The organism is Streptomyces sp. NPDC020422 (genome assembly GCF_044386705.1).
GTDB lineage: Bacteria > Actinomycetota > Actinomycetes > Streptomycetales > Streptomycetaceae > Streptomyces.
On record NZ_JBIRVJ010000008.1, the window covers coordinates 1 to 452647 of the forward strand.

Consider the following 452647-nt stretch of genomic DNA (forward strand, 5'->3'; position numbering starts at 1 on the left):
GCGTCCCTCCGCTATCTTCCCCCTCTCCCCCCGGGGGGGGGGCGTGGGGGCCTTTTTGGGGGGGGGCCCCGGGGGGGGGGCGGGCCCCCCGCGCCCCCGCCCCCCCCCGGCCCCTGGTCCATCCGTCCGCCGCAGGCGTCAGGCGCCGATCGCGTGCAGACCGCCGTCGACGTGGACGATCTCGCCCGTCGTCTTGGGGAACCAGTCGGAGAGCAGCGCGACGATGGCGCGGCCCGCCGGCTCCGGGTCGGACAGGTCCCACTCCAGCGGGGAACGGGAGTCCCACACGCTCGCCAGCTCGCCGAAGCCCGGGATGGACTTCGCGGCCATCGAGCCCAGCGGGCCGGCCGAGACGAGGTTGCAGCGGATGTTCTGCTTGCCCAGGTCACGGGCCATGTAGCGGCTGGTGGCCTCCAGGGCGGCCTTGGCCGGGCCCATCCAGTCGTACTGCGGCCAGGCGAACTTCGCGTCGAAGGTGAGGCCGACGACCGAGCCGCCCTCGCTCATCAGCGGCAGCAGCGCCATGGTCAGGGACTTCAGCGAGAAGGCCGAGACGTGCATGGCCGTCGAGACCGACTCGAACGGCGTGTTGAGGAAGTTGCCGCCGAGCGCGTCCTGCGGGGCGAAGCCGATGGAGTGCACGACGCCGTCGATGCGGTCGCCCAGGTGCTCGCGGACCTGGCCCTCCAGGCGCGCGAGGTGCTCGTCGTTGGAGACGTCGAGCTCCAGGACCTTCACGTTCTCGGGCTTGGGGAGCTTCTTGGCGATGCGCTCGGTCAGCGTCGGCCGGGGCCAGGCGGTGAGGATGATCTCCGCACCCTGCTCCTGGGCCAGCTTGGCGGCGTGGAAGGCGATGGAGGACTCCATCAGCACACCGGTGATCAGGATGCGCTTGCCCTCGAGAATTCCGCTCATGTGATCAGTGACCCATGCCCAATCCGCCGTCAACCGGGATGACGGCTCCAGTGATGTACGAGGCGTCGTCCGAGGCGAGGAACTTCACCGTGGCGGCGATCTCCTCGGGCTGCGCGTAGCGGCCCAGCGGTACCTGGGAGACGATTCCGGCGCGCTGCTCGTCGGTGAGGACGGCGGTCATGTCGGTGTCGACGAAACCGGGCGCGACGACGTTGAAGGTGATGTTGCGCGAGCCCAGCTCCCGGGCCAGGGACCGCGCGAAACCGACCAGGCCGGCCTTCGAGGCGGCGTAGTTCGCCTGGCCCGCCGAGCCCAGCAGGCCCACGACCGAGGAGATCAGCACGACGCGGCCCTTCTTGGCGCGCAGCATGCCGCGGTTGGCGCGCTTCACGACCCGGAAGGTGCCGGTGAGGTTGGTGTCGAGGACGGACGTGAAGTCCTCCTCGGACATGCGCATGAGGAGCTGGTCCTTCGTCACGCCGGCGTTGGCCACGAGGACCTCGACCGGACCGTGCTTCTCCTCGATCTCCTTGTACGCCTGGTCGACCTGCTCGCCGTCGGTGATGTCGCACTTGACGGCCAGGAAACCGGCCTTCTCCAGCTCCGCGGGGTCGCCGGAGCGGTACGTGATCGCGACCTTGTCGCCGGCCTGGGCGAACGCGTGGGCGATGGCGAGGCCGATGCCCCGGTTTCCTCCGGTGACGAGAACCGAGCGGCTCAACGGATCACCCTTTCGATAGCGGTCTGGTATGCCGAAAACCTATCGGTCCGTTCCTCGATACGGAGAATCGGGCCCTGACAGTGGCGTACGGATGTCACTGTCGGATCCCTACAGAATGGTCTGGGCATCCCGGCGTAAAGCGCGACATGATCGGGACGACCGGTCTCACACGACAGGAGACAGCTGTGCCATCTGGCCCCCATTCCCTCGACGAAGCCTTCACGGCGCTGCCGCTGCGGCAGCTCGCCGACGCGGCGCTCGCCCGCGCGCGGGCGCTCGGCGCCGACCACGCCGACTTCCGCCTGGAGCGGGTGCGCAGCGCCGCCTGGCGGCTGCGGGACGCCAAGCCCTCCGGCTCCTCGGACACCACGGACCTCGGCTACGCGGTGCGGGTGGTGCACGGCGGGGCCTGGGGCTTCGCCTCCGGCGTCGACCTGACCATGGACGGTGCCGCGCGGGTCGCCTCGCAGGCGGTGGCGATGGCCAAGCTGTCGGCGAAGGTGATCGCGGCGGCCGGGTCGGACGAGCGCGTGGAGCTGGCCGACGAGCCGGTGCACGCGGAGAAGGTGTGGATCTCCTCGTACGAGATCGACCCCTTCACCATCTCCGCCGAGGAGAAGAGCGGACTGCTCGCCGACTGGAGCGCGCGGCTGCTGCGGGCCGACGGCGTGGCGCACGTGGACGCCTCGCTGCTCACCGTCCACGAGAACAAGTTCTACGCGGACACGGCCGGCACCGTCACCACCCAGCAGCGGGTGCGGCTCCACCCGCAGCTCACCGCGGTCGCCGTCGACGAGACCAGCGGCGAGTTCGACTCCATGCGGACCATCGCGCCGCCGGTCGGACGGGGCTGGGAGTATCTGACGGGCACCGGCTGGGACTGGGACAAGGAGCTCGACGAGATCCCGGCGCTGCTCGCCGAGAAGATGCGGGCGCCGAGCGTCGAGGCCGGCCGCTACGACCTGGTCGTCGACCCGTCCAACCTGTGGCTCACCATCCACGAGTCCATCGGCCACGCCACCGAGCTGGACCGCGCGCTGGGCTACGAGGCGGCGTACGCGGGCACCTCCTTCGCCACCTTCGACCAGCTGGGCAAGCTGGCGTACGGCTCCTCGATCATGAACGTGACCGGTGACCGCACCGCCGAGCACGGGCTCGCGACCATCGGCTACGACGACGAGGGCGTCCAGGCCCAGTCCTGGGACCTGGTGAAGGACGGCACCCTGGTCGGCTACCAGCTGGACCGCCGGATCGCGAAGCTGACCGGACTCGGGCGCTCCAACGGCTGTGCCTTCGCCGACTCCCCCGGCCATGTGCCGGTGCAGCGGATGGCGAACGTGTCGCTGCAGCCGGATCCCGGCGGGCTCTCCACGGAGGACCTGATCGGGGGCGTGGAACGGGGCATCTACGTGGTCGGCGACCGCTCCTGGTCGATCGACATGCAGCGCTACAACTTCCAGTTCACCGGCCAGCGCTTCTTCCGCATCGAGAACGGGCGGCTCGCGGGGCAGCTGCGGGACGTCGCGTACCAGGCGACGACCACCGACTTCTGGGGCTCGATGGAGCAGGTCGGCGGCCCGCAGACGTATGTGCTCGGCGGCGCGTTCAACTGCGGCAAGGCCCAGCCGGGCCAGGTCGCCGCCGTGTCGCACGGCTGCCCGTCCGCCCTCTTCCGGGGTGTGAACATCCTCAACACGACGCAGGAGGCCGGTCGATGAGCCGCGTCAGCAAGCCGTACGAGATCGTCGAGAAGGCCCTGGAGCTGTCCCGCGCGGACGGCTGTGTCGTCATCGCCGACGAGGAGTCCTCGGCCAATCTGCGCTGGGCCGGCAACGCGCTCACCACCAACGGCGTCACCCGGGGCCGCACCCTGACCGTGATCGCCACCGTGGACGGCGCCCAGGGCACCGCCTCCGGGGTCGTCTCGCGCTCGGCGGTGACCGCGGCGGACCTGGAGCCGCTGGTCCGCGAGGCGGAGGCCGCCGCGCGGGCCGCCGGGCCCGCCGAGGACGCCCAGCCGCTGGTGACCGGCGTGCCGTCCTCGCCCGATTTCACGGACGCGCCCGCCGAGACCACCTCCGCGGTCTTCGACGCCTTCGCGCCCGCGCTCGGCGAGGCCTTCGCCCGGGCCCGGGCCGGCGGCCGGGAACTGTACGGATTCGCCAACCACGAGCTGACCTCCAGCTACCTCGGCACCTCCACCGGGCTGCGGCTGCGGCACGACCAGCCGAACGGCACCCTGGAGCTCAACGCCAAGTCGCCGGACCGCGCGCGCTCCGCGTGGGCGGGACGCTCGACCCGTGACTTCAAGGACGTCGACCCGGCCGCGCTCGACGCCGAGCTCTCCGTGCGGCTCGGCTGGGCCGAGCGCCGGATCGAGATGCCGGCCGGGCGGTACGAGACGCTGCTGCCGCCGACCGCCGTGGCCGACCTGATGATCTACCAGCTGTGGTCCTCCACGGCCCGGGACGCGGTGGAGGGCCGGACGGTCTTCTCCAAGCCCGGCGGCGGCACCCGGCTGGGCGAGACCCTCTCGCCGCTGCCGCTGAACCTGCGCAGCGACCCGAACGAGCCGGGACTGGAGTCGGCGCCGTTCGTGCTCGCCCATTCCTCGGGCGACGACTCCTCCGTCTTCGACAACGGCCTGCCGATCCCCCCGGTGGACTGGGTACGGGACGGGAAGCTGGCCCATCTGATCACCACCCGGCACACCGCGGGCCTCACCCACCTGCCCGTGGCACCCGGGGCGGGCAACCTGGTCCTGGACGGCGGCGGCGAGCGCTCCCTGGACGAGATGGTCGCCGGGACCGAGCGCGGACTGCTGCTGACGTGCCTGTGGTACATCCGCGAGGTCGACCCGGCGACGCTGCTGCTCACCGGTCTGACCCGGGACGGCGTCTACCTCGTCGAGCACGGCGAGGTGGTCGGCGAGGTGAACAACTTCCGGTTCAACGAGTCGCCGGTGGACCTGCTGTCGCGGGCCACGGAGGCGGGCCGGACGGAGAAGACGCTGCCGCGCGAGTGGAGCGACTGGTTCACCCGGGCCGCGATGCCCGCCCTGCGGGTGCCGGACTTCAACATGAGCTCGGTCAGCAAGGGCGTCTGACCCGCCTAGACTGGCCTGGAACAGCTTTTCCCATTCACAACGCCGAGGAGACGGACGACGTGACCGACATCGTCGACGAGCTGAAGTGGCGTGGGCTCTTCGCCCAGTCCACCGACGAAGAGGCCCTGCGCAAGGCGCTCGCGGACGGTCCCGTCACGTTCTATTGCGGTTTCGACCCGACCGCGGCCAGTCTCCACGTCGGCCACCTGGTCCAGGTGCTCACCGTGCGCCGGCTCCAGCAGGCCGGGCACCGGCCGCTGGCGCTGGTCGGCGGGGCCACCGGCCAGATCGGCGACCCGCGGCCGACCGCCGAGCGCACCCTGAACGACCCCGAGACGGTCGCGAACTGGGTGAACCGGCTGCGTGCGCAGATCGAGCCGTTCCTCTCCTTCGAGGGCGACAACGCCGCGGTCATGGTGAACAACCTGGACTGGACCGCCGAGATGACGGCGATCGAGTTCCTGCGGGACATCGGCAAGCACTTCCGGGTCAACAAGATGCTGACCAAGGACTCCGTGGCCCGGCGCCTGGAGTCCGAGCAGGGCATCAGCTACACCGAGTTCAGCTACCAGCTGCTCCAGGGCATGGACTTCCTGGAGCTGTACCGGCGCTACGGCTGCACGCTGCAGCAGGGCGGCTCCGACCAGTGGGGCAACCTGGTGGCGGGCCTCGACCTGATCCACCGGCTGGAGCCGGAGGCGCAGGTCCACGCGCTGGCGACCCCGCTGATGGTCAAGGCCGACGGCACCAAGTTCGGCAAGACCGAGAGCGGCGCCGTCTGGCTGGACCCGGAGATGACCACGCCGTACGCGTTCTACCAGTTCTGGCTGAACGTGGACGACCGTGACATCTCCACGTACATGCGGATCCTGTCCTTCAAGTCCCGCGAGGAGCTGGAGGAGCTGGAGAAGCTGACGGCGGAGCGGCCGCAGGCCCGCACCGCCCAGCGGGCGCTGGCCGAGGAGCTCACCACCCTGGTGCACGGCGCCGAGCAGTGCCAGGCCGTCATCGACGCCTCCAAGGCGCTGTTCGGGCAGGGCGAGCTGTCCGAGCTGGACGCCCCGACCCTCGCGGCGGCCCTCTCCGAGCTGCCGCACGCGCAGGTGTCGGAGCTCGGCCTGGTGGTGGACCTGTTCACCGAGGTCGGTCTCGCGCCGAGCAAGTCGGGCGCCCGCCGCACGGTGAAGGAGGGCGGCGCCTACGTGAACAACGTCAAGGTGACCGCCGAGGACGCCGAGGTGTCGGCGGACGAGCTGCTGCACGGCCGCTGGCTGGTGCTGCGCCGGGGCAAGAAGAACCTGGCGGCGATCGAGTTCGTCGGCTAGCCGCACCCCCTACGGCAGGACCGGGGCCCGGTACGCGCGCTGTGCGCCGTACCGGGCCCCGGTCGTGTCCGGTCCGGGTGCTCAGGTCCGGGTGCTCAGGTCCGGGTGCTCAGGTCCGCTGCCTGGAGCCCTTCATCGACGCCCACAGCATGTCGCCGACGCCGACCACGGCGACGGCTCCGATGAGCTGGAAGAGATGACGCGTCCAGTCGATTCCCTTGGTGTCGTTGACCCCGATCCAGGTCGCCACCGCGTTGCCCAGCACGCTGCCGATGATGCCGAACACCGTCGTCAGCCACAGCGGGATCTGCTGCTTGCCGGGGAGGATCGCCTTCGCGATCAGACCCAGGACGAAGCCCACAATGATCGCCCACAACCAACCCATCGTCGCCTCCTCGTGCGCATGTGTGCCCAGTCTCGGACCATCGGCCATACGGCGCATGTCGGACGACGCCATACGTGCCCCGCCCTCCTGCGCGGGGGACGACGGGCGTACCGTGGAATCAGGCACGGACCGGGGAGAGTCCGGCACGGCTCGTGGGTGGTGGAGTGTGATGCGGAAGCGTGGCGGAACCGAGGTCTTCCGGATCACCGGCGCCCGGCAGGGCCTCGCCGAGGACGTCCGCGGCCGGCAGCGTCGGTACGTCGTGTCGATGTCGATCCGCACGCTCTCCGTGATCGCCGCCGCCTCGCTGTGGAACGTGGAGCGGCACGTGGCCATCGTGGCGCTGGTGATCGGAGCGCTGCTCCCCTATGTCGCCGTGGTCATCGCCAACGCGGGACGCGAGTCCGCGCCGTCCCTTCCCTCCACCTTCATCCCGCACCCGGTGCGGCCCCAGCTGGAGGCCGATCCGGAACGCCGGGACGACGGAAACGATCACGCAGCGTGAGCGCAAAGCTCAAGAAAAGCTCAGATCAATCATGAAGTTCCGGTGCACCGCACCCCATGCGCCGTGACATACTGCCTACGCGCTCCGCATCCCCCGTCGGAGCGACGGACCGATGCCGGGCAGCTCCCCCCGTGGCTGCTCGGCATCGCCCTTGCTGGACAATGACCGTGTGATCAATGGTCCAGTGAGCGAAGACAAGCCGATCTGTTCCGCCAAGGGCTGCCGGGCCGACGCCGTCTGGGTGCTCGCCTGGAACAACCCCAAGCTGCACACGCCGGAGCGGCGCAAGACCTGGCTCGCGTGCGAGGAGCACCGCGAGCACCTCTCCCAGTTCCTGGGCGTACGGGGTTTCCTCAAGGACGTCGTCGCCTTCGACGACTGGGACCCCTCAGCCGCCGATCGCTGACATCGGGCGGTCGGGCTGCAGGAAGCTCGGGTCGTCCAGGCCCGAGCCGGCCTTCTTGCCCCACATCGCCTTCCGCCAGATCTCGGCGATCACCGTGTCCGGGGCGTCCGAGCGGAGCGCGGCTCGCAGGTCGGTCTCCTCGGTGGCGAACAGGCAGGTCCGCACCTGACCGTCGGCGGTGAGCCGGGTGCGGTCGCAGGCCCGGCAGAACGGGCGGGTGACGGAGGCGATCACGCCGACCGTGTGGGGGCCGCCGTCGACGACCCAGCGCTCGGCGGGGGCGGAGCCGCGTTCGTCGGAGCCCTCGGGGGTCAGCTCGAAGCGGGTGCGCAGCGACTCCAGGATGTCCCCGGCGGTGATCATGCCGTCGCGCTTCCAGCCGTGCTGGGCGTCGAGGGGCATCTGCTCGATGAAGCGGAGCTCGTAGCCCTGCTCCATGGCCCAGGCGAGCAGGTCGGGGGCCTCGTCGTCGTTGAGCCCGGGCATCAGGACGGCGTTGACCTTGACCGGGGTGAGGCCGGCGTCGCGGGCGGCGGCCATGCCGTCGAGGACGTCGCGGTGGCGGTCACGGCGGGTGAGGGTCTTGAAGACCTCGGGGCGCAGGGTGTCCAGGGAGACGTTGACCCGGTCGAGGCCGGCCGCCTTCAGGGCGGCGGCCGTGCGCTTGAGGCCGATGCCGTTGGTGGTGAGCGACATCCGCGGGCGCGGCTCCAGGGCGGCGCAGCGCTCGACGATGCCGACGAGGCCGGGGCGGAGCAGCGGCTCGCCGCCGGTGAAGCGGACCTCGGTGACGCCGAGGTCGGTGACGGCGATCCGGACGAGGCGCACGATCTCGTCGTCGGTGAGCAGGTCGGGCTTGGCGAGCCACTGCAGGCCCTCTTCCGGCATGCAGTACGTGCACCGCAGATTGCACCGGTCGGTGAGGGAGACACGCAGATCGGTCGCGACTCGGCCGTAGGTGTCGATGAGCACTGGGCCCCCTCCCCTTCTTCTTCCGGATCTCCCGGTTCGCTTCTGCTTCGAGCCTACGTGACCGGTCCGACACGGGGCACGGCCCGATTGTCACGAGGACGGGGCCGGCCGCGTCGTAGAACTCTACGACGCGGCCGGCCGGCCATCGCGGAACGTATACGACTCAGTGCGCTCCGACGCCGGTGAGGGACTTGACCTCGAGCTCCGCGTACTTGCCCTTGTCCGGCTCCTCCTTGGAGAGGATCGAGCCGAGCCAGCCGAGCAGGAAGCCGAGCGGGATGGAGACCAGGCCGGGGTTCTCCAGCGGGAACCAGTAGAAGTCGACGGTCTTGAACATCGAGGTGGGCTTGCCGGAGACGACCGGGGAGAACAGCACCAGGACGACCGCGGAGATCAGTCCGCCGTAGATCGACCAGAGCGCCCCGTTGGTGGTGAAGCGCTTCCAGAAGAGGCTGTAGAGGATCGTCGGCAGGTTCGCGGAGGCGGCGACGGCGAAGGCGAGGGCGACCAGGCCCGCGACGTTGAGGTCGCGGGCGAGGGCGCCGAGGGCGATCGAGACGATGCCGATGAGGACGGTGGCCCAGCGGGCGGCCCGCACCTCCTCCTTCTCGGTGGCCTGGCCGCGGCGGATGACGTTGGCGTAGATGTCGTGCGCGAACGACGAGGACGAGGCGAGGGTGAGGCCGGCGACGACGGCGAGGATGGTCGCGAAGGCGACGGCGGAGATGACGGCGAGCAGGATCGCGCCGCCGGTCGAGTCGGGGCCGCCGCCGATCTCCAGGGCCGCCAGCGGGGCCGCGGTGTTGCCGGCCTTGTTGGAGGCGATGATGTCGGTGTTCTTGAGCAGGGCCGCGGCGCCGAAGCCGAGCACGATCGTCATCAGGTAGAAGGCGCCGATGATGCCGATGGCCCAGTTGACGGACTTACGGGCGGCCTTGGCGGTGGGCACCGTGTAGAAGCGGATGAGGATGTGCGGCAGGCCGGCGGTGCCGAGCACGAGCGCGATGCCGAGCGAGAGGAAGTCCAGCTTCGAGGTGCCGGTGGCGCCGTACTTGAGGCCGGGCTTGAGGAAGGCGTCGCCCTTGCCGCTGTTGGTGGCGGCGGCGCCGAGCAGCTCGGAGACGTTGAAGTGGAACTTCAGCAGGATGAGGAAGGTGATCAGGAGCGTGCCCGCGATGAGCAGCACGGCCTTGACCATCTGCACCCAGGTGGTGCCCTTCATGCCGCCGATGGTCACGTACACGATCATCAGGACGCCGACGAGGGCGACGATCGCGACCTTGCCGCCGTCGCTGGTGATGCCGAGCAGCAGCGAGACGAGGACGCCGGCGCCGGCCATCTGGGCGAGCAGGTAGAAGATCGAGACGACGATGGTCGAGGTGCCGGCCGCGGTGCGGACGGGCCGCTGGCGCATCCGGTAGGCGAGGACGTCGCCCATGGTGAAGCGGCCCGAGTTGCGCAGCGGTTCGGCGACCAGGAGCAGGGCGACCAGCCAGGCGACGAGGAAGCCGATCGAGTAGAGGAAGCCGTCGTAGCCGAAGAGGGCGATGGCTCCGGCGATGCCCAGGAAGGACGCGGCGGACATGTAGTCGCCGGAGATCGCCAGGCCGTTCTGGAAGCCGGTGAACTGGCGGCCGCCGGCGTAGAAGTCGGCGGCGCTGCGGGTCTGCCGGCCGGCCCAGATGGTGATGACGAGGGTGGCGACGACGAAGGCCGCGAAGAGGCCGATGATCAGCGGGCGGTGCTCGCTGGTGGCGCTGCCCGCGGCGAGCAGGGCGGTGGTGTCGGCGGGGGTGCTCATGCGTCGGCCTCCATGCGCGCCTTGATGGCCTCGGCCTGCGGGTCGAGGCGGTTCGCCGCGTGGCGCGAGTAGAGCCAGGCGATGAGGAAGGTGGTCGCGAACTGGCCGAGGCCGAGGACGAGGGCCACGTTGATGTTGCCGAAGAGCTTGGTGCCCATGAAGTCGCCCGCGTAGTTGGACAGCAGCACGTACAGCAGGTACCAGGCGATGAAGGCGATCGTCAGGGGGAAGGCGAACGACCGGTAGGTGCGGCGCAGTTCGCCGAACTCGGCGCTCTCCTGGACCTCGACGAACTCCTCCGTCGTGGGCTGGGCGGGGGCGGCCGGAACCGTGCCGCTTCTGGGCGGCGGGGCTGCGTCGGTAGCCACGGAATCTCCTCGTGACGCGGGTGCGGCTGGCTTGGACAAGGGGGCCTCACTGGGTGCGGAGCGGGGGCTTCCGAGCGGAGCCCTTCCCCTGCTCAACGGCACGGACCGCGCGGCGAAGCGGTTCACGCGCGTGGATTTCTTTTGCCCGATCTTCATGAAGTCTTCTCAACTCATTGAATCGTGGGGAAGATCGGCGATAGCTTCGCTCGTCATGCACCTGTCCGCGTGCAATCGGCGCCCGGACAGTACATACGGATGATGTGGAGAACCCATGGCTCATCTGGGATCGAGGCGCGGCCGAGTACTCGCTCTGCCGGTCGGTCTCGCGCTCACGGCCTCGCTCGGCTTCCTGCCCACCGGCGCCGCCTCCGCCGCGGAGCTGAGCGACGCCACGGCCGCCGTTTCCACCGACGGCCCGCAGCTGTCCTACGTCGTCAACGTCGAGGGGGGCCGCTGGACGGCCGCCTCGGTGAAGAAGGCGATCGCCGCCGCCGGCGGTGAAGTGGTCGTGTCCTACGACCAGATAGGCGTGATCGTCGTCCACTCCAAGAACCCGGAGTTCGCGTCGACGATCCGCCAGGCGCGCGGCGTGGTGTCGGCCGGCGCGACCCGTACGGCCCCGCTGAAGGCCGCGACGGACGACTCCGTGGGCGAGGGCGACCAGGCGCTCACCCCGGCCGAGGTCAAGGCCGCCGCGGCCGCCGCCACGGACGGGCAGGACCCGCTGGAGCCCCTGCAGTGGGACCTGCCGGCGATCAAGGCCGACAAGGCCCACGAGAAGACGCTGGGCAGCAAGCGCGTCACGGTCGGCATCATCGACACCGGCGTGGACGACACCCACCCGGACCTGGCGCCGAACTTCGACGCCGCCGCCTCGGCCAACTGCGTGAGCGGCAAGGCCGACACGACCCCCGGCTCCTGGCGTCCGCAGAAGGGCGAGTCGGACCACGGCACGCACGTCGCGGGCACCATCGGCGCGGCCAAGAACGGCATCGGCGTCACCGGCATCGCGCCGGGCGTCAAGCTCGCCGGCATCAAGGTGTCCACCCCCGACGGCTTCTTCTACACCGAGGCCGTGGTCTGCGGCTTCGTGTGGGCGGCCGAGCACGGCGTCGACATCACGAACAACAGCTACTACACCGACCCGTGGATGTTCGCCTGCAAGAACGACGAGGACCAGAAGGCCCTCATCGAGGCGGTCACCCGGGCGACCCGCTACGCGGAGCGCCGGGGCACGGTGAACGTCGCGGCGGCCGGCAACTCGAAGTTCGACCTGGCGGCGGACAAGATCACCGACACCACCAGCCCGAACGACACCACCGCGGTCGTCCGTGACGTCGACCCGAAGGAGTGCTTCGACTACCCGGCCATGCTGCCGGGCGTCGTGACGGTCTCCGCGACCGGCGCCAAGGGCCTGAAGGCGTCCTACTCCAACTACGGTCTCGGTGTCATCGACGTGGCGGCGCCCGGCGGCGACAAGACCGAGTTCCAGACGCCCGACGCCCCGGCGGTCAACGGGCGCATCCTGTCGACCACGGTCGACGGCGGTTACAACTACAAGGCCGGCACCTCGATGGCCTCGCCGCACGTGGCGGGCGTCCTCGCGCTGCTGAAGTCGACCCACCCGTACGCCCCGCCGGCGGCCCTGAAGGCGCTGCTGTACGCGCAGGCCGACGACCACGCGTGCACCAACCCGTACGACATCGACGCCGACGGCAAGGTCGACGCGGTGTGCGAGGGCGGCGTGAACAAGAACGGCTTCTACGGCGCGGGCATCGTCGACGCGCTGGCGGCCGTCAAGTAAGCAGGCAATGACCCGGAGGGCCCTGGTGGGGTGCGCCACACCAGGGCCCTTGCCGTGCCGCAGGGTGGCACTGAGTGCCATCATGCGGGGCATGGACGACACCATGGCCCCCACAGTGCGCAGCGGTACGGAGTTGTTGTGGTCGGCGCTGGGCGGCGATCCCGCCCTGCTCGACCGGGTGCGGTACGGCGGGCCCTCGGGACTGCTGGCCGCCCGGCTTCCCGTGATGGACCTGGCCCGGGCGACGGTCGCGGTCTGCGCGCTCGCCGCGGTCGAGCGGGCCGGGGTCGCGGGGCCGGCCCTGGTGGACGACGGGGCGGTGGCCACCGCCTTCGTGAGCGAGCGGCACCTGCGGGTGGACGGGCGGGCGCCGGTCAACTTCGCGCCCCTGTCGCGGTTCTGGCGCGCGGCCGACGGCTGGGTGCGCACCCACGCCAACTACCCGCACCACAAGGCGGCGTTGCTCGCGGCGCTGGACGTGGCCGACTCCGTGGAGGCGGTGGCGGAGGCGATCGCCGAACGGAAGGCCGTGGAGGTCGAGACGCTGGTGTACGGCGCCGGGGGCCTGGCGGTCGCCCTGCGCACGCCCGAGGAGTGGGCGGCGAGCGAGCAGGGCCGGGAGGTGGCGGCGCGACCGCTGCTGACCCGGGAGCGGCTGGACGAGGCGGCGCCGCGGACCCGGGCGGGCCGGCTGCGGGTGCTCGACCTCACCCGGGTCATCGCGGGCCCGGTCGCCACCCGGAGCCTGGCTCTCCTCGGCGCGGACGTGCTGCGGGTCGATCCGCCGGGCAACCCGGAGCTGCCGGACCAGCACGCCGACACGGACTTCGGGAAGCGGACGGTCGCGCTCGACCTGGACCGGCCCTCGGACCGGCGCGCCTTCGGCGAACTGCTCGACGCGGCGGACGTGCTGGTGACCGGCTACCGGCCGGGGGCGCTGGACCGCTTCGACCTGCACCGCCCGGGCCTGGTGGTGGCCCGGCTCTCCGCGTGGGGCGACTACGGGCCGTGGGCGGGGCGGCGCGGCTTCGACAGCCTGGTGCAGGTGGCGACGGGCATCGCGGCCATGGAGGGTTCGGCGGCTGAGCCGGGCGCGCTGCCGGCGCAGGCGCTGGACCACGGAACCGGCTATCTCCTCGCGGCGGCGGTGCTGCGCGCGCTGACCGAGCAGGACCGCGAGGGCGGCACCCGGCTCGTCCGCCTGGCGCTGGCGCAGACCGGCCACTGGCTGACGGGCACGCTGCCGCGGTACGAGCCGGAGCGCTACCTGGCGGAGACGGAGGGCCCGCTGGGGCGGCTGCGCCACGCGCTGTCACCGGTGGCGTACGAGGGCGGCCCGGCAGGCTGGTCGCGCCCGCCGGGGGTGGCGGGCGCGGACGAGCCGGTGTGGCTCACGGCTTGACGAGCACCTTGAGGGCGGTGCGCTCGTCCATGGCCCGGTAGCCGGCGGGGACGCCGTCCAGGTCGACCGTCAGGTCGAAGACCGGGGACGGGTCGACGGTGCCGTCCAGGACGTCGGGGAGCAGCTCGGGGATGTAGGCGCGGACGGGGGCGACGCCGCCGCGCAGGGCGATGTTGCGGTCGAACATGACCGACAGGTCCAGGCCGGTGCCGCTGCCGTGCGGGACGCCGACGTAGCCGATGGAGCCGCCGTCGCGGGTGATGGCGACGGCGGTGCGCATGGACTGCTCGGTGCCGACGGCCTCGATGACGGCGTGGGCGCCCTGGCCGCCGGTGAGCTCGCGGACGGCGGCCTCGGCGGCCTCGCCGCGCTCGGCGACGACGTCGGTGGCGCCGAAGGTGCGGGCGATGTCGGTGCGGGCGGTGTGGCGGCCGAGGGCGATGATCCGCTCGGCCCCGAGCCGCTTGGCGGCGAGGACGCCGCACAGGCCGACGGCTCCGTCACCGACGACGGCGACCGTGGCGCCCTTGCGCACGCCGGCGCCGAGGGCGGCGTGGTGGCCGGTGCCGAGGACGTCGGAGAGGGCCAGCAGGGCGGTCAGCAGGCGGTCGTCGGAGGCGGCCTCGGCGGGCAGCTTGACGAGGGTGCCGTCGGCGAAGGGCACCCGGACGGCCTCGCCCTGGCCGCCGTCGGAGCCGACCGAGCCCCAGAAGCCGCCGTTGGGGCAGGAGGTCTGGAGGCCCTCGGCGCAGTAGTCGCAGCTGCCGTCGGACCAGACGAAGGGCGCGACGACGAGGTCGCCCGCCTTGAACCCGCGGACCTCGGCGCCGGCCTCCTCGACGATCCCGAGGAACTCGTGGCCGATCCGCTGGCCGGGCTGCCGGGCGGACTCGCCGCGGTAGGCCCACAGGTCGCTGCCGCAGATGCAGGCCCGGACCACGCGGACGACGACGTCCGTGGCGTCCCTGACCACCGGGTCGGGCACGTCCTGCACGCGCATGTCGAAGGGGGCGTGGATGGTGGTGGCGCGCATGACGGCGTTCCTTGCTGTGCTCAGACTCTTGTACGACGTTCACCGTACATCGCGTGCGGAGCTCCCCCGGTCAGCAGGTGCCGCGCCGCGCCGCACGTCGGCACGCCCCGGAGGCCGGCGGCCTAGACCCCCGCCGCCCCCAGCAGCGATCCCGCCGCGTATGTGACCGCCATGGCCAGGGCGCCGCCGGCGACGTTGCGGAGGACGGCGCGGCCGGGGGCGGCGGCGCCGAGGCGGGCGGACCACCAGCCGGTGAGGGCCAGGGCGGCGAGGACGGACAGGACCGTGATCACCAGGCGGAACGAGGGGGGCGGGAGGACGATCGCCAGGAGCGGGAGGAGGGCGCCGACCGTGAAGGCGAGGAAGCTGGCGCCGGCCGCGTGCCAGGGATTGGTGAGGTCGTCGGGGTCGATGCCCAGTTCCACCCGGGCGTGGGCGCGCAGGGCGTCGCGGGCGGTGAGCTGTTCGGCGGCCTCGCGGGCGACGTCCTGGGACAGGCCGCGGGCGGAGAGCAGCTCGGTCAGTTCGGCGAGTTCGGCCTCGGGCTGTTCGCGCAGTTCGCGGCGTTCCTGGGCGAGGGCGGCCGACTCCGAGTCGCGCTGGGTGGAGACCGAGACGTACTCCCCCGCCGCCATGGACATCGAGCCGGCGAGCAGTCCGGCGAGGCCGGCCGTGAGCAGGGCGGAACGGGAGTCGGACGCGCCGGCGACGCCGACCACGAGGCCCGCGGTGGAGACGACTCCGTCGTTGGCTCCGAGCACGGCGGCCCGGAGCCAGTTCAGACGGGAGCCGAGGCCGCCGCCGTGGGCCTCGTCGTGCACAGGGGCTTCAGTCATCCCAGGAGGGTCGCACCTGTCGGATCACCAGACGCGGACCGACCCGCCCGGAGCGAAGGCCGGGCTCGTCGCGCCCTCGGGTACCTCCTTCAGGGGTTCGGCGATCTCCGCCACCGCCGGGCCGTGGACGGCGGCGACGGCGTCGAGGAGGTCGAGGTCGAAGCCGTAGACGCGGGCCGCGTTGCCGCCGACCATCGCGGCGACCTCCTCGCGCGGGAGGCCCGCGTAGGCGATGCGCAGTCCCTCGCGGGAGTACGGCGTGGTGCCCTCGTCGTGCGGGTAGTCGCTGCCCCACATGATCTTGTCGAGCCCGATCCGCTCGCGCAGCGGCACCTCGTGGGGGCGCATGAAGCTCGCGCCGACGAAGCAGTTGTCCCGCCAGACCGCGCTGGGGCCCTTGCCCATGGACGCCGCGAGACCCGCGCCGAACTTCGACTCGGCGGTCGACGCCTTCGTCGAGGCCGCGACCAGGCGGTCGTGGTAGTAGTCCAGCATCTGCAGGACGCCCGGGATCCAGCCCGAGCCCTGTTCGGTGAGGACGAGTTTCAGGCCGGGGTGGCGGCGGAAGGCCCCGCCGAACATCAGGTGCCACAGGGCGCGGTGCGAGAACCAGGTCGTCTCCACCATGAACACCGCCCGGGCGGCCGGTTCGTCGCCGAGCGGCGGGGAGGCCGAGCCGCCGTGGTGGTTGACGGGCACGTCCAGCTCCGCGCAGACCGCCCAGATCGGGTCGTACGCCTCCGCGTACAGCTCGGGGACGGGCGAGCCGGGCGGGACGCCGGGGAGCAGGATCCCGCCGGTGAGTCCCGCCTCGCGGGTGCGGCGGATCTCCGCGACCGCCGCGTCGACGTCGTTGAGCAGGATCTGCGCCACCCCCGCCCGCCGGCCCGGCGCGTCCGCGCAGAAGTCGGCGAGCCAGCGGTTGTGCGCCTGGAGCCCGGCCCAGCGGCGCTCGTACTCGCTCCGCGTGGGCGGCTGGGCCATCAGGGAGGCCTTGGGGAAGAAGGGCGGGATGGTGTTGGGGAAGACGACCTCGGCGACGATGCCGTCCGCCTCCAGCTCGCGCAGCCGCCGCTGCGAGTTCCAGTTGCGGTCGGCGGTGTCGGCGAGGAGGTCCTCGTACGGGTTGACGTAGGTCGCCGCCCAGGCGTCGAAGTCCTCGTGGTGCTTCTTCTCCAGGTACGGCTTGTAGTCGAGGAGGTCGGCGCCGGCGTGGCAGTCGGCGGAGATGACCGTGTAGCGCTCGGGGCCGGGGGTCACGGCGTCACCCCCAGGGTCGGGAAGTCGTGGTCCGTCAGCCAGTGGCGGCCCACCTCGCGGGAGCGCGCCCAGGACGCCTCCACGGCGGACTGGTCGGCGGGCTGGCCGAGGTCGGCGGGGGTGGGGCCGATGCGTTTGGCTATCGGATCGAGTTTCCGGACGTCGAATCCGAAGACCTCCGCCGCGGCCAGACCGAGCATCCGCCGGGTCTCCGCCACCGGGATGTCGTGGAAGGTGTTCCGCAGCCACGCCCGCGTGTCGGGCCAGGTGCCCTCCGGGTGCGGGAAGTCGGAGCCCCACAGGATGTTGTCGACGCCGATCTCGTAGCGCTGGGCCAGCTCCCGCCGCTTGGTGTTGGTGGCGCAGACGAACATCTGGCGGTCCAGGTACTCGCTGGGCGGCCTCTTCAACTCGGCGAAGGGAGAGAGCTTCTTGCCGCCGTGCGCGCCCAGATAGAGCCGGTCCATGAACCACAGCAGGTTCGGCAGCCACCAGCAGCCGGACTCGGCGACGCCGAACCTGAGCCCCGGGTGGCGCTCGAAGACGCCGGACCAGAGCAGGAACCACAGTGGCCGGGCCGGCCAGAAGGTGACCTCGGAGACGTAGATCCCCAGGTGGTCGCCGTACTCCTCGCGCGGCGCCGCGCCCGAGTGGGTGACCACCGGCATCCCGGTCTCCGCGGCGGCCGCCCACACCGGGTCGTAACGCCGGTCGTGGTAGGGCGCCTTGTCCACCCACATGGAGGGGATCATCAGCGCGCCGAGCCCGGACTCCTTGGCGCGGTGGATCTCGGCGACCACCTCGACCGGATCGGCCGTGACGGGCAGCAGGGCGACCCCGCAGTGCCGCTCGGGGTTGCGCGAGACGAAGTCGGCGAGCCAGCGGTTGTGCGCCCGGGCGCCCGCCATGCCGAGCTCCGGGTCCTGGTCGCCGGAGAGCCCGAGGCCGACGCCGAAGGGCGCGGCGGTCTGGCTGTCGACGGCGTCCGCGTCGGGGAAGACGACCTCGGCGGCCACCCCGTCGCCGTCGAGCTCCTTGAGCCGCTGGGCGGTGTCCCAGCCGCCGCGCAGCCCTTCCTCGTTGTCGCTGAACCACTTGTTCGCGAAGGCCTCGTTGCGCACCCCGAGCCGGGTCATGGCCTCGCGGCGGGCCTCGCGCCCGGCGAGGAACTCGTCGAAGGCGCGGTGGAAACGGGAGTCGAGATAGGGCCGGTACTCCTCGGTGGGGAGGCCGGCGTGGCAGTCGGAGGAGATGATCAGGTACGGGTCGTCCGCGGGGTTCGCGGCCTGCGCATCGTTCGAGTCGGTCATCACGGCCCCTCAGTCGAGGATGAAGCTCTCCAGGTACGACGGGTTGGCGCGGTCGAGCATCGACTGCGAGCGCGCCCTGATCTGCCGGTCGCTGTGCTCGCTCGCCGGCAGCATCCAGAAGCGGTCGGCCCGGATGCCGTCGACGACGTGCTCGGCGACCTCCTCGACCGGGGTGAAGGCGATCTCGTGCCCGGCCTCCTTCATGGCCGACTCCCACTGGTCGAGGCTGCGGTACGGGGTCTTGCGGGGGCGCTGCTTGGCGTACCGCTCGGGCCGGTTGCGGTGCGACTCCCACAGGCCGGTGCGGAGCATGTGCGGGCCGGGGAAGAGGACCGAGGCGCCGACGGAGGCGCGTTCCGCCCTCAGGTGCGCGTAGAGCGACTCGGTCATGGTGACGACGGCGGACTTGGTGACGGCGTAGACGGAGGCGGTGGGCAGCGGGGCGATGCCGCCGTCGCCGGACGAGGTGTTGACGACATGGCCCGGTTCGCCGCCCGCGAGCATCCGCGGCACGAAGGCCTGGATGCCGTGGAAGACGCCCCACACGTTGACGGCGAAGGCCCACTTCCAGTCGTTGGGCTCGTGCTCCCACATGCGGCCCTCGGCTCCGGAGCCGACGCCCGCGTTGTTGCACAGCACATGGACGGCGCCGAAGGTCTCGTACGCGGCGTCGGCGAAGGCCCGTACGGAGTCGGGCTCGCTGACGTCGACGGTACGGGCGAGGATCTGCGCCCCGTCCGCCATCAGCTCCTCGGCGGCCCTGGCCAGCGGTGCCTCCTCGACGTCGCCGAGGACGACGGCGAGGCCCTCGGCGGCGAAGCGGCGGGCCATGGCGAGGCCGATGCCGCTCGCCGCGCCCGTGACGACGGCGACCTGTCCCTCGCGCAGTTCCATCAGGCACGTCCTTCCACGGAGCCCTCGGGCGGCGCGTCGAGGATCTGCTGCGGGTCGTCGTAGCGCTGGTGGACGTAGGGCAGCAGGGCCCGGGCGCTGACCCGTTCGACGACCCGGCCCTTCTGGTCGGTGGTCTTCTCGCCGATGGTGATCTCGACGAGCCGGCGGACCGGGAGGTCGGCGACCGGGTCGTACATCGACTCGCGCAGCACCACGTCGCCGGTGACCCGCTCCAGGCGGCGCACCTTCTCGTTGCGCACGCAGTGGACGAGGACGGGGTCGGCGTCGAAGCCGCTGCCCGCTCCGTCGACGGAGGGCAGGAACTTGAAGTAGAAGTCGGTCTTCTCGACCGGCTCGGGCAGCGGCAGGTCGCCCGAGACGGCGCCGCGCACCTCGACGAAGGCGATGCCGTGCCGGGCGAGCGAGGCCCTGACCACGAGGCCGTCGCGCTCGACGAGGACCTCGCCGAGCTTCTTCGGCTCGCCGAAGACCTCCCGCCCGCCGGTCAGGGCGCGCTCGTGGGTCATCGGCATGACCAGCGGGTACCAGCCCTCCTGGTCGCCGTGGGCGGCCGCGACCGCGACGGACCCGGCGCCCAGGGGGTAGCCGGGCAGGTCGACCTTGCTGATGTTGGCGCGCACCAGCGGGCGCGCGGTGGGCTTGAGCGGGGGCGGCAGGACGGCCGCCACGACGTCGGGGTCGGTCTCCCAGACGGCGACCACTCCGGTGGACCAGATGTCGGGGAGCCCCGCGCTCTTCTCACGGGTCGCGGCGATCTCCGCCTCGGTGCGCGCCCCGTACCGTACTCGTGCCATGACGTACCGCCTTTCGGGAACGTATCGGCCTGTAACACAGTTACACCGACGCCCCGGAAGGGTAAAGAGGCGTGACGGACAAAGGAGTTGGGGGATCCGATGGCACGCACCGCCCTGAGCCGCGATCAGGTGCTGGACACCGCCGCCGCCCTGGTGAAGGAGCACGGCCCGGCGGCCCTCACCATGCGCCGGCTCGCCGCGGAGCTCGGCACCGCGGTGACCTCGATCTACTGGCACGTCGGCAACCGCGAGTCGCTGCTCGACGCGCTCGTCGAGCGCACCGTCGCCGACCTCGGCACCCTGCGCCCGCACGGCGCGGACCCCGCCGAGCGGATCGTCTCGGTGGCCCGGCTGCTGCGCCGCGCACTGCGCGAGCGACCGCACCTGGTCGCGATGGTCCACGAACGCGGCCTGACGGAGCGCATGTTCCTGCCCGCCCAGCGCGCCCTGATCCACGAGGCCCACGCGGCCGGACTGCGCGGCGCGCGAGCGGCCGAGCTGGTGCGGGCGGTGCAGTTCCAGGTCGTCGGGCACGTCCTGGTGGAACGCAACCGCGAGCGCTCCCCGGCCCAGTCCCCCGCCGAGACCGAACTGTGGGCGGCGGAGACCGGGACCGAAGCCGCCGAGGCCACCGGGGCCGACCCGGAGCTGGCCCGTGCCCTGGCCGCCCCGGTCGACACCGAGCGGCTCTTCACGACGGCGGTGCGGGCGCTGGTGGCGGGGCTGCTGGGCGGGTAGCGAGGGCGCGGGGCCGGTAGCGGGCCGTCAACCCGGTGGCTGGTTCCGGCCACTGAAGGGGCACCGGGAGCGGGAGTGTCAGCGGTGGCCCGTATTCTCAGTGACCATGCTTGACGACCGTACGACAGCAACACCGTGGCCGACCGCCTACCCCCAGGGGTACGCGGTCGTCGACGTGGAGACCACCGGCCTCGCCCGCGACGACCGGATAGTGTCGGCTGCCGTCTACCGGCTCGACGCCCAGGGCAATGTCGAGGACCACTGGTACACGCTCGTCAATCCCGAGCGGGACCCCGGCCCGGTGTGGATCCACGGGCTCACCAGCGATGTCCTGGAGGGTGCGCCGCTCTTCCCGGAGGTCGCCGAGGAGTTCTCGGCCCGGCTCGACGGCCGGGTGCTCGTCGCGCACAACGCGATGTTCGACTGGCAGATGATCGCCCGCGAGTACGCGCGCGCCGAGCGGACCGCGCCGGTGCGGCAGCGGCTGTGCACCATCGCGCTCGCCAAGGAGCTGTCCCTCCCGCTGCCCAACCACAAGCTGGAGTCGCTGGCCGCGCACTTCGGCGTGGTGCAGCAGCGGGCGCACAACGCGCTGGACGACGCGCGGGTGCTGGCGGAGGCGTTCCGGCCCAGCCTGCACGCCGCCGCCGAGCGGAACGTGCGGCTGCCGCTGCTCGAGTGCCGCCCCCTCACGGAGTGGGCCTCCGCCCCCGCGCAGCCGCGGATCGGCTACCAGGCGTCCTACCGGGCGAACAGTTGGCGGCCCTCGCGCAAGCGGCCGGCCTGCCCGTACCCGAACCCCGGGCGCTACGAAACGGACAAACCGCTCAAGCAGGGCATGCGGGTGGCCTTCTCGGGTGACACCTCCATCGACCGCGAACTCCTGGAGGACCGGACGGTCGAGGCGGGACTGCACGTGGCGACCAGCGTCTCCCGGGTCACCAGCCTCCTCGTGACCAACGACCCGGACTCGGCGACCTCCAAGACGGTGAAGGCGAAGGCCTTCGGCACGCCGGTCGTCGACGAGGCCGCCTACACCCAGCTGCTGCGGGACGTGACCCCGGCAGACGAGTGACGGACCCGGGCGGGCCGGGCGCGCCGTCCGGCCTTGGCCCGCCGTCGGCCCCACCCTGTGGCGCATGGCACGTTGCGAGGTCTGCGGAAACGATTACGGCATGTCCTTCGAGGTGCACGCGCAGGGCGCGGTGCACGTCTTCGACTGCTTCTCCTGCGCCATCCACCGCATGGCGCCCATCTGCGAGCACTGCCGGGTCCAGATCATCGGCCAGGGGGTCGAGGTCCAGGGCAACTGGTACTGCGGCGCGCACTGCGCCCGGGCGGAAGGGAAGGCGGGCATCGTCGACAAGGTATGACGAAACGATCCTCTGGTCGTTGTCCAACGATTCTCCGGCCACCGTCCCGGTGACCGGAACCCCCGTGCGATCGCCCCACGGCCCCGGATGTACGGTCGTGGGGTGTACCGCTTCCTGTTGTCCCGGCAGTGGGTGATCCTCACCCTCCTCGCCCTCGTCCTCATCCCCGTGATGATCGAGCTGGGCTTCTGGCAGTTCCACCGGCACCAGCACCGGGTCGCCCAGAACGCGCTGATCGCGGACAACCTGCGGGCGGAGCCCGTCCCGGTCGAGCGGCTGACCTCCCCGGGGCACACCGTCCCGCGCGCCGACTACTGGCGCCGGGTGACCGCCACCGGCACCTTCGACACCGCCCACGAGGTCGTCGTGCGCCGGCGCACCTCGGCCGACGACCGGGTGGGCGTGCACGTCCTGACCCCGCTGGTCCTGAAGGACGGCAAGGTGGTCATGGTCAACCGCGGCTGGGTGCCCGCCGCCGACGACCAGCACTCCTTCCCGAAGGTGCCGCCCGCCCCCCGCGGCGAGGTCACCGTGACCGGACGGCTCAAGGCCGACGAGACGACCGGGGCCAGCGGCATCAAGGACCTCAAGGGCCTGCCGGACCGTCAGGTCATGCTGATCAACAGCGCGCAGCAGTCCGCGCTGCTCGGGCGTACGGTGCTCGGCGGATACGTCGAGCAGACCGCGCCCGAGCCCTCCGGGAACTCCCCCGAGCTGATCCCCGAGCCCGACCACGACTCGATCGGCGCACACATGGCGTACGCCGTCCAGTGGTGGCTCTTCTCGGCCGGCGTGCCGGTCGGCTGGTTCATCCTGGTGCGGCGCGAGAAGCGCGACCGGGAGGCGGCGGCCGAGGGCACCGATGTGACGGACGGTACACCCGAGCCCGCCGGGGCCACCGCCTGAACTGATTGACCGTCGCCGCTTCCGGGAACAGCCCAAAGCGTGACGCAACGTATCGACGACTACGCCCTCATCGGCGATCTCCAGACCGCCGCGCTCGTCGGCCGCGACGGGTCGGTCGACTGGCTGTGTCTGCCCCGCTTCGACTCGGCCGCCTGCTTCGCCGCACTCCTCGGCGACGAGGACAACGGACACTGGCGGATCGCCCCCAAGGGGGCGACCACCTGCACCAGCCGCCGTTACGCCGAGGACACCCTGGTCCTGGAGACCCGCTGGGAGACCCGTACGGGCACCGTCGAGGTCGTCGACTTCATGCCGCAGCGGGACAAGGCCCCCGACGTCGTGCGGATCGTACGGGGCGTCAGCGGGAGGGTGGAGATGAGCGCGGTGCTGCGGCTGCGCTTCGACTACGGCTCGGTCGTGCCGTGGGTGCGGCGGGCCGACGGGCACCGGGTCGCGGTCGCCGGGCCCGACTCGGTCTGGCTGCGCAGCGAGCCGCCGGTGAAGACCTGGGGGCAGCAGTTCGCGACCTGCTCCTCGTTCACGGTCGGCGCGGGCGAGGAGGTCGCCTTCGTCCTCACCTGGCACCCCTCCCACGAGCCGCGCCCCGACCTCGTCGACCCCTTCGAGGCGCTGGAGCACGCGCTCGCGGACTGGCGGGAGTGGGCGGCCCGCTGCACGTACCGGGGGCCCTACCGGGACACGGTGGTGCGCTCCCTGATCACCCTGAAGGCGCTGACGTACGCCCCCACCGGCGGCATCGTCGCCGCCCCCACCACCTCGCTGCCCGAGGAGCTCGGCGGGGTGCGCAACTGGGACTACCGGGCCTGCTGGCTGCGCGACTCCTCCCTCACGCTCGGCGCGCTGCTCTCCGCCGGGTACGTCGAGGAGGCGGCGGCCTGGCGGGACTGGCTGCTGCGGGCGGTGGCCGGCGACCCGGCCGACCTGCAGATCATGTACGGGCCGGCCGGCGAGCGCCGACTGCCCGAGACGGTCCTGCCCTGGCTGCGCGGCTACGCCGAATCGGCGCCGGTGCGGACCGGGAACGCGGCCGTGGAGCAGTTCCAGCTCGACGTGTACGGGGAGGTGATGGACTCGCTCAGTCGCGCCCGGGACGCCGGGATCCCTCCCGAGCGGCACGCCTGGAACCTCCAGCTGAGCCTGCTCGGCTTCCTGGAGTCGACCTGGCGGGAGCCGGACGAGGGTCTCTGGGAGGTGCGCGGGCCGCGCCGCCACTTCGTGCACTCCAAGGTGATGGCCTGGGTGGCGGCCGACCGTGCGGTGCGCACCCTGGAGGAAGATCCCTCGCTGCCGGGGGACCCGGCGCGCTGGCGGGCGCTGCGGGACGAGATCCACGCGGAGGTGTGCGCCAAGGGGTACGACCCGGAGCGCAACACCTTCACCCAGGCGTACGGCTCGCGCGAGCTGGACGCGGCGACGCTGCTGATCCCCCAGGTCGGCTTCCTGCCACCGGACGATCCGCGGGTCACGGGCACGATCGACGCGGTACGGGCGGAGCTCGGCCAGGGCGGCTTCCTGCGCCGCTACTCGACGGAGGGCGTCTCGGTGGACGGGCTGCCGGGGCAGGAGGGCACCTTCCTGGTGTGCTCGTTCTGGCTCGCGGACGCACTGCGGCTGACCGGGCGCACCGAGGAGGCGCGCGCGCTGTTCGAGCGGCTCGTCGGGCTGTGCAGCGACGTGGGTCTGCTCGCGGAGGAGTACGACCCGGTGACGGGGCGGCAGCTGGGGAACTTCCCGCAGGCCTTCAGCCACATCGGCCTGGTGGGCACGGCCCTCGCGCTGGCCGCGGAGGACGCGGCAGGATAGGTCCATGGATCTTGGACTAAAGGACCGTGTGTACGTGGTGACCGGCGCGACCCGTGGGCTCGGGCGCGCCTCGGCCGAGGCGCTGCTCGGGGAGGGCGCGAAGGTGCTGCTGACCGGGCGCGAGGAGGCCTCGGTCGCCGAGGCCGCGGCCGAGCTCGGGCCGGGCGCGGCGGGCGTCGCCGCCGACAACGCCGACCCGGCGACCCCGGAGCGCCTGTTCGCACAGGCGCGGGCCCGCTTCGGCGGCCTGGACGGCGTGCTGATCAGCGTCGGCGGGCCGGCGCCCGGCTTCGGCACGGACAACACGGACGAGCAGTGGGCGGCCGCGTTCGACACGGTCTTCCTCGGCGCGGTGCGGCTCGCCCGCGCGGCGGCGGAGACCCTGCCCGAGGGCGGCGTCATCGGCTTCGTGCTGTCCGGCTCGGTCCACGAGCCGATCCCGGGCCTGACGATCTCCAACGGCCTGCGCCCGGGTCTGGCCGGCTTCGCCAAGTCCCTCGCCAACGACCTGGGTCCGCGCGGCATCCGGGTGGTCGGCCTGCTGCCGAGCCGCATCGACACCGACCGCGTGCGCTCCCTCGACGCCCTCTCGGGCGACGCGGACGCGGCCCGGGCGGCGAACGAGGCCCGGATCCCGCTGCGCCGCTACGGCACCCCGGAGGAGTTCGGCCGCACGGCCGCCTTCCTGCTCTCGCCGGCCGCGTCCTACCTCACGGGCGTGATGCTCCCGGTGGACGGCGGGGCGCGGGCCGGCTTCTAGGGCGGACGGTCCCGCCCCTGCGGGACCGGGGGTCTCCCCGGCTCAGGTCACCCTGCGGGCGCGGTGTTTGACGGCGCGCAGGCGGGCCTCGGTGGGGAGGGCGGGGAGGCCAGCCGAGGTGCGGGCGTTGGCCAGGGCCTGGGTGGCGAGGGTCGTCAGGGCGTCGGACGGGGCCGCGTAGGGCTCAAGGAGGAGCGCGACGCGGGTACGGGGGGCCGTTCGGCGGCCGGTCAGCGAGACCCGGGCACGGGACACGCCCTCCTGGGCCGCCGCGTCCGCCTCCAGGACCGCCTCCAGGGCCCGGCCGCGCAGCACCGCCTCCTCGCCGTCGCCGCTGTCGACGAGCACCTCGGCGAGCCGGGCCCGCCGGAACTGGGCGATCAGCCACCACAGGGCGAGCAGCACGACGAGCCCCAGGACGGCGATGACCACCGGCCACCACCAGCCCTCGGCCCGCCAGTGCTGCCGCTCGGACCGGCTGAGCAGCACGTCGTCGGGGCCCGACCAGGGCCACCAGGACGGCACGGACAGATCGAGGCCGGCCGCGAGCACGGCGCCGCCGCCGGCCACGAGCACGAGGCCCACGAGGCCGAGCACGATCCGGTTGACGCGCCGGAGGACCACGGTCACGCCGTCACCCCTTCCTGGGCGGCCTGGCCACCCGTACCGTCAGGGCCGGCGGCCGGGCGAGACCGAGCTCGTCGATGCCGGCGGAGAGGGCGCTCTCCAGGTCGGAGCGGACCTCGTCGAGTCCACGGAAGTGCGAGACGGCCCGTACGGCCACCTTGGCCCGGCCCATCCCGACCCGTACGGACTGCACGCCCGACACCTCCATGGCCCGGTCGCGCAGGGCGAGCGCGGCGGCCTCGCGGTCGAGTCCGGCGCGCAGGTCGGGGTGCTCCCCGCGCATCGGCAGGATGCCGCGCAGGCCCGGGGTGAGCGCGAGCAGCAGCAGCCACACGCCGAGCAGCACCGCCACGCCCGCGCCCGCGAGGACCCAGGCGTTGTCGAGGGGGCGGGTGGCGAGGTCGTCGGCGAGGGAGCGGCGCCAGGCCATGGCGCTGTGCTCCGCGCGGACGGCCGCCACGTCGTACAGGAGCAGCCCGGCGCCGCCGAGCAGCACCGCGGCGAGGACGGCGGCGGGGATCCGGCGCACCGCCCAGAAGCGGCGCCCGGCCGGCTGCGGCTGCGGGGCGGCGCCCGGATCGGGGCCGCCGGGGTCCCGGTCCGGTTCCCCGAGGACGGGCACGGAGCCGGGCTTGCCTCCCGGCGCGGGTCCTGTGGTCATCGCAGGCGCTCCCGGGCCTTCTCGTGCGCGGTGTGCGCGGAATGCAGCTTCTCGACGTGGACGGCGACCTCGTGGACCTCCAGGCCGGCCAGTTGCTCCACCCGGTTCCTGACCCGGCCGCGGACGGCGCCGCACTGGCGGCCGACGTCGGAGGGGTAAGGGAGTTCGAGGCTCACCGAGACCCGGGCGCTCTCCCGGTGGACGACCACCGACGCGTGCGGCTTGGAGCCGCCCTTGGGGATCACGTCCAGCGCCTCACGGGCCGCCTGCGCGGCGATCTTCGCGACGACGCGGTCGGCGATCGTCGTCGCGCCGCGCGCGGCCGCCCCCACCCGGTCCCGGGCCGGCTCCGCTGCCACCCCGGGTCACCTCCGCCGGTCGCCGCGCTCGCGGCCCCGGAAGAAGTCGCCGGCCTCCAGGTCCCCGTCGAGGAAGCGCCCGGCGACGAAGCCGATCGCTCCCAACGCGGCGACCAGGAGGAACGCCCCGAAGCCACCGAAGTACCCGGCGAAGCCGAGCCCCATTCCGGCCAACAGGCCGACCACCGCCATGCTCATGCTGAGCCCTTTCCGCCGTTGTGCCGTCGGCTACTGAAGCCGCGACTCCTGCTCCTCGTCCTCTTCGTCCGGGAGCTTGACGTCGCTGACCGCGATGTTGACCTCGACGACCTCGAGGCCGGTCATGCGCTCCACGGCGGCGATGACGTTCTCCCGTACCGCGCCGGCGACATCGGCGATGGAGACGCCGTAGTCGACGACGATCTCCAGGTCGAGTGCGGTCTGCACCTCGCCGACCTCGGCCTTGACGCCCCGGGTGACGCCGCTCTTGCTGCCGCCACCGCCGGGTACGCGGTCCCGGACGGCGCCGAGGGTGCGGGAGAGACCGCTGCCCATGGCGTGGACGCCGTCGACATCACGGGCGGCGAGGCCGGCGATCTTCTCGACGACCCCGTCGGCGATCGTGGTGCGTCCCCGCGAGGCGGGGTCGCCGCCACCGCGCTTGACCACCGGGTTCTGCGCGTCCGAATGCGTGCTGTCAGCCATCACCATCCGTCCTTCCCAAGAGCGTTCTGTCTTGTTTGCCCACACTAAGGGCGCTTGCCCGGTCTTGCGCCAGGAATGCGGCAGGCTGGGGGAATGACGACGGTGCAGATGGGACGTGCGATGGAACGACTGCTGCCGCTCGGGGCGCCGGCCGACGGGGCGTGGGTGGCGGAGCCGGCGGTACGGGAGGCGCTCGCCGAGGCGGCGCGGACGGTACGGGGCACGGTGCCCGCCCGGCCGAGGTTCGGGCTCGTCTCGGCGGCGGCCGAGGCACCCTTCCCGGTGCCGCCGGGCGGCCTTCCGCCCGGGGAGCTGGGGATCACCCTGGAGTTCGCGGCGTTCGCCGGCGGCCCGGCGACCGCCGGGCGGCCGCTGCCGGAGCTCGCCGGACGGCTGCGGACGGCGCTGCTCGGCGCGGCGGAGAGCGTGTTCGGCCTGGTGGTGGCGCGGGTGGACCTGCGGGTGACGGAGCTGCTCGACACTCCGCCCGATCCGGTGAGCCCCACTCCCCCGCCCGGGCGAACCTCGCCGCCCGCGCCCGAGGACCCGGCGGCCCTCGCCGCGCTCGCGGTGCCGGGGGTGGCCGCCCTCACGGACGTCTTCGGCGCGCCGCTGCGGCGTGCCGACGGGCACCTGCGCGTCGAGCTGGCGGTGACCGCGGGCCGTCGCGCCCTGGACGTGGCGCGCGCGGCCCGCACGGCCGTGACCGCCGCCGCCCCGGAGGCGACGACGGTCACGGTGGTGGTGTCGGAGTTGCGCTAGGCCTGCGGCCCAGCCCGACCGGGGGCGCCTCGGGCGTCCCGGTCGCCTCAGTCGCCGAGGCCCGCGAGGTCGCGCAGGCGGCGGGCCTGGGCGGCGCGCTCGGCCGTGCGCTGCTCCTCGTAGGAGCGGCCGGAGGCGCCCTGGAGCAGCGCCTTGGTCTCGATGACGGCGGAGCGGGGCGCGGCGAGCAGCGCGGCGCTCAGGTCCCGTACCGCCGCGTCGAGTTCGGCGGCGGGCACGGCGATGTTGGCCAGGCCTGTGCGCTCGGCCTCCTCGGCGTGGACGAAGCGGCCGGTGGCGCAGATCTCCAGCGCGCGGGCGTAGCCCACGAGGGAGACGAGGGGGTGCGTACCGGTGAGGTCCGGGACCAGGCCCAGGCTGGTCTCGCGCATGGCGAACTGCACGTCGTCGGCGACGACCCGCAGGTCGCAGGCGAGCGCGAGCTGGAAGCCCGCGCCGATGGCGTGCCCCTGGACGGCCGCGATCGACACGATGTCGCTGCGGCGCCACCAGGTGAACGCCTCCTGGTACTCGGCGATGACCGCGTCGAGGTCCTCGTCGGACCCGCGCGCCATTTCCAGGAAGGACGGCTCTCCGTCGAAGCCCTCGGGCGTGAACGCCTGCCGGTCGAGGCCCGCGGAGAAGGACTTGCCCTCACCGCGCAGGACCACGATCCGCACGCTGCCCGGCAGTGACCTGCCGGCCTCCGTCAACGCCCGCCACAGAGCGGGAGACTGGGCGTTGCGCTTCGCCGGGTTGGTCAGGGTCACCGTGGCAACGGCGTCCTCGACGGTGAGCCGTACACCGTCCTTGTCGAATACGAGCTCAGAGTCGTCGAGCGTAGTCATGGGGGCGCCTCCGGTTCCGGTGCAGCACGTCAGCAGATGCCAAGTGACTGCACAGTAACCACCCGGTCGACCGCATGGTCGACCGGGTGCCCACCGGGAGACCCGGTGGACCGGTCGAGCCGTCCCGATGTCAGGCCGAGGCCGCCTTCTTGCCCCGTGTCGCTCCGCCGCGTCCCCGCAGCGTGACTCCGGACTCACTGAGCATCCGGTGGACGAATCCGTAGGAGCGGCCGGTTTCCTCGGCCAGCGCCCGGATGCTCGCACCGGAGTCGTACTTCTTCTTCAGGTCTGCCGCGAGCTTGTCGCGCGCGGCGCCGGTCACCCGGCTGCCCTTCTTCAGAGTCTCGGCCACCCGTGCCTCCTCATGGGAAGTGCGCTCTGGACTTCTCATGATCACCCCTCCCCGGCGTCCTGGCCACCCATTCGACAAGGTCTGTGCCAGGAGCTTGGGCCGAGTGGAAGGCGACGACACGAACGGAATTGATTGTTCCGGCGGATCGGGAAGTCGCCCGGGAGCCGCCGCGGCGGGGAACTGCCAGGTCAGCGGCACGAAGGGGAGACGAGCGCGGCGCGGGCCCTGACGGAAGGATTCCGCAGGGCCCGCGCCGGGGGGTACGAGACGCTCTCACTCAGATGAAGGATCACCCATGAGCCGAATGATCCAGCCCGGCATGATCACTTCGCGGCCGGGGCCGGGCCGGACGGGTACGCGCCGGTCACGCCAGGGCGACCAGGTCCGCGTAGTCCGGGCCCCACAGGTCCTCGACGCCGTCCGGCAGCAGGATGATCCGCTCCGGGTCGAGCGCCTCGACCGCGCCCTCGTCGTGGGTGACGAGCACGACCGCGCCCTTGTAGGTGCGCAGCGCGCCGAGGATCTCCTCGCGGCTGGCCGGGTCGAGGTTGTTGGTGGGCTCGTCGAGGAGCAGCACGTTCGCCGAGGAGACGACCAGGGTCGCGAGGGCGAGCCGGGTCTTCTCACCGCCGGAGAGCACCCCGGCCGGCTTGTCGACGTCGTCGCCGGAGAACAGGAAGGAGCCGAGCACCTTGCGCACCTCGACCAGGTCGAGGTCGGGGGAGGCGGAGCGCATGTTCTCCAGGACGGTGCGCTCGGGGTCGAGGGTCTCGTGCTCCTGCGCGTAGTAGCCGAGCTTGAGGCCGTGGCCCGGGGTGACCTCGCCGGTGTCGGGCTTCTCGACCCCGCCGAGGAGGCGGAGCAGGGTCGTCTTGCCCGCGCCGTTGAGGCCGAGGATGACGACGCGGGAGCCCTTGTCGATGGCCAGGTCCACATCGGTGAAGATTTCGAGTGAGCCGTACGACTTGGACAGGCCCTCCGCGGTGAGCGGGGTCTTGCCGCAGGGCGCGGGGTCCGGGAAGCGCAGCTTGGCGACCTTGTCGGAGACCCGGACCGCCTCGAGCCCGGACAGCAGCCGCTCGGCGCGCTTGGCCATGTTCTGCGCGGCGACGGTCTTGGTGGCCTTGGCGCGCATCTTGTCGGCCTGCGAGTTCAGCGCGGCGGCCTTCTTCTCGGCGTTCTGCCGCTCGCGCTTGCGGCGCTTCTCGTCGGCCTCGCGCTGCTGCTGGTAGAGCTTCCAGCCCATGTTGTAGACGTCGATCGTGGAGCGGTTGGCGTCCAGGTAGAAGACCTTGTTGACGACGGTCTCGACCAGGTCGACATCGTGGGAGATCACGATGAAGCCGCCGCGGTAGGTCTTCAGGTAGTCCCGCAGCCACCCGATGGAGTCGGCGTCGAGGTGGTTGGTGGGCTCGTCGAGGAGCAGGGTGTCGGCGTCCGAGAAGAGGATCCGGGCCAGCTCGATCCGGCGCCGCTGACCACCGGAGAGGGTGTGCAGCGGCTGGCCGAGCACCCGGTCGGGCAGGCCGAGGGCGGCGGCGATGGTGGAGGCCTCCGCCTCGGCCGCGTAGCCGCCCTTGGTCAGGAACTCGGTCTCCTGGCGCTCGTACTGCCGCATCGCCTTGTCGCGGGTGGCGCCGGAGCCGTTGGCGATGCGCTCCTCGTTCTGGCGCATCTTGCGGATCAGGGTGTCGAGGCCACGGGCCGAGAGGATGCGGTCGCGGGCCAGCACGTCGAGGTCGCCGGTGCGCGGGTCCTGCGGGAGGTAGCCGACCTCGCCGGAGCGGCTGATGGTGCCGGCGGCCGGCTGGCCCTCGCCCGCGAGGCACTTGGTGAGGGTGGTCTTGCCCGCCCCGTTGCGCCCGACCAGGCCGATGCGGTCGCCCTTGGCGACGCGGAAGGACGCGGACTCGATGAGGACACGGGCGCCGGCGCGCAGCTCGATGCCGGAAGCGGTGATCACGGACAGACTCCAGGGCGGTGGGAAACGGCGGAAGGACGACTGGGGAGGGCTTCGACGCCGCTAATGCACGGGGAGAATGGCCATACGGCCAGTCTAACGGGCCCCTGCAACTGATTTTCGGCCAGGCGACATACCTCACATGCCGCATAAAAGGGGTGCCCTGCGACGGATACGCCGATACTCGGCTGAGACGCGGAGGGCGGTGGCCATGCAGTTCGACGACGATGCCGATCTGGACACCTCGGAGGTCAAGGACGTCCGGGGCAGCCGGGTCCCCGGCGGAAAGGCCACCGTCGGCGGCGGGATCATCGGCCTCATCGCGCTGGTCCTGGGCGTGCTCTTCGGGGTGGGGCCCGAGCAGCTGGGGCTGTCCTCGGGGAGCGACGAGCCGGCCGCGACCTCCTCGTCCGCGGCCCAGGTGAGCCGGACCTGCCGGACGGGCGCGGACGCCAACGCCCGCGAGGACTGCCGGATCGTGGCGGTCGTCAACAGCGTGCAGGACTTCTGGCGGGCCGAGTACGCCCGGCGCGGCGGGCGGTACACGGACGCGAAGACCGTGGTGTTCGCCCAGCGGGTGCCCACCGCCTGCGGCACGGCCACCTCGGCCGTCGGCCCCTTCTACTGCCCCGGCGACCAGCAGGTCTATCTGGACCTCGGCTTCTTCGACGAGCTGCGCACCAAGTTCGGCTCGACCGGCGGGCCCTTCGCCCAGGCGTACGTGGTGGCGCACGAGTACGGCCACCACGTGCAGAACCGGATGGGCACGCTGGCCAAGTCCCAGGACGGCCGGACGGGGGCGAACTCCAACGCCGTCAGGGTGGAGCTCCAGGCCGACTGCTACGCGGGCGTGTGGGCCCGGCACGCCACGACCACCCCCGACGAGAAGACCGGCCGCCCGTTGCTCACCCGGCTGACCGAGGACGACATCCGCGACGGCCTGGACGCGGCCGCGGCGGTGGGCGACGACCGGATCCAGGAGCGCTTCCAGGGCCGGGTCACCCCGGAGAGCTGGACGCACGGATCGGCGGCGCAGCGGCAGCAGTGGTTCTCCACCGGCTACAGCACCGGCGACATGGCCCGCTGCAACACCTTCCGGTGACGCGCCCGGTGGGGCCTCGGCTTCCGGCGATGTGTCAGCGGCGGCTGCCAGACTGAGATCCAGGTCACACTGACCACGGGAGAGGGAGTGATCGGGATGGCCGAGGCACCCGACATCTGTCCGACGCTGCGCTACGAGGACGCGAAGGCGGCGATCACGCTGCTGACCGAGGCGTTCGGCTTCACCGCGACCGCGGTGTACGAGGGCGAGGACGGGCGCGTGATGCACGCCGAGCTGTCCCACGGCAACGGGATGGTGATGCTGGGCAGCGCGGGCACGGGCGGCGCGTTCGACAAGCTGATGGCCGGCGGCGGCCCGGTGGGCGTCTACGTGCGCGTGGACGACGTGGACGAGCACCACGCCCGGGCCGCGGCGCACGGCGCCGAGATCGTGATGCCGCCGACCGACCAGGAGTACGGCTCCCGGGACTACATGGCCCGGGACGCCGAGGGCAACGTCTGGAGCTTCGGGACGTACGCCCCCGGCGCAGCGGCGGCCGACTAGGTCCGGGCCGCTCAGGCTCCGCCCGTGTGGACCTGGAAGGCGGCCCTGCGGACCGCCTTGGCCAGGGCCGGGTCGGGGTGCGCCGCGGCGAGCGCGACGAGGACCTGCACGGTGCGCGGATGGCCCACGGCCCTGACCTCGTCGAGCAGCGCGGGGACGGTGCCCTGCACGGCCGAGTCCAGATGGCGCACGAGCAGGGCGCTCTCGCCGTGGTCGGCGACGGCGGCCGCGGTGTCCACCCAGAGCCAGGTCGCCTCCTCCCGGGTGAGCACCTCGGGGGCGTCGTCGGGGTCGGCGCCCTCGTACTCGGCGAGCCACAGCAGCGCGTACGGACGCAGCGAGGGCTCGGCGAGGGCGGCGCGGACCTCGGCCTCGGCCGGGGCGCCGACCACCCGCAGGGCCTCGAAGGCGAGGCCGCGCAGCAGGGCGTCCTCGCCGCGGGCGACGGCGAGGAGCTCGCCGACGGCGCTGGAGAGGGTGCGGGCGGCGAGCCAGGCGCGGTATTCGTCGCGGGCCGGCCCCGGGGTGAGGCGGGCGCAGCCGCGCAGCATGTCCTCGGCGGACTGCTCGATGTTGCCCGCGGGGCTCTGGGCGGCGACGCAGATCTGCTCCAGCTTGACCCAGACCGCCCAGTTCCCCAGCGGGGTCAGGGTGGCCTGGCCGCCGCCCAGGGTGAGGGCGCCGACGGCCGCCAGGCCCTCCAGGGCCCAGTCGAGCAGCGCGGGCAGGCCCTCGGCGACGGGGGCGGTCTCGACGGGGGTGCCGGGGGCCGGGACCTCGCAGCGCTCCTCGCGGAGCTCCTCGACGCGCTGCGCGAGCAGGTCGAGCAGGGTCGGCACCGGGACGGGTCCGGCGGAGAGCTGGAGCAGCGAGAGGACCTGCGGGACGGCCTCGACGACCTCGGCGACGGCGCCGGGGGCGACGCCCTCGGGCGCCGGGTGGACCAGCGACCAGGCGTCGAAGAGGGCGACCCAGCCGCGCAGCACGGCGGAGTCGTCGCGGTCCCAGGCGTGCAGCCGCCAGCCGGGGCGGGCGGTGTCGCCGTGCAGCTCGACCAGGCCGGCGAGCCGGGCGCGGTCCCAGCCGGCCCGGACCTGCGCGGGTGTCAGGTCCAGCGCGGCGGCGGCCCGTTCCCCTTCGGGGGGCGCGGTCTCGGCGTGCCGGTCGACGGCCGCCCAGCGGGCGATGCGTACGGCGTCGGCCAGTACGGCCCTCGCCTGGCCGGCCAGTTCCGCCCGGGGCGGTGTCCCCTCGGGCGGCCGCGGCGCCGGGCGGGTGCGCCGGGTCGTCACGGCCCGCCGTGCGGTGGCGAGGGCCCGCGGACGGACGAGTCGGAGTCTGGAGTTGCGCGCCAATGGTTCATCGGGCTTTCGAGACGTCACGGGGGCAGTCTTCCCGCTGACGGCCCGAAAGCCCAATCGGAATCCGCAACGCCGCTGCATTGGGCCCGGTTTCGGGAGCGGGGCCCGCTGTCCGGAGCGGCCCGCCCGGCGCCGGCCCGGCGGGAAGCCGCTAGACGAGCGGGGTCAGGAAGCGGCGCAGGGCCTCTTCGTAGCGCAGCGGGTCCGCGTTCCACATGGCCGCGTGGGGGGCGTTGCCGACCGTGGTGAGCGTGACCAGGTCGGGGCGGAGGGCGGCGAGCCGCTGCGAGCGGTCCCAGGGCGCGATGGTGTCGTCGGGGCCGTGGAAGACCAGGGTGGGCACCCGCAGCGCGCCCGGGTCGGCGACCTCTTGGAGGCGGTCCTCGTGCCGGCCGGTCCTGCCCTCGGCGGCGCGGACCGCGAGCGGGATCAGGGGGCCGGGGATGCCGCGGGCGGCGGCGAGGTTGCGCAGGGTGGCGTCCCAGTCGAGGACCGGGGAGTCGAGGACCAGGCCGCGGATGCGGTCCCGTACCCCGGAGCCCGCCGCGGCGTGCAGGGCCATCGCGGCGCCGGCGCCCCAGCCGTGCAGGACGACGTGTTCGGCGCCGCGGCGGACGGCGTAGCGGATGGCGGCGTCGACGTCGCGCCACTCGGAGTCGCCGAGGTGGGCCAGGCCGTCGGGGGCGGGGGGCGCGCCCTCGTCGCCGCGGTAGGCGGGGACGAGGACGGGGACCTGCCGGCGCTGGAGGAAGGGGACCAGGTTGAGGGCGTGCTCGCGGGTGGCGCCGAAGCCGTGCAGGGCGATCACCCAGGTGGAGTGGGCGCCGGGGACGAGCCAGGCGGGGAGGGTGCCGAGCTCGCCGGGGATCTCGACGTCCTCGTGGGGCAGCCCGAGGGCGGTCTCGGGGGTGCCGCAGTGCAGCTGGGGGGTGAAGCGGACCCGGGCGCCGGTGCTCAGGGTGCCGAGCTCGACCCGTTCGAGCCGGCGCACCACGGTGTCGGCGGTGTGCGGGACCCGGTCGAGGACGGGTCCGACGACGGCGTGCAGCCCGTCGGCCTCGATGCCGTACGTGCCGGGGCGCAGCGAGGCGAGGCTGCGGGTGAGGGTGATCCGGCCCGGGCCGGTGGCGTGCACGGTGAGTCTGGGATCGCCCGGCAGGGGGCGTCCGGACGGCACCCCGAGGGCGGCGTCGCTGGCGTACCGGCCGGCCGCCACCGCGGCCGCGCCGACACCGATCACTGTGGTGACGGCTACCGCCGCCGCTGTAGCCGGGCGCACGCTCCCAGTGTCGGCAGTGGGCGCGGAGGCTGCCACCGGGCGGCGCCCCGGACGAGTGACATGGGTCTCGCCGGGCGGGTCCTCCGTGCGGTGGAGGGGGCCCGCAGGTGTCCGGGGGGGCGGAACGAGAGCAGAGTGACGGATGGGGCTCAAGTCGTATCCGTCCTGGTACGGACCGGCTTACCCCGGGTCGCACCGTGACCGCATCGTGGACGGGCGGCCCGTCCGGGCCGTAAGCGGAATGCCCGGACCCCGGATGGGGACACCGCACAGCCCGGCCCAGTTCACCTTCCGTTCACCCAGGTTGCGTACGTTCGACGAGCCACTGACGTCAAACGATTGCCTGGGTAAATGGAACACATCACGCTGCTGCTCGCCATTGTGGTCGTGACAGCTCTCGTGTTCGATTTCACGAACGGTTTCCACGACACCGCCAACGCGATGGCGACGACCATCTCGACCGGTGCTCTCAAGCCCAAGACGGCGGTGGCCATGTCCGCCGTGCTGAACCTCGTCGGCGCGTTCCTGTCCGTGGAGGTCGCCAAGACGATCTCCGGCGGGATCATCAACGAAGAGGGCATTCGTACAGAAGTGATCTTCGCGGCGCTCGTCGGCGCCATCCTGTGGAACCTGCTGACCTGGCTGCTCGGTCTGCCGTCCAGCTCCTCCCACGCCCTGTTCGGCGGCCTCATCGGCGCCGCCGTGATGTCGGCCGGCTGGGACGCGGTCAACGGCCCCACCATCGTCACCAAGGTCCTGATCCCCGCGGTCGCCGCCCCGATCGTCGCCGGCCTCGCCGCGATGGCGGCGACCCGGCTGACGTACCGCCTCGGCGCGAAGACCGAGACCAAGGCCACCGCCAAGGGCTACCGGGCCGGCCAGATCGCCTCCGCCGGTCTCGTCTCGCTCGCCCACGGCACCAACGACGCCCAGAAGACGATGGGCATCATCACCCTCGCCCTGGTCACCAGCGGCGTCCTGGCCCCCGGCTCCAACCCGCCCCTGTGGGTCATCGTCGCGGCCGGCCTGGCCATCGCGCTCGGCACCTACCTCGGCGGCTGGCGCATCATCCGCACCATGGGCAAGGGCCTGACCGACCTCCAGCCGCAGCAGGGCTTCGCCGCCCAGACCAGCGCCGCCACGGTCATCCTGGCCTCCTCGCACCTCGGCTTCTCGCTCTCCACCACCCAGTCCTGCTCGGGTGCCGTGATGGGCGCGGGCCTCGGCCGCAAGGGCGGTGTCGTCCGCTGGTCGACCGCCACCCGGATGTTCGTCGCCTGGGGTCTGACCCTGCCGGCCGCCGCCGTGGTGGGCGCCGCCGCCGAGTTCCTCACCAAGCAGGGCACCTGGGGCATCGCCGCCGTCGCGGTCCTGCTGATCGCCGGCTCCGGCGTCATCTGGGCGCTGTCCCGCCGCAAGCCGGTCACCCACGACAACGTCACCGCCGACGACCTGGAGGCCGAGCCCGCGGGCGTCGTGACCACCGCCATCGCGGCCGTCACCCCGCCGCCGGCCGGCTCCGTCGCCGCCGTCACGGACGAGGACCTGAAGACCACCATCCCCGCGCCGGGCCCCACGGACCCGGCCGCTCCCCCGGCCCCCGCCGCCGCGGTCTAAGGAACTGGAACCAAGCATGAAGATCGACTGGGCAGCCCTCGGCTCCGTCTTCGGAGTCAGCCTCGTGGCGACCGTCGCCCTGGTGGGCCTCTTCACCCTCGGCGTCATCGGCCTCGCCAAGCAGGAGCAGGCCTCGGCCAACGGCGGCTCCGCCGCCCTGGCCCGCACCGGCGCCTACGCCTGCTTCGCCCTGTGCGCGGCGGCCGTGGCCTACGGCATCTACCTGATCGTCATCTGACCGATCGCGCGCCATGACCGGGCGGTCCGCACCACGGGTGCGGGCCGCCCGGTCGGCGTGTTTGTGGCGCTTCGCACAGTGACCCGGCGCAGGTCAAGGGTGAGTTGACGGCTGTTCGCGCAGCGTGGTGGACTGCCGGGGCCAATACGGCGGCAAGAAGAGGAAGTCCGGTGCGATTCCGGCGCGGTCCCGCCACTGTGACCGGCCCCCTGGGGCCGGGAGTCAGGAACTCTCGCCGCCGGTCACGTCGATCCAGGGCGCGGACCCTGAGTGAGGACATAGCGCCATGCCCGGCCGCGGCCTCAGTTCTTCCGGTGCCACCGGCACCTTCGCCTACGGAGCGGCCGCCGGCCTCGCCGTCGACCTACTCGTGGGCGATCCCCGCCGCGGCCATCCCGTCGCCGCGTTCGGCCGGGCGGCCGGCGCCGTCGAGGCCCGCCTGCTGCGCGACCACCGCGGCTGGGGCGCCCTGCACACCGCCGTCTGCGCCGGGTCCACCGTGGCGCTCGGCGCCCTGGCCGCCCGCACCGTGCGCGGCAGCCGCACCGCCGCCGTCGCCCTGACCGCCGCCTCCGTGTGGGCCGTGGTCGGCGGGACGACCCTGGGCCGCGAGGCCCGCGCGATCGGCGGGGCGCTCGCCGCCGGGGACCTGGAGGTGGCCCGGGAGCGCCTGCCGCACCTGTGCGGCCGCGACCCGCACTCCCTGGACGGGCCCGCGATGGCCCGCGCGGTCGTCGAGTCGGTCGCCGAGAACACCTCCGACGCCGTGGTCGGCGCCCTGTTCTGGGGCGCGGTCGCGGGCGTGCCGGGCCTGGTCGGCTTCCGCGCGGTCAACACCCTGGACGCGATGGTCGGCCACAAGTCGCCGAAGTACCGCCGCTTCGGCTGGGCCTCGGCCCGGCTCGACGACCTCGCCGGCTGGCCCGGCGCCCGGCTGACCGCGGCGCTCGCCACCGTCGCCGGGGGGAATCCGCGCGGGGCGGTACGGGCCTGGCGCGCGGACGCGGCGAAGCACCCCAGCCCCAACGCGGGCCCGGTGGAGGCCGCCTTCGCGGGCGCGCTCGGCGTACGGCTCGGCGGGACGCTGGCGTACGGCGGCCGGGTCGAGCACCGGCCGGTGCTCAACGGGGAGGGGCGACCCGTCGAGGTCGCGGACATCGACCGGGCGGTACGCCTGTCCCGCCGGGTGACCGGACTGACCCTGGCCGCCTGTGTGGGCGGCCGGATGATCGCGAGCGCGCTGAAGCGGAGGAACGCATGAGGGGTGGGGGGCTGCTGGTCGCCGGGACCACGTCCGACGCGGGAAAGAGCGTCGTCACGGCCGGCATCTGCCGCTGGCTGGTCCGCAAGGGGATCAAGGTCGCGCCGTTCAAGGGCCAGAACATGTCCCTGAACTCCTTCGTGACCCGGGAGGGCGCCGAGATCGGCCGGGCCCAGGCCATGCAGGCGCAGGCCGCCCGGGTCGAGCCGACCGCGCTGATGAACCCGGTGCTGCTCAAGCCGGGCGGCGACCGCTCCAGCCAGGTCGTGCTCATGGGCAAGCCCGTGGGCGAGATGAGCGCGCGCGGCTACCACGGGGGACGGCAGCGGACGCTGTTCGAGCCGGTGATGGCGTGCCTGGAGGAGCTGCGGGGCACGTATGACGCCGTGATCTGCGAGGGGGCGGGCAGTCCGGCCGAGATCAACCTGCGGCGCACGGACATCGTGAACATGGGGATAGCGCGGGCCGCGAAGCTGCCCGTCGTGGTCGTCGGCGACATCGACAGGGGCGGGGTCTTCGCGCAGTTCTTCGGGACGACGGCGCTGCTCGCGCCCGAGGACCAGGAGCTGGTCGCCGGATACCTGGTGAACAAGTTCCGTGGCGACGTGACCCTCCTGGAGCCCGGGCTCGACATGCTCCACGGGCTCACCGGGCGCCGGACCTTCGGCGTCCTGCCGTACGCGCACGGCCTCGGCATCGACGAGGAGGACGGCCTGCGGGTCTCGCTGCGGGGCACCGTCCGCGAGTCGGTCGTGGCGCCGCCGGTGGGCGAGGACGTGCTGCGGGTCGCCGTCTGCGCCGTCCCCCTGATGTCCAACTTCACCGACGTGGACGCACTGGCCGCCGAGCCGGGCGTCGTCGTCCGCTTCGTCGACCGGCCCGAGGAGCTCGTCGACGCGGACCTGGTCGTCGTGCCCGGCACCCGAGGCACGGTCAAGGCCCTGGCCTGGCTGCGGGAGCGCGGTCTCGCCGACGCCCTCGCCCGCCGCGCGGCCGAGGGACGGCCGGTGCTCGGCATCTGCGGCGGCTTCCAGGCGCTGGGCGAGCGGATCGAGGACGAGGTCGAGTCGAAGGCCGGGGTGGTCGACGGTCTCGGACTGCTGCCCGTCAGGATCCGCTTCGGCGTCGAGAAGACCCTGGCCCGTCCCGTCGGCGAGGCGCTCGGCGAACGCGTCGAGGGCTACGAGATCCACCACGGCGTCGCCACCGTCGACGGGGGCGAGCCCTTCCTCGACGGCTGCCGGGTCGGCGCCGTCTGGGGCACCCACTGGCACGGCTCCCTGGAGAGCGACGGCTTCCGCCGGGCCTTCCTGCGGGAGGTCGCCACGGCGGCCGGCCGTCGCTTCGTCCCGGCCCCGGACACCGCGTTCGGCGCGCTGCGCGAGGAGCAGCTGGACCGGCTGGGCGACCTGATCGAGGAGCACGCGGACACGGACGCCCTGCTGCGGCTGATCGAGCAGGGCGCTCCGGCGGGGCTGCCGTTCGTGCCGCCGGGGGCGCCGTGACCGCCCCGCCCGCACCGCCCGCCCCGATCCCCGTACGACTCGAAGGAGCGACCACCCGATGAGCACCCGCTTCCCGTTCACCGCCGTCGTCGGCATGGACGACCTGCGGCTCGCGCTGCTCCTGAACGCGATCAGCCCGTCCGTGGGCGGCGTCCTCGTGCGCGGCGAGAAGGGTACGGCCAAGTCGACCGCCGTACGCGCCCTCGCCGAGCTGCTGCCGTCGGTGGCCGTCGTCGCCGGCTGCCGGTTCAGCTGCGACCCGGCCTCGCCCGACCCGGGCTGCCCGGACGGGCCGCACGGCGAGGGCGCGCAGGACGCGCGGCCCGCGCGGATGGTCGAGCTGCCCGTCGGCGCCTCCGAGGACCGGCTCGTCGGCTCGCTCGACATCGAGAAGGCGCTCGCCGAGGGCGTGAAGGCCTTCGAGCCGGGGCTGCTCGCGCAGGCGCACCGGGGCATCCTCTACGTCGACGAGGTCAATCTCCTTTCGGACCACCTCATCGACCACCTTCTGGACGCCGCCGCCATGGGCGCCTCCCACGTCGAGCGCGAGGGCGTCTCCGTACGCCACGCGGCCCGCTTCCTGCTGGTCGGCACGATGAACCCCGAGGAGGGCGAGCTGCGGCCGCAGCTGCTCGACCGGTTCGGGCTCACCGTGGAGGTCGCGGCCTCCCGGGTGCCCGAGGAGCGGGTCGAAGTGGTGCGGCGCCGGCTCGCGTTCGAGGACGACCCGGCCGCGTTCGCCGCCCGGTGGGCCGGTGAGGAGACCGCGCTGCGGGAACGGATCGTCACCGCACGGGAGTTGCTGCCGAAGGTGGTACTCGGGGACGCGGTGCTGCTGCAGATCGCGGCGACCTGCGCCGCGTTCGAGGTGGACGGCATGCGCGCCGACATCGTCATGGCCCGGACGGCGACCGCGCTCGCCGCGTGGGCAGGGCGGACGGAGGTCACGTCCGAGGATGTGCGCCAGGCCGCGCTGCTGGCACTCCCCCACCGACGGCGACGCGCCCCCTTCGACGCCCCCGGCCTCGACGAGGACAAGCTCGACGAGACCCTGGAGCAGTTCAGGGGCGAGGACGAGCCGGACGACGACCCCGAGCCCGACGGTCCGGGTGACGGTGGTCCCGGCGGGGGCGGCGGTGTGCCGCCTCAGGGCGACGCGCCCGCGCCCGAGAGCGACGGTGCCGCGCCCGAGGAGTCCCCCGCGCCCGCGCCCCAGAACGGCTCCGGCCAGGGCTCCGGCTCCGGCTCCGGCTCCGGCTCCGGCTCCGGCTCCGGCTCCGGCTCCGGTGAGCGTGCCGCCGTCCAGGCGGGCGAGCCGTTCCGTACGAAGGTGCTGAGCGTGCCCGGTCTCGGCGAGGGCGCCGCCGGGCGCCGCTCGCGGGCCCGGACCGAGCACGGCCGGACCACCGGCGCCACCCGTCCCAAGGGCACGCTGACCAAGCTGCACCTGGCGGCGACCGTGCAGGCCGCCGCCCCGCACCAGAAGGCCCGCGGGCGCAGCGGCCCCGGCCTGGTGGTGCGCAGGGACGACCTGCGGCAGGCCACCCGCGAGGGCCGGGAGGGGAACCTGGTGCTGTTCGCCGTGGACGCCTCCGGTTCGATGGCGGCCCGGCAGCGGATGAGCGCGGTGAAGGGCGCGGTGCTCTCGCTGCTGCTCGACGCCTACCAGCGGCGCGACAAGGTCGGTCTGATCACCTTCCGCGGCCGGGACGCGGAGCTCGCGCTGCCGCCGACCTCCTCGGTGGACGCGGCCGCCGCCCGGCTCGAACAGCTCCCGACGGGCGGCCGCACGCCGCTGTCGGCCGGGCTGCTCAGGGCGCACGACGTGCTGCGCGTCGAACGCCTCAGGGACCCGTCGCGCCGCCCGCTCCTCGTGGTCGTCACCGACGGCCGCGCGACCGGCGCGGGCCCCGATCCGGTGGCGCTGGCCGCCCGCGCCGCGCGGCTGCACGCGGCCGACGGCACGGCGAGCGTCGTCGTGGACTGCGAGACCGGGCCGGTGCGGCTGGGGCTCGCCGGGAACCTCGCGCGTGAACTCGGCGGCACCGCCGTCACCCTGGACGAGCTGCGCGCCGACTCGATCGCCGGGCTCGTCAGGGACGTACAAGTCAACCGCTCTGCTAGGAGGGCCGCCTGATGCCGCAGGGACAGCCGACCGTCGTTCCGGACGACGGTCTCACCACCCGTCAGCGCCGCAACCGCGCGCTGGTGATGGTGCACACGGGTGTGGGCAAGGGGAAGTCGACCGCCGCGTTCGGCATGGCGCTGCGCGCCTGGAACCAGGGCTGGCCGATCGGGGTGTTCCAGTTCGTGAAGTCCGCCAAGTGGCGGGTCGGCGAGGAGAACGCCCTCAAGGCGCTCGGCGAGACCGGCAAGGGCGGCACGGTCACCTGGAACAAGATGGGCGAGGGCTGGTCCTGGATCCAGCGCGAGGTCGCCGAGGGCGAGCAGTCGCACGAGGACAAGGCCCGCGAGGGCTGGGAGCAGGTCAAGCGGGACCTCGCCGAGGAGAAGTACACGTTCTACGTCCTCGACGAGTTCGCGTACCTGCTGCACTGGGGCTGGATCGACGTCAAGGAGGTCGTCGAGGTGCTGCGGGACCGTCCCGGCCGGCAGCACGTCGTGATCACCGGCCGCAACGCGCCGCAGGAGCTCCTGGACTTCGCCGACCTCGTCACCGACATGTCCAAGGTCAAGCACCCGATGGACGCCGGCCAGAAGGGCCAGCGGGGCATCGAGTGGTAGCACGTCTCGTCATCGCCGCCCCGTCCTCGGGCGCGGGCAAGACCACGGTCGCGACCGGTCTGATGGCCGCGTTCGCGGGCCGTGGCCTCGCGGTCTCCCCGCACAAGGTCGGCCCCGACTACATCGACCCGGGCTACCACGCGCTCGCCACCGGCCGCCCCGGCCGCAACCTCGACGCCTACATGTGCGGTACGGAGCTGATCGCGCCGCTCTTCGCGCACGGCGCGCGGGGCTGTGACCTGGCGGTCGTCGAGGGCGTCATGGGCCTGTACGACGGGGCCGCCGGCCAGGGCGAGCTCGCTTCCACCGCGCAGGTGGCGAAGCTGCTGCGGGCGCCGGTGGTGCTGGTCGTGGACGCCTCCTCGCAGTCCCGGTCGGTGGCCGCGCTGGTGCACGGCTTCGCGTCCTGGGACCCGGAGGTGCGGCTGGGCGGGGTGATCCTGAACAAGGTCGCGACGGACCGGCACGAGGCGCTGCTGCGGGAGGCTCTGGAGGAGTCCGGGGTGCCGGTGCTGGGCGTGCTGCGGCGGGCTCCCGCGGTGGCGACCCCGTCGCGGCACCTGGGGCTCGTGCCGGTCGCCGAGCGGCAGGCCCAGGCCGTCGAGGCGGTGGCCGCGCAGGCGGAGCAGGTGCGGGCGGGGTGCGATCTGGACGCGCTCCTCGCGCTCGCGAGGTCGGCGCCGGAGCTGAACGGCGAAACGTGGGACGCCGCCGCCACGTTGCGGGCGGGCGCTGCTCGGGGTGGGCACCGCCCGGCCACCGGGCCGCAGACGGCGGACGGGCACGGCCGGCGGCCGGTCGTCGCCGTCGCCGGTGGGGCCGCGTTCACGTTCTCGTACGCCGAGCACGCGGAGCTGCTGTCCGCGGCCGGCGCCGAGGTCGTCACCTTCGACCCGCTGCGGGACGAGGTCCTCCCGGAAGGGACGAGCGGCCTCGTCATCGGCGGTGGCTTTCCCGAGGTGTACGGCGAGCAGCTGTCCGCCAACGAGCCGCTGCGCAAGGCCGTGGCGGAGCTCGCCGCGTCGGGTGCGCCGGTCGCGGCCGAGTGCGCCGGGCTGCTGTATCTCGCGCGGTCGCTCGACGGGCGCCCGATGTGCGGGGTGCTGGACGCCGACGCGCGGATGTCGGAGCGGCTGACGCTGGGGTACCGGGACGCGGTGGCCGTGAGCGACAGTGTGCTCGCGGCGGCCGGGACGCGGATGCGGGGGCACGAGTTCCACCGCACGGTGATCGAGCCGGGGGCCGGGGAGTCGGCCGCCTGGGGGCTGCGGCAGCCGGAGCGCCGGGTCGAGGGCTTCGTGCGGGGCGGGGTGCACGCGAGCTATGTGCACACGCACTGGGCGGGCGCCCCGGGGGCCGCCGCGCGTTTCGTGGAGCAGTGCGGGTGAGTTCAGCCGCCGGAGAGGCCCACCACGAGCCAGATGAAGGCCACGCCGGCCACCGTGCACAGCAGGGTGGTGCGGGCGGGGTGTTCGTGGTGGGCCTCGGGCAGGATCTCGGCGGCGGCGAGGTAGAGCAGGGCGCCGCCGAAGAAGCCGAGATAGCTGCCGAGCAGTTCCTCCGGAAGGGTGAACAGGGTGGCCAGGCCGGCGCCGACGAGCGGGGCGACCGCGTCGGCGACGAGCATGACGAGGGCCTTGCGGCGGGCGTTCCCGTACAGGCTGGTGATCGTGTACGTGTTGAACCCGTCGGCGAAGTCGTGGGTGATGACGGCGAGCGCGACGGTGGCGCCCATGCCGCCGCCGACCTGGAAGGCGGCGCCGAGGGCGATGCCGTCCATGAGGCTGTGGAGCACCATGGCGGCGGCGGCCGTGAGGCCGACCTGGGGCACCCGCTCCCCGGCCTCCGCGCCGTGCGCCGCGCTGCGGACGGCGAGGAGACGTTCCACCACGTGGGCGAAGAGGAAGCCGCCGACGAAGAGGAGCAGGGCCTGGGGGACGCCGAAGACGTCCTTCCCGGCGGCCTCCATGGCCTCGGGGAGCAGGTCGAGGCCGACGACGCCGAGCATGAGGCCGCCCGCGAGGCCGAGGACGAGGTGGCGTCGGTCGGTGACGCGCTGGGCCGTCCAGCCGCCGAACAGCGTCATGAGGAACGCGCCGAGCGCGACGACTACAGCCATGGGCCTTTGCTATCCGATGGCGGCTCGTCCGCGCACCTCGAGTCCGGGGCCCGGGTGGTGGTGGGTGTGGGTGCCCGGTCGGGGGTGCCGGTGGCGGAAGTGCTCGGTCTGGTCGGGGCGGTGCTGCGGGAGGCGGGGCTGAGCGGCGCGGACGTGGCCGTGGTGGCGACGCTGGACGTGCGGGCGGCCGAGCCGGGGATCGCGGGGGCCGCGGGGCGGCTCGGGGTGCCGGTGCGGGCGTTCCGGAGCGAGGAGCTGGCCGGGGTGGCCGTACCGCATCCCTCCAAGCCGGCGCTGGCGGCGACGGGGACGGCGTCGGTGGCGGAGGCGGCGGCACTGCGGGCGGCGGGGCCGGGGGCGGTGCTGCTGGTGCCGAAGCGGAAGACGCGGAGCGTGACCTGCGCGGTCGCCCGTTCCGTACCGCTTTGCCCGAACGAAGTTACGCATGCCACACGGTTGTTGCCCTTGACCCACGGGTACATCGGTGGCGAGTCTCTCTCATCCCCCCATGTGCACCACCCCATCCCCACCCCCCACACGACGGCGGCCACGGACATGACGACTTCTGCTGACGCGCACGATCTCAGACACCACGGCGACGCCGAGGTCCGGGACGAGAAGCTGATCGACCTCGCGGTCAACGTCCGGACGAACACGCCGCCGGCCTGGCTGCGGGAGCGGATCGCCGACTCCCTCACCGGTCTGGCCGCCTACCCCGACGGGCGGGTGGCGCGGGCGGCGGTCGCGGAGCGGCACGATCTGCCGGCGCGGCGGGTGCTGCTCACGGCGGGCGCGGCGGAGGCGTTCGTGCTGCTCGCGCGGGCGCTGCCGGCGCGGCGGCCGGTCGTGGTGCATCCGCAGTTCACCGAGCCGGAGGCCGCGTTGCGGGACGCCGGGCACGAGGTGGAGCGGGTGCTGCTGCGCGAGGAGGACGGATTCCGGTTCGACCCCGCGGCGGTGCCGGAGGAGGCGGATCTGGTCGTGATCGGCAATCCGACCAACCCGACCTCGGTGCTGCATCCGGCGGCGGCGATCGCGGCGCTGGCCCGGCCGGGGCGGACGCTGGTGGTCGACGAGGCCTTCATGGACGCGGTGCCGGGCGAGCGGGAGTCGCTGGCGGGGCGGACGGACGTGCCGGGTCTGGTGGTGCTGCGGAGCCTGACGAAGACCTGGGGTCTGGCGGGGCTGCGGATCGGCTATGTGCTGGCGGCGACGGAGACGATCGCCGCGCTGGAGCGGGTCCAGCCGCTGTGGCCGGTGTCGACGCCGGCGCTGGTGGCGGCGGAGGCCTGCATGTCGCGGGCGGCGCTCGCGGAGGCGGAGGAGGCCGCGCTCCGGATCGGGGTGGAGCGGGCGCACCTGCTGGCGGGGCTGGCGGAGTTCGACGAGGTGCGGGTGGTCGAGGCCGCCCAGGGCCCGTTCGTGCTGGTGCGGATCGAGGGCGCGGACGCGGTGCGGGACCGGCTGCGGGGGCTCGGCTTCGCGGCACGGCGCGGGGACACCTTCCCGGGCCTCGACCGGAACTGGCTGCGGCTCGCGGTGCGGGACCGGGCGACGACGAACCGTTTCCTCCAGGCACTGGACCAGGCTCTGCTGCTGCTGGGCTGAGCGGGGCGGCGCCGGACGGGACGCCCGCCGGGGCGTGCGGGACGCGCGCCGGACAGGATGCTCGCCGGGGCGCGCGGGGCACTCGCCGGGGCCGGACGGCGTGCGGGGCGCTCGCCCGGTTGGGACGTGGCCGGGCAGGACGCTCGCGGGGGCGTGACGTGGCCCGGGCCGGGCGCTCGCGGGGCCGGTCGGGGCCGCCGGTGCCGGACGGGCTCGCGGGGCCGGACGGGCTCACCGGGGCCGGGCGCTCGCGGGGCTGGGCGCTCACCGGGGCCGGACGCTCACCGGGGCCGGACGCTCACCGGGGCCGGACGCTCACCGGGGCCGGACGCTCGCCGGGGCGGTGCCGCGGGTGCGGCGCCGCCCCGGCGTCCCCTTGCGTCCCCCTCGGACCGGTCAGCCGCGGGCGGCTCGGCGGCGGGTGAGGACCAGGGCGCCGCCGCCCACGCCGAGGAGCAGGACCGCGCCGCCGGCCAGGTACGGCGTCATGGAGCTGCCGCCGGTCTCGGCGAGGTTCTCGGTGGGGGTGGTGCCGCCGTTGTTCGTCTTCACGCCCGTGTCGTGGCTGGGCCTGGTGGACGGCTGCTGGGTGGGCTGCTCGGACGGCTGCTGCGAGGGCTGCTCGCTGGGCCGCTCGGACGGCCGGGTGCCGGCCGGGGTCGCGCAGGTGGCCTCGGCGAGGGTGACGGTGCCGCTGACCTCGGCGACGTTGAGGTTGAGCGGGTTGACCGTGACCTTCAGCTCCAGGGCCGTGGCGGCGGCGGTGCGGGAGGTGGTGGAGGTGCGGGAGAGGTCGAGGACGACCTCGCCGACGCCTGGCACGCTCACCTTGGTCTGCCCGCCGGTGGACAGGGTGGTCTTCTTGCCGAGGACGGTCACATGGCCGAGCAGGTTGGACTCGGCGACCGGTCGCTTCCCTGCCTCGCAGACAGCCTTGGAGGTGACCTTCTCGACCTCGACGAGGGAGAGCAGCGGAAGTCCGGGGACGTGGACGCGCGCCTTGACGAGGTTGACGTAGCCCCGGGCGGTGTTCCCCCGCACGGTCGCCTCGGAGGTGGCGACGTCGGCGCGCAGGACGTCGACCGGCCTGCCGTTCTCCGCGCCCTGCACCTTCACCGTGAGCGCGGTCTTCTGCGCGCTGGCCGGGGCCTCGACCTCGTTGAGGGAGGCCCGCAGCGGCACGCTCACCGCCTTGTTGAGCAGGTTCACGTCGAGTCCGGTGCGCAGGACGACGGCGGTTGCGTGCCCTTCAGTGCGCTCGCCGCCCGTGGCGTGGGCCGCCGGGGCCGCCAGGAGCACGGGACCGACGGCGAGCGCGGCGACGGTCGCGGCGGCCGCGGAGCGGCGTACGGGCATGCGGAAGGTGGTGCTGTTCAAGACGGTGGAACCCCCACAGGAGACATGGCGTCGCCGGCCGCTCGCCACGGGGACTGTGGGTCGTTGCGGCTCCGGCGACTTGAGACACCGGAATCTTTACGCACTGTGGGTGAACTGGCAGACGCCTAGCGTGAGTTCACTCCAAAGGGTGGTTTCCGTGCCCATATTCGAATCTTTCGACACAGGCGTTCTCGCGGGCCCCGCGCGTAACGGGGTGCGCGGGGTACGGGGGCGCGTTCGGCGGCGACGAAACGGTGCCTTCAACGATCCGCACGGGCCGGGAGTAACGGTTCGTCAACCGGGCGCCGCATGGGCGGACGCCCCCTGCCCCTCGGCACGGCTCCCTCCGTCCTGTAGTTTAATTTAGGTCAGCCTAACCTAAGAAACGTTGATCGGATCGGGGCCGTACGCAGTGAGCATCGAGGTCTACCGGGACCCCTGGGGCATCCCGCACCTACGCGCCGACGGGCCGCGCGAACTGGCCCGCGCGCAGGGCCTGGTGACCGCGCGGGACCGCGCCTGGCAGCTGGAGGTCGAGCGGCACCGGGCGCAGGGCACGACCGCCGCCTTCCTCGGTGCCTCGGAGACCGGATGGGACGTCTTCGTCCGCCAGGCCAGGCTGGCCGACACCGCCCGCCGCTGCCACGACCGGCTGGACGCGGAGACGGCGGAATGGATACGGGCGTACGTGGACGGCGTCAACGAGGGCCTGGCGGAAGGCGCCCGGCGGGCACCCGAGTTCGCGGCGACGGGACTGGAGCCGGGGCGCTGGGAGCCCTGGACGCCGCTCGCCGTGTGGCTCTCCACCCACATACTCTTCGCCGGCTTCCCCACCAAGCTGTGGCGCGAGCAGGTCGCACGGCGGCTCGGCGAGGAGTGGACCGAGCTGTTCGCGACGGACGGCCCCGGCACGGCGGGCTCCAACGGCTGGGTCGTCTCCGGCGCGCGCACGGCGAGCGGCGCCGCGATCGTCGCGGGCGACCCGCACCGCTTCATCGAGGCCCCGGGCGTCTACCAGCAGATCCGCCTCTCCTGCCCCGACTACGACGTCCTCGGCCTGGCCGTCCCCGGCGTCCCCGGCCTCGCCCACTTCGGCCACACCGGCCGGGTGGCCTGGGCCATCACCAACGCGATGGCCGACTACCAGGACCTGTACCGCGAACGCCTCCGCCGCCACCCTGACGGGCGCGTCGAGGCCCTCGGCCCGAACGGCTGGGAACCCGCTACCGCGCACACGGAGACGATCCGGGTGGCGGGCACGGACGAGCCGCTCGCCGCCGAGGTGATCGAGACGGCGCGGGGACCCGTGATCATCGGAGCGCAGGGGCCGGGCGGCGCGGGCAGCGCGGGCAGCGCGGGCAGCGCGGGCAGCGCGGGCAGCGCGGGCAGCGCGGGCAGCGCGGGCAGCGCGGGCAGCGCGGGCAGCGCGGGCAGCGAACCTGCCGCAGATGCCGCAGGTGCTGCAAGTGCCGCAGGTGCCGGAGGTGCCGCAAGCGCCGCAGATACAGAAGCCGCCGCAGGTGCCGAAGCCGCCGCAGGCCAGGGAGGCGCATCGGGCGCGGGCGACGCGCCCCGCCGGGACGGCGCGCCCGAGCTCCCCGTATGGGAGGCCGTCAGTCTGCGCTACCCGCCCCGGGTCACCGGCGAGTCGGGCTTCGCCGTGCTGCCCGCGCTGCTGCGGGCGCGGAACGTGGCCGACGTGGACCGGGCGCTCGACCGGTGGATCGAGCCGGTGAACGTCGTGCAGGCGGCCGATGTCGCCGGGGGACTGCTGCACCGGGTCGCCGGGTACGTGCCCGTGCGGGACCGGCTCAACTCGCTGCGGGTGGTGCCCGCCTGGGAGGACGCCCACCGCTGGAGCGGCGAGGCGGCGCCCACGCCCCGCGCCGGGGTCGACGGGCACGCGGTCATGGCCAACGCGCGCGGCCTCGCCGCCCCGCTGGGCGTGGAGTTCGCCCCGCCGCACCGCGCCGAGCGCATCGACGCGCTGCTCGGCGCCTCGAAGGCCTGGACGCCGTCCGCGATGCGCGCCGTCCACACCGACACCGACACCCCCTCGGCCCGCCGACTGCTCGACGCCGTACGGGCCACCGGCGAGGAGGACCTCTCCCCCGCCGCCCGGGACGTACGCCGGACGCTCCTCGGCTGGGACCGGCGGATGGCGGCCGACAGCACGGACGCCGGTCTCTACGCGGCGGTGCGCGGGGCGGTCGTACGCCGTCTGGCGGCGCACGAGGCGTTCGCGGAGCTGCGCGAGCCGGCCCCGTACCCCGATCTCTTCCGGCCCTGGCTGGCGCTCGGCCCGCGGGTCGCGTTCGCCCTGGAGACGCTGCTCGTCGCCGGGCCCGTGCCGGCGGCGGACGTGCGGCGGATCGTGCGGGAGGCGGTCGAGGAGGTCGCGGCCGGCGAGGCGCCGCCCGCCTGGGGCGTCACGCACCGGCTGGCGCCCTGGCAGGCGCTGCCCGACGCCGACGACGCCCAGTGGCCCGGACTGGCCGGGGACCACGACTGCGTGCTGTCCACCTCCAGTGTGCCCGGGTACACCGACCGGGCCGCCCGCGCCTCGGCCGCCCGCTACGTCTGGGACCTGGCCGACCGCGAACGCAGCCTGTGGGCCGTGCCGTTCGGGGCGTCCGGGGTGCCCGGCGACCCCCACCACCGCGACCAGCTCCCCCTGTGGCTGGAGGGCGGACTCGCCCCCGTCACGACCGACTGGAACGAACTCGTCAAGGAAGAGCATGAGCAGAACTGAACACGTCCAGGCCGTCGAGGGATTCGGCACCGTCCGGGTCGACCGCATCGACCCCGAGCGCGACGCCCCCCTCATCCACCGCTGGGTGAACGAGGAGCGCGCCCGCTTCTGGGGCATGAACGGCACGACCGTCGAGCAGGTCCGCGAGATCTACGCGCACCTCGACTCGCTCACCACCCACCACGGCTTCCTGGTGCACCGCGACGACGTGCCGGTCGCGCTCTTCCAGACCTACGACCCCGAGGCCGACCGGATCTCCGAGTGCTACGAGGCACGGCCGGGCGACATCGGCGTGCACCTGTTCCTCGCGCCCTCCGGCACGCCCGAGCGGGGCTTCACGGAGGGCCTGCTCACGGCGCTGCTCGACTTCGCGCTGACCGGCCACAGCCGGGTGGTGGGCGAGCCGGACGCGGCCAACGAGAAGGTCATCGCCCGGCTCGTGCGGACCGGGTTCGAGCTCGGTCCCGAGGTGGTCCTGCCGGAGGTGGACCTGCCGGAGGTGTTCATCCCGGCGAAGAAGGCCCGACTGGCCTTCTTCACCCGCTGAGCCCCGCGGCGCCGGGGTGGGTGGCGGGGGCCGGGGTGGCGGGTGCCGGGTGCCCGGCACTCCGGGCGCCCGGGGTGGCGGGTGCCGGGGTGCCCGGAGCGGGTGCCCGGGTGCCCGGGGTGCCGGGAGCGGGTGCCCGGGTGCCCGGGGTGCCGGGAGCGGGTGCCCGGGTGCCGGGGTGCCCGGGTGCCCTGAGTGCCCGGGGTAGCGGGGAGCCCGGAGTGCCGGGGTGGCGGGGTGCCCGGGTGCCCGGAGTGCCGGGGCGCCCGGGGCGCCCGGAGTGCCCAGGTGCCCGGAGTGCCCGGGTGCCGGGACTGCCGGGGTGGCTCAGCCGATCACCCGGCCGTTGACCACCACGCGCCGGGGCGCCGCCAGTACGCGGACGTCGGCGCGCGGGTCCTCGCCGTAGACGACGAGGTCGGCCGGGGCGCCCTCCTCCAGGGACGGGCGCCCCAGCCAGGCGCGGGCGCGCCAGGCCGTCGCGGAGAGGGCGTCGAGGGCGGGGATGCCCGCCTTCGTCAGCTCCTCGACCTCCGCGGCGACCAGGCCGTGCGCCAGGGAGCCGCCCGCGTCGGTGCCGACGAAGACCGGGATGCCCGCGTCCCAGGCCGAGCGGACCGTGTCGTAACGGCGCTCGTGGAGCCGCCGCATATGCGCCGACCAGCGCGGGAACTTCTGCTGGCCGCCGTCGGCGAGGTGCGGGAAGGTCGCGATGTTGACCAGGGTGGGGACGATGGCGACGCCCCGCTCGGCGAAGAGCGGGATGGTCTCCTCGGTCAGCCCGGTGGCGTGCTCGATGCAGTCGATGCCGGCCTCGACGAGGTCGCGCAGCGAGTCCTCGGCGAAGCAGTGCGCGGTGACCCGGGCGCCGAGCCGGTGCGCCTCGGCGATGGCGGCCTCGACCTCGGCGCGCGGCCAGGACGGGGCCAGGTCGCCGAGGTCGCGCTCGATCCAGTCGCCGACGAGCTTGACCCAGCCGTCGCCGCGCCGGGCCTCGCGGCCGACGTACGCGACGAGCTCGTCGGGCTCGATCTCGTGGGCGTAGTTGCGGATGTAGCGGCGGGTGCGGGCGATGTGCCGGCCCGCCCGGATGATCTTCGGCAGGTCCTCGCGCTCGTCGATCCAGCGGGTGTCGGAGGGCGAGCCGGCGTCCCGGATGAGCAGGGTGCCGGCGTCCCGGTCGGTGAGGGCCTGCTTCTCGGCGGTGGCCTCGTCGACCGGACCGTGCTTGTCGAGTCCGACGTGGCAGTGGGCGTCGACGAGGCCGGGCAGCACCCAGCCCTCGACGGTCAGCGCCTCCCCGGCGAGGGCCCCGGGCCGCTCGAACGTGATCCGCCCGTCGACGCACCACAGTTCGTCCCGTACGTCCTCGGGGCCGACGAGCACCCGCCCCTTCACATGCAGCACCACGCGATCGCTCATACCGGCACTCTACGAGCAGCGGGTCGGCCCGCCTACGGGCGCCAGTCGGCCTGCTGGTCGTGGGACGGGGTCTTGGTGAGCTGCTTCAGGGCGGTGCCGTCGGCCCGCACCAGGAAGAGGTGCTCGGGGTCGGCGTCGTCGGTGCCGCCGCGGGTGAAGACGAGGCGCCTGCCGTCGGGCGACCAGGAGGGGTACTTGTCGTTGGCACGGGCCGAGGTGATGCGGTGGACGCCCGTCCCGTCGGGGCGGACGACGTAGAGGTGCACGAAGCCGGTGGCGTCGAGGCGGCCGAAGACGATCCGGTTGCCGCGCGACCAGTCGGGCGTCCAGTCGTGCGAGCCGGGCGGGGTGATCGGCGTCTGGGCCAGGGTGGCCAGCCGCAGCCGGACCAGCCGGCTGTCACCGGACGCCTCGGCCCGGTTGAACGCGAGATGGCCGCCGTCCGGCGCCCACGTCGGGTGGTTCTCGTCGGCGTCCGTGAAGGTGAGCCGGGTGGCGGCGGTGCCGTCGAGGCCGGCCACGTAGATCTCGCGCTGGCCGCCGACCGGCAGGGAGTAGGCGATCCGCTTGCCGTCCGGGGACCAGGCCGGGTCGGAGGCGCCCTCGGTGCCGGGCACGGGCTTCAGGTCGCCGCCCGTGCTCTTCATGGTCCAGATGCCGTCGATCGCGCCGCCCGCCCCGTAACGGAGGAACGCCACCCGCTTGCCGTCCGGCGACCAACTGGGCATGACGTCGCTGACGGTGGGGGTGGCGGTGAGCTTCACGGCCGCGCCGCCGCTCGGGGAGACCGCGTAGAGGTCCTCAAAGGAGGCCGTCGCCGTGTAGCGGGAGAAGACGATGGGGCGGTCGATCACCGCGTGTTCGCGAGCGGGGCCGGAGGGCCGCGGCACGGGGACGAGGGCCGCCGGGACGGCGGTCGTGACGGTGGCGGTCGTGACGGTGGCGGTTGCGGTCGGCGGGGCGGTCGCGTCCGCCGCCGCCGCGCCGCCGAGGGCCGGCGGCGCCGCCAGGGCGAGGGCCGCGGCCGCCACCACGGCCAGCAGGCCGGGCCTGACCGTGCTCCGTCCGGTCCGCGCGGTCCGTCTGCCGTCTCTGTCCGTCATGGTGCCCACCCCGTCCTTGCTGCCGGCGGCGCGCCGGGTGCGGCCGCTGCGGCCCGTAACATCCCACCGCCTCGGCCCGCCGGGAAGCGCCCGAGGCGCTCGGTACGCGGCCTGTGACATGTTCCGTACAGCGCTGTCACACGCGGTGGCTCCGGGCCCGGCCTTGGCCGCTCGGTACGCTGGCCGACGACAGGCACCGACACCGAAGAAGGCACCGCCGTGACCGTGACACACCCGCTTCTGGACCTGGCCCCGATGACCGCCGCGCACTTCGCGTCGATCGAGCGCCGGGTCGCCGCGCTGCTCTCCACCGAGCAGGACGTGGTGATCACCCAGGGCGAGGCGCTGCTCCCGCTGGAGGGCTGCATCCGCAGCGGGGCCCGGCCGGGCTCGACCGCGCTGAACATCGTCACCGGACCGTACGGGCAGACCTTCGGCAACTGGCTGCGCGACTGCGGCGCCACGGTCGTCGACCTGGAGGTGCCGTTCCACACCGCGGTGACCGCGGAGCAGGTGGCACGGGCGCTGGAGGCGCACCCGGCGATCGACTTCGTCTCCCTGGTGCACGCGGAGGCGGCGACCGGCAACACCAACCCGGTCGCGGAGATCGGCGAGGTCGTACGGGCGCACGGCGCGCTGTTCTACCTGGACGCGGTGGCCTCGATCGGGGCCGAGCCGGTGCTGCCGGACGCGTGGGGCGTCGACCTGTGCATCATCGGCGCGCAGAAGGCGATGGGCGGCCCGGCGGGCGTCTCGGCGGTGTCGGTGAGCGAGCGGGCGTGGGAGCGGTTCGCCGCCAACCCGCAGGCGCCGCGCCGCTCCTACCTCTCGCTCCTGGACTGGAAGGAGCGCTGGATCGACGGCGGCCGCAAGGCGCTGCTGCACGCGCCGGCGCAGCTGGAGATGCTGGCCCTGGAGGCCTGCCTGGAGCGGATCGAGGGCGAGGGCCTGGACGCGCTGATGGCCCGGCACGCCTCGGCCGCGGCGGCGACCCGCGCGGGCGTCCTGGCGCTGGGCGGCGGCCTGGAGCCGTATGTGCACGAGGCGCGGGACGCCGCCCCGGTCGCCACGACGCTGCGCTCCCCCGCCGGTGTCGACGCCTCCGAACTGGTGGCGAAGGCCCTGGCGGCGGACCCGTCGCTGCCGCTGATCGCGGGCGGCGGAGCGCTGGCCAAGGAGATGATCCGGGTCAACCACTACGGCGTGGACGCGACCCCCGGCGCGGTCCAGTCCTCCCTGGCGGCCCTGGGCGCGGCCCTCACGGAGACGGGCCACCGAGTCGACCTGGAGGCCGCCCGCCGCGCGATCACGGAGACCTGGGGACACTGAGCGGGGCCGCGGCGAGCCGCCCGGTGGGGGCACTGAGCACTGCCGCACTGAGCCGGCGGCGGGGGCGCTTAGCACTGCTGCGCTGAGCCGCCGGCGGGAGCAATGAGCACCGCCCCGCTGAGCCTCCGGTGGGGGTGGCCGGTCCGCCTGCTGACCTCGCCGGCGGAGCAGTGGCCGGGCTGGCGGAGCAGTCCGGGGACGCGAGCGTAGGCCGGCCCCGCGAACACGGGGCGGGGCAGGCGAGCGCGGGCCGGGCCGACCCATGCCAGGCCGGGCCAGGCCAGGCCCGGCTGCGGAGAAGCGACCCGGGCCCACCCACGGGTCGAAGGCCGCCCGGCGACGCCCGACCCAGCCTCCCCCCACCAACCGAAGGTCTCCCTGCAGACGCCCGCCCGACCCAGCCGACCCCCGGCCGAAGGCCTGACCGCCGAAGGCCAGACCTCGGAAGGCAGGGCCGCCGGCTGACCTCGCTGGCGGACCAGAAGCCGGGCCGGGGAGCACGGGCCGGGCACGCGAGCACCAGGCGGGGCAGGCGAGCACGGGCCGGCCGGTCCAGGACGGGCCAGACCAGGCTGCGGAGAAGCGGCCCAGCGGCCGAGGGCCGCCCGGTAGGCCCCCAGGCCCAGCCGCCCCCGGCCGAAGGCCAGACCCCGGAAGGCCGAACCATCGACGACGGGCCGCCAAAGGCCGGACCGCCGAAGGCCAACCCGCCGAAGGCCAGACCACCGGGCGGCAGGCCCCGGAAGGCGGGCCGCCGGGCAGCGGCCCCTCAAGCCAGGCGCCCGGCCCCCGGGCCCGGCACCCCGGGGCCCACGCCCCGGCACGCGGCACGCGACACGCGACACCGGGGGCCTGCGGGCGCACGCGCACTCGCGGGTGCCGGGCGCGTCCGCGGGTGCCAGGCGCGTCCGCGGGTGTCGGAGATCAGCCCGCGATGACCTCCAGGGCCCGGTCCACGTCCGCCGAGGAGTTGTACAGGTGGAACGAGGCCCGCAGGTTGCCCGCGCGGGAGGACAGGAGGACGCCGGCCTCGCGCAGGGCGTCGGCGCGGTCGCCGAGGCCCGGGATGCCGACGACCGTGGACTCGTCCGCGACGGGGGCGTGGCCGAGGGCGGTGAGGCCGGCCCGGAAGCGGGCGGCGAGGGCCTTGTTGTGGGCCTCGATGCGCTCGATGCCGATCTCCTCGAGGAGCGCGAGCGAGCGGGCCGCGCCGTGGTACGAGAGGAAGGCGGCGGGTTCGTCGAACCGCCGGGCGGAGCGGGCCAGTTCGCGCACCGGGCCGTAGCTGTTGACCCACAGCTCCTCGCCCGTGACCCAGCCCGCGTGGATCGGCAGCAGCGCGTCCTGCGCCTCCTCGGTGACGGTGAGGAAGGACGCGCCGCGCGGGCAGAGCAGGTACTTGTAGCCGCCGGCGACGGTGAAGTCCCAGTCCGCGGCGTACAGCGGCAGCCAGCCGGCGGACTGGGTGGCGTCGAGGAGGGTGCGGGCGCCGTGCGCCGCCGCCGCGGCACGGACTGCCGCGAAGTCGGCCGTGCGTCCGTCGGCCGACTGCACGGCGGAGAAGGCGACGAGATCGGTCTCGGGCCGAATCGATTCGGCGAGCCGCTCCAGGGGCACGAAGCGGATCTTGAGGTCGCCGCGGACGGTGAAGGGGGTGCTGACGGAGGAGAAGTCGCCCTCGGGGATGAGGATCTCGGCCCCGGCCGGCATGGACTGCGCCACCATGCCGACGTGGACGGAGACCGAACTGCCGACGGCGACCCGGTCGGCGCCGATGTGGGCGAGCCGGCCGAAGGCGGCCCGGGCCTCGTCGACGATGTCGAAGCTTCCGGCGCCGTCGGGGCGCCCGGCCGCGGTCTCCTCGGCGAGGAGCGTGACGGCCTCGACCGTCCGGCGGGGCAGCAGGGCGCAGGCGGACGTGTTCAGATAGGTCTGCTTGGGGGCGAACTCGGCTCCGCCCAGGGGCTCCAGAATGTCCATGGCCCCAGCCTGGATTCCCCACGATCTCACGTCAATTGCCATGGATCATGGGGAATCCCCAAGGGGCGCTTATGAGTCGGAGACGAGAACCGACCGGTTCACCGGGACCGGTTCACCGGGGCCGGTTCACGAGGACCGGTTCACCGGGGCCGGCCCACGAGGACGGGTCGCCGCCTCGCTCGCTCAGCAGGAGCCGCCGTCGATGTCGCACGCGGCCGCGTCGCCGCCGACCGGCTGCAGGGTGCGGCCCTGCCAGGCCTGCTCAAGGGCCTGGGTGAAGACCTCGGCGGGCTGGCCGCCGGAGACGCCGTACTTGCGGTCGAGGACGAAGAACGGCACGCCGTTCGCGCCGAGTTCGGCGGCCTCGCGCTCGTCGGCCCGCACGGCGTCGGCGTACGCGGTCTCGTCGGCGAGCACCGCGCGGACCTCGGTCTCGTCGAGACCGGCCTCGACACCGAGGGCAACCAGGGTCTCGGGCTCGAAGACGGAGCGCTCCTCGGCGAAGTTGGCCCGGTAGGCGAGGTCCAGGAGCTCGCTCTGGCGGCCGCGCTCCTTCGCCAGGTGCAGCAGGCGGTGGATGTCGAAGGTGTTGCCGTGGTCCCGGCCCTCGGTGCGGTAGCCCAGGCCCTCGGAGTGCGCGTTGGAGGCGACGTGGGCCTCCATGGCGCGCGCCTCGTCGAGGGTGCGGCCGTACTTCTTCGCCAGCATCTCCAGGACGGGCGCGGTGTCGCCCTTGGGGCGGTTCGGGTCGAGTTCGAAGGAGCGGTGCACGACCTCGATGTCGTCGCGGTGGGCGAAGGCCGCGAGCCCCTTCTCGAAGCGGGCCTTGCCTATGTAGCACCAGGGGCAGGCGATGTCGCTCCAGATCTCGACGCGCATGGTGTGACTTCTCTCCAGACGGGGGCGGGGGTCGGGTGTCCAAGGAGCGGAACGTCCCGACCCGCCGGATTCATTCCGCCGGGGCCGCCGCCGCGGGTGTGAGCCCGGGCACGGCGGGACCCCCGGGGCCGAGGCGGCTGAAGGAGGCCCGGTGCGCGCTCGGGGTGATCCCGGCCCTGCGCAGCAGGTGCCGGCGCAGCGAGTCCGCCGTGCCGAGGCCGCTCGACCGGGCCACCTGGTCCATGGGCAGCGAGGTGGTCTCCAGGAGCTCCTTCGCCCGCTCGATGCGCTGGTGCAGCAGCCACTGGAGCGGGCTGAGGCCGGTCTCGGCGTGGAAGCGGCGGGAGAGGGTGCGGACGGAGACCCCGGCGTGCCGGGCCAGGTCGGTGAGGGTGAGGGGTTCGTCGAGGTGCTCCATGGCCCAGGCGCGGGTGCGGGCGAAGGAGACTCCGCGCTCGGGCGGCAGCGGGGTGAGGGTGAACTGGGCCTGGCCGCCGGGGCGCACCGGCGCGACCAGGGCGTGCCGGGCCACGGTGTTGGCGACGGCGGCTCCGTGGTCGGTGCGGATGATGTGCAGGCACAGGTCGATGCCGGCCGCGTAGCCGGAGGAGGTGAGCACGGGCCCGTCCTGGACGAACAGGACGTCGTCCTGGATGTCGATGTTCGGGTGGCGCTCGGCGAGCAGCCGGCGGTAGGCCCAGTAGGTGGTGGCCGTGCGCCCGTCGAGGAGGCCGGCGGCCGCCAGCGCGAAGGAGCCGGTGCAGATGGAGGCGATCCGCTTGCCGGCGGCTCCGGCCCGGCGCAGCGCGTCGAGGACGCGCGGGTCGGGGTCGGTGTAGGAGCCGCTGCCGGCCAGGATCACGGTGTCGGCCGTGTCGACGGCGTCGAGGCCGTGGGGGACGTGGAGGGAGAGGCCGCCGGTGGTGGCGACCGGTCCCGGTTCGGGGGTGCAGATGACCGTCTCGTAGCCGGGCAGGCCGTCGATCTCGACCTTGCCGAAGAGCATCTCGGGGGTGGCGAGGATGAACATCGAGGTGGGCGGGGCGGCGATGACGGCGACGCGACGGACACGGGACATGGCCAGAACCTCCGGGCATATGGCATTCAGGCCACTACTCTACGGACTCGGAGATCACGAGTCTTGGGTCATGACCCCAACCGACCGTCCCCCGGCCCCCGTTGGCACCGCCGCCCGCACCGGCCGTCCCGCGCCCGCCGCCCCCGCACCGCCCGCCCCGCGCCGTGGCGGTCCGGGGCCCGCGCTCGCCGCCGCCCTGCTGGGCTTCGCCCTCATCACCCTGGACTCCTCCGTCGTCAATGTCGCCCTGCCCGCGATCGGAGCCGGTCTGGGGGCCGGCATGAGCGGGCTCCAGTGGGTCGTCGACGCGTACACGCTCGCCTTCGCCGCGCTGCTGCTGTCCAGCGGCGCGCTCGCCGACCGGATCGGTGCGAGCCGGGCGTACGCCGCCGGGGTCGTCGTCTTCACCCTCGCCTCGGCCGCCTGCGGCCTCGCCCCCGGGCTGCCCGGGCTGCTCGCGGCCCGTGCGGTGCAGGGCGTGGCCGCCGCCGTGATGCTGCCGGCCTCGCTCGCCCTGGTGCGGGAGGCGTACGGCGATCCGGCGCGGCGGGCCCGTGCGGTGTCGCTGTGGGCGGCGGGCGGCACGGTCGCCGTCGCGCTCGGCCCGGTCGCGGGCGGGGCGCTGACCACGGCGTGGAGCTGGCGGGCGATCTTCTTCGTCAACCTGCCGCTCGGCCTGCTCGCGCTCGCCCTGCTCACCCGGGTCGCCCGCTCGGCGCGCCGCCCCGCCCCGCTCGACCTGCCCGGTCAGCTGACGGCCGTGGTGGCGCTCGCGGCGCTGACCTTCGCGGCGATCGAGGGCGGTACGGAGGCGTGGTGGGCGCTCGGCACCGCGCTGGTCTTCTTCGCGGTGTTCCTGGTGATCGAGGCGCGGCGGAGGCACCCGATGGTGCCGCTGGGCCTGTTCCGCGACACCACGGTGGTGGTGGCGGTGACGGCGGGCGCGTCCGCCACCGTCGCCTTCTACGGCATGGTCTTCGTCTTCAGCCTCTTCTTCCAGCAGGTCCTCGGTCTCTCCGCGCTGGGCGCCGGGCTGATGTTCCTGCCGATGACCGGGCTGCTCGCCGCCGTGAACGTGCTCTCGGCGAAGGTCGCTGCCCGCTACGGCGCCCGGGTGCCGATCGTGGTCGGCCAGGTCGTCGCGGTGGCGGGACTGCTCGGTCTGCTCGCGGTGGACGCGGACACCCCGCGGGTGGCGCAGGCGCTGCTCCTGGTGCCGCTGGCGCTGGGCTGCGGCTTCACGCTGCCGCCGCTGATCGCCTCGATGATGGAGGCCGTCCCGGCCGAGCGCGCGGGCACGGCGGCGGGCCTGCTGAACGCGATCCGGCAGACCGCGGGCGCGCTGGCCGTCGCGGTCTTCGGCTCCCTCGCCGCGTCGGGCGTGGCCGGTTCCCTGCGTGCCTCGCTCCTGATCAGCGCCGGACTGCTGACCCTGACGGCGGTGGCCTCGCTGCGGCTGCCGCGCGGCCGCGCATGAGCCGGTCCGCGCGCCGGCACCGGCCCGGGGCCGCCCCGGCCCGCGCCTGAAGGCCTTGGGGAATCGGAGGGGGCGAACTCCCCGCCGCTCCACCGGCCTGGCGGCCGACCGGGGGCGGGCCGGGTCGCCGAGGAGGGCGCGCGGGGCGTCGTGGAGGGCGCGCGGGGCGCCGAGGAGGGCGCGCGGGGCGCCGTGGAAGGCGCGCGGGGCGCCGACCCGGATGGCCGGGTTCACCGCCGCCGGCCCGGGCGACGGCTGACTGGCTCAGGCCCGCGCGACGGCTCACCCGCTCAGCCCCCCGCGACGACTCACCGCCTCCAGCCCGGTCGACGACTCACCGCCCCCGGCCCGCACAACGGCTCACCCGCTCAGCCCCCCGCGACGACTCACCGCCTCCAGCCCGGTCGACGACTCACCGGCGCCGGTGGTCACCGAGGCCTTCGCGGGCCTGGCGGCTATGCCCGGCGTCCACCGGCTGGGGGAGTCCGGCACCCGCAGCGGGAAGATCGCGGTGCGGGTGCGGTCCTCGCGTCGGCGTCACGAGCGCGGCACGCCCAGCGGGTTGTCGTCGCGCAGCTCCGGCGGGAGCAGGTGGTCAGGCGTCGACTGGTAGGTGACCGGGCGCAGCCAGCGCTCGATCGCCGTGCCGCCCACGGAGGTGCTGGTGGAGGTGGTCGCCGGGTAGGGGCCGCCGTGGTGCTGGGCGGCGGCGACGGCGACGCCGGTCGGCCAGCCGTTGACGAGGATCCGTCCGGCGAGCGGGGTGAGTTCGGCGAGCAGGGAGGCGGCGCCGGGGTCCTCGTCGGCGAGGTGGAGGGTGGCGGTGAGGTTGCCGGGGAGCAGGCCGAGGACGGCGCTGATCTGCTCCCGGTCGGCGTAGCGGGCGACGACGGTGACGGGCCCGAAGCACTCCTCCAGGAGCGGGCCGTGGCCGCCCTCGGGCAGCAGGCCCGCGTCGACGGTGAGCACCCCGGCGCTGACGGTGTGCTCGCCGCCGGCGCCCGGGGTGACGGGGGCGGTCACGCCGGGCAGCGCGGCCCGCTCGCGCACCCCGTCGACGAAGGCGCCGCGCATCCGGTGGTCGAGCATGACGCCGGGCTCGGTCTCGCTGACGGCGGCGGTGAGCGCGGCGACGAGCCGGTCGCCCGCCTCGCCCTGGGGCGCGAGGACGAAGCCGGGCTTGGTGCAGAACTGGCCCTCGCCCAGGGTCATGGAGCCGGCGAGTCCGGTGCCGAGCTCCTCGGCCCGCTCCTCGGCGGCGGCCGGGGTGATCACCACCGGGTTGAGGGAGCCGAGTTCGCCGTGGAAGGGGATGGGTACGGGGCGGGCGGCGGCCGCGTCGAAGAGCGCGCGCCCGCCGCGTACGGAGCCGGTGAAGCCGGCCGCTGCGACCAGCGGGTGGCGGATCAGCTCCACGCCGGCCTCGAAGCCGTGCACGAGGGAGACGACGTCCGCCGGGAGTCCGGCCTTGACGGCGGCCCGGCGCAGCAGGGAGGCGCAGAGCTCGGAGGTGGCCGGGTGGTCGGGGTGGGCCTTGACGACGACGGGGCAGCCGGCCGCGAGGGCGCTGGCGGTGTCGCCGCCGGGCACGGAGAAGGCGAGCGGGAAGTTGCTGGCCGCGTAGACGGCGACGACGCCCAGCGGGATCTTCATGCGCCGCAGGTCGGGGGTGGGCGGGGTGGTGGTCGGGTCGGGCCGGGAGATCCGCACGTCGAGGAAGGCGGCCTCGTCGACGATGTCGGCGAAGGAGCGCAACTGGGCCGTGGTGCGGGCGAGTTCGCCGGTGAGCCGGACGGGGCCGAGGGCGGTCTCGGCGTCGGCCGCCTCGATGACGTGGTCGCGGGCCTCGTCGAGGAGGTCGGCCGCGGTCCGCAGCAGCGTGGCGCGCGCGGCCCGGTCGGCGAGCGCACCACGGGCGGTGTGCGCGGCGCGCACGGCCCGGTCGATCTCCTCGGCTGTGGCCTCCACCGCAACCTGCTCGCGCGGCTTTCCCGTCCGGGGGTCCACGCTCCACACTGGTTCTGCCGCCACCGCAACGCACCTCGTTCGGTATTCTGAACACTGTCCCTGTAGGTGAATCCTTCCGGGACTCTATTGACGGCCGCGCCGTCCACACAAGAGGCTTCCGGAAGAGGGGCGAGGGCGATGTCGACGAACGACGCGGGTGGGGCCCAGGTCAAGTCCGCCGTGCGGACCGTGGAGTTGCTGGAGTACTTCGCCGGGCGGCCCGGCATGCACTCGCTCGCCGCCGTCCAGGAGGCCGTCGGCTATCCGAAGTCCAGCCTGTACATGCTGCTGCGCACCCTGGTCGAGCTCGGCTGGGTGGAAACCGACGCGACCGGCACCCGGTACGGCATCGGCGTGCGGGCGCTGCTGGTGGGCACCTCGTACATCGACGGCGACGAGGTGGTGGCCGCCGCCCGGCCCACCCTGGACCGGCTCTCCGACGACACCACCGAGACCATCCACCTGGCCCGCCTCGACGGCACCAACGTGGTCTACCTGGCGACCCGTCAGTCCCAGCACTACCTGCGGCCGTTCACCCGCGTCGGGCGCCGGCTGCCGGCCCACTCCACCTCGCTCGGCAAGGCACTGCTCGCCACCCACACCGACGAGCAGGTGCGCAAGCTGCTGCCGGAGACGCTGCCCGCGCTCACCGAGCACACCGTCACCGACCGCGAGCGGCTCATCGAGGAGCTCGCCGTCATCCGCGAGCAGGGCTACGCGGTGGACCGCGAGGAGAACACCCTGGGGCTGCGCTGCTTCGGCATCGCGATCCCGTACCGGACCCCCGCGCGCGACGCCATCAGCTGCTCGGTGCCGGTGGCCCGGCTGACCCCGGGCCACGAACAGCTGATCAAGGACGCGTTGTTCGACGCCCGCGACCGGCTGACGCTGGCGACCCGCAGGCTCTGAGTCCGACCTGGGGGGCGGGCCGTCTCCCCCGCGCGGCGGAGGCGGTTCGTCGTACGGCAGGAGGTGCCGGGGCGGGTCCGCGCGGGACGGTGGGGACATGACCACACCGACGCTCCCCGCTCCCGCACCGGCCGCTCCCGCACCGGCCACCGGCCGGCTCCGGCCGCTCCTGCGCATCCTCGCGATCGTCGCCTGCCTCCCGTACATCTGCCTCAAGGTCGCCTGGGTGGCGGGCAGCAGGGTCGGCATCCCGGCGGGCAGCGTGCTGCTCGACCACCCGACGATGATGGGCGTGGCCAACGCGGTCTCGGTGCTCGCCGACGCGGTCGTGGTGCTCCTCGCGCTGCTGCTCACCCGGCCGTGGGGGCTGCGGGTGCGGGCCTGGCTGCTGGCCTTCCCCATGTGGGCGGCGATCGGGCTCATCGGCCCGATCGTGATCGCCTACCCGGCCCAGCTGCTCGTCTCGCTGTTCGGCGGGAACGGCGGCGGCTCCTCCGGCCCGCCGCGCGAACCCTTCCTGGACGCCTGGGTGTTCCCGATCGTGTACGGCGGTTTCATCGTGCAGGGCCTCAGCCTCGGCACCCTCTTCGCCCTGTACGCCCGCGACCGCTGGGGCCGGATCTGGGTCGGGCGGCTCGGTGCGCTGCCGGCCGCCGTGAGCGGACCCGGCGTGCGGGCCGTCGCCGTCGCCGGGTCCGTCGTGGCCCTCGTGCCCGCCACGCTCGGCATCCTGTGGGCCTCCGGCACGACCACCGGTCTCGCGCCGCAACTGGCCGCCGAGTACGACGCCGACCGCGCGGTCGTGGACGTCGTACGGGCGCTCCTCCTCGTCCTCGCCGCCGTCGCCACCCTGCTGCTCGTCCTGCGCCGCCCGGCGTGGCTCCGGCTGCGCACCGTGATGGGCGTGTCCTGGGTGGCCTCGGGGTCCGCCGGCTGCTGGGGCGCGTACATGCTGCTGGTCGCGGCGCTGCCGCAGGGCGATGCCGGAAAGGCGCCGACGGGTCTGATGATCACCGCCTACGCTGGCGAGATGATCACCGGATTCCTGCTGGCGGGCTGCCTGGCCGTGGTGCTGAACCGCCGGGGCGCGGCGGCGTGAGACGGCTCTGGGGCGGCCTCTTCGGGCAGCGGGCCCGGCGGCGCTGGCTGCATCTCATCGTCGGCGGCGCCCTGTTCATGCCGTACTGGCTGGTCGGCACCGTGCTCGTCGGCCCCTTCGCCGAGAACGGGAACGCGTTCGCGGGCGGCCTCGGCTTCCAGCTCGCGGCCTATGTTGTGGGGCTGCCGCTCGTCGCGGTCACCGCCCTCTTCCCGCTCGCCCGGCCGATGTCGGTGGCGGCGGCGCGGGCGCTGTGCGGGGTGGCGCCGGGCCATTTCGCCGACGGACCCGCCCGGGGCCCGGCCGCCAGGGCGCGGACCGCCGGCTGGCTCACCCTCCATCTCGGCAGCGGGGCCCTGGTCAGCGGGGCCTCGCTCGCGCTGCCGCCGTTCGCGGTCGCGGTGGCCGCGCTGCCCTTCTCGGCGGCCCTGCGCGCCTCCGAGATCGGCCGGTTCTGGCATCTCGACCAGCCGTGGCTCGCCTGGGCCGGGCTCCCGCTCGGGCTGCTGATGCTGCTCGGGCTCGCGGCCGTTGCGGCGGCGACCGGCGCGCTGCTCGCCCGCGCGGCGCCCCGGCTGCTCGGGCCGAGCCCCGCGGACCGGCTCGCGGCGGCCGAGCGGCGCGCCGCCGAACTCGCCGTCCGCAACCGGCTCGCCCGCGAGCTGCACGACTCGGTGGGCCACGCCCTGAGCGCGGTCACCCTCCAGGCGGGCGCGGCCCGCCGGGTCCTGGACGGCGGCGCGGCGGACCTCGCGTTCGTCCGGGAGGCGCTGGCGGCGATCGAGGAGACCACCCGGCGCACGGTCGGCGAGCTGGACCGGGCCCTGGGCCTGCTGCGCGGGGACGCGGAGCACGAGGAGGGCGTGGGCCCGGGGCTCGACGCCCTGGAGGGCCTGCTGCGGGGCGCGGGGCCGCGGGTGGCGCTGACGGTGGACGGGGCCCTGGACTCCGTACCGGAGACGCTGTCGCGGGAGGCGTACCGGATCGTCCAGGAGGGGCTGACGAACGCGGCCCGGCACGCGGGCGGCGGGCTCGTCACCGTACGGCTCGAAGCGCGTACCGAGGAGTTGGAGATCATCATGGAGAACTCCCTGCCCGGGCGGCCTCCGGTCGCCCGCCCGGACGGCGGCCGCGGGCTGCGCGGGATCACCGAGCGGGCCCTGCTGCTCGGCGGATCCGCCGCGGCCGGCCCGGCGGACGGCGTCTGGCGCCTCGCGGTCAGGCTGCCCCGGTGAGCGCCCCGGACATCAGGATCGTCCTGGCCGACGACGAGCGGATGGTGCGGACGGCGCTGCGGGTCATCCTGGACGCGGAGCCCGGCCTCGTGGTCGTCGGGGAGGCGTCCACCGGCGCCGAGGCGGTGTCCGTGGTGCGGTCGCTGCGGCCCGACGTGGTGCTGATGGACGTCCGGATGCCCGAGGTCGACGGCATCCAGGCGACCCGGCAGATCCTCGCCTCGCTGCCGGACGCGCCGCGGATCGTGGTGGTGACCACCTTCGAGAACGACGCCTACGTGTACGACGCGCTGCGGGTGGGCGCGGCCGGTTTCCTGCTCAAACGCGCCGCCCCGGAGGAGCTGGTGAGCGCGGTCCGGCTGGTGGCCCGCAGCGAGTCGCTGCTCTACCCGGCGGCGGTCCGCGGGCTCGCCGCCGAGCACGCGCGCCGCCATCCGCCGGTCGCCCCGCCGTGGGCGGCCCGGCTCACCGAGCGGGAGGCGGAGGTGCTGCGCCGGATGGCGAAGGGCCTGACCAACGCGGAGATCGCCGCGGGACTGGGCGTGGGCCCGGCGACGGTGAAGACGCATGTGGCCGCGGTCCTGGCGAAGACCGGCGCGAGGGACCGTACGCAGGCGGTGATCGCCGCGTACGAGTCGGGGTTCATCACCCCGGCGTGAGGGGCGGGGCCGGCCGGACACGGGGGTGTCGGCCGGCCCGGCCCGGCCCGGCCCGGCCCGGATGAACGTTCCCTGAGAAACCTGAGAAACCTGAGAAAAGGGACACATCCGGAACGTCGCCCGCCGTTCCGTTCGTCCCGCATATGGGATGAACAAGACGATCAGGCGCGCCTCGGTCTTCACGCTGCTCCTGGTGCTCGCCCTGCTGGGGCGGGCCACCTGGGTGCAGGCGTACGAAGGCAAGGCCCTCGCGGACGACAAGAGCAACCGGCGGAAGATCATCGCGCAGTACGCGCAGCCGCTCGGGAACATCATCGTGGCCGGTTCGCCGGTCACCGGTTCTAAGGAGACGAAGGGCGGCGACCTCGCGTACAAACGCGAATACACCGACGGGAAGCTCTACGCGGCGGTCACCGGGTACAGCTCCCAGGCGTACGGCGCGACGCAGCTGGAGGGGATCTACTCCCATGTCCTGGACGGCACCGACACCCGGCTGAAGAACCCGGTGGACGCCGTCACCCGCAAGCAGACGGAGCCGGGCTCCGTCCTGACGACGATCGACCCGGCCGTGCAGAAGGCCGGCTACGAGGCGCTGGGGAACAAGAAGGGCGCCGCCGTCGCCATCGACCCGAAGACGGGCCGCATCCTCGGCATGGTGTCGACACCCTCGTACGACCCCTCGAAGATCGCGGGGATGACCGACGGCGACGCCTGGAAGCGGCTCACCGAGGACGAGGACAAGCCGCTGGTCAACCGGGCGCTGCGGCAGCCGCTGCCGCCGGGCTCGACGTTCAAGCTGGTCGTGGCGGCGGCCGCGCTGGAGGACGGGCTGTACGGCTCGGTCGACACGGCGACGCGGAGCCCCAACCCGTACAAGCTGCCCGGCTCGACCCGCTACCTGGAGAACGAGAACGCCTCGGCGCCCTGTGAGAACGCCACCATCCGCACCGCGCTGCGGTACTCCTGCAACAACGTCTTCGCGAAGATGGCGGTCGACCTCGGCCAGGACAAGGTGAAGGCGATGGCGGAGAAGTTCGGCTTCGACGACAAGGAGCTGGACGTCCCCGTCCGGGCCTACGCGAGCGTCTACCCGTCCGACATGGACAAGGCGCAGACGGCGCTGAGCGGCATCGGCCAGTTCGACGTGACGGCCACCCCGCTGCAGATGGCCATGGTGTCGGCGGCCATCGCCAACGACGGTCTGCTGGCGAAGCCGCACATGGTCTCCCAGGTCGTCGACTCCGACGGCGACGCGCTGCAGTCCTTCGAGGACGGGGACACCGAGCGGATCGTCTCCTCGGCGACGGCGGAGCAGCTGCGCAGCGCGATGCGGACGGTGGTCGAGGAGGGCACCGGCACCAACGCGTCGATCGCCGGCCTGGAGGTCGGCGGCAAGACGGGCACCGCCCAGCACGGCGAGAACAACAGCAAGACGCCGTACGCCTGGTTCACCTCCTACGCGAAGGACCCTGCGACCGGCAAGGAGGTCGCGGTGGCGGTGATGATCGAGGACTCGGGCGCGGCGCGCTCGGAGGTCAGCGGCAACGGTCTGGCGGCCCCGGTCGCGCAGAAGATGATGAAGGCGGCGCTGAAGTGAGGTAGCGGCGGGCGGTCGTCACGGCCGAAGTGCCCGTGGCCGCCGGGAAGCCGGGAGGCACGGAAGCCGGGCGGCACGGAAGCGGGGGGCACGGAAGCGGGGGGGGGCACGGAAGCGGGGGCACGGAAGCGGGGGGGCGGTGGAACGTCGGCCCCCGCTTCACGATATGCAGGGGGCATGCTCACGACCGTACGCCTGCCCCGCTCCCCGTCCGGCTGGACCATGGCCGTCTTCGGCGTTCTCGCCGCCTCCCTCGGGGCGGTGGGCCTGGTGTCCCCGGACACCACGATCCGACTCATGGGGCTGACGCCCCTGTCCGAGCTGTCGGAGGCGGGGCCGGCCGAGGGGGATCACACCGCGCTCTTCCTGACGGCCTCCTCCATGGCCGCGCTCAACATGGGCGTCTACTACGTCCTGGCCGCCCTGGCCGACTGGAAGCCGTTCTTCCGCTGGACGGTCCCCTTCCGGCTGCTCACCTGCACGGTCTTCACCCTCGCCGTCCTCACCGGTCGCGCCCCGGCCGGCTTCCTCGGCGTGGGGCTCTGGGAGGGCCTGGGCGCGGTGCTCACGGGGGTGGCGCTGCGGTACGAGAGGCAGAAGGCCCGGGTGGCCGCGGAGAGTTAGGGCATCTGCCCGATCCGGAGGCGGCTCCTCAGACGCCAGCCTGCGGGCATGCGTCTTCCTCTCTACCTCTGCGCCGTGCTCGTCTCCGGGTTCGGCACCACCGCGATGTGGCTGGTCTCCGGGATCTGGGTGAAGTCCCTGACCGGCTCCGACTCCCTCGCGGCCCTCACCGCCTTCGCCCTCTGGGCGCCCGCGCTGCTCGGTCCGGTGCTCGGCTCCCTCGTCGACCGGGTGCCCCGACGTCCGTTGCTGGTCGTGCTGAACCTCGCGATGGCGGCGCTGCTGCCCCTGCTCCTGTGGGTGGACCGGCCCGAGCGGGTGTGGCTGCTGTTCGCCGTGCTGTTCGTGTACGGGACGCAGGGCGCGGTCCACGAGGCGGCGGAGGCGGCGCTCGCCGCGGGCGCGCTCGACCAGGAGCGGCTCGGCTCCTTCAACGGGCTGCGGATGACCGTGAACGAGGCGATGAAGCTGGTCGCCCCGCTGGTCGCCGCCGGGCTGTTCGCGCGCTACGGCGGCGGTCCGGTCGCGCTCCTCGACGCGGCGACGTTCGCGCTGGCGGCGGGGGTGTTCGCGCTGCTGCGGGTGCGGGAGGCGCGGATCCCGGCCGGCGGCGAGCGGGTCCGGGTCGCGGACGGGGCCCGGCCGCTGTGGGACTCGCCGGTGCTGCGGGCCCTGGTGGCGGCGGGCGCCTTCACCATGTTCCTCGCCGGACTCAACGGAGCCGCGATCTACGCCGTGGTGGACCGCGGTCTCGGGCACTCCCCCGCGTACGCCGGTGTGCTGTACGCCGTGCAGGGCGCGGGCTCGGTGGTGGCGGGGCTCGCGGCGGGACCGCTGCTGCGCCGGGTGCCGGAGCGAGCGCTCGCCGCGGCCGGTCTCGCGCTGTTCGCGGTGGGGGTCGCCGCGCGGGCCCTGCCGTACGACGCGGTGGCCCTGGTGGCGAGCGGGGTGATCGGGGTCGGGCTGCCGTGGGTGCTGATCGCGGCGATGACGGCGGTCCAACGGCGGGTGCCGGCCGAGCTGGTGGGGCGGGCCGCGGGCACCGCGAACACCCTGGTCTTCGTGCCGAACGCGGTGGCCCTGGCGGTGGGGGCCGGTCTGGTGGCGGTGGTGGACATGCGGGTGCTGCTGCCGGTGGTGGGGGTGGCGGCCCTCGCGGGTGCGGCCTCCCTGTCCGCCGCTCCCGCGAGCCGACGCGACGGCTCCCCGACCACCGGCTGACCCACCGCGGCCGAGAGCCCGCCGCCGGGCACCGTCGCCTGGCCCCCCGCGGACGAGGGCCCACCGCCGGAGCACCGTCGCCGAAACGGACCGCCGCCCGGGCGCCATCGCCAGGGCCTGCCGCCTGGACCCCGTCACCGAGACCCCGCCCACCCGGGTCCCGCCGCCCAGGTCCGGCCGCCCGGGGCCGGTGTTCCGGAACCCGTCGCGCGGGCGCCATCGCCGGGCCTGCCGCCTGGACCCCGTCACCGAGACCCCGCCCACCCGAGTCCCGCCGCCCGGGTCCGGCCGCCCGCAGGCCAGTGGTCCGGGACCCGCCGCCCGGGCGCCATCGCCAGGGCCTGCCGCCTGGACCCCGTCACCGAGACCCCGCCCACCCGGGTCCCGCCGCCCGAGACCGGCGGTCCGGGTCCGCAGGCAGCCGCCCGGGGGCCGGTCGCCACAGGCCGGCAGCCCCGGGCCGGTCGCCCGGGACCCGCCGCCGAAGGCAGCCGCCCGGGTCCCGTCGCCACGGGCCGGTAGCCCCGGCCCGGTCGTCAGGACCCCGGCGCCCGAGGCACTCGGGGGCTCACCCGAGGTCCTTCAGGGCCTCCGCCACGGTTGCCAGGTCCGTGTCCGAGGCCAGGCCCGCGTGGTAGAGGCGCAGTTCGGTGGCGCCCTCGGCGGCCGCCTTTCGCGCGTCCGCGGCGAGGGTGGCCGGGGAGCCGCCCAGGCCGGCGACGACGGGGAGGTTCGCCGCGAGGACCGTGCCGTCGCGTCGGTGGCGGGCGAAGGGGGCGACGGTGGCGGCCGGGGTCACCACGCCGTCGGCGACGGCCAGGATGTGCCGCGGCTCCGTTCCGGCGTTCGCGCCACAGCGGTACGGGGCCGGGTCCGCGTGCAGCAGCACCCGGAAGCCGGGCGGCGCCGCGGCCCGTACGGCGGCGACGGCGGCCTCCTGCAGGGTGCGGGCGGCTTCCAGGCGCCAGCCGAGCGCGGCGGGCGGGGCGGGGCGCGGGGCCGCGCCCCGCCAGACCGGCTCCAGGGCGCTGCGCACGTCGGCGGCGAGGGCGTCGGGGTCGGCGCCGTGGCGCGCGTACCCCTCGCGGCAGGAGGGGCAGAAGCAGAGCGACATCAGGTACTGGGCGGTGTCGTCGAGGGTGACCCCGGCCGTCTTGTCGTGCGCGTGGAGGTGGGCGAAGCCGTACCAGCCGCAGGACTCCAGCTCGGTGCCGGCCGCGCCCGGCCGGACGGCCGCCTCGGCCGCCAGCTCCACCAGGTGGGCGCGGACGGCGTCCTGGCCGATGCAGGGGGCCCAGGGGTAGCGGTCGCCGTACGCGTTGACCACGGAGGTCTCCGGGTGTTCGGCGCCCAGCCGGGAGTCGTGGGCGAGGACCACCCAGGAGTGGACCTCCAGGCCGGCCGCGACGAGCGCCCGCGCGGCCGCCCCGTAGGCGTCGCCGGGGGCCCAGTCGCCGGCCGGGCGTGGCCGGAGCGTCCGCCCCTGCCAGCGGGCCGGGTCCGGCGGGTAGAGCACGGCGGCGTGGGCGGCGGTGACGATCCGGTGGCGGGGGTGGCGGGGGGTCAGGGCGCGGGTCGAGTGGTAGGCCGAGGCCAGCGTGATCCGGTCCAGGCCGAGGCCGGCGAGGCGGGCGGGCGCGGCCGGGTCGCCGTTGACGTCCCAGGGGTAGAGGAAGGCGCCGGCCCTCACCGGGACCCCCGGGAGAGGGCGGCCCGACCGCGGTCGACGAGCACGGCGAGCTCCTCGAGGTGTTCGGGGTGCGGCTCGCTGAGCGGCGGGCGGACCTCGCCGACGTCCAGGCCGTTCATCCGGACGCCGGCCTTGACGAGGGAGACGGCGTAGCCGCGGCCCTTGGCGCGGAGTTCGGCCAGCGGGCGGTAGAAGGCGTCGATGAGACGGTGGGCGGCCGGGTCGTCGCCGGTGGCGAGGGCCCGGTGGAAGGCGAGGGCGATGTCGGGGGCGAAGCAGAAGACGGCGGAGGAGTAGAGGGCGACGCCGATGCCCCGGTAGGCGAGGCCGGTGAGTTCGGCGGTGGGCAGGCCGTTGAAGTACAGCAGGTCGAGGTCCGCGGTGCGGACGGCGCTGACGATGCGCTGCATCAGGTCGAGGTCGCCGACGCCGTCCTTGAGGCCGATGATCCCTTCGGTGCGGGCGAGCGCGACGGCGGTCTCGGGGGTGAGGACGGCGTTGTCGCGCTGGTAGACGATCACGGGGAGGGCGGTCGCGGCGGCGAGTGCGGTGTAGTGGCGCAGGAGTCCCCGCTGGTCGGCGACGACCAGGTAGGGGGGCATGGCGAGCAGCCCGTCGGCGCCGGCCTCCTCGGCGAGCCGCGCGTAGCGCACGGCGAGCGCGGTGCCGTAGCCGGCGCCGGCGAGCACCGGGACGCGGCCGGCGGCCTCCTGGACGGCGGCGGCGACGCAGTCGTGGAACTCCTCGGGGGTCAGGGCGTGGAACTCGCCGGTGCCGCAGCAGGCGAAGACCGCGCCCGCGCCCGCGTCGATGCCGGCGCGGACATGGGCGCGGAAGGCGTCGAGGTCGACGGTGCCGTCCGGGCCGAACGCGGTGACGGGGAAGAACAGCAGGCCGTCGAGCCGTTCGGCGAGCGGGGCAGAGGTCACGGGCGCTCCCAGGCAGATCTGTCGTGCACCATTCTGATTACTGTCCATATTCTTGAACGACTTCACGTTAGAGGCGGCGCGGAGGGACGGTCAAGGAGCCGACTTCCTTTGGCACATGGTTCCTTGACGGTCCGACACGCCACTGCCTAGCGTGACGCCCCTTCCATGTCTGTGAATTCGGACCATGAACGGAGACCGCCCCATGACCCCCGCTCCCCGTACCGTCCTGCTCACCGGCGCCGCCGGCGGCGTGGGCACCCTGATGCGGGAGCTGCTGCCCGCGTACGGCTACGAGCTGCGCCTGCTCGACATGGTCCCGGTCGAGGGCGCTGCGGACGCGATCGTCGCCGACCTCGCCGACCGGGCAGCGCTGCGCGAGGCCGTGCGCGGGGTGGACGCCGTCGTCCACCTCGCCGGGATCTCCCTGGAGGCCGACTTCGACCGGATCGTGGCCGCCAACGTCACCGGTCTGCACCACCTGTACGAGGCCGTCCGCGAGGAGGGCGGGCCCCGGGTCGTCTTCGCCTCCAGCAACCACGCGGTCGGCTTCACCCGGCGGCCGCGCCCCGGCGAGGACCCCGTCCCCGTCGACACCCCGCACCGGCCCGACACCTTCTACGGCCTCTCCAAGGCCTTCGGCGAGGACCTGGCCCAGTACTACTGGGACAAGCACGGGGTGGAGACCGTCTCGGTGCGGATCGGCTCCTGTTTCCCCGAGCCGACCTCGGTGCGGATGCTCTCGATGTGGCTGAGCCCCGCCGACTGCGCCCGGCTGCTCCACGCGGCGCTCACCGCCCCGCGGGTCGGCCACACCGTGGTGTACGGCTCCTCCGCCAACACCCGGGAGTGGTGGGACCTCTCCTCGGCGCGGGCGCTGGGCTACGAGCCGAAGGACGACTCCGAGGTCTACGCGGAGCGGCTCATCACCGAGCGGGGGCTCCCGGCGCCGGGCAGCGCCGACGACGTCTACCTGGGCGGGCACTTCTGCGTCGACCCGCCGCGCTGGCCGCACTGAGCGGGCCGGCCGCACCGGGAGGAGGGAACGGGCCCGGCCGGACAATGCGGGGGAGCCGGCCAGGCCCGGGTCGACGCGCACGGCTGGCGTACGCGGACATTCCGACGATATGGCCCCGTCAAGATCGTCGCGATCCGCGGAACGCGGCCACCATCCGGAAAGCGCGCTCGGTTTCAGCCGCGCAGCGTCGCCGACGGCGTCTCGCCGAAGCGCTCCCGGTACCGCGCCGCGAACCGGCCCGGATGCGCGAAGCCCCAGCGCCAGGCCACCTCGGTCACGCTCGCCTCGTCCGGGGCGGCCGCGCTCAGCTCCTCGTGCACCCGCTCCAGGCGCACCTCGCGCACGTACGCCATCGGGGACATGCCCACGTGCTCCCGGAACGACTCCTGGAGCCGGCGCACGCTCACCCGGGCGAGGGCGGCCAGTTCGGTGCTGGTGAAAGGGTGCTCGGGGCGGGCCCGTACGGCGTCCATCGCCCGCTTCACCGGCGCGGGCCGCGACGGGCCGCCCGGGTGCGCCAGCTCCTCACGCCAGGGGTGTTCGGCGGCCAGCAGCAGCCCGTTGAGCAGGGCTTCCTGGAGCGGGCGCGCGACCAGCTCGTGGGTGGCGAGGCCGTCCCCGGCGAGCGCTCCGGCCGCCACCTGCCGGGCGAAGGTGACCCAGCTCAGACCGGGGCCGCGGGTGATGTCGAGCAGCGAACCGAAGGCGAGCCGGCCCCGCGGCGGACGCCCGAGCAGCTGCTCGAGACGCTCGTACAGCGCACTCGCCTCGATCTTGACCGAAAGCGAGCGGCAGTCCCCGGCCCACCGGTCCAGGAAGGTGTCCCCCGCCGGGTCGAGCAGCATGGCCTGCTCCGGGGTGGCCAGGACCCGGCGCCCGGTGCCCTGGCGCACGTCCATCGTGCCGCTCATGGGCGCGTTGAGGTGGAACGCGCCCAGCTCGCCGAAGCGCATCCGGACGTCCGCGCCGCAGCTGAGGTCGCCGATCATCAGCGGCCCGAGCCGGACGGTGTCGAAGCGCGCGGCGAAGGGACGTTTCTGCGCGTCGATGACGTCCATGTAGTTGGCGTAATAGCGCGCGTCGATCTCCTCGCGCGCCTCGTCCACGTCCCGCGTCCGGAAAGAGATCCCACCCACGGATCGTAAGAATATTCGTATGACGGACCGGCCCCGGAACGGCAGGATGCCGCCATGACACCACCACGGGGATTCGTCTACGGGCGGCGGGCGGACGGCACGGTCGTCGTCACCCACCACGGCCGCGCCGCGGCCACGCTGCGCGGGGGGCGCGCGGAGAAGTTCCTGGCCGAGGTCGAGGCCGGCGACCCGCAGCTGGTGATGGCGCGCTGGACGGGCGCGTACCGCTTCGGCAACGAGCGCGCGGCCCGCGCGCACCCGCGTAACCGGAGTGGCCGAACCGGGCGAAAGTAAGGGAACGGCAAAGCCGTCCTGTTCGTTACCCCCGGCATGACCGCTATGACCCCCGGCTCGAACATCCCTCTCACCGCCGCGCGCGTGGCGGTGGACGTCGCCGCCCCCGTGCGGCTCGACGTTTCGGGCCTGCTGCTCGGCGCCGACGGCAAGGTGCGCTCCGACGACGACTTCATCTTCTACAACCAGCCCGCCGGGCCCGGTGTCACCTACCGCTCCGGCGGCGGCAGCGCCCCGGACGCGATCCTGGTGGACACCGCCGCCGTCCCGGCCGGCGTCGAGAAGATCGTCGTGACCGCGAGCCCGGACGCCGCCGGCCAGACCTTCCAGGGCATCGAGCCCACGGCGACCCTGCGCAACGCCGACGACGGCAGCGTGCTCGCCACTTTCACCCCGCCGCGGCTGGGCACGGAGACGGCCCTCGTGGTCATGGAGATCTACCTGCGCAACGGCGCCTGGAAGGCCCGCGCGGTGGGCCAGGGATACGCGAACGGACTGGCCGGCATCGCGACCGACTTCGGTGTCTCGGTGGACGAGGAGCCGGCCGCCGCCCCGCAGACCCCGTCGGCTCCCCCGGCCCCGCCGGCGCCGGCGACGCCCCCGGGTGCGCCCGACCCGCGGTCCGCCGTCGCGCAGCCGCCGGCCGCCCCGCCCGCTCCCCCGGCCCCCGCGCCGGCCGCCGCCGGCACGGGGAAGATCAACCTGGACAAGGGCCGGGTCAGCCTCCAGAAGAACCAGACCGTCTCCCTGGTCAAGGGCGGCCGCCCGCTGCTCTCCCAGGTCAAGATGGGCCTCGGCTGGGAGCCCGCGTACCGAGGCAAGGACATCGACCTGGACGCCTCGGTCATCGCCTACGGCCCCCAGCGCAACCACCTCGACAGCTGCTACTTCGGCAAGCTCTCCATCCTCAACGGCGCGATCAAGCACTCCGGCGACAACCTGACCGGCGAGGGCGCGGGCGACGACGAGGTCATCGTGGTCGACCTCGGCCGGCTGCCCGCCGACGCCACCGGCCTGGTCTTCACCGTGAACTCCTTCTCCGGTCAGAAGTTCACCGAGGTCGCCAAGGCCTACTGCCGGCTCATCGACGCCGCCACCGGCGAGGAGCTCGTCCGCTTCGACCTGACCACGGCCGAGCCGCAGACGGGCGTGATGATGGCCAAGCTCATCAAGCAGTTCACCGGCGAGTGGGAGATGACGGCGATGGGCGAGTTCGTGAAGTCCCGCACCGTCCGCGGCATGGTGAAGCCCGCCGCCCAGGCCCTGTGAGCCCCGGCTAGAACAGCGCGCTGTACGCGTTGAGGGCCGGCTGGCCGCCCAGGTGGACGTAGAGCACGGTCGAGTCCCGGCCGATCTCGCCCCGGTCCACCAGGTCGATCAGTCCGGCCATCGACTTCCCCTCGTAGACGGGGTCGGTGACCATGCCCTCGGTCCGGGCGGCGAGCCGCATCGCGTCCAGCGTGGCCTCGTCCGGGACGCCGTACACCCCCGCGTGGTAGCGGGCGTCCAGCTCGACGTCGGCGGCCGTCAGCGTCCGCTCGACGCCGATGAGGGCGGCGGTGTCCCGGGCGATCCGGGTGATCTGCTCATGGGTGGGCCCCGGCTTCGCGGAGGCGTCGACGCCGAGCACCCGGCGGGGCCGCCCGCCCTCCTCGGCGAGCGCGGCGAAGCCCGCGACCATCCCGGCCTGGGTGGAGCCGGTCACCGAGCAGACCACCACGGTGTCGAAGAAGACCCCGAGCTCACGCTCCTGCTCGGCCACCTCGTACGCCCAGCGGGCGAAGCCGAGACCGCCGAGCGGATGGTCGGAGGCGCCCGCCGGGATGGCGTACGGCTTGCCGCCGGCCTCCTCGACCTCGCGCAGCGCCCGCTCCCAGCTCTCCTTGAAGCCGATGCCGAACTCGGCCCGCACCAGCCGCACATCGGCACCCGCGAGCCGGCTGACCAGGATGTTGCCGACCTTGTCGTAGACGGAGTCGGGCCACTCCACCCAGCTCTCCTGCACCAGCACACAGCGCAGCCCGGCGTGCGCGGCGACGGCCGCGACCTGGCGGGTGTGGTTGGACTGCACGCCGCCTATGGAGACCAGGGTGTCGCACCCCTGGGCGAGGGCGTCGGCGACCAGGTACTCCAGCTTGCGGGTCTTGTTCCCGCCGTACGCGATGCCGGAGTTGCAGTCCTCGCGCTTGGCCCACAGGGTGGCACCGCCGAGGTGGCCGGTGAGCCGCTGCAGCGGATGGACGGGCGAGGGACCGAAGAGCAGCGGATAGCGGTCGAAGTCGTCGATCGTCGGCATGCGGGCTCCCTGGGATGGTCGCGGTCGGGGTCCTGGACGCCTCGGCCTCACACCCGGTCCGGTGGATCCGTCGCCTCGTCGGCGAGCTCCTCCAGGGCACGCCATATCTCCGTCGTCACCCGGACCGCCTCCTCCGTGTCGCCCGCCTCGCACGCGTCGATGAGGCGCGTGTGGAGCTCCGCGGACCCGCAGGTGCCCGAGTCGCCGAAGAGGCGGCGCTCGACCCGGCGGATCAGGGGCGTGTAACGGTCGATGGTGGCGGCCAGCGCGTGGTTGCCGCTGGCGCCGACGAGGACGTGGTGGAGCTCGTCGTCGGCGCGCAGGGCGGCCTCGACGTCCGCGGCGCGCACGGCCGCGGCGAACCGCTCGTTGGCCTCGCGCATCGTCCGGATGCCCTCGGGGCCGAGCAGCGGCACGGCGGTGCGGGCGGCGAGTTCGTGCATCACCCGCACCACGGAGGCGGCGTCCCGCACCACCCGGCTGACCAGCCGGGTGACCCGGGTGTAGCTCTGCGGCTTGGTCTCGACGAGACCTTCGTCGCCGAGCCTGGCCAGGGCCTCGCGCACCGGGGCGCGCGAGAGTCCGAGCCGTTCGGCCAGGTCGGCGTCCTTGACGACGGAACCGGGTGCGAGCTCGCCGCGCACGATGGCCTCGCGCAGCGCCTCGTACGCGCGGTCGCGCAGCAGGGTCCGGCCCACCGGCCTTAAGGCGTCCATGGGCTGACATGTTAGATGTCAGCCCATGGACGGCACCAGGTCCAGGTGTCAGCGACGCGGCTGGCGGCGCCAGGGGCCGGTGATGGCGACCATGATGCCCGGGTCCTGGATGTTGGCGAACAGGGTGTCGCCGTCGGGCGAGAAGACCACGCCGGTGAACTCGCTGTCGTTCAGGTCGTTGCGGGCGATCGGGTAGGTGCGGCCGCTCTCGGTCGCGCCGAAGAGGTGCTGGACGCCCTCGCCGTCCTCGGCGATGACGAGCCCGCCGTACGGGGAGACGGTGATGTTGTCCGGGCCGTCGAAGGCACCGTCCTGCTCGGGGGCGGTGTTGACGCCGAGCAGCACCTGGAGGGTGAGGGTGCGGCGCTTGGGGTCGTAGAACCAGACCTGGCCGTCGTGCGCGACGGGGCTCTCCTCACGCGCGTACGAGGAGACGACGTACGCGCCGCCGTCGGCCCACCACATGCCCTCCAGCTTGCGGGCGCGGGTGACCTCGCCGGGCCCGAACTGCTTGCGGACGGAGGTCTTGCGGGCGTCGCGGTCGGGCACGTCGACCCAGTCCACGCCGTAGACGGTGCCGGCCTTCGTGGCGCGGGAGAGGTCGTCGACGAAACGGCCGGCCGAGTCGAAGCACTTGAAGGCCTGGAGCTCACCGGCGTCGTCGGCGAGGGTGGCGAGCTTCCCCCGGCCGTGCTCGAAGCCCTGCGGCGGGACCCAGCGGAAGAGCAGGCCGTTGGGGCCCGAGGCGTCCTCGGTCAGGTAGGCGTGGCCGCGCTTGGGGTCGATGACGACGGCCTCGTGGGCGTACCGGCCGAAGGCCTTGACCGGCTTCGGGTCGCGGTTGGCGCGGGCGTCGTGCGGGTCGACCTCGAAGATGTAGCCGTGGTCCTTGGTCATGCCGTTCTTGCCGGCCAGGTCCTCGGTCTCCTCGCCGCTGAGCCAGGTGCCCCAAGGGGTGCGGCCGCCGGCGCAGTTGGTGGAGGTGCCGGCGATGCCGACCCACTCGGCGACGGTGCCGTCGCGGTGCACCTCGACGACCGTGCAGCCGCCGGCGGCCGCCGGGTCGTAGACCAGGCCCTCGGTGAGCGGGACGGGGTAGGCCCAGTTGGCGCGGGGGCCCTTGAGCTCGTGGTTGTTGACCAGGTACGTGGTGCCGCGGCGGCCGGCGAAGGTGGCGGTGCCGTCGTGGTTGGACGGCGTGAACTCGCCGGTCTCCAGACGGGTGACACCGCTGTGCGTGATCACGCGGTACGTGAAGCCCTCGGGCAGGGCGAGGATGCCGTCGGGGTCCGCGACCAGCTCGCCGTAGCCGAGCCGGTGGCCGTGGCCGCGGCCCTCGCCGTGGCCCTCGCCCTGCAGCTGGGCGGGCTCGTCGGCGGCGAGCGCCTCGGGCGCGGTGGCGAGCGCCCCGACGGCGCCGGTGAGCGCGAGGCCGGCGCCGGTGGCCGCGGACTTCTTGGCGAACTCTCTGCGGTTGAGAGACATGACGGTTTTTCTCCCTGTCGTCACCCGGTGTCGCGGCACACGGTCGCGCCCCCGTATAAACGGCGGTTGAACAGAAAGGCGATCCTTCATGAACCTGCCCACCGACGGCCGGCGCGTTCTGGTCAGTGGCGCCTCGCGCGGTCTGGGCCGCGCGGTGGCCCGGGCCTTCGCGGCCGGCGGCGACCGGGTGGCCGTGCACTACGGCTCGCGCGAGGAGGAGGCCCGGGCGACCCTGGCGTCCCTGGACGGCACCGGCCATGTGCTGGTCTCCGGCGACCTCGCCGACCCGGCGGCCGCGGCCCGGGTCGCGGACGAGGCGGCCGAGGCGCTCGGCGGTGTGGACGTCCTGGTCAACAACGCGGCCGTGAACCTGGCGCACCCGCCCGCCACCACCCCGTACGAGGAGTGGGTGGAGCTCTGGCAGCGGCACGTCTCGGTGAACCTGCTGGGCACCGCGTATCTGAGCCATCTCGTGGCCCGGAGGATGATCGAGGCCGGTACGGGCGGCCGCATCGTCAACATCGGTTCGCGCGGGGCCTTCAAGGGCGAGCCGGACCATCCGGCCTACGGCGCGACGAAGGCGGCCGTGCACGCGCTGGGCCAGTCCCTGGCGGTGGCCCTGGCCCCGCACGGGATCGGAGTGGCGTCGGTCGCGCCCGGCTTCTTCGCGACCGAGCGGGTGGCACCGCGGCTCGCCGGGCCCGAGGGCGAGGCCATCCTCGCCCAGAGCCCGTTCGGCCGGGTCGGCACCGCGGAGGAGATCGCGGCGGCCGTCCGCTGGCTCGCCTCCCCCGAGGCCCAGTGGGCCTCGGGGACGGTGCTGGACCTCAACGGGGCCTCGTACCTGCGGACCTGAGGCCCCGGCCCCGGCGGCCGGTTCAGTTCTTCGAGCGCGCCTTGAAGGCGGCCTTGCGGGCCTCCTTCGCCGTGGGCTTGTCGCGGTGCAGGCGGCCCATGGCCTCCAGGACCTCCGCCGTCGCGGGGTGGTCGACCCGCCAGGCCGCCTCGAAGAAGCCGCCGTGACGGCCGGTCAGGCCCTCGATGAGGTCCTGGAGCTCGGTCAGGTCGCCGTCGGCGTCGAGGTGGGCGGCGATCGTGTCGATGGCCAGCCAGAAGATCATCTCCTCCGGCGGGGCCGGGATGTCCGCCGCGCCGTGCTCGGCGAGCCAGACCCGGGCGAGGCCGCCGAGCTCGGGATCGTCGAGGACCTCGCGGACGGCCGGCTCGGCCTCGGCGCCGACGAGGGACAGGGCCTGCTGCGCGTGGAGGCGGCGCAGCGGGGAGTCGACGTCGTTGCCCCGGGCGGCGGCGAGCAGCTCGCGGGCGGCGGCGCCGGCCTCGCGGGCGGCGAGCCAGCCCGCGGTCTCGGCGCGGGCGGCGTCCTGCGGGTAGTGGGCGATGCCGTCGAGGAGCGCGTCGGCACCCTTGTCGGCGAGTTCGCCGACGGCGGGGACGACGAGTCCGGCCTCCAGCATCCGGGCCCGCACGCCGTACAGGCCGAGCGGGGTGAGCCGGACCATGCCGTAGCGGCTGACGTCCTCGTCGTCGACGGGCGGGGCGGGCTCCTCGCCCTCCTCGGCCATCAGGGCCTCGTCGACGGGGTCGTAGGCGACGAGACCGATCGGTTCGAGGACCCGGAACTGCTCGTCGAGCCGCATCATCGCGTCGGAGACCTGCTCCAGGACGTCGTCGGTGGGCTCGCCCATGTCGTCGGGGACGACCATGGAGGCGGCGAGCGCGGGCAGCGGCACCGGGCCCTCGCCCGCCCCGCCCTCGCTGACGGTCAGCAGGTAGAGGTTGCCGAGCACGCCCTCCAGGAACTCGGCCTCGCCCTCCGGGTCCCAGTCCAGGGCCTCGAAGTCGATCTCGCCGTCCTCGCCGACGAGCGCGTCGAGGTCGTCGAAGTAGGGCGCGGCGGCGTCGGCGAAGACGGCGTCGAAGCCGTCCAGCCAGATCGCGAGCACGTCCTGCGGGGAGCCGCCCGTGACGAGCGCCAGGTTCTCGCCGGCCGTGACGGTGCCCCCGGCGTCCGCGCCCCCGGCCTCGGCGTCCTCGGCGTCCTCGGGATCCGTCACGTCCACCAGGCCGGTGTCGACCGCGAGCCGCCAGGCCTCGCTCGCGTACGCCTCGGCGTCCGGGTCGCCGGCGAGGCCGAGGACCTCGGCGGCGGCGGGCAGCTGCTCGTCGACGAGCTCGCCACCGGCGCCGACGCGGGTCTCCGGACCGGCCCAGCGGGCGAGCCGCACGGCGCGGGCGAGGAGGGGGGCGGCCAGGGCGTCCCGCGCCAACTCCGCGTCCGAGCGCAGTCGAACGGGGGGAAGGGTCTGGCGGTCCGGTGCCATCTGGGGTGTTCTCCTCGGCGAGTACGGGGGCCCGTGACGGGGCTTCGAGCGGCCTTCAGCGTAGTCGTGTTCGGGAGCGGGTCCGGCGGTTCACGGAGGCGTCAGCCTTCGTACACCCGTCGACCCTTGACAAGTCGGAGGGTCTCCCACGAAATTGACGCGCGTAGACAGTTCGATCGTTTCTCCAAGCCCTCACGGAGCTCCTTGATGTCTTCCTCCATACCGAGATCGGCCGCCGTCGCCGCCGTCGTCTCCGCCGCCCTCGCCGCGGGTCTGCTGGGCGGCGCGACCGCCTCGGCCGACGAGGCGACCGCCGGCGTGGCCGCCGGGACCGTCCGCATCCACGACATCCAGGGCACGACCCGGGTCTCGCCGCTCGTCGGCAAGCCGGTCGCGGGTGTCACCGGCATCGTCACCGGCGTGCGGACGTACGGCTCGCGCGGCTTCTGGATCCAGGACCCGCAGGCCGACGACAACGCGGCCACCAGCGAGGGCATCTTCGTCTTCACCAGCTCCGTGCCGACCGTCGCCGTCGGCGACTCGGTGAGCGTCAACGGCACCGTGACCGAGTACGTGCCGGGCGGCCTGACCTCCGGCAACCAGTCGCTGACCCAGATCTCCAAGCCGGTCGTCACGGTCCTGTCGAAGGGCAACCCGGTCCCGGCGCCCGTCATCGTCTCGGCCGGCTCCGTCCCCGACGCGTACGCCCCCGCGGGCGACCCGGCCGCCGGCGGCTCGATCAACGGGCTCACCCTGGACCCCGAGGCCTACGCCCTGGACTACTACGAGTCCCTGGAGGGCACCAACGTCCGCATCGGCTCCTCTCGGGTGGTCGGCGCGACCGACCCGTACTCCGAGCTGTGGGTGACGGTGAAGCCGTTCGAGAACGACAACGAGCGCGGCGGCACGGTCTACGGCTCGTACGACGCGCAGAACACCGGCCGGCTGCAGATCCAGCAGCTCGCCCCGGTCTCCCAGCACCCCTTCCCCAAGGCGAACGTCGGCGACTGGCTGGCCGGCCCGACCGAGGGCCCGCTGGACTTCAACCAGTTCGGCGGCTACACGCTCGTCGCGAACACCCTGGGCGAGCACGTGGACCTCGGCCTGGAGCGCGAGGTGACCGAGCGCCAGCACAAGAACGAGCTGGCGGTCGCCACGTACAACGTGGAGAACCTCGACCCGAGCGACCCGCAGGAGAAGTTCGACGCGCTCGCCAAGGCGGTCGTCGAGAACCTGGCCTCGCCCGACATCGTCGCCCTGGAGGAGATCCAGGACGACAACGGCGCCAAGAACGACGGCACGGTCACGGCCGGCGAGACGCTGAAGAAGTTCACCGCGGCGATCGTCGCGGCCGGCGGCCCGGCGTACCAGTGGCGCTCGATCGACCCGCAGAACGGCAAGGACGGCGGCGAGCCCGGCGGCAACATCCGTCAGGTCTTCCTCTTCAACCCCGCGCGGGTCTCCTTCGTCGACCGCGCGGGCGGCGACGCGACCACCCCGACCGCGGTGACGGGCACCAAGGGCGACGCCCACCTCACCCTCTCCCCCGGCCGCGTCGACCCGGCGAACACCGCCTGGGAGAACAGCCGCAAGCCGCTCGCGGGCGAGTTCCGCTTCCGCGGCCGCACGGTGATCGTGGTCGCCAACCACCTCACCTCCAAGGGCGGCGACGAGTCGATCGTCTCGCACCACCAGCCGCCGAACCGTTCCTCCGAGGCCAAGCGCCTGCTCCAGGCCCAGGCCGTCAACGCCTTCGTCAAGGAGATCGAGGCCGTCGACAAGCAGGCGGACGTCCTCGTCGTCGGCGACATGAACGACTTCGAGTTCTCCGGCACCACGCAGGCGATGACGGACGGCGGCGCGCTGTACCCGGCCATCTCCTCGCTCCCGGAGAGCGAGCGCTACTCGTACGTCTACCAGGGCAACAGCCAGGTCCTCGACCAGATCCTGACCAGCCCCGGCGTGCACCACTTCGAGTACGACAGCGTGCACATCAACGCGGAGTTCGCGGACCAGAACAGCGACCACGACCCGCAGGTGCTGCGCTTCCGCCCGTGATCCCCGTGGGCACGGGTGTGCGAGACTGCGGGCCGTGATCCTGCGCCCCGCCACCCGTGCCGACCTGCCCGCCGTCCTCGCGCTGCTCGCCGACGAGGACGGCGTGGTGGACCCGGCCTCGGTGACCGTCACCCCCGCCTACGAGCGGGCGTTCGCGGCCATCGAGGCCGACCCCCGCAACGAGATGCTCGTGCTGCTCCAGGACGGTGTGGTGGTGGGCTGCCTCCAGGCCACGTACATCCCCGGCCTGGGCAAGGGCGGCGCCGAACGCGCCCTGATCGAGGCGGTCCGCGTCCGGGCCGACCGGCGCGGCGGCGGGCTCGGCCGGGAGCTGATGGAGCGCGCGGCAGCCCGGGCCCGCGCCCGCGGCTGCGCGCTGGTCCAGCTCACCAGCAACAAGAACCGCACCGACGCCCACCGCTTCTACGCCTCGCTGGGCTACGCCCGCAGCCACGACGGGTTCAAGCTGAGCCTTTAGCGGCGGATGGGCGATAAACGTCGTTTATGGGTCGATCAACCGCGACGGGGTACCCGGTGACGGTTCGTCGCCCCAGGGTGGAATCGTCCCGTCCACCTCGGCGAAACGACGAATCCCTTGAAATCCACGCGCATCGCAGCCCTCGCGGCCGCCTCGGTCCTGTCCCCCGCCACCTGGCCGGCCACCCCCGCGGCGGCGGACGCGTCCCGCCCGCCCGCCGTGTCCGTTCCGGACGCGGCGGAGGAGCGGAAGACGCCGGACGTACTGGTGGTCCCCAGCGTGAGCGGACTTCCGAAACGATTCCTCGCGGGCGGCGAGTGGCAGGAGTTCACGCTCACCCTGGACAACACCGGCGACGGGGTGCTGCGGGACCTGGAGGTCCTGCTGTGGTGGGACGTCGACGAGGACTACCCAGGTCTGCGGCCGGAGCAGATACGGATCCAGATGAAGGTCGACGGGCAGTGGCGGGAGCAGGAGTTCAGCCCGCCGCAGCCGTCGCATCTCCTCAACACGGATCCGGCTCTGGGCGGGCGTCCCTTCCCGCCCGGGACGAGCACCTTTCCGCTGCGCATGAAGTTCACGGCGGACGCCCCCTCGCAGTTCTACGCCTTCGGCGCGGGGGTGAACGTGGAGTACGGCGACGACGAGGGCGAGGGCGCCGGATGGACCGAGTCCGAGATCTACCGCCCGGCCGACCCGGACCCCGACCCGGAACCGACGCCGGACCCGAAGCCGACACCGGACCCCGAGCCCACCCCGGACCCGAAGCCGACACCCGACCCGAAGCCGACGCCCGACCCCGAACCGAAGCCCACGCCGGACCCCGGCGGCCCGCGGCCGACGCCCGGCCCCGGGCACACCTCCGCCCCCGCCCCGGCCCCCGACCCGGCGGGGGACCCCGCGCCGGAGCAGACGGGGGGCGGCAGGCTGGCCGACACCGGCGGGGGCACCGGACGGTGGCCCCTGGCGGCCGGCGCCGCGGTCACCCTCGGCACCGCCCTGACCATGCTCGCCCGTGCCCGCGCCCGCCGTCGCCACGGCGAGGAGGGCTGACGGCCCGCTCAGCCGAGCAGGTGGCCGCCGCCGTCCACGAGCAGCACCTCGCCCGTGATGTACGTGGCCTTGGCGAGGTCGTGCACGGCCTCGGCGATGTCCTCGGGCCGTCCCACCCGGCGCAGCGGCACCACCGAGGCGACGTGTTCCTTGGCGGCGTCGGCGCCCTCGACGCCGTCGAACCACGGGGTGTCGATGAGCCCCGGAGCGACCGCGTTGACCCGCACCTCGGGGCCCAGGGTCTTGGCGAGCAGCTTGGTCATGTGGTTGACCGCGGCCTTCGTCACCGCGTACGGGATGGAGCTGCCGCCCGGCCGGACGCCGGCCTGCGAGGAGATGTTGACGATCGCGCCCCCGGCCGCGCGCAGATGCGGCACGGCGGCGGTGACGGTCTGCCAGACGCCGATGACGTTGACGTCGTAGAGGTGGCGCCACACGTCGGGCGAGGCCGCCTCGAAGTCGTCGTGTGGGATGAAGCGGGTGGTGCCCGCGCTGTTGACCAGCAGGTCCAGGCGGCCGAAGTGCGCCACGGTCTCCTCGACGAGGCGGGTGGCCTGGGCCTGGTCGGCGACGTCGGCCCGGACGTAGTGGGCGCCGGGGAGTTCCGCGGCGAGCTTCTCGCCCGCCTCGACGGAGCGGGCCGAGTTGACGGCGACCCGGTAGCCCGCGGCGGCGAGCCTGCGGGCGACGGCGGCCCCGATGCCGGAGGACGAGCCGGTGACGAGGGCGACGGGCTGCTGTTCGGTCATGGTGCTGTTCCTTGTCTCGTGGCCTCCTGTCGCGCAGGGGGATCATGCCAGAGACGGCGTCCGGCCCGCCGTCCCTTTACGGGGCGGCGGGCCGGACGGCACGGGCGGGGTGGCTCAGTTGTGGCTGTGCAGGATCTCGTTGAGGCCGCCCCAGACCGCGTTGTTCGGGCGGGCCTCGACGGCGCCGGTGACCGAGTTGCGGCGGAAGAGGATGTTCGAGGCACCGGAGAGCTCGCGGGCCTTGACGATCTGGCCGTCGGGCATGGTGACCCGGGTGCCGGCGGTGACGTACAGGCCGGCCTCGACGACGCACTCGTCGCCGAGCGCGATGCCGACGCCCGCCTCGGCGCCGATGAGGCAGCGCTCGCCGATGGAGATGACGACGTTGCCGCCGCCGGAGAGGGTGCCCATGGTGGAGGCGCCGCCGCCGATGTCGGAGCCGTCGCCGACGACGACACCGGCGGAGATGCGGCCCTCGACCATGGAGGTGCCGAGGGTGCCGGCGTTGAAGTTGACGAAGCCCTCGTGCATGACGGTGGTGCCGGCGGCGAGGTGGGCGCCGAGGCGGACCCGGTCGGCGTCGGCGATGCGGACGCCGGCGGGCACGACGTAGTCGGTCATGCGGGGGAACTTGTCGATCGAGGTGACCTGGAGGTGCAGGCCCTCGGCGCGGGCGTTGAGCCGCACCTTCTCGATGTCGTCCACGGCGACCGGGCCGAGCGAGGTCCAGGCGACGTTGGCGAGCAGGCCGAAGAGGCCGTCCAGGCTCTGGCCGTGCGGCTTGACCAGCCGGTGGCTGAGCAGGTGGAGGCGCAGGTAGGCGTCGTGGGCGTCGAGCGGCTTGTCGTCGAGCGAGGCGATGACGGTGCGGACGGCGACCACCTCGACACCACGGCGGGCGTCCACGCCGAGGGCCTTGGCGGCGCCTTCGCCGAGGGCGTTGACGGCCTCGTCGACGTCCAGCCGCCGGGTGCCGGCGGGGCCGGGGGCGTCGGTCAGCTCGGGGGCGGGGAACCAGGTGTCGAGAACGGTGCCGTCGCCGGCGATGGTGGCGAGGCCGGCGGCGACGGCGCCGGTGGTGCGAGGAGCAGTGGTCATGACGGAAAACCTAACCGGCGGGCCCCTCCGCGGGCCAACCGGTCTCAGGTGTCGGGCCGCGTCCCTGGCGTTTCGGACGACGCGCGGACCGGGCCTTCGGCGCTTCGTTCAGCCGTCGCGGGCGAACCGCCGGCGAGGATCCGGCCGAGCATCTCGCGGGCGTACTCCTCGTCGTAGCTGCCGTCGGTGAGCAGGACCTGCAGGCAGATGCCGTCCAGGAGGGCGATGACGGCGCGGGCGGTGGCGGGGTCGGTGCGCGGGGCGAGGCAGGCGGCGACGTCCTCGGCCCATTCGGCGGCGACGGGGCGAAGGGCGGGGCGGCGCAGGGCGGCGAGGTAGAGCTCGTACTCCAGCTCCACTCCGGTCCGTTCGCCGCCGATCCACTCGCCGGTCAGCCGGGAGAGGGCGGTGGCGAGGTCGTGGCCGGGGTCGGCGAGCTCCGGGCTCTCGCGCAGCGCGCGGCCGAAGTTGTCGTTGGCCCGGCGCAGGGCGGCGACGAGGAGTTCGTCGAGGGAGGCGAAGTGGTACGTGGTGGAGCCGAGCGGCACGTCGGCCTCGGCGGCGACGGTGCGGTGGCTCAGGCCGCCGATCCCGGCGCGTCCGACCACGCGCAGGGCGGCGTCGACGATCCGCTCGCGCCGCTCGGGGTCGTGCCGCCGGGGCCGGGCCATCAGTGGGCTCCGCCGAGGTTGAGGACGGCGACCCCCGCGATGATCAGCACGATGCCGCCGATCTTGGCGGGGGTGAGGCTCTCGCCGAGGAAGAGGGCGCCGATGACGGCGACGGCGGCGGTGCCGACCCCGGACCAGATGGCGTAGGCGGTGCCGACCTGGAGGGTCTTGAGCGCCTGGGCGAGCAGCGCGAAGGCGAGGAGATAGCCGGCGCCGGTGATCAGGGAGGGCACGAGCTTGGAGAAACCCTCGCTGTACTTCATGGAGGTGGTGGCGACGATCTCCGCCGCTATGGCGCCCGCGAGCAGTCCGTATCCCATGTGTACGAGCGTACACAACGGCTGCCGATACGGTGTGCGCATGACATATCCCTCGGGGCCGTACGGATACGGATACGCTCCCCCGCCGCCACCGCCGAAGCCCGGCGTCATACCGCTGGTGCCGCTGACGTTCGGCCAGCTCCTGACGGGCGCGTTCAGTGCGTACGGGCGGTACTGGAAGCCGCTCGTCGGCGTCGCCGCGACCGCCTACGGGACGGCGACGGCGATCGTGGTCGGTGCGCTCCTGCTCGCCTGGAACGCCGTGTCGGGCACCGTCGACCGGCTCTCGAACCTGCCGAAGTACCAGGACCCCGACTGGGCCGACCTCCAGGCGCTGTTCGTCGCCTTCGGCTGCGTCTGGCTGGTCGGCGCCGTCTGCCTGGTCCTCGCCACCGGCCTGGTCCACGCCTCCGCCCCGGTCGTCGCCCAGGAGGCGGTGGTCGGCCGGCCCATCGGCCTCGGGGCCGTCTGGCGCCGCGCCTGGTCGCGCCTCGGCGCGGTGCTGGGCTCGGTCTTCCTGACCGTGCTGGCCACGTTCGTGCCGGCGGCGCTCTTCGTGCTCGGCGCCGGTTTCCTGATGGCGGGCACGATCATGGGCATCGGGGCGTCCGGGAGCGACGAGGGCGTGGGCCAGCTGATCGCCGGACTGGTGATCTTCCTGGCCGCCCTGGCGACCGTCCCCTTCGCCCTCTGGCTCTGGGTGAAGTTCAGCCTGGCCCCCGCGGCCGCCGTCATCGAGGGCAGCGGCGCCCTGGCCGCGCTGCGCCGCTCCGCCGCCCTGGTCCGCGGCTCCTGGTGGCGCGTCTTCGGCTGCACGATCGCCATGGGCGCGATCGTGGCCGTCGTCAGCTGGGCCGTCCAGCAGGTCCTCTCGATCCTCGCCTGGATCCCGATGTCGACGATGAGCTTCGACCCGGGCGACTCCCCCGGCGCGTTCCTCGCCTCGATGTCCGGCCTGATGGCCTTCGTCCTCATCGGCTCTTTCGCCGTCCAGGCCGTCCTGGCCCCCCTCCAGCCCCTGCTGTCCGCCCTCCTCTACGTGGACCAGCGCATCCGCAAGGAGAACCTGGGCCCGGTCCTGGCCCGGGCGGCCGGGGTGCTCTGAGCCGCGCTCCGACACACGGCGAAGGGCCGCACCCCCAGGGGGTGCGGCCCTTCCGGCCTGTCAGGCTCAGACGTTGAACCCGAGCGCGCGCAGCTGCTCGCGGCCGTCGTCCGTGATCTTGTCCGGACCCCACGGGGGCATCCAGACCCAGTTGATCTTCAGCTCGTTGACGATGCCGTCGGTGGCGGCCTTCGCCTGGTCCTCGATCACATCGGTCAGCGGACAGGCCGCCGACGTCAGGGTCATGTCCAGCGTCGCGACGTTCGAGTCGTCGATGTGGATGCCGTAGATCAGGCCCAGGTTGACCACGTCGATGCCCAGCTCGGGGTCGACGACGTCGTACAGCGCCTCACGGACTTCTTCCTCGGAGGCCGGCTTCATCGTGGCCTCGGCGTTCTCGGTCATGCCGACTTCCTCTCAGCGTCGGAACCCAGGGCCTGGGCCGTCGCGTCCTTCCACGCCATCCAGCTGAGCAGCGCGCACTTCACCCGGGCCGGGTACTTCGAGACACCGGCGAACGCGACCGCGTCCTCCAGGATCTCCTCCATCGCGTCGTCCGGCTCGATCTGGCCCTTGGACTGCATCAGCTCCAGGAAGGTGCCCTGGATCTTCTGCGCCTCGGCCAGCTCCTTGCCGACGAGCAGCTCGTTGAGGACGGAGGCCGAGGCCTGGCTGATGGAGCAGCCCTGGCCCTCGTACGACACGTCCTCGATGCGCGAGCCCTCGTACTTCACGCGGAGGGTGATCTCGTCACCGCACGTCGGGTTGACGTGGTGCACCTCGGCGTCGCCGTCCCGAAGACCGCGCCCGTGCGGGTGCTTGTAGTGGTCCAGGATGACGTCCTGGTACATCGAATCCAGCTTCACGAGGCGTCCCCTAGCCGAAGAAGTTCCGTACGTGCTCCAGACCCGCGACCAGGGCGTCGACCTCGGCCGGGGTGGAGTACAGATAGAACGACGCCCGCGTGGTCGCAGGAATTCCGTAGCGCAGGCAGACCGGGCGCGCGCAGTGGTGGCCCACGCGCACGGCGATGCCCTGCTCGTCGAGGACCTGGCCCACGTCGTGCGGGTGGATGTCGCCGAGCGTGAAGGAGATCGCCGCGCCGCGGTCCTCGGCCGTGGTGGGGCCGATGATCCGCAGGTCCGGGACCTCCTGGAGGCGGCGGACGGCGTACTCGGTGATCGCGTGCTCGTGGCGCGCGATGTTCTCCATGCCGATCGCCGACAGGTAGTCCACGGCCGCGCCGAGGCCGACGGCCTGGGCGATCGGGGGCGTACCCGCCTCGAACTTGTGCGGGGCCGGCGCGTAGGTGGAGGAGTGCATCGAGACGGTCTCGATCATCTCGCCGCCACCGAGGAACGGCGGCAGGTCCTCCAGGAGCTCCTGCCGTCCCCACAGCACGCCGATGCCGGTCGGGCCGCACATCTTGTGGCCGGTGAAGGCCACGAAGTCGGCCTGCAGCGCCTGCACGTCGAGCACCATGTGCGGGGCGGCCTGGGAGGCGTCGATGCAGACCAGCGCGCCGACCTCCTGGGCCCGGCGGATGATCGTCTCGACCGGGTTGACCGTACCGAGGAGGTTGGAGACCAGGGTGAAGGAGACCACCTTGGTCTTCTCGGTGATCAGCTCCTCGATGTTCGACAGGTCGAGGCGGCCCTCGTCGGTCAGACCGAACCACTTCAGCTTCGCGCCGGTGCGCTGCGCGAGCAGCTGCCACGGGACGATGTTGGAGTGGTGCTCCATCTCCGTGATGACTATCTCGGTCTCGTGGTCCACGCGGTAGGGCTCCTCGGCCCAGCCCAGCATGTTGGCCACGAGGTTGAGCGACTCGGAGGCGTTCTTGGTGAAGATCACCTCGTCGCGGCTCGGCGCGTTGATGAAGGCGGCGACCTTGTCGCGGGCGCCCTCGTACAGCGCGGTGGCCTCCTCGGCGACCGTGTAGACACCGCGGTGAACGTTGGCGTTGTGCCGCTCGTAGTACGCGTTCAGGGCGTCGAGGACCTGGCGCGGCTTCTGCGAGGTGGCCGCGGAGTCCAGGTAGACGATCTTCTTGTCGTCGTGGACCAGACGATCCAGGAGCGGGAAGTCCTTGCGGATCGCCTCGGTGTCGAGGAGGCCGGTCAGCCCCTGATGGGCGGAAGTCACGCGGATGCGCCACCCTTCACGTACTTGTCGTAGCCCTCGTTCTCCAGCTGGTCGGCGAGCTCGGCGCCACCGGACTCGACGATGCGGCCGTTCGCGAAGACGTGCACGAAGTCGGGCTTGATGTAGCGCAGGATGCGCGTGTAGTGCGTGATCAGCAGGGTGCCGACCTCGCCGGTCTCGCGGACGCGGTTGACGCCCTCGGAGACGATGCGAAGGGCGTCGACGTCGAGGCCGGAGTCGGTCTCGTCGAGGATCGCGATCTTCGGCTTGAGCAGCTCGAGCTGGAGGATCTCGTGGCGCTTCTTCTCACCGCCGGAGAAGCCCTCGTTGACGTTGCGCTCGGCGAAGGCCGGGTCCATCTGGAGCTGCTCCATCGCGGACTTGACCTCCTTCACCCAGGTGCGCAGCTTGGGCGCCTCGCCGCGCACGGCGGTGGCGGAGGTGCGCAGGAAGTTGGAGACCGAGACGCCGGGGACCTCGACCGGGTACTGCATGGCGAGGAAGACGCCGGCACGGGCGCGCTCGTCGACCGACATCTCCAGGACGTCCTCACCGTCGAGGGTGACGGTGCCGCCGGTGATCGTGTACTTCGGGTGGCCGGCCAGCGAGTACGCCAGGGTCGACTTGCCGGAGCCGTTCGGGCCCATGACGGCGTGGGTCTCGCCCTGCTTGATGGTCAGGTCGACACCCTTGAGGATCTCGCGCGGACCGTTCTCGGCCTCGACGGAGACGTGCAGGTCGTGGATTTCAAGCGTTGCCATGGGTGACTCAGGACTCCTGGGTGACGGAGACGAGCACATCGTCCCCTTCGATCTGTACGGGGTATACGGGGACGGGGCGCGTCGCGGGGAGGCCGGACGGCTTGCCGGTGCGGAGGTCGAACGCGGAGCCGTGCAGCCAGCACTCGATCTGGCAGTCCTCCACCTCGCCCTCGGAGAGGGAGACGTTCGCGTGCGAGCAGATGTCGTGGATCGCGTACACCTCGCCCTCGGTGTGGACGATGGACACCGGCGTGCCGTCGAGTTCCACCCGCTTCGGGGTGTCCTCCTCCAGCTCGCTCAGCGCACAGGCGCGGACGAAGGCCATCAGACGGACGCCTCCAGCTCGGCCTCGATCTTGGCGAGCAGGCGCTCCTGGACGTCCGGCAGGCCGATCTGCTGGACCAGCTCGGCGAAGAAGCCGCGGACGACGAGGCGGCGGGCCTCGGCCTCCGGGATGCCGCGGGACATCAGGTAGAAGAGCTGCTCGTCGTCGAAGCGGCCGGTGGCGGAGGCGTGGCCGGCGCCGGCGATCTCGCCGGTCTCGATCTCCAGGTTCGGCACGGAGTCGACCCGGGCACCGTCGGTGAGGACCAGGTTCCGGTTGAGCTCGTAGGTGTCGGTGCCCTCGGCCGCGGCCTCGATGAGGACGTCGCCGATCCAGACCGCGTGCGCGGCCTCGCCCTGCAGCGCGCCCTTGTAGGCCACGTTGGACTTGCAGTGCGGGACGTTGTGGGTGACCAGGAGGCGGTGCTCCTGGTGCTGGCCGGCGTCGGTGAAGTAGAGGCCGAAGAGCTCGGCCTCGCCGCCGGGGGCCGCGTAGGTCACGCGCGGGTGGATGCGCACGACGTCGCCGCCGAAGGTGACGACGACCGACTTGAAGGAGGCGTCGCGGCCGACCAGCGCGTTGTGCTGGGCGACGTGGACGGCCTTCTCGTCCCAGTCCTGGACGGAGACGACGGTGAGCTTGGCGCCGTCGCCGAGCACGTAGTCGACGTTGGCGGCGAGCACCGCGTCACCGGTGTGGTCGATGACCACGACGGCCTCGGCGAAGGCGCCGAGCTCGATCACCTGGTGGCCGAAGGCGACGCCGCCCTGGCCGTGCACGGCGATGCGGATCGGCTCGCTGAGGACGGCCTCCTTGGCGACGGTGACGACCGAGGCCTTCTCGAAGGAGGTGTACGCCTGGGCGGCGACCCGGTCGACCGGCGTGCCGGCCTTGCCGAGGCGCGCGTCGTCACGGCCCACGGTCTCCACGGTGACGCCCTCGGGGGCCTCGACCTCGACGCGGACGCCTTCGCCGGAGACGACGGCGGTGCCGTCGTGCAGACCGCGCAGGCGCTCCAGCGGGGTGAAGCGCCACTCCTCCTCGCGGCCGTGCGGGACCGGGAAGTCCGCCACGTCGAAGGAGGGCGGGGCGCTCATGCGCGTGGCGACGGTGGACTCGGCGGCCACCGCGATCGAGCCCGCGGTGGTGGAGCCCGCGGGGATGTTCTGAGCCTCAGCCATGGCTGTCGTGTTGCTCTCTTCCTGCGTCAAAAAGAAATCAGTGCTGCGGTACGGGCGGGGCGGGGCGAGGCCTGGGGCCTCAGCCGACCGACCCTTCCATCTGCAGCTCGATCAGCCGGTTCAGCTCCAGCGCGTACTCCATCGGCAGCTCCTTCGCGATGGGCTCGACGAAGCCGCGGACGATCATGGCCATCGCCTCGAACTCGGTGAGGCCGCGGCTCATCAGGTAGAAGAGCTGGTCCTCGGAGACCTTGGAGACGGTGGCCTCGTGGCCCATGGACACGTCGTCCTCGCGGACGTCCACGTAGGGGTACGTGTCCGAGCGGGAGATCGTGTCGACGAGCAGCGCGTCGCACAGCACGTTCGACTTGGCGCCCGGGGCACCCTCGCCGATCTCGATGAGACCGCGGTAGGAGGTGCGGCCGCCGCCTCGCGCCACCGACTTGGAGACGATGTTGGAGGAGGTGTTCGGGGCCATGTGGACCATCTTGGCGCCGGCGTCCTGGTGCTGGCCCTCGCCCGCGAAGGCGATGGACAGGGTCTCGCCCTTGGCGTGCTCGCCCATCAGGTAGACGGCCGGGTACTTCATGGTGACCTTGGAGCCGATGTTGCCGTCGACCCACTCCATGGTGGCGCCCTCGTAGGCGACGGCGCGCTTGGTCACAAGGTTGTAGACGTTGTTCGACCAGTTCTGGATGGTCGTGTAGCGGCAGCGGCCGCCCTTCTTCACGATGATCTCGACGACGGCGCTGTGCAGCGAGTCGGAGGAGTAGATCGGGGCGGTGCAGCCCTCGACGTAGTGGACGTAGGCGTCCTCGTCGACGATGATCAGCGTCCGCTCGAACTGGCCCATGTTCTCCGTGTTGATACGGAAGTAGGCCTGCAGCGGGATCTCGACGTGCACGCCCTTCGGCACGTAGATGAACGATCCGCCGGACCACACGGCCGTGTTCAGCGAGGCGAACTTGTTGTCGCCGACCGGGATGACGGTGCCGAAGTACTCCTTGAAGAGCTCCTCGTGCTCCTTCAGCGCGGTGTCGGTGTCGACGAAGATGACGCCCTGCTCCTCCAGGTCCTCGCGGATCTGGTGGTAGACGACCTCGGACTCGTACTGGGCGGCGACACCGGCGACGAGGCGCTGCTTCTCCGCCTCCGGGATGCCGAGCTTGTCGTACGTGTTCTTGATGTCCTCCGGCAGGTCCTCCCAGGACTCCGCCTGCTTCTCGGTGGACCGCACGAAGTACTTGATGTTGTCGAAGTCGATGCCGGACAGGTCGGAGCCCCAGGTCGGCATGGGCTTCTTGTCGAAGAGCCGCAGACCCTTGAGGCGCAGCTTCAGCATCCACTCGGGCTCGTTCTTCTTCGCGGAGATGTCGCGGACGACGTCCTCGTTGAGGCCGCGCTTGGCGGCGGCACCGGCCGCGTCCGAGTCGGCCCAGCCGTACTCGTACCGACCCAGGCCCTCGAGCTCGGGGTGGCTGATCTCGGTGGTCATGCGGGGTTCCTCCCGGCCGTGCTTGCGGATGCTGATGATGAACTGGTCTGTGGCCCCTGGGGGCTGCCGTGCGGGATGAAGGTCGTGCAGACGCCGTCACCATGCGCGATGGTGGCCAGGCGCTGGACGTGGGTCCCGAGGAGGCGGGAGAAGATCTCCGTCTCCGCCTCGCACAGCTGGGGGTACTGCTCGGCGACGTGGGCGACCGGGCAGTGGTGCTGGCAGAGCTGCTCGCCGACCGGCGCGTTGCGCGCAGTGGCAGCGTACCCGTCCGCGGTCAGCGCCTTGGCGAGAGCCTCGGTGCGTTCCTCCGGCTCGGCCGACTCGACGGCCTCGCGGTACGCGGCGGCCTGGGCCTCGACGCGGTCGCGGGCGAAGGCGGCGACGGCCGCCTCTCCCCCGGCGTTGCGCTCGATCCAGCGGAGCGCCTCGACGGCCAGGGAGTCGTACGACTGGTCGAAGGCGTCGCGGCCGCAGTCGGTGAGCGCGAAGACCTTCGCGGGGCGGCCACGGGCGCGGGTCCCGTAGACGCGCTTCTCACGGGCTTCGACGACGGAGTCGGCGACCAGCGAGTCCAGGTGGCGGCGGACGGCGGCCTGGGTGAGGCCGAGGCGCTCCGCGAGGTCGGCGACGGTCGAGGGCCCGTGATCCAGGATCGAGCGCGCGACCCGGTTGCGCGTGGAACGCTCTCGGGTCGCGAGTTCCTCCACCGGAGCCGCGCCAACGTTTTTCACAACGCCATTGTTGCGTAATTAATCGAGGAGTGACAAGCCGCCTCGTGAGCGGTGACGATGTCGTGCATCACTCAGGTAAGGCTTACCTGACCTGCGAAAACGATCATTCGTAGGACGTTTTCGGCCTGGTCTCCGGCCCGCCGGTGAACCAGTAGGAGCAGCCCACCAGCAGTCCGCCGCCGACGATGTTGCCCGGCACGGTGAACAGCAGATTGCGCAGCAGATCGCCGAAACCGGCCGTGCCGTCGAGGATCGCCAGCGAGAACAGCGCCATGTTCGCCACGCAGTGCTCGAAGCCCACCGCCACGAACACCAGCACCGGCAGCCACAGCACGAACACCTTCGCCGCGTCCCCCCGCGCCCGGTAGAACATCCAGATCGCCAGGCACACGAGCATGTTGCAGAGCACCGCCCGCCAGAACAGCTGCCCGCCCGCGAGCGCCTCCTTGCCCGCCACCAGCTCCGCCAGCATCGCCTTCGCCGACGGCGCCGACAGCACCCCGGAGGCGTGCACCATCGCCCCGAAGGCGAAGGCCCCCACGGCGTTCCCGCCCAGCGAGAGCGCCCAGCTGCCGGCCAGATCCCGCCATCCCGTACGGCCGGACAGCGCACCGAGCAGCATCACCATCACATTGCTCGTGAACAGCTGCGCCCCCGCGAACATCACGATCGTCAGCGCGACCGGGAAGACCGCCCCCTCCAGGAGCCGCGCGGCAGCCGAGTGCTGCGCCACGAACGGCGACACCGCCACCAGCAGCAGCACCTCCCCCACGCCGATGTACGCCCCCGCCAGCACCGACGACACCGCGTAGCGGCCGGGGCGCGCCAGGTCGTGCGCCTTGTGCTCGGCCTGCCCGGCCGTCTCCCGCAGGTTCTCCGCCACACTGATCACCCTGCCGACGCTAGTTCCGGCGCCGGCCGTCAGGCGCACGTAAAGGTCCCGACCCAAGGGACCCGGGCCCCGCGCCGGAGGGACCTTCGCCCCCTCTCTAGACTTCCCGGCATGCGAAACGAGTCCGTCGAGTCCGCCGTCCGGGTCCGTGGCCTGGTCAAGCGGTACGGCACGAAGACCGCCGTCGACGGCCTCGACCTCGACGTCCGGGCCGGCACCGTGACGGCCGTCCTCGGGCCCAACGGCGCCGGCAAGACCACCACGGTCGAGACCTGCGAGGGCTACCGGAAGCCGGACGCCGGCACCGTGCGCGTCCTCGGCCTCGACCCGGTCGCCGACGCCGCCGCGCTGCGCCCCCGGATCGGCGTGATGCTCCAGTCCGGCGGCGTCTACTCCGGCGCCCGCGCCGAGGAGATGCTGCGCCACATGGCCAAGCTGCACGCGCACCCGCTGGACGTCGACGCCCTGATCGAGCGCCTCGGCCTCGGCTCCTGCGGCCGGACCGCCTACCGGCGCCTCTCCGGCGGCCAGCAGCAGCGCCTCTCGCTCGCCATGGCCGTCGTGGGCCGCCCCGAACTGGTCTTCCTCGACGAGCCGACCGCCGGACTCGACCCGCAGGCCCGCCGGGCCACCTGGGACCTGGTCCGCGAGCTGCGCGCCGACGGCGTGACGGTCGTGCTCACCACCCACTTCATGAACGAGGCGGAGGAGCTCGCCGACGACGTCGCGATCATCGACGCCGGCCGGGTCGTCGCCCAGGGCAGCCCCGAGCAGCTGTGCCGCGGCGGCGCCGAGAACACCCTGCGCTTCACCGGCCGCCCCGGCCTCGACCTCGGCTCGCTCCTGAAGGCCCTGCCGGACGGCACCGCCGCGACGGAGCCCACCCCGGGCTCGTACCGGCTGACCGGCACGGTCGACCCCCAGCTGCTCGCCACCGTCACCAGCTGGTGCGCGCAGCACGGCGTGATGCCCGACCGGATCTCGGTCGAGCGCCACACCCTCGAAGACGTTTTTCTTGAGCTGACCGGCAAGGAGCTGAGGTCATGAAGCGGGGCGACACGGCGATCCGCGGGGGGTCCGGGGGTCGTCCCCCGGGCAGGCACGGGCTTGAGCTGACCGGCAAGGAGCTGAGGTCATGAAGCGGGGCGACACGGCGATCCGCCGGGGGTCCGGGGGTCGTCCCCCGGGCAGGCACGGGCTTGAGCTGACCGGCAAGGAGCTGCGCGGATGAGCACGGGTACGTACGCGCCGAAGCCGGGAGCGGCCCCGGTCGGCCGGATGATCGCCGCGCAGACCGCCCTGGAGACCCGGATGCTGCTGCGCAACGGCGAGCAGCTGCTCCTCACGGTGGTCATCCCCTCCCTGCTGCTGGTGCTCTTCTCGACGGTGGACATCGTCGACACGGGCACGGACAAGGCCGTCGACTTCCTCGCCCCGGGCGTCCTCGCGCTCGCCGTGATGTCCACCGCCTTCACCGGCCAGGCCATCGCCACCGGCTTCGAGCGCCGCTACGGGGTGCTCAAGCGGCTCGGGGCCTCGCCGCTGCCCCGCTGGGCGCTGATGGCCGCCAAGACGCTGTCGGTGCTGGTCACCGAGGTCCTCCAGGTCGCGCTCCTGACGTGCATCGCGCTCGCCCTGGGCTGGTCGCCGCAGGGGAACGCCGCCTCCGTCCTGCTCCTGCTCGTCCTCGGCACCGCCGCCTTCTCCGGGCTCGGCCTCCTGATGGCCGGCACGCTGAAGGCGGAGGCGACGCTGGCCGCGGCCAACCTGGTCTTCCTGCTGCTCCTGGTGGGCGGCGGGGTCATGGTGCCGCTGGAGAAGTTCGGCGCCGCCGGCGACGTGCTCGCCTTCCTGCCCATCTCCGCGCTCTCCGACGGGCTGCGGGACGTGCTCCAGGACGGCGCCGGGATGCCCTGGGGCGACGCGCTGATCCTCGCGGTGTGGGCGGTGCTCGGGCTCGGCGCGGCGGCCCGGTTCTTCCGCTGGGAGTAGGCCGGGCGGGCCCGGAGGGTGAGCGCCCGGTGACGTTTCGCGGCACAAACGCCCGGAACACACCCCTCGTGAAAACGCGCACAAGCCCGCGCCTACGATAGGGCCCGTGCTGACCCCCCTCGCCTTCATCGCCCAGCGCTGGACCCCGTCCCCCCGGACGCTCCGGCGCGCCGCGCTCTCCGCCGTCGTGATGAGCGTGGTCATCATCGTCACCGGCGGCGCGGTCCGGCTGACCGGCTCCGGTCTCGGCTGCGACACCTGGCCCAAGTGCACGGACGACAGCCTCATCGTCACCGCCGAGCAGGGCTTCCACGGCTTCGTCGAGTTCGGCAACCGCATGCTGACCTACGTCCTGTCGGCGGCCGTCGGCTGGGCGATCATCGCGGCCCGCTCCGCCAAGCCCCGGCGCCGGAGCCTCACCCGGCTCGGCTGGGCCCAGTTCTGGATCGTGATGAGCAACGCCGTCATCGGCGGCGTCACGGTGTGGATGGGGCTCAACCCGTGGACCGTGGCCGGTCACTTCCTGGCCGCGAACTCTCTGCTCACGGTGGCGGTCATCACCTGGCACCGCACCGGCGAGGGCGACGGCACCCCCAAGCCGCGCGTCCCGCGCCCGGTCCGCAAGCTGTCCTGGGCGATCGTCCTGGTCTCCGCGCTGCTCATCGCGCTGGGCACGACGGTGACGGGCGCCGGCAAGCACGCGGGCGACTCCAGCGACGTGCCGCGGATGCCCTGGGACTGGACGAACGCGGCCCACGTCCACGCCATCGCCGCCTGGGTGGTGGTCGCCCTGGCCCTCGCGATGTGGCTGGTGCTGCGCGTGGTGGACGCCCCGGACGACACCCGGGCACGGGCCAGGGACCTGCTGATCGTGCTGTTCGCGCAGGGGATCATCGGCTACGTCCAGTACTTCACCGGCGTGCCCGAGCTCCTGGTCGCCGCGCACATGCTGGGCTCCTCCCTGATGTGGATCGCGGTGCTGCGGCTGGCCCTGAGCCTGCGCGAGCGCCCGACGACGACCCCGGGCATCCCGGCCCAGCCGGACGCGGAACTCGCGACCGCCTGAGACCGGGCCCCGGCCCGCCCGCCGGTCCGTTCCTCACCCCAGTCCGTACACCCGTCGCGCGTTCCCCGCCGCGATCATGTCGGCGACCCGCTGGGCGTCCGTACGGGACCAGGCGCCGTCGCCGACCCACTCGCCCAGGACCCGGGCGAGGGCGCCGCGGAAGATGCTGGCGGCGACGACGTGCAGCTCCGGCAGGGCGCGGGCGCCGCTGGAGTAGAGGAGCTTGCCGAAGGGCGCCAGCTCCAGGAACTCGGCCAGCACCCCCGCGGCCCTGGCCCCGGTGCGCGCGACGACCGGTCCGAGGTCCGCGTAGACGTGCGGGAAGCGCGCCGCGAGCCCCGCCGCCTGGCGGTGGTGCGGGTAGCCGTGCAGCAGCACCAGGTCCGTGCCGAGTCCGCCGGTGGCGGCGGCGAAGCCGGCCAGGGAGCCGGGGTCCCGCTCCCCCACGTGCAGCTGGAGCGGCCGGCCCGTCCCGAGCGCGACCCACAGCAGGTGGCGCAGCAGCACCGGGTCGTCCACCGCCCCGCCGACCGCCCGCCGGGCCAGCCAGCGCCCGGCCGCGCCGCGCACCTCGCCGGGTCCGGGCGGCTCGGGGACGGCCGCGAGCCCGCCCCGTACGCCCGCGACGGAGGTGAAGGCGACGGCTCCCGCGGCGGCCGCGTGGACGGCCTCGGCGAGGTTGGCCAGGAGGGCCTCGACGGTGCCGGAGGTGTCGGCGACCTGCTGGGCGAGGAGTTCGAGCCGGACGATCTCGTGCGCGGCGGCTCCCCCGGTCGCGGCGAGCTCGGCGGGGCCGGTCAGGTCGCCGGGGAGCCCGGTGTCGACCAGGTAGGTGGCGATCCCGGAGGCCCGCAGCAGGCGCCGGCCGGACTCGACGACGCCGAGTTCACGGCGCCTGGCGAGATAGCGGGCGGGCGGGCAGTGCGGTTCGAGTCCGAGGAGCGGCGGACACCAGCGGCGTACCGCGAAGCCGGTCTGGGTGTCGAAGAAGGTGGTGCCGGCCGCCGGGAGCGCGGCGGCGGGGGCGAGGTGCGTCTCGAAGCTGCCGAGGCCGAGCTCCGTACGGAGCACCCCGTGGCAGTACTGGTCCACCAGGCTCGGAGTGTGGATCATCGGGGGCTCCCACGTGAGGACGGGCTTCCACCCCTCCTAACGGGTGAGCCCCGCGCGAGGTTGTTGCCTTGCGGCGTCAGCCGTCGGAGGGCCCGCCGACCTGGATACCGGCCATTCGGGTCCACTCGTAGGGACCGGTGACGACCTTGGCGGCGAACTCGCCGTCGAACTCCTCGTGGAGGGTGAGACCGGCCTTCTCGGCGGCCAGCTGGGCGGTCGCGTACGTCGGTGCCACCAGGTCGCCCCAGCCGCCGTCCTCGCCCACGAGGACGATCCGGGTCCCGGCCTGGCCGATGTGGGCGAGCTGGCCCTCGGCGCCGCCGTGCTTCGTGGAGAACGCCTTGATCTGCTTGGCGAGCTTCGCCGCCCTGCGCTCCGCCTGCTTCGTGTCTGCCATGGCAAGGATGCTACTCGCGGGTAGATCAATCGGCGACGGCCGGGGCACGTGGCGTGGGCCACGCGCCCCGGCCGTCGACCGGGTCCGTAGGGACGAGACGCCCCTAGCGCAGGAAGGGGTCCACCGCGACCGCCACGAAGAGCAGCGAGACATAGGTGATGGACCAGTGGAAGAGGCGCATCTCCTTGAGCTTGGCGCCCGTGGCGCCCGCCTTGGCCCGGTTGAGCAGGGCGTGCGCCTCCCACAGCCACCAGCCGCCGGTCGCCAGCGCCACGGCGGTGTAGAACCAGCCGGTGTAGCCCAGCGGGGTGAGCAGCAGGGAGACGGCGACCATGACCCAGCTGTAGAGCACGATCTGCTTGGCGACGACCTTGTTGGTGGCGAGCACCGGCAGCATGGGCACGCCCGCGCGGGCGTAGTCGTCCTTCACCTTCATCGACAGCGGCCAGTAGTGCGGCGGCGTCCAGAAGAAGATGACGAGGAAGAGGATGACCGCGGCCCACGACATCGAGTTCGTGACGGCCGACCAGCCGATGAGCACCGGCAGACAGCCCGCGATGCCGCCCCAGACGATGTTCTGGGCGGTGCGCCGCTTGAGGATCATCGTGTAGACCACGACGTAGAAGAGGAGCGCGCCGAGCGAGAGGGCGGCCGACAGCCAGTTGACGAGCAGCCCGAACCAGAGCGTGGAGACCACAGCGAGGGTGAGTCCGAAGACCAGCCCCTCACGCGGAGTGAGCACGCCGGTGACGAGCGGACGCTGGGACGTGCGGTCCATCAGGGCGTCGATGTCCCGGTCGATGTACATGTTCAGCGCGTTTGCGCCACCCGCCGACAGATATCCGCCGAAACACGTGGCGAGCACGAGCCACAGATCGGGCACGCCCTGTTCGGCGAGGAACATCACCGGAACGGTGGTGATGAGCAGCAGCTCGATGATCCGCGGCTTGGTCAGCGCCACGAATGCCTTGACGCGGGCCCCGAACGGCCGATGGCCCCCCGGGCTGGGAGTCAAGACGACCCCTGCGGGTCGGGACTCGACGGCCGTCACGCACACCCCTGACAGAGAAATTCCCAGCAAGCTCCCCGGATGAAAACGGGGTAAAGACTTGCGCGTACCACGCCACTGTAGACGTTGCCCATACGCCGATCTTCGCGGGGGTGGGGTCGTGTTGGCGGGGGCGCGTCCCAAGGGGTGGACGTGCCCCTCGTCCGCCTCGGGAGGCGAACTCCCGCGGGCCCCGGCAGTCTTTGCTGTGAGCGCACATATGAGCGGCATGAACACGAAAAGAGGGACGAATTCCGGGGGTAGGCTCGACATCGCCGGGACACCCTCAGTCACCGGCTACAGACATGCGGAGAGGAGCCCTGACTCAGGGTGAGCACTAAGCCGACGACCACAGACCTCGAGTGGACCGAACTGGACCAGCGGGCCGTGGACACCGCCCGCATCCTTGCCGCCGACGCCGTTCAGAAGGTCGGAAACGGCCATCCCGGTACGGCGATGAGCCTGGCGCCCGCCGCGTACACCCTCTTCCAGAAGGTGATGCGGCACGACCCGGCCGACCCGGAATGGGTGGGCCGCGACCGCTTCGTGCTCTCCGCCGGGCACTCGTCCCTGACCCTCTACACCCAGCTCTACCTGGGCGGCTTCGGTCTCGAGCTCGACGACCTGAAGGCCTTCCGCACCTGGGGCTCGAAGACCCCGGGCCACCCGGAGTACGGCCACACGGCCGGCGTGGAGACGACCACCGGCCCGCTGGGCCAGGGCGTCGCGAACGCGGTGGGCATGGCCATGGCCGCCCGCTACGAGCGCGGCCTGTTCGACCCGGAGGCCCCCCAGGGCACCTCTCCCTTCGATCACCGCGTCTACGTGATCGCCGGTGACGGCTGCCTCCAGGAGGGCATCTCCGCCGAGGCCTCCTCGCTCGCCGGACACCAGAAGCTCGGCAACCTGATCCTGCTGTGGGACGACAACCACATCTCGATCGAGGGCGACACCGAGACCGCCGTGTCCGAGGACACGATGAAGCGGTACGAGGCCTACGGCTGGCACGTGCAGCGCGTGGAGCCGCAGGCCAACGGCGACCTGGACCCGGCCGCCCTGTACGCCGCGATCAAGGCCGCCGAGGCCGAGACCGAGCGCCCCTCGTTCATCGCGATGCGCTCGATCATCGCCTGGCCGGCGCCGAACGCCCAGAACACCGAGGCCGCGCACGGCTCGGCGCTGGGCGACGAGGAGATCGCCGCCACCAAGCGCGTCCTGGGCTTCGACCCGGAGCAGACCTTCGAGGTCACCGACGAGGTCATCGCGCACACCCGCGCCCTCGGCGACCGCGGCCGCGAGGCCCGCGCCGCGTGGGAGAAGTCGCTGGCCGAGTGGCGCACCGCCAACCCGGAGCGGGCGGCCGAGTTCGACCGCATCCAGGCCAACGAGCTCCCGGCCGGCTGGGAGGAGAAGCTCCCGGTCTTCGAGGCGGGCAAGGGCATCGCGACGCGTGCCGCGTCGGGCAAGGTCCTGCAGGCGCTCGGCGCGGTGATCCCGGAGCTGTGGGGCGGCTCGGCCGACCTCGCCGGCTCCAACAACACCACGATCGACAAGTCGTCCTCCTTCCTCCCGGAGGGCAACCCGCTCCCCGAGGCGGACAAGTACGGCCGGACGATCCACTTCGGCATCCGCGAGCACTCGATGGCCGCGGAGATGAACGGCATCGCCCTGCACGGCAACACGCGCGTCTACGGCGGCACCTTCCTGGTGTTCTCCGACTACATGCGCAACGCCGTGCGCCTGTCCGCGCTGATGCACCTGCCGGTGACGTACGTGTGGACGCACGACTCGATCGGCCTGGGCGAGGACGGCCCGACCCACCAGCCGGTGGAGCACCTGGCCTCGCTGCGCGCGATCCCGGGTCTGAACGTGGTCCGCCCGGCCGACGCCAACGAGACGGCGATCGCCTGGCGCGAGATCATGAAGCGGCACACCAAGGTCTTCGGCAAGGGCGCCCCGCACGGTCTCGCCCTCACCCGCCAGGGCGTGCCGACCTACGCGCCGAACGAGGACGCGGCCAAGGGCGGCTACGTGCTGTTCGAGGCCGAGGGCGGCGAGGCGCAGCTGATCCTCATCGCGACCGGCTCCGAGGTGCACCTGGCCGTCGAGGCCCGGGAGCAGCTGCAGGCCGCAGGCGTCCCGACCCGGGTGGTCTCGATGCCGTCGGTGGAGTGGTTCGAGGAGCAGGAGCAGGCGTACAAGGACTCGGTTCTGCCGCCGTCCGTCGCGGCGCGTGTCGCGGTCGAGGCCGGCATCGGTCTGACCTGGCACAAGTACGTCGGCGACGCCGGCCGGATCGTCTCGCTGGAGCACTTCGGTGCCTCGGCCGACGCCAAGGTCCTGTTCCGCGAGTTCGGGTTCACGCCGGAGGCGATCGTCGCCGCCGCCCGGGAATCCCTGGACGCCGTCGCGCGCTGACGCGCATACGTACGACTTAATGGAGATGCAATTCCCATGACAGACGCTCTCAAGCGCCTCTCCGACGAAGGCGTCGCGATCTGGCTGGACGACCTTTCGCGCAAGCGGATCACGTCCGGCAACCTGGCCGAGCTCATCGACCAGAGCCATGTGGTCGGTGTGACCACCAACCCGTCCATCTTCCAGAAGGCGATCACCTCGGGCGACGGTTACGAGCAGCAGCTCGCCGACCTGGCCTCCCGCAAGGTGACCGTGGACGAGGCCATCCGCATGATCACGACGGCTGACGTGAGGGACGCCGCCGACATCCTGCGCCCGGTCTTCGAGGCGACCGACGGCCAGGACGGCCGGGTCTCCATCGAGGTGGACCCCCGTCTGGCCCACGAGACGGTCCCCACCATCGCCGAGGCCAAGCAGCTGGCCTGGCTGGTGGACCGCCCCAACACCCTCATCAAGATCCCGGCCACCAAGGCGGGTCTGCCGGCGATCACCGAGGTCATCGGCCTCGGCATCAGCGTCAACGTGACGCTGATCTTCTCGCTGGAGCGCTACCGCGCGGTCATGGACGCCTACCTGGCCGGCCTGGAGAAGGCCCGCGAGCGCGGCCTCGACCTGTCGAAGATCCACTCCGTGGCGTCCTTCTTCGTGTCCCGCGTGGACACCGAGATCGACAAGCGCCTCGACACCATCGGCACCGACGAGGCGAAGGCCCTCAAGGGCAAGTCCGCCCTGGCCAACGCGCGTCTCGCCTACGAGGCGTACGAGGAGGTCTTCTCCTCCGAGCGCTGGGCCGCCCTGGACAAGGCGCAGGCCAACAAGCAGCGTCCGCTGTGGGCCTCGACCGGCGTCAAGGACCCGGCGTACAAGGACACCCTGTACGTGGACGACCTGGTCGCCCCGGGCACGGTGAACACCATGCCGGAGGCCACGCTGGAGGCCACCGCCGACCACGGCGCGATCACCGGCGACACCATCCGCGGCACGTACGAGGAGTCCCGCCAGGTGCTCGACGCCGTGGCGAAGCTCGGCATCTCGTACGACGACGTCGTCCAGCTCCTGGAGGACGAGGGCGTCGACAAGTTCGAGGCGTCCTGGAACGACCTGCTCAAGTCGACCGAGGCGGAGCTCGCCCGCCGCGCACCTTCGGAGGCGTAATCACCTTGAGCGCAGTCACCGGAGCCAACCCGCTCCGTGACGCCGCAGACCGACGGCTCCCGCGCATCGCGGGGCCGTCGGGTCTGGTGATCTTCGGCGTCACGGGCGATTTGTCCCGTAAGAAGCTGATGCCCGCGGTCTACGACCTCGCGAACCGAGGACTGCTGCCGCCGGGCTTCTCGCTGATCGGCTTCGCCCGTCGCGAGTGGCAGGACGAGGACTTCGCACAGGAGGTCCACGACGCCGTCAAGCAGCACGCCCGCACCCCGTTCCGCGAGGAGGTGTGGCAGCAGCTGATCCAGGGGATGCGCTTCGTCCAGGGCGACTTCGACGACGACGACGCCTTCGAGCAGCTGAAGACCACCATCGAGGAGCTGGACAAGGCACAGGGCACCGGCGGCAACTTCGCCTTCTACCTGTCCGTGCCGCCGAAGTTCTTCCCCCTGGTCGTCCAGCAGCTCAAGAAGCACGGCCTGGCCGACCAGAAGAACGGCTCCTGGCGCCGCGCGGTCATCGAGAAGCCCTTCGGCCACGACCTGGCCTCCGCCAAGGAGCTCAACGAGGTCGTCCACGAGGTCTTCCCGCCCGAGGCGGTCTTCCGCATCGACCACTACCTCGGCAAGGAGACCGTCCAGAACATCCTGGCGCTCCGCTTCGCCAACACCCTCTTCGAGCCGATCTGGAACCGGTCGTACGTCGACCACGTGCAGATCACCATGGCCGAGGACATCGGCATCGGCGGCCGGGCCGGGTACTACGACGGCATCGGCGCCGCCCGTGACGTCATCCAGAACCACCTGCTCCAGCTGCTCGCGCTGACCGCGATGGAGGAGCCCGCCTCCTTCGACGCCGACGCGCTCGCGGCGGAGAAGACCAAGGTGCTCGGCGCGGTGAAGCTGCCGAAGGACCTCGGCAAGTCCACCGTGCGCGGCCAGTACGCGGCCGGGTGGCAGGGCGGCGAGAAGGCCGTCGGCTACCTCCAGGAAGACGGCATCGACCCGCAGTCGAAGACCGACACCTATGCGGCGATCAAGCTGGAGATCGACAACCGCCGCTGGGCGGGCGTCCCCTTCTACCTGCGCACCGGCAAGCGCCTGGGCCGCCGGGTCACCGAGATCGCGGTGGTCTTCCAGCGCGCCCCGCACTCCCCCTTCGACCAGACGGCGACGGAGGAGCTCGGCCAGAACGCGCTCGTCATCCGGGTCCAGCCGGACGAGGGCGTCACCATGCGGTTCGGCTCCAAGGTGCCGGGCACGCAGATGGAGGTCCGGGACGTGTCGATGGACTTCGCCTACGGCGAGTCCTTCACCGAGTCCAGCCCCGAGGCCTACGAGCGGCTCATCCTCGACGTCCTGCTCGGCGACTCCAACCTCTTCCCGCGGGTCGAGGAGGTCGAGCTGTCCTGGAAGATCCTCGACCCGATCGAGCAGTTCTGGGACAAGCACGGCAAGCCCGCGCAGTACCAGTCCGGGACCTGGGGTCCGGTCGAGGCGGACGAGATGCTCGCACGAGACGGCAGGAGCTGGCGCCGGCCATGAAGACCGACCTGACGGACACCACGTCCTCCAAGATCAACAAGGCGCTGGTGCTCGGGCGGCGGGCCATCGGCACCCCGGCCGTCGGCATGGTGCTCACCCTCGTCATCGTCACCGACGAGGAGAACGCCTACGACGCGCTGAAGGCGGCCAACGAGGCGTCCCGCGAGCACCCCTCGCGGACCCTCGTCGTCATCAAGCGGGTCTCGCGCTCCGCGCGGGACCGTGCCAAGGCGCGGCTCGACGCCGAGGTCCGCCTCGGCGCCGACGCCAGCACCGGCGAGACGGTCGTGCTCCGGCTGTACGGCGAGGTCGTCGACCACGCCCAGTCGGTGGTGCTGCCGCTGCTGCTGCCGGACGCGCCCGTCGTCGTCTGGTGGCCGGTGAACGCGCCGACCGACCCGGCGAACGACCCGCTGGGCGCCCTCGCCCAGCGCCGTGTGACCGACACGTACGCCGCCGAGCAGCCCATCCAGGAGCTGACCGCGCGCGCGGACGCGTACACCCCGGGCGACACGGACCTGTCGTGGACCCGGATCACGCCGTGGCGTTCGATGCTGGCCGCCGCGCTGGACCAGGTCGAGTGCGAGGTCACCTCGGCCGAGGTCGAGGGCGAGGAGTTCAACCCCAGTGTCGAGCTGCTCGCCATGTGGCTCGCGGACCGGCTGAAGATCCCGGTGCGGCGCTCGAAGTCGACGGGCCCCGGTCTCACCTCCGTACGGATGGAGACCAACGCCGGCCCCATCGTGCTCGACCGGCCGGACGCCTCGCTCGCCACGCTCTCCATCCAGGGGCAGCCGGACCGTGCCGTGGCGCTCAAGCGCCGTGACACGGCCGAGCTGATCGCGGAGGAGCTGCGCCGGCTCGACCCGGACGACACCTACGCCTCGGCGCTGCGGTTCGGTCTGGAGCGGCTCGACGAGGAGGCGGCGACCACCGCCCCCGTGCCCGCCCTGGAGGACCCGCAGGTGGCGGACCCGCAGGCCGAGGCCCCGGCTCCGGCTCGGGCGGCGAAGGCCGCGAAGAAGGCCCCGGCCAAGAAGGCGGCGGCCAAGTGAGCGCCCCCCAGCTCGTCGTCCACCGCGACAAGGAGCTGATGGCGCAGGCAGCGGCGGCCCGGCTGATCACCAGGATCGTGGACGCCCAGTCCGCCCGCGGCACCGCCTCGGTGGTGCTCACCGGCGGCCGCAACGGCAACGGGCTGCTGGCGGCGCTGAGCGCCGCGCCGGCGCGGGACGCGATCGACTGGTCCCGGCTCGACCTGTGGTGGGGCGACGAGCGCTTCCTGCCCGAGGGCGACCCGGAGCGCAACGTCACCCAGGCCCGTGAGGCGCTGCTCGACAGCGTCCCGCTGGACCCGGCCCGGGTGCACGCGATGCCGGCCTCCGACGGCCCGTTCGGCGGTGACGTCGAGGCGGCCGCCGCCGCCTACGCGGCGGAGCTCGCGGCGGCCTGCGGTCCCGGCGACCACGGCGGGGTGCCGACCTTCGACGTGCTGATGCTGGGCGTCGGCCCGGACACGCACGTGGCCTCGCTCTTCCCCGAGCTGCCGGCGGTCCGCGAGACCGAGCGGACGGTGGTGGGGGTGCACGGCGCGCCGAAGCCGCCGCCGACCCGGGTCACGCTGACCCTGCCGGCGATCCGGGCCGCGAAGGAGGTCTGGCTGCTCGCGGCCGGCGAGGACAAGGCGAAGGCGGCTGCCATCGCGCTGTCCGGCGCGGGCGAGGTGCAGGCCCCGGCGGCGGGTGCCCACGGGCGCTCGCGCACGCTGTGGCTGCTGGACGCGGCCGCGGCCTCGGAGCTGCCGCGGAGCCTGTATCCGCCGGCGACGGCCTGAGCCCGAACGGGCGTCACGGAGGCCCGGTTCACCTGACGGTGAGCCGGGCCTCCGGCGTGTCCGGGGCTTCCACGGGCTCCAGGAAGGGCGTGAGGAGGTCCGGCACCGCCTCGGCGGCGAAGGCCAGGCCCTGGCTCTCGCCCGCGTCGTAGACGGCGTACGCGCCCTCGCCGGCGGCCGTCGTGGCGCTGAGGGTGAGCACCCCGGCCCGCCGCTGGAACCAGGACTGCTTGACGGTCCAGCCGATCACCCCGGCCCGCTGGAGGGCGACCGTGGAGCGGCGCAGCGTGCCCGAACGGGTCACCAGGTAGGCGCCGCTGACGCCGTGTCCGAGATTGCGGTACGCGTCGCGGGCGAGGAGCAGCGCGAGGGGGGTGAGGACGGCGGCGAGGACGGCCGCCGCGTAGCCGAGGACCGGGGTGAGCCGGGCGCCGAGGACGGCGAGGACCGCCGCCGGCCCGAGCCCGGCCCACAGCGCCCAGCCGGTCCTGCGGCGGAGCGCGGCGCGGGGGTGCGCGGCGAGCGGGGCGCCGGTGGGCGGTTCGGTCTCGCGCAGGACCTGGGCGGCGACCCGGTGGGCCACGGCCCGCGGCACCGGGGGCACCAGGTTCTTGAGGTCGCCGTGCTTGTCGTCGTCGTCCTGGGCGAGTCCGGTGGCGACGGCGTCGAGGCGGGCGGCGCGGAAGAGGCGTACGCCCAGGGGCTCGACCAGCTCGACCCCGCGCAGCCTGCGCTCCTCCAGGGAGATCGAGCGGGCGGTGAACAGGCCGCGGCGGACCCGCAGGGTGCCGCCCGGTTCGCGTTCCAGGCGGTAGCGGAACCACATCTCGACCCACAGGCCGAGGGCGCCGACCAGTCCTGCGACGGCGGCGAGCAGGGCGAGGTCGACGATCATCCAGGGCAGCGAGACGTCCTCGAAGCGCTCGCCTATCCAGTGGATGACCTCCTCCTGGGCGCCGAACCAGTCGCTGACCTGCATGACCGCGCCGGCGGCCGCGGTGGCGAGCAGCGGGGTGACGAAGGAGACCGGGGCGTAGCGGATCCAGCGCGGGTCGACGGCGGCGAGGACGCCGTCGTGGGAGGGGTCCTCGGGCGCCTCGGCGCGGGCGAGCAGGGTGCGGCGGAGGTGTTCGCCCTCGGCGCGGGTGACCAGGTCGAGTTCGAGGGTGGACTCGCCGTCGGTGTGCTCGCCGGTGCCGATCCTGACCTTGACCAGGCCGAGGACGCGTTCGAGCGGGTTGGCGGTGAGGTCGACGCTGCGGATGCGCTCACGGGCCAGGGAGCGGCGTTTGACGACGGCGAGGCCGGTGTGGAGCTCGACCAGTTCGGCGCCGACGCGGTAGCGGGTGCGGCGCAGTCTGACCCAGTCGGCGGCTGCCCCGCCGCCGATGAGCAGGGTGGCTCCGGCGAGCACCCAGGCGGCGGCCTGCCAGGCGGGACGGGAGCCGGAGGAGAGGCTGAGGAAGGCGGGCAGGGCGGCGCCGCCGGCGACGCCGCACAGGACGGCGACGCCGGCCAGGAGGGTGCGGGGGTGGAGCCGGCGCCAGTCCTGGGGGTCGCTCATGTCGCGTCCCCGGGGGTGTCCCGGGTGATCGCGGTGAGCCGCTCGGCGAGCTCGGCGGCGAGCTCGTGGTCGAGGCCTTCGATGCGCAGGGCCCCCTTGGAGGAGGCGGTGGTGACGGTGACCGTGGCGAGGCGGAAGGTCTGCTCCAGCGGTCCCCGCACCGTGTCGACGGTCTGGATCCGGGACATGGGGGCGATCCGCCACTCCTGCCAGAGGGCCCCGGTCCGCACGTAGACGGCGTCCTCGGTGACCTCCCAGCGGTGCACCCGGAACCACCAGAGGGGGAGGAGGGCGGTGCAGGCGAGCCCGAGGACCGCCACGATCGCGGCGGCGCCGGCCAGCCAGCCCCTGGCCGGGGTGATCAGCCAGCCGAGCACGGCCAGGACGGCCACCGGCACGGCCGTGGTCACCAGGAGCTGCACCCGCCACCAGGGGACGGCACGGCCGTCCACGGCGTTCCTCGGCGGGCGCAGCCGCACCGCCCCCTCCCCCAGGGTCATCGTCAGCCCCGGCCGCGCAGCGAGCGGTAGGCGGAGACGAGCGCGGCGGTGGAGGAGTCGAGCTGCTCGCCGCCCTTGCCCTGGGTCAGCACCGGCTCGATCTTCTTGGCGAGGACCTTGCCGAGCTCGACGCCCCACTGGTCGAAGGAGTCGATGTTCCAGACGGCGCCCTGGACGAAGACCTTGTGCTCGTAGAGCGCGACGAGCTGACCGAGCACGGACGGGGTCAGCGCGTCGGCCAGGATCGTGGTGGTGGGGTGGTTGCCCTTGAAGGTCTTGTGCGGGACGAGCTCCTCCGCGACGCCCTCGGCCCGCACCTCCTCGGGGGTCTTGCCGAAGGCGAGCGCCTGGGTCTGGGCGAAGAAGTTCGCCATCAGCAGGTCGTGCTGGGCGACCAGGCCGGGCAGCAGGTCGGCGACGGGCTCGGCGAAGCCGATGAAGTCGGCCGGGATGACCTTGGTGCCCTGGTGGATCAACTGGTAGTAGGCGTGCTGGCCGTTGGTGCCGGGGGTGCCCCAGACGACCGGGCCGGTCTGCCAGTCCACCGGCTGCCCGTCACGGGTCACGGACTTGCCGTTGGACTCCATGTCGAGCTGCTGGAGGTAGGCGGCGAACTTCGACAGGTAGTGGGAGTACGGCAGCACGGCGTGCGACTGGGCGTCGAAGAAGGCGCCGTACCAGATGCCGAGGAGGCCGAGCAGCAGCGGCGCGTTCTCCTCCGGCGGGGCGGTGCGGAAGTGCTCGTCGACGAGGTGGAAGCCGTCGAGCATCTCGCGGAAGGCGTCCGGTCCGATGGCGATCATCAGCGAGAGCCCGATGGCGGAGTCGTACGAGTAGCGGCCGCCGACCCAGTCCCAGAACTCGAACATGTTCGCCGTGTCGATGCCGAACTCCTCGACCTTCTCGGCGTTGGTCGACAGGGCCACGAAGTGCTTGGCGACGGCCTCCTGGCCGGCCCGCAGCCCGGTGAGGAGCCAGTTGCGGGCGGAGGTGGCGTTGGTGATCGTCTCGATGGTGGTGAAGGTCTTCGAGGCGACGATGAAGAGCGTCTCGGCCGGGTCGAGGTCGCGGACGGCCTCGTGCAGGTCGGCGCCGTCCACGTTGGAGACGAAACGGAACGTCAGGTCGCGCTGGGTGTAGGAGCGCAGGACCTCGTAGGCCATGGCGGGGCCGAGGTCCGAGCCGCCGATCCCGATGTTGACGATGTTCTTGACCGGCTTGCCGGTGTGCCCGGTCCACCGTCCGGCGCGCACCGTGTCCGCGAAGGCGGCCATCTTGTCGAGGACGGCGTGCACCTCGGGGACGACGTTCACGCCGTCCACCTCGATCACCGCGTCGCGCGGGGCGCGCAGCGCGGTGTGCAGGACCGCCCGGTGCTCGGTGTTGTTGATCTTGTCGCCGCGGAACATGGCGTCGCGCAGGCCGGCGACGTCGGTCGCGACGGCCAGCTCGCGCAGCAGCGCCAGCGTCTCCTCGGTGACGAGGTTCTTGGAGTAGTCCAGATACAGGTCGCCGACGCGCAGCGTGTAGTCGGTGCCGCGCCCGGGGTCGGCGGCGAACAGCTCGCGCAGATGGGTGTCGCCCAGCTGCTCGCGGTGCTTGCCGAGGGCCGCCCACTCGGGCAGCTGGTTGAGCCTGCTACGGCCTTCGTTACTCATCTCGGACATCGCCCATTTCTTCGTCTCACTGCGTGTGTGCCCCGCTGCCCCACCAACCTAATTGATCCGGTGTGCGAAACGCGTTCAGTGACCGCCGCGGTGCAGCCGTCCCGCGTAGCGCGCTTCGAGTACGGCGTTGCGTTCGTGGCCGCCGGGCAGGTTGGCGGAGACGTACACGGGCGGCTCGTGCCCCTCCGCGAGCAGCAGCGCGACGGCGTCGGCGACGACCATCTGGACGAGCAGCGAGGAGGTGAGCGTCGAGATCCCGCACAGCGCCGCACCGCCGGGCAGCGGAAGCACGGCGTCCCCCGCGGGTGCGCAGTTGTCGAGCACGGCGTCGCCGAGATCGGCGAGGCGTCTGCCGCTCGGGTGCAGCGCCGGGACGGCGTGGGTGTGCTCCAGGGAGGTGAGCGCGACGAGCCGGTGGCCGGCCGCGGTGACCTTGAGGGCCATGTCGACGATCGAGTTGTTGACCCCCGAGTTGGAGATGATGACGAACAGGTCCTGGGGCCGGGGCGTGGCGAGCGCGTAGAGCCGGTCGGCGAGCCCCGGGGACCGTTCGAGCAAGGGATCCCACAGCACCGCGGGGTCCTCGCCGCCCCGGAGCACGAGATCGGCGAGGGCGATCCGGCTCGTGGGCACGAACCCCCCGGCCCGCCCGGCGACCTCGAGCGCGGCGGCCTGCGAGTGCCCGGTCCCGAAGGCGTGGATCACCCCGTCGGCGGCCACACAGTCGGCGAAGAGCCGCGCGGCGACGGGGACGGAACCCTTGTTGACAGCCACGGCCCGTTCGAGGGCGGTACGGGCGTGATCGGCGAACTGGGCGGAGGAGGGGGCGGGTTGGGACACGGGGAGGACTCCTCTGGTTGACCGAACCGAGCACGGCGGGACGACTGGGCTCAATGAACCAGTCCGCCCGGGACCCGTCAAGGCCACAACGGGCGGCGTCGCCTGCCGGGCCTAGGCTCCCGCGGCCGGACCCGCACCCCAAGCAACCCGCGCCAACGCCACGGCCCCACCCAGCCCGTCGGGAACGGGATCCGGGACCAGCCCGAGGTCGGCGACCCGCGCCGCCAGCCGCCCGAGCAGCGGCCCATCGGGTCCCAGGAGCCCGCCGGTGGTCACCAGCGGCTCACCGAACCGCGGCTTCAACGCCCGCACGGTGGAGTCCAGTTCCTCGGCCGCCCGGTCGAGCAGCCCCGAGGCCACGACGTCCCCCGCCCCCGCCACCTCCACCACCACCGGGCTCAGCGAAGCCAACCGCACCGGCTCCGCCGCATACGCGTACCGGACGACGTGCTCCTTGCTCAGCCCCCCGCACAACTCCCCCACCGGCCCCGCCAGCGCGGTCCACGGGCCGCGCCCGTCCAGCCCCCGCAGCACCGCGCGCAGCGCCTCCCGCCCCAGCCAGAACCCGCTCCCGGCGTCGCCGAGTAGCCAGCCGTCACCGTCCACGGCGCTCACCGCACGCCGGTCCACCACCCGCGCCCCCGCCGCGCCCGTGCCGGCGATGAGGACGAGGCCGTCGGCAGGGGCTCCGCGGCCGGCGGCGAAGGCGACATCGGCGTCGCCCCGCACCTCGACGTGGCCCGCCCGCAGTCCCGCCTCGGACAGCGCCGCCGTCAGCGCCAGGAGCGCCCGCTCCCGCCCTCCCCCGGGCCCACCGCCCGCGAACCCGCCCACCACCGCGGCGACCGCTCCACCCGAAGGCGCCGCCCCGCGCAGGGCGTCCACGAGATGCCGCACGAGCGCGTCGGGCGCCACGCTCAGCGCGTTGCCCGGGCCCCCTGCACCCTCGCCGAGCACCCGGCCGCTCGCCGCCTCGGCGAGCCGCGCCCTGGTCCGCGTACCGCCCGCGTCGACGCCGACGACCCACTGAATCCCGGATTCGTTCATCAGCCCGCATGGTGGTTGATAGATTCACCGACCACAAGACCTCGACGCCCACGACCCCGCCCACGACCCGCAAGCCACGACCCACGAAGGCCGGCCCCGCATGATCACCGCACTGATCCGCTCCGAACTCCCCCGGATGTCCGGCTCCTTGCGCAAGGTCGGCGACTGGGTCCTCGCCGACCCGGCCCGCGTGTCGGCGCTCTCCGCCGCCGAGCTGGGCCGCCGTACGGGAACCTCGCAGGCCACCGTCACCCGGTTCTGCCACGCCCTCGGCCTCGACTCGTACCAGCGCCTGCTGCTCGAACTCGCCCGGGAACAGGGGCAGGAGAGCGCGAGCGGCGAGGAACCCACTCCGCTCGGGCCCGAGATCGGACCCGAGGACCCGCTGGACCGGGTCGTCGCCGCCGTCGCCCGCGCCGACCTGCAGGCGCTGCGCTCCACCGCCGAGCAGCTCGACCTGGGCGCCCTGGAGCGAGCCGCCCGCGCCCTCGCCCAGGCCCGGCGGATCGACGTCTACGGGGTGGGGGCCTCAGGGGTGCTCGCCCTGGAGACCCAGGCCCGGCTCTTCGGCATCGGCTGCGAGGCACGCGCCTGGACCGAGGTGCACGCGGCGAAGACCTCGGCCGCCCTCCTGACCCCCGCCGACGCGGTCGTCGCGCTGTCCCACTCGGGCGCCACCCGCGAGGTCCTCGGACCGCTGCGGCTGGCCGCCGAGCGGGGTGCCGCGACGGTCGCCGTGACCGGGGACCCGCGCTCGCCGGTGGCCCGGGCGGCCGGCGTCCACCTCACCTCGACGGCCGCGGAGACCGGCTTCCGGCACGGCGGCTTCGGCGCCCGGCACTCGGCGCTGCTGATCCTGGACTGCCTCTACGCGCGCGTGACACAGCTGACCCACTCGCGTGCCACCGCCGCCCTGGCCCTCACCGCGCACATCGTGGACGGCCATCGCGGGTGAGCGGGTGAGCGGGTGAACGGACGCCCGGACGAAGCCGAAGGGGCCCTGCCCGCGAACTGGCTTCGCGGGCAGGGCCCCTTCGGTCACACCGTCACGAACACGCTCAGATCTCGCCCCGGAGCTTGGCCAGCGCCTCGGCGAGGATCGCCTCGCCGTCCGCGTCGCTGCGCCGCTCCCGTACGTACGCGAGGTGCGTCTTGTACGGCTCGGTGCGCGGCGGGTCCGGCGGGTTGTCCCGGTCCTGACCGGCCGGGAAGCCGCACCGCGGGCAGTCCCAGGTGTCCGGGACCTGTGCGTCACTGGCGAAGCTGGGCTGGGTCTCGTGCCCGTTCGAGCACCAGAAGGAGATGCGGAGCCGCGGCGCGGACTCACCGCGCTCGGCCTCCCCCATCGGCCCCGCTCCGACCCGGCTTCCCCGGATCGCGTTGCCACTTGCCACGGTCGTAACTCCCTGCGTGATGGTGCTCGAAGATGCCCCAGTCTACGTAAGGCCCAACGCGCGTCCAGTGATTGGAGTTACCCGTCCAACTTCATCAGCAGACCAAGTACGACAATGCAGGCGAACCACAGCAGACCCACCACGACGGTGATGCGGTCGAGGTTGCGCTCGGCGACCGAGGAGCCGCCGACGGACGACTGCATGCCGCCACCGAACATGTCGGAGAGGCCGCCGCCCTTCCCCTTGTGCATCAGCACGAGCAGCATCAGCAGCGCGCTGAAGACGATCAGGGCGATCGAGAACCCCATAACCACGGCTGGACCAACTTCCTCGGACTTATACGGACGGGGGCCGGGCGCCTGCCCGACCCCCGCAAGGGTACGACGTATCTCCGCTACCGCATACTCACTGGTCGCGGAAGCGCACGATCTTGACGAACTCGTCGGCGTCCAGCGAGGCACCGCCCACCAGCGCGCCGTCGATGTCGGCCTGCGCCATGATCTCGGCGACGTTGCCGCCCTTGACGGACCCGCCGTACTGGATGCGGATCTTGTCGGCCACGTCCTGCGAGTACAGCTCGGCGAGCTTGCCGCGGATCGCCGCGCAGACCTCCTGCGCGTCCTCGGCGCCGCAGACCTTGCCGGTGCCGATGGCCCACACGGGCTCGTAGGCGACCACGATGGTCTCGGCCTGCTCGGCCGGGACGTCCTTCAGGCCGCCCTCGACCTGGGCCAGGGTGTGCGGGACGGCGTTGCCGGCCTCACGGACCTCCAGCTCCTCGCCGACGCAGAGGATCGGGGTGATTCCGTGCTTGAAGGCGGCCTTCACCTTGGCGTTGCACAGCTCGTCGGACTCACCGTGGTACTGGCGTCGCTCCGAGTGACCGACGGCGACGAAGGCGCACTTCAGCTTCGCCAGCATCGGGCCGGAGATCTCGCCGGTGTAGGCGCCGGAGTCGTGCGCCGAGATGTCCTGGGCGCCGTACTGGATCTTCAGCTTGTCGCCGTCGACCAGGGTCTGGACGGAGCGCAGGTCGGTGAAGGGCGCGAGGACCGCGACCTCGACGGCGTCGTAGTCCTTGTCGGTGAGCGCGAAGGCGAGCTTCTGGACGTGCGCGATGGCCTCGAGGTGGTTGAGGTTCATCTTCCAGTTGCCCGCCATCAGCGGGGTGCGGGTGCTCATACGGGGGTCAGTCCTCCAGTGCGGCGAGACCGGGAAGCGTCTTGCCCTCGAGGTATTCGAGGGAGGCGCCGCCGCCGGTCGAGATGTGGCCGAAGGCATTCTCGTCGAAGCCCAGGATCCGGACGGCAGCGGCCGAGTCGCCGCCGCCGACCACGGTGAAGGCCGGGGAGTCGACGAGCGCCTGCGCGACGGCCTTGGTGCCGTCGGCGTAGTCGGGGTGCTCGAAGACGCCCATCGGACCGTTCCAGAAGACGGTGGCCGCGTCGGCGAGCTTCGAGGCGTACAGCTTGCGGGTCTCCGGGCCGATGTCCAGGCCCTCCTCGCTCGCCGGGATGGCGGTCGCGGCGACCGTGGTCGGGTTGGCCGGGGCCTTGGTCTTCAGGTCCGGGAACTCGGCCGAGACGAGGACGTCGACGGGGAGCACGAACTCCACGCCGCGCTCGTCGGCGCGCTTGAGGTAGTCCAGGCAGGCCGGGATCTGGTCCTCCTGGAGCAGCGAGATGCCGACCTCGTGGCCCTGGGCCTTGAGGAAGGTGTACGCCATGCCGCCGCCGATGAGGATGCGGTCGGCCTTCTCCAGGAGGTGGTCGATCACGCCGAGCTTGTCGGAGACCTTGGCGCCGCCGAGGACGACGACGTAGGGGCGCTTGACGTCGTCGGTGAGCTTCTTCAGGACGCCGACCTCGTTGGCGATGAGGTAGCCGGCGTAGTGCGGCAGCTTGCCCGGGAGGTCGAAGACCGAGGCGTGCTTGCGGTGGACCGCGCCGAAGCCGTCGCCGACGTAGAGGTCGGCGAGGGCGGCGAGGCGGTCCGCGAAGGCGCCGCGCTCGGCGTCGTCCTTGGAGGTCTCGCCCGCGTTGAAGCGCAGGTTCTCGATGACGGCCACCTGGCCGTCGGTGAGGCCCGCGACGGTCGCCTGGGCGGACTCGCCGACGGTGTCGGTCGCGAACGCCACCTCGGCGTCGAGCAGTTCGCCCAGGCGCGTGGCGGCCGGGGCGAGCGAGAAGGCCGGGTCCGGGGCGCCCTTGGGGCGGCCCAGGTGCGAGGCGACGACCACGCGGGCGCCCGCGTCGGCCAGCGCCCTGACGGTGGGGACGACGGCGCGGATGCGCCCGTCGTCCGTGATGGTCGTGCCGTCGAGGGGCACGTTGAGGTCGGCGCGGACGAACACCCGCTTGCCTGCGACGCCCTCGGCGAGCAGCTCGTCGATCGTCTTCATCTGTTTCTCTGACTCCTTGGTACACGCGGTGGAGCACACGACACAGGGCTCGCACAGCGCTTCATCGCGCTGCCCGAGCCCTGCTTCATATCGAAAGCCCGCCCTAGAGTTTAGAGCTGGCCGCCGACGAAGACGGTGAGGTCGACGAGACGGTTGGAGTAGCCCCACTCGTTGTCGTACCAGCCGAGGATCTTGACCGAGTTGCCGTCCTGAACCATGGTCAGGGAGGCGTCGAAGGTGCAGGAGGCCGGGTCGCTCACGATGTCCGAGGACACGATCGGGTCCTCGGTGTAGAACAGGATGCCCTTGAGCGAGCCGTCCTCGGAGGCCTTCTTGAACGCGGCGTTGACCTCGTCCTTGGTGACCTCGCGGTCGAGCTGGACGACGAGGTCGGTGGCGGAGCCGGTCGGGACCGGGACGCGCATCGCGATGCCGTCGAGCTTGCCCTTGAGCTGCGGCAGGACCAGGGCGGTGGCCTTGGCGGCACCCGTCGTGGTCGGGATGATGTTCTCCGCGGCGGCGCGGGCGCGGCGCAGGTCCTTGTGCGGGAAGTCCAGGATGCGCTGGTCGTTGGTGTACGCGTGGACCGTGGTCATCAGGCCCTTGACGATGCCGAAGTTCTCGTCGAGGACCTTGGCCATCGGCGCCACACAGTTGGTGGTGCAGGACGCGTTCGAGATGACGTGGTGGTTCGCCGGGTCGTACTTGTCCTGGTTGACGCCCATGACGATGGTGATGTCCTCGTCGCTGGCCGGAGCCGAGATGAGGACCTTCTTGGCGCCGCCGGCGATGTGCTTCTCGGCGTCCGCCTTCTTCGTGAAGATGCCGGTCGACTCGATGACGATGTCGACGCCCAGGTCGCCCCAGGGGATGTCGGCCGGGTTGCGCTCGGACAGGACCTTGATGGTGTGGCCGTCGACGGTGATGGTGTCGGCGGTGTGGGTCACCTCGGCCTTGAGGCGGCCCAGGATGGTGTCGTACTTCAGCAGGTGGGCCGTGGTCGCGGTGTCACCCAGGTCGTTGACAGCCACGATCTCGATGTCGGCACCCTGCTCAAGGAGCGCGCGGAAGTAGTTGCGACCGATACGGCCAAAGCCGTTGATGCCTACGCGGATCGTCACGAACCGATCTCCTCGTTAGGTACGCCGGGTGTGTTCGACGCCCGGCGAGCTTCTCTTTTGGGATGTCCCCGACCGCTTACGACCCTACCTCTCCCAGCGCCCGAGAGTGACATCCGGTGCAGCCGTATGAGCCCGGAAAGTGCCGGAAAAAGGCCGACAGCCCTTGCCTACCAACGGGTAAGGGCTGCCGCGGGACCTTAGTCACGACTACACAGGGTGACAAAAATCGGTGCTCTCCTGAGCACCCGGATCAGCGTCGGAGCGAACTAAGGGCCTTTCCGAGCAGAGCCGCCCGATCCGCCGCATTCGGGACGTGCTCCAGACCGAAGCCCAGGAGGACGGTGTCACGGGTGGTGACCGCCGCCTGGGAGTGGAAGAGGGCCTCCGAACGGGTCCAGTCGGTGTTGTTTCCGGGGCTGCCGGCCGGCGCTCCCGGTACGGACCAGTTGCCGGTTCCGGTCTCGAAGCCCTCGGTCTCGGTGCTCGCCCCGGCCGTGAGCCGGACATCGTCGACGAAGGCGCCCATCTCGCCGGTGCCGCCGTCGGAGACGTACGAGATCGCCAGCTCGACCTGCTTGCCCGCGTAGGCGCTCAGGTCGATGCGCGCCTCCCGCCAGCCGTTGGACGGGCCGGTGAAGGCGTTCCAGGCCCCGGTGGTGCCGGTGACGGCGCAGCCGTCCTCGCCGACCGTGAGGTAGTGGGCGAGGAAGGGGTGGCCGCGGACGTAGAAGCCCTCGCCGCAGTCGGCGGGTGCCTCGGTGGAGGTGCCGCCGTTGGCGTCGGGCAGCGTGGTCCAGTCGTCCTGGCCGACCGTGTGGGCCTCGACGATCACGTTGTCGTACCCCGGCTCGGTGTCGTAGCTGACCTGGAAGGTCAGGTTCGGCTTCGAGCCGGCGGCGACGCCGGTGAGGTCGACGGTCCTGGCCAGCCGCGCCCAGGCGTCGTCGGAGTGGCGCACCGCGGCGAAGCGGCTGCCCCCGTACGGCTCGAAGGGGGTGCGGAGGCCCGGGTAGTCGCCCGCGGCGGCGCTGCTCGCGAACTGCGGGAAGCGGTCGGGCGTCAGGGTGTCGGAGGTGACGGTGTAGGCGCCCGCGTTGTCGAGCGGGTTGCCGTCGGCCGCGCCGAGGGGCACGCCGGTGCCGCCGAGCCGGCCGGTTCCGGCGAAGGAGGCGGGGCCGCTGAGGCCGGCCCTGCGGTAGGCACCGAGGTAGTACTGGGCGAAGTCGTTGGACTCGGCGCGGCCGATCCTGACCAGGCCGCCGGACTTCTCGCCGGCGTTCACCAGCTTGCCGCCCTCGTTGAGGTAGGCGCGCACGGCGAGCAGCGTGGCGCCGGAGGGCTGCTCGGCGCCGGTGTACCAGACGACGCTGCGGAAGTGGCTCAGCACGCCGAGCGCGTGCGGGGCGCCCTGGGTGGCGACGTCCCAGACGGCGGCCTTGCGCCCGCCGGCGGCGAGCGCCTTCACATAGGCGTCGGCGCTGCGCGCGGCGGTGGTGCCGCCCTCCTCGGCGAGGACGAGGACGTCGCCGCGGGGCCGTGCGGCCACGGTGTAGGTGAACGGGGTGGACGCGGTGGCCTTGCCCTCGCGGGTGCGGGCCGTGTACCAGACCTCGACCTTGTCGCCGGGCTTCGTCCCCTCGACCTCGGCGCGGTACTCGTCGAAGTAGAGGTTGTCGTGACCGCCGTAGGTCTTGCCGCCCTGCCAGGGCTCCAGGCCCTCGCGCTGGGTGCGGCCGCCGTTGATCCGGTAGTTCAGGGTCTTGGCGCGCAGCGACTTGCGGGCCGTGACCGAGACCTCCTGCTCCTGGCCGCGGGCGGCGTAGGAGGTGGCGAAGGCGTTCGGGGTGAAGTCGGGGGCCTCGATGCCCACCGGGGAGACGGGCCGGTCCGGATGGGCCGAGGTCTCGGCGACGGCGAGCGCGAAGGGGATGTTCTTGGCGAACTCGGCCTGGATCAGCTTCTCGTCGTCCGGGAAGGTGAAGACGGAGGCGCAGTCGCCCGGCTCCCAGGCGTCGTTCGGGTCGACCCGGGAGGCGGTGGCACAGGTCGACATCTCCGGGGTGAACATCTGCATCCCGTTGACGTTGGCGGCGTGTCCGTCGGCCTCGCCGTTGGTGATGTAGAGCTCGGAGGAGACCTGCGGGCGGTAGCCGGGCACCGCGGACTTCTGCGGGGTGCCGGCGAGCGCCCTGAGGGCCACGTCGTCGGGGGTGTCGGTGGCGACCTGCCAGCCGACGCCGTAGAGCAGCAGCTGGGCGGCGGAGTGGTAGTTGATGCCGTAGCGGAAGCCGATGCGCTTCTCGAAGCGGTCGAGGGCGCGGGTCTCGGGCTCGGACATCGGTCCGGCGCCGCGGAAGGTCTCGTCGGCCGGGTCGGGCGACGAGCCCTCGTCGTCGTAGCCCCACTTGTAGGCGAAGTTGCGGTTGAGGTCGACGCCGTCGCCGGACTCGATGCGCCCGTCGCCGTTGTTGTCGCGCAGGTTCTTGCGCCACTGGCGGTTGGCCGGGTCGGCGTGCGTGAAGTCGTAGCCGTCGGGGTTGGCGGAGAGCACGAACCACAGCTCGGTGGTGTCGACGAGCCGCGTGAGGCGGGCGTCCTTGCCGTAGCCGTCGAGGTAGTGGTGCATCAGCCGCCGGGTCATCTCCGGGGTGATCCACTCACGGGCGTGCTGGTTGGACATGTACAGCGTGGCGGGCCGGGAGCCGTCCTTGGTCCTGGCGGCGCCCTTGCTGACCTTGAGCGCGAGGATGTCCTGGCCCTTGAGGGTCTTGCCGAGGGAGACGACCTTGGTGAGGCCCGGGTGGGCGCGGGCCGTGTCCAGGATCTCCTGCTTGAGGCCGCCGGGGCCGCCGTACGGCCGGAAGACGCCGTCGCCGGCGCCCGCGACCCGCTTCTCGGCCTGGGCGGAGAGGGTGTGCTCGGCGAGCTCGACGCCCGCCCGGCGCAGCTTTCCGGCCTGCGCGTCGGTCAGATACAGCTCGACGGTGGCGGAGCCCCGGTCGGGCACCTGCTCGGACAGTTCATGGGCGTCGGTGCCGGCGTCGAGGAGCAGCGGCATCTGCTCCTTGCTGACCTTGGCCCGCCATACGGACAGCGCGTCGCCGTGGTCGGTGCCCGCGGCGTTCGGCTGCGCTCCGGCGACGGGTGCCGCCGCGAGCCCCGCGATCAGCAGTGCGGTCGCAGCGAGCACTGCACTCGCTTTGCGTCTCATAAGCCCCCCTTGCTGTTGTCTGCCACGAAAGTGAACAGACGCCAGGCTCGTGGGGACTCACAGGCCGCGTCAAGGGCGCGTGCGGCGCGCCGGAACGGAAGCTGCCGGCACCTCAGAAAGGCACCGGCAGCCGGGAGTTGAGCGGAATCACCCGTTCTGGCGAGCGGGTGTCCCAGGGTCAGCCGACGAGGCTGTCGTCGAGCTCCTCCGTCAGGTTGGACTCGGTGCCGGGGATGCCCAGGTCCTGCGCCCGCTTGTCGGCCATCGCGAGGAGCCGTCGGATCCGGCCGGCCACCGCGTCCTTGGTCAGCGGCGGGTCGGCGAGCGCGCCCAGCTCCTCCAGGGAGGCCTGCTTGTGCTCCATCCGCAGCCGGCCCGCGGCGGCGAGGTGCTCGGGCACCTCGTCGGCGAGGATCTCCAGGGCGCGCTGCACCCGGGCGCCCGCGGCGACGGCGGCACGCGCCGAGCGGCGCAGGTTGGCGTCGTCGAAGTTGGCGAGCCGGTTGGCCGTGGCGCGGACCTCGCGGCGCATCCGCCGCTCCTCCCAGGCCAGCACCGACTCGTGTGCGCCGAGCCGGGTGAGCAGGGCCCCGATGGCGTCGCCGTCGCGGACCACCACCCGGTCCACGCCGCGCACCTCGCGGGCCTTCGCCGCGATGGAGAGCCGGCGGGCAGCGCCGACCAGGGCGAGCGCCGCCTCCGGGCCGGGGCAGGTGACCTCCAGGGAGGAGGAGCGGCCCGGCTCGGTCAGCGAGCCGTGCGCCAGGAAGGCGCCGCGCCAGGCCGCCTCCGCGTCACAGGTGGCACCCGACACGACCTGCGGGGGCAGTCCCCGGATGGGCCGGCCGCGGCCGTCCACCAGGCCGGTCTGGCGGGCCAGCTGGTCGCCGCCCGCCACCACCCGCACCACGAAACGCGAGCCCCGGCGCAGTCCGCCGGGTGCCATCACGATCAGCTCCGAGCTGTGCCCGAAGATCTCCAGGATGTCCCGCTTCAGGCGGCGGGCCGCCATCGCGGTGTCCAGCTCCGCCTCGATCACGATCCGGCCGCTCACCAGGTGCAGCCCGCCCGCGAACCGCAGGATCGACGAGACCTCGGCCTTCCTGCAGCAGGTCCGGGTGACGGGGAGCCGGGAGATCTCGTCCTTCACCGCTGCCGTCATCGCCATGGGCCGATCCTTCCATGCATCCGAAAAATACGGTCGTACGCGGCGGCCAACAGCTCCGGGTCGTGCTTCGGAGCACCGTCGGGCCTGGCCACGGGCGCCAGCTCGACCGCGGCGCCGAGCCGCTTGGCGGCGTCGGCGAGGGACTCGCGGTCGGGCACGGCGGCCTCGTCGGCCAGCACCACGTCCAGGGCGAGTTTAGGGGCGTGTCGTGCCAAAACCTCCAAATGACGCTGCGGGGAGAAGCCCTCGGTTTCTCCGGGCTGCGGCGCGAGGTTCAGCGAGAGCACCCGACGGGCCTTGGTCTCCACCAGGGCGTCGAGCAGCTCGGGCACCAGGAGGTGCGGAATCACCGAGGAGAACCAGGACCCGGGGCCGAGCACCACCCAGTCCGCGTCCAGGACCGCGGCGACGGCCTCGGGCACGGCCGGCGGGTCGTGCGGCACCAGGTGCACGGACTGCACCTCGCCGGGGGTCAGGGCCACGGTGGCCTGGCCGCGCACGGTGTCGACGTCCTGCGGGCGCTCGGGATCGTGGCCCTTGACCAGGGCCTGGAGCTCCAGCGGGACGGCGGACATGGGCAGCACCCGGCCGTGCGCGCCGAGCAGTTTGCCGACCAGGTCGAGGGCCTGCACCGGGTCGCCGAGCTGCTCCCAGAGCGCCACGATCAGCAGATTGCCGACCGCGTGGCCGTGCATCTCGCCCTTGGACTGGAAGCGGTGCTGGATGACCCGGGCCCAGGTCTGGCCCCAGTCGTCGTCTCCGCACAGCGCCGCGAGCGCCTTGCGCAGGTCGCCGGGGGGCAGCACGCCGAGCTCCTCGCGGAGCCGGCCGCTGGAGCCGCCGTCGTCGGCGACGGTGACCACGGCGGTCAGGTCGCCGGTGATGCGCCGCAGGGCGGCCAGGGAGGCGGACAGGCCCATGCCGCCGCCCAGGGCGACGACCTTGGGCTGGGCTCCGCGCCTGCGGAGCGTGCGCCGCACCGACAGGGTGGAGGCACGCCGTTTGTACGGCTTCACTCGCGCCCCATGTCCCGGTGCACGACGACGGTCTCGACGCCCTCCGCGGCGATGCGGGCGGCCAGCTTCTCGGCGGTGGCCACGGAGCGGTGCTTGCCCCCCGTACAGCCGACGGCGATGGTCACGTACCGCTTGCCCTCGCGGCGGTATCCGGCGGCGATCAGCTGGAGCAGCTCGGTGTAGCGGTCGAGGAACTCCTTGGCGCCGGGCTGGTTGTAGACGTAGTTGGCGACCTCTTCGTTCAGACCGGTGAAGGGGCGCAGCTCCGGGACCCAGTGCGGGTTGGGCAGGAAGCGCATGTCGACGACGAGGTCGGCGTCGACGGGCAGTCCGTACTTGAACCCGAAGGACATCACGGTGGCCCGCAGCTCGGGCTCCTCCTCGCCGGCGAACTGGGCGTCCATCTTGGCGCGCAGCTCGTGGACGTTGAGGCTGGAGGTGTCGATCACCAGGTCGGCGTCGCCGCGGAGCTCGCGCAGCAGGTCGCGCTCGGCGGCGATGCCGTCGACGATGCGCCCGTCGCCCTGGAGCGGGTGCGGGCGGCGGACCGACTCGAAGCGCCGGACGAGGGCGTCGTCGGAGGACTCCAGGAAGACGATCCGGCGGGTGACCTGCTTGGAGTCGAGGTCGGCGAGGGAGTCGCGGAGGTTGTCGAAGAACTGCCGCCCGCGGACGTCGACGACGACCGCGATCCGGGCCACGTTGCCCTGGGAGCGGGCGCCGAGCTCCACCATGGTGGGGATCAGCGCGGGCGGCAGGTTGTCGACGACGAACCAGCCGAGGTCCTCCAGGCACTTCGCCGCGGTGGACCGGCCGGCTCCGGACATGCCGGAGATGATCACGAGTTCGGGGATGGCCGCGTCGGCGTTGTTCTCGCCCGCGGGCTCCGTGGTGCCCGTATCCATGTCTGGCGCTCCGTCTTCGTGCTCGTTGTGCGGGTCGTGCTCGTGGTGCTCGTCGTGCGTGGTCATGCCGTCGTGCCCCCGTCGTCTTCCATGATCTCTCCTGTGGCCGTGTTCACGGCGGGCGCGGCCGGGGCCGCCTGCGCGAGGGCCACCGCCACGGCCTCCGCCGTCTTGCGGCCCATGCCGGGAACCTCGCAGATCTGCTCGATTGTCGCCTGTCGGAGCCGTTTCACCGAGCCGAAATGCTTGATCAGCGCCTGTTTCCGCGTCTCGCCCAGGCCCGGGACGGCATCCAGGGGGCTGCTACGGATGCGCTTGTTCCGCTTGGACCGCTGGTAGCGGATGGCGAAGTCGTGAGCCGTGTCACGTACCCGCTGGAGGAGGTACAGGCCCTCACTGGAGCGGGGCAGCACCACGGGGTCGTCGTCCCCGGGCAGCCAGACCTCCTCCAGGCGCTTGGCCAGCCCGCAGACGGCGATGTCGTCGATGCCCAGCTCGTCCAGGGCCCGCCGGGCCGCCGCGACCTGCGGCTGGCCGCCGTCGACGACGACGAGCTGCGGCGGGTAGGCGAACCGCTTGGGCCGCCCGTCGTCCTCGGCGAGGTCCTCGGGCACCTCCCCGTCGACCCACTCCCCCGTCTTCTCCTTCTCGGCGAGGTAGCGCTTGAAGCGGCGGCTGATCACCTCGTGCATGGACCGGACGTCGTCCTGGCCCTCGAAGCCCTTGATCTGGAAGCGGCGGTACTCCCCCTTGCGGGGCAGTCCGTCCTCGAAGACGACCATGGAGGCCACGACGTCCTCGCCCTGGAGGTGGGAGATGTCGAAGCACTCGATGCGCAGCGGCGCCGAGTCCAGATCCAGGGCCTCGGCGATCTCCTCCAGGGCCCGGGAGCGGGTGGTCAGGTCGCTGGCCCGCTTGGTCTTGTGCAGCACGAGCGCCTGCTGCGCGTTGCGCGCGACGGTCTCCATGAGGTCCTTCTTGTCGCCGCGCTGCGGCACGCGCAGCGAGACGGCGGAACCGCGCCGCCCGGACAGCCAGGCGCTGACGGCCTGGGCGTCGTCCGGCAGGGCGGGAACCAGCACCTCCTTGGGCACGGCGTCGCCGCTCTCCTCGCCGTACAGCTGCTGGAGGGCGTGCTCGACGAGCCCGGCGGTGTCGACCGCCTCGACCTTGTCCGTGACCCAGCCGCGCTGGCCGCGGACCCGGCCGCCGCGGACGTGGAAGATCTGGACGGCCGCCTCCAGCTCGTCCTCGGCGAGGGCGATCAGGTCGGCGTCGGTGGCGTCGGCGAGGACGACGGCGCTCTTCTCCATGGCCTTGCGCAGAGCGCCTATGTCGTCACGCAGCCGGGCGGCCCTCTCGTACTCCATGTCCTCGGCCGCGAGCATCATCTCCTTCTCGAGACGACGCAGATACGTGCCGGTGCGGCCGGCCATGAAGTCGCAGAAGTCCTCGGCCAGTTCGCGGTGTTCCTCGGGGGTGACCCGACCGACGCAGGGGGCCGAGCACTTCCCGATGTAGCCGAGCAGACAGGGCCGCCCGGCCGAGGCGGCGTTGCGGAAGACGCCCGCGGAGCAGGTCCGCACCGGGAACACCCGGAGCATCAGGTCGACGGTCTCGCGAATGGCCCACGCGTGCGCGTACGGCCCGAAGTAGCGCACGCCCTTCTTCTTGTGCCCGCGCATGACCTGGACCCGCGGATACTGCTCGTCGAGCGTGACCGCGAGATAGGGGTAGCTCTTGTCGTCCCGGTACTTCACGTTGAACCGGGGGTCGAACTCCTTGATCCAGGAGTACTCCAGCTGCAGCGCCTCGACCTCGGTCGAGACCACGGTCCACTCCACGGAGGCGGCCGTGGTCACCATCGTCGCCGTCCGCGGGTGCAGGCCGGCGAGCGGCTGGAAGTAGTTCGCCAGGCGCTGGCGCAGGGACTTCGCCTTCCCGACGTAGATCACCCGGCGGTGCTCGTCGCGGAATTTGTAGACCCCCGGCGAGTCGGGGATCTGTCCCGGCTTGGGGCGGTAGCTGGAGGGGTCGGCCATGGATCCCACCCTACTGGCGGGGACCGACACTCAGGCCGGGTCCGCTCGTTGGCCGGACATGGCGAACGAGGTTTCCGGACGGCTCGCGGACCGCGTGTGCGTGGTCACGGGCGCGGCGAGCGGGATCGGGCGGGCGACGGCCCTGCGCTTCGCGCGCGAGGGCGCCCGCGTGGTGGCGGCGGACGTGGACGCGGAGCGGCTTGCCACGCTCGGCGACGGCGTGGTGACGGTCGTGGGCGACGTCTCCCGGGACACGGACGCCCGGCGCATGATCGGCACGGCCCTGGACCGCTTCGGCCGCCTGGACGTCCTGGTGGCGAACGCGGGGGTGATCCCCCTCCTCGACATCACTCAGGCGAGCGCCGCCGACTTCGACGAGGTGATGGCGGTCGACGGCCGGGGCATGTTCCTGACCTGCAAGTACGCGATCGAGGCGATGCTGCGCGGCGGGGGCGGCGCGATCGTGTGCACCTCGTCGGTCTCGGGCGTGGCCGGCCAGGCCCGGCAGGCGGTCTACGGCCCGGCGAAGTTCGTGGCGACGGGCCTGACCAAGCACCTGGCCGTGGAGTGGGCCGCCCACGGCATCCGCGTCAACGCGGTCGCCCCCGGCACGATCGAGACGGAACGCGTGGCCGCCGTACGCGAGGAACCGGGCGGCCCCGAGTACCTGGAGACGGCGGCCAAGGCCCACCCGATGTCCCGCTTCGGCCACCCGGACGAGGTGGCGTCGGCCATCCTCTTCCTGGCCTCGGACGAGGCGTCCTTCGTGACGGGAGCGGTCCTGCCGGTGGACGGGGGCTACCTGGCGCAGTAGGACACCGGTGCCGGCCCGCCCTCCCCGCCCCGACCCGCCCCCGCCGTCGTGGGCACGCGTCCCGCTGGGGTGACGGGGGTCCCCCGGGCGGGGTCCCGGGGGAGGGCGGGCACAACGGACGGCGCCCTCACGGGCGCCTCCGCTCCCGGTCGTCGGTCCCTCAGCGTCCGACGGGCCCGCGCCGCTTCCGTATCGCGCCGGCCCCGATCAGCCCGAGCACCAGCACGGCACCGATCCCGGCCGCCCCGGACGCGGCGGCGACAGCGGACCCGCCGGCCGCGGGTGCCGACCCGGCGGCGACCTCGTAACCACCCGCCGCCCCCTTCTTCGCGTACGCGGATCCGGGAAGCTTGTCCCCGTAGGCCCGCACCACCCGCTCCCGGTACGCCACCAGGCTGGTCCCGTTCCTGCCGACCGCCCGCACCGCGTCCTCGTCCAGCGGCAGCACCTTCGCCCCCTTCTGGACGTACCACGCGTCGATCTGCGGCTCGCGGAAGACGACCCCGCCGGGCAGCACCCGCCGTCCCTGCTCGGTGTAGCGCACCTCGTCGTCGCCGGTCGCGATGTTCACGACCCGCCACCCGCCGTCGGCGCCGCGCACCGTCCAGAGCGAGGCGGTGCGCCCGTCGGGGGCGACCGCCTTGCTGGCGTGGAACTCGACGCGGGCGACCGGCGCCCCGGCCTTTCCTGCGACGAAGTCGGGCGAGAGGATCCGTACGGGCACGGACGCGCCCTCGACCCGGGGTGTGACGGCGGCGCGCGCAAGAGCGCCGGCCTTGTCGTCCCGGCTGAAGAAGCGGGCCACCGTGTCGAGCGTCCCGGGCGCCGCGGCCGCCTGCTCGGGCGTGGGCGCGGAAGGGACCGGGGCCGCGTCGGCCGGACCGCCCCCGAGGACGACGAGCACCACACCGCTCAGCAGCCCGGCCGCCCCGGCACGCATACGTACGCTCATCGTCGTCACGCCCCGATCCGGTAGAGCGAGTGGGTCCAGGAGAACGAGTTGTTGTTCACGTACCAGTCGTGCGAGGCCCAGTTGTAGCGGTCGCTGGACGGCCAGGGGTCGCCCCAGTAGACCCAGCTGTTGGCGTCGTCGTAGCCGTAGATCACGTGCATGTGGCCGCCACCGCTGGACCACTGGATCCGCGTCTCGATGGGCCGGTTGGCGTTGATCTCGGTCTGCACCGTGGAGTAGCGCAGCCAGCCGTCCACGTACGAGCCGGGGTTGATGCCCGCCCAGCTGAGGCCGTTCTGGACGTTGCCGAGGGTGGCCTGCCAGTTGGGGCAGTCGTAGCCCTGCTGGCGGTTGAAGGCGGCGTTGCAGAACTGATTCTGGGTGTAGCCGCGCCCGAACCAGGTGGCGATGGTGTTTCCGCCGCCCGCCCAGCACCAGTTGGTCTTCTGCTGGGCCTGCATGGTGATGTTCAGGCGCTTGGAGGCGTACGCCGACACCGTGTCGCCCTGGGTCCCGGAACCGGCCGGCGCGGCGGACGCCGGGGCTGCGGGCAGGACGAGGAGTGCGGCGGCCGCGGCGAGTGCCGCGATGGAAAGCTTTCTCTTGCGCATCGCGTTCCTCCCGAGGTGGGGATGTGGGGAGTTGGAGGAGAGGAGCGCGTCCGGACGCTGGTCAGGAGCATCGGCCGTTGTCCGGAACGGGTCAACACGCTTCAATGCGGGGTGACGGCGAGCTGTGAACGGTGTGACCCGGCTGTGAACGGCGGCCCCGGGTCCACCTGCCCTCCCGCCCCGGGCGGCGCCCTGCCCCGTCCGCCCTGCCGTGAACGTTCACTGAGGAGTCCTCGTGGGTCACACCGAGGCCGATCTGGCGCAACTGCTGCACACCGGCCCGTTCCACCTGGCGCTGCGCACGGCGCTCGCGGTGCGCGGACTGCCGCTCCAGCGGGTGCAGCACCATCTGGCGCACCGCGGCATCAAGGTCGGGGTGACCTCGCTGAGCTACTGGCAGCAGGGCGCCCGGCGCCCGCAGCGGCCCGAGTCGATGAAGGCGGTGCGGGCCCTGGAGGAGGTGCTCCAGCTGCCGGGGAACTCGCTGACCCGGCTGCTCGCCGAGGACGCCGCCGCCCGCGCCGAGGTGGAGCGGCCGGCGACCCGCTCGTACCGCTCCCTGGTCGAGGCCAGCGGGGTGGTGGAGAGGCTGCTGGCCGAGCTGGAGAGCCCGGCGGACGGGGGGCTGCACACGGTCGGGCACCACGAGCGGGTGCGGATAGGGGCGGGGCGGGAGATGCTCGGCCGGGACTCGCAGCAGGTGGTGCGGGCGCACCGGGACGGGATCGACCGCTATCTGGCGATCCACTGGGGCGATCCCGGCTGCGATCCCTCCCGGGTGGAGGTGCGGGCGACGGAGAACTGCCGCACGGGCCGGGTGCGGCGGCACGCGGAGACGGGGGTGCTCGTCGCCGAGCTGCTCTTCGACACCCGGCTGCGGGCCGGGGACACGTACGTCTTCGCGTACGGCTTCGAGGACGGCACGGGCGGTGCGAGCAGGGAGTACGTGCGGGGCTTCAGCTTCGCCGGCGGGCAGTACGTGCTCCAGGTGCGCTTCGACGAGGCGGCGCTGCCGGTGCGGTGCCGGCGGTTCGCGCAGGCGTCGACGGGCGCGCCGCGCGGTGGCCGGTCGGAACTGACGCTGAGCGGCCGGCACCGCACGGTGCACGTGGTGGAGCAGGGGGTGCGCCCCGGGATCCTGGGGGTCGAGTGGGACTGGGCCTGAGGGCCCGGCTCCCGGGTGTGCCTAGGCCTCCGGACCGGCGACCAGCCGCCCGTTCTCCACGCGGACCGGGACGGCGGGGAGCGGCACGGTCGCCGGGCCCTGGACGGCCTTGCCGGTGGTCACGTCGAAGCGGCTGCCGTGGCAGGGGCAGTTGCCCTCGTTGTCCTCGATCTTGTCGAGGACGCAGCCGGCGTGGGTGCACTGGGCGCTGAACGCCTTGTACTGGCCCTTGGCCGGGCAGTGCACCAGGAGCCGCTGCTCGCGGTAGAGCTTGGCGCCGCCGACGGGGACCTCCTCGGGCGCGCCGAGGGTCACCGGGGCGGTCGGGGTCGGGTTCTCGGCGTGGCCCAGCTTGGAGTCCGTGGAGCAGGCGGCGACACCCAGACCGGCGGCCCCGGCGAGGGCGGCGCCTTTCAGTACGGTGCGGCGGGTGGACTGGCCGGACATGAGCGCTCCACGGGTTCACGGGGGAAATCGGGGACAAGCCACCCGAAGCGGGTGACCCGAACGACGATACCGGCGCGTTCGCGGTCCCCCGCGGCCGGGCTGTCGTGACCGCTGTGGCATGGGTTACCTTCCGGTACGTGATCGTCGTCGCCGGTGAGTCCCTGATCGACCTGGTCCCGGGCGGGGCCCCGGGCCCCCTGTCCCCGCTGCTGCCGCGGCCGGGCGGCGGCCCGTACAACACGGCGGTGGCCCTCGGGCGGCTGGGGGCGGAGGCCGCCTTCTGCTCCCGGATCTCGACGGACGCCTTCGGCGAGGCGCTGCTCGACGGGCTGCGGGCGGCGGGCGTGGCGACCGGTCTGGTGCAGCGGGGGCCCGAGCCGACGAGCCTGGCGGTGGCCTCGGTGGGCCCGGACGGCTCCGCGCGCTACGGCTTCTACGTGGAGGGCACCGCGGACCGGCTCTTCACGCTGCCGGAGCGGCTGCCCGAGGGGGTGCGGGCGGTCGCCTTCGGGACCTGCTCGCTCGCCCTGGAGCCGGGCGCGAGCGCGTACGAGGCGCTGCTGCGGCGCGCGTTCCGGGACGGCGCCCTCACCCTGCTCGACCCCAACGTCCGGCCCGGTCTCATCCCGGACGCGGTGGCCTACCGGGAGCGTTTCGCGGGCTGGCTGCCGGACGTCTCGCTCCTGAAGCTCTCGGAGGAGGACGCGGCCTGGCTGGGAGGTTCGCCGCGGGAGTGGCTGGACGCCGGGCCGGCCGCGGTGGTGCTGACCCGGGGCGCCGAGGGCCTGACCGTGTTCACGCCCGGCTCCGAGGTGTCCGTGCCGGGTGTTCGGGTACGGGTGGTGGACACGATCGGGGCGGGCGACACGGTGAACGCGGCCCTGCTGCACGGGCTGGCCGGCCGCGCCCCGGGCGCCCTGTCCCGGGCGGAGTGGCGGGAGCTGCTGTCCTTCGCGGCGCGGGCGGCGGCGGTCACCTGCACGAGGGCGGGCGCGGAGCCTCCCTACGGGCACGAGCTGGGCGACGGCTGAGGGGGCGGCCCCGCTCCCGCGGGACCGCCCCCTCTCTTCCGTGCCCGGCCGGGCGGCCGTCAGGCCTTGCGGGACCTGGCCGTCGCCTTCTTCGCCGGCGCCGCCTTCTTCGCCGCCGCGGTCTTCGCCGCGGTGGTCTTGGACGCCGCGCTCTTGGTCGCGGCCGCCTTCTTGGCCGGCGCCTTCTTCGCGGCGGTCCGCTTCGCCGCACCGCCGCTCTTCGCGCCGCGCGCGGCGGGGACCGTCGCGTCGCTGACCCGGTCGGCACCGAGGATCTCGCGGAGGAACTTGCCGGTGTGGCTCGCCGGGACCGAGGCGACCTCCTCGGGCGTGCCCTCGGCGACGACCAGTCCGCCGCCGCTGCCGCCCTCGGGGCCCATGTCGATGATCCAGTCCGCGGTCTTGATGACATCGAGGTTGTGCTCGATGACGATCACCGAGTTGCCCTTGTCGACCAGGTTGGACAGGACCTTGATCAGCTTCGAGATGTCCTCGAAGTGGAGGCCCGTGGTCGGCTCGTCCAGGACGTAGACCGTGCGGCCCGTGGAGCGCTTCTGGAGCTCGGAGGCGAGCTTGACGCGCTGGGCCTCGCCGCCGGACAGGGTGGGCGCGGACTGGCCGAGCCGGACGTACCCGAGACCGACCTCGTTGAGCGTGCGCAGATGACGGGCGATGGTCGGGACGGCCTCGAAGAAGTCCAGGGCCTCCTCGATCGGCATGTCCAGGACCTCGGCGATGGACTTGCCCTTGTAGTGGACCTCCAGGGTCTCCCGGTTGTACCGGGCGCCGTGGCAGACCTCGCACGGGACGTAGACGTCCGGGAGGAAGTTCATCTCGATCTTGATCGTGCCGTCGCCGGAGCAGTTCTCGCAGCGGCCGCCCTTGACGTTGAAGGAGAAGCGACCCGGCAGATAGCCGCGGACCTTCGCCTCCATGGTCTCCGCGAAGAGCTTGCGGACGTGGTCGAAGACGCCGGTGTACGTCGCCGGGTTCGACCGCGGGGTGCGGCCGATGGGCGACTGGTCGACGTGCACGACCTTGTCGACGAGGTCGTCGCCGTCCACCCGGGTGTGCCGCCCGGGCACCGACTTGGCGCCGTTGAGCTCGCGCGCCAGGTGGGTGTAGAGGATGTCGTTGACCAGGGTCGACTTCCCCGAGCCGGAGACGCCGGTGACGGCCGTGAGGACGCCGAGCGGGAAGGAGACGTCGATGTCCTGCAGGTTGTTCTCGCGGGCGCCGTGCACGGTGAGGCGGCGGCCGGGGTCCACGGGACGGCGGATGTCCGGGGTGCCGATGGCCCTGCGGCCCGACAGGTACTGCCCGGTCATCGACTCCTCGTTGGCGAGGAGCTCCTTCAAGGGGCCGGAGTGGACCACCTTGCCGCCGTGCTCGCCGGCGCCGGGGCCGATGTCGACGACCCAGTCGGCGACCTTGATGGTGTCCTCGTCGTGCTCGACGACGATGAGCGTGTTGCCCATGTCGCGCAGCCGCACCAGGGTCTCGATGAGCCGGTGGTTGTCCCGCTGGTGCAGACCGATGGACGGCTCGTCGAGCACGTAGAGCACGCCGACCAGGCCGGAGCCGATCTGGGTGGCCAGCCGGATGCGCTGGGCCTCGCCGCCGGAGAGGGTGCCGGCGGCCCGGTTGAGCGAGAGGTAGTCCAGGCCGACGTCGACGAGGAAGCGCAGCCGCTCGTTGACCTCCTTGAGGACCCGCTCGGCGATCTTCTTGTCGCGGGCGTTGAGCGTGAGCCGGCCGAGGAAGTCGGCGCAGTCGCTGATCGACATGGCGGAGACCTCGGCGATGGACTTGTCCATCACCGTGACCGCCAGCACGATCGGCTTCAGCCGGCTGCCCTGGCAGGTGGGGCAGGGCACCTCGCGCATATAGCCCTCGAAGCGCTCGCGGCTGGAGTCGCTCTCGGCCTCGCTGTGCCGCCGCTTCACGAAGGAGACGGCGCCCTCGAAGGCGGGGGTGGTGTAGGCCCGCTCGCGGCCGTACCGGTTGCGGTAGCGGACCTCGACCTGGGTCTTGTGGCCGTACATCAGGGCCTTCTTGGCCCGCTGCGGCAGCCCGGCGTAGGGGATGTCGGTGCGGAAGCCGAGGGCCTGGGAGAGGCCGCCGATGAGCCGGCCGAAGTACTCCTTGGTGTGGCCGTGCGACCAGGGGTGGATGGCGCCCTCGTCGAGGGAGCGCTCCTCGTCGGGGACGACGAGCTCCGGGTCGACCTCCATGCGGGTGCCGATGCCGGTGCAGTCCGGGCAGGCGCCGAAGGGCGAGTTGAAGGAGAAGGAGCGCGGCTCCAGCTCCTCGAAGGACAGGTCGTCGTACGGGCAGTAGAGGTGCTCCGAGTACATCCGCTCGCGCTCGGGGTCGTCCTCGGCGAGGTCGACGAAGTCGAGCACGACCATGCCGCCGGAGAGCCCGAGCGCGGTCTCGACCGAGTCGGTGAGCCGGCGCTTGGCGCTGTCCTTCACGGTGAGGCGGTCGACGACCACCTCGATCGTGTGCTTCTCCTGCTTCTTCAGGGTCGGCGGCTCGCTCAGCTGGATCGTCACGCCGTCGACCCGGGCACGGCTGTAGCCCTTGGTCTGGAGGTCGGCGAAGAGGTCGACGAACTCGCCCTTGCGCTCGCGCACCAGCGGCGACAGGACCTGGAAGCGGCTGCCCTCGGGCAGCTCCAGGACCTTGTCGACGATGGCCTGCGGCGACTGGCGGGAGATCGGCCGGCGGCACTCCGGGCAGTGCGGCTTGCCGATGCGGGCGAAGAGCAGCCGGAGGTAGTCGTAGACCTCGGTGATGGTGCCGACCGTCGAGCGCGGGTTGCGCGAGGTCGACTTCTGGTCGATGGAGACGGCGGGCGACAGACCTTCGATGAAGTCGACGTCCGGCTTGTCCATCTGGCCGAGGAACTGACGGGCGTAGGAGGAGAGCGACTCGACGTACCGGCGCTGCCCCTCGGCGAAGATCGTGTCGAACGCGAGGGAGGACTTGCCCGACCCGGAGAGCCCGGTGAAGACGATGAGGGAGTCACGGGGGAGGTCGAGCGAGACGTTCTTGAGGTTGTGCTCGCGAGCGCCACGGACGATGAGACGGTCGGCCACGCCGGTCCGCACCTTTCTTGAGAGAGCGGATGTGCCTGAAGACCCAACAACCAAGGATGCCGGATGCTTCCATCGAGCCTATAGCACGCACATTCGATTTCCGGAGTTCCGCTGCCCTCTTCACCCGAACGAGTGGCGACACCCCGGCGGCGCTAGGGTCGGCGCCATGATCGACCATGTGCGTGACCTGACCTCCGTGCGCGAGGCGACCGACCGGCTCGTCGACGCGGTCTCCTCCTGGGACAACGCGGCGCTCGCCGAGCCGTCACGGCTTCCGGGCTGGACCCGTGGCCACGTCCTCGCCCACCTCTCCCGAAACGCCGACGCTCTGGTGAACGTGCTCCAGGGCCTGCCCATGTACAAGGACGGCGCGACCCGCGACACCGACATCGAGCGGGACGCCGGCCGCCCCCTCGACGTCCAGCTCGCCGACCTGCGCGAGAGCGCCGAGCGCTTCCAGGCCGTGTGCGAGGAGCCCGCGGACTGGACGCGGACCGTGGAGCTGCGCAACGGCGTCACCGACAGTGCCTCCCGGGTGCCGTTCCGTCGCTGGGTCGAGGTGGCCCTCCACCACGTCGACCTCGGCGCCGGATACGAGCTCCGCGACCTGCCGGAGGAGTTCCAGCTGCGGGAGATCGACTTCCTCGCCGACCGCTGGTCCGGCCGCGCCGACGTGCCGCCGGTGACCCTGCGCACCCCCGACGGCACGGACCGCGGCCGCACCGGCGGCACCGAGGGCGCCCCGGTGACCGTCACCGGCCCCCTCGACGCGCTCCTTGGCTGGCTGTCCGGGCGCGGCGACAAGGGCGCGGGCCTGGCCGCGGAGGGCGGCCCGCTCCCCGAGCTCCCGCCGCTGTAACCGCAGTTGCCGCCCGCCCCCCGGCGCCCGGGGATAGGCTGAGGCCATGACGTACAGCGGAGTGGTGAAGGTCGGCGGACCTGCGGATGTGCACGAGCTGACCGACCTGATGATCTCGAAGGTCGCGGTCGGCCCGATGGACAACAACGCGTATCTGCTGCGCTGCCGGGCGACCGGCGAGCAGCTGCTGATCGACGCGGCCAACGAGGCCGCGACCCTGCTCACGCTGATCGGTGACGACGGCATCAAGGCCGTCGTCACCACCCACCGGCACGGCGACCACTGGCAGGCCCTGGCCGAGGTCGTCGAGGCCACCGGCGCCCGCACCTACGCGGGGGCGTACGACGCGGAGGGCATCCCCGTCCCGACCGACGTCCCGGTGCAGGACGGCGACACCCTCCGGGTCGGCCGGGTCGAGCTCACCGCCCGCCGGCTCGTCGGGCACACCCCCGGCTCGATCGCGCTGGTCTACGACGACCCGCACGGCCACCCGCACGTCTTCACCGGCGACTGCCTCTTCCCGGGCGGCGTCGGAAACACCTGGGGCGACCCGGAGGCCTTCGCGAGCCTGCTCCACGACGTGGAGACCAAGCTCTTCGGGGAGCTGCCGGACGAGACCTGGGTCTACCCGGGCCACGGCAGCGACACCACGCTCGGTGACCAGCGGCCCCACCTCGCGGAGTGGCGCGAGCGCGGCTGGTGACCCCGCCGCGCCCCCGCACGCCCCCGTAACCCGGGTGACGCCCGGGTAGTTGGCGCGACATGCGCCACAGTCACTCTCCGTCGATGGGCCGGCTCGCCGCCGCCTCGCTCGTCGGCACCGCCATCGAGTTCTTCGACTTCTTCGTGTACGGGACGGCCGCCGCGCTCGTCCTCGGCCCGCTCTTCTTCCCGAACTTCTCCCCGCTCGCCGGCACCCTGGCGGCCTTCGGCACCTTCGCGGTCGGCTTCGTCTCCCGCCCGCTGGGCTCCGTCCTCTTCGGCCACGTCGGCGACCGGTACGGGCGGCGCCCGGTCCTGTTCGCCTCGCTGCTGCTCACGGGCTGCGCGACGGTCGCGGTCGGCTGTGTCCCCACGTACGAGACGCTCGGCATCGCCGCGCCCGCGCTGCTGCTCCTGCTGCGCTTCCTGCAGGGGCTCGGCCTGGGCGGCGAGTGGGGCGGGGCGGTGCTGCTGACCGCCGAGCACGCCCCCGAGCGGCGGCGGGCGCTGTGGGCGAGCTTCCCGCAGATCGGACCCGCGGTCGGCTTCCTGCTGGCGAACGGGGTGATGCTGGCGCTGACGGCCGGGCTGAGCGACGCCGAGTTCCGGTCCTGGGGCTGGCGGGTGCCGTTCTGGGCCGCCGGGCTGCTCGCCGCGGCCGGTCTCGGGCTGCGCTCCTCGCTCGCCGAGACCCCGCAGTTCGAGGAGCTGGCCGCCTCGGGGCGGCGGGCGGAGGCCCCGCTCACGGAGGTGTTCCGCGGACACTGGCGGCTCGTGCTCCTGACGGCGGGCGCGCTGGCCGTCGGCTACGCGGTCTTCTACACCGTGTCCACCTGGGCCCTGGCCTACGGCACGGAGCGGCTCGGCGTGTCCAGCACGGTGATGCTGGTCTGTGTGATGGCGGCGGTGGCGATCAAGGGGGCGGTGACCCCGTTCGCGGCGATGCTCGGCGACCGCTACGGGCGCAGGACGCTGTGCCTGACGGGCTGCGCGGCCTCCGCCGTGTGGATGTTCCCCATGGTGGCGCTGCTCTCCACCGCGCGGCCGCTGCTGATGTTCCTGGGCTTCCTCGGCTCGCTGCTCGCGTTCATCACGATGTTCTCGGTGGTCGCCGCCTACCTCCCGGAGCTGTACGAGCCGCGGGTGCGCTGCACGGGCGCGGCCGTGGGCTACAACCTGGCCGGGGTGCTCGGCGGGGCGCTCACGCCGATCGTGGCGACGGCCCTCTCCGAGGGCGGCGAGGGCCCGCCGTGGGGCGTGGCGGCCTATCTGACGGTGGTCGCGCTGGTGAGCCTGGGCTGCTTCGCCCTGCTCCCGGAGACCCTCCCGGCGCGGACGCCGGTGCCGGAACCCGCGCAGGCGCCGGAGCCCGTGTAGGCGGGGGCCGGGCCTCGGGCCGCAGGCGCGGCGCGGACAAGGCGAAGGCCGGTGCGGGTGGCGTGCTGCCACCCGCACCGGCCCTTTCACGCCGGGGGTCAGGCCCCGACGCTGTCCTTCTCGGCCTCGCCGGCGTCGGCGGCCGGGGCCGCGGCGGCGGCCTCCGCGGCCTCCCGCTGCTCCTGCTTCCTGGAGGCGATGAGGCTGGTGATCGTGGTGATGACCAGGACGCCGCAGATCACGGTGAGCGAGAACGGGATGGAGATCTCGGGAACGTGCACCCCGGACTCGTGCAGGGCGTGCAGCACCAGCTTCACGCCGATGAAGCCGAGGATCACCGACAGGCCGTAGCTGAGGTGGACCAGCTTCTTCAGCAGGCCGCCGATCAGGAAGTACAGCTGCCGCAGACCCATGAGGGCGAAGGCGTTGGCGGTGAAGACGATGTACGGGTCCTGGGTGAGGCCGAAGATCGCCGGGATGGAGTCGAGGGCGAAGAGCACGTCGGTGGTGCCGATCGCCAGCATGACGACCATCAGCGGCGTCAGCACCCGCTTGCCGTTGTTGCGGATGAAGAGCTTGGTGCCGTGGTAGCGGTCGGCGACGCCGAACTTCTTCTCGATGGACTTGAGGAGGCGGTTCTCCTCGAAGTCGTCCTCCTCCTCGTCGGAGCGCGCCTCCTGGATGAGCTTCCAGGCGGTGTAGATCAGGAACGCGCCGAAGAGGTAGAAGACCCACGAGAAGCTGGTGATGATCGCGGCGCCGGCGGCGATGAAGATCGCGCGGAGCACCAGGGCGATCAACACGCCCACGAGCAGCACCCGCTGCTGGAGGTGGGAGGGCACCGAGAACTTCGCCATGATCAGGACGAAGACGAAGAGGTTGTCGACACTGAGCGACTTCTCGGTGATGAAGCCGGCGAAGAACTCGCCCGAGGCCTGGCTGTTGCCGAACACCATCAGGCCGATGCCGAACAGCACGGCGAGGGCGATCCAGACGATCGTCCAGATTCCGGCTTCCTTGACCGACACGTCATGGGGCTTGCGCCCGATGAAGAAGTCGACCGCGATCAGGGCGCCCAGACCGAGAATGGTCAGCACCCACAGGGTCATCGAAACGTCCACTGCGCCTCCGGCGTCGTACGGCTTGTGATCAGCGTCGTCGCTGCCGGAGGTCTCTTCCACCCGGGGAACGGCCCGGGCCGACGCCCCGGGCTCAGATCCCCGATCTGTCCGTATTGACGGGCACGTCGCGCAATGGGGAGTACTCCCCTCCGCACCAAGAAGATTACCCGAAGAACCAAGGAAAGGTAAAGAGAAGGGTAAAGCTGCCTCAAACCCGCAGGTCAGCGACCCCACTGGCGTCGTGAGTCCGCCACCTGGGAGAGGACCTGCCGGAGCACCGCGCTGCCCTGCGGGACCAGGGGCGGCTCGTACGTCCAGGCGTGCCCGACCCAGGGGTCGGCGAGGTGGTCGTCGGGCACCGGGGTGAGCCGCATCAGCGTGCGCCACAGCGGATCGAGCACCGGTCCGTACGCGGCGGCGTCCGCCCGGTCCGCGACCATCAGCAGATGCAGGCCGACCTGCGGGCCCTCGTCGGCGAGATAGCGCAGCTGGTTGACCGCCCGGTCGTCGAATCCGTGCGGGAAGTCATGGACGACCAGCAGGTGCTCGGCCGGATCCATGCCCGGCGGCAGGTCGTCGGCGGCACCGGCGCGCAGCGCCATCTGCATCAGGTCGACCCGCTCGGTGAGCTGCGCGAGGACGGCCGAGACCCCGGCGGCCCCCGCGGCCGGCGGCGCGGCGAGCACCCCGGCCTCCACGAGCGGTGCGAACGCGGCCGCGCCCGCACCGGCCGGGTCGATCACCCGCACCCGGAAGCCGTCGGCCGGATACACCGCGACCAGCCGGGCCACCAGCGCGACCGCCGTGTCCAGGGCGAGTCGGCGCAGCTCGGCCTCGTCGAGGAGGGCGGCCGCCTCCGAGTGGCCGCGCCCGGAGTCCACCCACAGCCCGCGGGCCAGCGGGAGCCGGGCCAGGAACGGGATGCGCAGACCGGGGCGCTCGGGCAGGTGGAGGTCGCCCAGGCGGAGCGCCATCGGCGCCTCCATGGGGACCCGGTACGCCTGCCAGACGGGGCTGTCCCAACGGGCGTAGGCGGCCGGCAGCGCGGGCTCGACGACCTCGGACTCGGCGGTGAGCTGCGCGAGGTCGCGGTCGAGGGCCTCCTGCGCGCGGGCGGTGAGCTCGTCGTGCTTCGCCTTCGCCGCGGCCCGGGCGGCGTCGCCGGCTCCGCCGATCCGGTTGCGCGGGTCGGAGAGCACCCGGTCGAGCTCCTGGTCGAGCCGGGACTCGGCGAACTGGCAGGCGCTGCGGTAGGCGGCGGTGGTGCGGGCCAGGTCCTCGAACATGCTCCACACCTGGTTGTAGAGGCGCTCGTCCATGGACCAGCCGGTGGCGTCGCCGGCGACCGGCGCCGGGTGCGCCGGCGGGGCCGGGGGCTGCTCGGGCCGGGGCGGGACGGCGCCCGGGGCCGGGCGGCGGCCCGGGTGGGTGTAGTCGATGGGGCCGCCGGGGGCGGCCGGGGCCGGCTGCCGGACGCGGTCGGCCTCGGGGACGCGCGGGGGCGGGGCGGCGACGGAGCGGGCCAGCCCCTGGGCGACGGCCTCCAGGATCGAGCCGGCGAGCTCGGCGGGGCGCTCCAGGCCCTGGTCGGCGAGGAGCGCGGCGAGGCCGCCCTCGTACCCCTGGCCGACGGCCCGCACCTTCCAGGCGCCCTGGCGTCGGTAGAGCTCCAGGGCGACGAGTGCGGACTCCCGGTCGAGGCCGGTGATGGTGTAGTCGGCGATCCTGGTGCCGTCGGGCGCCGTGACGGTGACGACGGGGGCCGCTCCGGCGCCGAAGCTGCTGGGCCCGTCCACGCCGACGGGCAGGGCCAGGAGGACGCAGACGCGGTGGACGGCGGCCTCGACGGCCTCCAGGTCGACCGCGAGCCGGTGCTCGGTCGCGGCCTGCCGGGGCACCTCGACCCCGGGCAGCGCCGTCGCGCCGGGATGGGCGACGGCCCCGGCGCCCGGGAGGCGGCCCGCCTCGTCGACCAGGGTGGCCGCGGCGAGGACCGGATGACCGGCCGAGACCCGGATCTCCAGGCGGGTGTGGGGCAGGGGGTGGTTCTGCCCCCGGACCAGCTCGGCGGTCATCTGCTCCGTCTCTCCGTGCGTACGAACGTGGTGCCCGAGCCGCGTCTACAGGACCGGGAAGATCGACGGCATGAGGTCCTGGAAGGTGCGGCCGTTGGCCGCGTTGCCCAGGGCCGTCATCTGCCAGCCGGAGCCGGCCCGGTGCACCTTGGCCATGATCTGGGCCGTGTACTGGCCGCCGCCGTCGAGCGTGTAGCGGGCCAGCTCCTGGCCGTTGGTCTCGTCCACGAGGCGGCAGAACGCGTTCTGCACCTCCTGGAAGGTCTGGCCGGTGAAGGAGTTCACCGTGAAGACGATCTGGTCGATGTGGACCGGGACGCGCTGGAGGTCGACCAGGATCGCCTCGTCGTCGCCGCCCTGGCCGACGCCGCCGACCAGGTTGTCACCGGTGTGCCGGACGGAGCCGTCGTCGCTGACCAGGTGACGGAAGAAGACCACGTCCACCGGCTGCTTGTCGGCGAAGAGCACGGCGGAGGCGTCCAGGTCGATCTCGCGGGTGCGCGAGCCGAACAGGCCGCGGCGGGGCGCCGCCTGCCAGCCGAGGCCCATCCGCACGGAGGTCAGGCTGCCTCCGTCCTTCTTCTCCAGGCTGATGGCCTGCCCCTTGGTCATGTTGACCGTCACGCGCTGCCCCTCTCATCGGTGTGAGCAGCACCCTACGCAGGCGCACTGACAACGCGCCGGGAGCGGCCCGGTTTTGTGTCGCTCTTGCAACACACCGGGCCGCCGCGGCCGGTCCGAACGGGCCGGTCAGGCCAGTCCCGCCTCCTTCATCTGGCGCAGCTCCTTCTTCAGTTCCGACACCTCGTCGCGCAGCCGGGCGGCGACCTCGAACTGCAGCTCGGCCGCGGCGGCCTTCATCCGGTCCGTCATCTCCTCGATGATTCCGGCGAGTTCGGTCGCAGGGCGGTCGCCGAGCTCCACCGTGGCGCCGGCCTTGCCCGCCCTGCCCTTCGGGGCGTGCGCGGCGAGCGAGGGGACGGGGGCCTTGGCGCCCTTGCCGTCCTTCGCCTTGCGGTAGCCGCTGCCGAGCAGCTCCTCGGTGTCGACCTCCTCGCGCGCGATGGTGGCGACGATGTCGTTGATCTTCTTGCGCAGCGGCTGGGGGTCGATGCCGTTGGCCTTGTTGTAGGCGACCTGCTTCTCGCGGCGCCGGTTGGTCTCGTCGATGGCCTGCGCCATCGCCGGGGTGATGGTGTCCGCGTACATGTGGACCTGGCCGGAGACGTTTCGGGCGGCGCGGCCGATGGTCTGGATGAGCGAGGTGCCGGAGCGCAGGAAGCCCTGCTTGTCGGCGTCGAGGATGGCGACCAGGGAGACCTCGGGCAGGTCGAGGCCCTCGCGGAGCAGGTTGATGCCGACCAGGACGTCGTACTCGCCGGCCCGCAGCTCGCGCAGCAGCTCGATCCGGCGGAGCGTGTCGACGTCGCTGTGCAGATAGCGCACCTGGATGCCCAGCTCCAGGAAGTAGTCGGTGAGGTCCTCGGCCATCTTCTTGGTGAGGGTGGTGACCAGGACGCGCTCGTCCCGCTCCGTGCGCAGCCGGATCTCGTGCACCAGGTCGTCGATCTGCCCCTCGGTGGGCTTGACCACGACCTCGGGATCGACGAGGCCGGTCGGGCGGATGATCTGCTCGACGAAGCCGTCGCCGCGGGAGAGTTCGTAGGTGCCGGGGGTGGCGGAGAGGTAGACGGTCTGGCCGATCCGCTCCTGGAACTCCTCCCACTTCAGCGGCCTGTTGTCGAGCGCCGAGGGCAGCCGGAAGCCGTGGTCGACGAGGGTGCGCTTGCGGGAGGCGTCGCCCTCGTACATCGCGCCGATCTGCGGGACGGTGACGTGCGACTCGTCGATGACGAGCAGGAAGTCCTCCGGGAAGTAGTCCAGGAGCGTGTTGGGCGGGGAGCCGGGCTCGCGGCCGTCGAAGTGCATCGAGTAGTTCTCGATGCCGGAGCAGGAGCCGATCTGGCGCATCATCTCGATGTCGTACGTGGTCCGCATGCGCAGGCGCTGGGCCTCCAGCATCTTCCCCTGCTTCTCCAGCTCCTTCAGGCGCTGCTCCAGCTCGCGCTCGATGTCGTTGACGGCCCGCTCCATGCGCTCGGGGCCGGCGACGTAGTGGCTGGCGGGGAAGACGTACAGCTGCTGGTCGTCGCTGATGACCTCGCCGGTCAGGGGGTGCAGCGTGGAGAGGGCCTCGATCTCGTCGCCGAACATCTCGATGCGGACGGCGAGCTCCTCGTAGACCGGGAAGATCTCGATGGTGTCGCCGCGGACGCGGAAGGTGCCGCGGGTGAACGCCAGGTCGTTGCGGGTGTACTGGATGTCGACGAAGCGGCGCAGCAGCTGGTCGCGGTCGATCTCCTCGCCGACCTTGAGGTTGACCATCCGGTCGACGTACTCCTGCGGGGTGCCGAGGCCGTAGATGCAGGAGACGGAGGCGACCACGACGACGTCCCGGCGGGTCAGCAGCGAGTTGGTCGCGGAGTGGCGCAGCCGCTCGACCTCCTCGTTGATCGAGGAGTCCTTCTCGATGTAGGTGTCCGACTGCGGGACGTACGCCTCGGGCTGGTAGTAGTCGTAGTACGAGACGAAGTACTCGACGGCGTTGTTCGGCAGGAGCTCGCGGAACTCGTTGGCCAGCTGGGCGGCCAGCGTCTTGTTCGGCGCCATCACCAGGGTGGGGCGCTGCAGCCGCTCGATCATCCAGGCGGTCGTCGCCGACTTTCCGGTGCCGGTGGCGCCGAGCAGGACGACGTCCTTCTCGCCGGCGCGGATGCGCCGGTCGAGCTCGGCGATGGCGGCGGGCTGGTCGCCGCTGGGCTGGTAGGGGCTGACGACCTCGAAGGGCGCCACCGTACGTTCGATCTTGGAAACGGGCCGCATGCATCCACCGTACGACCCGGCACTGACAGCCGGGCCGCGATCGGCTCAGCGGCGCGGGCGGCGGGGGCGGATCACCAGTCCTGGGAGCGGTACGTGCCGCGGTGGGCGCCCCTGCGGGCGGCGGGGCGCGCCGAGGACCAGTTCGCCGGCTCGCCGTAGGCGGGGGCGCGGCGCGGGGCGGGCACTCCGGGGGCCCCGTGGCGGTAGCCGCCGCGGGCCGTGGGCTTCTGCCAGTCGGGCTCGCCCATGACGAGCAGCGGGTCGAACATGACCACGACGGCGGCCAGCAGGAGGAAGACGGCGGGTCCGACCAGCATCGGCAGCAGCAGCGAGGTGGCGGTGTCGCCGGTGCCCGGGGCGGACGTGCCGTGCACCTCGACGTCGACGGCCGCCATCGCGGTGTAGTGCATGCCGCTGACGGCGAGGCCCATCACCAGGCTGGCGCCGAGGCTGGCCAGGAAGCCGTGGACGGAGACGGCCGCCCAGAGGGACGTGGTGGCGGCCACGACGGCGATGACGACCGAGAGGGCGACCGTGAGGGTGTCGTACGAGATCTGGCCGTGCAGCCGCATGCCGGCCATGCCCAGGTAGTGCATGGTGGCGACGCCGAGGCCGGTGATGGTGCCGCCGGTGACGAGGGTCAGGGCGGTGGCGCCCCGGTAACCCACGATGAAGATCCCGATGCCGACCATGACGACGGCGACGCCGAGGCTGGCGAAGGTGATGGGCCGGTCGTAGCTGATGGGGGCCTGCCGGACGGAGAAGCCCATCATCGCGATGAAGTGCATGGTCCAGATGCCGGTGCCTATGGAGGTGGCGCCGAGCGCGAGCCAGCCGGCCTTGAAGGTGTCGTGGTGGCGCAGCGACCGGGTGGTGCAGCGCAGCCCGAGTGCCCCGCCGAGGCAGGCCATGAGGAAGGCCGCCACCGGTGTGACGAGGCCGTAACTGAATCCGTCGACCGTGCCCTGCATGAGCGTCTGCCCTCCACCCCTGGTGCAACGTCGTCCGAAAACAGTCGGTACCGCTGAGTAGTGCTACCGGATTATGGCGTCCACCGGGGTCTCTCGGCCATGCGGTCCGCGAATTGACCTGCCCCGTTGTCGGTGCCGGGTCGTACGGTGATCGGCATGGAGAGCGAGAAGTCCGGGACGGCGCGGGCGGGCGTGCGGGTGGAGTGGGCGGTGGTGCCCAGCACCATCGGTCCCCTGCTGCTCGCCGCGACGGATCGGGGTCTGGTGAGCGTGGTCTTCCACGCCGACGAGCGGGTGCGCGAGCGTGCCCTGGAGCGGCTGGCGGGCGCGCTGGGCGGGGAGCTCGTGCGGAGCGCGTCGGGCCTGCTCGCCGGGCCGCTTCGGCAGCTGGAGGCGTATTTCGACGGGAGGCTCCGGAGCTTCGACGTCAAGTTGGACTGGTCGCTGGTGACCGGATTCAACCGCCAGGTGCTGCGCGAGCTGGCCGAGGGCGTCCCGTACGGGACGGTGGTGGGGTACGGGGAGCTCGCCCGCCGGGTCGGGCAGCCGGCGGCGGCCCAGGCCGTCGGAGCGGCGATGGGCAGCAATCCGCTGCCGGTGGTGGTGCCGTGCCACCGGGTGGTGGAGAGCGACGGGGGTCTCGGGGGCTTCGGCGGGGGTCTGGAGACCAAGCGCAGGCTCCTCGCCCTGGAGGGGGTTCTTCCGGAACCGCTGTTCTGAGCCATGACCTGGGCTTCGTCCGGGTCCGGCCGTTCCCACGCTGTGGGAAGGCTGGCACTATGCGTAAGTGACCACCACGCCCGGCGCCCCTGACGCGCTCCTGTCGACCGCGATATCCGACCCCCTCTCCCCCGACCGTCTCCCGGCCCTGCGGCGGCGCATACAGGCGGTGCTGATCGCCACCCAGATCCTGGGCGGCCTCGGCATCGCCATCGGAGTGGCACTGGCCGCGGTCCTCGCCAAGGAGGTCAGCGGTACGGAGGCGCTGTCCGGGCTCGCGTCGACGGCCTCGGTCGCGGGACCGGCCCTGCTCGCCATGCCGCTGGCCTCGCTGATGGCCACCCGGGGCCGGCGTGCGGGGCTCGTCCTCGCCTATCTCGTCGGCGCCTTCGGCGCGGGGGTCGCGGTGCTCGGCGCGGTCCTCGACAGCTTCCCGGTGCTCCTCGTCGGCCTGGTCGGCTTCGGAGCCGGCTCCTCGGCCAATCTGGCGGCCCGCTTCGCCGCCGCGGACCTGGCCGAGCCCGACCGGCGGGCGCGGGCCATCTCCACCGTCGTGTGGGCCACCACCATCGGCGCCGTCCTCGGCCCCAACGTCGCCGCCCCGGCCGGGGAGAGCGTGGCGGGCCTGGGCATCCCGGTGGCGGCCGGGCCGTTCGTCTGGGCGGCCGGGGTCTTCGTGCTCTCGGCCCTCGTGGTGGCGCTGCTGCTGCGGCCCGACCCGCTTCTGACGGCACGCGCGCTGGCCGGCCCCGAGGAGGACACGGCGGCGGAGGGCCGCTCCCTCAAGGCCGGTCTGCGGGCGGTACGGGCCTCTTCCCGGGCCAAGCTCGCCCTGGTCACCGTGGCCGGCTCGCACACCGCGATGGTGTCGATCATGTCGATGACCCCGGTCGCGCTCAGCCACCACGGCGCCGGCATCCGGTTGATCGGTCTGGTCATCAGCGGGCACATCGCGGGCATGTACGCGTTCTCCCCGCTGATGGGCTGGCTCTCCGACCGGCTCGGCCGGCTCTCGGTGATCGGCCTCGCCATCGCGCTGATCGCCACGGCGGCGCTCCTCGCGGGCACCGCCGGGCCGAGCCACGGGCAGACCGCGCTCGGCCTCTTCGTCCTCGGCCTCGGCTGGTCGGCCGGCCTCGTCTCCGGCTCGGCCCTCCTGACGGACTCCGTCCCCCAGGCCGCCAGGGCCGCGGTCCAGGGCCTCTCCGACTTCATCATGAACGCCTCCGCCGGACTCGGCGGCCTGGCGGCGGGCCTGATCGTCTCCACGGTCGGCTACGGCTGGCTGAACGCGGTCGGGGCCTGCCTGCTGGTACCGATGGCGCTGCTGGCCCTGCGGGGCGCGGTGCGGCGGGCCTGAGGGCCTGCCGGGTCGGTCGGATCCTGGATCCCCTCCTGGATCCCCTCTTGGATCCCCCCTGGCTCAAACCTCCTGGATCCAACCTCCCGGCTGAAACTTCCTGGATCCAGTCGTCTCAGCGCGGCACCACCGGCGAGCTCGCCCCCTCCAGCACGCGCCGCGGCGACCCCGTGCCGTCGGCGGGCACGCTCCACACCGCGCCCGCCACGCCGTACGAGAGCGTGCCCGGCCCCGTCCAGGACGCCTGGTCGTCGACGGACCGGGTCTCGGCGAGCGGGTGTTCGCGCAGGGTGTCGAGGTCGAGGACGTACAGCCGCCAGGGTGCTCCGGGGTCGGTGGAGACCTTCTTCTTGTAGGCGATGCGGGTGCCGTCCGGGGAGAGCGAGGGGCACTCGACGTTCTCCTTGACGGCGCGCGCCGACCAGTTCCGCAGGTCGCCCTCGACGAGGTGGGTGCGGCCCTGGGTGGAGACGGTGGCATAGAAGCGGTTGTCGTCGCGGGCGAAGCTGACGCCCCAGTAGTTGACGTCCGGGGCGTGGTGGCGGCGCCCGCCCAGGGTGAGCGGGATCTGCTCGATGCTCTTGATCAGATAACCGGTGCGCAGGTCGAGGATCGAGGTCCGGGTGGAGAACGCGGAGGTGGCGTAGGAGTCGCCGGTGGCGAAGGTGGTCCAGGCGAGCACCCGCCCGGAGGCGGAGACCCTGGCCCGGCTGGGGATGCCGGGCAGGCTCATCCGGCGCACCTCGTGCAGCCGCCGGTCGAGGACGAGGACGTAGGAGCGGGCGGGCAGGCCCGGGCGGCGCTGGAGGCAGAGCGCGGTGCTCGCGGCGGCGTGGAAGCGGTCGCAGCGCGGTCCTCCGACGAGGCGTGAGCCCGGTGCGGCCGGGTCCTGGCGGGCGACGCGTCCGGTGGCGGTGTCGCGGAAGTAGAGGGCGCCCGGGGGCCCGTCGAGCCCGAAGCCCGTGTCGGCGGTGACGGCCTCGGTCCGCGGGCGCTCGGCGGCGGCCCGCAGGGTGTAGGCGGTGGCGCCGCCGACGAGGAGCAGGGCGCCCAGGAGGAGTGCCCAGAGGCGGCGGGCGGTCATGTCGCGGTCCTTCCGTGCGGTGGGTCGGCGGGCAGCAGGCGGGCGGAGCACACGAGGGCCACCGCGAGTCCGGCCGAGGCGAGGACGAGCGCGGTGGACGGCCCCCACAGGGTCCAGGCCGCACCGAAGCCGGTCGCCGCGGCGACCCGGGCGAGGGCCTGCGCGGTCTGGACGACGGCGAGCCCGCTCGCCCTGCCGGTGGCCGGGAGGAGCGGTCCGGTGAGGGCCATGAGGACGCCGTCGGTGGCGGCGTAGAAGACTCCGAGCAGGGTGAGCACCCCGCCGATGAGGACGGCGTCCGGCACCGGGGCGAGGAGCAGGGCCATGGCGAGGAGCAGGGCGCCGTGCCCGTACAGGAAGGGGCGTCTGCGGCCGATGCGGTCGGCGAGCCGCCCGGCGGGTACGGCGAGCAGCAGATAGGCGGCCGCGGCGCCGAGCGGCAGGAACGGGAACCAGGTGGTGGCCAGCTCGGTCCTGCGCTGGAGCAGCAGGTAGAGGAACGCGTCGCCGACGGTGGCCGCGCCGAGGAGCGCGGCGGCGAACGCGACCCGGCGCACGGCGGGCAGGCGGAGCGGGGCCGTCAGGTCGCGCGGACCGCGGGTGACATCCACGGTCTCCCGGCGGCCTCCGGGGACGAGCACCACGAGCAGCAGCACCCCGAGGAGGCCGACGCAGAAGCTGACGACGAAGACGGCGTCGTAGGCGTCGGCGGTCGCCCACAGCAGGGCGAAGGCGGCGAGCGGTCCGAGGAGCGCGCCGGTGGTGTCCATGGCCCGGTGGACGCCGAAGGCGCGACCGAGGCCGTCGGGCGGGCTCGCGAGGGTGATGAGGGCGTCGCGCGGGGCGGTGCGGATGCCCTTGCCGAGGCGGTCGGCGGCGAGGGCGGCGCCGAGGAGACCGGTCGCGCCGCCGGCGAGGAGCAGGCCGAGGCGGGAGCAGGCGGACAGGGCGTAGCCGATGCCGGCGATCCGCTTGTGGTGCCCGCCGCGGTCGGCGGCGTGGCCGCCGAGGAGGCGTACGAGCGCGGTGGCACCGGTGAACAGCCCGTCGAGGAAGCCGAACTGGAGCGGGGTCAGGCCGAGTCCGAGGACGAGGTAGAGCGGCAGGACGGCCGTGACCATCTCGGAGGAGACGTCGGTGACGAGGCTGACGGTGCCGAGGGCGAGGACGGTGGCGGGGACGCGCCGCCGCACCCCGGAGGGGGTGGGCGGCGTGCCGCGGCGACCGGTGGTCGCGAGGTACATCAGTGGCAGGTGTAGGTCGGGCCGGTGTCCTTGACCGAGCCGTCCGTGCCGACGTACTGCCAGCTGTAGGCGGTGTCGGTGAAGTTCAGCTTCAGCACCCCGTACGAGCCGCTGATGCGCTTCTGGCTGTTGGGCTGGACGGTCTCGATGGGGTACGGCTCGGCGCCGCCCATGCCGCCGACGATCTCGACGATGCCGTCGGCGGTGGCCCGGCCGTCGGGGTCCTGCGGGGCGAAGCGCTCGTAGTGGTGGTCGTGCCCGTTGAGGACGAGGTCGGCCTTGGCCGCGTAGAGGATCTGCCAGACGGGCCGGGAGACGGGGTCGTTGCCGTGCCCGCCGGAGGAGTAGAGCGGGTGGTGGAAGTACGCGGCGACACAGCCCTTGGCGTTGCGGGCGAGGTCGTCCTTGAGCCACTGGATCTGGGCGGGGTCGTCGAAGGAGTTGGAGTCGAGCGCGATGAAGTGCCAGTTGCCCTCGTCGTAGCTGTAGTAGGGCAGGCCCTGGGGGTAGGCGATCGCGCCGAAGTACGCCTTGTAGCCGGCGAGGGAGCCCGCGGGGTCGTAGGTCTCGTGGTTGCCGGGGACGGGGCGGGTCTTGGCCTTGAAGGCGCCCCAGGTCTTGTCGTAGTAGGCGCGGTAGTCGGTCAGGCGGGCGTCGTCGTACTGGTTGTCGCCCATCGTCACGTAGAACCTGGGGGCGATCCGCTGGGCCTGGGCGGCGGTCTTGGGGTGCGCGCAGGAGCTGCTGGAGGCGGTGCACTGCGCGGCGATGTCGCCGGCGGCGACGACGGTGAAGGAGCCGGTGGTGGGCGGCGGGGTGGTGCCGTCGGTCGTCCCGTACACCTCCACTTCGTAGAGGGAGTAGCCGTACGAGGTGCCGCGGGCGGTGCCGTAGATCCGGAGGTAGCGGCCCTTCCCGGTGAGCCCGGTCCAGTCGTCGGTGCCTCCGTTGCCGGCCGTCTCGGTGGCGAGGGCGGTCCAGGTGGCGCCGTCGGAGGAGACCTCGACGCGGTAGGCCTTGGCGTAGGCCGCCTCCCAGGAGAGGCGGACGCGGGAGACGGTGGCGGTGGCGCCGAGGTCGACGCGCAGCCATTGCGGGTCGGAGCCCTCGGCGCTGGCCCATCGGGTGGCGGGGTCGCCGTCGAAGGCCTTGGCCGGGGTGAGGGTGGCGTCCTCGTCGGAGGAGGAGGTGGCGGGCTTGCCGCGGGACAGGAGCGGGTCCGCGGCGTCGGCTCGCCCGGGGGCGCCGATCAGCAGGCCGCCGGCGAGGAGCAGGACGGCGGCGAGGAGGATGGACAGCGTGGTGCGACGGGGTGGGGCGGAGGCGTTCAGGCGCATACCTGGGACTCCTTTGCCTGGGGACGGAGAGAGCTGGGCTCCGGTGCGGGCAGCGCGGCCCGGGCCGCCTGGCGGGGGGCGCCACGGGGCGTGCTGCGGTGCACAGCGGCCGGGTCAGAGCTCTCGCTGAGCGCGTCACGCCCCGCTCAGGGAAGCCCTGGGCGGGGCGCCGCGCCAAGCCGCTGCCGGGATGCTAGTGGATAGGAAAGTTTCCTACCAGACCCCGAACCCAGGCTTCCGCGAAGGGAGTTCAGAGGCTGATGTGGTACGCCTTGCGCAGCGTCTCGTGGACGGTCCAGGTGGTGCGGTCGCCCTCCCGCAGCACGCAGGCGTCGCCGGGGCCGATCTCCAGGGTGTCGCCGCCCTCGACCGCGACCGTGGCGCGCCCGCTGACGACGACGAAGAGCTCGTTCGCCTCGGTGTCGGTGACCACGCCGGGGGTGATCTGCCAGATGCCGCGGATCTGCTTGCCGTCGGCGGACTCCCACAGGACCTTGCCGGTCACCTCGGGGGTGCCGGAGACGATCTGGCCGGGGTCGAGCGGCTCGGGTTCGAGGTCGGCGTCGGGGATGTGGACGGCGAAGGAGGGCTGTGCGTGAGTGGTCATGGCCGGTGACTGTAGCGGGGCCCCGGCGCCCGACCGGGCTCGGGACCTGCTGGAGGAATTCCTTCCGTTTCCCCCTCCGACCAGGCACTTCTCCGGCGCGTCCGGCGCGACGGAATCCGCAGGAGGGGTTTACGGCCGGGGCACGCCCAAAGGGGCGCCCCAGCCCCTCGGGGCGGGGCGGCGAGGCACCGATTCCGCAGCCGCCGGGCCCTCCCCCGCGGACGCGGGCGAGGGCCCGGTTCCGGCCAGGGGCGTCTGTTCTCGGCCTTGGGCGCACCGAAAACCGCCCCCGCGCGGGGCGTTACGCGCGGATGTCCCCGCTGGTGGGCGGCAGCGTCTTTGGTGGGGCCAATGTTGGTCGCGTGGATTGCGCCGAGCCTCCTGACAGAGGTGGCGCGCGGGCGTCACACTCCCACCCGACTGCTCCCCCTCCTCCCCCCACCCCGGACAGGAGAGTGCGATGACCCCCACCACCCGTCTCGGCACCCGCGCGGCCGTCCTCGGCGCCGTGGCGCTGCTGACCGCCGCCACCGCCGTCCCCGTCGCGTCCGCGACGGAACCCGCTCCCGGCGCCTCCTACAAGGCCGGCCACGACACCCTCGGGCCGCAGCGCCTCACGCCGGCCCAGCGCAGGCTCGCAGCCGCCAAGCAGACCGAGGCGGAGAGAACGTACGCGGGAGCGCGCGCCCTCGCCGGGTACAAGCTCTCCGGCGCCCTCCACCAGTCGCAGCAGACCTCCTACTGGTGCGGCCCGGCCACCCTGGTGATCACCCAGTCGGCCCACGACGAGGTCGGCGGCCGGTCGCAGCAGGACGCGGCGACCCTGCTCAAGACGACCACCAGCGGCACCGCCTGGTACGGCATCGACATCAACGTGCCGAGCCCGACCGGCTACCCGATGGCGGACGCCCTCAACTACCGCCTCCCCGGTGCCGGTTACGTACCGAAGGCACTGCCGTACACCCCCACCGCCACCGACAAGGCCAACTTCAAGCAGCACATCGTCCACAACACCGACAACGACTACGCCATCGCGGGCAACGCCTGGGAGGTGCCGGGCGGTCCGCATCTCGTGGGCCACCCCAACATCGAGATCTTCCACTGGGTCTCGATCGACGGCTACAACACCGACACGGCCGCCGGAGAGGTCGACTATCTGGACCCGGTGGGCGGGGTGAGCACCAGCGTCATCTCATGGGCGGGCTCGGTGCCCAAGTCGGCGCACATCTCGTCCGACACGATCACCACCATCATGGGCGGCCGTGGCTACGTCTGGTAGCCGACGCCTCCTGCCGGTGCCGTTCCTGGCCGGCGCCCTGCTCCTCGCGAGCTGCTCGCCGGACGGCGCCGGGCCCGGTCCCGCGCGGGCCGCGCCCTCCCCGACGGCCGCCCCGGCGCGGACGGCGGCCTGCGAGGTGGCGCTGCCCGCCGCGTGGCGCTCCGCGTTCACGACGGGCGAGTACCGGCCGCCGGCCGGGGAACGCGCGGTCCTCACGGAGACCGGGCCGGGCTGGACGGCGCTCCAGCTGACCGGCGCCGAGGGGCGCCGCGCCGTCCTCGTACGCCCGGGCGAAAAGTCTCCGCACACCCTGCTGCGGCTCGCCGACCCCGTGGAACACCAGCTGCTCGCCGCGGACTTCGACGGGCGCCGCTGGGCGGCGTTCGCCGTCCTGGAGGGGCGGACCCTGGACAGCCCGTGGAGCCTGTACGTGTGGGACGCGGCCACCGGCAGGTCCCGGCGGCTCGCCCGCGCCGCCCGGCCAGGGCCGCTCCCCCGGCCCGTCGTCCGCGACGGCACCGTGCTGTGGGCGCAGGGCACGGGCTCCGGCAAGGCCACCGTCTTCGCCGCGCCGGCCGCGGGCGGTGCCCCGCGCGCGTGGCACACCGGCGTGCTGGACAGCCCGTTCGCCGCGGGCGGCCTGCTGGTGTGGCGCGAGGCCGCGGGCGCCGGGACCCGGCTCTCGGCCGTCTCCCTGCGGGACGGGCGCCCGGCGGCGCTGCCCCCGGCGATCGCCGCCCTGCGCGACATCCGGTCCCCGGTGTCCGACGGCACGACCTGGGCCTGGGTGGCGGGCGAGACGGCGCCCCGGCTGATGGTGTGGCGCGCGGGCGAGGCCAGGCCCTCGGCCGCCGTGACCGCCTCCCCCGCCGTCGACGGCATGGACCAGCTGCGGACCTCCGGCCGGCTGGTCACCTGGCGCACCCCGGAGACCTCCTACGCCCTGGACCTCGGCTCCGGCGCGTATGCCGAGATCACCCCGGCGTACGGCTATGTCCAGGCCGCCGGCGGCGCGCTGGCCCTCGCGTACAGCGTGGGCGAGGCGAAGGCGGCCGGTGCGCGGAGCGTGATCCAGGTGGTGGACGGGGCACGGCTGCCCGGACTGCCGCACTGTGGCTGATGCCCGCCGCCGAGGTTTGCGGGACCCCCGGGTGCGCCAGAGATCTTCCATGTCCACACAGGTGTCCGAGGAGGTACGGGAGGCGCTCCACGAGGGCCGTCCCGTCGTCGCGCTCGAGTCGACGATCATCGCCCACGGTCTGCCGCGCCCGCGCAACCTGGCCGTGGCCCGGGAGCTGGAGGCGCTGGTCCGGGAGGGCGGGGCCGTCCCCGCCACCATCGCGGTGCTCGACGGCACGGCCCGGATCGGCCTGGACGAGGCCGCCCTCACCCGCATCGCGGAGGACCCGTCGGTGCGGAAGCTGGGCCACCGCGATCTGGCGCCCGCGCTGGCGACCGGGGCGACCGGGGCGACGACCGTGTCCGCGACGGCGTGGCTCGCGGACGCCGCGGGCATCCGGATCTTCGCGACCGGCGGCCTCGGCGGGGTCCACAGGGAATGGACCGAGACCCAGGACGAATCGGCCGACCTGCGGCTGCTCGCCCAGGTCGGCGTCACGGTGGTGTGCGCGGGGGTGAAGTCGATCCTCGACGTGCCGGCGACGCTCCAGCGCCTGGAGACGCTCGGCGTGGGCGTCGTCGGCTACGGGACGGACCGGTTCCCCGGCTTCTACCTCTCCTCGTCGGGCGAGCCCGTCGACTGGACCCTGCGCACGCCGCACGAGGTGGCGGCGGTGATACGCGCCCAGGACGAGCTCGGCGGTCCGCGCGCGGCGCTGATCGTCGCCAATCCCGTGCCGCACGAGGACCAGCTCGATCCCGCGCTGCACGACCGGGTCCTCGCCCAGGGCCTGGCGGCGGCGAAGGAGAAGGGGATCACGGGGCAGGCGGTGACGCCCTTCCTCCTCGACCATCTGACGGTGCACACGGGAGGGGCGTCCCTGGAGGCGAACCTCGCGGCGGTACGCGGCAACGTGCGGCTCGCGGCGTGGATCGCGGCGGCCTACCGCGGGCGCCCGTGACCGGCCCGGCCGCGCTGCTGGTGGTCGGGGACGTCGTCACGGACGTGGTCGCCCGGCACCGCAAGCCCCTGTCCGCCGCCACCGACACCCCGGCGCGGATCCGGACGCTCCCCGGCGGCGCGGGGGCCAACGTGGCCTGCTGGGCGGCGCGTTCGGGCTGGGCGGACGTGCGGCTGCTCGGACGGGTGGGCACCGACTCGGCGGCCTGGCACGAGCGGGAGCTGCGCCGCGCGGGCGTCCGCCCGCTGCTGGCCCTGGACCCGAACGCGCCCACCGCGGCGGTCATCGCCCTGGTCGGGCCCGACGCCGAGCGCACGTTCCTCACCGACAGCGGGGCCTCGCTGCGCCTCGCGCCCGAGGACTGGTCGCCCGCGCTGCTCGACGGGGTGGCCCGGGTGCATCTGTCCGGCTACCTCTTCTTCTCCGGTCCGAGCCGGGAGACGGCCGGGCTGGTCCTGCGCGACGCCCGGGCCGCCGGCGTCCCGGTGAGCGTGGACCCGGCGTCGGCCGGTTTCCTCACGGAGCTGGGCCCGGAGCGCTTTCTCTCGGCCGCGGACGGCGCGCAGTGCCTGCTGCCCAACGCCGACGAGGCCCGCCTGCTGACCGGCCGCGCGAGCCCGGACGAGGCCGCCGCGGCGCTCAGCCGCCGCTTCCCGCTGGTCGCGGTGACCCTGGGCGCCGAGGGCGCGGTCCTCGCCGCGGAGGGACGCGTGACGGCCCGGGTGACGGCGCCGCCGGTCCGCCCGCTGGACTCCACCGGAGCGGGCGACGCCTTCACGGGCGCCTTCCTCGCCGCCCTCCTGACCGGCGCGGACCCGGTCTCGGCGGCCGGGTCCGGCTGCCGCGCGGGGGCCGAGGCGGTCACCAGGGTGGGCGGGCGGCCCTAGCCGGCGCGGCCGGCACCGCCGAAGCCGGCCCAGGCCGGGCGGCGCGGGTCGTCGACGCGTACGACGGCGTCGGCGACGTCGGCCGGGGCGACCTCGTTCTCGTACCGCTCGAAGGCCGGCAGCGCCCAGGGCTCCTCGGTGCGGCGGGCGAGGGCGCCGGGCGACAGGCGCAGATGCACCGTCAGGTCGAACGGGAACCAGTGCCCGAGCAGGAAGGGGCCGTGCAGGACCAGGACGCCGCCGGGCGGCAGGGGCACGGCGGGACTGCGGGTCGCGCGGTCGGTGACCGGGTCCCACAGGTCGGGCAGCACCCGGCCGCTGCCGCCGGGCTCCAGCGGTCCGAAGACCTCGCGCCACAGCGCCCCGGTGTCGAACCAGCCGCCGTAGTAGGCGTCGGGGTCCTGCTTGCCGTACTCGTAGCGCAGGGACGCCGGCCGCAGGAAGCCCCCGGTCCCGACGACGAGGACGGACCGACCGCGCAGCCGCAGCGCGTCGGCGACCCGCCCGGCCAGCTCCCCGCCCGGTGCGGCGGGGGCGCCGTCGATGCCCACCTTGAGCCAGGGGCTGCCGTCGGCGGGCTCGGCCCCGTCGACCCGACCGGCCACCGCGTCGGCGAGCCGCTCCCAGCTGATCGCTTCGAATCGCATCCGTCCCATCCTGCCGCACGTCCGGGGCGACGGGATTTCGGATTGCGGATGGGGGACGGGGGGTCCACGATCGTGGACCCCAGATGGTGGATCCACCATCTGGATTTTGGATCCAGGATTTTGGATCCAGGACTTTGGATCCACCATCGTGGACCCCGTCTTGACCTTGTCACTGGCGGCAGGGTTCGAGCATCACCCCATGGACACCGGCACACAGCACAGCAGCACCCCCCGCGTCGTCGTGGTCACGGGCGCGGGAACCGGCATCGGGCGGGCCACGGCGCGCGCCTTCGCGCGCGAGGGGGCCACGGTCCTCGCCGTGGGGCGCAGGCCCGAGCCGCTCGCGGAGGCCGCCGAAGGCTTTGCGACGGTCCGGCCGCTGGTCGCCGACATCACGGCGGAGGGCGCGCCCGAGGAGATCGTGGCGGCCGCCGTCGACGCGTACGGGCGGCTCGACGTGCTGGTCAACAACGCCGGGATCGGCAACGGCGGGCCGCTCGGGACGCTGGGCCGCGAGGTGATCGGCCCCCTCCTGGAGACCAATCTCGTCGCCCCCGTCCTGCTCACCCAGGCGGCCGTGCCGGCGCTGGAGGCCTCCAGGGGAGTCGTGGTCAACGTCTCGACCACGATCGGCCAGCGCGGCTGGCCCGTCGGCTCCGTCTATCCGGCGACCAAGAGCGCTCTGGAGACACTGACCCGCTGCTGGGCCGTCGAGCTGGCGCCGCGCGGGGTCAGGGTCGTGGCGGTCGCGCCCGGTGCGATCGAGACGCCGATCGCCGACCACATGGGGCTCACCCCGGAGCAGCGGACGTCCCTGCGGGACTGGCAGTTGGCGCACATCCCGTTGGGCCGCATCGGCCGCCCCGAGGAAGTGGCCTGGGCGATCACCTCGTTGGCCTCGCGGGACGCCGCCTATCTGACGGGGACGGTGCTGCCCGTCGACGGGGGCGCCCTGGTGTCGTGATACGACTGCGCGGGGAGGTGGTCGCCTTGCGCATCGGAGAACTGGCCCGGCGGACCGGGACGACGGCGCGCGCCCTGCGCCACTACGAGCAGGCGGGGCTGATCTCCTCGGCCCGCGCGGCCAACGGATACCGGGTGTACGACGAGGGCGCCGTGGTGCGTGTGTCCAATATCCGGTACCTGCTGGAGGCCGGGCTGACGCTCGACGACGTGACCGCGTTCGCGTCCTGCCTCGACGGGGACATGCCCGCCGCGCCGCCCTCCGCCCGGGGTCTCGAGATCGCCCGCGAGCGGCTCGCGGTGCTCGACGCGCGGATCGCGGCGCAGACGGAGGCCAGGGACCGCCTCGCGACCGCCCTGGCCGCACGGGCGCCGGAACGGGCGCCAGGAGAGGCGCCGCACCGGCCCTGAGGCCCGGGCGGGCGTCCGGGGCCCGGGTCAGGACGACAGGGCCGGCTCCACGAGTTCGGCGCGGCCGGCCGCGACCGCGTCGGCGAGGGTGCACTCCCCGTTGGCCAGGGCCCGGCAGGTCTCCGCGTCGGTGAGGAGGCGCACCTCGGCGTCGGCGGCCGCCCCGTCGCCGTACTCCACCCGTCCGTCGGCCCCGGTCCGTACGTGGAACTCGCCCTCGTCGAGGGTGACCTGGACGACCCGCGCGCCCAGCGGCTCCAGGGCCGTCAGGAGCGGGATGGCGAACCAGTGGGCGCGCACGGCGTCCGTCGGCCGGGGCGCGTCGAGGGAGGGCGCGCCCCAGGCGGCGAGGGCGCGCAGGACGGGCAGCAGTTCGCGGCCGCGGTCGGTGAGCTCGTACACGTACGCGGAGGCGGGCGGGGGCAGCCGGCGGCGGGTGACGAGCTCGGCGCCCTCCATGTCCTTGAGCCGCCCGGCGAGCATGTCGGTGCTGACGCCCGGGAGATCGGCATGCAGATCGGTGTAGCGGCGCGGCCCGGCGAGGAGTTCCCTGACGATCAGGAGCGTCCAGCGGTCGCCGACGGCGTCGAGGGCGCGGGCTGCGGCGCAGTACTGGTCATAGCTTCGGCGGCGTGGCATGCGACGCAGTCTAGACATGTTGTTGGACTTTCCAAGCTCGAACTTGGTAAAACCAAGCATCAACACTTCTGGGGAGGTCGACGCATGGAGTTCCGGCAGTCGAGCAAGCTGAGCGAGGTCTGCTACGAGATCCGCGGCCCGGTCATCGAGCACGCCAACGCCCTGGAGGAGGCGGGCCACAGCGTTCTGCGCCTCAACACCGGAAACCCCGCGCTCTTCGGCTTCGAGGCGCCGGAGGAGATCGTCCAGGACATGATCAGGATGCTCCCCAAGGCGCACGGCTACACCGACTCGCGCGGCATCCTCTCGGCCCGCCGCGCCGTCGCGCAGCGCTATGAGTCGATGGGCCTGCGGGGCGTCGACGTCGACGACGTCTTCCTCGGCAACGGCGTCTCCGAACTGGTGTCGATGGCCGTCCAGGCACTCCTGGAGGACGGCGACGAGGTCCTGATCCCGGCCCCCGACTTCCCCCTGTGGACGGCGGTCACGACCCTCGCGGGCGGCAAGGCCGTGCACTACCTGTGCGACGAGTCCGCCGACTGGTACCCGGACCTCGACGACATGGCCGCCAAGATCACCGACCGGACCCGGGCGGTCGTGATCATCAACCCGAACAACCCCACCGGCGCGGTGTATCCCAAGGAGATCGTCGAGGGCATCCTCGATCTCGCCCGCCGCCACGGCCTGATGGTCTTCGCCGACGAGATCTACGACCAGATCGTCTATGACGACGCCGTGCACTACCCGGCCGCCTCCCTCGCCCCGGACCTGGTCGTCCTCACCTTCGGCGGGCTCTCCAAGACCTACCGGGTGGCCGGCTTCCGGTCCGGCTGGCTGGTCGTGACCGGCCCCAAGGAACACGCCAAGAGCTATCTGGAGGGCCTGACGATGCTGGCCTCCATGCGGCTCTGCCCCAACGCCCCCGCCCAGTACGCCATCCAGGCGGCGCTCGGCGGCCGGCAGTCGATCCACGAGCTGACCGCCCCCGGCGGACGGCTGCACGAACAGCGCGACCGCGCCTGGGAGAAGCTGAACGAGATCCCCGGCGTGTCCTGCGTCAAGCCCAAGGGCGCGCTCTACGCCTTCCCCCGATTGGATCCGACCGTCCACAAGATCCACGACGACGAGCGGTTCGTCCTCGATCTGCTGCTGCGGGAGAAGATCCAGGTCGTCCAGGGCACCGGCTTCAACTGGCCGCGCCCGGACCACTTCCGCATCCTGACGCTCCCCCACGCGGACGACCTGGACGCGGCGATCAGCCGCATCGGACGCTTCCTGAGCGGATACCGGCAGTAGGCACCGGAGCCCCGGTCACCGGAAACGGCAGCGGGTCCGAGGGCGTAGCCTGCCCCCGGACCCTTTCGATGCCGCTCCTCTTCACACGCCGGCGCAGTTGAGGACCCGGGTCAGTCGTCATTGCGTCGCGTCCTGCCGTTGGACCACCGCCGATCGAGAGCTCGGCGGACCAGATTCGAACTGGCATTTCGACGCACCAGGGCCCGGGCCCGGTCGATCCGGCGATGAGCGGCGCATGCTGAATCTGGAGCAATAGTCTGAGTTTGAACGCGATCCGTGTCAGAAGTGCTCTGGTGACCGGACCGCGTCTTCACGACAAGGCTCAGCTTCAGCTTTGCGCTCCTCGCGCACCCCGGCCGCGCTCGCGGCCGGGGAGTTCATGGGACTACCCGAAGAGGTAGCCGAAGACGGCGTCGCCGACCCGCTGGTCGGTGACCTCCGCGCCGTTCGCCTCCTCGCGGGCGAACTTCACCGCCTGCTGGAGCTTCTCGACCCGCTCGGTCAGCTCGTTCACCCGCCGGGCGGGCAGCGCCCCGGAGAACTTCACGGTCGTCCAGTACCCGACCGGCACGTCCTCGTAGTACACCTCGACCTGCGCCGGGTGCTTCTCCGTCGCCTCCGCCTTGACGTGGTTGCGCGGCACCTTCTTCGTACGGACCGTACGGACGGGCTCGGTCTTCCACGCGTCGGTCGACGGGTCCTGCGTCCACGACTCGGCGGCGTCGAGCACCGGGAGCTTGCGGACGAAGGTGAGGATGTCCGTCAGCTGCTTCTCCAGGAAGAGCAGATAGGCGACCGGCACCCCGCTCACCAGGACCCGCCCGTCGACGGTGATGTCGGCGCGGGCCCCGCAGTTCGCCCAGTCCTTGGTGGCGGTGACGTCGAAGAGGCGGGTCAGCGTCCGCGCGGTGTCGCGCAGCACGTCCTCGGCCTTGACCTGCACCAGCGTCGACTCGGGCGGCAGCTGCTCGCCCTCCTCGTCCTTCGGCTGGTACGTACGGGAGATGCCGGCGAGCAGGGCCGGCTTCTGCAGACCGTGATGGGCGGTGGTCAGGTCCTGATGCGCCCGGGACTTGACGCCTTTCTCCACTGCGATGATCTGATTGAGTTTCGTTGCCACGCGCTCGACCCTAGGGGTCGAGCCCCGGCGAATCGAACTGTTTTTCCTGCCTGTTGAGCTCGCACCCGCCCCTACGGCGGAACCGCGTCGAGTAGTCGAGTAACCGAGCAACCGAGTGCGCAAGGAGCGGATCCCTCATGGATGCGGCGCTGATAGCCGTCGTCGGAACCCTGCTGGGCGTGATCGCCACCCACTGGTTCCAGGCCCGGGCCACCGAGCGGACCGCGGCGCTCGCCAGGACCGAGCAGCTGCGGCAGGAACGGATCGCGACCTACAGCGCGTTCGCCGGAGCGGTCGTCGACTACCGGCACAGCCAGAACGACCGCTGGTTCCGCGCCAGGCTGGAGCCGGGCTCCGAGGAGGCCGAGGAGTCCCGACACGCCTCGTACCGCCAGCGGACCGTCGCCCGCCAGGCCCTCTTCCGGGTCCAGCTGGTCTGCGACGACGCGAGGACCCGCCAACTCGCCGAGGCGGCCTTCGAAGTGACCCACCGCATGCACGAGGCGACGGACGACGGCGACCGGACCGTGCGCTCCGAGCAGGCCAAGGAAGCCCTGGCCCTGTTCATCGAGGCGGCCGCGCCCGGAGTGCGCTGAGCGTCGACGGGGCCCCGCGGGGGTAGGACGACGGCGTGGAACTCGTCGCCCCCGTCGTGGTCGAACCGCTCAAGCGACGCCGCTGCTCGGAGTGCCGGCAAGGCCCGTTGGAGCGGATGGTCGTCGAGTTCAACGCGCCCGTCTGCCTGGACTGCGCCGACCTCGGTCACCTCGTCTTCCTGCGCCGCGGCGACACCGCGCTCACCCGCCGGGCCCGCGAGGGCAGCGCGCTGTGGGCGGTGGTCGTACGGCACAACAGGCGCCGCACCCGGTACGAACGCCAGGGCCTGCTCGTCGAGGAAGCGGCGCTCCGGCAGGCCGAGGCCGCCTGCCTCGCGGACGCCGAGGCACGGGCCCGGCGCCGGGCCAGGGACGCGGTGCGCCGGGCGGAGCGGGACGCGGAGATCACGGCGGCGCTGGAGGCGGAGATCCTGCGGCTCTTTCCGCACTGCCCCGCGGACCGGGCGGCGGAGATCGCCGGCCACGCCTCCGCCAAGGGCAGCGGCCGGGTGGGGCGCACGGCCGCGGGCCGCTCCCTCGACCGGGGCGCGGTCACGGCCGCGGTACGGGCCGCCGTACGGCACGTCGACACCGAATACGACTCGCTGCTGATGACCGGAGTCCCCCGTCACCAGGCCCGGACGAGGGTCGCACCCGCCATCGAGGCGGTGCTCCGGGCCTGGCGTACCGACTGACCGCGCGCCGTGGGCGACGGACGTCAGCCCTGCTCGCCCGCGCGGCGGGCCCTGCGGTACATCAGCGCGCCGCCGAGGAGCAGCGCGGCGCCGGCCGGGGCGGCGAAGCCGACCGCGTCGGAGCCGGTGCTGGCGAGCTGGACCGAGCTGGACTGCGGGGCGGGGGCCGGCGCGGGCGGCTGCTCGCCGGTGCTCGGGGCGGGCGGCAGGTGCCGGTCCGGGGTCTGCGGGCGCGGGGTGGGGTGCTCGTCGCAGGGCTCCTCGGAGGGGCCGTTGACCGAGGTGTTGCCGATGGCCGGGTTGCCGATGCCGACGACGTTCACCGAGTTGCCGCTGAGGTTGACCGGGAGGTCGACCGGCAGCTGGAGCCCGTTGCCCGAGAGCACGCCGGGCGAGCCCTCGGTGCGTCCCTCCGCCGTGGCGCCGCCGCCGTTGGACGAGCCGCCGCGGCCGCCGCTGTCGGAGGATCCCCCGCGCGGGGTGCCCGGCAGGTCCTTGTGGGTGGAGCCCCTGTCGTCGGAGCCGTAACCCGTGGGCTCCGAGGAGCGGTTCGCACAGCTGTTGCCCGCCGCCGGGTTGAGCAGTCCGACGACGTTCACCGTGTTGCCGCACACGTTGACGGGGACGTGCACGGGCAGCTGAACGGCGTTGCCGGAGCCGACCCCCGGCGAACCGACGGCGGCACCCTGGGCCGCGGAGTCGGCGTGGGCGGCGCCCGCCGAGAGCGCGAGCGCGCCACCGGTGACCAACAGTGTGGCCAGACCACTTCGGCGAATCTGCCTCATGGCTTCCTGCCTTCCGGAATGTCTTCACGGGCAGTCGCCCGTACCCGAAATAACGCCATCCGTGAGGTGCCCGGCTCCGACCGATGCCCTGTTTCACTCCTTCGAGGGAGGGTGACCCGGCGGATCATGTCCCGACGTCGGGCGTTGGCGGAGCGTTACCGTGACGCGGGAGGGGGGTGAGGTGACCGTGGGACCGGAGCGGCTGCGGGTGCCGGTGGGAGAGGACGCGGCGCGCTGGCGCACTCGTACGGGTGCCCGGACCGTGCTGTTCATCGTCCACAACGTCACCTCGGCGACCCGCCTGCTCGATGTGCTGCCGCTCTTCGACGACGCCCTGGACGTGCAGTCCCTCGTCACGTGCACGGGATCCTCGCCGTTCCAGGCGGGCGTCCCGGAGCTCCTCGCGGCGACCGGGCTGCCGGTGGTCCCGTGGGAGCAGGCGAAGGAGCTGGCGGCGAAGGAGCTGGTCGACCTCGCGGTCACCGCGAGCTACGGCGGCGAACTCCATTCATTCCAAGGGAAGTTGACCATCCTCTCACATGGCGCCGGCTACAATAAGAGGCTGGCGCCACCGGACACCGGTGGCGGGTCGCGCAGGCCAGGAGAGAGCGCCCCCGTCTTCGGCACGGCCCCCGAGTGGCTACTCCACGAGGGCCGACCGCTCGCCACCGCGACGGTCCTCTCCCACCCCGAGCAACTCGCCCGACTGCGGCGCGACTGCCCCGAGGCCGCCGGGACCGCCGTACTCGCCGGTGATCCCTGCTTCGACCGGATGCTCGCACTCCGCCCCCGGCGCCAGGAGCTGCGCCGCGCGTTCGGGGCCGGCGACGGGCGCCGCCTCGTCGTCCTGAACTCCACCTGGGGCCCCTCCTCCCTCGCCGGCACGGACGGCTTCCCCGCCCTGCTGCGGGAGTTGACGGAGACCCTGCCCGCCGACGAGTACCGGCTGTGCGCGGTCCTCCACCCCAACATCTGGTACGGGCACGGCCCCGGTCAGGTCCGCGGCTGGCTGCGCCGCGCCGAGCGCTCGGGGCTCGCCCTCATCGATCCGCTGGGGCCCTGGCGGCAGGCGGTCGCCGCGGCCGACTGCGTCCTCGGCGACCACGGCTCCGTCACCTACTACGCCGCCGCGCTCGGACTGCCGGTACTGCTGGGCGCGTTCGCGCACCAGGACCTGGACCCGGCCTCGCCGGTGGCCGCCCTCGGACGGACCGCGCCCCTCCTCCGCCCCGGAACGCCGCTGCGCGCGCAGCTGGACGCGGTGATCGACGCCCACGTACCTGGACGGTACGACGGCTTCGCGGCGGCCGCGAGCTCCGACCCCGGCGACTCCGCGCGACTGCTGCGGAGCCTCTTCCACTCACTGCTGCACCTGCCCGAGCCCGCGGCGCCGGCCCGGCTCGACCCCCTGCCGACGCCGGAGGGCCCGGGAGCGCCGCCCGTCACCGTCCCCGTCCGGGTCCTCACCTCGGTCCTGCCGATCGGCCCCGAGGGCCTTCCCCAGGTCACCGTCACGCGCTACGCCGACCCCACCGCCGAGCCGGCCGGACCCGCAGCCGAGGACGCGCACACGGCCGTGGAGGAGACGACCGCGGACGCCGGACGGCTCGCCCTCGCGGACGTGGTCGTCGACGACGGGCGCGGCGACCAGCCGGCCGGCCCGCGCACCGCCGAGCTGCTCCGGCGGCATCCGCACGCCGGCCTCGCGGCGGTACGGACCGCGCCGGGGAGCTGCCTGGTGCGCGCCCGGGAGGGGGCGGCGACAGGCGGCCGGGGGTGCGCGATCGGGGACGGAATGGCGCTGGTCCTAGGCGCGCTCCCCTGCCCGGACGGCTTTGCCGACCCGTGCGACCCGGCCGTGTACGCCTCCGCCGTCCACGCCTGGCAGGCCGAGGGGCGCTCGCTCGCAGCGCTCGCCGCCGTCGGGACGCTCGTCGTGGTGACCGGCGCGGTCCGGCACCGGGTCCTCGTACGGGCGGTGGCGGAGGCGGGGTTCGTTCCGACTGGCTGAGGGCGTCGCGACCTTGCGGTGAGCAGGCGTTCACGGTCGGCGCGCGGAACCGGTCGATCTGCTCCTGCTGGGCGGCCGGCACGTACTGCGGGGCGACACCGAGGGCCCGCAGGAAGCGGACCCGGATCGTGGACGGGGCGGCCGCCGTGGCCATGGCGTCACCCCGTGGAGCCGGCCGCCGTCGTAGCGGCCCCGCAGACGGGCTGCGAAGTGGAGCGCGGTCGCCGACTTGCCGATGCCGCCCGCACGACGGGGTCGGCGTTCATGGCCGGGGGCCGTCCTGGCCGCCCGCGCCGCCCGATCCGGCCACGCCGTCGTTGCCGATCCGGTCGACCCTGCCGATGGTGCCGACCTGGAGGGTGATGTTGTGATGGACCCCTCCATGCATGGAGTTGCTGATGATCGTGGTGTGCTGCGGCTGCGGGTTACCCGCACCACCCTCCAACTCCTCCAGAATCGACCGCAGTTCACCCGCCGACTCCGGATCGGCCAGCAGGCTGCGCCGCATCCTCGCGCGCCACTCGATCCGTGCCTCGGCCCTGGCCTCGCCCGCGGTCGTCTCGTCGCCGACGCTCTCCGCGCGCAGCAGGTCCTCGCGGGCGGCTTCGAGTTCCTCGCCGACCGTTTCCGGGTCGGCACCGGAGCGCGCGGCGAAGAACGCGGCGATCCTGGTCCGCGCCCGCTCCCAGCCGTCGCCCACCATCTGCTGGACCAGGGCGGTCGCCCCCGCCGTCGCCAGTGCCATCAACTCGGCTTCCACCAGGCCCCCTTCGCGTGCGCGTCTCGTCCGGCCAGCCTAGCGGTCGGTCACCGTCCGAGGAGGTCGGTGACCACGCCGACCGGATCGGCGTCCGGGGTGCCGCGCGGCCACCAGTCCTCCCGGTCGGTGTCCGACTCGTATCCGTACCAGAGTCCGTCCCGGCCGAAGCGGAGCTGGAGGGAACGGGTGGAGAGGCGGTTGCGCCAGGGGCGGAAGGCGGGGAGGTCCGCGGCGAGGAGCGCGGGTCTGGCCCGGTCGAACGGGCCGGCGGGCGGGTCCCAGGGCTCTTCCAGGACGGCGAGTCCGGCCGGTCCGCCCTGGCGCCACGCGGCGACGGCACGGGCCAGGTCGGTCGGGGTGCGGTCGAGGGCGTGGGCGAGGTCCCGGTAGAGCGCGCGGGTGGAGGCGGTGAGCCCGGAGCCGGGGTGCGCGGCGGCCAGCCGTACCGCGTCCTGCCAGGGGCTGAGCGCGGCGACGGGGTCGCGACCGGTGCTGAGGAAGGCGTGGGCACGGGCCGCGGCCTCGCCGGCGAGGAGGTCGAGGGCGAGCGGGTCGGGTGCGTCGGGGTCGGCGGGGAAGACCGCGGGCCGGCCGGGGTGCGCCGGCACGGGGAGCGGCGGGGGCAGCGGCGGGAGGCCGCGCCCGGTGAGCGGGGCGAGCGCGGTGCGGGCGGGCACGGTCGGGACGGCCGGGGCGGTGGTGGCGCTCTCGGCGGCGGAGCGGGCCGCGTTGCGCCGGGTGAGGTCGGCGAGGAGTTCCTGTTCGCCGCGGCCGCGCATGAGGAAGAGGACGAACGGGTCCTCGTCGAGGAGCCGCGCGGCCTGGTAGCAGAGGGCGGCGGCGTGCTTGCAGGGGTAGCCGTCGTCGGGGCAGGAGCAGTCGGGGACGAGGTCGCCGGGGGCGGGTAGGAGTCCGGTGACGGCCTCCAGGGCGTGGGGGACGTCCTTGTCGAGGAGGGCGGCGATGTGCTCGGGCCGGGCGGCGGCCTCGTCGAGGAACCGCTCCCAGTCGTCGTCGCCGAGGGTCCGCAGCCGGATCTCGGTGCGGTACGGGCGGGGGCGGCTGCCGTGCACATAGGCGACGACCCGGCCGGGGACCACGGTGATCGCGTCCACGTGGCCGCGCTGGGCGTACGCCTTGCCGCGGGCGAGCCTGGCCGCGTCGAGGGCGGTGTCCTCCAGGGCCTCCACCCAGGCGTTGCCCCACCAGGTGGCGGCGAAGCGCCCGTCGGGCGCCGTGCGCGGGGCGAGCGCGGGGAAGGTCCTGCGCCGGTCGTCGTGGCGGGGCCCGGGGGTGCGGGACGGGGCCGTGCGGGACGGGCGGGTGCGCGGACGGCCGGCGAGGCGGGGGTCGTCCGGGGTCATGACGGCCTCCTCAGGGACACCAGGTCGGCCAGCTCGCGGTCGGTCAGCTCGGTGAGCGCGGCCTCGCCGGAGCCGAGGACGGCGTCGGCGAGGGCCCGCTTGGCACGCAGCATCTCGGCGATGCTGTCCTCGACCGTGCCCTCGGCGATCAGGCGGTGGACCTGGACCGGCTGGGTCTGCCCGATGCGGTACGCGCGGTCGGTGGCCTGCTCCTCGACGGCCGGGTTCCACCAGCGGTCGTAGTGCACGACGTGGCCGGCGCGGGTGAGGTTGAGGCCGGTGCCGGCGGCCTTCAGGGAGAGCAGGAAGACGGGGACCTCGCCGGCCTGGAAGCGGTCCACCATCCGCTCGCGCTCGGGGACGGGGGTGCCGCCGTGCAGCAGCTGGGCGTCGATGCCACGGGAGGCCAGGTGGTCGGCGAGGAGCCGTGCCATCGACACGTACTGCGTGAAGACGAGGACCGAGCCGTCCTCGGCGAGGATCGTGTCGAGAAGCTCGTCGAGCAGGGCGAGCTTCCCCGAGCGCCCGGCCAGCCGCAGGGCCGCGGCGCCGCTCCTGGGCCCGGTCCCGGATCCGGTCCCGTGGCTCTGCGGGGAGCGCTCCTTGAGGTACTGGGCGGGGTGGTTGCAGATCTGCTTGAGCGAGGTCAGCAGCTTCATGATCAGTCCACGCCTGGCCATCCCCTCGGCGCCCTCGATCTGCGCCATCGTCTCGCGCACCACGGCCTCGTAGAGCGAGGCCTGCTCGCGGGTGAGGGCCACGGGGTGGTCGGACTCGGTCTTGGGCGGCAGCTCGGGCGCGATGCCGGGGTCGGACTTGCGCCGGCGCAGCAGGAACGGACGGACCAGGCGGGCCAGTCGCTCGACCGCCTCCTCGTTGCCGATCTCCTCGTTGTTCTCCACCGCGCGGGCGTGTCGGGAGCGGAAGGCCTTCAGCGGGCCGAGGAGGCCCGGGGTGGTCCAGTCGAGGAGGGCCCACAGTTCGGAGAGGTTGTTCTCCACGGGGGTGCCGGTGAGGGCGACCCGGGCGGGTGCCGGGATGGCGCGGAGCGCCTTGGCCGTCGCCGAGAACGGGTTCTTCACGTGCTGGGCCTCGTCGGCGACGACCATGCCCCACTGCTGCTCGGCGAGGCGGGCGGCGCTGGTGCGCAGGGTGCCGTAGGTGGTGAGGACGAATCCGCCGTCGAGGTCTTCGAGGCTGCGGTCGGCGCCGTGGAAGCGGCGGACGGGCACACCGGGGGCGAAGCGCCGGATCTCCCGCTGCCAGTTGCCCAGGAGCGAGGCCGGACAGACCACGAGGGTGGGCGTGCGGCGGGCGCGGCGCAGATGGAGGGCGATGAGGGTGACGGTCTTGCCGAGGCCCATGTCGTCGGCGAGGCAGCCGCCGAGGCCGAGGGAGGTCATCAGGTCGAGCCAGGCGAGGCCGCGCAGCTGGTAGTCGCGGAGGGTGGCGTCGAGACCGGGCGGCGGGGGGACGTCCTCGGGGCCGGCGAGGAGCCGGTCGCGCAGGGCGGCGAGGGCGCCGACGGGCACGGCGGGGACGGTCTCGCCGTCCACCTCTGCCGTGCCGCCGAGCGCGACGGCGAGCGCATCGACCGGCTCCAGGAGGCCGAGCTCGCGCTTGCGGGCCTTGCGGACGAGATCGGGGTCGACGACCACCCACTGGTCGCGCAGCCGGACGACGGGCCGGTGCGCCTCCGCGAGGGCGTCCATCTCCCGTTCGGTCAGAGGGTCGCCGTCCAGGGCGAGCTGCCAGTTGAAACGGAGCAGCTCCCCGCTGTCGAAGAAGGTCGTGCCGTCGGTGGCGGAACCGGGCGCGGAGCGGGCCGGACGGACGACGGCGGAGGCGCTGAGCGAGCGGGCGAGGTCGCGGGGCCAGTGGACGGCGACACCGGCGTCGGCGAGCCGGGGGGCCGCGGGGCCCAGCAGCTCGTACAGCTCGTCCTCCGTGATCGACAGGACGTCCGGCACGTCCCGTTCGAGCAGGCGGCCGAGCGGCGGCCAGACGCGGGCGGCGCGGCGCAGGGCCAGGACGGCGTCGATCCGGGCGCGGGGGCCGAAGCTCTCGTCGCCCTCGCCGGCCCACAGGGCGGAGGCGTCGATGACGAGGGTGGGGTCGGCGAGGCTGTGCACCTGGAGGAGCACGGCGGCGGCCTGCCGCTCCGCCCCCTCCTCGGGCTCCCCGGAGACGTCGAACAGCTCGAATCCCGACAGGTCCAGGCGGAGGGAGACGCGCACCCCGGCGTCCATGCCGGCGGCCGCCTCGGCGGCCCAGGTGCGCGCACGGGGCAGATGGACGGGCTCCCGGGCGGCGAACGGCGCGCCGACGGCGTGGGCCGCGGCGGGCGTCCGGGGCAGGGTGTCGGCGACCGCGTCGAGGAAGGCGCGCACCAGCGCCTCCGGCTCGGGCAGGCGCAGCGGGCCGCGGCCGGGCACGGGCACGGCGTGGGCCTCGTAGGGCATGGCGGCGGCGATGGCCCTCAGGTGCGCGATGTCGTCGGCGTCGAGCGGGCCGGCCCGCCAGGCGTCGTGGTCCCCGGCGGTGAGTCCGGGCAGCAGCCGGCCTCGGGCGACCAGGTGCAGGGCGTGCAGGGCGGCGGCGCCCCAGCAGGCGGTGGCGGGGTGCGCGGCCGGGTGGTGGCGGGCGGCGACCAACTGGGGCAGCGCCTCGGCGACGGGCAGGATCAGGGCGGGCACGGTGCGGCTCCGCGCCCCCGCCCCGTGGCGCCGCACGACGGTCAGCTCGCCCCGCTCGACGGCGGACGGCGGGCCGTCGGCCGGGCGGGGCGTCGGGGCAGGATCGAGCACCTCCGGGTCGGGCAGGGCGGTGCCCTCCGGGGACCAGAAGGCGACCCGGCCCTCGCGGGGCAGGGCCGCGGGCAGGAAGACGGCGGCGCTGCCGACCAGGGTGGCTGTCACGGCGCTGCTCACCTCCCGTTCCGCGACGAATTCCGACTGGACCTCCGACGATACGGGTGGGGTCTGACAACGTGCTGACGCGGCGGGTCCCCCAGGCGGCCCAACAGAACATGACAGCTGTCCCGGCAGGCGGCATGGTGACCAGGAACAGGCTTCCGCCGCCAGGTCCGACAGACGAGGATTCCGCCATGTCCCTTCACCGGCGTCTCACCATCGCCACCGGGGCCGCCCTGCTCACGCTCGCCGTCACCGGCTGCTCGGGCCTCGGCCGCAGCATGGTGGGCACGCTCGAGTACGAGACCGGACGCAAGCTCGAGGTGACGGTGACCAGCCCTTCGGTGAAGGGCTGCCACAAGCTGGCGCCGTCGGGCGTGACGAAGATCGTGAACAACACGCTGGTGGACATCCAGCTCTACCGGACCCGGGACTGCCGCGGCGAGCGGCCCGTCTACGTGGCCAGCAACACCGGCAACGAGATCACGCCGGGAACCCTGCCCTGGCGCAGCTACAACGTCATCCACTGACCCGGGCGGGCCGGGCGCGCACCCAGGTGCCGTCCTCGGTCAGATAGGCGTCGACGGCGAGGCCCGCCTCGGCGAGGTGCCCTTCGAAGGCCTCGCGGGTCAGCGGGCGGGACAGGAAGGTCTGGGTCCAGCGGGCGTCCGGGAACAGATACTCGGCGAACACGGAGCGGACCCCGTCGCCGACCGGCTCCGCGGACACGATCCGTACGGTGTACCCGGCCGGATCGTGCCGCTCCCTGGGCAGGTCGACGTGGTAGTCGGCGCCCTCGCGCTGGATGAGGACGGATCCGTCCTCCTTCACATGGCGGCGGCAGGTCTCCAGGAGCGCCTGCCGGGTGGCGTGGTCGGCGGCGTGCACGAGGAACGAGCCGAGCACCACGGCGTCGAAGCGGCGTCCGAGCTCCAGGCTCTCGATGGGGCTGTGCACAGTCTCGGCGCCCGGCGCCCGCTCGCCGACGGCGGCCAGCATCTCCGCCGACTCGTCCACGGCGGTGACGGCGAAGCCCCGTTCGACCAGCGGGGCGGTGACCCGGCCGGCCCCGCTGCCCAGCTCCAGGAGGGTGGCGCCGGCCGGCAGCGCCGCGGCGATCACGTCGGGCTCGCCGCCGACGGCGAGCCGCCGGTACAGCTCGACGGCACAGCCGTCCGGGGTGATCGGCCCGGGGCCGGTCCCCCGGTGGCCGGAGCGCCTGCGACCCGCACCCCTGGGTTCACTCATGACCTCTCACGTCCCTCCTGGCCGGCGGTGCTTTCGCATCGTGCGTCGCGGGTAGATGCTGGAAGTGCCCTCGGGGGTTCTCGGCGGGAGATGCGTCGCCATGCGTACCGGTAGCGAACCGCGGACCGCGCGCAGTCCGCTGCGGCTGCGGTTCTGGCTCAGTCTGTGGGGGCTGCTGTGGGCCGGCTTCGGCACCACGGTCTTCTCGCTGGTCGAGCGGCCCGGCTGGGCCGCGGCGTGCGGAGTGCTGTTCCTGGTGGCTGCCGTCGACCTGATCATGGTCGTGCACCACATGCGGCAGGGCCCGCACTGGCAGCCGGGCCGTGACATCCCCCCGTACGAGCCGGACCGCGGCGATCGCGGTCGCTGACGTCCGCCGGGCACGAGGCCGGCCGGAGCTCAGTCGGCGGCGCCGGCCGCCCCGTCGAAGCGGGCCGCCTCCAGGTACTCCGGCTTCGGGTCGAGCGCGGCGGCGAGGCGGAAGTGGCGGGTGGCCTGGTCCGGGCGGCCGGATCTCTGGTAGGTGCGGCCGAGCGCGAAGTGCGCGAACGCGTTGTCCGGCTCGCGCTCCAGGACCAGCTCGAACTCGAGCTCGGCCGGTCTCAGTTGGGCCGCGGCGAAGAAGGCGCGGGCGCGCAGCAGCCGGGCCGCGGTGTTCTCCGGATGGGCGGCGATCACGGAGTCGAGCAGCTTGACGGCACCCCTCGGGTCCCGCGCGGCGAGCAGCTGCTCGGCGGCGCGGAAGTCGATGACGTGGGTCTCCGGGTTCCTCTCGGCCACAGTGGCTTCCTTCCCCTCGCTCCGGCGGTTCAACAGCGGGCACGGCGACCGTATTCCGCGGGACTCCGGCCTGCCCGGGCGCCCGTGGAGGTCATCTCTACCCGGCTCCGGGGCCCGTTGCGACCCACCGCACCCCGGCATTCCCCGGAGGGGTCGCCGCCGCTACCCCTACGGGTTCCCCGCGGCGCGCTCCTTGAGCGTCTCCCAGACCTTGCGGACCTGGGGCTCCAGCGCCTCCAGCGGTCCGTCGTTGTCGATGACCAGGTCGGCCACGGCCCGGCGCTGCGCGCGGGTGGCCTGCGCGCCCATCCGGGCCCTGGCCTCGGACTCGGTCATGCCGCGCAGCCGGACCAGCCGGTCGAACTGGGTCTCCGGGGCCGCGTCCACGACCACGACCAGGTCGTACAGGGGCGCGAGGCCGTTCTCGGTGAGCAGGGGGACGTCGTGGATGACGACGTCCCCGGCGGTGGCCCGGGCCTCCAGCTCGGCAGAGCGGGCGCCGACCAGCGGATGGACGATCGCGTTGAGGGCGGCGAGCCGCTCGGGGTCGTTGAAGACGATCGAGCCGAGCTTGGGCCGGTCGAGGGTGCCCTCCGGGGTGAGGATCCCGGGACCGAACTCCGCCACGACGGCCGCGAGCCCGGGCGTACCGGGCTCCACCACCTCCCGGGCGATCCGGTCGGCATCGATCAGCACGGCTCCGTACGAGACGAACAACCGCGACACTTCGCTCTTACCGGCGCCGATGCCGCCGGTCAGGCCGACGGTAAGCACGACCACCCCTCCAGGCTTCGTCCCCGCACGCGTGGGGAGCAATTACCGGCGCCGGTGCCGCCGGTCAGGCCAGCCGGACCAGCCCCGCGATCAACGGGGAGCGGCAACTCGACGGGCAGCCTAGCAGCCGCTAGGCGTCGCCCTCCCGCTCGGCCAGGAAGCGCTCGAACTCGCGGCCCAGCTCGTCGGCCGAGGGCAGGTCGACGGGCTCGGCGACCAGGCTGCCGCGGGTCTCGGCACCGGCCATCGCGTCGTACTGGTGCTCAAGGCCCTGGACGAGCGCGACGAGTTCGTCGTCGCCCTCGCCGATCTGGCGCTCGATCTCGGTCTGGGTGCGCCGCGCCTCGGTGCGCAGGGCGTGCGCGACGCCGGGCAGGACCAGGCCGGTGGCCGCCGTGACGGCCTCCAGCGCGGTCAGCGCCGCGTCCGGGTACGGGGAGCGGGCGACGTAGTGCGGGACGTGGGCCGCGACGCCGAGGGTGTCGTGACCGGACTCCGTGAGGCGGAACTCGATGAGGGACTCGGCGCTGCCGGGCACCTGGGCCTCGTCGAAGGGGCTGCGGTGGCCCGGGACGAGGTCGACGCGGCTGCCGTGCGGGGTGAGGCCGACGGGGCGGGTGTGCGGGACGCCCATCGGGATGCCGTGGAAGTTGACGGCGAGGCGCACGCCGAGGCGCTCGACGATCTGGCGCACGGCGACGGCGAACCGCTCCCACTCGACGTCGGGCTCGGGCCCGGAGAGCACGAGGAAGGGCGCGCCGGTGGCGTCCTGGACGAGCCGGACCTCGATCGAGGGCGTCTCGTACGCCGTCCAGCGGTCGCGCCGGAAGGTCAGGAGGGGGCGGCGGGCCCGGTAGTCCACGAGCCGGTCGTGGTCGAAGCGGGCCACGAGCTGGTGCGGCAGGGTGTCGAGCAGGCCGTCGATGATCTGCTCGCCGGTCTCACCGGCGTCGATGTAGCCGTCGAAGTGGTAGAGCATGACCAGTCCGGCCGACTCCTGTGCCAGGGCCATGTCGACCACGGCCAGGCCCTTCTGGTCCCATTCGTACAAATCCTGGGGATCAAGCACGATTCCACTCCTCCTCGCGTCCTTCCTGGAGAACGCCGACCGGCCCGGCGCCATTCCCCGTGGCCGCGATTTCCCTCTGCCACGAGGGGAAATAGGAGCGGAAAAGACCGAAGCCCGCCTCCCCGAAGGGAGGCGGGCCTCGACGCTAGCTACTGGAGCTCAGCGGTGAGCCTGTTCAGCTCTGGCCGCCGGCCAGCTTCTCGCGCAGGGCAGCCAGGGCCTCGTCCGACGCCAGGGCGCCGGAGTTGTCGTCCGACTCCGAGGAGTACGAGCCACCGGAGACGCCCGCCGGGGCACCGGCCGGAGCGGCGGCGCCACCCTCGGCAGCGGCGGCCTCGTCGGCCTCGCGGGACTTGATGACCTGAGCCTGGTGCTGCTCGAAGCGCTGCTGCGCCTCGGCGTACTGGGTCTCCCAGGCCTCGCGCTGGGTCTCGTAGCCCTCGAGCCAGTCGTTGGTCTCGGGGTCGAAGCCCTCGGGGTAGATGTAGTTGCCCTGGTCGTCGTAGGACGCGGCCATGCCGTACAGGGTCGGGTCGAACTCGACCGAGGCCGGGTCGGCACCGAAGGACTCGTTGGCCTGCTTCAGCGAGAGGCTGATGCGACGACGCTCGAGGTCGATGTCGATGACCTTGACGAAGATCTCGTCGTTGACCTGGACGACCTGCTCCGGGATCTCCACGTGGCGCTCGGCCAGCTCGGAGATGTGGACCAGACCCTCGATGCCCTCGTCCACGCGGACGAACGCACCGAACGGAACCAGCTTGGTGACCTTGCCGGGAACGACCTGGCCGATCTGGTGCGTGCGGGCGAACTGCTGCCACGGGTCCTCCTGCGTCGCCTTCAGCGACAGGGAGACACGCTCGCGGTCCATGTCCACGTCGAGAACCTCGACGGTGACCTCCTGGCCGACCTCGACAACCTCGGACGGGTGGTCGATGTGCTTCCAGGAGAGCTCGGAGACGTGCACGAGGCCGTCGACGCCACCCAGGTCCACGAAGGCACCGAAGTTGACGATCGAGGACACGACGCCGGAGCGGACCTGACCCTTCTGGAGGGTCGTGAGGAAGGTCTGGCGAACCTCGGACTGGGTCTGCTCCAGCCAGGCGCGGCGGGACAGGACCACGTTGTTGCGGTTCTTGTCCAGCTCGATGATCTTCGCCTCGAGCTCCTTGCCCACGTAGGGCTGGAGGTCGCGGACGCGACGCATCTCGACCAGGGAGGCCGGGAGGAAGCCGCGGAGGCCGATGTCGAGGATGAGACCACCCTTGACGACCTCGATGACGGTACCGGTGACGATGCCGTCCTCTTCCTTGATCTTCTCGATGGTGCCCCAGGCACGCTCGTACTGGGCGCGCTTCTTCGAGAGGATCAGGCGGCCTTCCTTGTCCTCCTTCTGGAGAACCAGGGCCTCGATCTCGTCGCCGACCTTGACGACCTCGTTCGGGTCGACGTCGTGCTTGATCGAGAGCTCGCGGCTCGGGATGACACCTTCGGTCTTGTAACCGATGTCGAGCAGGACCTCGTCCCGGTCGACCTTCACGATGACGCCGTCGACGATGTCGCCGTCGTTGAAGTACTTGATCGTCTCGTCGATCGCGGCGAGGAAGGCTTCCTCGTTACCGATGTCGTTGACCGCAACCTGCGGGGTGGTGGCGGTGGTCTCGGTGCTGCTCGTCATGTGGGAAAGGGCTCCGGTACGGACATGAAGTCGTAGGTACTGCTACGCCGAGAGCCCGTATCGCAGCTGAAGAAGCCGGACAGCCAAGGAAGCACCTGACCCGAAGGACGGGGCCTCGAAAACCGAGGGGACATACAACAGATGCGAGCGCGACCTGCTCCGTCTGAGGCGCGCAGGCCCGCAGCGCAACCTTTAGCATACGGGGGCGGCCGGACAGGGTCAATGCGCGAAGCGCTCACCCGGGGCGGATCACCGCAAACCCGGCACAACTCATGTCAGCCCAGGCCATCCTGGGCCGGGGCACCGCGCCGCGGCACTGAGCGCAAACTACATCGACGGGCGAGATGAACCAAGAGTACGGACAGGAAGACGGCCCCGACGGCTTCGGCGAGGAGCCGGAGGCGACCCGGCGTGACGCGGGGGACGCGGAGAGCAGCCGGGCGAGCCGCGGCTGGTGGGACCGGAACGCCGACGAGTACCAGACCGAGCACGGGGCGTTCCTCGGGGACGACCGGTTCGTCTGGGGTCCCGAGGGCCTCGACGAGGAGGAGGCGGGGCTGCTCGGCCCGGCCGACGGGCTGAAGGGCCTCGACGTCCTGGAGATCGGCGCGGGCGCGGCGCAGTGCTCGCGCTGGCTGGCGGCGCGGGGCGCCCGGCCGGTGGCCCTGGACCTGTCGCACCGGCAGCTGCAGCACGCGCTGCGGATCGGCGGCGAGGTGCCGCTGGTGGAGGCGGACGCGGGGGCGCTGCCGTTCCGCGACGGCTCCTTCGACCTGGCCTGCTCGGCGTACGGGGCGGTGCCGTTCGTGGCGGATCCGGTACGGGTCTTCCGCGAGGTCCGGCGGGTGCTGCGGCCCGGCGGCCGGTGGGTGTTCTCGGTGACGCACCCGATCCGCTGGGCCTTCCCGGACGAGCCGGGACCCGAGGGCCTGTCGGTCGCGGCCTCCTATTTCGACCGGACGCCGTACGTGGAACAGGACGAGCAGGGCCGGGCGGTCTACGTCGAGCACCACCGGACGATCGGCGACCGGGTGCGGGACGTGGTGGCCGGCGGCTTCCGCCTCGTGGACCTGGTGGAACCGGAGTGGCCGGCCTGGAACAGCCAGGAGTGGGGCGGCTGGTCCCCGCTGCGGGGGAATCTGATCCCGGGCACGGCGATCTTCGTCTGCGAGCGCGACTAGCCGTCGATCCCCCTCGGACAGGCCCCGAGCGACGACCGATCAGTCGTACTTATCGATGGGGCCTGTGGACAACCGCGCACGCCGGTCGGTGCGGCGTACGAGACTTGCTGCGTGATCCGAAACGACGCGCTCGACCTCCTTCCCGTCCGCCACGCCGTCCCCGAGCTGCTGACCGCGCTCGAGGAGCGGGGTGCCGCGGTGCTGTACGCCCCGCCCGGGACCGGCAAGACCACGCTGGTGCCGCTGGCCCTCGCGGGGCTTATAGGGGACGGACCGCGGCGGCGGGTGCTGGTGGCCGAGCCGCGCCGGATGGCGGTGCGGGCGGCGGCCCGGCGGATGGCCTGGCTGCTCGGCGAGGAGGTCGGCGGCTCGGTCGGCTTCTCCGTGCGCGGCGAGCGCCGCGCCGGCCCCGCGACCCGGGTCGAGGTGGTGACGACGGGCGTGCTGCTCCAGCGGCTCCAGCGGGATCCGGAGCTGGCCGGGGTGGACGTGGTGCTGCTCGACGAGTGCCATGAGCGGCATCTGGACGCGGACACCGCGATGGCGTTCCTGGTGGACGTGCGGGCCACGCTGCGGCCGGAGCTCCGGCTGATCGCCGCCTCGGCGACGAGCGACGCGGAGGCGTGGGCGCAGCTGCTGACGGTCCTGGACGGCAGCGGGCCCGCGCCGATCGTGCGGGGCGAGGGCGAGGGGCACGGTTACGCGGTCCGCTTCGCCGCTCCGCCCGCCGGGATCCGGCCGGCGCACGGCACCTGGGTGGATCCGGCCCTGCTGCGGCATGTGGCGGCGACGGTGCGGGGCGCCCTGGAGCGGCACGACGGGGACGTGCTCTGTTTCCTGCCCGGCACGGGCGAGATCGCCAGGACGGCGGGGCTGCTCGCGGACCTGGACGCGGAGGTGCTCCAGCTGCACGGCCGGGCACCGGCCGCGGTGCAGGACGCGGTGCTGCGGGGCGCGGAGCCGGGCGGGCGGCGCCGGGTGGTGCTGGCGACCTCGGTGGCGGAGTCCAGCCTCACCGTGCCCGGGGTCAGGATCGTGGTCGACTCGGGGCTCGCGCGGGAGCCGCGGATGGATCATGCGCGGGGGCTCGGTTCGCTGGCGACGGTGCCGGTGTCGGTCGCGGCGGCCACCCAGCGGGCCGGCCGCTCCGGACGGGAGGCGCCGGGTGTCGTCTACCGCTGCTGGTCGGAGGCGGAGGACGGGGCGCGGGCCCGCTTCCCCTCCCCCGAGATCAGGATCTCGGACCTGGCGGACTTCGCCCTGCGCGTGGCCTGCTGGGGCGATCCGACGGCCGCCGGGCTCGCTCTGCTCGACGCGCCGCCCGCGGGGGCGATGGCGGCGGGGCGGGCGGTCCTCACCGCGATCGGGGCGGTGGACGAGGACGGCCGGGCCACGGACCGGGGGGTGCGGATGTCCCGGCTCGGTCTGCACCCGCGGCTGGGGCGGGCCCTGCTGGACGGCGCGCCCGAGGTGGGCGCGCGGCGGGCGGCGGAGGTGGTGGCGCTGCTCGGCGAGGAGCCGCCCCGGGAGTACGGGGACGATCTCGCGGCGGCCTGGCGGGAGGCCCGCAGGGGTGGCGACGGCTACGCGGCGCGCTGGAAGGCGGAGGTGCGCCGGCTGGAGCGCTCGGCCGCCGAGGAGACGGGTGAGCGGCCCGGGGGCTCGGCGAGACCGGGGGCGGGAGCGGGCGCAGGAGCGGGCACGGGCTCCGGGGCCGGGGCCCGAGCCGGGGCCGGGGGCGAGGACGCGGCGGCGGGGCTGGTGACGGCGCTGGCGTTCCCGGAGCGGGTGGCCAGGGCCCGGGAGCAGGGCGGATATCTGATGGTGTCGGGGACGGGGGCCCGGCTCTCGGAGGGTTCGGGGCTGCGGTCCAGTGCCTGGCTGGCGGTGGCGGTGGCGGACCGGACGGCGCAGAGTGCGACGGCCCGGGTGAGGCTGGCGGCCGTGGTGGACGAGGAGGTCGCGCGGAGTGCCGCGGGGCATCTGTTCACGGCGGGCGAGGAGGTCCACTGGGAGGACGGGGACGTGGTGGCCCGTTCGGTGGAGCGGCTCGGCGCGGTGGAACTGACGGTGCGCCCGCTGCGGGACGGCGCCGATCCGGCGCGGGTGCGGGCGGCGCTGCTCGACGGACTGCGTCGGGAGGGCACGTCGCTGCTTCGGTGGAGCCAGGGTGCGACGGAGCTGCGGAGTCGACTGGCCTTTCTGCACCGGGAGTTGGGCGAGCCATGGCCGGAAGTTTCGGAGGAGGCCCTGGTGCGCCGGGCGGAGGAGTGGCTGGAGCCGGAGTTGTCGCGGGCGCGGCGGCGGGCGGATCTGGGGCGCATCGAGGCCGGCCAGGGGCTCCAGCGGCTGCTGCCGTGGGCTTCGGGCGAGGCGGGGCGACTGGACGAGCTGGCACCGGAGCGGATCGAGGTGCCGAGCGGTTCGCGGATACGGGTGGACTACGGCGGGGAGCGGCCGGTGCTCGCGGTGAAGCTTCAGGAGATGTTCGGGCTGGCCGAGACGCCTCGGGTGGCGGGGGTTCCGGTCCAGGTGCATCTGTTGTCGCCGGCCGGGCGGCCCGCGGCCGTGACCGCGGATCTGGCCTCGTTCTGGCGGGAGGGCTATCGCTCGGTGCGGGCGGAGCTGCGGGGCCGCTATCCCAAGCACCCGTGGCCGGAGGACCCGTCGACGGCGGAGCCAACCCGGCACACGAGCGCGCGGCAGCGGAGCGGGCTCAGACCGGAGCGGTGACGGGAGCGGGGCGCGGTCGCTCCTCCGGCTCCGGGCGCCGGGAGCGGGCCTCGAGCCAGAGGGCGAGGGCGAGCAGGACGAGGGCGAGGGCGGTGAAGCCCCAGGGGAGGTAGGAGACGAAGAGGAGCACGAGCAGGCGGTTGGACCTGACCAGTTCGCCGACGCTCTCGATGTAGTCCTCGCGCATCTTCACATGGCCCTCGAAGACGGTGACGGTGTCCTGGCCCATGAGGGCCTTGGCGTTGCGGAGCTCCTCCTTGTGGATCTCCTCGCCGTTGACGGGGCCGCCGGTGACGGGGTCGATCCAGAACATGCGCTTGGTGGTGTACCAGCGGGTGAGGCCGGTCTTGGCGAGGACGTCGGGGGTGATGCCCTGGATGGGCATCGTCTTGGGCATGGGGACCCGGGTCCAGGGGATGGTCTGCTCGAAGTAGTAGACCTCCATGCCGCGGAAGGTGCGGGTGCCCCGGTAGTGGATGGGGGCGGAGGTGCGGGTCTGGGCGTCGAAGTACTGGTAGTCCCGCTTCTCGACGAGGAAGGGCCACTTGAACTCGATGCCCTCGCGCCGGACCGGGTCGCCGTCGACCATCTCACCGGTGGCGTGGACGGGGTCCTGGGTGTGGGCGTCGAAGATGTAGCGCTCGGGGATCTTGGAGACCATCTTGCCGTCCGGGCCCGTGACGTAGGAGAGCGCGTCCCAGACGACGACGTCGCGCCCCGCGTCGCGCTCGATCCTCCGGGACTCCTCCACATTGCCCTTGAGGGTCTGGAAGATGGTGATCTTGTCGACCTTCTCGGCCTTGAGGGTCGAGTAGTCGAGCAGGGTCGCGGGCTTCGCCTCCAGGATCGTCTCCTGGTACTGGTTCGACGGGATCTTCACCAGGCGCGGGAAGACGTACCAGCGCAGGGTGGGTGCCATGGCGGCGAAGAAGACGGCGAAGGCGAGCAGGACGAGGCTGGCTCGGCGGCGCATGGCGGGCCCCCTACTTCGCGGGGCCGGGGTCGGCGGTCAGCATCGGCTTCGGCGAGGTGGGCCCGTCGGGCGGCAGATCGACCGTGGAGACGAGCAGGACGAGCAGGAGGACGGGGACGAGTCCGATGGCGGCGGCTACCAGGGCGCGCAAGGTCGGCCTCCCGATGCTCGATCTGATGGGTCGTCAGGGCTGGGGCACCGTAGCAACGCGACCGCGAGATGAGAACACGTTGCACCCAGAACGACGGACGCCGCCCCCGCGTCCTCGCGAGGGACACGGGGGCGGCGCGGCGGAGCCCGGTGGGACTCAGGAGGTCGGCGTGGCCTCCGGCGTCGTCGTGGACTGCGACGGGGAGGGCGTCGGGGTCGGGGTCGGCGTCGGCGTCGGCTCGGGGGCCGGGGCGGTGACCTTCAGCTCGACGGTCAGCGTCCCGCCGCCGGGGGTGGTCAGCCGCAGCAGGTACGTGCCGGCCTTCTCGTCCGCGTACATCTTCGGCAGCGTGAGCACACCGTCGGCGTCGGTCTTCAGCCCGGTGAGGGTGCGGACGGCGGTGCCGCTCGCGTCCTTGAAGTAGGGCCCGTCGGCGGCCTGGCTGCCGTCGGCGGTGACGAAGCCGGCGGTGAGGGCGACGCCGGCGGCGACGGCCCCGGCGTCGGTGGCCTTGACCCGCACCTGGTCGGCGAACTCGGTGCCGGTGGTGGCCGCGAGCTCCTTGGCGTCGAGCCGGGTGAGCTTGTCGGCGCTGCGCTCGGTGACGGTCGCGGTGAGCGAGACCGGGCTCAGGGTGCGGCCCACGACGGTGGCGCCGACGGTGAAGCGGCCGATGCGCTCGCCGGCCTTGAGGCTCGGGGCGAGGGCCTTGCCGGCGGTGCCGGTCGTGGCCGTGATCTCGCGGGCGCCGATGCCGAAGCGGCTGTCGGTGTCCCCGGTGATCCGGAAGCGCACCTGGACGCCGGCGACCGGCTTGCCCGCCGCGTCGAGCGCCAGGACCGCGGGGCGGACGGCGAAGGTGCCGCCGGCGGTGGCCGTCAGGGTGCCGGTGGAGGCGTCCTTGAGCCGTACGACCTTCGTCACCGGGTTCGTGACCGGGGGCGGCGTCGGCGTCGGCTTCGGCACGGCGGGCTTCGACGGGGTCGGCTTCGAGGGGGTCGGCTTCGGGGTCGCCGGCGTCGTCGGGGCGGGCCGGGTCCCGGAGGGCGTGGTGCGGTCGCGGTCGTCGCTGCGGCCGCCGGGCAGCACCCCGGTGCCGTCGGGCACCTGGTGGGTGCCGCGCTTGTAGTACTCGAACCAGGAGAGCACCGTGTTCAGGTACTCGGTCGAGTGGTTGTAGCTGAGGATCGCCCGGTCCAGGTCGGCCTTGACCGCGAGGTTGCGGTCGTTGGCGCACAGGTACATGCCTGCGGCCTGGGCGGCGTCGTAGATGTTGCTGGGGTCCTTCTTCCCGTCGCCGTTGGCGTCCTGGCCCCAGGTGGCCCAGGTGGACGGGATGAACTGCATCGGGCCTATCGCCCGGTCGTGCTTGGTGTCGCCGTCGTAGACGCCGTTGTCGGTGTCCGAGATGTTGGCGAAGCCCACACCGTTGAGGACGGGGCCCAGGATCGGCGACAGGGTGGTGCCGTTGGCGTCGACCCGGCCGCCGCTCGCCTGCCCGGACTCGACCTTGCCTATGCCGGCGAGCAGCTGCCAGGGCAGGTTGCAGTTCGGGTCGGTCGACTTGAGCGACTGCTCGGCGCGCTTGTAGGCGGCGAGGACGGACGCGGGTATGCCGGCCTCGGCCGGGCCGGTGACGATCGGCAGGTTGGTGGGAGCCCCGGGTCTGTTCGGGGTGTTCAGGGGCGGCAGGTCGGTGTAGTACGGCGAGTTGCCGGAGGCCGATCCGCCCGGGGGCGTCGCCGTGTCGCCGACCCCGGTCGGCATGTCGCCGCTCGCGTTGTCCGCGGGCGGGGGCACCATCTCGGGCGCCTGCGAGGCGGCCAGCGCCGCGACCGCCGCCGCCACCACCGCGCCGCTGGTGGCTCCCCTGCGCAGCCGACGACCCAAGTGCGCTGCCATACGTGTGGTCCCTCCCCGTTCACCGCGCCCGCGCTCCCCGCGCGGGATCTGACCACGTGACCCTATGCCAACTCCAGGCGCGGCGGCACCGGGGCCTGACCGTGTTTCACGGTTTCGTCACCACTTGGCCGCCGCCGCGTTCGTCGCCGATCGCTCTTGCATACTGACCGGACGCCAGACGAGGGGAACCCGGTGCCGTTCACGTTGAGCCATGCCGCCGCCGTCCTGCCCGGCATCAGGAGCGACGGCAGAGCGCGCGGGCCCCTGGTGGCCTCGGCGCTCGTCGCGGGCTCCTTCTCGCCCGACATGACCTATTTCGCGGCCACCGCCGCACCCGACGCCATGTTCTTCGGGGACGTCACCCACTCCCCTCTCGGCGTCGTCACCGTCGACGTCCTGATCACGGCCGCGCTGGTGGGCCTGTGGCTGATGGTCCGTGAGCCGCTGGCGGCGCTGCTTCCGGGGCGGTGGCGGGGGCGGGTGTACGGGGTCCTCCGGGGGCGGCCGTGGCGGGAGCGCCGGCCGGCCGGGCTGGCCCTCTGGTTCTGCCTCTCGGCGGTGCTGGGGGCGACGACCCATGTGGTGTGGGACGCGTTCACCCATCTCGACCGGTGGGGCACGCGGCTCGTTCCGGTCCTGGGCGAGGTCGTCGGCGGATTCCCCGTCTATCTGTACGCGCAGTACGGGGGTTCGGCGCTGGCCCTGGTGCTGCTGGGCTGGTTCACCGTACGGGCGCTGCGGGCGGCCCCGGCGGGGGTGGAGCAGCCCGCGGGGGTTCCGGTCCTGGACCGGCGCGGGCGGCTGCCGGCCGCCGGGGTGATCGGGGCGTGCGTGCTGGCCGGCGCGGTCCATCGCGTGCTGCGCTGGTACGCGTACTGGGGCCGGGTCGACACGCCCCTCGACATCATCCCGACGCTGTGCTTCGGGGCGGGTGCGGGGCTGGGGGTCGGTCTGGTGCTGTACGGGGCGGGGGTGCGGCTGCGGCGGGGGCTGGGGCCGGGGGCCGCTCCTGCGACGGACCCTGGAGTCGGCCCTGAAGCGAAGCCCGGAGCGGGCCCTGAAGCGGGCCCGGGAGCCGGTCCGGGTGGCCCGGCGGTTGCGCCGGGCCGTGCGCCGGAGCACTCCCGTCCGGGATCTCGCTGATCCCGTCGGCCGGGGTGAAGCCGCGGTCCGTCGCCGCGCCGCCGCCGAGGCGTCGGTGGACGGCGAGGGCGATGCCCTCCAGGGTGCGCACGCCGTACTTCATGGTCTCGTTGTCGTGGCTCAGCAGAGCGAGCCGGTAGTCGAGGCCTGCGCCCCGGACGACGCCGATGCTGTGCACCCGCCAGCCGTGGGTGGCGCGGGGCAGCCAGCCGTTCTTGAGGTGGACCTTCGCCCCGCGCGGGGCGCCCGCGGTGACGCCCCAGGCCTGGCTGCGGATCACCTGGCCCATCAGGGTGAGCGCGGCGGGGCGGCGTTCGACGGCGGCGAGCAGGGCGAGCTGGTCGCGGGCGGTGGTGCGGGTGAGGCCCCAGTACTTGTCGTGGCCGAGGACGGTGTCGGTGGCGCCGGCCTCGCGCAGCACGCGGTTCATGCGCTCCCGGGACAGGCCCCACCACAGGTCGCTGGTGGCGTCGTTGTCGGAGCGGGTGATCATCGCCTTGAGTCGCCGGGACTCCAGGCCGGTGGGTCCGCGTCCGAGCTCCTCGGCTCGGCCGAGCACCGCCTCCATGATCAGGACCTTCACGATGCTGGCGGAGTCGTAGGAGCGGGTGTCCGAGAGGCCGCAGCGCAGTCCGCGCTTCGGGTCGTGGACGGCGACCGAGACGGTGCCTTCGCGGCCCTTGAGCGCGGTGCGGATGTCCTCGGAGAGGCGGGCGGCGAGGGCGGGGTCCCGGGTCGAGCTGCACGGCTCGGGGGCGGCGGCGGCCGTGCCGGGCGCGGCGGTGGCGGCCGCGAGCGCGCCGAGGAGTGCTCCGGCCAGGGCCCAGGAGTGGGGGCGGGGACGGGGGCGGCTGCGCGTGATCGCGGGCATGAGGCCAGTCTCGGGACGCGGGGCCTCGCGGCGCCGCGCCAGTGGTCCACCTGGCCCAGGGTTCCGCCCCGCCGTCGTGGCGCGGGGCCGGGGACGAGGAGCGGAGGCGCCCGCAGGGGCGCCGTCCGTTGTGCCCCCCTCCCCCGGACTCCGTGCCGGGGCCCCCGTCACCCCGGGACGGACGCCCACGACGGGGGGTGGGGCCGACGGGCGGACCGGCAGCGGCCGCCGGGCCAGCCGGGCGGCCTCAACCCCCGGCGCAGCCCGGGCCCTCGCGCCCTCGGCCCCGCCGCTCCCCTCAGTGCGCCGCCGAGTCCCAGTCCGGTCCCACGCCCACCGAGACGTCCAGGGGGGCGCGCAGGGTGACTGCCTGGGACATCTGGGTGCGGACGAGGGATTCGACCTGCTCGCGCTCGCCCGGGGCGAGTTCCAGGACGATTTCGTCGTGGACCTGGAGGAGCATCCGGGAGGCGAGGCCCGCCTCCGTGAGGGCGCGGTCCACGTTGAGCATGGCGACCTTCACGATGTCCGCCGCGGTGCCCTGGATCGGGGCGTTGAGCGCCATCCGCTCGGCGGCCTCGCGGCGCTGGCGGTTGTCGCTGTTGAGGTCCGGGAGGTAGCGGCGGCGGCCCAGCATCGTCTCCGTGTAGCCCGTGGCGCGGGCCTCGTCGACGACGCGGCGCAGATAGTCGCGGACGCCGCCGAAGCGCTCGAAGTAGGTGTCCATCAGACCGCGCGCCTCGGCCGGGTCGATGCCCAGCTGCTGGGAGAGGCCGAAGGCGGACAGGCCGTAGGCCAGACCGTACGACATGGCCTTGATCTTGCGGCGCATCTCCGCGTCGACGGCGGACCGCTCGACGCCGAAGACCTGCGAGGCGACCGTGGTGTGCAGGTCCTCGCCGGAGGTGAAGGCCTCGATCAGGCCCTCGTCCTCGGAGAGGTGGGCCATCACGCGCAGCTCGATCTGGCTGTAGTCGGCGGTCATCAGGGCCTCGAAGCCCTCGCCGACGACGAAGCCGTGCCGGATGGCGCGGCCCTCGTCCGTCCGCACCGGCACGTTCTGCAGGTTCGGGTCGGTGGAGGAGAGCCGGCCCGTCGCGGCCACCGTCTGGCTGAAGGTGGTGTGGATGCGGTTGTCGGCCGCGACCGTCTTGATCAGGCCCTCGACCGTGGACCGCAGGCGGGCCTGCTCGCGGTGCCGGAGCATGATCACCGGGAGCTCGTGCTCGGTCTGGCCGGCCAGCCAGGCGAGGGCGTCGGCGTCGGTGGTGTAGCCGGTCTTGGTCTTCTTCGTCTTGGGGAGGTTGAGCTCGCCGAAGAAGACCTCCTGGAGCTGCTTGGGCGAGCCGAGGTTGAACTCGTGGCCGACGGAGGCGTGCGCCTCCTTCACGGCCTGCTGCACGGCGCCCGCGAACTGCTGCTCCAGGGCCTCCAGGTGGTCACGGTCGGCGGCGATGCCGTGCCGCTCCAGGCGGGCGAGGAGGGCGGAGGTCGGGAGCTCGACCTCATGGAGCAGCTCCTTCGCGCCGACCTCGGCCAGCTTCTCCTCGAAGGCGGCGCCGAGGTCGAGGACCGCGCGGGCCTGGGTCATCAGGGCCTCGGCCTCGGCGGTGTCGTCCGCGCCGAAGGCGAGCTGCCCGTCGGCGGCGGCCGCGGGGGCGAGCTCGCGGCCCAGGTACTCGACGGAGAGCGCGTCCAGGGCGAAGGAGCGGCGGCCCGGCTTGACCAGGTAGGCGGCGAGGGCGGTGTCCATGGTGACGCCGGCGACGGTCCAGCCGTGCTCGGGGAAGACCCGCATGGCGCCCTTGGCGTTGTGCAGGACCTTGGGCTGCGCCGGGTCGGAGATCCAGGCGGCCCAGGCCCGCTCGTCGGCCTCGTCGAGCTGGGAGGGGTCGAACCAGGCGGCGGCGCCGTCCGCCGCGGCGAGGGCGACCTCGGCGACGTTGCCGGTGCCGAGCGCCCAGCTGTCGACGGTGGCGACGCCGAGCGGCTGCGCGCCGTGCTCGGAGAGCCAGCCGGCGAGCTCGCCGGAGCCGAGGACGGTGAAGTCGAGCTCGACGCCCGCGGCGGGGGCCGGGGCGGCCTCCTCGGCGGAGCCGGGGTCGACGGCGAGGAGCCGCTCGCGCAGCGAGGGGTTGCGGATCTCCAGGGTGTCGAGGACGAGGGCGACGGCCGTGCGGTCGTACGGCATGCGGGCCAGGTCCTGGACGCCCTTGGGCAGCTCGACGTCGCGGACCATCTCGGTCAGGCGCCGGTTGAGCTTGACCGACTCCAGGTGGTCGCGGAAGTTCTGCCCGGCCTTGCCCTTGACCTCCTCGGCGCGCTCCACGAGCTCGGCGAAGGAGCCGAACTGGTTGATCCACTTCGCGGCGGTCTTCTCGCCGACGCCGGGGATGCCGGGGAGGTTGTCCGAGGGGTCGCCGCGCAGGGCGGCGAAGTCCGGGTACTGGTTGGGGGTGAGGCCGTACTTCTCCTGGACCTTCTCCGGGGTGAAGCGGGTCAGCTCGGAGACGCCCTTGGTCGGGTAGAGCACGGTGGTGTGCTCGGTGACCAGCTGGAAGGAGTCGCGGTCGCCGGTGACGATCAGGACCTCGAAGCCGGCCGCCTCGGCCTGGGTGGCGAGGGTCGCGATGACGTCGTCGGCCTCGAAGCCCTCGATGGCGAAGCGCGGGGCGTGCATGGCGTCGAGGAGCTCGCCGATCAGCTCGACCTGCCCCTTGAACTCGTCGGGGGTCTTGGAGCGGTTCGCCTTGTACTCGGGGAACTCGTCCGAGCGCCAGGTCTTGCGGGACACGTCGAAGGCGACGGCGAAGTGCGTGGGCGCCTCGTCGCGGAGCGTGTTCGCGAGCATCGACGCGAATCCGTAGATCGCGTTGGTCGGCTGCCCGGTCGCGGTGGTGAAGTTCTCCGCGGGCAGCGCGAAGAACGCCCGGTACGCCAGGGAATGCCCGTCCATGAGGAGCAGGCGCGGACGGTTCTCTTCGGTCATATCGGTCTTCTTCGCTGCTGTCTCGGCCACGGGACGATCCTGCCACGCGCCGCTGACATTCCCGTCCACGCCGACCTGCCCTGGGCCGCTGTCGGTGCGGCGTGACAGGATCGGGGACGTACGAAACCCTTTCCGCTCAAGGGAGAGCGCGATGGTCAGCAAGCCGCCCGCCGGCGACCCGGTCCAGGACGCACCGCAGGTCGCGGCGCCGCAGCACGCGGCGGCCGGTCTGCCCGCCGTCGCGCACACGCTGCGGATCGCGCAGGCGCAGATGGGTGTGCGGCGCACCGCTCGGACCCTGCTCAAGGTCAACCAGAAGGACGGCTTCGACTGTCCCGGCTGCGCGTGGCCCGAGGGCGACAAGCGCCATGTCGCGGAGTTCTGCGAGAACGGGGCGAAGGCGGTCGCCGAGGAGGCGACGCTGCGCCGGGTGACCCCGGAGTTCTTCGCCGCGCACCCGGTGGCGGACCTGGCGACGCGCAGTGGGTACTGGCTGGGCCAGCAGGGCCGGATCACGGAGCCGATGTATCTGGCGGAGGGCTCCGAGCGGTACGAGGCGGTGTCCTGGGAGCGGGCCTTCGCGATCCTCGCGGAGGAGCTGACCGCGCTCTCCTCCCCCGACGAGGCGCTTTTCTACACCTCGGGGCGCACGAGCAACGAGGCCGCGTTCCTGCTCCAGCTCTTCGCCCGCGAGTTCGGCACGAACAATCTGCCGGACTGCTCCAACATGTGCCACGAGTCCTCGGGCTCGGCGCTCAACGAGACGATCGGGATCGGCAAGGGCAGCGTCTCGCTGGAGGACCTGCACCAGGCGGACCTGATCGTGGTCGCCGGGCAGAACCCGGGGACGAACCATCCGCGGATGCTGTCGGCCCTGGAGAAGGCGAAGGCGGCGGGCGCGCGGATCATCTCGGTGAACCCGCTGCCGGAGGCGGGTCTGGAGCGGTTCAAGAACCCGCAGACCCCGGTGGGCATGCTCAAGGGCGCGGCGCTGACCGATCTCTTCCTGCAGATCCGCATCGGCGGCGACCAGGCGCTGTTCCGGCTGCTGAACAAGCTGGTCCTCGAGACCCCGGGGGCGGTCGACGAGGAGTTCGTCGCCGCGCACACCCATGGGTACGAGGAGTTCGCCGCGGCCGCGAAGGCCGCCGGCTGGGACGAGACGCTGGCGGCGACGGGGCTCTCCCGGGCGGAGATCGAGCGGGCCCTGGAGATGGTGCTCGCGTCCGAGCGGACGATCGTCTGCTGGGCGATGGGGCTCACCCAGCACAAGCACGCGGTGCCCACCATCCGCGAGGTGGTCAACTTCCTCCTGCTGCGGGGCAACATCGGCCGGCCGGGCGCCGGGGTGTGCCCGGTGCGCGGTCACTCCAACGTCCAGGGCGACCGGACGATGGGGATCTTCGAGCGTCCGTCGGCGGCCTTCCTCGACGCCCTGGACAAGGAGTTCGGGATCGTCTCGCCGCGCCACCACGGCTTCGACGTGGTCCGCTCCATCGAGGCGCTGCGGGACGGCGAGGCGAAGGTGTTCTTCGCCATGGGCGGCAATTTCGTGGGCGCCACTCCGGACACGGAGGTGACGGAGGCGGCCATGCGCAAGGCGCGGCTGACCGTCCACGTGTCGACGAAGCTGAACCGTTCGCACGCGGTGACCGGCCGCCGGGCGCTGATCCTGCCGACGCTGGGGCGCACGGACAAGGACGTGCAGAAGAGCGGCAAGCAGTTCGTGACGGTCGAGGACTCGATGGGCCTGGTGCACGCCTCGCGGGGGAACCTGCCGCCGGCGGGTCCGTGGCTGCTGTCCGAGCCGGCGATCGTGGCGCGGATGGCGCGGGCGGTCCTGGGCGAGGGCTCGGCGACGCCGTGGGAGGCGTTCGAGGCGGACTACGCGGTGATCCGCGACCGCATCGCCCGGGTGATCCCCGGCTTCGAGGACTTCAACGCGCGCCTCGCCGCGAATCCGGGCGGTTTCGCGCTGCCGCACGCGCCGCGGGACGAGCGCCGTTTCCCGACGGCGACGGGCAAGGCGAACTTCACGGCCGCGCCGGTCGAGTATCCGCGGGTCCCGGAGGGCCGGCTGCTGCTGCAGACGCTGCGCTCGCACGACCAGTACAACACCACGATCTACGGTCTGGACGACCGCTACCGGGGCATCAGGAACGGCCGCCGGGTGGTCCTGGTGCATCCGCAGGACGCGGCGGAGCTGGGCTTCGCGGACGGGGCGTACGCGGATCTGGTGAGCGAGTGGACGGACGGCAGCGAGCGCCGGGCGCCCGGCTTCCGGGTGGTGCACTACCCGACGACCCGTGGCTGCGCGGCGGCGTACTACCCGGAGACGAACGTGCTGGTGCCGCTGGAGTCGACGGCGGACATCAGCAACACCCCCGCGAGCAAGTCCGTCATCGTGCGTCTGGAAGAATCCACCTCCGCCTAAGCGTTTGCTCAGGCAGCTCAGGAAGATTCCGCAGAGATCAGCCGTACGAAGACGAACGGAGCCGGGCCCATGGGTGAGCAGCAGCACGTGAAGTTCCCGCAGGAGGTCATCGACGAGTACGCCGCGCTCGGCGTGGACCTGCCCGCGCTCTTCTCGGCCGGACACCTGGGGAACCGGATGGGTGTGCAGATCCTGGAGGCCTCGGCCGAGCGGGTCGTCGGGACCATGCCGGTGGAGGGCAACACCCAGCCGTACGGTCTGCTGCACGGCGGCGCCTCGGCGGTGCTCGCCGAGACGCTGGGCTCGGTCGGCTCGATGCTGCACGGCGGCTCGTCCAAGATCGCGGTGGGCGTGGACCTGAACTGCACCCACCACCGGGGGGCCCGCAGCGGCCTGGTGACCGGGGTGGCCACGCCGGTGCACCGGGGCCGGTCCACCGCCACGTACGAGATCGTGATCACCGACGAGCAGGACCGGCGGGTCTGCTCGGCGCGGCTGACCTGCATGCTCCGGGAGATCGACCCGAAGGACGCGGGGAACCTTCCGGAGGCCGCTCGGACGCCGGCGGCGCCCGAGGCCTGACGGCTCGCGCGGCGGGCGCCCCGGGCGTCCGCCGCTTCTTGAACTCCCCTTTCCCCGGGGGCCCTTGTCCCCTCGGGCCGCAGCCGGTTCACTGGCGGTCCGCTCTTCCACCGGGGGGACTTCCTTGACCGCGTCACGCACCGCCACGCTCGCGACCGCCGTCACCGCCGCGGTCTGCGCCGCCGCCCTCGCCACCGCGGCCCCGTCCGCGGCGATCAACTCGTACAACGCGACGCCGGCCCCCGAGCGCACCGAGGTCGGCGCGCTGGTCGCCACCTGGGACGACGACGACGATCCCGGCACCCCGGACCGGGTGGACTGGGTCTGCTCCGGGACCATGGTCGACGCCGACACCTTCCTGACCGCGGCGCACTGCACGACGGACTGGCCCGAGAACGTGCGTTTCCATGTGTCGCTCGACCAGGACGTGCAGGCCGGCCTGGACAGGGCCGCCGCCGAGCATCCCGGGGACCCGGCCGCCGTGGCGCGCGCCGTCGCCGTCGAAGGGGTCGCGCACACGCACCCGGCGTACCCCGGTCCCGCGTCCGACACCCATGACATCGCGGTGATCGAACTGCCCTCGGCCAAGATCAGGGAGCGCTGGTCCTTCACCCCGGCGGCCCTGCCGAAGGCCGGGCAGCTGGACGCGCTCGGCCCCCGGGGGCTGAACACCACCGACTTCACGGTCGCCGGCTACGGCACCGAGGAGGCGAGGCGCGGCCCCGGCGGCCAGACCCACCCGGGCGGTGGCGTCCGGATGAAGGCGCCGGTGACCTTCAACGCCCTGAACGACGCCTGGATCCGGCTCGGGATGACCGCGCCGCAGGGCAACGGCGGTGCCTGCTACGGGGATTCGGGCGGACCGAACTTCGCCGTGCTGGGCGGGCGCCGGACCCTGGTGGCGACCACGATCACGGGCGACACGCCCTGCTACGCCACCAATGTGGTCTACCGGCTCGACACCCCCGGCGCCCGGGACTTCCTGCGACCGTTCGTCCAACTGCCGTGAGGCGCAAGCCGTTTCACCCGGCCAGGGCCGTGCTCGCCGCGGCCCTGGCCGGGTGCGTCCTGGCGCTCGCCGGGTGCGAGCGGACACCCGCGGAGCCGGCGCCCCGCGCGAGCTCGCCCGCCGACGTCTGCACGAACCTCGTGTCGTACTGGGTGAAGGAGGCCCTGAAGGGCAGCAAGTGGGCGGGGCTCGACTGGGAGCAGAAGGGCCTGTCCAACGACCAGTACGTGATCCACGACGAGGTACTGGTCGCGGCGCGGGCCGAGGAGCGGCGAGCGGGCCGCGAGGCGGCCTTCGCGCTGGCCGACCGGGAGAGCCGGCGGCGGTGCGAGGAGGCCAAGGGAGCGACCGGAAGTTCGGAGAACTGGCGTCCGCCCAGCGAACAGAGAGTACCCACGGGCGGAGCCCCGACCTCCCCTTCGTAACACTGCGTAACACGAGCGCAATCTCGGAGCGGAGTACTCCGGTCCGCCCTCCCGTCCGATGACATCGAAGGCCTTGTCCGATATCCGGAGAGGCGACGGAGGCGATCGTCAGGAGCCAAAACCGCTCAAGCCCCTTAGCGGAACTGCACGTTCTCACTATGTGAACACTGCACTACCGACCGTTGTGCCCGGCTTTGCCCACCCCCTGCACACCGCTTCCCCCCGTCGGCATAACAAGACAGTCACATCCTGACCTGGGCGCTCCCCCACCTTCCCCACCTGCGCCTAGAGTCACGGCCAGTCACCGCGCCGCCGGGCGCCTTCTCTGCACGGCACCCGCTCCACCCCGTACGGCCCGGCATCGAAAACGGCACCTCTAGCTACACAGCTTCACGGCACCGCCTCAGCTTGAGGGGGCCGCGCCAGGGAAAGGATTTTTCGTGCGACACCGTTCTTTGCTCATCCTGACCAGCGTGCTCACCACGGGAGCGCTCACCCTCACCGCCTGCGGTTCGCGCGACGAGGGCAAGGGCGGCGGCGACAACGCCGGCGGTACGACGACCGTCGTGATCGGTGTGGACGCCCCGCTCACCGGTTCGCTCTCCGCCCTCGGCCAGGGCATCAAGAACTCCGTGGACCTGGCGGTCCAGACCGCCAACAAGAACAAGGAAGTCCCCGGGATCACCTTCAAGGTGGAGGCCCTGGACGACCAGGCCGTCCCCGCCTCCGGCCAGGCCAACGCCACCAAGCTGGTCGGCAACAAGGACGTCGTGGGCGTCGTCGGCCCGCTGAACTCCGGCGTCTCCCAGCAGATGCAGGGCGTCTTCGCCGCCGCCAACCTGGCGCAGGTCTCCCCGGCCAACACGAACCCCTCGCTCAGCCAGGGCGACAACTGGGGCAAGGGCGAGTTCAAGCGTCCCTTCAAGACCTACTTCCGTACCGCCGCCACCGACGTGGTCCAGGGCAAGTTCGCCGCCCAGTACCTCTTCAAGGACGCCGGCAAGAAGAAGGTCTTCGTCGTCGACGACAAGCAGACCTACGGCGCCGGCCTCGCGGCGATCTTCTCCGACGAGTTCAAGCGTCTCGGCGGCACCGTCGTCGCGACCGACCACGTCACCGTGAAGGAGACCGACTTCTCCTCCACCGCCGACAAGGTCAAGGCCTCCGGCGCCGACTCCGTCTACTTCGGCGGCCAGTACCCCGAGGGCGGCCTGCTCTCCGACCAGGTCAAGAAGACCGGCGCCAAGATCCCCGTCATGGGTGGCGACGGCATCTACGACCCGGCCTTCATCAGCGCCTCCGCCGAGGCGAACGACGGTGACCTGGCCACCTCGATCGGCTACCCGGTCGAGAAGCTGCCCACCGCCAAGAAGTTCATCGCGGACTACAACGCGGCCGGCTACAAGGACCCGTACGCGGCCTACGGCGGCTACTCCTACGACGCCGGATGGGCGATCATCCAGGCCGTCAAGGCCGCCGTCGCCGCCAACAACGGCAAGCTCCCGTCCGACGCCCGCGCCAAGGTCACCGAGGCCCTGGGCAAGGTCTCCTTCGACGGTGTGACCGGCAAGGTCTCCTTCGACGAGTACGGCGACACCACCAACAAGCAGCTCACGGTCTACAAGGTCGAGGGCGGCAAGTGGGTCGACGTCAAGAGCGACACCTTCAACCAGTAGTCCTCGGCCCCACCCCCGGGCCCTTCAGGCCCGCCCCGCAGTACCGCACCACATGAACCAGCCCGCGCGAGGGCGCAAACAGCGCCCTCGCGCGGAGTCTTATCCGACACGCTCATCGGAGGCCCTGCGGTGAACGAACTGCCGCAACAGCTGGCCAACGGCCTGGCCCTCGGTGCTCTCTATGGCCTCATCGCCATCGGGTACACCATGGTCTACGGCATCGTCCAGCTCATCAACTTCGCCCACGGCGAGATCTTCATGATCGGGGGCTTCGGTGCCCTCACCACCTACACCGCTCTGCCGAGCGGAACCTCCCTGCTGGTGGCGATACCGCTCATGATCGTCGGTGGCGCGATCGCCTCCGTGGCCGTCGCCACCGCCGCCGAGCGGTTCGCGTACCGCCCGCTGCGCAACGCGCCCCGGCTGGCCCCGCTCATCACCGCGATCGGTCTGTCCATCGCGCTCCAGCAGCTGGTCTGGCAGTTCTACCCGGACGCCAAGAAGGCCGTCAGCTTCCCCGAGTTCAAGGGCGAGGCCTTCCAGCTCCTGGACAACCTGTCGATCCAGCGCGCCGACGCCTTCGTCCTCATCCTGGCACCGCTGTGCATGCTCGCCCTCGGTGTCTTCGTCTCGAAGAGCCGCAGCGGCCGCGCCATGCAGGCCACCGCGCAGGACCCGGACACCGCGAAGCTGATGGGCATCAACACCGACCGCATCATCGTCATGGCCTTCGCCATCGGTGCCGCGTTCGCCGCCGTCGCCGCGGTCGCCTACGGCCTCGACAAGGGCCAGATCAACTTCGAGATGGGCTTCATCCTCGGCCTCAAGGCCTTCACCGCGGCCGTCCTCGGCGGCATCGGCAACATCTACGGCGCCATGGTCGGCGGCGTGGTCCTCGGCATCGCCGAGTCCCTGTCGATCGCCTACATCGAGGACATCCCCGGCATGCAGCAGCTCGGCGGCGGTGCCTGGTCCAACGTCTGGGCCTTCGTCCTCCTCATCGTCGTCCTCCTCGTGCGGCCCCAGGGCCTGCTCGGCGAGCGCGTCGCGGACAGGGCGTGAGCGACATGACCGAGAACCTCACCACGACCGAGACGGCGACCGCGGAAGCCGTCGCCAAGGCCCCGGGCAAGCCCGCCGGCCTGCTCTGGACCGTCGTCGGCGGCAGCCTCGCGACCGTCCTCAGCACCTTCCTCGCCTGGACGTGGACCACCGCCTTCCCCGGCAACCTCACGATCTACGGCAACCCCGCCCCGCTCCAGCTGCTCACCCTCGTCGGCGCCGTGCTCACGGCCGCCTACGCGCTCTCGGCACTGGGCATCAAGGGCCTGCGCTGGCTCACCCCGGCCGGCTCCCGCAAGGCCGTGTGGATCCTGGCCCTGGGCACCTTCGCCACCACGCTCTTCACGGCGGTCTCGATCGTCGTCGAGCTGGGCGCCCTGGTGGACCTGGAGCCCGGAGCCGGTGTCGCCGTCGTCGCCGCCGCCGTGCCGGCCCTCGCCGCGTACAAGCTGCCGGACGACAGCCGCAAGCCGGCCCGCGCCAAGGCACTGCCCTCCTGGGCCGAGATCCTGATCATCGTCGTCGTCTTCGCGCTCGGCCTGTTCGTGGTCACCTTCGGCATCGACACCGACGACTCGGAGCCGCAGCTCTTCATCGCGTACCTGATCCTGGTCGGCTTCTCCGCCGCGGCCCTGATCAAGTCCGGCGTCACCACCCGGATCACGCAGATCACCGCGCGGAACCGCCAGGTGACGGTCACGGCCAGCCTGGTCATGGCGATCGCCTTCCCGTTCATCCAGCAGAGCGGCGACACGTACACGCTGATCGCGGTCAACATCCTGATCTTCGCGACCGTCGCCCTCGGCCTGAACATCGTGGTCGGCCTCGCGGGTCTGCTCGACCTCGGTTACGTGGCGTTCCTCGGCGTCGGCGCGTACACCGCGGCCCTGGTCTCCGGCGCCACCTCCTCCGCCTTCGGAGTCCAGTTCCCCTTCTGGGCCGCCGCCCTCACCGGCATGGCCGCCTCGCTGGTCTTCGGCGTCGTCATCGGCGCGCCGACCCTGCGACTGCGCGGCGACTACCTCGCCATCGTGACCCTCGGCTTCGGAGAGATCTTCCGCATCGCCATGGGCAACCTCGACGGCACCTCGGGCCCGCAGATCACCAACGGCCCGAACGGCATCCCGAACATCCCGCAGCTGGAGTTCTTCGGCTACAACTTCGGCGAGTCGCACACGGTGCTCGGTGTCGAGCTCGGCGCCTACGCCAACTACTACCTGCTCATGATCCTGATCATGGCGCTGGTCGTGGTCGTCTTCTCCCGCGCCGGCAACAGCCGGATCGGCCGGGCCTGGGTCGCCATCCGCGAGGACGAGACCGCGGCCACCGCGATGGGCATCAACGGCTTCAGGGTCAAGCTCGTCGCCTTCGCCCTCGGTGCGGCCCTGGCCGGCCTCGCGGGCACGGTGCAGGCACACGTCAACACCACCGTGGTGCCGGAGAACTACGTCTTCGCCGGCCCCGTGCCGCCGAACTCCGCGTTCCTCCTCGCGGCCGTCATCCTCGGCGGCATGGGCACCATCAGCGGCCCGATCGTCGGCTCCGCGCTGCTCTTCCTGATCCCGGCCAAGCTGTCGTTCCTCCAGGACTACCAGCTGCTCGGCTTCGGCATCGCCCTGATCCTGCTGATGCGCTTCCGCCCCGAGGGCCTCATCGCCAACAAGCGCGCCAAGCTGGAATTCCACGAGAACGACGAACAGCCCGACGTACCCGAGCAGCGGCAGCCCGCGGATGCGGAGTCCGGCGTCGGTACGGCGAAGGCGGGGGCGTGAACGCCATGACGACCACCACCGAGACCGGTACCCAGACGACCGCGACCGCGGCCGCCGTCCTGGAGGCGCGCGGGGTCACCATGCGCTTCGGCGGTCTGACCGCCGTCCGTGACGTCGACCTGACCGTCCGCCAGGGCGAGATCGTCGGCCTCATCGGCCCCAACGGCGCCGGCAAGACCACCTTCTTCAACTGCCTGACCGGCCTGTACGTCCCGACCGAGGGCCAGGTCAGCTACAAGGGGACAGTCCTGCCGCCCAAGCCGCACCTGGTCACCCAGGCCGGCATCGCGCGTACCTTCCAGAACATCCGCCTCTTCTCCAACATGACGGTCCTGGAGAACGTCCTCGTCGGACGCCACACCCGGACCAAGGAGGGCCTGTGGTCCGCGCTGCTGCGCGGCCCCGGCTTCAAGCGGGCCGAGGCGGCCTCGCGCGAACGCGCCATGGAACTCCTGGAGTTCGTCGGTCTGGCCGCCAAGGCCGAGCACCTCGCGCGCAACCTGCCGTACGGCGAGCAGCGCAAGCTGGAGATCGCCCGGGCGCTCGCCAGCGACCCCGGTCTGCTGCTGCTCGACGAGCCGACGGCCGGCATGAACCAGGCCGAGACCCGCACCACCGAGGAGCTGGTCTTCGCGATCCGCGACCTCGGCATCGCGGTGCTGGTCATCGAGCACGACATGAAGTTCATCTTCAACCTGTGCGACCGGGTCGCCGTCCTGGTCCAGGGCGAGAAGCTCGTCGAGGGCACCTCCGAGGTCGTCCAGGGCGACGAGCGGGTCGTCGCCGCGTACCTGGGCACCCCCTTCGAGGGCGCGCCCGGCGCGGAGGAGGCCGCCGAGGTCGAGGCGGCCGAGGCATCGGCCGAGGCCGCGGCACCGGCCGAGGCGGAGACGCCGGCCGAGCCCGAGGCCGAAGCGCCGGCCGAGGCCGGGGCCTCCGGCGAGGCCGAGGCCGGGACCCCCGCGGCGGAGGGCACTCCGGACGCGGACAGCACCACCGAAGGAGACTCCAAGTGACCGCACTTCTGGAGGTCGAGGACCTCAGGGTCGCCTACGGCAAGATCGAGGCCGTCAAGGGCATCTCCTTCTCCGTCGAGGCGGGTCAGGTCGTCGCCCTGATCGGCACCAACGGCGCCGGCAAGACCACGACCCTGCGCACGCTGTCGGGTCTGCTCAAGCCCTCCGGCGGCAAGATCACCTTCGACGGCCAGGTGCTCAACGGCATCCCGGCCCACAAGGTGGTCTCGCTGGGCCTGGCCCACTCCCCCGAGGGCCGGCACATCTTCCCGCGGCTCTCCATCGCCGAGAACCTGCAGCTCGGTGCCTTCCTGCGCAACGACAAGGACGGCATCGAGCGGGACATCCAGAAGGCCTACGACCTCTTCCCGATCCTGGGCGAGCGTCGCAAGCAGGCCGCGGGCACCCTCTCCGGCGGTGAGCAGCAGATGCTGGCGATGGGCAGGGCGCTGATGTCCCAGCCCAAGCTGCTGATGCTGGACGAGCCCTCGATGGGCCTCTCCCCGATCATGATGCAGAAGATCATGGAGACCATCGCGGCGCTCAAGGCCGAGGGCATGACGATCCTGCTCATCGAGCAGAACGCGCAGGCCGCCCTCTCCCTCGCGGACTACGGGTACGTGATGGAGGTCGGCACGGTGAAGCTGTCCGGCACCGGCAGCGACCTGCTCGTCAACGACGACGTCCGCAAGACGTACCTCGGCGAGGAGTAGGACCGCCCCCCTGACGGGTACGAGAAGGCCCGCCCCGCATCGCGCGGGGCGGGCCTTCTCGTGTGGGGCGCCTACGGGCGCCTACTGCTCCTTGGCCTTGGCGGCCTTCTTCTCCTCGGCGTCCTCGATGACGGCCTCGGCGACCTGCTGCATGGACAGGCGGCGGTCCATGGAGGTCTTCTGGATCCAGCGGAAGGCGGCGGGCTCGGTGAGCCCGTACTGGGTCTGGAGGATCGACTTGGCCCTGTCCACCAGCTTGCGGGTCTCCAGGCGCTGGGAGAGGTCGGCGACCTCCTTCTCCAGGGCGCGCAGCTCCGCGAAGCGGGAGACGGCCATCTCGATGGCGGGCACCACGTCGCTCTTGCTGAACGGCTTCACCAGGTACGCCATGGCGCCGGCGTCCCGGGCGCGCTCGACGAGCTCGCGCTGGGAGAAGGCGGTGAGCATGAGGACGGGGGCGATGGACTCGCCGGCGATCTTCTCGGCCGCGGAGATGCCGTCGAGGACGGGCATCTTCACGTCGAGGATGACCAGGTCCGGGCGGTGCTCGCGGGCGAGCTCCACGGCGGTGGCGCCGTCGCCGGCCTCGCCGACGACGGTGTAGCCCTCCTCTTCGAGCATCTCCTTGAGGTCGAGACGGATGAGGGCCTCGTCCTCTGCGATGACGACGCGGGTCGTCAGCGGCGGGACGTGCGACGTGGTGACGTCGTCGTCGGCGGCGGGCTGGGGCGACTCGGGGGCGGTCACGCGGGCTCCTCGTTCAAGGCCTCGTTCCAAGGGTCATCGAGGCGGATACAGCTCCCCATGAGCCTACCTACCTCCTGTAAGGTAGGGGCACGGCGGGTGACCGCCCCCCTTCGTTTCGAAGGAAGCCCCGGTAGCCCAGCGGTAGAGGCAATGGTCTCAAACACCATCTAGCGTGGGTTCGAATCCCACCCGGGGTACATTAACGCGATTTCCAAGGTCACGCCCTCGGTCACGTTCCCAGAGGGTCGCCGATGTGGTGGACCCGGACCAGGTTGGTCGAACCGGCCACGCCCGGCGGGGAGCCCGCCGTGATGACCACGATGTCCCCCTTCCGGCAGCGCCCGATCCGCAGCAGCTCCTCGTCGACCTGCGCCACCATCGCGTCGGTGGAGTCGACGTGCGGGCCGAGGAAGGTCTCGACGCCCCACGTGAGGTTGAGCTGGGAACGGGTCGCCGGGTCCGGGGTGAAGGCCAGCAGCGGGATCGGCGAGCGATAGCGGGAGAGCCGCTTGACGGTGTCGCCGGACTGCGTGAAGGCGACCAGGAAGCGCGCCCCGAGGAAGTCGCCGATCTCGGCGGCGGCACGGGCCACCGCACCGCCCTGGGTGCGCGGCTTGCTGCGCTCGGTCAGCGGCGGCAGCCCCTTGGCGAGCAGGTCCTCCTCGGCGGCCTCGACGATCCGGCTCATGGTGCGCACGGTCTCGATCGGGTACTTGCCGACGCTGGTCTCGCCGGAGAGCATCACGGCGTCGGTGCCGTCCATGACGGCGTTGGCGACGTCGGAGGCCTCGGCGCGGGTCGGCCGGGAGTTGTCGATCATCGAGTCCAGCATCTGGGTGGCGACGATGACCGGCTTGGCGTTGCGCTTGGCCAGCTTCACGGCCCGCTTCTGGACGATGGGCACCTGCTCCAGGGGCATCTCCACGCCCAGGTCGCCGCGGGCGACCATGATGCCGTCGAAGGCGGCGACGATGTCCTCGATGTTCTCGACCGCCTGCGGCTTCTCGATCTTGGCGATCACCGGGATCCGGCGGTCCTCCTCGTCCATGATCCGGTGGACGTCCTCGATGTCCCGGCCGCTGCGGACGAAGGAGAGGGCGATGACGTCGGCGCCGGTGCGCAGGGCCCAGCGCAGGTCCTCGACGTCCTTCTCGGACAGGGCGGGGACGGAGACGGCCACCCCGGGCAGGTTGAGGCCCTTGTTGTCGGAGACCATGCCGCCCTCGACGACCCGGGTGACGACCCGGGGCCCGTCGACGGAGACGACCTCCAGGGTGACCCGGCCGTCGTCGACGAGGATGCGCTCGCCGGTGGTCACGTCGTCGGCGAGGCCGGCATAGGTGGTGCCGCAGCAGTGGCGGTCGCCCTCCATCGGCTCGACGGTGATGGTGAACTCGTCGCCGCGTTCAAGGAGTACGGGGCCCTCACGGAATCGGCCGAGGCGGATCTTCGGGCCTTGAAGGTCGGCCAGCACGCCGACGCTGCGGCCGGTCTCCTCGGAGGCCTTGCGGACGCGCTGGTAACGCTCCTCGTGCTCGGCGTAGGAACCGTGGCTGAGGTTGAGGCGGGCCACGTCCATTCCGGCTTCGACCAAGGCCTTGATCTGGTCGTATGTTTCGGTGGCGGGCCCAAGGGTACAAACGATTTTCGCTCGGCGCATGAGACGAGCCTAGGGCTTACCGACGGGTAGTGAATGGGCCCGGCATGACTACCCAACAACCTTCGCGTGAAAGGTTGTTGACAACTCTTGAATCTGTGCGAGCGGCTGCTCTGATGAGCGATTTACGCGGCCGAAACCCGCCCGTCTCAGAGTGCGGGCGGGGCCATCGTGAAGCGTGCGGCGACCTCCGCCGTGACCGTCTGCCGCTGCGGTTCGAGCTCCATCGGAGCCGGCGCCTCCACCGCCTCCGCCGCGAACGCCATCCGCATCCCGCCCGCCGGCACGGCGCCGCCCTGGCCGAGCCCGGTGTCGGAGAGTTCGAGCAGCGCCACCAGCGAGGAGCCCAGCGCCTCCGCGTACTCGCGGGCCCGGCGGACCGCCTCCCGCACCGCCTGCCGGCGCGCCTCGGCGTACGCCGGGGAGTCCGGGCGCAGCGCCCACCAGGGGCCGTCCACCCGGGTCCACTCCAGGTCGGCGAGGCGCGTGGTCAGCTCGCCGAGCGCGGTGAAGTCGGTCAGCTCCGCCGACAGGTGCACCCAGCCCTGGTAGCCGCGCACCCGCTCACCGCGGCCGTGCCGGGCGGGCTCCGGGCTGACCGAGAGGGCACCCGTCTCCAGCTTGGCGACGGCCTCCCCGTACGACTTGACCAGGGCGATCGCCTCGGCGTTACGGCCCGTGAGGGTGGCGAGGACCGAGGCGCGGTCGGTGCCCCTGGCCCGCACCGCGATGCCGATCCCGGCCAGCTCGGGCTCGACCTCCAGGCGGCCCTCGCCGCGGACCGTCACCTGGGGTGCCTCGGGGGTGGGCTGCAGCTGCGTCATACCGAACACTTTCCCACTCCGTAACCCGATAGGGCTGTTGCGACCGGGCGGGTCTGCGCCAGAATCTACGCGCGTTGTGCGCCCGATCGGCGCCCTCGCCACGGAACCACAAGGGGAGAACACACATGCCGCTGAACCGCAGGACGTTCCTGGAGCGCTCGGCCGCCGCCGGGGCCGGAGTGGCCCTCACCGGGGCCGTCGCCGCTCCCGCCGAGGCCGCCGACACCGCCCCCGGCCACGGCGGCCCGCGTCCGCAGAAGCGGTACTCCTTCACCGTGATGGGCACCACCGACCTGCACGGGAACGTCTTCAACTGGGACTACTTCACCGACAAGGAGTTCGACGACAAGGCCCACAACGACGTGGGCCTCGCCAAGATCTCCACCCTGGTCGAGCAGGTCCGCGAGGAGAAGGGCCGCTGCAACACCCTCCTCATCGACGCCGGAGACACCATCCAGGGCACCCAGCTGTCCTACTACTACGCCAAGGTCGACCCGATCACGCAGGCCGGCGGCCCGGTCCACCCGATGGCCCAGGCCATGAACGCCATCGGCTACGACGCCGCCGCGCTCGGCAACCACGAGTTCAACTACGGCATCCCGGTGCTGCGCAAGTTCCAGGAGCAGTGCGACTTCCCGCTGCTCGGCGCCAACGCGCTGGACGCCAGGACGCTGCGCCCGGCCTTCCCGCCGTACAGCCTGCACCGGCTGCGCACCCCGCACGGGCGGGACGTCACGGTCGCCGTCCTCGGCCTGACCAACCCGGGCATCGCCATCTGGGACAAGGCCAACGTCACCGGCAAGATGGTCTTCCCCGGCCTTGAGGAGCAGGCGGCGAAGTGGGTGCCCAAGCTGCGCTCCATGGGCGCCGACGTGGTCGTCGTCTCGGCGCACTCGGGCTCCAGCGGCACCTCCTCGTACGGTGACCAGCTCCCGTACATCGAGAACGCGGCCGGCCTCGTCGCCGAGCAGGTGCCGGGCATCGACGCGATCCTGGTGGGCCACGCCCACACCGAGATCCCCGAGTACCGGGTCAAGAACAAGGAGACCGGCAAGGACGTCGTCCTGTCCGAGCCGCTCAAGTGGGGTCAGCGCCTCACCCTCTTCGACTTCGACCTGGTGTGGGAGAAGGGCCGCTGGGTCGTCGAGAAGGTCGGCGCGAAGGTCCTCAACTCCAACACGGTCGCCGAGGACCCGGAGATCACCGGGCTGCTCGTGGACGAGCACAAGAAGGTCGTCGAGTACGTCAACCAGGTCATCGGCACCTCCACGGCGGCCATGACCACGGCCGACGCGCCCTGGAAGGACGAGCCGATCATCGACCTGATCAACGTCGTCCAGGCCGAGACGGTGAAGGCGGCCCTCGCGGGCGGCGCCTACGCGAACCTGCCGGTGCTCTCGCAGGCCTCCTGCTTCTCCCGCACGGCCCGCATCCCGTCCGGCGCCGTCTCCATCAAGGACGCCGCCGGGCTCTACCCCTTCGAGAACACCCTGGAAGCCCGGCTGATGACGGGCGCCCAGCTGAAGGACTACCTGGAGTACTCGGCGAAGTACTACGTCCAGACGCCGGCGGGCGCGCCCGTCGACACCGCGAGGCTCACCAACGCGGACGGCACCCCGGACTACAACTACGACGCCGTGTCCGGTCTGGCCTACGACATCGACATCGCCAAGCCGGTGGGCCAGCGGATCGCGAACCTGTCCTTCCAGGGCAAGCCGCTGGACCCGGCCGCGCAGTTCGTGCTCGCGGTGAACAACTACCGGGCCAGCGGCGGTGGCGCCTTCCCGCACGTGGCCAAGGCGCAGCAGCTGTGGGCGAACTCGGACGAGATCCGCAACACCATCATCCAGTGGGTGAAGGCGAAGGGGACCATCGACCCGGCGCGGTTCGCCTCGGTGGACTGGAAGCTGACCCGCGACGGCGTCCCGGTCTTCTAGCTCCTGGTCTGCCGGCTCCTACTGCTGCACGAGAGGCGTCAGCTTCTGGCCCTGGGCCGGAATGCTCGGCGCCTCTCGCGCGTCCAGGCCGAAGGTCGTGAACGCGGTGCGGCGGGGCAGCGGGTACGGCTCCTTGCCGGTGACCGAGTTGAGGATGACGGCGCTGCGCCAGGCGGCGAGCCCCAGGTCGGGGGCGCCGACGCCGTGGGTGTGCTTCTCGGCGTTCTGGACGTAGACCGAGCCGGTGATCGAGTCGTCGAGGACCAGCCGGTACGCGGCGTCGATCCGGGGCCGCCCGGCGGCGTCGTGCCGCAGATACGGGTCGAGGCCGGCGAGCATCCGGTCGACCGGGCGCTCGCGGTAGCCGGTGGCGAGCACCACGGCGTCGGTGGTGAGCCGGGAGCGGCTGTTCTGCTGGGTGTGCTCCAGGTGCAGTTCGACCTTGGTGGTGGCGACCCGGCCGGCCGTGCGGACCCGGACCCCCGGGGTGAGGACGGCGTCGGGCCAGCCGCCGTGCAGGGTGCGGCGGTAGAGCTCGTCGTGGATGGCGGCGATGGTCTCGGCGTCGATGCCCTTGTGCAACTGCCACTGCCGGGGCACCAGTTCGCCGCGCACCGGCTCGGGCAGGGCGTGGAAGTAGCGGGTGTAGTCGGGGGTGAAGTGCTCCAGGCCCAGCTTGGAGTACTCCATCGGGGCGAAGGCCTCGCTGCGGGCCAGCCAGTGCAGCTTCTCGGCCCCGGCGGGGCGGGCGCGCAGCAGGTCGAGGAAGACCTCGGCGCCCGACTGGCCGGAGCCGATGACGGTGACGTGCTCGGCGGCGAGCAGGGTCTCGCGGTGGGCCAGGTAGTCGGCGGAGTGGATCACGGGCACGCCGGGAGCGTCGGCGAGCGGGCGCAGCGGCTCGGGGACGTACGGCTCGGTGCCGACCCCGAGGACGACGTTGCGGGTGTACGAGCGGCCGAGGGCCTCGGCCTCGCCGTCGGCGTCGAGCTGGGTGAAGTCGACCTCGAACAGGCGCCGTTCGGGGTTCCAGCGGACGGAGTCGACCTGGTGTCCGAAGTGGAGCCCGGGGACCAGTCCGCTGACCCAGCGGCAGTAGGCGTCGTACTCGGCGCGCTGGATGTGGAACTTCTCGGCGAAGTAGAAGGGGAAGAGCCGGTCGCGGCTCCTGAGGTAGCTGAGGAAGCTCCAGGGGCTGGCCGGGTCGGCGAGGGTCACCAGGTCGGCCAGGAAGGGGACCTGGAGGGTGGCGCCCTCGATGAGCAGCCCGGGGTGCCAGTGGAAGGCGGGCTTCTGCTCGTAGAAGGCGGTGGCCAGGCCGCCCGGGACGCCGTGGGCGAGCGCGGCGAGGGAGAGGTTGAACGGGCCGATGCCGACGCCCACCAGGTCGAGCGGACGGTCGAGGTCGTGCTGGGGGGTGCTGCCGGTCATCGGGGGGTGCCGCCTTCCACGAGGGTGAGGATCTGTGCCAGGTCGCCGGGGGTGGTGTGGGGGTTGAGCAGGGTGGCCTTGAGCCACAGCCGGCCGTCGGCGGCGGCCCGGCCGAGGACCGCGCGGCCCTCGGCGAGCAGCGCCCGGCGGATCCCGGCGACGGCGTCGTCGGTGGCGTCGTACGGCCGGAACAGGACGGTCGTGAGCGTGGGGCGCGCGTACAGCTCCAGACCGGGCGCCTTCTCGACCAGGTCGGCGAACTCCTCGGCGAGCGCCATGCACGCGTCGACCAGGGCGCCGAGCCCGGAGCGGCCGAGGGCGCGCAGGGTGACGGCCGTCTTGAGGACGTCGGGCCGCCGGGTCGTGCGCAGGGACCGCCCCAGCAGGTCGGGCAGGCCGGCGTCCGTGTCGTCGTCGGCGTTGAGGTAGTCGGCGCTGTGCCCGAGGACGGCGAGGTCGTCGGCGTCCCGTACGGCGAGCAGCCCGGCGGCGGCCGGCTGCCAGCCCAGCTTGTGCAGGTCGACGGTGACGGTGCGGGCCCGGTCGAGCCCGGCGAGCAGCGGGCGGTGCCGGTCGCTGAAGAGGAGTGGGCCGCCGTAGGCCGCGTCCACGTGGAGGTCGGCGTTCCCGTGCGCGGCGCACAGCCCGGCGAGCTCGGGGAGCGGGTCGACCAGTCCGGCGTCGGTGGTGCCGGCGGTGGCGCAGACGAGCAGCGGACCGGGGAGGTCGGTGAGCGCCCGCTCCAGGGCGACCGGGTCCATGGTGCCGTTCGGCGCCGGGACGAGGACCGGCTCGGGCAGGCCGAGCAGCCAGGCGGCGCGCCGGAAGGAGTGGTGGGCGTTGGCCCCGACCAGGGTCCGGACGGAGCCGCCGCGCTCCCTGGCGAGGAGCAGGGCGAGCTGGTTGGACTCGGTGCCGCCGGTGGTGACCAGGGCGTCGGGTCGTGGCGCGGCCGGGAAGGCCTCGGCGGCGAGGGCGGCCGTGACCAGCTCTTCGAGCACGGAGGCGGCAGGGGCCTGGTCCCAGGAGTCCAGGGACGGGTTGAGCGCGGAGGCCGCGAGGTCGGCGGCGGCCGCGAGGGCGAGGGGCGGGGTCTGGAGGTGCGCCGCGCACAGCGGGTCCGCGGGGTCGGCCGCGCCGGCGGTGAAGGCCCGCACGACGGTGTGCAGCGCCTCGGCCCCGCCGGTGCCGTGGGCGGGCAGCACCTCCCCGAGGGCTTGGCGCACCTGGTGGGCGACCGCGTCCGGTCCGCCGGCCGGGAGGGGGCCGCCGCGGTCCTCGGCGCCGGAGCGCAGCGCGTCGAGGACGGTGTCGAGGAGGGGGCGGAGCCGGTCGGGGCCGGGGGCGCCTCCGGCGAGGGGTGCGGCACGCATGGACGACAGAGTGCCGGGGTTTTTGGCGGTGTGTCCGGCAAGGGCCCGACTGTGACCCGAACGAGGGACGGCGCCCTTGTTTCAAGGGCGCCGTCCCTGGACATCAGCCGCGCACGCGCAGCGCCCTGCGCAGGTCGTCGAGCTGGTCGACGAGCTTGCGGCGGAGGGCCGGGATCATCGTGTCCTCGGCGAGGTGCCGGTCGCCCAGGGCGAGCGAGTCCGCGTCCACCGCCCCGGCCGGGAAGGCCCAGCGGCCGGCGGCCTCGGCCATGGCGGGGCCGCGGCGGTCGGCGAGGGCGATGGCGGCCGGGTAGAAGCGGGCCACGTACGGGCGGGTGAGCTCGTCCTGTTCGGGCTTCCAGAAGCCCTGGGCGGTGGCCGTGAACAGGTAGTTGGAGAGCTCGTCGGAGTCGAACATCGCCGACCAGGCGGCGGCCTTCGCCTCCTTGCTCGGCAGGGCGGCGCGGCAGCGTGCGGCGCCCTCCCGGCCGGTGGCGCTCGGGTCGCGGTCGAGTTCGGCGGCGACGTCGGCCTCGTCGACGGCGCCGAGCACGGCGAGCCGGGCGAGGATGCGCCAGCGCAGTTCGGGGTCGAGCTCGGGGCCGCCGTGGACGGTGCCCTCCTCCAGCCAGGAGGCGATCTTGTCCGGGGTGGTGGCGCTGTCCACGTAGGTGCGGACCGCGGTGAGGCGCAGCCCGGGCGCCTCGCCGTCCTCGGTGCGGCGCATCAGGTCACGGGCGATGGCGCCGATCGTGGCGAGGGCGGCCGGGCGGTCGGCCTCGGAGACGTAGTGGTCGGCGATCTGGCCGCGGGCGAAGCCCAGGACGCCCTGGACGACCGCGAGTTCGGTCTCCTCGGGGAGGTGGGCGCGGGCGGTCTCCAGGTAGGCGGCGGGCTCCAGTTCGCCGTCGCGGACCATGTCGCGCAGCGCGTTCCAGACGACGGCCCGGGTGAGCGCGTCGGGGATGCGGGAGAGGCCGCGCAGGGCGGTCTCCTGCGACACCTCGTCGAAGCGGACCTTGGCGTAGGAGAGGTCGCCCTCGTTGAGGACGACGAGCGCGGGGCGGGGGCCGGTGAGGTCGAGGGGGGCCGCCTGGGGGACGTCGAGGTCGTGCCGCGCGCGCAGCACCGGGGCGCCGGCGGCGTCGAGGTCGTACACGCCCACCGCGATCCGGTGCGGCCGGCTCCCCTCCCGGTCGACGGTGAGGCGCCAGCGGCTGCCCTCGCCCTCGACGCGCGGGGTGAGGGTGTCGACGCCGGTGGTGCGCAGCCACTGCTCGGCCCAGCCGTGCACGTCGCGGTCGGTGGCGGCGGCGAGGTTGTCGATGAAGTCGGCGAGGGTCGCGTTGCCGAACTTGTGGCGCTTGAAGTGGATGTTGATGCCGGCCAGGAAGTCCTTCTCGCCCATCCACGCGACGAGCTGGCGCAGGGCGGAGGCGCCCTTGGCGTAGGAGATGCCGTCGAAGTTGAGCAGCGCGGAGGCGGTGTCGGGGACGGCGTCCGGGTCGGGGGCGACGGGGTGGGTGGAGGGCCGCTGGTCGGCCTCGTAACCCCAGGCCTTGCGGGTCACGCCGAAGTCGATCCAGGTGTCGGCGAAGCGGTCGGAGCAGGCCTCGTTGACGGTCTGGAAGCCCATGTACTCGGCGAAGGACTCGTTGAGCCAGATGTCGTCCCACCAGCGCAGGGTGACGAGGTCGCCGAACCACATGTGGGCCATCTCGTGGGCGATGACCATGGCGCGGGTCATCCGCTCGGTGTCGGTGACGGCCGAGCGGAAGACGAACTCGTCGCGGAAGGTGACGAGTCCGGGGTTCTCCATGGCGCCCGCGTTGAACTCGGGGACGAAGGCCTGGTCGTAGGAGTCGAAGGGGTAGGGCTCGTCGAACTTCTCGTGGAAGCGGTCGAAACAGGCCTTGGTGATGTCGATGATCTCGTCGGCGTCGGCGTCGAGGTGGGGCGCGAGCGAGCGGCGGCAGTGGATGCCGAAGGGCAGGCCGGCGTGCTCGGTGCGGACGGAGTGCCAGGGGCCGGCGGCCACGCAGACGAAGTAGGTGGAGAGCAGGGGGGTGGGGGCGGCCTTCCAGCTGCCGTCCGGCTGCTGCTCGGTGATGCCGTTGGACAGGACGGTCCAGCCCTCGGGGGCGGTGACGGCGATCTCGAAGACGGCCTTGAGGTCGGGCTGGTCGAAGGCGGCGAAGACGCGCTGGACGTCCTCCATGAACAGCTGGGTGTAGACGTACGCCTCGCCGTCGGTGGGGTCGGTGAAGCGGTGCATGCCCTCGCCGGTGCGGGAGTAGCGCATGGTGGTGGCGATGCTGAGGGTGTGCTCGCCCTCGGTGAGGGTGAGCGGGAGCCGGTTGCCGTCGAGGGCGGCGGTGTCGAGCGGCTCGCCGTCGAGGGCGGCGGAGTGCAGGGCGTCCGGCTTGAGCTCGACGAAGGTGTCCCCGGCGGCGCGGGCGGTGAACCGGATGAGGCTGGTGGACTCGAAGGTCTCGTCGCCGGTGGTGAGGTCGAGGTCCACGGTGTAGCGGTGGACGTCGAGGAGCTGGGCACGGGTCTGCGCTTCGTCGCGCGTCAGTACGGACATGGGGGCCATGCTGCCTGATGGGCCCCCGCCCCGGCAGGTGGGTGGTCGATTACGCCAGTCCGGCCCCGTCCAGGTGGGCGAAAGCGGCCGAGATCCGGGGCCGGTCGTATCCGGCGGGTCCCTTGGCGCCGCTGGAGAGCAGGGCGTGGAGCAGCAGCCGGGCCTTGGCGGGGGCCAGCGGGCCCGCCGGGATGAGCCCGTGGTGCAGCAGGTCGGTCTCGGAGCCGGGGCCGCGGTAGGTGTGGGAGAGGGTCGCGCCCGCGCCGGTACGGGAGGCGAGGACGACCGGCATGCGCTCGGCGAGCGCGGCGAGGGGTTCGACGAGCCAGGCGGGGACGTGGCCGGCGCCGAAGGCGGCGACGACGAGGCCGTCGTGGCGGTCGGCGACGGCGTCGAGGAGTTCGCCGCGGTCGCCGAGGGAGAGGGTGAGCAGGGCCACCCGTACGGAGGGGTCGAGGTCCAGGCGGCAGAGGCGGGTCGGCACGGCGGGGCGGAGCAGGATCCGCGGCTCGCCCTCGACGACGGCGCCCAGCGGCCCCGCGCCCGGGGAGGTGAAGGTGGCGAGGGAGGTGGTGTGGGCCTTGTGGGCGAAGCGGGCGGCGTGGATCTCGTCGGCGAGGACCACGAGCACACCGAGGTCGCGGCAGCCGGGGTCGGCGGCGACGGCGAGGGCGGCGGCGAGGTTGGCGGGGCCGTCGGCGCCGGGCAGGTCGGGGCGGCGCATGGCGCCGGTGACGGCGATCGGCTCCTCGGTGGTGCACAGCAGGTCGAGGAGGAAGGCGGTCTCCTCCAGGGTGTCGGTGCCCTGGACGACGACCACGCCGGAGCCGGCGGCGACGGTCGCGCGCACCTCGGCGGCGAGGGCGGTGAGGTCCTCGAAGGAGAGCGTGGAGCTGGGGACGCGGCGGAAGTCGCGGAGTTCGACCTCGACGCCGTCGGGGGCGACGCCGAGTCCGGCGAGCACCTCGGTGCCGGTCATGCGGGTGGCGTCACCGCCGCGTGCGGAGATGGTGCCGCCCAGGGTGAATACGGTGACGCGCGCCATCAGCGTGCTCCGTCCGCGATCGTCTCGTGGTGGCGGATGACCTCCGCGATGATGAAGTTCAGCAGCTTCTCCGCGAAGGCCGGGTCCAGTCTCGCGCTCTCGGCGAGTTCCCGCAGCCGGGCGATCTGCCGGGCCTCGCGGGCCGGGTCGGCGGGCGGCAGGTCGTGGGCGGCCTTGAGGACGCCGACCTGCTGGGTGCACTTGAAGCGCTCGGCGAGCATGTGGACGACGGCCGCGTCGATGTTGTCGATGCTCTCGCGCAGCCGGGTCAGCTCGGCGGCGACGGAGGGATCGACGCCGCTCGCGCCGGTGGCGCCGGGGTCGCTGCCGCCGGTGCCGCTGGTGCCGGTGCCGCTGTTCTCGCTGGTCTCGCTCATGGGGAGCGAGCCTAGCCGGATCTCGGCAGCACGATGGGCGGGTGTTCGGGATCCGGAACGGTGGTGCTCCAGCCGCCCGGGACGGTCCGGCCCTGCTGCTCGCGGAAGCGGATGGGCGCGGTGCCGACGCGGCGGGTGAAGAGCCGGGAGAAGTAGGCGGGGTCGTCGTAGCCGACGCGGCGGGCGACGGCGGCGACGGGGAGTTCGGTGGCGGCGAGGAGTTCCTTGGCGCGGCCGAGGCGGACGGTGAGCAGGTAGTCCTTGGGGCTGCAGCCGGCGGCGCGGCGGACGGCGGTGCGCAGCTCGGCGGCGGTCATGCCGTGCTTGGCGGCGTGTTCGGCGACGGTGAGGCGGCTGAAGGCGTCGCGGGTGAGGGCGGTGAGGACGGGGTCGCCGTCGGCGTTGGTGTCGGCGCGGGCGCGGCGCAGGGCGACGAGGAGCTCGTGGACGGCGGCGCCGGTCTCGACCTCCAGGAGCGGGTTGCCGGGGCGGGCGGCGCGGGCGATGCGGCCGATGGCGGCGCGGGCGGGGGCGGCGTCGGAGAGGGGGACGACGGGGCGGTCGGGTTCGATGTAGCCGAGCTCGGTGTAGGTGGCGGTGGCGGGCCCGGTGAAGTCGACGAAGGACTCGTCCCAGCCGGTGCCGGGGTCGGCGGAGTAGTGGTGGGGTACGCCGGGGGTGAGCCAGATGACCGCGGGGGCGGTGACGGTGGTGCGGCGCCCGTCGGCGGCCCGGTACCAGCCGCTGCCGGAGCTGACGAGGACGGCGACGTGGTGGTCGAGGGTGCGCGGGCCGACGGTGGGCAGGGTGCCGTGCTGGAGTCCGACGCCGAGGCAGACCAGGCCGAGGCGGTGGTGGACGGGTCCGGGCGTGAAGTAGCGCATCCAGGTGTGGTACATCGCGCGGCCGCCTTCCTGACCTCGATCCGAACGTCCAAACTGCGACGATCTTTGTCCATGGACCGGCTCGCCGCCAGAGGGCGAAGGTGAGCCGCATGAGCGAGTTCGTGGTGGGTGACGAGGACTTTCTCCTCGATGGGCGGCCGGTGCGGCTGCTTTCCGGGGCGCTGCACTACTTCCGGGTGCACGAGGAGCAGTGGGGGCACCGGCTCGGGATGCTGCGGGCGATGGGCCTCAACTGCGTCGAGACGTACGTGCCGTGGAACCTGTACGAGCCGGAGCCCGGCCGCTACGGGGACGTGGACGCGCTGGGCCGCTTCCTGGACGCGGTGGCGCGGGCGGGGATGTGGGCGATCGTGCGCCCCGGCCCGTACATCTGCGCCGAGTGGGAGAACGGCGGGCTGCCGCACTGGCTGACGGGGCCGCTCGGGCGGCGGGTGCGGACGGACGACGCCGGGTTTCTGGAGCAGGTGGAGCGCTGGTTCCGGCGGCTGCTTCCGCAGGTGGTTGCGCGGCAGATCGGGCGGGGCGGCCCGGTGCTCATGGTGCAGGTGGAGAACGAGTACGGCAGTTACGGCACGGACGCCGGCTATCTGCACAAGGTCCGGGAGCTGCTGCTCGGGTGCGGGGTGGAGGTGCCGCTGTTCACCTCGGACGGGCCCGAGGACCACATGCTGACGGGTGGTTCGGTGCCGGGGGTGCTGGCGACGGCGAACTTCGGCTCGGGGGCGCGGGAGGCGTTCGCGACGCTGCGGCGGCACCAGCCGTCGGGGCCGCTGATGTGCATGGAGTTCTGGTGCGGCTGGTTCGACCACTGGGGCACGGAGCACGTGGGGCGGGACGCGGCGGACGCGGCGGCGACGCTGCGGGAGATCCTGGAGTGCGGGGCGTCGGTGAACGTCTACATGGCGCACGGCGGGACGAGCTTCGGCGGCTGGGCGGGGGCGAACCGGGCGGGCGGGCTGCACGAGGGGGCGCTGCGGCCGACGGTGACCTCGTACGACTACGACGCGCCGGTCGACGAGGCGGGGCTGCCGACGGAGAAGTTCTGGCGCTTCCGCGAGGTCCTGGCGCAGTACGCGCAGGGGCCGCTGCCCGAGGTGCCGGAGCCGCCGGTGCGGATCGGGGCGCCGGCGGCCGGGGCGATGGACGGCTGGGCTCCGCTGCCGGAGGTGCTGGCGGTCCTCGGCGACGCGGAGACGGAGGCGCCGCTGCCGCCCTCCTTCGAGGAGTTGGGCGTGGACCGGGGCCTGGTCCGCTACCGGGTGGAGGTGCCGGGCCCCCGGCAGCCGTATCCGCTGGCGGTGTCGGGGCTGCGGGACCGTGCCTCGGTGTTCGTGGACGGGGTGCCGGCCGGGGTGCTCGACACGGAGGAGGCGCAGCTGCCGGAGCCGGTGGCGGGGCCCGCGGTGGTCGAGCTGTGGGTGGAGTCCCTGGGCCGGGTCAACTACGGGCCGCGGCTCGCGGAGCCGAAGGGTCTCACGGGCGGGATCCGGCACGAGCGGCAGTTCCTGCACGGGGTGCGGGCGCGGGGGCTGCGGCTCGACGCCTTCGAGGCGGCGGCGGTGGACAAGGTCCCGTTCGGGCCGGTCGGACCGGCCGCGGGCCCGGGGCTGTACCGGGGGGCGGTGACGGTGCCGTCGCCGGGTGACGCGGCGCTGCGGCTGCCCGCCTGGACCCGCGGGTTCGTGTGGGTCAACGGCTTCTGCCTGGGCCGCTACTGGAGCGCGGGCCCGCAGGAGTCGCTGTTCGTACCGGGCCCGGTGTTGCGGGAGGGCGCGAACGAGGTGTGGGTGCTGGAGCTGGAGGGCGGGGCGGGGGGCGCGGTGGAGCTCGCCTGACCGGCCGTCCGGCAGGGCTCCCGCGAACGGGGTGTGCCCGGAGCCGGTCGGCTCCGGGCACCCCGTACCGGTCGCGTCGCTACAGGGTCGCCGCCGCGGACTTGATGGCGGAGGCGAAGGTGGAGACCTCGGTGTAGACGCCGGGGTAGCCGGCCCGGGCGCAGCCCTCGCCCCAGCTCACGATGCCGACCTGGACCCAGGCGTTGTTGTTGTCCTTGCGGAACATCGGGCCGCCGGAGTCGCCCTGGCAGGTGTCGACGCCGCCCTGGTTGTAGCCGGCGCAGATCTCCTCGGAGGGCACGAGGGAGCTGCCGTACGCGGTCTGGCAGTCGGCGTCCGAGACGAACGGCACGATCGCCTTGCGCAGGTAGCGCTGCTGGGAGCCGCCCTCGCGGGTGGCGCCCCAGCCGGCCACGGTGAAGTCGCCGCTGTTGTACGCGGTGGTCTCGGCGATCTTCAGGTTGGGCAGGCTGGTGATCGGCGAGGCGAGCTTGATGAGGGCCCAGTCCTTGCCCTGGCCGTTGTAGCCGGGCGCCTGGTAGACCTTGGTGGACCTGACCTTGATGGCGCTGCTCGACTGCAGGTCGACGACTCCGGCGGTGGCCGTGATGCTGGTGTTGGCGCCGGAGCCGCTCACACAGTGCGCGGCGGTGAGCACGACCTGCGGGGTGATCAGGGAGCCGCCACAGCCCATGGAGAGCCTGACCATCCAGGGGAACTCGCCCTGGGCGGCCCGGGTGCCGCCGACGACCGGCGCGGGCGCGGCCGAGGCGGTGGTGGGCTGGAGGCTGACGGCGGCGAGGACGACGGCGCCGGCCGCGGCGAGTTTCTGCAGCGCGCGGACCAGTCTGTTCTTCTGCATGCGACTGCCTTCTTTCATGGGGGGTTGATCTTGATGGCATGAGCCCGTCAAGACGTGGTCCGGATTATGGGCAAGGCCCGAAGAGCGTCACAAGGAGGCCTTTTCGGCCAGCCGGGGGACGCCCAGGAGTGCGGGGCGCACCGCCCGTACTCTGGACGGCAGGGGGTGGTCCTGGATGCCGCACAGCGACGAAGTCTCCCGCGTCGAGCACGGGTTCCCGCATCTCGACACGGTCCGGTCCTCGATCACCGCGCTCTACCGGCGCCTCTCCCCCGACGGCGTCCGCCGCTACGAGACGAGCGTCCCGGCCTCCGACGTCGCCGTCGAGGACCCGGAGGAGGTGCACCTCGGCGCCCAGGGCGCGGCCCGCGCACTGGTGCGGCAGCTGCGGCTGCCCGACGCCCGGATGGTGGTGAGCTTCCGGGCGATGGAGCACGCGGCGAGCGTCGAACTGACGGCCGGTCCGGAGTACTTCGTCGAGCTCAACGAACGCTTCGCCCGCCCCGCCCACCGGCGGGACATCGGCGCCGCCCTCGCCCACGAGATCACCCATGTGCTGCTGCACCGCCTCGGGCTCTTCCTGCCCACGACGGCGGAGAACGAGATCCTGACCGATGTCGCCGCCGCCTATCTCGGCGCGGGCTGGCTGCTGCTCGACGCGTTCCGGCAGGACGGGATGTCCAGCCAGAAGCTCGGCTATCTGACCCCGGAGGAGTTCGGCTACGTCCTCGCCAAACGGGCCGCGGTCTTCGGCGAGGACCCCTCGCCCTGGTTCACCAGCGCGGTGGCGTACGAGGCGTGGGTACGCGGCCGGGCGGAGGCCGCCCGCGACTGGCGCCGGCCCCCGCTGGCCGGTGCCGGCTGGGCCGCCCGGCGGCGGGCCCGGGCGGGCGGGGACGGCGTCTTCCCCTGCCCGGTGTGCGGGCAGCGGCTGCGGGTCGCACCCGGTCGGGGCCGGGTGAAGGCGCGGTGCGGGGTGTGCCGCACGGTCCTGGAGTGCGCCCCGTAACGGATTTGCGCCGTTCGGGCGGCTCGGGTGAGGGTCGGCGCATGAGCACGTTGTTCGAGGCGCTGTGGAACGGGGACGACGACGGGGTCGTACGGGCCCTGCGGGACGGGGCCGACCCCGAGGCGCGGGAGGACGGCGAGAGCGCGCTGTACCGGGCCGCCGTCGGCAACCAGCCGGTGGCGGTACGCCTGTTGCTGGCCGCCGGGGCCGACCCGGCCCGGTACAGCGGCGCCGACGACGGCGACCTGCCGCTGTGCGGGGCCGCCTGCGGGGGCCACGCCGAGGTGGTGCGGGCGCTGCTCGCCGCGGGTGCGGACCCGGACCAGGAGGAGGCCTACGGCTTCACCGCCCTCGCCTGGGCGCTCCGGCTCGGCCACGCGGAGGTGGTGCGCGAACTGCTCGAGGCGGGCGCGGCGCCGGACCGGCCGGGACCCGACGGGCTCGCCCCGCTGGTGGCCGCCGCCCGGCGCGGCTCCGCCGCGTGTGTGCGCGCGCTGCTCGAACACGGCGCCGGGAGCCGGGCGGAGGCGCTCGACGAGGCCCGGCGGTGGATCGGCGCGGACATGGCGGCGGTGCTGCGGCGCGGGCTCGTCGAGGGCGAGGGCGCCGGGGACACCTACGAGGCTGTGGTGCGGCGGATCCCCGAGGACGGCGGCGTGACCGTCGTCGTCGAACTGCTGCGCGAGGACGGCGCGCCGGGCCGCGGGGACGAGCGCCAGACCGGGCACGCGGCCATCGCCACGCTCCTGGAGGGCGCCCTCGGCATCCGCGTCCCGCACGAGGAGCTGGCCGCCCGGGCGCTGCGCTGCGGCGACCCGGCCCAGGAGGACTGGACCACCGCGGTCGACGCCCTGACGGCCCGCGCCGACGAGACCGTTTTCGTGACCGCCACCGCCTGGTGCGCCTCCCCCGAGCCGCTCCGCCGCGCCCTGGGCGCCCGCGTCCTGGCCGCCCTGCCCGGATTCACGGCGAGCGCCGTACCGGTGCTGCGCAGGTTGGCGGCGGAGACGGCCGGGGCCCTGCGGCTCGCTGCGACGGGCCCGGCCGGCGCCGTGCCGGGCCCCGCGGCGGAGACGACCGACTCCCCGGACCGCGCCGCGGAGACGACCGCTCGGCGGGCTCCGGGGTCGGCCGGGGCCGGGGCGCTGCGAGGACCGGCGGCGGGCACGGCCGGCCCCCTGCCCGGACCCGCGACGGAGACGGCCGCGCCGCGGGCTCCGGGGTCGGCCGGAAGGGGAGCCGGAATCGGACTCGGCGGACCCGGCGGACCCGCGGAGGGTGGGTCCACCGGCGGACCCGCGGAAGGCGGCTTCACGGACGGGTCCGCGGAGGGTGGGTCCACCGGCGGACCCGCTGGCCTTGCGGGGACCGGGGCCCTTGCGGGGTCCGGGACCGAGGGGGCGGGCCGGACCGAAGGGGCGGGCGGGGACGGTGCACGCGAGCCCGCGCTGTCCGTCGTCGTCGCGCTCGGGCAGTGCGCGGACGGGAGTGCCGTGCCCGAGCTGCTCGGGCTCGCCGGGCACCCGGAGGGCGAGGTGCGGCAGCAGGTGGCCGCCGCGCTCGCCGGGATCGTGCCGGCCGGTCACGCACCGGCGGTCGCCGCCCTGGTGGGCCTGAGCACCGACCACGAGGCCCGGGTGCGGGACTGGGCGACCCTCGCGCTCGCCGAGCTGCCCGACGACACGCCCACCGTGCGGGAGGCCCTCGCCGCGCGGCTCGCCGACCCGGACCCGGAGACGGCCGCCGAGGCCGCGCGGGGCCTGGCGCTCCGTCAGGACCCGCGCGCCATAGAGGCGCTGGCCCGGATCCTGGCCGACGGCGACCCGGAGGGGCCGGCCCGCGAGACGGCGCTGGCCGCCCTCGAACACGTACGGGATCCACGGGTGCGGACCCGGCTGGAGTGGACGGCCCCGCGACGCCCCTGAGCCGTCCCGGGGTCACGGCCTGCGCGGGCGGCGCGGCCGGGCGGGCGCAGGCCGAGCAGTGCCGTCACCCCTCACCCCGTGCACCGCCACCACCCACGGCATCACCGCCGACGGCGACAGGCAGGCGAAGCAGGGCGTGCCGATGGCCGCCGCGCCGAGCTCGCCACCGAAGTGCCGGGCGGTGGAGTGGACCCCGGACGTCCCGCCCGCGAGTGCGGGGGGGGCGGGGGCGGCGGACAGGACGATGTCGACCAGGGAGACGGCCGGCCGGGCGGCTCACCTCGCAGCAGACCGGCGGCGGTCCCGGCTCACGCCCCGTACACCGGCCGCGGCGGCTCCGCCTCGGCCAGCAGCTTCTGGGCCGCCTCGCCCGCCTCGGCCGGGCTCCAGCGGGCGCCCTTGTCGGCGGTGGGGCCGGGGCGCCAGCCCTCCATCACGGTGAGCCGGCCGCCCTCCGCCTCGAAGACCCGGCCGCTCACGCCCGCCGAGGCGGCCGAGCCGAGCCAGACCACGAGGGGCGAGACGTCCTCCGGCAGCGCGGCGAGCTCCGCGAAGGTCCGCTCGGTCATCCGGGTACGGGCGGCCGGGGCGATCGCGTTGACCTGCACGCCGTAGCGGCCCAGCTCGGCCGCGGCGACCAGGGTGAGGCCGACGATCCCGGCCTTGGCGGCGGCGTAGTTGCCCTGGCCGACGCTGCCCAGCAGGCCCGCCCCCGAGGTGGTGTTGACCACCCGGGCGGCAACCGGGCGGCCCGCCTTGGCCTCCGCGCGCCAGTGGGCGGCGGCATGCCGCAGCGGCAGGAAGTGGCCCTTCACATGGACCCGGAGCACCGCGTCGAAGTCCTCCTCTTCGAGGTTGACGAGCATCCGGTCGCGCAGGAAGCCGGCGTTGTTGACGAGGGTGTCGAGGCGGCCGAACGCGTCCAGGGCGGTGCGCACCAGGGAGGCCGCGCCCTCGGTCGTCGCGATGTCGCCGCCGTGGGCGACGGCCTCGCCGCCCGCCGCGCGGATCTCCTCGACGACCAGGGCCGCCGGGCTGTCGGCCCCCGGGCTGCCGTCGAGGCCGACCCCGAGGTCGTTGACCACGACGCGGGCGCCCTCGGCGGCGAAGGCGAGGGCGTGCGCCCGGCCGAGCCCGCGGCCGGCGCCCGTCACGATGACCACCCGTTCGTCACACAGACCCATCTCGGTTCTCCTTGTCGGTCGTAGCGGCCTTGTCGGTCGTAGCGGCCTTGTCGGTCATGGCGGCCTTGCCTGCCGTGGCGGCCTGGTCGGCGGCCGCAGGAGCCTTGTTGGCGGTCGCCGCGTCGAGGAAGGCGGGGCGCTCCCCGCCTCCGTGCACCAGGAGCGAGGCCCCGGAGACGTACGCGGCCCGGTCGGAGGCGAGGAAGACCGCCGCCTCCCCGATCTCGGAGGGCTCGGCGAGCCGGCCCAGCGGCACGGTCCGGCCGACGGCGGCGATCCCGTCGGCGTCGCCGTAGTGGAGGTGGGACAGCTCGGTCCTCACCATGCCGAGGACCAGGGTGTTGACCCGGACCTCGGGGGCCCACTCGACGGCCATGGAACGGGCCAGGTTCTCCAGTCCCGCCTTGGCGGCGCCGTAGGCGGCGGTGCCCGGCGAGGGGCGGGTGCCGCTGACGCTGCCGATCATGACGACCGAGCCGCGGGAGGCCCGCAGCAGCCCGCGGGCGGCGAGGGAGACCGTCAGCGGGACGGTGAGGTTCAACTCGACGACCCGGGCGTGCCGTTCGGCCTCGCCCTCGCCGAGGAGGCGGTACGGGGTGCCGCCGGCGTTGTTGACGAGCGTGTCGAGCCGTCCGTACCGCTCGCCGACCTCGGCGAGGAAGTCCCGAACGGCGGCGGGTTCGCGCAGGTCGAGCGGGTGGAAGCGGGCCGCGCGGCCGCCCGCGGCGACCGGTTCCTCCGGGGGTCTGCGGGCGCAGACCAGGACCTCGGCCCCGGCCCGGAGAAAGGCCCGGGCGATGCCCGCGCCGACGCCGCGCGTGCCACCGGTGACGACGGCGACCCTCCCGTCCAGCTCCATCGGCTGCTACCTTCCTCCCAGCACGGTCACCTAACAAACGTTTGGTGGAAAGGTAGCTGATCCGCACATGGGTGTCTCCACCTCACGCCCGGACAAGGGCATCGCGCTCGTCACCGTCGACCGTCCCCCCGTCAACGCCCTTCCCGTCCGAGGCTGGTACGAGCTCGCCGACGCCGTCCGCGCGGCCGGCCGCGACCCGGAGGTCCGCTGTGTGGTGCTGACCGCCGAGGGCCGCGGCTTCAACGCGGGCGTCGACATCAAGGAGCTCCAGCGCGACCCCGGCCACGACGCGCTCATCGCCGTCAACCGGGGCTGCGCGGAGGCCTTCGCGGCGGTCTACGACTGCGAGGTGCCCGTCGTCGCGGCGGTCGGCGGCTTCTGCCTCGGCGGCGGCATCGGCCTGGTCGGCAACGCCGACGCGATCGTCGCCTCCGAGGACGCCGTCTTCGGCCTGCCCGAACTGGACCGGGGCGCCCTCGGCGCCGCGACCCACCTGGCCCGGCTCGTCCCCCAGCACCTGATGCGCGCGCTGTACTACACCTCGCGCACCGCCACCGCGCAGGAGCTGCACGCGCACGGCTCGGTGTGGAGGGTGGTCCCGCGCGCCGGACTGCTCGGCGCGGCGCTGGAGCTCGCGGGCGAGATCGCGGCGAAGGACGGCACCCTGATCCGGCTCGCCAAGGCGGCCATCAACGGCATCGACCCGGTCGACGTGCGCCGCAGCTACCGCTACGAGCAGGGGTTCACCTTCGAGGCGAACCTGAGCGGCGTCGCCGACCGGGTCCGCGACGGCTTCGGCGCGAGCGACGGGGAGGGCGGCGCATGAGCGACAAGACGATGAGCCCCGAGGACGTGGTGGGCCGGCTGCGCTCCGGGATGACGATCGGGATCGGCGGCTGGGGTTCGCGGCGCAAGCCGATGGCCCTGGTCAGAGCGCTGCTCCGGTCCGAGATCACCGATCTCACCGTGGTGTCGTACGGCGGCCCCGACGTGGGTCTGCTCGCCGCCGCCGGCCGCGTCCGGCGCCTGGTCGCCCCCTTCGTCACCCTCGACTCCATCCCCCTCGAACCGCACTTCCGGGCCGCCCGCGAGCAGGGCCGGATCGCGATGACCGAGTACGACGAGGCCATGTTCATGTGGGGGCTGCACGCCGCCGCCAACCGGCTGCCCTTCCTGCCCGTCCGGGCCGGGCTCGGCTCGGACGTCATGCGGGTCAACCCGGAGCTGCGCACGGTCCGTTCGCCGTACGAGGACGGCGAGGAGTTCGCCGCCGTGCCCGCGCTGCGCCTCGACGCCGCCCTGGTCCACGTCAACCGCGCCGACCGGGCCGGCAACGGGCAGTACCTGGGCCCCGACCCGTACTTCGACGACCTCTTCTGCGAGGCCGCGGACACGGCGTACCTCTCCTGCGAGCGGATCGTGGAGTCGTTCGGCGCGGACGTGGTCCCGCAGACCCTGCTCGTCTCCCGCCACAGCGTCACCGGAGTCGTCGAGACCCCGAACGGCGCCCACTTCACCTCCTGCGCGCCGGACTACGGCCGCGACGAGCCCTTCCAGAAGCTGTACGCGACCACCCCCTGGCCCGAGTTCGCCGGACGCTTCCTGTCCGGCAAGGGCGAGGACGACTACCAGGCGGCCGTCCGGTCCTGGCACGAGGAGCGCGAGGAGGCGCGGAAGTGATGCCCACCCGAGCCGAGTACTGCGTGATCGCCTGCGCCGAGGCCTGGCGGGACGACGGCGAGGTGCTCGCCAGCCCCATGGGCCCGATCCCCTCCTTCGGCGCCCGCCTCGCCAAGCGCACCTTCTCCCCCGAGCTGCTGCTCACCGACGGCGAGGCCCTGCTCGTCGGCCTCGACGGGGAGCCCGAGGGCTGGCTGCCCTACCGCCGCCACCTCACGATGGTCACCGGCGGGCGGCGGCACGTGATGATGGGCGCCAGCCAGATCGACCGGCACGGCAACCAGAACATCTCCTGCATCGGCGACTGGGAACGCCCCGCGCGCCAGCTCCTCGGGGTCCGCGGCGCGCCCGTCAACACCCTCAACAACCCGGTGAGCTACTGGATCCCCCGGCACTCGCCGCGGGTCTTCGTCGAGCGCGTCGACATGGTCAGCGGGGTCGGCCACGACCGGGCGGTCGGGCCGTACCACCGCCTTCCCCGGGTGGTGAGCGACCTCGGCGTCTTCGACTTCGCCACCCCGGACCGCACCATGCGGCTCGCTTCCGTGCACCCGGGCGTCACCGTCGCCGAGGTCCGGGCCGCGACCGGCTTCGCGCTGCCGGCCGGCGACGACGTGCCGTACACCCGCGAGCCCACCGCGGAGGAACTGCGGCTGATCCGCGAGGTGATCGACCCGGAGGGCCTGCGGGAGCGGGAGGTTCCGGCCCGATGAAGACGCCCCTGACCGCCCTGGTCGGCATCGAGCACCCGATCGTCCAGACCGGCATGGGCTGGGTGGCCGGCCCTCGTCTGGTCTCGGCCACCGCGAACGCCGGGGCGCTCGGCGTCCTGGCCTCGGCCACCATGACCGTGGAGGAGCTGCGGGCGGCGGTCCGTGAGGTGAAGTCCCGTACCGACCGCCCCTTCGGGGTGAACCTGCGCGCGGACGCGGGCGACGCCCGGGAGCGGGTCCGGATCATCGTCGACGAGGGCGTACGGGTCGCCTCCTTCGCCCTCGCGCCGTCCCGCGAGCTGATCGCCGAGCTCAAGGACGCCGGGGTCGTCGTCATCCCCTCGATCGGGGCACGGCGGCACGCCGAGAAGGTCGCCGCCTGGGGCGCGGACGCGGTGGTCGTGCAGGGCGGCGAGGGCGGCGGCCACACCGGCGAGGTGGCGACGACGGTCCTGCTGCCCCAGGTGGTCGACGCGGTGGACATCCCGGTGATCGCGGCGGGCGGCTTCCACGACGGGCGCGGGCTGGTGGCCGCCCTCTCCTACGGTGCGGCGGGGGTGGCGATGGGCACCCGCTTCCTGCTGACCTCGGACTCGACGGTCCCCGACGCCGTCAAGGCGCGCTATCTGGCGGCGACCGTCAAGGACGTCACCGTCACGACGGCCGTCGACGGACTGCCGCACCGGATGCTGCGCACCGAGATGGTCGCGCAGCTCGAACGCGCGGGCCGGCTGCGGGCCCTGGCGCAGGCGGTCCGCCGGGCGGCCGGCTTCCGGAGGCTCTCCGGCCTCTCCTGGCCCGCGATGGTCCGCGAGGGCCTCGCGATGCGCCACGGCAAGGACCTGTCCTGGAGCCAGGTCCTGCTCGCCGCGAACACCCCGATGCTCCTGAAGGCTTCCATGGTCGAGGGCCGCACCGACCTCGGCGTCATGGCCTCCGGACAGGTCGCGGGGGTGATCGAGGACCTGCCCAGCTGCGCGGAACTCGTCACCCGGATCATGTCCGAGGCCGCGCACGTGCTCCGTACCCTTCCCTCTCCGTAAGGGAGTCAGCCATGTCTCTGTCGAGACGCGCACTGCTGAGCACCGCCGGCGCCACCGCCCTGCTGGCGGCCGTCGCCCCACCCGCCGCGGCCGGGCCACGGCTCCGCGCCGCGAACGCCATCCGGCAGATCCCCCTCCAGGGCGCGGTCAACGTCCGCGACCTGGGCGGCTACCTCACCTACGACGGGGCCAGGGTGCGCCGGGGCCTGGTCTACCGCGGCGACCACCTGGCCAAGCTGACCGAGGCCGATCTGGCCACGCTGGCCGGTCTCGGCCTCGGCCGGGTGGTCGACTTCCGCATCCCGCTGGAGGTGCAGTACGACGGCACGGACCGCCTGCCCGCGGGCCTCGCCGCGGTCTCCCGGCCCGTCACCGACAACGGCCTGTACGGGCAGCTGCTCGCCGCGATCGGCTCGCGCGACCCGGTCCGGCAGGAGGAGATGCTGGGCAACGGGCGGGCCGCCGCCTTCATGACGGAGGTCTACCGCACCTTCGTCACCAGCGCCGCCAACCGCGAGCGGTTCGGCGCCACCCTCCGCGATCTCGCCGACCCGGGCGCCGGCCCGCAGCTCTACCACTGCACCTCGGGCAAGGACCGCACCGGCTGGCAGAGCTGGCTGCTGCTCAACCTCGTCGGCGTCCCCGAGTCCTCGGCGACCGAGGACTACCTGGCCTCCAACACCTTCCGCGCCGCCTACGACGCCCGCGTCCGCGAGGGCCTGAAGCAGGCCGGCCTGATGCGGAACCCGGACCTGATCATCCCCCTCCAGGAGGTCCGCCGGGAGTACCTGGACGCCGCCCTCACCGAACTGCGCGCCGCCTACGGCAGCCTCTACCGCTACGCGACGACCGGTCTGGGCCTCGACCTGCGGGTGCTGGCGGGGCTGCGGGGGCGGCTGGTGGGCTGAGCGCGCGTACGGCCGTGGCCCGCACCCCGCCGCGCGTACGGCCGTGGCCCGCACCCCGGCGGGGGGTGCGGGCCACGGCGGTCGCGGCCTTCGTCCGTCACAGCCGCTCGATGATCGTCACGTTCGCCTGTCCCCCGCCCTCGCACATGGTCTGGAGGCCGTAGCGGCCGCCGGTGCGCTCCAGTTCGTTGAGGAGGGTGGCCATCAGCCTGACGCCGGTCGCGCCGAGCGGGTGGCCGAGGGCGATGGCGCCGCCGTTGACGTTGACGCGGTCGGGGTCGGCGCCGGTCTCCTTGAGCCAGGCGAGGACGACCGGGGCGAAGGCCTCGTTGATCTCGACGAGGTCGATGTCGTCGATGGTCAGACCGGTCTTCTTCAGTGCGTGGGCGGTCGCCGGTATCGGCGCGGACAGCATGCGGATCGGGTCCTCGCCGCGGACCGAGAGGTGGTGGACGCGGGCCCGGGGGGTGAGGCCGTGCTCGCGGACGGCGCGCTCGCTCGCGAGGAGCATCGCGGCGGCGCCGTCGGAGACCTGGGAGGAGCAGGCGGCGGTGATGGTGCCGCCCTCGACGACCGGGTTCAGTGCGGCCATCTTCTCCAGGGTGGTGTCGCGGCGCGGGCCCTCGTCGACGGTGACCTCGCCGTAGGGGACGGTCTCGCGGGCGAAGCGGCCCTCGTCGATCGCGCGCAGCGCCCGCCGGTGCGAGCGCAGGGCGAACTCCTCCTGGGCGCGCCGGGTGATGCCCCACTTGGCGGCGATGAGTTCGGCGCCGTGGAACTGGTTGACCGGCGCGTCGCCGTACCGGGCGCGCCAGCCCTCGGAGCCGGCGTACGGGCCCTGGGTGAGGCCGAGCGGTTCGGCGGCCTGGCGGGAGGCGAAGGCGATGGGGATCATCGTCATGTTCTGGGTGCCGCCCGCCACGACCAGGTCCTGGGTGCCGGAGAGCACGCCCTGGGCGGCGAAGTGGACGGCCTGCTGGGAGGAGCCGCACTGGCGGTCGACGGTGACGCCCGGGACCTCCTCGGGCAGCCCGGCCGCGAGCCAGCAGGTGCGGGCGATGTCCCCGGCCTGCGGCCCGACGGTGTCCAGGCAGCCGAAGACGACGTCCTCGACGGCGGCCGGGTCGATGCCGGTGCGCTCGACGAGGGCCCTGAGGACATGGGCGCCGAGGTCCGCCGGATGGACGGCGCCGAGCCCGCCCCTGCGGCGGCCCACCGGGGTGCGGACCGCGTCGACGATGTAGGCCTCGGGCATGGCTGCTCCTCCTGGGGGCGTCAGTCTGTGCGTACGGCGATCCCGTCCAGCACCATCGAGAGGTACTGCCGGGCGATCTCCTCGGGGCTGTGCTGTCCGCCGGGGCGGTACCAGGACGCGGCGACCCAGACGGTGTCGCGGACGAACCGGTAGGTGAGCCGGACGTCGAGGTCGGCGCGGAAGACACCGGCCTCGACCCCGCGCTCCAGGGTGCCGAGCCAGGCCTTCTCGAACCTGACCTGGGAGTCGGCGAGGTAGCGGAAGCGGTCCTGGTCGACGAGGTGGCGGGCCTCCTTCTGGTAGATGGCGACGGCGGCGCGGTGCCGGTCGATCTCCCGGAAGGACTCGGTGACGAGGGCCTCGATGGTCTCCCGGGGGCCGAATCCGGCGGCGAGCACGGTGTCGTACCCGTCCCACAGCTCGCCCAGGAAGGTCGAGAGGATCTCGTCGAGCATCGACTCCTTGGAGTCGAAGTGGTAGTAGAGGCTGCCGGCGAGCATGCCGGCCTCGTCCGCGATCTTGCGGACCGTGGTCGCGTTGTACCCCTGGGCGGCGAACACCTCGGCCGCGGTGTCCAGCAGCTCGCGGCGGCGCTCGGGCGCCGCGGTCATCTGGGGCTTCTTCTTCGTCGATGGTTTCGTCGTCGGCACCCGTCCATTCTCGTCCTAGGGATGCTGGCTGCTGACGGAGACCGTCTCGCCGGTCATGTACGACGCGTAGGGGCTGGCCAGGAAGACGATCACGTTGGCGACCTCCCAGGGCTCCGCGTACCGCCCGAAGGCCTCGCGGGCGGTGAGCTCCTCCAGGAGTTCCGCCGAGGTGACCTTGACCAGGTGGGGGTGCATCGCGAGGGACGGGGCGACGGCGTTGACGCGGACGCCGTACGCGGCGGCCTCGACCGCCGCGCAGCGGGTCAGGGCCATCACCCCGGCCTTGGCGGCGGCGTAGTGGGCCTGTCCGGCCTGGGCGCGCCAGCCGACGACGGAGGCGTTGTTGACGATCACCCCGGTGCCGCCGGTCTCGCGGAAGTGGCGCAGGGCGGCGCGGGTGCAGCGGAAGGTGCCGTTGAGGGTGACGTCGAGGACCCGGTTCCACTGCTCGTCGGTCATGTCGGCGAGGGCCGCGGTGCCGCCGAGGCCCGCGTTGTGGACGAGGACGTCGAGGCGGCCGTGGAGCCGGACGGCGGTGTCGTGGAGGGCCTGGACCTGGGCCTCGTCCGTGACGTCGCAGGGCTGGGACGCGACCTTGTCGGCGCCGAACTCGGCGGCGAGGGCGGTCTCGGTCTCCTTGAGGCGGCGGGCGTGGGCGTCGCTGACGAGCACCCGGGCGCCCTCCTCCAGGAGGCGGCGGGCGGTGGCGCCGCCGATGCCCGCGCCGGCGGCGGCGGTGACGACGGCGGTGCGCCCGGCGAGCAGGCCGTGGCCGGGGACGTAGTCGGGTGCGGTAGTCACGGGCGCGGCTCCTTCGGGAGGCCGAGCACCCGCTCGGCGATGATGTTCCGCTGGATCTCGCTGGATCCGGCGTAGATGGTGTCGGCGCGGGAGAAGAGGAACAGGCGCTGCCAGTCGTCGAGTTCGTACGGTTCCCCGGCGGCCAGGGTGGCGTCGGCGCCGCGGATCGCCATGGCGAGTTCGCCGAGGTCGCGGTGCCAGTGGGACCAGTAGAGCTTGGCCACGGAGGGTTCGGTGCCGCAGCGGGCGTTGGCGCGCATGGTGCGCAGCCCGGTCCAGGCGCGGACGAGCCGCTCGCGGATGTGGGGGTCGGCGGCGGTGCCGTTGGCGCGGGCGAGGGCGACGAGGGCCTCGAGTTCGCGGCGGAAGCCGACCTGCTGGCCGAGGGTGGAGACGCCCCGCTCGTAGCCGAGGGTGGCCAGGGCGATCCGCCAGCCGTCGCCGGGGGCGCCGACGACGTGGGCGGCGGGGGTGCGGGCGCCGTCGAAGACGACCTCGTTGAACTCGCTGGTGCCGGTGAGCTGCACGATGGGGCGGATCTCGACGCCCGGCTGGTCGAGCGGGACGAGGAGGTACGAGAGCCCCTCGTGGGGTCGCCGCGTACGGCGCTCGGCGGCCGGCCCGGCGGTGGGCCCGGTGCGGGCGAGGACGAAGCACCACTGGGACTCGTGGGCGAGCGAGGTCCAGATCTTGCGCCCGGTCACGACCCACTCGTCGCCCTCGCGGACGGCCCGGGTGCGGACGGCGGCGAGGTCGGATCCGGCGTCCGGCTCGCTGTAGCCCTGGCACCAGAGTTCCTCGACGGCGCGGATGGGCGGCAGGAACCGGGCCTTCTGCTCCTCGGTGCCGTGGGCGATGAGGGTGGGGCCGAGGAGCTGTTCGCCGATGTGGTTGACGCGGGCGGGGGCGTCGGCGAGGGCGTACTCCTCGTGGAAGACGATCTGCTGCTCGATGCTCGCGCCGCGGCCGCCGTGCTCCTCGGGCCAGCCGACGCAGGTCCACCCGTGCGCGGCCATGTGCCGTTCCCAGGCGAGTCGTTCGGCGAAGGCCTCGTGCTCGCGGCCGGGGCCGCCGAGTCCCCTGAGACCGGCGAACTCGCCCTGGAGCCGGTCCCGTAGCCAGTCCCGTATCTCGGTGCGGAACTCCTCGACGCTGCTCATGGCGCTCGTCATGGCGGCCACGGTAACCTACCAAACACTTGTTAGGGAAGGAGGGGGAGGTCCCGTGGACCTTTCGTACACCGCCGAGGAGCACGCCTTCCGGGCCGAGGCCCGGGCCTGGCTGCGCTCCCGTGTTCCCGTCACGCCGCTGCCGTCCCTGGAGACCCGCGAGGGCTTCGCCGCACACCGCGCCTGGGAGGCCGAACTCGCCGCGGACCGCTGGTCGGTGGTCTCCTGGCCGGAGCGGTACGGGGGCCGGGACGCGGACATCTTCCGCTGGCTGGTCTTCGAGGAGGAGTACTACGCGGCGGGCGCCCCCGGCCGGGTCTCGCAGAACGGCATCCACCTGCTCGCCCCCACCCTCTTCGCCTACGGCACCGAGGAGCAGCGGGCCCGGGTCCTGCCGCCCATGGCGAGCGGCGAGACGGTCTGGGCGCAGGCCTGGTCGGAGCCGGAGGCCGGTTCGGACCTGGCCTCGCTCACCTCGCGGGCCGTCCGCACCCAGGGCGGCTGGCTGCTCTCCGGCCAGAAGACCTGGTCCTCCCGGGCGGCCTTCGCCGACCGGGCCTTCGGCATCTTCCGCACCGACCCCGCCCCGGCGGCGGAGGGCAGACCGCACCGGGGGCTGACCTATCTGATGTTCGACCTGCGGGCGCCCGGCGTGACCGTACGGCCCATCGGGCGGCTCGACGGCAAGCCGGCCTTCGCCGAGCTCTTCCTCGACGAGGTGTTCGTCCCCGACGAGGACGTCATCGGCGAGCCCGGCCAGGGCTGGCGGATCGCGATGTCCACCACCGGCAACGAGCGCGGGCTCACCCTCCGCTCCCCCGGGCGCTTCCTGGCCGCCGCCGACCGGCTCGCCCGGCTGTGGCGCGCCGCGGGCGACCCGGGGGACACGGCGCTGCGCGACCGGGTGGCGGACGCGCTGATCGGGGCGCGGGCCTACCAGCTCTTCACGGCGGCGGGCGCCTCGCGCTTCGCGGCGGGCGCGGACATCGGGGCCGAGTCCAGCCTGAACAAGGTGTTCTGGTCGCAGCTCGACATCGCGCTGCACGAGACGGCGCTCGACCTGCTGGGCGAGGAGGGCGAGCTGGCCGACACCGAGTGGGCCGAGGGCCATGTCTTCTCGCTCGCCGGTCCGATCTACGCCGGCACCAACGAGATCCAGCGCGACATCATCGCCGAGCGGCTGCTCGGCCTCCCGAAGGGCCGCCGCTGATGCAGTTCCTGCCGACCGCCGAACAGCGCGACTTCGCGCGCTCCCTGGACGCGATGCTCTCCGCCGCCGACACCCCGGCCGCCGCCCGGGCCTGGGCGGGGGGCGACCCGGGTCCCGGCCGCGCCCTGTGGACCCGGCTCGCAGAGGCGGGCGTGTTCGCCCTCGCGGCCCCCGAGGAGTACGAGGGGCTGGGCCCGCTCCCCGTCGAACTGGCGCACGCCCTGGTGGAGTCGGGCCGCCACGCGGTGCCGGGACCGCTGGTGGAGACGGTCGCGGCCACGGCCCTGCTGGCCGACCTGGCGGAGCGCGGCGAGCCGGGGCCGGCCAAGCGGCTGCTGCCGGGGCTCGTCGGCGGCGGGGCGATGGCGACCCTCGCGCTGACCGGGGTCTCGCCGCTCGCGCTCGACGCGGACCGGGCCGATCCGGTGCTGGTGGTGACCGGTGCGGAGCTGCGGATCGCGCCGGGGCACGGGGAGGTGCGGGTCTCCGCCGACCCGGTGCGGCGGCTCGCGCGGCCCGCGCCCGGCGGTGAGCTGCTCGCGGCGGGGCCTGCGGTGGCCGCGGCGGCGGGGACGGCCCGGCGGTGGGCGCTGCTCGCGACGGCGGCGCAGGCGCTCGGGGTGGGACTGGCGCTGCTCGACCGGTCGGTGGCGTACGCGAGGCAGCGCACCCAGTTCGGCGCCCCCATCGGCTCGTTCCAGGCGGTCAAGCACCGGCTCGCGGACACCCTGATCGGCCTGGAGTTCGCGCGACCCCTGGTGTTCGGAGCGGCGCTCACCTTCGAGAGCGGCGATCTCGCAGCGGCGAAGGCGGCCGCCGGCGAGGCGGCGTACGCGGCGGCGGACACGGCGCTGCGGGTGCACGGCGCCATCGGCTACACCGAGGAGCTCGACCTCTCGCTCTGGCTGCGCAAGGCCCGGCCGCTGCGGGACGCCTGGGGCACCCCGTCCTGGTGCCGGGCCCAGGTGGTCGCCGCCGCCTCATGACTCCCGCGCCGGGGCGTCGTCGGTGCCGCGCCGGATCGTGCGCAGGGCGCGGCCGGGCGCCCAGGCGCGCAGGACGAGGTCGTCGCCCTCGACGGCGGTGCGCACGACCTCCGCCGGTTCCACCCGGAAGACGTGGAACGGCAGCGGCATGCCGACCTCCCGCGCGTACCACTCCAGGGTCCCCGGGTCGGTGATCTCGACCACCCGGCCGGAGACGCGGACGTCGCCGCCGCCCATGGTCGTGCCCTCGCCCGGGTTGGCGAGCAGCGCGAAGCGCGGGTCGCGCCGGAGGTCCAGCGCCTTCCGCGAGTTCGGCATCATGCCGAGCCACAGCTCGCCCGCCCGGAAGTCGGCCTCGATGCCGCTCAGGCGCGGGGAGCCGTCCTTGCGGAGGGTGGCGAGGGCGTGGTGGGTGTACTGCCCGAAGCGCTCGCGCACGGTGGCGGCGAACTCGGGCTCGGCGGCCTCGAAGGCGGCCCAGCCGGCCGGGGCGGTGGCGTCGGTGGTGGTTCCGGTGTCTCCCATGGTTCCAGGAGACACCGGAAACCCGACACCTACTGTCCGGATTGCTCCAGGCGCCTACTGTCCGGACTGCTCCAGGCGCTACTGGGCGCGCTCGCCCTTGCTGCGTTCGACGCAGAACTCGTTGCCCTCCGGGTCGGCGAGCACCACCCAGCCCATGCCCTCCGGGGTGCGCCGGTCGTCGACCAGCGTGGCGCCGAGCGCGATGACCCGCTCGACCTCCTCGTCCCGCGTGCGGTCCTCCGGCTGGAGGTCGAGGTGGACCCGGTTCTTCACCGCCTTCTTCTCCGGCACCTGGATGAAGAGCAGGCCGGCGCCCGCCGACTCGACGAGGACCTCGGGGTCGCCCGGCTTGTCGTCGTCGGAGAGCTTCGAGTCGAGGACCCCGGCCCAGAAGGTGCCCAGGGCGTAGGCGTCGGAACAGTCGATCGTGATGTGGCGCACGAGAGAACTCATGGCGTCACTATCGCCCGCCCCCCGCGCTCCTGGCCACCGGTTTGCCGGCCGGTGCGCGCAGCGCCTCCCCGCGCTCCCGGCCCGGCCGTCTCACGAAGCGACGATGCCCTGGGCCCGCGCCGCCGCGAGCCAGGCCGGGAACTCGGCGACCAGCCGGTCGTAGAGCTCCTCGTCCGGGATCCGGCGCGGGTCCTTCCCGGCGTGGAAGAAGCCCGCGTTGTCGATCGGGCGCTTCCCCGGCACGTCCAGCTCGTCGAGCCGCCGCAGGAAGTCGAACTGCCTGCTGCCCGGGTCGCCGAAGCCGACGAACTGCCAGAAGAGCGGCAGCCGGGCCGACTTGCACACGTACCGCTCGGCGGCGAGCTTGTTGATCGGGCCGCCGTCGGTCTGGAAGACGACGAGCGCGGGCGCCGTGCTGCCGCTGTCGAGGTAGTGGTCGATGACCGCGTCCATGGCCAGGTGGTAGCTGGTCTTGCCCATGTGCCCGAGGCCGGCGACGATCCGGTCGATCCGGCCCTGGTGGCCGGCGAGTTCGATGTCGGTCTCGCAGTCGATGTCGGTGGAGAAGAACACCACCGGCACCCGGCCGTCGTCGTCGAGCTGCGCCGAGAGCCCGAGCACCCGGTCGGCGAGGGCCTGGACGCTGCCGTCGGCGTAGTAGGGCTTCATCGAGCCGGAGTAGTCGACGACGAGGTAGACGGCGACGCGCTGCCCGTCGATGCCGTGCCGCCGCAGGGAGTCGCCCGCCGTCTTGTAGAGGCTGACGAGCGCGGGGGCGGTCTCCTCGATCTTGCGCAGGCTCAGCGCCACGGGGCGTTCCTCTCCACTTCCTCGATCAGTTCCTCGAAGTCCGCGAGCATGGCCTCGGCCAGGTCCCGCTCGGCGGCGTAGTAGCGCTCGGCCCACCTCAGGGTGAGCCGGGGGTACGCCCAGGAGGCGTCGGCCGCGGCCTCGGCGACGTCCGCCTCGGCGCGCAGTCGCATGGTCTCGGCGAACTCCCGGTGTCCGGCGAGGATCTCCCGGGTCCGCTCGGGTTCGAGGAGGTGCCCGAGCCAGAGCCGCAGCATCGGCCCGTGCTTGAGGACGGGCGGGTCGAGCGGGGCCTCCTGCGCCCAGGTGCGGACGGCCGCGAGGCCAGGGTCGGTGATGCGGTAGACGCGTTTGTCGCGCGAGCCGGCCTCGGGGGCGACCAGGCGCGAGGTGGCGTAGCCGGCCTTCTCCAGGCGCTTGAGCTCGGCGTAGATCTGGCTGAAGGAGGGGCTCCAGTAGAACAGGCTCAGCGAGCGGTCGGACCACTTCTTCAGGTCGTAGCCGGACAACTCCCGCCCGAAGGAGAGCAGTCCGAGCACCGCCCAGCTGGTCGCGGGCAGCCCCGGCACCTTCTCGTCGTCCACCACGGGCGGCAGTCTACGTCCCTTCCCTCCCCCGCCTATGCCTGCTAGAAGTATTTCGATTAGGCATATCGGCAAGGCGTGCGACGCTGCATGCCGCCTCCCGGGAGGAGCTCCCCGTGAAGTTCTCGATGATCTTCGAAGCACAGCTCGTCGACCCCACCCCCGCCCGCGAACACCAGGTCATCCGCGACTGCGTCGAACAGGCCGTCCACGCCGAGGAGATGGGCTTCGACCGGATCTGGGCGGTCGAACACCACTCCCTCACGCAGTACGCCCACATGAGCGCGTCCGAGATCTTCCTGACCTGGGTCGCCGCCCGCACCCGGCGCATCCGGATCGGCCACGGCGTGGTCACCATGCCCTTCGGCTACCAGCACCCGGTCCGGGTCGCCGAGCGCGCCGCCATGCTCGACGTGCTCTCCGGCGGCCGGGTCGACATCGGCGCCGGGCGCGGCGCGACCCGCCAGGAGACGCGCATGTTCGGCGTCGACCCGGCCGACACCCGGCCGCAGATGGAGGAGGCCCTGCGGATCCTCGCCGCCGCCTGGCGCACGCCCGAGTTCGAGTGGCACGGCTCCCTCGACATCGGGCCCGGCGCGGTCCTGCCCCGGCCCGTGCAGGCGCCGCACCCGCCGCTCTTCATGGCCTGCTCGCAGCACGACTCCCTCAGGCGGGCCGCCGAACTCGGCATCGGCGCACTGGTGATGGGCTTCGCCGGTGCCGACGACGTACGGGCGATGCGCAGGGCGTACGACGAGGCCATCGGCGCCCGGGACGGATCGCAACTGGTCTCCACCGAGGTCAACGACCACTTCTCCGCGCTCTGCCCCACCATCGTCCTGGACGACGCCGCCCGCGCGCTGCGGCTCGGCACCCGCGGCCAGCGCTTCTTCGCCGAGTCGATCGCCCACTGGTACGGCGGGGCGCCTGCCCCCACCGGCTACGCCGAGGACGAGGACCACGCGGGCGCCCTGGAGAAGGAGCGGCAGGCACTGGTCGCCCGGCTGCACGAGGCGCACATCCCGGCCCGGCCGGTCGACACCGGCACGTACAACACCGACCACGCCTACGGGGACGCCGCCACCGCCATCGCCTACGTCGAGCGGCTGCGGCGGATCGGCGTCGACGAGGTCATGTGCCTGATCCAGATGGGGACCGTGCCGCAGGAGGTCTGCATGGAGACCATCCGGCAGTGGGGCGAGAAGGTCATCCCGCACTTCCGCGCGCTCGAGGCCGCGGCGTGAGCGGGCTCGACGGCAAGGCCGTGATCATCACGGGCGCGGCCCGCGGCCAGGGCGCCGCCGAGGCCCGGCTCCTCGCGGCGGCGGGCGCCCGGGTGGTCCTCACCGACGTCCGCGAGGAGGAGGGCCGGGCGGTCGCGGCGGAACTCGGGGCGGCGACGGGGGTGTTCGTACGCCATGACGTGACGTCCCCGGACGGCTGGGCCGCGGTCGTGGAGACCGCGCTCGACCGGTACGGACGCCTCGACGGCCTGGTCAACAACGCGGCCCTGTGGCGGACCGCGCCCGTGGAGTCGGAGACGTACGAGAACTTCGAGCGGCTGCTGCGGGTCAACCTCCTCGGCCCGTTCCTCGGCATGCGGGCGGTGCTCCCGGCGCTGCGCGACGGGGGCGGCGGCTCGGTCGTGAACGTGTCCTCGACGGCCGGGCTCGTCGGCGGCGGCGTACGGGGCCGGCAAGTTCGGGCTGCGCGGGCTCAGCCGCTCGGCGGCCCGCGACCTCGCCCCGTACGGCATCCGCGTCAACTCGGTCCATCCCGGAGCCGTCGACACCCCGATGACGGCGGCGGTCGCGGACAAGGACTGGTCGCACGTGCCGCTCGGGCGGATGGGCCGGCCCGAGGAGATCGGCGAGCTGATCGCCTTCCTGCTCTCGGACGCCTCCTCGTACGTGACGGGCGCCGAGTTCACCGTGGACGGAGGCCTCACGGCATGACGGACCCGCTGCCCCGGAACCCCCTGACCCAGGATCCGCTGACCCGGGACCCCTTGACCCCGGCCGCCCGCGCCCTGTGCGAGGCGCTGTCGGCGGGCTTCCCACGGCCCGAGGCCGGCCCCGAGGCGCTGCGGGCGGCGGCGCGGGCGCACCGGGGTGAGCCCGCGCCGGGCGCCACGGACACGGTGGCGGACGGCGTCCCGGTGCGCGTCTACGAAGGGGCGACCGCCCCGGTCGTCGTCTTCGCGCACGGCGGCGGCTGGGTGCTGGGCGACCTGGACACCCACGACCGGCTGTGCCGTGCCCTCGCCGCCCGTAGCGGGGCGACCGTCGTCTCCGTCGGCTACCGTCGCGCGCCCGAGCACCGCTTCCCGGCGGCCGAGGACGACGTGTACACGGCGCTGGGGTGGGCGGCGGCGCGCTGGCCCGGGCGCCCGCTGGTGCCGGCCGGCGACTCCGCGGGCGGCAACCTCGCCGCGGCGGCGGCCCTGCGCGCGCGGGACCGCGGCGGGCCGGCGATCGCCGGGCAGCTCCTGGTCTATCCGGTCCTGGACCACCGCCTGGCGGGCGCCTCGGCCCGGACGTACGCGGAGGGCTTCTTCCACACCACGGCCCATATGCGCTGGTACTGGGAGCAGTACCTGGGCCAGGATGGCGATCCGGTCGCGGCCTCCCCCGGCCTGGCGGCCGACCTCGCCGGACTGCCGCCGGCCCTGCTGGTCCTCGCCGACTGCGACCCCCTGCGCGACGAGGGCCTCGACTACGCCCGCCGGCTGTCCGCGGCCGGCGTCGTGGCCCACGTCCAGCTGCACACGGGAGTGTTCCACGGCTTCCTCGGCGGCCTCGGGGTGCTGCCGGAGGCGGACCGGGCACTGGCCGCGGCCGGCGCCTGGCTCGCGGCCCTGTCCGAGGCCGCCTGAACGCACCGCGACGCCCGCCCAGTCGTCCAGGTCGGGGACAGTGGGGCGAGCGTCGCGCTCAGTTCCGCACGTCGTTGTACGGGACGTCTTGGGGGTCCGGTCAGACCGTCAGGGCACGGTCCGTCGGACGGATCGGGGCCGGCAGGGAGCTGGCGCCGGTCAGGTAGCGGTCCACGCCACGGGCGGCCGAGCGGCCCTCGGCGATGGCCCACACGATCAGCGACTGACCGCGGCCGGCGTCGCCGGCGACGAAGACACCATCGACATTGGTGGCGAAGTCCGCGTCACGCGCGATGTTACCCCGCTCGTCGAGGTCCAGACCAAACTGCGCGACCAGGCCGTTCTCGACGTCGGTGCCGGTGAAGCCCATCGCGAGGGTGACGAGCTGCGCGGGGATCCTGCGCTCGGTGCCCGGCTTCTGGGTCAGCTTGCCGTCGACGAACTCGACCTCGACGAGGTGCAGGAACTGGACGTTGCCGTCCTCGTCGCCCTCGAAGTGGGTGGTGGAGACGGAGTAGACCCGCTCGCCGCCCTCCTCGTGGGCCGAGGTGACCTTGTAGAGCATGGGGAAGGTCGGCCAGGGCTGGCCCGGGTTCCGCTCCTCGCCCGGCTTCGGCATGATCTCCAGCTGGGTCACGGAGGCCGCGCCCTGGCGGTGCGCCGTACCGACGCAGTCCGCGCCGGTGTCGCCGCCGCCGATGACGACCACGTGCTTGCCCTCGGCCGAGACCGGCGAGGAGACGAAGTCGCCCTCGACGACCTTGTTGGCGAGCGGCAGGTACTCCATCGCCTGGTACACGCCCTTGAGCTCCCGGCCCGGGACGGGCAGGTCGCGGGCGGTGGTGGCGCCGGCGGCGACGACCACGGCGTCGAACCGCTTGCGCAGGTCCGTCGAGGTCAGGTCGCGGCCGATCTCGATACCGGTGCGGAACTTGGTGCCCTCCGCGCGCATCTGCTCGATGCGGCGGTTGATGTGCCGCTTCTCCATCTTGAACTCGGGGATGCCGTAGCGCAGCAGACCGCCGATGCGGTCGGCCCGCTCGTACACGACCACGGTGTGGCCGGCCCGGGTCAGCTGCTGGGCGGCGGCGAGGCCCGCCGGGCCCGAGCCGATCACCGCGACGGTCTTGCCGGACAGGCGCTCGGGCACCTGCGGCCTGACGTCGTTGGCGTCCCACGCCTTGTCGATGATCGAGACCTCGACGTTCTTGATGGTGACGGCCGGCTGGTTGATGCCGAGCACGCACGCGGCCTCGCACGGAGCCGGGCACAGGCGGCCGGTGAACTCCGGGAAGTTGTTCGTGGCGTGCAGCCGCTCCGACGCCGCCGACCAGTCCTCGCGGTAGGCGTAGTCGTTCCACTCGGGGATCAGGTTCCCCAGCGGACAGCCGTTGTGGCAGAACGGGATGCCGCAGTCCATGCAGCGGCCGGCCTGCTTGCTGATGATCGGCAGCAGGGAGCCGGGGACGTAGACCTCGTTCCAGTCCTTGACTCGCTCGCCCACCGGCCGGGTCTTGGCGACCTCGCGCCCGGTGGTCAGGAAGCCCTTGGGGTCAGCCATGGGTCGCCGCCTCCATCATCTTCTCGGTGGTCTCGGCCTCGGAGAGACCGGCGAGCTCAGCGGCGTCCTTGGCGGCGAGCACTGCCTTGTACGTGGTGGGGATGATCTTGCTGAACCGGGCCGCCGCGGCGTCCCAGTCGGCGAGCAGCTTCTCGGCGACCGTGGAGCCGGTCTCCTCGAAGTGGCGGCGCACGACGTCGTGCAGCCACGCCTTGTCGGTGTCCGACGGGGCCTCGACGGCGCCCAGGTTGCCGGAGTTGACGTTGTCCCGGTCGAGGTCGATCACATAGGCGACGCCGCCGGACATGCCCGCCGCGAAGTTGCGGCCGGTCTCGCCGAGGACGACCGCGGTGCCACCGGTCATGTACTCGCAGCCGTGGTCGCCCACGCCCTCCGAGACGACCAGCGCGCCGGAGTTGCGGACGCAGAAGCGCTCGCCGGTGCGGCCGCGCAGGAACAGCTCGCCGCCGGTCGCGCCGTACGCGATGGTGTTGCCCGCGATGGTGGAGTACTCGGCCAGGTGGTCCGCGCCGCGGTCCGGGCGGACGATCACGCGGCCGCCGGAGAGGCCCTTGCCGACGTAGTCGTTGGCGTCGCCCTCCAGGCGGAGGGTGACACCGGCCGGCAGGAAGGCGCCGAAGGACTGGCCCGCGGAGCCGGTGAAGGTGATGTCGATGGTGTCGTCGGGCAGGCCCGCGCCACCGAACTTCTTCGTCACCTGGTGGCCGAGCATGGTGCCGACGGTCCGGTTGATGTTCCGGATCGCGACCTGGGCGCGGACCGGCTGGGCGGTCTCGGCGGACTCGGCGTTCAGGGCCTCGGCGGCGAGCTGGATCAGCTCGTTGTCGAGGGCCTTCTCCAGGCCGTGGTCCTGCTCGACCAGGGCGTGGCGGACCGCGCCCTCGGGGAGCTCGGGCACGTGGAAGAGCGGCGCGAGGTCCAGGCCCTGCGCCTTCCAGTGGGAGACGGCGCGGCTGGTGTCGAGGAGCTCGGCGTGGCCGACGGCCTCCTCCAGGGTGCGGAAGCCGAGCTCGGCGAGGAGCTCACGCACTTCCTGGGCGATGAACTCGAAGAAGTTGACGACGTACTCGGCCTTGCCGGAGAAGCGGTCGCGCAGCACCGGGTTCTGGGTGGCGATGCCGACCGGGCAGGTGTCCAGGTGGCAGACGCGCATCATCACGCAGCCGGAGACGACGAGCGGCGCGGTGGCGAAGCCGAACTCCTCGGCGCCGAGCAGCGCGGCGATGACGACGTCACGGCCGGTCTTGAGCTGGCCGTCGGTCTGCACGACGATCCGGTCGCGCAGGCCGTTGAGCAGCAGGGTCTGCTGGGTCTCGGCGAGGCCGAGCTCCCAGGGGCCGCCCGCGTGCTTGAGCGAGGTCAGCGGGGAGGCGCCCGTGCCGCCGTCGTGGCCGGAGATGAGCACGACGTCCGCGTGGGCCTTGGACACACCGGCCGCGACCGTGCCGACGCCGACCTCGGAGACCAGCTTCACGTGGATGCGGGCGTCCGGGTTGGCGTTCTTGAGGTCGTGGATCAGCTGCGCCAGGTCCTCGATGGAGTAGATGTCGTGGTGCGGCGGCGGGGAGATCAGGCCGACGCCGGGCGTCGAGTGACGCGTCTTGGCGACCCACGGGTAGACCTTGTGGCCGGGCAGCTGGCCGCCCTCGCCGGGCTTGGCGCCCTGGGCCATCTTGATCTGGATGTCGTCCGCGTTGACCAGGTACTCGCTCGTGACGCCGAAGCGGCCGGAGGCGACCTGCTTGATCGCGGAGCGGCGCGCCGGGTCGTAGAGGCGGTCCGGGTCCTCGCCGCCCTCACCGGTGTTGGACTTGCCGCCCAGCTGGTTCATGGCGATGGCGAGGGTCTCGTGGGCCTCGCGGGAGATCGAGCCGTACGACATGGCGCCGGTGGAGAAGCGCTTGACGATCTCGGAGACCGGCTCGACCTCGTCGACGGAGATCGGCGCCCGGCCCTCGGCGGCGAAGCCGAACAGGCCGCGGAGCGTCATGAGGCGCTCGGACTGCTCGTTCACCCGGTCCGTGTACTTCTTGAAGATGTCGTACCGCTTGGAGCGCGTGGCGTGCTGCAGGCGGAAGACGGTCTCCGGGTCGAACAGGTGCGGCTCGCCCTCGCGGCGCCACTGGTACTCGCCGCCGATGTCCAGGGCGCGGTGCGCCGAGGGGATGCCGGTGGCGGGGTACGCCTTGGCGTGGCGGGCGGCGACCTCCTTGGCGACGACGTCGAGGCCGGCGCCGCCGATCTTGGTGGCGGTGCCGTTGAAGTACTTCTCGACGAAGGCGGTGTCGAGGCCGACGGCCTCGAAGACCTGGGCGCCGCGGTAGGAGGCGACGGTGGAGATGCCCATCTTGGACATGACCTTCAGGACGCCCTTGCCGAGGGCGTAGATCAGGTTGCGGATGGCCTGCTCGGGCTCCAGGCCCTCGATGAAGGTGCCGGCGCGGACCAGGTCCTCGACGGACTCCATGGCCAGGTACGGGTTGACCGCGGCGGCGCCGTAGCCGATGAGGAGGGCCACGTGGTGGACCTCGCGGACGTCGCCGGCCTCGACCAGCAGGCCCACCTTGGTGCGCTGCTTGGTGCGGATGAGGTGGTGGTGGACGGCCGCGGTGAGCAGCAGCGACGGGATCGGCGCGTGCTCGGCGTCGGAGTGCCGGTCGGACAGGACGATCAGACGGGCGCCGCCCTCGATCGCCGTGTCGGCCTCGGCGCAGATCTCCTCGATGCGGGCGGCGAGCGCCTCGCCGCCGCCGGAGACCCGGTACAGGCCGGACAGGGTGACGGCCTTCATGCCGGGCATGTCGCCGTCGGCGTTGATGTGGATGAGCTTGGCCAGCTCGTCGTTGTCGATCACCGGGAAGGGCAGGGTGACCGAGCGGCAGGAGGCCGCGGTCGGGTCGAGCAGGTTGCTGCCCGGGCCGAGGGAGGACCGCAGGGAGGTGACGAGCTCCTCGCGGATGGCGTCCAGCGGCGGGTTGGTGACCTGCGCGAACAGCTGGGTGAAGTAGTCGAAGAGCAGCCGGGGGCGTGCGGACAGGGCCGCGATCGGCGAGTCCGTGCCCATGGAGCCGATCGGCTCGGCGCCGGTGCGGGCCATCGGGGCGAGGATGACGCGGAGCTCTTCCTCGGTGTAGCCGAAGGTCTGCTGGCGGCGGGTGACCGAGGCGTGGGTGTGGACGATGTGCTCGCGCTCGGGGAGGTCGGAGAGCTCGATCTCGCCGGTCTCGAGCCACTCCGCGTACGGCTGCTCGGCGGCGAGGGCGGCCTTGATCTCGTCGTCCTCGATGATGCGGTGCTCGGCGGTGTCGACGAGGAACATCTTGCCGGGCTGGAGGCGGCCCTTGCGGACGACCTTGGCGGGGTCGATGTCGAGGACGCCGACCTCGGAGGAGAGCACGACGAGGCCCTCGTCGGTGACCCAGTAGCGCCCGGGGCGCAGACCGTTGCGGTCGAGGACCGCGCCGACCTGGACGCCGTCGGTGAAGGTGACGCAGGCGGGGCCGTCCCAGGGCTCCATCAGGGTGGAGTGGTACTGGTAGAAGGCGCGGCGGGCCGGGTCCATGGAGTCGTGGTTCTCCCACGCCTCGGGGACCATCATCAGGACCGCGTGCGGCAGCGAACGGCCGCCGAGGTGGAGCAGCTCCAGGACCTCGTCGAAGGAGGCGGAGTCGGAGGCGTCCGGGGTGCAGACCGGGAAGATCCGCTCCAGGGAGCCCTCGCCGAAGACGGTGGAGTCGAGCTGGGCCTCGCGGGCGGTCATCCAGTTGCGGTTGCCCTTGACCGTGTTGATCTCGCCGTTGTGCGCGACGAAGCGGTACGGGTGGGCGAGCGGCCAGCTCGGGAAGGTGTTGGTGGAGAACCGGGAGTGGACCAGGGCCACGGCGGTGGCGCAGCGGCGGTCCGACAGGTCCGGGAAGAAGGGCTCCAGCTGGCCGGTGGTCAGCATGCCCTTGTAGACGATCGTGCGGGCGGAGAGCGACGGGAAGTAGGTCCCGGCCTCGCGCTCGGCGCGCTTGCGCAGCACGAAGGCCTTGCGGTCCAGCGCGAGGCCGCTGTTCTCGCCGTCGGCGACGAAGAGCTGGCGGAAGACCGGCATGGTGGAGCGGGCGGAGGCGCCGAGCAGCTCGGGGGCGACGGGGACCTCGCGCCAGCCGAGGACGTTCAGACCCTCCTCGGACGCGATCGTCTCGATCCGCGAGACGGCCTGTGCGGAGCCGTCGGCGGGGAGGAAGGCGATGCCGACGGCGTACGCGCCGGCCTCGGGGAGCTCGAATCCGGCGACCTCGCGCAGGAACGCGTCCGGGACCTGGAGCAGGATGCCGGCGCCGTCTCCGGAGTCGGGCTCGGAGCCGGTGGCGCCGCGGTGCTCGAGGTTGCGCAGTACGGTCAGCGCCTGCTCGACCAGCGCGTGGCTGGCTACACCGGTGAGGGTGGCCACGAACCCGACACCACAGGCGTCGTGTTCGTTACGGGGGTCGTACATCCCCTGCGGGGCGGGGCGACCGTCCATGGGCGACCAGGCGTCGGAACGCATCGGCTCTCCCGTCGTCGTCGTGGCATATGGAGCTGCCGAGGGACGACGTTGGCCCTCCGCGAAATTTCGTGCAGGTTACATGATGGCTGGCTTCTCGCGAAGTGGATAGCTCATTCCAACATGCGGACACCGCCGATACGGGCGGTGGCGGGTGCTTCAGCTGTGAGACACGGGGACCACGGCGTTCCCATGGGGGACGGAGCAGGATTTCCGAGGTGATGTCGGGTGTCCGGCGACCCGTCGCAGATGCGGGCTTCATTGCCCACGGCGCTTGTCCCTCATGCCCGGTGGCCGAGGTTTCGAAACCGGCAGGTAACCGGCTAGTTATGTGGCGCTGCGCATAGTGTCTCACCAGGAGGGCCGATCCGCCCAGGGATATACGTCACAGAGACAGCGCTCGCGGCTCGTGCTTTCGGACAGCCGAGAGGCCCCCGGTCGGGCGACCGGGGGCCTCTCGTGGCTCTTTCGGGGACTCGGGCCCTACAAGGCGGCCCCGAAGAGCATGCCGAGCCCGTACGTGACGGCCGCGGCGGCGCCGCCGAGGACGAGCTGGCGCAGTCCGCTGAACCACCAGCTGCGGGCGGTCACCCGGGCGACCAGGGCGCCGCAGGCGAAGAGGCCGAGGAGCGCGAGGAGCACGGCCGGCCACAGCGCGGTCGCGCCGAGCAGATACGGCAGTACGGGGAGCAGGGCGCCGAGCGCGAACGAGCCGAACGACGACACCGCGGCGACCATCGGCGACGGCAGGTCGTCCGGGTCGATGCCGAGCTCCTCGCGGGCGTGGATCTCCAGCGCCTGCTCCGGGTCGCGGGACAGCTGCATGGCGACCTCGCGGGCCAGCGCGGGCTCGACTCCGCGGGAGACGTAGAGGGCGGCGAGCTCCTCCATCTCGTCGACCGGGTGCTTGCGCAACTGGCGGCGCTCGACGTCCAGTTCGGCCTGGACGAGCTCGCGCTGCGAGGCGACCGAGGTGTACTCGCCTGCGGCCATGGAGAAGGCGCCGGCCGCGAGCCCGGCGAGGCCGGTGATCACGACGGTCTGGGTGGAGACCGCGCCGCCGGCGACACCGGTCATGAGGGCGAGGTTGGAGACGAGTCCGTCCATCGCACCGAAGACCGCGGGGCGCAGCCAGCCGCCGTTGACGTCACGGTGGGTGTGGTTGTCGCGGTGGGCCTCGTGGAGCGGTGCGACGGCTTCGATGATGGACATGCTTCTCCCCTGTCTTTCCAGCGGGTTCGGCACGCCCGCCCCCTTCGACATCATCGAAAATACGCCCGATGTAAGGGGTCCGCCAGCAAGGCAGGCCGTACTTACTAAGGCTCGCGTTACTGAGGCGACCCTCTCTGACGTGCTGTCACCCGGGTGACAGAAACGTTTCCGTGAAGAGTCGGACCCCCTTTCGTGGCAGGCATCCGGGTGAGCGCGAAAGGGGAGCGAAATGATCGGCGAGACGGCGCCACCGGCCTCCACGGTGGCTGATGTCCGGGAGCGTGCGCGGGGCGCGCTGCTCGGACTCGCGGTCGGCGACGCGCTCGGCGCGCCCGCCGAGAATCTGCGCCCCTCGGAGATCCGGCGCCGGTGGGGCCGGATCGAGGGCTTCGTGACGGACCGTCCGGCGGGCACGGACGACACCGAGTACGCGATCTTCTCCGGGCTGCTGCTCGCCCGGCACGGCTCCGCCCTGACCGTCGCGCACGTCGAACGGGCCTGGCACCACTGGATCGCGGACCTCGACGAGGGACCGTTCCGCGGCGCCGGCTTCTCCGAGCGCGGCACCCTGGAGAACCTGCGCAGGGGCCTCGCCGCACCCATCTCGGCCCAGCACCGGCACGCCTGGAGCGACGGCCTGGCGATGCGGGCCGCGCCCTTCGGGGTCTTCGCCGCGGGCCGCCCCGCCGAGGCGGCCCGCCTCGTCGCCGTCGACGGCAGCGTCAGCCACGAGGGCGAGGGCATCTACGGCGGCCAGGCCGTCGCGGCGGGCGTCGCGGCGGCGATGGCCGGCGCCTCGGTGACCTCGGTCATCGCGGCGGCCCTCTCCGTGGTCCCGATGGACTCCTGGACGGCCCGCTCGCTGCGCCGCGCGGTGGTCGCGGCGCAGCGCGTCCAGCCCGACCCGCTGACCCGCGAGCGCACGGTCCGCTCGGCGGTCGTCATCGGCGGCTACCCCTGGACGGACCTGGCCCCCGAGGCCGTCGCCCTCGCCTTCGGCGCCTTCGCCGCCGCCCGCGGGGACTTCCGCACCGCCGTGCTGACCGCGGTCAACATGGGCCGCGACGCCGACACGACGGCCGCGGTGGCGGGCGCCCTGGCCGGCGCCTCGGGCGGCCTGGCCGCGATCCCGGAGGAGTGGGCCACGGCCATCGCCCCGGTGACCGGCAGCTGCCTCCCGTCGATGCGCGGCTACCACATCCTGGACATCGCGGACCTGCTGACCCCGGACGGAGACTCCTGATGAGCGGAGAGACCACGATCGCCCACGCCGCGGATCCCGGCCTCCCCGCCGGCCCCGGCCTCACCGCCGATCCCGGCCTCACCGCGGATCCGGCGGTGCCCACGACGGCGCATTCCGTCGTCACCGCTGTGGGCGGTCGTTCGACGGGGCGATGGGGGTCCCCCCGGACGGAGTCCGGGGAAGGGCGGGCAGAGCCCACCGCGACGGAGAGCGCTCCCCGGTACGGCTCGCCGGAGCACCGCCCCGCGGCCCGGCGCCGCACCCCGGTCCTCGGCACCCGCCGATCCGCCCGGGCGCGGGCGAGACGCGACAGGATCGAGGGCCTCCTCCTCGGACTCGCCGCGGGCGACGCCGCCGGATGGCCCGCCGCGCGGCACCGCGCCGCCCGCATGCCCGAATGGACCCGCCGCCTCACCCGCGAACTCGACACCTTCGCCGAGCAGAACGCGACCACCACGCTCCCCGTCCCGATCGCCCTCAACCAGCCCCCCGAGCCCCTCCGTCTCGGCCCCTCCGACGACGCCGAGTGGGCGGTGTTCACCGCCGAGGCGCTGCTCGCCTCCACGGGCCCGCTCTTCGCCGCCCTCGCCCCCGAGCGGCGCCTGCGCGCGGCCGTCGACGCCGCCTGGAACGCGCTCGCCGGTCAGATCGCCGCCGCCGCGGACCGCGCCCCCGAGGTCGAGTCCGCCGTGCTCCCGCTCCGCGCCCGGATCTCGGTCCGCGCCGGCCTGGGCAACCTCGCCGCCGGTCTTCGCCCGCCGGCCACCGGCCACGACAACCCGCACTACTTCGACGACGCCGCCTGCGTCCGCGCCGTCGTGCTGGCCCTGGCGCACCCGGGCGACCCGGACGCCGCCGCCGAACTCGCCGGATTCGACGCCCGGTACACCCAGGACGGCGACGGGGTGCACGGCGCCCGGGCGATGGCGGCGGCCACGGCGGCGGCGCTCGGCGGGGCGACGCCCGAGGAGGCGGTGGAGGCGGCACTCCACCGCCTTCCGCCCGCGACCGAGATCGGCCGCAACGGCCGGTACGCCGTCGAGCTCGCCCGCACCGCGGGCTCCGCCTTCGAGCTCGTCCCGCTCCTGGAGCACCGGATCGTCGACCACGTCTACAGCTACGGCATCGCCGCCGCCGAGACCGTGCCCGTCGCCCTCGCCCTGACCGTCGCCGCGCGCGGCGAGACGGCCGCCGCGGTGCCGGCCGCGGCCTGTCTGTCCCGGGTCGCCGACTCGGCCCCGGCGCTCGTGGGCGCGCTCACCGGCGCGCTGGGCGGCGGCGGTTCGGTCCCGGCGAGCTGGCGGGAGGCCTGCCGGACGCTCGCGGGCTGCGCGCTGCCCCGGCTCGCGGGCACCGACCTGGTGGAACTCGCCGGTCTGCTCGCAGCCACGGAACCGGCCACCCCGGGTGGACAATTCCGACATGACACCCACTCTGGATGACCGGATCACCGGCAGCCTCATCGGTGCCGCCGTCGGCGACGCCCTCGGCGGCCCCGTCGAGGGCTATACGCCCGACCAGATCCTGGAACGCCACGGCGGCCGCGTCACCGGCATCGTCGGCCCCTGGAACGGCGAGGACTGGCGCACCGCCCGCCCCATCGCGCCGTACCACAAGGGCGACGGGCACGTCACCGACGACACCTTGATGACCCATGCGCTGATCAGGGTGTACGAGCGGGTCCGCGACCACCTCGACGCGTACGCCGTCGCCGAGCACCTGGTCCCCGAACTCATGGGCCGCCCCGTGTGGATCCCCGAACTGGAGGCGGAGGCGCTCCCCCTCCAGCGGGTCTTCCTCGCCGAGAAGTGGATCGTCACCCGGCTCCACTACGCCCACGCCGACCCGCGCGAGGCCGGCACGGGGAACATCGTCAACTGCGGGGCCGCGATGTACATGGCCCCGGTCGGGCTGGTCAACGCCGCCAACCCCGCGGCCGCCTACGCGGAGGCCGTGGACATCGCCGGCGCCCACCAGTCCTCGTACGGGCGCGAGGCGGCCGGGGTCTTCGCGGCGGCCGTGGCCGCGGCCTGCGTTCCGGGCGCGACCCCGCGCTCGGTCGTCGAGGCGGCGCTGGCCCTCGCCAAGGACGGCACCCGCAGCGCGATCGAGGCGGTGGCCGAAGCGGCCGACGGCCACCGGGACTTCGAGTCGGCCCTGGTCCCGCTCCGCCGGGCGGTCGCCCCGTACGACTCCGTCGGCCCCGACTACCGCGCCCCGTCCCTGGACGCCCGCCGCCCCTCCCGCCTCCACGCGATCGAGGAACTGCCCATCGCCCTCGGCATGCTGCTCGTCGGCGCGGGCGACTACCGGCGCACGGTCCTGGGCGCGGTCAACTACGGCCGGGACTGCGACTCGATCGCCACCATGGCCGGGGCGATCAGCGGCGCCCTCGGCGGCGAGGCCGCGGTCCCCGCGGAGTGGGCGAAGCGGGTTGCGGAGGCCAGCCGCCTCGACCTGGGCGCCCCGGCGACCGCCCTGGCCGCGGTCGCCCACGAGGTCTTCGCCGCCGACACCGCCCGCCGCCGCGCCCACGAGAGGGCGTACGCGGCCCTGACGGGCCAGGCACGATGACGACCCCGGCGCCCGTCCGTCTGACCTGGGTGCAGCCCGAGGACCTGGTGGGCCACGAACTGCGCCAGGCCGCGGAGGACGGCCGCGACGCCCGGGAGGCGGCCGCCCGCTGGCACGCGGCCGGCGGCCCCCCGGCCCCGTCGGCCGCGGGCGCCTCCCCCGTCCCCCGCCCCGGCCTCCGCCCCCTGGCCGAGGAACTCCTGGACGCCCTGGCCGCCCTTCCCACCCCCTTGGCCTCCGAGGAGCCCACGGACCTGACCGCCCTCATGGCGACCTGCCCGGACTGGCCGAGCGTCCACGCCCCAGACGGCCGGGGCCAGGGTGACGGGCGCGCCTGTGGCCCTGACCCGGCGCGCCCGCGGCTGCCGGGAGCCGGGGAAGACGACCCCCTCCTCCCCCGCCTGCACGCCGCCTGGCTCGGCCGTGCCGTCGGGTGTCTGCTCGGCAAGCCCGTCGAGAAACTGCCGCTGCACGGCATCCGGGCCCTCGCCCGGGCCACCGGCAACTGGCCGCTCTCCGACTGGTTCACGGCCCGCGGCGTGCCCCCCGCGCTGCTCGCCGCGCACCCCTGGAACCGGCGCTCCGCCGGCACCTCCCTCGCCGAGAAAATCGACGGGATGCCCGAGGACGACGACCTCAACTACCCGCTCCTCGGGCTGCTGCTCCTCCGGCGGCACGGACGGGAGTTCAGCACCGCCGACGTCGCCCGGCTGTGGCTCGACGAGCTCCCCGCCGGCCGGACCTTCACCGCCGAGCGGATCGCCTACCGCAATCTGCTCGACGGCGTCGAACCCCCGCTGACCGCCTCCCGCCGCAACCCGTTCCGGGAGTGGATCGGGGCCCAGATCCGCGCCGACGTGCACGGCTGGACCCGCCCCGGGGACCCGGGCGCCGCCGCCCGCCAGGCCCACCGGGACGCGGTGCTCACCCACACCGGCAACGGCGTCTACGGCGCCATGTTCGTCGCCGCCGCCCTCGCGACCGCCGCCACCGGCACCGCCGACGTGCACGAGGCCCTGGCGACCGGACTGACCGTCGTGCCGCCTCGGTCACGGCTGGCCGAGGCGGTCCGCTTCGGGATCGCCGCGGCCCGGGAGACCCGTGACTTCGACCGGGTCGTGGACCGGCTCCACGCCGCGTTCGGCGGGTATCACTGGGTCCATGCCGTCCCCAACGCCGCCCTCCTCGCCGCCGCCCTCACGCATGCCGACGGCGACTTCACGCGCTCGGTCTGCGCGGCCGTCTCCGGCGGCTGGGACACCGACTCCAACGGCGCCACGGCCGGCTCCGTCGCCGGTCTCCTCGCCGGCCACCCCGACCGGCTGCCCGAACGCTGGACCTCCCCTCTCAAGAACCGTCTCTCCACATCGGTGCCGTCCTTCGACGGCATCGGCTTCGACGCCCTGGCCGCACTGACGCACTCGGAGGCAGTACGCCCATGACCAGCATCGTCGTGCTCGGCAGCACGAACATGGACCTCGTCGCCTATGTCGGCCGGGCCCCCGCCCGCGGCGAGACCGTGACCGGCCGCGACTTCCGCACCGTCCCCGGCGGCAAGGGCGCCAACCAGGCCGTCGCCGCCGCCCGGGCCGGGGCCGAGGTGTCGATGATCGGCGCGGTCGGCGCCGACGACTTCGGCACCCGGCTCAGGGCCGCGCTGGAGCACAGCGGCGTCGACACCGATCTGCTGCGCACCGCCGAGGGTCCCTCCGGCACCGCGCACATCGTCGTCGACGACGAGGGCGGCAACGCGATCGTCGTCATCCCGGGCGCCAACGGCACCGTCACCTCCCTCGACCACGGCGACGAGGCCCTGATCGCCACCGCCGACGCCCTGCTCCTCCAGCTCGAACTCCCCCTCCCCGTGGTCGTCGAGGGCGCGCGCACCGCCCGCGGCCTCGGCGTCCGCACCGTCCTCACACCCGCACCCGCCCGGCCCCTGCCACCCGAACTCCTCGCCGCCACCGACCTGTTGGTGCCCAACGAGCACGAGGCCGCCGCGCTCACCGGCCTCACCGACCCGGCCGCGGCGGCCCAGGCCCTGCTGAAGGAGGTCCCCGAGGTGGTGGTCACCCTCGGTGCCGCCGGCTGTCTGTACGCCGCGCGCGGCGCCGAACCGGTCACCGTGCCCGCGCCCCGCGTCCAGGCCGTGGACACCACCGCCGCCGGCGACACCTTCGTCGGGGCCCTGGCCGTCGCCCTGGCCGAGGGGCGGCCCGTGCCGCGGGCCCTCGCCTGGGCCTCGGCCGCCGCCGCGCTCTCCGTGCAGCGCCCCGGCGCGTCCACCTCGATGCCGTACCGCTCCGAGATCGACACGGCCGCCGCCGGTCTGGAGGCCGGCTCCGCATGACCGCCGCTTCCTCCTCCCCTCCCCTGCAGGGGCTGCGCGTCCTCGACCTCGCCACCCTCTTCGCGGGGCCGCTCGCGGCGATGATGCTCGGCGACTTCGGCGCCGAGGTCGTCAAGGTCGAGCACCCCCGCAGGCCCGACCCGTCCCGCGGCCACGGCCCGGCCAAGGACGGGGTCGGCCTGTGGTGGAAGGTCCTCGGCCGCAACAAGCGCACGATGACCCTCGATCTGTCCACCCCCGGCGGCCGCGACACCCTGCTGCGGCTGGCCGCCGACGCCGACGTGATCGTGGAGAACTTCCGCCCCGGCACCCTGGAGCGCTGGGACCTCGGCTGGGACGCGCTGTCCGCGGTCAACCCGCGGCTGGTGCTGGCCCGGGTCACCGGCTTCGGCCAGTTCGGCCCGTACGCCCACCGGCCCGGCTTCGGCACCCTCGCCGAGGCGATGAGCGGCTTCGCCGCCATCACCGGCGAGCCGGACGGCCCGCCGACCCTGCCTCCCTTCGGCCTCGCCGACTCGATCGCCGCCCTCGCCACCGCGTACGCGGTGATGACGGCGCTCACCGCCAGGAACACCACCGGCCGCGGCCAGGTCGTCGACATGGCCATCATCGAACCGATGCTCTCCGTCATCGGACCCCACCCCCTCTGGTACGACCAGCTCGGTTACGTCCAGCCCCGCACCGGCAACCGCTCCCGCAACAACGCCCCGCGCAACACCTACCGGACCGCCGACGGCTCCTGGGTCGCCGTCTCCACCTCCGCCCAGTCCATCGCCGAACGCGTGATGGCCCTGGTCGGCCGCCCGGAGCTGATCGGCGAGCCCTGGTTCGCCGACGGCGCCGGCCGGGCCGCGCACGCCGACCTCCTCGACGAGGCGGTCGGCTCCTGGATCGCCCGCCACACCCGCGACGAGGCCATGTCCGCGTTCGAGAAGGCGGAGGCCGCCATCGCCCCCGTCTACGACGTCCGAGACGTGCTCGCCGACCCGCAGTTCCAGGCACTCGGCACCGTCACCGAGGTCCCCGACCCCGAACTGGGACCGCTCCGCATGCAGAACGTGCTCTTCCGGCTCTCCGAGACCCCCGGCCACATCCGCTGGGCGGGCCGCCCGCACGGCGCCGACACCGCCGAGCTCCTCACCGAGCTCGGCCTCACCGGTGCCGAGATCGAGGCCCTGCGCGCCGAGGGAGCCGTATGACCTCCCCCGCCGCACCGCACCCCCCGCTCACCTGGCTCTACGCCCCCGGCGACCGCCCCGCCGTGGTCCACAAGGCACTGGTCTCCGGAGCCGACGTCGTCATCGTCGACCTGGAGGACGCGGTGGCCCCGGACCGCAGGGCCTACGCCCTCGCCGCCACCGCCGAACTGCTGGCCGAGCCCCACCCCGTACCGGTCCACGTCCGCATCCACGCCCCCCGTGACATCCCCGCACTGGCATCCCTCCCCGGGATCGTCGCTCTCCGTGTTCCCAAGGTGACACACCCCACTGACATCCACCGGATCGCCGACCTCGCCCAAGGCCTCCCGCTCTACCCGCTCCTGGAGAACGCCCTGGCCGTGGAGCACGCCTACGCCATCGCCACCGCCCACCCCTCGGTCCACGGCATCGCCCTCGGCGAGGCTGACCTGCGCGCCGATCTGGGCGTACGGGAGGACCGCGGCCTCGACTGGCCGCGCAGCCGGATCGTGGTCGCCGCCCGCGCGGCCGCCCTCCCGCCGCCGGTCCAGTCGGTCCACCCCGACGTCCGCGACCTGGAAGCGCTCGCCGCCGGGTGCGCGCGGGGCCGGGCCATGGGCTTCCTGGGCCGGGCCGCGATCCACCCCCGACAGCTGCCGGTCATCGCCCGGGCCTACCGCCCCACGCCCGACGAGATCGCCGCGGCCGAGGAGGTCGTCAAGGCCGCGGAGGCCGAGGAGGGCGCGCTCGCCCTCCCCGACGGGCGCTTCGTCGACGCGGCGGTGGTCACCGGGGCCCGCCGGGTGCTCGCCCTCGCGGCCCGCACCCCCTGAACCGGCCGCCGGGAAGAGCGGAAGGGCCGCCGGGACCGGATGGTCCCGACGGCCCTTCGCCGTATCCGTGCCACGGCGGTCAGCGCCCGCCCGCGCCCGCTCCGTTGTCCACGCCGTCCTTCGCGGGGGCGTCGTCGGCCGGCGTCCCGGCCGCTTCGCTCTGCGTGGCCTCGCCCGCGGCGGCGGTGTCCGCGGCGGTCTTGTCGGCGTCGCCGGCCTTCTCGTCGGCAGCCGCCTCGCCCCCGTCGGCCTCTTCCGCCTTCTCGTCGTTCTCCGCCTTCTCGGCCTTCTCGGCCTTCGGCTCCACGATCTCCTCGCGGCCCGGACGCACCTTCGACGAGACGACCATGTAGACGACCGCGAGGAAGAAGACGATGATCGCCGTCCACACGTTCAGCCGGAGGCCGAGGATGTGGTGCGCCTCGTCGACGCGCAGGTACTCGGTCCACACGCGGCCGGCGCAGTACGCGGCGACGTACAGCGCGAAGGCGCGCCCGTGGCCCAGCTTGAAGCGGCGGTCGGCCCAGATGACCAGGAGCGCGACACCGACGCACCAGAGCGACTCGTAGAGGAAGGTCGGGTGGTAGAGCCCGGCCTCGCGGTTGGCGCCGGCCGTGATCTTCAGCGCCCAGGGCAGGTCGGTCGGCTTGCCGTACAGCTCCTGGTTGAACCAGTTGCCCCAGCGGCCGATGGCCTGGGCGAGGGCGATGCCGGGCGCGATGGCGTCCGCGTACGCCGGGAGCGGGATGCCGCGGCGGCGGCAGCCGATCCAGGCGCCGACGGCGCCGAGCGCGATGGCGCCCCAGATACCGAGGCCGCCCTCCCAGATCTTGAAGGCGTCGACCCAGTTCTCACCCTCGCTGAAGTACAGCTGGTAGTCGGTGATCACGTGGTAGAGCCGGCCGCCGACGAGGCCGAAGGGCACCGCCCAGACGGCGATGTCGGCGACGGTGCCGGCGGTGCCGCCCCGGGCGATCCAGCGCTTGTTGCCGAGCCAGACGGCGACGAAGACACCGATGATGATGCAGAAGGCATAGCCGCGCAGCGGGATCGGTCCGAGGTGGATCACGCCGGTCGACGGGCTGGGAATGTAGGCAAGGTCCATGGCAGGTCCGACGCTACCCTGCCGGGCGGGCCGTGCGGCAGCCAGCCCGGCAACTTATCCGTAACTACCGCGACGGACGAGGCCCCGGAGGTCAGCGGGTGGCGGATCCGGCGGCCGGGGAGGCCGTGCCGGCCTTCTTGCCCTTGTTGGCCTCGGCGACCCACTTCTTCAGGTTCTCCACGGAGATCTGCTCGCCGTTCTTCGAGGGGAAGATCGATTCTCCGTTGAGCAGGACGGACGGCGTGCCCGTGAACTCGCTGGCCTTGAAGGCGTCGTTCGACTTCTTCACCCAGGCGTCGTGGGTGCCGTCCTCGACACAGCTGCGGAAGGCGGGGGTGTCGAGTCCGGGGACCTTCGCGGCGAGCTCGATGAGCTTCGCGTTCTTCGCGTAGGCGTCGTCGGTCTCCTGCGGCTGGTTGATGTAGAGCACATCGTGGTACTTCGTGAACTTCCCGGCGTCCTGGGCGCAGCCCGCGGCGTTCGCGGCGCGCAGGGAGCCGCTGCCGCCCATGTTGCCGTCGATGAGCGTGGCCAGGTGGTACTCGGCCTTGACGGCGCCCGACGCCTCCAGCTCGTGGATGGTGTCCCGGAAGAAGTTCTCGAACTGGGCGCACGCGGGGCAGCGGAAGTCCTCCCAGATCGCCAGGGTGGACGGGGCGTCCGGCCGGCCCTGCGGGATGGCGGGCTTGTCTCCGCCGATGGCCCCGGCGGGGGCGACGACCGGGCCGGCCTTGTCGGAGCTGCTCTTGTCGCCGCTGTTGGCGGCGATCACGCCGACGACCGCGGCCAGGCCGAGGACGCCGACGACCGCGGCCGACACGATGAGGACGCGCCGCTGCTTCTCCCGGGCCTTCTCGCGCTGCCGCTGCTGCTGGAGGCGCTCCCGCGCGCTCTGGTTACCGTCACGGTTCTTCTCGCTCACGCCACAGCAACGAACCGGGGAGGCACCACCGTGCCTCCCCGGTCCGGAATCCACCCGTATGGGTTACGCGGTGCGGCGCACGCCCTCGGCGAGTTCGGCCGCCAGTTCCCTTACGGCGTCGAGCGCGGCGCTCTCGTCGCCTTCGGCGTCGAGGATCCGCTTGACGAAGGCGGAGCCGACGATGACGCCGTCGGCGAAGCCGGCGACCTCCTTCGCCTGCTTGGCGTTGGAGACGCCGAGGCCGACGCAGACGGGCAGCGCGGAGGTGGCCCGGGTGCGGCGGACCAGGTCGGCCGCCTGCTCGCCGACCGACTCGCGGGTGCCGGTGACGCCCATGAGGGAGGCGGCGTAGACGAAGCCGGAGCCGGCCGCGGTGATGGTGGCGAGGCGCTCGTCCTTGCTGCTGGGCGCGACGACGAACACGGTGGCGAGACCGTGCTTGTCGGCGTGCTCCCGCCAGAGCGCGGACTCCTGGACCGGCAGGTCGGGCAGGATGCAGCCCGCGCCGCCGGCCGCGGCGAGCTCCTCGGTGAAGCGCTCGACGCCGTACCGGTCGATGGGGTTCCAGTACGTCATCACGAGGACCGGCTTCCCGGTGGCCTCGTGGGCCTCCTTCACCGTGCGCATGACGTCGGCGATCTTGACGCCGCCGCGCAGGGCGATGTCGTCGGCGGTCTGGATGACCGGGCCGTCGAGGACCGGGTCGCTGTGCGGCAGGCCGACCTCGACGACGTCGGCGCCGCCGTCGAAGGCCGCCTTGATGGCGGCGATGCCGCCGTCGACGGTCGGGAAACCGGCCGGGAGGTAGGCGATGAGCGCGGCCCGGTTCTCCCCCTTGGCCTTGGCCAGGGTGTCGCTGAGCAGTTGGATGTTCCCGGTCACTTGGCGCCCCCCTCGGCCCCGTTGTCGTACAGCCCGAAGTAGCGGGCCGCGGTGTCCATGTCCTTGTCGCCGCGTCCGGAGAGGTTGACGACCAGCAGCCCGTCCTTGCCGAGCTCCTTGCCGACCTCGAGGGCGCCGGCCAGGGCGTGCGCCGACTCGATGGCCGGGATGATGCCCTCGGTGCGGGAGAGCAGGCGCAGGGCCTGCATGGCGGCGTCGTCGGTGACGGCGCGGTACTCGCCGCGGCCGCTGTCCTTGAGGTAGGCGTGCTCCGGGCCGATGCCGGGGTAGTCGAGCCCGGCGGAGATCGAGTACGGCTCGGTGATCTGGCCCTCGTCGTCCTGCAGGACGTAGGAGCGGGAGCCGTGCAGGATGCCGGGCTCGCCCGCGGTGAGGGTGGCCGCGTGCTCGCCGGTCTCGACGCCGTGGCCGGCGGGCTCGCAGCCGATCAGGCGGACGGAGGCGTCCGGGACGAAGGCGTGGAAGAGGCCGATGGCGTTGGAGCCGCCGCCGACGCAGGCGACGGCCGCGTCGGGCAGTCGGCCGGCCCGCTCCAGGATCTGGCGGCGGGCCTCGACGCCGATGACGCGGTGGAAGTCGCGGACCATGGCGGGGAAGGGGTGCGGTCCGGCGACCGTGCCGAAGAGGTAGTGCGTGTTGTCGACGTTGGCGACCCAGTCGCGGAACGCCTCGTTGATGGCGTCCTTGAGGGTGCGGCTGCCGGACTTCACGGCGATGACCTCGGCGCCGAGCATGCGCATGCGGGCCACGTTGAGGGCCTGGCGCTGGGTGTCGACCTCGCCCATGTAGATGGTGCAGTCGAGGCCGAAGAGTGCACAGGCCGTCGCCGTCGCCACGCCGTGCTGGCCGGCACCGGTCTCCGCGATGACCCGGGTCTTGCCCATGCGCTTGGTGAGCAGGGCCTGGCCGAGCACGTTGTTGATCTTGTGCGAGCCGGTGTGGTTGAGGTCCTCGCGCTTGAGGAAGACGCGGGCGCCGCCGGCGTGTTCGGCGAAGCGGGGGACCTCGGTGAGGGCGCTGGGGCGGCCGGTGTAGTTGACCATGAGGTCGTTGAGCTCGCGGGCGAACTCGGGGTCGGCCTTGGCCTTGTCGTACTCGACGGCGACCTCGTCGACGGCGGCGACGAGGGCCTCGGGGATGAACTTGCCGCCGTAGGCGCCGAAGTAGCCCTCGGGGGAGGGGACCTGGCCCTCCGGGTCCGGGATGAAGAACTCGCTGGACATGCGGTTGCTCCTTGCGGGGCGTGTGGATGGGGTCACGGTATGCGCGCGGCACCCCCACATACACCAACCTCGCCCCGCCCGTTGGGGGCATTCGTTCCGCTGGGGCGGAACGGGTGGGCACAACGGACGGCGCCCCTTGCCGGGCCCAGGCTTCCGCGCCTGTACGCCAGCCCCGAGTGCGGCGCACTCGTGGTGCGGGTCGAGGCACGGGGAGCGGAGGGGTGGGCGAGGCGGAGGCCGCCCGCGGCGGGAAGAGGCTCAGGCTGAGGTCGTGTGTGTGATGGTGCGCGCTCGGCGCGGGCGCCATCGCATGCCGTTGACCTGGCCCGGCTCGGAGCCGATCACGTAGCGGACCCGGCGGCCGTGGACACGGCGGGCGGGTGCGCGGCAGCCGCGCGGCCGGCAGCCCCGGGCCAGCGGGGCGTGGGCGGGCGCGGCGGCGGTGCGGAGCCGCGTACGGCGCGCCGACGACACCTCTGGCGAGGTGGTCGTGGCGCGACGGGGGCTCATGGGTGGGTCAGCTCCGCCCGTGACGCAGCGCGGGGTGCGCGCCGGCGGCGACCAGGTCGGCGACGGCGGCCTTCGGGTCGCGGCCGGTGACCAGCGACTCGCCGACCAGGACCGCGTCGGCGCCGGCGTTGGCGTACGCGATCAGGTCGTGCGGCCCGCGGACGCCGGACTCGGCGACCTTGACGATGCCGGCCGGGATCTCGGGGGCGACGCGCTCGAAGGTGGAGCGGTCGACCTGGAGGGTCTTCAGGTTGCGCGCGTTGACGCCGATGATCCGGGCCCCCGCGTCGACGGCCCGCTCGACCTCTTCCTCGTCGTGGACCTCGACCAGCGGGGTCAGGCCGATGGACTGGGCCCGCTCGATGAGGGAGACCAGGGCCTCCTGCTCCAGGGCGGCGACGATGAGGAGCGCGAGGTCCGCTCCGTACGCCCGCGCCTCCCAGAGCTGGTACGCGGTGACGATGAAGTCCTTGCGCAGCACCGGGATGTCGACCCGGGCGCGGACGGCCTCCAGGTCGGCGAGCGAGCCGCCGAAGCGGCGCTGCTCGGTGAGGACGGAGATGACGGCTGCGCCGCCCGCCTCGTAGTCCGCGGCGAGCGCGGCCGGGTCGGCGATGGCGGCGAGGGCGCCCTTGGACGGGCTGGAGCGCTTGACCTCGCAGATCACCTTGACGCCGTCCCCGCGCAGTGCGGCGACGCCGTCCTTGGCCTGCGGCGCCTTGGCGGCGCGCTCCTTGAGCTCGTCGAGGGAGACCCGCGCCTGCCGCTCTGCGAGGTCGGCGCGCACGCCTTCGATGATCTCGTCGAGCACACTCACGCGAGAGGCCCCCTTCCGGGACGGTGACGGTGTTGATGATCCCTGGGGAACAGGGTTCAGCCATGTCGATGGTATCCGCAGGTGGGCCCCGGACCCGCATCGGTCGCGGTCGCGTCCCATCTGCTGGGACTTCAGGGGGCCAGCGCGGAGCCGAACGGGAGGTTCCGCACCAGGGTGAAAACGGCCAGAACGCCCCCGATCCCCCACCACAGGACCGGGGAGACGGCGAGCCGCATCGGGATGCCGCGGAGGGCGCGAACCAGCCAGACGGCCATCAGGACGGCGAAGACGCCGTAGCCGATCACGGCGAGCGCGTTGGCGCCGAACGCGGCGCCGAGGTCGCCGTGGACGAAGGCGTGGGCGCTGCGCAGCCCGCCGCAGCCGGGGCAGTAGATGCCGGTGAAGCGCAGGAGCGGGCAGACGGGGTAGTGCCCGGGTTCGTTGGGGTCGACCGTGCCGACGTACGCGAAGGCGGCGGCGACGCCGGCGAGGGCGCCGAGCGGGGCGAGCAGCCGCCGGGCGAGCGGCCTGGGCGGCGCGGGGGCGGGGTGCGGGGGGTGGGGGCCGGGCGGCGGCCCCCCGGGGGCCCGTACGGCTTCGGTCTCGGCTCCCGCCGTCGGCTTCGCGTCCACCCGGTGATTCTCGCCCGGGACGCGCGAAGGCGCAGCCCCGTCTCGCGGGACTGCGCCTTCGGGGTGACCTGGGGGCGTCAGGCGCGGGCCTTGACGCGCTCGGTGGCGGCCTCGCGGGCGGCGACGACGGCGGCCGACTGCTTCGGCATGCCGAGGCCCGCGACCTTCATCGCGCCACCGACGATGCCGCCGAGGACGATGACGCCGATGCCGGCCCAGAAACCGGGCACGTTGGCCGCCACCATGAAGACTCCGGCGATGCAGAAGCCGATGAAGGAGATGATGACACCGGTCCAGGCGGCCGGGGTGTGTCCGTGGGCGCTGCCCGCCATGAGTTGCTCCTCGTTGATGTTGCGCGGTGGTGACGTCTCATTCTTCCGCACATGGGGGCGCGGCGATGAATCGGGGTGCCCGAACGATCACGCGTCGCGCTCGCGGTCTCGCCGGTCAGTCGCCGCGGGTGGGGTCCTCGCCGCGGTCGAGGGCCTTCCACAGGTCCTCGGGCCGGTCCGGATCGGTGGTGGCGGCCCGGCGCGCCGCGCGCGGGGCGCCGGAGCGCTCGTAGCGTCCGCCCATGGCCGGCCAGGTCTTTCCGTAGAGGAGCGCGCAGAGGCCGGCGGCCAGGATCAGGACGGCGCCGGCGGCGGTGACGTACGGCCAGACGGTGTGGCTGAGGCCGCCGACGACGGCGGCGGTGTTGCCGCTGATCCTGGCGGCCTCGGCGTTCAGTGCGGCGCGGTCGGAGGCGCCGAGGACGGCGGCGAGGGCCGCTCCGGCCCCGCTGAGGGCGAGCAGCGCGGCGACCAGGGTGCGACCGGTGCGGCGGACCGCGAAGACGGCGACGAGCGCGGCGAGGCCGACGATCGCGAGGGCCGTCGGCACGCCGGTGACGGCGCCGCCGTCGGCCTCGACGGGCACGGTGCCGCCCCCGACGGCAGCGGTGCCCTGGGCCCAGATCTGGCCCGCGGAGAGCAGCACGACGGTGGCTCCGAGGGCGCCGAGCAGGAGGGCGGCGGCCAGGCTGCGGCGGGCGCCCGACGAGACGGCGCCGCCCGGGCGGGCGGCTCGGGGCTGGGGTACGGGTACGGCACTCACGTACCCCACTATCCCCTACCGGCTCGGCGGGCGTTCATCCGGTCGTGGTCATCCGGTTGGCCGTGTGGACGGCGCGGAGCACCGCGGCGGCCTTGTTGCGGCACTCGTTGTCCTCGGCGACCGGGTCGGAGTCGGCGACCACACCCGCTCCGGCCTGCACGTACGCGGTGCCGTCGCGCAGCAGCGCGGTGCGGATGGCGATGGCCGTGTCGGAGTCCCCGGCGAAATCGAGATACCCGACACACCCGCCGTACAGACCGCGCCGGGAGGGTTCGAGCTCCTCGATGATCTGCATCGCCCGGGGCTTGGGCGCGCCGGAGAGGGTGCCGGCCGGGAAGCAGGCGGTGAGCACGTCGAAGGCGGTCTTCCCGCGGGCGACCCGGCCGGTCACGGTGGAGACGATGTGCATGACGTGGGAGTAGCGCTCGATCGACATGAAGTCGACGACCTCGACGGAGCCCGGCTCGCAGACCCGGCCGAGGTCGTTGCGGCCGAGGTCGACGAGCATGAGGTGCTCGGCGCGCTCCTTGGGGTCGGCGAGCAGCTCCTCGGCGAGGTCGTGGTCCTCCTGCGGGGTGGCGCCGCGGTGCCGGGTGCCGGCGATGGGGTGGACCATCGCCCGCCCGTCCTCGACCTTGACCAGCGCCTCGGGCGAGGAGCCGACGACGTCGAAGCCGTTCTCGAAGCGGAAGAGGTACATGTACGGGGAGGGGTTGGTGGCCCGCAGGACCCGGTACACGTCGAGGGCGGAGGCGGTGCAGGGGGTCTCGAAGCGCTGCGAGGGCACGACCTGGAAGGCCTCGCCGGCCCGGATGCGCTCCTTGATGTCCTCGACGGCGTCCTGGTAGGCGGGACCGCCCCAGAGCGCGGAGAACTCGGGGAGCTCGGACTCCGGCAGGGCGGCCGGGGTGGAGGCGACGGGGCGGGCCAGGTCGGCCTCCATCGCGTCGAGCCGGGCGACGGCTCCCGCGTACGCCTCGTCGACGCCGGTCTCCAGGTCGTTGTGGTTGATCGCGTTGGCGATCAGCAGGACCGTGCCGTCCCAGTGGTCGAGGACGGCGAGGTCGCTGGTGAGCAGCATGGTCAGCTCGGGCAGCCGCAGGTCGTCGGCGCCGTGCTCGCCGATGCGCTCCAGGCGGCGGACGATGTCGTAGCCGAGGTAGCCGACCATGCCGCCGGTGAACGGGGGCATCCGGCCGGCGAGGTCGCGGGGGGTGTGCAGGGTCTCGACGGTGGCGCGCAGGGCGGCGAGCGGGTCGCCGTCGACGGGGACGCCGACCGGAGGGGTGCCGAGCCAGTGCGCCTGGCCGTCCCGGACGGTGAGGGTGGCGTCGCTGCGGACTCCGATGAAGGAGTAGCGGGACCAGCTGCGCCCGTTCTCCGCGGATTCGAGGAGGAAGGTGCCGGGGCGTTCGGCGGCGAGCTTGCGGTAGAGCCCGACCGGGGTGTCGCCGTCCGCGAGGAGCCTGCGGCTGACGGGGATGACGCGGCGGTCGGCCGCCAGCTTGCGGAAGGTCTCGAGATCCATGGCGCCAGACCCTACTCGGCCGCGAGGAGCACGTCGGCGTCGAAGCAGGTGCGGGCCCCGGTGTGGCAGGCGGCGCCGACCTGGTCGACCTTGACGAGCAGGGTGTCGGCGTCGCAGTCGAGGGCGACGGACTTGACGTGCTGGACGTGGCCGGAGGTGTCGCCCTTGACCCAGTACTCCTGGCGGCTGCGGGACCAGTAGGTGCAGCGGCCGGTGGTGAGGGTGCGGTGCAGGGCCTCGTCGTCCATCCAGCCGAGCATCAGCACCTCGCCGGTGTCGTACTGCTGGGCGATGGCGGGGACTAGGCCGTCCTCACTCCGCTTGAGGCGGGCGGCGATGGCCGGGTCGAGGTCGCTGGGGGTGCGGGACGTGCTGCTCATGCCGCCATTCTGCCGTGACCGGCGGGCTCGTCCGGGGTGCGTCCAGTGGGCGGACCGGCGGGTCCGGTCGGCGGGCGTCCACTGGGCGGACCGGGGGCCGCGGCCTTACGCTGGCGCCCATGTCGACCCATGCCAAGCGTGAACGACTTCTGCTCGCCGACCTGTTGGAGGCGGCCGGCCCCGACGCGCCGACGCTCTGCGAGGGGTGGCGGACCCGTGACCTCGCGGCCCATGTGGTGGTGCGCGAGCGCCGCCCGGACGCGGCGGCCGGCGCGGTGGTGCCCGTGCCGGCGCTGAAGGGCAGGCTGGAGCGGGTGCAGGCGGAGTACGCCGAGAAGCCGTACGCCGAGCTGGTCCAGCTCATCCGAACGGGTCCGCCGAAGCTGTCGCCGTTCACGATCAAGCAGGTGGACGAGGGCGCGAACATCGTCGAGTTCTACGTCCACGCCGAGGACGTGCGCCGGGCGCAGCCGGACTGGTCGGCGCGGGAGCTCGATCCGGTGTTCTCCGACGCCCTGTGGTCGCGCCTGGAGCGGTCGGCCCGGCTGCTCGGCCGCAAGGCGCCGGTGGGCCTGGTGCTGCGCCGCCCGAACGGCCAGACGACCGTGGCGCACCGCGGCACCCCGGTGGTGACGGTGTCCGGGGAGCCGGGCGAGCTGACGATGTTCCTGTTCGGGCGGCAGGACGCGGCGAAGGTGGCGCTGGAGGGCGAGCCGGAGGCGATCGAGCGGCTGCACGAGACGAAGCAGCTGGGGATCTGAGCGTCAGCGGGGCAGTTCGGCCCGCCGTACGGCCGGGACGACGAGTCCGTAGATCCCGGAGAGGGCGCAGACCGCCGCGCTCACCGCGTACACCGGGCCGAGGCCCCAGAGTCCGATCGCGGCGCCCGTGACCGGGAAGCTGAGCGGGGCGAGGCCGAGGGAGCAGAGGCCGGAGACGGCGGTGACGCGGCCGAGGTAGGCGGGGTCGCAGTGGGTCTGGACGAGGGCGTTGCACAGCGCCCCGGAGAGTCCGGCGAGCAGTCCGATGGCCACGGCGACGGCGACCGCGGCGGGCAGGAGCGTGGTGGAGGCGAGGGCGCCGATCGCGAGGGCGCCCACCGTCATGGTGAGGCCGCTGACGGCTCCGGCGCGCGGGACGCGCCCCCGGACGGTCAGCAGCAGGGAGGCGGCGCCCGCGCCCGTACCGAAGCCGGCGAGGATCCAGCCGATGCCGGAGGCGCCCCAGTCGCGCTGCTCGGCCAGGACGGCGAGGCCGACGTTGAGGGGGCCGACGAAGCCGAGGTCGCTGAGGAGCACGATGATCATCAGCGGCCCGAGGAGGCGGTGGCCGCGCAGATAGCGCAGCCCGTCGACGAGATCGCTCAGGGCGGTGCCGTCGCGCGCCTCGCCGGTGGCGGGCAGCGGGCCGAGCCGGAGCGCGGACAGCAGCGGGACGGAGAGCGCGAAGAGCAGTCCCGCGGCCCCGAAGGCGGCGGTGGGGCCGCCCAGGGCGACCATGAGGCCGCCGAGCGGTGCGCCGAGCACGGCACCGCAGCGGTACGCCAGGCCGCGCAGGCCCTGGATCCGGGCGAGCTGGTCGTGCGGGGCGATCCGCGGCGGCAGGGCGCCGACGGCGGGCAGGAACAGGGCGTCGACGACGCCGAAGACGAGTGCGACGGCGGCGAGCGCCCACAGGCCGGGCGAGGTGAGGAGGAGGGCGGCGGCGAGGCCGAGGACGACGAGGCTCCGGACGGCGTCGGAGCCGATGACCACCCGGCGCGGTCCGAGCCGGTCGGCGACCACTCCCCCGCCGAGCATGAGCAGGGCGCGGGGCACGGCGCTGACGGCCATGACGAGTCCGGCCTGGGCGGGGGTGCCGGTGCTGACGACGGTCCAGGACAGGGCGAGGTAGTAGATGCTGTCGCCGAGCGTGGAGGCGGTGTAGGCGCCGACCCAGCGCAGCACGTTCGGGTCGCGGTGGGCGGCGCGCGCGGGGGCGGCGACGGTGGTCGTGGTCATCCCGCTCAGCCCCGGTAGGGGAAGCCGTGGAGGTGGACGGCGACGTTCTCGCGGCCCTCGGTGTCGCCGGCGGCCTCGGCGGCGCGGGCCCGCTCGTCGTACTTCCTGAGGACCGCGTCGAGCTCCTCGCCGAGTGCGGCGAGCTCGGCGGCGGTGAGCCGCGGCAGCCACTCGGAGCTCACGGCGGCGGTCCGCCATTCCTCGGACCAGGTGTGCCGCTCGGCGAGGAAGCGGCGGTGCATCTCGGCGCGCTGGGCGTGGACGGTGTGCCCGAACGCGGTGCTCGCGGCGGCGAGTTCGGGGGCGCCCTGGACGTCCTCCTCGCGGATGCTGAAGCCGTACGAGCTGGGCTGCCACCATCGCTCGCGCCCGTCCGCGGACTGTGCCTCGGCCTCCTCGATGAGGCCGTGGTCGGCGAGCTTGCGCAGGTGGTAGCTGACGAGCGAGACGGCCTCGTCGACCTGGTCGGCGAGCTGGGAGGCGGTGGCGGTGCGGGCCACGAAGAGGGCGCGGTAGAGGCGCATCCGCAGCGGGTGGGAGATGGCTTTGAGGGTGCCGAGATCGGTGATCCGGCGGTTCTCCGACGAGGTCATGTCAGGAACCCTAGACAGGAAGGAAAACTTGCGCAATGAAAATTGCACAAATAATCCTGCGCATCCGGGGATGAAGAAGGGCCCCCGCGGGGGCCCTTCTTCATCCGGAATCCCGATCAGCGAACCTGGTGGCCCGCCTCCCGCAGCGTCTGCTTGACCTCACCGATCCGCAGATCGCCGAAGTGGAAGACCGAGGCGGCGAGCACCGCGTCCGCCCCGGCCTCGATGGCCGGCGGGAAGTCGGACAGCTTGCCGGCCCCGCCGGAGGCGATCACCGGCACGGTCACGTGCTTGCGCACCGCCGCGATCATCTCGGTGTCGTAGCCGTCCTTCGTGCCGTCCGCGTCCATCGAGTTCAGCAGGATCTCCCCCGCGCCGAGCTCGGCGGCCCGGTGCGCCCACTCGACGGCGTCGAGGCCGGTGCCCCGGCGCCCGCCGTGCGTGGTGACCTCGAAGGAGCCCGTCTCGGTGCGGCGGGCGTCGACCGACAGGACCAGGACCTGGCGCCCGAAGCGCTCGGCGATCTCGCGGATCAGCTCGGGGCGGGCGATGGCGGCGGTGTTGACGCCCACCTTGTCCGCACCGGCCCGCAGCAGCTTGTCGACGTCCTCGGCGGAGCGGACCCCGCCGCCGACGGTGAGCGGGATGAAGACCTGCTCGGCGGTGCGGCGCACCACGTCGTAGGTGGTCTCCCGGTTGCCGGAGGAGGCGGTGATGTCGAGGAAGGTCAGCTCGTCGGCGCCCTCGGCGTCGTACAGCTTGGCCATCTCGACGGGGTCGCCCGCGTCCCGCAGGTTCCGGAAGTTGACGCCCTTGACGACCCGGCCGTTGTCCACGTCCAGGCAGGGGATCACGCGTACGGCGAGACTCATGCGGCGCCTTCCTCGGTGCGCTCCGGGCGGTACGCCTCCACCTCGACCTCGACGACCAGACGCGGGTCGACGAAGCCGGAGACGATGATCATGGACGCGGCGGGGCGGACGGCGTCGAACAGCTCCTTGTGGGCGCGCCCGACCTCGTCCACGTCCCGCGCGTGGGTGAGGTACATCCGGGTGCGGACCACGTGCTCCGCGCCCAGGTCCAGCTGCTTCAGGGCGCCGAAGGCCACGTTGAAGGCGTTGACGGTCTGCTCGTACGGACCGCCGTCGGCGATGGCGCCGCCGATCACGGAGGTGCAGCCGGCGACCAGGACGGTCCCGTTCGGCAGCTCCACCGCGCGGGAGTAGCCGAACTGCTCCTCCCAGGGCGCGCCGGTCACCACCTTGCGTACGGAGTCGCTCATCCGGCCGCCACCGCCTGGAGGGCCTCTTCCAGGGTGAAGGCCTTCGCGTACAGCGCCTTGCCGACGATCGCGCCCTCGACGCCCAGCGGGACGAGGCCGGACAGGGCCCGCAGGTCGTCCAGCGAGGAGACGCCGCCGGAGGCGACGACGGGCTTGTCGGTGGCCTCGCAGACGTTGCGCAGGAGCTCCAGGTTGGGGCCCTGCAGGGTGCCGTCCTTGGCGATGTCGGTGACCACGTAACGGGCGCAGCCCTCGGAGTCGAGACGGGCCAGCGTCTCGTACAGGTCGCCGCCGTCACGGGTCCAGCCGCGGCCGCGCAGGGTGGTGCCCCGCACGTCCAGGCCGACCGCGATCTTGTCGCCGTGCTCGGCGATGACCTTGGCGACCCATTCGGGGGTCTCCAGGGCGGCGGTGCCCAGGTTCACCCGGGTGCAGCCGGTGGCGAGGGCGGCGGCGAGCGTGGCGTCGTCGCGGATGCCGCCGGACAGCTCGACCTTGATGTCCATCGCCTCGGTGACCTCGCGGACCAGCTGCCGGTTGTCGCCGGTGCCGAAGGCGGCGTCCAGGTCGACCAGGTGCAGCCACTCGGCGCCGGAGCGCTGCCAGGCGAGGGCCGCCTCCAGCGGGGAGCCGTAGGAGGTCTCGGTGCCGGACTCGCCGTGCACCAGACGGACGGCCTGGCCGTCGCGGACGTCGACGGCGGGGAGGAGTTCGAGCACGCTGGTCACAGGGTTCCGATCCAGTTGGTGAGGAGCTGGGCGCCGGCGTCGCCGGACTTCTCGGGGTGGAACTGGGTCGCCCACAGGGCGCCGTTCTCCACCGCGGCGACGAACGGCTCGCCGTGGGTGGACCAGGTCACCTTGGGGGCGCGGATGTTGGGGTTGCCGACCTCCAGCTCCCACTCGCGCACGCCGTAGGAGTGCACGAAGTAGTAGCGGGTGTCGGCGTCGAGGCCCTCGAACAGCCGGCTGTCCGCCGGCGCGTCGACGGTGTTCCACCCCATGTGGGGCACGACGGGCGCCTTCAGCGGCTCGACCGAGCCGGGCCACTCGTCGAGGCCCTCGGTCTCCACGCCGTGCTCGATGCCGCGGGCGAAGAGGATCTGCATGCCGACGCAGATGCCCATGACGGGCCGGCCGCCGGAGAGCCGCCGGCCGATGATCCAGTCGCCGCGGGCCTCTTTGATGCCCTTCATGCAGGCGGAGAAGGCGCCCACGCCGGGGACGAGGAGCCCGTCGGCGTTCATGGCGCGCTCGTAGTCGCGGGTGATCTCGACGTCCGCGCCGACCCGGGCGAGGGCGCGCTCGGCGGAGCGCACGTTGCCGAAGCCGTAGTCGAAGACGACGACCTTCTTCGAGGCGGCCGCCGTCATGACCACACGTCCAGACGCAGGACACCGGCCGCGAGGCACATCGCCGCGCCGATGGAGAGCAGCACGATGAGACCCATGGGCATCTTCTGCTTGACGAAGGAGTAGATGCCGCCGAGCAGGAACAGGCCGACGACGATCAGGATGGTGGAGAGGCCGTTCACGGTTACAGCGCGCCCTTCGTGGAGGGGAGGATTCCGGCGGCGCGCGGGTCGCGCTCGGAGGCGTACCGCAGGGCGCGGGCGAGCGCCTTGAACTGGCACTCGACGATGTGGTGCGCGTTGCGCCCGTACGGCACGTGGACGTGCAGGGCGATCTGCGCCTGGGCGACGAACGACTCCAGTATGTGCCGGGTCATCGTCGTGTCGTAGGAGCCGATCATCGGCGCCATGTTCTCGGGCTCGGTGTGCACCAGGTAGGGGCGGCCAGAAAGGTCGACGGTCACCTGGGCGAGCGACTCGTCCAGCGGGACGGTGCAGTTGCCGAAGCGGTAGATGCCGACCTTGTCCCCGAGGGCCTGCTTGAAGGCGGCGCCCAGCGCGAGGGCGGTGTCCTCGATGGTGTGGTGCGAGTCGATGTGGAGGTCGCCGTCGGTCTTCACGGTCAGGTCGAACAGACCGTGCCGGCCGAGCTGGTCGAGCATGTGGTCGTAGAAGCCGACCCCGGTCGACACGTCGACCTTTCCGGTGCCGTCGAGGTCGATCTCGACGACGACGGACGTCTCCTTGGTGGTGCGCTCCACGCGGCCTACGCGGCTCATGCGTCCTGCTCCTTCTTCAACTCACGAACCGCGTCGAGGAACGCGTCGTTCTCTTCGGGGGTGCCCGCGGTGACCCGCAGCCAGCCCGGTACACCGTTGTCCCTGACCAGGACGCCCCGGTCGAGGATCTTCTGCCAGGCCGCGTGGGAGCCCTCGGCTCCGTCGAAGCGGCCGAACTGGACGAAGTTGGCGTCGGACTCGGTGACCTCGTAGCCGATGGCCCGCAGCTCGGTGACGAGGCGGTCGCGCTCGGCCTTGAGCTGCTCGACGTACCCGAGGAGGGTGTCGGTGTGCTCCAGGGCGGCGAGCGCGGTCGCCTGGGTGACGGCGGACAGGTGGTACGGCAGGCGCACCAGCTGGACGGCGTCGACCACGGCGGGGTGGGCGGCGAGATAGCCCAGGCGCAGTCCGGCGGCGCCGAAGGCCTTGGACATGGTCCGGGAGACCACCAGGTGCGGCCGGCCCTGGAGGAGGGGCAGCAGCGAGTCGCGGTGGCTGAACTCCACGTACGCCTCGTCGACGACCACCAGCGAGGGCTTGGCGGCCTGGGCGGCCGCGTACAACGCGCGCACGGTGTCCGCGTCGACCGCCGTCCCCGTGGGGTTGTTGGGCGAGGTGACGAAGACGACGTCCGGCGCGTTCTCGGCGATGGACTGCTCGGCCGCCGCGAGGTCGATGGTGAAGTCCTCGTTGCGGGGGCCGGAGATCCAGCCGGTGCCGGTGCCGCGGGCGATCAGGGCGTGCATCGAGTACGAGGGCTCGAAGCCGATCGCGGTGCGGCCGGGTCCGCCGAAGGTCTGCAGCAGCTGCTGGAGGACCTCGTTGGAGCCGTTGGCGGCCCACACGTTCTCCAGGGCGACCGGGTGCTTGCCGGTGCGGGTGAGATAGCGGGCCAGCTCGGTGCGCAGCTCGACCGCGTCACGGTCGGGATAGCGGTTGAGGCCGCGGGCGGCCTCGGCGACCCGCTCCGCGATCCGGGCCACCAGGGGCTCGGGCAGCGGGTAGGGGTTCTCGTTGGTGTTCAGCTGGACGGGCACGTCGAGCTGGGGCGCGCCGTAGGGCGACTTGCCCTTCAGTTCGTCGCGGATGGGGAGGTCGTCGATGCCGACCTTGTCGTACGAGGTCACTTGCTCTCGGGCACCTTCCATCCGAACCGTGCCTTGATGGCGGCGCCGTGCGCGGGCAGGTCCTCCGCCTCGGCGAGGGTCACCACGTGGTGGGCGACCTCGGCGAGCGCGTCGCGCGTGTAGTCCACGATGTGGACGCCGCGCAGGAAGGACTGCACGGACAGGCCCGAGGAGTGGCAGGCGCAGCCGCCGGTGGGCAGCACGTGGTTGGAGCCGGCGCAGTAGTCACCGAGCGAGACCGGGGCCCAGGGGCCGACGAAGATCGCGCCCGCGTTGCGGACCCGGTCGGCGACGGCGGAGGCGTCGGCGGTCTGGATCTCCAGGTGCTCGGCGCCGTAGGCGTCGACGACCCTCAGACCGTCGTCCAGGCCGGTGACGAGGACGATCGCGGACTGCTTGCCGGCCAGGGCGGGGACGATCCGGTCGTCGACGTGCTTGGAGGCGGCGACCTGGGTCTTCAGCTCGGCCTCGACCGCCTCGGCCAGCTCGGCGGAGTCGGTGACGAGGACGGAGGCGGCCATCGGGTCGTGCTCGGCCTGGCTGATGAGGTCGGCGGCGACGTGCACCGGGTCGGCCGTGGAGTCCGCGAGGACCGCGATCTCGGTGGGGCCGGCCTCGGCGTCGATGCCGATGCGGCCCTTGAGGAGGCGCTTGGCGGCGGCGACGTAGATGTTGCCGGGACCGGTGACCAGGTTGACGGGGGCGCAGCCGGGCGTGTCGCCGGTGCCTTCGGTGCCGTACGCGAACATGGCGACCGCCTGGGCGCCGCCGGCCGCGTAGACCTCGTCGACGCCGAGCAGGGCGCAGGCGGCGAGGATGGTCGGGTGCGGCAGTCCGCCGAACTCCTTCTGCGGGGGCGAGGACACGGCGATGCCCTCGACGCCGGCCTCCTGGGCCGGGACGACGTTCATCACGACGGAGGACGGATAGACGGAGCGGCCGCCCGGCACGTAGAGGCCGACGCGCTCGACGGGGATCCACTTCTCGGTGACCGTGCCGCCGGGCACGACCTGGGTGGTGTGGGTGGTGCGGCGCTGCTCGCGGTGGACGAGGCGGGCGCGGCGGATGGACTCCTCGAGGGCGGCGCGGACGGCCGGGTCGAGCTCGTCGAGGGCGCGGGCGACGGCCTCGGCGGGCACCCGCAGGCTCTCGACGCGGACGCCGTCGAATTTCTCCCCGTAGTCGATCACCGCTGCGGCGCCATGATGCCGGACGTCCTCGCAGATCGGCCGCACCCTCTCCAGGGCGGCTTCCACGTCGAACTCGGCACGGGGCAGCAGGTCACGCAGGGCGGCACCCTCGGGGAGGGCCGCGCCGCGCAGATCGATTCGAGAGATCACGGGTCAATTCTCTCAGACGGCCCACAGCCCCGGACGCCCGTATCACTGGCTGATACGGGCCACTCTGGCGTCTTGTCGCCACTCCTGACCGTTAGCGTTCAGTCCGTCACTCAGCGGGAAGAACGGCTGTACGAATCCGGTGAAGCGGAGTCGTGGAAAGCGAGGGGGCGGCAGTGACCGAGCCGCGCGAGGACGACGGAATGCCGGAAGGCCTGACCGGGCCGGAGCGGGTCATGTGGAGGGCGTTCCGGATCGGCAGGGCGTGTGATCTCAGGGAGGGGGTCGCGGAGCGGGACGATCCGTTCGACCGGCAGGTGGTGTGGGGCGAGGAGCGCAGCGTGCGGGCCGAGGTGGTGGCGCTGCTGCTGCTCGCGGGGCCGCCGGCGCGGGCCGGGCGGGTCGCGGCGCTGAAGCTGCGCGGGGCGCGCATCACCGGCGTGTTGAACCTGGCGGGCGGCACGATAGCGCCGTACGTGGAGCTGAACGGCTGCCGTTTCGACGGCGAGGTGGTGCTGCCCGAGGCGCGCTTCGGGACGCTGCGGATGGTCGAGTGCGCGATACCCCGCCTGGAGGCGGCGCGGCTGCACACGGAGGGCGATCTGCACCTGCCGCGCTGCCGGGTGGAGCGGGGCATCCGGCTCGCCGACGCGCAGATCGGCACGGACCTGCTGATCAACCAGATCCGGGTGTGGCCGGACCGGCGCGGCCGGGCGATCACGGCGGACGGCATGGTGGTCGCGCAGGACCTGCAGGCCGAGCTGATCGAGACCTACGGGGAGCTGAGCCTGCGCGGGGCGAAGGTCGGCGTGTCGATGAGCCTGCGGGGCAGCGTGCTGCGCGGGGCCCAGCAGCGCCGCGCGCTGAACGCGCCGCAGCTGACCGTGGAGCGCACGCTCTATCTGAACGCGGCCTGGGTGTACGACTCCTCGGGCAACGCGACGGCCACCCCGCCCTACGGCGTGACGCCGGCCCAGGGCGCGCGGCGCAAGCCGGTGGAGTGCCACGGCGGGGTGCGGCTCGACGACGGCCGCTTCGGGGACTCGGTGGACCTGCACTACGCGCGCTTCCTGCTGGACGGCTCGCGGCGGGAGGAGGTGTCGCTGCGCCGGATAGTGACACCGGAGCTGCGCTTCAACGCGGAGCGCCCGGAGGAGGGCCGGGTGGTGCTGAACGGCGCCAAGGTGGTGACCCTCATCGACCTGTCCACCAGTTGGCCGGGGCCCGGCGGCCTGGCGATGAGCGGCTTCGTCTACGAGACGCTGGTGCCGTACGGGCACTTCCCGCTGGCCCGGCGTCTGGAGTGGGTGGCGGCGGCGACCCCGGAGTACGCGCCGGAGCCGTACGAGCGGCTGGCGACCGTGCTGCGCAACAGCGGCGAGGACGCCGACGCGCGGGTGGTGCTGCTCGCCAAGCAGCGGCGGCGCCGGGAGACCCTGCCGCTGGCCGGGAAGCTCTGGGGCTACGTCCAGGACCTGGCGGTGGCCTACGGCTACCGGCCGGGGCGGGCCGCCCTGTGGATGGCGGTCCTGTGGGCCGCGGGCGCCTACGCCTTCGCGCACTACGACCCGGTGCCGCTGAAGCCGGGCGAGGCGCCGCACTGGAGCGCCACGCTGTACGCCCTGGACGTGCTGCTGCCGGTGATCGACCTCGGCCAGGCCGGCTACTGGCGCATGGAGGGGTTCTGGCAGTGGGCGTCGACGGTGCTGATCCTGCTCGGCTGGGTGCTGGCGACGACGGTGGCGGCGGGCGCGTCGCGGCTGCTGCGCCGGGGCTGAGGGGCGAGGCGGCGGACCGAGGGGCGCTGCGGCGGGGGTGAGGCGTGGGGAGAGGGGGGCGGACGGGCACGGACCCGCCCCTTTCTTTACGCTGTCTTGACCCCCGTCAGAACAACCTTCACGCCGCCACCAACTCTTCACAGTCCCCCACTGGCGCGGCCCTCACCTGCGGTTTTCAATGTTTCGCACCATGTCACTGCTCCGCGCCCTGATGGGCACCGCCCGCACGGTCCGGCACACCCCGCGCCTGACCGGCGGGCTGCCGCCGGACGACGAGGTGCTGCTCGACGTCCCGGACGGGAGGCTGGCGCCGGCCCTGGTCGCCGCCGCCCTCGCCGACCCCGAGCCGGCCGCCAAGCTCCTCGCCACCACCCGGGACGCCGCCGAGTGGGAGGACCGCGACCGCTATGTCGTCCGGTTGAGCACCTTCGCGTACAGCAGGGACGAGTGGCTGCGGCACTGGCTCGCCGCCGCCCCGCACGACCCGGACGCCCTGCTCGTGAAGGCGCAGCTCGCGGTGCGCCGGGCCTGGGAGTCGCCGGCCAGGGCCGAGCGGCTGCGCGAGCTCGGGCCGCTGATCGACGCGGCGACCGAGGCCGCGCCCCGCGACCCGGTGCCGTGGCGGCTCGCCCTGGACCACGCCCGGGGCACGCACGCGCGGCACACCGGCTTCGAGGCGCTGTGGGAGCAGGCCGTGCGCCGCGCCCCGCACCACTACGGCTGCCATGTCGCCGCCCTGAAGTACCTGTCGGCGCAGTGGTACGGCTCGCACCGCGAGTGTTTCGACTTCGCCGAGCAGGCCGCGGAGGACGCCCTGCCCGGCTCCCTGGTCCAGGCGCTGCCGGTGCGGGCGGCCTTCGCCCAGCTGCTCGCGGGCCCGGGGCACGCGGTGGCGGGACACGCCGTGACGGGCGACCGGGTCGACGCGGCGGCGGACCGTGCGCTGGCGCTGTCCGCGGAGTACCCGGCGGACGACCTGTGGCCGGCGGAGGTGCGCAATCTGCTGGTCCACGTGCTGATGGCGCGGGGCCGTCACGAGGACGCGCTGGCCGAGTTCCGCCGGATCGGCACCCGGGCGACCTCCTTCCCCTGGGCCCTGCTCGGCGAGGACCCGCTGCGCGGATTCCTGGAGGCCAGGGCCGACACCGTGCGCGCGGTGGCACGTCGGACGCCGCTGCGCGCGGGCCGCCCTGAGCAGGGCGTCGAGGACGCGGGGGGACGGGCCGGTAGTGGCGGCCCCGGCGGCCATTACGCTTGACCGCTGTGACCACCGCTCGACTGCCTCTGTTTCCGCTCAACGCGGTGCTGTTCCCGGGCCTCGTGCTGCCCCTGAACGTCTTCGAACAGCGTTATCGCGCCATGATGCGCGATCTGCTGAAGACCGACGAGTCCGAGCCCCGGCGCTTCGCGGTCGTGGCGATCCGGGACGGCCGGGAGGTCGCGCCGACGGCTCCTGGCCTGCCGGACCAGACCGCGCTGCCGGAGAAGGGGCCCGCGGCCGGTTTCGGTCCCGACCCGATCCAGGCCTTCCACCGGGTCGGCTGCATCGCCGACGCGGCCCAGATCCTGGAGCGCCCGGACGGCGGCTTCGAGGTGATGGCCACCGGCACGACCCGGGTGAAGCTGCTCTCCGTCGACGCGAGCGGCCCGTATCTGACGGCCGAGCTGGAGGAGATCCCCGAGGAGCAGGGCGACGAGGCGGGCACCCTGGCCGAGGGCGTGCTGCGCGCCTTCAGGAACTACCAGAAGCGGCTGGCCGGGGCGCGGGAGCGTTCCCTGACGACGAGCGAGCTGCCGGACGACCCGTCGGTGGTGTCGTACCTGGTCGCGGCGGCCGCGGTGCTCGACACCCCGTCCAAGCAGCGCCTGCTGCAGGCCCCGGACACGGCGACGCGGCTGCGTGAGGAGCTGTCGCTGCTGCGCGCGGAGACGGCGGTGCTGCGCCATCTGCCGTCGCTGCCGGCGGTGGACCTCACCCGCGCACCGACCAGCCCGAACTAGAGGACGGCATGGCGAAGAAGCAGAAGAAGAACGGCGGCGGCACCCCGGCGACGGTGGCGCTGACCACGGCCGGCACGGCCTACACCCTGCACGCCTACGACCACGACCCGGCGAGTCCCTCCTACGGGGAGGAGGCCGCGGAGGCGCTGGGCGTCTCCCCCGACCGGGTGTTCAAGACCCTGGTCGCGGACGTGGACGGCGAGCTGACGGTCGCGGTGGTCCCGGTCGCGGGTCAGCTCGACCTGAAGGCGCTGGCCTCCGCGGTGGGCGGAAAGCGGGCGGCCATGGCGGACCCGGCGGCGGCCGAGCGCACCACGGGCTACGTCCGCGGCGGCATCTCCCCGCTGGGCCAGCGCAAGCGCCTGCGCACGGTGCTGGACAGCTCGGCCTCCGCGCACGCCACGATCTGCATCTCGGCGGGCCGCAGAGGCCTGGAGGTCGAACTGTCCCCGCAGGACCTGGCGGCCCTCACCGACGCGACCCTGGCCCCGATCGGCCGCGGCTGAGCGACGGGGGGCGGATGGCGGGCCGCGGGGGCCTGGGCCCCCGCCGGCTCAGGCCTTGTCGAGGGGCAGGGGCGGCCAGGGGCCGTCCTCCGGCTCCGGGTCGCGGGGGCCGAAGAGCGCCGTCAGGGCGAGGTGCACGATCATCGCGGCGATCGGCCAGGCCAGCATCGCCGCGGCCGCCATGTTGAGCTCCAGGGGCGCCTGGAAGTCGACGTTCGGCCCGACCGCCTTGGCATGGGCGACGACGTCGCGGTCCGGCCCGAGCCAGACGCCCACGCGCCAGGCGAGCAGCGAGCCGAGCACACCGCCGAGCGCCAGCCCGAGGACGAGGGCGATGCCGCCGTGCCGGTGGATCAGGAAGACCAGCGCGGCGGCCACCGCGCCGAAGCCCAGGGCGAGCAGGACGAACGTTCCGTCCATGCCGATCGCCGCCTCCCCCTCGCTGTTGCGCAGGAAGACCGCCTTGCCGTCGGAGATCAGGGTGACCCGCGGCGCGAGCCACAGCCACAGCAGTCCGAGCAGGACGCCGGCCACGCCGGAGACGGCGGCCACCACGGCGGCCTGCCGAAGCTCGGTGCCGGTGCTCGGGGCACCGTCCGGTTCGGGCTGCGCCGGATGGGGCGCGGGCCAGGCGGAGTCGTTCGGCGGCTGGTGCGGCGGAGTCAGAGGTGCGGTCACCACGCCATCGTGCCAGGTACACCTGTGCACCGCCTCAGCGGACCGGCCCCGGGCCCGGGGCCCCGGCCGTGATCAGCCCCGAGGGCCCGGCGGCGGTCAGCGGACCGCGGCCCTCCGGTACGCCCAGGTGGCGACGGCGAGCGAGAGGACGCCCACCGCCCCGCACACGGCGAGGTCCAGGCAGACCGCCGTCCAGTCCGGGTGCGCGTCGAAGGTGCGGGCCAGGGCCTCCACCCCGTACGTGGAGGGCAGCAGGTCACGCGCCCAGCCGATGGGGCCGGGCAGCCGCTCGGCCGGCAGCACGCCGAGCAGCAGCGCCGCCGACATGCCCAGCTGGCCGAGCAGGGTGGCGAGCTCCGGTCGCGGGGCGAGCAGCCCCAGGGCCGCGCCGAGCCCGGCGAGGGCGGCACCCGACAGGGGCACGACCGCGGCCAGGATCCACAGGTGCCCCAGCGGCAGACCGAACAGCACGGAGCCGGCGACCGCGGTGACCACCGTCCCGGGCACGGTGAAGGAGGCGTACGCCCCGGCCGCGCCGAGCACGACTGCGGCGGGCGGCACGGGCAGCGTCGCGTAGTGGTCGAGCCCGCCGCCGGCCCGCAGCTGCCCGAAGTACTGGGCGAGCAGGTTGAGCGCGACGAAGGCGACCACGAGGACGGCCGAGCCGGCCACGACGGCCCGCGCCTCCGCGCCGCCGTCCACGACCCCCCGCATCAGGACCATGATCCCGACGGACTGGAAGGTCGCCACGAAGAGCAGCGGGATCCGGGAGACCCGGGCCCGCGAGAGCTGGGCGCGGTACACGGCGCCGAGCGCGGGCAGCAGCCGGGCGCGCGGGGCGAGGGGCGCGGCGGCGTGGTCCTCCGCGTCCCGGGTCGGGGCGGCGACTGCGGTGGCCGGCAGGGCCTCGGCGGGCAGGGTGCTCAACTCGTACGGCTCCTGACGGACAGGACGGACAGGTACGTCATGCAAGGGGTCACGCCTTCACCAGTCCCCGGTTCGTGCCGCCGAGCGCCAGGTACACGTCCTCCAGGCTCGGCGTCGCCAGCGTGAAGTCGTCCAGCGCGGCGAACGCGGCTCCGCCGGTCACCGCGGCGACCGCGGCCCGCGCCTCGTCCGGGGCCAGCCGGAGCGTCCAGCGGCGCCCCGACTCCTGGGCGGACGGCCGCAGCGCGGCCACCTCGGGGATCTCCAGGGGGGCGTGTTCGCGCCAGACGAGCTCGACCCGCACCTCTCCCGCGACCCGCTCCTTGAGTCCGGCCGGCGTGTCGCAGGCGATGACCCGGCCGCGGTCGATGACGGCGACCCGGTCCAGGACGGTCTCGGCCTCGATGACGTTGTGGGTGACGAGCAGCACGGTGGCGCCCCGCTCGGCGCGCCGCCGGTCGACGGCGGCCCACACGGCGCGCCGGGCGACGGGGTCCATGCCGGTGGTGGGCTCGTCGAGGACGAGGACCGGCCGCTCGCCGACGAGGGCGGCGGCGACACAGGCGAGCCGGCGCTGGCCGCCGGAGAGCTTCTTCAGGGGGCGCCCGGCGATCTCGCCGAGGCCGAGCTCGTCGAGGACGGCGTCCCGCTCGGCGCGGGCTGCGCGGGCGTCGAGCCCGCGCAGCCGGCCGGTGGTCTCGGCGGCCAGGGCGACGGTCAGCTCGTCGAGGGCGGTGGACTCCTGGCCGAGGTGGGCGAGCAGCCGGGCGGCGCGCTCGGGGTGGCGCACCAGGTCGTGGCCGAGCATCCGGACCGTGCCGGAGTCGGGGCGCATCAGACCGGTCAGCTGGCGCACGAGGGTGGACTTGCCGGCGCCGTTGGGGCCGAGCAGGCCGAAGATCTCGCCGCCGCGCACATCGAGGCTGATCCCGTCCGTGGCCCGGATCTCGGGGGTCGCGGGTGCTCCGCGTCTGCCGCGTGTGGCGGGGTACGTCTTGACCAGATCCCGCACCACGCACACCGTACTCACGAGGGATGAGCCTACGGGGTCCCCCGGCTCTCCTCGGGCGCGGGGGCGTGTTGCGCGGCGGCGTGCATGTCGATCTCGCGCCAGAAACCGGCCCGGATCGCATAGCGGTCGTGCTCGTCGATCTGGTCGTCCTTGTGGGCGAGGAGGCCGAAGCGGGCGGCGTAGCGGAGGAGTTCGCCGTCGATGCGGTGCGGGATGCGCGGGTACATGGCGGCGAGCTTGTGGACGTGGCCCTGCTCGTGGCCTTGCTCGGGAAGCCGGTCGAGCCAGCGGCGGGCGAACACCTGGCCGACCTCGAAGGGGTCGCCGCCGACGGTGGTGATGTCCTCCTCGCGGTCGGCCCAGCGCTGCTCGGCGCTGGTGAGCTGGGCGAGGGTGGGCAGGAAGGCGGTCTCCGCGGGCTCGCCGAGGGGGGCGGCGGGCCGGTCGATCCAGCCCTTGTCGGAGGACCAGCGCAGGGTGGCGCCGGCCGGGTGCGGGGCCGCGGGGGCGGCCGGGCCGCGCAGCGCGGCGAGGTCCTTGGGGGTGGGGACGGCCTTGGCGGAGGGTGCGGGGATGGCGGAGCCGTGGACGGTCTCCGGATCGGCGGCGGTGCCCGGCCGGGCCGCGGTGGGGGCGACCGACTCCGCGCGGGACCCGTTGTGGGCGGCGGCCGCGGCGGCGCGCTCGGCGGAGGCGGCGAGCGCGGACTCGGGCAGCGGCGCGGAGAGGATGGCGGCGATCTCGGGGCGGGGCACCGGCGGCGTGGCGCACAGGCCGCTGAGGTCCTTGGCGCGGACCGCCCGGGTGATCCAGGCCCGGTCCAGCACCCGGCGTTCGTCGGCCTCGGCGACCAGGTCCTCCGACTGGTTGTAGTCGCCGTCGGCGGCCTGGACGGCCCAGAGGTGGACGGCGACGCCGTGTTCCTTGGCGGACATCAGACCGGGCAGCAGGTCGCCGTCGCCGGTGACGAGGACGATGTCGGAGCAGGCGCGGTTCCTGGCGAGCTCGGTGAGCTCGGTGTGCATGGCCGCGTCGACGCCCTTCTGTGCCCAGCGTCCGTCGGTACGGGTGAGGGCGCCGAGCCGGACGGTGACCCTGGGCATCACGCGCAGCCTGCGGTGCTCGGGCTGGGGCACCCGGTCGGGTGCGCCGTCGAACCAGTAGATCCGCAGCAGCGGCTGCTGGGTGTCGGCCTCGGCCCGTTCACGCAGTTGCTGGATGAGCGCGGAGTGGTCGACGGTGATCCGCGACCGGGCCGGTTCCCCGGCGAGGAGGCTTGCGGCGGCGCCCAGCAGATAGCCGGCGTCCACCAGGACGACGCAGCGGTCCACGTGTTCCACCCTCTTTCGGGAACCTCGGGATCGGAAGTGCTCCAGGTTGCTCCGAGTCTGCCCGACCGCGCTCGTGTAGAGGTCCGGAACTGGATCATCGGCGTGGCGGATCTCACGCCCGGACCGCGCTTACCGTCCGTAATGATCCAAAATGCGGCACTTCCTGCCGTGTGTGAGTCTGACAGCGGCCCTGGCCCCCACACCCCTTTGAGGAGGCATCATCCCCATGGCCAAGAACCGAAAGCAGGACCGCAGTCAGCAGCGAGGCTCGCAGGCCGAGCGCGGCCAGCAGCAGGCACAGCAGTCTTCGATGGAGTCCCAGGCCGAGCAGCGCATGAGCCAGGTCACCCCGGGCGACATGGCCCGCAAGGGTCGGCAGAAGCGTTTCGGCCACAACTGACGGCCGACGGCAAAGGGGCGCGCCCGTGACGACGGGCGCGCCCCTTGCGCGTGCAGTGGGGTGGGACGGTCAGCCGGCCAGGCAGGAGGGGCCGAGCAGCACCTTCAGATCGCCGAAGAGCGCCGGATCGGGCTGGACCCGGTGCCGGTCGAGCCGCAGCACGGTGGTCGAGCGCGGCCCCTGGAGCTTGATGCGGACCTCGGTGTTGCCCTTGTGGTGCTGGAGGATCTCGCCGAGCCTGCTGATCATCGGCGGGGTGACCTTGACCGTGGGGATGGTGAGGATCACCGGCGCGTTGGTCCCGGCGTTGGAGAGGTCGGGGACCATCAGCTCCATGGCGACCAGACGGGGGACGTCCTCGCGCTTGTCGAGCCGGCCCTTGACGAAGACGACCGCGTCCTCGACCAGCTGGGTGGAGACCAGCTGGTAGGTGGCCGGGAAGAACATGCACTCGATGGAGCCGGCCAGGTCCTCGACGGTGGCGATGGCCCAGGCGTTGCCCTGCTTGGTCATCTTCCGCTGGAGACCGGAGATGATGCCGCCGATGGTGACGACCGCGCCGTCGGCGTGCTCCCCGCCGGTGAGCTGGGAGATGCCGGCGTCGGTCTTGTCGGACAGGACGTGTTCGAGGCCGAAGAGCGGGTGGTCGGAGACGTAGAGGCCGAGCATCTCCCGCTCCTGGGCGAGCAGGTAGGACTTCTCCCACTCGACGTCGGAGAACTCGACGTCGAGGCCGAAGCCGGGCTCGTCGCTGTCCTCCTCGCCCATGCCGCCGAAGAGGTCGAACTGGCCCTCGGCCTCCTTGCGCTTGACCGCGACCACGGTGTCGATCATCGGCTCGTGCTGGGCGACGAGGCCCTTGCGGGTGTGGCCCATGGTGTCGAAGGCGCCGGCCTTGATCAGCGACTCGATCGTGCGCTTGTTGCAGACCACGGCCTCGACCTTGTCGAGGAAGTCGGGGAAGGAGCTGTACTTCCCCTTGCTCTTGCGGGTCTTGATGATCGACTCGACGACGTTGGAGCCGACGTTGCGGACGGCGGTGAGGCCGAAGAGGATCACGTCGTCGCCCTGGGCGGCGAAGTTCGCCTCGGACTCGTTGACGTTCGGCGGGAGCACCTTGATGCCCATGCGGCGGCACTCGTTCAGATAGACGGCCGACTTGTCCTTGTCGTCCTTGACCGAGGTGAGCAGTCCGGCCATGTACTCGGCGGGGTAGTTCGCCTTGAGGTACGCGGTCCAGTAGGAGACGAGGCCGTACGCGGCGGAGTGCGCCTTGTTGAACGCGTAGCCGGCGAAGGGGACCAGGACGTCCCACAGGGCCTGGATGGCCTCGTCGCTGTAGCCCTTCTTCTTGGCGCCGGCCTGGAAGATGGTGAAGTTCTTCGCCAGCTCGTCGGGCTTCTTCTTGCCCATGACGCGGCGGAGGATGTCGGCCTCGCCGAGCGAGTAGCCGGCGATGATCTGGGCGGCCTTCTGGACCTGCTCCTGGTAGACGATCAGGCCGTAGGTGACGTCCAGGACCTCCCGGAGCGGTTCCTCCAGCTCCGGGTGGATCGGGGTGATCTCCTGCTGCTTGTTCTTGCGCAGGGCGTAGTTCGTGTGCGAGTTCATGCCCATCGGGCCCGGGCGGTAGAGCGCGGACACGGCGGAGATGTCTTCGAAGTTGTCGGGCTTCATCAGCCGCAGCAGGGACCGCATGGGGCCGCCGTCGAACTGGAAGACGCCGAGGGTGTCACCGCGCTGGAGCAGTTCGAAGGTCTTCGGGTCGTCCAGCGGCAGGGCGAGCAGGTCGAGGTCGATGCCCTTGTTGGCCTTCACCATCTTGACGGCGTCGTCCATGATCGTGAGGTTCCTGAGGCCCAGGAAGTCCATCTTGATCAGGCCGAGCGACTCGCACTGGGGGTAGTCCCACTGCGTGATGGTCACGCCGTCGGTGTGCCGCACCCAGATCGGGGCGTGGTCGACGATCGGCTCGCTGGACATGATCACGCCGGCCGCGTGCACGCCCATCTGCCGGACCAGGCCCTCGACGCCCTTGGCGGTGTCGATGACCTTCTTCACGTCGGGCTCGTTCTCGTACATCGCCCGGATCTCGCCGGCCTCGCTGTAGCGCGGGTGCGAGGGGTTGGTGATGCCGTCGAGGTCGATGCCCTTGCCGAGGACGTCGGCGGGCATGGCCTTGGTGAGGCGGTCGCCCATCGCGTACGGGTAGCCCAGGACGCGGGCCGAGTCCTTGATGGCGTTCTTCGCCTTGATCTTTCCGTACGTGCCGATCATGGCGACCTTGTCGGCGCCGTACTTCTCGGTCACGTACCGGATCACCTCGACGCGCCGGCGCTCGTCGAAGTCGATGTCGACATCGGGCATGGAGACGCGCTCGGGGTTGAGGAAGCGCTCGAAGATCAGTCCGTGCGGGATGGGGTCGAGGTCGGTGATGCCCATGGCGTACGCGACGATCGAGCCGGCCGCGGAGCCTCGGCCGGGGCCGACCGCGATGCCCTGCTTCTTGGCCCACATGATGAAGTCGGCGACGACGAGGAAGTAGCCCGGGAACCCCATCTGGATGATGACGTCCATCTCGTACTCGGCCTGCTTCTGCCGGTCCTCGGGGACGCCGTCGGGGTAGCGGCGGGCCAGGCCGCGCCGCACCTCCTCCTTGAACCAGGTGACGTTGGTGTAGCCCTCTTCCGGGATGTCGAACTTCGGCATCAGGTCGCGCGGCTCGAACATGCCGGTGGTGTCGATCTGCTCGGCCACCAGCAGGGTGTTGCGGCAGCCCTCCTGCCAGGCGTCCGAGGAGTCGATCGCGTACATCTCGTCCGTGGACTTCAGGTAGTAGCCGGTGCCGTCGAACTTGAAGCGGTCCGGGTCGGAGAGGTTCTTGCCGGTCTGGATGCACAGCAGGGCGTCGTGGGCGCTGGCCTCGTGCGCGTAGGTGTAGTGCGAGTCGTTGGTGACCAGCGGCGGGATGCCGAGCTTCTTGCCGATCTCCAGGAGCCCGTCGCGGACCCGGCGCTCGATCTCGATGCCGTGGTCCATCAGCTCCAGGAAGTAGCGGTCCTTGCCGAAGATGTCCTGGTACTCGGAGGCGGACTTCAGGGCCTCGTCGAACTGGCCGAGACGCAGCCTCGTCTGGAGCTCGCCGGAGGGGCAGCCGGTGGAGGCGATGAGCCCCTCCGACCACTGGGAGATGGTCTCCTTGTCCATCCGCGGCCACTTCTGCAGCCAGCCCTCGGCGTAGGCGTCGGAGGACAGCCGGAAGAGGTTGTGCAGACCGGTGGAGTTCGCCGCCCAGATGGTCTTGTGGGTGTAACCGCCGGAGCCGGAGACGTCGTCCCGCTTCTGGTGCGGCTGGCCCCACTGGATCTTGCGCTTGTTGCGCCGGGACTCCGGGGCGACATAGGCCTCGATGCCGATGATCGGCGTCACACCGGCCTTCTTGGCGCTGTGGAAGAAGTCGTAGGCCCCGTGCAGGTTGCCGTGGTCGGACATCGCGATGTGGGTCATGCCCATCTCGTTGCACGCGTTGAACATGTCCTTCAGCCGCGCGGCACCGTCCAGCAGGGAGTACTGGGTGTGGACGTGGAGGTGCGTGAAGGGCGGCCGGGTCACGAGGGATGCCTCCAATGAATTCCTGGGGGGACAGCGTGGAAGTCTACGTCGCCCGACTGACAACCCGCGGGCACTCGCGGGTACCGTCGCGCGTTGGGAGACAGAGAACACCTGTCCCATTTGTCATGCACAGTTTTCAGCCAGGAGGCACTCTCGATGTCGGTCCCCCAGCCCACCGCCGCCGAGCGCGGTGAGCAGATCCTCGCCGTCTTCGACACCGCCTTCGGCGAGCTGCTCGCCGCCGACCCGGCTGCCTTCAAGGTCAAGTTCCGCAAGATGGCCGGCTCCGCCTTCGCCTTCTACCGGGGCACGGCCTGCCTCTTCTACAAGGACCTGGAGCGCGAGGCGCACGGCGGCCCGTACCTGGACGAGCGGACCGGCCGGGTGTGGATCCACGGCGATCTGCACGCCGAGAACTTCGGCACCTACATGGACGCCAACGGACGCCTGATCTTCAACGTCAACGACTTCGACGAGGCCTACGTCGGCCCCTTCACCTGGGACCTCAAGCGGCTCGCCGCCTCCCTGGCGCTGCTCGGCTACACCAAGGCGCTCGGTGACGACCAGATCACCGAGCTGGTGCGGATCTACGCCGCGGCCTACCGCGAGCGCATCCACGCGCTGGCGACCGGCGTGAAGGACGACGAGATCCCGCCCTTCACGCTGGACACGGCGAGCGGCGCCCTCCTCGGCGCCCTGCGCGACGCGCGCGGGATGACGCGGTTCGGCCTGCTGGACTCGATGACCGAGATCCGCGAGTTCGAGCGCCGCTTCGCCCCCGGCGGCGGCGCCATCGAGCTCGACGCGGCCACCCGCTACAAGGTCCTCGCCGCCTTCGACGGCTATCTGGAGACCCTGCCGGAGTCGAGCCTGGCGCGCCCGGACTCGTACCGGGTGAAGGACGTCGTCGGGCGCCGCGGCATCGGCATCGGCTCGGCCGGCCTCCCCTCGTACAACATCCTCCTGGAGGGGCACAGCGACGCCCTGGAGAACGACGTCGTGATCTACATGAAGCAGGCGCAGACCCCCGCGGTCTCGCGTCACGTGACGGACTCGGCGGTGCGGGACTACTTCCGGCACGAGGGCCACCGCACGGTGATCTCGCAGCGGGCCCTGCAGGCGAACGCCGACCCGTGGCTCGGCTGGGCGGAGCTGGACGGCGCCGGGCAGCTGGTCGCCGAGGTCTCGCCGTACGCGGTGGACCTGGACTGGTCGGACATCGACGACCCCGAGGAGATCGCGGCGACCGTGGCCGACCTCGGGCGGGCGACCGCGGCCATGCACGCGGCGGCGGACGACTCCAGCGGCCAGTCGCTGGTGCCGTTCTCCACCGAGCGGGCCATCGACGCGGCGATCGCGGCCGACGAGGAGGGCTTCGGCGAGCTCCTGGTGGACTTCGCGCACGACTACGGTGCGCGGGCGCGGGCCGACCACCAGATCTTCGTGGACCTCTTCCGCAACGGGCGCATCCCGGGGCTGTAGGGACGGGCGGGCCGGCCCGCCGCCGTTCACAGGTCGGCCTTAGGGGCGGCTTACGGCCGGGCATGGCACACTTCCACGGCGATGGACATGGCAAGCACTCAGCTGAGAGCCCTACGGGCGGCGATCTTCACGACCCTGGTCGTGGCGCTGTCCGTGGCCTCGCATGTGCTCCTGTCCGGGGTGCCGCTGCCGCTGGGGACGGTCGTCCCGGTCGGGGCCGGCGTCTTCGCCGTGGCCTACGCCCTGGCCGGCCGCGAGCGCGGCTTCGGCCCCATCGCGGGGCTCCTCGTCCCGCTGGAGCTGGCCGCCGACACGCTCTTCACCAGCGGGCAGGCCGCCTGCTACGGCCCCGCCGGCGGACCGGTCGCCGGTTCGCTGCGCGCGGTGGGCTTCGACGTGGACGCGCTCTGCGGCGGCGCCCTCGGCTCCCCGCTGCCCGGTGTGGCGGTCCCCGGGAGCGGGACGGCGGCGGCCCTGCTGAGCTCCCCCGATCCGGCGGTGCCCTGGCTGCTGCTCGCCGCCCATGTGGCGGTCGGGCTCTCGGCGGCCTGCTGGCTGCGCGGCGGGGAGCGGGCGCTCGCCCGGCTGCTGCGGGCGGCCATGGCCCTCGCCTTCCGGCCGCTGCTCCTGGTGGCGGCCTTCTTCCGCGTCGTGGGGACGGCCCCGCGGCGCGCCGGGCGTCCCGTGGACCGGCCGCGCCGGTCGCGGGCCCGGCTGCTCGTGCACTCCGTGGGACGGCGTGGACCGCCGTGCTCCGCGGGCTTCCGGCGCGCCTCGGCGCCGGCGCTCGCACTCGTCTGAGCAAGCACGCGGTCCTTTCGCCCGATTCCCTTCCTCCTTCATGTCACGGAGTTCACGATCATGAGCAAGCGCAACAGCCAGGCCAGCAAGGCAGCCGCCCGCGAGCGGCTCCGCGAGGAGCGCGAGCGCCAGGCCAAGAAGGACAAGGCGCGCCGCCAGGTCGTCGTCGCGGTCTCGGCGGTCGCCGCCCTCGCGGTCGTCGGCGGCATCAGCTACGCCATCGTCCAGGCCAACAAGCCCTCCGCGTGGGAGGCCGCCGCGGACGCGAAGAACGTCACGGCCCCGAAGAACACCGAGGGCGCGAACGGCACGACCGTCGTCATCGGCAAGGCCGAGGCCAAGAAGACCCTGGAGCTGTACGAGGACTCCCGCTGCCCCGTCTGCGCGACCTTCGAGCAGGGCGTGGGCGCCACGGTGGCTAAGGACGTCGCCGACGGCAAGTACAAGATCAAGTACGTGGGTGCCACCTTCATCGACAACTCCGACCAGGGCGAGGGCTCGAAGAACGCCCTGTCGGCCCTGGGCGCGGCGCTGAACGTGAGCCCGGAGGCCTTCCTCACGTACAAGGAGGCGCTGTACTCGACGAAGTTCCACCCGGAGGAGAGCCAGGACAAGTTCGCCAAGGACTCCTACCTCCTGGAGGTGGCGGACTCGGTGCCGGCCCTGAAGGGCAACGCCGAGTTCAAGAAGAACGTCGAGGACGGCACCTTCGACGCCTGGGCGATGAAGATGTCGCAGGCCTTCGACGCGAGCGGGGTCAAGGGCACGCCGACGCTGAAGATGGACGGCAAGGCCCTGACCGCCGAGGGCAGCGAGAACCCGCCGCTGACGGTGGACCAGTTCAACGCGGCGCTCGCCAAGGTGATGAAGGGCTGACGCCCTCCTCGGCACCCTCCGCCGGCCCCCGGCCCCGCCGCAGCGCGGTGGTCCGGGGGCCGCGGTGTCGGTACGGGGCGCCAGGCGACGTCCCGCGGAAGAGTCGGCGAACTTTGCGCACGGCTCTGCCCATTCGCCTTACCGGTCGGTAATCTGACGGCCCGTGACCAGTCGTAACCTCATATCCTCCCCCAGCCGCCGCACCGTCGTGAAGGCCGCCGCCGTGACGGCCGTCGCGACCCCGGCCCTGGTGGCCGCCGCCTCGCCCGCGCTCGCCGAGGCCACGGCGCCCGCCTTCCTGCACGGCGTCGCCTCGGGCGACCCGCTGCCCGACGGCGTCCTGCTCTGGACGCGCGTCACCCCCTCCCCCGACGCCGTACCCGGTTCCGGCAAGGGCCCCGACCTCGACGTCTCCTGGGAGCTCGCCGAGGACCGCGCCTTCACCAGGCCGGTGGCCGCCGGCACGGCCCTGGCCACCGCGGCCGGCGACCACACCGTCAAGGCGGACGTCCGCGGCCTGCGCCCGGCGACCTCCTACTGGTTCCGCTTCACCGCCGGCGGGGTCGCCTCCCCCACCGGCCGCACCCGCACGGCGCCCGCCGCCGACTCGGCCGCGCCCGGCGTCCGCTTCGGCGTGGTCTCCTGCGCCAACTGGGAGGCTGGCTACTTCTCCGCCTACCGCCACCTGGCCGCCCGCACCGACCTGGACGCGGTGCTCCACCTCGGCGACTACGTCTACGAGTACGCCACCGGCGCCTACCCGGACGCCAAGTACGTCGTACGGCGGCACGAGCCGGCCCACGAGATCGTCTCGCTCGCCGACTACCGCGTCCGGCACGGGAAGTACAAGACGGACCCCGACCTCCAGGCGCTGCACGCGGCGCACCCGGTGGTCGCGATCTGGGACGACCACGAGTTCGCCAACGACGCCTGGTCGGGCGGCGCCGAGAACCACACGCCGGGCGCCGAGGGGGCGTGGGCGGACCGGGTGGCGGCGGCCAAGCGCGCGTACTTCGAGTGGATGCCGGTGCGCACCTCGACCGAGGGCACCGTCTTCCGGCGGCTGCGCTTCGGCAGGCTGGCCGATCTGCACCTGCTCGACCTGCGCTCCTTCCGCTCCCAGCAGGCGGGCGTGGGCAGCGGCAAGGTCGACGACCCGGAGCGCTCCATCACCGGCCGGGCGCAGCTGGACTGGCTGAAGTCGGGGCTCTCGTCCTCGGACGCGACCTGGCAGCTGGTGGGCACCTCGGTGATGATCTCGCCGGTGGCCTTCGGCTCCCTGCCGGCCCATCTGCTCGAACCGCTGGCCGAGCTGCTCGGGCTGCCCAAGGAGGGCATCGCGGTCAACGTCGACCAGTGGGACGGCTACACGGACGACCGCAGGGAGCTCCTGCGGCACCTGACGGACCGGGGCATCCGCAACACGGTCTTCCTGACCGGTGACATCCACATGGCCTGGGCCAACGACGTGCCGGTGACGGCGGCGACGTACCCGCTCTCGGCCTCCGCGGCGACCGAGTTCGTGGTGACCTCGGTGACCTCGGACAACCTGGACGACACGCTGCACGTGGCGCCGGGCACGGTCTCGCTGGTGGCGGCGGGCGCGATCAAGGCCGCCAACCGCCATGTGAAGTGGGTGGACATGGACCACCACGGCTACGGCGTCCTCGACGTGAATGCCGAGCGTTCGCAGATGGACTACTACACGCTCTCCGACCGGGCGGACGTGAACGCCACGGCGGCCTGGGCCCGCTCGTACCGCACGCTCAGCGGAACGCAGCGTGTCGAGCGCGTGTACCAGCCGGTGCGCTGAGGCAGACCGGCCGATCATTTTCAGCCATGATCGCCTTTGTTAACGGCAGATCACATGGCTACGGCGGGTGGCGAGTCCGGGAGATCGAAACCGGACACACCACCCGCCTTTGTCGTCACTTCTGTTACGTCGACGTCTCAAACCCTGGAATCGGCGCAAGTTTTTCTTCCCCATGACCCGATTTGCGGCACGAATGATTGGGCTTGATCAATCCTCAACGATGTCTGACATGGACGCGTAATCTCCCGGCCAGTGGCGAGGAAGTGCCTCCCCACACCCCCCGCGAGGAGTCACCGTGCGCGCTTTCGTCCGCATATCGCCGCGTATGTCACGCCGTGTGCTCGGCACCGCCGTGATGGCCGGAACCCTGGCCCTGGCGCCCCTCTCCGCCCCGGCGGCGACCCCGACCACGACGACGCTGGCCTCCGCCGAGAAGTGCGCGGACGGCTCCGCCACCCTGTCGGGCGCCCGCAAGGCCAAGTCCGGCGCCACCAAGGCCGAGCCCAACGACATCACCGCCGCCCAGGCCAAGGCCATGGACGACGACCTGAAGAAGAAGGTCTCCGCCGCCCGCGCCGCCGGCCGGCTCTCCGCGACCGCCGGAGCAGACGCCGCCGCCACGGTGACGATCCCCGTCTACTTCCACGTCATCCACAGCGGCACGACGGGCAAGCTCAGCAGCACCGCCGTCAACAACCAGATCGCCGTCCTCAACGCCGCGTACGCCGGCCAGGGCAGCGGCAACGTGAACTCGGGCTTCCAGTTCTCCCTCGCCGCGACCGACTACACGGACAACGCCACCTGGTACAACGTGTCCTCCGGCTCGCAGGCCGAGAAGGACATGAAGAACACCCTCCGCAAGGGCGGCGCCAACGCGCTGAACATCTACACCGCCAACCTCGGCGGCGGCCTCCTCGGCTGGGCGACCTTCCCGTCCTCGTACAACTCCAGCCCGAAGATGGACGGTGTCGTCATCCTCGACACCTCCCTCCCGGGCGGCTCCGCCACCAACTACAACGAGGGCGACACCGCGACCCACGAGGTCGGCCACTGGATGGGCCTGTACCACACCTTCCAGGGCGGCTGCACCGGCAACGGCGACTACGTCGCCGACACCCCGGCCGAGAAGAGCGCCGCCTTCGAGTGCCCGACTGGCCGTGACACCTGCACCTCCAAGGCGGGTGTGGACCCGATCCACAACTTCATGGACTACACGTACGACTCCTGCATGTACCAGTTCACCTCGGGCCAGGTGACCCGCATGAACGACTCCTGGGTCGCGTACCGCGCCTGACGCACCGTCCGGACACACGGGCGTGGCCCCCGGGGAACTCCCCCGGGGGCCACGCCCTTTCGGTCCCGTCGGCCCGGGAGCTACAGGCTGTCCAGGAAGGACAGCGCGACCGACCAGGTCTCCTCCGCCGCCTGCGCGTCCCAGTCCGGCAGCTCCGGGTCGGTGTAGACGTGCCCGGCGCCCCGGTAGCGGTAGACCTCCACGTCCGCGCCGGCCCTGCGCATCTGCAGGTACCAGGCCGACAGCCAGTCGTCCGTCTCGAACGGGTCGGGCTCCGCCACGTGCAGCTGCACGGGCAGCTCGTCCACCGACGCCGACTCGGCGATGTCCGAGGTGCCGTGGAGCAGCAGCAGCCCCCGCGCCTTCTCGTCGCCGAGCGCCAGCGTCTGCGCCACCGATGCCCCGAAGGACAGGCCCATGTAGACGAGCCCCCGCTCCGAGTACGGGGCGGCGGCGAGGACCGCGCGCCGGAGCAGCTCGTCCTTGCCGATCTCGTCCCTGAGCGCCATGCCCTCCTCGACCGTGCCGGCCGTCCGGCCCTCGAAGAGGTCCGGCGTCCAGACCTGGTGCCCGGCGGCCCGCAGCCGCTCGGCCGCGGCCTGAACCGCGGGGCGCATCCCGTAGACCGAGTGGAAAAGCATGATGTCCATGCGGCCCATCCTGCCACCCGCCGGACCTGCCCTAACGCATGCTGCGCACGTCCAGCTGGCGCAGCACCCGGTCCACCACCTCCGGGTCGGCGCCCGGCTCGCTGCGCGCCGAGAGCACCGCGTGGCGGGCCGCCGACATCAGCTCCTTCTGGATCCGCTGCATCTTCTTCACCCGCTCCACCCGCTCGGTGAACGCCGCCCGCCGCTCGTCGTCGACCATGTCCGGACTGATCCGCGCCCCGATGTCGTAGGCCCCCCGCTGCAGCCGCTCCGCGAGCTCCTCGGGCAGCTCCTCGGCCTCCTCGATCTCCTTCAGGCGCCGCTTGGCCGCCTTCGCCGCGCGGACGGCGAGATCCCGCTCGAAGGCCCGCTCCGCGTCGGCGTCGGCCCGCACGCCGAGCCGCCTCACGAGCCAGGGCAGGGTGAGCCCCTGGACGACGAGGGTGGCGATGATCACACAGAAGGCGATGAAGACGATCTCGTCCCGGCCGGGGAAGGGCGCGCCGTCGTCCGTGCGCAGCGGGATGGCGAGGGCGAGCGCCACCGAGGCCACCCCGCGCATCCCCGACCACCACATGACGACGGTCTCCCGCCAGCTCATCGGGATCTCCTCGGCGTAGTCCCGCCCGGTGTGCAGCCGCTTCGCCAGCCAGGTGGCGGGCAGCAGCCACAGCAGCCGGACGCCGACCACCACGCCCACGACGGCAGCGCCCCAGCCGAGCACCTGCCGCCCGTGGTCCTCGACGACCCCGAAGACGTTCACGAGCTCCAGGCCGATCAGCCCGAACGCGATGCCGGTGACCAGCATGTCGACCACCTCCCAGAAGCTCTGCGCGGCGAGCCGGCCCATCACGTCGTCGGCGTCGACCGCGTGCTCGGCGAGGAAGAGCGCGGTGACCAGCACGGCGAGCACTCCGGAGCCGTGCAGCTCCTCGGCGAGCACGTAGGAGACGAAGGGCACCAGCAGGGTGAGGCCGGTCTGCAGGGTGACGTCGCCGAGGAAGCCCATCAGCTTGTTGGTGAGCCAGCCGAGCGCGAGTCCGACGCCGATCGCGACGACGGCCGACAGGACCAGCGCGCCGAGCGCCTCGGGCCACGAGAAGGAGCCGCTGACCACGGCCGTGATCGCCACGTTGTAGAGCACGATCGCGGTGACGTCGTTGAAGAGCCCCTCGCCCTCCAGGATCGACACGAGCCGCCTCGGCAGCCCCAGCGAGCCCGCCACCGCGGTCGCCGCGACCGGGTCGGGCGGGGCCACCAGGGCGCCGAGCGCGAGCGCGGCGGCCAGCGGGATCGCGGGCACGAGCAGGTCGGCGACCGCGCCGACGGCAGCCGTGGTGACGAAGACCAGGGCCACCGCGAGCAGGAAGATCGGGCGCCTGTTCGCCGCGAACTGGCGCCAGGAGGTGCGCTGAACGGAGGCGTACAGCAGGGGTGGCAGCACCAGCGGCAGGATGTACTCGGGCGGGATGTCGACGTCGGGCACGAAGGGCAGGAAGGCCAGCACGATCCCGACGAGGGTCATCAGGACGGGTGCGGGCAGCCCGAGCCGGTCCCCGAGGGGCACGGTCAGCACGGCGCCGAGGAGCAGCAGGAACAGCAGGGCCAATTGATCCACGGCCCCACCCTGTCACGTACGTCCGCTTTGGCAGGTATTACCCCTGCCGGATCACAGCGCCCTTCGCATCGCGCGGTGCGGCATCCCGGCGTCCGGGAACTCCGGGCCGTACGCCTCGTAGCCCAGCCGCTCGTAGAAGCCGAGCGCATGGGTCTGGGCGTGCAGGTCGACGGCGGCGAGGCCGCGCCCGCGGGCCGCGTCCTCGATGGCCCGGACCAGGGCCGCGCCCACCCCGAGGCCGCGCGCGGCCTTGTTCACGGCGAGCCGGCCGAGCGAGCCCACCGAGGCGTCGGCGCCGGTCTTGGCGGTCGCGTCCGCCCCGGTCAGGAGCCGGCCGGTGCCCAGCGGCACCCCGTCCTGCCGGATCGCGAGGACATGCACGGCGGTCGCGTCGTACGAGTCGTACTCCAGCTCCTGCGGGACGCCCTGCTCCTCGACGAAGACCTCGCGGCGGACCGCGAAGCAGGCCTCGCGGTCCTCGGCGGCCGCGGCCTCCCGGACGGTGTACGCGGGCCCGGTCACCGGCTCTCCGACGCGATCCGGTCGAGCGCGGTCTGCAGGTCCGCCGGGTAGGTGCTGGCGAACTCGACCCACTGGCCGTCGCCGGGGTGCTCGAAGCCGAGCCGCACCGCGTGCAGCCACTGGCGGGTGAGGCCGAGGCGCTTCGCCATCGTGGGGTCGGCGCCGTAGGTGAGGTCGCCGACGCAGGGGTGGCGGTGGGCGGACATGTGCACCCGGATCTGGTGGGTGCGGCCCGTCTCCAGCTTGATGTCGAGCAGCGAGGCCGCGCGGTAGGCCTCGATGAGGTCGTAGTGGGTCACGGACGCCTTGCCGTCGGCGGTGACGGCCCACTTGTAGTCGTGGTTCGGGTGCCGGCCGATGGGGGCGTCGATGGTGCCGCTCAGCGGGTCCGGGTGGCCCTGCACCAGGGCGTGGTAGCGCTTGTCGACCACGCGCTCCTTGAACTGGCGCTTCAGCGAGGTGTACGCGTACTCCGACTTCGCCACCACCATCAGGCCGGAGGTGCCGACGTCGAGGCGGTGCACGATGCCCTGGCGCTCGGCGGCGCCGGAGGTGGAGATCCGGTAGCCGGCGGCGGCGAGGCCGCCGATCACGGTGGTGCCGGTCCAGCCGGGGCTGGGGTGGGCGGCGACGCCGACCGGCTTCATGATCACGACGATGTCGTCGTCGTCGTGGACGATCTCCATGCCCTCGACGGGCTCCGCGACGACCTGCACCGGGGCGGGCGCGCCGGGCATCTCGACCTCGAGCCACGCGCCGCCGCTGACCCGCTCGGACTTGCCGACGACGGCGCCGTCGACCTGGACCTTGCCTGCGGCGGCCAGCTCGGCCGCCTTCGTACGGGAGAACCCGAACATACGGGCGATGGCGGCGTCGACGCGCTCGCCCTCAAGGCCATCGGGAACGGGCAGGGTGCGGATCTCGGGACTCGTGCTCACCCGTCGAGTATGCCTTGTCAGTCCTTGTGGACGGTGCCGTCGGGGTCCAGGCCCCGGAAGGACAGCAGGACGATCAGGATGCCGCCGCAGACGATCGCCGAGTCGGCCAGGTTGAAGACGGCGAAGTGGGCCGGGGCGATGAAGTCCACGACCGCACCCTCGAAGACGCCCGGGGAGCGGAAGATCCGGTCGGTCAGATTGCCGAGCGCACCGCCGAGCAGCAGCCCGAGCGCGATCGCCCAGGGCAGGCTGTAGAGCTTGCGCGCGAGACGGATGATCACCGCGATGACCACGGCCGCGATCACCGTGAAGATGATCGTGAAGGCCTCGCCCATGCCGAAGGCGGCGCCCGGGTTGCGGATGGCCTCGAAGCGCAGCAGGTCGCCGACGACCTTGACCGGCGCGTGCCCCTCCAGCTTCTCGACCACCAGCATCTTGCTGCCGAGGTCGAGCAGATAGGCCAGCACGGCCACGACGAACAGGGCGACGATCCGTCGCCTCCCCGTGGGCCGCTGCTCGGGGACGGCCGTCTCGTCGGCCCCTGCTGAATCCGGCGTACCTGAATCCGGCGTACCGATGACGCTCTCCGCCTCTGCCATGTGCACGAGGGTACGGCACACTCCCCGCGCCACGTCAGCCGCGGCGCTCCTGCTTCTGCTTGTCCTCCACACAGAGCGTGGCCCGGGGAAAGGCCTGCATCCTGGCCTTGCCGATGGGCTTGCCGCAGACCTCGCACAGGCCGTACGTGCCCGCGTCGAGCCGCTCCAGGGCGTGCTCGGTCTGTTCCAGCATCTCGCGCGCGTTGGCCGCCAGGGCGAGCTCGTGCTCGCGCGTGATGTTCTTCGTGCCGGTGTCGGCCTGGTCGTCGCCGGCGCCGTCGCCGGAGTCGCGCATCAGGCCGGTCAGCTCCTCCTGCGAGTGGACCAGCTCGCTCCGCAGCCGCAGCACCTCCGCCTGCAGCACGCTGCGGGCCTCGGCGACCTCCTCCGGGGTCCACGGGTCCTCCCCCGGCCGTACGGCGAGCTCGCCGGTACGGGAGTGGGGCACCGCGGCGTCGCTCGCGGCCGTCGTGACACCGCCCGCGGTCTTCTTCGCTGCCACCGTCCTGGCTCCTGTCTTCTCGGTCGCGGTCTTCGCCGTCCTGGCGGTCTTCTTCGTCGCCTTCTCCGGCCCGGCCGCCTTGTCGGCCGTCGCCGTCTTCCTCGCCGCCGCGGTCTTCGCGGGTGCCGCCTTCTTCGCAGGCGTCTTCTTGGCGGCCGCCTTCTTGGCAGGCGCCTTCTTGGCAGGCGCCTTCTTGGCAGCCGCCTTCTTGGCAGGCGCCTTCTTGGCAGGCGCTTTGCTCGCGGCCTTCGCCGTGGTCTTCGCGGGCGCGGACTTCTTGACGGCCGTCGCGTTCTTCGCGGTGGTCGCCTTCTTCGCGGCGGTCTTCTTCGCCGTCATGTCGCGGCCCCTTCACATTTTGTGATCTTGCTCGCGAATCGTGCTGGGACGATAAATCGGCCCAAGGCCCGCGGCAACGGGGCACGCCGCCCTGCACGCCCGCCCCGGCGCCCTTCGGGACGAGCCTGCCTCGGTTGTGCCCAGCTCCCTGGCGGGTTATCCGTCCCCGCCCTCCCCCACTTGGCCGAAGTCCGACTCCGCGCGGGCCCGTGTGCCCATTCGGGTCACGGGGAAACACCCGAAAACCGGTCGGCCGGTGCCGCCCGGGCCCCGTACACTGGCCTGAGCGAAAGGCTTGGATGGGGACGAGTAGCGTCGTACGCAGCCATGAGCGACCCGGGGACGGTGAGAGCCCGGGGGCGAGCCCGATGTGAAGCATCACCCCGGAGCTGCCGGAAGAAAACCGCGGTCGAACGCGGCGAGTAGACCCGGCGTCGCGACCCCAATGAGGGGGCCCAGGACGGCAGCGGCCGGCCGGGGCCAAGGAGGGTGGTACCGCGGGAGCCGTGCTCTCGTCCCTCCGGACGGAAGCGCAACAGCCCGCCGGAGGAGCTCGCAAGCATGACGCCGCCGCAATACCGCCAGGTGCCCGCCCAGGTCGACCTGCCCGCGCTCGAGCACGCGGTGCTCGACTTCTGGCAGGACAACAAGGTCTTCGCCAAGACCCTGGAGCAGTCCGAGGGACGCCCCGAGTGGGTGTTCTACGAGGGCCCGCCCACCGCCAACGGCATGCCCGGCGCCCACCACATCGAGGCCCGCGTCTTCAAGGACGTCTTCCCCCGCTTCCGCACCATGCGGGGCTACCACGTGGCCCGCAAGGCCGGCTGGGACTGCCACGGCCTGCCGGTCGAGCTCGCCGTCGAGAAGGAGCTCGGCTTCTCCGGCAAGAAGGACATCGAGGCGTACGGCATCGCCGAGTTCAACGCCAAGTGCCGCGAGTCCGTGACCCGGCACACCGACGCCTTCGCCGAGCTGACGACCCGCATGGGCTACTGGGTCGACCTCGACGACGCGTACCGGACCATGGACCCCTCGTACATCGAGTCGGTCTGGTGGTCGCTGAAGCAGATCTTCGACAAGGACCTGCTCGTCCAGGACCACCGGGTCGCCCCCTGGTGCCCCCGCTGCGGCACCGGCCTGTCCGACCACGAGCTGGCCCAGGGCTACGAGACGGTCGTCGACCCCTCGGTGTACGTGCGCTTCCCGCTGACCTCCGGCCCGCTCGCCGGCAAGGCGGCGCTGGTGGTCTGGACGACGACCCCCTGGACCCTGGTGTCCAACACGGCCGTCGCCGCCCACCCCGAGGTGACCTACGTGGTCGCCACGGACGGCGACGAGCGCCTGGTCGTCGCCGAGCCGCTCCTGGAGAAGGCGCTCGGCGAGGGCTGGGTGACCACCGGCGAGTCCTTCACCGGCGCCGAGATGGAGCGCTGGACCTACCAGCGCCCCTTCGAGCTGGTGGAGTTCCCCGACGAGGCCCACTACGTCGTCAACGCCGAGTACGTGACGACCGAGGACGGTACGGGGCTGGTCCACCAGTCGCCCGCCTTCGGCGAGGACGACCTCAAGGTCTGCAAGGCGTACGGCCTTCCGGTCGTGAACCCGGTCCGCCCCGACGGCACCTTCGAGGAGGACGTGCCGCTGGTCGGCGGCGTCTTCTTCAAGAAGGCCGACGAGCGGCTGACCGCCGACCTGGACGCGCGCGGCCTGCTCTACCGGCACATCGCGTACGAGCACAGCTACCCGCACTGCTGGCGCTGCCACACGGCGCTGCTGTACTACGCGCAGCCGTCCTGGTACATCCGTACGACCGCGGTCAAGGACCGTCTCCTCCAGGAGAACGAGAAGACCAACTGGTTCCCGGACTCGGTCAAGCACGGGCGCTTCGGCGACTGGCTGAACAACAACATCGACTGGGCGCTCTCCCGCAACCGCTACTGGGGCACCCCGCTGCCGATCTGGCGCTGCGCGGAGGACCACCTCACGTGCGTGGGCTCGCGCGCGGAGCTGTCCGAGCTGACCGGCACGGACCAGTCCGAGCTCGACCCGCACCGCCCGTTCATCGACGCGGTGACCTTCCCGTGCCCGACGGAGGGCTGCGGCCTGGAGTCGGTCCGGGTGCCGGAGGTCATCGACGCCTGGTACGACTCGGGCTCGATGCCGTTCGCGCAGTACGGCTACCCGTACCAGAACAAGGAGCTCTTCGAGTCGCGCTACCCGGCGCAGTTCATCTCGGAGGCGATCGACCAGACCCGCGGCTGGTTCTACACGCTGATGGCGGTCGGCACCCTGGTCTTCGACAAGTCCTCGTACGAGAACGTCGTCTGCCTCGGCCACATCCTCGCCGAGGACGGCCGCAAGATGTCCAAGCACCTGGGCAACATCCTGCAGCCGATCCCGCTGATGGACCAGCACGGCGCCGACGCGGTCCGCTGGTTCATGGCGGCCGGCGGCTCGCCGTGGGCGGCGCGGCGCGTGGGTCACGGCACGATCCAGGAGGTCGTCCGCAAGACGCTCCTCACCTACTGGAACACGGTCGCCTTCCAGGCCCTGTACGCCCGCACCTCCGGCTGGGCCCCGTCCGCGGCCGACCCGGCGCCGGCCGACCGCACGGTCCTCGACCGCTGGCTGCTGTCCGAGCTGAACACGCTGGTGGCCGAGGCCACCGAGGCGATGGAGGCGTACGACACCCAGCGCACCGGCAAGCTGCTCTCGGCGTTCGTCGACGACCTCTCCAACTGGTACGTGCGGCGCTCGCGCCGGCGCTTCTGGCAGGGCGACAAGGGCGCGCTGCGCACCCTGCACGAGGTCGTGGAGACGGTCACCCGCCTGATGGCCCCGCTGACCCCCTTCATCACCGAGCGGGTGTGGCAGGACCTGGTCGTCCCGGTCACCCCGGACGCCCCGGAGTCGGTCCACCTGGCGACGTGGCCCGAGGTGGACCCGTCGCTGGTCGACCCGGCCCTCTCGGAGCAGATGCTGCTGGTGCGCCGCCTGGTCGAGCTGGGCCGTGCGACCCGCGCCGAGTCGGGTGTGAAGACCCGCCAGCCGCTCTCCCGGGCGCTGGTCGCGGCGACGGGCTTCGCGGCCCTGTCCCCCGAGCTCCAGGCGCAGATCACGGAGGAGCTGAACGTCTCCTCGCTCGCCTCCCTCTCGGAGGTCGGCGGCTCCCTCGTCGACACGACGGCCAAGGCGAACTTCCGCGCGCTGGGCAAGCGTTTCGGCAAGGGCGTCCAGGACGTGGCGAAGGCGGTGGCGGCGGCGGACGCGGCGGCGCTGTCGCTGGCGCTGCGCGACGGCCAGGCCGTGGTGACGGTGAACGGCGAGGAGGTGACGCTGACCCCCGAGGAGGTCATCATCACCGAGACCCCCCGCGAGGGCTGGTCGGTGGCCTCGGACTCCGGCGCCACGGTCGCCCTCGACCTGGAGATCACCCCGGAGCTGCGCAGGGCGGGCCTGGCCCGTGACGCGATCCGCCTGATCCAGGAGGCCCGCAAGAACAGCGGCCTGGACGTCGCCGACCGCATCGCCCTGCGCTGGACCTCCACGTCCCCCGAGACGACGGAGGCCCTGACGGCCCACGCCGCCCTGATCGCGGACGAGGTCCTGGCCACGGACCACGCGGAGGGCCCCGCCGACGACACGTACGGCGCCCCCTTCGAAGACGAGGGCCTGGCCCTCACCTTCCGCCTCCGCAAGGCATAACAGCCCGCGGCCGAAGGGCCCGGCCCCCTCCCGGGGCCGGGCCCTTCGCCGTACCCCGGGAGGCGAGGGCCCGGTCGAGGCCGCCCTCCCCCGACGCACACGCACGCAAAAGGGCCGGGCCCTGGGAATCAACCCAGGGCCCGGCCCTTGAGACTGCCGACGACGGCGCTATGCGCGGGCCGTCAGTTGTCGTCCTCGTCGATGAGGAAGCCGCGCATCGGCGCCGGCGCCTGCTGCATCGGCTGCGGAGCCTGCGGACGGACCGGAGCCATCGGCTGGGTCATCGCCGGGGACATCTGCTGCTGACCGCCGTACGACGGGGCGCCGCCCATCGTGCCGTTGCCGCCGAAGGACGGGGCGGGGGCACCCGCCGAGGCCATCGAGGGGGACGGCGGCAGGGACGCGGTCGCGGGGGTGCGCGCCGGGGCCAGCGAGTCGTCGGCCTGGGTCTCCAGCTGACGCAGCTGCGACTCCAGGTACGACTTCAGGCGGGTCCGGTACTCACGCTCGAAGCCCCGCAGGTCCTCGACCTTGCGCTCGAGGGTCGCACGGGCGGACTCCAGGGAGCCCATCGCGACGCGGTGCTTCTCCTGCGCGTCCCGCTCCAGCGCGTCGGCCTTGGCGCGGGCGTCCCGCTCCAGGCCCTCGGCGCGCGAACGCGCCTCGCCGACGATCTTGTTGGCCTCGGAACGGGCCTCCGCGATCGCCTGGTCCGCGGTCTGCTGGGCCAGCGAGAGGACACGCGCGGCGCTGTCGCCACCCGGACCCTGGGCCGGCTGCATGGGCTGCATCGGCTGCATGGGCTGCATCGGCTGCTGCTGCGGGTGACCCATGGGACCGCCCTGCATGGGGCCGCCCTGCATCGGGCCGGGGCCCATCGGGCCGCCCTGCATCGGACCGCCCTGCATGGGGCCGGCGGGAAGCGCGGGCGCACCGGACGGCAGCTGCGGCGGGCCCATCTGCGGGGGCTGCTGCTGGGCCGGCGGACCGGATATGGCGGCGGGCACGGGGGCGCCGGGACCGACGGGACGGTCCTGCGGCTCCGGCGGCTTGCGCATGCCCTGCTGCTGCTGGTTCTGCGCGGCGGCACGGGTCGCGGCGGCCAGCTTGGCGCGCAGGTCCTCGTTCTCGCGGAGCAGACGGGTCAGCTCGGCCTCGACCTCGTCGAGAAAGGCATCGACCTCGTCCTCGTCATAGCCTTCTCGAAGGCGGACGGTCGTGAACTGCTTGTTCCGCACGTCCTCGGGGGTCAGCGGCATCTCTTCTTCACCTCTACGTAGTCGTCGGCAGTCGGCAAGACCGTATCGTCCACATTTACCTCCACCATCACCTCGCGAAGCTGCTCACGACGGAGATCAGGATGTAGACGATGATCATCAGAACGAAGAAGGACAGGTCGAGTGCCACGCCCCCGAGACGCAGCGGCGGGATGAGCCGCCGCAGAAGCTTGAGCGGTGGATCGGTGACAGTGTAGGTGGCCTCCAGAACGACCACCATCGCCTTACCGGGTTGCCATGAACGGGCGAACTGGAAGACGTAGTCCATGACCAGCCGGAAGATCAGGAGGACAAGGAAGCACATCAGCGCGATGTAGACCACCTGCAGTGCGACGCCCATCCCGCGCTTCCCTCTCCCCTGGCTCTCGCTTGTCCGGCCTCGCGGCCGGGTCGTTCTCGGTCTCGTGTTCTCAGCTCTGGTTGAAGAATCCGCCCTCTGCGATGCGGGCCTTGTCCTCCGCCGTGACATCGACGTTAGCAGGCGACAACAGGAACACCTTCTGCGTCACGCGCTCAATGCTGCCATGGAGCCCGAAGACGAGTCCGGCGGCAAAGTCGACAAGTCGCTTCGCGTCGGTGTCGTCCATCTCCGTGAGGTTCATGATCACCGGGGTGCCCTCGCGGAAGTGTTCCCCGATGGTACGGGCCTCGTTGTACGTCCGCGGGTGCAGCGTGGTGATGCGGTACGGCTCCCGCTCGGACACGACCTTGGGCATGATCACCGGTGCGTTCTTCTCCAGGTTCGGGCGTTCTGGTGTGATGGATGCCACGGGGGCAATTCGGGCCGGACGCCCGCTCTCGGCGGGTACCGGGACAGAATGGGACACGGGCTCCCGGGGTGCGGGCGGGCTCACCACGCGCACCGGCTCCTCCCGCTCCACCTGGCGCGGGGGCTGGTGATGGCGCCGGTCGCGCTCGGGCTCCGGCTCCAGCTCGGGTTCGAAGTCGTCGTCGGGGTCGAAGCCCCGGCCGTCGTAGCCATCGTCCTCCACGAGGCCGAGGTAGACCGCCATCTTGCGCATCGCGCCGGCCATTCTCTGAATCCTCCGCTCTGTGGTGGATCGCCCTTACCGAATGTCGCAGTGTCACCAAGTGCCCGCGATCCACGAGGTCCCCCCGCCTCCCTGGCGGAATGACCATATTTTCTGCTGTGGTCCGACTTGCTTCGCGACGTTACCCGAGCTTCGGGCGGACTCCGAGTACCGCCGTACCGATGCGTACGTGTGTCGCTCCGGCCGCCACGGCCTCCTCGAGGTCCGCACTCATCCCTGCTGACACCATGTTCGCAGCCGGACGGGTCGCGCGCAGGGCAGTCGACAAATCCATCAGCCGGTCGAAGGCGGCCCGTTGCCTGCCCGCGAACGGACCGGCCAGCGGTGCGACGGTCATCAGTCCGTCGAGCCGCAGTCCGGGCGCGGCGTCCACCGCCGCCGCCAACTCCTCGATGCCGTCGGGGGCCACCCCGCCCCGGTCGCCCCGGGCGCCGGACTCGGCGTCGAGCGCGACCTGGATCAGACAGCCCAGCTCCCGCTCCGCCTTCTCCGCGGCCGCGGAGAGAGAGGAAACGAGCTTCAAGCGGTCGACGGACTGCACCACATCGGCATAACCCACCACGGAACGGACCTTGTTGGTCTGCAGCTGGCCGACGAAGTGCCAGTTCAGGTCGAGGTCCGCACACGCCGCCGCCTTGGGGGCGGCGTCCTGGTCCCGGTTCTCGGCCACGTGCCGCACCCCGAGTCCGTGCAGGATCCTCACATCGCTCGCGGGGTAGGTCTTGGTGACCACGATGAGGGTCACCTCCTCCCGCGCTCTTCCGGCGGCGGCGCAGGCGGCGGCGATGCGCGCCTCCACCCGGGCCAGGTTCGCGGCGAGTTCCGCCTTGCGGTCCGTCATGTCTCTTCTCGGTTCAGCCAGACATATCCCGCGAGTCGCCCGGTGGTGCGGTCGCGGCGGTACGAGTAGTGGTCCGGGGACTCCAGGGTGCAGACCCCGCTCGCGGTCACGTCGGTGACGCCCAGCCGCGCGAGCTGGTCGAGCACTCCCGCGGTGACGTCGACGGCGGGGGTTCCCCAGGAGGTCTCGGCGTGGGCGGCCGGTTCGACGGCGGCGACCTCGGCGCGCATGGTCTCCGGGACCTCGTAGCAGCGCCCGCAGACGGCGGGGCCGGTGCGGGCGACGATCCGCTCGGGGCGGGCGCCGAGTTCGGCCATCCGGGAGACGGTGGCCGGGACGACCCCGGCGACCATCCCGGGCCGCCCGGCGTGGGCGGCCGCGACGACCCCGGCGACGGGGTCGGCGAGGAGCACGGGCACGCAGTCCGCGGTGAGCACCGCGAGGGCCAGTCCGGGCCGGTCGGTGACGATCGCGTCCACCGACGGGACGGCGTCCTGCCGCCAGGGGCCCTCCACCACGGCGACGTCGGCGCCGTGCACCTGGTTCATCCAGACCACCAGGGCCGGGTCGAGCCCGAGTGCGCCGGCCGCCCGCTCGCGGTTGGCCCGTACGGCCGCGGGGTCGTCGCCCACGGCTCCGCCGAGGTTGAGCTCCTCGTACGGAACGGCGCTCACCCCGCCCCACCGGTCGGTGAAGGCGAAGTGGGCGCCGCTCGTGTCGTAACGCTGCCCTATCACTTCAAGAAGTCCGGGACATCCAGCTCTTCGGCCTGGGTGTCCGGGTACGGGCGGGCCGGCGGGACCACCGGCGGGGTGACGGGCGGCAGCGGGGTCTCGCTGACGGCCGGCGCCGGGTCGACCGGCGCCGCGGGCTCCTCGCGCGGGGTCACCGTGCCCAGACCGCCCAGCGGGCGGGAGGTCTCGGTGATGCGCGGGGCCGGGGCCGGCTCCTCGCGCTTGGCGGAGACCGAGCCGATGATGTTGTCCCGGCGGGCCGGCGGCTGGCCGCCGTCGAAGCCGGCGGCGATCACGGTGACCCGGACCTCGTCGCCGAGGGCGTCGTCGATGACGGCACCGAAGATGATGTTCGCCTCGGGGTGGGCGGCCTCGCTCACCAGCTGGGCGGCCTCGTTGATCTCGAAGAGACCGAGGTCGCTGCCGCCGGAGATGGAGAGCAGCACACCGCGGGCGCCGTCGATGGACGCCTCCAGGAGCGGCGAGGAGATCGCCATCTCGGCCGCGGCCACCGCGCGGTCGTCGCCGCGGGCGGAGCCGATGCCCATGAGGGCGGAACCGGCCTCGGACATGACCGACTTGACGTCGGCGAAGTCGAGGTTGATCAGACCCGGGGTGGTGATGAGGTCGGTGATGCCCTGGACGCCGCTCAGCAGCACCTGGTCGGCCGACTTGAAGGCGTCGAGCACGGAGACCTGGCGGTCCGAGATCGAGAGCAGTCGGTCGTTCGGGATGACGATGAGGGTGTCGACCTCTTCGCGGAGCTCGGCGATGCCGTCCTCCGCCTGGTTGGCGCGACGGCGGCCCTCGAAGGTGAACGGCCGGGTGACCACACCGATCGTCAGGGCGCCGAGCGAGCGCGCGATGTTGGCGACGACGGGCGCGCCGCCGGTGCCGGTGCCGCCGCCTTCGCCGGCGGTGACGAAGACCATGTCGGCCCCCTTGAGGACCTCCTCGATCTCCTCGCGGTGGTCCTCTGCCGCCTTGCGGCCGACTGCCGGGTTCGCCCCGGCGCCGAGGCCACGGGTGAGTTCACGGCCGACGTCGAGCTTGACGTCGGCGTCGCTCATCAACAGCGCCTGTGCGTCGGTGTTGATGGCGATGAACTCGACGCCCTTGAGACCGACCTCGATCATTCGGTTGATGGCATTGACACCACCGCCGCCGACACCGATGACCTTGATGACTGCGAGGTAGTTCTGCGGTGCTGCCACGTCGAAGGCCTCTCGCCTCGAGTTACGTGTCGCCGCTTCGCGGTGGTAAGCGCGCCGCGACGACGGATGCCGATTGGGACGGTCCGAAACGCCGACCCAAACCCTAACGTTGAAGTTTAGGGTTACCAGTGTCTCTGTTCGCTGGACTCTTCCGAACAGGACACTAAGTCGACAAGTGGCGCACGTTCAACGAACACGCCGAACCTCCCGTTTTTCTTTTCACCCTATGTGATCACCCGTAGCGCTGGCCAACCAGGGTGCTGGCCAGGGCTGATGAGCGTCAACTTCCCGACGAGGCGGGCGCCGTGGGGGCACTTACATCGAAGTGCCCCACTTTGGGAGTCGCCTTCATCAGGGCCGTCAGAACACGGGCCTTGACGGGCCCGTCCTCACCGCTGCCCCAGAAGACCGTGCGGCCCCCGCCGAGCTCCAGGGTGATGGAGTCGTACGACGTGATCCGGACGACACGGGCGTCCTGGGCGATTTTCTCCGGGAGTTCGCCCGTCACGCCTACCGCCTCGGCGAGCAGCCGGTCCTCGTCGAAGCGGCGCAGGCTCGGCGAGGAGGCCGCGGAAAGGACCAGTCGGGGGATGCCGCCGGGCGCCTTGGCCACGGTGGCGAACCGTGCGCCGCCGGAGTCCACTTCGATGAACTTTCCGCCCTTTTCCCACAGCAGGACGGGCTTCCGTTCCGTCACTTTCAGACCGATTCCGTGCGGCCAGGACCGCACGACGTCCACGGTGCCGATCCGGGGCAGCCGCTCGCGCAGCCGCGCCTCGATGGCGTCGGTGTCGACGGAGACCATCGGCGCGCCGACCGGCACGGCCGCGACCCGCGCGACCTCGTCCCGGGTGAGCACCTCCGTACCGGAGATGCTCACCCGTTCCACCCGCAGCCAGGTCGAGCCGTAGAGCGCCCAGAGGCCGCCGGCCGCGAGGGCCACGGCGGCCAGCGCGGTCAGGAGCACCCGTGGGCCGGGCACCCGCGACCGCCGGGTGCCGGGCCGGGACGGCGGCCGTGCGGAGCCCTTGGACCTGCCGCTCGCGCTCTTCTGCTCGGTCGCCGGTCCGGCTGCCACAGGGCGTCTCCTCTTCCGCCGCCGCTACGCCTGACGGCGGGCGGCGATCGCCTCGTACACCATGCCGACGAGCAGGTCGTCGGCGTCCCGGCGGCCGAACTCGGCGGCGGCGCGGGACATCTCGTACAGCCGGTGCGGATCGGCGAGTACGGGCAGGACGTTGGCCTGCACCCACTGCGGCGAGAGCTCCGCGTCGTCGACGAGGAGCCCACCGCCGGCCTTGACCACCGGCTGGGCGTTCAGCCGCTGTTCGCCGTTGCCGATGGGCAGCGGGACGTAGGCGGCCGGCAGCCCGACGGCGGAGAGCTCGGCGACGGTCATCGCGCCCGCGCGGCAGAGCATCATGTCGGCGGCGGCGTACGCGAGATCCATCCGGTCCACGTACGGTACCGGCACGTACGGCGGCATTCCGGGCATGTTGTCGACACGCGGCAGCTCGTTCTTCGGGCCGACCGCGTGCAGGATCTGGATGCCGGAGCGCTGGAGCACCGGGGCGATCTGCTGGACGACCTCGTTGAGCCGGCGGGCGCCCTGGGAGCCGCCGGAGACCAGCAGGGTCGGCAGGTTCGGGTCGAGCCCGAAGGCGGCGCGGGCCTCGGGGCGCACGCGGGCGCGGTCGAGGGTCGCGATGGTGTGCCGCAGCGGGATGCCGATGTAACGGGCGTTGCGCAGCTTGGAGTCCGGGGTGGCGACGGCGACCCCGGCCGCGTAGCGCGAGCCGATCTTGTTGGCCAGGCCGGGCCGGGCGTTGGCCTCGTGGACCACGATCGGCACGCCGAGCCGCTTGGCCGCGAGATAGCCGGGCAGCGCCACATAGCCGCCGAAGCCGACCACACAGTCCGCCTTGGTGCGCTCCAGGACCTGCTCGGCGGCCTTGATGGTGCCGCGCAGCCGCCCGGGGACGGTGATCAGCTCGGGGGTGGGCTTACGGGGCAGCGGCACGGCCGGGATGAGGGCCAGCTCGTAGCCCCGCTCGGGGACCAGCCGGGTCTCCAGGCCCTTCTCCGTGCCCAGCGCCGTGATCCCCACGGAGGGGTCCTGCCTGCGCAGGGCGTCCGCGAGGGCGAGCGCGGGCTCGATGTGACCGGCGGTACCTCCGCCGGCGAGTACGACATGCACCGAAATTCACCGCTCTCCGGACGGTCGCTTCTTGACGCGCCGTCGCATCGACTTCCATCTCCCCCCGGCCCGCTTGCCCCAGCCGGGGCGGCGCAGGGCCAGGGCCGCTTTCGCGGCGGGTTCCTGACGCGCGAAGGCGATCAGGAGCCCGACGGCGAACATGGTCGGCAGCAGGGCCGACCCCCCGTAGGAGAACAGCGGGAGGGGGACTCCGGCGATCGGCAGCAGACCGAGCACCGCACCGATGTTGATCACGGCCTGCGCCGTGATCCAGGTGGTCACGCCTCCCGCGGCAAACCTGACGAAGGGGTCCTCCGTGCGTCCGGCCACGCGGATACCCGCATAGCCTAGAGCCGCGAACAGGGCCAGCACCGACAGCGTCCCCGCCAGACCCAGTTCCTCCCCGGTGACGGCGAAGATGAAGTCGGTGTGCGCTTCGGGGAGTTGACCCCATTTTTCCACACTCGCCCCGAGACCGGAACCGAACCATCCGCCCGAGGCCAGGGCGTAGATTCCGTGCGCGGCCTGCCAGCAGGGGTCTCCCGCTCCGCCCGGGTCGCTGGCGCCGAGGCAGCCGAAGCGCTCCATGCGGTGCGGGCTGGTCTTGATGAGCAGCGCCCCGATGAGGGCGGCGACGGTGAGCACCCCGACGAAGAGCCGGGTGGGGGCGCCGGCGGTCCACAGCAGTCCGAAGAGGATCGCCGTGAGAATGATCGCCGTGCCCATGTCACCGCCCAGCATGATGAGACCGAGCAGCAGGAACGTTCCGGGGACCAGCGGCACCAGCATGTGCTTCCACTGCGTCAGCAGCTTCATGTCCTGTTTGCGGGCGAGCAGATCGGCTCCCCACAGGATCAGCGCCAGCTTGCCGAACTCGCTGGGCTGGAGCATGAACGGTCCGCCCAGCGAGATCCAGTTCTGGTTGCCGCCGACCGAGACCCCTATCCCGGGCACCTGGACGAGCACCATCAGGAAGATCGCCCCGACCAGGATCGGATAGGCGAGCGCCCGGTGCAGCTTCACCGGCATCCGGGAGGCCGCCAGGAGCAGCCCGGCGCCCAGCAGCGCCGCGAAGAACTGCTTGCGGAAGAAGTACGAGGGCGCCAGGTCGTAGCGCAGCGCCGTGATCATCGAGGCCGAGTAGACCATCACCAGGCCGAGGGCGGTGATGAGCAGTCCGGCGCCGACGATCACGTAGTACGCCGTGAGCGGCCGGTCCCAGGCCCTGCGGGCCCGCTCGGGCAGCCCGCGCAGCCCGCCCCGGCGTGGCTTCCTCGGCGCCGCGGGGGCGCGGCCGCCGCCGCGTACGGCGGACGGCCTGCGCGGCCCGGCGGTTCTGCTCGGCATGGTCGCTGTCCCCTCCAGTCGTGCCCGGCTCGGCCGGACCCCCTTGCTGGTCAGGTCAGGCGCGCCCGGTCGAGGCGAGGGCGCGGACGGCGTCCGCGAAGGCCTCGCCCCGCTTGTTGTAGTTGGTGAACATGTCCATCGAGGCACACGCCGGGGCCAGCAGGACCGTGTCCCCCGGCCGGGCGAGCGAGGCCGCCTCCCGGACCGCCGCGGACATCGCCCCAGTGTCGGTCCGGTCGAGGTCCACCACCGGGACCTCGGGGGCGTGTCGTGCCAGCGCTTCCCGGATCAGCGCCCGGTCCTGGCCGATCAGCACCACCCCGCGCAGCCGCTTCGCCGCGTCGCGCACGAGCTCGTCGAACTCGGCGCCCTTGGCGAGGCCGCCGGCGATCCAGACGATCGGGTCGTAGGCCGCCAACGAGGCTTCCGCGGCGTGCGTGTTGGTCGCCTTGGAGTCGTCGACGTAGACGACGCCGTCGATCTCCTCGACCAGTTCGATGCGGTGCGGGTCGGGCCGGAAGGCCCGCAGTCCGTCCCGTACGGCCTTCGGCTCGACGCCGAAGGCACGGGCCAGGGCGGCTGCCGCCAGGGCGTTGGCGATGTTGTGCGGGGCCGGCGGCTGGACGTCGGAGACCTCCGCCAGCTCCTGGGCGTTCTTGTGCCGGTTCTCCACGAAGGCCCGGTCGACGAGGAGGTCCTCGACGACGCCGAGCTGGGAGGGGCCGGGGGTGCCGAGGGTGAAGCCGATGGCCCGGCAGCCCTCCTCGACGTCGGCCTCGACGACCAGGTCCTCGGTCGCCTTGTCCGCCACGTTGTAGACGCAGGCGACCTGGTTGCCCTCGTAGATCCGGCCCTTGTCGGCGGTGTACGCCTCCATCGAGCCGTGCCAGTCCAGGTGGTCGGGCGCCAGGTTGAGCACGGCGGCCGAGTGGGCGCGCAGCGAGGGCGCCCAGTGCAGCTGGTAGCTGGAGAGCTCCACGGCGAGCACGTCGTACTCCTCGTCGCCGAGGACGGCGTCGAGGAGCGAGACGCCGATGTTGCCGACGGCGGCGGTTCGCAGGCCGGCCGCCTCCAGGATGGAGGCGAGCATCCGCACGGTCGTGGTCTTGCCGTTGGTGCCGGTGACGGCGAGCCAGGGCGCTGCGTCCTCGCCGCGCAGCCGCCAGGCCAGCTCGACGTCGCCCCAGATCTCCACGCCCGCCTCGGCGGCGGCCAGGAACAGCGGCTTGTCGGGCTTCCAGCCCGGGGCGGTGACGATGAGCTCGGTGCCGGGCGGCAGGGTCGCCCCGTCGCCGAGGCGGACGGTGATCCCCTCCGCCTCCAGCTCCGCGGCCTGCGCCCGGGAGCGCTCGTCGTCGCCGTCGTTGACGACCGTGACGACCGCGCCCAGGCCGTGCAGGACGCGGGCGGCGGGGATGCCGCTCACGCCGAGCCCGGCGACGGTGACGTGCTTGCCCTGCCAGTCCAGCTCGCTCACTTTTCGGATGCCCATCCCGCGTAGAAGAGGCCCAGGCCCACGATCACGCACATGCCCTGGATGATCCAGAAGCGGACGACGACCAGGACTTCCGACCACCCCTTGAGTTCGAAGTGGTGCTGGAGCGGTGCCATCCGGAAGACGCGCTTGCCGGTCATCTTGAACGAGCCGACCTGGATGACCACGGACATGGTGATCATCACGAAGAGGCCGCCGAGCAGGGCCAGCAGCAGCTCCGTACGGGAGCAGATGGCGAGACCGGCCAGCGCGCCGCCGAGGGCCAGCGAGCCGGTGTCACCCATGAAGATCTTGGCGGGCGAGGTGTTCCACCACAGGAAGCCGAAGCAGGCGCCCATCAGCGCGGAGGCCACGACCGCGAGGTCGAGCGGGTCGCGCACCTCGAAGCAGGCGTTCGGGTTGGTGAGGTCCATCGCGTTGGCGCAGGACTCCTGGAACTGCCACAGCCCGATGAAGGTGTACGCGCCGAAGACCATCACCGACGCGCCGGTGGCCAGGCCGTCCAGACCGTCCGTCAGGTTCACGCCGTTGGACATGGCCAGGATCATGAAGAGCGCCCAGACCACGAACAGCACCGGTCCGATGGACCAGCCGAAGTCGGTGATGAAGGAGAGCTTCGTGGAGGCCGGGGTCTGCCCGCGCAGGTCCGCGAACTGCAGCGAGAGCACGGCGAAGGCGATGCCGACGATGAGCTGGCCGGCCATCTTCGCCTTGGCCCGCAGACCCAGCGAACGCTGCTTGACGATCTTGATGTAGTCGTCGAGGAAGCCGACCAGACCCATACCGGCCATCAGGAACAGCACCAGGACGCCCGAGTACGTCGGGTCCTCGCCGGTGATGACCTTGGCCAGGGCGTACGCGATGAGCGTCGCCAGGATGAAGGAGATGCCGCCCATGGTGGGCGTGCCCTTCTTCCCGGCGTGGCCGCGCGGGCCGTCGTCGCGGATGAACTGCCCGTATCCCTTGCGGGCCAGCAGCTTGATGAGCAGCGGGGTGCCGATCAGGGTCAGGAAGAGGCCGATGGCCCCCGCGAAGAGGATCTGCCTCATCGGCCGGCGACCTCACCCTCGGCGGTGTTCTCGAGCAGTGCCAGGGCGACCCGCTCCAGACCGACCGACCTGGACGCCTTCACCAGGACGATGTCCCCCGGTCGCAGCTCACTGCGCAACAGGTCGACCGCCGCCTGCGCGTCGGACACGTGCACCGACTCCTCACCCCACGAACCCTCGTTATAGGCGCCCAGTTGCAGCCAGGACGCTTCCCTGTCACCGACCGCCACGAGCTTGCTGACGTTGAGTCGGACGGCGAGCCGCCCGACCGCGTCGTGCTCGGCGAGCGAGTCGTCGCCGAGCTCGGCCATCTTGCCGAGCACCGCCCACGTACGGCACCCCCTGGCCTGTGCGGGCCTGCCCATGGCCGCGAGCGCGCGCAGAGCGGCTCGCATGGACTCGGGGTTCGCGTTGTAGGCGTCGTTGACGATCGTCACGCCGTCCGGACGCTCGGTGACCTCCATGCGCCAGCGGGACAGGGTGCCTGCCTCGGAGAGCGCGGTGGCGATCTCCTCGACGGGCATGCCGACCTCATGGGCGACGGCGGCCGCGGCGAGCGCGTTCGACACGTGGTGCTCACCGTACAGGCGCAAGGTCACGTCGCTGCACCCGGTGGGTGTGTGAAGCCTGAAAGAGGGCTGTCCGTTCTCTGTGAGCCGGACATTCTCGGCGCGTACGGCCGCTTCCTCGGCCTCGCCGAAGAGGACCACGCGCGCCTTGGTGCGGCTCGCCATGGCCCGTACGAGAGGGTCGTCGGCGTTGAGGACGGCGACGCCGCCGTCCTCGGCGGCCGGCAGGGACTCCACGAGCTCGCCCTTGGCCTGGGCGATCTGCTCGCGGCCGCCGAACTCGCCGATGTGCGCGGTTCCGACGTTGAGGACCAGACCGATCCGCGGCGGGGTGAGGCCCGTGAGGTAGCGGATGTGGCCGATTCCGCGCGCTCCCATCTCCAGGACGAGGTGCCGGGTGGCGGCGTCGGCCTTCAGCGCGGTCAGCGGCAGGCCGATCTCGTTGTTGAGGGAGCCCGGCGTCCACACGGTCGGCGCATGACGCTCCAGGACCTGGGCGATCAGGTCCTTGGTGGAGGTCTTGCCGGCCGAGCCGGTGAGCGCGACGACATCGGTGCCGAGGCGCTCGACGACCGCGCGGGCCAACGCGCCGAGCGCGGCCTGGACATCGGCGACGACGATCGTGGGCACGCCGACGGGCCGGGCGGCGAGCACCGCCGCCGCGCCCGCCTGGACGGCGCGCTCCGCGTAGTCGTGGCCGTCGACGCGCTCGCCGGCGAAGGCGGCGAAGAGGCTGCCGGGAGTCACCTCGCGGGAGTCGATGACGACGGGACCGGTGACCTGGACGGACTGATCCGGTATGTCGTGCGGCTGCCCGCCGACGATTGCGGCGATCTCGGCGAGGGAGAGGGCGATCACTGCTTCATCCCTGACTGTTCTCGTGACGGTGTTCGGCCTGCTGGCTGCTGCGCGCCAGGACCGCTTCGCGCAGCACCTGGCGGTCGTCGAAGGGGCGGACCACTCCGGCGGCCTCCTGGCCCTGCTCGTGGCCCTTGCCCGCGACCAGGACGGTGTCGCCGGGCTGGGCCCGGGCCACCGCGGCCGCGATGGCGGCCGCCCGGTCGGCGTCCACGAGGACCTCGCCGCGCTCGGCGGCGGGGACCTCGGCGGCGCCCGCGAGCATCGCGGTGAGGATCGCGAGCGGGTCCTCGGAGCGCGGGTTGTCGGAGGTGAGGACGGCGGTGTCGGCGAGCCGGGCCGCGGCGGCGCCCATCGGGCCGCGCTTGGTGGTGTCGCGGTCGCCGCCGCAGCCGATGACGACGTGCAGCTTGCCCCGGGTCACCTCGCGCAGCGAGCGCAGGACCGATTCGACGGCGTCGGTCTTGTGCGCGTAGTCGACGACCGCGAGGTACGGCTGGCCGGCGTCGACCCGCTCCAGGCGCCCGGGGACGCCGGGGACGGCGGCGACGCCGTCGGCGGCGGTCTGCGGGTCGATCCCGGCGGTGGCGAGGGTGACGATCGCGGCGAGGGTGTTGGCGACGTTGAACGGGCCGGGCAGCGGGGCGGTGGCCGAAACGCGCTGCCCGTCCGGGCCGAGGACGGTGAAGGTCGAGTCGGCGGGGCCGGTGACGACGTCCTGGGCGCGCCAGTCGGCGTCCGGGTCGCCGGCGGCGGAGAAGGTGACGACCGGGACGCCCGCCTCCTTGGAGAGCCGGCGGCCGTAGGCGTCGTCGAGGTTCACCACGCCGCGTTTGCTGCGCTCGGGGGTGAAGAGCCGCGCCTTGGCCTGGAAGTAGTCCTCCATGTCGGAGTGGAACTCCATGTGCTCCGGGCTCAGGTTGTTGAAGACGGCGACGTCGAAGACGCAGCCGTCGACCCGGCCGAGCACGAGGGCGTGGCTGGAGACCTCCATGGCGACCGCCTCGACCCCGCGCTCGCGCATGACCGCGAAGAGGGCCTGGAGGTCGGTGGCCTCGGGGGTGGTGCGCTCGGACTTGATGCGCTCGTCGCCGATGCGCATCTCGACCGTGCCGACCAGGCCGGTGGCCTTGCCCGCGCCGCGCAGTCCGCCCTCGACGAGGTAGGCGGTGGTGGTCTTGCCGGAGGTGCCGGTGATGCCGATCTGCAGCAGGTCCGCGCCGGGCCGCCCGTAGATCTCGGCGGCGAGCTCGCCCATCCGGCCGCGCGGGTCCTCGGCGACCAGGACCGGCAGGCCGGTCGCGGCGGCCCGTTCGGCGCCGGACGGGTCGGTCAGGATCGCGGCGGCGCCGAGCTCGGCGGCCTGGGCGACGAAGTCGGCCCCGTGCATCCGGGCGCCGGGCAGGGCCGCGTACACGTCACCGGGGCGCACCGCCCGGGAGTCGTGCGTGATGCCCGAGACCTCCGTGGCGCCGGTGGCGGCGGGGGTCCCGGTGCCCAGCCGTGCGGCGAGCTCGCCCAGGGGTGTCGGGCGCAGCCGCTCCGGACGGGGCGGGGTGGTTCGGTACTGATCAGCGTGTGGCACGGCGGTGAGCGTACCGGGCGCACCGGCCGAGGGGCTAAATGAGGCCATGGCGTCGCCGGAGTTCGATTTCCGGTTCCCGGAACGGGGGGTGATCGTGGTCACTGGTGCTCCCGGAGTGTCACGGGGTCGGTTTGAACGTCACGGGCAGTCGGGCGGGCCCGCTGCCGGTGGGGGCGACATGGAGGGTCTTGAGGGCGAACTCCATGACCTTCTTGTAGATGGGTCCGCAGATCTGGCCGCCGAAGTAGCTGCCCTTGGTGGGGTTCTGGATCGCGCAGTAGACGGCGATCCGGGGCTCGTCGGCGGGGGCGAAGCCGGCGAAGGAGGCGGTGTAGCCCTTGTAGCGGCCGAGTTCGGGGTCGACGCGGTTGGCGGTGCCGGTCTTGCCCGCGACCCGGTAGCCGGGGATGGCCGCCTTGTTGCCGGTGCCCTCTTCGTCGTCGACGACGGACTCCAGCATCTGCGCGAGGGTCTTGGCGGTCTTCTCGCTGACCACCCGGCTCTCCTTGGGCGCGGGCGCCGGGGTGAAGCGTCCGTCGGGGCCCTTGGTGCCGCGTACCAGGGTCGGCTCGATCCGCACGCCTCCGTTGGCGATGGTCTGGTAGACGGAGCTGGCCTGCATGGCGCTGAGCGAGAGGCCCTGGCCGAAGGGGATCGTGTACTGCTGCGAGGTCGACCAGTCCTCCGGCTTGGCGAGGATGCCGGGGGTCTCGCCGGGGAAGTCGAGTCCGGTGGGGCTGCCGACGCCGAACTTGCGCAGATAGCCGTACAGCACCCGGTTGGCCTCGGCCTGGTCCTTGCCGAGTTGGCCGGTGGCGAGGATGGTGCCGATGTTGCTGGACTTGGCCAGGACGCCGTTGAGGGTCAGGTACCAGGTCTCGTGGTCGATGTCGTCGCCGAAGAGCCGGTCGCCGCGGTGCAGCCGGTTGGGCACGGTGACCCGGGTCCCGGGGGTGGCGACGCCCTCCTCCAGGACGGCGGCCATGGACATCACCTTGGCGGTCGAGCCGGGCTCGTAGGCGTCCTGGAGGGCCGCGTTGCCCATGGCGGTGGCGTTGGCCTGGGAGAGGTCGTTGGGGTCGAAGCCGGGGGCGTTGGCCATGGCGAGGACCTCGCCGGTCCTGGTGTCCTGCACGACGACGTAGCCGCGGTCTGCCTTGGACTTCCTGACCTGGTCGGTGATGGCCTGCTGGGCGGCCCACTGGATGTCCCGGTCGATGGTCAGCTCGATGTCCGAGCCGGGCACGGCCGGGGTGCCCTGGGAGCCCGCGGTGGGCACCCGGCGCCCGCCGGACTGGGCGTACCTGATCTTGCCGTCCTTGCCGGCCAGGTCCTTGTCGAGCATGGACTCCACGCCGCCGGCGCCGCGGCCCTCGGCGTTGACGTAGCCCAGTATCCCGGCGGCGAGTTCGCCGTTGGGGTACACGCGCTTGGTGCTGGGCTCGCTGAGGATGCCGCCGAGCAGGTTGATCCCGTTGCCGCCCTCGGCCGGCTTCGCCTTCTGCTCGTAGACCTTCTTGAGGTCCTTGATCTGGTTCCAGACCTGCGGGGTCTGCTTGCGGGCGAGCAGGGTGTAGCGGGACCTGGGGGTGCGCAGCTTCTTCGCCAGCTCCGCGGGCTCCTTGCCGAGGATCGGGGCGAGGAGGGCGGCGGCCTGCTCGGGGGCGTCCTGGACCTTGGACTCCTCGGGCGTGAAGAGCTTGGGGTCGGCGGTGATGTCGTACGCGTCGACGCTCGCGGCCAGGGCGACGCCGGAGCGGTCGGTGATCTCGCCGCGGTCCGCGGAGAGCGTGTACTCCTGGTAGCGGTGCTTCTCGGCCTTGGCCGCGTACGCGCTGGCGTCCACGGCCTGGACCTGGAGCAGCCGCACCACGAAGACCAGCATGACCAGGGTCAGGCCCAGGGAGACCAGGCGCAGGCGCGGCTTGGGGCTGCCCAGTCGGATCGTGCGCGGCCTGGCCGGGGGCCGGGCCGCGGGGCGCCGGGCCTGCGCGGGCCGCGGTGCGGGGCGGCCGGAGGCGGCGGGGCGGGGGCGAGCGGGCCGCGCGGGGCCGGGGACACGGCGGCGCGGGGGCTCCTTGGAGGGCACGGGGTCACCTGCCGGAGGTCGTGGGGGCGGTCGCGGTGGTCTTCGGCGTGTCGGGGGTCTTCGTCGCGGGCGGCTTCGGCGTTTCGCCCGGCTTCGAGGGCTCGCCGGTCGTCGCGGTCCGGCCCCCGGGCGGCGGCGCGCCGGGCGTGCTCCCCGCGGGCGGGGCGGTGGTCGGCGTCGGTTTCGGGGTGGGCTTCGGGGAGGCGGCCTCGGAGGGCACGCCGCGGACCTTGCCGTCGGGGTCGAGGAAGACGGGGCTGCCGCCGGGCACCATGCCGAGCTCCCGGGCGCGCCGCTCCAGCGCGTCGGGCGCGGAGCTGTCGTCCACGTCCCGCTGGAGGGCCTGTTCCTCGTCGGTGAGCTCGGTGGTCTTCTTCTTGAGCTCGCTCAGCTCGAAGGAGCCCTGGTTGAGGGCGGAGTTGAGCAGCAGCAGGGTGATCAGACCGCCGCCGAGGAGCAGCACCACGAGCAGGACGAAGGGGGTGCGGGCCGCGCTGCTCGGCCCGGAGGGCATCAGCCGTCCGAGCCGTGCGGCCCGCCCTTTGAGGGGCCCCGGTTTCGTCATCGTGCCGCCTTGTCCGCTTCTCCGCCCGCGGGGTGCGCCCCCGCGGGCGTCGTCGCCGGCCGCGGCCCGGTGGCCTCGCGCGCTCCCCCGGCTGCCGCCGGGAGGTTTCCCCGGCTCACGAGGGCTCGTCCTCCCTGATCCGCTGCGCGGCCCGCAGCCGGGCCGGCGCCGCGCGGCGGTTCTCCGCGATCTCCTCCTCGGTGGGGAGCTCGGCGCCCCGGGTGAGGAGCTTGAGGCGGGGCTGGTACTGCTCCGGGACGACCGGGAGGCCGGGCGGGGCGGTGTTGGCGGCGCCCGCCGCGAACACCTGCTTGACCAGCCGGTCCTCCAGCGAGTGGTACGACAGGACGGCGATCCGGCCGCCGACGGCGAGGGCCTTCACGGCCGCCGGGATCGCCCGCTCCAGGACCGAGAGCTCCCCGTTGACCTCGATGCGCAGGGCCTGGAAGGTGCGCTTGGCGGGGTTGCCGCCGGTGCGCTTGGCGGCCTGCGGCAGGGCGTCGCGGATCAGCTCGACCAGCCGGGCGCTGTTGCTGAAGGGCTCCTTCTCGCGCTCGCGCACGATCGCGGAGACGATCCGCTTGGCCTGCTTCTCCTCGCCGTACGCGCGCAGGATGCGAACCAGCTCGCCGGCCGGGTAGGTGTTGAGGACCTCGGCCGCGCTGATGCCGGTCGTCTGGTCCATGCGCATGTCGAGCGGGGCGTCCTGCGCGTAGGCGAAGCCGCGGTCGGCCTCGTCCAGCTGCATGGAGGAGACGCCCAGGTCGAACAGGATGCCGTCGACCTTGGGGATGCCGAGCCGCTCCAGGACCTCGGGCAGCTCGTCGTAGACGGCGTGGACGAGGGTCGTGCGCTCCCCGTAGGGGGCGAGCCGCTCGCCGGAGAGGCGCAGCGCCTCCTTGTCGCGGTCGAGGGCGACCAGGCGTGCTTCGGGGAAGCGTCGCAGCAGGGCCTCGCTGTGGCCGCCGAGGCCGAGGGTGCAGTCGACGACGACCGCGCCGGGGCGCTCCAGGGCAGGGGCCAACATGTCCAGGCACCGCTGGAGCATCACCGGGACGTGTCGGTCGTTGCTCAATGCGCCCTCTCAGATCCGGCGGAGACAGGTACCACCGGCGAGCGGGAGGAGGCCGAGCCGCAGGTACCGCCGCACATACAGGGGAGAAACGGCGAAAATCGCTCGATGTCTCCGTGAACTTCGCGTCACTTTAGTCCACTGGACCGGTCGGTCAACCAACCGGCTGGCGCGTCGCGCGCCCCGGACGCCGCTCCCCGTACCCCGGGTCGGCTCACCCGAACGGCCCTCGGCGCCGCACGGCCTGTGGGTTGCCTCACAACAAGGTTCATTGACGCTCTTTGTCCGCTCTCACAGCGGGCCCGGACAGTCGGTGACCGTTAACGTCGGAGACATGTCGACCTCTGCGCACCCCTCCGCCGAAGCCATATCCGCCGACGGTGCGGTCACCGACCGCCTCGTCGAGGCCAACGCGCGTTACGCCGCCGACTTCACCGACCCCGGAATGGACGCGCGCCCCGTGCTGCACGTCGCCGTGGTCGCCTGCATGGACGCCCGACTCGACCTGCACGCCGCGCTCGGCCTCCAGCTGGGCGACTGCCACACCATCCGCAACGCGGGCGGTGTGGTCACGGACGACGTGATCCGTTCCCTCACCATCAGCCAGCGGGCGCTCGGCACCCGCAGCGTGATGCTGGTGCACCACACCAACTGCGGTCTCGAGTCGCTGACCGAGGACTTCCGGCACGAGCTGGAGGACGAGGTCGGCCAGCGTCCGGCCTGGGCCGTGGAGGCCTTCCGCGACGTCGACCAGGACGTGCGTCAGTCGATGCAGCGGGTGCGCACCTCCCCGTTCCTGCTGCACACCGATGACGTGCGGGGCTTCGTCTTCGATGTGACGACCGGTCTGCTGCGGGAGATCAGCCCCGCCTGAGGCGGGAGATCACCTCGGCGTAACACGGCAAATCCCGGCAATTCGCCCGCAGTTATCCACAGGGCGGCCGTCGGCAAGTGACACGACCCGGTCACGGCAACAACAATGCACGGGTGACACCCCCCGGACCTGCTCCGGGGGCAGGTGTCGGTGCTGCCGAAAGGGCCGAGGAGGGCCGGGTGACGACCTATGACGATCGAGCGAGCCTCACTGATCTGACCACCACAGCGGAGCGGGTGCGCAGGTCGGTGGAAGGCGTGATCGAGGGCAAGCCCGAGGTCGTACGGCTTGCGCTGACCGTGCTGCTCGCCGAGGGACACCTCCTCATCGAGGACGTGCCCGGCGTGGGCAAGACGATGCTCGCCAAGACGCTGGCGCGGTCCATCGACTGCTCGGTCCGCCGTATCCAGTTCACGCCCGACCTGCTGCCGTCGGACATCACCGGCGTGTCGATCTTCGACCAGCAGCGACGCGAGTTCGAGTTCAAGCCAGGCGCGATCTTCGCCCAGATCGTGATCGGCGACGAGATCAACCGGGCCTCCCCCAAGACCCAGTCCGCGCTCCTGGAGTCCATGGAGGAGCGCCAGGTCACGGTCGACGGCCAGACCTACGAGCTGCCCAGCCCGTTCATGGTCGTCGCCACCCAGAACCCGGTCGAGATGGAGGGCACCTACCCGCTGCCCGAGGCCCAGCGCGACCGCTTCATGGCCCGGGTCTCCATCGGGTACCCGAGCGCCGAGGCCGAGTTCCAGATGCTCGACGTGCACGGCTCGGTCTCCCCGCTGGACGACCTCCAGCCCGTGGCCCACGCCCATGACGTGACCAAGCTGATCGACGCCGTGCGCGGGGTGCACGTCGCCGACGCCGTCCGCCGGTACGCGGTGGACATCGTGGCGGCCACCCGCACCCACCCGGACCTCAGACTCGGCGCGTCCCCGCGCGCCACGCTCCATCTGCTGCGGGCCGCCAAGGCCTCCGCCGCGCTCAGCGGCCGGGAGTACGTGCTGCCCGACGACCTCCAGGCGCTCGCCGCCCCGGTGCTCGCCCACCGCCTGCTGCCCACCGCGCAGGCCCAGCTCAACCGGCGCACCGCCGAGCAGGTCGTGCTCGACATCCTCCAGCGCACCCCCGTCCCGGCCGCCGCACCGCCCGCGACGCCCGCCGGACCGCTCTACGGCCGGCAGCAGCCCGGGGCCCCGCGGCTGTGATGACCACCGCCGCCGCCCAGGAGGGACACGCTCCCCCGGCGGCCCGGGACGGCGACGACCGCGGCGGCCTGCGGGCCGCCCTGTCCGGGCTCACCACCCGCGGCAGGTCCTTCCTCGCCGCCGGGATCGCCGCCGGCGTCTGCGCCTATGTGCTCGGCCAGGGCGACCTGCTGCGCGTCGGCCTGCTGCTCGCCGTGCTGCCGCTGGTCTGCGTCGTCGTGCTCCACCGCACCCGCTACCGGGTCGCGGGCAGCCGCCGGCTCTCCCCGCACCGGGTCGAGACCGGCATGGAGGCCCGGGTCCATCTGCGCATGGACAACGTCTCCCGGCTGCCCACCGGGCTGCTGATGCTCCAGGACCACGTGCCGTACATGCTCGGCCCGCGCCCCCGCTTCGTGCTCGACCGCGTCGAGGCCGGCGGCCGCCGCGAGGTGTCCTACCGGGTCCGCTCCGACCTGCGCGGCCGCTTTCCGCTCGGCCCGCTGCAGCTGCGGCTCACCGACCCCTTCGGCATGTGCGAGCTGACCCGCTCCTTCAGCGCGTACGACACGCTCACCGTCATCCCCCGCACCGAACCGCTGCCGCCGGTGAAGCTGGCCGGCGAGTCCTCGGGGTACGGGGAGGGCCGGCAGCGTGCGCTCGCGCTCGCCGGGGACGACGACATCATCCCGCGCGCCTACCGGCACGGCGACGACCTGCGCCGGGTGCACTGGCGCTCCACCGCGCGCTACGGCGAGCTGATGGTCCGCCGCGAGGAGCAGCCGCAGCGCGCCCGCTGCACCGTGCTCCTCGACACCCGCCGGATCGCCTACGAGGGCGGCGGACCCGACTCGGCCTTCGAATGGGCCGTCTCCGGAGCCGCCTCCGTCCTCACCCACATGCTGGAGCGTGGCTATTCGGTGCGGCTGCTCACCGACACCGGGAGCGTCGTGCCCGGTGACGGCACCGACGGCTTCGCCTCCTCCGGGCAGAACGCGGCGGAGGCCGCCGGACTGCTGATGGACACCCTCGCGGTCGTCGACCACTCCGACGGAGCCGGTCTCTCCCGCGCGTACGACGTGCTGCGCGGCGGCCACGAGGGCCTCCTGGTCGCCTTCGTCGGCGATCTCGACGAGGAGCAGGCGGCACTCGCCGGGCGGATGCGGCAGCGCGGCGGCGCCGCGGTCGCCTTCGTGCTCGACTCCGGCACCTGGCTCACCGGCGGCACCGTCACCGGGGCGGTCGACGACCGGGTGCGGCGCCTTCGGGAGGCCGGCTGGAACGCCGTCGCCGTGCCCCCGGGCACCCGCCTCGCCCAGCTCTGGCAGCAGGCCGGCGGAACACAGGACCAGGCCCCCGCGGCCGACACGTACGGAGGTTGGTCATGAGCGGGCGCGCGCGGCTGACGCTCGCGGCCTTCGGCGCGACGCTCCTGGCGTCGGCCGCGATGCTGCCGCTGGTGAAGCCGGCGACCTGGATCTTCACCGCGGCCATCCTGCTGGGCCTGCAGAGCGGGGTCGGCACCCTGACCCGGCGGGTGCCGCTGGCCAGGCCGCTGACGATCGCCGCCCAGGCGCTGGTCACCCTGCTCGTGCTCACCGTGGTCTTCGTCCGCGAGCAGGCGGTCCTCGGCGTGCTGCCGGGACCCGAGGCCTTCGCCTCCCTCGGCACCCTCTTCCAGCAGGGCGTGGACGACGTCGGGACGTACGCGATCCCCGCGCCCGACACCGCCGGCATCCGACTGCTGCTGGTCTGCGGCGTGGCGGCGGTCGGACTCCTCGTGGACGCCCTCGCGGTGACCTTCCGCAGCGCCGCCCCGGCGGGACTGCCCCTGCTCGCCCTGTACTCGGTGGCCGCGGGCCTCTCCGGGGGCGGCGCGGGCGGCCTGTACTTCCTGCTGGCCGCCGCCGGCTATCTGCTCCTCCTCCTGGCCGAGGGCCGGGACAGGCTCTCGGCGTGGGGGCGGGTCTTCGGCGGCGCGAACCGCTCGGGCCGGCCCGGATCGGTCGCCGGGGGGAGCGGTCACGCCTTCGCCCCGGTGCGCACCGGCCGGCGGATCGGCGCGGTCGCGCTGGGCATCGCGCTGGTCGTGCCGTTCGCCCTGCCCGGGCTGAGCGGCGGGATCTTCGGCGGCACCGGCAAGGGCGAGGGCTCCGGCGGCAAGGGCGGCACCATCTCGGCGGTCAACCCGCTGGTCTCCCTCCAGAACGACCTGCGCCAGCCCGACGACCGCGAGGTGCTGCGCTACCGGACCAACGCACGGAACACGGACGGGATGTACCTGCGGCTGGTCGCGCTCGACCAGTTCGACGGGACGGCGTGGAAGTCCTCGGTCCGTCCCATCCAGGACGTGCCCGGCCTGCTGCCCTGGCCGGACGGCCTGGCACAGGACGTCACCACCGCCGAGGTCACCAGCAACTTCGTCGCCTCCACGGCGTACGAGCAGAAGTGGCTGCCGATGCCCTACCCGGCGCTGCGGATCTCCATCGCCGGCAGCTGGCGGTACGAGCCGGCCGGGCGGATGCTCGTCGGGGACAGCGGGCAGAACACCAAGGGCGCCCGCTACTCGGTGACCAGCCTGGACATCCGGCCCACCGCCGAGCAGCTGGCCGCGGCCCCGGCCGCGCCGGACAAGCTGCGCCGCGAGTACACCAAGGTGCCGGCCTCGCTTCCGGCGGACGTGAAGTCGACGGCCCTGTCGGTCACCCGCGGGGCGCGCAACGACTACGAGCGGGCGGTGAAGCTCCAGGACTGGTTCGCCGAGAACGGCGGCTTCCGCTACGACGTCGAGGTCGACTCCGGCACCGGGGTCCAGGCGATCTCCCGCTTCCTGAAGGACAAGGAGGGCTTCTGCGTCCACTTCTCCTTCTCGATGGCGGCGATGGCCCGCTCCCTGGGCATCCCGGCCCGGGTGGCGGTCGGCTTCATGCCGGGCACTCCGCAGCCCGACGGCTCCCTCTCGGTCGGCATACGGGACGCGCACGCGTGGCCCGAGCTGTACTTCGAGGGGGCCGGCTGGACCCGCTTCGAGCCGACGCCTTCGCGTGGCACGGTGCCGGAGTACACCCGGGAGCGGTCCGCGGGCGGCGCGGCGACGCCGACGGCCCAGCCCTCGGCCGGGGCCTCGGCCCAGCCCTCGGCCGTGCCGAGCGCCTCGGAGAGCTGCCCGCCGCAGTTGCGCCGACTGGGTGAGTGCGGGCCGGACAAGGCGGCGGCCGGCGCGACGTCGGACGACTCGGGCATCCCGCCCCTCCAGCTCACCCTGCTGTCCCTGGCCGTTCTCCTCCTCCTGGCCGTCCCCCTGCTCCCCCTGCTGTGGCGCACCCGCCTCCGGGCGCGGCGGCTCGGTCCGGCGGGCGATCCGGTGACGCGGATCCTCTCGGTCTGGGCGGAGATCAACGACACGGCCTGGGACTACGGGGTGGCCCCGGACGACTCGCAGACGCCGCGGAGAGCGGCGGCGCGGCTGGTCCGTCTGGGGGAGCTGCCCGCGGACGCGGGGGATGCGGTGCATCGGGTGGCGCGGGCGGTGGAGCAGGCGCTGTACGCGCCGCGGCCGCAGCCGACGACGGGGCTCACCGAGCTGGCCGGCGTGATCCGTCGCGGCTTCCACGCGTCGGCCTCCCGGCGGACCCGCCTGCGTGCCCTCCTCCTCCCGAGGTCGGGCGCCCGAGCCGTCTGGACCTGCCGCGAACGGGCCCAGTCCCTCCGCGACACCTGCACCTCCCGAGCCCGCGCCCTCCTCCCGACCCGAACCCCCCGAAACACGACCTGAACGGGGGGCGCCGCGCACCCGTGGGACCGCCGCGCCCGCGCCGCGTCGGGCCCGCCTCCGCCCGCGGAGTGCGCCGCGCCGCCCTGCCCGTGCGGGCCGCCGCACCCCTGCCCGTGCGGGCCGCCGCGCCTCGCCCACCCCCGTGTGAGCCGGCCCGCCTTGCCCACCCCCGTGTGGGCAATCGTCCCGCAGGGCGGGACGGGTGGGCACACGGGACGGCGCCCTCAGCGGCGCCTCCGCTCCCCGTGCCTGGGCCCGCACCACGACTGTGCCGTACCTATGGGTGCGGGTCAGGGCGCGGGAGCCTAGGCCCGGCAAAGGGCGCCGTCCGTTGTGCCCACCCGTTCCGCCCCAGCGGAACGAATGCCCACAACGGCGGGCCGCAGGCCCACAACGGGGGCGGGCGCGGCCGGGAGGGTGGGCGCCGCCCCAGCAGAGCGGGGGACCCGCGGCGGGGGCCGGCCGCAGGCCGGGAGTGGGGGCTGCCCCAGCGAAGCGGGGGACCCGCGGCGAGGGCTGGCCGCAGGCCGGGAGTGGGGGCTGCCCCAGCGGAGCGGGGGACCCGCGGCGGGGGCCGGCCGCAGGCCGGGAGGGTGGGGGCTGCCTCAGCGGAACAGGGCGCTGGGCCCACGGATCGGGGTGGATGTGGCTGAGCCCCGCGGGGGTGCCGCGGGGCTCAGAGGGGTTGGGGAGGGGGGTCGGTCAGTGGTGGCCGCCGCCCTGCTGCTCGTCGCGGCGGCGCTGCCACCGCTCCTCGATCCGGTTCATCATCGAGCGTCGCTGACGGGCCTGCCGCCCGCCCCCGACCGACCGAGCCTGCTCGCCCGGCTTGGGCGCCTTGCGCCAACCGGTGACCGCCAGGACCGCACAGCCCAGCATGATGAGGAAGCCCACCACACTGAGCGGCCAGATCTGCGGAGCGATCATTCCGGCCATGAGGAGCGCGATACCCACCAGGAAGCCGGCGACTGCCTGGTAGACCCGTCGCCGGGTGTACGTACGCAGCCCGCTTCCCTCGAGCGCTGTCGCGAACTTGGGATCTTCGGCGTACAGCGCTCGCTCCATCTGCTCGAGCATTCGCTGCTCGTGCTCCGAGAGCGGCACGGAGTCCTCCTAGTCGTCGGTCGCGGGGGCGACCGGTTTGCGGCCCTTTCAGGATAGGCAGGGAATCGCCCCCGTGAAACCCGCCCTCAATGCCAAATCGCCAATCCGGGCCGCCATGCGGATCGGATGCTGAGGCCTTGATTCCCCAGCCCCCTGCCCGTCATGCCGGATCGTGTCTCCCGATCATACGGGGACAAGTCCCCGAACGGGCGGGCTGTGGCCTACTCCATCTGCGGTTGCGTCGCTGCTCAGCAGGTGCGACGGCGCCACCGGGGCGTGGGGCCCCGGGGCGCGGCCGCCCGGGTGTCAGGCGCGCTTGTCGCCCAGGACGTGCAGCTGGGTGGCGATGGCCTGGAAGGACGGCAGCTCCGCCGCCGCGGCCTCCAGCCTGAGCAGCGCCTCGGCGGCGCCGGGCTCGGTGTCGACCAGGGCTCCGGGGACCAGGTCGGCGAAGACCCGCACGCCGTGCACGGCGCCGACCTCGAGGCCGGCGGACTCGGAGAGCTCGGTGAGCTGCTCGGCGGTGAAGCGCCGCGGCACCGGGTCGCCCTCGCCCCAGCGGCCGGCCGGGTCGCCCAGCGCGTGCCGGGCCTCGGTGAAGTGCCCGGCCAGGGCCCGGGCGAGCACGGCGCCGCCGAGCCCTGCGGCGAGCAGGCTCAGGCTGCCGCCGGCCCGCAGCGCGGCCACCGCGTTGCGCACGCCCTCGGCCGGGTCGTCCACGTACTCCAGGACGCCGTGGCACAGGACGACGTCGAAGCCCTCGCGGTCGACCACGTCGAAGAGGCCGCGGATGTCGCCCTGCACCCCGCGCACCCGGTCGGCGACATCGGCCTCGGCGGCTCGCCGCTCCAGGGCGAAGAGCGCGTTGGGGCTGGGGTCGACGACGGTGACGCGGTGCCCGAGGCGGGCCGCGGGCACCGCGAAGTTCCCGGAGCCGCCGCCCGTGTCGAGGACATCGAGGCTGTCCTTCCCGGTGGCCTTGACCCGGCGGTCGAGGGCGTCTTTGAGGACGTCCCAGACGACGGCGGTGCGCAGGGAGGCGCGCGACGGGCGCGAGGTCGCCTCTCGGCCGAAGACAGGGGAAGGGTCCGACACGGTTGCTGACTCCTCGGTGACGGGGACGAACGCCTCCACCCTATGGCCTCGGGCCCGAACTCCTGATCATCCGGCCGTCTCCTCCGCGCCCGGCTGCCGGGGCAGCACCGGCTGGAGCACGAGGAGCCGCTCGACGAGGCCGAGGAACATCTCCGCGTCCCTCAGGAGGTCGTCGGCGTCCCGGCGGCTGGCGGCGCCGGTGATCCCGGCCTCGGCCCTGGCCCGGCGGGCCGCGCCGGAGGCGAACAGGGCGCTCCATTCGGTGAGCTCGGGCGCTATCTCCGGGAGCACCTCCCAGGTGCTGCGGATCCGGGCCCGCCTGCGGGGGTCGCGCTCGGGCCGGCCGCGGGCGGCGAGCACGGCGGCGGCGGTGCGCAGGGCGGCGAGATGGGCGGTGGCGTACCGCTCGTTGGGCACGTCGAGCGCGGCGGCCTCGTCGAGTCCGGACCTGGCCTTGGCGAGCAGGTCGAGGGCGGCGGGCGGGGCCGAGGTGCGGCGCAGGACCGGGTGGACGTCGGACGCGGGTCCGAGCTGGGCGGGGGCGGTGCGCGCGGAGGTGCCGCGCGGGGGTGTGGCTGCGGCGGAGTGGCCGGCCATGACGAGCCTCCTGTCGTCGGGTGACGGCGCTGTGGCCGTATGTGCTCATCGTGCCCGCCCCCACTGACAATCCCGCTGACCTGGGCTTTTGCCAGTTGGGCGACGGAGCGGTAACTTTTTGAACTGACCGGTCAGTTTAAAAGAGTTCCTAGGGGGGATCGTGGACGCGCACCCGGACGAGCCGCACGGCGCCGCCGTCGTCGCGGACGGATACGGCCTGAAGGGCCCGCGCGGCTGGGCCTTCCGCGGCGTCGGCTTCGAGGCCGCACCCGGATCGCTGGTCGCGATCGAGGGTCCTTCCGGCTCCGGCCGCACCTGTCTGCTGCTCGCCCTCACCGGCCGCATGAAGGCCCAGGAGGGCCACGCCGAGGTCGCCGGGCTCCGGATGCCGCGCAAGATGGCCGCGGTTCGGCGGATCAGCGCGCTCGGCCCGGTGCCCGGCGTCAGCGACCTCGAGCCGGCCCTCACCGTCGCCGAGCACCTGCGCGAGCGGGCCCTGCTCCAGCGCCGTTTCGACGGCTCGGTCAGGGCGCTGCTCCGCCGGCCCGCCGAGCGCGCGGCGGCCACCCGGGCGCGGATCGACGAGGCCCTGGCGGCCGCCGGTCTCGACCTCGAGACCCTGCCGAAGGGCGAGCGGACCGCCGTACGGGACCTGGAGCGGCTCGAGGCCCTGCGCCTCTCGCTCGCCCTCGCCCTCATCGGCCGGCCGCGCCTCATCGCGCTGGACGACGCCGACCTGAAGCTGTCGGACACCGACCGCGCCGAGGCCTGGGCCCTGCTCCGGTCCATAGCCGACTCCGGCACCACCGTGCTCGCCGTCTGCAGCGAGGCCCCCGCGGACGCCCTGCGCGTCTCCACGGCGCCCCCGAGGACGGAGAAGAACCCGGAGAGCGCCGAGAACGCGGGGAGCGCGGAGAAGAACGCCGAGGACGCGGCGGGCTCCGAGGCCGCCGAGGACTCCGAGGGCGCCGGGGCCGGGCGGGCGACCGCGGAGTCCGCGCCCGTCGCGGCCGGTGCCGAGGCCGGCACCCGGTCCCAGGCCGACGGCCAGGCCGACGCCCCGGCCGCCGCCGACCGCGCCGACGACACCGAAGACACCATCCAGAAGGGGGAGGCCGATGCGTTCGCCGAGACTGGCCGCGCTTGAGCTGAAGCGGTTCGGCAGGGGGAAGCTGCCGCGTGCCGCGCTCGTCGCGATCCTGCTGCTGCCGCTGCTCTACGGCGCGCTGTACCTGTGGTCCTTCTGGGACCCGTACAGCAGGCTCGACAAGATCCCCGTCGCCCTCGTCAACGAGGACCGCGGCGCCACCGCGGGCGGCAAGAAGATCACCGCGGGCGCCGACATCACCGAGAGCCTGCGCGACAGCGCCGTCTTCGAGTGGCACGAGGTGAGCGACGACGAGGCCCGCGAGGGCGTCGAGGACGGGACGTACTACCTGTCCCTGACCATGCCCTCGGACTTCAGCGAGCGGATCGCCTCCAGCTCCGGCGCCTCCCCCGAGACCGGTGCCCTGAAGGTGCGCACCAACGACGCCAACAACTACATCGTCGGCCAGATCTCCCGGTCGGTCTTCTCCGAGGTGCGCACCGCCGCCTCCACCAAGTCCTCGCGCACCTTCCTGGACAAGATCTTCATCTCCTTCTCCGACATCCACGACGCGACCGCCAAGGCCGCCAAGGGCGCCGGCGACCTCAAGGACGGCGTCGACAAGGCGAAGGCGGGCTCCAAGAGCCTCGCCGACGGCCTGAAGGACGCCAAGAAGGGCAGCGGCGACCTGGCCACGGGCATCAAGAAGCTCGACAAGGGCGCCAAGGACCTGGAGAACGGCTCCCGGAAGGTCGCCAACGGCACCCAGGCGCTCGCGGACAAGGTCAACGGGGAGGCCGCCAAGGTCCGCCCGTACCTGGCGAACAACGGCAAGTCGATCCGCGACACCGCCCGCCTCGTCTCGGACTCCGCCACCGCCGTCCAGCACAACCTGGACGCCCTGGTGCGCCACGCCCCGGCCGCCCGCAGCGCCGCCCACGTGTCCGACGAGGAGTTGGCCGCGCTCTACAAGAAGCGCTGCGAGACCGGTCTGCTGCCGGACGCCAAGGAGTGCGAGGTCCTGAAGAAGGCCTCGGTCACCGCCCATGACGTCGCCACCATCGCCGACGACCTGAACGAGCTCACCAAGGACAGCAAGGGCGACCTGAAGACCCTGCAGACCCGGCTGACCAAGCTCAAGAAGGACGCCGACGAGCTGGCCCGGCGCGCCCCGCACCTGGACGAGGACGTCGAGGGCGCCATCAAGAAGATCAACGAGCTGAACGCGGGCGCCAAGAAGGTCGCCGACGGCGCGGACCGGCTGCACACCGGCCTGAGCAGCGCGCGCACCGGCTCCAACAGCCTCGACACGGGTGTCGGCAAGCTCAAGAAGGGTGCGGGCGAACTCGACGGCGGCCTGTTCAAGCTGGCCGACGGCTCGGGCGAGCTGGCCACCGGTCTCAACGACGGCGTGAAGCAGATCCCCGACTACGACAAGCCCGACCGCGACAAGCGCACCGAGGTCATGGCCGACCCGGTCAAGCTCGCCGCCCAGTCGATGCACAAGGCGCCCAACTACGGCACCGGTCTCGCGCCCTACTTCATCCCGCTCTCCCTCTGGGTCGGCGCGATGGTCGCGTACATGATCATCCAGCCGCTCAACCGGCGGGCCCTGGCCGCCGGCGCCTCCGCCTGGCGGATCGCCCTCGCGGGCTGGCTGCCGGTCGCCGCGATCGGCGTCCTCCAGGTGGGCGCGCTGATGGCGGTGCTCACCTGGGGCCTGGGCCTCGAACCGGCGCGGGCCGGCGGGACCGTCGCCTTCCTCGCCCTGGTGACCTGCTGCTTCGCCGCCATCATCCAGTGGCTGAACGCCAAGTTCGGCGCGGCGGGACGCATCCTGGTGCTCGCGGTGCTGATGCTCCAGCTGACCTCGGCGGGCGGCACGTACCCCGTGCAGACCAGCCCGGGCTTCTTCAACGCCATCCACCCCTACCTGCCGATGACGTACGTGATCGAGGCGCTGCGCCGGCTCATCACGGGCGGCGGCATCGGACCGGTCTGGCAGGCCGTCGCGGTCCTCACCGCCTTCACCGTGGGCGCGCTCGCCCTGACCGCCCTGTCCGCCCGTCAGAAGCAGGTGTGGACGCTCGACCGGCTCCACCCCGAACTGTCGCTCTGAACCTGTGAGAATCGAGCCCATGGACAGCAGCAGCACCAGACGCCAGGCCACGCGCACCAAGCTCTACGAGGCGGCCGTCACGCTCATCGCCGAGCAGGGCTTCTCGGCGACGACGGTCGACGAGATCGCCGAGCGGGCGGGCGTGGCCAAGGGCACGGTCTACTACAACTTCAAGAGCAAGACCGAGCTCTTCGAGGAGCTGCTGCGGCACGGCGTCTCCCTGCTGACCGCCTCCCTGAAGGCGGCGGCCGAGGAGACCGCCGAGCGGGGCGGCAGCCGGGTCGACGCGCTCGACGCGATGATCCGGGCGGGCCTGGTCTTCATCGACCGCTACCCGGCCTTCACCCAGCTGTACGTGGCCGAGCTCTGGCGCACCAACCGGGCCTGGAACTCGACCCTCCTGGTGGTCCGTCAGGAGGCCGTCGCGGTGGTCGAGGGCGTGCTGCGCGAGGGCGTCGAGGCCGGTGAGCTGAGCGACGAGATCGATGTGCAGCTGACGGCGGCGGCGCTGGTCGGGATGGTCCTGGTGGCCGCGCTCGACTGGCAGGCCTTCCAGAGCGAGCGTTCCCTGGACGACGTCCACGCGGCGCTCTCGCGGCTGCTGCACGGCCGCGTGGGCGGCCGCTGACCCAGCCCCGGGCGCCCGGGGAGGAGAGCCGGGAAGCAGGAAGCGCCGGTCCGCGAGGCTCGATCCCCCCGAGCCACGCCGGACCGGCGCTTCCTCCGTACTCCCCCGTACGTCCCCCGTACGCCCCCCGTTTCCCCCGTTTCCCCCGTACGGCAGGTGCGCGGCCCCGTTCCGCAGCCCCGTGCCGGCGGTGCCGGCGCCGCGCCCCTTCCGTGCGTTCCACTCTCCCTTCCGCGCAGGTCACGGCCCATCCGCGCACCTACTCATCTCGCCCCCTAGGTACGGATACTCAGAGCTGGCTACGATCGCGGACGTGTCCGTACTCCCCCTGGTCTTCACCAGCGGCTGGGCGAGCGGGATCAACGCGTACGCGGTGGTCCTGCTGCTCGGTCTCTTCGGCGCGACCGGGCTCTCCGACGAGGTGCCCGAGGCGCTGCAACGACCCGACGTCCTGATCGCCGCGGGCGTGCTGTTCCTGTGCGAGGCGGTGGCGGACAAGATCCCGTACGTCGACTCCGTCTGGGACTCCGTCCACACGGTGATCCGGCCGGTCAGCGGGGCCGTGGTGGCCGCCCTGCTGGCCGGGCAGTCCGGTTCGCTGCCCGAGCTCGCGGCGGGCGCGGTCGGCGGCACGACGGCCCTGATGAGCCACTTCGTCAAGGCCGGCACCCGGATGGCGATCAACACCTCACCGGAGCCCTTCTCCAACATCGGCGTGTCCACGGCGGAGGACCTGGGGGTGGCGGCGGTCATCACCTTCGCCATATTCCATCCGGTCGCCGCGGCCGTGATCGCGGCCGTGCTGCTCGTCCTCGGCCTGGTGATACTGGGCTTCCTGGCCCGCAGCATCCGCCGCTTCCGGCGCCGCCGGGCCCAGCGCCGCGAGGAGCGGCGGCTGGCGGCCGGCCGCGAGCGGCCCCGGGTGCGTCAGGACGGTTCGGAGCATTTCTGAGCGGCCGGATAGGGTCGCCACCATGGCACGGATTGTGGTGATCGGCGCGGGACTCGGCGCCATGGCGGCAGCCGCCCGGCTGGCCGTCGCGGGGCATCGCGTGACGGTGTACGAGAGCGGGGAGACGCACGGGGGCGGGGTCCGCCGCTTCGAGCGGGAGGGCTTCGGCTTCGACACCGGCCCCGGTCTGCTGCACCTCCCGGCGGTCTACCGCGATCTGTTCGTCAAGACCGGCAAGCAGCCGCTGGAGGAGTGCGTCACGCTGACGCAGGTCGATCCGGCGAGCCGTCACGTCTTCGCCGACGGCACCCGCGTCGACCTGCCGAACGCCTCCCGGGCGGGCACGGTCGCCGCCCTGGACGCGGCGCTCGGCGCCGGCGCCGGCGAGCGCTGGGGCGCGTTCATGGTGCGGGCGCGCGAGGCCTGGGACCGCACCCGGCGGCCCCTTCTGGAGGAGCCGCAGCCCGCCGACGCCTCCGTGCTGGGGCGCGAGCCCTACCCGGCGCTCAAGGCGGGTCTGCTGCGCCGCCCGACGACGACGCTGGCCGGGGTCGGCGCCCGCGAGCTGCGCGACCCGCGGCTCGCCGCGCTCCTCGACTCCTACGCCTGGAGCTACGGCTTCGACCCGGCCACCGCCCCCGCCTCGGCGGCCGTGCTGCCGTACATGGAGCAGACCTTCGGCAGCTGGTACGTGGCCGGTGGCATCCGGGCGCTGGCCGACGCGGTGTACGAGCGGTGCCTGCAGCGGCGGGTGGAGTTCGTGTTCGGCGCGCGTGTCGAGGCCGTCGTGGAGAAGGACGGGCGGGCGGCCGGCGTCCGCACCGCGGGCGGCGGGCTCGTCGAGGCGGACCACGTCGTGTCGGGGGCGCCGGTGCCGGTGCTGAGCCGGGACCGGCTGGTGAGCTGGGGCGAGGCGGCGGACCCGGCCCACCAGCCGCCCGCCACCGGCCGGGTGACGGTCTGTCTGGCCCTGCGCGGGGCGCGGGAGGCGGAGGCCGTGCACCGCACGGTGGTGCACACGGCCGACTCCAGCGTCACCGTGCTGCGGCCCGACGACCCGGCGCTGCGGCCTGACGCGTCCCATGAGGCGGTCACGGTCACCGCGACCGTGCGCACGGGGGGCTCGACCGACTGGCGGGCGCACGCCGAGGAGATGGTGCGGGCGGCCGGGCGGGCCGTCCCCGGGCTGGGCGAACGGCTGCTCTGGCAGGAGGTCCGCACCCCGGACGACACCCTGCGCGAGACCGGTGTCGCCGAGGTCCCCGGTCCCGCCCTCGCGGGCGCCCGCGGCACGCTGCTGCCCGCGGCCAACCTCTCGCCGCTGCCCGGTCTCCTTCTCGCCGGTGGCTGGTCCCACCCCGGCGGCGGGCTCGCCCACGCCGGGATGTCCGGCGCCCTCGTCGCCGGTCTGATCGTGGAGGGCGCGGACTTCCGCGGCTCGCAGTGAGGCCCCGGCCCCGGCGCCGTCAGTAGCGGTACTGCTGGTCCTCGCCGTACCCGTAGGTCTGGCCCTGCTGCTGCGGGGGCTCCTCGGTGTCGCGCTGCTGCGGCACCCACACCCCGCCGGGCGGGGTGTCGTAGGTGTACGAGGGCGCGTACGGGTCGGCGTACGGCTGCTGGTAGGTGCCGTACTGCTGCCCGGCGTCGGTGTACGACTGCTGGCCGATGTACGGGTCGGAGTAGGCCGCGTACTGCTGCTGCCCGCCCGTGCCGTAGTCGTAGGCGGGCTGCTGCTCGTACCCGGCCGCGTACGGGTCGGCGTACGGGGGCTGCTGGTCGTAGGAGGTGCCGTAGACCGCGTACTGGCCGGTGTCCTCGGGCATCGGCTGGGGCTCGTACACGTTCGTGGCCTCGGAGTCCGGCCCGAAGGAGCCCTGGCCGAAGGAGTCCTGCGCGAAGGAGTCCTGCCCGCTGGAGTCCTGCGCGAAGGACTGCTGCGGGGAGGGGTCCTCGTCGAAAGCCTCGGCCGGCTCGTAGGAGAGGTCGCTGACCTCCAGGGTCGGGCCCTCCTTGGCCGCCCGCGTGCCGGACCTGCGGCGGCGGCTCGCCCCCGGGCTGCCGCCCAGCGCCCAGCCGGTGGAGAAGCCGCGCCGGAAGGAGAGGGTCACATAGGTCTGGCCGACGGCGAACGCGACGGCGCCCACGATGATCACCACGACGGAGGGCAGCAGCACACCGAGGACGACGCCGAGGAAGCCGCCGAAGGCGAGAAGCCGCCAGCGCAGGCGCGCCTTGTACTGCAGGAGCACCTCACCCAGCAGCCACAGCGCCACGACACCGAACGCGATGTAGAGGACCGTCCACCCCATGCCCGCCCCTCTCCTACGGCCACCGCCGCGGGTAGGGGCAGGTACGGCCGGTCACGACTGCTGGTGCAGTCCGAGATTCTCGTAGATCTCGAGCGTCGCCTTGGAGTTGTTCAGCGTGATGAAGTGCAGTCCGGGGACACCCTCGGAGAGCAGACGCGCGCAGAACTCCGTCGCGAACTCGATGCCAATGGAGCGTACAGCGGCCGGATCGTCCTTGACGGCGAGGATGCGCTCTTTCACATCGTCGGGGAAGGTGGCGTTGCTCAGCTGGGGCAGCCGCTCCAGGCTCCGTACGCTCACCACGGGCATGACCTCGGGGATGATCGGGGTCTCGCAGCCGGCCTTCTCGGCGCTGTCGCGCAGCCGCAGGTAGTTCTCCGGGTCGAAGAACATCTGGGTGATGGCGTAGTCCGCCCCGGCGCGGCACTTGTCCACGAAGTGCTTGATGTCCGTGTCCCAGTCGGTGGAACGCGGGTGCATCTCGGGGAAGGCCGCGACGCCGACGCAGAAGTCACCCGACTCCTTGATCAGCCGGACGAGGTCGGCGGCGTAGTGGACGCCCTCCGGGTGGGCGACCCACTCGCCGAGCGGGTCGCCCGGCGGGTCGCCGCGGACGGCGAGCATGTTCCTGATGCCGGCGTCGGCGTACTGGCCGAGGATGTTGCGGAGTTCGGCGATCGAGTGGTCGACGGCGGTGAGGTGGGCGACCGGGGTGAGGGTGGTGTCGGAGGCGATCTTCTGGGTGGCCTTGACCGTGCCGCCGCGCGTGGAGCCTCCGGCGCCGTAGGTCACCGAGACGAAGCTGGGCGCGACCGCCTCGATCCGCCGCATGGCGTTCCAGAGGCTCTGCTCGCTCTTCTCGGTCCGGGGCGCGAAGAACTCGAACGAGTACGAGGTGCCACCGTCGGCGAGGATGTCCCGCACCGTGCGGGCACGGTCGGGGCGGGTGGAAGCGGTACCAAGGGCCATACCGGCAGGTTAGACGGGGTCCAGGTGAGGAAGAAGGCGCGTCCGCGTTATGGACAGGTTCTGGACACTATTCAGGCCACACCAGGGTCAGGACCACGTCAGGTGCACGTCAGGTGCACGTCAGGTGCACGTCAGAACGACGTCGGGACGGCGTCATGGCGACGTTTGGACCGCGTCCGGACGACGTCGGGACCGCGTCGGGATCACGTCGGCCGCCCTCTGGGCCGCGGTGTCGGAACCACGTCATGGCCGCCTCGGAGCAGGCTCGCCGACCGCGCCGGAGACCGGCCCGCGGCTATGCCGACCGCTCGCGGACCCGCTTGGCGAGCGCGGCCGCGGCGGCGGCCGGGTCGTCGGCCTCGGTGATCGCCCGGACGACGACGATCCGGCGGGCCCCGGCGTCGAGCACCTCGTCGAGGTTGGTCTCGTCGATGCCGCCGATGGCGAACCAGGGGCGGTCCTGCTCCAGGGCCGCCGCGTAGCGCACCAGGTCGAGCCCCGGGGCGTACCGCCCCGGCTTGGTGGGGGTGGGCCAGCAGGGGCCGGTGCAGAAGTAGTCCACGCCCGGCTCGACGGCGGCCGCGGCCGCCTCGGACTCGGCGTGGCAGGAACGGCCGATCAGCACCCGGTCGCCCAGGATGGCGCGGGCGGCCGGCACGGGCAGGTCGCCCTGGCCGAGGTGGAGCACGTCGGACCCGATGGCGTGGGCGACGTCCGCCCGGTCGTTGACCGCGAGCAGCTTGCCGTGGCGGCGGCAGGCCTCGGCGAACACGGCCAGGTGCTCCAGCTCCTCGCCGGCCTCCATGCCCTTGTCGCGGAGCTGCACGATGTCCACGCCGGAGGAGAGCACGGCGTCGAGGAAGGCCGGCAGGTCGCCCTGGCGCTTCCGGGCGTCGGTGCACAGGTAGAGCCGGGCGTCGGCGAGCTGCGCGCGAGGCGTGGACATGGTGTTCCCCCCGTCGGGTGGTGCCGGTGCCGGGCCGGCCTGGAGCGGCCGGCCCGTACCTGCGGCGTGTCTTCGGTGGTGCGGGTGGTGCGTCAGACGGCGAGCGCCTGGGCGCGGCGCTTCACCTCCGTGCCGCGATTCTCGCCGAGGGCCTGCGCGGGGGTGCCGGGCAGGGTCGGGTCCGGAGTGAAGAGCCACTCCAGCATCTCTTCGTCGCTGAAGCCGTCGTCCCGCAGGAGCGTCAGGGTCCCGGAGAGGCCCTTGACGACCTTGCCGTCCTGGATGAAGGCGGCGGGCACCTGGAGGATCCTCTCGCCGGGGCGCACTTCCCTGCGGACGGCGATGAGCTGACCCTCCTTGATCAGCTGCCGCACGCGCGTCACCTCGATGTCGAGCATCTCGGCGACGTCGGGGAGGAAGAGCCAGGCGGGGACGAGAGCATCGGTCTTTGCGTCAATCTCGGTCACGGGACAAGCGTGCCATCCCGGACTGACAGCCGGTAGTCGGGCCCTACCGGACTGCGGCCTTCAGGGGTACGGAGGGGTCGGCGGCCTTCGCCGGGTCGACGGGCGTCCGGTGCTCGATGAGCCTGCGGCCCTGGGCGAGGTCGCGCGGCCGGCTGACGGCCAGCAGGGCCACCGGCGTGTCGTCCTGGAGCCACAGGACGGTCCAGGAGGCGTCGGCCGGGTCGCCGCGCCACAGCAGGGTGTCGGCGGCGCCGTGGTGTCCCGCGTACTGGACGAAGCGGCCGAACTGCTCGGACCAGAAGTAGGGCACCGGGTCGTAGGGGGCGGTCTCGTCGAGGTCCACGGCCGCCACGGCGGCCACGGCGCTCCCGGCGCTCCCGGCGCTCCCGGCGCTGTCGGCGAGGATGTCGGCGGCGACGGTGCGCGGGCCCTGGAGGGCGTTGTCCCAGTGGTGGACGAGGAGCCGCTCGCCGTAGCGGGCGGAGGGGAAGGAGGCGCAGTCGCCGACGGCGTACACGTCGGGCAGGGAGGTGCGCAGGCGGGCGTCGGCGGTGACGGCGCCGCTCGGGTCGAGGGCGATCCCGGAGCCGGCGAGCCAGTCGGTGGTGGGGCGGGCGCCGATCCCGACGACCACGGCGCCGGCGGGCAGCTCGGCGCGCTCGCCGGAGTGGGCCGCGCCCTCGGCGAGGACCACACGGCCCTCCTCGACGCCCGCCACGCGCGCGTTGAGGCGGAGCTCGGCGCCGCTCTCGGCGTACCAGGCGCTCATGGGCGCGGTGACCTCGGCGGGCAGGGCGCCGGCGAGCGGACGGTCGGCGGCCTCGACGACGGTGACGGCGCAGCCGGCCGCGCGGGCGGCGGTGGCGAACTCGGCGCCGATCCAGCCGGCGCCGACGACGACGATGTCGTCGCGGCGCTGCAGGACGGTGCCGAGGCGGGCGGCGTCGTCGAGGGTGCGCAGCAGATGGACGCCGGGCACGCCCTCGGTGCCGGGCAGGGTGAGCGGGTGGGCGCCGGTGGCGACGACCAGCGTGTCGTACGGCACGGGGCCGGCCTCGGTGTCCAGCTCGTGGTCGGCGGGGCGCAGACCGGTCACGTCGAGGCCGAGGCGCAGGGTGATCCGGAGTGTCTCGAAATCGATGTCGAAGGCGGAGTCCTCGGCCTTGCCGAGGAGGACCGCCTTGGAGAGCGGGGGCCGGTCGTAGGGCTGGTGGGGTTCGGCGCCGATGAGGGTCACGGGGCCGGTGAAGCCCTGTTCGCGCAGGGCGACGGCGGTCTGGACGCCCGCCATGCCGGCTCCGACGATCACGACGTGCCGCTCGGACGGTGACGTTGTCTGCTTCTGCTCGCTCACCCGACCACCTTACGCATCTGACGGTGCGTCAGGAAGGGAGGCCCCTGTGACGGCCCCCGCCCTGCCGTTAGTCTGGCGGGCGTAAAGCACTCGCGGGAGCCCGGACGCACCGGGCTGAGAGGGAGGCTGGCCGGCCTCCGACCGTACGAACCTGATCCGGGTCATGCCGGCGAAGGGAGGGGCTGGACGCCCATGTCGCGTACACCAACGTCCGATGTGCTCGTCATCGGAGGCGGGATCATCGGCCTGGTCACGGCCTGGCGGGCCGCGCAGCGGGGATTGCGCACCGCCGTGGCGGACCCCGAACCGGGCGGTGGCGCCGCCCGGGTGGCGGCGGGCATGCTCGCCGCCGTCACCGAACTGCACTTCGGCGAGGAGACCCTGCTCGGGCTCAACCTCGACTCCGCGCGCCGCTACCCCGCGTTCGTCGCCGAGCTCGCCGAGGCGACCGGCCACGACGTCGGCTACCGCTCCTGCGGCACCCTCGCCGTCGCGCTCGACGCCGACGACCGGGCCCATCTGCGCGAGCTGCACGCCCTGCAGACCCGCTGCGGGCTCGCCTCCGAGTGGCTGAACGGGCGCGAGTGCCGCCGCCTGGAACCCATGCTGGCCCCGGGCGTCCGGGGCGGGCTGCGGGTGGACGGCGACCACCAGGTCGACCCCCGCCGCCTCGCCGACGCGCTGCTCCTCGCCTGCGAACGGGCCGGCGTGGTCTTCCACCGGGCGCTCGCCGAGCGGCTCACGGTCGCCGGGGGCCGGGCCCGCGGGGCGGTGCTGGCCGGCGGCGACGAGCTCGCGGCGGACCAGGTGGTGCTGGCGGCGGGCAGCCTGAGCGGCCGGCTCGCCGGCGTACCGGAGGAGGTGCTGCCGCCGGTGCGGCCCGTGAAGGGCCAGGTGCTGCGGCTGCGGGTGCCGCCCGCGTACGCGCCGTTCCTCTCCCGCACGGTCCGCGCCGTCGTGCGCGGCAGCCATGTCTATCTGGTGCCGCGCGAGAACGGGGAGCTGGTCGTCGGCGCGACCAGCGAGGAGCTCGGCTGGGACACCACCGTCACCGCCGGCGGGGTCTACGAGCTGCTGCGCGACGCGCACGAGCTGGTGCCCGGCATCACCGAGCTGCCGCTCACCGAGACCCGTGCCGGACTGCGGCCCGGCTCCCCCGACAACGCGCCGCTGCTCGGCCCGAGCGCCCTGCCGGGACTGCACCTGGCGACCGGCCACTACCGCAACGGGGTGCTGCTGACCCCCGTCACCGGCGACGTCATGGCCGAGGCCCTGACCACCGGGGCGCTGCCCGCCGAGGTCCGCCCCTTCACCGCCCGCCGCTTCTCCCCCGTACACCTGGAGCACGCATGAACGTGTCCGTGAACGGAGAGCCCCGCGAGCTCGCGGACCCGCTCTTCCTCGACGCCCTCGTCGCCACCCTCACCGCAGCCCCCGCCGGGGTGGCCGCCGCCGTCAACGAGACGGTCGTCCCGCGCAGCCAGTGGGCCGCGACCCTGCTCGGCGAGGGCGACCGGGTCGAGGTCCTCACCGCGGTCCAGGGAGGCTGAGCCATGTCCGACGACGTCTTCACCCTCGGCGGCACCGAGTTCTCCTCCCGCCTGATCATGGGCACCGGCGGGGCACCCAGCCTCGACGTGCTCGAACGCTCCCTCGTCGCCAGCGGTACGGAGCTGACCACGGTCGCCATGCGCCGACTGGACCCGACCGTGCGCGGCTCGGTGCTCTCCGTCCTGGACAGGCTCGGCATCCGCGTCCTGCCGAACACCGCGGGCTGCTTCACCGCCGGCGAGGCCGTCCTCACCGCCCGGCTCGCCCGGGAGGCGCTCGGCACGAACTGGATCAAGGTCGAGGTGATCGCCGACGAGCGGACCCTGCTGCCGGACGGGGTGGAGCTGCTCGACGCGGCCGAGACCCTGGTCGACGACGGCTTCGTCGTCCTGCCGTACACCAATGACGACCCGGTCCTCGCGCAGAAGCTGGAGGACGTGGGCTGCGCGGCGATCATGCCCCTGGGCTCGCCGATCGGCTCCGGGCTCGGCATCCGCAACCCGCACAACTTCGAGCTGATCGTGGAGCGGGCCGGGGTGCCGGTGATCCTGGACGCCGGTGCCGGGACGGCCTCGGACGCGGCGCTCGCGATGGAGCTCGGCTGCTCGGCGGTGATGCTGGCCTCGGCGGTGACCCGGGCCCAGGAGCCCGTCCTGATGGCGGAGGCCATGCGCCACGCGGTGGAGGCGGGCCGGCTCGCCCACCGCGCGGGCCGCATCCCGCGCCGCCACTTCGCCGAGGCCTCCTCCCCGCGCGAGGGCCGGGCCCGGCTGGACCCGGAACGGCCGGCGTTCGGGGCGTGAGTCCGCCGCCGTCGCGTCACAACCGCGCTGCAGTGCGGGCGGGACGGGCGGCGGCCCCCTGAGCGGCTCGTAGACTCGACGCCGTGGACACGACCCTTCAGGACCCCCTCGTCGGGCGGCTGCTCGACGGCCGCTACCGCGTCGACGCGCGCATCGCCGTCGGCGGGATGGCCACGGTCTACCGGGCCGTCGACACCCGCCTCGACCGGGTGCTCGCGCTCAAGGTGATGCACCCGGACCTCGCCACGGACGCCGCGTTCGTGGAGCGGTTCATGCGCGAGGCCAAGTCCGTCGCGCGGCTCGCGCACCCGAACGTCGTCGGCGTCTTCGACCAGGGCGCGGACGGCGCCTATGTGTACCTGGCGATGGAGTACGTCGCCGGGTGCACCCTGCGCGACGTGCTGCGGGAGCGCGGCGCGCTCGGGCCGCGGGCGGCGCTCGACATCCTGGAGCCGGTGCTCGCCGCGCTCGGCGCCGCGCACCGGGCCGGGTTCGTGCACCGGGACATGAAGCCGGAGAACGTCCTGATAGGCGACGACGGCCGGGTGAAGGTCGCCGACTTCGGTCTCGTACGGGCCGTGGGCTCGGCCACCGACACCACCGGGGCCGTCCTCGGCACCGTGTCGTACCTCGCCCCGGAGCAGATCGAGCACGGCACCGCCGACACCCGGGCCGACGTGTACGCGTGCGGGGTCGTCCTCTACGAGATGCTGACGGGCGGCAAGCCGCACTCCGGCGACACCCCCGCCCAGGTCCTCTACCAGCACCTGAGCACCGACGTGCCGGCTCCCTCGGCCGCCTTCCCGGGGCTCGCCCCCGAGCTGGACGGCCTGGTGGCGAGCGCCACGGCGCGCAACCCCGAGCTCCGGCCCCACGACGCGGTCGCGCTGCTCGCGCTGCTCCGCGAGGCCCGCGCCGTGCTCGGCGACGAGCAGCTGGACGCGGTGCCGCCGGGGGCCCGCGCGCAGGAACGCTCCGGCGCCGAGGACCGCACGAGCGTGATCCCGCGGCTGCTGCCGCAGCCGGTGGAGCACACCAGCGTGCTGCCCACCCCGCCGCCCTCCGCCACGGCGCCGTCCGCGGCCCGGCGCCGGGCGCCCCGCGGGCCGCTTCTGATCGTCGCCGCCGTCCTGCTGGTCCTCGGTATCGGGACCGGCGTCTGGTACATCAACTCGGGCCAGTTCACCCGGGTCCCCGCGGTCCTCGGCCAGCCCGAGGCGCAGGCCGCCAAGCGCCTGGCGGACGCCGGGCTCGACGTGGGCGCGACCAGGCGCGCGTACAGCGACGTGTACGAGCGGGGCACGGTCATGGCCACCGACCCCGCCTCCGGCGAGCGCATCCGCGGCAACGGCACGGTGACGCTGACCGTCTCGCGCGGCCCCGAGATCGTGAAGGTCCCGAATCTGAAGGGCGTTCCGCTCGCGGAGGCGAAGCGGCGGCTCACCGAGGAGGGCCTGGCGCCGGGCGTGATCAGTTACGAGTTCGACGACGCGGTCCCCCAGGGCGCCGTCGTCGGCTCGGACCCGGAGCCCGGCACCGAGCGGAGCCCCGACTCGGCCGTCGCCCTGGTGGTCAGCAAGGGCGTGCCGGTCGACGTCCCGGACGTCAGGGGCGAGTCGGTGGCCGAGGCCACGGCCGCGCTCCAGGAGGCCGGCCTCAAGGTGACGGTGGCCGGCGAGCGGATCGACTCTCCCGAGGAGGCCGGCACCGTCGCCGCGCAGTCCCTCGCCGAGGGCAGCCGGGCCGCCAAGGGCGACGCGATCACCCTCACCGTCTCCAAGGGCCCGCGGATGATCGAGGTCCCGGACGTCGTGGACATGAAGACCGACGAGGCGCGCGAGGAGCTGGAGTCGGCCGGCTTCGAGGTCAAGGTCGAGAAGACCTTCCCGTTCCTCGGCGACACGGTCACGGACCAGTCCGTCGAGGGCGGCTCCACCGCCGCCGAGGGCTCCACCATCACCATCACGATCAAGGGACTGTAGAGACTCATGCGCAACCCCGTCGGCGGACATGTCCCCGTGGCCGGCGGCCTCGCCACCACCGGCCTCGGCTACGCCCGCGAGCTCGGCGCCGAGACGGTGCAGGTGTTCGTCGCCAACCCGCGCGGCTGGGCCACCCCCGTCGGCAACCCGGCCCAGGACGAGCTGTTCCGGGCCGGCTGCGAGGCCGAGGGCCTGTCGGCCTGGGTGCACGCCCCCTACCTGATCAACTTCGGCTCGCACACCGAGGCCACGGTGGAGAAGTCCGTCGAGTCGATGCGCCACTCGCTGCGCCGCGGCCGGGAGATCGGCGCGAAGGGCGTCGTGGTGCACACCGGCTCGGCGACCGGCGGCCGGCCGCGCGCGGTGGCGCTCGCGCAGGTACGGGAGCGGATGCTGCCGCTGCTCGACGAGCTGACGCACGAGGACGACCCGTTCCTGCTCCTGGAGTCGACGGCCGGGCAGGGCTTCTCGCTCTGCTCCCGGGCCGAGGACTTCGGTCCGTACTTCGACGCGCTCGACCGGCACCCCAAGCTGGGGATCTGCCTGGACACCTGCCACATCTTCGCCGCCGGACACGACCTGACCGGCCCGGACGGGGCGACCCGGACCCTCGACGAGCTGGTCTCGGTGGTCGGCGAGGGCCGGCTGAAGCTGATCCACGCCAACGACTCGAAGGACGTCGTGGGCGCGCACAAGGACCGGCACGCGAACATCGGCGCGGGGCACATCGGCCAGGAGGGCTTCCGCAGTCTGCTGAGCCACCCCGCCACGGACGGCGTACCGTTGATCATCGAGACGCCCGGCGGGCCCCAGGGGCACCGGGCGGACGTGGAGCTGCTGAAGAAGCTGCGCGGATGAAGCGGATGGAAACGCGTTGAGGAATACCCTAGGGGGGTATACGGTTCCCCAGTAGGCAGGAACCGCTACCCGACCTGGGGGCACCCATGGAGCACGAAGCGCACGTCCATCACGAGCAGCACGCCCACCACCAGGGACACGAGCACCACGCAGGTCACGCGGGCCACGAGGGTCATGACGCCCACGCGGGCCCTCACGCGGGCACGGGCAAGGCCTCCTGGGCCATGGCCGCCCAGGCCACCCTGCACTGCCTCACCGGCTGCGCCATCGGCGAGGTGCTCGGCATGATCATCGGCACCGCGCTCGGCTGGGGCAACATGCCGACGATGGTCCTCGCGATCATCCTGGCCTTCTTCTTCGGCTACACCCTCACCCTGCGGGGCATCCTCAAGGCCGGCGTCGACTTCAGGACCGCCTTCAAGGTCGCGCTCGCGGCCGACACCCTGTCCATCGCGGTCATGGAGATCATCGACAACGGGGTCATCGCCCTCTGGCCGGGCGCCATGGACGCGCACCTGTCCGACGTGCTCTTCTGGATCGTCCTGGCGATCTCGCTGGCCATCGCCTTCGTCCTGACCACCCCGGTCAACAAGTGGATGATCGGCCGCGGCAAGGGCCACGCCGTCGTCCACCAGTACCACTAGGGGTTCGTACGCCTAGAGCTCGGGACCGTCGCCCGGCTCCTCCTGGTACGAGTAGCGCTGCTCCGTCCACGGGTCACCGATGTTGTGGTAGCCGCGCTCTTCCCAGAAGCCACGCCGGTCGGCGGTCATGTACTCCACGCCCCGCACCCACTTCGGACCCTTCCAGGCGTACAGGTGGGGCACCACCAGCCGCAGCGGGAAGCCGTGCTCGGCGGTGAGCAGTTCGCCGTCCTTGTGGGTGGCGAAGATCGAGCCCTCCGAGGCGAAGTCCGAGAGCCGCATGTTGGCGCTGTAGCCGTACTCCGCCCAGACCATCACATGCGTGACGCCCGGCGCGGGAGGGGCGAGTTCCAGGATCGTACGGGCCGAGACCCCGCCCCATTCGGCCCCGAGCATGCTGAACTTCGTCACGCAGTGCAGATCGGACACGACCGTCGCGAACGGCAGCGCCGAGAACTCCTCGTGGTTCCAGCAGTGCTTGTCGCCGTCGGCGGTCGCCCCGAACACCCGGAACTCCCAGCGCTCCGGCTTGAAGCGGGGCACGGGGCCGTAGTGGGTGACCGGCCAGCCGCGCTGGAGGCGCTGCCCCGGCGGAAGATCCGACGCTCCTGCTTCCCGGCGTACTCCGCCCTCCGGCTGACCCATGTCATCCATGGTGACAGACGGCGAGGGGTGGTCATGACCAGTCACCACCCGACATCCCGGGCGCGTTGCGGCGATTGGGACAACTCACAGTAAGCCTGCACTTACTGGACGCCACCCATTAGGGGTGCGAGGATGCGGCCATCCTGCCCAGTGGCGGCACCGACATGCGTGGAAGGATCCTGAAGCGATGCAGGGCGACCCCGAGGTCCTCGAGTTCCTCAACGAGCAGCTGACCGGCGAGCTGACCGCGATCAACCAGTACTGGCTGCACTACCGCATCCAGGACAACAAGGGCTGGACGAAGCTCGCCAAGTACACCCGCGAAGAGTCCATCGACGAGATGAAGCACGCGGACAAGCTGACCGAGCGCATCCTCATGCTGGACGGCCTGCCCAACTACCAGCGCCTCTTCCACGTCCGGGTGGGTCAGACCGTCAAGGAGATGTTCGAGGCGGACCGCCAGGTCGAGGTCGAGGCGATCGACCGGCTGCGGCGCGGGATCGAGGTCATGCGGGCCAAGGGCGACGTCACCTCGGCCAACCTCTTCGAGGAGATCCTGGCCGACGAGGAGCACCACATCGACTACCTGGACACCCAGCTGGAGCTGATCGAGCAGCTGGGCGAGGCGCTGTACTGCTCGACGCTCATCGAGCAGCCGAGCTGAGCGCGGACGTCCTAAGCGGCTTCCGAGAGCTCCGCCGTCAGGGCGGGCACGCCCTGGTCGAGGAGCTCGCGCCGAGGGCAGTTGCCGCGCCCGAGGAGGGCCTGGATGCGCTTCACGCACGAACCGCAGTCGGTGCCGGCCTTGCAGGCGGAGGCGATCTGGCGGGGCGTGCAGGCGCCGGCCTCCGCGTGCTCCTTGACCTGCTTCTCCGTGACACCGAAGCATGAGCAGACGTACACGCGGTTCACCTCCCGCCGAGATCGATAAGGCTAACCTAACCTTACCCGGCGGCCCTGAGGCGTAAAAGCCCTCGATACGACGATGGGGCGCGGATCACATGGATCCGCGCCCCGTCGTCGTACGAAGCTCCTTACTGATCGCGGTACATCTCCGCGACCAGGAAGGCCAGGTCGAGCGACTGGCTGCGGTTCAGCCGCGGGTCGCAGGCCGTCTCGTAGCGCTGGTGGAGGTCGTCGACGAAGATCTCGTCGCCGCCGCCCACGCACTCCGTGACGTCGTCGCCGGTGAGCTCCACGTGGATGCCGCCGGGGTGGGTGCCCAGCTCCTTGTGGACCTCGAAGAAGCCCTTGACCTCGTCCAGCACGTCGTCGAAGCGACGGGTCTTGTGACCCGAGGCCGCCTCGAAGGTGTTGCCGTGCATCGGGTCCGTCACCCAGGCCACGGTCGCGCCCGAGGCGGTGACCTTCTCGACCAGCTCGGGGAGCTTGTCGCGGACCTTGTCGGCGCCCATGCGGACGATGAAGGTCAGCCGGCCCGGCTCGCGGTCGGGGTCGAGGCGGTCGATGTAGGTGAGCGCCTCCTCCGCGGTGGTCGTCGGGCCCAGCTTGATGCCGATCGGGTTCGCGATCTGCGAGGCGAACTCGATGTGCGCGTGGTCGAGCTGGCGGGTGCGCTCGCCGATCCAGACCATGTGGCCGGAGGTGTCGTAGAGCTTGCCGGTCCGCGAGTCCGTACGCGTCAGCGCGCCCTCGTAGTCGAGCAGCAGCGCCTCGTGCGAGGAGTAGAACTCCACGGCCTTGAACTCGGCCGGGTCGGTGCCACAGGCCTTCATGAAGTTCAGGGCGTTGTCGATCTCGCGGGCGAGCGCCTCGTAGCGCTGACCCGACGGGGACGACTTCACGAAGTCCTGGTTCCAGGCGTGCACCTGGCGCAGGTCGGCGTAGCCACCGGTGGTGAAGGCGCGGACGAGGTTCAGCGTCGAGGAGGACGCGTGGTACATCCGCTTCAGGCGCTCGGGGTCCGGGACACGGGCGGCCTCGGTGAAGTCGAAGCCGTTGACGGAGTCGCCGCGGTAGGTCGGCAGGGTCACCCCGTCACGGGTCTCGGTGCCCTTGGAGCGCGGCTTGGAGTACTGGCCGGCGATGCGGCCGACCTTGACCACGGGCACGGAGGCCGCGTAGGTCAGGACGGCGCTCATCTGGAGCAGCGTCTTCAGCTTGGCGCGGATGTGGTCGGCGGACACGGCGTCGAAGGCCTCGGCGCAGTCACCGCCCTGGAGGAGGAACGCCTCGCCACGGGCGACGGCTCCCATCCGGGCGCGCAGCTGGTCGCACTCGCCCGCGAAGACGAGCGGGGGATAGCTCTTCAGCTCCGCGACGACGTCGCGCAGAGCCTCGGCATCGGGGTACTCGGGCTGCTGCGCCGCGGGCAGGTCTCGCCAGGTCGCCTTGGCGACGGCGTGGGTTTCAGCGTTCACGGTCACGCAACCACAGTACGGTGCCGGGGGCCGCGTCCACGCCAATGACCGATGGATGAGACGGGTGTGACCGGGCTCATGCGCTACGATCGGCGCCATGTTCGCGCTTTCGACCCAGAACTGGTGGTGGACCGCTCATCCGGCGGCCCACTGACTGCGCGTACACCGACACACGCGAAGGCCGCCCGAGGGGCGGCCTTTCTCGTACCCGCGAGGCCGTTCCTCTCCGAACCCCACCGGAAGGAACGACACCCGCCATGGACACCTCCCCGCTCCTCGCCCGTCTCCTCGACCCCGCCTGCCCGCCCTTCGCCCTGCTGCGCCGGCGCACCCCGGGCCGGGACCACGACACCGTCGAGGTGCTGATCGGCCCGGTCCACGAGGCCGGACGCCTCGCCGAGCTGCCGGTGGGCGCGCGTCCGACGCTGGCGCTGGTGCCCTTCCGGCAGATCCGCGAGCGCGGCTTCGACGTCCGCGACGACGGCACCCCGCTCTCCGTCCTGGTCGCCGAGGAGGCGTACGAGCTGCCGCTCACCGAGGTCCTCGACCACCTCCCGGCGCACGACGTGCGCGTCGAGGGCGGCGGCTTCGACGTCTGCGACGAGGAGTACGGGCGGATCGTGCGGCGGGTGATCGACGAGGAGATCGGCCGCGGCGAGGGCGCGAACTTCGTCATCCGGCGCACCTACACCGGCGAGATCCCGGGCTTCGGGCGCGCCGACGCGCTCGCCCTGTTCCGGCGGCTGCTCGCGGGCGAGCGGGGCGCGTACTGGACGTACGTCGTCCACACCGGGGACCGGACGCTGGTCGGCGCGAGCCCCGAGGTGCACGTGCGGATGTCCGGGGGGACGGTCGTGATGAACCCGATCAGCGGCACCTTCCGCTACCCGGCGGGTGCGGCGCCCACCGCCGAGCAGTTGCTTTCGTTCCTCTCCGACCGCAAGGAGACCGAGGAGCTCTCGATGGTGGTCGACGAGGAGCTGAAGATGATGTGCACCGTCGGCGACCGGGGCGGGGTGGTGATCGGCCCGCGCCTGAAGGAGATGGCGCACCTGGCCCACACGGAGTACGAGCTGCGCGGCCGTTCCTCGCTCGACGTGCGCGAGGTGCTGCGCGAGACGATGTTCGCGGCGACCGTGACCGGCTCCCCGGTGCAGAACGCCTGCCGGGTGATCGAGCGGCACGAGGTCGGGGGCCGCGGCTACTACGCGGGAGCCCTGGCGCTGCTCGGCATCGACGAGAACGGGGCGCAGACCCTCGACTCCCCCATCCTGATCCGCACCGCCGACATCTCGCCCGAGGGCCGGCTGCGGGTCCCGGTCGGCGCCACGCTGGTCCGGCACTCCGACCCGGCGGGCGAGGTCGCCGAGACCCACGCCAAGGCGGCGGGCGTGCTGACCGCCCTGGGCGTGCGGGAGGGCCGGCCGGACGGCGGGGGCGCGGTGGCGCCGCGGCTCGCCGACGACCCGCGGGTGCGGGCGGCGCTCGACGCGCGCCGGGCGGATCTGGCGCCGTTCTGGCTGAAGATGCAGGCCCGTTCCGCGGAGCTGTCGGGGCACGCGCTGGTCGTCGACGCCGAGGACACCTTCACGGCGATGCTGGCGCACCTGCTGCGTTCCTCGGGCCTGGAGGTGTCGGTGCTGCGCTACGACGAGCCGGGCCTGCGCGAGCTGGCGCTCGCCCACGAGGGCCCGGTGGTCCTGGGCCCCGGGCCGGGCGACCCGCAGGACGCGGCCGACCCGAAGATGCGCTTCCTGCGCGGGCTCACCGCGGAGCTGCTGCGGGACCACCGGCACGGTCTGCTCGGGGTCTGCCTGGGCCATGAGCTGATCGCGGCCGAGCTGGGCCTGGAGATCGTGCGCAAGCGGGTCCCGTTCCAGGGTGCGCAGGTGCGGATCGACCTGTTCGGCCAGGAGCGCACGGTCGGCTTCTACAACAGCTTCACGGCGCGGTGCGACGAGCGGACGGCGACGGAGCTGGCGCTGCACCGGATCGAGGTGAGCCGGGACGCGGCGACGGACGAGGTGCACGCGCTGCGCGGGGTCGGTTTCGCCGGCGTGCAGTTCCACCCGGAGTCGGTCCTGACCAGGGAGGGGGCGGCGGTGACCGCCTCGCTCCTCGCGGGCGTGCTCGTCTGACGCTCAGGGCTTCGGTACCAGGACGTTCTCGTCGCGTCGCCGTTCGAGGTAGTTGAGGACGTTCTGGACCGTGGTGTCGATGATCTGGCCGACCGCGTCGACCGTGTAGTACGCCTGGTGGGAGGTGACCACCACGTTGGGGAAGGTCACCAGGCGGGCCAGGGTGTCGTCCTCGACGCCGGCGAGGGACCTGTCCATGAAGAAGAGCCCGGCCTCCGCCTCGTACACGTCCAGGCCGACCCCGGTGAAGCGGCCCGCGCGCAGTTCGCGGACGAGGGCCTCGGTGTCGACGAGTCCGCCGCGGCTGGAGTTCACCAGGACGGCGTCGTCCTTCATCGCGCTCAGCGCGGCGGCGTCGATGATGTGGTGGGTGGCCGGGAGCAGCGGCACGTGCAGGCTGATGAGGTCGGACTCGGCGAGGAGCCGCTCCTTCTCCACGTACTTCATGCCGAGTTCGAGGCAGGCCGGGTTCTCGGCGACGTCCCAGCCGAGCAGGTTCATGCCGAAGCCGTGGGCGATCCGGGTGAAGGCCTCGCCGATCTTCCCGGTGCCGAGCACGCCGACGGTGCGGCCCCGCATGTCGCGGCCCATCAGCCCGTCGAGGCGGAAGTCGAAGTCCCGGGTCCGGTTGGAGGCCCGGACGATGCGCCGGTTGACGGCCATGGCGAGGGTCCAGGCGAACTCGGCGACGGAGTACGGCGAGTAGTACGAGACGCGGGCGACCGTGAGGCCGAGGCGCTCGGCCACCTCCAGGTCGATGTTGTTGAAGCCGGTCGAGCGCTGGGCGATCATCTGGGTCCCGCCGGCCGCCAGGGTCTGCAGCACCCGGTGGTTGAGGTTGGCGTTGACGCTGGTCGAGACGACCTCGTAGCCGGCGGCGATGGGGGCGGTGTCCTCGGTGAGGAAGACGTCCACGCAGCGCACCTCGTGGTGCCCCGCGAAGGCCTTCTCGATCAGCGGCTTCTCGTCCCGCTGCACACCGAATGCCAGGATCTCCACGGGCCCCTCCGGGGATGCGCCGGAATTGTCTGGTTACGCCAGTGAATATACGGGCTCCCCCGCCGTGGCGCCCCCAGCCGGTGCGCCCTCGGCCCGTGCGCCCTCAGCCGAAGAACACCCCGGCCTCCGCGTACAGCGCCGGGTCGACCGTCTTGAGCCGGGCGGTGGCCGCCGCCAGCGGGACCCGGACCACCTCCGTGCCGCGCAGCGCGACCATCGTGCCGTGGACCCCGTCGCGTACGGCGTCCACGGCGTGCAGCCCGAACCGGGTGGCCAGCCAGCGGTCGAAGGCGCTCGGGCTGCCGCCGCGCTGCACGTGCCCGAGGACCGTGGTGCGGGCCTCCTTGCCGGTGCGCCGCTCGATCGCCGCGGCCAGCCACTCCCCCACCGAACCCTCCACCGCCGCGCCGTCCCGTGGCCGCGCGCCCTCGGCGACCACGAGGATCGGGGCGTAGGTGGCCTCGAAGCGGGAGGCGACCCAGCCGCAGACCTGGTCGAGGTCGAAGCGCTGCTCGGGGACGAGGATGACGTTGGCCCCTCCGGCCAGGCCGGCGTGCAGCGCGATCCAGCCGGTGTGCCGGCCCATCACCTCGACGACGAGGACCCGCCGGTGCGAGTCGGCGGTGGTGTGCAGCCGGTCGATGGCCTCGGTGGCGATGCCGACGGCGGTGTCGAAGCCGAAGGTCCAGTCGGTGGCCGACAGGTCGTTGTCGATGGTCTTGGGCACGCCGACGCACGGCACCCCGTGCTCGGCGTGCAGCCGGGCGGCGATGCCCAGGGTGCCGCGGCCGCCGATGGCGATCAGCGCGTCCACCCGCCGCTTGGCCAGCTGCTCCCCGATCCGCCGCACCCCGTCCGGGACGCCGAACGGGTCGGTGCGGGAGGAGCCGAGCACGGTGCCGCCGCGGGGCAGGATGCCCCGGACCGCCCGCACGTCCAGCGGCTCGCCGTCGCCCTCCACCACCCCGCGCCAGCCGTCGCGGTAGCCGGTGAAGCTCCAGCCGTGTTCCTGGACGCCCTTGCGGACGACCGCGCGGATCACCGCGTTGAGGCCGGGGCAGTCGCCGCCGCCGGTCAGCACACCGACGTGCATGGGGCACTCCTTCGCCGTACGTGGGGGATGTACCCACGCTAGTGGTGACGTGGGTCACCCCGACACGGCGAACCGAGTGAATCAGGCGTCGTCGAGTCCGCGCTCGATGGCGTATCGGACGAGCTCGACGCGGTTGTGCAGCTGGAGCTTGCCGAGGGTGTTCTGGACGTGGTTCTGCACCGTGCGGTGCGAGATGACCAGCCGCTCGGCGATCTGCTTGTAGCTCAGCCCCTTGGCGACCAGGCGCAGCACCTCGGTCTCCCGCTCGGTCAGCTGCGGCGCCTTCGGCTCGTCGGTGCCGGGCGCCGGTACGGGCTCGGTGGCGAGTCGCCGGTACTCGCCCAGGACCAGTCCGGCCAGGCCCGGGGTGAAGACGGGGTCGCCGACGGAGGTGCGGCGCACCGCGTCGATCAGCTCCTCGGTGCTGGCCGACTTCAGCAGATAGCCGGTGGCGCCGGACTTCACCGCCTCCAGGACGTCGGCGTGCTCGCCGCTCGCGGAGAGCACCAGGACCCGCAGCCGCGGGTCGGCGGAGACGAGCTCCTTGCAGACCTGGACGCCCGGCTTGAGCGGCAGGTTCAGGTCGAGGACCAGGACGTCGGGGCAGGCCGCCGCGGCGCGCCGCACGGCCTGCTCGCCGTCGCCGGCCGTGGCCACCACGTCGAGGCCCGCCTCGGCGAGGTCGCGGGCGACCGCGTCCCGCCACATCGGGTGGTCGTCGACGACCATCACCTTGATCGGCCGCTGCCCGGCCTGCTGCTCGCTCACTTCGCTCCTGCCTTCCCCCGCCGCTCCCGCGGTGCGCGCGGGAGCTTCAGTTCCACTTCGGTGCCCTGTCCGGGGACCGAGATCAGCTCGGCGTTGCCGCCGAGGTCGCGCAGCCTGCCGCGGATGGACAGGGCGACGCCCATCCGTCCCTCGCCCCAGGCCTCCGCGAGCCGGCCCTCCGGGATGCCGGGGCCGTCGTCGCGGACGGTGACGATCACCTCGTCGCCCCAGTCCTCGACCAGGATCCACGCCCGCGCGTCCTCGCCCGCGTGCACCCGCACGTTGTCCAGGGCGGCGCCGACGGCGGCGGCCAGTTCGCGGGCGGCGGGAGACGGCAGCAGGACCGGGGTGCCGGGGTCGGAGAGGGTCACCCGGGCGCCGGCCCGCGGGGCGAGCAGCGTCCGGAGGTCGATCTCCGCGTCGGGCCCGGCCTCGTCGTCGGGCTCCTCCACGACCCGGACGACCGCGCCCTCGGACTCGTCCTCGGAGACGTACGAGGTACGGATGAGCCCGCCCGCGACCAGGGTGCGCAGGGCGACCTCCTGCTCGCCGGCCATCCGGCCGAGCTCGGCCGCCTCGCCGCCGAGCGCGGTGCCGCGCCGCTGCACCATGGCGAGGACCTGGAGCACGCTGTCGTGGATGTCCCGGGCGAGCCGCTCCCGCTCGCGGGTGGCGGCCTCGATCTCCAGGGCGCGGGCGAGGGTGCGCTCGGAGGCGCGGGCGACCTCGACCACGTACCCGATGGCGATGGACGCCACCCAGACGAGCAGCACGTTGTGCAGGGTGTCCCGGCTGGGGTGGCCGCGCTCGATGATGTTGGCGACGGCCACCAGGGTGGAGGCGACGGCCGCCCAGCGCCAGCCGCCCTTGATCGCGTACGCGAGGACCGCGCCCGCGGTCCATATGGTCGGCAGCGTGGGGCCGTCGAACGACCGGGCATGGTGGTCGGCGACCGGGGTGAGCAGGATGCCGGTGAGGGCGACCGTGAGGTCGGCGACGAGGAAGCGCCGGGTGCAGCTGGCCGCGTTCGCCACCTTGGGCAGGGTGGCGAAGGTCCAGACGCAGAGGACGGCGAGATAGCCGGCCGCCACCCACGGCAGCTCGTAGCCCTTGCGCCCGAAGAAGAAGAGCAGCACCGCGTAGCTCAACGTCAGGACGCGGTACGCGGTGAGCGCGCGCCACAGCGGCTGCTCGACCGACATGCGCACGACCCGTTCGCGCCTGGCCATCTTCCCCACCCCTGGGCGCCCCTCCCCTGCGAAGGGGTCAGGCGCCGGACTCTTCCCGTGCCGCGATCTCGGCCTTGACGGCCTCCTTGGCGGCCTTCTCGGCATCCGCGATCTGCCGCTTGGCGGCGGTCGCGTAGATGTCCACGTACTCCTGGCCGGACAGCTTCATGATCTCGTACATCACCTCGTCGGTGACCGAACGCAGGATGAAGCGGTCGCCCTCCATGCCCTGGTAGCGGCTGAAGTCGAGGGGCTTGCCGATCCGGATGCCCGGGCGCATCAGCTTCGGGACGACCTTGCCGGGCGGCTGGATCTTCTCGGTGTCGATCATCGCGACCGGGATCACCGGGGCGCCCGTGGCGAGCGCGACGCGGGCCAGGCCGCCGGGCTTGCCGCGGTAGAGGCGCCCGTCGGGCGAGCGGGTGCCCTCGGGGTAGATGCCGAACAGGCCGCCGCCCCGGATGACCTCGATGCCGGCCTTGATCGCCGCCTCGCCGGCGCCGCGGGCGCCGGAGCGGTCCACGGGGAGCTGGCCGACGCCCTTGAAGAAGGCGGCCGTCAGCTTGCCCTTCACACCGGGGGTGGTGAAGTACTCGGCCTTGGCGATGAAGGTGACCTTGCGGTCGAGGACCGCGGGCAGGAAGAAGGAGTCCGAGAAGGAGAGGTGGTTGCTCGCGAGGATCGCCGGTCCCTCGGCGGGGATGTTCTCCAGGCCCTCCACCCAGGGCCTGAAGGCGAGCTTCAGGGACCCGCCGATAGAGAACTTCATTGCGCCGTAGATCAACTCGCCATGCCTTCCGTGTGCCGTCACGACGACTTTATCCCCTGCGGACCTCGCCGGACCCCGTGGGCGGCGCGGCTTCGCCGGGCCGCCCGACTCCTTCGTGCGAACGGCCCTGGTCGGTGTCGGTCCGGTCGCGTACGGTGAAAGCCTTCCCCTTTCCGTCGCCGCTTCGGGTGTCCGCGAGAGCCGGGCCCGAAGTCGAACCCGAACAGGAGACCCCGTGCCGGTCCTTCCTGGAGCCGAGCCGTACCGCCACGAGGGCGGAGAGGTCGGCGTACTCCTCTGTCACGGATTCACCGGTTCCCCGCAGTCGCTGCGTCCCTGGGCCGAGTATCTGGCCGGGCGCGGACTGACGGTGTCGCTGCCGCTGCTGCCCGGGCACGGCACACGCTGGCAGGACATGCAGCTCACCACCTGGGAGGACTGGTACGCGGAGGTCGACCAGGCGCTGCGCGAGCTGAGCGCCCGGTGCGAGCGGGTCTTCGTCATGGGCCTGTCGATGGGCGGCGCGCTGACCCTGCGACTCGCGGCCCGGCACGGTGTGGCGGTCAGCGGCATCGTGCTGGTCAACCCGGCCAACAAGGTGCACGGCCTGGCGGCGCACGCGCTGCCGGTCGTCCGGCATCTGGTGCCGTCCACCAAGGGCATCGCGAGCGACATCGCGAAGGAGGGCGCGGCCGAGGTCGGCTACGACCGGGTGCCGATGCACGCGGCGCACTCGCTGCGGCGCTTCCTGAGGGTCGTGGACGCGGAGCTGCCGCAGGTCACGCAGCCGATGGTGCTGCTGCACAGCCCCCAGGACCACGTGGTGCCGCCGGCCGACTCGGCGCGGGTGCTGAGCCGGGTGTCGTCGACGGACGTGAAGGAGGTCCTGCTGGAACAGAGCTACCACGTGGCGACGTTGGACCACGACGCGGAGCGGATCTTCGAGGAGAGCTGGGCGTTCGTGACCCGGCTCGCTCCGGAACTCGTCGTCGAGAAGGGAAACGCGAGCGGTGGCTGAGCAGCAGGACGGGGAGCGCGAGCCGCAGCCCATCGACGAGGAGGCGGCCTGGGCCGCGATCGTCGCGGGGTACGGCGAGGAGCCGGCGGACCCGCCGGGCAGCAGGCCCTTCCGGCCGGTGGAGGACCTGGCGCTCCCGGCGCTGCCCGAGGACGCGGGGGCCGCGGAGAAGCCGGACAAGTTCAGGAAGCCGGAGCCCGAACCCGCGGGGAACGACACCGACGGCACCGGTGACACCGGTGACACCGACGGGCCCGCCCGGCCCGCGCTCGGTTCCTCGGTCGTCTTCGCCCCGGGCGTGAGCGTGGGCGGGCCGCGCGACTACTCGGTGGCCGACCCGGACGAGGCTCCCGCGGGCGCGGGCAAGGACTCGGACGAGGGCCACTTCGTCCCGCCGGAGCCCCCGCCGCTGCCGGAGGCCGACACGACGACCAGGTTCGCCTGGCTGGCGGTGGTGGGCGGGCCGGTCCTGATGCTGCTCGCGGTGCTGCTCCAGTGGGACATGACCTGGTGGCTGACCACGGTGTGCGTGGGCGGCTTCCTGGGCGGCTTCGCGACCCTGGTGGCCCGGATGAAGCACGACGACGAGGACGACGACGGCTTCGACGACCCGGGCCGGGGGGCGGTCGTGTAGCGGCTCAGCCGTTCTCCACCGCGGGAACGCGGCTCTCCACCGCGGGGACACGGACCACCGCCAGCACCGGCAGGTGGTCCGTCGCCTTTCTCAGGTCGTCCGGGTCGAGGTCCTGCGGGACCCCGCAGGCGAGGAACTCGATGCCCGGGGTGGCCAGGATCGCGTCGATGCGCTGGTGGGGGTCGGCCGGAGTGGAGGTGTGTTCGCCGCCCCAGGGGCTGACCGCCCAGCCGTCCTGGAGTTCCTTGGCCAGGCGGGTGAAACTCCGGCCTTCGGGGCGCTCGTTGAGGTCGCCGGCGATGATGGTGTGCGGGGTGCCGAGGGCGGCGACCCGGTCCAGGAGCAGCCCGGCCTGGGCGTGGCGCTCGTCGGAGCGCAGGCTCAGGTGGCAGCTGACGAGGCCGAGCCGGGCACCGCCGATGCGGACCACGGCGGTGGCCAGGCCGCGCCGGTGCAGCCCCGGGGTGAGCGGGAGCAGTACGTCCTCGGTGCGTTCGACGGTGGCCCGCAGGGAGCAGAGCAGCATCGGGCCGGCGGCGGTGGCGCCGCCGGAGAGGTAGAGCAGTTCGCTCTTCGCGGCGAGCCGGGCCGCGTGCTTGCGCCAGCGGAAGAAGCGCGGGGCCTCCTGGACGAAGACGAGGTCGGGGGCGCAGGCCCGGATGACCCGGGCGAGGGCGTCCTCGTCGTCGCGCATCGAGCGGATGTTGTAGGAGAGGACCCGGACGACTGCCGAACCGTCGGGTTCCGTGCGGGAGTTGGGCAGCTCACTGATCGCCATGACGGCCAACATACGACCGCCCGCCCGTCGGGTCCCAGAGGACGCGGCGGGCGGGCGCCGGATGGCCCTGGTGCGGGTCTCAGCCCTGGCGGGCCAGGTCGGCCGCGCCGACGAGCCCGGCCTTGTTGCCGAGCTGTGCGGCGAGGACCTGGGCGTGCGGCCGCCACTGGCCGCCGATCAGCCAGCGCCGGAAGGACTTGCGGATCGGGTCGAGGACCAGCTCGCCCTCGTCGGAGACGCCGCCGCCGACGATGAACGCCGAGGGGTCGAAGAGCGAGGCCAGGTCGGCGAGGCCCGCGCCGGCCCAGCGGGCGAGCTCGCGGAAGGAGTCGACGGCGACCTTGTCGCCCGCGCGGGCGGCCTGGCTGACGTGCTTGCCCTCGATGCCCTCCGGGGTGCCGTCGCCGAGTCCGAGCAGGATCGTCGCGTTCTCCGGGGTGGCGGCGGCGCGCTGCCTGGCGTACCGCACGAGGGCGCGGCCGGAGGCGTACTGCTCCCAGCAGCCCTGGCTGCCGCAGCCGCAGAGCAGGCCGTCGGGGACGACCCGGATGTGGCCGAACTCGGCGGCGACGCCGAAGCGGCCGCGGCGCAGCTTGTTGCCGATGATGATGCCGCCGCCCAGGCCGGTGCCCAGGGTGATGCAGATGACGTCCTCGTGCCCCTGGCCCGCGCCGAAGCGGTACTCGCCCCAGGCGGCGGCGTTGGCGTCGTTCTCGACGACGACGGGGAGGCCGACGCGCTGCTCGACCTTGTCCTTCAGCGGCTCGTGCCGCCAGTCGATGTTCGGCGCGAACAGGACGGTGGCGCGCTTGTCGTCGACGTAGCCCGCGGCTCCGATGCCGACGGCCTCGATCTGGTACCCCTTGCCGGCCTCGGAGACCGCGGCGCTGATGGCGTCGACGATGCCTTCGGGGGTCGGCGGGGTGGGCACGGTGTGGGTGTCGAGGATGTTGCCCTCCTCGTCGACCACGCCGGCCGCGATCTTCGTGCCGCCGATGTCGACGCCGATGGTGAGTCCCATGTGTCCCTCAGTTTTCGGTCGAGCCCCGCTAGGGCCCACCGTACCCGAGGGGGACGCCCGTCCCGATCAGTCCGGATCAGTCCAGATCGATGTGCTGACCGGTCCCGGTGTCCCCGTCGCGGCCCTCGTCGCGCGGATCGCCGGGTTCCGCACGGCTGGTGTCCCCGCGGGTCCAGCGGGTCTCGTGGCCCTGGACGGCCGAGCGGTAGGCGGCGAGGAGCTCGTTGCCCGCCGCGGCGAGGTGGTCGAAGACCTGCGGATTGCGCTCGATGACGGGCTCGACGAGGGCCTTCGCCTGGTTGACGACCTGCTGGACGGTCTCGGCGGCCTGGCCGCCCAGGAGCGGGCCGCCCAGGGTGCCGGAGAACTTCTCGGCGACGGCCTCGAAGAGCTTGCGGAACTCCTCCGCCGGGGAGCCGGGCTCCTCCCCGCGCTCGGCGCGGCGGCGGGCCTTCTCGGCCTCCAGGTCCTCGGCGCAGGCCTTGGCCCAGGCGTCCGAATCGCTCATGGCGTACTCCTCAGGTCTCCTACCGTCGACGGTACACGCCCCGTGCGGGCTCAGGGAGCGGCCTTGGGCCACAGTCCGGGGTCGGGCGCGAAGCGGACCCTGAGGTCCCCGTCGACGAGCCCCGCGCCGGTGACGGTACAGCGGCGCAGCACGGCCGGGAGCGGCACGTTGCGGCGGAACGGGCCGACGGCGAGGAGGAGTTCGTCGCCCCGGCGGACCAGGGAGAGGCCGTCCTTGACGGCGCCGGGCAGCGGGATGTGCCAGACCAGGATGCCGTCCGCCTCGCGGCGGTCCTCGACCCGCCAGCCGGGGGCGGGGGCGGCGGGGCGGACCTCGACGGCGAGCAGGGCGAGGTCCTCGGGGCCGCGGGGGGCGCGTCCGAGGTGCGGCAGCTCGTGCACGCCGGGGTGGTCCTCGCGCAGCGCGGCGAGGTGGCGGTGCTGCTCGGCGGCGAGGCCCGCGAACCAGGGGTCGGTGGAGTCGGCGGGCAGCACCCGGTTGGCGACGACGGTGTCGAGGGCGAGGCCCTGGAGGGCGAGGCCGAGGCGGGCGGTGCGCAGGGCCTCGGCGGCGGCGGGCCCGGGTTCCACGACGAGCCGGACGCCGGTGCGCGGGGAGTCGACGACGTCCTGGACGGCGGCGAGCTCGGCCTCCCAGCGGGCGGTGGTCTCGTACAGCCACTGCGCGGGCAGGGGCACGCCGGCGAGCTGGGCGAGCATCGGGCGCAGCGCGCGGGCGGCCTGCCGCTCGGGCGGCAGGAGGCGGCGGAGATAGCGGCGCAGCTGCTCGGGCAGGGCGAGCAGGGCGAGGGCGTCGGGGAGCGGCGGAAGGTCGACGACGACGAGGTCGTGGTCGGTGGCCGCGGCGTCCCGTACGGCCCTGAGCAGGGCGAACTGGGCGCTGCCGGGGAGTTCGGTGAGCTCGGCGTCCTCGAAGGGGGTGGTGCCGAGGAGGTCGAGGGCGGCGGCGGAGCGGGACTGGAGGGCGAGGAATTCTCGGCGGAAGTCCTGGGCGGGGGTGGGGACGAGGAGCCGGAGGTTGTCGGTGGTGGCCGGCTCCTGGTCCGCCTCGGCCGAGACCAGCAGCACGCGCTGCCCTGCCCGGGCTTCGGCCAGTGCCGTGCCGGCGGCGACGGCCGTGCGTCCGGCTCCGCCGGTTCCGGTGACGAGAATGATCCGCATGGCCTGACCGTATCGGGGGTGCGGCCTGCGCCGTGGTGCGGGCGGGGCGCGGGGCCGCCGAGGGCGCCGTCCGCAGGCGGCGCCCAGGCGGGTGGCGGAACTACTTCTCCGACTCGACGCGCTGCTTCAGGCCCTGGAGGGCCCGGTCGATGATGACCTTCTCGGCCTTGCGCTTGATCATGCCGAGCATGGGGATCTTGACGTCCACGGTCAGCTGGTAGGTGACCTCGGTGTGGGCGCCGCCGGCCGCCGGGGCGAGGCGGTAGGAGCCGTCGAGGGAGCGGAGCATCTGGGACCGCACCAGGGTCCAGCTGACCTCGTCGTCGCCGGTCCAGGTGTAGGCGAGGGTGTGGTCGTCCTTGATGGCGCCCGCGTCGAGCAGGAGGCGGACCTTCTCCGCGCGGCCGGCGGCGTCGGTCTCCAGGACCTCGGCCTCCTTCACCTCGCCCGTCCACTCGGGGTAGCGCGCGAAGTCGGCGATCACGCTCATGACCTCGGCCGGGGCCGCCTCGATGGTGATGCTCGAGCTGGTGTGTTCCGCCATCGCGGTGGCTCCTCGTATGACGCGAGTCGTCTTCAGTCTTCTGCGTGAAGGCTATCGCGCCCCTCCCGCGGCCCCGTCACCACTCCAGCGTCCACGGCCGGCCGGTCGCGGCGAAATGGCCGACGTTGACGCACTCGGTCGTGCCGATCCTCATCCGGCGGGCGAGCGGCTGGTGGACGTGGCCGAAGAGGGCGTAGCGCGGGCGGACCCGGTGGATGGCGTCGAGCAGGGCGCGGCTGCCGCGTTCGAAGCGGCGGGCGACGGTGTCGTACGTGAGCTCGGGGACGTCCGGCGGGATGTGGGAGCACAGCACGTCGACCTCGCCCAGGGCCTCGACCTTGGCCGCGTACTCCTCCTCGGAGATCTCGTACGGGGTGCGCATGGGGCTGTGCAGGCCGCCGCCGACGAAGCCGAAGACGAGGCCGCCGAGCTCGATCCGCTCGCCGTCGAGGACGGTGGTGCCGGGGCCGGCGTACTCGGGCCAGAGGCCGGGGATGTCGACGTTGCCGTAGGTGGCGTAGGTGGGGGTGGGGAGGGCGGCGAACATCTCGGCGTACTGGCGGCGCACGGCGGACTCGATGGCGGTGGCGCGGTCGATGCCGAGCTCGGCCCAGAGCCGGCGTCCGAGGTCGCGGGCCTCGTCGAAGCGGCGGGCGGTGCGCAGCTCGACGATGAGGTCGGCGTTCTCGACGCCGAAGAGCTCGGGGAAGATGCCGCGGGAGTGGTCGGCGTAGTCGAGGAAGAGCACCAGGTCCCCGAGGCATATCAGGGCGTCGGCGCCCTCTTTGGCCTTGGCGAGGGCTCCGGTGTTGCCGTGCACGTCGCTCACCACGTTGATCCTCATGGCGTCAGCGTAGGGGGCGGGGGCCGTTCGGCGGGGCCGTACCGTTCGGACCTGCGGTTACTTCCGAGTCGGGAAAGCGGTGGATTACTGTGCGCGAAGCAACGCCATACATGTGTGACGCATGGAACATCTGAGCAGGACCCCCTATCGGGAACCGCGTACTGATGGGTAACGTCCGGGCAGTCCGGTCGTGCTCACCCCCACTGAGCACCTGCCCGATCTTGGACCGCACCGACGCATCACACAGAGCCGTGGCGCCGGCGCCCGATGAGGAGCAGCAGTCTTGCGCGAGTTCAGCCTTCCGGCCCTGTACGAGGTCCCCACGGACGGCAACCTGACGGATCTCATCCGCCGCAACGCCGCACAGCACCCAGACGTCGCCGTGATGGGGCGCAAGGTGGCCGGGGGCTGGGCCGACGTCACCGCCAAGCAGTTCCTCGCCGAGGTCCGCGGGGCCGCCAAGGGCCTGATCGCGGCCGGTGTGGAGCCGGGCGACCGGGTCGCGCTGCTCTCCCGCACCCGCTACGAGTGGGTGCTCCTGGACTTCGCGATCTGGAGCGCGGGCGGCGTCACGGTGCCGGTGTACGAGACCAGCTCGCCGGAGCAGATCCAGTGGATCCTCGGCGACTCGGGCGCGAAGCTGGCGCTCGTCGAGAGCGCCGCGCACCAGGCCTCGGTGGAGTCCGTGCGGGCGAACCTGCCGGAGCTCGCGGGCCTGTGGCAGATCGAGGGCGACGCGATCGCACGGCTCACGGCCACCGGCGCGGACGTCTCCGACGAGCTGCTCGACCAGCGGATGTCCTCGGCGAACGCGGACGACCCGGCCACCATCGTCTACACCTCGGGCACCACCGGCCGCCCCAAGGGCTGTGTGCTGACCCACCGCGCCTTCTTCGCGGAGTGCGGCAACGTGGTGGAGCGTCTGAAGCCGCTCTTCCGTACGGGCGAGTGCTCGGTGCTGCTGTTCCTGCCGGCGGCCCACGTCTTCGGCCGGCTCGTCGAGGTCGCCTCCGTGATGGCGCCCATCAAGCTGGGCTGTCTGCCCGACATCAAGAACCTCACCGACGAGCTGGCGTCCTTCCGGCCGACGCTGATCCTCGGCGTCCCGCGGGTCTTCGAGAAGGTCTACAACTCGGCCCGCGCGAAGGCGCAGGCGGACGGCAAGGGCAAGATCTTCGACAAGGCCGCGCACACGGCCATCGCCTACAGCCGGGCGCTGAGCACCCCGCAGGGCCCGTCCCTCGGCCTGAAGCTGAAGCACAAGGTCTTCGACAAGCTGGTGTTCAGCAAGCTGCGCGCGGTGCTGGGCGGGCGCGGCGAGTACGCGATCTCGGGCGGCGCGCCGCTGGGCGAGCGGCTCGGGCACTTCTTCCGCGGCATCGGCTTCACGGTGCTGGAGGGCTACGGTCTGACGGAGTCCTGCGCGGCGACCGCCTTCAACCCCTGGGACCGGCAGAAGATCGGCACGGTCGGGCAGCCGCTGCCGGGTTCGGTGGTGCGGATCGCCGACGACGGCGAGGTGCTGCTGCACGGCGAGCACATCTTCTCCGGGTACTGGAAGAACGAGGCCGCGACGGCCGAGGCGCTGGCGGACGGCTGGTTCCACACCGGCGACATCGGCACCCTCGACGAGGACGGCTACCTCGCGATCACCGGCCGCAAGAAGGAGATCCTGGTGACGGCGGGCGGCAAGAACGTCGCCCCCGCGGTCATCGAGGACCGGATCCGGGCCCACGCGCTGGTCGCCGAGTGCATGGTGGTCGGCGACGGACGTCCGTTCGTGGGCGCGCTGGTCACCCTCGACGAGGAGTTCCTGGGCCGCTGGGCCGCGGAGCACGGCAAGCCGGCGGGCGCGACGGCGGCGACCCTGCGCGAGGACCCGGAGCTGCTCGCGGAGGTCCAGCGCGCGGTGGACGACGGCAACGCGGCGGTCTCGAAGGCGGAGTCGGTGCGGAAGTTCCGTATCCTGTCCGCGCAGTTCACCGAGGAGGCGGGGCACATCACCCCGTCGCTGAAGCTGAAGCGGAACGTGGTGGCGAAGGACTTCGCCGACGAGATCGAGGCGATCTACCAGGGCTGACAAGGCCCCGGAACGCCCCTGGCGGGCCCGCGTCGCGGGTCGGCCGGGGGCGTTCGCGCGCTCCGGGCCCGGAACGGATTATTCCGGCACGCACCATCACACCGACACGAAACGGAAGCAGGGAGTCATGCGGCTCAAGCGCACCGCCGCCGTCCTGGGCACGGCCCTCACCGCCCTCGTCACCCTCACCGGGTGCAGCAGCGCCTGGGGAGAGGACGCCGGGCTGCCCGCCGCCGGCGACATGGCGGCGATCGAGAAGCTGGTCGCCTCGCACACCATGTGCAGCGATCTGCGCACCGACGGCGGCGGCGCCATGGGCGACGAGGCGAAGGACCCGGCCTGGGCCATATCCGAGCGCGGGGTGTGCGGTGACGACGACCGGGACACGGTCACGCTGGTGGCCGTCTCCGACATGGAGAAGTTCCAGCAGGCGAACAAGGCCGCCGCCGCCAAGGGCAAGGGCGTCCGGGTCCTGCTCGGCCAGAACTTCGCGCTCGTCCCCGGAGACCCGAAGACGGCGAAGGCCCTGATGGCCTCCGACGTCCTGCTCTTCACCTGCGAGAAGGGCTTCAAGGTCCCCGACGGCTACCGCAACGAGAAGCTCCTCGTCGACGGCTGCGCGCTGACGGACTACCTGCCCGCCTAGCGCCACCTGCCCCGGAGCTGCTTCGGAGCGGCTTCAGAGCAGCTCCTTGAGCCGCTGCGCCAGCAGGTCCCAGCGCCAGCGCTCCTCGACCCACTGCCGACCGCGCTCGCCCATGCGGGCGCGCAGCTCCGGGTCGAGGAGGAGGGTCGCGATGCGGTCGGCGGACTCCTCGGGGACGCCGCCGCGGACCACCCAGCCGGTCTCGCCGTCGAGGACGGCGTCCGGGGCGCCGCCCGAGTCGCCCGCGACGACCGGCAGCCCGGTCGCGGAGGCCTCCAGGTAGACGATGCCGAGGCCCTCCACGTCGAGGCCGCCGCGGCGGGTGCGGCAGGGCATCGCGAAGACGTCGCCGGCCCCGTAGTGCGCGGGCAGTTCCGCCCACGGCACGGCGCCGGTGAACCGTACGGACCCGGCCACGCCGGTGCGGGCCGCGAGCCTGCGCAGCTCCGGCTCGTACGGGCCGCCGCCGACGATCAGCAGGACGGCGTCCGGCACCCGGCGCAGGATCTCGGGCATGGCGAGGATCAGGGTGTCCTGGCCCTTGCGCGGCACGAGGCGGGAGACGCACACGACGACGGGGCGGTCGCTGAGCCCGAGCCGCTCGCGCACCTCGGCGCCGCCCGAGTCGGGGTGGAAGGTCTTCTCGTCGACGCCCGGCGGGAGCTGCACCATCCGCCCGGCGGCGGCCGGGGTGAGCGCGGCCGCGATCCGCGAGCGGGTGTACTCGCCGAGGTAGGTGATCGTGTCGGTGCCCTCGCCGATCCGCCGCAGCAGCTGCCGGGAGGCCGGCAGCTGGGCCCAGCCGGCCTCGTGGCCGTGCGTGGTGGCGACCAGGCGCCGGGCGCCCGCGCGCCGCAGGGCGGGGGCCATCAGGCCGAGCGGGGCCGCGGCGCCGAACCAGACCGACTCGCAGCCGTGCTCGCGCAGCAGGGCGGTGGCCCGGGCGGTGACCCGAGGAGTCGGCAGCAGCATGGTGGTGCGGTCGCGGACGACCGTGAAAGGCTGTTCCGCGTCGAACGCGGCGGTCGCCTCGATCCCCTCGCGGCTGCGCTTCCACGTGGAGGCGTAGACCACGATCCGCTCGGGATCCAGGCGCAGCGCCATGTTGTGCAGGAAGGCCTGGATTCCGCCGGGTCGTGGCGGGAAGTCGTTCGTTACGATCAGGGTCTTGTGCATCGTGGCCGACAGTACCGTGATCGCGCCCGCAGCCCGGCACCACCACCCTCCGCCCCGGCGGACCGACAGGACAGGAACAGGACAGGGATGACGGGCGCAGTGGGGACCCCGGCACAGGACGGCCTCGTACGCGGCGCGCTGGCGCGCGAGGTGGCGCGCGACGGCCTGCGACTGCCGATCGGCGTCTGGTCGCTCACCCGGATCCTGCTGTTGCTGTGCGTCTTCAAGGTCGTGGTGATCCCCGGCCCGGACGTGACGAGCGACGTCGAGCACATCTACCAGGGTTGGTACGAGGTCCTGAGGACCGGCACGTATCCGCTGGACGACGTCACCTGGCAGTACCCGCCGGCCGCCGCGCTGGCGATCCTCTCCCCCGCCCTGCTGCCCTTCCTCGGCTACTCGGCCGCCTTCTTCGTGCTGGCCCTGCTGTGCGACGCCCTCGTCTTCGGGCTGCTGGTGTACACGGGCCGGCGCCCGGGCCGCTCGATGCGCGGGGCCTGGCTGTGGCTGGCGGGTGTGGCGCTGCTCGGGCCGACCGCGTACGCGCGCTACGACCTGATGGTGACGGCGGTGGCCGTGGCGGGACTCCTCGCGGCGGTGCGCAGCCCCGCCGTGCTCGGCGCGCTCGCCGGTTTCGGGGCGATGCTGAAGGTCTGGCCCGCGCTGCTGCTCGCGGGCACCGCGCGCGGCCGGGCCACCCTGCGCTCCTGGCCGGCGGCGGCCGGCACGGCGGCCGGGGTGCTGCTGCTGTGTGTGCTCGCGGCGCCCGGGGCGCTCGCCTTCCTCGGCTTCCAGCGGGACCGGGGCACCGAGGTCGAGTCGCTGGGCGCGCTGGTCTTCCACGTCGCCGAGAACTTCGGCTGGCCGGGCGAGGCGCGGATGAACTACGGCTCGATCGAGTTCCTCGGCCCCGGGGTCGCCGCGGTGTCGACGGCGGCGATGGTCCTGTCGATCGCCGCCTTCGGCTGGCTCCTCGTGTGGCGGCTGCGGACCCGTCGCTTCTCGACGAGCACGACGGCGGACGCGGCCTTCGTGGCGGTGCTGCTGTTCACCACGACGAGCCGGGTGATCAGCCCGCAGTACATGATCTGGCTGGTGGGCCTGGCCGCGGTGTGCCTGGTCTACCGGGCGAGCCGGATGCGCCGGCCCGCGCATCTGGTGCTGTGGGCGACGGCGGTGACGCAGTTCGAGTTCCCGGTGTGGTTCTCGCACGTCTCGCACAGCGACCCGCTGGGCATCGCGCTGCTCCTGGTCCGCAACGGGCTGCTCGTCGCGGCCTGCTTCTCCGCCTGCCGGATCCTGTGGCGGCAGACGGTGACGGAGCCGCGCCTGACGCCGGTCGCGGTCCCGGTCCCGGCTCATCCGGAGCGCGAGAAGACGCCGGTCTCGGCCTCCTCCTGACGGTCCGCCCCGGCGTCGGGGCGGTGGGTGCGCCGGTGCAGCACCCCGAGCGCGGTGCACTGGCCCGCCGTCGCGAGCGCCATGGCCAGACAGACCCCGGCGAGACCGAGGGCCGCCGACAGGGCGTACGCGAGGGGGAGTTGCAGCAGGACGCCGGCGACGGTGATCCGGGCCAGCCGCGGTGAGCCCCCGCTGCCCTCGAAGACCCCGGCCAGGGCGATGAACCCGGCCATCAGCACCAGGTACGGCCCCAGGCAGCGCAGGAACAGCGCCCCGGCCGCGGCGACCTCCGGCTCCGCGCCGAAGCCGCGCATCACGGGTCCCGCGGCGAGGAGCAGCGCCAGGGCCGCGCCGGTGCCGAGGGCGGCGCCGAGCAGGAGGGCCTCGCGTCCGACCGCCCGGCGTTCCTCCCGGCCGGCGCCGAGCAGATGGGCGGTGTGGATGGAGGCCGCCTGCTTGACCGCGTAGAAGGCCATGGTGGCGACGTACATGGCCTTGGTGGCGATGCCGTAGGCGGCGATCTCGGTGACGCCGAGCCGGGCGACGGCGGAGACGAGGGCGAGGGCCCCGCCCATCCGGACGACGAAGTCGACGGACATGGGCAGCCCGGTGGCGGCGGTGCGGCGCAGGGCGGACAGGGTGCCGGCGGCGGGGCGGGTCGCGCGGGCGGCCCGCAGCACGGCGTTGCGGCGCAGGGCGAGCAGACCGACGGCGAGGGCGGCGGTGCGGCCGGCGAGCGTGGCGACGGCGGCGCCCTCCACCCCGTGGGCGTGGATCAGCAGCGGGTCCAGGACGAGGATCAGCCCGTTGGCGAGGAAGGCGAGCCGCATGGGGGTGCGGGTGTCGCCGGTGCCCTTGAGGACGCCGTCGAGGACGGTGGTGGCGAAGAAGACGCCCATGCCGGGCAGCGAGATCGCGAAGTAGGCGCTCGCGAGGGCGTGCGCCGGGTGGCCGGCCCCGCCCAGGAGCAGTGCGGCGAGCGGGTCGCGGAGCAGCAGGCCGCCGACCGCGACGGGCGGGACGAGCAGCGCGCCGAGGGCGGCGCCGCCGCGCACGGCCGAGCGCAGCGCCCCGGGGTCGTCGGCGCCTCTGGCCCGGGCGACCAGGACGGTGGTGCCGGAGGCGGCCATCAGGACGACGCCGAGGAGCAGGTTCTCGACGTTGGTGGCGACGGCGACGGCGGCGACGGCGTCCCCGCCGAGGCGGGCGACCCAGACCATGTTGATGATGCCGGCGGCGACTCCGGCGAGGAGTTCGAGGTAGACGGGTCCGGCGAGCCGGACGAGGGTACGGCGGTGCGTGCCCATGCGGGCGCCCCTTTCGGTGCGAGCGAGCGGATGCCGGCGCATCGAATACCTCGGATCGAGGTATCTCTAAAAGAGGTAGCATGGGCGACGGGGGCACGACAAGCGCGAAGGAGCAGACCGGTGCTGGAGCTGACGATCCTCGGCTTCCTCGACGAACGGCCGCTGCACGGCTACGAGCTCAAGGAGCGCATCCACGGCCTGAGCGGCCACGTCCGCCCGGTCAGCGACGGGGCGCTCTATCCGGCGATCAACCGTCTGGTGAAGAGCGGCCTGGTCGACAGCCGTACGGAACCGGGCGCGGGCGCGGCCCCGCGCCGCACCCTCTCGCTGACCGAGGCGGGCCGGGCCGAGCTCCTCGGCCGGCTGCGCTCCCCCAAGGACGTCGAGATCAGCGACGGCCAGCGCTTCTTCACCCTGCTCGCCTTCCTCGGCCGGCTCCCCGACCCCGCCGAGCAGGCCGTCGTGCTGCGCCGCCGGCTGGACTTCCTCACCACCCCGGCCAGCTTCTTCTACGCGGACGGCGCCCCGGTCCGCGTGGAGGAGGAGCCCGACCCCTTCCGCCGCGGGATGCTGCGGATCGCCCGCGCGACGGGCACGGAGGAGAAGGCCTGGCTCGCCGAGACCCTGGCGGAGCTGGACCGCGAGGCGGCGGCCCGTCAGGCGAGCCGCTCGGCCACGTAGCCGCGCCAGCTCGCCGTGAACTCCTCCGGGCTGGTGTCCAGGACGTCCTTCAGCGCCTTCTCCAGCGCGCCCTCGCGCTGCGGGTGGGCGCCGACCGCCCGGTAGAACGCGGTCAGTTTCGCCTCGCCCCAGCGGTCGGCGACCATCGCACATGCCAGCCAGCCGCCCTCGTAGGCGCGGGCCATCGCGTCCGCGTCGCCGCCGAAGGTGAAGTCCCTGTCGTCGGGCAGTGCGGCCGGTGCCCCGTCCGCGAGGACCGCGCGGCGCAGCTCGGGGGCGGCCTGGGCGGGGGTGCGGCCGGTGCCGCGGTAGGCGACCCAGTCGGCGAAGCCCTCGGAGAGCCAGACCGGGGTGGACGGGGTGGTCTGGGCCCGGGTCGCGACATGGGTGGTCTCGTGGGTGAGGACCAGCTGCCGGCCGAAGCCGCCGAGCACTCCGTACGCGTCCGGGTTGACGATGACCCGGTCGGCGGGGGCCGTCGGACCGCCGCCGGTCTCGCCGGTGGTGACGGCCGCGATGCCCCGGTAGGAGGCCGCCGGCGCGCCGAGCAGCCCGCCCATCGCCTCGACCGAGGCCGGCACCAGGACCACGATCCGGCCCGCCCAGTCCCCGTGCCAGGCCGCCCCCACCGCGGGCACCGCCCGGTCCGCCGCGTCCGCGATCTCGCGCAGCCGCTCGGGGCTCTGGCCCACGCCGAGGACGAGGCTGCGCCGACCGGTCACGGTGCGCACCTCGCCCTGCTGCCACAGCTGCTGCGGGGCGCCCTCGGCGGGCCGGTCGCCGGTGACGTACCAGCGGCCGTCGCGCTCGGCGAGCGACAGGACCCGCTCGCTGGTGGCGGGGCCCGAGTCGTAGCCCCGGATCCGGTAGCCGAGGCGGGCCTTCGCGGTGGCCCGGCCGCCGTCGGCCCGGTCGACGTCGGTGACCTGGTACTGCCAGCCGCCGAGCGGGATCTTCGCGAGCCGGTCGAACTCGGTGCGCGCGGCGGGCGCGAGCGCGGGGTCGAGGGCCGCGAGATAGCCGGCCTCGTCCCGGTCGAGCAGCGCCCGCGCGTGCCGGTCGAGCAGGCTCTGGATCTGCCCCGTCGCGGGGTCGGCCGGCGGCGGGGCCGTACAGCCGGTGAGCACCAGGAGGGCGGCCGCCAGGCACCCGGCCGCGCCGCGCGCCCTTCCACTCCCCTGACCTGCCACGCCCTCGATCGTACGGGGCGCCGGCCGAAGCGGGCCCCGGGCGGAGGCTCAGACCCTCGTCACCGTGACGTGGGACATCATGTTCACCGGGTCGTAGCGCACCCGCGCCCCGGGGTAGGGGGCGTGGATGACCTGCCCGTTGCCCGCGTAGATCGCCACATGGCTGGCGTCGCTGCGGTAGGTGACGAGGTCGCCGGGCTGCGCCTGCGAGAGCGGCACCCGGCGGCCCGCGTACCGCTGCGCGGAGGAGGTGCGGGGCAGCGCGATGCCGGCCTGCCGGTACGACCAGACCATCAGGCCCGAACAGTCGAAGGCGGAGGGGCCGGTGGCGCCCCAGACGTACGGCTTGCCGATGGCGCTGCGGGCGGCGATCACCGCGGCGGCGGCCCGGGAGGGGCCGAGGTCGGCGAGCGGCGGCAGCTCCTCGTCGAGGGCCTCGCGGCCGGAGCGGGAGGTGCGCTCGTAGTCGGCCCGCTCGTCGGCGGAGAGCGAGGCGAGCACCCGGCGGGCCTCGGCGAGCTTCCGCTCGACGGTGCGCTTGTGCCGGGCCACCTCGGTGCGGCTGCGCTCCAGTTCGGCGAGGGCCCGGCCGGCCTCGGTCCGTTCCTGGGCCAGCTCGCGCAGCTCGCGCCGGAGTTCGGCGAGGGCGGCGCCCTGGCGGGCGGTGACCCGGTCGAGCACGGTGGCCCGGTCGAGGTAGGTGTCCGGGTCGGAGGAGAGCAGCAGGGCGAGGGCCGGGTCGACGCCGCCGGAGCGGTACTGGGCGCCGGCGACCGAACCGAGCGCGCCGCGCATGCGGTTGACCCGCTCCTGGCCGCGGGCGAGGGCGTCCTGGGCCTGGGAGACGGTCCTGCGCAGCCGGTCGGCCTTCTCGTCGGCCTGGTTGTAGCCCTCGGTGGCCTTCTCGGCCTCCTCGAAGAGGCGGTCGACGGTCACCCGGGTGCTCTCGGGCGTGGCGCCCGGGTCGGCGTGCGCGGGGACGGCACCCAGGGCCGTGGCCGCGGTGGCCGCGGCTGCGGTGAGGACGGTGACCCTGGCGGGTCGTCGGTGGGACGCCACGAATCGCGCTCCGTTCGGCTCGACGGACTGGCGCGGCAGACAGTAGCCGGTGATCACCCCGCCTCCAACGAAGCCGCCGGGCACACAAAGTGACGCCCCGCCGGAGACCACAGGTCACCGGCGGGGCGTCACGTCAGTCCGGGATCCGACAAACCACCCGTTCGGAGGGCGGGTCGGGAGCGTGGACGTCGCGTCAGATGCGCACGCCGTACATGAAGCTGCCGAGGTAGTCCATCGACTCGTAGCGGACCACCGCGCCGGGCTTCGGGGCGTGCAGGACGGTGTTGTTGCCCGCGTAGAGGCCCACGTGCGCCAGGTTGTTGAAGAAGACCAGGTCGCCCGGCTTCAGCTGGCTGCGGCCGATCTTCACGCCGTCGGCCTGCTGGGTGTAGGTGGTGCGGCTGATGCGGACCCCGGCCTGGCGGTACGACCACTGGGTCAGGCCCGAGCAGTCGAAGGAGTTGGGGCCCTCGGCACCGGAGACGTACGGCATGCCGAGCCGGGTCGCGGCGGCGTTGAGGGCGGCGGCGCCGCGCTGCGAGGCGGGCACCTCGTTGCCGAGGTTGACGCGCTCGCCGGCGGCGCGGCTGGCGCGCTGCTCGTCCTGCTGGATCCTGGCGCGCTCGGCGGCGGTCAGGGTGTTGAGCAGCTTGCGGGCCTCGGCGAGCTTGCCCTGGTACTTCTTCTTCTTCTCGCCGAGCGTCTTGCGGACGTCCTCGAGGTCGGCGAGCTTGGTCGCCGCCTCGGTGCGCTGCTGCGCGAGGGTCCGCTGCTTGGCCTGGATCGACTGCAGCACGTCGGCCTGCTTGGCGCCGAGCTGGTCGATCGCGGACGCCTTGTCGAGGTAGGTGTCCGGGTCGGAGGAGAGGAAGAGCTGGAGCGCCGGGTCGATGCCGCCGGAGCGGTACTGGGCGCTGGCGACCGAACCGATCTGGTCGCGGAGGGTGTTGAGCTCCTGCTGACCGCGGGCCACCTTGTCCTGGAGGCCGCTGATCTCCTTCTGGAGCTTGCCGCGGCGCTCTTCGGCGAGGTTGTACTGCTCGGTGGCCTCTTCGGCCTCGTGGTTGAGCTTGTCGACCTTGGACTTGACCTCGTCGATCTTCGGCTTGGGAGCGGCGGTGGCGCCGGTCTGGGCGGAGATCGCGACGGCGAGGCCGGCGGTCGCGGTGAGCACGGTCACACGGGTGCGGCTCGGCTGCTTGGGACGACGGTGGGACGCCACGAAGGCGAGCTCCTTCTTCCTTCAGCCGCCGACCGGGCGAGCGGCAGGCGGGACCCTCGCCGCCATCCCCGATGGATGATCAACCGCGCGAAGGTTCGAGCCCCGACCCTAGTGACCATCTTGTGATCAGTTCAAATCCCGATAGGCAAAATCTCGCTCGCGCGACAAAGTATTCACAGCCATCACACGGGCAGTAGCGGTCACTTGACCCTGCGCGGACCACAAAAGGGACATCCCGCTCAGTGGTGACGACTCATCACGAGAGTCGCGAAAGCCGCTTCAGCAACAAGGCGGACGCGACCGGCCGCGCGCCGGACTTGGCGACCCCGTCGGCCACCTCGCGGTCGGTGGAGACCACCACGACCGGGCGGCCCGGCGGCTCGGCCCGCACCAGCTGACGGATCAACTCGTCGGCGGTGACACCGGGCTTGGAGAAGAGCACCCGCACCCCGCGCGGCGGCGCCAGGAGCACCGGCGCGGCGAGCTCGGCCCCGTCGAAGACACAGGTGATCTCGGCGCCCGAGCGGGCCGCGAGGGCGGACAGACCGCCGAGCAGCCGCAGCCGCTGCTTCTCCAGCGGCATCGTCGGATAGCCGGTCTTGGTGACGTTGTAGCCGTCCACCACCAGGTGCGCCTGCGGCAGTTCGAGCAGCTGGTCCAGGAGCGCCGGGTCGGTCTCGGAGAGCGCGCGCGCCGCGATGTCCTTCGGCGACATCCGGCCCGGCTCCACCGCGTCCACGGTGTCCGCGGGGTGCATCGACACCGGGGGCAGGGCCAGTTCGCGGCGCAGCCCCTGGGCCGCGTCGAGCACGGTGTCCAGGAGCAGCCGCAGCCGCATGTCCTCCACCGAGCGGCCCTCGCGGGCGGCGCGGCGGCTGGCCTCCAGGGCCGCCTCCACCTCGCCGAGCCGGGCCTTGAGCCGGCGGGACTCGCTCTCGGCGGCAGAGACCTGGGCGGCGGCCTCGGACCGTGCGGTGTCGATCTCGGCCTGGGCGCGCCGCAGCGCCGCCTCGCCGCGCTTCACGTCGCTCTGGGCGCTGCGCAGCTTGCGGTGAAGCGATTCGGCTTCCTTGCGGGCGGCCTCCAGCTCGTGGCGCAGCTGTTCGGTCTCGGCCCGGGTGCGTTCCCTCGCGCCCGCGACCTCCTCGCGCAGCCGCTCCAGTTCGCGCCGGCTCGCCTCGTCGGCGCGCTCGGCGTCGGCGCGCTCGGCCTCCTCGCCGGCGGCGGCGACGAGCTTGTGCCAGCCGGCCGGGCGCAGCACATAGGCGGCCGCGGCCACGTCGACCGGGTCGGCGGCGGCGGGCGGGGCACCGGACTCGACGGCGCCGGCCAGCTCGGGCTGCGCCTCCTTGAAGCGCTCGCCGATCCGCTGCCGGAAGAGCGGGTCGCTCTCCAGGGCGGCCGCCATCGCGTTCCCCGCGAACTTGGCGCGCCGGGAGGCGGTGAAGCGGGCGTACTGGCGCAGCGGGGCGGGCAGCTCGCCGACGGTCAGCCCGCCGAAGGCGTCCGCGACCAGCGCGACCACCTTGCGCCGTACGGGTTCGGGCAGCGGGCGGTCGAGCGCCTCGGCAGCGTCGTCCGCCGAGCCCGTCGGCTCATCACCGTGCGCGGGCTGCTCCACGATCCGTCACCCCACTTCCCTGTCGTCGTCGCCCTCCCGGGCCGCTTCTCAGGAAGCGGAACCCGGCCTGTCCACCAGTTCGATCTGGTCCACCGCGTTGCACCAGCGGCAGCGGACCGACTCGATGGTCTCACTGACCACCTCGCGCTCCTCGACCTTGGCCTCTCCGGCGAGGTCCAGATGGACGTACTCGACGACCTTGGAGGAGCGCGTGACGTCGAAGCGGGTCAGATTGCCGCAGAGCGTGCAGCGCCAGCGGGTCTCCGGGGTCGGCAGGGGAACCGTCGTCATCGTGCCGTCCTCTTTCTGGGCTTTCCCTGGAATTCCGGGGGTGTACGGGACCGCGGTGCGCCGTCGGACTGCGGAAGTCTGCCCGTAACCCTACGGCCTCCCGGGTACCCCGTGTCACGGCGAGGCACTCTGTCCAGTTCGACCCCGGTACGCCATGATCTGTCCATGATCGACTGGCGGGGCGTCGCCCGCGGCGCGTGGCAGGAAGCCCGGAACGGGCCCACCGTGACGTACGGCCTCATCGCGCTGTGCGTTCTGCTCTTCGCCGTGAGCCCGGTCTCCGGCCTCAACCCGGGATACGGCACGGGCGAGAAGCTGCTCGCGGCGCAGGGCGCGTACTTCGAGCGCTGGGGCGTCGTCCCGGCCGAGCTGACGAGCGGGGAGCCACGGGCCCTGCTGACCCCGCTGACCGCGCTCTTCGTCCACGGCAGCTGGCTGCACCTGCTGGGGAACATGCTGTTCCTGTACGTCTTCGGGGCGATGGCCGAGGAGCGGATGGGGCCGGCCGAGTTCGCCCTGTTCTATCTGGGCTGCGGCTATCTGGCGCTGTCGGGGTACGCGGCGGCGCACGCGGACAGCGCGCAGACCCTGGTGGGGGCGTCGGGGGCGATCTCGGGGGTGCTCGGGGCCTTCCTCTGTCTCTTCCCGCGCTCCCGGGTGACCAGCCTCTTCCCGTTCCTCTTCTTCCTGCCGCTGCGCTTCCCGGCCTGGATCGTGCTGGTCTTCTGGTTCGTGCTGCAGTGGCTGGCGGCCCGCACGGCCGGGGCGGGGCCGGGGGTGGCCTATCTGGCGCACGTGATCGGGTTCGCGATCGGGTTCGTCTACGCGTGGGGCCGGTACAGAGGGAGAAGGGGGGCTCGCGCGGCGCTTCCTTAGAGGGTGGTGGTGGACGACGGGCGGGCTACAGTGAAGCCACCAACCGCGGCCACCGAGGGAGAAAGCCAGCCGTGATCACCGCGATCGTGCTCATCAAGACCAGCGTGGACCGGATCCCCGAGATCGCCGAGGCGATCGCCGCGATCGACTCCGTCAGCGAGGTCTTCTCGGTGACCGGGACGTACGACCTGATCGCCATGGTCCGGGTGCCGCGCCACGACGACCTGGCCGACATCATCCCCGGCCGGATCAGCAAGATCCCCGGCGTCGAGGGCACCGACACCCATGTCGCCTTCCGCGCCTACTCCCAGCACGACCTGGACGCGGCCTTCGCGATCGGCCTGGAGTCCTGACGCGGCAGCGCGCACGGTGAAGCCGGCCTCTCCCCGCGGGGAGAGGCCGGCTTCACTCGTACGGGGGAGGAACCTCAGCCGCGGTCCGGCACGCAGCGGCCGTCCTCGGTGCGGTACTTCCACTGGGCGCCCTCGCGCACCAGCTGCTTCACCGCGCCCACGAACCGCTCCACGTGCTCGTCGGGGGTGCCCGCGCCGAAGCTGACGCGGATCGCGTTGAGGGACCGCTCGCCCGGCGCCGCCTCCGGGGCGCCGCACTCGCCCGGGTCCTGCGGGTCGCTGCCGAGCAGGGTGCGCACCAGCGGGTGGGCGCAGAACAGGCCGTCGCGGACGCCGATGCCGTACTCGGCGGAGAGCGCGGCGGCGAAGTGGGAGCTGTTCCAGCCGTCCACGACGAAGGAGATGACGCCGACCCGGGGGGCGTCGTCGCCGAAGAGCGAGAGCACCCGCACCTCGGGCACCTCGGCCAGGCCCTCGCGGACCTTGGCGATCAGGTGCTGCTCGCGGGCGACGAGCCGGTCGAAACCGGCCTCGGTGAGCGCCTTGCAGGCGGAGGCGATGGAGTAGACGCCGATGACGTTGGGCGAGCCGGCCTCGTGCCGGGCCGCGGTGGTGTGCCACTCCACGTCCACCCCGCCGTCGGCCCGGCGGGCCACCGTGCGGGAGGCGCCGCCGCCCGCGAGGTACGGCTCGGACTCCTGCAGCCAGTCGGCGCGGCCGGCGAGGACTCCGGAGCCGAAGGGCGCGTACAGCTTGTGCCCGGAGAAGGCGACCCAGTCGACGTCCAACTCGCTTACGGAGACGGGGTGGTGGGGGGCGAGCTGGGCGGCGTCGAGGACGATCCGGGCGCCGTGCGCGTGCGCGGCGGCGGCCAGCTCCCTGACCGGCCACAGCTCGCCCGTGACGTTGGAGGCACCGGTCACGCAGACCAGGGCGGGGCCGTAGGGGTCGCGGTCGGCGAGCGCCCGCTCCAGGGTCTCGACCGCCTGGCGCGGGGTGCGCGGGGCGTTGAGGTAGGTGACCCGGGCGTCGCGCCACGGAAGGAGCGAGGCGTGGTGCTCGGTCTCGAAGACGAAGACCTGGCAGTCGGCGGGGATCACCTGCGCCAGCAGGTTGAGCGAGTCGGTGGTGGAGCGGGTGAAGACCACCTGGTCGCCGGGGCGGCAGTCGAGGAACTCGGCGACGGTGGCCCGGCTGTTCTCGAAGAGGTCCGTGGAGAGCTGGGAGAGGTAGCCGGCGCCGCGGTGGACGCTGCCGTAGTACGGGGCGTAGGCGGCGACGTCGTCCCACACGCGCTGGAGGGCCGGGGCGCTGGCGGCGTAGTCGAGGGCCGCGTAGCTGACCTCGCCACCGGTGACGAGCGGGACGGTGACGTCCCGGCCGAGGACCGGCAGCGGGGCGGCGCAGCAGGGGTCGGCGGACTCACCGGTCTCGACGGAGACGGCGGAGGCGGTGGTGGCGGCGGCGTTCGGGCATGCGGACATGACGTATCTCCCGGCGGGAAAGAGAGCGCGAAAAGGCGTGAAAGGGCCCGCAGGGCAGCGCGAAGTGGGGTGCCGCATACGGGTGTTGATGGAGAAAGGGGCCGAAGGCCCTAGCGCATTCGCTTGCTCACGAGACACTGCTCCCTAGAGGACCAAGGACCCCAAGGTGTGTACGCAGGGGTCCGCGCTTGCCGCAGGCTTCTGCCGTACGACCTGGTCTTCACCCGGGGCACCCCGCCACGGACGGAGGGTTGCCGGACAGCCAGCCGGGGCTTCGAGGCTGTCGCTCATGACCTGGTACAGAAAGTAGTTCAGCTGATCGTCGACGCGCAACCCCGTCCGCATGCCGGGACGGGGTCGCGGGTCGCGGGTCAGCGGTTGGTGGCGGCGATCCACCGCTCCAGGGACCGCAGGGCCGCGCCGGAGTCGATCGACTCCGCGGCCTTCGCGATGCCTGCGGCCAGTTGCTCCGTCAGGGTGCCCGGGCCGGGGTCCAGGGCGGTGAGCGCCGCCGCCGCGTTGAGCAGCACCGCGTCCCGTACCGGTCCGGTCTCCCCCGCGAGCAGCCGGCGGGCGACGTCGGCGTTGTACGAGGCGTCGGCGCCGCGCAGCGCCTCCAGGGTGACGAGCTCGATGCCGACGTCCCGGGGATCGAAGCGCTCCTCGGTGACGCTGCCGTCCCTGACCACCCAGACCCGGGAGGTGGAGGTGGTGGTCAGCTCGTCCAGACCGTCGTCGCCGCGGAAGACCAGGGCGGAGTTGCCGCGCTCGGCGAAGACCCCGGCGACGACCGGCGCCATGCGCGGGTCGGCGACGCCGACCGCCTGGGAGCGCACCTTCGCCGGGTTGGTCAGCGGACCGAGGACGTTGAAGGTCGTCCGGATGCCCAGCTGGCCGCGGGCCGCGGCGACGTGCCGCAGCGAGGGGTGGAACTTGATCGCGAAGCAGAGGGTGATGCCCGCCTCGTCGGCGACCTCGGCGACCCGCTGCGGGCTCAGGTCGAGGTTGACGCCGAGCTTCTCCAGGACGTCGGAGGAGCCGGAGGCGGAGGACGCGGCGCGGTTGCCGTGCTTGACGACCTTGGCGCCCGTACCGGCGACCACGATCGACGCCATGGTGGAGATGTTCACCGTCTTGGCGCCGTCGCCGCCGGTGCCGACGATGTCGACGGTCCGCCCCGGCACCTCGATGACGTTGGCGTGCTCGTACATGGTCCGCACGAGGCCGGCGATCTCCTGCACCGTCTCGCCCTTGGCGCGCAGCGCCACCATGAAGCCGGCGATCTGGGCGTCGGTCGCCTCGCCGCTCATGATCAGGTCCATCGCCCAGGCCGTGTCGTCGGCGGAGAGGTCGTGGCCGTCGAGCAGACCGTTCAGCAGGACGGGCCAGGAGCGGCCCGCCGAGTCGAGTCCTCCAGCGGGGGTCGCAGCGCTCATGGCAGCTCCTGGTGATCCGTGACATACGGGGGCGGGCATACGCCCCCACCCTATCGATCCCGGGGGACGGCAAAGAGCCCCGTCCATCGAATGGACGGGGCTCTCGCCGTGGCGACCTACATCAGGAGGCCGAGGGGATCAGTGGTGGCCGTGGCCGCTCGTGATCTCCTTGTACTCCTCGGCGGTGGGCTTGGCGACCTGGTTGTCCGCGCCGTAGTAGCCCTTGTTGAGCTTGACCCGGAGCTTCTCCATGCGCCCGATCTTGCGCTCCACGCCGTTCTCGTCGACGGCCGGCGGCAGCTCCGCGGGCTCGTACTGCTCGTGCGCCGTGAGCTTGTGCAGCTCACCCTGGCTGAGCGGCTGGTGGACCTCGACGAACTCACCGTGCGGCAGGCGCTTGATGATGCCGGACTCGCGACCGTGCAGCACCTTGTCCTTGTCCCGGCGCTGGAGGCCGAGGCAGATCCGCTTGGTGACGATGAACGCGATGACCGGTCCGACGAAGAAGAAGATCCGGACGAACCAGGTGATCGAGTTCAGCGACAGGTGGAAGTGGGTCGCCCAGAGGTCGTTTCCACCACCCACCAGCATGATCATGTACGCGGTGATCCAGGCGACACCGAAGGCGGTGCGCGTCGGAGCGTTGCGCGGGCGCTGCGCGATGTGGTGCTCGCGCTTGTCGCCGGTGATCCAGGACTCGATGAACGGGTAGACCGCGATGGCCGCGAGGACCGCCGGGAAGATCGCCAGCGGGATCATCACGCCGAGGACCAGCGTGTGGCCCCACAGGTTGATCTCCCAGCCCGGCATGACACGGATCAGACCCTCGGCGAAGCCCATGTACCAGTCGGGCTGGGCGCCGGTGGACACCTGGTCCGGGCGGTACGGGCCGAGGGCCCAGATCGGGTTGATCGAGGCGATCGCCGCGATGACCGCGATGACGCCGAAGACCAGGAAGAAGAAGCCTCCGGCCTTCGCCATGTACACCGGGAGCAGCGGCATGCCGACGACGTTCTTGTTCGTGCGGCCGGGGCCCTCGAAGTGCGTGTGCTTGTGGACGAACACCAGGATGAGGTGCGCGACCACGAGACCCAGCATGATGCCGGGCAGCAGCAGCACGTGCGCCGAGTAGAACCGGGCGACGAAGTCGCCGCCGGGGAACTCCCCGCCGAACAGGAACATCGACAGGTACGTGCCGATGATCGGCACGGACAGGATCGCGCCCTGCATGAAGCGCACACCGGTGCCGGAGAGCAGGTCGTCCGGGAGCGAGTAACCGGTGAAGCCGGTGAACATGCCCAGGAAGAACAGCAGGAAGCCGAACAGCCAGTTGATCTCACGCGGCTTGCGGAACGCGCCGGTGAAGAACACGCGCATCATGTGCACGAACATGCCGGCGAGGAAGATCAGCGCCGCCCAGTGGTGGATCTGCCGGATGAGCAGACCACCGCGCACCTCGAACGAGATGTGCATGGTCGAGTTGAACGCCTCGGACATCAGCTGTCCCTGGAGCGGGACGTACGGTCCGACGTACTCCACCTCGTTCATCGACGGGTGGAAGAACATCGTCAGATAGACGCCCGTCAGGATGATGATGAGGAAGCTGTAGAGGCAGACCTCGCCCAGCATGAAGGACCAGTGGTCCGGGAAGATCTTCCGCATGTTGGCCTTGGCCAGCGTGTAGATCCCCAGGCGGCCGTCGGCCCAGTCGGCGATGCGCTCGCCGGCGGGTGCCTTCTTCTGCGTATTGGTCACAGTGCTCATCCGCGCTCCCAGAAGGCGGGACCGACGGGCTCTTCGAAGTCGCCGTGCGCCTCGAGGAAGCCCTTGTCGTTCACGCCGATCCGCAGCTGCGGGAGGGCGTGGCCGGCCGGGCCGAAGATGACTCGAGCGCCGTCGGACAGGTCGAAGGTGGACTGGTGGCACGGGCAGAGCACGTGGTGCGTCTGCTGCTCGTACAGGGAGATCGGGCAGCCGACGTGGGTGCAGATCTTCGAGAAGGCGACGATGCCCTCGTGCGACCACTCGAGCTCGCGCTTGTCCTTGATGTCCTCCGGCTGGATCCGGACGATCATCAGGGCGGCCTTGGCGATCTCGGTCTGGAAGTGCTCGTCGTGCTCCGAGAGGCCCTCGGGCATCGCGAAGGTCAGCGAACCGACCGCGACGTCCTCGGGACGCAGCGGCTCGTGCGTGTTCATGTTGACGAGCAGCTTGCCCTTGGCCCACAGGGTGGAGCGGAGCTTCTTCTCGGGCAGCGGGCCCATGTCACGCAGCAGCACGATGCCGGAGAGCGGCACCATGGCCAGCGCGCCGAACAGCGTGTTGCGGATCAGCTTGCGGCGGCCGAAGCCGGACTCGGCGGCACCGGCCGCGAAGTCCGCCATGACCTTCGCCTTGACCTCGGGCGAGGCCGCCATCGGGTGACGCTCGTCGGCGACCTCGACGTCGGACATCAGGGTGCGGGCCCAGTGGACCGCGCCCGCGCCGATGAAGAACAGGGCCGCGCCGAGGGTCAGACCCAGGGCGAAGTTGAGCGCCGACACCCGGCCGAAGGGCCAGATGTAGACGATCTTGTCGACCGGGAAGATCACGTACGAGGCGATGAAGCCGATCGTGGCCAGCATCGACAGCGTGAACATGAACGCGACCGCACGCTCGGACCGGCGAGCGGCACGCTCGTCGATGTCCTGGATGCGCGGCTTGTGGGGCGGGAGGCCCGGGTCGGCGAACGGGTCGTCGGCGACCTTCACCGCGCCGTGCGCGGTGTCCTGCGCGGTGGGCAGGTTCTCTTCTGGATTCTCTTGGGTACTCATGACTTCTTGGCCTTAGCGGTGTGGGCCGCGACCCAGATGGCAACTGCGATCAGCGCGCCCAGACCGAAGATCCACGCGAACAGACCCTCGCTGACGGGGCCGAGGCCACCCAGCTTGAGACCACCCGGGCTGTCGGCCTTGTCGCTGTTCACGGCCTGGACGTAGGCGATGATGTCCTTCTTCTGCTTCTCCGGCATGGTCGTGTCGGGGAAGGACGGCATGTTCTGCGGGCCCGTCTGCATGGCCTCGTAGAGGTGCTTCGGGTCCACGCCCTCGAGGCTCGGGGCGTACTTGCCGTAGGTCAGCGCGCCACCCTCACCGGTGAAGTTGTGGCACTGGGCGCAGTTGGAGCGGAACAGCTCGCCGCCCTTGGCGATGTCGGCGCCGTCAGGGCTGTACTGGCCCTCGGTCGGGACGATCGGACCGGCACCGAGGGAGGCGACGTACGCCGCGAGCTGATCGATCTCAGCCTGCGAGTAGATGACCTTCTTCCTCGGGATCTGGGCGCCCGGCTGCTGGGCCGGCATACGGCCGGTGCCGACCTGGAAGTCCACGGCCGCCGAGCCCACGCCGACCAGGGAGGGGCCGTCAGAGGTGCCCTGACCGCCGGTTCCGTGGCAGCTGGCGCAGCCGACGGAGTAGAGCTTCTTGCCCTCCTCGATGGCGAGGGACTGGGCGGTTTCATCGGCCTTCGCCGTGCCCGCGGGCGCGAACGCGGCGTACAGCCCCCCAGTTGCCGCCAGCGCGAGAAGTAGGACGACGACCGCCGCCAGCGGATGGCGTCGTCGTGCGGAGAGCTTTTTCACGGATTACCCCGGTGTCAGGATCTTCTGCGTCGATGCTTGCTGGATGTGTCGGTCCGCCGGGAGCGGCGGAGCCCGATTACTTGATCAAGTAGATCGTGGCGAAGAGGCCGATCCAGACGACATCGACGAAGTGCCAGTAGTAGGACACGACGATGGCGGCGGTTGCCTGCTCGTGAGTGAACCTCTTGGCGGCGTACGTCCGGCCGAGGACCAGCAGGAAGGCGATGAGACCGCCCGTCACGTGCAGGCCGTGGAAGCCGGTGGTCAGGTAGAACACCGTGCCGTACGGGTCCGAGGACAGCGAGAGGCCGTCCTTCTTGACCAGCTCGGTGTACTCGAAGACCTGGCCGCCGATGAAGATCGCGCCCATCACGAACGTGATGATGAACCACGTCCTGAGCTTCTTCACGTCGCCCCGCTCCGCGGCGAAGACGCCGAGCTGGCAGGTGAGTGAGGAGAGCACCAGGATCGTGGTGTTGGTCGCGGAGAACGGAAGGTTCAAGGCGTCGGCCTTTTCCGTCCAGAACTCGGCGCCCATCACGGATCGCAGGGTGAAGTACATCGCGAAGAGGGCCGCGAAGAACATCAGCTCGGAGCTCAACCAGATGATGGTTCCGACGCTGGTGAGGTTCGGTCGATTGACCGACGGGTGCGCGTGCCCGGTTTCTACTGTCGTTACTGTCGCCACGACCGACATTATGTCGGTCGCTTATCCCGCCCTCACTCCGGGGGGTGCCGTTCGGAGTGTCCGGGGGCCATGTCCTGCCCGAACGGCCCATCGGAAGCGGGTTCCGGCACCCTTCGAACAGGTGTTGAACGGGTGTTGACGGGCTGTGGACCGGAGTAGCATCCGCGCAACGACCGACCACCTTCACGGAGGAACGATGCAGTCGAGCGCCACGGTCCTGGTCTACAGCGACGACGCGAACACCCGCGCCCAGGTCCGCCTCGCGGCCGGCCGCAGGCCCGCGGCCGATGTTCCCCCGGTCGAGTTCGTCGAGTGCGCGACGCTGCCCGCGGTGCTGACGGCCCTGGACGAGGGCGGCATCGACGTGTGCGTGCTGGACGGCGAGGCGGTGCCGGCCGGCGGCATGGGCGTGTGCCGGCAGATCAAGGACGAGATCTTCCGCTGCCCGCCGGTGCTGCTGCTGATCGGGCGCCCCCAGGACGCCTGGCTGGCCACCTGGAGCCGCGCCGACGCCGCGGTCACCCTTCCGGTGGAACCGGTGGAGTTCGCGGCGTCCCTGGCGTCCCTGCTGCGCTCGCGCCTGTCCCTCGACGCCTGATCCGGCGCCTGCGGGCCCGGCAGGGCCCGCAGGGACCACGGGGGCTACAGGCGCTACGGGGGCTACAGGGAGGGCCTGAGGCGGGCCTTGGCGTCCTCGGTGGCGACCGGGTTGGAGGAGTCCGCCACCAGGGCGCTGCCCTTGCGCCACTTGGCCCAGTCCAGGTTCCAGTCGCCGAATCCGTTGCCGAAGGTGTCCATCATCTCGCCCTCGCTGTTGACGACGCGGACGATGTCGCCGGGGCGGACGTTCTCGTAGAACCAGGCGGCGTTCCCGGTGGACATGCCGACACAGCCGTGGCTGACGTTCTCGACGCCCTGGGAGCCCACGGACCAGGGGGCGGCGTGCACGTACTCGCCGCTCCAGGTGACCCGGGTGGCGTAGTAGACGGGCAGGTCGTACGAGTCCGAGCTGCCCTCCGCGATGCCGATGCTGGTGCCCCGCATCCGGACGAAGTACTCCTTGCCGAGCACCACTTTGATCCCGTTACGGGTGGAGAAGCCCGGTTTCCCGGTGGTCACCGGAATGGTGTTGATCACTTCTCCGTTGCGCCGCACCGTCATGTAGTGCGAGCCGGCGTCCGCGACGGCCTCGATCCGGTCGCCGATGGTGAGCCGGAGCGGCTTGGAATCGCCGCCGTAGAGCTTGTCGCCGACCTTGAGGCCGGCCAGGTTGCCCGTGACGGTGACGACGGCCCCGGTGGGCCAGTACTCCTTCGGACGGAAGTGCAGTTTCTTGTCGTCCACCCAGTACCAGGAGCCCTCCACGGCGGGCACGGAGCGCACCTTGAGGGCCCGCTCGACGACCCCGCGGGCCGCCTTGTCCTTGACCGGGAGGCTGAGGTCGGCGGTGATCGGCTGCCCGACGCCGTACTTGCCCGCCTCCGGGCCGAACGTGACGGTGAGGGCCCGTTTGGCCGGGGCCGTCTCGAAAGTGAACGTACGGGCCCCGGGAGCGCCGTCCCCGTCCTCCGTGGCCACCCGGACGGTGTACCGCGCGCCGGCCGCGAGGGCGGCCGTGGAGCGCCATCTGCGCCCGTCCGCGGTGAGCTCGCCGGCCAGGTGGTGGCCCGACTCGTCGAGGGCGGTGACGTCGGTGATCCGGCCCTCGTCGTCCTTGGCCGTGATCTCCAGCGGCTTCTCGGGGTCGGCCTTCTTGCCCTCGGCGGGGGCGTTGAAGGCGATCTCGTCCGCCGCGTCGTAGGGCCTGGCCGACAGCGGATGGTCTCCGGAGCCTGCGCACGCGGTGGCGCCGGCGGTGACGGTGAGGGCCAGAAGGGTGCAGCTCAGAACAGTCCGAATGCGCGGCGTGTCGTTCATGACTTCACGTTAAGAACATTCCTCGGCCCGGGCGCGCCGAGTAGGGCAAACGAGGGGCCCGGCCGCTTCGTCGGACGAAGTGACCGGGCCCCTCGGGGTGTTGCCGGGTACTGCGGGTGCCGCTACTGGTTCTGGTTCTCACCGCGGTAGAACTCGAAGACCCAGCCGAAGATGCCGACCAGGATCAGCGGAGCGGAGAAGTACAGCAGCCACCAGCCCATCGCGATGGCGAGGAAGGCGAGCGCACCGCCGATGGCCAGCGAGAGCGGCTGCCAGCTGTGGGGGGCGAAGAAGCCCACCTCGCCGGCCTCGTCCGAGACGTCGGCTTCCTTCTCGTCCTGCGCCATGGCGTCGACCCGCCGGGCCGTGAAGGCCAGGTAGTAGCCGATCATGATGCAGAGACCGAACGCCAGGAACAGCGCCGTCGTGCCGACCGGCTCCTTCGACCACACGCCATAGAGGATCGCCATGGCGAGGACGAAGACGCTCAGCCAGATGAACATCTTGCCCTGGATCTTCACTTGCCGGTCTCCTTGCCGCCGGTGAGCGCCGCCACCTCGTGACCCTTGTTCTCGAGCTGGTCGAGAGCAGCGATCTCAGGGTGGTGCAGGTCGAACGCCGGGGATTCGGAACGGATCCGCGGCAGGGTGAGGAAGTTGTGCCGCGGCGGCGGGCAGGACGTCGCCCACTCGAGCGAACGGCCGTAGCCCCACGGGTCGTCGACCTCGATCTTCTTGCCGTACTTGGCGGTCTTCCACACGTTGTAGAAGAACGGCAGCATCGACAGGCCGAGCAGGAAGGACGAGATCGTCGAGATCGTGTTCAGCGCCGTGAAGCCGTCGGCGTCGAGGTAGTCCGCGTAACGACGCGGCATGCCCTCGGCACCCAGCCAGTGCTGGACCAGGAAGGTGCCGTGGAAGCCCACGAACAGCGTCCAGAAGGTCATCTTGCCGAGTCGCTCGTCCAGCATCTTGCCGGTGAACTTCGGCCACCAGAAGTGGAAGCCGGAGAACATCGCGAAGACCACGGTGCCGAAGATGACGTAGTGGAAGTGCGCGACGACGAAGTACGAGTCGGAGACGTGGAAGTCCATCGGCGGCGAGGCCAGGATGACACCGGTCAGACCACCGAAGGTGAAGGTGATCAGGAAGCCGGTGGCCCAGAGCATCGGCGTCTCGAAGGACAGCGAGCCCTTCCACATCGTCCCGATCCAGTTGAAGAACTTCACGCCGGTCGGAACGGCGATGAGGAACGTCATGAAGGAGAAGAACGGCAGGAGCACGCCACCGGTGACGTACATGTGGTGGGCCCACACGGTCACGGACAGACCGGCGATCGCGATGGTCGCGGCCACCAGGCCGATGTAGCCGAACATCGGCTTGCGGCTGAAGACCGGGATGACCTCGGAGATGATGCCGAAGAACGGCAGGGCGATGATGTACACCTCTGGGTGTCCGAAGAACCAGAAGAGGTGTTGCCAGAGCAAGGCTCCGCCGTTGGCCGCGTCGAAGACGTGGGCACCGAACTTGCGGTCCGCCTCCAGGGCGAACAGCGCGGCCGCCAGGACCGGGAAGGCGAGCAGGACCAGGACACCGGTCAGCAGCACGTTCCAGGTGAAGATCGGCATGCGGAACATCGTCATGCCCGGAGCGCGCATGCAGATGATCGTGGTGATGAAGTTGACCGAGCCGAGGATGGTGCCGAAGCCGGAGAAGGCCAGACCCATGATCCACATGTCGGCGCCGACACCCGGCGAGCGGACGGCGTCCGACAGCGGGGAGTAGGCGAACCAGCCGAAGTCGGCCGCACCCTGCGGGGTGAGGAAGCCGGCCACGGCGATGATCGAGCCGAACAGGTACAGCCAGTAGGCGAACATGTTCAGCCGCGGGAACGCCACGTCGGGCGCGCCGATCTGCAGCGGCATGATCCAGTTCGCGAAGCCCGCGAAGAGCGGGGTGGCGAACATCAGCAGCATGATCGTGCCATGCATGGTGAACGCCTGGTTGAACTGCTCGTTCGACATGATCTGCGTGCCCGGACGGGCAAGCTCGGCGCGCATGAAGAGCGCCATCAGACCGCCGATGATGAAGAACACGAACGACGTCACCAGGTACATGGTGCCGATCGTCTTGTGGTCGGTGGTGGTAAGCCACTTCACCACTACATTGCCGGGCTGCTTGCGGCGTACCGGGAGCTCGTTCTCGTACGAGTCCTCAGCCGCGGCCGCCCCGTGGGGTTCGTTGAGAATGCTCACAGCTTGTTCGTCTCCGCATTCCGAGCCGGGTCCGTCTGCTCAATGCCGGACGGGATGTAGCCGGTCTGCCCCTTCTCCGCCAGCTCCTTCAGGTGCTGCTGGTAGCGCTCCGGAGAGACCACCTTGACGTTGAAGAGCATCCGGGAGTGGTCGACACCGCACAGCTCGGCGCACTTGCCGAGGAAGGTGCCCTCCTGGGTCGGGGTGACCTCGAAGGCGTTGGTGTGACCCGGGATGACGTCCTGCTTCATGAGGAAGGGGACCACCCAGAAGGAGTGGATGACGTCACGGGAGGTCAGGACGAACCGGACCTTCTCGCCCTTGGGCAGCCACAGGGTCGGGCCCGGGTTGCCGGTCTGCGGGTTCCGGGTTCCGGGGATGCCGGCGTCGTAGACGCCGCCGGCGTTCGCCGGGAAGTCCTGCTGGAACTTGTCCGGAATGGCCGCGAGGTTCTTGTCCGTCTTGGCGTCGCCCGTCACACCGGGCACGTTCTCGACGTAGTTGAAGCCCCAGCTCCACTGGTAGCCGACCACGTTGATGGTGTGGGCCGGCTTCGGGGAGAGCTCAAGGAGCTTCGACTCGTCGCGCGCGGTGAAGTAGAAGAGCACCGAGACGATGATGAGCGGGGTGACCGTGTACAGCGCCTCGATGGGCATGTTGTACCGGGTCTGCGGAGGTACCTCGACCTTGGTGCGGCTGCGCCGGTGGAAGATGGTCGCCCACAGGATCAGACCCCACACCAGCACGCCCGTGATGAGCGCTGCCGCCCACGAGCCCTGCCAGAGGGAGAGGATCCGAGGCGCCTCTTCCGTCACCGGGGTGGGCATGCCAAGGCGGGGGAAGTCTTCCCAGTTGTACGAGCAGCCGGTGGCTGTCGCCAGGATCAGGCCCGCAGTCAGCACCTGCGGCAGCTTCCGCCGCATCGGGCGCCGCGACGAGCGGTCGGAGCCGTTGGGACTCACGTAGCGCCTTCCCGAGAGTCTCGGCCCGCGTTTGGTCGGCCACGGCCGTCCGTCTCGCTGGTCGGTCGCCGCCCCGGCCGCGGGCAGGGGTTTGGATGTTTATGCGGACCAAACCCTACTGGACGCTATTTGGGGTCGCGCGGGGAGGGTGCCCAACGCGCCGTCCGAGTCCCCGAAGGGGTGGACTCCTGCGTTCCGCGGGTGGGTTCCACGGGGCCGATCGGCGGTGCGGGCGGGGCATCTGACGGGTACTCGACGGCCGGGGTTAGCGTGGGCGGATGCCGTACTTCGACGCCGCTTCCGCCGCCCCGCTGCACCCCGTCGCCCGCCAGGCGCTGCTTGCCTCCCTGGACGAGGGGTGGGCCGACCCGGCCCGGCTGCACCGGGAGGGCCGGCGGGCCCGGATGCTGCTCGACGCGGCCCGGGAGGCCGCGGCGGACGCGGTCGGGTGCCGCCCGGACGAGCTGGTCTTCACTCCTTCGGGGACGCGCGCGGTTCACGCCGGAATCTCCGGCGCGCTCGCGGGGCGTCGGCGTGTCGGGGACCGGCTCGTGGTCTCGGCGGTCGAACACTCCTCCGTCCTGCACGCCGGCCAGGCGCACACGGCGGCGGGCGGCTCGGTGACCGAGGTGCCGGTGGAGCGGTCGGGCGCGGTGGACCCGGAGGCCTTCGCGGCGGCGCTCGACGCCCGTACCGCGCTGGCGTGTCTGCAGTCCGCCAACCACGAGGTGGGGACCGAGCAGCCGGTCGCCGAGGTCGCGGCGGCCTGCCGGGCGGCCGGGGTGCCGCTGCTGGTGGACGCGGCGCAGTCGCTCGGCTGGGGTCCGGTGCCGGAGGGCTGGTCGCTGCTCGCGGCGAGCGCGCACAAGTGGGGCGGCCCGGCGGGGGTCGGGCTGCTCGCCGTGCGCAAGGGCGTCCGGTTCGCCCCGCAGGGTCCGGCCGACGAGCGGGAGTCGGGACGGGCGCCCGGCTTCGAGAACCTGCCGGCGATCGTGGCGGCGGCGGCCTCGCTGCGGGCGGTGCGGGCGGAGGCGGCGGCCGAGGCGGCGCGGCTGCGCGGTCTGGTGGACCGGATCCGGGCGCGGGTGCCGCGGCTGGTGCCGGATGTGGAGGTGGTGGGCGACCCGGTGCGGCGGCTGCCGCACCTGGTGACGTTCTCCTGTCTCTATGTCGACGGGGAGACGCTGCTGCTGGAGCTGGACAAGGAGGGTTTCTCCGTTTCGTCCGGTTCGTCGTGTACGAGCTCGACGCTGACGCCCAGCCATGTACTGCGCGCGATGGGAGTGCTGAGCGAGGGCAACGTACGGGTGTCGCTGCCGACGGGCACCTCGGAGGAGGACGTGGACCGCTTCCTGGCGGTGCTGCCGGGTCTGGTCGCCTCCGTGCGGGACCGGCTCGGGGCCCCGGAACCGGTGGCGGCCCCGGGGGCGACGGGGGCACTGGTGATCGACGCGCTCGGCAAGCGCTGCCCGATCCCGGTGATCGAGCTCGCCAAGGTGTTCGGCGACGTACCGGTGGGCGGCACGGTGACGGTGCTCTCGGACGACGAGGCGGCCCGGCTCGACATCCCGGCCTGGTGCGAGATGCGGGGCCAGGAGTACGTGGGCGAGGAGCCCTCGCCGAAGGGCGGCACCGCGTACGTGGTGCGCCGGGTGTCGTGACGCGCCGGAGCCCCGCGCTCCGCGCCCGTGCGGCGCGGAGCGCGGGGCTCCGGGGACTTTTTCAGGACAACGTCAGGACAGGTGCGTCCTGACCTCGGCGGCGGCCTCGTCGCCGTACGCCTTGGCGAAGCGCTCCATGAAGTGGGCGCGGGCCAGGGTGTACTCCTGGGTGCCCAGGGTCTCGATGACGAGGGTGGCGAGCATGCAGCCGACCTGGGCGGCGCGCTCCAGGCTGACGCCCCAGCCGAGGCCGGTCAGGAAGCCCGCGCGGAAGGCGTCGCCGACGCCGGTGGGGTCGACCTTGGCCTCCTCCTCCGGGCAGCCGACCTCGATGGCCGGCTCGCCGACGCGCTCGATGCGCACGCCGCGGGAGCCCAGGGTGGTGACCCGGTGGCCGACGCGCTCCAGGATCTCCTGCTCGGTCCAGCCCGTCTTGGACTCGATGAGGCCCTTCTCGTACTCGTTGGAGAAGAGGTAGGTGGCCCCGTCGAGGAGGGTGCGGATCTCCTCGCCGTCCATGCGCGCGATCTGCTGCGAGAAGTCCGCGGCGAAGGGGATCCGGCGGGTGCGGCACTCCTCCGTGTGGCGCAGCATCGCCTCGGGGTCGTCGGCGCCGATCAGCACCAGGTCGAGGCCGCCCACGCGGTCGGCGACGGCCTTCAGCTCGATCAGCCGGGCCTCGCTCATCGCGCCGGTGTAGAAGGAGCCGATCTGGTTGTGGTCCTTGTCCGTGGTGCAGACGAAGCGCGCGGTGTGCAGGACCTCGGAGATCCGCACCGAGCCGGTGTCGACGCCGTGCCGGTCGAGCCAGGCGCGGTACTCGTCGAAGTCGTAGCCCGCGGCGCCGACGAGGACCGGGTTGCCGCCGAGCTGGCCCATGCCGAAGCAGATGTTGGGGCCGACGCCGCCCCGGCGGATGTCGAGGTTGTCGACGAGGAAGGAGAGAGAGACCGTGTGGAGCTGGTCCGCCACGAGCTGGTCGGCGAACCGGCCCGGGAAGGTCATGAGGTGGTCGGTGGCGATGGAGCCGGTGACTGCGATACGCACGGCTGGACGCTCCTGCGGTAATCGAGAGGGGCGCGCGAAGCGCTCCGACAAGGGTGACGGTGGGTGACGGGCGGGAATGACAATTAACGCTACCGGGTGCGACCACGCATGCCGAACAGCGGAAACTACCCCAGAGTAGGGCTTTTCCCCGCACCCTCGGCGTGCGTACGGTGCCGCCATGACCCAGTACCCCGCTCCCCGTGAGCACCAGGAGTCCGAGTTCAGCCTTGCGCAGCTGTGCGGTGACAGTGCACGGATGGCCCCGCACTGGGTGACTCCGGCCGCCCCCGCGGCCGCCCCCGTCTCCCCCGCGCTCATCCACGGCGTCGAGGTCCCGGCCGCGTCGGCCCGGCTGATCGCCGCCACCTCCGAGTACGGAGCCTGACAAGCGGAACCGGACGCGCGCCGCTCCCGTCCCACCGGTGTCTTCCGCAGGGACGGCATGGTCAGGAGGAGCGTGCGGTGAGCAGTACGGAGAACCGGACCGGGAAGCGGGGGCCGCTTCTCGTCGCCTCGGTGGCGGCGGGAGTGCTCCTGGCGAGCGGCGGGGGCGTGTACTACGCGACCACGGCGGTCGGCGGGGGCGGCGGCGCGGCGAAGGCGCGGTCGGCGCCCGCCGCTCCCCCGCCGCTGAACCTGGACGAGAAGGGCGACGGCACCCCGGGGATCGCACCCGGCGAGCCCGACCCCGGCGGCGGTGGTGACGGGACCGTCTACCGGGCCGAGGGCTCCCTCCCCAAGGGCCCCGCGTCGGCGGCGGTCCACCGGCCCGAGGGCCGGGTGACCTCGGCGGAGGTGACCCGTCTCGCGCGGGCGCTGGGCATCTCCGGCACCCCGCGCCTGGTGGGCGAGGTGTGGCAGCTGGCCCCGCAGCGGGACGAGTCGGGGCCGCGCCTCGACGTCTCGGTGAAGGCTCCGGGGAGCTGGACCTTCGGCCGGCAGGAGGACGGGCCCGCGGGCGACACCTGTCTGAAGGGCAAGGCGTGCCCGCCGCCGGGAGAGGCGAAGCCCCCGCGCGGCGGGAGCCCGGTGAGCGAGGCGGTGGCGAAGGCGGCCGTGGCGCCGGTGCTGAAGGCGATCGGCCAGGACGACGCCAAGCTGGACGCGCGGCAGCTGATGAACGGCTCGGTGCGGGTGGTCAACGCCGACCCGGTGGTCGGCGGTCTGCCGACGTACGGCTGGTCGACCGGCGTCCAGGTGGGCCCCGACGGCTCGCTGGTCGCCGGGAGCGGCCGGCTGAAGGAGCCGGCCGAGGGCGACACGTATCCGGTGATCGGCGCGCAGAAGGCCCTGGACGAGCTGAACAAGGCCGCGAAGGGGACCGGGCCGATCGGGATCGGCGGCTGCGCGACCGACCCCCCGGCGGGCACCGACGCCGCGCGGGACGTCCGGCCGGACGCGCCGTGCCGGGCGCCCGGGGACCCGGCGCCGCCCCAGGTGGTGACGGTGACCGGGGCGCGCTTCGGTCTTGCCGCGCAGTACGTGGACGGTGAGCAGGTGCTCGTGCCGGCCTGGCTCTTCTCGGCGCGGGCGAAGCCCGGCACCGAGCCGTACACGGTGGCGCGGACGGCGGTGGACGCGCGCTATCTGGCGCCGCCGGCGAAGCCCTCCCCCACTCCGGACCAGGGGACCGCGCCGGAGCGTCAGATCTCCTCGTTCCGGGCCGGTCCGGCGGACCGGGAGCTGTCGGTGACCTTCTGGGGCGGGGTGTGCAGCACGTACACCGCGACGGCCGTGGAGAGCCCGCGGAAGGTCGTGGTGCGGATCGCGGAGCAGCCGACCGACCCGGACAAGGCGTGCATCGCGATCGCCGTGGAGGTCACGAAGACGGTGACGCTGAAGCAGCCGCTGGGCGACCGGCAGGTGGTGGACGGGGCGAGCGGGCAGGCCGTGCCGCGGAAGTAGGCGCGGACGCTCCGAGAGCACGAGAGGGCGGCACCCGGACCGCGGGTGCCGCCCTCTCGTACGTACGGCTTAGCTGAAGCTGTCGCCGCAGGCGCAGGAGCCCGTGGCGTTCGGGTTGTCGATCGTGAAGCCCTGCTTCTCGATCGTGTCGACGAAGTCGATGGAGGCGCCGCCCAGGTACGGGGCGCTCATGCGGTCGGTGACGACCTTGACGCCGCCGAAGTCCTTGACGACGTCGCCGTCGAGCGAGCGCTCGTCGAAGAACAGCTGGTACCGCAGGCCGGAGCAGCCGCCGGGCTGCACGGCGACGCGCAGCGCCAGGTCGTCGCGGCCTTCCTGGTCGAGCAGGGCCTTGACCTTGGCCGCGGCGGCGTCGGACAGGAGGATGCCGTCGCTGACAGTGGTCTTCTCGTCCGATACGGACATCTGTGTCTCTCCCGGGTTGGTACGGAGACTGCTTGCCGACGGTTGCAACCGGCGGGGCCGCGGATTCATTCCGGGCCGAGGCGTGTCTTTCCCTTTCATGCTCGCACACCCGACGCGGAAGCCGGGAGCGGTGACCGCGAGGCGAATTCGTCACATCGACACTATGGACATCGTCAAAGTGACGTGAACCGGTTATGATAGATAGCGTCATTTAGACGAAAAGGCTTTTCGAGGCTCACCGTAGAAGTAGAAAGGGTGCGTGACGTGACCACCGCCCAGCCCCTGGACGTCCAGCCGACGCCGCTCGCCCTGCTGCTGCTCGGCCGCGAGGCCGACCCGAAGAGCGAGCGTGGCGTGGAGTGCCCCGGCGACCTGCCCTCGCCCTCCGACCCCGACCTGGTGGAGCGTGCCCGCGCCGCCAAGGAGAAGCTCGGGGACAAGGTCTTCGTCCTCGGGCACCACTACCAGCGCGACGAGGTCATCCAGTTCGCCGACGTCACGGGCGACTCCTTCAAGCTCGCCCGCGACGCCGCCGCCAAGCCGGAGGCCGAGTACATCGTCTTCTGCGGTGTGCACTTCATGGCCGAGTCGGCCGACATCCTGACCTCCGACGACCAGAAGGTCGTGCTGCCCGACCTGGCGGCCGGCTGCTCGATGGCCGACATGGCCACCGCCGAGCAGGTCGCCGAGTGCTGGGACGTGCTGACCGAGGCCGGCATCGCCGAGCAGGTCGTGCCGGTGTCGTACATGAACTCCTCCGCCGACATCAAGGCCTTCACCGGCAAGCACGGCGGCACCATCTGCACCTCCTCCAACGCGAAGAAGGCCCTGGACTGGGCCTTCGAGCAGGGCGAGAAGGTGCTGTTCCTGCCGGACCAGCACCTGGGCCGCAACACCGCCGTGCGCGACATGGGCATGTCCCTGGACGACTGCGTCGTCTACAACCCGCACAAGCCGAACGGCGGGCTCACCGTCGAGGAGCTGCGCGCCGCCAAGATGATCCTGTGGCGCGGCCACTGCTCGGTGCACGGCCGCTTCAGCCTGGACTCGGTCAACGACGTCCGCGAGCGCATCCCGGGCGTCAACGTGCTCGTCCACCCCGAGTGCAAGCACGAGGTCGTCGCCGCCGCGGACTACGTGGGCTCGACCGAGTACATCATCAAGGCCCTGGAGGCCGCCCCGGCCGGCTCGAAGTGGGCGATCGGCACCGAGCTGAACCTGGTGCGCCGCCTGGCGAACCGGTTCGCCGCCGAGGACAAGGAGATCGTCTTCCTCGACAAGACGGTCTGCTTCTGCTCGACCATGAACCGCATCGACCTGCCGCACCTGGTGTGGACCCTGGAGTCGCTGGCCGAGGGCAACCTGGTCAACCAGATCCAGGTCGACAAGGAGACGGAGAGCTTCGCCAAGCTCGCGCTGGAGCGGATGCTCGCCCTGCCGTAACGATTCCCCGCTCGACGGAACAGGGGCGCCCCGCGAGATCGCGGGGCGCCCCTTCCTTCGTGCGCGTACGGGTCAGACCCCGGCCGGCTCCTTGGCCTGCGGCGGGACCGGCGCCCCGCCGTCCTTCGCCGCGCGCTTCGCCGCCTTCTTCTCCGCCCGGCGCTCCTTGCGGAGCTCCACCATGGCGTAGAGCGTCGGGACGAGCAGCAGGGTGAGCAGGGTCGAGCTGATCAGACCGCCGATGACCACCACGGCCAGCGGCTGGGCGATGAAGCCGCCCTGACCGGTGATGCCGAGCGCCATCGGAAGCAGCGCGAAGATCGTCGCCAGGGCGGTCATCAGGATCGGGCGCAGCCGGTGCCGGCCGCCCTCGACGACCGCCTCGACGACCCCCAGGCCCTGGGCCCGGTACTGGTTGATCAGGTCGATCAGGACGATCGCGTTGGTGACCACGATGCCGATGAGCATCAGCATGCCGATGAGCGCGGGCACGCCCATCGCGGTGCCGGTGGCCACCAGCAGGCCGAGCGCGCCGGTCGCCGCGAACGGGATCGAGACCAGCAGGATCAGCGGCTGGATCAGCGAGCGGAAGGTCGCGACCAGCAGCATGAAGACGATCGCGACGGCCGCGAGCATCGCCAGGAACAGGTTGCCGAAGGCGTCGGACTGGTCCTCCGAGACCCCGCCGATGGTCGCGGTCGCGCCCGCCGGCAGCTTCAGGCCCTTGAGCTTGGCCTGCAGCGCGGAGCTGACCGCGCCGGTGTTGTCGCCGACCGGGGTGGCGGTGACGGTCGCCGCCCGGGCGCCGTCGATGCGGGTCTTGGAGACCGGTCCGGGCACCAGCTCGACGGTCGCGATGTCGCCCAGCCGCACCGGGCCCAGCGGCAGCGCCTTCAGCTCGGCGAGCGTGGTGGCCGGCTTGGCCGAGGTGATGAGGACGTCCCGCTCGGTGTCGTCGAGGATCGCCTTGCCGGACGGGGTGCCGTGCACGGCCTGGCCGACGATCATGCCGAGGGTGGTGGCGTCGAAGCCGGCGTCGGCCGCCTTCGCGTTGGGGCGGACCGAGATCCTCGGGACCGACTGCGACAGGTCGCTGGTCACGTCGGTGACGTCGTCCAGCTCGCCGACCGCGGCCTTCACCTGGTCGGCGGCGGTCCTGAGGACCTGCGGGTCGGCGGCCTTGACCACGACGCTCAGGTCCTGGCTGCCGAAGGCGGCGCCGGCGGAGATGGTGGTGTCGCCGATGCCGTCCAGCCGGGCGAGCCCGGCCTCGATCGCGTCGTGCGTCTTCCGGTACGAGGCGGAGTCCTCCAGGGCGACCTGGTAGGTGGCCTGGTTGGCGCCGGTGCCGCCGCCGAAGGCCGCCATGAAACCGGAGGAGCCGACGGTGACCTGGTAGTCCTTGACGCCTTCGGCGCCGGCCAGGACCCGCTCGACCTTCCTGGCCGCCTCGTCCGCGGCCGACAGGCTGGTGCCGGGCGCCAGCTCCTGACGGACCGTGAGGACCTCCTGCTCGCCCTGGTCGAAGAAGTTGGTCTTCAGCAGCGGGGTCATGCCGAAGGTGACCACGAGGACCACGAGGGCGATGGCCACGCTGGTGAGCCGGCGCCGGGTGGCGAAGCGGAGCACCGGCACGTACAGGCGCTGGAGCCGGCTCCGGTTCTCCTTCTCCTCGGCGAGGCGGCGCGCCTCCTCCTGGTCGGCCGAGGTCCCCTTGGGGGCGCGCAGGAACCAGTACGACAGGACGGGCACGACCGTCAGGGAGACGAGCAGCGAGGCGAGCAGGGCCGCCGTCACGGTCAGCGAGAAGGAGCCGAAGAGCTGCCCGATCATGCCGCCGACCAGGCCGATCGGCAGGAAGACGGCGACCGTGGTGAGGGTGGAGGAGGTCACCGCGCCGGCCACCTCGCGGACCGCGGTGAGGATCGCGGTCTCGCGCTCCTCGCCGTAGCCCAGGTGCCGCTTGATGTTCTCCAGGACCACGATCGAGTCGTCGACGACCCGGCCGATGGCGATGGTCAGCGCGCCCAGGGTGAGCATGTTGAGGGAGAGGTCACGGGTCCACAGCACGATCAGCGCGAGGACCACCGAGAGCGGGATGGAGACCGCGGTGACCAGGGTGGAGCGGATCGAGGTGAGGAAGACCAGGATCACCAGGACGGCCATGACCAGGCCGAGCATGCCCTCCGTGGTGAGACCGGAGATGGACTTGGCGACGGCCGGGCCCTGGTCGGAGACGACGGTCAGCTCGGCGCCGGAGCCGAGGTCCTGACGCAGCTTCGGGAGCTTGTCCTTGACGGCGTCGGAGATGCCGACGGCGCTGCCGTCCTTGTCCATCGTGGCGTACACGGCGAGGCTGGGCTTGCCGTTGGTGCGGGTGAGGGAGACCCGCGGGGACTCCTCCTGCCTGACCGTGGCCACGTCGCCGAGGCGCACCGCCCGGCCCCGCTCGGGCTTGATCCGCAGGTCCTGGATCTGCCGCAGCGAGGTGAAGCCGCCGCCGACCTGGACGGTGCGGCTCTTGCCGTCCTCGGAGAAGGCACCGGCCGGGAGGGTCGCGCCGCCGGAGCGGACGGCCTCGGCGAGCTTCATGGTGTTCAGCCCCGCCGCGGCGAGCTTGCGCGGGTCGGGGGTGATGGAGACCTGGAGGTCCTGGACGCCCGCGACGGAGACCTGGCCGACGCCGTCGATGCCCTCCAGGACCGGGACGACGGTCCTGTCCAGCTGGTCGGCCAGCGCCTGCGGGTCCTTGTCCGAGGAGACGGCCAGGACGACGGTCGGCATGTCGTCGGTGGAGCCCGCGACGACCTGCGGGTCGACCGTGTCGGGGAGCTGGGCGCGGGCCCGGTTGACGGCCTGCTGGACGTCGGCGACCAGCTGCTTGGTCGACTCGTCGCCGTAGTCGAAGCTGGCCATGATGACGGCGCTGCCCTCGGAGGCGGTCGAGGTCACGCCCTTGATGCCGTCGACGGCCTTGAGGGAGTTCTCGATCGGCTCGACGACCTGCTTCTCGACCACGTCGGGAGAGGCGCCCTGGTACGGGGCGAGGACCGAGACCATCGGGAACTCGATCGACGGGAACAGCTGCTGCTTCAGCTGCGGGATCGCTATCGCTCCGAAGACGATCGCGACGATGGACATCAGCCCGATCAGGGCCCGTTGCGCGAGGCTGAATCTGGACAGCCAGGACATGGGGTCTCTCTTCTGTGGCGTACTCGGCAGGCGTCCGGGCACCCACGCGGGTGCCGCCCGGGCGCCCACGCGGGGCACCCGCCTACACGATCAGCCATGGGGACGCGCGGATCCTCGCCCCCCGGGCCCAATTCCTTATGCCGCGCATACCGCGTCTGGAGTACGCCGGACCCCGGGCTCACTCCACCCGTGGACGTACGAGTCCGGACTCGTACGCGGTGACCACCAGCTGGGCCCGGTCGCGGGCGCCCAGCTTGGCCATGGTCCGGTTCACATGGGTCTTGACGGTGAGCGGGCTGACGTCGAGCCGCTCGGCGATCTCGTCGTTGGAGTGGCCGCCCGCGACGAGCACCAGGACCTCGCGTTCGCGGGCGGTCAGCGCCGCGAGGCGCTCGGAGTAGGCGGGCCCCGACCCGTCCTCGGGGTCCGAACCCCCGCCCTGTGCGAGGAACTTGGCGATCAGGCCCTTGGTCGCGGCCGGGGACAGCAGGGCCTCGCCGGCCGCCGCGATCCGGATGGCGCCGAGCAGCTCCTCCGGTTCGGCGCCCTTGCCGAGGAAGCCGGAGGCCCCGGCGCGCAGCGACTGCACCACGTACTCGTCGACCTCGAAGGTGGTCAGCATGACGATCCGTACGGCGGACAGCTCCGGGTCCGCGGTGATCATGCGGGTGGCGGCGAGGCCGTCGGTGCCGGGCATCCGGATGTCCATCAGGACGACGTCGGCCCGCTCCGCGCGGGCCAGGGCCACCGCCTCGGCGCCGTCGGCGGCCTCGGCGACCACCTCCATGTCGGGCTCGGAGTTCACCAGGACCTTGAAGGCGCTGCGCAGCAGCGCCTGGTCGTCGGCGAGCAGTACCCGGATGGTCACGCTTCCTCCCCGCTGTCGTTCACCGGCAGTATCGCCTGCACCCGGAAGCCGCCTCCGTAGCGGGGTGCGGCGGTGAGCGTGCCGCCGAGCGCGGTGACCCGCTCCCGCATGCCGAGGAGGCCGTGGCCGCCGGTGTCGGCGCCTTCGCCGGGCGGCGGCATCGGGGGGCCGTCGTCCAGGACGGTGATCTCCACGGTGCGGCCGACCCGCACGACGCTCACCTCGGCGCGGGCCTCGGCGCCCGCGTGCTTGCGCACGTTGGTCAGCGCCTCCTGGATGATCCGGTACGCGGCGAGGTCGACGGCGGCCGGCAGGGCGGTACCGCCGTCGGTGCGGGCCAGCTCCACGGGCAGCCCCGCGTTGCGGAAGGTGACCAGCAGGTCGTCGAGGACGGCGAGCCCCGACACCGGCTCGGTGGGGGCCTCCGGGTCGCCCGACTGGCGCAGCAGCCCGACCGTGGCGCGCAGCTCGTCGAGGGCGGAGCGGCTGGCCGCGCGAACGTGCCCGAGGGCCTCCTTGGCCTGGTCGGGGCGCTTGTCCATGACGTGCGCGGCGACTCCGGCCTGCACGTTGACCAGGGCGATGTGGTGGGCGACGACGTCATGCAGGTCGCGGGCGATCCGCAGCCGCTCCTCGGCGACCCGGCGGCGGGCCTCCTCCTCGCGGGTGCGCTCGGCCCGCTCGGCCCGCTCGCGGATGGCGTCCACGAAGGCGCGGCGGCTGCGCACCGCGTCCCCGGCGGCCGCGGCCATCCCGGTCCAGGCGAAGACGCCCAGGTTCTCCTGCGCGTACCAGGGGGTGGGCCCGAAGAACATCGCGGTGGCGGTCAGCACGCCCATGGTGGCGATGCCGAGCCGCCAGGTGGTGGGCCGGTCGGTGAGGGAGGCGACGGTGAAGAGGGCGACGACCGCGCTCATGGCGACCGGCGCGGGCCGCTCGTCGCGGACCAGCTCCACCAGGGCGAAGCCGGCGGTGAGGACGAGCACGGGGATGGGCCTGCGGCGCCGGAGGACCAGGGCGGTGGCCGCGAGCAGCATCAGCACGACCCCGCCGGCGGTGGGCGCGCGGGTGCCGAAGGTGGGCCCGGTGGGGCCGTGCGGGTCGGTGAAGGAGCTGATGACCATGGCCACCAGCACGAGGAACGCGAGACCCGCGTCGAAGGCGAGCGGATGGGCCCGCAGCCAGGCCCGGGCCCGGGTGAGGAGGGTGCCGTCGGTCGTCACAGCAGGAAACGGTACGGCGCCCGCGGGCCGGGGCGGTCGCCCCGGCCCGGCCCGGCCCCGGTCAGCCCGGGATCAGGCCGTCGTCGGAGAGCATCTGGCGCACCTCGTCGAGGCTCGCGTCCTCGGCGGGCAGGATCAGCTCGGAGGGCTCCAGGGCGTCGTCGGGCAGCGGCGCGCCGATCCGGCGGACGGCGTCGAGGAGGGCGCCGAGGGTCCGGCGGAAGCCCGCCTCGTCCCCCGACTCCATCTCCTGGAGGAGCTCGTCGTCCAGCTTGTTCAGTTCCGCGAAGTGACTGTCGGCCAGCTTCCACTGGCCCTCCCCCATGATCCGTACGATCATGACGTGCCGTCCTCCTGAACGAAGTGCCCCTGGGTGTGTCCCTGAGGGCCGCTACTTCTCGAAGCGCGGGTGGGACTGCTGCTGCGCCTGGTCCGGCCGGCCGGCCGCGCCGCCTTCGATGGCCTGCTGCTGCGCGGAGGAGCCCCCGGCCAGCTCGGCCTTCATCCGCTGGAGCTCCAGCTCGACGTCCGTACCTCCGGACAGCCGGTCGAGCTCCGCCTGGATGTCGTCCTTGCCCAGGCCGGACTGGTCGTCGAGCGCGCCCGAGGCGAGCAGCTCGTCGATCGCGCCGGCCCGCGCCTGGAGCTGGGCCGTCTTGTCCTCGGCCCGCTGGATCGCCAGGCCGACGTCGCTCATCTCCTCCGAGATGCCGGAGAAGGACTCGGCGATCCGGGTCTGCGCCTGGGCCGCCGTGTAGGTCGCCTTGATCGTCTCCTTCTTGGTGCGGAAGGCGTCGACCTTGGCCTGGAGGCGCTGCGCCGCAAGGGTGAGCTTCTCCTCCTCGCCCTGCAGGGTCTGGTGCTGGACCTCCAGGTCGCTCACCTGCTGCTGCAGCGCGGCGCGCCGGGACAGCGCCTCGCGCGCCAGGTCCTCGCGGCCGAGCGCCAGCGCCTTGCGGCCCTGGTCCTCCAGCTTGGCGGACTGGCCCTGGAGCTGGTTCAGCTGCAGCTCCAGGCGCTTGCGGGAGGTCGCCACGTCGGCGACGCCACGGCGCACCTTCTGCAGGAGCTCCAGCTGCTTCTGGTACGAGTAATCGAGGGTCTCGCGCGGATCCTCGGCCCGGTCGAGGGCCTTGTTTGCCTTCGCGCGGAAGATCATCCCCATACGCTTCATGACACCGCTCATGGGCTTCGCGCGCCCCCTTCTGACGGACTCGGCTCCAGCTCTCCAACAGAAACCACAGTACGGTTCCTGCCTCCATTACCGCACTGTTCGGGACCCGATGTGCTCCTCCCCAAGGACGAGTGGCGATCATCCGCCCTCCCGCCCAGGGAGTAGGGCGACCCCGGTGTCCTCTGCCGAGGACGCAGGCCGTTAGCGGATCGTTCCCGCGATCACTGGGGTCCATGCGCGGCACCACGTACCCTTGGCCTTGTGTTCCGTAGCCGTTCGAAGGATGAGAAGGCCCCCACCGACAAGGTGACGGCGGACCTCTCCAAGCAGCCCCGCGACCCCGAGGCCCCCAAGGGCCGCCCGACCCCGAAGCGGAGTGAGGCCCAGTCCCAGCGCCGCCGTGCGCAGTCCGCGCCGATGGACCGCAAGGAAGCCGCCAAGCGTCAGCGCGAGGCGCGCCGCACGGACCTGGCCCGGCAGCGCGAGGCGCTGGCGAGCGGTGACGAGCGTTATCTGCCGGCCCGTGACAAGGGTCCGGTTCGGCGCTTCGTGCGTGACTTCGTCGACTCGCGCTTCGCGGTCGCCGAGTTCTTCCTGCCGATGGCCGTGGTCATCCTCGTGCTCTCGCTCTTCGGCAACGCCAACCGTTCGCTGCAGAACATCTCGCTGCTGCTGTGGGCCGGTGTGATCGTCATGATCGTCATCGACTCGATCGGCATCGTGTTCCGTCTGCGCAAGCAGCTGAACGAGCGCTTCCCGAACGAGTCGAAGCGCGGCGCCGTCGCGTACGGCCTGATGCGCACGCTCCAGATGCGCCGGCTGCGGCTGCCGAAGCCGCAGGTCAAGCGCGGAGAGCGGCCCTGAGCGCGGACCGCTCCGGTTCCGGTGCGGGCGGCCGGACGCTGCCCGTCGTGGCCCACTGGCCGGTCGTGGCCGGCGGGCTGCGTGACACCGTCCGGCAGGAGCTGATCGCGCGCCAGCTCGACGAGCAGATAGCCGGCCGCTACCCCGTGGGGCAGCGGCTGCGGATCCTCGACGCGGGCATGGGGCAGGGCACCCAGGCCCTGCGCCTGGCCCGGGCCGGTCACACCGTGACCGGGCTGGAGGCCGACCCCGAGCTGCTCAAGGCGGCCCGGGAGTCGCTGGCGACCGAACCGGCCGGGATCCGCGAGCGGGTCCGGCTGATCGAGGGCGAGGGGCACGAGACCGGGGTGCACTTCCTGCCCGGCAGCTTCGACGTCGTCCTCTGTCACGGCGTGCTGATGTACGCCGACGAGCCAGACGCCCTGCTCGCCGGCCTGGCCCGGATGCTGGCCCCCGGGGGCCTGCTCTCCCTGGTGGTGCGCAACGCGGAGGCGCTGGCCATGCGGCCGGGGCTCGCCGGGGACTGGACGGGGGCGCTCGGCGCCTTCGACTCGGACGTGTACACCGACCGCAACGGCACGAAGGTGCGGGCCGACCGCCTCGACGCGCTCACCGCGACCCTCGCCGGGATCGCCGCGCCGCTGCACGCCTGGTACGGCGTGCGGGTCTTCACCGACGGCATCCCGGGCGACCTGGGCCTGCCGGCCGCGGACGAGCTGGAACGCCTCCTGACCGCCGAGGACCGGGCCGCCCGCACGGACCCGTACCGGCGCATCGCGGGCCTGCTGCACCTGTGCGGGGTGCGGGGCTAGCACCGTAACCGGGGCCCGAGGCGCGCCCCGGCCGATCTTGCACGCCGGGGGCGCAGCCCCGGGATACGGGGCGCGGGCCTCGGGCCCGTGCCCCGTTGGTGTCGCCGGGCGCTCTAGCCCTCCGCGTCGAGGGCCATCGGGCCGTAGATCTTCGTGCCGTCCTCCGACAGCGTCGCCTGGTCGGCGCCGCCGTCGAGGAGGTCGCGCCAGTTCTCACCCAGCCACGACTCCGCGTCGCCCTGGGTGGTGAACTCCTCGGGGGTCACCGCCGGGGTGACCTCGGTGCCGTCGGACTTCTCGAACCGCCACGCCCATGCCATGTCAGCCTCCGGATGATCGGTTTCCTGCCCGCAGCGTAGCCGGGCGCGCACCGCTCGCGGTGACGCGGGAGGATCTGAGGGTGGAACTGACTCTGCTCGGCACCGGCGCACCCCTCGGACTCCCCCGCCCCGGCTGCCCCTGCGCGGTGTGCGCGCTGTCCCGGGGGGCACGGGCGCGGGCCGCGACCTCGTTGCTGGTGGACGGGGCCCTGCTGCTGGACCTGACGCCGGGTGCCGCGCTGGCCGCCGCCCGGTCGGGGCACTCGCTGGTCGGGGTGCGGCAGGTGCTGCTGACGCATCCGCACGACGGGCCGGCGCTGGAACTGCCCGCGGGGCTGCCCTCGGCGGGGCGGGTGCCGGACGGGCGCGAGTTGACGCTGATCAGCGGGCACCGGGTGCGGGCGGTGTCCATGGACTCCCCCGGGACCGGGTACGAGGTCGTGTCCGGTGAGGGCGAGCGGCTGCTCTACCTGCCGCCGGGGGGCGCGGTCGCCGGGCTGCCGGGTGATCACCAGCCGCCGTACGACATGGTCGTCGCCGATGTGACGGGGCGGCCGGACGGGCTCGCCCGGCTGCGGGCCAGCGGGGCCGTCGGTCCCGAGACCGACGTCATCGCCGTCCACCTCGACCATGACGCCCCCACCGGCGCCGAGCTGGACCGGCGGCTCGCTGCGGCCGGGGCGCGGGCGGTGCCGGACGGGTCGACGCTGTACGTGGGCGAGTACCACGCCGTGCCGGACGTGCCGCGCCGGACGCTGGTCACCGGCGGCGCCCGGTCCGGGAAGTCCGTGGAGGCCGAGCGGCGTCTGGAGACCTTCCCCGAGGTGCTGTACGTGGCGACCGGCGGCTCCCGCGAGGGCGACCCGGAGTGGGCCCACCGGGTGGGCCTGCACCGGGAGCGGCGGCCGGGGTCCTGGCGTACCGCGGAGACCTGCGACCTCGTACCGCTGCTCGGGGAGGAAGGGCCCGCCCTGCTCATCGACTGCCTCTCGCTGTGGCTGACGGACGCCATGGACCGGGTCGGGGCCTGGGACGACGAGCGGTGGGCGGCCGGGGGGCGGGCGGCGTTGGCCGAGCGGGTCGGCGAGCTGGTGGCGGCCGTGCGGGAGACCTCCCGGACCGTCGTGGCGGTGACCAACGAGGTGGGGTCCGGGGTCGTGCCCGCCACCGCCTCCGGGCGCCGGTTCCGCGACGAGCTCGGCCGGCTCAACGCGGCCTTCGCCGACGAGTGCGAGCAGGTGCTCCTGGTGACCGCGGGACAGGCGTTGGTGCTGCGCGGGTAGGGTTCGGACGTCCGATGACCGTGCCCACGAGCGATTGACGTCCCTAGGCGGAACGAACCTTGAACCTCGACGACTTCTCCGATCTGATCGAGCGCCCCGACGGCGGGGTACGGCGTGACGCCGAGGAGCGCAGGGAGCGGCTGAGCGTCCGCCCCGGCGCGCTCGGGCGGCTCGACGAGCTGGGCGAGTGGCTGTCGGCGGCGCAGGGCGCCGTTCCGCCGCGCCCGGTGGAGCAGCCGAAGGTGGTGCTCTTCGCGGGCGACCACGGCGTCGCCTCGCTGGACGTGTCCGGGCGGCCCGCGGGCGGCGGCTACGAGCTGGTGCGCGCGGTGCTCGACGGGTCGAGCCCGGTCGCGGTGCTCGCGCGCGCCCAGCAGGTGCCGGTGCGGGTGGTCGACGCGGGTCTGGACTGCGATCCGGAGCTGCTGCCGGCGGAGGTGACGCGGCGCCGGGTGCGGCGCGGCACGGGCCGGATCGACATCGAGAACGCGCAGACCCTCGAAGAGACCCGCGCGGCGCTCGAACTCGGCATCGCCGTCGCCGACGAGGAGGCCGACTCCGGGACCGACCTGGTGGTGCTCGGTGACGTGAGCGTGGGAGGCACCACTCCCGCCGCCACGCTCATCGCCGCGCTCTGCGGGACCGACGCCTCCGTGGTCACCGGCCGCGGCGGCGCGGGGATCGACGACCTGGCCTGGATGCGCAAGTGCGCGGCGATCCGCGACGCGCTGCGCCGGGCCCGCCCGGTCCTGGGCGACCAGCTGGAGCTGCTCGCGGCCGTCGGCGGACCGGACCTGGCGGCGACGACCGGCTTCCTGCTGCAGGCCTCGGTGCGGCGGCTGCCGGTGATCCTGGACGGCGTGGTGGGCGCGGCCTGTGCGCTGGTGGCGCAGCGGGCGGCGTTCCGGGCGCCGGACTGGTGGCTGGCGGGCCAGGTGAGCGGTGAGCCGGCGCAGGCGAAGGCGCTGGACCGGATGGCGCTCAACCCTCTGCTCGACCACGGCGTCACTGTGGGCGAGGGAACCGGGGCGTTGCTCGCGCTTCCCCTCGTCCGGGCCGCCGCCGCGCTGGCCGCGGAGCTGCCGGAGACGACCACTCCGGTGGCGGACGGGGAGGACTGAGCCGGATCGCGGCTCCGGGTGCGGCCCTTCCGCCACGTGCGGACGGCCGCACCCGGAGCCCAGCCATGCAGTGCGATGCCCCATATGATCGCTTTTCATGGGAGAGGTCCGTTTGTCCACCGAAGAAGCGCCCCGGACCACGGTCCGCTCGCGGCGCAGTGCCGCGTTCGCCGTCTGGTACCTGCGGGCCGTCACGTTCGTCAATTTCCTGAGCGCCGTCTGGGTCTCGTTCGGCCAGGACCTGCGCCGGCACAACGAGGACGACTACTTCACCCCGTACATGCTCACCGCCGGCTTCGCCTCCGGCGTCTTCACCCTCTTCCTGGCGATCACCATGCGCCGCCGCAAGCGTGCCGCCTGGATCCTCAACGTGGTCCTGAGCGGGCTCTTCCTGCTGCTCTTCGCGCTGGTGATGCTCTTCCCCGAGATCCGTCAGCACGCCCAGAACTGGGTCTCGCTGGTCCTGACCGCCGCCTTCTTCGTCTCCCTGCTGCTCGGCCGCAAGGAGTTCTACGCGAAGGGCGACCGCTCCAACCCGCTGCTCGCCGCGGCGGTGGCGGTCGGCGGACTGCTCGTCACCTCGCTGCTCGCCGCGGTCCTGGTGACGGTCACCAACACCGCCGCCGGCCACTCCGACTTCCTGGACCGCTGGAAGTACGGCGTGATGCGGCTGGTCACGCTGGCCACCGACGACTCCTCGTACCCCACGATCAGCACGCCGGGCTGGGTGGACGTCGTCATCAACATCATGTCGACGCTGCTGCTCTTCGCCGTGCTGTTCGCCGCCTTCCGCTCCCGGCGGGCCGTCGACCCGCTCACCGAGGAGGACGAGGACAAGCTGCGGGCGCTGCTCGACAAGCAGGGCGACCGGGACTCCCTCGGCTACTTCGCGCTGCGCCGCGAGAAGAGCGTCGTGTGGTCGCCCAGCGAGAAGGCCGCCATCGCCTACCGCGTGGTCGGCGGGGTGTCCCTCGCCTCCGGGGACCCGATCGGCGATCCGGAGGCCTGGCCCGGTGCCATCGAGCCCTGGCTGGCCGAGGCCCGCGAGCACGGCTGGATCCCGGCCGTGATGGGCGCGAGCGAGGAGGCCGGCACCATCTACGCCCGGCACGGTCTCGACGCCCTGGAGCTGGGTGACGAGGCGATCGTGGAGACCGACGAGTTCACCCTGGACGGGCGGGCCATGCGCACCGTCCGGCAGGCCTACAACCGGGTCAAGCGGGCCGGTTACGAGGTCCGCATCCGGCGCCACGCGGACATCCCCGCCGACGAGATGGACGAGCTGCTGCGCAAGGCGGACGACTGGCGCGACGGGGCCACCGAGCGCGGCTTCTCGATGGCGCTCGGCCGGCTCGGCGACCCGCGCGACGGGCAGTGCGTGATGCTGGAGTGCTCCGACGAGTCGGGCGAGCTGCGCGCGGTGCTGTCCTTCGTGCCCTGGGGGCCGAAGGGGCTGTCCCTGGACCTGATGCGCCGGGACCGGGACTCCGAGAACGGCCTGATGGAGTTCATGGTGATCGAGCTCCTCCAGCGCGCGAAGGAGATCGGGATCACTCAGGTCTCGCTGAACTTCGCGATGTTCCGGTCCGTCTTCGAACGCGGCTCGAAGCTCGGGGCGGGACCCGTGCTGCGCATGTGGCGTTCGCTGCTCAGCTTCTTCTCCCGCTGGTGGCAGATCGAGTCGCTGTACCGCGCCAACGCCAAGTACCGACCGATCTGGGAGCCCCGCTTCATGCTCTTCGAGAAGAGCGCCGACCTGCTGCGCATCGGCCTCGCCGCCGGGCGCGCCGAGGGCTTCCTGGAGGCTCCCGGCCTGCCCAAGTGGCTGCACCGCAAGCACCTGGAGGGCAGGCGTTGAGAACGGCACGGGGGACGCGCGGGGGGCTGAAGGGCTTCGCCATACGCGAGTGGGGACCGCTCTGCACGGCCGTGCGGACGGCGCTCGTCACCCGGAGGTGGCGGGCGGTCCCGATGACCCTGGCCGCGGTGTGCCTCACCGCCGTCTTCCAGATCGTGCAGAACCAGGACTGGGGCTACCGGCCGGTCCAGGACATCGGCTCGGTCCGGGCCGAGGACCCGCTGCTCCTGGCGCTGCTGCGGACCCCGCTCTCGCTCTACGTGCCCGCGCTCGACCTGCCGGTGTGGGGCGCGCTCGCGCAGGTCCTGCTGGTCTTCGGGATCGCCGAGATCTGCCTGGGCCGGTGGCGGACGCTGCTCATCGCGTACGCGGCGACGCTGGCCGGCACGCTGTACGCGCGGGTCGGCATCGCCCTGGGTCCCGGCAGCCCGCTGGGGCTGCCCGCCTCGGACGCGCTCGTGGTGGACACCGGCCCGTCGGCGGCGGTGGTCGCCCTCGCGGTGTACGTCTGCTGGCGCTACCGGGCCCGGTGGACGGCGGCCCTGGTGGTGGTGGCGATGGTGGTCGAGGTGCTGATCAAGAACAACCTGGCGGGCAAGGAGCACATCGCCGCCATCGCCGTGGTCCTCGCGGTCATCGCCGTCCAGGAGTGGCGGGGCCGGCGGCCCGGTCAGCGCGGCGTGGAGCCGCGCCCCGGGACGCGCTCCTGGAAGCCGCCGATCAGGTCCTGAGCGCGCCGGCGCAGCCGGGTCCAGCGCTTGTCGTGCCGGTAGGCGCGGACCCGCGAGCGGGCCCGGGAGCGGTGGCGCCGGGCGTAGAGGCGCCGGTCCCACCAGGAGCCGGGGCGGGCGAGTCGGACGGCGCCGACGATGGCGACGAACGGGACGAGGGTGCCGAGCACGGCCATCCGGAACTTGCCCTTCACCAGGGTGACCAGGACCAGCAGGAAGTTCACGCCGAGGGTCAGGAGGAAGGTGGCGCGGTTGTGCCGCTCCTCCGTCGACATGTCGTTCACGCCGAGCGGGGAGAAGCCGGCCAGGGTGAGCAGCACGAGGGCGGCGGTGAGGACCACGACCTCGACGCTCTTGCGGCCGTCCTCGGACCAGTAGACGTCGTCGAGGTGCAGGATCAGCGCGAACTCGTCGAGGACGAGCCCGGCGCCGACCCCGAACAGCACGGCGAAGACGGCGGCGCCGACGCCCTCCCGGCCCCCGCTGGCGACCGCCCCGAACCCGCCGACGACGGTGAGGACCACGCCGGGCACCACGTGGTGGATGTGCAGACCGCCGGAGGAGACGTTGCGGAACGGGCCCTTGCCGGCCCGGATGAGCCTGGTCACCGTCCGGGTGACCAGGAAGGTCAGCACGAAGGAGGTCAGGGCGAGGAAGAGCGGGAGCTTCCCGGGTTCGACGATGTTGCGGGAGAACCAGTGACCCATGCCACCCCTCTGCCTTTTGTTCTGTTTCGTACCCTATGGCCAATCTAGCGTCCGGTCCGGTGGCACTACCCTTCCGCGGATGGACGGCCTGCGTTTCGCCTTCGGCACCCTCACGGTGCTCCCCGCCCGCATCACCCGCTGGGACCGCGACGCGGCCCGCGCCGGGATGCTCTGCGCCCCCCTCGCGGGCCTCGTCGTCGGCCTGTGCGCGGCGGCGGTCGGCGGGGCGTTCCTGCTGCTCGGCTCGGGCCCGCTGCTCGCCGCCGTCCTCACGGTGGCCGTGCCGGCCCTGATGACCCGCGGCCTCCACCTCGACGGCCTCGCCGACACCGCCGACGGCCTCGGCAGCGCCAAGCCCGCCGAGGACGCGCTGCGCATCATGAAGCAGTCCGACATCGGCCCGTTCGGGGTGATCGCGCTGCTCTTCGCCCTGCTCGCCCAGGTCGCCGCGCTCCACGAGCTGTACGCCGAGAGCCGGCCCCAGGGCATGGTCGCCGCCGTCCTCGCCGCCACCGTCGCCCGGCTCGCCCTCACCCGCGCCTCCCGCGAGGGCGTCCCGGCGGCCCGCCCCGAGGGCCTCGGCGCGATCGTCGCCGCGACGGTCCCGCGACGGTCGGCCGCCCTGGCTTCCGGTCTGCTCCTCGTCCTCTGCGCGGCGGCCGGCGCCCTCCTCTCCCCGTACGACGCCCTCCGCCTCCCCCTCGCCGCGCTCGCCGCCCTCGGAATCGCCGAACTCCTCCTCCGGCGCTGCGTCCGCCGCTTCGGCGGGGTGACCGGGGACGTGTTCGGCGCGGTGGCGGAGACGGCGGCGACGGTGGCGCTGGTGGCGCTCACCTTGGGGTGAACCCGGAGCCCAGGTGCTCGCGCGCGGCGTCGGCACGCCCGGTTCCTGCGCGGCCGGGGGCCGTCACGACCACACGGCGAGCGGGAACTACAGCATGCTGCCCGAGCCGCCGCAGGTGTGGTGACCGCCCGTCAGCAGGCCCGGCGCCAGGCCCCCAGGTCGTACTCCTTGCGCATCGAGCTGAGCCCGAGGCGCCTGGACTGGGCGCAGAACTGGTGGGGTTCCCGCTCGTACTCGACGTGGAACACCGCCTTGCCGGCCTTCACGAAGGGGGTGAGGGCCTCGCACTCGGCGTACTCGGCGCACTGTTCGTTGACCGCGAAGTCGAAGTCGGAGACCAGCTGGGGGATCTGGTCCAGGTCGTTCTTCAGGCCCACCGCGAGGCCGCGGGCGTGGGCCAGGCGGGCGATCAGGCGGTTGTAGCGGAGCTGGTCGGCGGCGGTGAGGGGGAAGCCGGTGTCGTTCCGGTAGCCGTCCATGTTGTCGGGTTCCACCGCGTCGAAGCCCTTCGCCCGGCACAGGTCCAGACGGGCCGCCATGAGCGGGGTGAGGAGGTCGGTGCGGCGGATGTCGAGCCAGCGTTCGCCCTGCCAGCCGTTGCCCTTGCCCAGGAGGGCCTTGGGGAACTTCGCCGCATCGGGGCGGAAGTCCTCCCAGGCGCCGGTGGAGACGTAGCAGATCACCTTGCGGCCGCGCCGGTGCAGGTCGGCGACGGCCGACGCCGGGTGGTCGAAGGCGTCGATGTCGTAGACCGGGGCGTCCACGGAGGGGTCGAGGCGGCCGCTCAGCTGCCACTGCCAGGGGGTGCCGGGGCGGGGGTGCCACACGGGGGTCGGCTTGGGGTCCGGGGTGGGGGGCGCGGGGGGTGCGGGCGGGGATGAGCAGGCCGCCAGCAGGATCAGCAGGAGGGCGAGCGAGGGGAGTACGCGTCTCATCGGGCCGGCTCCAGGGTGTGCGGAAGGGTGCCCCACGGGTGTGCCCCCGTGCCCGGGACCGCGCAGTGCACCGGGGTCGCGGGGCGGACGTCGGCCGGGGCCGCGTACACCAGGTGGCAGTAATGATCCTCCACCGGCAGGTCGAGGTGCCGGTAGGCGTCCCAGGGGCCCTCGAAGGTGACGAGCAGATCGGCGAGGGCCTCGTAGCCCGGGGCGGGGTGGGCGCCGTGGTTGAGGACCAGGGTGCGCACGCCGGCGGCCCGCGCGGAGACGGCCAGCCGCCGGTAGTGCGGCAGCGCCGCCGGCTCGGTCGGCACCTGGTCGAGGAACGCGCCGTCCGCTCCGTACCAGTCGCGGTGCCGCACCAGGTCGGCGACGACCTCGGCGTGCGGGCGGCGCCCGTAGTCGGTGTCCGCGTAGCCGAGGACCCGCACGTCGGCCGCCCGCAGCCGTGCCGCTATCTCCGCGAAGGCCGCGTCGCGCGAACGGCCCGCGCCGCTGGCCGGGTTGAGGACGACGCCGTAGAGCACGGGCGCCGCCGCCACGACGGCGTCCCAGTCCTCGGGGCGGTCGGCGGGGTGCTCGTAGAAGGGGACGAGGAGCGAGGAGGGGGTCACGGTCCGGTTCCTAGAAGCGGTGGGTGGTCGGGCGGGCCAGGAGGACGTGGGTGAGCACGCACAGCACCGCGGCCGCCGCGCCCGCCGCCACCGGCCCCGCGGCCGGCACGAGCGTCTGCGCGCCCGCCGCGAGCAGGCACACCGCGGCCGCGCTCGACACCGCGCCGAAGGCCTGGAGCAGCAGCCCCAGCCACAGCACCGCGCCCACCAGGAGCAGCGAGCCGATGCGTCCGGGGGCGGCGGCCGCGGCGCCGGGCCACAGCGCGGCGGCGGCGCCGGTCAGGGCGGCCAGCACGCCGAGGTACGCGCCGAGGCAGCGGGCCAGCATGCCGGTGACGGCACGGCGGAACTCGTACGCCGTCGTCAGCAGCCGCAGCCGGGTCAGGCTCGCGCCGCGGAAGCGGTGCAGCAGCCACTCGGCCGGGCCCATGGACAGGGTCAGCGCGATGACCGCGTCGGCTCCCGCGTACAGCACGAGCAGTCCGCTGCCCAGGCCGAACAGGCCGTACGGGAGGGAGGCCGCGAACGGCGGACCGCCGCGGGCGCGGCCGCGGGCGCGGATGCCCTCGCGCGGCAGCGCCGGACGCAGCACCAGGGCGGCGAAGGCCACGGTCGCGGCGAGGGAGGCGAGCAGCAGGCCGGCCCTGAGCGCTTCGGGCAGGTCGTAGCGGAAGGCGGGGACGGCCCCGGCGAGCGGCAGCAGCGCGCAGAGCAGGGCCCGTTCGCGGCCCAGGACGAGCAGCACGGTCGCGGCGCCCAGATAGACCGCCTGGCCCGCCCCGAACAGGGCCGCCGGGGTCTCCCCCGGTCCGGCGGCGGCCACGGCGACGGCCGCGCCCGCGAGCGCGCCCGTCGGGGCTCCGGTGAGCAGCGCGCGGGCGGCGGCCCCGCGGTCGCCGAGGCCCAGCCAGGTGTACGCCCGGTGGGACAGCGCCTGGTTCCACACCCAGCCGGTGACGGCCCCGGCGAACAGCGGCACGGTGCCGGGCGGCAGCCCGTACCGGCCGGGTCCCGCGGCGAGCAGCGGGGCGCCGAGGACGTAGGCGAGGCCGGGCAGGGCGAAGACGAGCCCGCGCAGCAGGCAGCCGGCCAGGCCGGTGTGCCAGGGCCCGGTCGGCGGGCTCTCGGGGGCGGGGTGGCGGCGCTCGACGCGGGCGTAGAGGTCCTCGGCGAGGGCGAAGGAGTCGGCGCGGCCGTAGGTGAGGCGGATGTGGGAGTCGGTCATGCCGTCGGACTCCAGGATCGCCGCTATCTCGTCGGGGTGGACCGCCGCCTCGGCCAACGCGGCGATGCGGCCCGCCAGTTCGTCCAGGGGGTCCGGGGCGGGAACGGACGCGGGGGCCGTTCGCTGGCGCGGGATCGTCGGCAGGGTGTCCCGCGTCGCGCCCGGCTTCAGCCACAGGGAGCCGCTCATGCCCAGGTACCTCGTGTCAGTTCGGTGCGCCACGGGTCGGTCAGGCGGACCGTCCAGTCCTCCGGCTCGGGCGGGGCGGCGACCGGCCGGCCGGCCAGCTCCTGGTAGATGCGGCGGAAGCCGTCCACCGAGCGGTGGAGGGTGAAGCGGTCCACCACCCGCTGGCGCGCGTCGCGGGCCAGGGCGGCCCGGCGGGTGTCGTCCCGGAGCAGGTCCGCCACGGCCGCGGCCATCACCGCCGGTTCGCGGGGCGGGACGACCAGGCCGGTGTCCCCCACCGCCTCGCGTACGCCGCCGACGTCCGTGGAGACGGTGGCCCGGCCGCAGGACATGGCCTCGATGAGGGAGAAGGGGAAGCCCTCGCTGATGGAGGAGAGCATCACGATGTTGCCCGCCGCGTAGGCCCCGGCGACGTCGGAGGTGCGGCCCTCGAAGGTGACGCCGTCGGCCACGCCCAGCTCGGCGGCGAGCTTCTCCAGGCGGGTGCGGTAGTCCTCGTTGCCGGCCGGGACCGGGCCGAAGAGGCGCAGGCGCAGCTCGGGGAGTTCGGCGCGGACGATGGCGTACGCCCTGATCAGGGTCTCCAGGTCCTTGATGGGGTCGACGCGGCCCACCCAGCTGAGGGTCGGGGTCTGAGGTTCGGGGCCGCCCCAGGGGAAGGCGGCGGGGTCGACGCCGTTGTAGACGGTGCGGATGCGGTCGGCGGGGGCGCCGCCGCGCTCCTCCCAGCGCCGGTTGTACTGGTTGCAGGGGGTGATGAGGTCGGCCTTGCGGTAGCCGAGGGAGTTGAGCTCGCGGTAGAAGCCGAGCATGAGGGCCTTGACCGGCCAGCGCTGTGCCTCGGTGCGGTAGCCGAGGTAGCGCTCGCGCAGGTAGATGCCGTGTTCGGTGAGCAGGAAGGGCACCCCTTCGAAGTGCTGGGCGGCGAGCGCCGGCAGCGTGGCGAGGCCGCTGGAGACGGCGTGCGCCACCCGGTCGCCGGGTATCCGCACGGCCAGCGGGCGCAGGGCGTGTTCGAGCAGGTCGGTGGCGGTGAGGGCGTCGTGGACGGTGGGGCGGGCCGCGGCCGTCGGCAGGTGCGGCATGGTCCAGATCCACATGAGGGAGCGCAGCACCCGCTCGGTGCGCAGGGCGGCCGTGAGCCGGCCCGCGCGGGCGAGTTCGGCGAGTTCGTAGAGGCTCTCGCCGAAGTCGCAGGAGGCGGTGGGGTCGAGGATGGCGAGCAGGAGGCGCTCGTAGGTGTCGAGGAAGCGGCGCATGGCCCGGCCCCGGGGCGCCGCGCCCCGCCCCGGGACGCCCCAGAGCGGGAAGGCGCGGTGCTCGGAGACGTTGGGCGGCAGTTCCCAGGTCACGGGTTCGCGACCGCTGCCGGTGAGGGCGAGGATGCGGAAGTCGACCTCGGGCATGCCGCGGACGAGCTGGTCGCACCAGGTGCTGACGCCCCCGTGCACGTGTGGATAGGTGCCTTCGGTGAGCATGGTGACGTGACGGCCACTGCTCGGCATGTGTGTGTCCCCCCGGACGTGCTGGTCGTGGCGGTCAGGCGGTCGGCAGCTTGAGGGTGACCGCGGTCTGGAGCGGCTCGGGAGCGGTCCAGGCGGAGCGGGCACCGGCGTAGGGGGTGCCGAAGGCCGTGGTGCCGAGGAGGAGTTGTTTGCGGGTGCCCTCGGGGGCGGTGACCGGGACGCTGACGCCGGACGGGGCCTTGACGGTGACGGTGCCGCCGACGCGGTAGGCGGTGACCTGGCCGGCGGCGAGCGCCCGGTCCCAGGCGGCACGGCGGTCGAGCTCGGTGCCGACGTCCTTCTGGCGCGGGTTGACGAGCGGGGTGTTGGCGGCGAACAGCTCGCGGTAGTCGGCGAGGATCCGGTCGAGGACCGGGTAGAGGATGCGCTCCTCGGCGAGGTTGGACTGGTGCACGTAGTGCGGGCGCGGGTCGTTGCCCATCACGTGGGCGAGGGCGGTGCGGGCCTCCTGCGGCACGATGTGGTCCGCGTAGCCGGTGGCCGGGTCGAGCGGGGCGGGCAGGCAGGTGGAGGCGGGGTTGGACTCGCAGATGCCGCTGCCGCCGTCGGCGCGCGAGGTGTAGATCCAGTTGTACTCGTCGGTCATCTCGGCGGCGGTGCCCACGTTGTAGTACACGTTCATGGGGTGGCGGGGCACGGTCTGCGCGGCGCCGCTCCCGGTCCCGGTCCCGACGGAACGCTGCTGCGGTTCGCGGGAGTTGTCGCTCGCGGTCCACTTCACGCCGTTGTCGGCGAGGGCGCCGGCGAGGTTGGGGTTGTCCACGGGCTGCTGCGGCAGGGTCTTCAGGCCGGAGTGCTCGCCGGTGACGAGTTCGGTGCGGTCGACCGCGATGCCCTTGCCGTACGCCCAGTTGAGGTTGTCCCGGATCTGGGCCGAGATCTCGCTCCGGCTGGTCCACTTCGTCGCGCCGGTCACCGGGTCCGTGGCACACCGCCAGGGGACGGTGCTCGCGTCCTGGACGCAGCCGAGGAAGGGGTGGGTGTAGGTGTGGTTGACCCAGCGGTACTGCGCGCGGTCGGCGATCAGCTGGGCCGCGAGCGGGTCGGTGCCGCCGTGCTCGGTCTTCCACTGCTCGCCCTGGCCGCCGTTGTAGACCATGTCGAGGAGGAAGCCGGAGGACTTCTGCCAGGCGGCGGCGTACCGGGCGTCGGCGGCGGTCATCCGGACGGGGTTCTCGGGCTCGCCCTCGTCGCCCGCGCAGTCGAGGTCGCCGGGGGTGCAGTTGCGGGCGGTGTCCCAGCGGGCGTCGGGGGCGAGGACGTCGTCGACGTGGACGGAGAGGTAGTTGCGGTCCTGTCCGAGGTGGACGCCCTGGGTGAGCCACTCGACGATGCCGCGGGCCAGGGCCCGGAACTGGCGCTGGTAGCGGTTGTAGGCGAAGGAGACCACGAGCTCGCGTCGGCCGTCGTGGGCGTACTCGCCGATCAGGCTGGCCCGGGCGCCGTCGCCGACGGGCATGTCGAGGTAGCTGGTGTAGCCCGCGCGGGGGCGGCCGGCGTAGCCGTAGCTCTCGGAGACGGCGGGGTCGTTGTCCTCGAAGGTCACCGCCCCCCGCAGGTGCCGGAAGGGGCCCGCCTGCCCGGCGGGGGTGACGGCGGCGCGGGTGCCGTCGAGGACGCCGGACCAGCCGCCGTCGGAGGTGTAGTCGAGCCCGACGCCGGGGTGGGCCCAGGTGTACGCGTCGACCTGCGGGATGCCGAAGGCCTTCTCGTACGCGACGAGGGCGGCCTGCTCGGCGGAGTCGGGGCCGAACACGGCCTCGTGCGGCAGGACGACGCCCTGGTACTTGGCGCGCGGCCGGCCGGTCGCGCTGTCGGAGGCCTCGCTGAGGAAGGCCGCCGTCAGCACCGGGCGGGCCTCGTCGTTCAGGTCCAGGGTGCGGTACGGCACCCCGGAGCCCTTCAGTTCGGCGGTGATCGCCTCCACCGCGCTGCCGCCGTCGTCGACGACGAGCACGGTGAGGTCGATCCGCGGGGCCACCGGCTCGGCGGCGCCGGCCTGTGCGGACGGCACGACGGTGGCGAGCAGCCCCGCCGCGGCGAGGGTCGCGAGACGCGCGGAGCGGGGTGCGCGGCGTGCGCGGGCGGTTCTGGGCGTACGGATTCGGCCGGAGTCCATCACGGTGGTGTCCCCCCTCGGCAGGCCCGCCCGAGCGGGGGGACCTGTGGAGATGCTGCAGATGATGCAAAGGCGAGGGCGTCGCCCTTGCGCGAATGAGGCGAGTGTGAAGGAGCTCCGCCACTTGGCGGGGTAAACGTGAAAGAGACACCACGGATGAGTGAATCGCCGCCGCCGTGAGCGAACGCGGCGAGCGGGCGTAGGCTCGTTCTCGGCGCTCATCGGGCCGAAATACGATGCGGCGGGCACGGTCGGCCCATCCCTCGACCGCCACAGAACTCAATGGAAGCGAGATTTCACCACCGTGACTGCTCTCACTCTCAGCACCGCCGGAGCGGCGACGCTGCGCGCCGACGCCCTCGTGGTCGGCGTCGCGAAGTCCGGTAAGGCGCTCGTCGTCGCCCCCGGCGCCGAGGCCGTCGACCAGGCCTTCGACGGCGGGCTCGCCGCCGTCCTGGAGACTCTGGGTGCCTCCGGTGCCGAAGGTGAGGCGACCAAGCTGCCCGCCCCCGCCGGTGTGAAGGCCCCCGTCGTCCTGGCCGTCGGCCTGGGCTCCGTCCCCGAGGACGGCGAGGCCTACGCCGCCGAGACGCTGCGCCGTGCCGCCGGCACCGCCGCCCGCACCCTGACCGGCTCGAAGAAGGCCGCCTTCGCGCTGCCGATCTCCGCCCCGGAGGACGCCGCCGCGATCGCCGAGGGCGCGCTGCTCGGCGCCTACGCCTACACGGCGTACCAGGACAACGGCAAGGACGCCAAGAAGCCGCTGGCCGAGGTCGCCCTGCTCGGCGCCAAGCCCCGCGACAAGGCCTACAAGGCCGCCGCGGAGCGCGCCCAGGCCGTCGCGGAGGAGATCAACCGCGCCCGCGACCTGATCAACCAGCCGCCGAACGACCTGACCCCGGCCGCCTTCGCCGCCGCCGCCCAGGCCGCCGGCAAGGAGCACGGCCTCAAGGTCCAGGTGCTCGACGAGAAGGCGCTCGCCAAGGGCGGCTACGGCGGCATCCTGGGCGTCGGCCAGGGCTCGCAGAACCCGCCGCGCCTGGTCCGAATCGCCTACACCCACCCGAAGGCGGAGCAGACCCTGGCCCTGGTCGGCAAGGGCATCACCTACGACTCGGGCGGCATCTCCCTGAAGCCGGCCGGCCACAACGAGACGATGAAGTGCGACATGAGCGGTGCCGCCGCCGTGTTCTCCACCGTCGTCGCCGCGGCCCGCCTCGGCCTGGTCGTCAACGTCACCGGCTGGCTGGCGCTGGCCGAGAACATGCCCTCCGGCTCGGCCACCCGCCCGGGCGACGTGCTGCGCATGTACAGCGGCAAGACCGTCGAGGTGCTCAACACGGACGCCGAGGGCCGCCTGGTCCTGGCCGACGCGCTGACCCGGGCCTCGGAGGAGAACCCGGACGCGATCGTCGACGTGGCCACCCTGACCGGTGCCATGGTGCTGGCGCTCGGCAACCGCACCTTCGGCATCATGGCCAACGACGACGCCTACCGGACCGCGATCCACGAGATCGCCGAGGAGGTCGGCGAGCAGTCCTGGCCGATGCCGCTCCCGCCGGAGCTGCGCAAGGGCATGGACTCCCCCACCGCCGACATCGCGAACATGGGCGAGCGGATGGGCGGCGGCCTGGTCGCCGGTCTGTTCCTGCAGGAGTTCGTGGGCGAGGGCATCACCTGGGCCCACCTGGACATCGCGGGCCCGGCCTTCCACGAGGGCGCCCCGTACGGCTACACCCCGAAGGGTGGCACCGGTTCCTCGGTGCGCACGCTGGTGGCCCTCGCGGAGCGGCACGCGGACGGCGAGCTCTGATCCACGCGGACGGCGAGCTCTGATCACTGAGTGATCCCTGTCACGGCCCCCAGGTCAGCGACCTGGGGGCCGTTCGCCCGCGACGAAATCCGTAGCTTCGTACAGGGCCGGGGCCGGTTCGCCGGGTCCATCCGCCGTCTCAGAGCGCGGCCCCGCGTCCCGTCGTCCGGCAACAAGTGCGAAGATGGGTTCTCGGCAGGACAGGGCCCCCACCACAGGGCCGAAGAAAATGCGGCCGGACACCGTAGCCGCCGCCCGGTCACCGAAGACCGGCGACGAGCGCACATGCATGGAGGACGTGACGTGGCGAACGACGCCAGCACCGTTTTCGACCTAGTGATCCTCGGCGGCGGTAGCGGCGGTTACGCCGCGGCGCTGCGCGGAGCGCAGCTGGGCCTGGACGTCGCACTGATCGAGAAGAACAAGCTCGGCGGCACCTGCCTGCACAACGGCTGCATCCCGACGAAGGCCCTGCTCCACGCCGGCGAGGTCGCCGACCAGGCGCGCGAGGCGGAGCAGTTCGGTGTCAAGGCCTCCTTCGAGGGCATCGACATCAAGGCCGTGCACAAGTACAAGGACGACGTGATCTCGGGCCTGTACAAGGGTCTGCAGGGTCTCGTCGCCTCCCGCAAGGTCACCTACATCGAGGGCACCGGCCGCCTGTCCTCGCCGACCTCCGTCGACGTGGACGGCCGCCGCGTCGAGGGCCGTCACGTCCTCCTCGCCACCGGCTCCGTGCCGAAGTCGCTGCCGGGCCTGGAGATCGACGGCAACCGGATCATCTCCTCGGACCACGCGCTGACCCTGGACCGCGTCCCGGAGTCCGCGATCATCCTCGGCGGCGGTGTCATCGGCGTCGAGTTCGCCTCCGCGTGGAAGTCCTTCGGCACCGACGTCACGGTCATCGAGGGCCTGAAGCACCTGGTCCCGGTCGAGGACGAGAACAGCTCGAAGCTGCTGGAGCGCGCGTTCCGCAAGCGGGGCATCAAGTTCAACCTCGGCACCTTCTTCCAGTCGGCCGAGTACACCGAGAACGGTGTCAAGGTCACGCTGGCCGACGGCAAGACCTTCGAGGCCGAGGTGCTGCTCGTCGCCATCGGCCGCGGCCCGGTCTCGGCCGGTCTCGGCTACGAGGAGCAGGGCGTCGCGATGGACCGCGGCTACGTCCTCGTCGACGAGTACATGCGCACCAACGTGCCCACCATCTCCGCGGTCGGCGACCTGGTCCCGACGCTCCAGCTCGCGCACGTCGGCTTCGCCGAGGGCATCCTGGTGGCGGAGCGTCTGGCCGGTCTGAAGACCGTTCCGATCGACTACGACGGCGTGCCGCGGGTGACGTACTGCCACCCGGAGGTCGCCTCCGTCGGTATCACCGAGGCCAAGGCCAAGGAGATCTACGGCGCGGACAAGGTCGTCGCCCTGAAGTACAACCTCGCGGGCAACGGCAAGAGCAAGATCCTCAAGACCGCGGGCGAGATCAAGCTCGTCCAGGTCAAGGACGGTGCCGTGGTCGGCGTCCACATGGTCGGTGACCGCATGGGCGAGCAGGTCGGCGAGGCGCAGCTGATCTACAACTGGGAGGCGCTGCCGGCCGAGGTCGCGCAGCTCATCCACGCCCACCCGACGCAGAACGAGGCCCTCGGCGAGGCCCACCTGGCCCTGGCCGGCAAGCCTCTCCACTCCCACGACTGACGCTCACGTCAGCAACGGGCGCGACGACCACTTTCCGCAATTCGTTAGGAGCAACCGAAACCATGTCGGTTTCCGTAACCCTGCCGGCGCTCGGCGAGAGCGTCACCGAGGGCACCGTCACCCGCTGGCTCAAGGCCGAGGGTGAGCGTGTCGAGGCCGACGAGCCGCTGCTCGAGGTCTCGACCGACAAGGTCGACACCGAGATCCCCGCCCCCGCCTCGGGCATCCTGGCCTCCATCAAGGTCGCCGAGGACGAGACGGTCGAGGTCGGCGCCGAGCTGGCCATCATCGACGACGGCTCCGGCGCCCCCGCGGCCGCCCCGGCCCCGGCCGCCGAGGCCGCTCCGGCTCCGGCCGCCGCCCCGGCTCCGGCCGCCGAGGCCCCCGCCGCCCCGGCCCCCGCGGCCGAGGCTCCGGCCTCCGCCCCCGCCGGTGCCGCCGAGGGCACCGACGTCGTGCTGCCCGCCCTGGGCGAGTCCGTCACCGAGGGCACCGTGACCCGCTGGCTGAAGTCGGTCGGCGAGACCGTCGAGGCCGACGAGCCGCTGCTCGAGGTCTCCACGGACAAGGTCGACACCGAGATCCCGGCGCCCGCCTCCGGCGTGCTGCTCGAGATCGTCGTCGGCGAGGACGAGACCGCCGAGGTCGGCGCCAAGCTGGCCGTCATCGGTGCCGCCGGTGCCGCGCCCGCCGCCGCCCCGGCCCCGGCCGCCCCGGCCCCGGCCGCTGCTCCGGCTCCGGCCGCCGCCCCGGCCCCGGCCGCTCCGGCTCCGGCGCCCGCCCCGGTGGCTCCGGCCGCTCCGGTCGCGGCCCCGGCCCCGGTCGCCGCTCCGGCTCCGGCCGCCCCCGCCGCCGCACAGCCGGCGGAGGACGGCGCGTACGTGACCCCGCTGGTCCGCAAGCTCGCCACCGAGAACGGTGTCGACCTGGCGTCCGTCAAGGGCACGGGCGTCGGCGGCCGCATCCGCAAGCAGGACGTCCTCGCGGCCGCCGAGGCCAAGAAGGCCGCTCCGGCACCGGCCGCCGCCGCTCCGGCCGCTCCGGCCGCCGCCAAGGCCCCGGCCCTGGAGGTCTCCCCGCTGCGCGGCCAGACCGTCAAGATGACCCGCATGCGCAAGGTCATCGGCGACAACATGATGAAGGCGCTGCACGGCCAGGCCCAGCTGTCCTCGGTCGTCGAGGTCGACATCACCAAGCTGATGAAGCTGCGCGCCCGCGCCAAGGACGCGTTCGCCGCCCGCGAGGGCGTCAAGCTCTCCCCGATGCCGTTCTTCGTGAAGGCGGCGGCCCAGGCGCTGAAGGCCCACCCGGTCATCAACGCCCGGATCAACGAGGACGAGGGCACCATCACGTACTTCGACTCGGAGAACATCGGCATCGCCGTGGACTCCGAGAAGGGTCTGATGACGCCGGTCATCAAGGGTGCGGGCGACCTGAACATCGCCGGCATCTCCAAGGCCACCGCCGAGCTGGCCGGCAAGGTCCGCGGCAACAAGATCACGCCGGACGAGCTGGCCGGTGCGACCTTCACCATCAGCAACACCGGTTCGCGCGGTGCGCTGTTCGACACGATCATCGTCCCGCCGAACCAGGTCGCCATCCTGGGCATCGGCGCCACGGTGAAGCGTCCGGCCGTCATCGAGACCGCCGAGGGCACCGTCATCGGCGTCCGCGACATGACCTACCTGACGCTCTCCTACGACCACCGTCTGGTGGACGGCGCCGACGCCGCCCGCTACCTGACGGCCGTCAAGGCGATCCTGGAGGCCGGCGAGTTCGAGGTCGACCTCGGTCTGTAAGGCGCGCTGCCGGAAGGCAACGTAACAAGCCTCACCTGCGGTGTCCCCGTCCGGATGTGTTTCCGGGCGGGGACACCGCCGTATTGTCTAAGAGTCAATGACTCCCTAAGGAGCGGCTTCCATGACCATGCCCGTCGTCCATTCGCTGCGCGAGCAGATCCGCGAGCACATCGTGGAGGGCATCGTCAGCGGGCGCTGGAAGCCGGGCGAGCGGATCGTGGAGCGACGGATCGCCACGGAGCTGGAGGTCTCGCAGACCCCGGTGCGCGAGGCGCTGCGCGAGCTGGAGTCGCTGCGGCTGATCGAGTCGGCGCCCAACAAGGGCGTCCGGGTGCGCAATCTGACCGCCGCCGACCTGGAGGAGAGCTACCCCGTACGAGCCGGTCTGGAGCAGATCGCGGCCGAGCTGGCGGCCGGCCGGCTGGCGGCGGACTGCTCGACCCTGGAGCCGCACGTGGCGGCCCTGTACGAGGCGGACGCGGCCTCGGACGGCACGGCACAGGTGCGGCACACGGTGGCGTTCCACCGGGAGCTGGTGAAGGCGGCCGGGAACAGCGTGCTCCTGCACACCTGGGAGGGCCTGGGCATCGAGGTCTTCACGGCGCTGTCGATCCGCTGGCTGGGCACGGTGCAGAAGTCGTACGCGGAGGAGCACCAGGAGCTCGTGGAGGCCTTCCGCAGGGGCGACCCGGACATCGGCGCGCTGGTGAAGGCGCATGTCCTCGGGTGCGCCCCGAGGGCGTAGCCGCGGCTTCCTTCCGGAGCTCTTCGACGAGCGGGTCCGCCTCCGGGCGGACCCGCTCGTTTGTGCGAGGGCGGCCTCAGAGGGTCGGCTTCACCTGCGAAAACAAGGCACCCGGTGCCCTTTCTCGCGGCACCCTGTGCCGACTTTGGTGCTCCGGGCATCTTTTTCCCGGCGAAGCTTTGATCGATCATCGATCGAGCGCTTACAGTCTTCCGCGGGCCGTTACCCGGCCCTTCGCCCTGTCCTGCCAGACAAGGCCTCTTTATCTCCACCCCCACCTGTCCGGAAGGCGGCGATCATGACCGATCCCGTAGGCAAGATTCCGAGCGAGCTCGACCAGCTCCCGGACCGTGACACCGAGGAGACCGCCGAGTGGGCGGCCTCCCTGGACGCCGTCACCAAGGCCGCCGGCCCCCACCGGGCCGCCTACCTGATGCGCCGCACGCTCCAGCACGCCGAGGGCGCGGGCCTGGCCCTGCCCAAGCTGCTGGAGACGGACTACGTCAACACCATCCCCACCTCCGCCGAGCCCTCGGTCACCGAGTTCGGCGGCGACGAGGAGATGGAGCGGAAGATCACCGCCTGGAACCGCTGGAACGCGGCCGCGATGGTCACCCGCGGCTCCAAGCACGGCGTCGGCGGCCACATCGCCACCTTCGCCTCCGCGGCCTGGCTCTACGAGACCGGCTTCAACCACTTCTTCAAGGGCAAGGAGTCGGGCGCCGCCGAGGGCTCCGGCGACCAGCTCTACATCCAGGGCCACGCCTCCCCCGGCATCTACGCCCGCGCCTTCCTCGACGGACGGCTGAACGAGGGCCACCTCGACAACTTCCGGCAGGAGTCCGGCGGCAACGGTCTGCCCTCCTACCCGCACCCGCGGCGCCTGCCCTGGCTGTGGGAGTTCCCCACCGTCTCCATGGGCCTCGGCCCGCTCTCCGCGATCTACCAGGCGCGCTTCAACCGCTACCTGACCAACCGCAACATCAAGGACGTCTCCGCCTCGCACGTGTGGGCGTTCCTCGGTGACGGCGAGATGGACGAGCCGGAGTCGACCGCCGCCCTGGCGCTCGCCGCCCGCGAGGGTCTGGACAACCTGACCTTCGTCATCAACTGCAACCTGCAGCGCCTCGACGGCCCGGTCCGCGCCAACTTCAAGATCGTGCAGGAGCTTGAGGCCCAGTTCCGCGGCGCCGGCTGGAACGTGGTCAAGACCCTGTGGGGCAACGCCTGGGACGAGCTGTTCGCGCTCGACACCACCGGCGCCCTGGTCCGCCGCCTCCGCGAGGTGCCGGACGCGCAGGTCCAGACGTACCAGACCCGCGACGCCGCCTACATCCGCCAGGACTTCTTCGGCAAGGACCCGGCGCTCGTCGAGATGGCGAAGCTGCTGAGCGACGACAAGATCCTCGAGTGCTTCCATCTCTCCCGCGGCGGCCACGAGCCGCGGAAGGTGTACGCCGCGTACAAGGCCGCCCTGGAGTTCAAGGGCGCGCCGACGGTCATCCTCGCGCAGACCGTCAAGGGCTTCACCCTGGGTGAGGGCTTCGCGTCGAAGAACGCGAACCACCAGATGAAGAAGCTCACGACGGACGAGTTCAAGAACATGCGCGACCTTCTCGAGCTGCCGATCTCGGACGCCGAGTTCGTCGACGGTGTCGTCCCCTACGGCCACCCGGGCGCCGACTCCCCCGAGGTCCGCTACCTCCAGGAGCGCCGCGCGGCCCTCGGCGGCCCCGCCCCGGCCCGTCGCGTGCACCCGCTCGCGCCGCTGCCGGCGCCGGCCGAGAAGACCTTCGCCGCCTTCGACAAGGGCTCCGGCTCGCAGTCCATCGCCACCACGATGGCCTTCGTCCGCCTGGTCAAGGACCTGGTCCGCGACAAGGAGACCGGCAAGCGCTGGGTCCCGATCGTCCCCGACGAGGCCCGCACCTTCGGCATGGAGTCGCTGTTCCCCTCGCTCGGCATCTACTCGCCGAAGGGCCAGACGTACGAGCCGGTCGACCGCGACCAGCTGATGTACTACAAGGAGGCCGTCAACGGCCAGATCCTGAACGAGGGCATCACCGAGGCCGGCTCCATGGCCGACTTCATCGCCGCCTCGACGTCGTACGCGACGCACGGCGAGGCGATGATCCCGTTCTACATCTTCTACTCGATGTTCGGCTGGCAGCGGACCGCCGACCAGATGTGGCAGCTCGGCGACCAGCTCGGCCGCGGCTTCCTCGTCGGCGCCACCGCCGGCCGCACCACCCTGACCGGTGAGGGCCTCCAGCACGCCGACGGCCACTCCCCGGTGATCGCGGCCACCAACCCGGCGGCGCTGACGTACGACCCGGCGTTCGCCTACGAGGTCGCGGCCATCGTCAAGGAGGGCCTGCGCCGGATGTACGGCGAGGCGGCCGAGGGCGAGGACCAGAACGTCTTCTACTACCTCACCGTCTACAACGAGCCGATGCCGCAGCCGGCCAAGCCGTCCGGGGTCGACGAGGGCATCATCAAGGGCCTCTACCGCTTCAACACGGCCGAGTCGGCCGGCCTGGAGCTGCCTGCGAACGCCTCGCGGATCCAGCTGCTCTCCTCCGGCACGGCCATCCACTGGGCCCTGGAGGCGCAGAAGCTGCTCGCCGAGGAGTGGGGCGTGGCCGCCGACGTGTGGTCCGCCACCTCCTGGACCGAGCTGCGCCGTGACGCGCTGGAGGCCGACGCGGCCCTGCTGCGCGGCGAGGAGCGCGTGCCGTACGTGCGCCAGGCCCTGGCGGGCGTGGACTCCCCGGTCCTCGCCGTCTCGGACTACATGCGCCAGGTCCCGGACCAGATCGCGCAGTGGGTCGAGCAGGACTGGTCCTCGCTGGGCGCCGACGGCTTCGGCCTGTCGGACACCCGCGACGCCGCCCGCCGCCACTTCGGCGTCGACGCCCAGTCGATCGTGGTCGCCGCGCTCGCCCAGCTCGCCCGCCGCGGCGAGGTCAAGGCGACCTCGGTGAAGGAGGCGCGGGAGCGCTACGGCCTGTAAGGGCCGCTTGATCCACTCGGGGCGGGCGGCACGCATGATGGAGTCATGCGTGCCGCCCGCCTCATCAAGTTGGTGCTCCTGCTCCAGTCCCGGCCGTCCATGACGGCCGCCGAACTCGCCGCCGAGCTGGAGGTGTCGGAGCGCACCATCACCCGCGACGCCCTCGCCCTCTCCGAGGCGGGGGTGCCGGTGTACGCGGACCGGGGCCGGGCGGGCGGCTACCGGCTCGTCGGCGGCTACCGGACCCGGCTGACCGGGCTCGCCCGCGGGGAGGCGGAGGCGCTGTTCCTGTCGGGGCTCCCGCAGGCGCTGAGGGACCTGGGGCTCGCCGACGCGGCCTCCGCGGCCCGGCTGAAGGTGTCGGCGGCGCTGCTGCCCTCGCTGCGGGACGCGCCGGAGGCGGTGGGCCGCCGCTTCCACCTGGACGCGCCCGCCTGGTACCAGGAGCCGGAGACCCCGGCGCTGCTGGCGCCGCTCGCGGACGCGGTCTGGGACGACCGCCCGGTGCGGGCCCGCTACCGGCGCGGCGACACGGAGGTGGAGCGCGCGCTCGAACCGTACGGTCTCGTCCTGAAGGCCGGCGTCTGGTATGTGTGCGCGCGGCCCCAGGACGGGGCCGGCTCGTTCCGCACCTACCGGGTGGACCGGTTCACCGAGGTGGCCGTGGCGGAGGAGCGCTTCGAGCGGGACCCCGGCTTCGAGCTGGCGGCGTTCTGGGGCGAGCGCTCCGCCGAGTTCGCGCGTTCGCTGCTGCGGGCCGAGGTGGAGTTGCGGCTGACCCCGGCGGGGGCGCGGCGGCTGCCGTACGTGACGGACCGCGCGGCGGCCGAGGAGGCGGTGGCGGCGGGGGTCGCCGAGGACGGCCCGGCGCGGGACGGCCGGATCCGGACGGTCCTGCGCGTGGAGAGCGAGGAGGTCGCCTTCGGGCAGCTCCTCGCGCTGGGCCCGGAGGTGGAGGTGCTGGCCCCGGCGACGCTCCGCGCGCGGTTCGCGGAGGCCGCCAGGGGCCTGGCCGAGCTCTACCGGTAGTCCTCCGGGCGGGCGTCCGGGTCGGTCTCCTTGGCGACGAGGAAGCCCCAGGCGTCGGGGCGGGAGCCGTCGGCGTCGGTGAACCCGTACTCCGCGGCGAGCTGTCCGCTGGAGAGCGACTGTCCGGTCCAGCGGCGCCGGTCGGGGTCGGCGGCGAGGGCGGCGACGGCCCGCCCGACGTAGACCGGGGACTCGGCGACGGCGAAGTCGGGGATCTTCTCGGCGGCCTCGCGCCAGTTCTCCTCGGTGACGCCGAACCCGGCGAGCATCTGCTCGGAGCGCAGCCAGCCCGGGGTGACGGAGACGGCCGTGCCGCCGTACTCCTCCAGCTCCCTGGCGAGGCCGAAGGCCATCCGGATCGGGGCGTTCTTGGCGAGGTCGTAGAAGAGGTTCTCGCGGTAGCGGGTGCCGTTGTACGCGCGGGTGCCGTCGGTGACCTCGACGACGAGCCCGCCGGGGTTCCGGGTCAGCAGCGGCAGCGCGGCGTGGGAGGTGATGGCGTGCGTCTTCACGCCGAGTTCGAGCATCCGCAGTCCGCCGGCGAGGTCGGTCTCCCAGGTCTTCCTGCCGAAGGTGACCAGGTGCTCGCCGCCCCAGACGTCGTTGACGAGGACGTCGAGCCTGCCCTGCTCGCGGTCGATCCGCTCGACGAGCGCGCGGACCTGCTCGGGCTCCAGGTGGTCGGTGGGGACGGCGATGCCCCGGCCGCCGGCGGCGGTGACGAGTTCGGCGGTCTCCTCGATGGTCTCGGTCGCCCGGCCGACCTCGCTGAGCCGTTCCCGGGTGGTGCGTCCGGTGGCGTAGACGGTGGCTCCGGCGGCTCCGAGCTGGACGGCGATGCCCCGGCCCGCGCCGCGGGTGGCGCCCGCGACGAGGGCGATCCGGCCTGCGAGTGGCTTCGTGGTGGTGGTCATGGGCCGAGCCTGACAGGAAAATACGACATCTTCCGTCCGGATTGTTTTCGGCCGTTTCCGGGTGCGTCGCCCGGCCCCACCCACGATGCTGGACCCGTGATGGACGAGACGGAGTTCTGGGAGCTGATCGACTCCACCCGGGAGCGGGCGGAGGGCGATCCGGAGGAGCACGCCGACCTGCTCGTGGAGCGGCTGACCCTGCTGGACCCGGACGCCGTCCTGGACTTCGCGCGCCATTTCGAGGCCCGCTACAACCGCGCGTACACCTGGGACCTGTGGGGCGCGGCGGCGGTGCTGTTCGACGGGGCGGGGGACGACGCCTTCGACTACTTCCGCTGCTGGCTGATCGGCCAGGGCCGGGAGGTCTTCGAGGGGGCGGTGCACGATCCGGACGCGCTGGCGGAGCTGCTCGACACCTTCGACGAGGAGATCGACGGGGACGGCGAGGAGCTGGGCTTCGCGGCGGACGAGGCGTACGAGCGGCTGACCGGCGTGGAGGCGCCGGACCTGGGGATCCCGCCGCAGCCGGGCGAGCCGGAGGGCACGCCCGTCGACCTGGAGGACGACGAGGCCCTCGCGGCCCGCTTCCCGCGGCTGTGGGCCCGGTTCGGTCCCGGCTGACGGGGGCAGGGGGCGCCGGGACCGCACCGGGCCGGTCTCCCGCTCTTCGGGCCGCGGCACCGGGCTCCCCCGGCGCGAGGATCGTGTCGGGCGTCAGAAGTGGGTGCCGCCGTCGATGCGGACCTCGGTGCCGGTGATGAACCTGCCGTCCTCGGAGGCGAGCATCGCGACGACGCCGGCGACGGTCTCGGGGCCCGCGAAGCCCTGGCCGAGGGCGGGGGCGAGCTTGCCGAAGAGCGACCAGTCGGTGTCGTCGGGCAGGCCGGGGCCCATGGACTGCTTGCTGGCGCCGCTGCCGTCGGTCATGCCCGAGGAGATGGAGCCGGGCTGGACCGCGGTGAAGCGGATGCCCTGCTTGGCGTACTCGGCGGCGAGCGCGTGGGTCATGGACTGGATGCCGCCCTTGCTGGCCGCGTAGGCCGCCATGTAGGGGTGGGCGAACATCGCCGAGGTGGAGGAGAAGTTGACGACGGCGGCGCCGTCGCCCTTCAGGAGCGCCGGTATGGCCTCGCGGATCACGAGGAAGGTGCCGGTGAGGTTGATCCGGATCACCTGCTCGAAGGCGTCGAGGCCGGTCTCGTGGGTGTGCGAGGAGCGCAGGATGCCGGCCGCGTTGACCAGGACGTCCAGGCCGCCGAGGGCCTCGACGGCGGCGGCGACGCCCTCGCGTACGGAGGTCTCGTCGGCGATGTCCACCACGAGGGTGGTGAGGCGGTCGGCGGCGGCACCGGCCTTGGCGGCGGTGTCCTGGAGGCCGTCCTCGCTGATGTCGGCGGCGACGACGCTGCCGCCTTCCGCCAGCATGCGCAGCACGGTGGCCTGGCCGATGCCGGAGCCGCCGCCCGTGACCAGGGCACGGCGTCCTTCGTAACGGGTCAGTTGGTTCATGACGGCAACCTCTCGGGGGTGGGATCCGGAATGCTGCCACCGTACGCCCAAGTGGCACGTTTTGCCATAGCTGCACGACGTGCACGCCTGGCAGTCGCGGGCGTACTCTGGGTGGGGTGAGCGACAAGAGCGAGAACACACCCCCGCGCGCCCCCTCCCTGACGGAGCGCCGCAAGGCGGCCACCCAGCTGGACATCGCCCGCGCCGCCGCCGAGCTGTTCACCGAGCGCGGCCCGGACGACACCACGGCCGAGGACATCGCCCAGCGGGCCGGGGTCGCGCTGCGCACCTTCTACCGCTACTTCCGCTCCAAGCAGGACGCCGTCGCCCCGCTCCTCGCGGGCGGCGCGGACCGCTGGCGCGCCGAGCTCGCCGCCACCGCGCCGGGCACCGCCCTGCCGACCGCCCTGGAGCGCTCCATCGCGGACTCGCTCACCGCGCGGGGCGAGGAGGCGGAGGAGGGCCTGCGCTGGACCCGCGGGCTGCTGCGCGCGGCGGAGCACGACCCGGCGCTGCGGGCCGTCTGGTACCGCGTCAACCAGGAGTCCGAGGACCGGTTGCGCGAGGTCCTCACCGGCCTCGCGGGCCCGGGCGCCGACCCGCTGGAGCTGCGCCTGGCGGCCGCGGCGGCGACGGACGCGATCCGGATCGCCCTGGAGACCTGGGCGGAGACCGACGCGCCGGTGCGGGGCGAGGGGGCGCCGGCGGGCCTCGCGGTGCGGTGCCTGCGGGAGCTGATGGGCGGGATGCGGGTGCTGGGGCCGGGCCCCTCAGCCCAGTGAGCGCCCCATGAGGACGTCGTCGACATACGTCCCCTCCAGGAGGAACTCCCCCGGCAGCACGCCCTCCTGGACGAAGCCCTCGGCGGCGTAGAGGGCGCGGGCCGGCGCGTTGTGCCCGAGGACGCGCAGGGTGATCCGGGTGGCACCCTGCTCGCGGGCCCGCTCCATCGCGGCGCGCACCAGCGCGCGGGCCACGCCCCGGCCCCGGGCGTCCTCGCCCACGACGAGGCCCTGGATCTGGCGGACGTGGGCGTTGCAGGCGAGCGGGGTGGCCGGGACCAGCCGCACGTAGCCGACGACACCCGCGTCCCGGAGCTCCGCGACCAGGTAGTGCTCGGGCAGGTGCCGCTCGTCGTGGAAGAAGCGCTCGCCGGGCTCCGGGGCGGGCAGCACGGCGTGGAGCGGCGACCAGCTGACGCGGTCGAGCTCGGCGAGGACGGGCTCGTCGGCGAGGACGGCCTGGCGTATCCGAATCTCCGGGGCGATCATGCGGGTCACTGTGCCACGGGCGGGCCGGCGGGGGCAGGATGGGCGCATGCAGCGCTCCTCACGCCCCTCCGCCCGCCGCCGCGTCGCCGTCACCGGCACGACCGGTCTGATCGGCTCCGCCCTCGTGCGCTCCCTGCGCGCCGACGGACACGACGTGCTCCGCCTGGTCCGACGGCCCGCCGCGGCCGCCGACGAGGTGGAGTGGGACCCGGCGCGGCTGTACGTGGACGCCGCCGGACTCGTCGGCGTGGACGCGGTCGTGCACCTGGCGGGCGCGGGTGTCGGCGAGCGGCGCTGGACCGAGGCGTACAAGAAGGAGATCCGCGACAGCCGGGTGCGCGGCACGCGGGCGGTCGCCGAAGCGCTCGCCTCGCTGGCCGACCCGCCCGAGGTGCTGGTGTGCGGCACCGCGCTCGGCTACTACGGGGACACCGGTTCGCGCGCGGTGGACGAGGGCGCGCCCGCGGGCGAGGGCTTCCTGCCCTCGGTGTGCGTCGAGTGGGAGGCCGCCGCGGCCCCCGCGGAAGCGGCCGGGATCCGGGTGGCGTACGCCCGTACCGGTCTGGTCGTGGCGCGCGAGGGCGGGGCGTGGGGGCGCCTGTTCCCGCTGTTCCGGGCCGGGCTCGGGGGACGGATGGGCGACGGGCGCCAGTACTGGAGCTTCATCGCGCTGCACGACGAGGTCGCCGCGCTGCGCCATCTGATCGACACCCCGTCGGTGGCGGGACCGGTGAACCTGACCGCGCCCGAGCCGGTCACCAACCGCGAGGTGACGGCGGCGATGGGGCGCGTACTGCGCCGCCCGGCCTTCTTCCATGTGCCGGCGGCGGCCCTGCGGCTCGCCCTCGGGGAGTTCGCGCAGGATGTGCTGGGCAGTCAGCGGGTGCTGCCGGGGCGCCTGTTGGAGTCGGGCTTCGACTTCGCGTTCCCGACGATCGAGGAGTCGGTGCGGGCGGCGGCGCGCTGAGGTGGGGCGGGTGAACCGGGTCGGGTGAACCCGGCCCGGCCCGCCGGCATGCCCGGTCCTCGGACTCCCCCATGCGCTCCCCCGTGCTGCGTGCACCCCGTCGCGCGCGGCTTCGCGGGGTGGGAGCGCTGCCTAGTCTCTTGCGAACTCGGGCATTCCGGAGGCCTGTTGGGGGCATAGGCCTCCCACCAACCGCGCCGACCTGGGGAGGGGCACGTGCTCAACAACTCGGACGTCGTCGTCGTAGGAGCCGGGATCGCGGGTCTCGCGGCGGCTCGGCTGCTGACCGAGGCCGGTCTCTCGGTCACGGTCCTGGAGGCAGCGCCGCGGATCGGCGGCCGGATGACGACCGACACGGTCGACGGCTTCCGGCTCGACCGCGTCGGACCCCTGCTGACCACGCCGCAGCTGGAAGGGGTCCCGCTGCGGGCCTTCGCCCCGGGGGTCGTCGTGCACAGCGACGGCCGGTACGGGCGGTGGGGGGCGCCGCACGCGCCCTGGACCTCGCGGGGGGCGGGGGCCCCGGGCGTGGGGGGAGCACGCGCCCGGGCGCGCGCCCTGGCGAGCGCCCCCAGGAATCCGGCCGTCTCGCTCGACCAGGCGCGGCTCGGCGCCTCCCTGGTCCGGCTGGCCACCACCCCCACCGCGCGTCTGCTCACCCGCGCCGAGCGGAGCGCCCGGGAGGCGCTGACGGCCAGGCTGCCCGCCCGCACGGTCCAGGGGGTGTTGCGCCCGCTGGTGGCCGCGCTCCTCGGCGACCCCGATCTCGGCACCTCGAGCCGGCGGGCGGACCTCGCGCTGCGGTCGTTCGCGCGGGGCCGGACCAGCGTGCCCGAGGGCGGTTCGGGGGCGCTGCCGGAGCGGCTGGCGGCGGCGCTGCCGCCGGGGACGGTGCGTACCGGCGTCGAGGTCACCGAGCTGTCCATCGCCCGGGTCACGACGGCGGAGCACGGGGTGTTCACCTGCCGCTCGGTGGTCCTGGCGACGGGCGGCCGGACCGCGGCGGAGCTGCTGCCGGGGCTGCGGGTGCCGGAGTACCACGCGGCGACCGTGCTGCACCACACGGCGCCCGCCGCCCCGACCGGGGAGCCGGTGCTGCTCCTGGAGTCCGACCCGGGCGGTCCGGGCGCGCACAGCGCGGTGATGAGCGCGGTCGACCCGAGCCGGGCGCCGGCCGGGCGGCCGCTGATCACGACCACGGTGCTCGGGACGCCGCCGGACGACGTGGAGCGCCGGGTCCGCAAGCACCTGGCGACGCTGTACGGGACGTCGACGGACGAGTGGGAGCTGCTCGCGCAGCACCACACGCCGCACGCCTTCCCGGCGATGCGGCCGCCGTTCGACCCGGAGCGCCCGGTCCGCGTCCTGTCCGGCCTGTACGTGTGCGGCGACCACCGCGCCACGGGCACCCCGGTCGGCGCCCTGACCTCCGCCCGCCGCGCGGCGACGACCCTCCTGACGGACCTGGGCCTGCGCCCGGCTTCGACGGCGGCGGAGGTGGTGGCGGCTTAGGGGCCCGCCGCCGAGGGCCTCTCCGGGCGGCGAGGCCGGGGATCCGGCCAGCCCGGCGGTCGGGGGCGAGGCCGCGGGCCGTCGGCCGGGGGCCCGCGGTCCTGTCCCCGGTGACGGGTCGGGGGTGAAGGCCCGCCGCGGGCGGCTACCCCAGCGCCGCCACCCGGTCCCGGTACGTCCGGACCGCCGGGGCGTCCCGGTACGGCTCCAGGCGGCGCTCGAAGTCGCGGACGTACTCGACGGCTCGGGCCGAGCGCATCTCGGAGGCCTGCTGGGCGGCTTCGGCGCCGAGGGCGCAGGCCTGGTCGAGCTCGCCGAGGGCGAGGCGGGCGGAGGCGAGGACGACACGGCAGAAGAGGCGGCTGCGGGCGTAGCCGGGGGCGCGGAGCTGGAGGGCGCGTTCGGCGTGCTGGGCGGCGGCCCGGTACTGCTGGAGGTCGCGGTGGCAGTGGCCGAACTCGTCGGCGAGCTGGGCCTCGTCGAAGGAGCGGGCCCAGTACGGGACCTCGTCGCCGGGGCGGGCGGCCTCCAGGGCGCGTTCGGCACGGGCGAGGGAGGCCCCGCAGGCCCGGGACTCGCCGAGGACGCCGTGGCCCCGGGCCTCGACGGAGTGGAGCAGCGCCTGGACCACGGGCGGGGCGGCCGAGCCGACGCCCTGCTGGGCGACCCGGGCGAGCTGGACGGCCTCGCGGCCGTGGCCGAGGTAGACGGCCTGGTGGCTCATGGTGATCAGCACGTACGAGCCGTACGCGCGGTCCCCGGCCGCCTGCGCGAGCCGGAGCGCCTGGACGAAGTACCGCTGGGCGAGGCCGTGCGCGGCGATGTCGTACGAGGTCCAGCCGGCCAGCCGGGTCAGGTCCGCCGCCGCGCCGAAGAGGCGCCGGCCGGTGCTCTCGCCGTAGGTGCCGCGCAGCATCGGCTCGGCCTCGTGCTCCAGGTAGCGGACGAGGGCCTGGCGGGCGTGGCCGCCGCCGTAGGCGTGGTCGAGGGTGCGGAAGAGTTCGCCGACCGAGCGCAGGGCCGCGATGTCGCCGCTGGAGACCCGCTGGCCGGGGCCCCGGTCGGTGCCGCGCTGGCGGGGGACGGAGAAGCGGCCCTGGGGAGGGACGCGGGGGTCGCCGACGGCGGTGGGCGCGGCGGCCTGCTCGCCGCGCGCCACGCGTTCGTCGGCCCGGCCGATCAGCCAGTCGCGGCTCGGGACGACCAGGCCGGCCGGGGTGAAGGCGATCTTCCGCAGCTCGGCGTGGCTGCCGGAGTCCTTGCGCCAGAGCCCGCTGACGATGTCCACGGCCTCCTCCGGCGTCGCCGCGAACTCGAGGCCCGCGTAGACCGGCGCGCAGGCGTCGAGCCCGAGGTCCTGGGCGGAGAGCCGGCGCCCGAGGCGGCGGGTGAAGACCTCGGCGATCAGGGCCGGTGTGGTGCCGCGCGGCTGCTGCCCGCGCAGCCAGCGGGTCACGGAGGTCTTGTCGTAGCGCAGGTCGAGCCCGTGCTCGAGGCCGAGCTGGTCCACCCGTCTGGCGAGACCCGCGTTGGAGAAACCTGCTTCGGCGATGAGCGCGGCGAGCTGGCGGTTCGGGATGCGCTGCGGGGGTCGTTCCGTCATCAGCTGTGCGGTCTCCTGCCTTCCGGGCCCGGGTGGCAGCCCGTGTGGGCCCTGATGGCCCTCATGGAACGGCGTGAATTTAGCGGCAGACTCCGCCCTGACCGCCACCTTCGCCCCACATTCATCCGATCGCGTGAGGAACACGGAGTGTTCTTTACGGCAGCACCCTGAGCGAAGGCCGTCGGAGCAGCGCACACGCACCCCCGCACACCTGCCGGACGGCTGTTCGGCGTTCCGCCGTACAGTGGCATGGGCGCGTATGACGCATGGTGCCGAGCCGGCTCCCGCCCCGGGACGATCCCCGGAACCCGGCCTTCGGCGACCAGGAGGAGGCATGGCCGTGAGTGAGCTGCGATTCGTCCGTCTGGGCTTCGGCGAGGACGCCGTCGACTACCGGGTGGCGTGGGACAAGCAGCGCGAGGTGCACGCCGCCAGGTTCGCGGACGAGGTGGCCGACACCTGTCTGCTTCTGGAGCACCCGCCCGTGTACACCGCGGGCCGGCGGACCGAGGAGAGCGAGCGCCCCCTGGACGGGACGCCGGTCGTGGACGTGGACCGCGGCGGCAAGATCACCTGGCACGGCCCCGGCCAGCTGGTCGGCTACCCGATCCTGAAGCTGCCCCGCCCGGTCGACGTGGTGGCCCACGTCCGGCGCCTGGAGGAGGCCCTGATCCGCACGGCCGCCGAGTTCGGCCTGGAGACCACCCGGATCGAGGGCCGCAGCGGCGTCTGGGTGCTCGGCGACCCGATCGAGCAGCGCCCCTCGTTCGGCGGCCTCTCGCTGGACTTCGACCCGCGGCTGACCGACGACGAGTTCGACCCGCGGCTCAACGGCCCGGAGTACGCCCCGTCCAACGCCGGCCAGCGCCGCGAGGACCGCAAGCTCGCCGCCATCGGCATCCGGGTCGCCAAGGGCGTCACGATGCACGGCTTCGCACTCAACGTGAACCCGGACAACACCTGGTTCGACAAGATCATCCCGTGTGGCATCCGCGACGCGGGCGTGGCCTCGCTCGCGGGCGAGCTGGGCCGGGACATCACGATCGAGGAGGTGCTGCCGGTGATCGAGAGGCACCTGCGGGACGTCCTGGAGAACGCTGACCTCAAGCCCCGCGAGATCGAGCGCGAGAGCGCGCCCGGGACGGAGCGGGAGACCGCGCGGGCCTCGGCCTGAGGATCGCCCGAGGAATGCCCGGCTCTGGCCATGGGTTGGCCAGACCGTAAGGGCATGGGAAGCAACGGGCGTACCCTGGTGTGCGCCGAAGAATCGAAGCTACAGGAGCCGATGTGTCCGCAGTCGCACCCGACGGACGCAAGATGCTGCGCCTGGAGGTCCGGAACAGCCAGACCCCCATCGAGCGCAAGCCCGAGTGGATCAAGACCCGCGCCAAGATGGGGCCCGAGTACAACAAGCTGCAGGGCCTCGTGAAGAGCGAGGGGCTGCACACGGTCTGCCAGGAGGCGGGCTGTCCCAACATCTTCGAGTGCTGGGAGGACCGCGAGGCGACCTTCCTCATCGGCGGTGACCAGTGCACCCGGCGCTGCGACTTCTGCCAGATCGACACGGGCAAGCCCGAGGCCCTCGACCGTGACGAGCCGCGCCGCGTCGGCGAGTCCGTCGTCACGATGGACCTGAACTACGCCACCATCACCGGCGTCGCGCGCGACGACCTGGAGGACGGCGGCGCCTGGCTGTACGCGGAGACCGTGCGCCAGATCCACCAGCAGACCGAGGGGCGCGCCGACGGCCGCACCAAGGTCGAGCTGCTCGCCCCCGACTTCAACGCGGTGCCGGAGCTCCTGGAGGAGGTCTTCGCCTCCCGCCCCGAGGTCTTCGCGCACAACGTCGAGACCGTGCCGCGGATCTTCAAGCGGATCCGCCCCGGCTTCCGCTACGAGCGCTCGCTCGAGGTCATCACCAAGGCGCGGGACTACGGTCTGGTCACGAAGTCGAACCTGATCCTCGGCATGGGCGAGACCCGCGAGGAGGTCAGCGAGGCGCTGCAGCACCTGCACGACGCCGGCTGCGAGCTGATCACCATCACGCAGTACCTGCGCCCCTCCGTCCGGCACCACCCCGTGGAGCGCTGGGTGAAGCCGCAGGAGTTCGTGGAGCTCAAGGAGGAGGCCGACGAGATCGGCTTCTCCGGTGTGATGTCGGGCCCGCTGGTGCGCTCCTCGTACCGGGCCGGCCGCCTGTACCAGCAGGCGATCGAGAAGCGCGCGGGCGCCGTCGACGCGGCCCAGGCCGTCTGACCAGGCGTGTTCCCGGAAGCGGCCGTCCCCGGGGGCGGCCGCTTCCGCACATCGGGGTTTCATCAGTGTTTGACCGGCGGGTCACGCCCTGGTAACACCGATCTGTGAGGCTGTACTCACTCACCGCCACCGAGCGTTCACGGAGGCCCTCGCCCATGCAGGCCGCGCACATCCGCGCCACGGCGCTCCCGTCCGTCACCGACGCCCTCAGGGCCGTCGAGTCCCTGCTGCTCTCCCGCGGGCAGCGCAGGGCCCGCCGCAACGCCTGGACCTCCGTCCTGGAGGACCGCCGCCGGGCCAAGGACCGGGTCGAGGCCCAGCACGTCCTGGAGGCGGTGTCGGGCCGGACTTCCCGAGCCACGTAAACTTCAGGACATGGCGAGGAGTGCAAACACGGGCGGCGCTGACGCCGCGAACCCCGGGCGACTGAAGCAGATCGCCCTCACGTACAAGATGACCCGGAAGGCCGATCCCAAGGTCGGTCTCGTCGTCGCAGGCGTGGGCATCGTCGTACTCGGTGTCCTCCTCGCGATCGGCTTCCTGATCGGTCACCCGGTCTACCTGGGCATTCTCGGTTTCGTCCTGGCCTTCCTGGCGATGGCGATCGTCTTCGGCCGGCGTGCCGAGAAGGCCGCCTTCGGTCAGATGGAGGGCCAGCCCGGCGCTGCCGCCGCGGTCCTGCAGAACATCGGGCGCGGCTGGACGGTGACGCCGGCGGTGGCGATGAACCGCAACCAGGACGTCGTGCACCGCGCGGTCGGCCGCCAGGGCGTCGTCCTGGTCGCCGAGGGCAACCCGAACCGTCTGAAGACGCTGCTCGCGGCCGAGAAGAAGAAGATCGCCCGCATCGTCGTGGACGTGCCGGTGACCGACATCATCGTCGGCAACGACGAGGACCAGGGCCAGGTGCCGCTCAAGAAGATCCGCACCAAGATGCTGAAGCTGCCCCGGCTGCTCTCCGGCCCCCAGGTGACCGCGACCAACGACCGGCTGCGGGCGATGGGCGACCTGATGAGCAACATGCCGCTGCCGAAGGGTCCGATGCCGAAGGGCATGCGGATGCCGCGCGGCGGAAAGATGCGCTGACCGTACGCGGACGTACGGAGAACGGGAAGCGCCCCGGACCGACTCGGTCCGGGGCGCTTCCCGTTCGCGTTCGCGTTATGACCCTCGTCCGCCCTCGTCGCGGCGGAGGCGTACGTCAGATGCGCACCTGGACGGCGCCGGAGAGGCGGTCGTGCAGGCCGCGGCCGTCGCGGTCCCAGATGAGGGCCGGGATCGCGAGGCAGACGAGCACGCTGCGCAGGACCACCCGCAGGACGCCGAGGCGGCCGCCGCTCACCGAGACCACCCGGAGGCCGAAGAGGCGCTTGCCGGGGGTGAAACCGACGCTGCCGACCGTGAGCACGCTCAGGACCAGCAGGATGAGCAGCGCCCAGTTCTGGCTGGTCTGGCCATAGCGGTGGGTGATGAGACCGTATGCGATCACGCTGCACAGGGCCCAGTCGACGGCGAGGGCGCCGAGCCGGCGGCCGGGGCGGGCGATCGAACCGGGCCCCTCCTCGGGCAGACCGAGCTGCTGCCCCCGGTAACCGAAGTCCACGCCCGCTTCTTCGGCCGCGGCGCGCGGTCCGGAGAGCCATGATCCGAGTGCTTGCCTGTTGTCCACCCGACCACGGTACTGTGCCCGTTTTTGATCACTTCGGCCTGGGTAGGCGCGGGACCACGGGCGGCGGAGGCGCACCCGCTCCGGTTAACTTCGACGAAACAAATGGGTCATGCTTGAGAAATCCCGTCTGCCTATGGTCGGGTCCAGCGTGGGCCACCGCACTGGCCACCACCGAGCTGCAAACCCGCCCCTCCCCGGGCCGGGAGGTAGGAGGAGTTGGATGTCCGAGAAGCACGGGTTCCAGAACGCCGACGAGGTCCAGAAGTTCATCAAGGACAACGACGTCAAGATGGTCGACGTCCGCTTCTGTGACCTTCCGGGCGTGATGCAGCACTTCACGATCCCGGCGACGGCCTTCGACCCGGCGGAGGAGCTCGCCTTCGACGGTTCGTCGATCCGCGGCTTCCAGGCCATCCACGAGTCGGACATGGCGCTGCGCGCGGACCTGTCGACGGCCCGCGTCGACCCCTTCCGCCGCGACAAGACGCTGAACATCAACTTCTTCATCCACGACCCGATCACCGGCGAGCAGTACAGCCGTGACCCGCGGAACATCGCGAAGAAGGCCGAGGCGTACCTGGCCTCCACCGGCATCGCCGACACCGCGTACTTCGGCCCCGAGGCCGAGTTCTACGTGTTCGACTCGGTCCGCTTCGAGACCTCGGCGAACCAGGGCTTCTACCACATCGACTCCGAGGCCGGCGCCTGGAACACCGGTGCGGAGGACAACAACCGCGGCTACAAGGTCCGCTACAAGGGCGGCTACTTCCCGGCCCCGCCGGTCGACCACTTCGCCGACCTGCGCTCGGAGATCTCCCTGGAGCTGGAGAACGTCGGCCTGCAGGTCGAGCGCCAGCACCACGAGGTCGGCACCGCCGGCCAGGCCGAGATCAACTACAAGTTCAACACGCTGCTCGCCGCGGCCGACGACCTGATGCTCTTCAAGTACATCGTGAAGAACGTCGCCTGGCGCAACGGCAAGACCGCGACCTTCATGCCGAAGCCGATCTTCGGCGACAACGGCTCGGGCATGCACGTCCACCAGTCGCTGTGGTCGAACGGCGACCCGCTGTTCTACGACGAGGCCGGCTACGCGGGCCTGTCGGACACCGCGCGCTACTACATCGGCGGCATCCTCAAGCACGCCCCGTCGCTGCTCGCCTTCACCAACCCGACGGTGAACTCGTACCACCGCCTGGTCCCGGGCTTCGAGGCCCCGGTCAACATGGTGTACTCGCAGCGCAACCGCTCCGCCGCCATGCGCATCCCGATCACGGGCTCGAACCCGAAGGCCAAGCGCGTCGAGTTCCGCGCGCCGGACCCGTCCTCGAACCCGTACCTCGCCTTCTCGGCGCTGCTCCTCGCGGGCCTCGACGGCATCAAGAACAAGATCGAGCCCATGGAGCCGATCGACAAGGACCTGTACGAGCTGGCTCCGGAGGAGCACGCGAACGTCCCGCAGGTCCCGACCAACCTCGAGGCCGTCCTCTCCGCCCTGGAGGAGGACAACGAGTACCTGCAGGCCGGTGGCGTCTTCACCTCCGACCTGATCGAGACCTGGATCGACTACAAGCGCACCAACGAGATCGCGCCGATCCAGCTGCGTCCGCACCCGCACGAGTTCGAGCTCTACTTCGACCTCTAGAGCTCGGCTGCCCGTAGCGTGACGAGGGGCCCCGGGGCCGGCATCATCGCCGGCCCCGGGGCCCCTCGCCGTTGCCGCCCGCTCAGTCCCTGGTGCGGAAGCGGCGGCGGTACTCGTGGATCAGGACCACGGCCCCGCCGATCGCGGCCAGCCCGCCGGCCGCGGCGGCGACGAAGCCGAGGACGCTGCCGGAGCCGGTGGCGGCGAGCTCCGAGCCCGCCGGGGCGGTGGAGGGCGTGGTGGCGCCGGGCGCCGGGTGCGCGCTCGCCGAGGCGTCGCCACCGGGGGTGCCCGGGGCGCTCGCGCCGCCCGTGCCGCCCGGAGCGGTCGGGGACGCGGACGCGGACTGGCCCGGGTCCGCGCTCGCCGATGCGCCCGGGTCGGCGGTGGGCGCCGGCGAGGCCTCCGCCGCCGTCCAGCTCACCCTCGCCTCCGCGGCGACGGATATCCGGTCGCCGCTCAGGAGGGCCAGCGCCTGGCTGTCGGCGCTGACGAGCTTCCGGCCAGGCTCGGCCGGGGCCTCGGCCGTCGCGGAGACGGTCGCGCTGCCCTCGGGGGCGTCGGCGGGGGCCGTCACGAACAGCTCGTCGCCGTTCTTCGCGGGCCGGGTCAGCCTGCCGTCGGCGTCGGAGAGCACGGTGCCCTCCCGGTCGGTCAGCGCCACGCCCGCCGCGACGGCGGCGGGGTCGAGGGAGGCGGCGACCGGGTTGCCGGTGGAGCTGATCCTGATCGGGCCGAGGGCCGACCCGGCGGACCCGGTCACCGTGCCGGGGGCGAGGATCAGCGGACGGGCCGGCTCCCCGACGTCCTCGGCGTGGGCCACGAGGTAGTCGGCGAGCTTGGCCGCGGCCGGGTTCCACGGCACCGCCGCGACGTGGTTGGAGAGGCGCCAGATGGCCGCCTGGGTGCCACCGGCCGCCGCGTTCTTGTCCAGCTCGGCGCCGATCCGCTCGCCGAGCACCTCCTTGGAGAGGGTCGGGTAGCCGTGCCGCAGGATCCAGTCGATCTTCCCGGCGTCCGGGTTCCCCTTCAGCGTGGGGACGTCGGACCGGCCGGCCTCGCGGTACTCGGCGCCGCGCTTCGTCTTGGTGTCGGAGTCCAGGCAGTACACGTAGAAGACGCGGCCGTCGCTGGTCGTCACCTTGGTCAGGCCGCCGGGCGCACCGTCGTCCTTCCCTCCGGGCCGCGGATACAGGTGCGCGATGTAGTCGTGCTCGACGAGGTCGTAGGAGATGCCGACGACGCCTTCGCGTCCGGCGCCGCCGGCACCCCCGTCCGCCGCGGTCGCGGTCGCCGCGGCGCCGCCCATGAGCATTCCGCTCGCGAGCCCGACGATGGTCATGCGCGTTGTGCGTTTCCGCCTCACTTGTTGCTCTTCTCCTCGAAGGATCACCAGGGACCCGAGAAAAGCTATGGGGGCCCGGACAGCCGCCCGGGGGAAAACCCGGGGCACTTCCTGCGGAGGGCGCCCACAGCTTCCTGCAGCTCTATGACCCCATAACCCCGCTTTATGGGGAGGTACGGACTTAGGTCCCTGGGAAGCGGGGCGGGCCCGTTGGACGATCAAGGCCGTTTCGTAGGGCTGACAGGAATGCGGGATTCGAATGGACACGGCGGAAGACAACCCCCTCGCGCTCCTCGGGGTCGGCGCGCGCGAGGAAGCGGTCTACCGGATGACCCTGCGGTCGCCCGGGATCGGGATCGCCGCCCTCGCCCAGGGGTGCGGGATCGACCAGGAGAGCGTCCGGGCCGTGCTCGGCAGGCTCCGGGAAGACGGCATGGTGGCCTCGCCCGACCAGCGGACGTTCAGCGGGACGGACCCGGTGTCCGTGGTGGACCGGCTGGCGCGGATGCGGATCCACGGACTGCAGGGCGAGATCCGGCGCGTCGCCTCCTCGCGCCATCTGGTGGAGAGCCTGGCCGAGGACCGCCGCGCGGGGCAGTGGGGACGGGTCACCGACCTGGAGCACGTCGAGGGGCTCGACCAGGTGGTCGCGTACGTGGAGGAGTTCTCGTTCTTCGCCCGCGAGGAGCGCCTCACCACGCACCCGGGGCCGATCCTCGCCGCCGCGTTCGACGCGGTCCGCAGCTCGGACCTGAAGTACCTGCGGCGGGGCCTGCGGATGCGGACCATCGTGCACACCCGCGCGCTCGACTCCCCGGGCGTCGGACGGTACGTGTCGGAACTGTCGGAGCGGGGCGCCCAGGTGCGCGGCACGGCCGGGCCACTCGAACGGATGGTGGTCTTCGACCGGCGGATCGCCCTGGTGGCAAGCGACCCGACGGACATCACGCGCGGAGCCGTGATCATCCGTCAGCCCGGCCTGGTGGCCCTGCTGTTGACCCTCTTCGAAACCCGGTGGGCCCGCTCCTGCGCCTTCGCGGACGACCTGCCGAACGAGACCGAGCGCCGCGTCCTCCGCACCATGGCGCGGGTCGACAAGGACGAGGCGGGGGCGCGCGAACTGGGCATGTCCGTCCGGACCTACCGGGGGCACGTGGCCGCGCTGATGCGCCGCCTGGGAACGCCGAACCGCTTCAGGGCGGCGCTGGCGGCGCGGGAGCGGAACTGGCTCTGAGCGGGCGGCCGTAGGGACCGCGCAGGGCCTCTTCGCTTGCTACGTTCGTGTCGCAGCGGAAGAAGGGGGCGGCGGGGTGGAGCAGGGCGGGACCCGGAACGTGATCGACGGGGCTTCGGTGGCGGGGCCGGTGGTCCAGGCCGAGTCGATCGAGAACGCCCACTTCTACTGCGCGCCCGCTCCCCCGCCGGCCGAGGAGTGGCGGGACGCCGTCGACCCCTGGGTGCGGGCGGTCGGCGGCTCGGTGGTGTGGCGGCATGTGCCCGCGGACCGGGGGGCGGAGGTGCACCGGGAGCTGGCCGGGGCGGTCGCCGTGCGGCTGGCGGGGATGCGCGACGGGCTGGCGGAGGGCGCCGCGCGCGATCCCTGGGACGATCCCGGCTTCCCGACGCGCTTCCTCGAACAGGTCGAGTGGCTGCTCGGCGAACCGGGCCAGGGAGCCGAACTCGACCTCTATCCCGCCGAGGCCGCCCTGCTCGTGCTGTTCCCCTTCCTGTACCGGACGCACCGTCAGCTGCGCGTCGACCGGCTCGCGGAGGTCCGGCCCTGGTCGCTGGCCCCGGCGGCGGATCCCTCGGCCGACCGGCGGGCCTTCGAGGTCTTCGCGGAGGGGGACGAGGGGCTCGTGCAGCGGGCCCGGCGGGCGCCGGAGGCGGAGCCCGCGGTCGGCTGGTGGCTGTTCCACCGCTGGCTGGCACAGCAGCGGGAGTTCGCGGGCGCCGACTCGGTCGGCCTGCTGCTCGACGAGCTCGGCGAGGCCGCGGAGGGGCTCGGCGAGGCGCTGGCACCGCGCCGGGTGACCGCCCTGATGCACGCGCTGCGGCGCGGACCCGACGTGTGCCACCCGGAGTTCCTCGGCCTTCTGTCCCCCGAGGACCGCGTCCGCTCGGGCCCCGGCCACCAGCGGATCCGCGACCAGCGGCTCGCCCTGCTCCTGGCGCTCGCGCACGCCATGGGCATCGAGACGACGGCGCTGCCCTCGATCGTCGCCGAGCACCTGCCCATCCCTTACCCGGTCGACCTCGACGCCTTGCGGCGCACCCTGGACGGGGCCGGCTGGGGCGGCTCGCACGAGCTGCCGGTGCTGCGGGCGGAGTGCGCGCACGAGGCCGTGGTGGAGGGGCTGCGCGAGTACTCGGCCCGCGTCGACGAGCTGCTGCACGCGGTGCGGCGGACCGTGTCCGACCGGATCACCCACGCGCTGCCCGAGCTGCCGACCCGGCTGTCCGGCGACGGCGTGGTGCCGAGCGACGGCGCCTTCGACGGCTACGCGCGCTTCCGCGGCGACGGGCGGCGGGTGCTCGACCTGGCGATGGGCATCCAGCTGTACAAGTCCCGCGACCTGGCCGTGCGCGAGCTCTACCAGAACGCCCTGGACGCCTGCCGCTACCGACGGGCCCGCGAGCAGTACCTGGACCGCACGGGCCGGCCCGCCGCCACCCCGTACCGCGGGCGGATCCGATTCGTCCAGGGCGTCGACGAGGACGGCCGGGAGTACGTGGAGTGCCGGGACGACGGCGTCGGCATGGGCGACGCGGAGCTGCGCGGGGTGTTCTCGCGGGCCGGTTCGCGCTTCGCCGAGCAGCTGGAGTTCACCCTGGAGCGGGCCGCCTGGGAACGGCTCGACCCGCCGGTCACGCTCTACCCCAACAGCCGCTTCGGCATCGGCGTCCTCAGCTACTTCATGCTGGCCGACGACATCCGGGTGACCACGTGCCGGATGGGCCCCGACGGCGGTTTCGGGCCGGTGTACGAGGTGTCGGTGTGCGGGCCCGGGCATCTGTTCCGGATCGTGCAGGTCGCGGAACGGGGGCGGGAGCCGGGGACGACCGTACGGCTCTATCTGCGGCCGGGGACGGTCGAGGAGGGGTGGTCGTGCGTGGACGTGCTGGAGCGGGTGCTCGGGATCGCGGAGTTCCCGACCAGTGCGGAGCAGGGCGGGGCGGTGAGCTCATGGGAGCCGGGGAGGCTGCGGCCGCGCGAACCGATGGGGCTGCGCGAGGAGTTCTCCCTGAACGCGCACGGGCAGCTGCTGCCCTGGCCCGACGCGCCGGAGGGGGTGGACGTGGTCTGGTGCGAGGAGGGCGGTGCGCTCCTGGTGGACGGGCTCCTCGTGGAGCCGACGGTGCGCAGCACGGGGGTGTTCGGCGGTCCGGGATCCGGTCTGACCGGCGTGGTGGTGAACCTCAGCGGACCCCGGTCGCCGGGCAGTCTGTCCGTGGACCGGCGGCATGTCGTCGACAACGTGGCGCCGGAGGTCGGCGAGCTGCTGCGGCAGGCCGCGGAGGTGCTCGTCGACGCGGATCCGGAACGGGGCGTGCCGGACTTCGGGTGGGTCTGCGAGGTGGCCGCCGCGAGTCCCGTCCTCGCCGACCTCGTGACCTCGGCACTCGCCGCCGGGAGGCGCACGCTCTCGTTCAAGGGCTTGGCCTTCGGCACTCCCGAGGCCGGGTTCCTGCCGATGGACTTCTCCCTCCTGCCCGGGGTCAGGGACGGCGGCGACTTCGTCAACCTGCCCTGGGCCGGGGACGGGCAGGACGAGGTGGACCACGTCTACCTCTGGCGACTGCTCGCCCGGCGTCCCCACCCGGCCCTGGACGAGCTGACGCGGCTCTGCCCCGAGCTCGGGAAGCCGGGCCCCGTCCGGCGGGCCGTCCCCTCCGACCAGTGGCTCCTCGACTCCCCCGCGCGACGTCTGCACGGACTTCCCGGCACGGCACGACGCCTCGCGTTGCCTCCGCGTGAGCTGGCGCGGCGGATGGCAGGGCTCGGCTTCCCCGAGCCGGACCCGCGGCACTGGACGCCCGACGCGCAGCTCACCGAGGCGAACGCCCGGGCCTTCGGGGACGTGACCCACGAAGCCCGGCTCCTGCCCGGAAAGCCGGTCGCCGCGGAAGGCCTCAGGAAGGCGGCGGCCCGCATGCGGTCCGGCATCGACGCGACCGCGGCGCACCTGCGCCGCTTCGGCTTCACCGTCTCCGAGCACGTCGAGCGGCAGGCCGCTTCGCTGGACGAGCTGCTCGTGGAGGCGCCGGCGACGCACGTGGTCCGCCTCCTGGACTCCCACGCGGTCGTCCCGCCCGGCCATCTCGCCTGGGCCGCTGTCAGGTCCGAGCTCCCCGTCTCCGAGGTGTGCCGTCGGCTCACCTCCTACGGTCTGGAGGTCGATCCGGGGAAACTCCCCGAACACCCCTCACCCGAGGACCTCGTCCTGTTGAGCGCCCGCGGCGACGGCCGGCTGCCCTGGCTCGACCGGGCCGGGACGACGCCGCCGGGGCAAGCGCTGCGGGCGGCGAGGGAGCTCGGCCTGCCCCTGGAGACGGTGCTCGCGCGGCTCACCGGATTCGGTTTCACGGTGCACGGCACGTTTCCCCCGGACGCGGGACCCGAGGACGCGAACCTGCTGGAGGACCGGTTCGACCGGACCTTCGTGACCCCGCAGCAGCCTCCCGTGTACACCGTCCTCCTGGACGGCGCGGACGGCCTCCCGGAGCTGCGCCGCAACATCGCCCGGCTGCGGTCCTACGGCTTCCGGGTCGCCCTCGACGTGCCCGCGCGGCCCACGTCGCTCGACCGCGAACTCCTGCGGCCCTACGGTGCCTTCAACTGGTGGACACCGGTCGACTCCCCCGTGCCGTTCACCCACGTGCTCATGGCGGCACGCTCACTCGGCACCAGCCCCCGGGACATCGCGAAGCGGCTGCGCGCCTGCGGGGTCACGCTCTCGCACGACGACCTGCCGCCGGGGCTCTCGTTCCCCGACGCCGTCCGCCTGCTCAAGCTCGACGAGGTGGAGGAGGGCGAGGCGCCGGAGGTACACGACTTCAGCCTCCAGTACCTGCACCGCACCGCCCTCCACCGCGGCACCTCCCTCACCGACGTCGTCGACCTCATCCGGCAGCTCGGCGTCCCCCTCCCCGACCCCGCCGACACGATCCGGGCCGCCCTGGCCCGTGTCCCGCGTGCGACGGAAAGATGACGAGCTGACGAATTACCGCCCCTACCCCCGAGTAGACGGCTCGCTCTCCGTGACGGCTCGATAGCGTGTCGTCGTCGCGGCCGCCACACCCGGAGCACTGGGCTCCGCTGGGACTAGTTGGCGCGATGAGGGATTCAGAACGTGACTCAGGCGGCTATCGCCCCTGCAGAGACGCTCCAACTCCAGCCGTACACCGACCACTGCCGCGTCATCGCCGACGAGGGCGCGCACGTGGTCATCGGCGTCTCCCCGGGGAACAGCTACTTCACGGCCCAGCGACTGCGCGAACTGGCGCGCTGGGGGCTCGCACACTTCGAACTGGTCGACTTCGTCTACACGGATCTGCATGTCGCCGACATGTACGAGGCGCTCGGGTACGGCGTCGAGGAGGCGCGGCGGAAGGCCGTGAAGAACCTGCGCGGGGTGCGCGCGAAGGTGCACGCGGCGGTGGCGGACGAGGATCCGTCGGGGCTGCGGTTGCGGGCCCGGGGGATGTCGGAGTTCGCCGGGGTGCCGGCGTACCGGGCGCTGCACCGGGAGACGGTGGCGGCGGTGGCCGGGGATCCGGTGGTGCGCGGGACGTGTGACGCGCTGGCCGGGATCTTCCTGGCCGGGAAGCTGACGCCGGGGCAGGAGATCACCGAGCGGCAGCGGGAGGTGTGCCGGGAGTACATCTGCGCGGAGGTGCCGCTGTTCCTGGACACCCCCGCGATCCTCGGGGTCGCGTCCTCGCTCAACGTCTACCACCAGGCCCTGCCGCTGGCGGACCTGTTGTACGCCCGCGGGTCCGGTCTGCGGGCCTCGCGCAACCAGGGACACGGCATCCTCACGCCCGCCGCAACGAAGCCCGTCGAAGGAGACCCGCGATGACGTCCACCGCCGTCGAGGCCCTGCCCGCCTTCCCCTTCGACTGGAACGGCACCCGGCTGCCCGTGGAGGTCGAGCGGCTGCGCACGGAGCCGGTGCGCAGGGTGCGGACCATCGCGGGGGCGGAGGCCTGGCTGGTCTCCTCGTACGCGCTGTGCCGGCAGGTCCTGGAGGACCCGCGGTTCAGCCTGAAGGACACCTCCGCGCCGGGCGCGCCGCGGCAGTACGCGCTGACGATCCCGCCGCACGTGGTGAACAACATGGGCAACATCACCGGGGCGGGGCTGCGCAAGGCGGTGATGAAGGCGCTGAACCCGAAGGCCCCCGGTCTGGAGGAGTGGCTGCGGGCGCGGGCCGCTTCGCTGGTGGACGCGCTGGCCGGCGAGGGGGCTCCCGGCGAGCTGCGGGGCGGGTTCGCCGACCCGTACTCGGCGGGGCTGCACTGCCGGATCCTCGGCATCCCCGAGGAGGACGGGCCGAAGCTGCTGCGCAGCCTGGACGTGGCGTTCATGAACGCGCCGCGGGAGATCGAGGCGGCGGCCCTCAACTGGGACCGGGACATCGCCTACATGGTCGAGCGGCTCGACGATCCGGCGACCGGCGGGCTGATGGCGGAGCTGGCGGCGCTGCGCGAGGACCCCGAGTACGCCCACCTCACGGACGAGATGCTGGCGACGGTCGGGGTGACGCTCTTCGGCGCGGGGGTGATCTCCACGGCCGGCTTCCTGACGATGGCGCTGGTGTCGGTGCTGACCCGCCCGGATGTGCGGGCGGCGCTGGCCGGGGGCGGGGCCGCCGGGGCGATGGACGAGCTGTTGCGGGTGAACCTGTCGATCGGCGACGGGCTGCCGCGGCTCGCGCTGGAGGACGTGCGGCTGGGCGACGTGGACGTACGGGCGGGTGAGCTGGTGCTCGTGCTCGTGGAAGCGGCCAATCACGACCCCGCCCACTTCCCGGATCCGCTGGCCTTCCGGCCCGGCCGGGAGAACGCCGCGGACCATCTCTCCTTCGGCGGCGGCCGGCACTTCTGCCCGGCCACCGCGCTCGGGAAGCGGCACGCGGAGATCGCCCTGGAGACGGTGCTGGAACGGCTGCCGGGGCTGCGGCTCGCGGTGCCGGTGGAACAGCTGGTGTGGCGGACCAACTTCATGAAGCGGCTGCCCGAGCGGCTGCCCGTCGCCTGGTAGGGCGCGACCCGGGCGAACGGGAGGCGCTGCCCGGCTCCGGCACCGCAGGGGCCGGTGCCGGGCGGCGCCGAACGGGGTCAGCGGCCGTAGCGGATCAGGGCGCGGACCATGTGGCAGGTGGTGTCGGAGGGCGGGTGGATGCCGAGCTGGACGGCGGTCGTGCGTATCTTCGCGTTCGTCGCCCGCGAGGGGATGTAGACGCCCGCGTCGAGCAGGGCGATCGCGAGGCGCATGGCCTTCAGCCGGCGGTTGTGGGTGACGTACCACTCGCGGGGGCGGCCCGCGGGCAGCGGCTTCTTCTGGAGGGGCTTCCAGGGTTCGAGGGACGGTGTCCGGATCACGGCGAGAGCCATGGGCGACCTCCTGGCGAACGGTGGGCGAGGGCCCTCCCCGGGACCCTCACCTTCGCCCCCGATTTTAGTCGCCCCCACTGACAATCGTCCCTGGCCAGACCGGCTTTGAGGGGGGTGGTGGAGGGGTGCTGGACAGGTGCCGGAGGGGGTGGTGGCGGAGGGTGCCGGTGGGGCGGCCGGCGGTAGGTTGAGGGCATGGAGATCTGGATCAACCCGGCCTGTTCGAAGTGCCGGAGTGCGCTGACCCTGCTGGACGCCGAGGGTGCCGACTACACCGTGCGGCGCTATCTGGAGGACGTGCCGAGCCCGGACGAGATCCGGGACGTGCTCGGCCGGCTCGGTCTGGAGCCCTGGGACATCACGCGCACGCAGGAGGCCGCGGCGAAGGAGCTCGGGGTCAAGGAGTGGCCGCGGGACGAGACGAGCCGGGACCGCTGGGTGCGGGCGCTGGCCGAGCACCCGAAGCTGATCCAGCGGCCGATCATCACCGCGGAGGACGGGACGGCCGTCGTGGCCCGCTCCGAGGAGGCGGTGCGGGACGCGCTGTCCCGCTGACCGCCGGCCCCGTCGGCCCGCGTCAGACCGACGCCGTCTCGGCCTCCGCCAGGATCTCGGTGAGCCGCGCCCCGAACCGCACGTCGCAGGGGTGTGGTTCGCCGCTGCGCACCGCCTCCAGGAGCGCGTCCACCGCACCGCCGAAGGCGTCGAGGGCGCCGTCCCAGCGCGGCATCGTCACCCGCCCCCGCTCGCCGTAGAGCGAGAGCGCGGCCTCCGCGGCCTCGGGCGGGGCGCTGAGGGTGAGCGTCGCGGTGCTGCTCGCGCCGGAGGTGTGGCGCAGGATCAGGTGCCGGGTGTCCGCGGGGCCGGCGGCGCAGGTCACCGAGGTGACGTCGCCGAGGATCGGCAGATAGACGGAGAGGACGTGCGGGCCCACGTCCCACAGGCCGCCCTTCTCCCGCCGCCACGGCGAGGCCGCGTAGGCGCTCGCGGAGCCCGCTGCGAAGAGGGAGCCCAGCCAGTGCGCCTCGCCCAGGAACCAGCCGCCCGCCGCCGTCTGCTCCTCGATCCAGCGGGCGGTGGGCTCGGCGAACCGCAGGGTGCAGAAGACCACGGACGCGACGCCGGCCGCCGTCACGGCCCCGGCCAGCTCGCGGGCGGTCGGCACCGAGGTCGCCACCGGCTTGTCGAGGATCACATGGCAGCCGGCGGCCGCCGCCCGCGCCGCGAGCGGGGCCTGGACGTCCGGCGGCAGCGCGAGGGCGACGGCGTCGCTCGCCGCGAAGAGGGCGTCCGCGTCCTCGAACGCCCGCGTCCCGCACCGGGCGGCCAGCGCCTGGGCGGCCTCGGGCCGTCTGCCCCACACCCCGCTGAACTCCACGCCCTGGTGCGCCGCCAGGGCGGGGGCGTGGGTGCGCTCGGCCCAGGGGCCGGTGCCGAGCAGACCGATACGGAGCTTCGCGCCGGGGAACGTCGTCATGCCCACCAGTCTGCCGCGCCGCTCGGACACCCGGCTCCGGGATCCCCCCGATCCCACCCGAACCGACCCCGAGCCCGTAATCCGGTGGCCCCTCGGCCCTCCCCCGGTCTAGCTTCGTCCTGCCGGCCGCGGGACTCCGGTGCGACTTCCGGGACCTGCCTATGAAGCAACGTATTCGCTGTTCGCACCCCCATTCCCCGGCCGGCGTCCGCCACGAAGGAGCCCCAGGATGTCCGACCTCGTCGCCGCCGAGGACGTGCTCCTCTTCGTCAACGCGGCCGTCACCGCCACCGGCCGGCGCGAGTTCCGGTCCACGGCCGAGGAGCAGCGGCTCTCGCTGGACTTCCTCCACGAGTACGTGTGCGTCAACTACCGCCCGCTGTACGCCGCCGCCCTGGCGCTCGACATCAACGACCACAACGCCGCCCTGATCGTCGAGCGGCTGCTGCGCACGCCGCGGGAGGCCGGTCCCGGTGAGGGACGCCTGATCGCGGCGCGCCTCGCCGTGCTGCCGCCGCCGCGCGTGTACCGGCTCTTCGGGAGGCTGCGCGCCGCCGGGGTCAACAACCGCAGGACGCGGGCGATCGTGCGGGACTGGCTGGGCGGGCGCCCCGATCTCGCGCACGACGCCGTGAAGTACCGGCCCGGTCTGAAGGCCGCCGTCCGGCACGCGCACCTGCCGCTGACCGGCTTCGCCGAGGCGGGGGCCGAGGTCGGGGACTTCCTCTTCTCGCCGGGGCGCAGGAGCCGTTACGCGCACCCCACGCTGGAGGCCTTCCGCCGGGCGCACCACGAGCAGGGCGCGCTGTACGAGCTGCCGTTCACGGTCGCCGAGGGTTTCGCAGCGCGGCACGGTGTGGCCCGTGAGGTGTTCCTGGAGCGGATCGCGCAGCGGATGACCCGCCTGGAGCGGCTGCGGACGCGTCCCGCACGGGCGGGGCTCGACGTGATGCCGCTGACCCGGCTCGCGCTGTACGTGCTGTCCCTCCCCTTCCGGGAGAGGGCGGAGCGCCGGGCCGAGCTGACCGGGGCGCTGCGGGCGGCGGCGCGGCGCGTGGCCGGTCCGTACGCGGGGAGCTGGGGGCGGGTGGCGGCCGTGCTCGACGACAGCTTCTCGTCCTCCGGTTCGGCGGTGCAGCGGCGCCGGCCGCTGGCGGTCGCCCTCGGCTGCCACTTCCTGCTGGAGGCGCTGGCGGAGCCCGGCGCGTACACGGCGCACTGGACGTCGGGCGGGCGTGATCCGCTGCTGGTGCGGCCGTGGGGGCCGACGCCGCTGGGGGCGCGGATCGTCGACGCCCTGGAGGGTGGCCCGGAGCGGCTGGTGATCGTCTCGGACGGCTGGGACAACGCGCCGCCCGGGCTCGCGGGCGAGGTGCTGCGGGTGTGGCGCACGCGGCTCGACCCGGCGGGCCGGACGAGCGTGGTGCATGTGAACCCCGTATACGACGCGGACGCCTTCGACGTGCGCCGGCTCGCGCCGGGTGTGCCGACGGCCGGCATCCGGGACGCGGAGGACCTGCCGGCGCTCGTGGAGATCGCGCGGTTCGCCGAGGGGCGGGAGCGGCTCGCCGCGCTCCGCGCCTATCTGGACCGGCGGGTGGAGCTGTTCCTGGAGGAGGGGGCCCGGTGACGCGGATCGATCTGACGGGCCTCGACGTGCGCCCCGCCCAGGTGTGGGGCGGGGTGCGGCTCGTGCCGCTGGTGCGCGAGGAGCCGGTCGCCGGCCTCCGGCTGCACCGCCGGGTGTACGAGGCCGGCCCCGGCGCGGTCGAGGTCGGCGACGGCACGTCGTACTCCTCGTACATCCCGCACGGCTTCGTCGCCGACTGGTCGGGCACGGGCGCGGAGGCCGCCGCCTACGGGACGCGGCTCGGGGAGGAGCCGCCGGCCTCGGTGCCGGTGCGGCGGCTCGCCCGGCGCCACCGGGGGGAGCCGCGGCTGCGGTTCCTGCCGCTGCACCTGGCCCTGGAGGGGTATCTGGCGCTCCACTTCGGCGGTCCTTCGATCGCCTGGGACGAGTGGTCGCGGGAAGCGCTGCGCCGGGGTCTGTCGCCGCGCGCGGAGGCCGCGTACACCGGCCGGCAGGTGCCGGGGCTCGCGGAGGCGCTGCGGGTCTTCGAGATCCATCCGGGGCAGTGCGGGCTGATGCTGTACGTGGCCGACGCGCTGGCCGCGGCCTTCGTCGTCCCGCACCCCGAGGACTACCGGATACTGCATCCGACCCTGGTGGAGGACCTCTTCGGGGAGCTGGTGCACCAGTACGCGCACTACGGCGCGCCTGTCGCGGACTTCACCGCGTCCCTGGAGAGCGGCTCCATCCATTCGCTGGCCCAGCTGCGGGCCGCCGCCCGCGCGCAGGAGCGCGCCTGGGCCGAGGCGCACGACGGGCTGATGGCGCGGGACCTGCTGCAGACCCCGTACGCCTTCGAGCAGGTGCACCGGATGGGGAGCTTCCGGCTCTTCCGCTTCCTGCCGCCGTTCCTGCGGTCCGGGCAGGAGCAGCACATCGGGGAGCTGATCAGCGACCACCGGGGGCGGACGGCGTACCTGAAGACGTTCCGGCTGTCGGAGGGCCAGATCCGGCGCGGCCATCTGCTGCGCCGGCTCGCGGACTGCGACTGGCACCTGGAGCGGACCGCGCGGGCGCTGGGCACCTCGTACGCCGAGCTCGTGGCGCGGATCCGACGGGCCGGGTTCGGGACGCTGCTGGACGAGCACGTCGTCGCACACCGCCTGAGGGATACGGAGGAAGGCTGAGTAACACGGGGTTCACAATCGGGCAACCGACGGGAAATCCCGTGTTGCGAAGCTGCGGCGCAGACACCGCCACCGCAGCTCTCGCAGCGTCGCGAGCCGAGCGAGGCCCGGTGCACCGAGCACCCGCAGCGCACGCCAAAGGATGAGGCACGTGACCTTCAAGGCTGAGTACATCTGGATCGACGGCACCGAGCCCACCGCGAAGCTCCGCTCGAAGACGAAGATCATGCCCGGCACGGGCGCGACCCTCGAGGAGCTGCCGATCTGGGGCTTCGACGGTTCCAGCACCAACCAGGCCAAGGGCCACGCCTCGGACCGTGTCCTCAAGCCGGTGTTCTCCTGCCCGGACCCGATCCGCGGCGGCGACGACCTGCTGGTGCTGTGCGAGGTCCTCAACACGGACATGACGCCGCACGAGTCCAACACGCGTGCCGCGCTGGCCGAGGTCTACGCGAAGTACGCCGCCCAGGAGCCGATCTTCGGCATCGAGCAGGAGTACACCTTCTTCGACGGCGAGCGTCCGCTCGGCTTCCCGGTCGGCGGTTTCCCGGCCCCGCAGGGCGGCTACTACTGCGGTGTCGGCGCGGACGAGATCTTCGGCCGCGACGTCGTCGAGGCGCACCTGGAGAACTGCCTGAAGGCGGGTCTCGGCATCTCCGGCATCAACGCCGAGGTCATGCCCGGCCAGTGGGAGTTCCAGGTCGGCCCGCTGGCGCCGCTGGAGGTCGCCGACCAGCTGTGGGTGGCCCGCTGGCTGCTCTACCGCACCGCCGAGGACTTCAACGTCTCCGCGACGCTGGACCCGAAGCCGGTGAAGGGCGACTGGAACGGCGCCGGTGCGCACACCAACTTCTCCACGAAGGCGATGCGCGAGGGCTACGACGCGATCATCACCGCGTGCGAGGCGCTGGGCGAGGGCTCGAAGCCGCTCGACCACGTCAAGAACTACGGCGCCGGCATCGACGACCGGCTGACCGGTCTGCACGAGACCGCCCCGTGGGACAAGTACTCCTACGGCGTCTCCGACCGCGGCGCCTCGGTCCGCATCCCGTGGCAGGTCGAGCAGGACCGCAAGGGCTACATCGAGGACCGCCGTCCGAACGCGAACGTGGACCCGTACACGGTGACCCGCCTCCTGGTGGACACCTGCTGCGAGGCCCTGGAGAAGGCCGGCCAGGTCTGATCCGCCCGCACCCGCGAGAAGGGGCGCCCGCCGTTTCGTACGGCGGGCGCCCCTTCGGCGTCCGGGCGGAAGCCGCCATGTGGGAAGGCCGACACGGGTTTTGGCCGACCTACGTCTGCCCACCGGACTTCCCTCCTGGTTTAATAGGGATATGGCCAGCATCGAGAACGACACCGCGAAGGGTCGCCACGACCTCGAGCCGTTCTGGCCTTCCCGTCAGCACCATGACTTCGACCGGTGCTGTCGACGCGTGAGGAACGCGTCGGCCCTCTAAAGCCCCGACCGGTAGGTCCGGTCCTCCGGCCTTCGGCCGACGCGCATGACGTACGACGCCTGTCCGTCCGCAACTCGCGCGAAAGAGCTGAGCTTCCATGGCCCATGTCCAGGCTGCCGCCACCCTCACCCCCCTCCGTCCCCTCTCCGATCGCGGCGACCGCACCGAGCGTGCCGACCGCGCCGACCGGCACCGACTGCGAGCCGTCGCCCCCGACGAGGTCGCCGGTCTCGCCCAGGTCGCGGACTTCCTCCCGCCGGGCGCCACGCTGCTGCCCGCGCCGCAGCACGCCCTGCCGACCCTGCCCGGGCGGCCGCCGATGGTCGGCTACCTCGTGCTGCTGCCCGCCGAGCCGCAGGCGCCCGCCCAGGTCGCGGCGGCGGAGCCGGCCGTCGAGCAGGGCCCCGTCACCATCGACAGCGTCCAGCGGGTCGCCGTCGTGGACGGGCGGGCGCTCGACCTGACGTATCTGGAGTTCGAGCTGCTCGCCCATCTCGTGGCCCACCCGCACCGGGTGCACACCCGCGACCAGCTGGTCACCACGGTGTGGGGGTACGGGCACGTCGGCGACGGCCGGACGGTCGACGTCCACGTGGCCCGGCTGCGCCGCAAGCTGGGCGCCGAGCACCGCCACACGATCCAGACCGTGCGGCGGGTCGGCTACAAGTACACGCCCTGATCAGACCGTTCCGGCGGGGTCCGGGCCGCGCCGGGCCCGGACCTTCGCCACGAACCCGGCCGCCACGTCCACGGCGAGGAACAGCAGCAGGCTGAGCCCGAGCAGCGGCACGAACCACCCCACCAGGGCCGTCGCCGCGAGCAGCGGCAGCAGCATCGTCGGGGGCACCCTGCGCCAGGCGCCGCGGGCGACCGGGCGGCCCGGGCGGCGCAGCCACCACATCCGGTAGCCCCACAGGACCATCAGGACCAGCGCGAGGCCGAGGGCGGCGAGCGCCAGCTGGTTGAACAGGCCGAGGAAGAGGCCCATGTGGGCGTCGATGCCGACCCGGGTGAGCTGGGCGAGCAGCGGGTAGTCGGCGAAGCGGAGCTCGTCGAGGACCGTGCCGTCGGCGGGGTTCACGGCGACGGAGTCCAGCTGGACCGGGAACTGCTTGTCGGTCTCCTTCACCACGTAGCCGGAGCCCTCGGCGGGCAGGACGACGGAGATCGAGGGACTGTCGATGCCGGCCGCGCGGGCCGCTTCGACCGCCTTGTCGATGCCGATGTCCGCGCCCTTGGCGGCGGGCATCGGCATCCCCATGTGGTGGCCCGCGTGCTCACCGGACCCGGCCGGGCCGCCGGCCGTGCCGCCCGCGACGTCCGCCGACAGCGTCGGGGTGGCGCCGCCGAGCCGGTCCTGGACGGAGCCGATGTTCTCGCCCGCGTAGCGCGACCAGGTCAGCCCGGTGGCGGAGAGCGCCACGAGCCCGGCCACCGTCCACAGGCCGACCGTGCCGTGCCAGGAGAGCGTGCGGCGGCGGGACTTCGGGCCGCGTTCGGGCAGGAAGAGGGCGCGCCGGTTCCTGCGGCGGCGGCCGATCCACAGCAGCAGGCCGCCGAGCGCGACCACCCACAGCCAGCTGGCGGCCAGCTCGCTGTAGTTGCGGCCGAGCTCACCGAGGTGCAGGTCGACGTGGAGCCCGGAGATCCAGGTGCGCAGCGGGAGCGCGCCGGAGCTGCCGTAGCTGGGCAGCTGTCCGCGTATCTCACCGGTGTACGGGTCGACGAAGACGCCCATGGAGGTGCCTTCGGGTGCCTCGGGGTCGGCCATCAGGACCCGGGTGGTGGCGCCGGGTTCGGCGCCGGGCCAGACGGCGGTGACGGTGCCGTCGGGATCGGCCGCGCGGGCCAGCTCGACCTGCCGGGACAGCGGCAGGGGCGTGGCGTCGGCGGGGACGGGGACTTCGAGCTCGTGCGCGTAGACGAGCTTCTCGGCGGGGACGGCGAGCGCGTACAGCAGTCCGCTGACGGCCGCGACGAGCAGGAACGGGGCGACGAGGACGCCCGCGTAGAAGTGCAGGCGCAGGACGAGCGGGCGCAGGGCCGCCCAGCCGCGCGGCCGGGCGGCGGGGGTATCGGTGGCGCGGGCCTCGGGGGTGTCCGGGCGCGCGAGGTCGTCGATGGTCATGACGGTCCTAGGAAGCGTGTCTCGACAGGGGGGAAGCGGCCCCCGGGCCGATCACGTCAGTAGCGTGCTCCGAGGGCCGTGGCGCGGGTGAGGGCCGGGCGGGGCGGCCCGCGCCGGGAGACCGCGTGCGCGAGGACGACGCCGCGCAGGGCGCGGGGGTGCGGGGCGGTGCGCACGGGCCGGAGGGCCGGCGGCACGGGGGCGAGGGCGCGGACGACGGCGAGCGCGACGCGCAGCGGCGTGAACGCGGTCGCGGCGACGGTACGGGCCAGGGCGAACAGCGCGGCCTCACCGCGGGCGAGCCAGAGCCCGCAGGCCAGGGCGGCGAGCAGGTGCGCGGCGAACATGCCGGCCCCGGAGCCCACCAGGCCGTCCAGCGTGCTTCCCACGGCGGTGCCGTGCTCCATGGCCATGCCGTGCGCGGCGGAGCCCATGCCTTCCATGGCGCCCGTCGAGCCCATCGAGCCCATGGAACCCGTGGAACCCATGGATGCCATCGACTCCACCGACTCCATGGGGTCGCCCGTCGAGCCCATGGAGCCCGGCCAGCCCATGGAGCCCCTCGCCCCGGGCTCCCGCGCGTGCTCTCCCGCCCCGAAGATCAGGTGCAGCGCTCCCTGTACGGCCGCCAGGCCGGTCGCGATGGCGAGAGGGCCGCGGCGGTGGCCGGCGGCGGCCCAGGCGAGGGCGGCCGTCACGGCGAAGGCCGTGAGGAGCGAGCGCAGCGGAATGGTGTGGCCGGACATGCCGGCCATGCCGGACATGGACGAATGCCCCACCGCCGCCAAAGTGACGCACACGGCCGCGAAGAGTGCGGCACGGAGTGCGCGCAGCGGCGACCTGGTGTGCGTCATGGTCCTGTAATCGTTTCATCCCGGCGCCCGGCACGACAGACCGCCCCCGGCGCCCATCGGCTACGGTGAGCGGGAAACTGTGTTTCGTCACGGTTGTTCCGGTTTCGGAGGAGTCGACGCATGCCCGCCATCCCCGCCGCCACCGTCGCCAACCTCCGCGACCTCGGCACCCTCCCGCTCGGCGAGGGCCGCAGCGTCCGCGAGGGTCTGGTCTTCCGCTCCGGGCAGCTCGACCGGCTCGATCCGGCCGACCCGGTGGTGAGCGTGCTCGGCATCCGCACCGTCGTCGACTTCCGCACCGCGGCGGAGCGGGCCGAGCGGCCCGACCGCGTGCCGCCGGGCGGGCGGCTGCTCGTCGCGGACGTGCTCGCCGACTTCCTCGCGACCAGCGGGCTGCCGCCCGCCGCGAGGCTGAAGACCCTGCTGTCCGATCCGGCGCTCGCCGAGGAGCACCTGGGCGGGGGAAGGGCGCGGGCGGCGTTCCGGCGGACCTACCGGGCCTTCGTGAACACCGAGTCGGCGCGCGCCTCCTACCGGGCCTTCCTCACCGAACTGGGCGATCCCTACGCCGGCCCGCTGCTCTTCCACTGCACGGCGGGCAAGGACCGTACGGGCTGGGCCACGACCATCGTCCTGTCGCTGCTCGGCGCGGACGAGAAGACGGTCATGGAGGAGTACCTGGCGGTCAATCCGGGGGTGCGGCAGGCCTTCGCCCCGCTCATCGAGGGCTTCACCGCCCAGGGCGGCGACCCGGAGCTGGCGCTCGCGATGGTCGGGGTCGTGCCGGACTACCTGGAGGCGGCGCTCGACGAGGTGGAGGTGCGGCACGGGTCGATGGAGAAGTACGTACGGGAGGGGCTCGGGGTCCCGGACGAGGTGACGGAGCTGATCCG

The 452647-nt window shown here is 72.9% G+C and carries 409 protein-coding genes, 1 tRNA gene, 3 pseudogenes and 3 riboswitches (1 of these 416 cut by a window edge); of the genes and pseudogenes, 181 read left to right on the forward strand and 232 right to left on the reverse strand.

The genetic code is table 11. From position 1 onward, the window contains the following. Positions 1-138: 138 nt before the first annotated feature. Entirely contained in the window at positions 139-915 is a 777-nt protein-coding gene (gene fabI / locus ACH414_RS21855; RefSeq protein ID WP_046907964.1) for an enoyl-ACP reductase FabI, read from the reverse strand. A 4-nt stretch (positions 916-919) separates the two neighbouring features. Further along, positions 920-1636, reverse strand: a complete 717-nt coding sequence (fabG, locus tag ACH414_RS21860) for a 3-oxoacyl-[acyl-carrier-protein] reductase (protein ID WP_382539647.1) — start codon at positions 1634-1636, stop codon at positions 920-922. Between the two features lie 185 nt (positions 1637-1821). Between fabG and ACH414_RS21865 the strand changes: the two genes are divergently transcribed. The 3 genes from ACH414_RS21865 to tyrS are packed head-to-tail and all read left to right on the forward strand — an operon-like array spanning position 1822 to position 6067. Continuing rightward, the gene (locus ACH414_RS21865; protein WP_382539650.1) at positions 1822-3354 is read left to right on the forward strand and encodes a TldD/PmbA family protein; all 1533 of its coding nucleotides are present in this window, start codon (positions 1822-1824) and stop codon (positions 3352-3354) included. Then, positions 3351-4742: a metallopeptidase TldD-related protein gene (locus tag ACH414_RS21870; protein ID WP_398943007.1), complete on the forward strand. Its 1392-nt coding sequence runs from the start codon at positions 3351-3353 to the stop codon at positions 4740-4742. Before ACH414_RS21865 ends, ACH414_RS21870 begins: the two co-directional genes overlap by 4 nt. A 59-nt stretch (positions 4743-4801) precedes the next feature. Next, positions 4802-6067, forward strand: coding sequence for a tyrosine--tRNA ligase (gene tyrS, locus ACH414_RS21875; protein WP_382539656.1), 1266 nt, complete (start codon positions 4802-4804; stop codon positions 6065-6067). 109 nt (positions 6068-6176) lie between these two features. On the opposite strand, the gene ACH414_RS21880 is transcribed toward tyrS, so the two are convergent. Further along, the gene (locus ACH414_RS21880) at positions 6177-6452 is read right to left on the reverse strand and encodes a GlsB/YeaQ/YmgE family stress response membrane protein (protein WP_382539659.1); all 276 of its coding nucleotides are present in this window, start codon (positions 6450-6452) and stop codon (positions 6177-6179) included. A 169-nt stretch (positions 6453-6621) separates the two neighbouring features. Here ACH414_RS21880 and ACH414_RS21885 point away from each other — a divergent pair, with 169 nt between their 5' ends. Together ACH414_RS21885 and ACH414_RS21890 are read left to right on the forward strand one after the other, a co-directional pair. After that, on the forward strand, positions 6622-6957 hold the full coding sequence (locus tag ACH414_RS21885; RefSeq protein WP_386564846.1) for a DUF3099 domain-containing protein: 336 nt from the start codon (positions 6622-6624) through the stop codon (positions 6955-6957). A gap of 184 nt (positions 6958-7141) precedes the next feature. Then, positions 7142-7363: a hypothetical protein gene (locus ACH414_RS21890; protein ID WP_382539665.1), complete on the forward strand. Its 222-nt coding sequence runs from the start codon at positions 7142-7144 to the stop codon at positions 7361-7363. Here ACH414_RS21890 and moaA read toward each other — a convergent pair. The 3 genes from moaA to ACH414_RS21905 form a co-directional block, all read right to left on the reverse strand. Then, positions 7346-8335 carry a GTP 3',8-cyclase MoaA gene (gene moaA / locus ACH414_RS21895; RefSeq protein WP_398943011.1) on the reverse strand — a complete coding sequence of 330 codons (990 nt, stop codon included), beginning with the start codon at positions 8333-8335 and terminating at the stop codon, positions 7346-7348. The two genes, ACH414_RS21890 and moaA, sit on opposite strands and share 18 nt — an antisense overlap. A gap of 163 nt (positions 8336-8498) precedes the next feature. Beyond that, positions 8499-10136 carry a cation acetate symporter gene (locus tag ACH414_RS21900; protein ID WP_382539670.1) on the reverse strand — a complete coding sequence of 546 codons (1638 nt, stop codon included), beginning with the start codon at positions 10134-10136 and terminating at the stop codon, positions 8499-8501. Next, a complete protein-coding gene (locus ACH414_RS21905; RefSeq protein WP_386564849.1) occupies positions 10133-10504 on the reverse strand; it encodes a DUF485 domain-containing protein in 372 nt (123 codons plus the stop codon). The genes ACH414_RS21900 and ACH414_RS21905 overlap by 4 nt, the downstream gene beginning before the upstream one ends. A 271-nt stretch (positions 10505-10775) precedes the next feature. Here ACH414_RS21905 and ACH414_RS21910 point away from each other — a divergent pair, with 271 nt between their 5' ends. Both ACH414_RS21910 and ACH414_RS21915 read left to right on the forward strand, forming a co-directional pair. After that, entirely contained in the window at positions 10776-12308 is a 1533-nt protein-coding gene (locus tag ACH414_RS21910) for a S8 family serine peptidase (RefSeq protein ID WP_382539676.1), read from the forward strand. Positions 12309-12399: 91 nt separating this feature from the next. Further along, the gene (locus ACH414_RS21915) at positions 12400-13710 is read left to right on the forward strand and encodes a CoA transferase (RefSeq protein ID WP_398943014.1); all 1311 of its coding nucleotides are present in this window, start codon (positions 12400-12402) and stop codon (positions 13708-13710) included. Here the strand turns inward: ACH414_RS21915 and ACH414_RS21920 are convergent. The 6 genes from ACH414_RS21920 to ACH414_RS21945 all read right to left on the reverse strand — a co-directional run bounded on the left by ACH414_RS21920 (position 13700) and on the right by ACH414_RS21945 (position 19858). Continuing rightward, positions 13700-14743 carry a zinc-dependent alcohol dehydrogenase family protein gene (locus ACH414_RS21920; RefSeq protein ID WP_382539682.1) on the reverse strand — a complete coding sequence of 348 codons (1044 nt, stop codon included), beginning with the start codon at positions 14741-14743 and terminating at the stop codon, positions 13700-13702. The genes ACH414_RS21915 and ACH414_RS21920 overlap by 11 nt on opposite strands. A gap of 122 nt (positions 14744-14865) precedes the next feature. Further along, positions 14866-15579, reverse strand: a complete 714-nt coding sequence (locus tag ACH414_RS21925) for a VIT family protein (RefSeq protein WP_382539684.1) — start codon at positions 15577-15579, stop codon at positions 14866-14868. A gap of 24 nt (positions 15580-15603) precedes the next feature. Next, the gene (locus tag ACH414_RS21930; protein ID WP_382539687.1) at positions 15604-16839 is read right to left on the reverse strand and encodes an amidohydrolase family protein; all 1236 of its coding nucleotides are present in this window, start codon (positions 16837-16839) and stop codon (positions 15604-15606) included. Continuing rightward, positions 16836-18149 carry an amidohydrolase family protein gene (locus tag ACH414_RS21935; protein WP_382539690.1) on the reverse strand — a complete coding sequence of 438 codons (1314 nt, stop codon included), beginning with the start codon at positions 18147-18149 and terminating at the stop codon, positions 16836-16838. Before ACH414_RS21935 ends, ACH414_RS21930 begins: the two co-directional genes overlap by 4 nt. A gap of 9 nt (positions 18150-18158) precedes the next feature. Continuing rightward, a complete protein-coding gene (locus ACH414_RS21940) occupies positions 18159-19043 on the reverse strand; it encodes an SDR family NAD(P)-dependent oxidoreductase (protein WP_382539693.1) in 885 nt (294 codons plus the stop codon). Beyond that, positions 19043-19858, reverse strand: a complete 816-nt coding sequence (locus ACH414_RS21945; RefSeq protein WP_382539696.1) for an acetoacetate decarboxylase family protein — start codon at positions 19856-19858, stop codon at positions 19043-19045. The genes ACH414_RS21940 and ACH414_RS21945 overlap by 1 nt, the downstream gene beginning before the upstream one ends. 99 nt (positions 19859-19957) lie before the next feature. Here ACH414_RS21945 and ACH414_RS21950 point away from each other — a divergent pair, with 99 nt between their 5' ends. The 6 genes from ACH414_RS21950 to ACH414_RS21975 all read left to right on the forward strand — a co-directional run bounded on the left by ACH414_RS21950 (position 19958) and on the right by ACH414_RS21975 (position 25459). Further along, complete coding sequence (locus tag ACH414_RS21950) at positions 19958-20596, forward strand: TetR/AcrR family transcriptional regulator (protein WP_382539699.1); 639 nt, start codon at positions 19958-19960, stop codon at positions 20594-20596. 100 nt (positions 20597-20696) lie between these two features. After that, a complete protein-coding gene (locus ACH414_RS21955) occupies positions 20697-21671 on the forward strand; it encodes a DEDDh family exonuclease (RefSeq protein ID WP_382539702.1) in 975 nt (324 codons plus the stop codon). Between the two features lie 64 nt (positions 21672-21735). Beyond that, positions 21736-21969: a hypothetical protein gene (locus tag ACH414_RS21960; RefSeq protein WP_123954493.1), complete on the forward strand. Its 234-nt coding sequence runs from the start codon at positions 21736-21738 to the stop codon at positions 21967-21969. A 102-nt stretch (positions 21970-22071) separates the two neighbouring features. Then, positions 22072-22875 (forward strand): SURF1 family protein, encoded by an 804-nt coding sequence (locus tag ACH414_RS21965; protein ID WP_382539705.1) that lies wholly within the window; start codon positions 22072-22074, stop codon positions 22873-22875. Positions 22876-22914: 39 nt separating this feature from the next. Continuing rightward, positions 22915-24699, forward strand: coding sequence for a glycoside hydrolase family 15 protein (locus tag ACH414_RS21970; RefSeq protein ID WP_382539708.1), 1785 nt, complete (start codon positions 22915-22917; stop codon positions 24697-24699). Between the two features lie 4 nt (positions 24700-24703). Next, positions 24704-25459 carry an SDR family oxidoreductase gene (locus tag ACH414_RS21975; protein ID WP_382539711.1) on the forward strand — a complete coding sequence of 252 codons (756 nt, stop codon included), beginning with the start codon at positions 24704-24706 and terminating at the stop codon, positions 25457-25459. Positions 25460-25501: 42 nt separating this feature from the next. Here ACH414_RS21975 and amaP read toward each other — a convergent pair whose 3' ends face one another. Genes amaP through ACH414_RS22000 form a run of 5 tightly spaced genes read right to left on the reverse strand, consistent with a single transcriptional unit; the run spans position 25502 to position 27796 of the window. Next, the gene (gene amaP / locus ACH414_RS21980; protein WP_382539714.1) at positions 25502-26089 is read right to left on the reverse strand and encodes an alkaline shock response membrane anchor protein AmaP; all 588 of its coding nucleotides are present in this window, start codon (positions 26087-26089) and stop codon (positions 25502-25504) included. Between the two features lie 4 nt (positions 26090-26093). After that, positions 26094-26747: a DUF6286 domain-containing protein gene (locus ACH414_RS21985; RefSeq protein WP_382539717.1), complete on the reverse strand. Its 654-nt coding sequence runs from the start codon at positions 26745-26747 to the stop codon at positions 26094-26096. Beyond that, entirely contained in the window at positions 26744-27106 is a 363-nt protein-coding gene (locus tag ACH414_RS21990; RefSeq protein WP_382539720.1) for an Asp23/Gls24 family envelope stress response protein, read from the reverse strand. Before ACH414_RS21990 ends, ACH414_RS21985 begins: the two co-directional genes overlap by 4 nt. A gap of 6 nt (positions 27107-27112) precedes the next feature. Continuing rightward, the gene (locus ACH414_RS21995) at positions 27113-27304 is read right to left on the reverse strand and encodes a hypothetical protein (protein ID WP_382539722.1); all 192 of its coding nucleotides are present in this window, start codon (positions 27302-27304) and stop codon (positions 27113-27115) included. A gap of 30 nt (positions 27305-27334) precedes the next feature. Further along, positions 27335-27796, reverse strand: a complete 462-nt coding sequence (locus tag ACH414_RS22000) for an Asp23/Gls24 family envelope stress response protein (protein WP_382539725.1) — start codon at positions 27794-27796, stop codon at positions 27335-27337. Positions 27797-27883: 87 nt separating this feature from the next. On the opposite strand from ACH414_RS22000, the gene ACH414_RS22005 reads away from it, so the two are divergent. Continuing rightward, positions 27884-28552 carry a hypothetical protein gene (locus ACH414_RS22005; protein WP_398943023.1) on the forward strand — a complete coding sequence of 223 codons (669 nt, stop codon included), beginning with the start codon at positions 27884-27886 and terminating at the stop codon, positions 28550-28552. Between the two features lie 47 nt (positions 28553-28599). On the opposite strand, the gene ACH414_RS22010 is transcribed toward ACH414_RS22005, so the two are convergent. The 3 genes from ACH414_RS22010 to ACH414_RS22020 form a co-directional block, all read right to left on the reverse strand. Continuing rightward, positions 28600-29400 (reverse strand): enoyl-CoA hydratase/isomerase family protein, encoded by an 801-nt coding sequence (locus ACH414_RS22010; RefSeq protein WP_382539731.1) that lies wholly within the window; start codon positions 29398-29400, stop codon positions 28600-28602. A 130-nt stretch (positions 29401-29530) separates the two neighbouring features. After that, positions 29531-29752, reverse strand: a complete 222-nt coding sequence (locus ACH414_RS22015; protein WP_006123601.1) for a helix-turn-helix domain-containing protein — start codon at positions 29750-29752, stop codon at positions 29531-29533. 364 nt (positions 29753-30116) lie between these two features. Beyond that, complete coding sequence (locus ACH414_RS22020; protein WP_382539734.1) at positions 30117-31715, reverse strand: ABC-F family ATP-binding cassette domain-containing protein; 1599 nt, start codon at positions 31713-31715, stop codon at positions 30117-30119. Positions 31716-31923: 208 nt separating this feature from the next. On the opposite strand from ACH414_RS22020, the gene ACH414_RS22025 reads away from it, so the two are divergent. Both ACH414_RS22025 and ACH414_RS22030 read left to right on the forward strand, forming a co-directional pair. Continuing rightward, a complete protein-coding gene (locus tag ACH414_RS22025; protein ID WP_382539737.1) occupies positions 31924-32814 on the forward strand; it encodes a neutral zinc metallopeptidase in 891 nt (296 codons plus the stop codon). 96 nt (positions 32815-32910) lie between these two features. Then, the gene (locus ACH414_RS22030; RefSeq protein ID WP_382539740.1) at positions 32911-33318 is read left to right on the forward strand and encodes a VOC family protein; all 408 of its coding nucleotides are present in this window, start codon (positions 32911-32913) and stop codon (positions 33316-33318) included. Between the two features lie 11 nt (positions 33319-33329). Here ACH414_RS22030 and ACH414_RS22035 read toward each other — a convergent pair whose 3' ends face one another. Continuing rightward, positions 33330-34700 carry a hypothetical protein gene (locus ACH414_RS22035; protein WP_382539743.1) on the reverse strand — a complete coding sequence of 457 codons (1371 nt, stop codon included), beginning with the start codon at positions 34698-34700 and terminating at the stop codon, positions 33330-33332. A gap of 130 nt (positions 34701-34830) precedes the next feature. Further along, positions 34831-35958, reverse strand: a complete 1128-nt coding sequence (locus ACH414_RS22040) for an alpha/beta hydrolase (protein WP_382539746.1) — start codon at positions 35956-35958, stop codon at positions 34831-34833. A gap of 351 nt (positions 35959-36309) precedes the next feature. Between ACH414_RS22040 and ACH414_RS22045 the strand changes: the two genes are divergently transcribed. The 7 genes from ACH414_RS22045 (at position 36310) to ACH414_RS22075 (ending at position 44712) form a co-directional block, all read left to right on the forward strand. Beyond that, on the forward strand, positions 36310-37575 hold the full coding sequence (locus ACH414_RS22045; protein WP_382539749.1) for an anion permease: 1266 nt from the start codon (positions 36310-36312) through the stop codon (positions 37573-37575). A gap of 16 nt (positions 37576-37591) precedes the next feature. Next, positions 37592-37813 carry a hypothetical protein gene (locus ACH414_RS22050; RefSeq protein ID WP_382539751.1) on the forward strand — a complete coding sequence of 74 codons (222 nt, stop codon included), beginning with the start codon at positions 37592-37594 and terminating at the stop codon, positions 37811-37813. 118 nt (positions 37814-37931) lie between these two features. Then, positions 37932-38066, forward strand: a riboswitch (cobalamin riboswitch). 33 nt (positions 38067-38099) lie between these two features. Next, the gene (locus ACH414_RS22055) at positions 38100-39074 is read left to right on the forward strand and encodes a cobalamin biosynthesis protein (protein WP_382539753.1); all 975 of its coding nucleotides are present in this window, start codon (positions 38100-38102) and stop codon (positions 39072-39074) included. Next, on the forward strand, positions 39071-40579 hold the full coding sequence (locus tag ACH414_RS22060; RefSeq protein WP_382539756.1) for a cobyric acid synthase: 1509 nt from the start codon (positions 39071-39073) through the stop codon (positions 40577-40579). Before ACH414_RS22055 ends, ACH414_RS22060 begins: the two co-directional genes overlap by 4 nt. A gap of 58 nt (positions 40580-40637) precedes the next feature. After that, entirely contained in the window at positions 40638-42716 is a 2079-nt protein-coding gene (locus ACH414_RS22065; RefSeq protein ID WP_398943028.1) for a putative cobaltochelatase, read from the forward strand. After that, the gene (cobO, locus tag ACH414_RS22070; RefSeq protein WP_382539762.1) at positions 42716-43324 is read left to right on the forward strand and encodes a cob(I)yrinic acid a,c-diamide adenosyltransferase; all 609 of its coding nucleotides are present in this window, start codon (positions 42716-42718) and stop codon (positions 43322-43324) included. The genes ACH414_RS22065 and cobO overlap by 1 nt, the downstream gene beginning before the upstream one ends. Beyond that, positions 43318-44712, forward strand: a complete 1395-nt coding sequence (locus ACH414_RS22075; protein ID WP_398943031.1) for a cobyrinate a,c-diamide synthase — start codon at positions 43318-43320, stop codon at positions 44710-44712. The genes cobO and ACH414_RS22075 overlap by 7 nt, the downstream gene beginning before the upstream one ends. A 2-nt stretch (positions 44713-44714) precedes the next feature. Here ACH414_RS22075 and ACH414_RS22080 read toward each other — a convergent pair whose 3' ends face one another. Beyond that, positions 44715-45443, reverse strand: a complete 729-nt coding sequence (locus ACH414_RS22080) for a ZIP family metal transporter (protein WP_382539768.1) — start codon at positions 45441-45443, stop codon at positions 44715-44717. A gap of 57 nt (positions 45444-45500) precedes the next feature. Between ACH414_RS22080 and cobC the strand changes: the two genes are divergently transcribed. Further along, a complete protein-coding gene (gene cobC, locus ACH414_RS22085) occupies positions 45501-47051 on the forward strand; it encodes an Rv2231c family pyridoxal phosphate-dependent protein CobC (protein ID WP_398943266.1) in 1551 nt (516 codons plus the stop codon). Positions 47052-47447: 396 nt separating this feature from the next. Here cobC and ACH414_RS22090 read toward each other — a convergent pair whose 3' ends face one another. Further along, on the reverse strand, positions 47448-48428 hold the full coding sequence (locus ACH414_RS22090; RefSeq protein WP_386564868.1) for an SCO1860 family LAETG-anchored protein: 981 nt from the start codon (positions 48426-48428) through the stop codon (positions 47448-47450). 412 nt (positions 48429-48840) lie between these two features. On the opposite strand from ACH414_RS22090, the gene ACH414_RS22095 reads away from it, so the two are divergent. Together ACH414_RS22095 and ACH414_RS22100 are read left to right on the forward strand one after the other, a co-directional pair. Further along, positions 48841-51180: a penicillin acylase family protein gene (locus ACH414_RS22095; protein ID WP_398943268.1), complete on the forward strand. Its 2340-nt coding sequence runs from the start codon at positions 48841-48843 to the stop codon at positions 51178-51180. Next, complete coding sequence (locus ACH414_RS22100) at positions 51167-51727, forward strand: GNAT family N-acetyltransferase (RefSeq protein ID WP_382539773.1); 561 nt, start codon at positions 51167-51169, stop codon at positions 51725-51727. Before ACH414_RS22095 ends, ACH414_RS22100 begins: the two co-directional genes overlap by 14 nt. Before the next feature lie 327 nt (positions 51728-52054). On the opposite strand, the gene ACH414_RS22105 is transcribed toward ACH414_RS22100, so the two are convergent. After that, the gene (locus tag ACH414_RS22105; protein WP_382539776.1) at positions 52055-53149 is read right to left on the reverse strand and encodes an amidohydrolase family protein; all 1095 of its coding nucleotides are present in this window, start codon (positions 53147-53149) and stop codon (positions 52055-52057) included. A 32-nt stretch (positions 53150-53181) separates the two neighbouring features. Then, positions 53182-54252: a hypothetical protein gene (locus ACH414_RS22110; protein WP_398943034.1), complete on the reverse strand. Its 1071-nt coding sequence runs from the start codon at positions 54250-54252 to the stop codon at positions 53182-53184. A 225-nt stretch (positions 54253-54477) separates the two neighbouring features. Between ACH414_RS22110 and ACH414_RS22115 the strand changes: the two genes are divergently transcribed. Then, on the forward strand, positions 54478-55581 hold the full coding sequence (locus tag ACH414_RS22115) for a pyridoxal-phosphate-dependent aminotransferase family protein (RefSeq protein ID WP_398943270.1): 1104 nt from the start codon (positions 54478-54480) through the stop codon (positions 55579-55581). Positions 55582-56505: 924 nt separating this feature from the next. Here ACH414_RS22115 and ACH414_RS22120 read toward each other — a convergent pair. From ACH414_RS22120 to ACH414_RS22130, 3 genes are all read right to left on the reverse strand, one after another. Next, positions 56506-57561 carry an aminotransferase class V-fold PLP-dependent enzyme gene (locus ACH414_RS22120; protein ID WP_386564875.1) on the reverse strand — a complete coding sequence of 352 codons (1056 nt, stop codon included), beginning with the start codon at positions 57559-57561 and terminating at the stop codon, positions 56506-56508. A gap of 183 nt (positions 57562-57744) precedes the next feature. Then, a complete protein-coding gene (locus tag ACH414_RS22125; protein ID WP_382539785.1) occupies positions 57745-58440 on the reverse strand; it encodes a DsbA family oxidoreductase in 696 nt (231 codons plus the stop codon). A gap of 70 nt (positions 58441-58510) precedes the next feature. Then, entirely contained in the window at positions 58511-59518 is a 1008-nt protein-coding gene (locus ACH414_RS22130; RefSeq protein ID WP_382539788.1) for a GlxA family transcriptional regulator, read from the reverse strand. A gap of 70 nt (positions 59519-59588) precedes the next feature. Here ACH414_RS22130 and ACH414_RS22135 point away from each other — a divergent pair, with 70 nt between their 5' ends. Further along, the gene (locus tag ACH414_RS22135; RefSeq protein WP_382539790.1) at positions 59589-60995 is read left to right on the forward strand and encodes an MFS transporter; all 1407 of its coding nucleotides are present in this window, start codon (positions 59589-59591) and stop codon (positions 60993-60995) included. Positions 60996-61532: 537 nt separating this feature from the next. Here ACH414_RS22135 and ACH414_RS22140 read toward each other — a convergent pair. Continuing rightward, positions 61533-63026: an aldehyde dehydrogenase (NADP(+)) gene (locus ACH414_RS22140; protein WP_382539793.1), complete on the reverse strand. Its 1494-nt coding sequence runs from the start codon at positions 63024-63026 to the stop codon at positions 61533-61535. Between the two features lie 114 nt (positions 63027-63140). On the opposite strand from ACH414_RS22140, the gene ACH414_RS22145 reads away from it, so the two are divergent. The 7 genes from ACH414_RS22145 to ACH414_RS22175 all read left to right on the forward strand — a co-directional run bounded on the left by ACH414_RS22145 (position 63141) and on the right by ACH414_RS22175 (position 70346). Next, complete coding sequence (locus ACH414_RS22145) at positions 63141-63911, forward strand: IclR family transcriptional regulator (protein WP_382539796.1); 771 nt, start codon at positions 63141-63143, stop codon at positions 63909-63911. Positions 63912-64008: 97 nt separating this feature from the next. Continuing rightward, complete coding sequence (locus ACH414_RS22150) at positions 64009-65010, forward strand: hypothetical protein (RefSeq protein ID WP_382539799.1); 1002 nt, start codon at positions 64009-64011, stop codon at positions 65008-65010. Continuing rightward, on the forward strand, positions 65007-66245 hold the full coding sequence (locus ACH414_RS22155) for a sensor histidine kinase (RefSeq protein WP_398943038.1): 1239 nt from the start codon (positions 65007-65009) through the stop codon (positions 66243-66245). Before ACH414_RS22150 ends, ACH414_RS22155 begins: the two co-directional genes overlap by 4 nt. Before the next feature lie 41 nt (positions 66246-66286). Beyond that, a complete protein-coding gene (locus tag ACH414_RS22160; RefSeq protein ID WP_382540582.1) occupies positions 66287-66904 on the forward strand; it encodes a response regulator in 618 nt (205 codons plus the stop codon). 148 nt (positions 66905-67052) lie between these two features. After that, entirely contained in the window at positions 67053-68501 is a 1449-nt protein-coding gene (locus ACH414_RS22165; protein ID WP_398943040.1) for a peptidoglycan D,D-transpeptidase FtsI family protein, read from the forward strand. Positions 68502-68678: 177 nt separating this feature from the next. Next, positions 68679-69125, forward strand: a complete 447-nt coding sequence (locus ACH414_RS22170) for a hypothetical protein (RefSeq protein WP_382539808.1) — start codon at positions 68679-68681, stop codon at positions 69123-69125. 48 nt (positions 69126-69173) lie between these two features. After that, complete coding sequence (locus ACH414_RS22175; RefSeq protein WP_398943042.1) at positions 69174-70346, forward strand: MFS transporter; 1173 nt, start codon at positions 69174-69176, stop codon at positions 70344-70346. Positions 70347-70914: 568 nt separating this feature from the next. Here the strand turns inward: ACH414_RS22175 and ACH414_RS22180 are convergent. Next, on the reverse strand, positions 70915-72036 hold the full coding sequence (locus ACH414_RS22180) for a hypothetical protein (RefSeq protein WP_398943043.1): 1122 nt from the start codon (positions 72034-72036) through the stop codon (positions 70915-70917). After that, positions 72033-72965: a 5-dehydro-4-deoxyglucarate dehydratase gene (locus ACH414_RS22185; protein WP_382539816.1), complete on the reverse strand. Its 933-nt coding sequence runs from the start codon at positions 72963-72965 to the stop codon at positions 72033-72035. Before ACH414_RS22185 ends, ACH414_RS22180 begins: the two co-directional genes overlap by 4 nt. A 202-nt stretch (positions 72966-73167) precedes the next feature. On the opposite strand from ACH414_RS22185, the gene ACH414_RS22190 reads away from it, so the two are divergent. Beyond that, positions 73168-73980, forward strand: coding sequence for an NAD-dependent epimerase/dehydratase family protein (locus ACH414_RS22190; RefSeq protein ID WP_382539819.1), 813 nt, complete (start codon positions 73168-73170; stop codon positions 73978-73980). Between the two features lie 173 nt (positions 73981-74153). Here the strand turns inward: ACH414_RS22190 and ACH414_RS22195 are convergent, their stop codons facing one another. Then, positions 74154-75116: an AraC family transcriptional regulator gene (locus ACH414_RS22195; RefSeq protein WP_398943045.1), complete on the reverse strand. Its 963-nt coding sequence runs from the start codon at positions 75114-75116 to the stop codon at positions 74154-74156. 54 nt (positions 75117-75170) lie between these two features. Here ACH414_RS22195 and ACH414_RS22200 point away from each other — a divergent pair, with 54 nt between their 5' ends. Next, entirely contained in the window at positions 75171-75410 is a 240-nt protein-coding gene (locus ACH414_RS22200) for a hypothetical protein (RefSeq protein ID WP_382539824.1), read from the forward strand. 36 nt (positions 75411-75446) lie between these two features. Then, positions 75447-76679 (forward strand): TerD family protein, encoded by a 1233-nt coding sequence (locus tag ACH414_RS22205; RefSeq protein ID WP_382539826.1) that lies wholly within the window; start codon positions 75447-75449, stop codon positions 76677-76679. 7 nt (positions 76680-76686) lie between these two features. On the opposite strand, the gene ACH414_RS22210 is transcribed toward ACH414_RS22205, so the two are convergent. From ACH414_RS22210 to ACH414_RS22220, 3 genes are read right to left on the reverse strand one after another with little or no spacing between them, the layout of a single operon-like run. Continuing rightward, positions 76687-77706, reverse strand: coding sequence for a 1-aminocyclopropane-1-carboxylate deaminase (locus ACH414_RS22210; RefSeq protein ID WP_382539828.1), 1020 nt, complete (start codon positions 77704-77706; stop codon positions 76687-76689). A gap of 47 nt (positions 77707-77753) precedes the next feature. Continuing rightward, positions 77754-78422: a GntR family transcriptional regulator gene (locus ACH414_RS22215; RefSeq protein ID WP_382539831.1), complete on the reverse strand. Its 669-nt coding sequence runs from the start codon at positions 78420-78422 to the stop codon at positions 77754-77756. Positions 78423-78470: 48 nt separating this feature from the next. Next, complete coding sequence (locus tag ACH414_RS22220) at positions 78471-79907, reverse strand: alkaline phosphatase PhoX (protein ID WP_382539833.1); 1437 nt, start codon at positions 79905-79907, stop codon at positions 78471-78473. Between the two features lie 88 nt (positions 79908-79995). On the opposite strand from ACH414_RS22220, the gene ACH414_RS22225 reads away from it, so the two are divergent. Further along, complete coding sequence (locus ACH414_RS22225) at positions 79996-80763, forward strand: SDR family NAD(P)-dependent oxidoreductase (RefSeq protein ID WP_386564894.1); 768 nt, start codon at positions 79996-79998, stop codon at positions 80761-80763. A 22-nt stretch (positions 80764-80785) separates the two neighbouring features. On the opposite strand, the gene ACH414_RS22230 is transcribed toward ACH414_RS22225, so the two are convergent. Next, on the reverse strand, positions 80786-82249 hold the full coding sequence (locus tag ACH414_RS22230; protein WP_391769573.1) for a hypothetical protein: 1464 nt from the start codon (positions 82247-82249) through the stop codon (positions 80786-80788). Between the two features lie 207 nt (positions 82250-82456). Between ACH414_RS22230 and ACH414_RS22235 the strand changes: the two genes are divergently transcribed. The 3 genes from ACH414_RS22235 (at position 82457) to ACH414_RS22245 (ending at position 85838) form a co-directional block, all read left to right on the forward strand. After that, positions 82457-84307: an endonuclease/exonuclease/phosphatase family protein gene (locus tag ACH414_RS22235; RefSeq protein WP_382539842.1), complete on the forward strand. Its 1851-nt coding sequence runs from the start codon at positions 82457-82459 to the stop codon at positions 84305-84307. Positions 84308-84341: 34 nt separating this feature from the next. Next, on the forward strand, positions 84342-84785 hold the full coding sequence (locus ACH414_RS22240; RefSeq protein WP_382539845.1) for a GNAT family N-acetyltransferase: 444 nt from the start codon (positions 84342-84344) through the stop codon (positions 84783-84785). Between the two features lie 117 nt (positions 84786-84902). Further along, entirely contained in the window at positions 84903-85838 is a 936-nt protein-coding gene (locus ACH414_RS22245) for a hypothetical protein (protein ID WP_382539848.1), read from the forward strand. Positions 85839-85846: 8 nt separating this feature from the next. On the opposite strand, the gene ACH414_RS22250 is transcribed toward ACH414_RS22245, so the two are convergent. The 4 genes from ACH414_RS22250 to ACH414_RS22265 form a co-directional block, all read right to left on the reverse strand. Beyond that, positions 85847-86587 (reverse strand): SDR family NAD(P)-dependent oxidoreductase, encoded by a 741-nt coding sequence (locus ACH414_RS22250; protein WP_382539851.1) that lies wholly within the window; start codon positions 86585-86587, stop codon positions 85847-85849. Between the two features lie 114 nt (positions 86588-86701). Beyond that, positions 86702-87685 (reverse strand): 2,3,4,5-tetrahydropyridine-2,6-dicarboxylate N-succinyltransferase, encoded by a 984-nt coding sequence (dapD, locus tag ACH414_RS22255; protein ID WP_382539854.1) that lies wholly within the window; start codon positions 87683-87685, stop codon positions 86702-86704. 44 nt (positions 87686-87729) lie between these two features. Beyond that, positions 87730-88356 (reverse strand): TetR/AcrR family transcriptional regulator, encoded by a 627-nt coding sequence (locus ACH414_RS22260; protein ID WP_398943049.1) that lies wholly within the window; start codon positions 88354-88356, stop codon positions 87730-87732. Beyond that, positions 88356-88676, reverse strand: coding sequence for a DMT family transporter (locus ACH414_RS22265; protein WP_386564908.1), 321 nt, complete (start codon positions 88674-88676; stop codon positions 88356-88358). The genes ACH414_RS22260 and ACH414_RS22265 overlap by 1 nt, the downstream gene beginning before the upstream one ends. 40 nt (positions 88677-88716) lie before the next feature. On the opposite strand from ACH414_RS22265, the gene ACH414_RS22270 reads away from it, so the two are divergent. Then, complete coding sequence (locus ACH414_RS22270) at positions 88717-89781, forward strand: oxidoreductase (RefSeq protein WP_398943050.1); 1065 nt, start codon at positions 88717-88719, stop codon at positions 89779-89781. A gap of 66 nt (positions 89782-89847) precedes the next feature. Here ACH414_RS22270 and ACH414_RS22275 read toward each other — a convergent pair whose 3' ends face one another. The 9 genes from ACH414_RS22275 to ACH414_RS22315 all read right to left on the reverse strand — a co-directional run bounded on the left by ACH414_RS22275 (position 89848) and on the right by ACH414_RS22315 (position 97314). Next, positions 89848-90186: a metal-sulfur cluster assembly factor gene (locus ACH414_RS22275; protein WP_046907888.1), complete on the reverse strand. Its 339-nt coding sequence runs from the start codon at positions 90184-90186 to the stop codon at positions 89848-89850. Next, positions 90183-90647 carry a Fe-S cluster assembly sulfur transfer protein SufU gene (gene sufU, locus ACH414_RS22280; RefSeq protein WP_382539865.1) on the reverse strand — a complete coding sequence of 155 codons (465 nt, stop codon included), beginning with the start codon at positions 90645-90647 and terminating at the stop codon, positions 90183-90185. Before sufU ends, ACH414_RS22275 begins: the two co-directional genes overlap by 4 nt. Before the next feature lie 10 nt (positions 90648-90657). After that, positions 90658-91926 (reverse strand): cysteine desulfurase, encoded by a 1269-nt coding sequence (locus tag ACH414_RS22285; protein ID WP_382539868.1) that lies wholly within the window; start codon positions 91924-91926, stop codon positions 90658-90660. Beyond that, the gene (sufC, locus tag ACH414_RS22290; protein ID WP_046907885.1) at positions 91923-92687 is read right to left on the reverse strand and encodes a Fe-S cluster assembly ATPase SufC; all 765 of its coding nucleotides are present in this window, start codon (positions 92685-92687) and stop codon (positions 91923-91925) included. Before sufC ends, ACH414_RS22285 begins: the two co-directional genes overlap by 4 nt. Positions 92688-92694: 7 nt before the next feature. After that, complete coding sequence (locus ACH414_RS22295) at positions 92695-93012, reverse strand: bifunctional 3-phenylpropionate/cinnamic acid dioxygenase ferredoxin subunit (protein ID WP_382539871.1); 318 nt, start codon at positions 93010-93012, stop codon at positions 92695-92697. Then, complete coding sequence (gene sufD, locus ACH414_RS22300; protein WP_386564913.1) at positions 93012-94193, reverse strand: Fe-S cluster assembly protein SufD; 1182 nt, start codon at positions 94191-94193, stop codon at positions 93012-93014. The genes ACH414_RS22295 and sufD overlap by 1 nt, the downstream gene beginning before the upstream one ends. Before the next feature lie 79 nt (positions 94194-94272). Continuing rightward, positions 94273-95688, reverse strand: coding sequence for a Fe-S cluster assembly protein SufB (sufB, locus tag ACH414_RS22305; protein WP_382539877.1), 1416 nt, complete (start codon positions 95686-95688; stop codon positions 94273-94275). Continuing rightward, positions 95685-96422, reverse strand: coding sequence for a helix-turn-helix transcriptional regulator (locus tag ACH414_RS22310; protein ID WP_382539878.1), 738 nt, complete (start codon positions 96420-96422; stop codon positions 95685-95687). Before ACH414_RS22310 ends, sufB begins: the two co-directional genes overlap by 4 nt. 103 nt (positions 96423-96525) lie before the next feature. Beyond that, the gene (locus ACH414_RS22315; RefSeq protein WP_382539881.1) at positions 96526-97314 is read right to left on the reverse strand and encodes a formate/nitrite transporter family protein; all 789 of its coding nucleotides are present in this window, start codon (positions 97312-97314) and stop codon (positions 96526-96528) included. 111 nt (positions 97315-97425) lie between these two features. On the opposite strand from ACH414_RS22315, the gene ACH414_RS22320 reads away from it, so the two are divergent. The 3 genes from ACH414_RS22320 to ACH414_RS22330 all read left to right on the forward strand — a co-directional run bounded on the left by ACH414_RS22320 (position 97426) and on the right by ACH414_RS22330 (position 100372). Then, positions 97426-98361 (forward strand): ABC transporter ATP-binding protein, encoded by a 936-nt coding sequence (locus ACH414_RS22320; protein ID WP_382539884.1) that lies wholly within the window; start codon positions 97426-97428, stop codon positions 98359-98361. Between the two features lie 180 nt (positions 98362-98541). Next, positions 98542-99306, forward strand: coding sequence for an ABC transporter permease (locus tag ACH414_RS22325; protein ID WP_382539887.1), 765 nt, complete (start codon positions 98542-98544; stop codon positions 99304-99306). A gap of 97 nt (positions 99307-99403) precedes the next feature. Next, a complete protein-coding gene (locus ACH414_RS22330) occupies positions 99404-100372 on the forward strand; it encodes a heme A synthase (protein WP_386565256.1) in 969 nt (322 codons plus the stop codon). Between the two features lie 33 nt (positions 100373-100405). Here the strand turns inward: ACH414_RS22330 and ACH414_RS22335 are convergent, their stop codons facing one another. The 3 genes from ACH414_RS22335 to ACH414_RS22345 form a co-directional block, all read right to left on the reverse strand. Continuing rightward, the gene (locus ACH414_RS22335) at positions 100406-101485 is read right to left on the reverse strand and encodes an amidohydrolase (RefSeq protein WP_386564919.1); all 1080 of its coding nucleotides are present in this window, start codon (positions 101483-101485) and stop codon (positions 100406-100408) included. Between the two features lie 76 nt (positions 101486-101561). Further along, entirely contained in the window at positions 101562-101882 is a 321-nt protein-coding gene (locus ACH414_RS22340) for a hypothetical protein (RefSeq protein ID WP_382539893.1), read from the reverse strand. Positions 101883-101985: 103 nt separating this feature from the next. Continuing rightward, complete coding sequence (locus tag ACH414_RS22345; RefSeq protein WP_382539896.1) at positions 101986-102933, reverse strand: heme o synthase; 948 nt, start codon at positions 102931-102933, stop codon at positions 101986-101988. Positions 102934-103260: 327 nt separating this feature from the next. Here ACH414_RS22345 and tkt point away from each other — a divergent pair, with 327 nt between their 5' ends. The 5 genes from tkt to pgl are packed head-to-tail and all read left to right on the forward strand — an operon-like array spanning position 103261 to position 109875. Beyond that, positions 103261-105348, forward strand: a complete 2088-nt coding sequence (tkt, locus tag ACH414_RS22350; protein ID WP_386564921.1) for a transketolase — start codon at positions 103261-103263, stop codon at positions 105346-105348. A gap of 36 nt (positions 105349-105384) precedes the next feature. Next, on the forward strand, positions 105385-106503 hold the full coding sequence (tal, locus tag ACH414_RS22355) for a transaldolase (protein ID WP_382539900.1): 1119 nt from the start codon (positions 105385-105387) through the stop codon (positions 106501-106503). Between the two features lie 5 nt (positions 106504-106508). Continuing rightward, entirely contained in the window at positions 106509-108041 is a 1533-nt protein-coding gene (gene zwf, locus ACH414_RS22360) for a glucose-6-phosphate dehydrogenase (RefSeq protein ID WP_382539903.1), read from the forward strand. Then, the gene (gene opcA, locus ACH414_RS22365) at positions 108038-109096 is read left to right on the forward strand and encodes a glucose-6-phosphate dehydrogenase assembly protein OpcA (RefSeq protein WP_382539906.1); all 1059 of its coding nucleotides are present in this window, start codon (positions 108038-108040) and stop codon (positions 109094-109096) included. Before zwf ends, opcA begins: the two co-directional genes overlap by 4 nt. Further along, positions 109093-109875, forward strand: a complete 783-nt coding sequence (gene pgl, locus ACH414_RS22370; RefSeq protein ID WP_382539909.1) for a 6-phosphogluconolactonase — start codon at positions 109093-109095, stop codon at positions 109873-109875. Before opcA ends, pgl begins: the two co-directional genes overlap by 4 nt. A 28-nt stretch (positions 109876-109903) precedes the next feature. Here pgl and ACH414_RS22375 read toward each other — a convergent pair whose 3' ends face one another. The 5 genes from ACH414_RS22375 to ACH414_RS22395 form a co-directional block, all read right to left on the reverse strand. After that, positions 109904-111439 (reverse strand): PH domain-containing protein, encoded by a 1536-nt coding sequence (locus ACH414_RS22375; protein WP_398943058.1) that lies wholly within the window; start codon positions 111437-111439, stop codon positions 109904-109906. Then, positions 111436-111939 (reverse strand): PH domain-containing protein, encoded by a 504-nt coding sequence (locus ACH414_RS22380; RefSeq protein ID WP_382539915.1) that lies wholly within the window; start codon positions 111937-111939, stop codon positions 111436-111438. The genes ACH414_RS22375 and ACH414_RS22380 overlap by 4 nt, the downstream gene beginning before the upstream one ends. A 2-nt stretch (positions 111940-111941) precedes the next feature. After that, complete coding sequence (pgi, locus tag ACH414_RS22385; RefSeq protein ID WP_382539918.1) at positions 111942-113606, reverse strand: glucose-6-phosphate isomerase; 1665 nt, start codon at positions 113604-113606, stop codon at positions 111942-111944. Positions 113607-113681: 75 nt separating this feature from the next. Beyond that, positions 113682-114446 carry a sugar isomerase domain-containing protein gene (locus ACH414_RS22390; protein ID WP_398943060.1) on the reverse strand — a complete coding sequence of 255 codons (765 nt, stop codon included), beginning with the start codon at positions 114444-114446 and terminating at the stop codon, positions 113682-113684. A 111-nt stretch (positions 114447-114557) separates the two neighbouring features. Next, entirely contained in the window at positions 114558-115493 is a 936-nt protein-coding gene (locus ACH414_RS22395) for an N-acetylglucosamine kinase (RefSeq protein ID WP_398943062.1), read from the reverse strand. A gap of 100 nt (positions 115494-115593) precedes the next feature. Here ACH414_RS22395 and ACH414_RS22400 point away from each other — a divergent pair, with 100 nt between their 5' ends. Beyond that, positions 115594-116448, forward strand: coding sequence for a MurR/RpiR family transcriptional regulator (locus ACH414_RS22400; RefSeq protein ID WP_391769584.1), 855 nt, complete (start codon positions 115594-115596; stop codon positions 116446-116448). A gap of 103 nt (positions 116449-116551) precedes the next feature. On the opposite strand, the gene ACH414_RS22405 is transcribed toward ACH414_RS22400, so the two are convergent. The 10 genes from ACH414_RS22405 to uvrC form a co-directional block, all read right to left on the reverse strand. After that, positions 116552-116887 (reverse strand): RNA polymerase-binding protein RbpA, encoded by a 336-nt coding sequence (locus ACH414_RS22405; protein WP_003957010.1) that lies wholly within the window; start codon positions 116885-116887, stop codon positions 116552-116554. A 77-nt stretch (positions 116888-116964) separates the two neighbouring features. Then, positions 116965-117195, reverse strand: coding sequence for a preprotein translocase subunit SecG (secG, locus tag ACH414_RS22410; RefSeq protein WP_030205174.1), 231 nt, complete (start codon positions 117193-117195; stop codon positions 116965-116967). A 97-nt stretch (positions 117196-117292) separates the two neighbouring features. Continuing rightward, positions 117293-118069 (reverse strand): triose-phosphate isomerase, encoded by a 777-nt coding sequence (gene tpiA / locus ACH414_RS22415; protein ID WP_382539929.1) that lies wholly within the window; start codon positions 118067-118069, stop codon positions 117293-117295. A gap of 7 nt (positions 118070-118076) precedes the next feature. Continuing rightward, a complete protein-coding gene (locus tag ACH414_RS22420; RefSeq protein WP_382539932.1) occupies positions 118077-119288 on the reverse strand; it encodes a phosphoglycerate kinase in 1212 nt (403 codons plus the stop codon). Between the two features lie 110 nt (positions 119289-119398). Further along, a complete protein-coding gene (gene gap / locus ACH414_RS22425) occupies positions 119399-120409 on the reverse strand; it encodes a type I glyceraldehyde-3-phosphate dehydrogenase (RefSeq protein ID WP_382539935.1) in 1011 nt (336 codons plus the stop codon). A 250-nt stretch (positions 120410-120659) separates the two neighbouring features. Continuing rightward, entirely contained in the window at positions 120660-123620 is a 2961-nt protein-coding gene (locus ACH414_RS22430) for a M14 family zinc carboxypeptidase (RefSeq protein WP_398943066.1), read from the reverse strand. Between the two features lie 178 nt (positions 123621-123798). After that, the gene (gene whiA / locus ACH414_RS22435) at positions 123799-124788 is read right to left on the reverse strand and encodes a DNA-binding protein WhiA (protein WP_046911893.1); all 990 of its coding nucleotides are present in this window, start codon (positions 124786-124788) and stop codon (positions 123799-123801) included. Further along, positions 124779-125804 (reverse strand): uridine diphosphate-N-acetylglucosamine-binding protein YvcK, encoded by a 1026-nt coding sequence (yvcK, locus tag ACH414_RS22440; RefSeq protein ID WP_382539940.1) that lies wholly within the window; start codon positions 125802-125804, stop codon positions 124779-124781. Before yvcK ends, whiA begins: the two co-directional genes overlap by 10 nt. Then, the gene (gene rapZ / locus ACH414_RS22445) at positions 125801-126775 is read right to left on the reverse strand and encodes an RNase adapter RapZ (RefSeq protein WP_382539942.1); all 975 of its coding nucleotides are present in this window, start codon (positions 126773-126775) and stop codon (positions 125801-125803) included. Before rapZ ends, yvcK begins: the two co-directional genes overlap by 4 nt. Further along, positions 126772-128751 (reverse strand): excinuclease ABC subunit UvrC, encoded by a 1980-nt coding sequence (uvrC, locus tag ACH414_RS22450; RefSeq protein WP_386564937.1) that lies wholly within the window; start codon positions 128749-128751, stop codon positions 126772-126774. The genes rapZ and uvrC overlap by 4 nt, the downstream gene beginning before the upstream one ends. Positions 128752-128809: 58 nt before the next feature. On the opposite strand from uvrC, the gene ACH414_RS22455 reads away from it, so the two are divergent. Then, positions 128810-129565 carry an SDR family NAD(P)-dependent oxidoreductase gene (locus ACH414_RS22455; protein ID WP_386564938.1) on the forward strand — a complete coding sequence of 252 codons (756 nt, stop codon included), beginning with the start codon at positions 128810-128812 and terminating at the stop codon, positions 129563-129565. A 160-nt stretch (positions 129566-129725) separates the two neighbouring features. Here the strand turns inward: ACH414_RS22455 and ACH414_RS22460 are convergent, their stop codons facing one another. Together ACH414_RS22460 and ACH414_RS22465 are read right to left on the reverse strand one after the other, a co-directional pair. Then, complete coding sequence (locus ACH414_RS22460; RefSeq protein WP_382539950.1) at positions 129726-130517, reverse strand: hypothetical protein; 792 nt, start codon at positions 130515-130517, stop codon at positions 129726-129728. Positions 130518-130522: 5 nt separating this feature from the next. After that, complete coding sequence (locus ACH414_RS22465; RefSeq protein ID WP_398943070.1) at positions 130523-131128, reverse strand: papain-like cysteine protease family protein; 606 nt, start codon at positions 131126-131128, stop codon at positions 130523-130525. Between the two features lie 235 nt (positions 131129-131363). On the opposite strand from ACH414_RS22465, the gene ACH414_RS22470 reads away from it, so the two are divergent. Beyond that, a complete protein-coding gene (locus ACH414_RS22470) occupies positions 131364-132293 on the forward strand; it encodes a hypothetical protein (protein ID WP_382539955.1) in 930 nt (309 codons plus the stop codon). 21 nt (positions 132294-132314) lie between these two features. Here ACH414_RS22470 and ACH414_RS22475 read toward each other — a convergent pair whose 3' ends face one another. Beyond that, positions 132315-132740, reverse strand: coding sequence for a Rieske (2Fe-2S) protein (locus tag ACH414_RS22475; protein ID WP_382539958.1), 426 nt, complete (start codon positions 132738-132740; stop codon positions 132315-132317). Between the two features lie 137 nt (positions 132741-132877). Between ACH414_RS22475 and ACH414_RS22480 the strand changes: the two genes are divergently transcribed. Beyond that, positions 132878-133771: a carbohydrate kinase gene (locus tag ACH414_RS22480; protein ID WP_382539961.1), complete on the forward strand. Its 894-nt coding sequence runs from the start codon at positions 132878-132880 to the stop codon at positions 133769-133771. A gap of 59 nt (positions 133772-133830) precedes the next feature. Here the strand turns inward: ACH414_RS22480 and uvrA are convergent, their stop codons facing one another. Further along, positions 133831-136875 (reverse strand): excinuclease ABC subunit UvrA, encoded by a 3045-nt coding sequence (gene uvrA / locus ACH414_RS22485; RefSeq protein WP_382539964.1) that lies wholly within the window; start codon positions 136873-136875, stop codon positions 133831-133833. A 166-nt stretch (positions 136876-137041) separates the two neighbouring features. Between uvrA and ACH414_RS22490 the strand changes: the two genes are divergently transcribed. The 3 genes from ACH414_RS22490 to ACH414_RS22500 all read left to right on the forward strand — a co-directional run bounded on the left by ACH414_RS22490 (position 137042) and on the right by ACH414_RS22500 (position 139813). Beyond that, positions 137042-137734 carry a maleylpyruvate isomerase family mycothiol-dependent enzyme gene (locus tag ACH414_RS22490; protein ID WP_398943074.1) on the forward strand — a complete coding sequence of 231 codons (693 nt, stop codon included), beginning with the start codon at positions 137042-137044 and terminating at the stop codon, positions 137732-137734. 46 nt (positions 137735-137780) lie between these two features. Then, positions 137781-138437 (forward strand): MBL fold metallo-hydrolase, encoded by a 657-nt coding sequence (locus ACH414_RS22495; protein WP_386564945.1) that lies wholly within the window; start codon positions 137781-137783, stop codon positions 138435-138437. A gap of 83 nt (positions 138438-138520) precedes the next feature. After that, a complete protein-coding gene (locus ACH414_RS22500; protein ID WP_386564947.1) occupies positions 138521-139813 on the forward strand; it encodes an MFS transporter in 1293 nt (430 codons plus the stop codon). Positions 139814-139911: 98 nt separating this feature from the next. Here the strand turns inward: ACH414_RS22500 and ACH414_RS22505 are convergent, their stop codons facing one another. From ACH414_RS22505 to ACH414_RS22525, 5 genes are all read right to left on the reverse strand, one after another. Further along, complete coding sequence (locus tag ACH414_RS22505; RefSeq protein WP_398943076.1) at positions 139912-140934, reverse strand: TerC family protein; 1023 nt, start codon at positions 140932-140934, stop codon at positions 139912-139914. Positions 140935-141155: 221 nt separating this feature from the next. Beyond that, positions 141156-143009, reverse strand: coding sequence for a TerD family protein (locus ACH414_RS22510; RefSeq protein ID WP_398943078.1), 1854 nt, complete (start codon positions 143007-143009; stop codon positions 141156-141158). A gap of 45 nt (positions 143010-143054) precedes the next feature. Further along, a complete protein-coding gene (locus ACH414_RS22515; RefSeq protein ID WP_382539981.1) occupies positions 143055-143633 on the reverse strand; it encodes a TerD family protein in 579 nt (192 codons plus the stop codon). A 126-nt stretch (positions 143634-143759) separates the two neighbouring features. Next, on the reverse strand, positions 143760-145892 hold the full coding sequence (gene uvrB / locus ACH414_RS22520; protein WP_382539984.1) for an excinuclease ABC subunit UvrB: 2133 nt from the start codon (positions 145890-145892) through the stop codon (positions 143760-143762). Positions 145893-145963: 71 nt separating this feature from the next. Next, positions 145964-146863, reverse strand: a complete 900-nt coding sequence (locus ACH414_RS22525) for an MHYT domain-containing protein (RefSeq protein ID WP_386564952.1) — start codon at positions 146861-146863, stop codon at positions 145964-145966. 156 nt (positions 146864-147019) lie between these two features. On the opposite strand from ACH414_RS22525, the gene ACH414_RS22530 reads away from it, so the two are divergent. After that, a complete protein-coding gene (locus ACH414_RS22530; RefSeq protein WP_382539990.1) occupies positions 147020-147583 on the forward strand; it encodes a methylated-DNA--[protein]-cysteine S-methyltransferase in 564 nt (187 codons plus the stop codon). Positions 147584-147650: 67 nt separating this feature from the next. Next, a complete protein-coding gene (locus tag ACH414_RS22535; protein WP_382539992.1) occupies positions 147651-148943 on the forward strand; it encodes an MFS transporter in 1293 nt (430 codons plus the stop codon). 115 nt (positions 148944-149058) lie between these two features. Here ACH414_RS22535 and ACH414_RS22540 read toward each other — a convergent pair whose 3' ends face one another. The 4 genes from ACH414_RS22540 to ACH414_RS22555 form a co-directional block, all read right to left on the reverse strand. Next, positions 149059-150027, reverse strand: a complete 969-nt coding sequence (locus ACH414_RS22540) for a hypothetical protein (RefSeq protein WP_382539995.1) — start codon at positions 150025-150027, stop codon at positions 149059-149061. Then, the gene (locus ACH414_RS22545) at positions 150024-151271 is read right to left on the reverse strand and encodes an MFS transporter (protein ID WP_391769593.1); all 1248 of its coding nucleotides are present in this window, start codon (positions 151269-151271) and stop codon (positions 150024-150026) included. The genes ACH414_RS22540 and ACH414_RS22545 overlap by 4 nt, the downstream gene beginning before the upstream one ends. Then, complete coding sequence (locus tag ACH414_RS22550) at positions 151271-152608, reverse strand: discoidin domain-containing protein (RefSeq protein ID WP_386564959.1); 1338 nt, start codon at positions 152606-152608, stop codon at positions 151271-151273. Before ACH414_RS22550 ends, ACH414_RS22545 begins: the two co-directional genes overlap by 1 nt. Before the next feature lie 250 nt (positions 152609-152858). Beyond that, a complete protein-coding gene (locus ACH414_RS22555; protein ID WP_382540004.1) occupies positions 152859-153215 on the reverse strand; it encodes a cupin domain-containing protein in 357 nt (118 codons plus the stop codon). A 460-nt stretch (positions 153216-153675) separates the two neighbouring features. Between ACH414_RS22555 and ACH414_RS22560 the strand changes: the two genes are divergently transcribed. Genes ACH414_RS22560 through ACH414_RS22575 form a run of 4 tightly spaced genes read left to right on the forward strand, consistent with a single transcriptional unit; the run spans position 153676 to position 157462 of the window. Next, positions 153676-154494: a hypothetical protein gene (locus ACH414_RS22560; protein ID WP_398943084.1), complete on the forward strand. Its 819-nt coding sequence runs from the start codon at positions 153676-153678 to the stop codon at positions 154492-154494. Further along, entirely contained in the window at positions 154478-155614 is a 1137-nt protein-coding gene (locus ACH414_RS22565) for a hypothetical protein (RefSeq protein WP_398943086.1), read from the forward strand. The genes ACH414_RS22560 and ACH414_RS22565 overlap by 17 nt, the downstream gene beginning before the upstream one ends. A 49-nt stretch (positions 155615-155663) precedes the next feature. Then, a complete protein-coding gene (locus ACH414_RS22570; RefSeq protein WP_382540012.1) occupies positions 155664-156575 on the forward strand; it encodes a pseudouridine-5'-phosphate glycosidase in 912 nt (303 codons plus the stop codon). Then, entirely contained in the window at positions 156542-157462 is a 921-nt protein-coding gene (locus tag ACH414_RS22575; protein WP_398943088.1) for a carbohydrate kinase family protein, read from the forward strand. The genes ACH414_RS22570 and ACH414_RS22575 overlap by 34 nt, the downstream gene beginning before the upstream one ends. On the opposite strand, the gene ACH414_RS22580 is transcribed toward ACH414_RS22575, so the two are convergent. Beyond that, positions 157459-158109, reverse strand: a complete 651-nt coding sequence (locus tag ACH414_RS22580; RefSeq protein ID WP_398943090.1) for a uridine kinase — start codon at positions 158107-158109, stop codon at positions 157459-157461. The genes ACH414_RS22575 and ACH414_RS22580 overlap by 4 nt on opposite strands. A 199-nt stretch (positions 158110-158308) precedes the next feature. Here ACH414_RS22580 and ACH414_RS22585 point away from each other — a divergent pair, with 199 nt between their 5' ends. Together ACH414_RS22585 and ACH414_RS22590 are read left to right on the forward strand one after the other, a co-directional pair. After that, positions 158309-159073, forward strand: a complete 765-nt coding sequence (locus ACH414_RS22585) for an SDR family NAD(P)-dependent oxidoreductase (RefSeq protein WP_398943091.1) — start codon at positions 158309-158311, stop codon at positions 159071-159073. A gap of 26 nt (positions 159074-159099) precedes the next feature. Beyond that, positions 159100-159483 carry a MerR family transcriptional regulator gene (locus tag ACH414_RS22590; protein WP_398943093.1) on the forward strand — a complete coding sequence of 128 codons (384 nt, stop codon included), beginning with the start codon at positions 159100-159102 and terminating at the stop codon, positions 159481-159483. A 27-nt stretch (positions 159484-159510) separates the two neighbouring features. Here the strand turns inward: ACH414_RS22590 and ACH414_RS22595 are convergent, their stop codons facing one another. Beyond that, on the reverse strand, positions 159511-160140 hold the full coding sequence (locus tag ACH414_RS22595) for a winged helix-turn-helix transcriptional regulator (protein ID WP_382540025.1): 630 nt from the start codon (positions 160138-160140) through the stop codon (positions 159511-159513). Between the two features lie 66 nt (positions 160141-160206). On the opposite strand from ACH414_RS22595, the gene ACH414_RS22600 reads away from it, so the two are divergent. After that, complete coding sequence (locus ACH414_RS22600; protein ID WP_386564970.1) at positions 160207-161418, forward strand: pyridoxal phosphate-dependent aminotransferase; 1212 nt, start codon at positions 160207-160209, stop codon at positions 161416-161418. A gap of 385 nt (positions 161419-161803) precedes the next feature. Here ACH414_RS22600 and ACH414_RS22605 read toward each other — a convergent pair whose 3' ends face one another. Next, positions 161804-162538 carry a hypothetical protein gene (locus ACH414_RS22605; RefSeq protein ID WP_386564972.1) on the reverse strand — a complete coding sequence of 245 codons (735 nt, stop codon included), beginning with the start codon at positions 162536-162538 and terminating at the stop codon, positions 161804-161806. A gap of 137 nt (positions 162539-162675) precedes the next feature. Between ACH414_RS22605 and ACH414_RS22610 the strand changes: the two genes are divergently transcribed. Then, complete coding sequence (locus ACH414_RS22610) at positions 162676-163134, forward strand: hypothetical protein (RefSeq protein ID WP_386564974.1); 459 nt, start codon at positions 162676-162678, stop codon at positions 163132-163134. A gap of 35 nt (positions 163135-163169) precedes the next feature. Beyond that, the gene (locus ACH414_RS22615; RefSeq protein ID WP_382540037.1) at positions 163170-163829 is read left to right on the forward strand and encodes a DUF2293 domain-containing protein; all 660 of its coding nucleotides are present in this window, start codon (positions 163170-163172) and stop codon (positions 163827-163829) included. A gap of 23 nt (positions 163830-163852) precedes the next feature. Here the strand turns inward: ACH414_RS22615 and ACH414_RS22620 are convergent, their stop codons facing one another. Continuing rightward, complete coding sequence (locus ACH414_RS22620; RefSeq protein WP_386564978.1) at positions 163853-164614, reverse strand: chaplin; 762 nt, start codon at positions 164612-164614, stop codon at positions 163853-163855. 181 nt (positions 164615-164795) lie between these two features. On the opposite strand from ACH414_RS22620, the gene ACH414_RS22625 reads away from it, so the two are divergent. After that, complete coding sequence (locus ACH414_RS22625) at positions 164796-166625, forward strand: hypothetical protein (protein ID WP_398943096.1); 1830 nt, start codon at positions 164796-164798, stop codon at positions 166623-166625. A gap of 262 nt (positions 166626-166887) precedes the next feature. Here ACH414_RS22625 and ACH414_RS22630 read toward each other — a convergent pair whose 3' ends face one another. Genes ACH414_RS22630 through ACH414_RS22640 form a run of 3 tightly spaced genes read right to left on the reverse strand, consistent with a single transcriptional unit; the run spans position 166888 to position 171667 of the window. Further along, positions 166888-167385, reverse strand: a complete 498-nt coding sequence (locus ACH414_RS22630; RefSeq protein ID WP_398943098.1) for a hypothetical protein — start codon at positions 167383-167385, stop codon at positions 166888-166890. Positions 167386-167432: 47 nt separating this feature from the next. Further along, positions 167433-168749 carry an SWIM zinc finger family protein gene (locus ACH414_RS22635; protein WP_398943100.1) on the reverse strand — a complete coding sequence of 439 codons (1317 nt, stop codon included), beginning with the start codon at positions 168747-168749 and terminating at the stop codon, positions 167433-167435. Further along, positions 168746-171667, reverse strand: a complete 2922-nt coding sequence (locus ACH414_RS22640) for an SNF2-related protein (protein WP_398943102.1) — start codon at positions 171665-171667, stop codon at positions 168746-168748. The genes ACH414_RS22635 and ACH414_RS22640 overlap by 4 nt, the downstream gene beginning before the upstream one ends. Before the next feature lie 188 nt (positions 171668-171855). On the opposite strand from ACH414_RS22640, the gene ACH414_RS22645 reads away from it, so the two are divergent. Beyond that, entirely contained in the window at positions 171856-172191 is a 336-nt protein-coding gene (locus ACH414_RS22645) for a hypothetical protein (RefSeq protein WP_382540052.1), read from the forward strand. On the opposite strand, the gene ACH414_RS22650 is transcribed toward ACH414_RS22645, so the two are convergent. Further along, positions 172181-172909 carry a class I SAM-dependent methyltransferase gene (locus ACH414_RS22650; RefSeq protein WP_391769603.1) on the reverse strand — a complete coding sequence of 243 codons (729 nt, stop codon included), beginning with the start codon at positions 172907-172909 and terminating at the stop codon, positions 172181-172183. The two genes, ACH414_RS22645 and ACH414_RS22650, sit on opposite strands and share 11 nt — an antisense overlap. Before the next feature lie 100 nt (positions 172910-173009). Here ACH414_RS22650 and ACH414_RS22655 point away from each other — a divergent pair, with 100 nt between their 5' ends. Continuing rightward, positions 173010-173279 carry a DUF6343 family protein gene (locus ACH414_RS22655; RefSeq protein ID WP_382540058.1) on the forward strand — a complete coding sequence of 90 codons (270 nt, stop codon included), beginning with the start codon at positions 173010-173012 and terminating at the stop codon, positions 173277-173279. 29 nt (positions 173280-173308) lie between these two features. Here the strand turns inward: ACH414_RS22655 and ACH414_RS22660 are convergent, their stop codons facing one another. From ACH414_RS22660 to rpsA, 4 genes are all read right to left on the reverse strand, one after another. Continuing rightward, entirely contained in the window at positions 173309-173689 is a 381-nt protein-coding gene (locus tag ACH414_RS22660; RefSeq protein ID WP_382540061.1) for a tetratricopeptide repeat protein, read from the reverse strand. Positions 173690-173857: 168 nt separating this feature from the next. After that, positions 173858-174463, reverse strand: coding sequence for a dephospho-CoA kinase (gene coaE, locus ACH414_RS22665; RefSeq protein ID WP_398943105.1), 606 nt, complete (start codon positions 174461-174463; stop codon positions 173858-173860). A 130-nt stretch (positions 174464-174593) separates the two neighbouring features. Continuing rightward, complete coding sequence (locus ACH414_RS22670) at positions 174594-175532, reverse strand: PAC2 family protein (protein WP_382540067.1); 939 nt, start codon at positions 175530-175532, stop codon at positions 174594-174596. Between the two features lie 175 nt (positions 175533-175707). Further along, a complete protein-coding gene (rpsA, locus tag ACH414_RS22675) occupies positions 175708-177210 on the reverse strand; it encodes a 30S ribosomal protein S1 (RefSeq protein ID WP_019885395.1) in 1503 nt (500 codons plus the stop codon). Positions 177211-177554: 344 nt separating this feature from the next. On the opposite strand from rpsA, the gene ACH414_RS22680 reads away from it, so the two are divergent. Further along, on the forward strand, positions 177555-178391 hold the full coding sequence (locus ACH414_RS22680; protein WP_386564992.1) for a class I SAM-dependent methyltransferase: 837 nt from the start codon (positions 177555-177557) through the stop codon (positions 178389-178391). Between the two features lie 111 nt (positions 178392-178502). Continuing rightward, positions 178503-181124: an ATP-dependent helicase HrpB gene (gene hrpB / locus ACH414_RS22685; RefSeq protein ID WP_398943108.1), complete on the forward strand. Its 2622-nt coding sequence runs from the start codon at positions 178503-178505 to the stop codon at positions 181122-181124. Here hrpB and ACH414_RS22690 read toward each other — a convergent pair. From ACH414_RS22690 to ACH414_RS22700, 3 genes are all read right to left on the reverse strand, one after another. Then, positions 181108-182097 carry a DUF3068 domain-containing protein gene (locus ACH414_RS22690; protein WP_391769607.1) on the reverse strand — a complete coding sequence of 330 codons (990 nt, stop codon included), beginning with the start codon at positions 182095-182097 and terminating at the stop codon, positions 181108-181110. The two genes, hrpB and ACH414_RS22690, sit on opposite strands and share 17 nt — an antisense overlap. 10 nt (positions 182098-182107) lie before the next feature. Next, positions 182108-182248, reverse strand: coding sequence for an SPW_0924 family protein (locus ACH414_RS22695; RefSeq protein WP_382540079.1), 141 nt, complete (start codon positions 182246-182248; stop codon positions 182108-182110). Between the two features lie 156 nt (positions 182249-182404). Further along, positions 182405-184150: a lytic murein transglycosylase gene (locus ACH414_RS22700; protein ID WP_382540082.1), complete on the reverse strand. Its 1746-nt coding sequence runs from the start codon at positions 184148-184150 to the stop codon at positions 182405-182407. 192 nt (positions 184151-184342) lie between these two features. Between ACH414_RS22700 and ACH414_RS22705 the strand changes: the two genes are divergently transcribed. Next, positions 184343-185293 carry a DUF4184 family protein gene (locus tag ACH414_RS22705; RefSeq protein WP_398943109.1) on the forward strand — a complete coding sequence of 317 codons (951 nt, stop codon included), beginning with the start codon at positions 184343-184345 and terminating at the stop codon, positions 185291-185293. A gap of 139 nt (positions 185294-185432) precedes the next feature. Here the strand turns inward: ACH414_RS22705 and ACH414_RS22710 are convergent. Both ACH414_RS22710 and polA read right to left on the reverse strand, forming a co-directional pair. Next, a pseudogene (locus tag ACH414_RS22710) lies at positions 185433-186164 on the reverse strand (serine hydrolase); the annotation flags it as partial. A 298-nt stretch (positions 186165-186462) separates the two neighbouring features. Further along, entirely contained in the window at positions 186463-189183 is a 2721-nt protein-coding gene (gene polA / locus ACH414_RS22715) for a DNA polymerase I (protein ID WP_398943110.1), read from the reverse strand. A 121-nt stretch (positions 189184-189304) separates the two neighbouring features. Here polA and ACH414_RS22720 point away from each other — a divergent pair, with 121 nt between their 5' ends. The 9 genes from ACH414_RS22720 (at position 189305) to ACH414_RS22760 (ending at position 199842) form a co-directional block, all read left to right on the forward strand. After that, entirely contained in the window at positions 189305-191587 is a 2283-nt protein-coding gene (locus ACH414_RS22720; RefSeq protein WP_398943111.1) for an FdhF/YdeP family oxidoreductase, read from the forward strand. A gap of 69 nt (positions 191588-191656) precedes the next feature. Beyond that, positions 191657-192169: a PaaI family thioesterase gene (locus ACH414_RS22725; RefSeq protein ID WP_382540092.1), complete on the forward strand. Its 513-nt coding sequence runs from the start codon at positions 191657-191659 to the stop codon at positions 192167-192169. 124 nt (positions 192170-192293) lie between these two features. Continuing rightward, positions 192294-193178, forward strand: a complete 885-nt coding sequence (locus tag ACH414_RS22730) for a trypsin-like serine protease (protein ID WP_398943114.1) — start codon at positions 192294-192296, stop codon at positions 193176-193178. Next, the gene (locus tag ACH414_RS22735) at positions 193175-193603 is read left to right on the forward strand and encodes a hypothetical protein (protein WP_382540098.1); all 429 of its coding nucleotides are present in this window, start codon (positions 193175-193177) and stop codon (positions 193601-193603) included. Before ACH414_RS22730 ends, ACH414_RS22735 begins: the two co-directional genes overlap by 4 nt. Before the next feature lie 440 nt (positions 193604-194043). After that, entirely contained in the window at positions 194044-195279 is a 1236-nt protein-coding gene (locus ACH414_RS22740) for a branched-chain amino acid ABC transporter substrate-binding protein (protein ID WP_382540101.1), read from the forward strand. A gap of 129 nt (positions 195280-195408) precedes the next feature. After that, positions 195409-196341: a branched-chain amino acid ABC transporter permease gene (locus ACH414_RS22745; RefSeq protein ID WP_382540104.1), complete on the forward strand. Its 933-nt coding sequence runs from the start codon at positions 195409-195411 to the stop codon at positions 196339-196341. A gap of 5 nt (positions 196342-196346) precedes the next feature. After that, the gene (locus ACH414_RS22750; protein ID WP_382540588.1) at positions 196347-198113 is read left to right on the forward strand and encodes a branched-chain amino acid ABC transporter permease; all 1767 of its coding nucleotides are present in this window, start codon (positions 196347-196349) and stop codon (positions 198111-198113) included. 5 nt (positions 198114-198118) lie between these two features. Continuing rightward, the gene (locus tag ACH414_RS22755; RefSeq protein ID WP_398943272.1) at positions 198119-199129 is read left to right on the forward strand and encodes an ABC transporter ATP-binding protein; all 1011 of its coding nucleotides are present in this window, start codon (positions 198119-198121) and stop codon (positions 199127-199129) included. Beyond that, positions 199126-199842 (forward strand): ABC transporter ATP-binding protein, encoded by a 717-nt coding sequence (locus tag ACH414_RS22760; protein ID WP_382540107.1) that lies wholly within the window; start codon positions 199126-199128, stop codon positions 199840-199842. The genes ACH414_RS22755 and ACH414_RS22760 overlap by 4 nt, the downstream gene beginning before the upstream one ends. Before the next feature lie 81 nt (positions 199843-199923). Here ACH414_RS22760 and ACH414_RS22765 read toward each other — a convergent pair whose 3' ends face one another. Next, entirely contained in the window at positions 199924-200589 is a 666-nt protein-coding gene (locus ACH414_RS22765; protein WP_382540109.1) for an ANTAR domain-containing response regulator, read from the reverse strand. A 124-nt stretch (positions 200590-200713) separates the two neighbouring features. Between ACH414_RS22765 and ACH414_RS22770 the strand changes: the two genes are divergently transcribed. Continuing rightward, positions 200714-200786: transfer RNA gene (locus tag ACH414_RS22770), tRNA-Leu, on the forward strand. A 32-nt stretch (positions 200787-200818) separates the two neighbouring features. On the opposite strand, the gene pyk is transcribed toward ACH414_RS22770, so the two are convergent. Next, positions 200819-202249, reverse strand: coding sequence for a pyruvate kinase (pyk, locus tag ACH414_RS22775; protein WP_382540112.1), 1431 nt, complete (start codon positions 202247-202249; stop codon positions 200819-200821). A 146-nt stretch (positions 202250-202395) separates the two neighbouring features. Beyond that, positions 202396-203070 carry an SIMPL domain-containing protein gene (locus ACH414_RS22780; protein WP_382540115.1) on the reverse strand — a complete coding sequence of 225 codons (675 nt, stop codon included), beginning with the start codon at positions 203068-203070 and terminating at the stop codon, positions 202396-202398. A 125-nt stretch (positions 203071-203195) separates the two neighbouring features. Here ACH414_RS22780 and ACH414_RS22785 point away from each other — a divergent pair, with 125 nt between their 5' ends. Continuing rightward, positions 203196-205007 carry a bifunctional metallophosphatase/5'-nucleotidase gene (locus tag ACH414_RS22785; protein WP_382540118.1) on the forward strand — a complete coding sequence of 604 codons (1812 nt, stop codon included), beginning with the start codon at positions 203196-203198 and terminating at the stop codon, positions 205005-205007. An 18-nt stretch (positions 205008-205025) separates the two neighbouring features. Here ACH414_RS22785 and ACH414_RS22790 read toward each other — a convergent pair whose 3' ends face one another. The 6 genes from ACH414_RS22790 to ACH414_RS22815 all read right to left on the reverse strand — a co-directional run bounded on the left by ACH414_RS22790 (position 205026) and on the right by ACH414_RS22815 (position 212719). After that, a complete protein-coding gene (locus ACH414_RS22790; protein ID WP_386565013.1) occupies positions 205026-206438 on the reverse strand; it encodes a lysine N(6)-hydroxylase/L-ornithine N(5)-oxygenase family protein in 1413 nt (470 codons plus the stop codon). Then, entirely contained in the window at positions 206435-207811 is a 1377-nt protein-coding gene (locus tag ACH414_RS22795; protein WP_382540124.1) for a pyridoxal phosphate-dependent decarboxylase family protein, read from the reverse strand. The genes ACH414_RS22790 and ACH414_RS22795 overlap by 4 nt, the downstream gene beginning before the upstream one ends. A 103-nt stretch (positions 207812-207914) precedes the next feature. After that, complete coding sequence (pepN, locus tag ACH414_RS22800; protein ID WP_398943118.1) at positions 207915-210398, reverse strand: aminopeptidase N; 2484 nt, start codon at positions 210396-210398, stop codon at positions 207915-207917. A gap of 49 nt (positions 210399-210447) precedes the next feature. Then, positions 210448-211443: an asparaginase gene (locus ACH414_RS22805; RefSeq protein WP_382540130.1), complete on the reverse strand. Its 996-nt coding sequence runs from the start codon at positions 211441-211443 to the stop codon at positions 210448-210450. Next, positions 211443-211820: a chorismate mutase gene (locus ACH414_RS22810; protein ID WP_398943121.1), complete on the reverse strand. Its 378-nt coding sequence runs from the start codon at positions 211818-211820 to the stop codon at positions 211443-211445. The genes ACH414_RS22805 and ACH414_RS22810 overlap by 1 nt, the downstream gene beginning before the upstream one ends. 11 nt (positions 211821-211831) lie before the next feature. After that, positions 211832-212719, reverse strand: coding sequence for a helix-turn-helix domain-containing protein (locus tag ACH414_RS22815; RefSeq protein ID WP_382540135.1), 888 nt, complete (start codon positions 212717-212719; stop codon positions 211832-211834). A gap of 95 nt (positions 212720-212814) precedes the next feature. Between ACH414_RS22815 and ACH414_RS22820 the strand changes: the two genes are divergently transcribed. Continuing rightward, the gene (locus tag ACH414_RS22820) at positions 212815-214560 is read left to right on the forward strand and encodes a beta-galactosidase family protein (protein WP_398943123.1); all 1746 of its coding nucleotides are present in this window, start codon (positions 212815-212817) and stop codon (positions 214558-214560) included. Between the two features lie 79 nt (positions 214561-214639). Here ACH414_RS22820 and ACH414_RS22825 read toward each other — a convergent pair whose 3' ends face one another. Next, on the reverse strand, positions 214640-215422 hold the full coding sequence (locus ACH414_RS22825; RefSeq protein ID WP_382540140.1) for a S1 family peptidase: 783 nt from the start codon (positions 215420-215422) through the stop codon (positions 214640-214642). A gap of 175 nt (positions 215423-215597) precedes the next feature. On the opposite strand from ACH414_RS22825, the gene ACH414_RS22830 reads away from it, so the two are divergent. Then, positions 215598-216431 carry a hypothetical protein gene (locus ACH414_RS22830; RefSeq protein WP_382540142.1) on the forward strand — a complete coding sequence of 278 codons (834 nt, stop codon included), beginning with the start codon at positions 215598-215600 and terminating at the stop codon, positions 216429-216431. Positions 216432-216472: 41 nt separating this feature from the next. Continuing rightward, on the forward strand, positions 216473-218356 hold the full coding sequence (locus ACH414_RS22835) for an ankyrin repeat domain-containing protein (protein WP_398943125.1): 1884 nt from the start codon (positions 216473-216475) through the stop codon (positions 218354-218356). Positions 218357-218664: 308 nt separating this feature from the next. Here the strand turns inward: ACH414_RS22835 and ACH414_RS22840 are convergent, their stop codons facing one another. Continuing rightward, positions 218665-219540: an SDR family oxidoreductase gene (locus ACH414_RS22840; protein ID WP_398943127.1), complete on the reverse strand. Its 876-nt coding sequence runs from the start codon at positions 219538-219540 to the stop codon at positions 218665-218667. Then, positions 219527-220399: an SDR family oxidoreductase gene (locus tag ACH414_RS22845; protein ID WP_382540150.1), complete on the reverse strand. Its 873-nt coding sequence runs from the start codon at positions 220397-220399 to the stop codon at positions 219527-219529. Before ACH414_RS22845 ends, ACH414_RS22840 begins: the two co-directional genes overlap by 14 nt. Positions 220400-220466: 67 nt before the next feature. Between ACH414_RS22845 and ACH414_RS22850 the strand changes: the two genes are divergently transcribed. From ACH414_RS22850 to ACH414_RS22870, 5 genes are read left to right on the forward strand one after another with little or no spacing between them, the layout of a single operon-like run. Further along, entirely contained in the window at positions 220467-221225 is a 759-nt protein-coding gene (locus ACH414_RS22850; RefSeq protein ID WP_382540153.1) for an enoyl-CoA hydratase family protein, read from the forward strand. Further along, positions 221222-222079: a CoA transferase subunit A gene (locus tag ACH414_RS22855; protein ID WP_386565027.1), complete on the forward strand. Its 858-nt coding sequence runs from the start codon at positions 221222-221224 to the stop codon at positions 222077-222079. Before ACH414_RS22850 ends, ACH414_RS22855 begins: the two co-directional genes overlap by 4 nt. Next, complete coding sequence (locus ACH414_RS22860) at positions 222079-222792, forward strand: CoA-transferase subunit beta (protein ID WP_382540158.1); 714 nt, start codon at positions 222079-222081, stop codon at positions 222790-222792. The genes ACH414_RS22855 and ACH414_RS22860 overlap by 1 nt, the downstream gene beginning before the upstream one ends. Further along, positions 222789-223835 carry an NAD(P)H-dependent flavin oxidoreductase gene (locus ACH414_RS22865; protein ID WP_398943130.1) on the forward strand — a complete coding sequence of 349 codons (1047 nt, stop codon included), beginning with the start codon at positions 222789-222791 and terminating at the stop codon, positions 223833-223835. Before ACH414_RS22860 ends, ACH414_RS22865 begins: the two co-directional genes overlap by 4 nt. 11 nt (positions 223836-223846) lie before the next feature. Continuing rightward, on the forward strand, positions 223847-224743 hold the full coding sequence (locus tag ACH414_RS22870) for a tyrosine-protein phosphatase (protein ID WP_398943132.1): 897 nt from the start codon (positions 223847-223849) through the stop codon (positions 224741-224743). A 97-nt stretch (positions 224744-224840) separates the two neighbouring features. On the opposite strand, the gene ACH414_RS22875 is transcribed toward ACH414_RS22870, so the two are convergent. The 4 genes from ACH414_RS22875 to ACH414_RS22890 are packed head-to-tail and all read right to left on the reverse strand — an operon-like array spanning position 224841 to position 228609. Continuing rightward, positions 224841-225998, reverse strand: a complete 1158-nt coding sequence (locus ACH414_RS22875; protein WP_398943134.1) for an acetyl-CoA C-acetyltransferase — start codon at positions 225996-225998, stop codon at positions 224841-224843. 20 nt (positions 225999-226018) lie between these two features. Continuing rightward, positions 226019-226609 carry a TetR/AcrR family transcriptional regulator gene (locus ACH414_RS22880; protein ID WP_398943135.1) on the reverse strand — a complete coding sequence of 197 codons (591 nt, stop codon included), beginning with the start codon at positions 226607-226609 and terminating at the stop codon, positions 226019-226021. Between the two features lie 54 nt (positions 226610-226663). Next, the gene (locus ACH414_RS22885) at positions 226664-227449 is read right to left on the reverse strand and encodes an SDR family oxidoreductase (RefSeq protein ID WP_391769624.1); all 786 of its coding nucleotides are present in this window, start codon (positions 227447-227449) and stop codon (positions 226664-226666) included. Further along, complete coding sequence (locus ACH414_RS22890) at positions 227446-228609, reverse strand: acyl-CoA dehydrogenase family protein (RefSeq protein WP_398943274.1); 1164 nt, start codon at positions 228607-228609, stop codon at positions 227446-227448. The genes ACH414_RS22885 and ACH414_RS22890 overlap by 4 nt, the downstream gene beginning before the upstream one ends. 64 nt (positions 228610-228673) lie before the next feature. On the opposite strand from ACH414_RS22890, the gene ACH414_RS22895 reads away from it, so the two are divergent. Beyond that, complete coding sequence (locus ACH414_RS22895) at positions 228674-229828, forward strand: acyl-CoA dehydrogenase family protein (RefSeq protein WP_382540175.1); 1155 nt, start codon at positions 228674-228676, stop codon at positions 229826-229828. Then, positions 229828-230814, forward strand: coding sequence for an acyl-CoA dehydrogenase family protein (locus tag ACH414_RS22900; RefSeq protein ID WP_398943138.1), 987 nt, complete (start codon positions 229828-229830; stop codon positions 230812-230814). Before ACH414_RS22895 ends, ACH414_RS22900 begins: the two co-directional genes overlap by 1 nt. Here the strand turns inward: ACH414_RS22900 and ACH414_RS22905 are convergent. The 4 genes from ACH414_RS22905 to ACH414_RS22920 all read right to left on the reverse strand — a co-directional run bounded on the left by ACH414_RS22905 (position 230809) and on the right by ACH414_RS22920 (position 233189). Continuing rightward, a complete protein-coding gene (locus tag ACH414_RS22905; protein ID WP_382540180.1) occupies positions 230809-231339 on the reverse strand; it encodes a pyridoxamine 5'-phosphate oxidase family protein in 531 nt (176 codons plus the stop codon). The genes ACH414_RS22900 and ACH414_RS22905 overlap by 6 nt on opposite strands. A 78-nt stretch (positions 231340-231417) precedes the next feature. Continuing rightward, a complete protein-coding gene (locus tag ACH414_RS22910; RefSeq protein WP_382540183.1) occupies positions 231418-231792 on the reverse strand; it encodes a VOC family protein in 375 nt (124 codons plus the stop codon). Positions 231793-231882: 90 nt separating this feature from the next. Then, positions 231883-232602, reverse strand: coding sequence for a VWA domain-containing protein (locus ACH414_RS22915; protein ID WP_386565043.1), 720 nt, complete (start codon positions 232600-232602; stop codon positions 231883-231885). Then, a complete protein-coding gene (locus tag ACH414_RS22920) occupies positions 232593-233189 on the reverse strand; it encodes a helix-turn-helix transcriptional regulator (RefSeq protein WP_382540188.1) in 597 nt (198 codons plus the stop codon). Before ACH414_RS22920 ends, ACH414_RS22915 begins: the two co-directional genes overlap by 10 nt. Positions 233190-233302: 113 nt before the next feature. On the opposite strand from ACH414_RS22920, the gene ACH414_RS22925 reads away from it, so the two are divergent. The 3 genes and pseudogenes from ACH414_RS22925 (at position 233303) to ACH414_RS22935 (ending at position 236061) form a co-directional block, all read left to right on the forward strand. Then, positions 233303-234430: an LLM class flavin-dependent oxidoreductase gene (locus tag ACH414_RS22925; RefSeq protein WP_386565046.1), complete on the forward strand. Its 1128-nt coding sequence runs from the start codon at positions 233303-233305 to the stop codon at positions 234428-234430. Beyond that, positions 234427-235141 (forward strand): annotated as a pseudogene (locus ACH414_RS22930) (glucose 1-dehydrogenase). Before ACH414_RS22925 ends, ACH414_RS22930 begins: the two are co-directional and overlap by 4 nt. After that, positions 235138-236061, forward strand: coding sequence for an alpha/beta hydrolase (locus tag ACH414_RS22935; RefSeq protein WP_398943141.1), 924 nt, complete (start codon positions 235138-235140; stop codon positions 236059-236061). The pseudogene ACH414_RS22930 and the gene ACH414_RS22935 overlap by 4 nt, the downstream one beginning before the upstream one ends. Before the next feature lie 100 nt (positions 236062-236161). Here the strand turns inward: ACH414_RS22935 and ACH414_RS22940 are convergent, their stop codons facing one another. The 3 genes from ACH414_RS22940 to ACH414_RS22950 form a co-directional block, all read right to left on the reverse strand. Continuing rightward, positions 236162-237622, reverse strand: coding sequence for a glutamate synthase subunit beta (locus ACH414_RS22940; protein ID WP_382540199.1), 1461 nt, complete (start codon positions 237620-237622; stop codon positions 236162-236164). Next, complete coding sequence (gene gltB, locus ACH414_RS22945) at positions 237615-242177, reverse strand: glutamate synthase large subunit (protein WP_382540202.1); 4563 nt, start codon at positions 242175-242177, stop codon at positions 237615-237617. The genes ACH414_RS22940 and gltB overlap by 8 nt, the downstream gene beginning before the upstream one ends. Positions 242178-242657: 480 nt before the next feature. Then, entirely contained in the window at positions 242658-243386 is a 729-nt protein-coding gene (locus ACH414_RS22950; RefSeq protein ID WP_382540205.1) for a VIT1/CCC1 transporter family protein, read from the reverse strand. 229 nt (positions 243387-243615) lie between these two features. On the opposite strand from ACH414_RS22950, the gene ACH414_RS22955 reads away from it, so the two are divergent. The 7 genes from ACH414_RS22955 to ACH414_RS22985 are packed head-to-tail and all read left to right on the forward strand — an operon-like array spanning position 243616 to position 251564. Beyond that, entirely contained in the window at positions 243616-244629 is a 1014-nt protein-coding gene (locus ACH414_RS22955) for an ADP-ribosylglycohydrolase family protein (protein WP_382540208.1), read from the forward strand. After that, positions 244629-246071, forward strand: coding sequence for an ADP-ribosylglycohydrolase family protein (locus ACH414_RS22960; RefSeq protein ID WP_398943144.1), 1443 nt, complete (start codon positions 244629-244631; stop codon positions 246069-246071). The genes ACH414_RS22955 and ACH414_RS22960 overlap by 1 nt, the downstream gene beginning before the upstream one ends. Further along, positions 246052-247203 (forward strand): ADP-ribosylglycohydrolase family protein, encoded by a 1152-nt coding sequence (locus tag ACH414_RS22965; protein WP_382540213.1) that lies wholly within the window; start codon positions 246052-246054, stop codon positions 247201-247203. Before ACH414_RS22960 ends, ACH414_RS22965 begins: the two co-directional genes overlap by 20 nt. Beyond that, a complete protein-coding gene (locus tag ACH414_RS22970; protein ID WP_398943146.1) occupies positions 247200-248645 on the forward strand; it encodes an ADP-ribosylglycohydrolase family protein in 1446 nt (481 codons plus the stop codon). Before ACH414_RS22965 ends, ACH414_RS22970 begins: the two co-directional genes overlap by 4 nt. Next, the gene (gene rbsK, locus ACH414_RS22975; protein WP_382540220.1) at positions 248642-249553 is read left to right on the forward strand and encodes a ribokinase; all 912 of its coding nucleotides are present in this window, start codon (positions 248642-248644) and stop codon (positions 249551-249553) included. Before ACH414_RS22970 ends, rbsK begins: the two co-directional genes overlap by 4 nt. Further along, positions 249550-250752 carry a CaiB/BaiF CoA transferase family protein gene (locus ACH414_RS22980; protein ID WP_398943149.1) on the forward strand — a complete coding sequence of 401 codons (1203 nt, stop codon included), beginning with the start codon at positions 249550-249552 and terminating at the stop codon, positions 250750-250752. The genes rbsK and ACH414_RS22980 overlap by 4 nt, the downstream gene beginning before the upstream one ends. Next, positions 250749-251564, forward strand: a complete 816-nt coding sequence (locus ACH414_RS22985) for an HpcH/HpaI aldolase/citrate lyase family protein (RefSeq protein WP_398943151.1) — start codon at positions 250749-250751, stop codon at positions 251562-251564. Before ACH414_RS22980 ends, ACH414_RS22985 begins: the two co-directional genes overlap by 4 nt. Positions 251565-251643: 79 nt before the next feature. Here the strand turns inward: ACH414_RS22985 and lgt are convergent, their stop codons facing one another. The 11 genes from lgt to hisI all read right to left on the reverse strand — a co-directional run bounded on the left by lgt (position 251644) and on the right by hisI (position 260679). Further along, positions 251644-252669 carry a prolipoprotein diacylglyceryl transferase gene (gene lgt, locus ACH414_RS22990; RefSeq protein WP_391769631.1) on the reverse strand — a complete coding sequence of 342 codons (1026 nt, stop codon included), beginning with the start codon at positions 252667-252669 and terminating at the stop codon, positions 251644-251646. A 91-nt stretch (positions 252670-252760) separates the two neighbouring features. Next, positions 252761-253591 (reverse strand): DsbA family protein, encoded by an 831-nt coding sequence (locus tag ACH414_RS22995; RefSeq protein ID WP_382540231.1) that lies wholly within the window; start codon positions 253589-253591, stop codon positions 252761-252763. A gap of 63 nt (positions 253592-253654) precedes the next feature. After that, positions 253655-254473 carry a tryptophan synthase subunit alpha gene (gene trpA, locus ACH414_RS23000; RefSeq protein ID WP_391769633.1) on the reverse strand — a complete coding sequence of 273 codons (819 nt, stop codon included), beginning with the start codon at positions 254471-254473 and terminating at the stop codon, positions 253655-253657. After that, complete coding sequence (gene trpB, locus ACH414_RS23005) at positions 254470-255717, reverse strand: tryptophan synthase subunit beta (RefSeq protein WP_382540236.1); 1248 nt, start codon at positions 255715-255717, stop codon at positions 254470-254472. Before trpB ends, trpA begins: the two co-directional genes overlap by 4 nt. A 258-nt stretch (positions 255718-255975) precedes the next feature. After that, the gene (gene trpM / locus ACH414_RS23010; RefSeq protein WP_382540239.1) at positions 255976-256227 is read right to left on the reverse strand and encodes a tryptophan biosynthesis modulator TrpM; all 252 of its coding nucleotides are present in this window, start codon (positions 256225-256227) and stop codon (positions 255976-255978) included. Between the two features lie 7 nt (positions 256228-256234). Continuing rightward, entirely contained in the window at positions 256235-257044 is an 810-nt protein-coding gene (gene trpC / locus ACH414_RS23015; protein ID WP_382540242.1) for an indole-3-glycerol phosphate synthase TrpC, read from the reverse strand. Between the two features lie 131 nt (positions 257045-257175). Beyond that, on the reverse strand, positions 257176-257676 hold the full coding sequence (locus ACH414_RS23020; protein ID WP_398943155.1) for a DUF2752 domain-containing protein: 501 nt from the start codon (positions 257674-257676) through the stop codon (positions 257176-257178). Between the two features lie 77 nt (positions 257677-257753). Continuing rightward, positions 257754-258008: an HGxxPAAW family protein gene (locus ACH414_RS23025; protein WP_382540248.1), complete on the reverse strand. Its 255-nt coding sequence runs from the start codon at positions 258006-258008 to the stop codon at positions 257754-257756. A gap of 115 nt (positions 258009-258123) precedes the next feature. Beyond that, on the reverse strand, positions 258124-258780 hold the full coding sequence (locus ACH414_RS23030; protein WP_382540251.1) for a TIGR02234 family membrane protein: 657 nt from the start codon (positions 258778-258780) through the stop codon (positions 258124-258126). Between the two features lie 25 nt (positions 258781-258805). Next, the gene (locus ACH414_RS23035) at positions 258806-260299 is read right to left on the reverse strand and encodes an anthranilate synthase component I (protein ID WP_398943156.1); all 1494 of its coding nucleotides are present in this window, start codon (positions 260297-260299) and stop codon (positions 258806-258808) included. Positions 260300-260310: 11 nt separating this feature from the next. Next, positions 260311-260679, reverse strand: a complete 369-nt coding sequence (hisI, locus tag ACH414_RS23040; RefSeq protein WP_382540256.1) for a phosphoribosyl-AMP cyclohydrolase — start codon at positions 260677-260679, stop codon at positions 260311-260313. 119 nt (positions 260680-260798) lie between these two features. Here hisI and ACH414_RS23045 point away from each other — a divergent pair, with 119 nt between their 5' ends. Then, on the forward strand, positions 260799-261440 hold the full coding sequence (locus ACH414_RS23045; RefSeq protein ID WP_382540258.1) for a TIGR03085 family metal-binding protein: 642 nt from the start codon (positions 260799-260801) through the stop codon (positions 261438-261440). A 3-nt stretch (positions 261441-261443) separates the two neighbouring features. Here the strand turns inward: ACH414_RS23045 and ACH414_RS23050 are convergent, their stop codons facing one another. From ACH414_RS23050 to hisD, 10 genes are all read right to left on the reverse strand, one after another. Next, complete coding sequence (locus ACH414_RS23050; RefSeq protein ID WP_398943159.1) at positions 261444-262679, reverse strand: MFS transporter; 1236 nt, start codon at positions 262677-262679, stop codon at positions 261444-261446. 5 nt (positions 262680-262684) lie between these two features. Next, entirely contained in the window at positions 262685-263272 is a 588-nt protein-coding gene (locus tag ACH414_RS23055; RefSeq protein WP_398943162.1) for an ArsR/SmtB family transcription factor, read from the reverse strand. Between the two features lie 116 nt (positions 263273-263388). Beyond that, entirely contained in the window at positions 263389-264144 is a 756-nt protein-coding gene (gene hisF / locus ACH414_RS23060) for an imidazole glycerol phosphate synthase subunit HisF (RefSeq protein WP_382540266.1), read from the reverse strand. Then, complete coding sequence (locus ACH414_RS23065) at positions 264141-264554, reverse strand: RidA family protein (protein ID WP_382540269.1); 414 nt, start codon at positions 264552-264554, stop codon at positions 264141-264143. The genes hisF and ACH414_RS23065 overlap by 4 nt, the downstream gene beginning before the upstream one ends. Then, positions 264551-265282 carry a bifunctional 1-(5-phosphoribosyl)-5-((5-phosphoribosylamino)methylideneamino)imidazole-4-carboxamide isomerase/phosphoribosylanthranilate isomerase PriA gene (priA, locus tag ACH414_RS23070; protein ID WP_382540272.1) on the reverse strand — a complete coding sequence of 244 codons (732 nt, stop codon included), beginning with the start codon at positions 265280-265282 and terminating at the stop codon, positions 264551-264553. Before priA ends, ACH414_RS23065 begins: the two co-directional genes overlap by 4 nt. After that, positions 265279-265926, reverse strand: coding sequence for an imidazole glycerol phosphate synthase subunit HisH (gene hisH, locus ACH414_RS23075; protein ID WP_382540275.1), 648 nt, complete (start codon positions 265924-265926; stop codon positions 265279-265281). The genes priA and hisH overlap by 4 nt, the downstream gene beginning before the upstream one ends. Next, on the reverse strand, positions 265923-266087 hold the full coding sequence (locus ACH414_RS23080) for a hypothetical protein (protein ID WP_382540278.1): 165 nt from the start codon (positions 266085-266087) through the stop codon (positions 265923-265925). Before ACH414_RS23080 ends, hisH begins: the two co-directional genes overlap by 4 nt. A gap of 2 nt (positions 266088-266089) precedes the next feature. Beyond that, positions 266090-266683, reverse strand: coding sequence for an imidazoleglycerol-phosphate dehydratase HisB (gene hisB / locus ACH414_RS23085; protein ID WP_030492957.1), 594 nt, complete (start codon positions 266681-266683; stop codon positions 266090-266092). After that, on the reverse strand, positions 266680-267810 hold the full coding sequence (locus tag ACH414_RS23090; RefSeq protein ID WP_382540282.1) for a histidinol-phosphate transaminase: 1131 nt from the start codon (positions 267808-267810) through the stop codon (positions 266680-266682). The genes hisB and ACH414_RS23090 overlap by 4 nt, the downstream gene beginning before the upstream one ends. Beyond that, positions 267807-269150 carry a histidinol dehydrogenase gene (gene hisD, locus ACH414_RS23095; protein WP_382540286.1) on the reverse strand — a complete coding sequence of 448 codons (1344 nt, stop codon included), beginning with the start codon at positions 269148-269150 and terminating at the stop codon, positions 267807-267809. Before hisD ends, ACH414_RS23090 begins: the two co-directional genes overlap by 4 nt. A 173-nt stretch (positions 269151-269323) precedes the next feature. Here hisD and ACH414_RS23100 point away from each other — a divergent pair, with 173 nt between their 5' ends. The 4 genes from ACH414_RS23100 to ybaK all read left to right on the forward strand — a co-directional run bounded on the left by ACH414_RS23100 (position 269324) and on the right by ybaK (position 273432). Further along, a complete protein-coding gene (locus ACH414_RS23100) occupies positions 269324-270925 on the forward strand; it encodes an oxidoreductase (RefSeq protein WP_382540289.1) in 1602 nt (533 codons plus the stop codon). 178 nt (positions 270926-271103) lie between these two features. Continuing rightward, complete coding sequence (locus ACH414_RS23105; RefSeq protein WP_382540292.1) at positions 271104-272183, forward strand: hypothetical protein; 1080 nt, start codon at positions 271104-271106, stop codon at positions 272181-272183. Between the two features lie 5 nt (positions 272184-272188). Continuing rightward, positions 272189-272926 (forward strand): LON peptidase substrate-binding domain-containing protein, encoded by a 738-nt coding sequence (locus tag ACH414_RS23110; RefSeq protein WP_382540295.1) that lies wholly within the window; start codon positions 272189-272191, stop codon positions 272924-272926. An 8-nt stretch (positions 272927-272934) separates the two neighbouring features. Beyond that, positions 272935-273432: a Cys-tRNA(Pro) deacylase gene (ybaK, locus tag ACH414_RS23115; protein ID WP_382540298.1), complete on the forward strand. Its 498-nt coding sequence runs from the start codon at positions 272935-272937 to the stop codon at positions 273430-273432. Positions 273433-273480: 48 nt separating this feature from the next. Here ybaK and ACH414_RS23120 read toward each other — a convergent pair whose 3' ends face one another. The 4 genes from ACH414_RS23120 to ACH414_RS23135 form a co-directional block, all read right to left on the reverse strand. Then, positions 273481-274110 carry a DUF2567 domain-containing protein gene (locus ACH414_RS23120; RefSeq protein WP_382540301.1) on the reverse strand — a complete coding sequence of 210 codons (630 nt, stop codon included), beginning with the start codon at positions 274108-274110 and terminating at the stop codon, positions 273481-273483. Between the two features lie 96 nt (positions 274111-274206). Beyond that, complete coding sequence (locus ACH414_RS23125; RefSeq protein ID WP_382540304.1) at positions 274207-275037, reverse strand: ABC transporter permease; 831 nt, start codon at positions 275035-275037, stop codon at positions 274207-274209. Positions 275038-275086: 49 nt separating this feature from the next. Beyond that, positions 275087-276058, reverse strand: a complete 972-nt coding sequence (locus ACH414_RS23130; protein WP_386565261.1) for an ABC transporter ATP-binding protein — start codon at positions 276056-276058, stop codon at positions 275087-275089. 20 nt (positions 276059-276078) lie between these two features. Then, positions 276079-277389 (reverse strand): NYN domain-containing protein, encoded by a 1311-nt coding sequence (locus ACH414_RS23135; protein WP_382540306.1) that lies wholly within the window; start codon positions 277387-277389, stop codon positions 276079-276081. A 217-nt stretch (positions 277390-277606) separates the two neighbouring features. On the opposite strand from ACH414_RS23135, the gene ACH414_RS23140 reads away from it, so the two are divergent. Next, the gene (locus ACH414_RS23140; RefSeq protein WP_382540309.1) at positions 277607-277780 is read left to right on the forward strand and encodes a hypothetical protein; all 174 of its coding nucleotides are present in this window, start codon (positions 277607-277609) and stop codon (positions 277778-277780) included. A gap of 69 nt (positions 277781-277849) precedes the next feature. Here the strand turns inward: ACH414_RS23140 and dnaE are convergent, their stop codons facing one another. After that, complete coding sequence (gene dnaE, locus ACH414_RS23145) at positions 277850-281392, reverse strand: DNA polymerase III subunit alpha (RefSeq protein WP_382540312.1); 3543 nt, start codon at positions 281390-281392, stop codon at positions 277850-277852. Positions 281393-281548: 156 nt separating this feature from the next. Here dnaE and ACH414_RS23150 point away from each other — a divergent pair, with 156 nt between their 5' ends. From ACH414_RS23150 to ACH414_RS23170, 5 genes are all read left to right on the forward strand, one after another. Continuing rightward, positions 281549-282874, forward strand: a complete 1326-nt coding sequence (locus ACH414_RS23150; protein WP_386565080.1) for a DUF2252 domain-containing protein — start codon at positions 281549-281551, stop codon at positions 282872-282874. An 81-nt stretch (positions 282875-282955) separates the two neighbouring features. Next, on the forward strand, positions 282956-283675 hold the full coding sequence (locus ACH414_RS23155) for a hypothetical protein (protein WP_382540317.1): 720 nt from the start codon (positions 282956-282958) through the stop codon (positions 283673-283675). Positions 283676-283735: 60 nt separating this feature from the next. Continuing rightward, positions 283736-284551, forward strand: coding sequence for a thioredoxin domain-containing protein (locus ACH414_RS23160; protein WP_398943169.1), 816 nt, complete (start codon positions 283736-283738; stop codon positions 284549-284551). 163 nt (positions 284552-284714) lie between these two features. Further along, the gene (locus tag ACH414_RS23165; RefSeq protein ID WP_386565082.1) at positions 284715-286364 is read left to right on the forward strand and encodes an alkaline phosphatase D family protein; all 1650 of its coding nucleotides are present in this window, start codon (positions 284715-284717) and stop codon (positions 286362-286364) included. Positions 286365-286689: 325 nt separating this feature from the next. Continuing rightward, complete coding sequence (locus tag ACH414_RS23170) at positions 286690-287658, forward strand: zinc metalloprotease (protein ID WP_398943171.1); 969 nt, start codon at positions 286690-286692, stop codon at positions 287656-287658. A gap of 80 nt (positions 287659-287738) precedes the next feature. On the opposite strand, the gene ACH414_RS23175 is transcribed toward ACH414_RS23170, so the two are convergent. From ACH414_RS23175 to ACH414_RS23200, 6 genes are read right to left on the reverse strand one after another with little or no spacing between them, the layout of a single operon-like run. Then, positions 287739-288308 (reverse strand): dienelactone hydrolase family protein, encoded by a 570-nt coding sequence (locus ACH414_RS23175; RefSeq protein WP_398943173.1) that lies wholly within the window; start codon positions 288306-288308, stop codon positions 287739-287741. Positions 288309-288339: 31 nt separating this feature from the next. Beyond that, the gene (locus ACH414_RS23180; RefSeq protein ID WP_382540331.1) at positions 288340-289926 is read right to left on the reverse strand and encodes a Na+/H+ antiporter; all 1587 of its coding nucleotides are present in this window, start codon (positions 289924-289926) and stop codon (positions 288340-288342) included. Positions 289927-289977: 51 nt separating this feature from the next. Beyond that, a complete protein-coding gene (locus tag ACH414_RS23185; protein WP_382540334.1) occupies positions 289978-290448 on the reverse strand; it encodes a GNAT family N-acetyltransferase in 471 nt (156 codons plus the stop codon). Then, complete coding sequence (locus ACH414_RS23190; protein ID WP_128982242.1) at positions 290445-291386, reverse strand: RluA family pseudouridine synthase; 942 nt, start codon at positions 291384-291386, stop codon at positions 290445-290447. The genes ACH414_RS23185 and ACH414_RS23190 overlap by 4 nt, the downstream gene beginning before the upstream one ends. A gap of 17 nt (positions 291387-291403) precedes the next feature. Next, entirely contained in the window at positions 291404-291985 is a 582-nt protein-coding gene (gene lspA / locus ACH414_RS23195) for a signal peptidase II (RefSeq protein WP_382540337.1), read from the reverse strand. Positions 291986-292019: 34 nt separating this feature from the next. Then, positions 292020-292826: a TraR/DksA family transcriptional regulator gene (locus ACH414_RS23200; protein WP_398943176.1), complete on the reverse strand. Its 807-nt coding sequence runs from the start codon at positions 292824-292826 to the stop codon at positions 292020-292022. 561 nt (positions 292827-293387) lie between these two features. Between ACH414_RS23200 and ileS the strand changes: the two genes are divergently transcribed. After that, positions 293388-296531: an isoleucine--tRNA ligase gene (gene ileS / locus ACH414_RS23205; RefSeq protein WP_386565089.1), complete on the forward strand. Its 3144-nt coding sequence runs from the start codon at positions 293388-293390 to the stop codon at positions 296529-296531. Between the two features lie 182 nt (positions 296532-296713). On the opposite strand, the gene ACH414_RS23210 is transcribed toward ileS, so the two are convergent. The 16 genes from ACH414_RS23210 to rsmH form a co-directional block, all read right to left on the reverse strand. Further along, positions 296714-297790, reverse strand: coding sequence for a DivIVA domain-containing protein (locus ACH414_RS23210; protein ID WP_382540345.1), 1077 nt, complete (start codon positions 297788-297790; stop codon positions 296714-296716). A gap of 67 nt (positions 297791-297857) precedes the next feature. Next, a complete protein-coding gene (locus ACH414_RS23215; RefSeq protein WP_361164094.1) occupies positions 297858-298148 on the reverse strand; it encodes a YggT family protein in 291 nt (96 codons plus the stop codon). A gap of 70 nt (positions 298149-298218) precedes the next feature. Then, positions 298219-298842 carry a cell division protein SepF gene (locus ACH414_RS23220; protein WP_382540349.1) on the reverse strand — a complete coding sequence of 208 codons (624 nt, stop codon included), beginning with the start codon at positions 298840-298842 and terminating at the stop codon, positions 298219-298221. Between the two features lie 139 nt (positions 298843-298981). After that, positions 298982-299701 (reverse strand): YggS family pyridoxal phosphate-dependent enzyme, encoded by a 720-nt coding sequence (locus ACH414_RS23225; RefSeq protein ID WP_382540352.1) that lies wholly within the window; start codon positions 299699-299701, stop codon positions 298982-298984. Next, positions 299698-300438 carry a peptidoglycan editing factor PgeF gene (gene pgeF, locus ACH414_RS23230; RefSeq protein WP_382540355.1) on the reverse strand — a complete coding sequence of 247 codons (741 nt, stop codon included), beginning with the start codon at positions 300436-300438 and terminating at the stop codon, positions 299698-299700. The genes ACH414_RS23225 and pgeF overlap by 4 nt, the downstream gene beginning before the upstream one ends. Next, positions 300435-301649 (reverse strand): cell division protein FtsZ, encoded by a 1215-nt coding sequence (gene ftsZ, locus ACH414_RS23235; protein WP_382540357.1) that lies wholly within the window; start codon positions 301647-301649, stop codon positions 300435-300437. The genes pgeF and ftsZ overlap by 4 nt, the downstream gene beginning before the upstream one ends. 280 nt (positions 301650-301929) lie before the next feature. Then, the gene (locus tag ACH414_RS23240) at positions 301930-302727 is read right to left on the reverse strand and encodes a cell division protein FtsQ/DivIB (RefSeq protein WP_398943180.1); all 798 of its coding nucleotides are present in this window, start codon (positions 302725-302727) and stop codon (positions 301930-301932) included. A 24-nt stretch (positions 302728-302751) separates the two neighbouring features. Further along, on the reverse strand, positions 302752-303846 hold the full coding sequence (gene murG, locus ACH414_RS23245) for an undecaprenyldiphospho-muramoylpentapeptide beta-N-acetylglucosaminyltransferase (protein ID WP_382540363.1): 1095 nt from the start codon (positions 303844-303846) through the stop codon (positions 302752-302754). Positions 303847-303852: 6 nt separating this feature from the next. Continuing rightward, positions 303853-305193, reverse strand: coding sequence for a putative lipid II flippase FtsW (gene ftsW / locus ACH414_RS23250; RefSeq protein ID WP_382540366.1), 1341 nt, complete (start codon positions 305191-305193; stop codon positions 303853-303855). A gap of 55 nt (positions 305194-305248) precedes the next feature. Then, positions 305249-306685: a UDP-N-acetylmuramoyl-L-alanine--D-glutamate ligase gene (murD, locus tag ACH414_RS23255; protein ID WP_398943182.1), complete on the reverse strand. Its 1437-nt coding sequence runs from the start codon at positions 306683-306685 to the stop codon at positions 305249-305251. Next, positions 306667-307737, reverse strand: coding sequence for a phospho-N-acetylmuramoyl-pentapeptide-transferase (mraY, locus tag ACH414_RS23260; RefSeq protein WP_382540372.1), 1071 nt, complete (start codon positions 307735-307737; stop codon positions 306667-306669). The genes murD and mraY overlap by 19 nt, the downstream gene beginning before the upstream one ends. After that, positions 307734-309164, reverse strand: a complete 1431-nt coding sequence (gene murF, locus ACH414_RS23265) for a UDP-N-acetylmuramoyl-tripeptide--D-alanyl-D-alanine ligase (protein ID WP_382540374.1) — start codon at positions 309162-309164, stop codon at positions 307734-307736. Before murF ends, mraY begins: the two co-directional genes overlap by 4 nt. Positions 309165-309168: 4 nt before the next feature. Further along, on the reverse strand, positions 309169-310851 hold the full coding sequence (locus tag ACH414_RS23270) for a UDP-N-acetylmuramoyl-L-alanyl-D-glutamate--2,6-diaminopimelate ligase (protein ID WP_382540377.1): 1683 nt from the start codon (positions 310849-310851) through the stop codon (positions 309169-309171). Positions 310852-310867: 16 nt separating this feature from the next. Continuing rightward, a complete protein-coding gene (locus tag ACH414_RS23275; RefSeq protein ID WP_382540380.1) occupies positions 310868-312838 on the reverse strand; it encodes a peptidoglycan D,D-transpeptidase FtsI family protein in 1971 nt (656 codons plus the stop codon). 4 nt (positions 312839-312842) lie between these two features. After that, on the reverse strand, positions 312843-313403 hold the full coding sequence (locus tag ACH414_RS23280) for a septum formation initiator family protein (RefSeq protein WP_382540383.1): 561 nt from the start codon (positions 313401-313403) through the stop codon (positions 312843-312845). A 115-nt stretch (positions 313404-313518) separates the two neighbouring features. After that, positions 313519-314478: a 16S rRNA (cytosine(1402)-N(4))-methyltransferase RsmH gene (rsmH, locus tag ACH414_RS23285; protein ID WP_398943186.1), complete on the reverse strand. Its 960-nt coding sequence runs from the start codon at positions 314476-314478 to the stop codon at positions 313519-313521. A gap of 331 nt (positions 314479-314809) precedes the next feature. Here rsmH and ACH414_RS23290 point away from each other — a divergent pair, with 331 nt between their 5' ends. From ACH414_RS23290 to ACH414_RS23305, 4 genes are all read left to right on the forward strand, one after another. Further along, positions 314810-315349 (forward strand): beta-class carbonic anhydrase, encoded by a 540-nt coding sequence (locus ACH414_RS23290; protein WP_382540389.1) that lies wholly within the window; start codon positions 314810-314812, stop codon positions 315347-315349. Positions 315350-315528: 179 nt separating this feature from the next. Then, the gene (locus ACH414_RS23295) at positions 315529-316557 is read left to right on the forward strand and encodes an AAA family ATPase (RefSeq protein WP_382540392.1); all 1029 of its coding nucleotides are present in this window, start codon (positions 315529-315531) and stop codon (positions 316555-316557) included. Continuing rightward, a complete protein-coding gene (locus tag ACH414_RS23300; protein ID WP_382540395.1) occupies positions 316557-317924 on the forward strand; it encodes a DUF58 domain-containing protein in 1368 nt (455 codons plus the stop codon). Before ACH414_RS23295 ends, ACH414_RS23300 begins: the two co-directional genes overlap by 1 nt. Then, complete coding sequence (locus ACH414_RS23305; protein ID WP_398943187.1) at positions 317921-320311, forward strand: DUF3488 and DUF4129 domain-containing transglutaminase family protein; 2391 nt, start codon at positions 317921-317923, stop codon at positions 320309-320311. The genes ACH414_RS23300 and ACH414_RS23305 overlap by 4 nt, the downstream gene beginning before the upstream one ends. Before the next feature lie 702 nt (positions 320312-321013). Here the strand turns inward: ACH414_RS23305 and ACH414_RS23310 are convergent. The 3 genes from ACH414_RS23310 to ACH414_RS23320 all read right to left on the reverse strand — a co-directional run bounded on the left by ACH414_RS23310 (position 321014) and on the right by ACH414_RS23320 (position 323107). Beyond that, on the reverse strand, positions 321014-321415 hold the full coding sequence (locus tag ACH414_RS23310; protein WP_382540401.1) for a DUF3040 domain-containing protein: 402 nt from the start codon (positions 321413-321415) through the stop codon (positions 321014-321016). A gap of 306 nt (positions 321416-321721) precedes the next feature. Next, complete coding sequence (locus ACH414_RS23315) at positions 321722-322510, reverse strand: class I SAM-dependent methyltransferase (protein WP_382540403.1); 789 nt, start codon at positions 322508-322510, stop codon at positions 321722-321724. Positions 322511-322576: 66 nt separating this feature from the next. Beyond that, positions 322577-323107, reverse strand: a complete 531-nt coding sequence (locus ACH414_RS23320; RefSeq protein ID WP_382540406.1) for an SAV_6107 family HEPN domain-containing protein — start codon at positions 323105-323107, stop codon at positions 322577-322579. Positions 323108-323267: 160 nt separating this feature from the next. On the opposite strand from ACH414_RS23320, the gene ACH414_RS23325 reads away from it, so the two are divergent. The 5 genes from ACH414_RS23325 to ACH414_RS23345 all read left to right on the forward strand — a co-directional run bounded on the left by ACH414_RS23325 (position 323268) and on the right by ACH414_RS23345 (position 329340). Next, entirely contained in the window at positions 323268-324254 is a 987-nt protein-coding gene (locus ACH414_RS23325) for an ATP-binding cassette domain-containing protein (protein WP_398943190.1), read from the forward strand. Continuing rightward, positions 324226-326313 carry a YhgE/Pip family protein gene (locus ACH414_RS23330; RefSeq protein WP_382540412.1) on the forward strand — a complete coding sequence of 696 codons (2088 nt, stop codon included), beginning with the start codon at positions 324226-324228 and terminating at the stop codon, positions 326311-326313. Before ACH414_RS23325 ends, ACH414_RS23330 begins: the two co-directional genes overlap by 29 nt. Before the next feature lie 19 nt (positions 326314-326332). Beyond that, on the forward strand, positions 326333-326941 hold the full coding sequence (locus ACH414_RS23335; RefSeq protein WP_382540415.1) for a TetR/AcrR family transcriptional regulator: 609 nt from the start codon (positions 326333-326335) through the stop codon (positions 326939-326941). 313 nt (positions 326942-327254) lie between these two features. Further along, positions 327255-327893 carry a DUF4126 domain-containing protein gene (locus tag ACH414_RS23340; protein WP_382540418.1) on the forward strand — a complete coding sequence of 213 codons (639 nt, stop codon included), beginning with the start codon at positions 327255-327257 and terminating at the stop codon, positions 327891-327893. 22 nt (positions 327894-327915) lie between these two features. After that, entirely contained in the window at positions 327916-329340 is a 1425-nt protein-coding gene (locus ACH414_RS23345) for a phytoene desaturase family protein (RefSeq protein ID WP_386565105.1), read from the forward strand. Positions 329341-329359: 19 nt separating this feature from the next. On the opposite strand, the gene ACH414_RS23350 is transcribed toward ACH414_RS23345, so the two are convergent. The 5 genes from ACH414_RS23350 to ACH414_RS23370 all read right to left on the reverse strand — a co-directional run bounded on the left by ACH414_RS23350 (position 329360) and on the right by ACH414_RS23370 (position 333938). Then, the gene (locus tag ACH414_RS23350; protein WP_391769644.1) at positions 329360-330202 is read right to left on the reverse strand and encodes a hypothetical protein; all 843 of its coding nucleotides are present in this window, start codon (positions 330200-330202) and stop codon (positions 329360-329362) included. Positions 330203-330253: 51 nt separating this feature from the next. Next, entirely contained in the window at positions 330254-331171 is a 918-nt protein-coding gene (gene metF, locus ACH414_RS23355) for a methylenetetrahydrofolate reductase [NAD(P)H] (protein ID WP_382540430.1), read from the reverse strand. A 295-nt stretch (positions 331172-331466) separates the two neighbouring features. Then, entirely contained in the window at positions 331467-332117 is a 651-nt protein-coding gene (gene thiE, locus ACH414_RS23360) for a thiamine phosphate synthase (protein WP_382540433.1), read from the reverse strand. 92 nt (positions 332118-332209) lie between these two features. Then, positions 332210-332584 carry an Rv2175c family DNA-binding protein gene (locus ACH414_RS23365; RefSeq protein ID WP_382540436.1) on the reverse strand — a complete coding sequence of 125 codons (375 nt, stop codon included), beginning with the start codon at positions 332582-332584 and terminating at the stop codon, positions 332210-332212. A gap of 43 nt (positions 332585-332627) precedes the next feature. After that, a complete protein-coding gene (locus tag ACH414_RS23370) occupies positions 332628-333938 on the reverse strand; it encodes an NAD(P)/FAD-dependent oxidoreductase (protein ID WP_382540439.1) in 1311 nt (436 codons plus the stop codon). Positions 333939-334020: 82 nt separating this feature from the next. Next, positions 334021-334133: riboswitch (TPP riboswitch) on the forward strand. Between ACH414_RS23370 and thiO the strand changes: the two genes are divergently transcribed. From thiO to ACH414_RS23400, 6 genes are all read left to right on the forward strand, one after another. After that, positions 334131-335291, forward strand: a complete 1161-nt coding sequence (thiO, locus tag ACH414_RS23375) for a glycine oxidase ThiO (protein WP_382540442.1) — start codon at positions 334131-334133, stop codon at positions 335289-335291. Its footprint overlaps the riboswitch before it by 3 nt. Further along, positions 335288-335488 (forward strand): sulfur carrier protein ThiS, encoded by a 201-nt coding sequence (gene thiS, locus ACH414_RS23380; RefSeq protein ID WP_382540445.1) that lies wholly within the window; start codon positions 335288-335290, stop codon positions 335486-335488. The genes thiO and thiS overlap by 4 nt, the downstream gene beginning before the upstream one ends. 3 nt (positions 335489-335491) lie before the next feature. Next, complete coding sequence (locus ACH414_RS23385) at positions 335492-336292, forward strand: thiazole synthase (RefSeq protein WP_398943196.1); 801 nt, start codon at positions 335492-335494, stop codon at positions 336290-336292. An 83-nt stretch (positions 336293-336375) separates the two neighbouring features. Beyond that, positions 336376-338274, forward strand: a complete 1899-nt coding sequence (gene pknB / locus ACH414_RS23390) for a Stk1 family PASTA domain-containing Ser/Thr kinase (protein WP_386565115.1) — start codon at positions 336376-336378, stop codon at positions 338272-338274. 6 nt (positions 338275-338280) lie between these two features. Beyond that, positions 338281-339132: a deoxyribonuclease IV gene (locus ACH414_RS23395; protein WP_382540453.1), complete on the forward strand. Its 852-nt coding sequence runs from the start codon at positions 338281-338283 to the stop codon at positions 339130-339132. An 86-nt stretch (positions 339133-339218) separates the two neighbouring features. Next, positions 339219-339776 (forward strand): DUF4396 domain-containing protein, encoded by a 558-nt coding sequence (locus tag ACH414_RS23400; RefSeq protein WP_382540455.1) that lies wholly within the window; start codon positions 339219-339221, stop codon positions 339774-339776. 12 nt (positions 339777-339788) lie between these two features. Here the strand turns inward: ACH414_RS23400 and ACH414_RS23405 are convergent, their stop codons facing one another. Then, positions 339789-340421 (reverse strand): sulfite oxidase-like oxidoreductase, encoded by a 633-nt coding sequence (locus ACH414_RS23405; protein WP_382540458.1) that lies wholly within the window; start codon positions 340419-340421, stop codon positions 339789-339791. 187 nt (positions 340422-340608) lie between these two features. Here ACH414_RS23405 and bfr point away from each other — a divergent pair, with 187 nt between their 5' ends. Next, positions 340609-341085 (forward strand): bacterioferritin, encoded by a 477-nt coding sequence (gene bfr, locus ACH414_RS23410; RefSeq protein WP_132915621.1) that lies wholly within the window; start codon positions 340609-340611, stop codon positions 341083-341085. 11 nt (positions 341086-341096) lie between these two features. Here the strand turns inward: bfr and ACH414_RS23415 are convergent, their stop codons facing one another. Further along, on the reverse strand, positions 341097-341333 hold the full coding sequence (locus ACH414_RS23415; protein WP_382540461.1) for a bacterioferritin-associated ferredoxin: 237 nt from the start codon (positions 341331-341333) through the stop codon (positions 341097-341099). Positions 341334-341455: 122 nt separating this feature from the next. Next, positions 341456-342808 carry a class II 3-deoxy-7-phosphoheptulonate synthase gene (locus tag ACH414_RS23420; protein ID WP_382540465.1) on the reverse strand — a complete coding sequence of 451 codons (1353 nt, stop codon included), beginning with the start codon at positions 342806-342808 and terminating at the stop codon, positions 341456-341458. A 91-nt stretch (positions 342809-342899) separates the two neighbouring features. On the opposite strand from ACH414_RS23420, the gene ACH414_RS23425 reads away from it, so the two are divergent. Further along, positions 342900-342956 (forward strand): trp operon leader peptide, encoded by a 57-nt coding sequence (locus ACH414_RS23425; protein WP_078912442.1) that lies wholly within the window; start codon positions 342900-342902, stop codon positions 342954-342956. Between the two features lie 103 nt (positions 342957-343059). Further along, on the forward strand, positions 343060-344940 hold the full coding sequence (locus ACH414_RS23430) for an anthranilate synthase family protein (RefSeq protein WP_398943201.1): 1881 nt from the start codon (positions 343060-343062) through the stop codon (positions 344938-344940). A gap of 3 nt (positions 344941-344943) precedes the next feature. Here the strand turns inward: ACH414_RS23430 and ACH414_RS23435 are convergent, their stop codons facing one another. The 5 genes from ACH414_RS23435 to ACH414_RS23455 all read right to left on the reverse strand — a co-directional run bounded on the left by ACH414_RS23435 (position 344944) and on the right by ACH414_RS23455 (position 349798). Next, entirely contained in the window at positions 344944-345939 is a 996-nt protein-coding gene (locus tag ACH414_RS23435; RefSeq protein WP_382540471.1) for a 2-hydroxyacid dehydrogenase, read from the reverse strand. A 103-nt stretch (positions 345940-346042) separates the two neighbouring features. Further along, the gene (locus tag ACH414_RS23440; RefSeq protein WP_398943203.1) at positions 346043-347032 is read right to left on the reverse strand and encodes an ATP-dependent 6-phosphofructokinase; all 990 of its coding nucleotides are present in this window, start codon (positions 347030-347032) and stop codon (positions 346043-346045) included. An 81-nt stretch (positions 347033-347113) separates the two neighbouring features. After that, complete coding sequence (locus ACH414_RS23445; protein WP_382540601.1) at positions 347114-347761, reverse strand: response regulator; 648 nt, start codon at positions 347759-347761, stop codon at positions 347114-347116. A gap of 35 nt (positions 347762-347796) precedes the next feature. Further along, on the reverse strand, positions 347797-349029 hold the full coding sequence (gene macS, locus ACH414_RS23450; protein ID WP_386565123.1) for a MacS family sensor histidine kinase: 1233 nt from the start codon (positions 349027-349029) through the stop codon (positions 347797-347799). Positions 349030-349066: 37 nt separating this feature from the next. Further along, positions 349067-349798 carry a lysophospholipid acyltransferase family protein gene (locus ACH414_RS23455; protein WP_386565125.1) on the reverse strand — a complete coding sequence of 244 codons (732 nt, stop codon included), beginning with the start codon at positions 349796-349798 and terminating at the stop codon, positions 349067-349069. Positions 349799-350033: 235 nt separating this feature from the next. On the opposite strand from ACH414_RS23455, the gene ACH414_RS23460 reads away from it, so the two are divergent. Both ACH414_RS23460 and ACH414_RS23465 read left to right on the forward strand, forming a co-directional pair. After that, on the forward strand, positions 350034-350816 hold the full coding sequence (locus ACH414_RS23460; RefSeq protein ID WP_398943205.1) for an alpha/beta hydrolase: 783 nt from the start codon (positions 350034-350036) through the stop codon (positions 350814-350816). Further along, positions 350809-351450, forward strand: a complete 642-nt coding sequence (locus ACH414_RS23465) for a hypothetical protein (RefSeq protein WP_398943207.1) — start codon at positions 350809-350811, stop codon at positions 351448-351450. Before ACH414_RS23460 ends, ACH414_RS23465 begins: the two co-directional genes overlap by 8 nt. A 4-nt stretch (positions 351451-351454) precedes the next feature. Here ACH414_RS23465 and ACH414_RS23470 read toward each other — a convergent pair whose 3' ends face one another. From ACH414_RS23470 to ACH414_RS23495, 6 genes are all read right to left on the reverse strand, one after another. Beyond that, positions 351455-352228, reverse strand: a complete 774-nt coding sequence (locus ACH414_RS23470; RefSeq protein ID WP_391769651.1) for an endonuclease/exonuclease/phosphatase family protein — start codon at positions 352226-352228, stop codon at positions 351455-351457. Positions 352229-352307: 79 nt separating this feature from the next. Beyond that, positions 352308-353249, reverse strand: a complete 942-nt coding sequence (locus ACH414_RS23475; protein WP_382540491.1) for an ROK family glucokinase — start codon at positions 353247-353249, stop codon at positions 352308-352310. A 76-nt stretch (positions 353250-353325) separates the two neighbouring features. Next, positions 353326-353757 (reverse strand): DUF5304 domain-containing protein, encoded by a 432-nt coding sequence (locus ACH414_RS23480; RefSeq protein WP_382540494.1) that lies wholly within the window; start codon positions 353755-353757, stop codon positions 353326-353328. 50 nt (positions 353758-353807) lie between these two features. Next, on the reverse strand, positions 353808-354938 hold the full coding sequence (locus tag ACH414_RS23485) for an ArsA family ATPase (RefSeq protein WP_391769652.1): 1131 nt from the start codon (positions 354936-354938) through the stop codon (positions 353808-353810). A gap of 100 nt (positions 354939-355038) precedes the next feature. Further along, positions 355039-355482 (reverse strand): SRPBCC family protein, encoded by a 444-nt coding sequence (locus ACH414_RS23490; protein WP_382540500.1) that lies wholly within the window; start codon positions 355480-355482, stop codon positions 355039-355041. A 76-nt stretch (positions 355483-355558) separates the two neighbouring features. Then, positions 355559-356314: a metallophosphoesterase gene (locus ACH414_RS23495; protein ID WP_382540604.1), complete on the reverse strand. Its 756-nt coding sequence runs from the start codon at positions 356312-356314 to the stop codon at positions 355559-355561. Positions 356315-356609: 295 nt separating this feature from the next. Between ACH414_RS23495 and ACH414_RS23500 the strand changes: the two genes are divergently transcribed. Both ACH414_RS23500 and ACH414_RS23505 read left to right on the forward strand, forming a co-directional pair. Then, positions 356610-358406, forward strand: a complete 1797-nt coding sequence (locus ACH414_RS23500; protein ID WP_382540503.1) for an AMP-dependent synthetase/ligase — start codon at positions 356610-356612, stop codon at positions 358404-358406. A 127-nt stretch (positions 358407-358533) separates the two neighbouring features. Continuing rightward, entirely contained in the window at positions 358534-359052 is a 519-nt protein-coding gene (locus ACH414_RS23505) for a hypothetical protein (protein ID WP_382540506.1), read from the forward strand. Positions 359053-359085: 33 nt separating this feature from the next. Here ACH414_RS23505 and ACH414_RS23510 read toward each other — a convergent pair whose 3' ends face one another. Next, positions 359086-360228, reverse strand: a complete 1143-nt coding sequence (locus tag ACH414_RS23510; protein ID WP_398943212.1) for a glycosyltransferase family 4 protein — start codon at positions 360226-360228, stop codon at positions 359086-359088. A gap of 87 nt (positions 360229-360315) precedes the next feature. Here ACH414_RS23510 and ACH414_RS23515 point away from each other — a divergent pair, with 87 nt between their 5' ends. Then, positions 360316-361629, forward strand: a complete 1314-nt coding sequence (locus ACH414_RS23515; protein ID WP_382540512.1) for a glycosyltransferase 87 family protein — start codon at positions 360316-360318, stop codon at positions 361627-361629. Here ACH414_RS23515 and ACH414_RS23520 read toward each other — a convergent pair. Then, the gene (locus ACH414_RS23520) at positions 361587-362936 is read right to left on the reverse strand and encodes an MATE family efflux transporter (protein WP_398943214.1); all 1350 of its coding nucleotides are present in this window, start codon (positions 362934-362936) and stop codon (positions 361587-361589) included. The two genes, ACH414_RS23515 and ACH414_RS23520, sit on opposite strands and share 43 nt — an antisense overlap. Before the next feature lie 120 nt (positions 362937-363056). Between ACH414_RS23520 and ACH414_RS23525 the strand changes: the two genes are divergently transcribed. Beyond that, entirely contained in the window at positions 363057-363617 is a 561-nt protein-coding gene (locus ACH414_RS23525; RefSeq protein ID WP_398943215.1) for a PadR family transcriptional regulator, read from the forward strand. On the opposite strand, the gene ACH414_RS23530 is transcribed toward ACH414_RS23525, so the two are convergent. The 5 genes from ACH414_RS23530 to ACH414_RS23550 form a co-directional block, all read right to left on the reverse strand. Next, a complete protein-coding gene (locus ACH414_RS23530; RefSeq protein WP_398943217.1) occupies positions 363593-364807 on the reverse strand; it encodes a hypothetical protein in 1215 nt (404 codons plus the stop codon). The two genes, ACH414_RS23525 and ACH414_RS23530, sit on opposite strands and share 25 nt — an antisense overlap. Positions 364808-364855: 48 nt before the next feature. After that, positions 364856-365866 carry an NlpC/P60 family protein gene (locus ACH414_RS23535; RefSeq protein WP_382540524.1) on the reverse strand — a complete coding sequence of 337 codons (1011 nt, stop codon included), beginning with the start codon at positions 365864-365866 and terminating at the stop codon, positions 364856-364858. Between the two features lie 193 nt (positions 365867-366059). Continuing rightward, the gene (locus ACH414_RS23540) at positions 366060-367088 is read right to left on the reverse strand and encodes an NlpC/P60 family protein (RefSeq protein ID WP_382540527.1); all 1029 of its coding nucleotides are present in this window, start codon (positions 367086-367088) and stop codon (positions 366060-366062) included. A 256-nt stretch (positions 367089-367344) separates the two neighbouring features. After that, a complete protein-coding gene (locus ACH414_RS23545; RefSeq protein WP_382540530.1) occupies positions 367345-368709 on the reverse strand; it encodes an NYN domain-containing protein in 1365 nt (454 codons plus the stop codon). A gap of 48 nt (positions 368710-368757) precedes the next feature. Beyond that, positions 368758-369000: a hypothetical protein gene (locus ACH414_RS23550; protein ID WP_382540533.1), complete on the reverse strand. Its 243-nt coding sequence runs from the start codon at positions 368998-369000 to the stop codon at positions 368758-368760. A gap of 165 nt (positions 369001-369165) precedes the next feature. On the opposite strand from ACH414_RS23550, the pseudogene ACH414_RS23555 reads away from it, so the two are divergent. After that, positions 369166-369951, forward strand: a pseudogene (locus tag ACH414_RS23555) (rhomboid family intramembrane serine protease). Beyond that, a complete protein-coding gene (locus tag ACH414_RS23560; protein WP_382540536.1) occupies positions 369948-370229 on the forward strand; it encodes an Lrp/AsnC family transcriptional regulator in 282 nt (93 codons plus the stop codon). The pseudogene ACH414_RS23555 and the gene ACH414_RS23560 overlap by 4 nt, the downstream one beginning before the upstream one ends. 74 nt (positions 370230-370303) lie before the next feature. Here ACH414_RS23560 and ACH414_RS23565 read toward each other — a convergent pair whose 3' ends face one another. The 6 genes from ACH414_RS23565 to ACH414_RS23590 all read right to left on the reverse strand — a co-directional run bounded on the left by ACH414_RS23565 (position 370304) and on the right by ACH414_RS23590 (position 377465). Beyond that, the gene (locus ACH414_RS23565; RefSeq protein WP_386565143.1) at positions 370304-371713 is read right to left on the reverse strand and encodes an aminotransferase class V-fold PLP-dependent enzyme; all 1410 of its coding nucleotides are present in this window, start codon (positions 371711-371713) and stop codon (positions 370304-370306) included. Between the two features lie 179 nt (positions 371714-371892). Then, positions 371893-372008, reverse strand: a riboswitch (SAM riboswitch). A gap of 76 nt (positions 372009-372084) precedes the next feature. Continuing rightward, positions 372085-373149, reverse strand: a complete 1065-nt coding sequence (gene trpD, locus ACH414_RS23570; RefSeq protein WP_382540542.1) for an anthranilate phosphoribosyltransferase — start codon at positions 373147-373149, stop codon at positions 372085-372087. Positions 373150-373287: 138 nt separating this feature from the next. Then, on the reverse strand, positions 373288-374913 hold the full coding sequence (locus tag ACH414_RS23575) for a cytochrome bc complex cytochrome b subunit (RefSeq protein ID WP_382540545.1): 1626 nt from the start codon (positions 374911-374913) through the stop codon (positions 373288-373290). Continuing rightward, a complete protein-coding gene (locus ACH414_RS23580; protein ID WP_382540548.1) occupies positions 374910-375962 on the reverse strand; it encodes a Rieske 2Fe-2S domain-containing protein in 1053 nt (350 codons plus the stop codon). Before ACH414_RS23580 ends, ACH414_RS23575 begins: the two co-directional genes overlap by 4 nt. Next, positions 375959-376768 carry a c-type cytochrome gene (locus ACH414_RS23585; protein ID WP_382540551.1) on the reverse strand — a complete coding sequence of 270 codons (810 nt, stop codon included), beginning with the start codon at positions 376766-376768 and terminating at the stop codon, positions 375959-375961. Before ACH414_RS23585 ends, ACH414_RS23580 begins: the two co-directional genes overlap by 4 nt. A gap of 76 nt (positions 376769-376844) precedes the next feature. Beyond that, the gene (locus ACH414_RS23590) at positions 376845-377465 is read right to left on the reverse strand and encodes a heme-copper oxidase subunit III (RefSeq protein WP_356064572.1); all 621 of its coding nucleotides are present in this window, start codon (positions 377463-377465) and stop codon (positions 376845-376847) included. 187 nt (positions 377466-377652) lie between these two features. Here ACH414_RS23590 and ACH414_RS23595 point away from each other — a divergent pair, with 187 nt between their 5' ends. After that, the gene (locus ACH414_RS23595; RefSeq protein ID WP_382540555.1) at positions 377653-378054 is read left to right on the forward strand and encodes a hypothetical protein; all 402 of its coding nucleotides are present in this window, start codon (positions 377653-377655) and stop codon (positions 378052-378054) included. Positions 378055-378116: 62 nt separating this feature from the next. Here ACH414_RS23595 and ACH414_RS23600 read toward each other — a convergent pair whose 3' ends face one another. The 4 genes from ACH414_RS23600 to coxB form a co-directional block, all read right to left on the reverse strand. Continuing rightward, positions 378117-379373, reverse strand: a complete 1257-nt coding sequence (locus ACH414_RS23600) for an Ig-like domain-containing protein (protein ID WP_382540558.1) — start codon at positions 379371-379373, stop codon at positions 378117-378119. A 122-nt stretch (positions 379374-379495) separates the two neighbouring features. Next, positions 379496-379894: a cytochrome c oxidase subunit 4 gene (locus tag ACH414_RS23605; protein WP_046908942.1), complete on the reverse strand. Its 399-nt coding sequence runs from the start codon at positions 379892-379894 to the stop codon at positions 379496-379498. Beyond that, positions 379891-381627, reverse strand: coding sequence for a cytochrome c oxidase subunit I (ctaD, locus tag ACH414_RS23610; RefSeq protein ID WP_382540562.1), 1737 nt, complete (start codon positions 381625-381627; stop codon positions 379891-379893). The genes ACH414_RS23605 and ctaD overlap by 4 nt, the downstream gene beginning before the upstream one ends. After that, on the reverse strand, positions 381624-382589 hold the full coding sequence (coxB, locus tag ACH414_RS23615; protein WP_382540565.1) for a cytochrome c oxidase subunit II: 966 nt from the start codon (positions 382587-382589) through the stop codon (positions 381624-381626). The genes ctaD and coxB overlap by 4 nt, the downstream gene beginning before the upstream one ends. 278 nt (positions 382590-382867) lie before the next feature. On the opposite strand from coxB, the gene ACH414_RS23620 reads away from it, so the two are divergent. Next, positions 382868-384250 (forward strand): cysteine desulfurase/sulfurtransferase TusA family protein, encoded by a 1383-nt coding sequence (locus ACH414_RS23620; protein WP_382540568.1) that lies wholly within the window; start codon positions 382868-382870, stop codon positions 384248-384250. Positions 384251-384322: 72 nt separating this feature from the next. On the opposite strand, the gene ACH414_RS23625 is transcribed toward ACH414_RS23620, so the two are convergent. Then, positions 384323-385297, reverse strand: a complete 975-nt coding sequence (locus ACH414_RS23625; RefSeq protein ID WP_382548901.1) for a carbohydrate kinase family protein — start codon at positions 385295-385297, stop codon at positions 384323-384325. Positions 385298-385475: 178 nt separating this feature from the next. Here ACH414_RS23625 and ACH414_RS23630 point away from each other — a divergent pair, with 178 nt between their 5' ends. Beyond that, a complete protein-coding gene (locus tag ACH414_RS23630; RefSeq protein WP_382548903.1) occupies positions 385476-385682 on the forward strand; it encodes a hypothetical protein in 207 nt (68 codons plus the stop codon). 77 nt (positions 385683-385759) lie between these two features. Next, positions 385760-387202, forward strand: a complete 1443-nt coding sequence (locus ACH414_RS23635; RefSeq protein WP_398943221.1) for a hypothetical protein — start codon at positions 385760-385762, stop codon at positions 387200-387202. A 69-nt stretch (positions 387203-387271) separates the two neighbouring features. On the opposite strand, the gene ACH414_RS23640 is transcribed toward ACH414_RS23635, so the two are convergent. Continuing rightward, the gene (locus ACH414_RS23640) at positions 387272-387628 is read right to left on the reverse strand and encodes an iron-sulfur cluster assembly accessory protein (protein WP_019885637.1); all 357 of its coding nucleotides are present in this window, start codon (positions 387626-387628) and stop codon (positions 387272-387274) included. Positions 387629-387883: 255 nt separating this feature from the next. Here ACH414_RS23640 and nadA point away from each other — a divergent pair, with 255 nt between their 5' ends. Beyond that, positions 387884-389071, forward strand: a complete 1188-nt coding sequence (nadA, locus tag ACH414_RS23645; RefSeq protein WP_382548907.1) for a quinolinate synthase NadA — start codon at positions 387884-387886, stop codon at positions 389069-389071. A 72-nt stretch (positions 389072-389143) separates the two neighbouring features. Here the strand turns inward: nadA and ACH414_RS23650 are convergent, their stop codons facing one another. The 5 genes from ACH414_RS23650 to ACH414_RS23670 form a co-directional block, all read right to left on the reverse strand. Next, positions 389144-392263: an efflux RND transporter permease subunit gene (locus tag ACH414_RS23650; protein WP_382548908.1), complete on the reverse strand. Its 3120-nt coding sequence runs from the start codon at positions 392261-392263 to the stop codon at positions 389144-389146. 178 nt (positions 392264-392441) lie between these two features. Further along, positions 392442-393131 carry a response regulator gene (locus ACH414_RS23655; protein WP_398943223.1) on the reverse strand — a complete coding sequence of 230 codons (690 nt, stop codon included), beginning with the start codon at positions 393129-393131 and terminating at the stop codon, positions 392442-392444. Then, entirely contained in the window at positions 393128-394354 is a 1227-nt protein-coding gene (locus tag ACH414_RS23660) for a sensor histidine kinase (protein ID WP_382548912.1), read from the reverse strand. Before ACH414_RS23660 ends, ACH414_RS23655 begins: the two co-directional genes overlap by 4 nt. Positions 394355-394415: 61 nt before the next feature. Then, a complete protein-coding gene (locus ACH414_RS23665; RefSeq protein ID WP_386565153.1) occupies positions 394416-394694 on the reverse strand; it encodes a hypothetical protein in 279 nt (92 codons plus the stop codon). A gap of 51 nt (positions 394695-394745) precedes the next feature. Continuing rightward, on the reverse strand, positions 394746-395540 hold the full coding sequence (locus tag ACH414_RS23670; protein ID WP_382548916.1) for a PspA/IM30 family protein: 795 nt from the start codon (positions 395538-395540) through the stop codon (positions 394746-394748). Positions 395541-395789: 249 nt separating this feature from the next. Here ACH414_RS23670 and ACH414_RS23675 point away from each other — a divergent pair, with 249 nt between their 5' ends. Together ACH414_RS23675 and ACH414_RS23680 are read left to right on the forward strand one after the other, a co-directional pair. Continuing rightward, complete coding sequence (locus tag ACH414_RS23675; protein WP_382548918.1) at positions 395790-396392, forward strand: DUF3043 domain-containing protein; 603 nt, start codon at positions 395790-395792, stop codon at positions 396390-396392. A 47-nt stretch (positions 396393-396439) separates the two neighbouring features. Further along, positions 396440-397204, forward strand: coding sequence for a class I SAM-dependent methyltransferase (locus ACH414_RS23680; protein WP_382548920.1), 765 nt, complete (start codon positions 396440-396442; stop codon positions 397202-397204). Positions 397205-397317: 113 nt separating this feature from the next. On the opposite strand, the gene ACH414_RS23685 is transcribed toward ACH414_RS23680, so the two are convergent. Further along, a complete protein-coding gene (locus ACH414_RS23685) occupies positions 397318-397524 on the reverse strand; it encodes a hypothetical protein (RefSeq protein ID WP_382548922.1) in 207 nt (68 codons plus the stop codon). Between the two features lie 80 nt (positions 397525-397604). Between ACH414_RS23685 and ACH414_RS23690 the strand changes: the two genes are divergently transcribed. The 4 genes from ACH414_RS23690 (at position 397605) to ACH414_RS23705 (ending at position 402517) form a co-directional block, all read left to right on the forward strand. Continuing rightward, positions 397605-398807 carry a bifunctional adenosylcobinamide kinase/adenosylcobinamide-phosphate guanylyltransferase gene (locus ACH414_RS23690; protein WP_382548924.1) on the forward strand — a complete coding sequence of 401 codons (1203 nt, stop codon included), beginning with the start codon at positions 397605-397607 and terminating at the stop codon, positions 398805-398807. 59 nt (positions 398808-398866) lie between these two features. Beyond that, the gene (cobT, locus tag ACH414_RS23695) at positions 398867-399928 is read left to right on the forward strand and encodes a nicotinate-nucleotide--dimethylbenzimidazole phosphoribosyltransferase (protein WP_382548926.1); all 1062 of its coding nucleotides are present in this window, start codon (positions 398867-398869) and stop codon (positions 399926-399928) included. 97 nt (positions 399929-400025) lie between these two features. Continuing rightward, positions 400026-401786, forward strand: a complete 1761-nt coding sequence (locus ACH414_RS23700) for a phosphatidylglycerol lysyltransferase domain-containing protein (RefSeq protein ID WP_386565157.1) — start codon at positions 400026-400028, stop codon at positions 401784-401786. A 113-nt stretch (positions 401787-401899) separates the two neighbouring features. Then, positions 401900-402517, forward strand: a complete 618-nt coding sequence (locus tag ACH414_RS23705) for a hypothetical protein (protein ID WP_382548930.1) — start codon at positions 401900-401902, stop codon at positions 402515-402517. Here ACH414_RS23705 and ACH414_RS23710 read toward each other — a convergent pair. After that, on the reverse strand, positions 402457-403224 hold the full coding sequence (locus ACH414_RS23710; RefSeq protein ID WP_382548932.1) for a hypothetical protein: 768 nt from the start codon (positions 403222-403224) through the stop codon (positions 402457-402459). The two genes, ACH414_RS23705 and ACH414_RS23710, sit on opposite strands and share 61 nt — an antisense overlap. A gap of 79 nt (positions 403225-403303) precedes the next feature. On the opposite strand from ACH414_RS23710, the gene ACH414_RS23715 reads away from it, so the two are divergent. Then, positions 403304-404068 (forward strand): adenosylcobinamide-GDP ribazoletransferase, encoded by a 765-nt coding sequence (locus tag ACH414_RS23715; protein ID WP_382548934.1) that lies wholly within the window; start codon positions 403304-403306, stop codon positions 404066-404068. A gap of 131 nt (positions 404069-404199) precedes the next feature. On the opposite strand, the gene ACH414_RS23720 is transcribed toward ACH414_RS23715, so the two are convergent. The 5 genes from ACH414_RS23720 to ACH414_RS23740 are packed head-to-tail and all read right to left on the reverse strand — an operon-like array spanning position 404200 to position 410679. Further along, positions 404200-405003 carry an endo alpha-1,4 polygalactosaminidase gene (locus tag ACH414_RS23720; protein ID WP_382548936.1) on the reverse strand — a complete coding sequence of 268 codons (804 nt, stop codon included), beginning with the start codon at positions 405001-405003 and terminating at the stop codon, positions 404200-404202. Further along, positions 405000-405620 carry a spherulation-specific family 4 protein gene (locus ACH414_RS23725; protein WP_382548938.1) on the reverse strand — a complete coding sequence of 207 codons (621 nt, stop codon included), beginning with the start codon at positions 405618-405620 and terminating at the stop codon, positions 405000-405002. The genes ACH414_RS23720 and ACH414_RS23725 overlap by 4 nt, the downstream gene beginning before the upstream one ends. 10 nt (positions 405621-405630) lie before the next feature. Then, positions 405631-407034, reverse strand: coding sequence for a hypothetical protein (locus ACH414_RS23730; protein WP_398943228.1), 1404 nt, complete (start codon positions 407032-407034; stop codon positions 405631-405633). Continuing rightward, positions 407031-408539, reverse strand: coding sequence for a GT4 family glycosyltransferase PelF (pelF, locus tag ACH414_RS23735; protein ID WP_382548942.1), 1509 nt, complete (start codon positions 408537-408539; stop codon positions 407031-407033). The genes ACH414_RS23730 and pelF overlap by 4 nt, the downstream gene beginning before the upstream one ends. 34 nt (positions 408540-408573) lie before the next feature. Beyond that, positions 408574-410679 carry a hypothetical protein gene (locus ACH414_RS23740; RefSeq protein ID WP_398943230.1) on the reverse strand — a complete coding sequence of 702 codons (2106 nt, stop codon included), beginning with the start codon at positions 410677-410679 and terminating at the stop codon, positions 408574-408576. A gap of 304 nt (positions 410680-410983) precedes the next feature. On the opposite strand from ACH414_RS23740, the gene ACH414_RS23745 reads away from it, so the two are divergent. The 6 genes from ACH414_RS23745 to ACH414_RS23770 all read left to right on the forward strand — a co-directional run bounded on the left by ACH414_RS23745 (position 410984) and on the right by ACH414_RS23770 (position 420770). Then, a complete protein-coding gene (locus ACH414_RS23745) occupies positions 410984-412492 on the forward strand; it encodes a leucyl aminopeptidase (RefSeq protein WP_382548945.1) in 1509 nt (502 codons plus the stop codon). A gap of 303 nt (positions 412493-412795) precedes the next feature. After that, the gene (lpdA, locus tag ACH414_RS23750) at positions 412796-414184 is read left to right on the forward strand and encodes a dihydrolipoyl dehydrogenase (RefSeq protein WP_382548947.1); all 1389 of its coding nucleotides are present in this window, start codon (positions 412796-412798) and stop codon (positions 414182-414184) included. A 62-nt stretch (positions 414185-414246) separates the two neighbouring features. Further along, on the forward strand, positions 414247-415983 hold the full coding sequence (gene sucB / locus ACH414_RS23755) for a 2-oxoglutarate dehydrogenase, E2 component, dihydrolipoamide succinyltransferase (RefSeq protein ID WP_398943232.1): 1737 nt from the start codon (positions 414247-414249) through the stop codon (positions 415981-415983). A 121-nt stretch (positions 415984-416104) separates the two neighbouring features. Beyond that, complete coding sequence (locus ACH414_RS23760) at positions 416105-416728, forward strand: GntR family transcriptional regulator (protein WP_382548951.1); 624 nt, start codon at positions 416105-416107, stop codon at positions 416726-416728. 298 nt (positions 416729-417026) lie between these two features. Beyond that, positions 417027-419741 carry a pyruvate dehydrogenase (acetyl-transferring), homodimeric type gene (aceE, locus tag ACH414_RS23765; RefSeq protein ID WP_382548953.1) on the forward strand — a complete coding sequence of 905 codons (2715 nt, stop codon included), beginning with the start codon at positions 417027-417029 and terminating at the stop codon, positions 419739-419741. A gap of 45 nt (positions 419742-419786) precedes the next feature. Next, positions 419787-420770, forward strand: coding sequence for a helix-turn-helix transcriptional regulator (locus ACH414_RS23770; RefSeq protein WP_382548955.1), 984 nt, complete (start codon positions 419787-419789; stop codon positions 420768-420770). Here the strand turns inward: ACH414_RS23770 and ACH414_RS23775 are convergent. Beyond that, positions 420761-421684 (reverse strand): SDR family oxidoreductase, encoded by a 924-nt coding sequence (locus ACH414_RS23775; protein ID WP_398943234.1) that lies wholly within the window; start codon positions 421682-421684, stop codon positions 420761-420763. The two genes, ACH414_RS23770 and ACH414_RS23775, sit on opposite strands and share 10 nt — an antisense overlap. Positions 421685-421783: 99 nt before the next feature. On the opposite strand from ACH414_RS23775, the gene ACH414_RS23780 reads away from it, so the two are divergent. Then, positions 421784-422305 (forward strand): DUF4240 domain-containing protein, encoded by a 522-nt coding sequence (locus ACH414_RS23780; protein ID WP_382548983.1) that lies wholly within the window; start codon positions 421784-421786, stop codon positions 422303-422305. Between the two features lie 93 nt (positions 422306-422398). Here the strand turns inward: ACH414_RS23780 and ACH414_RS23785 are convergent, their stop codons facing one another. Beyond that, positions 422399-423193 (reverse strand): SDR family NAD(P)-dependent oxidoreductase, encoded by a 795-nt coding sequence (locus ACH414_RS23785; protein ID WP_382548959.1) that lies wholly within the window; start codon positions 423191-423193, stop codon positions 422399-422401. Between the two features lie 116 nt (positions 423194-423309). Between ACH414_RS23785 and ACH414_RS23790 the strand changes: the two genes are divergently transcribed. Then, complete coding sequence (locus ACH414_RS23790) at positions 423310-423975, forward strand: TetR/AcrR family transcriptional regulator (protein ID WP_382548961.1); 666 nt, start codon at positions 423310-423312, stop codon at positions 423973-423975. On the opposite strand, the gene ACH414_RS23795 is transcribed toward ACH414_RS23790, so the two are convergent. Beyond that, entirely contained in the window at positions 423964-424464 is a 501-nt protein-coding gene (locus ACH414_RS23795) for a GNAT family N-acetyltransferase (protein WP_398943236.1), read from the reverse strand. The two genes, ACH414_RS23790 and ACH414_RS23795, sit on opposite strands and share 12 nt — an antisense overlap. Positions 424465-424510: 46 nt before the next feature. Between ACH414_RS23795 and ACH414_RS23800 the strand changes: the two genes are divergently transcribed. Both ACH414_RS23800 and ACH414_RS23805 read left to right on the forward strand, forming a co-directional pair. Next, positions 424511-425431, forward strand: a complete 921-nt coding sequence (locus ACH414_RS23800; RefSeq protein ID WP_391769662.1) for a TIGR01777 family oxidoreductase — start codon at positions 424511-424513, stop codon at positions 425429-425431. A gap of 216 nt (positions 425432-425647) precedes the next feature. Beyond that, positions 425648-426943: an NAD(P)/FAD-dependent oxidoreductase gene (locus tag ACH414_RS23805; RefSeq protein ID WP_386565182.1), complete on the forward strand. Its 1296-nt coding sequence runs from the start codon at positions 425648-425650 to the stop codon at positions 426941-426943. Positions 426944-427088: 145 nt separating this feature from the next. Here ACH414_RS23805 and ACH414_RS23810 read toward each other — a convergent pair whose 3' ends face one another. Then, positions 427089-428546, reverse strand: coding sequence for a regulator (locus ACH414_RS23810; protein WP_386565184.1), 1458 nt, complete (start codon positions 428544-428546; stop codon positions 427089-427091). A 340-nt stretch (positions 428547-428886) separates the two neighbouring features. Here ACH414_RS23810 and lipB point away from each other — a divergent pair, with 340 nt between their 5' ends. The 4 genes from lipB to ACH414_RS23830 all read left to right on the forward strand — a co-directional run bounded on the left by lipB (position 428887) and on the right by ACH414_RS23830 (position 431888). Continuing rightward, positions 428887-429720, forward strand: a complete 834-nt coding sequence (gene lipB, locus ACH414_RS23815; protein ID WP_382548971.1) for a lipoyl(octanoyl) transferase LipB — start codon at positions 428887-428889, stop codon at positions 429718-429720. 113 nt (positions 429721-429833) lie between these two features. Next, a complete protein-coding gene (lipA, locus tag ACH414_RS23820) occupies positions 429834-430802 on the forward strand; it encodes a lipoyl synthase (RefSeq protein WP_382548973.1) in 969 nt (322 codons plus the stop codon). Positions 430803-430957: 155 nt separating this feature from the next. After that, entirely contained in the window at positions 430958-431167 is a 210-nt protein-coding gene (locus ACH414_RS23825; protein WP_382548975.1) for a hypothetical protein, read from the forward strand. 10 nt (positions 431168-431177) lie between these two features. Beyond that, positions 431178-431888 (forward strand): DUF4191 domain-containing protein, encoded by a 711-nt coding sequence (locus tag ACH414_RS23830; protein WP_382548977.1) that lies wholly within the window; start codon positions 431178-431180, stop codon positions 431886-431888. A gap of 115 nt (positions 431889-432003) precedes the next feature. Here the strand turns inward: ACH414_RS23830 and ACH414_RS23835 are convergent, their stop codons facing one another. Next, the gene (locus ACH414_RS23835) at positions 432004-432471 is read right to left on the reverse strand and encodes an RDD family protein (RefSeq protein WP_382548979.1); all 468 of its coding nucleotides are present in this window, start codon (positions 432469-432471) and stop codon (positions 432004-432006) included. A 220-nt stretch (positions 432472-432691) separates the two neighbouring features. Here ACH414_RS23835 and glnA point away from each other — a divergent pair, with 220 nt between their 5' ends. Beyond that, the gene (glnA, locus tag ACH414_RS23840) at positions 432692-434116 is read left to right on the forward strand and encodes a type I glutamate--ammonia ligase (RefSeq protein WP_382548981.1); all 1425 of its coding nucleotides are present in this window, start codon (positions 432692-432694) and stop codon (positions 434114-434116) included. Between the two features lie 82 nt (positions 434117-434198). On the opposite strand, the gene ACH414_RS23845 is transcribed toward glnA, so the two are convergent. Next, positions 434199-435458, reverse strand: a complete 1260-nt coding sequence (locus ACH414_RS23845; RefSeq protein WP_398943241.1) for a Cys-Gln thioester bond-forming surface protein — start codon at positions 435456-435458, stop codon at positions 434199-434201. A gap of 262 nt (positions 435459-435720) precedes the next feature. On the opposite strand from ACH414_RS23845, the gene ACH414_RS23850 reads away from it, so the two are divergent. From ACH414_RS23850 to ACH414_RS23865, 4 genes are all read left to right on the forward strand, one after another. Further along, positions 435721-436695 (forward strand): helix-turn-helix transcriptional regulator, encoded by a 975-nt coding sequence (locus tag ACH414_RS23850; protein WP_386565194.1) that lies wholly within the window; start codon positions 435721-435723, stop codon positions 436693-436695. A gap of 76 nt (positions 436696-436771) precedes the next feature. Continuing rightward, positions 436772-440674: an ATP-binding protein gene (locus ACH414_RS23855; protein WP_398943242.1), complete on the forward strand. Its 3903-nt coding sequence runs from the start codon at positions 436772-436774 to the stop codon at positions 440672-440674. Between the two features lie 141 nt (positions 440675-440815). After that, positions 440816-441544, forward strand: a complete 729-nt coding sequence (locus tag ACH414_RS23860) for a tRNA-dependent cyclodipeptide synthase (RefSeq protein WP_382548804.1) — start codon at positions 440816-440818, stop codon at positions 441542-441544. Beyond that, positions 441541-442728: a cytochrome P450 gene (locus tag ACH414_RS23865; protein ID WP_382548806.1), complete on the forward strand. Its 1188-nt coding sequence runs from the start codon at positions 441541-441543 to the stop codon at positions 442726-442728. Before ACH414_RS23860 ends, ACH414_RS23865 begins: the two co-directional genes overlap by 4 nt. 77 nt (positions 442729-442805) lie before the next feature. Here the strand turns inward: ACH414_RS23865 and ACH414_RS23870 are convergent, their stop codons facing one another. Continuing rightward, positions 442806-443081, reverse strand: coding sequence for a hypothetical protein (locus ACH414_RS23870; protein WP_382548808.1), 276 nt, complete (start codon positions 443079-443081; stop codon positions 442806-442808). 195 nt (positions 443082-443276) lie between these two features. Between ACH414_RS23870 and ACH414_RS23875 the strand changes: the two genes are divergently transcribed. Further along, positions 443277-443636, forward strand: a complete 360-nt coding sequence (locus tag ACH414_RS23875; RefSeq protein ID WP_398943243.1) for an arsenate reductase family protein — start codon at positions 443277-443279, stop codon at positions 443634-443636. A 22-nt stretch (positions 443637-443658) separates the two neighbouring features. On the opposite strand, the gene ACH414_RS23880 is transcribed toward ACH414_RS23875, so the two are convergent. After that, positions 443659-444558 carry a Gfo/Idh/MocA family protein gene (locus tag ACH414_RS23880; protein ID WP_382548812.1) on the reverse strand — a complete coding sequence of 300 codons (900 nt, stop codon included), beginning with the start codon at positions 444556-444558 and terminating at the stop codon, positions 443659-443661. A gap of 229 nt (positions 444559-444787) precedes the next feature. Between ACH414_RS23880 and ACH414_RS23885 the strand changes: the two genes are divergently transcribed. The 4 genes from ACH414_RS23885 (at position 444788) to ACH414_RS23900 (ending at position 449451) form a co-directional block, all read left to right on the forward strand. Next, positions 444788-446188, forward strand: a complete 1401-nt coding sequence (locus tag ACH414_RS23885; protein ID WP_398943244.1) for a hypothetical protein — start codon at positions 444788-444790, stop codon at positions 446186-446188. Continuing rightward, complete coding sequence (locus ACH414_RS23890; RefSeq protein WP_382548816.1) at positions 446185-447315, forward strand: ARPP-2 domain-containing protein; 1131 nt, start codon at positions 446185-446187, stop codon at positions 447313-447315. Before ACH414_RS23885 ends, ACH414_RS23890 begins: the two co-directional genes overlap by 4 nt. A gap of 151 nt (positions 447316-447466) precedes the next feature. Further along, a complete protein-coding gene (glnII, locus tag ACH414_RS23895; RefSeq protein WP_382548818.1) occupies positions 447467-448498 on the forward strand; it encodes a glutamine synthetase in 1032 nt (343 codons plus the stop codon). A 371-nt stretch (positions 448499-448869) separates the two neighbouring features. Beyond that, positions 448870-449451 carry a winged helix-turn-helix domain-containing protein gene (locus ACH414_RS23900; RefSeq protein ID WP_382548820.1) on the forward strand — a complete coding sequence of 194 codons (582 nt, stop codon included), beginning with the start codon at positions 448870-448872 and terminating at the stop codon, positions 449449-449451. Here ACH414_RS23900 and ACH414_RS23905 read toward each other — a convergent pair whose 3' ends face one another. Both ACH414_RS23905 and ACH414_RS23910 read right to left on the reverse strand, forming a co-directional pair. Then, positions 449452-450900: a PepSY-associated TM helix domain-containing protein gene (locus ACH414_RS23905; protein ID WP_391769667.1), complete on the reverse strand. Its 1449-nt coding sequence runs from the start codon at positions 450898-450900 to the stop codon at positions 449452-449454. It lies immediately after the preceding gene. A 56-nt stretch (positions 450901-450956) separates the two neighbouring features. Further along, on the reverse strand, positions 450957-451754 hold the full coding sequence (locus ACH414_RS23910; protein WP_398943246.1) for a hypothetical protein: 798 nt from the start codon (positions 451752-451754) through the stop codon (positions 450957-450959). 120 nt (positions 451755-451874) lie between these two features. On the opposite strand from ACH414_RS23910, the gene ACH414_RS23915 reads away from it, so the two are divergent. Next, positions 451875-452647 carry the 5' portion of a tyrosine-protein phosphatase gene (locus ACH414_RS23915; RefSeq protein WP_386565210.1) on the forward strand. Its footprint extends 28 nt past the window's final position, so the window shows 773 of its 801 coding nt (coding positions 1-773); it begins with the start codon at positions 451875-451877; its stop codon lies beyond the right edge, outside the window.

Coding starts and splice junctions, on each gene's coding strand:
- ACH414_RS22820 (WP_398943123.1), top strand. CDS start 212,815: ATGAGCGAGTTCGTGGTGGGTGACGAGGACTTTCTCCTCGATGGGCGG.
- rpsA (WP_019885395.1), bottom strand. CDS start 177,210: ATGACGAGCAGCACCGAGACCACCGCCACCACCCCGCAGGTTGCGGTC.
- ACH414_RS23405 (WP_382540458.1), bottom strand. CDS start 340,421: ATGGGTCAGCCGGAGGGCGGAGTACGCCGGGAAGCAGGAGCGTCGGAT.
- ACH414_RS23225 (WP_382540352.1), bottom strand. CDS start 299,701: ATGACGGACCGCAAGGCGGAACTCGCCGCGAACCTGGCCCGGGTGGAG.
- ACH414_RS23300 (WP_382540395.1), top strand. CDS start 316,557: ATGACCACCGCCGCCGCCCAGGAGGGACACGCTCCCCCGGCGGCCCGG.
- ACH414_RS22545 (WP_391769593.1), bottom strand. CDS start 151,271: ATGTACCTCGCGACCACCGGTCGCCGCGGCACGCCGCCCACCCCCTCC.
- ACH414_RS22650 (WP_391769603.1), bottom strand. CDS start 172,909: ATGAGTGAACCCAGGGGTGCGGGTCGCAGGCGCTCCGGCCACCGGGGG.
- ACH414_RS22000 (WP_382539725.1), bottom strand. CDS start 27,796: ATGGTGATGGCTGACAGCACGCATTCGGACGCGCAGAACCCGGTGGTC.
- ACH414_RS22725 (WP_382540092.1), top strand. CDS start 191,657: ATGGGTGAGCAGCAGCACGTGAAGTTCCCGCAGGAGGTCATCGACGAG.
- ACH414_RS23685 (WP_382548922.1), bottom strand. CDS start 397,524: ATGGCATGGGCGTGGCGGTTCGAGAAGTCCGACGGCACCGAGGTCACC.
- ACH414_RS23795 (WP_398943236.1), bottom strand. CDS start 424,464: ATGATCGCCCCGGAGATTCGGATACGCCAGGCCGTCCTCGCCGACGAG.
- ACH414_RS22940 (WP_382540199.1), bottom strand. CDS start 237,622: ATGGCTGACCCCAAGGGCTTCCTGACCACCGGGCGCGAGGTCGCCAAG.
- ACH414_RS23515 (WP_382540512.1), top strand. CDS start 360,316: ATGACGGGCGCAGTGGGGACCCCGGCACAGGACGGCCTCGTACGCGGC.
- ACH414_RS22455 (WP_386564938.1), top strand. CDS start 128,810: ATGGCGAACGAGGTTTCCGGACGGCTCGCGGACCGCGTGTGCGTGGTC.
- ACH414_RS22430 (WP_398943066.1), bottom strand. CDS start 123,620: ATGAGACGCAAAGCGAGTGCAGTGCTCGCTGCGACCGCACTGCTGATC.
- ACH414_RS23330 (WP_382540412.1), top strand. CDS start 324,226: ATGCGTTCGCCGAGACTGGCCGCGCTTGAGCTGAAGCGGTTCGGCAGG.
- ACH414_RS23785 (WP_382548959.1), bottom strand. CDS start 423,193: ATGAACCAACTGACCCGTTACGAAGGACGCCGTGCCCTGGTCACGGGC.
- ACH414_RS22060 (WP_382539756.1), top strand. CDS start 39,071: ATGAGGGGTGGGGGGCTGCTGGTCGCCGGGACCACGTCCGACGCGGGA.
- ACH414_RS22250 (WP_382539851.1), bottom strand. CDS start 86,587: ATGACCGAACAGCAGCCCGTCGCCCTCGTCACCGGCTCGTCCTCCGGC.
- ACH414_RS22510 (WP_398943078.1), bottom strand. CDS start 143,009: ATGACCGCCGAGCTGGTCCGGGGGCAGAACCACCCCCTGCCCCACACC.
- ACH414_RS22175 (WP_398943042.1), top strand. CDS start 69,174: ATGCGTCTTCCTCTCTACCTCTGCGCCGTGCTCGTCTCCGGGTTCGGC.
- ACH414_RS22645 (WP_382540052.1), top strand. CDS start 171,856: ATGTCCCTTCACCGGCGTCTCACCATCGCCACCGGGGCCGCCCTGCTC.
- ACH414_RS22375 (WP_398943058.1), bottom strand. CDS start 111,439: ATGAGCGACCCCCAGGACTGGCGCCGGCTCCACCCCCGCACCCTCCTG.
- ACH414_RS21925 (WP_382539684.1), bottom strand. CDS start 15,579: ATGACTGAAGCCCCTGTGCACGACGAGGCCCACGGCGGCGGCCTCGGC.
- ACH414_RS23865 (WP_382548806.1), top strand. CDS start 441,541: ATGACGTCCACCGCCGTCGAGGCCCTGCCCGCCTTCCCCTTCGACTGG.
- ACH414_RS23810 (WP_386565184.1), bottom strand. CDS start 428,546: ATGACGGAACGACCCCCGCAGCGCATCCCGAACCGCCAGCTCGCCGCG.
- ACH414_RS22980 (WP_398943149.1), top strand. CDS start 249,550: ATGACCGCCGCTTCCTCCTCCCCTCCCCTGCAGGGGCTGCGCGTCCTC.
- ACH414_RS22110 (WP_398943034.1), bottom strand. CDS start 54,252: ATGACGGACAGAGACGGCAGACGGACCGCGCGGACCGGACGGAGCACG.
- ACH414_RS22170 (WP_382539808.1), top strand. CDS start 68,679: ATGCTCACGACCGTACGCCTGCCCCGCTCCCCGTCCGGCTGGACCATG.
- ACH414_RS23505 (WP_382540506.1), top strand. CDS start 358,534: ATGCGGCTCAAGCGCACCGCCGCCGTCCTGGGCACGGCCCTCACCGCC.
- ACH414_RS22530 (WP_382539990.1), top strand. CDS start 147,020: ATGGAGAGCGAGAAGTCCGGGACGGCGCGGGCGGGCGTGCGGGTGGAG.
- ACH414_RS22830 (WP_382540142.1), top strand. CDS start 215,598: ATGCCGCACAGCGACGAAGTCTCCCGCGTCGAGCACGGGTTCCCGCAT.
- ACH414_RS22420 (WP_382539932.1), bottom strand. CDS start 119,288: ATGAAGACGATCGACGAGCTGCTCGCCGAGGGCGTCGCAGGCAAGCGG.
- ACH414_RS22190 (WP_382539819.1), top strand. CDS start 73,168: ATGACCCCCGCTCCCCGTACCGTCCTGCTCACCGGCGCCGCCGGCGGC.
- sufC (WP_046907885.1), bottom strand. CDS start 92,687: ATGGCAACGCTTGAAATCCACGACCTGCACGTCTCCGTCGAGGCCGAG.
- ACH414_RS23045 (WP_382540258.1), top strand. CDS start 260,799: ATGTCGACCCATGCCAAGCGTGAACGACTTCTGCTCGCCGACCTGTTG.
- ACH414_RS23600 (WP_382540558.1), bottom strand. CDS start 379,373: ATGAACGACACGCCGCGCATTCGGACTGTTCTGAGCTGCACCCTTCTG.
- ACH414_RS22905 (WP_382540180.1), bottom strand. CDS start 231,339: ATGGGAGACACCGGAACCACCACCGACGCCACCGCCCCGGCCGGCTGG.
- ACH414_RS22720 (WP_398943111.1), top strand. CDS start 189,305: ATGGTCAGCAAGCCGCCCGCCGGCGACCCGGTCCAGGACGCACCGCAG.
- ACH414_RS22985 (WP_398943151.1), top strand. CDS start 250,749: ATGACCTCCCCCGCCGCACCGCACCCCCCGCTCACCTGGCTCTACGCC.
- ACH414_RS21950 (WP_382539699.1), top strand. CDS start 19,958: ATGGCACGCACCGCCCTGAGCCGCGATCAGGTGCTGGACACCGCCGCC.
- ACH414_RS22950 (WP_382540205.1), bottom strand. CDS start 243,386: ATGTCCATCATCGAAGCCGTCGCACCGCTCCACGAGGCCCACCGCGAC.
- ACH414_RS23760 (WP_382548951.1), top strand. CDS start 416,105: ATGACCATGCCCGTCGTCCATTCGCTGCGCGAGCAGATCCGCGAGCAC.
- ACH414_RS22080 (WP_382539768.1), bottom strand. CDS start 45,443: ATGGCTGTAGTCGTCGCGCTCGGCGCGTTCCTCATGACGCTGTTCGGC.
- hisF (WP_382540266.1), bottom strand. CDS start 264,144: ATGAGTCTCGCCGTACGCGTGATCCCCTGCCTGGACGTGGACAACGGC.
- murD (WP_398943182.1), bottom strand. CDS start 306,685: ATGGGCATCCGAAAAGTGAGCGAGCTGGACTGGCAGGGCAAGCACGTC.
- whiA (WP_046911893.1), bottom strand. CDS start 124,788: ATGGCGATGACGGCAGCGGTGAAGGACGAGATCTCCCGGCTCCCCGTC.
- ACH414_RS23775 (WP_398943234.1), bottom strand. CDS start 421,684: ATGACCACCACCACGAAGCCACTCGCAGGCCGGATCGCCCTCGTCGCG.
- ACH414_RS23485 (WP_391769652.1), bottom strand. CDS start 354,938: ATGCGGATCATTCTCGTCACCGGAACCGGCGGAGCCGGACGCACGGCC.
- ACH414_RS22030 (WP_382539740.1), top strand. CDS start 32,911: ATGGCCGAGGCACCCGACATCTGTCCGACGCTGCGCTACGAGGACGCG.
- ACH414_RS23550 (WP_382540533.1), bottom strand. CDS start 369,000: ATGACGACGGTTCCCCTGCCGACCCCGGAGACCCGCTGGCGCTGCACG.
- ACH414_RS22755 (WP_398943272.1), top strand. CDS start 198,119: ATGACGACCACCACCGAGACCGGTACCCAGACGACCGCGACCGCGGCC.
- ACH414_RS23730 (WP_398943228.1), bottom strand. CDS start 407,034: ATGAGCGGCTCCCTGTGGCTGAAGCCGGGCGCGACGCGGGACACCCTG.
- ACH414_RS23510 (WP_398943212.1), bottom strand. CDS start 360,228: ATGCACAAGACCCTGATCGTAACGAACGACTTCCCGCCACGACCCGGC.
- tal (WP_382539900.1), top strand. CDS start 105,385: ATGACAGACGCTCTCAAGCGCCTCTCCGACGAAGGCGTCGCGATCTGG.
- ACH414_RS21935 (WP_382539690.1), bottom strand. CDS start 18,149: ATGACCGACTCGAACGATGCGCAGGCCGCGAACCCCGCGGACGACCCG.
- ACH414_RS23595 (WP_382540555.1), top strand. CDS start 377,653: ATGCAGTCGAGCGCCACGGTCCTGGTCTACAGCGACGACGCGAACACC.
- cobO (WP_382539762.1), top strand. CDS start 42,716: ATGCCGCAGGGACAGCCGACCGTCGTTCCGGACGACGGTCTCACCACC.
- ACH414_RS23830 (WP_382548977.1), top strand. CDS start 431,178: ATGGCGAGGAGTGCAAACACGGGCGGCGCTGACGCCGCGAACCCCGGG.
- ACH414_RS22475 (WP_382539958.1), bottom strand. CDS start 132,740: ATGTCCGGCCAGTCCACCCGCCGCACCGTACTGAAAGGCGCCGCCCTC.
- ACH414_RS22750 (WP_382540588.1), top strand. CDS start 196,347: ATGACCGAGAACCTCACCACGACCGAGACGGCGACCGCGGAAGCCGTC.
- mraY (WP_382540372.1), bottom strand. CDS start 307,737: ATGAGGCAGATCCTCTTCGCGGGGGCCATCGGCCTCTTCCTGACCCTG.
- ACH414_RS23350 (WP_391769644.1), bottom strand. CDS start 330,202: ATGGGGTGGACGGTCCTCTACATCGCGTTCGGTGTCGTGGCGCTGTGG.
- ACH414_RS22855 (WP_386565027.1), top strand. CDS start 221,222: ATGAGCGACAAGACGATGAGCCCCGAGGACGTGGTGGGCCGGCTGCGC.
- ACH414_RS23490 (WP_382540500.1), bottom strand. CDS start 355,482: ATGGCGGAACACACCAGCTCGAGCATCACCATCGAGGCGGCCCCGGCC.
- ACH414_RS21920 (WP_382539682.1), bottom strand. CDS start 14,743: ATGCGCGCCACCACCATCCACGCCCCCTTCGACATGCGCGTGCAGGAC.
- trpM (WP_382540239.1), bottom strand. CDS start 256,227: ATGAGCCCCCGTCGCGCCACGACCACCTCGCCAGAGGTGTCGTCGGCG.
- ACH414_RS22270 (WP_398943050.1), top strand. CDS start 88,717: ATGACATATCCCTCGGGGCCGTACGGATACGGATACGCTCCCCCGCCG.
- trpD (WP_382540542.1), bottom strand. CDS start 373,149: ATGAGCGCTGCGACCCCCGCTGGAGGACTCGACTCGGCGGGCCGCTCC.
- gltB (WP_382540202.1), bottom strand. CDS start 242,177: ATGCGTTCCGACGCCTGGTCGCCCATGGACGGTCGCCCCGCCCCGCAG.
- ACH414_RS23445 (WP_382540601.1), bottom strand. CDS start 347,761: ATGGTCGTCGACGACCACCCGATGTGGCGGGACGCGGTCGCCCGCGAC.
- ACH414_RS23620 (WP_382540568.1), top strand. CDS start 382,868: ATGCCGTACTTCGACGCCGCTTCCGCCGCCCCGCTGCACCCCGTCGCC.
- ACH414_RS23825 (WP_382548975.1), top strand. CDS start 430,958: ATGCAGGCCGCGCACATCCGCGCCACGGCGCTCCCGTCCGTCACCGAC.
- ACH414_RS22265 (WP_386564908.1), bottom strand. CDS start 88,676: ATGGGATACGGACTGCTCGCGGGCGCCATAGCGGCGGAGATCGTCGCC.
- ACH414_RS23905 (WP_391769667.1), bottom strand. CDS start 450,900: ATGACCATCGACGACCTCGCGCGCCCGGACACCCCCGAGGCCCGCGCC.
- ACH414_RS22880 (WP_398943135.1), bottom strand. CDS start 226,609: ATGACCGCGGCGCCCGAGCGCCGCCGCGAGCTGCTGGACACCGCGGCC.
- ACH414_RS23440 (WP_398943203.1), bottom strand. CDS start 347,032: ATGCACGTCGGTGTGCTGACCGGCGGCGGCGACTGCCCCGGCCTCAAC.
- ACH414_RS23710 (WP_382548932.1), bottom strand. CDS start 403,224: ATGGGTCACTGGTTCTCCCGCAACATCGTCGAACCCGGGAAGCTCCCG.
- ACH414_RS22465 (WP_398943070.1), bottom strand. CDS start 131,128: ATGCGCAAGAGAAAGCTTTCCATCGCGGCACTCGCCGCGGCCGCCGCA.
- ACH414_RS22160 (WP_382540582.1), top strand. CDS start 66,287: ATGGTGCGGACGGCGCTGCGGGTCATCCTGGACGCGGAGCCCGGCCTC.
- ACH414_RS23320 (WP_382540406.1), bottom strand. CDS start 323,107: ATGGCCGGCCACTCCGCCGCAGCCACACCCCCGCGCGGCACCTCCGCG.
- ACH414_RS23105 (WP_382540292.1), top strand. CDS start 271,104: ATGTTTCGCACCATGTCACTGCTCCGCGCCCTGATGGGCACCGCCCGC.
- ACH414_RS22500 (WP_386564947.1), top strand. CDS start 138,521: ATGGGCCGGCTCGCCGCCGCCTCGCTCGTCGGCACCGCCATCGAGTTC.
- ACH414_RS22635 (WP_398943100.1), bottom strand. CDS start 168,749: ATGACCCCGGACGACCCCCGCCTCGCCGGCCGTCCGCGCACCCGCCCG.
- ACH414_RS23715 (WP_382548934.1), top strand. CDS start 403,304: ATGGACGGCCTGCGTTTCGCCTTCGGCACCCTCACGGTGCTCCCCGCC.
- dapD (WP_382539854.1), bottom strand. CDS start 87,685: ATGACCACTGCTCCTCGCACCACCGGCGCCGTCGCCGCCGGCCTCGCC.
- secG (WP_030205174.1), bottom strand. CDS start 117,195: ATGGGGTTCTCGATCGCCCTGATCGTCTTCAGCGCGCTGCTGATGCTG.
- ACH414_RS22395 (WP_398943062.1), bottom strand. CDS start 115,493: ATGAACGAATCCGGGATTCAGTGGGTCGTCGGCGTCGACGCGGGCGGT.
- ACH414_RS21960 (WP_123954493.1), top strand. CDS start 21,736: ATGGCACGTTGCGAGGTCTGCGGAAACGATTACGGCATGTCCTTCGAG.
- ACH414_RS22275 (WP_046907888.1), bottom strand. CDS start 90,186: ATGACCGAGAACGCCGAGGCCACGATGAAGCCGGCCTCCGAGGAAGAA.
- ACH414_RS23150 (WP_386565080.1), top strand. CDS start 281,549: ATGTCGGTCCCCCAGCCCACCGCCGCCGAGCGCGGTGAGCAGATCCTC.
- ACH414_RS23770 (WP_382548955.1), top strand. CDS start 419,787: ATGCGTGCCGCCCGCCTCATCAAGTTGGTGCTCCTGCTCCAGTCCCGG.
- trpB (WP_382540236.1), bottom strand. CDS start 255,717: ATGTCCAGCGAGTTCTTCATCCCGGACCCGGAGGGCCAGGTCCCCTCC.
- ACH414_RS23280 (WP_382540383.1), bottom strand. CDS start 313,403: ATGACGAAACCGGGGCCCCTCAAAGGGCGGGCCGCACGGCTCGGACGG.
- ACH414_RS22525 (WP_386564952.1), bottom strand. CDS start 146,863: ATGCAGGGCACGGTCGACGGATTCAGTTACGGCCTCGTCACACCGGTG.
- ACH414_RS23055 (WP_398943162.1), bottom strand. CDS start 263,272: ATGACCTCGTCGGAGAACCGCCGGATCACCGATCTCGGCACCCTCAAA.
- ACH414_RS21975 (WP_382539711.1), top strand. CDS start 24,704: ATGGATCTTGGACTAAAGGACCGTGTGTACGTGGTGACCGGCGCGACC.
- hisH (WP_382540275.1), bottom strand. CDS start 265,926: ATGACGGCGGCCGCCTCGAAGAAGGTCGTCGTCTTCGACTACGGCTTC.
- ACH414_RS23875 (WP_398943243.1), top strand. CDS start 443,277: ATGGAGATCTGGATCAACCCGGCCTGTTCGAAGTGCCGGAGTGCGCTG.
- ACH414_RS23575 (WP_382540545.1), bottom strand. CDS start 374,913: ATGAGCACTGTGACCAATACGCAGAAGAAGGCACCCGCCGGCGAGCGC.
- ACH414_RS22200 (WP_382539824.1), top strand. CDS start 75,171: ATGACACCACCACGGGGATTCGTCTACGGGCGGCGGGCGGACGGCACG.
- ACH414_RS22595 (WP_382540025.1), bottom strand. CDS start 160,140: ATGTCTAGACTGCGTCGCATGCCACGCCGCCGAAGCTATGACCAGTAC.
- ACH414_RS23845 (WP_398943241.1), bottom strand. CDS start 435,458: ATGACCATCGTCGGGCTCGCGAGCGGAATGCTCATGGGCGGCGCCGCG.
- opcA (WP_382539906.1), top strand. CDS start 108,038: ATGAAGACCGACCTGACGGACACCACGTCCTCCAAGATCAACAAGGCG.
- ACH414_RS22560 (WP_398943084.1), top strand. CDS start 153,676: ATGACCCCCACCACCCGTCTCGGCACCCGCGCGGCCGTCCTCGGCGCC.
- ACH414_RS22890 (WP_398943274.1), bottom strand. CDS start 228,609: ATGAGCAGCGTCGAGGAGTTCCGCACCGAGATACGGGACTGGCTACGG.
- aceE (WP_382548953.1), top strand. CDS start 417,027: ATGACCGATCCCGTAGGCAAGATTCCGAGCGAGCTCGACCAGCTCCCG.
- ACH414_RS22910 (WP_382540183.1), bottom strand. CDS start 231,792: ATGAGTTCTCTCGTGCGCCACATCACGATCGACTGTTCCGACGCCTAC.
- ACH414_RS22335 (WP_386564919.1), bottom strand. CDS start 101,485: ATGATCCACACTCCGAGCCTGGTGGACCAGTACTGCCACGGGGTGCTC.
- ACH414_RS23780 (WP_382548983.1), top strand. CDS start 421,784: ATGGACGAGACGGAGTTCTGGGAGCTGATCGACTCCACCCGGGAGCGG.
- ACH414_RS22540 (WP_382539995.1), bottom strand. CDS start 150,027: ATGACCGCCCGCCGCCTCTGGGCACTCCTCCTGGGCGCCCTGCTCCTC.
- ACH414_RS22490 (WP_398943074.1), top strand. CDS start 137,042: ATGATCGACCATGTGCGTGACCTGACCTCCGTGCGCGAGGCGACCGAC.
- ACH414_RS21940 (WP_382539693.1), bottom strand. CDS start 19,043: ATGGAACTGCGCGAGGGACAGGTCGCCGTCGTCACGGGCGCGGCGAGC.
- ACH414_RS23210 (WP_382540345.1), bottom strand. CDS start 297,790: ATGCCGCTGACCCCCGAGGACGTGCGGAACAAGCAGTTCACGACCGTC.
- ACH414_RS22845 (WP_382540150.1), bottom strand. CDS start 220,399: ATGGAGCTGGACGGGAGGGTCGCCGTCGTCACCGGTGGCACGCGCGGC.
- ACH414_RS23520 (WP_398943214.1), bottom strand. CDS start 362,936: ATGGGCACGCACCGCCGTACCCTCGTCCGGCTCGCCGGACCCGTCTAC.
- ACH414_RS22235 (WP_382539842.1), top strand. CDS start 82,457: ATGTCTTCCTCCATACCGAGATCGGCCGCCGTCGCCGCCGTCGTCTCC.
- thiE (WP_382540433.1), bottom strand. CDS start 332,117: ATGTCCACGCCTCGCGCGCAGCTCGCCGACGCCCGGCTCTACCTGTGC.
- ACH414_RS22295 (WP_382539871.1), bottom strand. CDS start 93,012: ATGGCCTTCGTCCGCGCCTGTGCGCTGAGCGAGCTGGAGGAGGACACC.
- ACH414_RS22690 (WP_391769607.1), bottom strand. CDS start 182,097: ATGCGCCGCCGAGCCAGCCTCGTCCTGCTCGCCTTCGCCGTCTTCTTC.
- ACH414_RS23400 (WP_382540455.1), top strand. CDS start 339,219: ATGGAGCACGAAGCGCACGTCCATCACGAGCAGCACGCCCACCACCAG.
- ACH414_RS22025 (WP_382539737.1), top strand. CDS start 31,924: ATGCAGTTCGACGACGATGCCGATCTGGACACCTCGGAGGTCAAGGAC.
- ACH414_RS22550 (WP_386564959.1), bottom strand. CDS start 152,608: ATGCGCCTGAACGCCTCCGCCCCACCCCGTCGCACCACGCTGTCCATC.
- thiS (WP_382540445.1), top strand. CDS start 335,288: ATGAACGTGTCCGTGAACGGAGAGCCCCGCGAGCTCGCGGACCCGCTC.
- ACH414_RS22260 (WP_398943049.1), bottom strand. CDS start 88,356: ATGGCCCGGCCCCGGCGGCACGACCCCGAGCGGCGCGAGCGGATCGTC.
- ACH414_RS23160 (WP_398943169.1), top strand. CDS start 283,736: ATGAGCAAGCGCAACAGCCAGGCCAGCAAGGCAGCCGCCCGCGAGCGG.
- ACH414_RS23700 (WP_386565157.1), top strand. CDS start 400,026: ATGGGAGAGGTCCGTTTGTCCACCGAAGAAGCGCCCCGGACCACGGTC.
- ACH414_RS22380 (WP_382539915.1), bottom strand. CDS start 111,939: ATGACCCTGGGGGAGGGGGCGGTGCGGCTGCGCCCGCCGAGGAACGCC.
- ACH414_RS22120 (WP_386564875.1), bottom strand. CDS start 57,561: ATGGACATTCTGGAGCCCCTGGGCGGAGCCGAGTTCGCCCCCAAGCAG.
- ACH414_RS23900 (WP_382548820.1), top strand. CDS start 448,870: ATGGCCCATGTCCAGGCTGCCGCCACCCTCACCCCCCTCCGTCCCCTC.
- ACH414_RS22785 (WP_382540118.1), top strand. CDS start 203,196: ATGCCGCTGAACCGCAGGACGTTCCTGGAGCGCTCGGCCGCCGCCGGG.
- ACH414_RS23740 (WP_398943230.1), bottom strand. CDS start 410,679: ATGGACTCCGGCCGAATCCGTACGCCCAGAACCGCCCGCGCACGCCGC.
- ACH414_RS21915 (WP_398943014.1), top strand. CDS start 12,400: ATGGACGACACCATGGCCCCCACAGTGCGCAGCGGTACGGAGTTGTTG.
- ACH414_RS22935 (WP_398943141.1), top strand. CDS start 235,138: ATGACGGACCCGCTGCCCCGGAACCCCCTGACCCAGGATCCGCTGACC.
- ACH414_RS23385 (WP_398943196.1), top strand. CDS start 335,492: ATGTCCGACGACGTCTTCACCCTCGGCGGCACCGAGTTCTCCTCCCGC.
- ACH414_RS23430 (WP_398943201.1), top strand. CDS start 343,060: ATGGACACCTCCCCGCTCCTCGCCCGTCTCCTCGACCCCGCCTGCCCG.
- sucB (WP_398943232.1), top strand. CDS start 414,247: ATGTCGGTTTCCGTAACCCTGCCGGCGCTCGGCGAGAGCGTCACCGAG.
- ftsW (WP_382540366.1), bottom strand. CDS start 305,193: ATGCCGAGCAGAACCGCCGGGCCGCGCAGGCCGTCCGCCGTACGCGGC.
- ACH414_RS23200 (WP_398943176.1), bottom strand. CDS start 292,826: ATGACGGCGAAGAAGACCGCCGCGAAGAAGGCGACCACCGCGAAGAAC.
- ACH414_RS23345 (WP_386565105.1), top strand. CDS start 327,916: ATGGCACGGATTGTGGTGATCGGCGCGGGACTCGGCGCCATGGCGGCA.
- sufD (WP_386564913.1), bottom strand. CDS start 94,193: ATGGCTGAGGCTCAGAACATCCCCGCGGGCTCCACCACCGCGGGCTCG.
- ACH414_RS22840 (WP_398943127.1), bottom strand. CDS start 219,540: ATGGGTCTGTGTGACGAACGGGTGGTCATCGTGACGGGCGCCGGCCGC.
- lspA (WP_382540337.1), bottom strand. CDS start 291,985: ATGGCAGAGGCGGAGAGCGTCATCGGTACGCCGGATTCAGGTACGCCG.
- ACH414_RS23470 (WP_391769651.1), bottom strand. CDS start 352,228: ATGGCGATCAGTGAGCTGCCCAACTCCCGCACGGAACCCGACGGTTCG.
- bfr (WP_132915621.1), top strand. CDS start 340,609: ATGCAGGGCGACCCCGAGGTCCTCGAGTTCCTCAACGAGCAGCTGACC.
- ACH414_RS23155 (WP_382540317.1), top strand. CDS start 282,956: ATGGACATGGCAAGCACTCAGCTGAGAGCCCTACGGGCGGCGATCTTC.
- ACH414_RS23800 (WP_391769662.1), top strand. CDS start 424,511: ATGCAGCGCTCCTCACGCCCCTCCGCCCGCCGCCGCGTCGCCGTCACC.
- ACH414_RS22875 (WP_398943134.1), bottom strand. CDS start 225,998: ATGCCCGAGGCCTACATCGTCGACGCGGTCCGCACCCCGGTGGGCCGC.
- ACH414_RS22105 (WP_382539776.1), bottom strand. CDS start 53,149: ATGAGCGATCGCGTGGTGCTGCATGTGAAGGGGCGGGTGCTCGTCGGC.
- ACH414_RS23565 (WP_386565143.1), bottom strand. CDS start 371,713: ATGTCCGCATGCCCGAACGCCGCCGCCACCACCGCCTCCGCCGTCTCC.
- ACH414_RS23590 (WP_356064572.1), bottom strand. CDS start 377,465: ATGTCGGTCGTGGCGACAGTAACGACAGTAGAAACCGGGCACGCGCAC.
- ACH414_RS22580 (WP_398943090.1), bottom strand. CDS start 158,109: ATGCGATTCGAAGCGATCAGCTGGGAGCGGCTCGCCGACGCGGTGGCC.
- uvrC (WP_386564937.1), bottom strand. CDS start 128,751: ATGGCCGACCCCTCCAGCTACCGCCCCAAGCCGGGACAGATCCCCGAC.
- ACH414_RS22400 (WP_391769584.1), top strand. CDS start 115,594: ATGATCACCGCACTGATCCGCTCCGAACTCCCCCGGATGTCCGGCTCC.
- ACH414_RS22225 (WP_386564894.1), top strand. CDS start 79,996: ATGAACCTGCCCACCGACGGCCGGCGCGTTCTGGTCAGTGGCGCCTCG.
- ACH414_RS23475 (WP_382540491.1), bottom strand. CDS start 353,249: ATGGGACTCACCATCGGCGTCGACATCGGCGGCACGAAGATCGCGGCC.
- ACH414_RS22460 (WP_382539950.1), bottom strand. CDS start 130,517: ATGAGCGTACGTATGCGTGCCGGGGCGGCCGGGCTGCTGAGCGGTGTG.
- ACH414_RS23720 (WP_382548936.1), bottom strand. CDS start 405,003: ATGAGACGCGTACTCCCCTCGCTCGCCCTCCTGCTGATCCTGCTGGCG.
- ACH414_RS23850 (WP_386565194.1), top strand. CDS start 435,721: ATGGACACGGCGGAAGACAACCCCCTCGCGCTCCTCGGGGTCGGCGCG.
- ACH414_RS23140 (WP_382540309.1), top strand. CDS start 277,607: ATGGCCAAGAACCGAAAGCAGGACCGCAGTCAGCAGCGAGGCTCGCAG.
- ACH414_RS22900 (WP_398943138.1), top strand. CDS start 229,828: ATGCAGTTCCTGCCGACCGCCGAACAGCGCGACTTCGCGCGCTCCCTG.
- pelF (WP_382548942.1), bottom strand. CDS start 408,539: ATGCCGAGCAGTGGCCGTCACGTCACCATGCTCACCGAAGGCACCTAT.
- ACH414_RS22805 (WP_382540130.1), bottom strand. CDS start 211,443: ATGGCGCGCGTCACCGTATTCACCCTGGGCGGCACCATCTCCGCACGC.
- hisI (WP_382540256.1), bottom strand. CDS start 260,679: ATGAGCAGCACGTCCCGCACCCCCAGCGACCTCGACCCGGCCATCGCC.
- ACH414_RS22570 (WP_382540012.1), top strand. CDS start 155,664: ATGTCCACACAGGTGTCCGAGGAGGTACGGGAGGCGCTCCACGAGGGC.
- macS (WP_386565123.1), bottom strand. CDS start 349,029: ATGGCCAGGCGCGAACGGGTCGTGCGCATGTCGGTCGAGCAGCCGCTG.
- ACH414_RS23650 (WP_382548908.1), bottom strand. CDS start 392,263: ATGTCCTGGCTGTCCAGATTCAGCCTCGCGCAACGGGCCCTGATCGGG.
- ACH414_RS22125 (WP_382539785.1), bottom strand. CDS start 58,440: ATGCGCGTCGAGATCTGGAGCGACATCGCCTGCCCCTGGTGCTACATA.
- glnA (WP_382548981.1), top strand. CDS start 432,692: ATGTCCGAGAAGCACGGGTTCCAGAACGCCGACGAGGTCCAGAAGTTC.
- sufB (WP_382539877.1), bottom strand. CDS start 95,688: ATGACCACCGAGATCAGCCACCCCGAGCTCGAGGGCCTGGGTCGGTAC.
- uvrB (WP_382539984.1), bottom strand. CDS start 145,892: ATGCGGCCCGTTTCCAAGATCGAACGTACGGTGGCGCCCTTCGAGGTC.
- ACH414_RS23025 (WP_382540248.1), bottom strand. CDS start 258,008: ATGGCGGGCAGCGCCCACGGACACACCCCGGCCGCCTGGACCGGTGTC.
- ACH414_RS22495 (WP_386564945.1), top strand. CDS start 137,781: ATGACGTACAGCGGAGTGGTGAAGGTCGGCGGACCTGCGGATGTGCAC.
- ACH414_RS22865 (WP_398943130.1), top strand. CDS start 222,789: ATGAAGACGCCCCTGACCGCCCTGGTCGGCATCGAGCACCCGATCGTC.
- ACH414_RS21945 (WP_382539696.1), bottom strand. CDS start 19,858: ATGGCACGAGTACGGTACGGGGCGCGCACCGAGGCGGAGATCGCCGCG.
- ACH414_RS22790 (WP_386565013.1), bottom strand. CDS start 206,438: ATGACCGGCAGCACCCCCCAGCACGACCTCGACCGTCCGCTCGACCTG.
- ACH414_RS23175 (WP_398943173.1), bottom strand. CDS start 288,308: ATGGACATCATGCTTTTCCACTCGGTCTACGGGATGCGCCCCGCGGTT.
- ACH414_RS22050 (WP_382539751.1), top strand. CDS start 37,592: ATGAAGATCGACTGGGCAGCCCTCGGCTCCGTCTTCGGAGTCAGCCTC.
- ACH414_RS22815 (WP_382540135.1), bottom strand. CDS start 212,719: ATGTACCACACCTGGATGCGCTACTTCACGCCCGGACCCGTCCACCAC.
- tpiA (WP_382539929.1), bottom strand. CDS start 118,069: ATGAGCACCCGCACCCCGCTGATGGCGGGCAACTGGAAGATGAACCTC.
- ACH414_RS22325 (WP_382539887.1), top strand. CDS start 98,542: ATGAGCACGGGTACGTACGCGCCGAAGCCGGGAGCGGCCCCGGTCGGC.
- ACH414_RS22010 (WP_382539731.1), bottom strand. CDS start 29,400: ATGACTACGCTCGACGACTCTGAGCTCGTATTCGACAAGGACGGTGTA.
- ACH414_RS22965 (WP_382540213.1), top strand. CDS start 246,052: ATGACACCCACTCTGGATGACCGGATCACCGGCAGCCTCATCGGTGCC.
- ACH414_RS22340 (WP_382539893.1), bottom strand. CDS start 101,882: ATGGCAGACACGAAGCAGGCGGAGCGCAGGGCGGCGAAGCTCGCCAAG.
- ACH414_RS23050 (WP_398943159.1), bottom strand. CDS start 262,679: ATGACCACGACCACCGTCGCCGCCCCCGCGCGCGCCGCCCACCGCGAC.
- ACH414_RS22600 (WP_386564970.1), top strand. CDS start 160,207: ATGGAGTTCCGGCAGTCGAGCAAGCTGAGCGAGGTCTGCTACGAGATC.
- ACH414_RS23035 (WP_398943156.1), bottom strand. CDS start 260,299: ATGGATCTCGAGACCTTCCGCAAGCTGGCGGCCGACCGCCGCGTCATC.
- lgt (WP_391769631.1), bottom strand. CDS start 252,669: ATGGACCTTGCCTACATTCCCAGCCCGTCGACCGGCGTGATCCACCTC.
- ACH414_RS23065 (WP_382540269.1), bottom strand. CDS start 264,554: ATGAGCGACTCCGTACGCAAGGTGGTGACCGGCGCGCCCTGGGAGGAG.
- ACH414_RS22585 (WP_398943091.1), top strand. CDS start 158,309: ATGGACACCGGCACACAGCACAGCAGCACCCCCCGCGTCGTCGTGGTC.
- ACH414_RS21900 (WP_382539670.1), bottom strand. CDS start 10,136: ATGAGCACCCCCGCCGACACCACCGCCCTGCTCGCCGCGGGCAGCGCC.
- ACH414_RS23640 (WP_019885637.1), bottom strand. CDS start 387,628: ATGTCCGTATCGGACGAGAAGACCACTGTCAGCGACGGCATCCTCCTG.
- ACH414_RS22860 (WP_382540158.1), top strand. CDS start 222,079: ATGCCCACCCGAGCCGAGTACTGCGTGATCGCCTGCGCCGAGGCCTGG.
- hisB (WP_030492957.1), bottom strand. CDS start 266,683: ATGAGCCGCGTAGGCCGCGTGGAGCGCACCACCAAGGAGACGTCCGTC.
- ACH414_RS22680 (WP_386564992.1), top strand. CDS start 177,555: ATGAACCAAGAGTACGGACAGGAAGACGGCCCCGACGGCTTCGGCGAG.
- ACH414_RS22610 (WP_386564974.1), top strand. CDS start 162,676: ATGGATGCGGCGCTGATAGCCGTCGTCGGAACCCTGCTGGGCGTGATC.
- ACH414_RS22620 (WP_386564978.1), bottom strand. CDS start 164,614: ATGAGGCAGATTCGCCGAAGTGGTCTGGCCACACTGTTGGTCACCGGT.
- ACH414_RS23335 (WP_382540415.1), top strand. CDS start 326,333: ATGGACAGCAGCAGCACCAGACGCCAGGCCACGCGCACCAAGCTCTAC.
- ACH414_RS23870 (WP_382548808.1), bottom strand. CDS start 443,081: ATGGCTCTCGCCGTGATCCGGACACCGTCCCTCGAACCCTGGAAGCCC.
- ACH414_RS23215 (WP_361164094.1), bottom strand. CDS start 298,148: ATGGGCGTCGCACTGCAGGTGGTCTACATCGCGCTGATGTGCTTCCTT.
- ACH414_RS22555 (WP_382540004.1), bottom strand. CDS start 153,215: ATGACCACTCACGCACAGCCCTCCTTCGCCGTCCACATCCCCGACGCC.
- ACH414_RS22135 (WP_382539790.1), top strand. CDS start 59,589: ATGACCCCAACCGACCGTCCCCCGGCCCCCGTTGGCACCGCCGCCCGC.
- ACH414_RS22130 (WP_382539788.1), bottom strand. CDS start 59,518: ATGTCCCGTGTCCGTCGCGTCGCCGTCATCGCCGCCCCGCCCACCTCG.
- ACH414_RS22850 (WP_382540153.1), top strand. CDS start 220,467: ATGGGTGTCTCCACCTCACGCCCGGACAAGGGCATCGCGCTCGTCACC.
- ACH414_RS22780 (WP_382540115.1), bottom strand. CDS start 203,070: ATGACGCAGCTGCAGCCCACCCCCGAGGCACCCCAGGTGACGGTCCGC.
- thiO (WP_382540442.1), top strand. CDS start 334,131: ATGTCGCGTACACCAACGTCCGATGTGCTCGTCATCGGAGGCGGGATC.
- ACH414_RS23170 (WP_398943171.1), top strand. CDS start 286,690: ATGTCACGCCGTGTGCTCGGCACCGCCGTGATGGCCGGAACCCTGGCC.
- pgi (WP_382539918.1), bottom strand. CDS start 113,606: ATGTCCGAGATGAGTAACGAAGGCCGTAGCAGGCTCAACCAGCTGCCC.
- ACH414_RS23630 (WP_382548903.1), top strand. CDS start 385,476: ATGACCCAGTACCCCGCTCCCCGTGAGCACCAGGAGTCCGAGTTCAGC.
- ACH414_RS22230 (WP_391769573.1), bottom strand. CDS start 82,249: ATGGCACCGGACCGCCAGACCCTTCCCCCCGTTCGACTGCGCTCGGAC.
- ACH414_RS22810 (WP_398943121.1), bottom strand. CDS start 211,820: ATGAGCGAGACCAGCGAGAACAGCGGCACCGGCACCAGCGGCACCGGC.
- ACH414_RS23580 (WP_382540548.1), bottom strand. CDS start 375,962: ATGAGTACCCAAGAGAATCCAGAAGAGAACCTGCCCACCGCGCAGGAC.
- ACH414_RS22045 (WP_382539749.1), top strand. CDS start 36,310: ATGGAACACATCACGCTGCTGCTCGCCATTGTGGTCGTGACAGCTCTC.
- ACH414_RS23305 (WP_398943187.1), top strand. CDS start 317,921: ATGAGCGGGCGCGCGCGGCTGACGCTCGCGGCCTTCGGCGCGACGCTC.
- ACH414_RS21910 (WP_382539676.1), top strand. CDS start 10,776: ATGGCTCATCTGGGATCGAGGCGCGGCCGAGTACTCGCTCTGCCGGTC.
- ACH414_RS21880 (WP_382539659.1), bottom strand. CDS start 6,452: ATGGGTTGGTTGTGGGCGATCATTGTGGGCTTCGTCCTGGGTCTGATC.
- ACH414_RS22005 (WP_398943023.1), top strand. CDS start 27,884: ATGACGACGGTGCAGATGGGACGTGCGATGGAACGACTGCTGCCGCTC.
- ACH414_RS21985 (WP_382539717.1), bottom strand. CDS start 26,747: ATGACCACAGGACCCGCGCCGGGAGGCAAGCCCGGCTCCGTGCCCGTC.
- ACH414_RS21885 (WP_386564846.1), top strand. CDS start 6,622: ATGCGGAAGCGTGGCGGAACCGAGGTCTTCCGGATCACCGGCGCCCGG.
- ACH414_RS21870 (WP_398943007.1), top strand. CDS start 3,351: ATGAGCCGCGTCAGCAAGCCGTACGAGATCGTCGAGAAGGCCCTGGAG.
- fabI (WP_046907964.1), bottom strand. CDS start 915: ATGAGCGGAATTCTCGAGGGCAAGCGCATCCTGATCACCGGTGTGCTG.
- ACH414_RS22795 (WP_382540124.1), bottom strand. CDS start 207,811: ATGCGTGCCGCACCCCTCGCCGGAGGCGCCCCCGGCCCCGACCGGCTC.
- ACH414_RS22055 (WP_382539753.1), top strand. CDS start 38,100: ATGCCCGGCCGCGGCCTCAGTTCTTCCGGTGCCACCGGCACCTTCGCC.
- ACH414_RS23220 (WP_382540349.1), bottom strand. CDS start 298,842: ATGGCCGGCGCGATGCGCAAGATGGCGGTCTACCTCGGCCTCGTGGAG.
- rapZ (WP_382539942.1), bottom strand. CDS start 126,775: ATGACCACGCACGACGAGCACCACGAGCACGACCCGCACAACGAGCAC.
- ACH414_RS22970 (WP_398943146.1), top strand. CDS start 247,200: ATGACGACCCCGGCGCCCGTCCGTCTGACCTGGGTGCAGCCCGAGGAC.
- ybaK (WP_382540298.1), top strand. CDS start 272,935: ATGGCGAAGAAGCAGAAGAAGAACGGCGGCGGCACCCCGGCGACGGTG.
- ACH414_RS22100 (WP_382539773.1), top strand. CDS start 51,167: ATGAGCAGAACTGAACACGTCCAGGCCGTCGAGGGATTCGGCACCGTC.
- ACH414_RS22215 (WP_382539831.1), bottom strand. CDS start 78,422: ATGGACGCCTTAAGGCCGGTGGGCCGGACCCTGCTGCGCGACCGCGCG.
- pyk (WP_382540112.1), bottom strand. CDS start 202,249: ATGCGCCGAGCGAAAATCGTTTGTACCCTTGGGCCCGCCACCGAAACA.
- rbsK (WP_382540220.1), top strand. CDS start 248,642: ATGACCAGCATCGTCGTGCTCGGCAGCACGAACATGGACCTCGTCGCC.
- ACH414_RS23705 (WP_382548930.1), top strand. CDS start 401,900: ATGACCCTGGCCGCGGTGTGCCTCACCGCCGTCTTCCAGATCGTGCAG.
- ACH414_RS22655 (WP_382540058.1), top strand. CDS start 173,010: ATGCGTACCGGTAGCGAACCGCGGACCGCGCGCAGTCCGCTGCGGCTG.
- ACH414_RS22150 (WP_382539799.1), top strand. CDS start 64,009: ATGACCACACCGACGCTCCCCGCTCCCGCACCGGCCGCTCCCGCACCG.
- ACH414_RS22825 (WP_382540140.1), bottom strand. CDS start 215,422: ATGCAGAAGAACAGACTGGTCCGCGCGCTGCAGAAACTCGCCGCGGCC.
- ACH414_RS23885 (WP_398943244.1), top strand. CDS start 444,788: ATGTCCGACCTCGTCGCCGCCGAGGACGTGCTCCTCTTCGTCAACGCG.
- metF (WP_382540430.1), bottom strand. CDS start 331,171: ATGGCCCTTGGTACCGCTTCCACCCGCCCCGACCGTGCCCGCACGGTG.
- ACH414_RS23480 (WP_382540494.1), bottom strand. CDS start 353,757: ATGAGCGATTCGGACGCCTGGGCCAAGGCCTGCGCCGAGGACCTGGAG.
- ACH414_RS23455 (WP_386565125.1), bottom strand. CDS start 349,798: ATGAAGTTCTCTATCGGCGGGTCCCTGAAGCTCGCCTTCAGGCCCTGG.
- ACH414_RS22700 (WP_382540082.1), bottom strand. CDS start 184,150: ATGGCAGCGCACTTGGGTCGTCGGCTGCGCAGGGGAGCCACCAGCGGC.
- ACH414_RS23290 (WP_382540389.1), top strand. CDS start 314,810: ATGTCGACCTCTGCGCACCCCTCCGCCGAAGCCATATCCGCCGACGGT.
- ACH414_RS22955 (WP_382540208.1), top strand. CDS start 243,616: ATGATCGGCGAGACGGCGCCACCGGCCTCCACGGTGGCTGATGTCCGG.
- pepN (WP_398943118.1), bottom strand. CDS start 210,398: ATGTCCGTACTGACGCGCGACGAAGCGCAGACCCGTGCCCAGCTCCTC.
- ACH414_RS23395 (WP_382540453.1), top strand. CDS start 338,281: ATGCGCAACCCCGTCGGCGGACATGTCCCCGTGGCCGGCGGCCTCGCC.
- ACH414_RS23665 (WP_386565153.1), bottom strand. CDS start 394,694: ATGATCGTACGGATCATGGGGGAGGGCCAGTGGAAGCTGGCCGACAGT.
- ACH414_RS23910 (WP_398943246.1), bottom strand. CDS start 451,754: ATGACGCACACCAGGTCGCCGCTGCGCGCACTCCGTGCCGCACTCTTC.
- ACH414_RS23670 (WP_382548916.1), bottom strand. CDS start 395,540: ATGAGCGGTGTCATGAAGCGTATGGGGATGATCTTCCGCGCGAAGGCA.
- ileS (WP_386565089.1), top strand. CDS start 293,388: ATGACGCCGCCGCAATACCGCCAGGTGCCCGCCCAGGTCGACCTGCCC.
- ACH414_RS23880 (WP_382548812.1), bottom strand. CDS start 444,558: ATGACGACGTTCCCCGGCGCGAAGCTCCGTATCGGTCTGCTCGGCACC.
- ACH414_RS21995 (WP_382539722.1), bottom strand. CDS start 27,304: ATGAGCATGGCGGTGGTCGGCCTGTTGGCCGGAATGGGGCTCGGCTTC.
- ACH414_RS22220 (WP_382539833.1), bottom strand. CDS start 79,907: ATGTCTCTCAACCGCAGAGAGTTCGCCAAGAAGTCCGCGGCCACCGGC.
- ACH414_RS22835 (WP_398943125.1), top strand. CDS start 216,473: ATGAGCACGTTGTTCGAGGCGCTGTGGAACGGGGACGACGACGGGGTC.
- ACH414_RS22065 (WP_398943028.1), top strand. CDS start 40,638: ATGAGCACCCGCTTCCCGTTCACCGCCGTCGTCGGCATGGACGACCTG.
- ACH414_RS22205 (WP_382539826.1), top strand. CDS start 75,447: ATGACCGCTATGACCCCCGGCTCGAACATCCCTCTCACCGCCGCGCGC.
- ACH414_RS22320 (WP_382539884.1), top strand. CDS start 97,426: ATGCGAAACGAGTCCGTCGAGTCCGCCGTCCGGGTCCGTGGCCTGGTC.
- ACH414_RS22145 (WP_382539796.1), top strand. CDS start 63,141: ATGTCGACGAACGACGCGGGTGGGGCCCAGGTCAAGTCCGCCGTGCGG.
- ACH414_RS22210 (WP_382539828.1), bottom strand. CDS start 77,706: ATGCCGACGATCGACGACTTCGACCGCTATCCGCTGCTCTTCGGTCCC.
- ACH414_RS22960 (WP_398943144.1), top strand. CDS start 244,629: ATGAGCGGAGAGACCACGATCGCCCACGCCGCGGATCCCGGCCTCCCC.
- ACH414_RS22870 (WP_398943132.1), top strand. CDS start 223,847: ATGTCTCTGTCGAGACGCGCACTGCTGAGCACCGCCGGCGCCACCGCC.
- ACH414_RS22165 (WP_398943040.1), top strand. CDS start 67,053: ATGAACAAGACGATCAGGCGCGCCTCGGTCTTCACGCTGCTCCTGGTG.